The sequence below is a fragment of the Cohnella cholangitidis genome (assembly GCF_014107495.1).
Lineage (GTDB): Bacteria > Bacillota > Bacilli > Paenibacillales > Paenibacillaceae > Cohnella > Cohnella cholangitidis.
The window spans coordinates 4,528,696-4,990,068 of record NZ_CP041969.1; the positions used below are offsets into that span (position 1 = coordinate 4,528,696).

Genomic DNA, 461,373 nt, shown 5'->3' on the forward strand with positions numbered 1-461,373 from the left:
TTAATATCCTGTAATGATATAGGAAAGCGCTTCCACCATAATGAGGGAGAAGTAAGTTAAATACGAGGGGGCAGAACCATGAAGAAAATCGTTAGCCTGAGTCTTATCGCCGCTATGCTATTATTGGTCGTCGCCGGGTGCGGAAACGCCAATAGCAACTCCGATCCGGTTGCTGGCAGCCAGTCTTCGGCAAGCTCGGAGACGAGTACTTCCGAGGCAAAACCGGCAAAGCCAACAAAGGTAGAGTTAAATGTATTTATGAGTTATCCGCAGTATAAGGATCAATTCGAACAATACTTCGAGCAGTTCAAAGCGAAGGAGTTGGCGGAGAAAAATATCGACGTAACCATCAAAACGGAAATGCCGAATGCCGACCAAGCCAAACAAATCCTGCAAACCCGTCTCGCTTCGAACGACGCGCCGGATTTGTTCACGATTCATGCGAATGATATCCCGACTTACTATAATGCCGGGTACTTAAGCGATCTAACCGATCAACCTGCCATACAGAGTTTATTCGAACCGATTAAGAAAACGGTGACTTACGACGGTAAAGTCGTCGTGCTGCCATTGGAAAGTTCGACTTGGGGCTACTTGTACAACAAGAAAATGTTTAAGGATCATGGTTTGACGCCGCCTAATACGTTAGACGAAATGAAGGCGGTTATCGAGAAATTGAAATCGGCGGATATCGCTCCCTTTCAGCTTGCTTTCCAAGAGTCATGGGTACCGCAATTAATGACCGCGCAGTCGCTCGGAGGCATCGTATCCTCGAAACATCCGGATTGGATCGAGAAGATGAACGCCGGCCAAGCTTCCTATAAGGATGTCGAAGCCATCTTCGACATCATCGATCTGATCAACGCGAATGGAACCAAGAAACCTTTTGAAGTCGGCAACGAAGCCGGGGCAGCGGATTTCGCTAACGGTAAATCGGCTATGTGGGTTCAAGGGCCTTGGAATGCGGACGCGATTCTGAAGGTAAATCCCGAATTTGAAATCGGCGTTGCCGCGCTTCCGGTAAGCAACGACGCTAAAGACACCATGATCAACCTGTCGACCTCAACATCTTTGGCCTTATCGCCTTCAAGCAAGAACAAGGAAGTTGCGCTTGATTTGCTTAACTATATTCTGGACGAGAAAGATTCCTCCGCGCTGTTCGAGCAATTGAAATTCAATCCGATTTCAACGGTTCACCAGTTCAAGGTGAGTCCATGGGTAGAGGAATCTTCGGCTTATGTTGCCAATGGGCAGGCCTATCAGGATTTGTCGCTTCCGAACGGGGTGACGGATGAGCAAGCCAAGCTTCTGCAAAGCTATTATGCCAAGTCGCTAACGAAAGAGGAATTTATCAAAACGATGGATAAAACGTGGGCAGCGGCAGTGATGGCCGCAGCTAAGTAAATCGGAGCGATGGATAAACGGCATTGGAGTGATAGGGTATGAGTTTAATAAGAAATAGGAAGAAAACTCTCATCCTGATAGCCTTCGTTTTTCCAGCCCTCCTGTTCTATTCCGTATTCGTACTCGCCCCCTCGATCGGGGGGGCGTGGTACAGCTTAACGGATTGGAACGGTTTGAATCCTACCTATGAGAGGGTAGGATTCGGCAATTACATCGAAGCGCTCACGGAGGATCGTTTCTTTCTTGATTCCATCTGGTTTACCCTTAAATACGTTGTTTTCATGGTTATTCTGTCTAATTTTTTGGCAATCTTGTTGGCTGTATTGATCGAATCGCGCAAACGCAGCAAGGTTTGGTTCCGGACGATCTTCTTTATGCCTAATATGATTAGCTTGATTATAGGCGGATTCATGTGGATGTTCATCTTTACTAAGGTTTTGCCTTACATTGCAGAACATACGATCTTTGGTTTTCTGGACCAATCTTGGATCGGAGATCCGAGGCTATCTTTCTATACCATCCTGATTCTCTCCCTTTGGAGCGGGGTCGGGTACTTGATGGTTATCTATATTGCCGCTCTGCAAGGCGTACCTCAACAGTTAAAAGAAGCGGCGGCGATCGATGGAGCTAATGCTTATCAGACGTTTCGAAATGTTACCCTTCCTATGATCTATCCGGCGGTCACCATCGGCCTGTTCGTGACGTTGAATAGTTCTTTCAAAGTTTTCGAAGCCGTATTCGCTCTTACGGGAGGCGGACCTGGACGGGCTACGCAGGTCATTGCGCTTAATATTTTCGAAGAAGCCTTTAGTCAAAGCAATCGTTATGGTTATGCCAGCGCGAAAGCCATGATCTTATTTCTAATCGTTTTAATCATTACGGTTATCCAATTGTGGATCATGAAGAGAAGAGAGGTGGAGGCGTGAATACTAAAAGCGGATATGCCAATCGAGCGAGGATAGGCGGTATAGCCGTCTCTGCTCTCATCTTTCTCTTCCTGCTTCTAGGAGCAATAGTCATGCTGTTTCCCATCTATATGGGAATTCTGAATTCGGTGAAGACGCAAAGCGAGATGTTGACGAACATTCTATCTTTTCCCGCCAAGTTTCAGTTCGCGAATTATTCGAGCGCCTTCGAGAAAATTCATTTTATGCGGAGTTTAGGGAACACGATTCAAATTGCCGCCGTAGGGTTGATTGGCATTATTGCGTGCGCTTCGATGGCCGGATATAAGCTTTCACGGACGAAAGGCAGATTAAGCTCGATTTTATTCGGACTTTTCATCTTATCCATGTTAATTCCGTTTCACTCCATTATGATCACCCTTGTCAAAATATCTAAAGAATTGACTATCCAAGGGTCTATCTATGGTTTGGGAATGATCTATATCGGACTTGGCGTTTCCATGGCTATCTTCTTATATCATGGCTTCGTGAAATCCATTCCCCGGGACTTGGACGAAGCCGCAATCATCGATGGATGCGGAGAATTCAGGCTTTTCTATTCGGTCATTTTTCCGTTATTGCTTCCCGTAACGGCTACCATCGCGATCTTGAACTTGTTGTGGATATGGAATGATTTTCTGCTGCCGTTGTTAATGTTGACCGACTCTGACCGCTACACGCTGCTGTTATCGACGAACATGCTATTCGGAGAGTATAGCAATGATTGGTCGAATATTTTGGCGTCTTTGATTTTGGCCATGCTTCCGGTCGTCGTTTTCTATTTAATCCTGCAAAAATACATTCTCAACGGGATCGCGGAAGGCGCGATCAAAGGGTGAGCGGAACGAAGGAGTGAGCTAAGTTGGCACAGTCGCGACAAAATGAGGTTACAGGGTTTCTTAAGGCCGCAGGCCCAAAATTGACCAATGGAGAAGGACGAGAGATCCTTCTTCGCGGCGTCGGGTTTGGCAGCTGGATGCTCCCGGAGGGGTATATGTGGCTTTTGCCGGACCAAGGGGATCGCCCGCGCCGAATCGAACGAATGATCAAGGAATTGGTCGGGGAAGAGAAGGCTAAGCAATTCTGGGAAATCTACTATGATCGCTACATTAATGAAGAGGATATTAAACAGATCGCTAAGGATGGATTCAATTCGGTTCGAGTCCCAATTAACTCTAGATTCTTAATCGAAGAAGGAGATGCGGGAGCCGTTCAATATAACGAGACGCATCTGGGATTGATAGATAGAGTCATTGGTTGGTGCCGAGAGCATCGGCTTTACGTTATTCTCGATCTTCATGGCGCTCCCGGCGGACAGACGGGCACGAACATCGACGATTCGGAGAACGATCAACCGGAATTGTTTCTCGACGAGCGTAATCAGAGGATAACCGTAGAGTTATGGAGAATGTTGGCCGAGCGTTATAAGGACGAGTGGATCGTGGCGGGCTACGATCTGTTGAATGAGCCGTTGCCTAATTGGTTTTCCGCATATAACGATCGAATAATGCCGCTGTATCGGGAGATTACGAGAGCCATCCGCGAAGTAGACGACCGTCATATCATTATTCTTGAAGGTGCCCATTGGGCCACGGACTGGTCCATATTCGATGATCGGTTCGACGACAATCTGATGCTGCAATTCCATAAGTACTGGAACAATCCGGATACGGAGAGCATACAGCCCTATTTGGATAAACGGGAAGAATGGAAAGTACCGATTTACATGGGAGAAGGCGGCGAGAACAATAAAGAGTGGTATGCGGGAGCCTTCCGGTTATTCGAGGATCACGACATCTCGTGGAACTTCTGGACATGGAAGAAAATGGGCAAAGATAATTCCCCATGCTCAGTCATTATCCCTTCCGGGTGGCAACAACTGATCGATTACTTAAATGGCGGGAGTAAACCGGATAAAGCGACCTCCGAACGCATCCTATGGGACTATTTGCATAATCTTTCTTTCGAGGAATGCGTTTATCAACAGGAGGTCGCTTTGTCTCTCTTCCGCAGACCTAAAGCGCGAATCCCGGCCATCTTCTATGGCTATCAAGGAGAGGGCGTAAGCTACGGGATCAAGAACCGGAACAACGACCCGATCGGATATCGGAGTCAGGATGGCACGGATATCCGATTCGTCGACGGAACAAGGAAATCTCCTAACTTCCAGCATGGCAAAGGAGAGCCTTGGAAAGCAGAAGAGCTTATGTATGTTCAACTAGCCGCCGATGATTGGCTTGCTTATGAATTTACAGTCGGAGATTTCTCGGATATTTCAAGCTGCGTGGTCTCTATACATGCATTCGCCCCTGAAGGAAGAGCGGGGATTTCGGTCTCGATTGACGGTGAACCGATCGAAACGATAGAACTAATCGAGGGCTCATGGGAAACGAAACGAACGAAAATTCCATTTTATCCGGCTTCGGGCTTGCATCGCATCGAGCTCAAAGCCACCGAAAAGGCGATAGGGGTACAGTGGCTTGAGGTTATCCCATACGATCATGAAATGAACGGTCATGCCTAACTACGACAGACGGGTTGCAACCGGGCTAGAGCGATGGATGGCTCGTCTGCCGATCCCGGTAAGAGCGGGGGGATTCGCCGGTCCACCGTTTGAATTGACGGCTGAAGTGGGCGATATCGGTATAGCCGAGCAAATTGGAAATATGGTCGATGCTTAACGTCGTATCCCGCAGCAATCGCATGGCCTCTTCTTGAATCATGCGGGATAAGTACTGCCGGGGCGAGATGCCGTACACTTTTTTGAACAATCGATTGCAATGCGATTCGCTTATGCCGAGCTTCCGGGCAATCTGCCCGACGAGCAGCCGGTCCTGGTCGGGATGTCCGTGATAGACCGGCTGTTTGGCCGCTGCCTGAATATAGGATTCGATACGATAGGCTGTCTCCGAATGGGGCAGCCTTTTGTCGTCCGGATTGTCCGTCGAGGCTGACAGCGTCAGGCACAGCTGCGCGAGAATTTGAAAAAAGGAGGCTTGCACGAGAGCTCGTACAGATAAGTCGAAGCGTTGTTCGGCAGTAACCGACCGGGCCAGCCCTTCGAGTATCGGCTTAAGAGATTTGCCATCCGGGGAGGTGCCGGGAATCAGCGAAAGCTGGGTTGATCCGAACAGGTGCAAGAGCGGACGGTCGTCCAGTTCGAAATGCAAGCACAAATAGGTCAAACCTTCCGCGGACCCTACGCTGCTGGAATGAATGTCGCCCGGACGGATCAACACGAAGTCGCCGGCTTGCTGCCGATAGGACTTTCCGTTGATAGAGATAATCTGGCAGCCCTTCATCACGTAATTGATCTCGTATTGCTTGTGCTCGTGGGAAGGGTAAATCCAATCCGAATTCACTTCCCTGACGTGCAGGAAGGAGATATGGTGAGCGGAGCGAAGATCGGGAATAAATTGCTCCGTTATGCTGTTTTTCTGCCCCGTGCGAATGCTGCTATCCATGGCGGATTCCTTCTTTCCTATATGTAACCGCTTTATTATTATACCTGATCTCGGCTTGATTTGGGTAAATAATAGGCGCGAAATGAGCATGGATCAACGAGGTTCGTGATGTTAATTTGGGGAGAAAGCACGTATTTTTCGCATATGGGGAGTGCATACAGGATGAACAAATATTATAACGCCCACCATTCGCCGATCGGGGCGTTCGCCAGCTTTACTCTCGGTTTTCGGGGAGCCAAGGGCGGACTCGGCTTGGAGCTCGGTAAACCCGCGGACCAGAACATCTATATCGGAGTAGAGTCGGAAGCGGGTACGCAACGCTATAAAACTCTTCCGTTTTTCGCGAAGGCTATCGACGAGAGCAAGAGGTACGATGTAGAGAAGGAGACGGTCGACAACAAGGACGACGTACGGATTATCCCGTTCTCCGACGAGGAAATCCAACGCGAGTTCCTGCTCGGCACGGATACTTGGCAGGCCGGCGATCTGACTTTTCGCGTGTACTCTCCGGTTCGCCCGGTACCCGATCCTGTCGCGGCAACCGATGAGGAACTCAAGGATGCCTTGCTTCCTGCGGTCTTCGCCGAGCTGACGATCGATAACCGATCCGGCACGAAAAGCCGTAAAGCTTTTTTCGGCTACCAGGGCAACGATCCCTACTCGAACATGCGGAGATTGGATGACACGACCGACGGCAAGCTGACCGGGTTCGGACAAGGCTTGCTTACCGCGATCGCGACGGACGATCCGGCGGCGACTTCCGCTTTAGGTTTCAGCATGGAAAGAATACTGGGAGCCGCACTCAAAGAAAACTGGACGTTCGGTCTCGGAATGACCGGAACCGTCGTCGTGGACGTACCGGCGGGGGAGGTCAAGACGACGCGTTTTGCTATTTGTTTCTATCGCGGCGGCGTTGCGACGGCAGGTTTGGAGACGAGTTATTATTATACGCGGTTGTTCTCCGATATCGAGGATGTCGCGCAATACGCCTTGTCTCGATTCGATAAGCTAACGGAAGCTTGCGTGCGTTCGGATGATCAAATCGCGGAGGCTAATCTCAGCGAAGACCAAAAATTCATGATGCGCCACGCTTTCCGCAGCTACTACGGAAACTCCCAATTGCTGGCCGATAAGAACGGCAAGCCGGTATGGGTCGTCAACGAAGGCGAATACCGGATGATGAATACGTTTGACCTGACGGTCGATCAATTGTTCTTCGAGATGAAGATGAACCCTTGGACGGTCAAGAACGTGCTGGATCAATTCGTGTACAGGTACAGTTATACCGACGAGGTTCGGTTCCCGGGAGACGAGAAACTGCATCCCGGAGGGCTCAGCTTTACTCACGACATGGGCGTCGGAAACGTATTTTCCAGACCTTCTTATTCTTCCTACGAAATGTTCGGAATCGACGACTGTTTCTCGCATATGACGCATGAGCAATTGGTGAACTGGATTCTATGCGCGGCAGTGTACGTCGAACAAACCCGCGACGAGCAGTGGCTCGGCGATCGCTGGGAGCTGCTCGAAGCCTGCTTCCAAAGCATGCTGAACCGAGATCACCCCGAACCGGATAAACGCAACGGGTTAATGAGCTTGGACAGCTCCCGCACGATGGGCGCGCCGAGATTACGACGTACGACAGCCTTGACGTCTCCTTGGGCCAATCCAGGAACAACATCTATATGGCCGGAAAATGCTGGGCAGCATACGTAGCTTTGGAAAAGCTGTTCATCGAACGCGACTTCAAGGAGCTTGCCGAGGAAGCCGGCCGCCAAGCGGAGCGTTGCGCGGCAACTCTTGCTTCTCAATTGACGGACAACGGCTATATTCCCGCGGTGATCGGGGAAGGGAACGATTCCCGCATTATTCCCGCGATCGAAGGGCTTATTTTCCCTTATACGACGGGGTGCCTGGAAGCTCTCGACCCGGCCGGCCGTTTCGGAGATTACCTGCATGCTTTGAGAACCCATTTGGATACGGTTCTCGTCCCCGGCGTTTGCTTATTCGAAGACGGAGGATGGAAGCTTTCTTCGACCAGCAACAATTCATGGCTTAGCAAAATCTATTTGTGCCAGTTTATCGCCCGCCAGATCATGGGCGTCACCTTAGGCGATTCCGGCGCTAAAGCCGATGCGGCGCATGTCGGATGGCTGACGCATCCAGAGTTGTCATACTGGAGCTGGAGCGATCAAATTCTCTCGGGAGAGATTATCGGAAGCAAGTATTATCCGCGGGGCGTGACCAGCGTGCTATGGCTGGAGGAGTAAAGCAAGAAGAGAGAAAGTGAAGAAGGGGCTGCCTCAATTGGTCTTGGAAAAGATCTTATGGGGCAGCCCCTTTGTAAATCGGATTGTACCCACCGAACGGGAGGGAAGATTGATGCACTTTCATAGTGCCATCCTAGTTGACGACGAAGTATTTACCCGCAAAGGCTTGAAGAAGCTGATCGATTGGGAGGCTTGCGGATTTCGAATAGTGGATGAAGCCGATAACGGCGAGGATGCCCTAGAGCTCATCGGGCGCGTTCGGCCGGATCTGGTTATAACCGATATTAGAATGCCCGTACTCGATGGTTTAGAGCTTATTCGGCGCATCGTCGAGGAAAAAGACGCTAGACCGGCGTTCATCATCATAAGCGGCTACAACGATTTCAAATACGCTCAGCAAGCGGTCCGATACGGCGTTCACGATTTCATTCTTAAGCCGATCGACGAGCTCGAATTTACCCATACTCTTCTCAAACTAAACGAAAGGCTTAAGCGGGAACGTGAGAAGCATTTACGAAACGAACGGCTGTTGACCGGCGCTATGATCGAATCCCTCATTCTCGGCGAGGCGGACGACGCTTTCGTTGCCGAATGGGAGCGGCGCTTGATGCTTCGGCCACACGATCGTTTATTCTATATGTTCGCGGAACTGAACGACAACCATCAGTGGCGGCCGACCAGCGAACAAGTGTCGCAAGCTCGGTTCAAGGAGCTCGTTCAGCTGGCACTGGGCCGCGTGACCCTGGCGATCGGCCGATCTGCCTGCACGAGCACCGCAATCGGATAGGCATCCTCGTGCCCGAATGCGCTTTGGAGCCGTTCGAAGGGGATATCGAACTGTTCGCCGCGAGGTTCCGTCGAGAGCTTTCCGTCGAGGCCGGCGATGGCGTTTTTCTCTATACCGGTTCCCCGGTCCATTGTCTGTCAGACATTCGACAATCGTACGCGACCGCCAAGGAAGCGCTGTTGTACAAATATGTCTATGACGACAGCCGCATCATCATCTATGACAAGGTGCGCACGGAGGGGCTGAATTACGTCGGCATCGATCGTGACGAGTTCAATCGGTTTATCGAGCAAATCGAAGAATTGCAGTCTGAAGCGGTGCAAGCGACCGTGGGCGCATTGTTCCGCGATTTCCGCGAGAAACGGTATGCTCCCGAATCCGTTAAAATGAGCATTCATCAGTGCGTACTCGGCGTTACCAAAACTATTCGCGGCATGGACGGGGACGAACGGTCGCTCGTATCCTTGGCGCCGATCATCGGTTGGCACGACCTGAACCTGTCGATCGGCGAGCTGAAAAGACTGTTCTCCGAGTTCATCGAAGAGAGTCAGCGATGTATCGCGGAGCTGAGAAAGGAACAAGGGAAGGGCGGCATACAGAAAATCCGCAGCTACATCGAGACGAATTATTCGAGCAACATCAGCCTGAAGAGTATTGCCGCGCGTTTTTTCATCAATCCGGTCTATCTCGGGCAGTTGTTCAAAAAGACTTATGGCGTTTATTTCAATGATTTTTTACTGCAAATACGAGTAAACGAAGCCAAGAAGCTGCTGCGGCAGTCGTCGGATATTCGCATTTACGAAGTAGCCGAGAAGGTCGGCTTTAGCAGCGCGGATTATTTTGTCACCCAATTCGAGAAGATCGAGCATATGACGCCCAGCGAGTACCGCAATAAGCTGCTGTAACGTTACTTCTGACAAAGGGGACTTTCCTTGTGAAGCTGAGTCTGAATCTCAACAACGTCCGCTTGCGGAACAAGATGCTGATCGTTTATATCGTTTGCGTTCTCGTACCTATCGTATTGACGAATCTCATTCTATATCATATGACGACCGTGAATGTCAAAAATCAGCGGATGAAGGACATTTCGCGTACCGTTGAACAGATCAAAAACGAATTCAGCACCAAAATCAACGACGCCGCAAGCGTCTCTTCGGTGTTCTACACGGACTATAACTTGAATCAGTTGCTGGAAAACGAATATGGAACGTCGGCCGATTACGTAGAAGCCTACGATTCGTATTTTAGAAGAATCTTAAACAGCTATACTCCCGTGTTTACCTCGGTTCAAAATATCAAGATCTATGTCGACAATCCCACCATGCTGCACTCGGGCGGCATCGGCTACCTGACGGATGAAGTCAAGCAATCGGTTTGGTACCGGTCGCTCGAAACCAATAAATCGTCCCATACTATCTTCGTTCGGACGGCGAAGGAAGACTCGTACCCCCAGGTTGACGTCCGGGATACGTTCAGCATCGTTCAAAAATTAGACTACTTCAGTACGCAAAACAAATGGAACAAAATAATGAAAATCGAAATGAAAACATCGTCGATCAATCAGGTATTTCGAAATCTTAACCTGCAAGGAAATATTTATTTAATTAACGAGAAAGGACAAATCGAATATACGACCGATCCTCAAGTCGATTGGAGAAGAGAACCGACTTCCTATCAGTCCCTTGAATTCCCGTCGAACGTGATCGAAGTCGAGACGAAATACCAGTACGTGAATTATTTGGAAGGTTGGCGCATCATCGGCACGATCTCGGATGAGGAGGTGCTGAAGGCAGTGCGGGAATCTCGGGATTTCGTCATCTATTTGGCCTGCATCGACATCATCCTTCCGACCTTGATCATCCTATGGATTACCGGATCGATGAATGTCCGGTTAGTGCGCATTCTCAGGCATATGAAAAAAGTCAAAAACCAAAATTTCGACACGATCAAGGAAGCCGAATATCACGATGAAATCGGACAATTAACGAGCGAGTTCAACCGGATGACGCTGCAGGTGAAAGCGTTGATCGACGACGTGTACGTCGCCGATATCCAGAAAAAATCGCTCGAGCTCGAACGCCGGAAAGCGCAATTGAATGCGCTTCAAAGCCAGATCAACCCGCATTTTCTGTTCAATGCGCTCGAGACGATCCGGATGCGCAGCGTGATCAAGGACGAAACCGAAACGGCGAGAATCATCGCCAATATGGCCAAAATCTTTCGAACGTCGTTGACCTGGAGCAAGGATCGGGTGACGGTCGACGATGAAATGGAATTCATTCTTTGTTTCCTGGAAATCCAGAAGTATAGGTTCGAGGATCGGCTTGACTATCGGATCCATATCGATCCTTCCGCCAAAAAATGCATCGTACCGAAGATGATGTTCCTCCCGTTCGTGGAAAATGCCTGCATCCACGGAATCGAGCGGCTCAAGCACGGAGGCAGAATCGATATTCATGTCGAACGGGAAGAAGATTCCATGGTATTCGCAATCCTGGACAACGGGGTCGGCATGGACGAAGAGAAAGTGAAACGGTTTTACGGTTACCTGGAGAGCGAGGAAGCGATCGGGGAACGAATCGGAGTACAAAATGTTATTTATCGTCTGAAACTGATATACGGCGATCGTTTCCGTCTTATTATCGACAGCGCTATTGGCCAAGGGACATATATTAGGCTGCTGATTCCGATCGAATGATGGGTTCCAATTCGGACATATATGATTTTCGAAGTATGAACTATAGTTTATCGGGTAAACAAAGCCCCTGAATGCTTCTATACTGAAAGTGCTTACAAAAAAACATAGTATATTTGAAAGGGGCTCGAATTTCGTGGCAAAGAAACTATTATTTGCCTGCTTGGCCGCCGTTATGGTGTTCACCGCAGCTGCCTGTTCCAATGGCAATAACGGCAACAACGGTAACGACAAAGCGTCGCCAAGCGCGGCAGCCGGCAGCAGTCCTGCAGCATCGGAAAGCGCTGCAGCATCGGAGGAACCGCTTGAGAAAGTCACGTTCTCTCTCTTCAAAGGCGTTGCCGAAGCGAAGGACATCAACACGAACGAGACGAATATCGGTAAAATCCTCGAGGATCAGACCGGCGTCAACTTCAAAATCGAACATTTGGTCGGCGATCTGGAAGCGAAAATCGGTACGATGATCGCATCCGATCAGTATCCGGACGTCTTGCTTCCGGACAAAGCGATCGAGGCAGTGATCAAAGCTAACGCGTTTATCCCGCTGGATGACCTAATCGAACAATACGGCCCGAATATTAAACGCGTATACGGCCCCTATTTCGAGCGTATGAGAGCGGATTACGGCGGCAAAATCCTTTTCCTCCCGTTCTCCGCACAGGTCGGGGAATACTTCCCGGATCCGGAGATCAACCAAGGCGCTTACTGGGTGCAACGCCGCGTGTTGAAGGAAGCGGGCTATCCGAAAATCAAAACATTGGACGAATACAACAAGTTGATCGAAGACTTCGTCGCCAAGCACAAAGACGAAGATCTGACGGGCTTCCTTTCTCTGACGCATGACTGGAGATTCTTCGCGCTTGCCAACCAGCCGATGCACTTGGCAGGTTATCCGAACGACGGCAACGTCACTATTGACGTGAATACGCTTGAAGCTAAGGATTATTCGGGTTCCGACTATACGAAACGTTGGCTGAAAACGCTAAACGATCTGAACGCCAAAGGCTTGTTCGACAAATCCTCCTTCGTAGACAACTACGATCAGTATATCGCGAAGCTGTCTTCCAAAAAAGTCGTAGGCTTCTTCGATTACGGCTGGCAATCGCAAACCGCGCGCTTAGTTTTGGAAGACGCGGCGAGAAAAGATCCGGCGCAAGACGATTACGTTTACTTCCCTCTGGCGGTCACGTTCGACGGAACGAAAGACCAATACTTGGATCCTCCGGGATGGACAAGTAACCGCGGTATAGGCATCACGAAAAGCGCGAAAGATCCGGTTCGTATCATTAAGTACTTCGACAACATGTTAAAAGAAGAAAACCAAATTCTGGTCAACTGGGGCGTCAAAGGCGAAACGTACGAAGTCAACGACCAAGGCCGCTTCTACCGTACGCCGGAGATGATCGCCAAAATCGACGAACAATTCAACGAGAAATTCGGCTTCAAATATTACGATTTCGACTGGCCGCAATACAATCAGACGTCCACGTTCTCCGACGGCAATCCGCGGTCGGTTCGCTTCCAGCCTGAAGTATTCGAATTGAGATTGACGGATGCGGACAAAGAGATTCTAGGAAAATACGGCATTAAAACGTATGCCGAGATTTTCGACAAACCGGAAGACCGTCCTTGGTTCCCGGCTTGGAGTATTCCGAAAGATCAAAGCTCGCCTGAGAAAATGTGGGAGATCAAGAAAGAGGAACTCACTAAGAAGTACTTCCCGAAAATCGTTCTCGGAGATTCGGCCGATTTCGACAAAAATTGGGACGGATACATCAAGGAGTTCAGCAAGCTGGATACGGCCGGCTATGAGAAGTGGACCACGGAACAAGTTAAGAAAATCGTGGATATCTCAAAGTAAGCGGCTTTAACTTATAGGAAATAGGCGAAAGGCCGGCTGAACGTGCTGAACCGCGCTCAAGTCCGGCCTTTCCTTCCTGTTTCTTTAGCCCGACAGAAGGAGAGAGAAATATGGAGAATAAAGCCGCGCTCACAACATCGCCTCCGGCGTTGGAGCAAAAACCGACGGGGCTGAAGTCGTTATTCAAGAAACTTGTTCAACAACGGGTTTTGGTATTGATGTCCGTTCCTTTTCTCATCTGGCTGTTTGTCTTTAAATACGTGCCGTTGTGGGGCTGGACGATCGCTTTCCAAGATTATCAGCCGGGCGTAAAATTCAGCGAGCAAAAATGGGTCGGATGGGAGCATTTCCGGTTTTTATTTGAAGATGATAAATTTATGCTTGTCTTGAGAAATACAATTGCGATGAGCACAATTAATCTGGTGCTTAGCTTCGTTACCGCCATTACGCTGGCGCTGCTTCTCAACGAGGTTCGCAAACTCGCGTTTAAACGCATCGTGCAAACAGTCAGTTATATGCCGCATTTTATTTCGTGGGTTGTCGCCGCGGGCATTATTCAAACGACGCTGGCTCCGGACGGGGTCATAAACGACTTGATGAAATGGTTCGGCTTCATTGATAAAGGCGAGGAAATTTTATTCCTCGGCAAAGCAGAATGGTTCTGGGGAATATTCGGCGCAGGTACGGTGTGGAAAGATGTAGGATGGAATACGATCGTCTATTTGGCAGCGATCACGTCCATCGATCCGGCGCAGTATGAAGCGGCGGAAATGGATGGAGCGGGCCGGTTGAAACGGATATGGCATATTACGCTGCCAGGCATTAGACCGGTTATTATCGTACTGTTAATCTTGAATATCGGAAACTTGATGGAATCGGGATTCGAACCTCAATATTTGCTCGGCAACGGCATGAACGTCGACTATTCCGAAAACATTGACATATTCGTCCTGAAATACGGACTCGAGCAATTCAACTTCCCGCTTGCGACTGCGGCAGGCATGTTTAAGACGGTAGTCAGCTTCGTTCTTCTTTTCTCGGCGAATCATATCGCGAAACGCATGGGACAAGACAGATTGTTCTAACCGATGAGCGGTCTTGAGCTTCGCTCAACAGATCAGATGTAAGGAGGGTTTCAACATGGCAAACTTGACGAGCGCATCAAAGCCAAGAAGGTTATCGACCCGAGACTCTTCTCTAGGCGATAAAATATTCGATATATGCAATTATACGTTTCTTACCTTGCTCATGATCGTTACCTTGTACCCGTTTATTAATACGCTCGCCGTTTCGTTAAACTCCGCAGCCGATTCGATAAAGGGGGGGATCTACCTTTTGCCTCGCGAGTTCACGTGGGAGAACTATAGGCAATTGTTCAAGGATTCCGAGATTTTCAATGCGACGCTGATTTCGATCCTTCGTACCGTTATCGGCACGATCGTTACGGTTTTCTGTTCGGCAATGGTCGCTTACACGCTCAGCCGGCAAGAATACGTCCTGCGTAAATTCGTCACGCTCGCCTTTATTATTACGCTTTACGTTAACGGCGGACTGATTCCGATTTACTTGCTTATTCGGGATTTGGGATTGATCAATAGCTTCTGGGTTTATATTTGGCCCGGAATTATCGGCGTATTTAACTTGATCGTCATTCGTTCCTTTATCGAACAATTGCCGGAAAGCTTGATCGAGTCCGCAAGAATAGACGGAGCGGGCGACTTTAGATCGTTTATCAGCATCGTGATGCCGCTCTGCCTTCCCGTACTTGCGACCGTTGCTTTGTTCACAGCCGTTTATCAATGGAACTCATGGTTTGACGTATATTTGTACAACTCGTCCAATATCGATCTCAGCACGCTGCAATATGAGCTTCAGAAAAAACTGCAAAATTCGAGCGTGGCCTTAAGCGCGGAAAGCGCGTTTGCGATCTCATCGAGCTCATCGTCGATCACGGTGACGCCTTTGTCGATCCGCGCAACGATGACGATCGTAGCCTCCGTGCCGATGATCATCGTCTATCCGTTCTTGCAGAAGTACTTCGTCAAAGGCTTGACGGTCGGGGGCGTGAAAGGTTAATGAGGGACAACGGGCAAAAGGGAGCTTATCGTACCGGCACTTATCGCAACCTTCTGCAGGAATACGGGTATAACGAAAACGATATCGCCGCAAGAGTGGAGCAGACCTGGCAGCTCTTGTTCGGAGAGCACGAGGCCACGAGAATCTATTATCCTGCCGGCGAAGACATGGGCTACATGCTGGACACCGGGAACAACGACGTCCGGACGGAAGGCATGTCCTACGGGATGATGATGGCCGTACAGCTTGACCGTAAGGAAGTTTTCGACCGGCTCTGGAGATGGACGTATAAGCATATGTTTATGTCCACCGGAGAGAACGCGGGGTACTTCGCTTGGTCTTGCAATACGGACGGCTCGAAACGCGCGCATGGCCCCGCGCCCGACGGAGAAGAGTATTTCGCGCTAGCGCTATTGTTTGCTTCGCATAGATGGGGAGACGGTGCGCCGCCACTTGATTACGGCGCGAAGGCACGGGAGCTGTTGCGCGTCTGTATCCATAAGGGCGAGAACGGGATCGGTCACGCGATGTGGAACCGGCATAACAAACTGATTAAATTCATCCCGAATTGCGAATATACCGATCCCTCCTATCACCTTCCGGCTTTCTACGAGCTATTCGCCCTCTGGTCGAATGAGGAGGATCATTCGTTCTGGCAGGAAGCCGCGACGGCGAGCAGAGAGTACTTGAAACTGGCATGCCATCCGGAGACCGGACTGGCTCCGGAGTACGCGTATTACGATGGAACGCCTAACGATGAACGAGGATTCGGACATTTTTTCAGCGATTCTTATCGGGTTGCCGCCAACATGGGGTTGGATGCCGAATGGTTCGGCACAAACGAGTGGATGCGGCGGGAAGCCGGGAATATTCAAGCTTTCTTCGCGGATAAGCACCCTGACGATTATCGGCGGTATTCGGTCTCGGGCATGCCGTTCGAGGAGAAGTCGCTCCATCCGGTCGGACTCGTCGCTGCGAACGCGATGGCATCGCTAGCCTATCCCGAAGGTCCATTCGCAAAGCCGAGCGTCGAGCTATTCTGGAATACTCCCGTACGCACGGGCGATAGACGCTATTACGACAATTGTCTTTACATGTTTAGCTTATTGGCGCTGAGCGGACGTTACCGGATTTGGTTCGCGGATCAATGAGCGCACATCGGTAGAGTGTTGGAGTTCCCGGTAATCCAGGGGCTCTTTGCGATTTGAAAGGCCACAAATGCAAGCCAACCCCGAAGTGGTCAAAGCCGTCGCCGAACAGGGGCACGAGATCGGCAACCATACGCACAGCCATCCGTATCTTACGCGCATAAGCCCCGATGAATGCAGAATGGAGCTCAAGAGAACAGACGCTTTGATTCATAAGTTGACGGGGAAAAGACCGCTTACGTTCCGGCCTCCTTATCTGGATTATAACGGGGGATCGAACGCAGACGCTCCAAGCTTTCGGGCGGCTTCTTCGAATAGTCGAGGAGAGAGGTTATCGGCTCGTGACGGTAAGCGAATTGCTTGCTTCCGATCAGAGAGTATTGTGCGACAGAAACCGCGATTGTTATCTTATAGGAATGGCTGGTGGTTCACATAGCGATCACGATACAGGATGTCATCGACGCGCTAACCGCGCCCGTCGGCGCAATCAAGAACAGCGTTGACCGATTAATCGCCGGCAATCCGACGACGGTAGTCACGGGAATCGCCGTCGCGTTCATGGCGACGCGGCAAGTTTTGGAGAAGGCTCACCGCAGCGGCATCAATTTGATTATTACTCACGAAGGCACGTTTTATAGCCATTTCGACTCCACGGAAACGTTGCTGGCCAATGAACCGGTATACGTCGCCAAAAAACAATTTATCGATCGAAGCGGGCTCGCCATCTATCGATTTCACGATGGCCTGCATCGTTATCAACCGGATGGGATTATAGAGGGATTAATCCTGGAACTGGGGTGGCATGCATTCGTAACGGAGCATCTTCCTCACGCTACCATCGTCACCCTTCCTCCTTATACCGTCGGGGAGATCGCCGAGCATGTCAAAAACAAGCTCGGTATCGGCGTGCTTCGCTCCTCAGGAAACTCATCGATGAATTGCGAGAGAATCGGGATACTCGCAGGATATCGAGGGGGAGGCGAGCTTGCGATCCCCTTGTTCGAACGGCATAATTTAGACTTGGTTTTATACGGAGAAGGGCCGGAATGGGAGACCCCGGAATATGTGCGAGACGCCATCCATATGTCGCGGCGCAAAGCTCTGCTCGTGCTCGGCCATTTGGAAAGCGAACAGCCGGGGATGAAGCTGCTGGCTGAACGGCTCGGAGTCTTATTCCCCGGCTTCCTTGTCGAATTCTATCCCGTGGAGCCGGTATTCCACTATATTTAGTCAGCGAAAGAGAGTTGCGCCAATGTCGCAACTCTCTTTATAGACCGTTCCCCCATGAGCTATTTCGAATAGTGAATCCTTTGTCAGAATCTTACGTATATCCTAGCGTGCTTACCATTTTTTGTGAGGGGTCGGGATGTAGAGGATGTCATTTTTCGGAAGAATGTTAGCCAGTGTCGGGATCGGATCGACGAAAGTGGATACCGTGCTCGAGAAATCATCTTATTGTCCAGGAGAAGTCATTCGCGGGATCATCCGCATCCAAGGCGGATCCGTCGAACAGCAAATCGATGGCATCAACCTTACTGTAATGACGACGTACATCCAAGAGATAGACGACTCGAAATTTAATAAGAACGGAGAAGTCGCTCGCTTTCAAGTATTCCAGCCGCAATCGATCGGCGTTCAAGAGTTCAAGGAAATTCCTTTCTCCATCACGTTGCCCGGCAATACGCCGCTTACGATCGGACGAAGTCCCGTCTGGATCAAAACGGATGCGGACATTCAATCCGCGGTGGATCCAACCGATGCGGACCACATTCAGGTAACGCCCTCCGTATTCCAGAAGACCGTAATGGATGCCGTAGACAGCTTAGGATTCCGGCTCAAAAATATCGAATCTCTGTATGCGCCGAGGATGCGGGCGGCTCTGCCATTCATCCAAGAGCAAGAATGGGTGCCGACGGGAGGCCGTTACCGCGGCAAGCTTGACGAACTGGAAGTCGTATTCCTGAACGTTCGCCCGGACGGCGTAGACCTTCTTCTGCAGATCGACCGCAAGGCGTCGGGTTGGCTGGGAAGGCTTGCCGAATCGATGGACGTAGATGAAAGCTTCGTTCGGGTATCGTTGAACTCGAACGATTTGAACGCAGGGTATTCCAGGGTGGCGGACATTCTGGACTCTATTATCTCCAAGCATTCCCATTCGCCATATTAAAGGCCGACTCCGGCCGCTCTGCCGAGCGCCGGGGTTTTTCTATTTTAAATGTTACTTCGCTTTCCTATGTATCCGATAAAAGGTAGGTGCGTTTACAACTAGATAACAAGGAGTTTTGCGTTTATGAAAAAAATCTTCTCCCTCATACTTGTCTCCTGCTTATGCTTTGTCTCGACGAGCGCGGCTTCTTCCGTACCTAAGCTGTTCGGTTATCAGGTTCCGAAGACGGGATCGCTCTTCGTACCGACCTCCGCGTTAAACGATATCGGAGTCAATGTGAAGTGGAACCCTTCGGAACAACGAATAGATTTGGAGCTCGGACAAACCAAGCTAATCTTAACCATCGGGAAAAAAGAAGCCTACGTTAATGGCGAACTTGTCGAACTGACGGAACTTCCTTACTCGATTCGAGGCGTCAAATACGTGCCGCTTCGTTTCGTGACGGAGAAGCTGAATTTGAAACGCGAGTGGAACGGCGATACGGCATCGGTAAGCGTAATCGCAGGCGAACAAATCGCGGAGTTGCCCGTTATTAAACAGACAGTCGATCCAAGCAAAGGCAAACCTATTCTAAGCGAGAAGAGGACCTTCAAAGTCGGTCGCCAGTCCTTTAGCGCCAACATGGTGACGATTTCGCTTCTGCATCCGAAAATCAGACTAGGCGTAGCCCTTGCCCATAATGAAATAGGCAAAGTCGATGATTTGAACCAAATGGCTAAGAAGAACGGCGCGGCAGTCGCCATTAATGGAAGCTTCTTCAACGCCTATACCGAATCGGATATCAAAAACCCCTACGGAAACGTCATCAGCGGGGGCGAGCAGAAGCTCAAGGACTTAAGCGACCGTCGTACGATTTTTACGTTCGACAAGAACAACCTCGTGAAACTCGTCGCAGGCACGGATTACAGGGAGCGTTATAAAGAGTTCGTCTTGGAAGGAGCAGTGCAGGCCGGACCGAGATTGGTGAAGGACGGGAAAGTCAGTCTTAACGTCGTCGAGGAAGGGTTCAAGGATCCGAAAATACTGACGGGCGGAGGAGCTCGCAGCGCGGTCGGGATTACCCGGGATCATAAACTCATTCTTATCACGTTAGGAGGCGCGACGATTCCCCAGTTGGCGGAAATCATGAAACAAGCGGGCGCATATCAGGCAATGAACCTGGACGGGGGCGCATCTAGCGGATTATATGTTGAAGGCAAATATTTAACGGTTCCCGGACGGCAGATCAGCAATGCTATTATTGTGAAATACGAGTAATAAATGGTATTTTTATACTAATAACTTACTCTAAGCCGTGGGTGATGACCGTGAGTTCGAATCTAATGTCGGAAGTACACAATAAGCTGCTTATCCTTAACTCCTTTCTCAACCTCACCTCGGATGCGGTATATGTTATCGATACGAATGGGATCATAATGGAGATAAACAAGAAGTTCGAAGAACTGCACGGCTGGACGAGGGATGAAATTATAGGCAATCGGATGCCGCTAACGCCGGAAGAACTAATAGAGGCAACCAAAGTATTCGAACGGATCGTCGGCGGCGAAGAAGTTACGGTCATGGAAGCGAAGAAACGCAAAAAGGACGGTAGTTATTTCATCTCCGACGTCTCGCTGTCTCCCGTTCATGACGGGGACGGACAACTGATTGCGGTCGTCGTCATCGAAAGGGATATTTCGGATAAGAAAATGGCGGAGGAGAAGCTCAGAGAGAGCGAGGAGCGATACCGGGTTCTCGTGGAGTGTTCGCCCGAGCCGATCGTCGTTTATCAGGATTGCGTGATCGTCTTCGCCAATCCGGCCGCGGTTAGGCTAATCGGGGCTGAGCGCCCGGAGCAATTGATCGGCCAAAATATATCGCGCTTTTTGCATCCTGACGACTTGGGCAAGCTGCCCGAAGACATCTATGGCCAATTGAAGGAAGGTGCGTTACCCGAGCGGGCGGAGGAACGGTTGATTCGATTGGACGGCGAAATCATTTACGTGGAAAGCATCGCCGTTCCTATCGATTTCCAAGGCGTGCGTTCGGTGCAATTATTGTGCAGGGATATGACGGACAGCAAAAAAGCGGAGTCGGAGTTGGCGGACAGGGAGAGAGAATTCAGCCGGGTATTGATGTTATCTCCGGAACCGATCATGCTGCATCAAGACGGAATTATCATTTTCGTGAACGACATGGGAATCAAACTGCTTAGGGGAACGACTATGGAGGACTTCGTCGGCGAACCGATCCTGAATTATTTTAGTCCGAACGATTATCCGCTTATTTTGGAACGCATGGCACAAGTCGTTCAGATCGACGATTATATGGATTTCGCCGAGATGAAGCTGAAATGCGCGGACGGCGAGCTTGTCGACGTTGAAGTATCGTCCGTATGCATGCATCGGGATTCGAGACGCCCCATCGTACAGATCGTCATAAGAGATTTGACGGAGCGCAAGAAAACGGAAGAAATGATTCGCAGATCGGACAAGCTGTCGATAGCCGGCGAGCTTGCGGCGGGCGTCGCGCACGAGATTCGTAACCCGCTTACTGCACTTAGGGGATTCATGCAGCTGCTGCGGGACAAAAATACGGATTACGTAGATATTATGCTCGTAGAGATCGATCGGATCAGTTACATAGTGAACGAGTTTATCGGTATGGCTAAGCCACAAGCGTTGAATTTCATAGCTTGCGATCTACGCGAGCTCATTGAACAAGTCCTCGTGTTCATGCAACCTCAAGCGATTTTGTTTAACGTCCAAATGAATCTGAGCATTCACTTTCCTATCTCCCCAATCGATTGCGAACCGAACCAGATCAAGCAAGTGTTCATGAACGTGCTCAAAAATGCCATCGAGTCGATGCCTCAAGGAGGGCAAATCGAAATCGCGTTATATATGAAGGATAACGGTACGATCATGACCAGAATCGTGGATCAAGGGGTAGGAATACCCGAAGACCGGCTGGAGAAGATCGGAGAGCCGTTCTTTTCTTTGAAGGAAAGCGGAACGGGACTCGGCTTGATGGTTTGTAACCGAATCATAGAGGCGCACAAGGGGAAAATCACGATTCGCAGCGTCGTGAACGAAGGGACGACGTTAGAGATCGAACTTCCCTCGATAATGAATTAGAAGCGGGCTGGAATATATTGTGGGATTGCTAAGTGTCGGAATTCATGATAAATTGTATTTCCGCCGCTTTTACTCGCCGGCTAGCAATACTCAAGAGAATGAAAAAACTAGCTTCCAAAACGAACTGGTAAAAATTGAGGGTTGCAGCATTGAGAGAGATGCGGTAAGATAAGGTTCTTGCTTCGGAAAACGAGGCGGACAAGCAATAACAACGAAACATCAATTGTTCTTTGAAAACTGAACATCGAGCGTAAGAACAAACAAACGTCGGAAGACGGCTTCGGTCGTCGGAAGGCAAACCAGCAATACAGATTGAGCCTTTTGGCTCTCTTGGATACCGCCTTCGGTGGATCCTTTTATGGAGAGTTTGATCCTGGCTCAGGACGAACGCTGGCGGCGTGCCTAATACATGCAAGTCGAACGAATCTCTGAGGGAGCTTGCTCCCGAAGAGGTTAGTGGCGGACGGGTGAGTAACACGTAGGCAACCTGCCCACAAGATCGGGATAACATTCGGAAACGGATGCTAAGACCGGATACGCAAGCTAGCCGCATGGCGAGCTTGGGAAACACGGAGCAATCTGTGGCTTGCGGATGGGCCTGCGGCGCATTAGCTAGTTGGTGGGGTAACGGCTCACCAAGGCGACGATGCGTAGCCGACCTGAGAGGGTGAACGGCCACACTGGGACTGAGACACGGCCCAGACTCCTACGGGAGGCAGCAGTAGGGAATCTTCCACAATGGGCGAAAGCCTGATGGAGCAACGCCGCGTGAGTGAGGAAGGCTTTCGGGTCGTAAAGCTCTGTTGCCAGGGAAGAATAAGGGCTAGTTAACTGCTAGCCCGATGACGGTACCTGAGAAGAAAGCCCCGGCTAACTACGTGCCAGCAGCCGCGGTAATACGTAGGGGGCAAGCGTTGTCCGGAATTATTGGGCGTAAAGCGCGCGCAGGCGGTTCTTTAAGTCTGGTGTCTAAGTGCGGGGCTCAACCCCGTGATGCACTGGAAACTGGGGAACTTGAGTGCAGAAGAGGAGAGCGGAATTCCACGTGTAGCGGTGAAATGCGTAGAGATGTGGAGGAACACCAGTGGCGAAGGCGGCTCTCTGGACTGTAACTGACGCTGAGGCGCGAAAGCGTGGGGAGCAAACAGGATTAGATACCCTGGTAGTCCACGCTGTAAACGATGAGTGCTAGGTGTTGGGGGTATCATGCCCTCGGTGCCGAAGTTAACACATTAAGCACTCCGCCTGGGGAGTACGGTCGCAAGACTGAAACTCAAAGGAATTGACGGGGACCCGCACAAGCAGTGGAGTATGTGGTTTAATTCGAAGCAACGCGAAGAACCTTACCAGGTCTTGACATCCCTCTGAATCCTCTAGAGATAGAGGCGGCCTTCGGGACAGAGGAGACAGGTGGTGCATGGTTGTCGTCAGCTCGTGTCGTGAGATGTTGGGTTAAGTCCCGCAACGAGCGCAACCCCTAAACTTAGTTGCCAGCACGTCAAGGTGGGCACTCTAGGTTGACTGCCGGTGACAAACCGGAGGAAGGCGGGGATGACGTCAAATCATCATGCCCCTTATGACCTGGGCTACACACGTACTACAATGGCCGGTACAACGGGCTGCGAAACCGCGAGGTGGAGCCAATCCCAACAAAGCCGGTCTCAGTTCGGATTGCAGGCTGCAACTCGCCTGCATGAAGTCGGAATTGCTAGTAATCGCGGATCAGCATGCCGCGGTGAATACGTTCCCGGGTCTTGTACACACCGCCCGTCACACCACGAGAGTTTACAACACCCGAAGTCGGTGGGGTAACCCGCAAGGGAGCCAGCCGCCGAAGGTGGGGTAGATGATTGGGGTGAAGTCGTAACAAGGTAGCCGTATCGGAAGGTGCGGCTGGATCACCTCCTTTCTAAGGAGCTCTTCGGAGCTATAAAAGACCACGGTCGCGCAAGCGAAGTGGCAAACCGTTTCTTACGCTCGGGTTCAGTTTTGAAAGAGCAATTACCGCTTTGCGGTTAAGCCTTTCATATGTAATATCTTGTACCTTGAAAACTGGATAGCGAAACAAAGCGCGAAAGAAGAAGAGTATCATCTCTGCCTTACTAGTGTCATCAATTGTATGCTGCGGAGATGTGTTGCTTATGTTCGACTCATGCACGAGCGTTGCTGTCGCCCATCTCTGATGGGAGCCTGGTAACGAACGCGCATCGGAGAATCAGAAGTAACACATCGTAGCATTGGTTAAGCTAATAAGTGCGCACGGAGGATGCCTAGGCGCCAGGAGCCGATGAAGGACGCGACGAACAGCGATATGCTTCGGGGAGCTGTAAGTGAGCTTTGATCCGGAGATTTCCGAATGGGGAAACCCAGCTATCGTAATGGATAGTTACCCTCGAGTGAATACATAGCTCGTTGGAGGCACACCAGGGGAACTGAAACATCTAAGTACCCTGAGGAACAGAAAACAATAGTGATTCCGTCAGTAGCGGCGAGCGAAAGCGGAGAAGCCCAAACCAAGGAGCTTGCTCCTTGGGGTTGTGGGACGTCTCACATGGAGTAAAAAAAGAGAAGGTTAGGCGAAGAGGTCTGGAAAGGCCCGTCACAGAAGGTAACAACCCTGTAGCCGAAAGTCTTCTCTCTCCGAGACGGATCCCGAGTACCGCGGGACACGAGAAACCCCGTGGGAATCCGGCAGGACCATCTGCCAAGGCTAAATACTACCTGGCGACCGATAGTGAAGCAGTACCGTGAGGGAAAGGTGAAAAGCACCGCGGGAGCGGAGTGAAAAAGAACCTGAAACCGTGCGCTTACAAGAAGTCAGAGCCCGATCTAGGGGTGATGGCGTGCCTTTTGTAGAATGAACCGGCGAGTTACGTTCACGTGCAAGGTTAAGCTGATGAGGCGGAGCCGAAGGGAAACCGAGTCTGAATAGGGCGAATAAGTACGTGGTCGTAGACCCGAAACCGTGTGATCTACCCCTGTGCAGGGTGAAGGTGAGGTAACACTCACTGGAGGCCCGAACTCGTGAGCGTTGAAAAGCTCTGGGATGACGTGGGGGTAGGGGAGAAATTCCAATCGAACTCGGAGATAGCTGGTTCTCCCCGAAATAGCTTTAGGGCTAGCCTCGAGGTGAAGCATCATGGAGGTAGAGCACTGATTGGGTGCGGGGCCCGCCAAGGGTTACCAAGTCCAGTCAAACTCCGAATGCCATGCATGTATACTCGGGAGTCAGACGGCGAGTGCTAAGATCCGTCGTCAAGAGGGAAAGAGCCCAGATCATCAGCTAAGGTCCCCAAGTGTGTGTTAAGTGGGAAAGGATGTGGAGTTGCGAAGACAACCAGGATGTTGGCTTAGAAGCAGCCACCATTTAAAGAGTGCGTAATAGCTCACTGGTCGAGTGACTCTGCGCCGAAAATGTAACGGGGCTAAACACACCACCGAAGCTATGGCATGTACCTTAGGGTACTTGGGTAGGGGAGCGTTGAATGCGGGTTGAAGTCAGACCGGAAGGACTGGTGGACTGCATTCAAGTGAGAATGCCGGTATGAGTAACGAAAAGACAGGTGAGAATCCTGTCCGCCGAAAGCCTAAGGGTTCCTGGGGTAGGTTCGTCCGCCCAGGGTAAGTCGGGACCTAAGGCGAGGCCGAAAGGCGTAGTCGATGGACAACAGGTTGAAATTCCTGTACCACCGTAATCCGTTATGAGCGATGGGGGGACGCAGGAGGGGAACGACGCGAGCTGATGGATATGCTCGTCCAAGCAGTGAGAGGTGTGTGTAGGCAAATCCGCACACTGTAACCTCAAGCTGTGATGGGGAGGGAAAATCATAGTACCGAAGGTCATGTACCCACGCTGCCAAGAAAAGCCTCTAGCCAGGAGAAGGTGCCCGTACCGTAAACCGACACAGGTGGGCGAGATGAGAATTCTAAGGCGCGCGGAAGAACTCTCGTTAAGGAACTCGGCAAAATGACCCCGTAACTTCGGGAGAAGGGGTGCCCCGGTAGTGTGAATAGCACGAGGGGGCCGCAGTGAAGAGGCCCAAGCGACTGTTTAGCAAAAACACAGGTCTGTGCGAAGCCGCAAGGCGAAGTATACGGGCTGACGCCTGCCCGGTGCTGGAAGGTTAAGAGGAGTGGTTAGGGGCAACCCGAAGCTATGAATTGAAGCCCCAGTAAACGGCGGCCGTAACTATAACGGTCCTAAGGTAGCGAAATTCCTTGTCAGGTAAATTCTGACCCGCACGAATGGCGTAACGACTTGGGCGCTGTCTCAACGAGAGATCCGGTGAAATTTTAGTACCTGTGAAGATGCAGGTTACCCGCGACGTGACGGAAAGACCCCATGGAGCTTTACTGTAGCTTGATATTGAACTTTGGTACGGTCTGTACAGGATAGGTGGGAGCCTATGAAGCAGGAGCGCAAGCTTCTGTGGAGGCGCCGTTGGGATACCACCCTGATCGTATCGGAGTTCTAACTCACTACCCTTACCGGGTAGGAGGACCGTGTCAGGCGGACAGTTTGACTGGGGCGGTCGCCTCCTAAAAAGTAACGGAGGCGCTCTAAGGTTCCCTCAGCGCGGTTGGAAATCGCGCGCAGAGTGCAAAGGCATAAGGGAGCTTGACTGCGAGACCTACAAGTCGACAGGGACGAAAGTCGGACTTAGTGATCCGGTGGTACCGAATGGAAGGGCCATCGCTCAACGGATAAAAGCTACCCTGGGGATAACAGGCTTATCTCCCCCAAGAGTCCACATCGACGGGGAGGTTTGGCACCTCGATGTCGGCTCATCGCATCCTGGGGCTGAAGTAGGTCCCAAGGGTTGGGCTGTTCGCCCATTAAAGCGGTACGCGAGCTGGGTTCAGAACGTCGTGAGACAGTTCGGTCCCTATCTGTCGCGGGCGTAGGAAATTTGAGAGGGGCTGTCCTTAGTACGAGAGGACCGGGATGGACGCACCGCTGGTGTACCAGTTGTTCCGCCAGGAGCACCGCTGGGTAGCCAAGTGCGGAAGGGATAAGCGCTGAAAGCATCTAAGCGCGAAGCCTGCCTCAAGATGAGATTTCCCAATTCGTAAGACCCCTGGAAGAACACCAGGTTGATAGGCTCGGGGTGGAAGCGCGGCAACGTGTGGAGCTGACGAGTACTAATCGGTCGAGGGCTTATCCTAAACGAATTGCACGGTAAGGCAATGATACATTCACCTTCTTCCTACATGCTTTGTTTCGTATACCTGCACCGCAATGCACAGCATTGCTGCCTGCAAGTATACGGGGCCGTGACGACTTCGTCGCACGGGTTCGCATCCAGTTTTCAAGGTGTAAGCCTTGAGTTTAAGATCCGGTCTGGTAATAATGGCGGAGGGGTTCCACGCGTACCCATCCCGAACACGACCGTTAAGCCCTCCAGCGCCAATGGTACTTGGACCGCAGGGTCCTGGGAGAGTAGGACGTTGCCAGGCCGGAGAATGAGGAAAGCACCCTGCGGGGTGTTTTTTTTATTTTCGCGGGCATCTATCTTTGACATCATGTTTAATGCCCCGCGAGTTCGCACAACCTATTTCGATTCGAAAATTTGCCATGACCAAGAGGAAAAAGGAGTTCAAGCATGCCCAAAAACAAAGCGCATAAGAAAATGACCTTTACAGACTATCTTAGAAAGTTCATCTTCATTACGGTCGGCGCCATTTTGATGGCGGTGGCCCTGGAAGTTTTCCTGGTTCCCAATGAAATCATCGACGGAGGAATTACGGGTATTTCCATCGTACTGTCGGAAGTAACTACCGTTCCTCTCGGAGTCTTTATTTTCCTCATCAACTTGCCCTTCTTATTTATCGGTTATAAGCAAATCGGCAAAACGTTCGCAGTATCGACCTTATACGGGGTAGCCGTCATGTCGATGACGACGGCGTTCCTGCACCATGTCGAGCCTTTTACGAACGAGAAAATATTGGCGGTACTGTACGGCGGACTGATTCTTGGTCTAGGCGTGGGGCTCGTCATTCGGTTTGGCGGCGCGCTCGACGGATCGGAAATCGTAGCGATTCTTCTGTCAAAAAAGCTTCGTTTCCCGGTCGGTCAGATCATTATGTTCATTAACGTGTTTATTTTCATCGTTGCCGGTTTCGTGTTCGGCGCAGACTCCGCGATGTATTCGATATTTGCTTTTTATCTAGCCGCCAAAGTCATGGATATCGTAGTGGAAGGTCTCGACGAATCGAAATCGGTAACGATCATCTCCAGCGAGCACGAGGAAATTTCCGAAGCGATCATGGATAGATTGGGAAGGAATACGACCTTGATCTATGCGAAAGGCGGTTATACCAAAGAAGATACTTTGATGATCTATTGCGTGGTTACGAGGCTCGAAGTTGCCAAGCTGAAGGCCGTCGTCCATGAGATTGATTCCAAAGCGTTTATCTCCATTCAGAACGTTGCGGATGTGCTTGGAGGCAATATCGAAAAGAAAAGCATTCATTGATTATAAGCGAAGACAAAGAGAAGCTTATCCTTAGGGATGGGCTTTTTTTATATTTACGAATTATATTTTACAGTTTGCGATTACTTTTAGAAAATTTATGAAAATTTTAAGGAATGGGGCTCTGATATAGTATATATTGGGAGAGAGTTGCACTAAATAGAGGGGGGAAATTTGGTTTGAAGAAACTATTTTCAATGTTAGTGGTCTTCGCTATGGTCATTTCGCTTCTGAGCGCTTGCGGCGGAGGCAGCAAAAACGAAGGCGAATTGGAGCCGTTAGGCAAAGACGAACAAGTCAAAATCAAAGTCATGTTCTGGGATAGCAATTATTTCTTCCAAGAATACGGCAATATGTTCGCTACCCAGTTCCCGAATGTCGAGATTGAAGTCGTAAACATGCAATCGATATATAGCGAAGATTCGACGGAAACGATGGAAGAAAGATTCGATAAGTTCATTGAAGCGAACAAACCGGACGTATTGTTGCTTCAAGGAGACCAGTATGAAAAGTATGCCCAGAACGGCAAGCTGTTCGCGCTGGACTCGGTAATCGAACAAGACGAATTCGATACGGAAGGAATCCACCCGGCGATTCTCAAGATGCTGAGAGAACAAGGGGGAGGCAAGCTGTACGGCCTAGCTCCGGAATTCTCGAGCGCGGCTATCTTCTATAATATCGATTTGTTCAAAAAGCATGGCGTAGATCTGCCGCGCGATTCGATGAGCTGGGAAGAAATATTCGAGCTTGCCAAACGGTTCCCGACGGATGGCGACAAGGACAAGAGAATTTATGGCTTGTCGGCGGATACCTACATGACGCTCGATAATTTGATCCAGACGATCGGCTCGGCACAGGATCTTAGAATTCTGAACGGGGACGCGACCGATCTTAACATCAACACGGATTCTTGGAAGAAAGTATTCCAGTCGACGGTTGACGCTGCGAAGTCGGGGGCACTATACGTACCGACGGATGCGGACCGCAACTTCAATTTCACGACGATGGAAGATATGTACAAGCAAAATCTGTTCATCATGGGCAGATCCGCGATGTCATTCAAGTATAGTTATGAAGTTCAACAAATTACTCAAGCCAAAGAGCAATTGAAAAACGTAACTCCGGTTAACTGGGGAATCGTTACGGCCCCCGTCGATCCGAATAATCGGAACCAGAGCAGCTATTTCAGCCTAGGCAATACTTTTGCCGTCAGCGCAAGCTCGGGCAGCCCGCGCGCGGCATGGGAATTCGTGAAGTACGTCAACAGCGACGCATTCGCCAAGCTGAAGTCCAAATCCAGCTACGGCAACCTATTGAGCCGGACGGCGCACAACGCGGACAAGGACGGACGGAGCATGGAGCCGTTCTATAAACTCGAACCGAAAGCGAATTTGAACAGCGAGTATACGAAAGCTCCTACAAGCTTCTTCGGAGCGTTCTCCACCCTTGTCAAGACGGAAGTCGACGCCGTAATGGCGGACAAGAAGTCGGTGGAAGAGGCGATAAAGACGATCCAGGAAAAAGGCCAACAAGAGTTGGTTAATGCAAGAGAAGCTGCCAAGAAAGAGGCCGCCAAGAAGGAGAGTCCATCGCCGGCGGCTTCGGCTTCCGCTTCTCCATCCGAATCGGCCGCCAATCCGTAATACCGGAACATAAGCGTCAAAAAGCTCTCCAACGATGTCTCGTACATCGGCGGAGAGCTTTTTTGTCGTGTGGTTTGATAGTAATGATTGATTTGTTTCAGTAGCTTCCCTTCGCGTACTTGTTGTCATTATCGAAGAGATGGGATCGTAAATATGTAAGAAGGGGCAGGCGGGGGGCGAAGAAATGGAATGGTGGGCGATTTGGATCATTGTTGCGGGCGTATTGCTCATAGCGGAAATGCTGACGCTGACGTTTTATTTGCTCTGGATCGGCATGGGGGCCGTCGTTGCGGCCGCGGTAGCGTTGATCGTTCCGGAAGGGATTGTCATACAAGCGTTGTCCGGGGCTACCGCCGCGTTATTGTTGACCGTATTCACGAAACGTTTGACCCGCCGATTCCGGGAATCCCGCGGTTATCGCGACGCCATTCAAGAGTTAGTGGGCAAACAAGGCATCGTCGTGGAACCGATATCGCCGGGCAGTCCGGGGATCGTGAAGGTAGGGAACGAATCATGGAGCGCGACCTCATTGGATTTTCTGCGCAAGGATGACCAGGTAAGAGTAATCAGCCGGGGAACAACCGTATTGGAAGTTCAAAAATGGGGAGGTACAATGGAATGATTTACGCGGTCGTGTTAGTTCTTATCGTGATTTTATTTATCGTGATTCTGTCGGTTAAAATTGTTCCGCAGCAAAGAGTAGGCGTCGTGGAGAGGCTCGGCAAATACAATCGGCTGCTAACGCCGGGGGTGAACATTCTCGTTCCGTTCATCGATAACGTGCGCGTATATCATGATCTGAGGATTCAACAAGCCAATGTTCCCCCTCAGACCGTCATAACGAAAGATAACGTACAAGTGCAGATCGATACGATCATTTTCTATCAGATCGTAGCGCCGGAGCAGGCTACATACGGCATTTCCGATTACGTCTACGGCGTGCGAAACATTACGACGGCAACGTTGCGCCAAATTATCGGCAACATGGAGCTCGACGAGACGTTGTCCGGCAGAGAAAGGATATCCTCCAACATTCGGCTTGCGTTGGACGAAGCCACGGAAAAATGGGGCGTTCGAATCGAACGCGTCGAAGTACTGGATATTAAACCGCCTACCGACATCCAAGAAGCTATGGATAAGCAAATGAAGGCGGAGAGAAGCAAGCGGGCTATCGTACTGGAGGCCGAAGCCGCTAAGCAAGATTTGATTCTTCGATCGGAGGGCGACAAGCAAAGTAAAATCCTGAAGGCGGAGGGGGAGAAAGAAGCGCGCATCCGTCAAGCGGAGGGCTTGCGCCAAGCGCAGGAGCTTGAAGCAATCGGTCAGGCCAAGGCGATTCAGGCGGTCGCGGAGGCCGAGAAGATTCGCATCGAACTGCTGCGCGCGGCCGGACTGGACGAGAAGGTGCTTGCTTATTATTCGTTCGAGTCTTTGAACGAGATCGCCAAGGGGGCATCCAACAAAGTATTCCTGCCCGTAAGCGCAGTAGATACGTTGGGCAGCATCGGGGCGATCGGAGAGGTGTTCAAGACCAAAAAAACGGAATAGATCGCATAAATCCCCCGACAGGCATGCTGGCGGGGGATTCTCTTAAGCTAATTTACTCTGCGGGCCGTAATATAACGTTTGGAATAAGAACTCAACTTGCTAATAATAACTCCGTTGACGGAGCTTCCGATCGTATTGTGAATAAATTGCCCGTTGCCGATATAGATACCGACGTGGTTGATTTTGCCCGGCGTTCCGACGCTGAAGAAGATCAGATCTCCTTTTTTCAAATTACTCTTGGATACGTATACGCCTTGTTTGCTCTGAGCGCTGGTTCCCCACTTCAGATTGATTCCTTGCTTAGCGAATACGTATTTCGTAAAGGAAGAGCAATCGAACCACAGTCTGCTTGCATTGTTAGTGCCATACTTGTATCGTACTTTGCCCTGCAAGGACTTGGCGAACGCTATAATCGCGTTTTTCTTCTGCGCGGAAGTCGAACTGATCGCTGCTGTAGTTGAAGATTGCGTTGCCGCATATGTTGAATGATGACCGGCTCCCAGGCCTGTTGCCATAACCATAAAACAAGCTGCGCTGATAATTAATTTCTTGAATCGGTTTTTGTTAGTCATTGTAATCCTCCTCCAAGTGTTCTAGGCGACAAGTGGAAGTATATCACGACGCTTGTCCGCAAATTCGGAAATTGAGGGCATCTTAATGTTGGGAATAAGTGGCTAGGAGCAGTTATGAAAGAGATAATCGTAGAATTTGCGAGAGAATGACCGATAATCGATCGGATTTGCGCTCTCAATTGACGTTTTGACCGGATATCCGCTATAATTAATAATTATCGGAAAATTCTGCATTTGGGCATAATTCATCTTTTTCATGTAGAGGAGATGGTGCTGATGGTTGGACGGGAAGATCGCAATAAGATAATCGTATTTACCGGTCCGGACGGATCGGGAAGGAAGTCGGTCGCGGAAGCGGTAGGTCAAACTTTCGGGATGGATAAAATCGTCTCTTTCGTTACTCGTTTACCGAGGCCGGGCGAAGTGAACGGACAGGATTACCATTTCATCACCCATGCAACGTATAGGGAAATGGAGAGGCAAGGGGAATTTCTCGAAAGCGTGGAGATCGACGGTCATCTGTATGGCATTCGAAGTTTGGACATCGAGACCAAACTTAGCGACCATGAATCGTTGTACCTCATACTGAATCATGAGGGCGCCGGTATTCTAAAGAAAATATACGGGGATAAGGTCATTCGCCTTTTCCTATACGCGGACCGGAGAACGGTTGAAGAGCGCGAGCGCAAGCTCGGATTGGCGGAAGACGTGATTGCCAAGCATCTGAGCCATTATGATGGAGAGATGGAGTATCGCGGTTCCTGCGAGCATGCTTTCGAGAATTACGATTTAGGACAGACGACGTATGAAATCACGAATACGCTTGAAGCTTATTTACAGCGTGATTTGGTGGATAAGGATTAACTTAGCGCATAAAGCTAAACCGCACTTCCTAACGTATGTACGTTGGAATTGCGGTTTTTTCATTCTTTCATTGTATTGTTATTAAATCAGATATATTATTAGCATAACAAAATTATTAACTGCACTAACGGAGGATGGGCATGTCTGAATATAAACAGAAATTAAAGGATTGGAAATTCAAATCAACGGACGATCATGCGTGGCTGCAGGCTTGCGTTCCGGGTTGCGTGCATTTGGATCTGCTGAATAACGGAATCATTACGAATCCTTTCGAAGGCACGAACGAGAAACAATTGCAGTGGATAGACCGCAAGGATTGGGAATACGTCACGGATTTTGATGCGCCGAGGGAGCTTCTAGACCACTCCCATTCTGAACTCGTATTTGAATGCTTGGATACTTACGCGGAAATATATTTGAACGACAAACACGTACTTACCGCTGATAATATGTTTCGTACTTGGACGGTGGATATCAAATCGTTGCTTCTCGAGCGGGGGAATCGGCTGCGGGTCGTTTTCCGCTCCCCGATTGAAGCAGGCTTGGCGAAACTGGAAGCTAACGGCTTCGGTTATCCGGCTCCGAACGACGATTCGGTCACAGGCGGGTTAGATGATCGGAAGGTAAGCGTATTCTCCCGGAAAGCGCCATTTCATTACGGCTGGGATTGGGGACCTAGGTTCGTCACTAGCGGCATAAGCAAGGATATTTCCTTAGTGGGTTGGACAGGATACCGGATTAAAGACGTATTCATTCAACAAACGGAAGTATCGGCCCGGTCCGCTCGCGCGAAAGCCCTAGTGGAGATCCAATCGGAGCTGGAAGGAACGGTAGAGCTATCGGTTGCTACGGATGAAGGGCATCGTTGGGTGCAACCTGCGAGGTTGGTTGCGGGGATCCAGACCGTAGAGATGTCCATCGAGATTGAAAGTCCGAAGCTGTGGTGGAGCAGAGGATTAGGCGAGGCGAAGCTTTACGCATTCGAGGCAAAGATAAGATTAGGCAAAGACGAGGGAGTCAGCCGATCGGTTCGTACGGGTCTGCGTTCTTTGAAGCTAATTCGTAAACCGGATGAGCGCGGAACGTCTTTTTATTTCGAATTAAACGGAATTCCCGTATTTGCCAAAGGCGCTAACCATATCCCTAACGATAGCTTTTTTACGGAGGTAACATCGGAACGTTACCGGCACGAGATCGCGAGCGCGGCCGAATCTAATTTCAATATGCTTCGGATTTGGGGCGGAGGGATTTACGAGCAGGACGTATTCTACGATTTGTGCGACGAGTACGGCATTCTCGTATGGCAGGACTTTATGTTCGCTTGCAGCATGTACCCTGGAGACGAAGCTTTCCTGGATAGCGTTCGCGGGGAAGCCGTAGATAATGTCAGAAGATTGCGGAATCATCCTTGCATCGCTCTATGGTGCGGCAATAACGAAATCGACACGGCGTGGTCGCATTACAAGGAAGACGCCGGTTGGGGTTGGAAACAACAGTATACTGCAGAGCTTAGGGAGAAAATTTGGGCGGATTACGAGGCGATTTTCCATCGGTTGCTCCCCGAGGTAGTAGCAGAGCATGCTCCGCAAACCGACTATTGGCCGTCCTCGCCGATGCAAGCCGTTACGAATGACGGCGGTCAGCATGCGACGAATAATTCCTCCAGCGGCGATATCCATTTTTGGGCGGTCTGGCATTCCTCCGAGCCGTTCGAGAATTATAAGCTTAACGTGGGACGATTCATGAGCGAGTACGGGTTTCAGTCGTTCCCCGAGTACGATACCGTTCGTACTTACGCTAGCGAGGATCAGATGGCACTGGATTCCGAGGTCATGCTGCATCATCAGAAGAACGGCCGCGGCAACTTCCTGATCAAGGAGTATTCGGACAAGTACCTCCAAGAGCCTAAGGATTTCGTCTCGTTCCTGTATATGAGCCAAGTGCTGCAAGCCGAAGGAATGAAGATGGCAATCGAAGCCCATCGGAGACAAAAGGACTACTGCATGGGTACGCTTTATTGGCAGATGAACGACTGCTGGCCGGTCGCATCTTGGTCCAGCATGGATTACCTCGGTAGATGGAAAGCCGTCCAGTATTACGCGCGAAGAAGCTTCCGCGACGTCTCGATATCGATCGACCAGAACGAGGATAGGCTTGAATTCCATGCCGTATCGGACATTCTTGCACCGGTATCCGGCGCGTTGGAATGGAGCCTATACGACTTTCAAGGGAACGTGCTTAAGCAGTCGAATCATCCTGTAGTCGTCCCGGCCAATAAAGCCGTTAAATTGTTCGACTTGTCGATTAGCGATTTGTTGGGAGATTTCGACCCTGCTCGGACGGTATTGCAAGCGCGGCTTGTTCAGGGCGGGAAATTACTGGATAGCAAGGAGCATTACTTCGCTTATATGAAGCACTTAGAGTTAGGAACGGGAACGGAGATCGAAGCAACGGAAGTCGAAGGCAGCTTCGGTTCGGAATTCGTGTTAACCTCGAGCTCCTTGGCTAAGCAGGTATGGCTGAAATCCGAAGAAGAAGGCGTATTTACCGATAATTTCTTCGATCTTATACCGGGAATCCCGAAAACGGTGCGTTTCTTGAAGAGAAATTCCGGCGATACGGCATTTGCCACGGCTTCGCCCGGCAAGCTGGAAGTTTCGTCGATGGCGGATTACGTAAGCCGATAAAGAATGATCGGCAATAAATAATAAAGGTGTCCCAAAAGTCATTTCAAAATGACATTGGGGCACCTTCGTTTAATCTCCGCCTCCATCTGAGCCGCCGCCCCCGCCACCGTCCGAACCGCCGGAGCTGCTGTCCCCGCCGTGATTTGAATCGTGCCCATGGTGATGCGAATGGTGATTGTGGTGATGATGGTGATGGTGATGGTTAGAGCTTGAATCGTAGCTGCTGCTGTTATCATAATTAGTATTCGAGTATTTACGGTTGCTTTTGCGTAGATCATTGCGGATAAAGATTGCAACAAGAATAACGACGCCAATAACAATCACAAAGGTCACGCTATTACCCTCCATTAGCTTCAACTTGATACGATCTATTTTACTTGATTCCACTTGATATTTATATTTATTATGTTCGACTACTCGATAGAATGGAATAAAAAATACCGAATAATCGGTTGTTGACGAAAGTGGTAACTCGTGGTAAATTATCGATACATCAAAAAAAGTTTAGCGGAAGCACCGCAAATTCCGACGATTTCTCGTCGGGGTTTGCGGTTTTTTGTTTTATCCGGACAGGAGGTCAAGGGACGATGAAGAGAGTTGTAGTAGCCGTATCTCAGCGCGAATACGCCGCCAAGCTTGCGGAATACCTGCGCGAGGAGGAACCTGGCTGGAACATCGCAGCATACACGCACGATAGCGCATTGCGGAGAGAATTCCAAGAAAATCGTACAGTCGATCTACTGATCGGGCAACCGGAATTTTTGCGCATGGCGAGCAGCGAGAACGGCAAGGTTACGACATTCTTGGCGCTTGTAGAGGAGAAGGGGAACGGTGGAGGATTATGGCCGGAAGCTATCCAATACCAACCGCTGCCCGCGATATTATCCAGCATTCGGAATGGCCTTGGATTGACTATGTCAGCCTCCGTTCCCGACTGTCAGGTTCTAACGGTATTCTCCCCAACGGGCGGAACGGGAAAAACAACCGCGGTACTTAACTTAATTCGACAAGCCGGGGAGCGGGGATTAAGAACATTCTACTTGAATTTGGAAGCTTTGAACGCGACTTCATTGTTGTTCGGCAAAGGCGAACCGGATAGCCTGTCTAGGCTGTTATATGCTTTGCAGACTCATCCCGAGGACTGGAGTTCCTTGCTAAAGCAGCTTTGCCGCCATCAGCCTCAGCTGCGAACGGACTATCTGGATGCTCCCGATCATCCCGGGGAACGGCTTGCCCTTACATCCGAACTGGTGAAGTTGCTATTGGATAAAATTCGCGAGACCGGGCGTTACGATCTGATCGTCATCGATCCCGACTCGGGGGCGGGAGAATGGCACCGCGATTTGCTTCAGATAAGCGATAAGATTATTTGGCTTGTGCTCGACGATGCGCAGATGCTTCTGAAGAGCGAGAAATTGCTGCGATATTGGCAAATGCATTTTACAAAGATCATGCACAAGATCTTATTCGTGCTGAACAAAGCAAATCCGGGAGGGCTGCTTAACCAATGGAATTTGCCAGACGCGGCTCCGGCATTGTCGCTTCCGTACATTCCCCAATGGAAAACGATAGACCAGCCGGGAAGATTGCTGGCATCGCCTTCTTACGCCGGAGCGATCGATCAATTGCTTAACGCTCTGGATATGGGAGGCAGCACTCCGAACGAAAAGAGGAGAAGGGAGGGAAGCCATGGCATTCACCGGACTGGCGCAAGAGGAGCTGTCTGAGTTAAGGGATGCCGTACGTTCTCGACTGTCATGGGATAGCTCGGTATCGGACGATGAATTACGGCAGTTAATCGAAAGCGAGCTTTTTCGCAGGGAACGGACGAAGCAAATGACCGCGGCGGAACGCAAATCGGCAGTCATGAGATTATTTCATTCCTTTCGTGGATTGGATGCGCTGCAGCCCTTGTTGGAGGATCAAGAAATAACGGAAATCATGATTAATTCCCACGACGAGATTTATATCGAGCGAAGAGGAGAATTAAGCGCGGTCCAATTGGGCTTCGAGAGCTCCGAGCGGTTGGAAGATCTGATCCAAAGCATGGTTGGACGCGTGAATCGGATCGTGAACGAAGCTTCTCCGATAGTCGATGCCCGTTTGCCGGACGGCTCTAGGGTACATGTCGTGTTGCCGCCGATTGCCTTGAAGGGGCAAACCGTTACGATTAGAAGGTTTCCCCGCAATCCGCTCAGCATGCAGGATCTGATTGCGAGAGAGGCACTGTCGGCTGAAGCCGCGGAGTTGCTTCGGCTGATGGTCGCGGCCAAATACAACTTGTTCATCAGCGGCGGTACCGGATCGGGCAAGACGACGTTCCTGAACGCGTTATCCCAATGGATACCATCGGATGAGCGGGTCATTACGATCGAGGATGCGGCGGAGCTGCAGATTCGCGGAATATCCAATTTAGTCTCGTTGGAGACGCGGAACGCCAACAGCGAAGGCAAAGGGCAAATCGGCATCCGCGAATTGATCCGCGCTTCCTTGCGCATGCGTCCAAACCGGATCATCGTTGGCGAGGTGAGAGGGGCGGAAGCGCTCGATATGCTTCAGGCGATGAACACCGGGCACGAAGGCAGCTTATCAACCGGACACTCCAATGGCGCGAAAGACATGCTCTCCCGACTCGAGACGATGGTGCTTAGCGGAGCGGATTTGCCCGTTTCCGTCGTTCGCCAGCAGATCGCATCGGCCTTGGACATCATTATTCATTTAGGGCGATATCGCGATTCCTCGCGGCGGGTCACGGAAATATGCGAGGTTACGGGGTTGAGGGACGGAGATATCGAGTTAAACACCTTATACCGTTTCGAGGAAGCGGGTGAACGGAACGGAAGGCTCCAAGGACGATTGCAATCCGTCGAACCGTTGAAGAATAGGCGAAAACTGCGCGATGCGGGGCTCGTTAAGGAGGAGGGGGGATGACCGAATACCGAGCGTATCCATTAAGTTTGCTTGAACGGTTATGGGCAATCGGATTAGGCTGTTCGTTCAGTTTTATCGCTTTATGGGTAATGTACCGGAATTTTTACATTGCCGCTGCGGCAGCTCCTTTAGGTTTATTGTATCCTCGCTTCTACTCAAGATCGTTATGCAGGAAACGGAGAGATAAGCTGCGGCAGCAATTCAAAGATGCACTGCAGGCTCTGTCCTCCTTGTTATCCGCGGGGAGATCGGTCGAGAACGCGTTTATGTCCTTGGAAGACGATCTTATTCTTCTGATTGGAGATGTTCAATCGGATCTCATGAAAGAACTAAGAGTCATTAAGAATCGTTTACGCAACGGTGAGCAGCTCGAAATCGGCTTGCAGGATTTTGCTAGACGTTCGGATTTGGAGGAGGTGAGGAATTTCGCGGACGTGATCACGATATGCAAGAGAGCAGGCGGCGATCTGGTAGAGGTAGTCCGAAGAACTTCGCAACTGATCGGAGAGAAGCTTGAAGTCGAACTCGAGGTTTCCGTGCTTATCTCCCAGAAGAAATTCGAAGCCAAAATCATGATGGGAATGCCGTTTGCTTTCGTAGGAATTCTAGGGTTCATGGCAGCGGATTACATGCGGCCGCTGCATCAAGGAATGGGGATTCTTCTGCTAACGGTCTGTTTGCTCTTATTGGGCGCGTGCAGTTGGTGGATGCTTCGGATTATGGACATTAAGCTATGAACGGTTTGCTCATGACGTGTTGGATGGTTGGACTTGTCGCTCTATACGCTTGGCTGCTCGTGCAAGCTTTAAGGACGCGAGGACTACGTCGGTTCAGTCTGCGAGACGATCCGTTTATTGTTCTCCTGACATGCCGGGCCGTATGGCCGAGGGTTCAGCCCTTGCTCCATAAACAGAGAATATCGCTGTCCATATTGAACGGCGGCACATGTTCGCAAGAGAAGTTGGTAAGCTGGGTAGCCGAAGCCATCGGTTTAAGCTATCTCGTCCTGTTGGGAACGGGATTGCTTGCAGCAGGTTCGGGGAACCTCGCGTTGCTCTTTATGGGGGGCATCGTTGCCGGTTGTATTCCGATGCTGCGAGCGAAGGAACTATCAGGCAAAGTGAAGAAGCGGCAACAAGCGATTGTTATGGAATTGCCCGAGCTGCTCAGCAAGCTGTTGCTTATGGTCAATGCGGGAGAGAACGTCATGAAAGCATTGGCAAGAACCGTGGAACAAAAGCGGGATTCGCATAATCCTTTGTATGCCGAGATGAACGCGGCTATCGAAGGAATGAAGCGTGGGGAAAGCCTGTCTACCGCTTTGGAAGAGTTGGGACGAAGATGCGCCGTGCCCGAGGTGAAGCTGTTCGCCACCACGTTGCTGATTAATGCCAGAAGAGGAGGGGATGCTTTCGTGCCCGCTTTGCGAGAGTTGACTAGGCAGATGTGGGACAAGAGAAAAGCAATCGCTCGAACGTTGGGAGAACAAGCATCGTCTCGATTGGCATTTCCGCTTACGATCGTATTTTTGTTAATCATGGTACTGGTGGGCGCACCAACGATCTTCATGATGTAAAAATAATAACTAGCGAAGGGATGAGTTGTATGATCGAAAACTATTTTCAGCTTGGAGCGAAGGACGCCGATTCGTTATGGAACGATGAAGAGGGGCTCGGCACGTTGGAGCTTGTGTTGATCGCCGCGGTATTAATTATTGTAGCTATCTTTTTCAAAGATTGGATTCTGGAGTTTCTAGGCAACTTGATGGATTCGGTCGAAGGGAAAGCCGACGACGTGTTCAAGGATTAATCGATGAGCAAGCTTGGGGTTCGGAAAGGTTGGGGAGATATGTCGGGATCGATTTCCTTAGAAGCGTCCCTCGTATTTCCCTGGGTATTGATGATAACCTTCCTAGTGCTATTTTTTTCGCTATATATCTCCCAAGGAGCTTTATTGTACTATAGCTCGTCCATTCTGGCGGAGAGAACGGCATTCAGTTGGTCGAACTCAGCGAAGAATTCGCTTACGGGCGCATATCCGGACGGTCAATATGACGGATTATATTGGCGGTTAACTGACGATAGCCTCGTTCAAGGATTGTTCGGCCTTGTGTCGGACAACGAAAGCGCCGTCATAGAGGTTTATTCTGGAATGCCCGGAGGCGAAGGCTCCAAGTCGACGGACAAGCTCAGGAGAGCGGGCTTCGATACTGCCGCCTCTCATAACGTTGGAACAGGGCGAATGAACTATCGCAATATCGGAATCAAACGAGAAATCGAGGTGAGCCTAACTAGCGTTTGGACGGCTCGGCCTTTAATTTGGCTGCGCGGAGGAGGCGCGGCCGAAGCGGACGTGTCCGCTCTTGTCGTAGAGCCGGCAGAGTTTCTGCGAACCTTCGATCTTATGCGGTATTACGCTTCTAAGATGAAAGAGTCACGAGAAGGGGAGACCGCTTATCGGGACAAAGCGGGCGGCGTTCTGAACAAGCGCAAGCTATGAATTTCCAGGAAGGAGGCAGCGGGAATGAAGGCACGGAAGGAGCGGAGGGAGCGCCCCTCCGGTGACCGACGGAAGCAAGGCGCGGAGGGTTCCGTAACGATCTACTTCATCGCGGCCACCGCTGCTTTTATGTTGCTGACGGCTTTGCTCATCGACTTTGCCCGTGTCGCGGCATTTCGCAAACAAGCGGAGTTGGCGGTGAAATCGGGCGCCCGATCGACTTTATCTTCTTTCGATCCGACGATCTATGCTCGTTATGGATTGTTTATTAGAGGAGGGGAACCGGCTAACGAATTGTTCCGCGAAACCTTGGAGGGGAATACGGCCACGGGGGGGAATGGGGCTTTTACGTTGCTGGATACGCGATGGGAGACGACGGAAGTTACCGAGAGCCGTCCGCTTGCCACGCATGATGTGTTTCGGAGGCAAATACTCGAAGAAATGAAGTACAAGGCGCCGATCGACCTCGCGCTTGAGGTGGCTAGTCGTTTTCGCGGCGTTTCGGGAGCTATGAAAGAAGCGGCCACAACGGTGGATTTGCTGGAGAAAATGCGGAAAGCCTACGATCGGCGCGAGCGGGCATTCGATGAAGCATTGAACGGACAGAAAAAGCAGGGAACGACCGTTCAGCAAATGGTCGCGTCGGAGATAGGTTCTATGGGCGGCGTAATAGGTTCATATGATGATTACGTGATTAAGCGGTTAGATGATGAAGCCCGTCGTAAATCCGTGCAAAGCTGGGAAGAAGAGCAAAGAATCCGGGAAGAGAACGGCGAGGAGCCCGAGGACGAGGCGAATAAACCGGAGGGCCCCCGTTACGAAGCCGAAGTCGCGGCATACGAAGCGAATGCCCGAAATTTGTCCGTGTCGCTGAGCGAGAGTGCGGCATCTATCAAAGCGGAGACGGATAAATTCGTTAGGGAAGCGATTGAAGCCGTTACGAGAGCAAAGAGCGCTAACGATGAGATGCGCGCGATTATCGAACAAGCCAACTCCATGCCGGATACGACTAGCGGGCAATCGGGCGAAGAGGGGGCTGAAGTTGCCAAGGAGCATATCGAAACGATGAAGCAGCTTCGCAAATCGGCGGAAGATTTGGTGTTAAAGCCGGAATTTTTTGATCGTTATTTTGATGAAATCAGGCTTCAGCATACGAAAGCTTTAATGCTGGCAAGCGAGGCGGCGGCTTGTTCCTCGTTAGTCGCTTCGGTGCCCGGGTCTACGGGAATGCGTCCGTCTTTGCAATCCGGACAATCCCGTCTGCAAAGCGCGTTCGATGATTTTTCCGGAGCGTACGGCTCGGGCGGAGCTATCATTTCAAGCCGAATATCTACTCTGGAAGCGCATCGTTCGCGCGATAACGAACGCAAACAGGAGGAAGAAAAAGCAAAGACGGCTTGGTCCGGCGCAACGAATTTTCTAGATTCCTTGTCCGGTCGTTCCGGGTCGGCGGAGGAGAAAGAGGCCTTCGAGCGAACGTCCGCCCTCTATGCTAGCAATAGGGAATGGAACCAGACGGAAGAGGAGCACGCCGAATCCGCTCAGGCTAGCGACCCGTCCGAGGGAAGGGATGCGGCGATGTCGTCTTCCAGCGGTTTAATTGATGTTTTGGAAGATTCTTTGCTAGGGGCCAGAGACCAATTATTTTTCTCCGAGTATTCCATGTCGAGACTAGCTCACTTTGATCCTGGATTCGTGAAGACGATGCTGGGAGGGGGAGACGTTTCATTGGATATACACATGCAAGAAGCGGAGTATATTCTGTATGGCTTAAACAACCCGGCAGGAAATATTGCGGCTGCCTACGGTGAAATTTTCGCATTTCGCTTGGCCGTTCGAACGATGGAAGGATTGATCGAATGCAGAGCGATGGGACATCCGCTCCTCGTATTGGCTGCCGCGCTGGTCTACGGAATCACGAAAGCGTTGCTAGACCTGAATCTATTAATCAATACCGGTAAAGTGCAGCTCTCTAAATATATGAAAGTGGATACCTATTATACGGACTATCTAAGGCTTTTCATGCTCTTGCATGGAGGCTCGGCTAATCAAATGGCTAGGATGATAGCGTTAATGGAGCATGCTTCCGATTTGGATTTCAGCAAAACCTATACCTACGCCAGCGGAGAGGGCAGCGCATCCATTAGATTGTGGTTTTTCCCCGGATTGCTCAAAGTTATGGGACGATTTGGGGATCTGGGAGGAACGGTAAAGGGGAACCGGTATGAAGCGACTTATAACGCGGATAGTTCCTACCAGTAAACATTCCGCTAATGCCAACGGCGGAGTAACTATAGAGACGGCGCTTGTTATGCCCGTTTTCCTGATGTTCGTGCTGTTCTTGATCTTCATTGTACAGACTGCCGTTATATCCATGGCGTTGCATGGGGCATTATCGAATACGGCACGACAAGCCGCTTCCGCATGGTATCCCATCTCTCTCGGGATCGATCAGGTCAGAGCCTCCCAAGCGAATCAACAAATCGAGAAATGGAACGACAAATGGCTTGGCGTAAGAGAGACGATAGACCGGTACGGCCAATACTTTCCTTCACCGATCAAAGAATGGGCGGAACAAGCTTCGAGCGGCACATTCTCGTTGGAGCAACATGCGGCAAGGCTCGCGTTTAGCCAGCTTATCAAGCAGTTTACCGACGAGCGAGTGCTGGAGCAGTCGAGGATTACCGTGACCTCTATCGGTTTGCCGGATGTAAACGATAGAAATAAAGCTTATTTAACCGTGGAAGCCGAGTACGCTTTACCGATTCAAGTTCCGTTTTTTGGGCGGCGTTTAATTATTCGCGAATCCGCGAGGGAGCGGGTATGGATTGGCGGCAGCCCTTCTACGTCCCGGATCGCTGAAGAAGGAAATCTTGGCTCGTTTAACGTGACATTCGTTTCATTGGAGCCCAATCCCGTGAAACCGGGTCGGAAAGCGACGTTAGTCATTCGGACGAAACCGGGAACCGTTGTCGATTTGTCGATTCTGTACAAGAGCGGTTTAAGCCAGGCCAAGCATTTGGGAACCGCTACGGCGGACTCTACCGGCTTGATCTCATGGACATGGCATGTTTCGGGACGAACGACTCCGGGGCAGTGGAGTTGGCGAGTATCGAACGGCGAAGGACAAGCATGGGAGCAAACCTTTGAAGTCGCAGGCAAACAAGCAACGGAATCCGAGGAGGGTGGCTAATGAGTACGTGGGTACTGGTCTCCGTTATCGTATTGCTCTTATCCGCCTGTTGGACGGATTTGCGGCGGATGAAAATTCCTAACGAATTGACAATTACGTTTGCTGGAGGCGGCATGCTGTTTCATTTGCTTGCGAATGGCGTCAACGGGTTAGGTTGGGCAGTCGCGGGAGCGTTGTCCGGCTTTCTTCCTCTCTACGTGATGAACCGATTCGGAGGAATCGGCGGAGGCGACGTGAAATGGTTCGGAGCGTTCGGGGCATGGACGGGACCGTATTTAACGCTTCAGCTTCTCGTTTTCTCGATACTTATCGCCGGAGGAATCGCATTTACGTTATTGTTGCTTCGGCTCCCGGGATTGCGATGGCTAGGAACAAGAATGAAGTGGCCTTGGGGGAACCATCCGTTAACGGCCGGCAAAGCCGTTCGTTTTCCTTTTATGCTGGCGGTTGCTCCGGGATTTATAACCTTATTGGGGAAAGGGTAGAGTGGGTATGGAGCCTTTGTCGGTTAGATTCGAGCAAAAGAGAGGTCACATTATGGTCTTGGAACGAACTCCTCCGCTCGTCCGCGAGGAGTTAAACGAGACCCAGCTCAGCATGTTGAAGCAATGCGATATCCCGGGGCTTTTGCCAATAGAGACCGAGGAGTGCGACGGGCAACTATCGTTGCGATACGTTTTGTCGGGGAAGCGGATGTTGACGGAAGCGTTTCGTATATCGGCTTGGACGATGGCCGATATGCTGGGAGCGTTATGCCGGCTTGCGGAAGTGTTGGAGGAGTGCAGATTATATTTGCTTGACGCGGATCGGGTACGGCTGCTCGATGAATTTATTTTCGTGGGCGACGATTGGCAAGATTTGAAGTTTACGTACCTGCCGATCGATATGCCAACGCTATATCGGGCGGATGATCTGGAAAGGCTCGTTATCCGATGGATGATGAGGGTCAAAGAGCCGGACGGGCAAGTTCTGCAATCCATCTTGCGGCTCGTAAGCACTTCCGGGTTTGCTCCTATCGTTCTGATTCGTTATATCAGGCAAATCTTAACGGGACCACAGGGAGCGAGAGAAGAAAAATCGCTCATTTCTACTGCTTCTGCCGTTTCTTCGCCAATTGCTGCCTTTGAGGATAAACCGGCCTCCGCGAAACCATCGCGCTCTTGGGACTTCTTGCATCCGGTTTCCGGAGACCTCCATCCGGTATCCGAAATATGGGGGGATCCGCCGGAAGCAAGGCATGGAAGTTTCCTGTCCGGAGACAGGAAGGAGGAGGAGCCCGATCAAGAGTCAAGCTTCATGGATATCGGCCGATGGCGTATCGTGGTCGTATGCGTTTCGTTATTTTTAGTGGCCGTTTCATGGAGATTTATATACTTGAACCAACCAAGCCAACAGAAGCTGTTAGCTTGTATTTGCCTTACCTTGATGCTGCTCGCGGGAATCTTTTATTTGTGGAACGGAGTGCCCGGATTATTGAAGAGAAAGGGCCCATCAACACTGCAACCGAGTAATCGGGATATAGAAGATTCGTTCAAAATGGCTAGGGAAAATAACGATCGGGATGACGAACAACGGCGAGTCTTTCCGAGATTTCCGAATCTGCATACGCCTCCGATAGAGCAAGAGAAGATGAGTTTCCCCGCGCAGTCGATAGGAGGTTCGGAGATCTCTAAGGATCGATCAGCAATGGAGATGCTTAACCGCGAGGTTCCGTTCGTTGCGGAAACGTCATGGATTTCAACGCCGAACGATCAAACGGAATATCTTAACCACAACCCATCGCTACCATCAGAAGACTATTGTTTGGTCTGGAAGACGAAGGAAGCCGGATATCGCATTCCCCTTCATGGAAAGTCTCTGGTTATAGGGAGATCTGCCGAAGCCGCTCAGCACGTTGACGAATCGATAGGCGTTTCCAGAGCCCACGTTGAGCTAGTACGGGTAGCCGAACAATGGAAGGTGAAAGACTTAGGGTCGCGGAATGGCAGCAGGCTTAATGATAAACCGATGGCCCCGTATGAGTTATACGCGTTGCAGACCGGGGATTGCCTAACGTTGGCTAATTCGCAATATTGCTTTCAAAATACGGGGAGATGAGCGAGGGGGCTGCCTAATTCATCCGAACGAAAAAAGAAGCCCTAGCGGGTAATGTCCCGCAGAGCTTCTTCCAACTTCGGAAACGTAAACTGAAATCCATGTCCCAATAGCTTATTGGGCATCGCCTTCTGTCCGGTCAGCACTAAAGTACTCATCTCTCCGAGTACCGTTCTCAGTATGAAGCCGGGAATCGGAAACCAATGAGGGCGTTTCGTGACTCGTCCCAGCATGCGGCCGAATTCGTCGTTCGATACCGGATCCGGCGCCACGGCGTTAACTGGACCCGAAATATCGTCGTTATCTAAACAGAATAGAATAAGGGCAACCATGTCCTGAAGATGTATCCAAGGTAGCCCTTGTTTGCCGCTGCCAATGCGACCGCCTCCGAATAAGCGATAGGGCAGGCGAATGAGCGGAAATGCGCCGCCTTCGCGAGCGCAGACGAGTCCGATTCGCAGCTTGACCAGTCGCTTCACGGGAATCCGATCCGCGGCTGCTTCCCAGTCGACGACTGTCGTGCCTAGAAAGTCGGCAGGACGGACAGGGGAGCGCTCATCGAAAACCTGATCGCCCGAATGCCCGTACAGGGAAATTCCGGATGCGTTCACGACAACGCTTGGCGGCGAGTTCATTACGCTTAGGTTGCGCGCGAGCCGATCCGCGGCATCCGTACGGGAAGATAAGATTCGTTCCTTTGCCTTCTTGGTCCATCTTTGGTTAATAGACTCTCCGGCTAAATTCACGATCCCGTCGAAATCGCCCAGGCTATCGGGATTGTCGCCCCATTCCGCCCATGTTACAAAGTGAGGGTGGGGCAAAGCATTGTCGTATAAGGGCTTCAAAGGTTTGTTCCTCGTAATAATCCACACTTCGTCCCCTCGGGACAATAGCGCATGCGTCAGAGCTTTGCCAATGAAACCTGTTCCACCGCACAACAATAGGCGCATTGCGCCCCTCCTCACATCGCTTACTGCTTATCGATCGAGATAATGGTACGTTGCTCGATCTTCTCGCCGTTCGCTTCTATCGTTTCCGTTCTGTATTGAAATTTGACGGAAGTATTCTCTTCCCATAGATCTACCTTCTCGGCTATCTCCGGGGTGATTTGGAAAGCCATAGACCCCTTGTCCGTCGTGACTTCAATAGAATGGCTGTCTTGCAGGCCTACGTATTTACCGGTTTCGGTAGTCGTTTCTGGCTCCGCAGAAGGGCTGGCGCTTGCTGTCTCAGGCGCTTCGCTGGAGACTGAGCTTGGACTTGGGCTTGCCGAAGTGGAAGGGCTGGCGGACGGCGATGAGTTGGAATTGTTGTTGCTGCACGCGGTTCCCATAAGAACCAGAGTGAGTACGGCAACGCTCATGGCCATGGCCGTCTTGCTGTGTTTTTTCGTCATGTGACTAACACCTCCATAAGAGGTTAGACGTGAAATAACAACAAAGGTTTCGTTTTTTCGTGCCGGGCCGATCGCCGTTCCTATTTAAGCAGATGATTATAAGCCGAATAATCGATCTGGTTTTTCTCCAAAAAAGCTTTCAGGCTGCGGTGATCGCGAGCGGGCGTGGCACGGATATAACCTTCGATGCAATGATCTTTCGTCACCTCGGACGAACCGCTTTCCACGGCAAGCTGGCCGATCTTGGCGGCAATGGAATGGCTGGCAATGTCCCTGAACGGAGTAGGCACGGGAGAAACCAACGTATGCAACATCTCTTTGGATTCTTCCGTCCAGAGCTCCCGGCTGCGTTCTACCCAATAGTTTTGCCAATCCAGCTTTGATTTTCCGTCTCTTTGGGGCAGAACTTTCAAAAATTTGCGGAACATGAAAAATCCGCCCACGGACATGGCTAACACGAGCACGATGGTCCAAAATCCAATGAAATAGATAAACCAATCGGGCGCTGATTTCATAACTATCACCTCGTCTTGAAATTATAGCTCATTTCTAGATTTATTTCGACGTTCGCGATACAATAAAGGAATGATTTCAAGAGCAGGCCCCGACAACGATTGCGGGGTACGGATCGCTGGCGAGAGGAGCCTTAATAATGTTGAAGATTGGATCGCACGTATCATTTTCGGACAAGGGACTGTTAACGGCAACCAAAGAAGCCGTCTCTTACGGTTCCAGTACTTTCATGATTTACACCGGGGCGCCGCAGAATACCCGCAGGAAGCCGATCGAAGATCTATATATTCCCGAGGGGAAAGAATTGATGGCGGGAAGCGGGATCAACGAGATCGTCGTGCATGCTCCTTATATCGTGAATCTCGGTTCATATAAGGAAGATACCTTCCGGCTAGCCGTCGAATTCTTGCAAGAGGAAATACGCCGCACGCACAAGATCGGCGTCAAAAATATCGTATTGCATCCCGGCGCGTATACCGACAAGGACGCGGAATACGGAATCGCCCGTATCGCCGAAGGATTGAACGAAGTGCTCGAAGCGACGAAAGAAACCGACGTGAACATCGCCCTTGAGACGATGGCCGGCAAAGGCACGGAGATCGGCCGCACCTTCGAGGAACTGGCGCAAATTATCGAGAAGGTTCATTTGAACGACCGTCTGACAGTGTGCATGGACACTTGCCACATTCACGATGCGGGTTACGACATCGTAGGAGATATCGACGGCGTTCTTCGCAAGTTCGACGACATCGTCGGCCTTGACCGGATCGCGGTCGTGCACGTCAACGACAGCAAAAATCCGTTGGGCGCGGCCAAAGACCGCCATGCTCCTATCGGCTCCGGTTGGATCGGATACGAGGGGATCGCGGGAGTGGTCGGGCACGAGCTGCTGAAGGACAAGCCGTTCATTCTCGAGACGCCTTGGATCGGCAAACAGGAGAAAGACGAGCGTCCGATGTACGAGGCCGAGATCGCCATGCTGCGCGGGGACACTGAAGAGCGCTTCGGCGGGGAGTTCCTAGAAGACGTGGAGCGTCTGCATCACTTCTACGACAAAGTGGGCATCGACTCCCGTCTGTACGTATTGAATACGTGGGAACTGCTGAAATCCGACGCCAAAGCTAGAAAGGCGGACCCTCGCGAGCCGATGGAACGGCTGTACGATATGCTGATGGAGAACCGCGTTCTGCCCGGCGAGTACAGCGAAGAAGCGATCAATCAGCGTTTGCTCGGATTCCTGGCGGGCCAAGACTGGTTGTCCAGCCAATAAAACGACACGGAATATCGAAAGTCAAGCAGAGAGGAAGAGTAGGAACGATGAGTCACGGTTACAAGCCGCAAGAGTCCAAAAGGTTAGACGATAAAAGCGTTCGCGCGCGCATGCTGATTTCTTGTCCCGACAAGGCGGGAATCGTTGCGGCGGTATCGCAATTTCTATACGAGCAAGGCGCGAACATCGTGCAGTCGGATCAATATACGATGGATCCGGAAGGCGGCATGTTCTTCATGCGGATCGAATTCGATCTGCAAGAATTGGAGCAGCGTCTGCCTTCTCTTCAAGAGGATTTCACTCGCATCGCGGATCGCTTCACGATGAGGTGGAGTATTTTCCGCGCGGCGCGGCGCAAGAGAATCGCGATCTTCGTATCGAAAGAAGATCATTGTTTAACGGAACTTCTCTGGCAATGGCAAGCGGGAGATCTGGATGCGGAGATCAGCATGGTCATCAGCAACCACGACGACATGAGAGGTTTAGTCGAATCGTTCGGTATCCCGTATCACCATGTTCCGGTTACGCCGGACACGAAAGCGGAAGCCGAACAGAAGCAGCGGGAACTGACTTCGGGCAAGGTCGATTTGATCGTGTTGGCTCGGTATATGCAGATCGTATCGCCGAAATTCATCGAACAATACCATAATCGAATCATTAATATCCATCACTCTTTCTTGCCTGCGTTCGTCGGCGGCAAGCCTTATCAGCAAGCGTACAACCGCGGAGTCAAGCTGATCGGGGCGACAGCGCATTACGTAACGGAAGAATTGGACGGCGGACCGATCATCGAGCAAGATATCCAGCGCGTTACTCATCGGGACGACGTGACCGAACTGAAACGCATCGGCCGCCACATCGAGAGAATCGTTCTGGCCCGCGCGGTCAAATGGCATGTGGAAGACAGATTGCTCGTTTATCAGAACAAAACCGTTGCGTTCGTATAAGGTATCGAATGGGCGAAAGCAAGCAAACCACTATAATTGTCGGCCGGGTTGCTTACGATGTGGAGAACGACGAGTGGGTCATGTATTTGAATGATCGTTTCGTGCCGATGGGGGACCTTTACGCTGCCGTGAACCGGCAGCTCGCGGAGGAAGGGTTGCCTCCGTTGAAATCCGGAGACGAGCTTGAGGTAAATCTACGGAGATCGTCCCCGGGCCAAGGTCAGCCTGCGATTAGGTAATCCGGCCACTTGGAATTCAAGTAAATGGTTAGACTAACGGCGTGGAGTATTCTGTCCATTCCTTGATACTTGTACGGACATGTTATAGCATTCGTAAAAAGTCCATGATACAATGAATTGGATTATTTATTGGATTTAATTTGGAGTTATAACTGTACGATTCTGTGCCTAGTTGCCTTAAACGTACGTGAATAGAAAAGAGGAGGTACTACTTAATGACAGTTAGTACTAAAGCAATCGACCAATTATCCGTAACCACGATCCGTACGCTTTCGATCGATGCGATCGAGAAAGCGAAATCCGGACATCCCGGCATGCCGATGGGGGCAGCTCCAATGGGCTACCAGCTGTTCGCGAAGACGATGAAGCACAATCCGTCCAACCCTCAATGGATCGACCGCGACCGTTTCGTTCTGTCCGCGGGACACGGTTCCATGTTGCTATACTCTTTGTTGCACCTGAACGGCTATGACTTGCCGATCGAGGAACTGCAAAACTTCCGTCAATGGGGATCTTTGACTCCGGGGCATCCGGAATTCGGACATACGGCCGGCGTAGACGCAACGACCGGACCGCTTGGTCAAGGGGTTGCCATGGCCGTCGGTATGGCAATGGCCGAAGCTCAATTGGCCGCTACTTATAACCGCGAAGGTTACGATGTCATCAATCACTTTACTTACTCCATCTGCGGAGACGGCGACTTGTCCGAAGGGATTTCCTCCGAAGCCGCTTCGATGGCGGGTCACTTGAAGCTCGGCAAGCTCGTCGTTCTGTACGATTCCAACGATATTTCCCTCGACGGAGAATTGAGCCTGTCGTTCTCCGAGAACGTAGGCAAGCGGTTCGAAGCTTACGGCTGGCAATATCTTCGCGTAGAAGACGGCAACGATCTCGACGCGTTGGCTAAAGCAATCGAGGCGGCGCAAGCGGATCTGTCCAAACCAACTCTTATCGAGGTCAAAACGGTTATCGGTTACGGTTCTCCGAACAAAGGCGGAAAAGGCGGCCACGCCGGCCCGCACGGTTCTCCGCTCGGTGCTGACGAGGCAAAACTGACTAAAGGCTTCTATGAATGGCCGCATGAAGAGTTCCATGTGCCTGCGGAAGTTCGCGCTCATTTCGCTGAAGTCAAAAAAGCGGGAGAACAAGCGAATGCCGCTTGGGATGCTCAATTCGCGAAATATAAAGCCGCTTATCCTGAGCTGGCTGCTCAATTCGAAGACGCGCTTGCCGGCAAATTGCCTAGCGGCTGGGATGCGGATCTTCCGGCGTACACGACGGAAGACAAACCGTTATCCACTCGCGTGGCTTCCGGTAACGCACTTAACGGCTTAGCGAAAAACGTACCTCAACTCGTGGGCGGATCCGCCGACTTGGAAAGCTCCACGATGACGCACTTGAAAGGCCTTCCGATCTACAAGGCCGGCAACTATGACGGCCGCAATATCTACTTCGGCATTCGCGAGTTCGGAATGGCTGCGGCCATGAACGGGATCATGCTGCATGGCGGCTTGAAAGTATTCGGCGGTACGTTCTTCGTATTTACCGACTACCTTCGTCCGGCGGTACGTCTGGCTGCCCTAATGGGTCTGCCTGTCGTTTACGTCTTGACGCACGACAGCATCGCGGTCGGCGAAGACGGTCCTACGCATGAGCCGATCGAGCAATTGGCTTCCATTCGCATCATTCCTAACCTGACGGTTATTCGTCCGGCCGACGGCAACGAAACGTCCGCTGCATGGGCATACGCGTTGCAAAACCAAGACAATCCGGTCGCGCTGGTGCTGACGCGCCAAAACTTGCCGATTCTCGAAGGTACTTCGTCCGCGCGCGACAACATTGCCAAAGGCGGTTACGTCGTATCCGAAGCGGCTAACGGACAACCTCAAGGTATCCTGATCGCTACGGGCTCCGAAGTACAGCTTGCCGTCGCTTCGCAGAAAGCATTGGCTGAACAAGGCGTACACGTACGCGTCGTTAGTTTGCCGAGCTTCGACCTGTTCGAGAAACAAGAAGCAAGCTACAAAGAAAGCGTCCTTCCTAAAGCGATCAAAGCCCGCCTTGCCATCGAGATGGCGAGCCCGTTCGGTTGGGAGCGTTACGTCGGAGACAGCGGAGCGATTATCGGCATCTCCACGTTCGGCGCTTCCGCGCCGGGAGACCGCGTCATCAAGGAATACGGCTTCACGGTCGATAACGTCGTAGCCCAATTCAAAAAATTAGTGTAATCCGAACAAGGGAGCTGGAGAGAAACGATGTCGCAATTCAACAACGTATCCGTAGTGAAAAAAGCTAATGTATACTTCGAAGGCAAAGTAACTAGCCGCGCGGTTATTTTCGAAGACGGCACCAAAATCACCCTCGGCATCATGCTGCCGGGCGAATACGAGTTCGGTACGGCGCAAAAGGAAATCATGGACATCCAAGCGGGCGAGCTTTCTGTTCTGCTTCCTGGCAACGACCAATGGTTGGAGATCAAAGAGCCGACGAAATTCGAAGTTCCTGCTAACTCCAGCTTTAAGCTGCAAGTTAAAACCGTTACGGATTACATTTGCTCGTATATCGACTAGTCGCTTCTAGATCCGACGAGAACAAAACGTTGTGCCGCCGTAAAAGGCGGCGCAACGTTTTTTTTGTTTCCTCAAGGGCGACGTTAGCCGGTTTTGTCTTTAAAAGATGGCAATTCTCTGTAAAAAGTGATATCATATTCATATCAAAAAAATATAATGATGAAGAGGTGGCCATCCCTTATGACAACGACCAGAGCCTGGCACGTGAACGGATTTCTTGCGCTCTTGCTGGTGCTAGTCTCCCTGGCCGGAAGCATCGCGCTATTCATCTACGGAGGGGATCGTCCGGAACCGAACGGTCTACTCATCACGGCGGGAATCGCGTTAGATCTGCTGGTTATCGTCTTGCTTACTTCGCTCACGATCGTTCAGCCGAACCAAGCGAAGGTGATTACCTTTTTCGGGCGTTACAAAGGAACGGTATCCAACAGCGGTTTGTGGCTGGTCATTCCGTTTACCGGAAAAACGAAGATTTCGCTCAAGGTTCGCAACTTCAATAGCCACACGCTTAAGGTGAACGACGCGGAAGGCAATCCGATCGAGATCGGCTGCGTCGTCGTGTTCAAAGTCGTCGATTCCGCGAAGGCTGTATTCGACGTAGATAACTATGCCAAGTTCGTCGAGGTTCAAAGCGAGACGGCTCTGCGGCATATCGCGGCCCACTATTCTTATGACACGTTTACGGAGGAGACGGAGCAGAAGCCGTCTCTCCGCGGCAACTCGGACGAGGTATCGGAGGAGCTGACGCGCGAGCTGCAGTCCCGTCTCTCGATCGCCGGCGTCGAAGTGCTGGAAACTCGGCTGACCCACTTGGCATACGCTTCGGAGATCGCCAGCGCCATGCTGCAGAGGCAGCAAGCGATCGCGATCATCGCGGCTAGGCAGAAGATTGTCGAGGGCGCGGTTACGATGGTGGAATCCGCTCTGGCCCAACTGAAGGAAAACGGCATCGAGCTCGACGGGGAACGGCGCGCGGCTATGATCAACAATCTCATGGTGACGATCGTATCCGATAGGGCAGCGACTCCGGTAATCAATACGGGCACGATGTACGGGTAACAGAGGATGGCCAAGGAAAAGAAGGCATTTCCGCTTCGATTGGATGCCGAGATTCATCGAGCGTTGGAGAAATGGGCGGAGGACGAATTTCGGAGCGTCAACGGACATATCGAGTATTTGCTTAGAGAGGCACTGCGCAGGTCGGGGAGGCTTCCTTCGGGAACGCTCGCCGACCGGCCCGTTCAGCCGCCGCAGTAGGCTCGCGACAATTGCTCGTACATCAAATAAGAAATTCCACCTATCCGCATTCCTAAAAGGCAGACCAACGATCGTTGGTTTGCCTTTTGGCGTTAACCGAAAAAGCCCTCTTGCTAGAAAAATCTATATGACTTATAATGTGTTTATGCAACCGGTTGCATAGAAGGGAGAAGGGAGCGATGAGTCGTCTCACAATCAAGGAAATAGCTGAACTGGCGGGAGTCAATAAAGCTACGGTATCCAGGGTTTTGAATGGAAACGCTAACATTTCTGAGAAGACGCGGCAGAAAATTATGGACATCGTTCGAGAGCATAATTATGTCCCTAACGCGACCGCCCGCGCGCTAGCATCGAACCGAACGTACACGGTTGGATTTTGCTTCGATTACACGAACCGCCAAGCGTATGCGAATCCATTTTTCAGCGAAGTGCTGCAAGGGATCGAAGAAGTCATCTACGCGAACGATTATTTGTTTCTCATGATGAGCGTCCATGATATCGACCAAAGCGAAACGACGACTTTCCAGAAAATCGTGAGAGAACATCGGGTAGACGGCGTGCTTATTCCCGAAAGCTTGCTGACGGACGAGCACTACCGTTTTCTGCAAGAGTATCAGATGCCTTTCGTCGTCTTGGGCGAGCCTTCCGTTCCGAGGGAAGGAGTAAGGTGGGTGGACGTCGATAACGCTCAGGCGGCCGAAATGCTGACCGAAAGGCTAATTCGTCGAGGGTGCAAGGATATTAGAATGATGGGATCAGCGGACCAGGCTAACCGCGACATTTACGTGGAAAATCGAATGAGGGGTTTTCGCGACGCGATGGAACGCAACGGTTTAACTCCGCGCACGGTGGAACCCGCGCAGTGGGAAGACGAGCACGGTTCTTTTTCCTCGGAGCAGGGGGTGCCGGATGCTTTGATCGTCGCAAGCCAAGGGAAACTGTACGAATGGCTTGAAATTCCTAAGAAGGACGAAGCGATAAAAATCCCGGTAGCTTCTTTCGACGATCACCCGTTATACCGTCATTTGCCGACTCCGGTGGAATCGATTCAGCTTCAGCTCGACGTCATGGGCACGGAAGCCGCGCGTCTGCTTCTGCAGGTGATCGACGGGTCTCCCGACGCTCCTCCGCACGTGAATGTACGGGTGCAACACTAACTAGATAAAGGAACGATTCGAATGATTGCAAGCGCATATGCGGGTTGCCATGATCCCGTATTGGATTTGACTTTGCTGGAATTGGACAGGGTTGAAGCGCGCCTGAGGCTGCCGGATGCGGCGACCGACGTCCAGATCGTCTATTGGAACAAATACCGTCATTCGACGCTCGGGATGAGCAACAAGCCGATGTCGAAGTGGTCGGAGAACCGACACGGCCATTATTACCGCGCGACGCTGCAGGCGGATGAATCTCGGATTCGTTACTTGCAGTATGTATTCAGGTTTGAGATGGAAGGACAGATCTATTGGGTCCACTCGCATGGAATCGAAACCGAACTCAAGCAGGCGCATGCGTTTCAATTCTCGTATGCGGGAGATCGCGACGCCGTTCATTCGCCGGAATGGATCAAAGATCGGATCTGGTACCAAATCTTTCCGGAACGGTTCTGTAACGGCGATAGCCGGAACGATCCGCCGGGGGTCGAGCCTTGGGGTTCGGAACCGACGAGGGATAACTTCATGGGGGGCGATCTGCGAGGAATCATTAGCAAGCTGGATTATCTCGAAGCGTTGGGAGTCAACGCCTTGTACCTGAATCCGCTATTCGTATCGAGAAGCAACCACAAATACGATACGGAAGATTATATGGCCATCGATCCCGCGTTCGGAACGAAGGACGATTTGAAGGAGTTAGTACAACGATGTCACGAGAGAGACATTAAAGTCGTGCTGGATCTGGTTATTAACCATTGCGGTTACTATCATCCGTTCTTTCAGGACGTCATTCGCAGGGGCAGGAAATCCCCCTATCATGAATGGTTCTACATCCACGAATACCCGATCGAGCTTAGCGAAGACCGATACGATTCGGTCGGCTACTATCGTTACATGCCTAAGCTGCGGACATCAACCCCCCAAGTTCGTCAATACGTCTATGACATCGTTACCTTCTGGCAGGAAGAAACGGGCATTGACGGGTGGCGGATCGATGTCGCAGACGAAGTGGAATTCAGCTTTTTGCGTGAGCTGAATGCCAATGTCAAGCGGTTGAGACCTGACTCCTTCATTATTGCAGAGATTTGGTACGATGCCAAGCCGTTGATGGTTGCCTGCGGAGCCGACAGCTTCATGAATTATGAGCTGAGGTCCATCCTATTGGAACTCGTTGCCGACAAGAGCATCGGCATCCGGTCATTCCATGAACGATTGACGCGCCATTATCACCGTTATTCCTTGAAGGAATCGCTGCAGCAATATAACCTGCTAGGCTCGCATGATACGGAGCGTATTCTTACCCGATGCGGGAACGATGAGTATGCCCTTACGATGCTGACCGCCATGCAGTTCATGTTACCGGGCACTCCGGTTATTTATTACGGGGACGAGATCGGGCTCGTTGGCGACAACGATCCGGGCTGTCGAGGCGCGATGGACTGGAAATCGGATTGGAAAGATAACGCCTTGTGGCACAACGCAAGGTTCTGGACCGCGCTGCGCAAAAGCTCCTCCGCATTGCAACAAGGCGAACTCGTCGTTAAATGCAAGGAGGACATTCCGGCGTATTTGATTCAGAGAGAGAGCGAACACGAATCCATCTACTTAGTCATGAATCTATCTGAGCAAATGAGAACGGACACGGACATTCTCGCCGGCTTCGGGTTAGAGCCCGGCAAGCTCCAGGCTACCCGGGTTAATGGGGAGAGCGTCGATCGGTTAGGCTACATGCAGTACGCGCTATATCGAGCTGTTCATTAAAAGGAGGATTTCTAGATGAGATTAGGCAATCGTTTTTATACGCTCATGGTATGTCTCTTGCTTGTAAGTGTATTTCTAGCCGCTTGCGGTAATTCGAATAATAACGCGACGCCGAATTCATCCCAATCGAACGAAACGTCTCCGGCTTCATCCCAAACCGGCCAAAAGGATCCGAAGAAGTCGGTCGAATTGATTTTCTGGCACCACTATAGCACGGCTTCCCCGGAAGAGAAGACGCTGAAGGAAGTTCTGATTCCGAAGTTCGAAGCCTCCCATCCGGGCGTGAAGGTCAACGCCGTTTCGTTCCCGTGGGATCAACTGCACCAGAAGCTGCAAATCGGAGCGACCGCGGGAGAGTTGCCGGATATCGCCCGTCTCGACATCATTTGGGTACCCGAGCTTCAAGCGAACGGCATGCTCGTAGCCTTGGACGAGAAGTTCCCGGATTTCGGTGACGTCAGCCAAGGGTTGTTGTCCGGTCCGCTCTCGACGGCGGTTGTAGGCGAGCATACTTATGCGCTTCCTCTAAACACGAATACGAAAGTGATGTTCTGGAACGAAACCATGTTCCAAGCGGCAGGATTGAGCGCCGCCCCCGCGACGACCGAAGAGTTCTTCGCGGCGTTGCCTAAGCTGAAAGAAAGCAATCCGAAAGGATGGGGCTTCGGAGAACCCGCCTTGCGCGGTTGGAATATTCTTCCTTGGCTTTGGAGCAACGGGGGAGACGTATTGTCCCCGGACAATACGACCGCCGAAGGTTATTTGAACGGAGAAGCTTCCGTAACGATCGTTAAACAATTGCAGGACGCCTTCGCCAAAGGTTTGCTGACGGGATTCAAACCGGGCGAAACCCCGGTTACCGAAGGACATGCCAAAGGCACGTATGCCATGATGGCCGAAGGTCCATGGGCATTCGCGCAGTTCAAGGAACAATTCGCCGATTTCCGGCCGAAGGCCGCTTCGTTCCCGGCGGGTAAAGGCGGTTCCGTGCAAGTGCTAGGAGGAGAAGATATCGGAGTCCTGAGCAAGGAGCACCCTCAGGAGTCATGGGAATTCGTCAAATTCATGGTGTCGGAAGAAGCGCAAGTGGAGATGGGGAAAGTAGGCCAAATTCCGGTTAACCTGAAAGCGATGGACCATCCGGACATTCAAGCCGTAGGCTATTTCGGCCCTTTCCTAGAGCAATTGAAAACTTCGAAGGCGCGTCCTCCGGTCGCCGCTTGGCCTCAGATCGATGACGTGCTGAACGATACGTTCATGAGAATATTCCTGCAGAATGCGGACGTGCAAGGAACGTTGGACGATGCGGCGAAACAGGTTAACGCGCTTCTGCAAAAATAAGTCGGTACGAAGACGAGGACACTTCCCCCTGGTGTCCTCGTTTCTTAAAGGAGCTGTTCCCATGCATACGAGAAAATGGCAACGAGAAGCATATTACTTTTTCCTGCCGGGATTTCTGTTTATTTGTTTGTTTCTGATTTACCCGCTCGTTCAAAATTTCGTGTACAGCTTCTTCGACTTCCGTCTCACCCGGTTGGAGGAGAAATCGTTCATCGGGTTCGACCATTACGTCTCCATCGTGAACGATTCCTTGTTCTGGATTACTTTGCGCAACTTGCTCTATTACGGGCTGTTGACGGTGCCTGGCCAGATGGTGCTCGGATTTCTCGTCGCCTATGCCTTGTTTCGCTCGTTTCCCGGAGTCAAAGTTTTTAGAGCCGTTTACTTTTTGCCGGTTATTACGTCCTGGGTCGTCGCTTCTCTCGTATTTAAATTTATTTTTACGGACCAAGGCTTCCTGAATTACGTGCTGACCGACAAGCTGCATTGGACGTCTAGCCCCGTAACTTGGCTAAGCAGCCCTTTCCTCGCCTTGACCGTGCTTGGCATACTTGGCATCTGGAAAGGGGTAGGCTGGGTCATGGTACTCTATCTCGCCGCGCTGCAGAACGTTCCACGGGACCTGTTCGACGCGGCGAAAGTGGATGGAGCGGGAGCATGGCAAAGGATGATTCATATTACTCTTCCTTCCGTAAGATCAACGACGCAATTCATTCAAGTGATGTTGATCATAGGCGCCTTCAACGTCTTTACTTCGGTCGTCCTTATAACGAACGGAGGCCCGCTCCACGAAACCGAAGTATTGCTCAGTTGGATGTATAACAAAGCGTTTCATCATTACGATCTTGGATTTGCAGCCGCATTGGCTTATTTATTCGCTCTTCCGATCGCTCTGCTGAATTGGCTGCAGATGCGTTGGCGAGCAGGGGAGTGAACGTCCGATGAGCCGATTGACTATACGCGCAACCGTTGTCTTGTTACTTGTTATCGGAGCTGGATGCTCTTTATATCCCATATTCTATATGTTATCTACGGCGTTTCAGCCGGCAACGGTTATCCTCGAATATCCGCCTCGCTGGTGGCCCTCGGAGCCGACATGGATCCATTTCGAGGAGGCCTGGAGCAGCCAGAATTTCGGTCGGAGCCTGTTGAATAGCTTCTTTGTCACCGTTGTTTCTTTCTTAATTCTGTTTTTGTTGTCCTCCATGCTGGCGTTCTCTTATTCGCGTTTTCATTTTACGGGTCGCAAGCTTAGTTGGTCCGTCTTGATGGCATGTTTGACGATTCCCGCCATGACGCTGATCATTCCGCAGTTCGTGATGATACGGGATATGAATTTATACGATTCCTATTGGGCGTTGCTGCTTATCTATACGGCCGGGGGAATCCCCTTTACGACGTTCCTGCTCAAAGGTTTTTTCGATTCCGTTTCCCGCGAGATCGACGAGTCCGTGCTGATGGATGGCGGAAGCTCCGGATTGCTGTTCGCTCGTATCCTATTGCCGTTATCCAAACCGGCTTTCGTTCCGGCGATCATTTTTAACGTGCTCTTCATTTGGGAGGAGTTCCCTTGGGCGTTAACGGTCATTAACGATCCCGCGAAACGCACGCTTCCGGTTGCCTTGGCTAATTTCCAAGGGCAATATACGACGCAATGGGGAGTCGTGTTCGCCGGATCCTTGCTTGCCTTGCTCCCGGTGCTCGTGCTTTTCCTATTGCTGCAACGTTACTTCATTCAAGGCATGACGGAGGGCTCCGTTAAAGGCTGATTGATCCGATAAAAATAAAGAGCCGCTTATTGTCCGGAAGGGGACAAAAGGCGGCTCTTGCTCTTAAGATTGGCTCGCGATATATTCCTGAAGCTGTATGCGCTGATACAGTGGGAGCGCAGATAACATGCACCCGTATTTGAACGAGCCGTTATTGCGCTCGATTCGGACGATCTTCGCCGTCATCGGCGGAAGCGAGGACTCCTGAAGGAAATGAATGACGACGAACATGTCTTGTTCGAGCGGGAACTCCGATTCGATCTGGATGCCGTCCTCGGACAGATCGCGCAGATGGCCGATAACGGACTGTCCGCTAAAGCCTCCGTCGCCTTCCCATTGGTAGATCGACATCATAAGCGGGATATCCAGCGGCAAGCGGGCTTTCTTTCTCCGTTCCGGATTTGTCTTCTGCGCGGATATCGGCGCTGCAGGCTGGCCGATCGGCTGGCCGATCCATTTCTCGTATACCTGGGCCAATGCCGCGAGGTCCGATTCTCCATAGCCGGCTGCCTGTCCAAGCTGGAACAAGCCGTGCGCGGCTTCCAGCATCGGAGACGAAATCCCGAGCGCGTCCGTCAGTACGGTAGAAAGACGCAGATCCTTCAGCATAAGAGCGAGAGAGAACTGTACGCTGTAGTCATTCTCGATAATTTTTTTTCCTTTTAGATCGGCTTGTTTGCTCGCGGCTCCTCCGGATTGAACGATACGCAGGAAAGAGGATGCATCGATTCCGCTCTTGGCCGCGATCGCCATTCCTTCTATTAAGCCTGCGGCGTTAATCCCTACGATCGTGTTGTGGGCGAGCTTGGCGGTAGCACCGTTCCCGCTCTCTCCGACGTAGATGATTTCGCGGCCCATCGCGAGCAAAATATCTTGATGTTCCAAGATCGTCTGTTTGTCGCCGCCCGCCATGAACAGAAGCGTTCCGTCAATGGCCGCAGGCTTGCTGCCCGTAACGGGAGCGTCAATAAAATCGCAGAATCGATCCGCGATCTCCGAAGCGAGCCGTCTGGCCAGAGTCGGGGAAATCGTACTGCTATCAATAATGGTCGTTCCGGGTTTGAGTTCCTTGAGGATGCCGTTATCCCCGAAATATACCTCTTCGATCGCTTCGTCGTTGCTGATCATCGTGATGACGACGTCAACCCGCTTGGCTGCTTCCAACGGAGAAGATGCTTCGTCCGCGCCTTGTTGCACCAATTGCTCGGCTTTCCCTGGAGTGCGATTATACACGGTTACGGGGTAGCCTTTGCGCAGCAAATTGGCGACCATCGGTTCGCCCATCGTGCCTAGTCCGATAAATCCGATTGATTTCATCTGATCGTCTCCTTTTCGTCGCTATGCGCTATCCTTCTATTATCCGTTTCTTTCGCGGATTTCGGAAGGGCAACAGATGAAATGTTCAAGAAAAGTTTTGAACGGAGGCATCCCTCGGCCCCAAGAACGACAAAAAGAGCAAGAGGAGTATCCTCTGCTCTTATGCAAAACGCGACGCAGGATTAAACGAGCGGTTGTTGAATGAGGGTTGCGAAATTGAACTGGTGAACGTGACCGTCGTTTAACGTGGTGGTTCCGGTTACGAAATGAACGTGTTTACCGTTTCCTACGGGGATTGCGCGTCCTGTTCTGATTTTTCTGAGATTATGAAAATGGTTTAAGAAATCGGTATGAGTGAGAGTGATCTCGTGCACGTGACTGTTGCCCACCCGGATCGCTTGACCGGTAACGCCGGCGAAACGATGATTATGCCTGTCCGCTCCCTGTTCCGCTAATTTGGTGCTGCCTTCGAATTCATGCACATGCCTTTGAGCGGCCTGAATTTTTCTTGCTCTGAACGGCTTTATCTTTTTCAATGAACCATTCCTCCTCCTGGTTGTAACTAAGGTATAGTATTTTCGCGAAAAGAAAGTGTGCTAGGTATAATGGAAGTCTTGCAGGAGACGCATATTGTATTTTTATTCAATCTTCATCAAACCTTCATCGAACGTTGCTTGTGCCGGCCGTATTTATTCAGTATTCTATATCTAATGTGCAAAGACCGTTCGAGGTCGCGAAAGGGAGATGGATATGAGCAAAAGCATTCAGTTCGACTATTCCAAAGCGCTGCAATTCGTCGGACAACACGAGATTGACAACTTGGCACCCGCAGTTAAGCTGGCGCATGAGCAACTACATAACGGAACGGGCGCGGGATCCGATTATCTGGGCTGGATCAACCTGCCGTTCGATTACGACAAGCAAGAGTTCGCTCGCATTCAGAGCGCAGCCAAGCAAATTCAGTCCGACTCCGACGCGTTGATCGTCATCGGTATCGGCGGCTCCTACCTTGGAGCTCGCGCCGCGATCGAAATGCTGCAACACTCCTTCTACAATACTTTGTCCAAGGAACAACGCAAAACGCCGCAAATTTTCTACGCGGGCAATAACATCAGTTCTACATACGTCACTCATTTGCTGCAAGCGCTGGAAGGCAAAGACTGGTCGATCAACGTCATCTCCAAATCGGGTACGACGACGGAGCCTGCGATCGCTTTCCGCATTTTCCGCGAAGCGCTTGAAAACAAATACGGCAAAGAAGCGGCGCGCAAACGTATCTACGCGACGACCGACAAAGCGCGCGGCGCGTTGAAAGTGCTGGCGACGGAAGAGGGCTACGAAAGCTTCGTCATTCCGGACGACGTAGGCGGACGCTATTCCGTTCTGACGGCAGTCGGCTTGTTGCCGATCGCAGCGGCCGGCATCGACATCGAGTCGATGATGAAAGGCGCGCAAGACGCGGCGACTACGTACAATAATCCTAACTTGAGCGAGAACCAAGCCTATCAATATGCTGCTGTCCGCAATGCTTTGTACCGCAAAGGCAAAGCCGTGGAAATTCTCGTCAACTACGAGCCGGGCTTGCACTTCGTATCGGAATGGTGGAAACAGCTGTACGGCGAGAGCGAAGGCAAAGACTATAAAGGGATTTATCCTTCTTCCGTCGACTTCTCGACCGACCTGCACTCCATGGGACAATTCATCCAAGAGGGCAACCGGATCATCTTCGAAACGGTGCTGCAAGTGGGGAACGTGTCCGAACAAATTACAATCCAGAAAAACGAGGACGACTTGGACGGTCTGAACTTCCTTGCCGGACAAACGCTTGATTTCGTTAATAAAAAAGCATTCCTAGGAACTCTTCTCGCGCATACGGACGGTAACGTTCCTAACTTAATCGTCAACTTGCCGGATATGAGCCCTTACACGTTCGGCTACATGGTTTACTTCTTCGAGATCGCTTGCGGCGTAAGCGGCTATCTGCTCGGAGTGAATCCGTTCGACCAACCCGGCGTCGAAGCGTACAAGAAGAATATGTTCGCGCTGCTCGGCAAACCGGGCTTCGAGGAAGAGAAGAAAGCTCTGGAAGCTCGTTTGTAAGAGGTTGATCTAAACAACGGAATACCGGAAAAAGAGTGCTTCCCAGCACTCTTTTTTTGTGGTTAAATTTAGGTTATGAATTCGACCCCCGTTCGAAAAGGCGGAGTCGTCTGCGGCATGGAAATACTAGCTTAACCGGAGGGACATCATGCTTGCACGTTATGCAACGGTAAGACAGTTCGGCTCTGACGAAATCGTCATCAAGAAATCGCGCTTCATCGGACACGCTAAGCCCGTGGAGACCGAAGAAGAAGCGGTTGCTTTCATAGAAGAATTAAAAAAGAAATATTGGGACGCCACGCATAACTGTTCCGCCTATTTGATCGGGGAACGGGACCAGTACCAGAAGGCGCTGGACGACGGGGAGCCGAGCGGAACGGCGGGCAAACCGATTCTGGAAGTGATTAAAAACCGAGGGTTGAAAAACGTGGTCGTCGTCGTAACCCGTTACTTCGGCGGAATTATGCTCGGCGCGGGCGGGTTGGTGCGAGCGTATACGGACGGCGCGGTCGTCGGGATCGACGCGGCCGACCCGATCGTCAAAGTTCTGCATCGCGAAGTAAAGGTGGATGTGGATTATACCTGGTACGGCAAGCTGGAGAATGAGTTAAGGGGAAGAGGCTTCAGGGTCGGAGACGTATCTTTTACGGATCGGGTGCTCGTCACGTGCCTGCCTGAAGCCGGGGAAGCGGATCGTTTCCAAGCGTGGATCACCGATATCACGCAAGGCCAAGCGATCATCGGGCTCGGCGAAGAGCTTTACTTCATTGAGGGCGAGTAGGGTGTCGGCGATTCCGCTCAACCCTCGACCAGCTTAATGTAATACTCCCGTTGCCGCGGTCCGTCGAATTCGCAGAAGTAAATGCCCTGCCAGCGTCCGAGCAGCATTTTGCCTCCCGACACGATGATCGTCTGCGATGTTCCGGTCGTAATCGCTTTGAGGTGGGAGGCCGTGTTGCCTTCCGCATGCCTGTACTTAGGATGAGTCCACGGATACACCTCGTCCAGGCGCATCAGCACGTCTTTCTTCACGTCCGGATCGGCATTCTCGTTGATGGCGATTCCCGCGGTCGTGTGCGGGCAGTATACGACAACGAGTCCATCCCGAATCTCTTGCTTGGCTATGTGAGAGGCCACCTGCCTCGTGATGTCGATCATTTCATCGCGGTTTGCCGTTCGCAAATTTTCTTTTATCAACATAGAAAACCCCTCCTCGTCATTTCCTGATTATACCATTCGAGCTTACTCGAGTAAAAACGACAACTCACCTTCCATAAGCATTAAGAATAGGCTGTATTAGTTTTTTTGATAAAAAGGCTCTTGCCCACCCGATTTAGCATTGACGAAATAAACGGATTTCTGGTAAAGTAACAATACCGACTAATTTAATAGGAATTATATTATATTCAGCTCTCAAAGCTTCAGGAGGTACACGTCAACGTGAGTTCCATGCTACAGAGTCGCTGGTGGAGCTGGGGATTTCGCAGCGCCGTCATGCTTTATTTTATGGTATTGATCATCTTTCCTATTCTTGGTATTTATGGTCAATCATTGTCCGCCGGCTGGTCGGCGTTCGCGGAGAACATTACGGAGCCGTTAGCTTGGAAAGCCGTTTTTCTCACGGTTAAGCTGGCGCTCGTCGCCACGGCGATCAACGTCTTCGTCGGAACGATGTCCGCATGGGTTCTGATCCGTTACCGCTTTCCGGGACGGCGTCTATTGAACAGCCTTGTGGATTTGCCTTTCGCGCTGCCGACCGCGGTCGCGGGCCTTATGATTCTGTTGCTGCTCGGACCGCACAGCTTCGTAGGAGAATGGGCGGAAAAGCTTGGTTTTACGATCCTGTTCCATCAGCCGGCAATCGTTATCGCGATGGTATTCGTGACGTTTCCTTTCGTTATCCGCGCCGTACAGCCTCTCCTGGAGGAGATGGACGCGTCGGAAGAGGAAGCCGCCTACACGCTGGGCGCCACGAAAGCCGCTACCTTCTGGCAAGTTATTCTGCCGAATATGCTGCCGGGTATTTTAAGCGGCGCTATGCTCGCTTTCTCGAGAGCGTTGGCGGAATTCGGGGCGGTCGTACTCGTAGCCGGCAATATCCCGGGCAAAACGTTAATCGCTTCGGTCTATATTTTCGGAGAAATCGAAAGCGACAACACCATCGGAGCAACCGCGGTCAGCGTCTTGCTGCTCACTTTTTCATTCCTTATTCTATGGACGGTTAACTACGTGCAGATGAGGAGGAAGAACGGATGAGACGCTTATGGATCGGTTTGACCGTTGCGATATTCGGATTGTTGCTTATCGTACCGGTAGTGCGAATTGCTATGGGTGCGTTCAATGAGGGCTGGAGCGGATTCGCGAATGGGATGTCCAGACCGGAAACGCTGCATGCTTTATATATGACGCTTCTGATCGTCGTTATCGTTACCCTCGTGAACACGATTTTCGGCGTGATGATGTCCCTCTACCTCGTAAGAGCGTCTTGGTTAGGACAACGTATTAAACAACTGCTTAATAGTATCGTCGATTTACCTTTCGCGGTGTCTCCCGTTATCGGGGGATTGATGATCGTCTTGCTGCTCGGGCCGGAGACGGCTCTGGGAGCCCTCTTTAACAAAGCAGGGGTAGACATCGTATATGCGCTGCCGGGGATGATAATCGCGACTTTATTCGTTACCTTCCCATTGATCGTTCGCGAAGTAATGCCCGTGCTTCAGGAAATCGGAAGCGCGCAGGAAGAAGCGGCATCCACGCTCGGAGCGAACGCATGGACTACGTTCTGGAGAGTGACTTGGCCTTCCATTCAATGGAGCGTCGTATATGGCGTCGTGCTTACGGTAGCCAGGGCGCTCGGAGAATTCGGCGCGGTGCTCGTCGTATCCGGCAATATTCTGTTCAAGACTCAAACGGCAACGACTCTTGTCTATCAAGACGTCGAGAACTTTAATCTTACCGCGGCGAATTCTATCGCGTTAGTGTTGGCAGCAGGTTCGGTAACGCTATTGTTGCTCATGGAATGGGCCAAATCGAGAAGGGGAGTGCATTAAGATGCATATCGAAGTCAGCGGATTAAACAAGAAATTCGGCGATTTTCAAGCAGTCTCGAATGTGAACTTCGAGATTGAGAAAGGTCAGTTGATCGGCTTGTTAGGTCCGAGCGGCGGCGGCAAAACCTCGATCCTTCGCATGCTTGCCGGCTTGGAATCCGTTGACGAGGGAGATATTTTGTTTCACGGCAAACGGGTGAACGATCTTCCTCCCCAAGAGAGAGGCATCGGGTTCGTCTTTCAGAACTATGCGCTGTTCAAGCATATGTCCGTCGCGGAGAATATCGCATTCGGACTAGAAGTGAAGAAGTGGTCGAAGCCGAAGATCAAAGCCCGCGTGGCCGAGCTCGTCGAATTAACGGGGTTGTCCGGTTTCGAGAAACGTTATCCTCATCAGTTGTCCGGAGGACAGCGCCAACGCGTCGCTTTCGCGAGAGCTCTGGCTCCCGAGCCGCAGCTGTTGTTGCTTGACGAGCCTTTTGCGGCTATCGACGCGAAGATCCGTCACGAATTGCGTTCTTGGCTGCGCGATATGATCGACCGATTGGGCATTACCTCTATCTTCGTTACGCATGACCAAGACGAAGCGATCGAAGTAGCCGACCAAATCATGATCATTAACAAAGGGCGCCTAGAGCAAAAAGGAACCCCTTGGGAAATTTATAAAAATCCGGAATCTCCGTTCGTCGCCAGCTTCATCGGAGAATCGACGATCGTGGATGACGTGTCGTCCCTGCGCGGATTCGGAGACGCATCCGACTGGCCTGGAACGAAAGCCCTGATTCGGCCGGAATACGTGGAAGTGGGCAAACCGTCGGATTTCGAGCTGCTGTCCGCCACGGCCAAGGGCAGCGTCCGCCACGTTCATTTCCGCGGAAGCGAGTGGCTGGTAGAGGTGGAAGTGGGTTCCACCCGCCTAGTCACTTACCGTTCGCTGGAGAAGGAAATTCTTCATCCGGGCGACGAGGTTCAAGTGCTGATTCATCGCGCTTACTTATTCAACGATAACGATAGCTGGGTTATGGAGAACAAATTGAAGGAAGATCCATTGCCGGTGCATATTTAAGTTTGGGTGGGAGCCTACGAAGGCACCTCGGGAGGACAGCAATGAAGACGGGTAACCGTAATGCAAAGCTAAGCCGTAAAATGGGATTATCATCTTTGCTCATTCTCTTATTCTTATCGTTCGCCATCTCCGGTTGCGGCGGGTCGGATCAACCGTCCGCGGTTACAGGCGAGAATCCGGTCGCTGCTTCGGGCGACGTTACGCTAGTGGTTGGCGCTTATTCCGTTGCCAAAGACGCTCTTCAGGATATTATGCCGGCATTCAAAGCGGAATGGAAAGCGAAAACCGGCCAGAACGTCGTATTCCAAGAATCGTATGAAGCTTCAGGGACGCAAGCGCGCTCCATCATCGGAGGCTTCGAAGCCGACGTGACGTTGCTCGCTCTCGAAGGAGATATGGAAAAGCTGGTGAAGGCCGAGCTTGTGTCTCCCGAATGGAAGCAAACATCGTCTAAGGGCATGGTGACGCGTTCGATCGTCGTTCTGGGGACGAGGGCAGGCAACCCCCTTGGTATCAAGGATTTCGAGGATTTGACGAAAACTGGCGTGAAGGTGCTCTATCCGAATCCGAAAACGTCGGGCGGAGCGCAATGGGACATTAACGCGATCTATGGGGCGGGCTTGAAGAAGTCCGAGGCGGTAACGGGGGCTAAGGATGCCGCGGCAGCCAAAAAGTTTCTTGAGGACGTTCACCGGAACATCGAATCCATGGACAAAAGCGGTCGTGCCTCGATGGCGGCATTCGAATACGGAGTCGGCGACGTTATCGTAACTTACGAGAACGAACTGCTCGCGAGAATCGCGCAAGGAGTCGAATACGATATCGTCGTCCCTTCGAGCACGATCTTGATCGAGAACCCGGCGGCGGTCGTCGATCGCAACGCGGATCGCCACGGCGTGCGCGAAGCGGCGGATGCCTTCGTTAAGTATTTATATTCCAATGAAGCGCAGAAGCTATTCGCCGAACATGGTTTCCGTCCCGTTAACGACGAGATCGCCGCCGGAATGCAAGAGCGTTTCCCCCGACCGCCCGAGTTATTCACGATTGACTATCTTGGCGGATGGGACGAAGTAAGGGAGACCTTGTATTCCAAGAAGGGAATCTGGTATCAAGTATTAGCCGGACAATAACAGGCGAGGAAATAAATCGGTAAAAAACAGCCGATGCGGGAATGCTATGCTCCGCACGACTGTTTTTTTTGTTATAATTATTGATTAGGACAAGTATTAGGGAGGACTCACCTTGATCAAACCAACTAGCGTTCGAATTATGCTCTTTATTCTCTATTTTAAAATCATAATGCTTGGCATGGGAGTCGTGTCCCTTTTTAATTCGGACTTAGGCGAAATTTCCGCTAACAACTTATTGATTTTGATTGCTTTATTGGTCTTGGGTGTGGTATCGATGGTCATCATGGTTTTAATGATTAACAGAAGGAAGCTCATGCCTACGATCCTGATTTCATTTGCCGTTCTTTTATTATCCATGTTTTTCAATCTAATTCAGGTTATGTTGTCGTTCATTCTTATTTTAATGTTGGTCTTAAGAACGACTCGCGGTTATTTCCGAGGAGAGAACGTTCAACCTGCCCGCGTTAGCGGACAGGCGTCGGAAGTCATTGACGTGGAAGCAGACGAGGCCGCGCAAGCGGCTCTTGAGGAACCCGAGGACGCCCCGGCAAAGCCGTCGCCACTGCTTAGAAAAGACCCGGAAGTGACGATTCGCGAAGCGACTCCGGAAGACGCGGACACCGTGTACACCCTAATGATGCTCGCTTTCGAAGAGTATCGTACGGCAATTCCGCCGTCTAGCGCATTGGAAGAGACCGAAGAATCGATCTTGAAGGCACTTCAGGAGCAAAGCGAGTCCGCTGCCATCCTGTACGAAGACGATACGGCTTCGGCGATGGTCCGATATAAGATTATCGACGATGCCATTTACTTCTTCCGCTTATCCGTCGTGCCGAATCGCCGCAGAAGAGGTTACGCTAGACAACTGGTGAAGTGGATCGAAAAACAAGGGATTTCCCAAGGGCTTAACATCAGCCGGTGCAGAGTAAGGCAATCCGTTCAGAATAACCTGGTGCTCTATCAGAACATGGGCTACGAGATCGTGGACCAGGAGCTGATCGTGCGTACCGAAGGAACGGTTAAAGCGTTAACGCTGGAGAAGAAGCTTGGGGTGTAACGTACGATAAAATAGTTAAAGAGCGGTGAGCAGAAGAAGCCTTTCTGCCACCATTTTTTTTTGCCGGGATTATTGGAGCAACGAATCGGATTTTTGTATGGTGAATAGCCGGAACATTCGTTTAGAATGAAGTCGAATAGCAGGGATGGGATATCCCTCCTGAGAGGATGACGATAACATGGGTCAAACTGCGTTTCGCAAACTTTGGTATTCCCGCCCGGCGGCGGACTGGGAGAAGGAATCTCTTCCGGTCGGAAACGGCAGGCTGGGAGCTATGATATTCGGCGGTCTTGGCGAAGATCGGATCCTATTGAACGAGGACACGCTGTGGTCTGGAGAGCCGGTCGATAAGACGAATCCAGCGGCGTCGACCGCGATTGACGAGGTTCGCCGTCTCGTATTCGCAGGCGAGTATCGCTTGGCGCAAAATTTGCTTGAGCAAGAGATGTTCGGTCCTTGGAATCAATCTTATCTTCCGATGGCCGATTTGGTGATGACTTGGAGGGACGACGGATCTGTCTATTCTTATACGAGAGAGTTGGATTTGAATACGGCTGTCGCCAAAGTAAGTTATATACGCGATGGAATAAAATTCGTGCGCGAAGTTTTCTGCTCTGCGCCCGATCAAGCGTTGGTCATTAAGCTCGGATCGGATCGTCCGGGCTCCATTTCTCTTAAGATCGGCTTGGATAGCCAACTTCAACATGAATCCGTCATGACCGAATTTACGGATTCGGGTCCGTGTTTAACGCTTAGAGGACGGGCACCGGTACATGTCGCGCCGAATTACGTTTCCGAACCGGAACCAATTATTTATAAAGATGGCAAAGGGATGACCTTCCAGGTTCAAGCGGTCATCGAAGCCGTCGGGGGGACAGTGACCGCCAAAGATCAACAATTCCTAATCGAGTCCGCAGACGAGGTTCTACTGAAACTGGCGGCTGCGACGAGTTTTAACGGATTCGATCAAGATCCCGCGGGCAATGGACAAGACCCGTCGGCACTATGCGCATCGGCGTTATCCGCGCTATCCGATCTAACTTATGAGCAGCTTCTTGCTTCTCATCTGGCGGATTACCGGAGCTTGTTCCATCGTGTTGACTTGAAGCTGGGCAATGGGGATGAAGAAGCGTCAAAGACACCTACGGACGAGCGATTGCTGAAAGTTAGAGAAGGCGCCGAGGATCCGGCATTGACGGCACTGTATTTCGATTATGGCCGCTACCTGCTGATCGCTAGCTCCAGAGCCGGAAGCCAGCCCGCTAATCTGCAGGGGATATGGAATCCACGGGTGAGGGCGTCATGGAGCAGCAACTGGACGACGAACATCAATGTCCAAATGAATTACTGGCTGGCGGAAAGCTGCAATCTTAGCGAATGCCATGAACCGCTGTTCGACCTGATCGATGGTTTGCGAGTAACGGGAGAACGCGCCGCCGAAGTCAACTACGGTTGTCGAGGATGGACGGTTAATCATAACGTGGATCTTTGGAGATCCGCGACGGCCGTAGGCTTGAATGCCAAATGGGCTTATTGGCCGATGGGAGCGGCGTGGCTATGCTGGCACTTGTGGAATCGTTACGAATATTCGTTGGACAAGGTATTCTTGTCGGAGCGTGCGTATCCCGCTCTGAAGGGAGCGGCCGAGTTTTGTTTGGATTGGCTGGCAGAGGGGCCGGACGGATACTTGGTTACCTGTCCTTCGACTTCCCCGGAAAATGATTTCATTACCGTGCAGGGAGAGAAGTGCAGCGTTTCCTACGGTTCAACGATGGATATGTCCCTCATTCGAGAGCTGTTCCGCCATTGTATAGAAGCGGGCGAAATCTTGCAGACGGATTCGAAATTCCGAGACGAGCTAACCGCAAGCTTAGATAGATTTCCTCCGTACCGGACAGGCCAATTCGGTCAATTGCTGGAATGGTGCGAGGATTTTCAAGAGGAAGACCCGGGCCATCGGCATCTCTCCCATCTCTATGGTTTACATCCGGGCGACCAGTTCGTAGCGGGTCGCGACGATACATGGGTCGAGGCGTGCAGTGTATCGTTAAATCGCCGGTTGTCTTCGGGAGGAGGACATACGGGCTGGAGCTGCGCATGGATCATAAATTTGTTGGCCCGATTGGAGGATGGCGAGAGAGCCCACGATTATGTCATGACTCTATTGCGGCGTTCCACGTACGACAATCTATGGGATGCGCATCCGCCGTTCCAGATAGACGGCAATTTCGGAGGAGCGGCCGGAATCGCGGAGATGTTGCTGCAGAGCCATGCGGGAGAGCTCCGGTTGCTGCCCGCGTTGCCGAGGGCATGGCCGGAAGGCAGCGTAAAGGGATTGAAGGGACGCGGAGGCTGGACTGTTGATATCCGATGGGTTGATGGTAAGCTAGAGAAAGCCTTATTCCATACTCCGATTTCGCAACAATGCCGCTTGCGCATAACGTATCCGGTATCGATAACTTGCCAAGGCATGTCTATTCAAACTATTCATTCTAATGACGGTACATTTACGTGGGCCGCCGAAGCGGGACAAACTTACATCATACGTATAGACTAACCAAGGGGTGAACCGTCATGACGGAACAACGGATGAGCCTGCGTAACGTCGGCATATTCGCCCATGTCGATGCAGGCAAAACGACGACAACGGAGCAGATTTTGTACCGTAGCGGACGAATTCGCTCTCTCGGAAACGTGGACGACGGAACCGCCCAGACGGATTGGCTCGAGGTCGAGCGTACCCGCGGTATTTCCGTGAGGTCTGCGGTGACGAGATTCCAATGGAAGGATGTCCAAGTCAATCTGGTAGACACGCCGGGACACGTCGATTTTCTGTCCGAGGTGGAGCGTTCGCTGAGGGTGATGGACGGCGCGGTCCTCATCGTATCCGCAGTTGAAGGCGTTCAGGCCCAGACGGAAGTGATTTGGCAGGCCTTGCGGGACTTGGGCATACCGACGATTATTTACCTTAACAAAATGGACCGCATCGGAGCAGAACCGGATAGAGTCGTTGGCGAGATTCATAGGCTCTTATCCGCCGGAGCGGTTCCGATTCAAGCCTTCGACGGAGTCGAAGGCGAGTTCTCCGGTTCTACCGATCTATTAACGGGGGATGACAAGTCGTCCCTACGAACGACAGAAGATCGAAGGCGCTTGGCGGAGAAAATCGCGGAAATGGATGACGCGCTTCTCGAGCTTTACTTCGAACGAGGTGAGCTTGCCGATACGGATCTGATCCCCGTATTACGGAATAGCATACGGGAGGCTAACCTGTTCCCGGTATTATTCGGAGCATCCAATCGCGGCATCGGAGTCGAACGATTGATGGATGCCATCGTCGATCTGCTGCCGCCTCCGGCGGGCGACGAGAGTTCTCCTTTGTCGGGCGTCGTATTTAAGCTGGACAAAGATCCCGTGATGGGGAGATTGGCTTATGTCCGACTATACGGCGGGGCATTGCGCAATCGGGATACGGTGCGTAACCATGCGCTCGAGATTGACGAGAAAGTCACGCAAATCCGCAAGATGGACGGGCAACGGAGCGAAGATATCGGCATTCTGAAGGCCGGGGACATCGCAGTAGTCTGCGGATGGAGCAGGGTGAGGATCGGGGATATCATCGGCGACCGGGCAGGCGTTCCCGGGGAGAGGCGAATCGCGGAGCCTCTGTTAACCGTTCAAGCGAATTGGCGCAACGAAGCGGAATATCCCGCTGTCGTGGCGGCGTTCCAGGAGCTCGCGGACGAAGATCCTCACCTGGACGTGCAATGGCTGCAAGAGGACAGGGAGCTTCATCTGAGAGTCATGGGGCCGATCCAGGTCGAAGTGCTAGGTCATATGCTAATGAACCGATACGGGCTTGAGGTTACGTTCGGAGCGCCGTCCGTCATTTATAAGGAAACGCCCGTGAGCAAGGCGGAAGGTTTCGTCGCGTATACGATGCCTAAGCCGTGCTGGGCCATTCTGCGGTTCGTCATCGAGCCGGATACGAGAGGCAACGGCTTGTCGTATCGCTCCATCGTAAGAACCGAAAACTTGTTGGAACGGTATCAGAACGAGGTAGCGAGAAGGGTGCCGGAAGCGCTCGAACAAGGGCTGCGCGGCTGGCCGGTGACCGATCTGAAGGTGACGCTGGCGGAAGGCGAGCACCACGTATGGCACACGCATCCTTTGGATTTCGTCGTGGCGACGCCGATGGGAATCATGGACGGGCTCGCGAACGCCAAGACGAAGCTGCTGGAACCGATGCTTCGATTCCGGTTGTCGACTCCGGAAGAGTACGGCGGCAAAATCATGAGCGAGCTTGTCGTCATGCGCGGGGAGTTCGACACGCCGAAGGTCCGCCAAGGCCGTATGGAAATCGAAGGCCGTTTGCCTGTCGCGACCTCGCTGGATTTTCCGGCTCGGCTAGGGTCGATGACCAAAGGCAGAGGCATGCTGACGACGTTCTTCGACGGTTATCAAGACGCTCCTTCCGACGTCAACGCGGAGAGGACAAGACGCGGCGTTAACCCGCTGGATACGTCCAAGTATATCCTTGCGACGCGCAGCGCGCTTACCTGAACGATAACAAAGAGCTTCGCGCCTATACGGGCGCGAAGCTCTTTGTTCAATAAGTTATGCGTTCAGAACGAACTTCTCCAGCACGTGTTTGACGCCGTCGTCGTTGTTGCTGAGCGTGATGAAGTCCGCGATTTCCTTCAGCGCGGGAACGGCATTCGCCATCGCAACGCCAAGGCCGGCGGCTTGAACCATCTCGTGGTCGTTCATCGCGTCCCCTATGGCGATCGTCTCTTCTATCGGAATGCCGTAGTGAGCGGCGAGAAACCGCAACGCATGGCCTTTCGTGCCTTCGGGATGCATGAACTCCAGATAGTTCGGCTTCGATTTCGTCAAATGAACTTTGGAGCCGAACTTTGCCTTTAATTCCGGAAGCAGGGCGTCCAGCTTCGCCGGCTCGTCGATGATAAGCAGCTTCGTTTGTTTCTCGTTCGAGATAATACGGACGAAATCCGGTTCGATCGTATAAGGAATGTTGGATTGCTTGGCGTAGCCTTTGATTTTATCGTTATCTTCGGGTACGTACAGTTTGTCGGCGATGTAGCTTTGGAGATGCAAGCCATGGGCTTGGCAATATTCGTACAGTTCTCCGGCTACATCGACGGGGACGGAACGCTCGTACAAAATTTCCTCGTCAAGCAAGTTTTTAATCAACGAACCCTGATAGGTGATGATAGGGACGTTCAGCCCGACTTGGCGGGCGATTTTCTGAGCGGAATCGAACATTCTTCCCGTCGCGATCGTCAGGTGCGCACCTTGGGCAATCGCTTCGGTCATCGCTTGGCGAGTCGCGTCGGACACCGTCAGCTCGTCCGTTAAAAGCGTATCGTCGAGATCCATGGCAATGAGGCGGTATGGCATCGGTTTCTCCCTTTCTGTCTCTCTTTATTATCGTACCATTGTAACTCATATCGGCTTTATCGAAAAGACGGGCAAACATGCTATAATGATGGGGAAAATCGGATGAAAGAAGGATGAACTGACGATGAAACGCATACGATGGGGAATTCTCGGCTGCGCGGCGATTGCGGATCGGGCCGTCATTCCGGCGATTCAGGCCTCGCTAACCGGCGAGCTGATCGGCATTGCCAGCCGGGACGAGAACAAAGCGAAGGCGAAGGCGGAGCAATTCAACATTCCGAAATCTTATGGAAGCTATGAAGCCATGTTGGCCGATCCGGAAATCGACGCCATCTATATCCCGCTTCCGAACCACATGCACAAAGAGTGGACGATTGCCGCGGCGAACACCGGTAAACATATTTTGTGCGAAAAACCGCTAGCGTTGAACGCGGCGGAAGCCCAAGAGATGGTAGATTACTGCAAGGAAGCGGGAGTTCATCTTGCCGAAGCGTTCATGTACCGGCATCATCCTCGTATCGCGAGAGTGAAGGAAATCATCGCAAGCGGCGAAATCGGAGAGCTAAGGGCCATTCGCGGCGTGTTTACATACAACGGAGCGGAGAGCAAGGGAGACATTCGCCATGTGAAGGCTTGGGGCGGCGGAGGGCTGTACGACGTAGGCGTCTATCCGTTAAGCGCGGCACGTTTGATCATGGGAATCGAACCGGAAGCGGTGACGGTGCGCGCCTTGTTTTCCCCGGAACACGGGGACGTTGACATGATGGCCTCCGGTTTGGTCGAATTTCCGGGTAACGTAGCGTTGACCTTCGATTGCGGAATGTGGGCGGCTTTCCGTAACGAGCTCGAGATCGTAGGAACGGCGGGGACGATCACTCTCAAACCGTCTTTCCTGCCCTCTAAGGAAAATGACGATATTACGATCCAAGTAGGGGACGCAATCCGCAAGGAAGGTCCATACGGCGTGGATGCCTACGTCGCGCAATCCGATCAATTCGCTCGCGTTGTGTGGGGAGAGGAAGCGCCTGCTTATCCCGCGCAGGACGCGGTAGCTAGCATGAAGCTGGTCGACGCTTGCATAGAGTCGGCTCGGTCACGACGGAGGATTGTTCTGTAACCTATTATTAACAACGGCCGTTTCCCGGAAAACTACCGGGGGCGGTCGTTTGGTTTTTTTCGCTTCGTCCGTGCAACATCGCAAGCCGCTCTTTCGTTGTATGAGATAGACTACACAGCATACAGGGGGAGTTACCATGAAGAAATCCCAAGACCGCATCAAATTAGGCCTATCGGCGCTAATCATAAGCCTGGCGCTCACCGCTTGCGGAGACAAAAGCACCGGCTCGGAGAGTCCTTCCGTTTCGCCGTCCCCTACGTCCGCTTCGACGCCCGCGCCGACGGAGACTTCCTCCTCTACGCCAAGCAAGGAGTCCGACGAGTTGATCCTGAAGCAATTCCGGGATTTGGCGCTGGCTAGCCCGCCGACCGATGAGTTGCTGGCATCGTTCAAACAATCGATCGCAGAGATTCAGCCTGCGCAAGCGGATGAACTCATTCGCGAGATGGAAGCTTATTATAAGAAAAATTTGCCGGAAGCCGAGAAAAAATTCGAAGCGGCTAACGTTCAGGAAGAGCTTATGAAGTTGGAATGGCCGATTACGGACGAACAAATTCAAGCGATCAAGGGCGATTCCGTTCGGGAGCTTGCGCAGCAAACGATAGCGGGCGGGTATAAGCTCGAGACCGCGGAAGGCTTTGTTTTTCCGGTAATCGATTATGGCCAATTGGTAGCCTATGGAGATAAACTGACGATTTCGATGAAAGCCTACTTGGATATTATGGCCGCCGAATCCGATAAGGCAACGGCAAAGGATGCCGGGTTGGCGATTACGTGGGATGAGTTGGCATCGCGGACGCTGGCGGCGGAAAGCTACGTAGTGACGTTCCCGGATACGCCGGAAAGAGCTTCCGTCGAGCAAACCTATTTGAACTATTTGAATATGTATTTGATCGGTCTCAACAACACGCCGATCTTCGACTACGATACGTTCGTTATTTTGCCTGAAGTGAAGAATCAGTATGAGCAGATGGCTGCTTCGCACGCGGGCACGGTTACAGGCCAACTGACCAAAGAAATGCTGGCCCGTCTGAACGATTCGAACGGCGCGGTATTCGCCAAAAACAAAAACGGGGAGCAAACGGACATCCCCGCGTTGAAGCAATTCCGCGATAAAATCGAGTCCGCGGCGCGTTCCAAGCTGCCGCCGAGTAAAAATTAAATAAAGACACGCCAAAATCACATAAACGGTTATGCAGGATTTAAGACGTCCCTAGCGAAATTTATAGTATGGAAATCGTTTTCTGTATTTAACATCGTGGAGGGATTACATTGGCAAGAATAGATTTTCCGAAGGATTTCGTGTGGGGTACGGCAACGGCTTCGTACCAGATTGAAGGCGCTTGGCAAGAGGATGGACGCGGTCCGTCTATCTGGGATACGTTCTCCAAGACCCCTGGCAAAGTGTTCAATAACGATAACGGGGACGTCGCTTGCGACAGCTACCACCGTTACGAAGAGGACGTAGCCTTGCTGAAGAAGCTGGGCGTGAAAGCTTACCGCTTCTCTATCGCATGGCCCCGTATTTTCCCGCAAGGAACGGGAGAAGTCAATGCGAAGGGGTTGGAATATTACCACAAAGTCGTAGATGCCTTGATCGCAGCGGGCATCGAGCCTTGCGTGACGCTATATCACTGGGATTTGCCGCAAGCGCTGCAGGATAAAGGCGGCTGGGACAATCGCGATACGATCGATGCTTTCGTGAAATATTCGGAAGTCGTGTTCAAAGCGTTCAACGGTAAAATCAAGCAATGGATCACGTTCAACGAAACGTGGTGCGTCTCGTTCTTGTCCAACTATATCGGTGCGCATGCGCCGGGCAATACGGATCTTCAATTGGCGGTTAACGTAGCTCACCACTGCATGGTTGCCCATGGAGAAGCGGTCAAGAAATTCCGCGAGCTCGGCATTCAAGGAGAAATCGGCACGACGCATAATCTGTACTGGTTCGAGCCGTACTCCACTTCCCCGGAAGACGTCGCGGCCGCTCACCGCAATCGCGCGTACAACAACGAGTGGTTTATGGAGCCGACTTTCAAAGGCACGTACCCGCAATTCATGGTGGATTGGTTCAAGACCAAAGGAGCGACGGTTCCTATTCTGCCTGGCGACATGGAGACGATCTCGCAAAAAATCGACTTCATCGGCGTTAACTTCTACAGCGGCGGTTTCGGACGCTACAAGAAAGGCGAAGGCCTGTTCGATTGCGAAGAAGTGCAAATCGGCTTCGATAGAACGTATATGGATTGGAACGTATACGCGGACGGATTGTACAAAGTTCTCTCTTGGGCGCACGAAGAATACGGCGATACGCCGATCTACATTACGGAGAACGGCGCATGTTACGAAGATGCGCTTACGGCGGACAATCGGGTTCACGACGTTCTGCGCACGGAATACTACCGCAAACATTTTATCCAATGCCATCGTTTGATCGAGTCCGGCGTGCCGCTTAAAGGCTACTTCGCTTGGTCGCTGCTCGACAACTTCGAATGGGCGGAAGGATACCGCAAACGTTTCGGAATCGTGTACACGAACTACCAAACGCTTGAACGCCATCCGAAAGACAGCTACTACTTCATCCAAGACGTTATCAAGAACTACGGTTTCGAAGTCTAAAAAAATGCATGCATGATGAGCCGGGGTGCGCGAGCATTCCGGCTTTTTTATGTGAAGGCGGCGGAGATGGAGAGTACATGTAAACACGCACGCGTTCACGGATAGGTTAGGTTTCTTCCTAGGACGTTTTCCGTTACAATAAAGTAGATGCCTTACTAGGAAAGAGGAATACGCCATGAACGTCGTCTTAGCGACGCTGAACGCCAAATACATTCATACCTCGCTCGCCCTGCGCTATTTGAAATCCTTTGCCCAGGACGAATTCGAGGTAGACATTGCCGAATATACGATTAAAGATCCCGCAATGGGAATCGCCGCGGATTTGTTCTCCAAGAAGCCGGACGTCATCGGCTTCTCTTGTTACATCTGGAACATCGAAGAGACGATCGTCGTCGTGGACATGCTGCGCAAAGTGCTGCCGGACGTGAAGATCATGCTCGGCGGACCGGAAGTGTCCTACGATACGGAATATTGGATGAATCGCTTGTCTTCGGTCGATTTCATCGTCATGGGCGAAGGCGAGGAAACGTTCAGGGACTTGCTTCGCCAAATCGCCGGGGAACGGAAATACCATTTCGTGTTCGGAATGGCTTACCGCAAAGACGGGCAAGCGGTCATTACCCCTCCGCGTCCGAAGCTCGATCTGAACGTCATTCCTTCGCCGCACCGTTTCGATACGGATCTAACCTCGATGCGCAACCGCGTCGTCTATTTCGAGACGAGCAGGGGCTGTCCGTTCAGCTGCCAATTTTGTCTGTCCAGCATTGAGGTCGGGGTCCGTTATTTCGATATGGAGCGGGTTAAGGCCGATCTGACTTATTTAATCGATAATGGGGCCAAGCTGATCAAGTTCGTGGATCGGACCTTTAACATTAAACGGGATTACGCGATGGAAATCTTTCAATTTTTGATCGACAACCACCGCGGATGCGTATTTCAGTTCGAGATCACAGCGGATATCATGAGACCGGAAGTGCTTGATTTTCTCGCCGAGAACGCGCCTCCCGGAGTATTCCGCTTCGAGATCGGCGTGCAGTCGACGAACGATCCGACCAACTTAGCCGTTCAACGCCGCCAGAATTTCGCCAAGCTGACGCGTACGGTCGTGAAGGTGAAGGAGAGCGGCAAGATCGATCAGCATCTGGATTTGATCGCCGGGTTGCCGCATGAAGATTACGATACGTTCCGCAAAACTTTTAACGACGTGTTCGCTTTAAGGCCGGAAGAGCTGCAACTCGGTTTCTTGAAAATGCTGCGGGGAACGGGACTGCGAATCGACGCGGCGAAGTTCGGTTACGTCTACTCGGAACGGGCGCCGTACGAGATGCTGGGCAACGACCTGATGCCTTTCGCCGATATCGTGCGAATTAAACGGGTCGAGGACGTGCTGGAGAAGTTCTGGAACGCCCATCGGATGGACCGGACGATGGAGTACTTGATCGAGCAAGCCTATCCCTCCCCGTTCGACTTTTTCCAAGCGTTCGGAGACTTCTGGGAAGCGAAGGGCTGGAGCCGGATCGGTCATCAGTTAGAAGATCTGTTTTCCCGGCTGTGGGCGTTCTTGGAGCATGACGCCAGACCGGAGCTGGATCGCGACGTGGCGTTCGGATTGTTGAAGATCGACTATTATTTGCAACACAAATACAAGCCTCGCAAGCTCTGGTGGGAAGATCGGCTGGAGAAAAAAGAATGGACCGCGGGTTTGAAATACGCGGCGGAGAAGCTCGGGATGGATGACCGCGAGCTGCAGAAGAAAGGAACGCTAGACCGCCTTCCGTTCGATTACGGCGTATGGACGGAAGAAGGGCGAGTGGACCGTTCCAATCCTGCCTTGCTCGTGTTCCTATATTCAGGCGAAGAGGCAGGGCCGCAGTTGGTGGCGCTGCCGCAGCAAGAGGCGAAAGTAGGCTCCGAATTCTAAAGTCATAACCTAGGAGCGGTGGAAAAAGATGAGTAACGCGATTTCCAGAAGAATAGACGAACTAGAGAAACTTTGCCCGCCTTTGACGGCGCAGTCGGATTTGGAACAGTATTGGGACGAGACCCTCCGGCATTTCTCAGGCAAGCCTCTTAACGCCAAGAGAGAACTCATAGAGACGCCTTTGTCCTACATGGAGGCGTATAGAGTAGAGTATGAAGGATTCGATGCCACGCCGATACACGGGTGGTATTTGCTCCCCCGCTTCCGCACCGCCGGGAAGCTTCCTTGCGTCGTCCTCTATCATGGGTACACGGGAAGCAAAGGCTATCCGGAAGATTACGCCGCTTATCTGCTGATGGGAATAGCCGTGTTCGCGATCGACGTACGCGGACAATCGGGAGATACGGGGAATTTGCTCCCGCAAACCTTCGGCATGACGAAGGGCTGGATCACTCAGGGGATCCTGCACCGGGATACGTGTTATTATAAAGCGATCACGATAGACGCCTTGAAAGCCTTGGACTGGGCGAGCGAACAGCCGGAAGTCGATCCGGCTCGGATATGCGCCTCGGGAGGCAGCCAAGGCGGCGGGCTCGCGATGATCGTCGCGGCGTTGTCCGACAAACCCGCGATCGCGGTTCCGCACATTCCGAACATGTGCTACATGGATTTCGGGATGTTGAATTCGAGCAGTTCGCTGTCGGAAGCGGCAGCATTCGTCGAGCGATTCCCGCATCGCTTGGACGAGGTGATCACGACGCTCAGTTACTACGACAATATGAATTTGGCCCACCGCATTCGCATCCCCATCTTCGTAACCGTCGGACTGAAGGATCCGGTGACGATGCCGGAGACGATCTATGCCGCGTACAACCGCGTCCGGTCGGAGAAGACGATCGTCCCTTATCCGTTCACGGGCCATGCGGTAACGGGCGACCAGAATCGGCAAGCTCTGCGGTTCATTGCCGAGAAGCTACTGTAGTAATTCATCTATAATTTGCATTCTGCCGCTAGGCGACCAACTCATGCCGACCCAATTGGGGGTCAGATGAACGCAATCCTTATTCACGGCCCTGATGGAATTCCATTCGGGGCTTTTGGTTATGCGCTCGTACGTCGCTTCATCCTCCGGGGAGAAAAATTGGCTTTGAACAAACAGATGGTCCGTATCCATATTCGGATATTTCTCCGGGGAGAACTCGACGTTCATCGCGTTCGAGGGTACGCAATATCCGGGCTTTAAGCCGAGCTCGGAATAAATCAAGTCGTTCAAAGGATGATGGGTCGTCCCTTGAATGCGGATGAGCTGATGGATCACCCTCATGACCGTGACCGTCTCGTTGGCATATCGTTCCCGCAATCGATGCCGCGCTTGATTGACTTTGCGCTCTAGCAGTTTGAGGTTTTTCTCCCCTTGCGATTCTTTCCCGACAACCGCGGCTAATCTCCTGTGGTTCACTCTCCAATCCATACTAAGGCTAACCGCGACGGTGGGCGCGATCTGCTTAAGCCGTTCGAGGAAGGGGAGATGATAATGGTCGCATATGATCAAATCCGGGGCCGATTCCCGCAGCTCGCCCAAGCGGATGGCGATCCGGGCTTCATGGGTCGCCTTGTCCATCGTTTTATCCTTATGGCAATTGGTAGAGAAGATCGGAATAGTGCCTAAGGAATGCAAGGTTTCGTGAAAACGAAGCGTAGACGCGACGGCAACTTTTAGCTTAGTCCGCTTCATATAATGCGACGGGGCAATGCCGACATGTCTCTTGAACATCCTGCTAAAATAGAACTCGCTTCCGAAACCGGTAACCGTCGAAATTTCTTTGATCGTTCGTTCTTTCCCGACGAGTAAATGCTTTGCCTGCTCGATCCGATAGGCATTCAGATAGTCGATGGGCGAAGCTCCCTTGACCTTCTTGAATTCGCGGGAGTAAGAGGTAGGGGTGAAGCCGGATATTTCGCTTAGCGTCTCCAGCTTGATTTTCTCGTAATAACGATCGTGAATGTACTCTACGCTCTGCTCGATTCCTCGTCCGATCGTTTCCATCCCGTCTCGCTTGGGTTGATCCGGAATGCACGATTGAATAAGCTCCTGAAAACGGGATTGAATAAGAAAGGGGTTCGTACCCTCCATTTTGCGAGCTTCGTACAGTTCCTTGATCCTCTCGATACAGGCGGTAGAGTCTTTGATGCGGATTTCGCCGCAGGGTAGAGGGAACATAGATCCCGTATCGTCGTTCTCTATCGTCTCCCATTTCCCGTTGCGTTTGAGCAGGTTGGTCGTTTCCATAAACAGCAAATACAACTCCAGCTGTTCCGAATGCTGCAGCAGTTCGACCGCCGCTCCCGGAAGCAGGCAGATCAGCATATGCGGCTTAATGGGCATTCTCGCCGAATCGATTTGGACGCTACCTTCTCCATTGGTCACGTAGAGGAGCATGTAGGCGGGGGATCGGAACCTGCGATCGCTCAGCGGTCTATTGATCCTTCGATGGAAAACGGAAGAAAGCAGGAGCAGCGGAATGGACGATTTACGATCTAAGCTTTTGGTCATTTTATCGCCTCGCAAAACAGTGTTGGATAAAAAGAGACATCTATTCTGGACAGAATCGGTCATGTACAAAGGAATTCTCTCTCATTATAATTGATAAAGATTCTCATTATCATCATTTTTTTATCGAGAGGGGTTTCATTCATGGTTCGGCTTACAGTTAACAAACACGGAATCTTTGCTTGTATAGGGTTGCTGGCTTTGTTGCTTCTTGTTTCCGCTTGCGGAAACGGAAACTCATCGAACGATTCGTCGCCATCCGCGACTTCGCAGCCTTCGCCATCCGCATCCTCGGAACAATCGCAACCCGCTTCCGCATCGGCGCCTAGCTCGGGCGCGAAGACCCGTATCGTCAAGGATGCGTTCGGAGACGTGGAAGTCCCGGCGAATCCCGAGCGTACCGTCGTACTTGCGTCCGCCGCGCTCGACAATCTGCTTGCGCTTGGCGTTAAGCCGATCGGCGCTCCTTACAGTATATCGGTTAACGCGAACTTCTTCGCCCATCTCGCCGGCCAGACGGACGGAATCGAGAATACGGGAACGACGGACCAGCCGAATCTAGAGACGATCGCCAAGCTGGCGCCGGATCTGATTATCGCCCAGAAGGACACCCACGAAGCGGTTTACGAAGATTTGAAGAGAATCGCTCCCGTGTATATGAGCGACAGAATTCCGGGAGAGTGGAAGGAATTGTTGAGAGATCAGGCGGATGCCGTCAACAAGCAGGCGGCAGCGGACGAACTGATCGCGAAATTCGAAGATCGCATAGCCAAATTCAAGACCGACATGGGCGACAAGCTCGCGTCTCGGACGATTAGCCTGATCCGCCCGAGAGAAGATCATATCCGGATCTACTCGGAGAAAACTTATTCCGGAGCGATCTTGGTCGAAGCGGGACTCGTTCGTCCGACCAACCAACAAGGAATCGAAGAGCAGCATATCAAGATTACCGAAGAACAAATCGCCGACATGGACGCGGACGTCATTATCTCCTTCGGCAGGGAAAGCGAAGCCGACTTCTTTAACGAGAAAATCTTAAAAAACCCGCTATGGAATACGCTCGTTGCCGTTAAGAACAATCAGGTTCACATGGTGAATTGGGAAACGTGGCTTAGCGGACAAGGAATTCAAGCGGCGAATCTTATCCTCGACGATCTTACTAAATTTTTCATTCCATCATAGGGAGGATTCCCTTGGGCATACGCATAACGGGCTTGCTTGCCGGAGTGATGCTTGTCGCGTTGTCTTTATGCGCTAGCATCGCATTCGGCAAGCAATCGATCCCCCTCACGACAGTGTTTCATTCGTTGTTCTCCTTCGACGGATTGCGCGAGCATCTGATCGTTCAAACGGTACGCTTGCCGCGAGCCTTGATCGCGATGTCCGTCGGCGCATGCTTAGCCATGGCCGGAAGCATCATGCAAGCCGTCACTCGCAACGCCCTGGCCGGTCCCGAATTGTTCGGGATCAACCAGGGTGCGGCGTTTCTTATCGTTATTCACCTTTACTTAATGGGAACCGTCAATCCCTCCGATTCGATTCTTTATGCCTACATAGGCGCAGGGGTTGCCGGCATTCTGATCTATGGACTGGGGACAATGGGCGCAAGCGGATTGACCCCGCTCAAATTAATACTGGCAGGGTCGACGATGAACCTGCTGCTAGGCGCGCTGACGCAAGGCATATTGGTGTTCGACGAGCAGTCGCTCGATACGATGAGGTTCTGGCTGGCCGGCTCGTTGACGGGGAGGAGCTCTGCATTGTTCTATCAGGTGGTCCCTTTCATGATTGCCGGTCTTATCGGAGCGCTGGCTTTGAGCAGGCCCATTAACTTGCTCAGCTTAGGCGAGGAGACGGCGCAGGGGTTAGGGCTTAGAACCAATTGGGTCAAGGCCGCGGCGCTTGTCGCGGTGATCCTGCTCGCGGGATCTTCGGTGGCGATCGCCGGACCGATCGGCTTCGTAGGCTTGGCCGTTCCGCATATCGCCCGTTATCTCGTAGGAGTGGATTATCGCTGGGTACTGCCTTACTCGGCCGTTCTCGGGGCATTGCTGCTCTTGCTGGCGGATATCGCCGCCAGATTCATCATCCCCGCCCAAGAAGTATCCGCCGGCATTATAACCGCATTAATGGGCGCGCCCTTCCTGATCTACTTGGCGCAAAGGAGGGCTTGACCGATGCCGACGGCGGGTATTATCGCGAGAGGCAAAGGTTCCTTTCTCGGAATTTTGCTTTCCTTATGCGTTCTGAATCTAATCGTTCTGATCTTGCAGATGATTTTGGGGGATTTTCCCATTCCGGCGGCAGATGCGCTCAAATCGGTACTCGGAATGGGGAGCGAGAGATACGATCTGGTCGTCAATCGCTTCCGTTTTCCCCGGGCTTTGGTCGCTTTCTTGGCGGGAACGGGCCTTGCGCTCTCTGGCGTTATTTTGCAGGGGATTACGAGGAATCCGCTCGCCTCCCCGGGCGTGCTTGGACTGAACTCGGGAGCGGCGCTGGCCGCGGTGTCGTGCATGGTGCTGTTCCCGGATTTTCCGATTACGCTGTTGCCCTTCGCGGCATTCGCCGGCGCGTTCATGGCCGCCTTGGTGTCTTATTTCCTGGCTTGGAAAAAAGGGTTGTCGGCGGTCCGCCTCGTCTTGATCGGGGTAGGGATCGCGGCGTCGGCCGGCGCTTTCGTCAGCTTCCTGCTCACCTTCAGCGACTTGGCTCAAGCGAAGCGGGCGGTCATCTGGATGTCCGGCAGCGTTTACGGAAGAAGCTGGGAGCACTTCTGGCCGTTGCTGCCATGGTTGATCGTATTGTTCCCGTCCGCGATGCTGTTTGCCAGACGGCTCGATGTCTTGCAGCTCGGAGATTCCCTTGCCATCGGCTTAGGCACCCGACTGGAGCGTTCGCGCGGCATCTTGCTGCTAATCGCGGTCGCATCGGCCGGAGCTTCCGTCGCAATGGCGGGAACGATCGGCTTCGTCGGCTTGATGGCGCCGCATCTATCCCGCTATTTGGTCGGATCGAAGTCCCGCCGGCTAATTCCTGCGGCGATGCTGACGGGCGGTTTGCTCGTGATGCTGGCGGATTTGCTGGGACGTACCTTGGTTACTCCGTTGGAGATCCCATGCGGGATTCTAATCGCGCTGATCGGCGCGCCCTACATGATTTATTTGTTAGTAAAGAAACGCAATGACTAGATAGAGGAGCGTGCAGTCTTTGAGCGATGAAAATTACACTTATCCGGTGGCGGAGTTGCTGCGGAATAGAAGGACGATCCGGCAATTCAAAAGCGATTTCGTACCGTTAGAGCTATTGTTGGAGCTGTTGAATATCGCGAATTGGGCTCCGAATCATGGCCTTCGGGAGCCTTGGAGGTTCATCCTCTACCGGAAGGAAGCCCGAGCTACGTTCGCGGATGCGGTTATTCGCTCCATGTCGGCCGAGGATAGAGCTAGACTCGAGGCGCAGAAGAGGGACGACTATGCCAAAATTCCTTACCACCTCATAGTGGTCATGAAAGAAGATCCTAGGCAAAAGCAATGGGACGAGGATTACGGCGCGGCGTGCAGTTGGATCCAGAGCTTCCAACTGGCGGCATGGGAGCGAGGGCTTGGAGTGGTGTGGAAGACGAATAATTTCGTGTACTCTCCGCACTTTCGCGAAGCCGTCGGGGTACAGGCCGGAGAAAAAGTAGTCGGGGTTCTTCATATCGGATATCCGGAGGTCATTCCCGAGCCGCGTCCAAGAACTCCGGCGGAGGAACGGCTAACCCTACATGGCTAATCTTTAGACAAGGCTCCATCCGCATACGTCGAATGAATTTACGACGCTGCGGATGGAGCCTTGAAATATTGGAAGCTACTTGTCCTTATATAACTCTCGCATCACATGTCCTAGCTCGGGAACGATCAAGCGAGTCATCGCGAGACGCACCGCGCCGGTCGAGCCGGGCATCGAGAAGACGGCCGTCGTACCGATCGTTCCCGCGATCGCGCGGGACAGAATCGCGGCCGAGCCGATATCCTCGGTGAAGCTCAAAAAGCGAAAAATTTCGCCGAAACCGGGCATTTCCTTGACCAATCGATCGCGGACCGCCTCGTACGTCGTATCCCTGCCCGCGATTCCCGTTCCGCCGTTAAGAAGCACGGCTTCCACGTTCGGGTTATCGGCGGCGTTCCGCAATAACCGGGAAATCCCTTCATACTCGTCCTTCACGATGGCGTACTCCGCAACCGTATGTCCGTTTTCCTCTAGCAGCTGGCGAATCAACTGCCCGCTCTTGTCCGTCTCCGGCGTTCGCGTATCGGATACGGTAATTATCGCGCATGCTACGCTAGCGGGTGCTTCCCGCCGATGTTGCTCTGTTGAAGTCGTCATGGGTAAGAGAGCTCCTTTTCGATATCTATAAGGTAATTTAATCCAATGAGTGAGTCGTTTTGTCCATTATACCGTGTATGGAACTGCTTATGGAATCCTGCAGCCTCCGCTCTTGACCGTCCGGCCGACGGAAGAGTAGCATGAGTAGAGGTCGCAACTCTTTAACGGTTTAGTCGGAATGAAATTAACCAACGAAGGGAAAGGGATTCGATGAAATACAAGACAGTGGGCAAAACGGGGATCCAAGTATCGGAGCTATGCTTCGGGACGATGTCGTTCGGAGGGAATGCCGATAAGGAAACGTCCAAGAAGCTATTCCATCGTTGTTTGGACAAAGGGATCAACTTTTTCGATAGCGCGAACGTATATAGCGATGGCGTAGCCGAAGAAATATTGGGCGAACTTATCGAAGGCAAACGGGACGAACTCGTCATTACGACCAAAGCCGGATTCCCGACCGGTGCCGACCTTAACGCTCGGGGGGCTTCGCGCCGACATCTTCTCCTATCCGTGGAACAAAGCTTGAAGAGGCTTAAGACGGATCGGGTCGAGTTTTATTTTATCCACCGCTTCGATTCCTTGACCGCCATCGAGGAAACGGTTCGTACGTTGGACGACTTGCAGAAGCAGGGGAAAATTTTATATCCGGCCGTCAGCAACTGGGCCGCATGGCAGATCGCCAAAGCATTAGGCATCTCGGCCAAGGAAGGGTTAGCGGGATTCGAGCTCGTGCAGCCGATGTACAATCTCGTTAAGCGCCAAGCGGAAGTCGAAATTCTTCCGCTCGCGGAATCGGAGCAACTCGGAGTTATTAGCTATAGCCCGCTTGGCGGCGGTTTGCTGACCGGCAAATACGGGGTCGGCAAGAAACCGGCTTCCGGCAGGCTGGTGGATCAGAGCAATTACACGAAGCGGTACGAAGAGAGCATCTATTACGACATCGCGGATAGATTCTCGGCCTATGCCCGGGAACGAGATGTTCACCCTGCTACGTTGGCGGTCGCGTGGGTGCTCGGCAACCCGGCGATCACGTCGCCGATTATCGGAGCGCGCAATCTCGAACAGCTTGAGCCGTCGCTTGCCGCGGTAGACCTCGACTTCACGTCGCAATGGAGAGAAGAAATTACGGCTCTGTCGATAGATCCGCCTCTGGCAACCGATCGCAGCGAGGAAGCGGGCCAATAATCGGGCAAGCCGATTTTTGGCAACGGGTTCAAATAGAAGGGGCTGAACGACAAGGTCTAGTTAAAGACTTTGTCGTTCAGCCCCTATTTCAGTTGCAAACAACATTCACTTACAAAAAAAGTGCCTTCGTTGAGCTGCAACATCCTCGTTTGAAGAACGAAGGTCAAAAAAGTGCCTTGAATTCCCTTGCGATAGGGAAATCAAGGCACTAACGATATTACTGTATAAATCCGCTTATCCTTTTGCCGGCGAGGAATTGCTGCTCTTACACTTGCTCTGGATTCGAAGGTTGCTCGTTGCTCTCGATCGCTTCTTCCGCGGACGGAACAGTCGATTGCTCATGAGCCTCGGCTTTCACCGGTTCTTTCACCAATCGGTCCACGACGGCGGGAACGACTAAGGTCAGGGCATAAGCCAATGTCATCCACACCGAATAGGCATGATGTTGGCCTTCGTTAAAGGAGGTAAAGACCGAGTCCCGGTGCCATACGGTAAACGTGCCAAGCAACAATCCGATTGCGGCCGCAACGAATCCGAAGCGCGTCGCGGAGCCTCGTTCCTTAATTAGCCTGAGCCTTACGATCAAAGCCAACCCGATCAACAGAAGGAAGGATAACATCTCCAGCAGGAACAGGGACGATCCGAAATAAGGATCCCCTACCTCGAGCACGACCCAATCGCCGAACAATAGGAAGAAGAGAGTAGGCACCGCCCATACCCCGATTCCTAATCCCGCCAATAGAAGTCCATTCCGCATGCCAATCCGTCCTTTCGAGATCCACTTAGTATGTCTGTCTGCTCATTTATTCGACAAATGGTGTCGATTTCCTCTTAAGGTACCAAGCTGCGCAGAACGGTCATCGAACCGTCGAGCGTATATTGGCCGAGGTTAGCCGGTAGCAGGAAGCAATCCCCGGCTTTGGCATCGACGAGGCCGCTGGACCAGCTAATGCTGCCGGATCCTTCGCAGACGATGACGATGACGAAGCTGTCGGCGGAAGTAGACAACGTCCATTGTCCCTGCACGACGCCTTTGTCCGTCTTGAAATACGGAGAGGTCGCCAGCGTGAGCCATTCTCCCGGTTTCGCGCCGTCCGTGTCCATACGCGCAGCGCCGGAATCTTCATACGCGGTTACGTTTAAGGAATCCTCGATATGCAACTCGCGGGGTTTGCCGTCTAACCCGGGACGATTGTAATCGTACAAGCGATAAGTCGTATCCGAATTTTGCTGGATTTCGGCAACGACAACTCCCGCGCACAGCGCATGGACGGTGCCGGCCGGAATGTAGAACGTATCGCCGGCTTTGACGGACACTTCCTGCAGGCTGTCCATGATGCGGCTTTCTTCGATCGCCTTGGCCATCGCTGTCCGGTCGACGCCCGGCTTCAGCCCGTAAATGATTTTGGCATCCGGCTTGGCATCAAGCACGTACCACATTTCCGTCTTTCCGAGCTCGCCTTTCGGAAGCCCTTCGTACTGGTCGTTAGGATGAACTTGGATCGACAGGTCATCATTGCAATCAAGCAGCTTGATCAGCAAAGGAAAACGGCCGTTGCTCGATCCGCCGCCTTTCGTACCGAACCAGGTTGCACCGACGAGCTCGCGAATTTCGTCAAGCCCTTTGCCGGCCAATGCGCCGTTCGTGACATGCGACACGCCGTTCGGGTGATCCGCGATCATCCAGCCTTCGCCGATCGCGCCCGCGGGTACGTCGAATCCGAATTTTTCGAGGGCGCGTCCGCCCCACACTCTTTCTTTGAATTCCGGTTTAAAATGCAGTGGATAAGGTTGAATGCTCATATTATTTTGTTCCTCCTCGGGTAGTTTGGAAAAATTCGATAGCTTCGCCGTCAGGTCCATCGAAGAAAAAATACCGGCTGCCGTTAGGCAACGTCGTTATCGCTTCGTCGAGGCCGGCTAGGTTATAGGGGCGAACGCGTTCATATTCCGCCTCGATGTCATCGACGGCAAAGGCAACGTGATGCACGCGTCCCGCTTTGGCCAGCTCGCCCGTATAACCCTCGATTAACTCGACTTCCGTTTCCGAAGAGGATTCGAAAGACAGGAAAGCCAGCCGAATAACGCCGTTCGTATGTAATAGCGTCTCGGTATGCTTAAGACCGACGATATTCTCGTAAAAAGGAATGGACTGTTCCAATGAGCTTACCATAATGCCGACGTGCTCGATTTTACGTACTGCCATCGCTATTAACCTCCCTATTTTTTCGCAATCCAGCAAGTATTAGTATCCGATATACCTGTCTGAATTGTCTACGACATAACGTTCCCCCTCCATCCCTTAGGCTGGAGGCAGCCGTTAACGCTTGTTCAACGCGATCAAGTAAGGTGATGCCGCCTTCTGAGGGAATCGATAAATAACGGCTTGGGCGATGGCGGGCGATAATTCCGCCGCCCAAGCTTCCACCGCATCCGCTTCCTCTCGTCCGCCTTCGTGGCCGGGATACACGACAACCGTAAGCGCTCCGCCGCTGCGCAGCAACCGCAGAGACGCCGCCAAAGCGGCCAAAGTTGTCGCCGGCTTCGTAATGACGTCGGACGATGCGCCCGGCAAGTAGCCGAGATTAAACATAATCGCCGCGATCCGGCCATGGAACGGCGAATCGATAACCTTTTCCATCGTCTCGTGTCCGGCATGAACCCATTTTACGGCGGAGAGAGAGCCGGGGGCGTCTTCCGCTTCCCATCTTGCCTTCGAATTGTCGAGCGCTTCGGCTTGGATGTCGAACGAGTATACCGTGCCGCGAGCGCCCACGGTTCGCGAGAGGAAGAGCGTATCCGATCCGTTGCCGGCCGTTGCGTCCACGACGGTTTCTCCCGGCTGGACGCGCTCCTTTACCCAGCGCTGGCTTGGCTCAAGACAGAGAGAAAACCCATCTTATCGTCCCTTCCATGCTTTCCCTTGCCAGCTGTTGCGCCGAACGAGCTCGGCGTCGATGGCGTTCAGCACTTCCCATTTCTTCAAGCTCCACATCGGACCGATCAACAAGTCTCTCGGCGCGTCCCCCGTTAATCGGTGGACGATCATTTCGGGCGGCAGCATCTCGAGCGAATCGACGACAAGCGACACGTATTCGTCCCGATCGAGAAAACGAAGCAACCCCTCGCGCCACTGGCGGACCATCGGGGTTTTGCGCATGAGATGAAGAAGATGGATTTTTATCCCTTGTACGTCCATACCGGCAACGGCTCGCACGGTATCAAGCATCATCTCGCGCGACTCGCCGGGCAGGCCATGAATAATGTGGGCGCATACGCGAATGCCCCGGGCTCTCAACCGATTCACCGCATCGGTGAAGCATTCGGTGTCATGGGCTCGGTTAATCAGCTCCGAGGTCGATTCATGAATCGTCTGCAAACCCATCTCGACCCACAAGTAAGTACGTTCGTTCAGTTCGGCTAAATAGTCGACGACGTCATCCGGCAAGCAATCCGGCCGGGTTGCGATAGACAACCCCACGACGCCGGGCTGCTGAAGGATGACCTCGTAATATTCTCGCAGCGTCTCAACGGGCGCGTAAGTGTTCGTATAGGCTTGGAAATAGCCGATGTACTTGGCTTCCGGCCATTTCAAGTGCTGTCGGTCCCGAATATGGTTGAATTGGGAGACGAGGTCGTCTCGCCTGCTCCCGGCGAAATCGCCTGACCCTCTCGTACTGCAGAAGGTGCAACCGCCCGCGGCGATGCTTCCGTCCCGATTCGGACATGTGAATCCCGCGTCCAGCATGACTTTGAATATTTTATTGCCGAACGTTTCCCGCATTTCGTAGTTCCAAGTATGAAATCTTTTGTCCGCCCATAACAGCGGAGTGTGATTGTCCGTGTCCATCGTTGCCATGATTGCATCCGCCCTTTACAGAAGTCGGTATTATTGTAGCGAAAATCCGGCCAAATTGCGAGGATAGCCGTATCCATTCCGAATTCCGATCGATTCGTCGTTATTCGATTCGTATTTAACATCGAAAATCGGGCTAAAATATAGCGTTTTCAACTTGCAATACCTAACATAAGGTGTTATATTAAAAGTGCGCCAAATCAATAAACAAATCTGACATGGACCCACTTATCCACAACCTAATTCATACCATTTCCATATCTCGGGCAGTATAAGGTGCACAATCAAATTGAACCGATTGGAGAGGTGACTGTAATGAATACAAGCGTACGCATTCCGCAAGGGGACGATACGGTAAAAATCGAGTTGACGGTTAAAGAGGCAATGGCACTCGCGGGGGCTAAGTTCCCGAACAACCATAGCATCGAAATCTCGGCACGCAAGAAAATCAACAGCGTTATCGAAGATCACTACATCGAAGAGCACAGACCGGTTAACTAAGCAACGTCCATACGATAAGCAAGGCCGGATGCCCATTTTGGGGATTCGGCCTTTTTTGTGTTTGACATTATTTTGATAAGGTTATATAGTTAGTTACATGAGTAACTAACCAACTAACGTGGTGGTGGAAAAGATGACCTTATCGATGGATGATAGCCGCCCCATCTTCGTACAGATCGCGGAACGAATAGAGAACGACATTATCGAGGGGAGGCTGCCCGAGGAATCGCAGGTTCCTTCGACGAATCAATTCGCTGCTTTCTACCAGATCAATCCCGCAACGGTCATGAAGGGCGTAAATCTGCTCGTCGACCAAGAAATTTTGTATAAGAAAAGAGGGATCGGCATGTTCGTGGCAACGGGAGTCCGAGCGAAAATCATGGAGAAACGCAAAGAACAATTTTACGAGCAATACGTCGTGGCGATGGTAAGGGAAGCGGAGAAGCTCGGCATTACGGCAGAACAGTTAACCGAAATGATACGGAGAGGGGAGAAAGCGTAATGAACAGCATCGTCGAGATCAAGGAACTTACGAAAACATACGGAAACTTCAAAGCCGTCGATAACGTGAGCTTTACTCTGGAAGACGGCAAAATTTACGGGCTGTTGGGAAGAAACGGAGCAGGGAAAACGACGATCATGCATATGATTACGGCGCAGTTGTTCAAATCCGGCGGCGAGATCAAAGTGTTCGGAGAAGAGCCGTTCGAGAACGACAAAGTACTCAGGAAAATTTGCTTCATTAAAGAGAGCCAGAAGTATCCGGATAATTTTAGAGTGTTGGACGTACTGAACGTTTCCCCGTTATTTTTCCCGAATTGGGATAAGGAGCTCGCGTATTCGTTAATCGAGGATTTCCGGCTTCCTTTAAAGCGCAGAGTCAAGAAGCTCTCCAGAGGGATGCTCTCTGCCGTAGGAATAATCGTTGGTCTCGCAAGCCGGGCCCCGTTAACGATTTTCGATGAACCGTATCTAGGTTTGGATGCCGTAGCCCGAAGCTTGTTCTACAACAGGCTGTTGGAGGATTATGCCGAGCACCCGCGAACGATCGTCCTGTCTACCCATCTGATAGACGAAGTGAGCCAATTGCTCGAACACGTTCTCGTAATCGACCGCGGCAAGTTGCTTCTTAACGAGGAATCCGAAGTTCTGCGCGGCAGGGCGTCGACGGTAGCGGGAACGGCAGCGAAGGTGGAGGAGTTCCTTGAAGGGAAGCAAGTCATTCATCGCGAGCCTTTTGCGGGACTTACGTCCGCAACGGTCATAGGCCATCTCACCGCAGAAGATCGCGGTCGAGCGGCCGAGCTTGGTTTGGAAATCTCGCCCGTATCGCTGCAGCAGATGGTCGTCCATCTGACGAATAGCCAAAATAGGAGAGAGGCAGGAGAAGTTCGATGAATAGAGTGGTCGGCATCATAAAGACGCATCTAGCCGATAAGTTGACATGGCTCATTCTTCCATGGCTCATTCTTGGCATTAGCTTCGCGTGCAATTTGATCATTGGCAGTCTGGCCGACGAAAAGATTTACACGGGCGGATTGGCTTCGATTTATATCTATATGCTTGTGGTCGGAATCGGTAGCGTGGGGCAGACATTTCCATTTCTAATCGGATTTTGTACCAGGAGAAAAGATTATTTCCTAGGAACGGCGGCAACGATCGCGATCATTAGCTTTTTATCGGCCATCGTGCTGCTCCTGATCGGCTATGTCGAACGGGAAACCGGCCAATGGGGCATGGAACTTTATTTCTTCAACGTGAAATACTTGAGCGACGGTCCGTTGCTTGAACGGTTCTGGATCCTTTTCACGCTCATGATCAACCTCTTCTTCTGCGGTTTCGCGATCTCATCCATTCATCGCAAATTCGGACGCAACGGTTTGTATTTCTTCTTCATCGCGCTCGGCGTCGTTATGACCATCGCGAGCTACTTGATTACCCTGAACGAGAAATGGGAACCGATCTTCGGGTGGATGGCGGACATATCCGTCATGGAGTTAGCAAACGGGTTGTTCCTAGGTACGTTGATCTATGTGTTATTCTCCTATCTGCTGCTGCGCAGGGCGACCGTATAACGAAGAGGGCGAAACCGGATTCTTCAATATCCGGATCGCCCCTTTCATTCGTTTATCGATGGACTGCGTGAAAGGCGATCGAGCATTCGGGATCGAGCGCTCGGATCTCTCTGATGACCCTGGCTTGCTCAATGCGATTAACCGTACAAAGCATCATCCTTGTCCCGCCCGGACAAGGTTCCCGATCGTCCAACAGGATCAACTCTTTGCCGAATCGGCTGCGCATCGCATCGCTAATCGCTTCGCTCCGTTCGCTCGTTATCCAGACCATTCTCGTTAAAGCAAAACCGCTCATGGAGAAGTCGGCCATACGGAAGGCTAACAGGAATGCGACGATGGAATACAACGCTTCGTCCCAACCGAATACGAATCCTCCGGCAAGCAACACTGCGCCGTTGAATAGCCAAAGCGCTTTTCTCGTTTTGTCCGACGTTCCCGGCGTAGCGCTCGCCCCCGCGCCGTCCGCCGCATCGATAAAACCTCCGTAACGAAGAACCATGCCGATGCCGACTCCAAAAGCGATTCCTCCAGCCGTCGCCGCGGCGAACGAGTACTCCATCAATGGAGGCGCGGGATGCAAATAGAACGCGGTTAACGAAAGGGTAGACAACCCTACTAAAGTAATAAGCCTTGTATGGGGATCGAATCGGCGATACCGGAAGAGCAGAAAAGGCAAATTCAGCAAAAACAGAAATAAACCAAGCCGCATCTCCGTTAAATACGAAAGTAGAACGGATGCCCCCGTAACCCCTCCGATGAGCATATTGTGCGGAACAAGAAACAATTCTAAGCCGATAGCGGATAAAATCGAACCGAACATCACGCAGGCAAGCCGGTATGAAACGCGCATGTTAGCCATGACGGCATTCACCCTCTCTTGTTTTATGAGGACTCGACTTTCTTTGCTGATTTGCCGAACCGGAATACTTTATCGAGCACGGTGTAGATCAGTTTCGTTTCTTTGGTCAGCAAAGGACCGAGAATGGCCAAGATAAGCACGTATAACGCGGCGAAAGGCTGAATAATGGTCAGCAGTCCGCCCGCCTTGGCGATATTGGCCATGATGATCGAGAATTCTCCTCGCGCCACGATCGTGAACCCGATGTTCACGGAAGCTTTGGGCGAGAGCCCGGCGCTTCGTCCGGCGAGCATGCCCGCCGTGAAGTTGCCGATCAACGTAACGACGACTGCCGCAAGCGAAAGCCATATCGCGCCGCCTAGCGTCGTAGGGTCGATCGTTAAGCCGAAGCTGAAGAAGAAGATCGCGCCGAAGAAATCCCTGAACGGAAGAATCAGCTTCTCGATCCGTTTCATGTGTTCGGTTTCGGCTAGCACCAAGCCGATCAGCAGAGCGCCGATCGCTTCCGCGACATGGATCGTCTCGGAGAAGCCGGCCACAAGGAACAACCCTGCGAAAATGACGAGCCCGAAGAGTTCGTTGGAACGAATATCCAGCACTTTGTTGAGCAGAGGAACGGCTTTGCGACCGATGACCAGCAAGGCGAGCATGAAGACGAGCGCGATTAAGGCGGACAGGGCAACTCCCCATACCGATGCGGATCCGCTTAGCACGAGACCCGAGAGGATCGAGATATATACCGCAAGGAATACGTCCTCGAACATGATGATGCCGAGAATCATTTCGGTTTCCGGATTGGCGGTACGCTTGAGATCCACGAGCACTTTAGCCACGATGGCGCTGGAAGATATCGTCGTGATCCCCGCCACGACAAGCGTTTCCTGGAACGGAAAACCCGCCGCCCAACCGAAGGCAAGGCCGAGCGTAAAGTTAATGGCGATATAGATCGTGCCGCCAACGGCGATCGAGCGGCCGGATTTAATCAGCCTGCCGACGGAAAATTCCAGCCCGAGGTAGAAGAGCAGGAACAAGACGCCGATTCTGCCCATGAACTCGATCAAGGGCGCGCTTTCGATAAAGCGAAAATCGAAATGCCACAGCTCTACGGAGTGGGGCCCGACGGCCATTCCGATGAGAATATAGAAGGGAATGACGGAAAATCTGAATTTGGCGGACAACAAACCAGCCAAGGCGATGAGAGCGATCGCGAGGCCGACTTCAAGAACGATATGATCCATTTCGATCAATCGCTTCCGTGCACGAGAATCTTTTTAAGCTCTTTATGTTGCGCGCGCTCTCCCGCGACAACCAATGTCATGTCCGGAGCGAGTTTGAAATCCGGTCCGGGATTAATGTGCTTGACGTGATCCGCGCCAAGCAGGGCGATGATCGTGGCTCCGGTATTTTTGCGGATATGAAGCTCGCCTATCGTTTGCCCGATGCAGGCGTAATGGGCTTCGAGTTTGTACCACTCGATGATGAGATCGTCCAAAGCGACTTCGATCGTTTCGAGCATTTTGGGCTTATAAGTCATGCCGCCGATCATGGCGGCGACCATCCGGGCCTCGTCATCGTCCAAAGTGACCATGGAAATGCTGCTATCGGGATCTTTGTGATCGAAGTGATAACATTCGCGGCGTCCGTCGTCGTGCACGATAATGACGAGTTTATCGCCGCCGCGGGTATTCATTTGAAATTTCTTGCCGATTCCTGGGAGATCGATTTCACGGATATTCATATAGTTATCCCTCCTGAAGTTATCATTCACGACTGCGTTAGAACGGCATACGGACAAGTCAAATAAACCTCATCAAATGGCGGTTGAGGTCATTGGGACTTGTCTTTAGACGCGTTCGTACGAAGTCGTGAATTTCAGGGGCATGAGCAATATTTTGCGCACATGCACTAGGACTAAGGGGAGAAAGGCGTATTTGTATTGGGGCATGCGGTAAGGAAGGTAGGCGTTGAAACGGAAGTGAAACGCAAGCAGCAGCAGAACGCTGAGGAGCAGCATTTTGCTGGGCAGGGAAACCGTCCGTTTGGTAGCCTTGACGCTGTTCGGAACGTCGTGGGCAAGCGAGGTGCTGCTGGAGGTGGTGACATTGTCTCCAATCATCATGGTAGGCATGCTAAGCATAATGAAGGCGCCAAGCAACACGAGGATGAAGGCGAGACTGCGAAACGGCTGCAAAGTTGTCTTCATTCGGTGTCCCCCTTCAATGCTTTTTTATTAGAATACCATATTAGGCATGTCTTTCTCAATTTTCACCCCGTTGGGAAAATGTGATACACTTCACTCATATTGCCGTAAACCGTCATAGGAGATGAAAACGTGACCGAAAGAAGTCATCTGAGAAAAGCATATGTTTGGGCAGGGATAGCCGCTGTTTTATTCGCGATCGTTAGCTTGCTTATCCGCTTCGAGGGGATATCGGGATTCGATTCCGGCATCATCTCGACCGTTCAAGGTTGGGAGAACGCCGGCTTGACGCGGGTAATGGAAGCGTTAAGCTGGTTCGGATCGACGATGGTCGTTATCGTGATCGCCATCGTTATTTTATTGTTTCTCGCCTTTGTTCTCGGGCACCGCATGGAGCTGCTCTTCTTTATATCGGCTCTGGCGGGATCTTCGTTGCTTAATCATTTATTAAAGGATTTCTTTCAACGGGAAAGGCCGAATATTCATAGGCTGGTCGAGGAAACCGGCTACAGCTTCCCGAGCGGACACTCGATGGCGGCATTCGCTTTATACGGGGCATTCGTTTACTTGCTTTGGAAACGCGTGAAAAGCGGAAGAGGCAGGGCGCTACTCGTGGCGTTGGGGGCGATTCTCGTCGTCGGGATCGGAATAAGCCGTATTTATTTGGGAGTGCATTATCCGAGCGACGTCGCGGGCGGGTATCTCGCCAGCTGGGTGTGGCTTGGCTTAATGATCGAGGTTTTCCGGAAGCTGGCTCCGGCCGCGTTTCGCAAGTAACAAAGCAAAGGGATTGCGGCTTGTCCTGTCGGACGTAACCGCAACCCCTTTTTTGCGTTATTCGACAACGATCGTGCCTGTCATATCGTTGTGCCCTTGGCCGCATTGGACGGAGCAGTGGAACTCGTAGGCTCCCGCTTTGGTCAATTTAACCTCTTGGGTTTCGCCGTTCTTTAGCTTGATTCCTAGTTCGTCGTCGCTTTCTATTCCGTGCACGCCTTGAGAGTTTTTCAAAGAAATCTTAAGCGTGTCGCCTACTTTCGCTTTGATGTCCTCCGGCTGGAATTTCCAGTTGGACGCATCGATCGTGACTTCTTGTACTCCGCCTCCGCCCGCTGCGGGCGCAGTTGCCGTAGTCGTTGCCGTAGGAGACGGCGAAGGCGAAGGTGAAACGTTGTTGTTTGCATTGTTTTTATTCGCGCAAGCGCTTAACGTTAGCGCGGTTGCCAAAGCAAATATGGCAAACAAAGAACCGGACTTTTTCATTGTCGAAATAACCCCCTCGATAGTCTTTGTAAATAGTTGCAATACTGTCTGTTAACCATAATATGTCCGAACAAATCAGAAATTATCGCTTCCGCTCGGATTGATTTTCAGGTTGTGGACGAGAGCTCTTTACAACGGGCGGCACATTGGGCAAAATAAGATTCATTGACGTTGGGCAACGATGTGTTGCGGGAGCGGGAGGATATTGGGATGAGCATGAGACTTCGTGGCAGAAAAAATATTCGAGAGAGTTTGGAGCGGCAGCCGGATCTTGTCGTGTTGGAGCCGCAGCGGCTAAGAGGGCGTTGGCACGAGTTTTTCGGTAACGATAATCCGATTCATATCGAGTGCGGGATGGGCAAAGGACAATTTATTAGCCGCATGAGCGCCAATAATCCGCACATCAATTACATCGGAATGGATATTTACGACGAATTGTTGCGGCGGGGAAGCGAGAAAGCCCGGGCATTGTGGAAAGAAGAAAAGGGCGTCGACAAAGTGCCGAATTTGGCGCTTGCCCGCGGGAACGTTGAGTTTCTGGACAAAATGTTCGAACCGGGGGAACTGCAACGCATTTATTTGAACTTCAGCGATCCATGGCCGAAGTCTAAACATGGCAAACGGAGATTGACGCATCCTCGTTTTCTAATGAAATATAAGGAAGCCCTGAGCGATGTTGGAGAAATCCATTTCAAGACGGACTCCCTAAGCTTGTTCGAGTTCTCCTTAAACAGTTTTTCCGCTGTAGAGTACCAAATGCGCAATATTTCCTTGGATCTGCATCGCCACGGTATTCGCGAGGATCTCGTGCTGACCGAATACGAGACGAAATTCGTAGGGCAAGGCATGCCGATATACAGGCTCGAAGCGGTACTTGGGGAGAAGGTTCAACAGGAGCATCGCCGCGCCGTTGCGGCAGAGCTCGAGAAGCAATCCAGTAGAGGAACGACGCGAAATTACGAATCGGGCGACGACTTGGAATCCGATTCCGACGACGAATAAATAAGCCGTACCCGGGTGAGAGCCGGGTACGGCCGTTATGATCATCGTGCTTGCCTAAGAGGCGGGCACGTTGATTTTTTTTAAATCCAAATAGAGAGCAACAGGGCGGTTGAGCCGCCTAGCAGGGCGCCCGCGACGGTGTCGCTAGGGAAATGCAGTCCGAAGTAAATGCGCGATAAAGCCACTCCGATCCCGATAGGCATAAGAACGGGGATGAGAAGAGGTTCGGCCAGCATCCAAGGCGTCAGCATGGCGAACGCCGCCGTCGTATGACCGGAAGGGAAAGAAGGGTCTTTAAGCGGGCGACGGTTCGTATTGATCTGCGAGAATACTTGGTAGGGACGGAGTCTCGGCGCGCTTCTCTTCGCGATAGCGACGGGAATGTGGCTTAAGATTACGGCGGCGAAGGCGAGCCAACCCGCGCTGCTCCACGGATCAGGCATGAACAACCCGGCGGCGAGGGACAGACAGAGACTGCATGTCGCTCCTGCGAGAAGAGATAAGATATGGAAGAGCCAGTTCAAGGCGGAACGGTTCCAACGAATGTTGACATGCAGGAAAAGCGGGCGTTCGACCTCCTGAAGCATGCGGTATATTCGGCTCATACTCCATCTCCTTTGCTTAAATGGGGTGATCAGCGGCGTTCGGCGGCTGATTGCTCTTGCTCTTCTAACTCTACAACTTGAATGTAACCTCAGTATTAACTTGCCTTTGATACTCCGTTAATGTGCGGTTAGTAAAATGAAGGAAACGAACGGAGAGGGGACTTGATTACCGATGTCGGAATTCCGCTTGGCTTTATTTACCGATACGTATTCGCCGGAAGTTAACGGCGTAGCGAAAACGTTGGAACGTTGGATCGGATATTTGCGTAAGCAAGGAATCGAATGCATGGTGTTCGCGCCCTCAAGGCCCAGGAAGGAAAGAACGGTTTCCGAAGCTGCGGAAAGGCTCGTAAGCCTGCCTTTTTTTCTTTATCCGGAGTGCAGGCTGGCCTTACCCCAGACCGGAAGCGCGGAGCGCAAGCTGCTGAGCTTCAAGCCGACCGTTATCCACGTAGCGACACCGTTCGGCACAGGGGTGACGGGTCGCCATTTGGCGATGAAACACGGAATTCCGCTGATGGCCTCGCATCATACTCATTTCGTGCGTTATTTGCCGTTTTACAATCTTCAATGGATGGGTAAACTTTTATGGAGATATTTGCATTGGTTTCATCTGCCTTGCAGAAAAATCTATGTGCCCTCCAGATCCGTGCTGGAGGAATGCCTTGCAGACGGATGGGAAGGGCTTGAATTGTGGAGCCGCGGGGTCGATACGGAGCGCTTCCATCCTCGCGTCGATCGGGAACGGTTTCTAAGGGAGGCAGGAATGGCAAGCTCCCGGTTCGTTGTTCTCTACGCGGGAAGAATGGCGCCGGAGAAACAAACGGATGTGGCCGTGGAAGCGGTAGCCCGGTTCGCCGACAGGACGGAAGCGGACGTGGAATTGGTCGTTGCCGGAGATGGTCCGGCGGCAAACGACATTAAAGCTTTGGCTTTGCGGCGAGGAATTCAAGCCAAGTTTCTCGGCTCCGTTTCGCAGCCGACGTTGCAGAGGTGGATGGCCGCATCGGACGTGCTCCTGTTTCCTTCCGCCACCGAGACGTTCGGCAACGTCGTATTGGAAGCCATGGCCTGCGGACTGCCCGTCGTGGGGGCGGCCGGAGGAGCAGTTCCCGATACGATTCGCAGCGGAGAGAACGGGTTGCTCTGTTTGCCCGGCGACGTCGGGCAATTCGCGGATAAGCTCGAGCTGCTGTATAAGGATGCTTCCTTGCGCGCGCGGCTTTCCGCCGCAGGCGCCCAAGAAGCCAAATACCGGTCTTGGGACGGAGTATTCGACGGTTTGAAATCAAGCATGGAAGAAGCAATCGGAGCTTGGGTTGCAACTTAGTCCTTTGTTCGCACGTTAACTTATTTGTCATGAGGTCATAGGTCTCCGGATAGAAAAAGAATGGAAATCGATGAAAATCTACGCTGTGACGTAGCAATTGCCGCTGTATGCGATGCTTAGTTGCCGAGAACCCCTCATCTAGGCTGATAGCCGCGAATATGAAGGCAATGCCCTTTTGACAAATGGTTGGAAACCGAAGAAAATCAAGAATGTCACTTTGAAGGGGATTCAAGGGTCGCTTAGTCAAATTAGAGAGATAACGCAGAAGCAAAAACACAGAGAGAAAAAAGAAAAAGGGATCTAGGGGGTACAACTGAATATGTTTAACAATCTTCTTTTGGTTGTTCAGGGACTTGCTGCCGCTATCGGAGTGTACCAAATCATTCTTTCGTTTTTCGGTTGGTACCGCAGGAAAGAACGGATTACGCACAAACCGACCAAGTCGTTCGCGTTGCTTGTCGCGGCGCATAACGAAGAGACGGTCGTCGGGGCGCTGATCGAAAATTTATTGAAAATGGACTATCCTCGCGAGCTGTTCGATATTTTCGTTATTTGCGATAACTGTACGGACGGAACGGCTAAGATCACTCGCAGTTACGAGGGCGTATACGCGTTCGAAAGAACGAATCCGAATCAACGAGGCAAAGGCTTCGCGATCGAGTGGATGCTTAAGGAGCTATGGAAGCACCCGAGACAGTACGATTCCATCGTGATGTTCGATGCCGATAACCTAGTCGCTACGAATTTTTTGCAATACATGAACGAAGACCTTTGCAACGGGCACCGCGTTATTCAAGGTTACTTGGATACGAAAAACCCGCATGATTCTTGGATCAGTGCCGCGAACGGCATTACCTACTGGTTCTGTAACCGACTTTGGCAGTTGCCGCGTTACAACCTGAAGCTGTCCAACTTTCTTGGCGGTACGGGAATGTGTTTTGAAACGAAGCTGCTGAAGGATATGGGCTGGGGAGCGACCAGCTTGGTCGAGGACTTGGAGTTTACGGTTCGCTGTATCCAAAGAGGCATTTACCCTAAATTCAATTACGACGCTCGCGTATACGACGAGAAGCCGATTACGTTCAAGGCATCCGCCCGTCAACGCTTGCGCTGGATGCAAGGACATTTCGACGTTTCGCGCCGTTATATGCTGCCATTGTTCTGGCAAGGGATCAAAGAGGGCAGCATCGTTAAGATCGACGCCGCTCTGTACATTTTTAACGCGTTCATTTACTTGATCGGATTTTTGATCACGATGGCGCTCTGGTTCGACGTGATGCTTCCGGGCGATCCTCATCTGACGTCTATCTATTCGCAGATGCCGCTTGGCTTGTCGCTAACGATCGTGCTCTACGGTTATCTGCAATGTCCGATCGCGATGCTGATGGAGAAAGTCAACTGGAAAATGTACTTGAAGCTGCTGCTGTTCCCGATCTTCTTCTTGTCCTGGTGGCCGATCGCGTTCTACGCCTTCTTCACCCAGAACAACAAAACTTGGAGCCATACGGAGCACACGCGCGTTATCCGTTTGGAAGAAGTGCAAGGCAAACAAATGTAATCGCGTAAACGGGGCTGCCCTAAGGTCTTTTTAGACCTTCGAGGCAGCCCCTTGCGATTCGAGGAGAAATTAAGCTTTCTCTAATTCCGAGATGAGCAACCCGAACAGTTCGTTTTCCGTGGCAAGGATTTCTCTATGGACCTCTAATGCTTTATGTTTCCATTCGGGATTCCGCGACATTAAATATTTCATGTAATGATGACGGGAAGTAAATGCCGCTTTTTCGTTATCCGAGAAGGCTTGCGACAGGCTCTTGTCCTTGATTCGGCCGCTTTGCGCCAAGTAATTCACTCCGAAGCTCATCGTCTTCTTATGATCGTAAAGAATGTGCAGCGCCTTTAGGCAATTCAATTCGAGCGATTCGGCGGCGTTGTTCCCGATGTTGCCGATTTGCGTCTCGTAAGCGGTAATTCCGAACGCGGCGTCATAAGTTTCCTCAATAAACCGGAACCGGTCGTTTGTTTTGCGGGATTCCGCGTAATCCCGCAACCGCTCGATGCAGTAAAGGGAGTCGAATCGGTAAGTTTCGTCGTCGCTCACGCGCAGCAGTTGCACCCCGGTAAATCCATCGTACTGATCGCCGATGGGGGAGCTGCTGTAGAACGCTTCTCTCAATTCCTCGAACGTAACCGTCTCTTTGCCGTAGTTCACATTGAAGAAGTCTGCCGCGTTAAAGGTTTTGTTTCTGAGGTCATATCCGTATACGAACATGTCGTGGAAGATGTGATGGGTCTGATAATTATGCTTGTATGCTCGTATATGATAAGTATCCAGCATAAGACAAATATAGCTTGAATGATCGATAGCGTTGATGATGAAATCGACGATATCCAACCGATTGGCCAACGCCGTCCGCCTGCTTAAGTATTCCGTCGTCGCCAGTCTGTAATGATGCCTGGAATGAGGTTTGTGGAAATCAAGCCAGCCGACTATGTTGTCATCCGAGACGTAGGCAAGTTGAATGTGATTCAAGAAGGCCCATTCCGGGAAGTAACGGTGCTCGCCCAATATGGACATGGCGTTGGCGTGCTTTGGCATCGAGGTAATGAGGGGGTCGCTCATCTTCAATTTTTTCCACACATCATACATCTCCTTTATCTATTGGATTCGAGTAGCGGAACGGATCACTCCTTTCATAGAAATTTACAAAATATAGAATATTTTGCTAATTCGATCTTAATCTCGCTCTCGGGACGAGTCAAGCAAGATCAATCGTTGACATTCATGGCGCATCGTGATAAAGTGTTCGTTGTGACTGATTTGTTGTAAATTTTCAGCACGCGCAAGCAGAAGCGCCCGCTTCTCACCTGATCGGCTTCGGCTGATGGGTTAGCGTAGCCGACGATACGGAGAATGCGGAAGCTTAAGTTTCCTAGCATAGCCGATAACGTTTGGACTAGGATGCGGGTCGATGCGACTCGTATTTTTTGTTTTTTCCGACAATCTCACTCGACAGTTTATTTCGGAGGTGGAACATTATTAGCAAGGATCATCAAATCAACGAGGAAATCCGGGCGAAGGAAGTCCGACTAGTCGGCCCTGAAGGCGAACAGATCGGAATTAAACCTTTTCGCGAAGCTATGCAGATGGCCATTGACGCGAATCTTGACCTAGTCAACGTAGCGCCGCAGGCGAAACCGCCGGTGTGTCGCATCATGGATTACGGCAAATTCCGTTATGAGCAGCAGAAGAAAGAAAAGGAAGCTCGGAAGAATCAGAAAATCGTCGACCTCAAAGAAGTTTGGTTTCGTGCGAACATTGAAGAACATGACTACCAAACGAAGTTTCGCAACGTTGTGAAATTTTTGAACGATGGCGACAAGGTGAAATGCTCCGTGCGGTTCCGCGGTCGCGAAATTACGCATGCCAAGCTCGGTCAGAAGATCTTGGAACGAGTGGCGAACGAAGTAGCAGAGATTTGTGTAGTAGAGCGCATGCCTAAGCTGGAAGGCCGCAGCATGATTATGATTTTGGCTCCGAAAGCCCACTGACAGGAGGATACAATTCATGCCTAAGATGAAAACTCATAGCAGCTTGAAAGATCGTTTCAAAATTACCGGAACCGGTAAAGTCAAACGCTTCAAAGCTTACAAAAACCACTTGCTGTCCCACAAATCGGGACGTCAAAAACGCGTGCTGGCCGGCCAACCATTGATGGCTCAAGGCGACGTTCGCCGCTTGCAGCAACAACTTGGAAACCTGAAATAAATCGTCATATGAACACTTCCGGGAGGTAATGAATCATGGCAAGAGTCAAGGGCGGATTCGTAACGCGCCGTCGTCGCAATAGAATGTTAAAGTTGGCAAAAGGTTACTGGGGCGCGAAACATCGCCTGTTTAAGAAAGCTAAAGAACAAGTAATGAAATCCCTTATGTACGCATACCGTGACCGTCGTCAGACGAAACGGAACTTCCGCAAATTGTGGATCGTGCGTATTAACGCTGCAGCTCGCCAAAACGGCTTGTCCTACAGCAAAATGATGCATGGCCTGAAATTGGCCGGCATCGAAGTGAACCGTAAAATGCTTGCCGACCTGGCCGTGAACGATATCAACGCGTTCAACTCCCTTGCCGGCGCCGCAAAAGAAAAAATCAAAGCGTAATTTCGCTTTTAGAAGAAGCTCCGGGCAACCGGGGCTTTTTCGTGTTCGGGCATGTCCAGGCGATTATTCTTATTTTGTCCGCAATCGGACAGAGGTACAAGCACGGCAAGCTTTCTCTTCATACAGTACAAGACATGGTGCAGCTTCAGAGAACGCACCTTGGAAGGAGTGTTAAGAGATGGCTCAAGTTACGCGCACGCAAGCTCAGAAGCTGGTAGGCAAACAGATTTACGCCGTTCGCAAGGACGGATCCGTCGTTTCGGGCAAGCTTGTTCGCATTTCCGGTAACCGGCTCATTTTGGAGGGTCCTAAAGGCAAGAACGTGCAAACGAAAGCGATATTTCCGCTTGTACTCTTCGATTTGTTGGCAATCGGCACGGTACCGTTCGGCGGATTCGGACCGTTCGGCGGATTCGGAGGCGGCTTTGGCGGGTGGTGGTAAACTTGAAACAGCGGACCGGGATATTCGGGTCCGCTGTTTTGCCTAGTTCACTGCAAGGATTTGATAAGTTCTACGACTTTCAAGCTTGGGATCGCTCGCAGCGTGTGATAACCCAAGCGTCGATAGAAACTCAGAGCGCGGTAATTTTCCTCATCTACATACACGTGGGACATCTCGGAGCCTTTATTCCGCGCATATTGCTCAGCGTGACGCATGAGCGCCGTTCCCAACTGCTTGCTCTGATGGCGGGAATCGACGGCTAGCAAATCGATAAGTAACGTTGGGCCGCGAAACTCCATATGGAGGAAAGCGATCGGCGGGCTTCGGCGAGTCCGGGACGCGACCAACGTCGCCCCCCTGCGGACGCGCCGGGAAATTTCGTAATGAAGGCGGCTGCCCGTCGGGTGTTGCCAAGGGGAAATCGGGACTAATTGCGTACGGACAAGCTCTACGATGCCCTTATCGTCCCGCGGTTGTCTCCATCGAATCAAGTGGGGTGCCTCCCCGTTTTAAGTCGCTCGGCCATTACTGAACAGTCGGAATGCCGGTTGTACAACGTATGATCAACAATTTTGATTGGTAACGGCGAAGATGTGTATTGACGAATGCCTTGGTGAAGAATATAATAAATGCTAAATCGACTGAACAACAAATAGCCGTGATGAGGAAAAAGCGATAGGGCTCTTATGCTCAGAGAGTGTCGGACTAGCTGAAACCGATACCTTAATCCCTGTAAGCGAAGTCTCCTCGGAGCTGTTCCCCTGAACCGCCTGATTGGCACATTAGGGAGAATCGGAGTGGCGCACGTTATTGCGCTTAAAGTATGGGATGTTCCTTTGGTCCATTCGATCGGACGACATACTTTATAAGGCCGTCACCGCGAGGTGCGCGGCAAACTCGGGTGGTACCGCGGAAGCAACAGCCTTTCGTCCCAAGACAGCCATATAGGCGTTGGGATGAAAGGCTTTTTGATTTGTTGAAAGGAGGAAAAAAAGATGAGTGCACAAGGTGTTACGTTGAAATCCAAACAAGAGTTGATCGAAAAATGGAGCAAGCCGGAAGTCATCACCGGATCGGAAATTCTGCTTCGCAGTTTGTTACTGGAGGGAGCGGAATGCGTCTTCGGTTATCCGGGCGGAGCCGTTTTGTACATCTACGATGCGATGCATGGATTTACCGATTTCCAGCATCTGCTGACGCGCCATGAGCAAGGAGCCATCCACGCCGCGGACGGTTATGCCCGTTCTACGGGCAAGGTAGGCGTATGTATCGCGACTTCGGGACCGGGGGCAACGAACCTCGTCACGGGAATCGCGACGGCCTATATGGATTCGGTACCGCTCGTCGTGATTACGGGCAACGTTGCGACAAGCCTAATCGGAACGGATGCGTTCCAAGAAGCCGATATCGTCGGCATCACGATGCCAATCACGAAGCACAGTTATCTGGTACGTAAGGCGGAGGACTTGCCTCGCGTGATCCATGAAGCTTTCCATATTGCCAACAGCGGACGCAAGGGTCCGGTGCTCATCGACATTCCGAAGGATGTTTCCGCGGAGAAGACGTTATTCCAACCGGTTACCGAGGTTAGCCTGCGCGGGTATAATCCGACCGTCCAACCGAACAAGAATCAAGTCGAGAAAATGATCCGGGCCATCGAGAACGCCGAGAAGCCGGTTATCCTAGCCGGCGGCGGCGTTGTCTACTCGGGAGCTCACGACGAGCTGTACGAGTTCATTACGAAGACGGGCATTCCGACGACGACGACTTTGCTCGGCCTGGGAGGTTTCCCTAGCGGGCACGAGCTGCATATGGGGATGCCCGGCATGCACGGAACGTGGACCGCGAATACGACGATTCAGTCCGCCGATCTTCTTATCAGCATCGGGGCCAGGTTCGACGATCGCGTTACCGGCAAATTGTCCGGCTTCGCGCCGCACGCTAAGATCGTTCATATCGATATCGATCCTGCCGAGATCGGCAAGAACGTTCCGACGGACATTCCTATCGTCGGAGACGTGAAAGCCGTGCTTCAACACGCTAACGCGATCGCGAAGTATGCGGGCAAAGCGGATGCTTGGCGCAAGCAAATTCAAGAATGGAAGGCTGCTAAGCCATTCAAATACGTCGATTCCGACACCGAGTTGAAGCCGCAATGGGTTGTTTCGATGATCCACGAAACGACGAACGGCGACGCGATCGTTACGACAGACGTTGGGCAGCACCAAATGTGGGCAGCCCAGTATTATCCGTTCAACAAACCGCGTTCATGGGTAACGTCCGGCGGCTTAGGAACGATGGGCTTCGGATTCCCGTCGGCTATCGGAGCGCAGATGGGCAACCCGGACAGAACGGTCGTCTCCATCAACGGCGACGGCGGCATGCAGATGTGCGCTCAGGAGCTGGCGATCTGCGCGATCAATAACATTCCGGTCAAAGTGGTTATCATCAACAACCAAGTGCTCGGCATGGTTCGCCAATGGCAAGAGCTTATCTACGATAACCGTTACTCCCATATCGATCTATCGGGCAGCCCGGATTTCGTGAAGCTGGCGGAGGCATACGGCGTAAAAGGCTATCGCGCGGCCAACAAGGATGACGCCCTGAAAGCATGGAAGGAAGCGCTCGCGCATCCCGGTCCTGCGGTCGTTGAATTCGTCGTTCGCAAACACGAGAACGTGTATCCGATGGTTCCTCAAGGAAGCACGATCGATCAGATGATTATGGGGGATTCCGAATGAACCGTAAACATACGATAGCGATACTTGTGAACGATCAGCCGGGCGTCATGCAACGGGTGTCCGGCCTGTTCGGACGCGCGGCTTCAATATCGAGAGCATTACCGTCGCTCTTCCGAAGAGCCGGGCCTTTCCCGGATGGTTATCGTCACTACCGGCGACGATCATACGCTGGAGCAGGTCCAGAAGCAATTGTACAAGCTTATCGACGTCATTAAAGTCATTGACGTTAGCGGCAACCCGATGGTCGGACGCGAGCTGGGCCTCATCAAAATCGGAGCCGACCCGTCCATGCGGCCGGAAATCCTCGGCATCGTAGAGACGTTCCGCGCGGCGGTCGTCGATATCGGGCCTACGACGCTGATCGTTCAAGTCGTAGGGGATACCGAGAAAATCGACGCCATGATCGAACTGCTTAAACCGTACGGCATTCGCGAGCTGTCGCGCACCGGCGTGACGGCAATGAACAGAGGCGCCAGATAGTCTATCGCACAACGTTTGAGAACTACCCGCTCGAAGCGGGGGTTCGAGAGGAGAAACCGGCTTGCGCCGATCTCCTTTGGAACGCCCGCTTCGAGGGTTACGTAAGACCATTTTTACTATTTTAAGGAGGAACACAATCCAATGGCAGTAAATTTATTTCACGAAAAAGACGCCGATCTTGGCGTTCTTAAAGGCAAAACAATCGCGGTAATCGGTTACGGCAGCCAAGGTCACGCTCAAGCGCAAAACCTTCGCGACAGCGGCGTAAACGTTATCATCGGTCTTCGCGAAGGTAAATCCGCGGAAGCGCTCGCAACGACGGCTTCGAAGTGCTTTCCGTTGCCGACGCTACTCGCAAAGCGGACGTAGTTCAAATCCTTATGCCGGACGAGACGCAAGCTAGCGTCTACAAGAACGATATCGAGCCTAACCTGAAAAAAGGCGCAGCCCTGATGTTCTCCCACGGCTTTAACGTACATTTCGGCCAAATCGTAGCTCCTGCGGATGCTGACGTTTTGCTGGTTGCTCCTAAATCCCCTGGCCACATGGTTCGCCGTACTTACGTTGAAGGCTTCGGCGTACCGGGACTGATCGCTATTCATCAGAACGGAACGGGCAAAGCATTCGAAATCGGTATGGCTTATGCCAAAGGTATCGGTTGTACGCGCGCGGGAGTTATCGAAACTTCCTTCCGCGAAGAAACCGAGACGGACTTGTTCGGCGAGCAAGCCGTTCTTTGCGGCGGTGCGACCGCACTCGTTAAAGCCGGTTTCGAAACGCTTGTTGAAGCTGGATACGCTCCTGAAATGGCTTACTTCGAGTGCTTGCACGAGTTGAAGCTGATCGTTGACATGATGTACGAAGGCGGCATGGCTTCCATGCGCAATTCGATCTCCAACACTGCGGAATACGGCGACTACGTTACCGGACCTCGCGTAGTGACGGAAGAAACGAAAAAAGAAATGAAACGCGTGCTGCAAGATATCCAACAAGGTAAATTCGCTCGCGACTTCATCCTTGAGAACCAATCCGGACGCGCGTTCCTCACGGCCACTCGCCGTAACGAAGCCGAGCACCCGATCGAAGTCGTCGGCGCTCAACTGCGCGGTATGATGCACTGGATCAAGAAGTAATTCCCATTATTCTTTAACGAAGCCCCGTCAGCCGACGGGGCTTTTTGGCGTCTTCTCATCGGATAGAAATAAAACGCAAAATTGTCGTTTTTTATGATATAATCTCTCAGGCTGAACGCGCATTAGTTGCCGTAATCGCAGCATAGAGTGAGAATACGGACCTGCAAGGGGGCGATGTTCCTGTACATCATACGCAAGCTTTCATTGAAGCTGCTCCGGCTGAAAAACGTTTTTTTGTTGTTCGGAACGGTCGGGTTCGTGTTGCTTAGCGCTTCTATTATTTATTTAATAGAGCCGGCAACGTTCAAAGAACGCTGGTTCAACGCTTTGTACTGGGTAATGACCACGATCGCGACGGTCGGTTACGGCGACTTCTATCCGACTACCGTTGCCGGCAAAATATTCGCTATCTTCCTGTTCGTGTTCGGAATCGGCTTGCTCAGCTTGGTCATCGGCAAGATTATCGATTATTTCGTGGAGATTCACCGCAAGAGGGAGGCCGGTCTGTTGAAATATCAAGGAAACCAGCACATCATTCTCATTAACTGGAGCAAAAAAACGAAGCTGGCCGTAGAGGAAATCCTATCGACCGACGAGGATATGGAGATCGTGATCATCGACGAGTCCGACAAGCATCCGTTCGACCACCCCAAAGTGCATTTCGTCAGCGGCGATCCGACATCGGTGGAAACGTTGGAGAATGCCTCCATCCATCAAGCGCGGGCGGCCATCATTTTCTCGGACTCCCGGATCGACGATTCGTCTCTCGTAGACGGGAAGTCGCTTCTGATCGCATCGAGCATCGAGAAACATGCCCCCGAAGTACATACGACGGTTGAGATCGTATTGGAAAAACACATCCAAAACTTCCGCCACGTGCGAGTGAACGAGTTCGTGTTATCGTATGACGCGGTGTCCCGATTAGCGGTAAGGGCCGCCTTGCATGAAGGCAATATCGATATCTACACCCAACTGCTTAGCCGCCAGGACGGCCAGGATATGTTCGCGATCACCGCGGACCAAGCTTGGAAAACTTACGGAAACGCTTTTCAGGCGCTCTTGCTTAAGGGCGCAACGTTAATCGCCGACGGCAGCGACATGGGCATTAACCGCCGGCTGAATGATCTGATTCCGCCTGACGCGAAGCTATACGTCATTGCCGATAAACAGACGATAAGCTCGCTACGCAAAGAGGGGAGATGACGTTGAGGGATGCTTCATCTTGATTATCGGGAATGGTCCGAGGCGTTAGGCCGCGTGGAACAGGGGCTCCTGGACATTCATGTTTCGCCGGAGGAGTTGTTTATGCGCAAGCTCGTTAACGCAACCGTGATCCGCAACCGGATGTTCGAGCATACGTCTAACGAGTCGGAAAACAACCGCGAGCACACGATCTACGCGAAGCCCTTCCGTGACCATGAGGTGGACACCTTCGGACCGGCGATTTGGAAGAGCGCATTCGAATTCGTAGACGTGTCCCGCACTTTCGAACCCGTATTTTGCGTTTGGCATAACGGCGATTTCGTCGTGAAGCAGATGATGTACGGGATCGCGCAGCCGATGGATATCGCCCGGCTCTTGTTGGACCATTATCTGATCGAATACGGAAGAACGTATGAAGTGCTCTATACTTTGCTAGACCACGAGAGAAAAAAGGTGCTGTTTTTCTTGAAAGAGGTGATGGAATAAATGACGCAAGAAGAGAAGAAACGGCTCAAATACAAACCTGGCAAGCTGGCCGCGTTGACGTTGCTATTGACGGTGCCGGTCATGATGACCGGATGCGGCCAATTGTCTTCGAACGACGAATGCGACCCGGATTACGAGGAATGCGTATACGACGATGACGACGGAGTGTACGTATACAGCAGCGGCTCCAAGAAAAAATACAAGACGAGCTCGAGCGGCTCTTCGTCCAAGTCCTACAGCGGTTTCGGCAGCGGCGGGAAAAGCAGCTCCGGGGGTTGATCGGATATGCGTAAAATGCACCACCTAGAGCTTACGCACGACGAAGTGTTCCGGGAAGAGATAGCGGACGCGATTCCTTATCATCGCATGTACGGCAAGGAATATTGTTTGCCATCCTTCATGCTCTATACGCGGGAAGAGGCAGCAAGAATCGCGACAGCGGCGCAAAGGGTAAACGAGATCTATGAGAAGGCGCTTCGGTTCGCGCAACGGTATTTGCCGGACGATTTTTTCGAGCGGTTTCTAGGGATCCCGGCTCCACTTATCTCGCCCGCGCGCGTAGAAGTTCCTTATCACGGGGTGTCGCGACAGGACTGGATATTGAACGGCGATCAAATGAAATGCATCGAGAACAATAGCGATACGCCATCCGGAATACCGGAAGCGGCATGGCTGGCCGGGGCTTTGATCGGCCGATACTCAAGCTTCGGCAATCCGTCCGAGGGGATGCGCGCCGCGATTCAAGACGCATTCCGGCTATTGCTCGACGATTGCCGCCAGAGGGGCTTAACGGGTACGATAGCCTTCAGTTGTTACGACTGGCATGTGGAAGATAGGACGAACACGTTGTATGTGATGGAAGCCGTCCGCGAGCTGGGCTACGATGTCGCGTATGTCCCGTTGGAGAAGCTGGAAGTCGTGCCGGATGATGGGTTATATTGCGACGGGACGCGGATCGAAGTGCTGTATCGTCTGTACCCGCTGGAGTATCTCGTGCACGATAGGGAAGAAGCATCGGACTATCCGATCGGCGAAGAGTTGCTCCGTCTGGTCGGACAAGGAAAGTTAGGCTTGATTAATCCCGTGCAAAGCATCATTACGCAAAGCAAAGGATTCATGGCGCTGATCTGGTCGTTATACGAGAGAAACCATCTGACGGAAGAAGCGGTCGGATTTAAGCTGTTCAGCACGGAACAATGCGAATGGATCGAAAGCTATTTGCTTCCTACCTATTATGAGAAATCCGTATTCGAAGCAACCGGCTCGCCGTATGTTTCCAAAGGATATTGGGGGCGCGAGGGCAAAGGGGTTACTCTATTCGACTCCGGAGGGGACATATCGAGCGCTCCGGGTTGGAAAGAGGATGAAGACTCCGAGGTTCGCGAGTATTACGAAAACCAGCCGAAGATCTATCAGCTAAGATGCGAAATGGAAGACGCGGAGGTGCCGACCGAGAACGGCAATTATTCCGGCTTCGTGTTAACGGGCGCCTACGTTATAGGCGGACGATTCGCCGGTATACTGCCTCGGATCGGGGAGGCCGTTACAGGGGACATGGCTTATTATTGCCCTGCTGCTATTGAGACGAAGGAGGAATCGTAAATGGATAATTTGGTTGAGGATTTGTTGAATGTAGCGATCGGATTAGGTATTTTGCTTGTGGTGCTGGTCGTGGGCGCATTCGTTTTCAGCAAGCTGACTAAGTTCAACGACTCGGAGGAAATCAACAAAGGCAATCAAGCGGCGGGGATGTACTTCGGAAGCAAGCTGCTCGGCTTGTGCATTATCGTAGCCATGGTATCCTATAGCTCGGATTCCTGGGCGGAGATGCTGGTATGGTCCGGAATCGGCATCGTCGTGCTTTGCTTGGTCTATGTCATATTCGATTTGCTCACTCCGAAATTCAAAGTGTGCGAACAGATCGCAAACGGAAATATGGCCATTGCGCAGTTGCTGCGCTCGATCATCATAGGCGTATCTATCGTGATAGGTACGTTCTTGATGTAAGCTTAGCAGAGGCAACCCGATCCAAGAGTATTCTGGGATCGGGTTTTTTGCGCCAAGGTGACGAATCGTGGCTTTTCTCCCCTTGGAATATGATATAATCTGTAGATAGTCATGATTAGCTTCAGGAGGTGCGGGCAAGACCCTGCCATGAGAAAAATTTATATTTTCGACACGACGCTTCGGGATGGAGAACAGTCTCCCGGCGTAAACTTGAACACGCAAGAAAAAGTAGAAATCGCCCTGCAGTTGGAGAAATTGGGCGTTGATCGGATCGAGGCAGGTTTCCCTGCGGCGTCTCCGGGAGATCTGGCTGCCGTTAACGCGGTAGCTAGAGCGGTTAAGAACGCGACCGTCATCGGACTTGCCCGTTCGCGGGAACAAGATGTAGACGCAGTCGTAGAGGCGCTTAAAGGCGCGAAAAATCCCGGTATCCACCTGTTTCTCGCGACGTCGCCGATCCACCGCAAGCATAAGCTGCGGATGGAGAAGGAACAAGTATTGGAGACGGCAGACCGAGTTATTCGCTATGCGAAACAGTTTTTCGATAAAATCGAGTTTTCTCCGGAAGATGCAGGACGCACGGAATTGGATTTCCTTTGCGAAGTAACGGAGATGGCGATCAAAGCCGGAGCTACCGTCGTGAATATCCCGGATACGGTCGGCTATTTGACGCCTTACGAATTCGGAAATATATTCAAAACCTTAAAAGAAAAAGTGCCTAGCATCGATACGATCCAGTTGTCCGCTCATTGCCACGACGATCTGGGAATGGCTACCGCCAACGCTCTGGCGGCCATTCTTAACGGAGCGGATCAAATCGAAGGAACGATTAACGGAATCGGCGAACGCGCAGGCAATACTTCTTTGGAAGAAGTGGCGTTGACGCTCGAGACGAGAGCGGAATATTTTCAAGCGAAAACCTCTCTTAATCTTAAGGAAATCGCGAGAACGAGCCGTCTTGTCAGCAAGCTGACGGGAATGGTCGTTCCGGGAAATAAAGCGATCGTAGGCGCGAACGCGTTCGCTCATGAATCGGGCATCCATCAGGACGGCATGTTGAAGGAGAAATCGACTTACGAGATCATTTCTCCCGAAACGATCGGACTTAAAGACAGCAAACTCGTGCTCGGCAAGCATTCCGGTCGTCACGCCTTCCGCGAGAAGCTCGTTGATCTTGGATACGAGCAACTAACGGAAGATCAAGTCAACGCGGCATTTGGCAAATTCAAGGATTTGGCCGATCGCAAGAAGAACGTAAGCGACGAAGACATTCGGGCGCTGCTCGAAGAGAAGATCATCGAGACGCCGGAAGTATTCGCGCTCGAACAGCTTGTCGTTTCCTTTGACAGCCACGCAACTCCGACTGCAACCGTAACGCTTAAGACGCAGAAGGGTATCGTGAAGCACGAGTCCGAAGGCAATGGCTCCGTAGACGCGATCTATCATGCGATCGATGCGCTTACCGGCGAAGCCGTAGAGCTGGACGATTATACGATCAAATCCGTAACGGACGGAACGGATGCGCTAGGCGAAGTTCATGTCGTGCTTAAACAAGACGATTCAACCGCCCACGGACGCGGAGTAAGCACGGATATTCTGGAAGCGAGCGCCCGCGCGTACGTAGACGCCTTGAACAGGCTCATCGACAAGCGCAACGCTCCTGCCCGCAATCGTCGCGATAACGTCACGTTGATCTAAGAAATGGGGATCGTTGGATGAACTATCAATTTTCGAAGAGACTGGGTACGTTCTCATCGTCGGCCGTTCGCGAAATTCTGAAGCTGACGCAAAAAAAATCGATCATCTCGTTCGCGGGCGGATTGCCCGCGGAAGAGCATTTCCCGGTCGCCGCGATCGGAGAAGCTTTCGAGAGGGTGCTCGCAGCAGGAAATAAGGCGTTGCAATACGGATTAACCGAAGGTTATTTACCGCTTCGCGAGAGCATCTGCAAGTGGATGGTACGCAAAGGGGTAACGGTTACTCCGGACGATATGCTGATTACGACGGGGTCGCAGCAAGCGATCGATTTGCTGACCCGGATTTATATCGACGAGGGCGACGTGATTCTGGTCGAGAAGCCGACCTATCTGTCCGCCTTGCAGGTGTTCCGCTCCTATGGCGCGAAGCTTGTTTCCGTGGATGCGGACGAAGACGGCATGGTGCTTGCGGACTTGGAAGCTAAGCTAAAGCAATACAAGCCCAAGATGGTCTACGTCATTCCTACGTTCTCGAATCCGACCGGCAAAGCATGGAGCTTGGAGCGTCGTCAAGGCGTATTGAAGCTATGCCGGGCAAGCGATGCGCTCATTCTTGAGGACGATCCGTACGGCGAACTGAAATTCGGGGATGCGTCGGTAACTTATCCGTCGCTGTTTTCGTTAGACCAGCATCCGAAAGGCTCGTGCGTCGTGTACACGAGCACTTTCTCCAAAACCGTAGCGCCCGCGTTGCGTACGGGCTGGGTAATGGCCGATCCCGATCTCATCCGTCATATGGCCCGCGCCAAACAAGCGGCTGATTTGCATTCCAGTTCACTCGATCAACAAACGTTGCACCAGCTAATGGAGCATTTCGATCTCGAAGGCCATATCGAGTTCGTTCGCAAGGAGTACGAGAGTCGGATGCGCCAGATGGCCGATCTGCTGCGCGAACAGCAATGGCCGGGAGTCGTCTGGAACGAACCGAAGGGCGGAATGTTCTTCTGGCTCGAGCTGCCGGAGTCTATCGATACGACCGAGCTGCTCAAGACGGCCGTCGACCTGGATGTCGCATTCGTACCGGGTGTCTCCTTCTTCGCGGACAATTCGGGTAAAAACACGATGCGCCTTAACTTTACGCACAATGATTACGAGAGAACGATCATTGGGATGAAACGTCTGAATCAGGCGATGGAGAGCGTATTGGTTAAATAGTCGAAGAAGCGGCGAGCAGGAGGTTGGATCCCTGTTCCGCCGCTTTTTTGGGTTCGGTTAATCGGTGTCCTAACCCCCTATCGCATCAGAACAAGCTACATAGCCTCAGCCTATTAAAGTAATAGCTTTTATCTATTTTGCCTCTCGCGGTCAAATGTACTACAATTGAGAGAGAGTCTCATTGGACAACCTATACCCTAAATTGGAGTGAATCATAATTATGTCAGAAGTTAAAAAAATCGCCGTCATTGCCGGCGACGGAATCGGTCCTGAAGTTGTCGCGGAAGCGGAAAAAGTATTGAAACGCACGGAAGAATTGTTCGGCTACAAATTCGAGCTCGAGCATGGCTTGTTCGGCGGAATCGCCATCGACGAGAGAGGCACTCCGTTGCCGCAAGATACGCTGGAAATGTGCCGTAACGCTGATGCCGTTCTGCTCGGCGCCGTCGGCGGTCCGAAATGGGATAACAATTCCAAAGAGCTTCGTCCGGAAACGGGATTGCTCGGAATCCGTAAAGCGCTCGGATTGTTCTCTAACATCCGTCCTGCCGTCGTGTTCGACTGCTTGAAAGACGCTTCCACTTTGAAACCCGAAGTTCTTGAAGGTACGGATCTGATCGTCGTTCGCGAGCTCACCGGCGGTATTTATTTCGGAGAGAAGTTCCGTCGCGAAGGCGCGCAAGGCGAAGAAGCGGTAGATACTTGCGTATATAACGTTACGGAAATCGAACGTATCGTTCGCCAAGCGTTCGAGGTTGCCCAGAAGCGCAGCAAACGTCTGGCTTCCGTCGACAAAGCGAACGTTCTTGAAACTTCCCGATTGTGGAGAGAAACGGTTAACCGTATCGCTCCCGAGTATGCTGACGTCGAAGTCGAGCACGTGCTCGTAGACAACTGCGCGATGCAATTGCTTCGCCGTCCATCAAGCTTCGACGTTATCGTAACGGAGAACATGTTCGGAGATATCCTAAGCGACGAGGCGGCAATGCTGACAGGTTCGATCGGAATGCTGTCCTCCGCATCGCTCGGCGAAGGCAGCTTCGGGTTGTACGAGCCGGTTCACGGTTCCGCGCCTGACATCGCCGGCCAAGGCATCGCTAACCCGATCGCAACGATCTTGTCCGTTGCGCTTATGTTCCGCCTTACTCTCGGTTACGAAGAAGCGGCTACCGTTATCGAAACGGCCGTTAAGAACGTACTCGATGCCGGACACCGTACTGGCGATATCGCGGTCGATAAGAGCAAAGCGATCGGAACGACGGCAATGGGCGACCTGATCGTTGCCGCAATGAAACGCTAATTATAATAATTCTAAAAAAAGAATCGTTATCATCTTGACTAGCTTGTCCCGGGATGGTACGATTTTTAACGTGAGCAATGAACAGAAAAGCACTGGCGACAAGGTCGGGCTTATAGGAGGTAAATGGCAATGGCAGAGCGTTTGGTAGGTCGTCCGGCACCGGATTTCACTTTGGAAACGGCTAACGGAGACGGTAAAGATTTCGGTAAAGTATCTTTGTCCGATTACCGCGGCAAATGGTTGGTATTGTACTTCTATCCGTTGGATTTCACTTTCGTATGTCCTACGGAAATTACGGCTCTCTCCGAGGCGAACGAAGTATTCAAAGGCTTGAATACGGAAGTTCTCGGCGTCAGCGTAGACAGCAAACACAGCCACCGCGCATGGATCAACACGCCTAAGAACGACAACGGTCTTGGCCAATTGAACCATCCGCTTGGCGCGGACATTACGAAACAAGTCGCGCGCGACTACGGCGTACTGATCGAAGAAGAAGGAATCGCGCTTCGCGGTTTGTTCATCATCGATCCGGACGGCGAATTGAAATACCAAGTCGTTAACCATAACGATGTAGGCCGCAGCGTTGAAGAAACCCTTCGCGTACTGCAAGCTCTGCAATCCGGCGGTTTGTGCCCGATGAACTGGAAAGCGGGCGACAAGCACCTCGTCGCGAAATAATAAACGTCATGAGCGCCTAGCTCCTCGGAACCTCGTTCCGGGGAGTTTTTTGCCCTGTTGGAAAAGAATGGCGGCAGGAATTGTGATCATGGATATAGAATATAGTGAGAAGAATAACAATGCTGATTTGAAGGAGGGAAGGCGATGAGCTTTTGCTGTGGAGCCAGCATGATCGGAACGAAGGGAACGTTAAAACATTACCGCACGCGCATCCATAACGTGCCGATCTTGTTTTGCCCGGTATGCCACCGAATCGAAGTCCATTATCTAGTGGAGAATGAGTACGAAATTCTGGCCGAATATGCACATGGCGACGGAGCATCAGAAGTCGACTTCCATGATTACGTCGATGAATCGGATAAAGCCCTTCACGAGAACTGCGTAAACAACGAAGAGGAAGACCCGATGCAAATCGTGCAGAATCAAATCGATATGTCTCTCGATCTGCTGACGTTCGCCAAGGAAATCGGAGATCAGGATTGGGAGCAGCAATTAAAGAAACGCCTTATCGTCCTAAGCCAAAGACGGCATAAGCTTAAGCTGAAACGAACCCCGGGGGGCACGCTGTAAGCGTTGCGCCGGATAAGCATAGAAACGTGCGAAGACTGCACTTAAGTGGATTTCTTCCGCTTAAGCCAGTCTTTTTGTTTTTTATGGCGGAGGATACCCCCTCAAAAAACGACGAGCATCCGAATGTTATGAATGTGGGGTGAGCGAGTGCTGCTCGTACTTTTCAAAAAATGGTTGAACCTGACTGGCAGAGAGACGCGGGCTTCGAACGAAGAGGTTGCGCCGGAACGCTTAGTCGAGCTAATCCAGAATGGAAACGATGAGCTTCGTAATGAGCTGATTCGTCAGTATCATCCATACTTATTAAAGACAACCAGCCGATTTTTTCGCCGATATATCGATCCGAAGCGGGATGACGCCTATAGCGTGGCGCTAGCCGCTTTCGACGAGGCGATAACCGGATTTTCAGCGGAGGGAGGCAGGTTGTTTTTGGGTTTCGCGGAAACGGTCATTAAACGCAGGCTGATCGATTACGTGAGGCAAGAAAACAGACATGCCTCCACGATCCCATATAGCGCATTCGATACGGATACGGAGGAAACGGCGGGCACGATCAATCGGATTGAAGTCGCCCAGTCTATGGACGCATACCGATTAGAGCGATCCGCGGACGAGCGTAAGCTGGAAATCGCGGCTCTGTCGGAAGAACTGGCGTTGTACGGGGTTACGTTCGATGATTTGGTTACTTCTTCGCCTCGCCATCAGGATTCAAGAGCCGTATTGCTGAGAATGGGAAGAAGGCTTGCTAGCGAGGAATCGATGTTCAGGTTTCTATGCGACAAGAAGCAATTGCCCATCAAGGAATTATGCCAGGCGGAGGCCGTTTCGAGAAAGACCGCCGAGCGCCATCGGAAATATTTAATCGCGGTAAGTTTAATTGCATACGGGACTTATCCGTTTTTACAAGAATACATCGGCATGGATCGCGAAGGAAAGGGGGAACGATCATGAATCGCGGAACGGTAATGGCGTTACATAAAAGATCGGCTGTCGTGCTAACGCCGGATGGTCAGTTCGTCCGGGTAAAAAGACAAGCTCAGTTTGCGGTCGGAGACGAAATTTCCGATTTCCCGATGGAACGGGCCGTTCCCCGGATCCGGCGGCGGTTGCTGCAATCAGGCGCGCTAGTCTCCATGGTTATGGTTGTCTTAATTGGGTTCCTCGTGTTTCGCACGCCGCCTGTCGTAGCCTACGTAACGATGGACATCAATCCGAGCATCGAGCTTGGTTTGGATGCCAAGACAAAGGTTAGGGAGCTAAGAGCGGTTAACGAAGATGCGGAAGCTTTAATCGCAGGGTTGAAATACCGAGGCCGAGACTTAGAGACCGTTATGAACGAGCTTGCCGGCAGGTTGATCGCAAAGCATGTACTGACGATGGACGATCCGGAAATTATGATCGCAAGCGTCCCGGTAAAAGCCATTGAGAAACAATGGGAAAACAACGTGACGGTGAAAATGACGGAGATTCTGAACGAAGCAACGAAGCGGGAACAGCCCGAGCAAATAGGAGAGCTGGAAGTGATGACGGTTTCCGTACCGGCGGAAGTTCGGGAAGAGGCGAACAAGAACGGAGTCTCTTCGGGTAAGATGGCGTTCTGGATGGAATCGGAAAGCCAAGGCCACAAAGTCTCGTTAGAGACGTTAAAGACGAAGTCGTTAAAGGAGATTGCCGCTTCCTGGGGAGGCGTAAATAAAGTAATGGGCAAATACGGGCAAAAGCAATCCGCCAAAGAAAATAAAAACCCTGGCAAAGATCGGGACGAAGTAGGTAAAAAGAACGATAACGGCAAAAAGAATAACAATGGAAAAAAAGAAACGGATGATAAAAGTAAAAAAGAACTAAATCAAAAGGATGATAAACGGCACGGCACGGATAATCGCTGGAAAAAAAACGACGAAGATGACGATAATGACGATGAAGACAGCGACGGGGAAGACAAAAGAGACAACGATAAGAAAGATAAGGATAAGGAAATAGGCAAAGAACATAGAAAAGGCCAAAGAAACGAACAGGATAAAGAGGACAGTAGAAAACGCCAAGAGGATAATAAACAGAACGATCGACATAAGAATGACGAACGTAAAGACTCGAAAGTCGAAGGGGACCGCGGACGCCGTTGACCGAAAATCGTTCGTCATCGATCGACAACTTCTACCGTTGACAGTTATGCTAATTAATGGCTATGATTTGATTAATTTGATCTTTGCCATTGTAACGGCTCTAGCGATGGGGGAATTCTCGAAATGGACGGATGGCGAACACGTTATTTTCCGATTCTGGCCGAGTTTGTTCGAAGCGGTGGACATATCGTTCGTCCGGAGACGAAGGAATTATGGCGTGAACTCAGCGATTTGCCAACGGATGATATTCTGGAGCATCACGAAGAGAGCGTTAAATTTCTGCTTTCCTATGTCGAACCCGAAGATCGGATGACTTTAGTTCACCGGTCTCTTTTGTTTATTACCGAATTGCTAATGTCGTTACGCATGCCGGAAGGGGCGGCGGCTAGGGAAGAAGCCGAAACGGAACGGCTGCTGCTGAGCGCCAGCGCCATACATTCGGCACCGATGGAGGAAGAACACCCGAATAAATTCGAAACGGTGCTCCAACATATGGACAGCGGCGTCGCCCTATTCGACAGCGCCGGGAACTTACGGTTTCTGAACGTTCAAATGTCCAGAATGCTGCAAGCTCCGCGAAGAGCGTTGATCGGCTGCACGCTCTATCAACTCTTTTTTCATGGGAATCTCCAATTATCCATACGTAAAAATTTCTTGAGAATTTACAGAGAAATGGTTCTATATCGCAGATTCCACGGGGAATTCCAAGACGTGAACGGACGGTTCTTGCTCGTGAGCATATCGCAAATCGATGAACTGGGCGGCGATTACCTAATCAGCGTAAAAGACGTATCCGAATACAAACAGATCGAGCAAGCGGCATTTCAGAACGATAAGCTTGCAATGCTAGGCAAAATCGCCGCGGCCATCGCCCACGAAATTCGGAATCCGCTAACTTCTATTAGGGGCTTCATCCAATTATTGAATCCGTATCTTAAAGAAGTCGGCAAACAAGAATACGGTAGAATTATTTTGTCGGAGATCGATCGGGCTAACGACATTATTTTCGAATTTCTGAATTCCTCCAAGCCGTCCGCTCCGATGAAGCAGAAGGTTCTCGTAGGGTTGCTGCTGAAAGAAACGATCATGCTGACGGAAAGCGAAGCCCTGATGAAGGGCTGCGAGATACATAACGAAATTTTCGATCCTTATTTGACGATCGCCGTAGACGTTAAGCAAGTCAAGCAAGTTTTGCTGAATATTATTAAGAATGCGCTGGATGCCATCGGAGAAACCCAAGACGAACGCAGAGGCCGCATCGACATCACCTCTAGGCAGGAGGGCAGTTATGCTTTGATATCGATCAAGGATAATGGTAAAGGCATGCAACGGTCGACCTTGAATCGGCTGTTCGATCCCTTTTTTACGACGAAAGAAGAGGGGACCGGCCTTGGTTTATCTGTAAGTTACCGGATCATCAACAACCATGGCGGGACGATCCACGTAGACAGCCAATTGGACGAAGGAACGGAATTTTTAATTTATTTGCCTTATGTCGAGTAATCGGAGTAGAATCTGGTTAAATCCAGATTTTACTCTTAGGGTGGGACATCAGGTATGTTATGGACGGATTGGTCTCTGAAATGGACGACTAAGGGGCCGAGCTCTAGAGGTTCCCAAGGGTCGGCCGAAATCGTTATCGCGTTGGCGGGTCATCGTGCGGTTAACGAGGACGGCTTGATCCTGCACCCAACGCTGGACCAAGCGTTGAGGGAGCGGGCTCAGCGAGGAATTTACCATGGGAAAACGGGAGAATCCTTACTCTTATCGACGTTCGGCCTTCTCTCGGAGTCTTATGCCCTATATGTGGGGTGCGATCAGGTTCCCTACACTTCCAAAGCGCTTCGGGAAGCGGCGGGAAGCGTTGGAAAGACGTTATTGGAATATCGCATACGGAAGGCCGTCTTTGTCTTGCCTGCGGAGTTCGTTGAATCTCTCGCGGAGCCGGACGTAAGAGCGGCCTCTCAGGCGTTGATGGAAGGATTGCTGTTAGGGCTGTACCGAAGAAACAGCAGGTCCAAACAAGGGAGGGAGCTAGCCGATCTTTCCGAGATTGAATTCGTGCTCGAATCCGAACAACGGACGGACGAGTGGAACGCAGGATTGCAACTAGGGTACGAGACTGCAAACGCGGCGTGCTACGCCCGGGAACTGACGAACGAACCCGCCAATCTGCTTACTCCTGAACGGCTAGCGGACGAAGCGCGATCTCTGGCAAGGAAATATGGGCTTGAGTGTCTCATTTACGACGAGAACGATGCGGCCCAAGAAGGGATGGGCGGACTATTGGCCGTCGGACAAGGAAGCGTTAATCCGCCTCGCATGATCGTCATTCGGCATCGCGGAAATCCGGAATCCTCCGAGACGTTGGGACTTATCGGCAAAGGCGTAACCTTCGACACCGGCGGTATTTCCATTAAGAAAGCGGCCGGCATGGAGGAAATGATCTCCGATATGGGCGGCGCCGCGGCGATCATGGGAGCGATGAGAGCGATCGGAGAGCGCAAGCCTGCGCTGAATGTGGTGGCGGTTATTCCCGCCGCAGAGAATATGCCCTCCGGAAACGCTTATAAACCGGGAGACGTCCTAACAACGTACAGCGGCAAAACCGTCGAGGTTCTGAATACCGATGCCGAAGGAAGGATCGTCTTGGCGGACGGTCTGGCAACGGCGCTTCGGCAAGGCGCGACGAAGCTTATAGACGTAGCGACTCTAACCGGTGCGGTTATGCATGCTTTGGGGGATTTGACGACGGGCGCGTTTACGAACGATGAAGCGATGCTGGAAAGTTTCCTGAAGAGTGCACGTCGAGCAGGGGAGTACGTCTGGCCGCTTCCTACTTATCCGGAATATCAACGGTTGCTCAAAAGCGACGTGGCCGACGTGAAAAACCATGGCGGGTCATGGGCCGGCGCGATCGCCGGAGCATTGTTCGTGAATGCCTTCTCGGAAGCTCGTCCTTGGATCCACTTGGATATAGGAGGAACGGCGTGGATGTGGAGCGACAGGGGTTTCGAGAGCAAAGGCGGAACCGGCGTTATGGTTCGCTCTCTGCTCGAATATATTTGGAGCGAAACGAACAGCCAGAACTGAAGGTAACCGGTACAACATGGGGGAACTGCTTATGAGTAGGTTCATGAGGGGATTTAGGCAAACATTATCGATCGGCAGGCAGTCGGAATCGGAAAATCGCAAAAGCTTGAGGATTTCCCTCATCGAGGGAATACCGGCGAACATTTTGGCTAACCTTCTTGGCGGGCCTCTACAGACCGTCTATTTAACTTATTTGGGATTTACCGCTTTTCATATCGGCTTGGTATTGGCTATACCGCCCTTTGCTCTGCTCATTCAAATCTTTATCGCTTTTGCCATGCAGAAATGGCAGAATCGCAGGTTTTTCGTCGTTCTGTTCGGGGTTGTCCATCGCACTCTCTGGGTGGGTACCGGGCTAATTCCGCTCACCTTTTCGGACGACGCGTGGATTCCGATCTATGTCGCCCTATGGCTCGTCTCTATGATTTCCGGTCAAGCCGGAGGAGTCGTCTGGACGTCCTTGATGGCCGACGTCGTTCCTCCCTCCTTAAGAGGCAAATACTTCGGCATAAGGAATACGGTTCACTGGGCGGTTGTTTGCATTACGCTGCTGGCTGGCGGGCAGATTATGGAATGGTTGCCGGGTCCAAGAGGGTTTACCGTATTGTTCGTTGTAAGCGCTCTATGCGTGATTTGGAACGGTTGGGCGTTATCCCGTTATCCTAATCCGCCCTTCCAACCGTCGGAAAGCGGAGGCTCGCTTAAGTTATTGTTAAGGCCGTTCGCGGATCGGCGGTTCGTGTCGGCGACGCTGTTCATCTCCTTATTTATTTTATTGCAAAATATCGTCATCCCGCTATTCTCCTACGTCATGCTTGAAGTTATGGATTTGAGCACGAGTAAGGTCACTCTTATTATTATGCTTCAGAATCTCGTCATGATGGCAAGCTACTATTACTGGGGCGTGTTGAATAGCAAATATTCTACGAACACGCTGCTCCTATGGACTTTTCCGCTCATTGCGGCGTCATCAGCCGTGTGGGCCGGCATGGCGATCTTACCCGCTATTCTCATCCTGATTATCGTGCACGTTCTGCTTGGGGTCGGCTTTGCCGGGTATAACCTGCTCGTGTTCAATTTCCTGATCGGCGACTCGCCTAAGTCGGAAAGGCCTATGTACGTAGCCGTATTCTCCGCGTTGACGGGAATCGCCGGTTTCATCGGTCCGATCGCGGGCGGCTGGCTGTACGACCAAGCGGCCGACGGCCCGCTGTGGCTGCAGACTTACGGAATCGCGACTTTCGCCGGAGGTGCGCTTCTGGTACTTGCGTTAGTGCTGGCTCCGTTCGTATTTAAGAAGCGCCATCGGTAATAATAGACGTCATTAGGTATGGATAGGAGGAGATTCGGAAATGGAAACTCAAGCTTCGATTAGAGATCGCGTGCCTCCGGGACAACGCCTGACGGATGGATTTCCGGTACTGCATCATGGGGACGTTCCCGTATATCGCGATTTAAGCCAATGGGATTTGAAAATATTCGGTCAAGTCGAGGAGCAAGTAATCATCTCTTTCGAAGAATTCATGAAGCTGCCGCGCCGCGAGTTCGGGAACGACATTCATTGCGTGACGACTTGGTCTAAGCTCGATAACGTGTGGGAAGGCGTTGCCGTTTCCACGGTTATGAAGCGGGTGAAGCTGAAGCCGGAAGCGAAGTACGTGATGCTTCATGCCGAGCAGGGATGGACGACGAACCTTCCGTTGGAAGATTTTCTGCGGGAGACGACGTTCTTCGGGTTGAAGCATAACGGGGCCGACCTAACGCCCGAGCACGGTTATCCGCTCCGAATGGTCGTTCCGCATCTTTATTTCTGGAAGAGCGCCAAATGGCTGCGAGGCATCGAGTTCATGGCTAAAGACAAGCCGGGATTTTGGGAACGCAACGGGTATCATATGTATGGAAATCCGTTCGAGGAACAACGTTACGATTTTGATTAATGGGTTAATATTAGGATGGGAAGAGCGCTGAACGCGCTCTTTTTTTCTCGTATGGATTGACATGAAAATCGGTAGTAACTATAATAGTTACAACGGTGGTGATGCACTTGAAGCAAATTAGCACGCGCTTTTCTATCGCTGTTCATACCCTTTCCCTGATCGCCGTCAGTTCGAATGAATGTACCGGTGACTTCATTGCCGGCAGCGTAAATACGAATCCCGTAGTGATCAGAAGAATTATGGGCATGTTAAAAAAGGCAGGGCTGGTGTCAGTACGCCCCGGGGTGGGAGGCGCTTCTCTACTCAAAGCCCCTGAAGAGATTACACTACTTGATATTTATCAGGCTGTAAACGTGATTGAGGAAAAGCAATTATTCCGTTTTCACGAAGATCCGAACGAGCGATGCCCGGTCGGGCGGAACATCGAGTTGGCTCTCCTATCCGAGTTGAGCGAGGCTCAAGCCGCAATGGAGCACAGGTTGGCGCAAACGACGCTGAGCCAACTCACGGCAAAATTCAAATAAATGAGAGCTCCTTAATAGAGCTTTTATTTTATAAATTAGTTGTAACCAAAATGGTTATAACAAGTTGAATGATAACAACGCTAATTAGGAGGAATAGAAAATGAAAATGTTAGTCACAGGCGCGACGGGGAAATTGGGAACGAAAGTAGTAGAGACGCTATTGAAATCCGTACCGGCTAGCCAGTTGGCCGTCAGTGTCCGCAATCCGGAAAAAGCGCAAGGATTACAAGCTCGCGGAGTTGAAGTCCGCCAAGGAGATTTCGATCATCCGGAAACATTGAACTCTGCTTTTGCGGGTATCGATCGCCTTTTATTGATTTCTGCGGATGGAGATAACGATACAAGAATTCGGCAGCATACGAATGCCGTAGCTGCCGCGCAACGCGCCGGAGTTAAATTTATTGCCTATACGAGCTTGGCCAATGCAAGCGAAAGCGCGATCTTCCTTGCCGAGGTACACCGTTTCACGGAAGAGACAATCGTCAAAACGGGCATACCTTATTCCTTTTTACGCAACAACTGGTACTTGGAGAATGAAATCGCAAGCATTCAAGGCGTGCTGGCAGGCGCTCCTTGGGTAACCTCCGCAGGATCCGGCAAGGTCGGTTGGGCGCTGCAACAAGATTACGCGGAAGCGGCGGCAGCCGTATTGGCGGGCAACGGACACGACAATACGATTTATGAACTTTCGGGTAAACCGTTGACTCAAGATCAACTGGCGTCCGAACTTGGCGCCGTATTAGGCAAGGAAGTATCCGTGCAACACGTTGATGATGCCGCGTATGCCGATATCATGACGGGCGCTGGCGTACCCGATTTCGTCATCCCTATTCTCGTAGGTATCCAGCAAGGCATTCGGGAAGGCACGCTGCAGATCGATAGCAACGATTTCGAAAAGCTGCTCGGCCGTTCGGTAACGCCGATCAGAGAGGCGCTGACTCAAATCGTTAGCGGAATCTCTGGGACAAAATAATTGAAACCGATCGGAAACCGACCTCGCAACATAGATGCGAGGTCGGTTTCAAGCGTAAAAAGGACGGGGTAGAGAGATGACCGGTGTTATATCCAAAGCGATTCATATCGGGCGCAAATGTTGGCGGAGCTGCTAGGAGGCCGAGTCTATCGGCACGCTTGCAAAGAAATCGGATGGCATTCGGTCCGGCTAACGGAAGAACGTCATCCTTGGCTATGCGATTTCCCGGATCAATTTCATTCCTTCCAGTGGCACGGCGACACTTTCGATCTACCTCCGGGAGCGAGATGGCTCGCCCATTCAAAGGCCTGCGCGAATCAAGCGTTCTCCTGTGGAGAGGCCGAACGTGTTATAGGCCTTCAATTCCATCTGGAGACAACGCCCGCCTGCATGGATACGATGCTGGATCTATGGTCGAACGAGCTTCGAAATGAGCGCTACATTCACACGGCGGAACAAATTCGCATAGAATCCTATCGTAGCCAAGAGTCGTATAGGTTGCTTCATCGTCTGTTGGATCGATCGGCAGTTTCTTAGCATTTGACCTCGAGGTTGACAAAATTAACTGTAATGCATATTATTACAGTAAGGGGTTAAACATAGACGACGGCAGTGATAAGTTGCTAATCGTCATTTTTTTAACCTATATGTAATGAAATTGTTTACAGTTTGTGCAGCGTGCTTCATGAGAGGCATTAAATTTGGCGATTGGTGGTGTTAACGATGAAAGTCGAAATCAGCGATTGGGTACAGGCAAAAACGAGAAACGGGGAATTGATTCACGGATTCGTTGAAGCTTTGGATAGTCAACAAGAAATGGCGACCGTCTATACGGTTAAGTCCGATAATGCCGAATCCGTCGGGAAATCCGTCGTCGTGCGCGAGCGTTGGTTGAGAAAACTGCCCGAGTATTCGCCTCAAGATTCCGAGGCGATCCGCAGCTTGATCGATATTGCTTTAATGACAAGAGACGAGCAATGGTTTAGCGAGCTATCCCCAGCACTGTCGACCCTCGCGAACGCCGAGGATGAGCAAACGATCAAGAACGCTATCTCATATTCCCCGATGAGCCGAATGGGCTTCCCGGTATAAAGTCATGATTCAACCGCTGATCTACACGGATCCGGCGGTTTTTTTTGTGCCAGCGCTCGCGGAATGATATCATCTGTACATCGCTTGGCATGGACGCGTCATACCCTGATGCCTTAGAATGTAAGGGTACCCAAATTGGAAAGATGAGGTGTTGGATGTGGAATTAATCGTTACGCCTTCCGCGCTGTCATGCTTCAAAGGGGAATGGGGAATCGGCATCGATGAAACGATACGCGTATTCGTCCGTTACGTAAGCGGAGGAGAGGTGCCGTTCGCTTTCGGCATTACAAGGGACACCCCTCTTGACGCTGCGGTCACGACGGTAGCGGATCGGATTACTTTCTACATGGAGAGCAAGGACGTATGGTTCCTAGAAGGAAAGAGCTTAAAAATCGATTGCTTGGATGAAGAAATCGTTTTTCATTTCGCTTGATCGGCAGCGGAGAAGCGTTCGGATAACCTTCGGTCAATCGAACAGTTGCAATAGTGGTAGCAAAGAGCTAAGGTTTGATGTAAACTAATAATCATTATGTTTCGACACTGAACACGCAAGACGTGAAAAAGGAGATTTAACCGACATGACGGTACATAACCAGACGAATCATTGCAAGATCGTTGACTGCACCATTCGCGACGGAGGCCTTGTTAATAACTGGGATTTCAGCGTTGAGTTCGTGCAGGATTTGTACGAATCGTTAAACGCTTCAGGCGTAGAGTACATGGAAATCGGCTACAAAAACTCCCCTAAGCTTCTGAAAAGCGAAGGTACGGAGGGACCGTGGAGATTCCTGGACGACGATTTCCTTCGCAAAGTCATTAAGGAAAAGAAAAGAACGAAGCTATCCGCGTTAGTCGACGTTGGACGCGTTGACGAAGCCGACGTATTGCTGCGCAGCGATTCCATGCTGGACTTGATCCGCGTCGCTTGTTACGCGCGCGATACCGCCAAAGCGATCGAGCTCGCTACGTTGTTCCATGAGCGCGGTTACGAGACGACGATCAACATCATGGCTCTTTCCGGCGTAATGGATAACGAGTTGAATGAAGCTTTGGCGATGATCAACGAGAGCCCGATCGATGTCGTATACATCGTCGATTCTTTCGGAAGTTTGGATCCCGACGATATGCGTTACCTGGTGGAGAAATTCCGCCGCGCCTTGAAGAACAAACGCTTGGGCGTCCATACTCACAATAACCTGCAGCTGGCGTTCGCTAACACGCTGACCGCCGCTCAATTAGGCGTCGAGTTTTTGGATGCTTCCGTCTACGGAATGGGCCGCGCCGCAGGGAATACGCCAACCGAATTGCTGCTCGCCAAGCTTACTCGTCCGGAATACCATCTTCGTCCGGTGCTCGGCATGATCGAGAAGCATATGATCAAGCTTCGCGAAAAGGAAGAATGGGGATACCTCATTCCGGACATGATCACGGGAACGTTGGATGAGCATCCGCGCTCGGCCATGGGCTGGAGAGCTTCGGATAAACGCGACCAATTCACCGAGTTCTACGATAAGATGACAACACCGGAAGTGTTTCACAAATAAACTTCACATTGCTCAAGGAGCCGGCAACGAGTCTATAGGACTCGGCCGGCTCCTTTGCGTCATGCCCACGAGAAAATTCTTCTCGACAAAATTCGCTCTTTGGGATATCGTCTTGTAAAAAGATGGTATTTCGAGGAGGGGGACGCGATGGAGGATAGTCTGTTCATGGCAACGGAACAAGACGAGCTGTCCAGGGAAACCGAACGCCGCATTCAATTGGTCGCGCGGCTTAAGAGCCGCAAGCGCTTTCCGCATTTAATGCCCGATCAAGCATGGCATCCCGGTTTGGACGTCAGAATCGCCGCGCTATCGGAAGATCTGCTCGCAGATGGACGACCTGACGGCGAATCGTCGGCGCGGGCTTGGAAGGCAACGCTTCACTTATTGAACGATAGCCTAAATGCGGCGCACGAGATAGTCGAGCACATGGATACTCCGACAGGCGCCGTCTTGCATGGTATCGTGCACAGGCGGGAGGGCGACTTCGATAACGCGAAATATTGGTTTCATGTCGCCGGCGACCATCCCGCGTATCACGGTTTGCAGACCAGGGCCGCTAGCTTCCTTAGGGAGCAATCGATTCCTCGCGGACCGCTTAAGGAAGCCTTATCCCAAATCGCATCGCAAGGCAGTTGGAATCCCTACTTATTCGTGAACGCGGTTGCCATACAATTGAACCATATTGACGAAGAGGAAACTCTCCGTCTGCTTGAGGCCATCCAACAGCTGGAGTTGGAGGCGTTCATGCGTTTCCTAGAAGGCAGAATCGCCGCGAACGTCCGGGAAGCGGAAGATTTCGACGAACGATAGAGTTATTTCCGATCCGATCGGTTACGGAAAGGCCACCAATTCGCTTCGCCGAGCAGGAAAGCGAAGGCCGGGACGATCAAAGCCATGAATATCGTCGCATATAACAACAACCCGATTAAGGTTCCTATTCCAATCTGCACGAGCGTATTTACGCCGGAGAAACTGAGCGCGCCGAACGTTCCCGCCATGATAACGGCTGCGGAGGCGATGATTCCTCCCGTTGTTCTCATCGCTTTGGCCATCGCTGGCGCAACATCGCCCGGGCGATGCTCTTCCTTGAATCGAGCCATGAGGAAGATGCTGTAATCGACTCCGAGCGCCACGATGATCAGGAAGATAAAGAAGCTAACCGTCCACGAAAGACCGGAATACCCCAATACTTCCACGAACACAAACTCCAAAATCCCCATCGTAACGAGATAATTGAAACCCAACGAGAGCAGGACGTACAAAGGCGCTAGTAAGGAACGAAGAAGAAGGATCAAGACGATCGCGATCCCAACTAGCACGAACAGACTCGTCCGGACAAAATCCCGGTAGGAAATGTCGCTAAGTTCATTGTATTTGGCCGAAACCCCGGTTAAATAAAAGTTCGGATTCGAGAGAGACGTCGCATGGACGCTGTCGCGGATATGATCCGCGATGAGCGGCATGGACTGCATGGCTTCGTTCGAATAAGGGTTCGTGTCCAGTATGAGTTCGATTTTCGTCGTAAGCCCGTCCGGAGAAATATAGAAGTCCAATGCTTGCCGGTTAGCTTCCGACTGCTCGCTCGTTGGCGATTCCCCGTTGGGATTCGAGATGCGCTGAAGACCGTTGAACTGGGACAGGATAAGCTTGGTTATGCCGTTCCCGAGATCGCGGATAGACGGGACGATCCCGATAAGTCCTTGACTTAAGGGGGCGGCTCCCATTGCTATGGATTTCAGCCCTTCGACCAACGCTTGCTGATCCTTCATAATGGAAACGATAATTTCGTCGACATTCGGCTTCCGCAACTGTCCGGGCACGGTTAATTGCTCCGGCTTGCGTCCGAGCGGGCGTACCGCGCTGCGAACCTCTTTTACGTTAGGTGCGCGGGTAAGATCGGAGCTTATCTGCTCAAGAGCAGCCAATCCGGATTTCGTACGCATGGATTGACCCGCCGTTACCGCCACCGTTACCGGGAATACTTCTCCAGCGCTAAAGGTTCGCTCGACTTGCCGAAATCCGATTATGGAATCGGATCGAGGATTGATCTCCGAAATATCGTCGAACGAACGTTTGTCATGGAAAAGCAAGGTTAAGGGCGCGACAAGAACGATGGTGGCCAGTAGTACGAGCCCTGACCGCTTGGACGTCAGCGAGGCGAGTTTGCCCCACAGCCAGGAATCCCGATGTTTCCGTATTTCCTCCAGAGGATAGGGCCAGAAAACATTTTTGCCGAACGTAATGAGCAGTGCGGGCGTCAGCGTTAGGGCCGCTGCGATCGCTACCAGCATTCCGATGGCTACGCCGACCGCGGAACGATACAAGCCGAACTCCGCGAAGCCGATAAGGAGAAAAGCCGCTAGGACGGTGCAAGCGGAGTAAACGATCGTTTTCCCCACGCCGTTCATCGTTCGCGCGATGGCGCTAAGCACGTTTCCGTCGTTACCCGTTCGAAGCTCCTCGCGATATCTTTGGATCATGAGCATGCAATAGTCCGTACCAGCGCCGAACAAAACGGCGATAAGGAACGACTCGGTGAAATGGGACACCGGTATGCCGAACTGCGAGAACCAGCTAATCAGCCCCCGTGAAATGACGTAGCTGACTCCGATCGTCAGTAAAGGAATGATTGGAGTCGCGGGGGAGCGGAACACGAGAAGCAGGATGAGCAGCACGATACCGATCGTGATGATTTCGGTCCGTCGCAAGCCGCTTTCCGACGTTTGTTGGAAATCCTGGGAGAGAGGAGCGTTTCCCGTCAACACGGCGGAGGTTCCCTCCGGGGCTCCCGCTAGCAGTTGTTTAAGTTTGTTTAATGTTATTCTCGTAGCATCCTGAAAATCCGCATACGGGAGATTTATGACGGCGAGCAGAGTCGAGCCGTCTTTGCTGAGCAATCTCTCGGCCAGTTCCGGTTCCGATTGCGCTGACAATACGCTTGCGATCATAAGCTCTTGTTTGCGAGATTCTATCCGAGCAAGCAAATCGTTCATCCATTGTATATCTTCTTCCGATAGTTTTTCCGGCCTGGAGAAAACAATGACCGCGTTGGACAGCGAGCGCGAAGAAGGATTGATCTCTTGCAAGAGACGGGTTGCCCGTACGGAGTCCGCGTCGGTTGGCAGAAACTTCTGTTCCGTCTGCCGAACGACGGCTTGCAAGTCCGGTAATACGAATAAGGAGAGGGAAGCCAGAACTAGCCAAGACGCGATGACGACCCATCGCAGTTTGGCGATCCGGCTTATCCATTTATCCATGTTTCACCTCTACCTCCTACACGATATGTCTGGATTCCGCCTAAACCGCAATGCTGATGAGTAGGAGGGGGTAGATCTCTTTGGCGGCACAAGGCTGATTCCGCATGCTTCGAACGGTCATGAGGAACCAGCCTTGCGCGTCGTTACAGTAAACTAAGGAGCGATTCCGCCCGGTTGACCGTAACCTTCCAATTGTCCATCCCCGCGGATTGCGGCTGCCCTATGCTGCGGATTCGGGTGGAAGAATCCGCGGCCTTCCAATCTGCGCCCTCCGATCGTCGTCGTATGCATGTCGACTCCGATATTTTCCGATTCCGCGAACCTCTTAAGCAAACTCTCATCGGTCATTCCATCGATATCGATGTACCACAGGCGAGTGCCGTAATCGGAAACGATCATCAATTTGGCGCGCGAGAACACGAGGTTCCAAGTCTGAGAATCTTGAGCGATGACGAGTTCCGCCAAGTCGTACGTTTCCACTTCTGAACCAATCCTCCCTTGCCGATAGTATAATTGTACCGTGTTATTCGAAAAGGTTGCAAATGGAAGTTGCGAAAGGAGACCGTTCCGTGGACGAATCGGTTATTTCCGTGCGGCCGTTAGGCGATCGGGCTTTTACGATACAATGGAATATTCCCTTGGAGGAGGGGAGGTTGGCCGCGACGGCGCAGGCGATCGGTTTATTGGACGTCGCCTGGCTTCAAGAGACGGTAGCTTCCTATTCTTCGATTACCTTCTATATGCGAGGATCCGAATTATCTATACGCGATGCTGCCCGAGATATGGCCGGAGTACTCGATAGGCTGGAACAACGGACGTTGCCGCCGCAGCGGTTGGTGGAAATTCCGGTCGTATACGGCGGTGAGCACGGACCCGATCTAGCGGAGTGCGCAAGCAGAAGCGGGTTATCGGAGCAGCAATTCGCGGAGCTGCACGCGGAAGGGACTTACGTCGTGGCGATGATGGGCTTCGCTCCGGGATTTCCCTACCTAACCGGCCTCCACGAGAGATTGGCGCAACCCCGTCACGACGTTCCCCGATTGAAAGTATCGGCCGGGTCGGTTGGAATCGCGGGCAATCAGACCGGAATCTATCCCGTGGACTCGCCGGGGGGCTGGCAGTTGATCGGTAGAACGTCAATCGAACTGTTCCGTCGGCAGGAGGGGGGAGAACCCTTCCTCTTACGGCAGGGGGATACGGTAAAATTCGTTCCGGTTAAAGCAACAAGCTCCATGACGAGCGAGCGAGTACCAGCCCCTGCGTGGAGCGGAACCGGTTCATCGGTTCCGGTATTGAGGGTGTTGAAGCCGGGGATGATGTCAACGGTTCAAGATCTCGGACGCAAAGGCTGGCAATCTTGCGGGGTATCGGTCGGAGGAGCCATGGATGAGGTTTCGATGAGGATGGCCAACGCGCTCATCGGCAATGACGAGGGTGCGGCCGTTCTGGAATTGACCCTGATCGGGGGGGATTATGGGATCGAGAGAGACGCCCTCGTCTCGATTTGCGGAGCCGATCTCGATGCAGCCGCGGACGGAACGCGAATCCCGATGAATAGACCGGTCTATCTACGGCGCGGGACGACCCTGTCTTTCGGATCCGCGTTATCGGGATGTCGGGCGTACCTAGCAATCGCAGGTGGAATCGACGTGCCGATGTGGCTTGGAAGCCGAAGCGCGGATACGAGGGCAAGGATGGGCGGCGGATTCGGCAGAGCTTTGCTGGCGGACGATTGCATAAGCGTGTTGCCGCCATCCAAACACGCCGCGGCGATTCAAGAGCGCTTGCGAAGGAAAGCGGAAGAAGGAACGGCCCGTTGGAGTTCCGTTGCATGGAGCGCGGCAAGCAGGTCCGATCGCGTCGTTCGGGCTTCATCCGCGCAACGTGCCCGTCAACCTCGCGCCATCGCCTTGCGCCTGCTGGCTGGCGCGGAGTGGAACGACTTTACCTCGGAAGCGCATGAGGCGCTTCTCTCCGCACCCTATCGAGTAGAAGCTTCTTCCGATCGAATGGGGATACGACTGACCGGGGAAGCTCTGACCAAGGAATTTCGGAACGAGCTTCAATCCCATGGCGTCGTTGCCGGAACGATTCAAGTGCCGCCGAACGGGCAACCGATCATTCTGGCCGCCGGCTACCAGCCGACCGGCGGATATCCGAAAATAGCGCACGTGATCTCGGCGGATATGCCGAAGCTAGCGCAAGCCGTTCCCGGGGATCGGCTAACGTTCGAGTTGGTCGACGCGGGGATTGCCGAACGGGCTTTGAGCGAGCGGGAGCGAGATCTTGCGATATTAAGAGCGGGAATGTTGAGCAAATACGTTTACTAGATACAGGGGGCAACCGATATGGTGACGATCGATCTAAATGCGGATATGGGAGAAGGATACGGGGCGTATGATTGGGGGGCGGACGATATTTTGCTGCAATACGTTTCATCGGCTAATATCGCTTGCGGCTTTCATGCCGGAGATCCGCATACGATGCGCAAAGTCGTCGATAGCTGCCTCAAGCTTGGCGTGGCGATCGGCGCTCATCCGGGACTGCCGGATCGTCTCGGCTTCGGGCGTCGCGAAATGGCGATCACCCCCGAGGAAGCAGCCGATTTCGTGCTCTATCAGACGGGGGCGCTTCAGGCTTACGTTAAAGCCGCGGGGGGCGAGCTGCATCACGTCAAGCTGCATGGCGCGCTGTATCATATGGCTGCGAACAACGCGCAATTGGCGGCAGCGATCGTTACGACAATAAGACGGTTGGAGCCCGAATTGATGCTATACGGTCTTCCGGGAAGCGAAGCGGAGTCGGCCGCGCGGGCATCGGGAATTCGGTTTGTGGCGGAAGGCTTCGCGGATAGGGCATATTCGCCGGATGGGAATTTGGTACCTAGGAATGTTTCTGGAGCTGTGCTTGAAGGTTCTAAAGAAGTAGTGCAACAGGCTTATTCCCTTGCCGTGATGGGCAGAATTGAAACTCTATGCTTGCACGGGGATACGTTTAAGGCTACGGAGCATGCTCGCGAGATTGTCGAATATTTTCAAGGAAATGGAATTACTGTGCGGCGACCGGACGGAATGTAGGCGAATAATGTCGAAAAACTGTCGAAAAAATCAGCGTAAAGCAGGAAACTGATTATTTGCGTGGAAAATATAGAGAGGAGATAAAGAAAAGTTTCTTTTGAGTAGGTATTTGGTCGGGGGCACATACATGTCGATTAATCGCGCGGAAATAAAAACAATGTGGATGGTAATTGCCGCCGTAACGGTATTCAGCGGCATTCAGATCGGCCATGACTGGTTTGAAGAGGCGTTCGTTCACCTTAACCGAACCGCTTTACATTCGATACTGGAGTCTGTGGCTTTTGCGATTTGTTTTGCGCTGCTCATCCTCGGATGGATGTTTTTTCTGCCGACGCTATGCAGGCAACGGCTTATGACGGCGGCCTTGTTCGGAGCGATCGGCATATTGGATATGCTGCATGGGATCAGCGCTCCGGGAATGCCGCTATATGATGCGGCGATTGGAGATACGCCAAGCATTTTGTTGAACTGGACTTCCCAGTGGGTAGGCGCTCTCGGACTGTTGATCGTCTTCTCGTTAGGAAATCCGATCGTCAAGCCGCGAATGCGAATTTATGCGATTATCCCCGTGATCGGCATCGTCGGGGTCATATCTTGGTTTGTGTTTAAGGCCGATAACTGGAACCAAGCTTTCATCGATACGCTAGCCCCGATCCAACAAACGTCGACTCTGCTGCTCTATGCGGCCGCTATAGGCGTTATTTTATATCGGAATCGGGTCGAACGGCCGGAATCGATGCTCACGATCGTGCAAGCGTTGATCTGGTTGTTTTTCGCGAAAATAGAAGAGTCGTTAGGGGCAAGCTCGGGTTCGCTGGAAAACTTGTTCGGAGATTTGTTTAAGCTTGCGGGTTACTATTGTTTGCTTAAGGGCATTTATTTCGTGCTCATCGAAGAGCCCTACAGAAGACAGAAGAAAGCGGAAGCGCGCATCAATTACTTGGCTTATCACGATGAACTGACGGCTCTTCCTAACCGCAGATTATTCGCGGAACGTGTGAGGGCGGAAATGGTTCGCGCGGACCACAACGGTAGTCGCTTTGCTCTGTTATGGCTCGACGTTGACCGTTTCAAGACGATTAACGATTCCATGGGACATGCGTTCGGGGACCGGCTGTTGATCGCGGTAGCCGAGAGATTAACGAAATTCGCGGAAAAGCCCGAAAACGTCTTCCGGCTCGGAGGAGACGAATTCACGGTGCTTCTTAGCGACGTTGGCGGGGTGAAGTCCGCGGAGGAAGCCGCGCAACGCCTGGTCGATATGTTCGAGCAGCCTATCAAAGTAGGACATTCCGCTTTCCATATTACGAGCAGCGTCGGGATGGCTCTATTCCCGGATGACGGCAACACGCTCGATCTCCTGCTGCAGAACGCGGACACGGCGATGTATAGCGCCAAGGAGTCGCGCAACGGCTGGAAGCGATACGAGACGAAAATGAATTTGAAGGCGAAAGAAAAGCTTTTGTTGGAGAACGACCTGCGCATCGCCCTCGAACTGGGGCAGTTCCATCTCGCCTATCAGCCGCTGGTCGATCTGGAGAACGAGACATTGGTCGGTGCGGAAGCGCTGCTAAGATGGAGCCACCCGCAGCGCGGAGAAATCCCTCCGTCGGAATTTATTCCGCTCTGCGAGGAGAACGGTTTTATTTTGCCGCTCGGGGAATGGGTGCTTCGGAATGCTTGCCGGCAAATGAAAACCTGGCAGGACAAAGGTTATCCTTCGATCATTCTGTCCGTTAATCTATCGATTCGCCAATTCCGCCAGCATGACTTGGACGCGCGCATAGCCAAGGTGTTGGAGGAAACCGGATTGGAGCCGCATTGGCTCGAGTTGGAAATTACCGAAAGCATCATGGCGGACGTCACGTTCGCGACGGAGATGCTGGAGCGTCTCAAGAAGCTCGGCATCCGGATCAGTATCGATGATTTCGGCACCGGATACAGTTCCCTCTATTACTTGAAGCGGTTCCCGATCGACAAGCTGAAGATCGACCGCTCATTCGTGAACGACGTGCTGACCGATCGCAACGATGCGGCTATCGTGTCGGGAATATCGGCGATGGCCCGCAACCTGAACTTGACGGTTACCGCGGAAGGGGTCGAGAGCGAAGGGCAGGTTGCTTTCCTGAAGGAGCTTAAATGCCAAGAAGCGCAAGGATACTTCTTCTCCCGTCCGGTTCCTCCCGAGAAGTTCCTGTCGTTATTCGATTCGGATAAGGACAAGAGGGAAGCGAAAGGAATCGTCTCCTAATGGCGAAACCGGCTTCCCCGGCTACGGCGATTCGAATTTTCGTATACGGCACGTTGTTGCCGGGCCAAAGCAACCACTCCCTTATCGAGCCGATCTTGTTGGCTTCTTCGCCAGGTAGAGTGAGAGGGCGGCTCGTCGATGCGGGCGAGTATCCGGCACTGCTGTTGGATAAGAAGCGGTTCGTTCGGGGAATGTGGATGGAAGTAGCTTGGGATGGCTTGCCCGCGCTTGACGCGTTGGAAGAGTTCTACGGCATAGAAGAGCCGAATGATTACGAACGGGTATGGATATCCGACGCGGATGATGCCTCTTTGTCAGGATGGATATACGTATGGACGGAGTCCAGAGGATATCCGTTAATAGACGAAGAATGGTGGCCGGATGTGACCGGAGGAAAGTAATGGAATAGAACAAAGCAGAGGCAGTCCCGTAAGTCATTTTTATGACCCGGGGCTGCCTCTTGCATATTCTGCCGGTTATCAGGCTTTCGCAAGCTCTGAACGAGCCTGAAGGGCGGCTTGGGCCATCCGTTTCAGCGCTTCGATCGTTTCGGGTTCGCCGCGCGTTTTGAGGCCGCAGTCGGGGTTAATCCACATCCGGTCCGCCGGGACGACGGCAAGGGAATCGCGGATAACCGCGAGCATCGTCTCCGTCTCGGGAACGACAGGGCTGTGTATGTCGTACACGCCTAACCCGATACCGTTGGCGTAAGGTTGTTGCTTGAGCGCATGAATCAAGGAACCGTGGCTTCTCGAAGTCTCGAGCGAAATGACGTCCGCGTCCATCGCTTCCACCGCGTCGATGATCTCGTGATAATCGCAATAGCACATATGGGTGTGGATTTGCGTATCGTCGCCAACGCCCGCGACGCTGCGGCGGAAGGCGTTAACCGACCATTCCAAATATTCAGGCCATTCCCGGCGTTTCAACGGGGCTATCTCGCGCAGCGCCGGCTCGTCGACCTGAATCATGCCGATGCCGGCGGCTTCCAGGCGCAATACTTCCGCATTCAGCGCCCGGGCGATCTGATCGGCGATTTCTTTGGGGGAAAGATCGTCGCGATAGAACGACCATGCCAGCATCGTGATCGGTCCCGTTAACATGCCTTTGACGGGACGATCCGTTAAGGATTGAGCGAAGACCGTATCTTCCAACGTCATCGCTCCGCGGTCCATGACGTCGCCGTAGATAACGGGCGGCTTGACGCATCTGGAGCCGTAAGATTGTACCCAGCCGTTGTTGGTGAAATGGTATCCGTCCAACAAGTGGGCGAAGTGTTCGACCATGTCGGTGCGTTCGAATTCTCCGTGAACGAGCACGTCGATGCCCCATTGTTCCTGTCTGCGAATCCATAGCTCCGTCCGTTCCTCCAATAGCTTGCGGTAATCGGCATGGTCAAGTCGGCCGCGCCGCCATTCCAGCCGCGCCTTGCGGATATCGCCCGTTTGCGGGAGGCTCCCGATCGTTGTCGTCGGCAGAAGCGGGAGTTTAAATCGGGTTTGCTGTAAAGCATGCCGGCTCGCGAACGGAGCGCGTTCCGCGATGCTCTCCTCGCTCGAGCCTTGCGATGCCGCTCGCTGACGGGCGGGGTGCTTGTCTAGCGCCGCCAGTGTCTCGCGGTTAGCGTTAAGGCGAGGAGGTAGCTCGTCGTCTGAAACGCCGCCGTTCAACCGGGCTTCCAAGGCTTCGCCGAGCGCTACGATCTCTTCCAGCTTCTCGTCGCGAAAGCTAACGCGCCTCGTACGAGATCGTCGCCGCCGGTTTCGGCTTTCGCCGTGACGGGAGAATGCAGCAAGGAGCAAGAGGGTTGGACGACCAGCCGGTCCGCGGAAACCGAAGAAGCCAATTCCTCGAGCAAGCTCAAAGCTTGATCCGGGTCGGTCCGCCAGATTCCGCGACCGTCCACGATTCCGACGCCGAGCCGTTTTCCCGTAGGCCATCCGTACGTCTTAATAGCGTTCAGATTCCGCTCTTTGCCCCGAACGAAGTCCAAACCGATCGCGTCGACCGGAAGCGAGAAGACCGCTTCCGGATGTTCGACCGATCCGAAGTAAGTTTGAAGGTGGAGCCGCAGTTTCGGGTTAGAGGACTTCAATTCACCGTAAATTTCCGCCAGCAGAGCGAGGTGCTCCCGGGGAACATCGGTGACGAGCGACGGCTCGTCTATCTGTATCCATTCGGCCCCGGCTTGGGCCAATTGTCCAAGCGCTTCGTTGTAAACGGGAATGAAGGAGCGCACGACGTCCGCAAATTTCGCGGCGGCGACCCTTTCGCGAGGCGTACCAACGTATAAGGGCCGATAATAACGGGACGCGTCAGCAAGCCGATCTCATGCTTGGCTTCGTTAAAAGCATCCAACCAAGGGTTAAATACCAGCTTTGGTTTCGGGTTTCCCGCTAGTTCGGGAACGAGGTAATGGTAGTTCGTATCGAACCATTTGGTCATCTCGCACGCCGGAGCGCCTTCGGCGCCGCGGGCCATCGCGAAATAGACGGCCAACGATCCCGGCGTGCCCAAGCGGCGGAAACGCTCGGGTACGAGACCGAACGCCGCGACGTGATCGAGCACGGAATCGTATAGGGTAAAGTCGCCGGAAGGCACCCAAGCGATTCCCGATTTTTGCTGCCTAAGCAGCCTTTGTATGCGCAACTCCCGAATATCCTTGAGGAAGCTTTCTTCCTCGCGTCTGCCGCTCCAGAATTCCTCCAGCAGCTTTTTCCACTCGCGGTTTTCCCCGATACGGGGGTAACCGACTCCGGCCGTCGATACGATTGCCATTGCGAACTCCACATCCTTCGTTCATTTTTTCAACCTTTTAGCCGAACGCGAAAAAAGCATGTTTGCCTTTTTATGGATAGATAAAAAAGGCAAACATGCTTGTGCAGTATGCATCACATGCGCCGGATCATCCCTATCTTCCGTAGGTTCCTTGGCTTCTCCGAAACAATGGCAGGTATCTCTGGCTGCGGACGATCGTTCAAACCGTCCGATACAGTGGCGGGACCACGTCGGATTTGCACCGAACTTCCCTATTAAGCCGCGCACCGTTCGTGAAGAGAGCTTCCTCGAACTGCGGCGCCGTTGTTTCTGCGTATGAGGTTGTTAGCAATGACTATACATATAAATGAATAAATATGCAATACAAATACCTTAAAATATTCGAATGTCCGAATGTCCGACGTGTTGAAGAGGTAGTCCCGTTCGGGTACGATAGAAGTGCCCGACCTTGCGAACGCGACGGATACGCAGTCGCGGCGCAAGAGGGGATTGGTTGAATGAAAGAGGAGCAGGAGGCTGTCTTATGACTTTTTACGGTATGGTTCGCGCGAATGCGCGCTTTCTTTTTCATGAGAAATTATTACGCATTACGCTTCTGGTCGCGCTAGGCCTATTTCCGACTCTGATCATGAGCGGACAAGCGGAAGCTCACGCCGTCTTAGAGCGAACTTCGCCCGAAGCGAATGCTCGGATGGATGTCGGTCCGCAGGAGGTCGAGATATCGTTTAACGAGAGATTGGACAGCGGAGGCTCTAAGCTGCTCGTGCTTAACGAATCTTCGCGCGACGTGGCGAAGGGAAAGGTCGAGTCGATTAACGAAGGCAAAGGAATCCGAATCGCGTTGCCGAAGCTAAGCGAAGGCCATTATACCGTTTCTTATTCGGTTATCTCGGCCGACGGCCACCCGATATCCGGGGCGTACGTCTTCACGATAGGCAACCCGGATCCTCTTCCCGACGCGAGCCAGCTTGATCCGCATCAGCAGATCGGACATTCCCATAACCATGGCTCGGCGGGATTGGACCAGCAATCTTTTCTTCTCTATTCCGCCCGGATTCTGTATTACGCCGGATTGCTCTCCGTAGCGGGGCTTGCCTTATGGGGCTTGTTGCGGAAACCTTCACCCGTCGTTCGCGAGGTTTACGCCCGATCGCTCGGACTGGCGGGGAAATTCGCGTTGCTTGCGACGATCGCTTACGTTTTTTTCAGCCTCCGGGATTTGGGACAAGGCGAGCCGCTCTCGGAATGGGGACGAATCTTAACGGACACGACGATCGGCAAGCTGTATATCGCGGAGCTGCTGCTAGCGCTTGCGGCCCCGTTGCTGCCGTCCCTCGGCGCAGGGGCGCGCCTGATCTGGGCGGCTATCGCTTTATTCGTTGAAGCTTGGTCCGGACATGCCGCGGCTTTCAATCCCATCGCCTATACGGTCGGCCTTGACTTGGTGCATCTCCTGGCGGCTTCGTTATGGAGCGGAGGGCTCGTTCTGTTGCTCGCGATCTGGTATAAGGAACGGCCGGAAGCCGGCAGGTTTGCTCTCGTGTTCTCGAAATGGGCCCTCATCTCGTTCCTCGTGCTCGGGGTAACGGGGATCCTGTCGACGCTGGACTTTTTGCCGTCGCTGGAGTACTTGAAATATACGACATGGGGAAAATGGCTCATCGCCAAAGCGATCGTCTCTCTTCTCGTGGCGATTACGGCTTTTTTCATTCGTAGGAGGTTGAAAAAAGGAGATCTTCCCCATGGGAATCTGCTCAAAGCGGATGTGGGCCTGTTGTCGGCCATCGTCATCACCGTCGGTGTTCTTACTTACCAAACGCCATTGCCGGTCAACGAGCAGTTGAATTTCCACCAAATGGGCACCGAAATGCACGTCACTCTGAGGGTGTCGCCGAATACGCCCGGAGATAACCAGTTTAATCTGAAAATTTGGCTGCCGGAGCGGACGGGCAAAGGCGTGCCTAAGTCGGTACAACTGCGAATGCTGCCTCTGGACAAAGAAGGGATGGGCTTTATCGACGTTCCTTTGGAAGCCTATAAGGACGAAGAGATGGACGCCTTCCCCGATTATACGAAGTCGACCTACAAGGCCCAAGGACCATATTTGCCGTTCGCGGGACAATGGAAGGCGCAAATTAGGGTAACGGATGCGGACGATACGGAGAGGGTCGTGGAAACGACTTATCGAATTTATTAAGTCCGAGGTGAATATCGCTGTGGATAACGAGAGGAAAGACCGAAAGATCAAGTGGCTTATTCTTCTCATCCCGACGCTGACGATCGGACTATGGGAATACATTCGGCATGCGTTCCTGCTGCCTTATATGTCGATGGAGCTAGGCAATCTGCTAGCTCCGTTTATCGTGCTCGCCGTAACCTTGACGTTAGTGAGAAGCCTATTCGCGAGGTTGGAGCAATCCCAGCAGGCTTTACAGCGGGAGAAGGGAGCGAACGCCGCGCTGGAGGAAAGGGAAAGCTTGGCGCGGGAGCTTCATGACGGAATCTCCCAATCGCTATTCCTGCTCGCGGTTAAGCTCGATCAACTGGACGAGATGCAAAACGAAGGCCCGGTGAAACAATTGGCGGAGGGGCTAAGAGAAACGGTTCGCGTCATGCATGAGGACGTTCGCCAGGCGATCGCGAACCTTCGCCAGCCTCCTTCGCCGGCGGCCGCCGCATGGGTCGTTCCGCTCCGGGAGCTTCTGGGGGAGACGGCGATGATGACGGAAGCCAAGGCCGAGTTTACTTGGAGCATCCCGGACGGCAGTTTAACGGACAAGGAGAAAGTGGAGCTTCACGCTTGCGTTAGAGAAGCGCTTATGAACGTGCGTAAGCATGCGAAGGCATCCCGGGTATTCGTAATCGGCGAGCCCGACGGAACGGGCGGTTTCCGCTGCTCGGTAGAGGATGACGGAGTCGGGTTTGGCGGCGAACCGCTGCAAGCGCACGGACGATTCGGCTTGCGTATGGTTCGCGACCGGGCGCAAGCGATGGGATGGGGTTTCGTCGCCGAACGCAGAGGCGATCGTACGGTAGTGCAGTTGCTGAAAAGAGGAGGGAAGCTACATGAGCAAGCCGATTCGATTGTTGCTGGCGGACGACCATAGACATGCGCGGGAAGGCATGCGGACGATCGTCTCCGCGGTTCCCGAATTTGTCGTCGCAGGCGAAGCCTCCAGCGGAGAAGAAGCGCTCGCGATGACGGATAAGCTTGAGCCCGATCTCATTCTGATGGATATTAACATGCCGGGAATGGGAGGCTTAGAAGCCGTTAAGGCGATCAAAAGCGCCCATCCAACGGTGAAAATCATTATGGTGACCGTCTCCGACGATGTCTCCCATTTGTTCGAAGCGCTTAAGAAAGGCGCGCAAGGTTATTTGCTCAAGAACCTTAACCCATCCGCATGGCGGGATTATTTGCGCGCGGTCGCGCTGGACGAGGCGCCCCTGAACCCGGAGCTGGCGATGTCCATCTTGCGCGAATTCGCGGACCGCGGCAACAAGAGCGTCAATGCGGCGAAAGAGAAAAATTCCGACGCCGGGGGACTTACTCCGCGGGAGAAAGAAATTTTGCAGGAAGTGGCCAGAGGCAATACGAATCGCGAGGTCGCGGTATCGCTGGGGTTATCGGAGCATACGGTTAAAAACCATCTTAAAAATATTTTGCAGAAGCTTCATCTGGACAATCGGGTTCAACTAACCCGTTACGCCTATGAACGCGGAATGGTGGAAACGGAATAGCAACGGAAGACCGATATCGTCGCCATTTCGTCACAAAGCGTAACCTCGATATGACTCTTTCGAGTCATGCGCAAAGAGATCGAGCGAGCTATACTTGGAGATATCTTAACTATTGGACTATGAAAGGTCGGATATCTCCTATGAAAAAAAGTTTGATGCTTGGATTAGTATTGTTATTGTCTCTCGGATTCGCCGGATTGGCCAGCGCGCACGTGACGGTGCAGCCGAAAGAAGTGCCTGCCGGTTCATACCAAGTGTTCACCGTTCGCGTTCCTTCGGAGAAGGACAGCGCGACGACGCAAGTGAAGGTAGCCATTCCTGACAACGTGAACGTGAGCCGCTTCGAACCGAAAGCGGATTGGACTTACGAAATCGAGAAAGGCGCGGAAGACAAAATCGTAAGCGTCACTTGGAAAGCTACGGGCAGCGGGCTCGGCGCAACGGAGTTCGGAGAATTCCGCATGCAGGGCAAAGTAGCCGACGATGCCAAAGAATTAGTATGGAAAGCCTACCAGACTTATGCGGACGGGGAAGTCGTGGAATGGACGGGCGCGGCTGACGCCGACAAGCCTGCATCCGTGACGGCGGTTACCGCGGCAACCGGAGACGGGCACGGCGATGGACACGGCGCATCCGGAGGCGCGGCGGCAAGCGACGAAACGGATTCGGGCCGCGACGCTTTGACGCTGTCGCTCGCCATCGCGGGCTTGGCCGCAGGCGTGCTGGCGCTGCTCATCGCGCTATTCCGCAAACGGGCATAACGATAAGGAGCCGCTTCGAAGCGAATCGCTTAGAAGCGGCTTTACTTTATGTAAAGGGAGTCTTGGCAACGATCTATGGAAGTAGCAGAAATAGGGGCAATCCGGCTTGCTTGAACATATCACTTGTTCTATAATGGTCTGTAAATGCAAAAATGCGATGATGGAGACAAGTAAGCAGTGCCTTCTTTCAGGGAGGGAGCGCCTGAGACTGAGAGCGTTCCTAAGAATACAGGCTGCCGAAATTCACTCCGGAGCAGTCCTTTGAACGGTCGGCGTCGTCGATCATATAGAAGGAACCGGTTGACGGCACGTTACGCCGTATGAAGCGGGAATGTCCAGAACGCGTTAGCGTTCCGGCTGCTCTAACGAGCGGCGGCGGCATTTCAACAAAGGGTGGTACCACGGTCTTTTCGTCCCTTACGGGAGAGAAGGCCTTTTTCTATTTCAATGCGATAAGGAGAATCGGGATGAAAGAACGATTAGAGGCTCTAAGGAAAGAGGCGCTCGAGCAGCTTCAGGGCGTGGCGGACGCGGCTCATCTTAACGACCTGCGTGTTCACTACTTAGGCAAGAAGGGGCAGTTAACGGAGATCTTGCGAGGCATGGGCGCGCTTAGCGCGGAAGAACGTCCGGTAATCGGGCAAGTGGGCAACGAGGTTCGCGCGGCGATCGAAGCCGTGATCGCGGAGAAGCAAGAAGGATTCGACGCGGCGGCTACGGCGCATCGGCTTCAAGCGGAGACGATCGACGTTACTCTGCCGGGCAAAGCGGTTGGCGTAGGATCCGTTCATCCTCTGAACAAAGTAACCATGGAGATCGAGGACATCTTCATCGGAATGGGCTACACGGTTGCGGAAGGACCGGAAGTCGAGACCGACTTTTTCAACTTCGAAGCGTTGAATTTGCCGAAAAACCATCCCGCGCGCGATATGCAGGATTCCTTCTACATTACGGACGAAATCTTGCTTCGCACGCAAACGTCGCCCGTACAAATCCGTACGATGAAAGCGATGAACGGCAAAACGCCGGTAAAAGTCATTTGTCCGGGACGGGTGTATCGCCGCGATGACGATGACGCGACCCATTCGTTCATGTTCCACCAGATCGAAGGTTTGGTTATCGGGCCGAACATCCGGATGAGCGACCTGAAGGGGACGTTGCTGCAGTTCGTGCAGGAAATGTACGGACCGCAAATGCAAATCCGGCTTCGCCCGAGCTTCTTCCCGTTCACCGAACCGAGCGCGGAAGTAGACGTGACGTGCGCGCAATGCGGCGGCAGCGGCTGCCGGATGTGCAAGCATACCGGCTGGATCGAAATTCTCGGCTGCGGAATGGTTCATCCCAAAGTATTGGAGCACGGCGGATACGACCCGACGGAAGTAACGGGTTTCGCGTTCGGCATGGGCGTGGAACGGATCGCTCTGTTGAAATACGGAATCGACGATATCCGTCATTTCTACGCGAACGATACGAAATTTCTAAGCCAGTTCGCGAAGATGTGACTTGACGGTTAGGGACGGAATTTAAACTGCGGAGTGGCTGCCAAGCCATTACTTTGATCAAACGAGGGGAGTTTCCCATGAACGTATCTTATCGGTGGTTATCCGATTATATCGACTTAAGCGGCATTGCCGCAAAGGAATTAGCGGAAATGATGACGAGAGGCGGGATCGAGATCGATTCCGTTCCGTCGCGAAATGCCGGAGTCAGCGGCGTTGTCGTCGGTTATGTGAAAACGAGGGAAAAGCATCCGGACGCGGACAAACTCAGCGTCTGCACCATCGACGCGGGAACCGGCGAGGATCTGCAAATCGTATGCGGCGCGGCGAATATCGGCGCCGATATGAAAGTGCCGGTCGCGATGATCGGCGCGAAGCTGCCTGGCGGTTTGGATATCAAACGCGCTAAGCTTCGCGGCGTCGAATCGCAAGGCATGATTTGCTCCGCCCGCGAGCTCGGCATCAACGACAAGCTGTTGCCGAAGGAGCAGCAAGAAGGCATTCTGATCTTGCCGGACGATACGGAAATCGGACGCGACATTCTGGACGTGCTCGCGTTGAACGATTCCATCCTCGAGCTGGATCTTACGCCTAACCGTTCGGATTGCCTTAGTATGCTCGGAGTCGCCTACGAGGTTGCGGCTCTTACTGGGCGCCCGTTGAACCTTCCCGAACCGAAGAAGGATATTTTCCCGACTGCCGACGTGGCGTCCGATCATGTACGCGTGTCGATCAGCGCGAAGGAACAATGCTCTCTGTATACCGCGCGTTATATTAAAGGCGTGAAGATCGCTCCCGCTCCGCAATGGATGCAGAATCGCCTTATCGCTGCTGGGGTGCGCCCGATTAATAATATCGTCGATATTACGAATTATGTCATGCTGGAATACGGCCAGCCGCTTCACGCTTTCGATGCGGCCAAAGTCGCGGGAGGACGCATCGACGTTCGTCTGGCGCAGCCTGCCGAAACGCTCGTCACTCTCGACGATCAAGAGCGCAAGCTTGAGCCGCAAATGCTCGTTATCGCCGACGCGGAAAAGGCAATCGCATTAGCCGGAGTCATGGGCGGAGCGAATTCGGAAGTGACGGCGGAGACGACGGATATTATCCTCGAATCCGCTAAATTCGATGGCGGTACGGTTCGTCGTACGTCGCGGCAATTAGGACTGCGTTCGGAAGCGTCCGCGCGGTTCGAGAAAGAAGTCGATCCGTCCCGGGTTCGGGATGCCCTTGATCGTGCTGCGGGATTAATCGCGCGTTATGCGGAAGGTCTTGTGACGGAAGGCATCGCGGAGGCGGAAGTATCCGTTCAACAACCGGCGAACGTCGAAATCACGCTTGGCAGAATTAACGGAATGCTCGGTACGGAGCTTTCGAAGCTGGAAATAAAGACGATCTTCTCCCGATTGAATTTCGCCGCGGAAGTAAGCGGAGACGGGATATGGACCGTATCGATCCCTTCGCGCCGCGGAGATATTACCCGTGATGTCGACTTGATCGAAGAAGTGGCGAGACTGCACGGATACGACGAAATTCCGACGACGTTGATCGACGGAGCGACTACCGCCGGTTCCTTAACGAAACCGCAAGCGATCCGCAGGGAGTTGCGCTCGATCTTGACGGGAGCGGGCCTGCACGAGACGATCTGCTATTCGGTTACTTCCGTGCAACGAACGACTTTGTTCAAGGAGCTGTCCGGAGACGCGAAGCCGATTCCGCTCGCCATGCCGATGAGCGAAGAACGCAGCGTGCTGCGGACGAACTTGATCCCAAGCTTGCTCGATGCGGCGGCTTATAACTTATCGCGTAAAAATAACGAACTGGCGTTATTCGAGATCGGAAACGTCTATCTGACGGACGAAGAAACGTTGACGCGTTTGCCGCAGGAGAAGCCTCGTCTCTCCTTGCTGTTGAGCGGCAACCGTCGCTCCGCTGCTTGGAACCGTTCTGCGGAGCCGGTTGATTTCTACGATGCCAAAGGCATTCTGGAAAAGCTGTTCGAGCGTTTGGGACTTTCCGGAAAGATCGCATACTTGGCCGCGCAGCCTGCCGGATTCCATCCGGGAAGAACGGCGGCGATCACGATCCATACGGAACGCGGAGATGAAACGATCGGTTACGTAGGGCAATTGCATCCCGAGCTGCAACGGGATTTCGATCTGCCGGATACTTACGTCGCCGAGTTGGAGCTTGCTTCGATCTACGAATACGCGGATCGCCATATCGAATACCGCACATTGCCTCGTTATCCGGCAATGGAGCGGGATATCGCGGTCGTGGTCGACCGCGGCGTAGCGGGCGGGGCATTGACGGACGCCATCGCCGCTTCGGCGGGAGAATTATTGGAATCCGTTAAGGTATTCGACGTCTATACGGGAGAACGAATCGGCAGCGACAAGAAAAGCGTCGCATTGGCGTTAGTCTACCGTCACGGGGACCGTACTTTGACCGACGAGGAAGTCACGGAAACGCATGCCCGGGTATTGACACAATTGGAACAATCTTTCGGCGCGGAACTTCGCAAATAGGCAGGAAACAGTAAGGGAGGCAGCGAATACATCTAGACGCCGACTGGCGCGGATGGTTCGCTGCTTTTGTATGATTTGGAAGGTTGATACATAACTATGGACGCAATGGGAGGATCACGCTGTGCAGGCTAACGACAAGACGCGTGTGACCGTTGACATATATGGAACGCAATATACGCTAACGGGTCACACCAGTACCGATCACATGAGACGGGTCGCCGCTCTGGTTAACGAACAGATGAGCAAGATCAACAGCGGGTCTCCCCGTTTGGATTTGCCGAAGTTAGCCGTTCTCGCCGCCGTGAACGTAGGCGACGAGTTGATGCGCTTGCGCAGGGAGAACGAGCAGCTGCTTAAGAACGAGTTCGAGAATAAAGGCAAAATAGAAGAACTCGAAAACTTAAAGGTAGAAACGGCCCAGGAGCTCGCTTTCGTAAAGGAGCAGGTGGCGGAAGAGCTTGAGTTCGTTAAAGCTCGGAAGGCGGAAGAACTGGAGCTCGTAAGAGCGCAGACGGCGGAAGAGATCGAGAGCCTGAAGGCGAAGTCGGCTAGAGAACTTGAAGAATTGAACAAGAAGACGCTCGAGGAGTTGGATAACGAGAGAGCTCGGCTAGCGGAACAATTGGAGAGCTTGAAAGCGGCGGCAGCCGAAGAGCTGGCAATCGAGAAAAACCGCATGGCTGCGGAGATTGATTTAACGAGGAAGCAATCCGCTGATGCAATCGAGCAAGAAAAAATTCGGACGGCCGAGCTTGAAAACGCGCAAGCGCAACTGACGGAAGAGTTGGATTTCGTTAAGTCGTTGCTTGAGAAGAAGACGGCGGAGCTGGAAACCGTCAAAACTCAGAAAGCGGCGGAGCTGGAAAGCCTGAAGGCAAAAGCGGCCGCGGATATGGATAACGCGAAAGCCCGATCGGCGAAGGAACTGGATAATCTTCGGGCTCAACTATCGGCGGAATTCGAAAGCGGAAAAGCCCAATTGGCCGAAGAGCTGGATTTCGTTAAAGCGCAGAAAACCGAGGAGCTGGATCGGCTCGCGAACAAGGCATCCTCCGACCTGGAGAAGGCGCAAGCGCAATTTGCCGATGAATTGGAATTCGCGAAAGCCGTTGCGGCGGAAGAGTTGGAAAGCTTAAGGCAAACATCGGCCGCGCAATTGGAGCTCGCGAAGGCGCAAGCCAAGGAAGAGCTGGAAGACTTGAAAAAACGAATGGCTGCCGAATTCGACAAGGAAAGACAAGCGGATAGACACGAATTCGAACAAGTATCCGGCGAGCTTGAGCTATTGAAGTCGGAATCGTCCGAGCTGCTCGAGTCGGTAATAGCGCAAGCCGCGGCAGATCTCGATAACGCCAAAGCAAAGGCGGCATCGGAACTCGAACAAGCTAAGTCTGCGGCACAACGGGAGCTGGACAGCGCCAAAGCGCTGGCGGCTAAGGAGTCCGAGCGCGTGCTGGCGGAAATGTCGCAGCGGTTGGATGAAGCGAAGGCCGAAGCCGAGCTAGAGCTGCAACGAGCGATAGACGAAGCGGATCAAGCTCGGCAGGCGGCTTTGGCTCAAGCCATGCAAGCCGAGCGGGAGCTGGAGAGCGCTAAAGCGCAATTCGCCGAAGAGCTGGGGCAGTCTAAGGCGCAGGCGGCATCCGAGCTGCAGGACGTTAAGGCGGAAGTGGATAAGCTCGTTAATCAATTGGAGTCGGAAAAGGTCGCTTGGCTGAAGAAACAATCGGAGCTTGAAGAGGTTCTAAATACGGAGCTTGAAAAGTTGAAGCGACAGCATTCGCACGAAATCGAACGGCTGGAAAACGCTAAAATCGCGGAGATCGAGCAATTAGTCGGCAGGAATAAAGCCGAAATCGAAGCGATGCAACAACAGCTCGTCTCGCAAAGAACTGAGATCGAAAGCAAGCAAGAGGCGGAAATTCGACTCGTGAAAGACAAAGCCGCAGCGGAGACGAAAGAAATCGAAACGATGTACTCCGAAGAGCTTGAACTTGCGGAATCCAAGCTGGAAGCTTTGAATCGCGAACGGGACTCCTGGCAGGTCAAGGAGCGGGAGTGGCAGCAGTTGCGCGGTCAGCTGGAAAGCGATGTAGAGCATTGGGCGCGGCAAGCGGAAGACCAGCGGCGCACGGTTATCGAGCAACAGGAAATGCTGCAAATGGTCGAAGCCCAAACGTCGGAGCGGTTGAGCATGCATGCTTCCGCGCTGGCTAAGGCGGACAAAGAACGCCAAGAGCTTGTTAGCCAGCTAGGCGAGCGGGACGAATGGGAGAAAGCGTGGAGCGATTCGATGCAGGAGCTCCAAGCGCGTCTCGCGTCGGCGCAGCAAGAGAAGCAAGCCGCCGTAGATCGGGCGGCGGCTTTGGAAGCCCGCATCGCCGAGCTTGGCGATGCGGAGGAGCAATTGCGCGAAGCCGCGCATCGCGCGGAGCGCGAGCTTGAAGCGGCGCGGGCCGAAGCCGCGGCCGCGCCTGCCCGCGAGGCGGAGGACGCCGCCTCGTTGGATGAACTGCGCGAGCAGGCCGCGCGCGGAGATCGCCTGCAAGCGGAGCTTGAGGAGCTCAAGCGGGAGCATTCCGCTCTGAGCAACGAATACGCGAAGCTGCAGAACGAGTATAACGAGTGGATCGATCTGCTGGAACATGAATAGTCGAAACCAAGCGGGGCTTGTAGCCGCAAAAACCGACTAATTCTAGGAGCGCGCCGCGGAGCGAGTTAGTCGCCAAAACGATCAACGGCGTCGCAAAAAAAAGGCTATCCCTCGGGGATAGCCTCAGATCGTCGAGAAACCCACATCTTTTTAGACATTGGGTTTCTTTTTTTATTTAGGTGCCTGGAAGAAGGGGGATCTGGGGAGATTATTACCCCATTTCCCTCCTGTCCAGATGGAGGGCAATCTTCTTCATATTCTGTACAGCAGCAGTCATAAGCGCTTGCTCGGTCACATTTCGCAGTCCTCGCAAACGGCAATAGCGAAACCCGTGGAGCTCTTTGGCGTCCGCAAAGCTTCGCTCAATCGTTTCTTTTCGTTTGCGGTATAGCTTCTTGCCCGACTTGCTCAGCCGGTTAAGTCGCACGCGCTCTTTGCTCTCTTCCCACACGTGCCGAGTCACGACTTTTCGGCGGTTCTGTGACCGGGTACACTTGTTTAACATCGGACATGACGCGCATTGCTGCGGATCAGAAGCATAGTGTCGGTAACCATGTCGGTCTGTCGTTTTGTACGGTAACTCCTGCTTTTGCGGACAAATATAAAGATCTCGCTCGGCATCATACTTAAATTCATGTTTGTGGTACAGGCCTTGTGTAGGATGGAATCTGCGGTGAGCAATAACGCCAAAGATTTTCCGCGTGTCCAACCCCTTACAGATCGGTGCTGTGAGGTAACCTGAATCCAATGCTACTGCTTCTACCTGAAAACCGAATCTTTCGCGTTGACGGTCCAATCGTTCGAGATAGGGCATCGAATCATGTACGTTACCTGGCGTGACAAAGACATCGGTAATGAGATTGTACTTCATATCAACCGTGCGGTGGTCCAGATAAAAGAAGCCTTCCGGCTTGCCGTCCCGAACCATATACCCGCTATCGGGATCGGTGGTACTAACCTTCACTTCCTTGTCTTCGTTCACCTCCTCTCTAGGTTTCAGGGCTTTTTTCCATGCGCCTTCCGATCAGCTTCAACAGCGGCGTTCAGCTCGTCCACATACGCCTTCGTATTTTGCTGTACTTGTTCTTTGGTGTACTTATGTTTATTGGCGCTGGACTTGATGTGAGTCGAGTCGGAAATAAGGACTCTTCCGCCGACCATCCGGTGTGAGATCGCTTGTAAGACGATTTCATCAAAGATATCTTGAAATACAGTTGTATCCTTAAACCGTGTTCTTCTATTCCAGCTAATCGTCGTATGATCCGGCACGCGGTCAGTCAATCCGAGGCCGAGGAACCAGCGATAAGCAAGATTAGTCTGGATTTCTCGCTCCAACTGCCGTTCGGACCGAATGCCATAGAAGTAGCCCAGAAAAATCATCTTAAAGAGTACGACCGGATCAACAGCGGGACGACCATTGTCTTCGCAATAAAGTGGGCGTACCTTATCATCGATGAAAGAGAAGTCGATATATTTATCGATCTTTCGAAGCATGTGATCGGCGGGAACAAGATCTTCGATGGAAACAAATTCATAGTTCTGTTGTTTATCGCGATTAGAACGAAGCATGGAAACACCATCCGTTCGGTATAGTTAAATCTATTATACCAAATTAACGCGGTGTCGTATTAAACTATTTAGACATAATAAAAGCTGTCGAGACTTTCTCGACAGCCTGAGGCTATCCCTCGGGGATAGCCTTTTCAGCATAAGTACGTTAGCTTACGACAAGTTTCGCGACCATTTGGCCGTGTCCGTTGCCGCACATGATGTTGCATTTGAATTCGTACGTGCCTGCGGGCAATGTAACGACTTCCGATTTGTTGCCGCGGATTTTGATATCTTGCCCGATAATCTCGATGCCGTGGGCGCCGCTCAAGTTTTCGACCGTCAGCTTAACGGGAGTATCCTTAGGAAGGGCATATTCCTTTTGGTCGAATTCCCAGCTGCTCGCCTTGATGACGACTTCCGTCGAAGCGGATTCAGCGGGGGATGGAGCACTTTCTTCGTTTGTATTCTTGTTGTTGCCGCCGCACGCCGACAGCGCCAGCACCAATGCCGTTAGAGTTAGAAAATACGCGATTTTTCTTTGCATGCAAGTCCCTCCGACTTTCATATTAGGCAGATGGCTTCCTAATGGTAAAGTCCGCCCCTGACGAGCAATATTGTACCATATGTTGGCTGAGCAACCCATGTCGGAAAAATGACAATATCAAAATGAACGCAACAAACAGCCTCCCCGCCCATCGGCAAAGAGACTGTTTGCGCCGCGTTCGACTAACGGATTTAGCTCCGGCTGCGCCGGCCTGCTTCGTATGGCGTCGCCACCGGGATGAACAGATCGATGATCCCGATCACTAGCGCGGCCAGCAAAGCGCCGATGACGGATACATGAACGTGGCCCACGACAAACTGCGCTAACCAGATCACGAGCGCGCTGGACAGAAACCCGACGATTCCTCGGCCGAACGGAGTGACTTTTTTGCCGAAGATGCCTTCGATGATCCAGCCCAATACGGCGATGACGATCGCGAGCATGAGAGCGCTCCAGAAACCGCCAACCGAAAATTGAGGGACCAACCATCCCACCACCATGAGAACGATGGCCGAGACGATAAAGCGAACAACGGTGCCTAGAAAATTCATTTTATCGACCTCCTTGAGTGTTAGTGTATCCTTAGTTTTAAACCGTATGAGTGGAAGGTTTCGCAAGATTGATCGATTCGGCTATAATATAAGGCGAAGGAGATGAATTTCGCCGTGAACGACAAGGCCTTACATACATTGGAATACGATAAAATCATCCATCGGCTCACGGGGTTGACCTCAACGAGCCTCGGACGGGAAGAGGCGGAGAAGCTGTCTCCGTCCCGCGAGCTTCCTATCGTGGAACGCCGTTTAGCCGCAACGGACGAAGCGGTTCGCGCCGTCATGCTGAAGGGAACGCCTCCCTTCGGAGGAATAACGGATATTCGAGCATCCTTGTACAGAGCCAAGCTGCAAGGGATTTTGCAGCCCCCCGAGCTGATGGAGGTTGCCCAGTTCATCATGGGTTCCCGTCGCCTAAGCCGGTTTATCTCATCCGCGGGCGAAGAAACCGAGCTCCCGTTGTTGAGCGATCTATGCGAGCCGCTCACCGATTTCAAAGCGCTGGAGGACGAAATCCGCCGTTGCGTAGACGAACAAGGAGAAGTGCTGGATTCGGCTAGCCCCGAGCTGGCTTCCGTTCGACGGGACATTCGGATCAACGCCGGCCGCGCCCGCGAGAAGCTTGAAAGTCTCGTTCGCTCCAGCTCGGTTCAGAAGATGCTTCAGGATGCGCTGATTACGATGCGCAACGACAGGTATGTTATCCCGGTGAAACAGGAATACCGTTCCCACTTCGGAGGCATCGTCCACGATCAGTCGGGAAGCGGCGCCACGCTGTTCATCGAACCGGAAGCCGTCGTGCAGATGAACAATAAGCTGCGGGAATTGAAAATCAAAGAGCAGAACGAAGTGGAGCGCATTCTGCGCAAATTGAGCGAGCAGACCGGAGAACGAGCAGAACTGTTGTCCGGCGATGCGGAGATTCTCGGCTTGATCGATTTTATTTTTGCCAAGGCGGCATTGGCTAATGCGCTATCCGCGACGCTTCCGTTAATGAACGGAGAGGGTAAGCTGCAGCTGCGGAAAGCGCGCCATCCGTTGATCGACATCAAGCAAGCCGTTCCGATCGATATCGCGCTGGGAGAAGAATACTCTTCCATTATCGTAACGGGACCCAATACGGGCGGGAAAACCGTATCCTTGAAAACAATCGGCTTATTAAGCCTGATGGCGATGTCCGGTTTGTTTATTCCCGCCGAGGATGAAAGCCGGTTGTGCGTCTTCGACGGGATCTACGCGGATATCGGCGACGAGCAAAGCATCGAGCAAAGCTTAAGTACCTTTTCCAGCCATATGACCAATTTGATCTCGATGCTGGGGCAAGTGACGAGCCGAAGCCTGGTGCTGCTCGACGAGCTGGGAGCGGGGACCGATCCCGCGGAAGGCTCCGCGCTGGCGATAGCCATTTTGGAACATCTGCAGAAGCAAGGCTGCCGGTTAATCGCCACGACGCATTACAGCGAGCTCAAAGCTTACGCGTACAACCGGCCGGGGATTATTAACGCCAGCATGGAATTCGACGTGGCCACGTTACGCCCGACTTACCGCCTCCTTGTAGGCGTTCCTGGACGAAGCAACGCGTTTGCCATCGCGGAGAGGCTGGGCCTTCCGAAGAGCATTATCGATCACGCGCGCGGCGAGGTAAGCGACGATGAGCTTAAGGTCGACTCGATGATCGCTTCCTTGGAGGAAGATCGCCTTCGCGCGCAATCGGAGCGCCAAACGGCGGAAAGGCTGCGCCGCGAAGTCGAGAAACTTCAGAAAGACATCGAGGACGAGCGGTTTAAGTTTCAAGAGCAAAAAGCGAAGCTGCTGGAAGGCGCGCGCGAAGAAGCGCGCCTTGCGATCGCGAAAGCGAAACGCGAAGCCGAAGAGATCATATCCGATCTGCGGCGCCTTGCCATGGAAGAAGGGGCTTCGGTTAAGGAGCATAAGCTAATCGAAGCGAGGCGCCGCCTGGAGGATGCGGTGCCTTCGCCGGTCGCCAAACCGAATAAAGGTACCGGGGCGAAAGCGGCTAAAATTTCGGCGGGCGATGAAGTCAAAGTTCATAGCTTGGGCGGACAGAAGGGGCATGTCGTCGAACTGACGGGCAACTCCGAAGCGGTCGTGCAGCTCGGAATCATGAAGATGAAGGTGGCTCTGGCGGATCTGGAGCCTATCCGCAAAGCCGCGGCGAACAAAGCGCCTGCAGCCCAGGCGACGATCGTCAAGCGTTCCCGCGACGAGACTATTCGAACGGAGCTCGATCTGCGCGGAATGATGCTGGACGAAGCGCTAATGGAAGTCGATCAGTTTCTCGATGAGGCATTTCTATCTAACCTAGGACAGGTTTACATTATACATGGCAAAGGTACGGGCGCTTTGCGAACGGGAATTCAGGATTTCCTGCGTCGGCATAAACATGTTAAAAGCTACCGGTTAGGCCAATTCGGGGAAGGCGGCGCGGGCGTGTCCGTGGCCGAGCTTCATTAACGGGAGGTCGTAAGTTTTGAAGGGTATGGTCGATTCCTTGATGTCCCATCCTTTTTTCGCGGTTCTGGCGTATTTCTCCGTAGGAATTCTGGCGCTCATCGTGTTCCTGTCGTGCTTCGAATGGGTGACGAAATACGATAGTTGGAGTGAGATCCGCAAAGGAAATTTATCGGTTGCCATGGCGACGGGCGGGAAAATATTCGGGATATGCAATATTTTCAGGTTCTCGATCGAAGCCAACGATACGATCTATCACAGCCTTATGTGGGCGGCGATCGGTTTCGTTCTGCTTCTCGTCGCCTACTTCTTGTTCGAATTTTTGACCCCGGTGTTCCGGATCGACGACGAGATCGAGAAAGATAACCGTGCGGTCGGGTTTCTCGCTTTGGTGTTATCCGTATCCCTTTCTTATATCATAGGAGCGGCCGTTATTTAATCGGAGGAATGAAACGTGAAATATTTATGGGGAACGCTGCTGGTTCTGGCTATCTTATTCGTAGTAATCGGTATTTTATATATGAGGGGGGTATAACGCGTAATGGCTGTCGTGATTTGTCCGTGGTGTCAAAGCGAGATTATTCAAGAAGAGGGTCAGGAGCCCGAGAAATATTGTCCGGTATGCGATAATGAACTGGACGGTTACCGCACTTTAAAACTTAGCATCGGCGGCAACGAGGACGATTACGATGACGAAGACGAAGATGAAGAGGGAGAGGTTTCCGCGTTATCGTCCGAAGACGAAATCTTGAGCTGGGTGGAAGAAGATTCGTTGTTGGAAACGGACGACGAGCTACAACTATTCGAAGAGACGGTTGAATCGCTGTTAAACGAACAGGAACTGGTACCCGAATGCCCGCTTTGCCGCGAATATATGATTGAAGCCGGGGAACAACGGGTTTCGCCCGAGCAATATCGCCCTAAGGTGACGGAAGCATTGGGCAACGCCGTGCTCGAAGCTCCCTTCTCGATGACGCTGTACGTGTGCCCGTCTTGCTTTACGACGCAATCCTTCTTGGGCGATGCCCATAGGCATCAGATCGTACGAAGTTTGAGCCAACATTCAACAAGACGCAAAGAGGAGTACTAAGCATGACTAGAATGGTTCAGTCCGTCATCGAGTTGATCGGGAACACGCCGGCCGTGCAATTGCAAAGGCTGACGGGACCCGAGGACGCGCAAGTTTTCGTTAAGCTGGAAAAAATGAACCCGAGCGGCAGCGTAAAAGATCGCGCGGCTTCCGGATTGTTGATCGATGCGGAAGCGCGCGGTTTGATCGTTCCCGGAAGCTTGATCGTGGAACCGACGAGCGGCAATACGGGAATCGGACTAGCTATGTATGCCGCGGCCAAAGGTTATAGGCTAATTCTTGTAATGCCGGACAATATGACGGCCGAGCGAATTTCGTTGCTCCGCGCTTACGGAGCGGAAGTCGTACTGACGCCCGCTGCGGAGCGCATGCCGGGCGCCATTGCCAAGGCGCGGCGGATTATCGCGGATAATCCCGGCAGTTATATGCCGAATCAGTTCGAGAACAGGCCAATCCGGATATTCATCGAACGACAACGGCTCTAGAAATCTTAGAGCAAACGGGCGGGCTCTTGGATGCCTTCGTCGCGACGTCCGGAACCGGCGGCACGATCACGGGAACCGGCGAAGCGCTGAAGGCGAAACTTCCTAACCTGCACGTGGCGGTAGTCGAACCGGCAGGCTCTCCGGTGTTGTCCGGCGGTCAGCCGGGCGCGCATAAGCTGGTGGGAACGAGTCCGGGATTCGTGCCCCAAATCCTGAATACATCCGTGTACGACGAAATCATCCAAGTATCGGACGACGATGCGCTGGAAACGACGAGAAGGCTCGCGAGAACGGAAGGATTATTGGTCGGCCCTTCTTCGGGAGCCTCAGTCTGGGCGGCGATTCGGATCGCCAAGCGCCTAGGAGCGGGCAAACGGGTGCTTTGCATTGCTCCGGATACGGGAGAACGCTATTTAAGCATGGATATTTTTTGATCGACCGAGTTAAGAAACATCCGCGGCTACGCGGATGTTTCTTTGTCGTTTTGTTGTCGCGTGCATAACCGGAAGCGCATCATGACAGACTACAACCTGATGTCCAAACGATCGTTCAGGAGGGAATTCGGGATATGGTGCAAGCTATGACTGCTAAGGAATTGGAATACGTCGCCGACTCCATGTCTAATGAAGATCTGCTTATCAAGCAATGCGCGGTAGCGGCCGCGACGATGTCGAACGTACAGCTTCAGCAAGTGTTTTCCCATATGGTCGAAGTGCACACGCAGCACTACGGGACTTTGCTCAATACGATTCAACAGCATCAATCGATGGCTCCTGCCCAACCTCAATCTTAAAGGAGGATGAACATGTTCAATAAACCGGCTCTAACTGACGAGGACGTGGCTTCGGGCATTCTCTCGGATCTTAAGAGGGTGACGAGGGAATTCGCGACGGCGGCTACGGAAAGCGTGTGTCCGGAAATCCGGCAAATGTTCACGCAAATGCTGAACAACACGCTAACGATGCAAGGCGAGTTGTACACGGCGATGTCGCAAAACAATATGTATAATGCCTCTTCTCCCGCGCTGAAGCAAGAGCTCGATAAGCAATTAAAGCAATACCAGCAAACGCAGCAAAAAACGTCTCAGTTCGTGCAGCAAGCGCAAACGGCGCAAAGCCATATTCCCCCGAATCAGGCAAGCAATCCATCGATGCCGGCTTATCAATAACGACCGTCAAGGCCGGCGAGCGATCGCGGCTGCAATCCCCGGTTGGCAAACATTGCCGACGCGGGGATTTTTTAGGGGCTTAACCGATTTAACTTTTCACACTGCCTGTTTTTGATGTATGATGAAGAGTAATTCAGGAGGGATCACGATGAACGAATTCAAATTAAGCATCTTGGATCTGCTCAAGGAAGATGCCCGTTTGTCTGCCGCAACGATCGCTACGATGTTGGGCGCAGAGGAAGCGAGCGTTTCCGCGCGATCGCGGAGATGGAGCAGGACCATGTCATCGTTAAATACGCTACGGTTATTAACTGGAGCAAGGTTGACGACGAGAAGGTAACGGCGCTTATCGAGGTCGAATGCACGCCGGAGAGAGGCCGCGGCTTCGAGAACATCGCGGAACGCATTTACTTGTACCCGGAAGTGAAATCTGTCTATCTGATGTCCGGCGCCTACGATCTGCTTGTCGAGATCGAAGGGAAGAACCTGAAAGAGGTTGCCTCCTTCGTGAGCAATAAGCTATCTACGATCGAATCGGTTATCGCGACGAAGAGCTTTTTCATTCTTAAGAAATACAAACAAGACGGCATTATTTTCGAAGAATTCGAAGACGATCATCGTCTGCTCGTATCTCCATAAATTCGCAGTCCATCGTAAAGGAAGAATGCCCCATGATAAAAGATGAGGAAAAGCCGCAAATCCAGCAGATCGAGCGTCCACGGAGCGGCGGAATGCAACAATATCTTGCCGCGCACGCGCGCGCGATCCCGCCTTCGGGAATTCGGCGGTTCTTTGATCTGGTTAGCGCCAGCAAAGATAAAGACATCATCACGCTCGGGGTTGGCGAACCGGACTTCGTAACCCCATGGCGGGTGAGGGACGCCGCGGTATATTCTCTTGAAAAAGGGAAGACGCAATATTCGCCGAACGCGGGACTGTTTGAGTTGCGCGAAGCGATCGGACAATACTTATACAATCAATTCCATTTGACCTATGATCCCGCTAAGGAAATGATCGTAACGGTAGGAGGCAGCGAAGGGATCGATTTGGCGCTTCGCGCGCTTATCGAGCCGGGCGATGAAATTCTCGTGCCCGAGCCTTGCTACATTTCTTACTCGCCGATCACATCGTTAAGCGGCGGGGTAGCGGTAGGAATCGAGACTTTCGCCGAGAACCAGTTCAAGCTCACTCCGGAGAGCTTGCGAGCGGCCATCACGCCAAAGTCGAAAATTCTCGTATTGTGTTATCCGAGCAACCCGACCGGCGCGATCATGACTTACGAAGAGATGCTGCCGATCGCCAAGATCGTAGAAGAGAACGATCTGATCGTCATTTCCGACGAGATCTACGCGGAACTGACGTTTAACGGCACCCATGCCAGCTTCGCGTCGTTGCCCGGCATGAAGGATCGCACGATTCTCGTCAGCGGTTTTTCCAAAGCGTTCGCGATGACCGGCTGGCGCATGGGCTATGCGTGCGGTCATCCCGATTTGATTAGCGCGATGCTCAAAATTCACCAGTATACGATCATGTGCGCGCCGACGATGGGGCAAGTCGCTGCATTGGAAGCTTTAACCAAAGGCGGTCTGGAAGAGAAGGATCGCATGATGGAGTCGTATAACCAAAGACGTCGTCTCGTCGTTCAAGGGTTCCGCGAGATGGGGCTGGAATGCCACGAGCCGCAAGGCGCGTTCTATGCGTTTCCTTCCGTCCGTTCAACGGGATTAACCTCCGAGCAGTTCGCGGAAAGATTGCTGCTCGATGCTAAGGTCGCCGCCGTTCCGGGACACGTCTTCGGCAAAGGCGGCGAAGGATTCCTCCGTTGCTGCTATGCAACGTCGGTTTCCCAGCTAACGGAAGCGCTGGAACGAATCCATTCGTTTTTGAGAACCTTGGAATAATAATTCCAATTTTTCAAAAATGGTGTTCATTTTAATTGTGTTTTGCTATAATAACCATGGTTTTCAACCCGCCGAGAATCGATTTTTCGTCATGAGAAGGGGGAATGTACATGGCTGCGGCAGAACATAATTCCATATCTATGTCGTCTTTACACGCCGATGCATCCATCATTTCTCATTACCCGAACGGGGTGGCGGATTTAGTGGAAGAGATCGATAGATTGCGCAAGGCAATGACGGAAACATTCCTGCAAGAGCACTCCTTAATCGCCGATTCAGTCATGGAGCTTAGCCGCCAACTGGATCTTAAAATTAACGAATATATGAAACAAGTACTCTTGAGTCGGGAGGGGGTTCGGTGATTCGTTCGCCGGCCTCTTTTTTTCGCTTTAGGGGGCAATTGCGTTTGTGCTATAGTTAGCATACGTAAGGAAAGGGAGGGGGGCACGTCCATGCGATGGTTAATCACCGGAGGAATCGGCGCCGGCAAATCGGCGTTCGCGGAAGAATTGGCTATGACCGTGGGCCATGAAGGCATATGGCTGTCGTGCCCCCCTTTTCCGGATCGGGCTTCGGGGTATGGACCTGGACCTATGGAGGAAAGAAAAGGAATTCGTTCGGTGTTTCCATGGACGTATTCGGACGCTGACGAGACTTTGGCGAATAAACTGAACGCGATCAACCTGGAATCGAACTTTTTCCGGGCGGACCGTCGCGTAATCGTAGTGGACGGTTTATCCGGCTGGCTGCGCGGATTGTACCGCAGGGTCGAGCCGGAGTCGCCGAACGCGGATGATCGAATCGATGAGGAATGGCAAGCCGTATTAGCGGCCATTCTTTCCTTCGAAGGGAAAGTCATCGTCGTCACGGAAGAAGCGGCGTCGGGTTTATCGATGAGCCCGCGGGATACGGAATATGCCTATCGATTAGCTGCCGCGAACCGCGCGTTGTTGGACGGGAGCGCGATCTTATATCGCATGACGGCAGGAATGGCTACGGAAGTAAAAGGTTATCGATTGAAACGGGGGCTTACAGGAGATGAAAATCTATACTCGAACCGGTGACGAGGGCAAAACATCGGTCATCGGCGGACGCGTAAAGAAGGACGACACGCGAGTGGAAGCCTACGGGACGATCGACGAATTAAACAGCTTCGTCGGGCAGGCGGCATCCGTATTGGCGAGAGAAACGACAGCGAATTGGGAAGATCTACTGGAACGTCTTACACTCATTCAGCATGAATTGTTCGATTGCGGTTCGGATCTCTGCTATGCGAACCCGGAGCCGGAAAAGATGAAAGTTACGCCGTCCATGACGGAACGCCTGGAGGGCTGGATCGATCACTACGAAGCTCAGACGCCTCCGATTACGAAGTTCATCTTACCGGGAGGCGGCGAAGCCGCTTCCTTGCTGCATGTGTGCCGGACCGTATGCCGACGAGCGGAGAGAAGGGTCGTTACCTTGGCTGAAGAGCAGCCTTGCCCGGATGAGGTTCGCAAATATTTGAACCGGCTATCGGATTTTTTCTTTACCGTCGCGCGGGCAGCGAATGCCCGCCTTGGGCTTCTTGACGTCGAGTATGAACGCGGCGCGCCCGTGTTTCGCCGGAGGTCTTGATTCATGACGACAGAGAACGAATATTACGCTCCGATCGAATACGTCGCCACCGCGTCCGACCAAGGACGAAGGCTGCGGGACGTCCTGCGCAAGCGGATCGGGATTTCGCGTCGTCTCATGGTTAAATTAAAAACTTCCGACGAAGGCTTATCCGTGAACGGACAGAAGGTGTGGCCGAACCATACCATCTCCGAGGGAGACGTGATCAGCCTTCGCATGGAAGCGGAACAATCGGAGACAATTCTCCCGCAACCGATGGAGTTGAATATCGTATTCGAGGATGACCATCTCCTCGTGTTGAACAAACCCGCCGGCATTATCGTACATCCGACGACGGGGCACTATCTCCATACGCTGGCCAACGGAGTCATGCACTATTGGCACGAGCGCGGGGAACGAATCCGATTTCGCCCCGTCCACCGCTTGGACGAGCATACTTCCGGCTTGGTCGTCATCGCCAAACATCCGCTCGCGCAGCAGCAACTGTCCGCCCAGATGATGGAAGGTACGGTAACGAAGGAGTATCGGACATTCGTCTACGGCCTGCCGCCCGCATCCGAAGGAGAGATTAACGCGCCGATCGGCAGGCAGACGGAGGATCCGCATCGTCGCGTCGTTCGGGAGGACGGGCAGCCTTCTCTCACGTTCTATCACGTAACGCGAACTTACGGCGATCAGGCATGCGCGGTCGACATTCGCTTGGGAACGGGGAGAACGCATCAGATCAGGGTGCATATGACCTCGATCGGCTGTCCGATTATCGGAGACAGCTATTATTCGGTCGAGAAGTGGCAGGAGACGGAGCTTGCGGCGAGGTTGTCGGAGGTTATTACCCGGCAAGCGCTTCATGCCGCCCGTCTAGGTTTCAAGCATCCGGTAACCGGCGAACCTATGGAGCTGGAGGCGGAACTGCCCGAAGACATGAAGAGGCTGGAGCAAGAGTTAAATAAGCTAGTGGATCAATAACCAAAGGAGTTTGTTGGACGTGGCCGAACGCTTAAAGATCTATCATTTGCCGACCTGCAGCACCTGCAAGAGCGCTATTAAAGCTTTGAAACAGCAGGGTTACGAACTGGAACAGCAAGATATCAAGACGACTCCTCCTACCGCGGAAGAACTGAAACAACTCATTGCCAAGAGCGGCTTGCCGATCGGAAAATGGTTTAACGTCTCCGGCGAGGTATATCGCGAAATGGGATTAAAAGATATATTGCCGGGCATGTCCGAAGAAGAGAAAATCGATCTTCTTGCTTCCAACGGCATGCTGATCAAAAGACCGATCGTCACGAACGGAACCAAAGTATCCATTGGTTTCCGGGAGCAAGATTTCGGTCCGATGTGGTACGTTTTATGAAGAAGTTTCAATTTCGGTCCGATCGCCTTGATCGGTTGGGCTCCGCGATATTCGCGGAAGTGGCGGAGTGGAAACGGGTAGCGCGCGACAAAGGCCTATCCGTCATTAATTTGGATATCGGCAGTCCCGATCGGCCTCCGGAGGAGCAATTGCGGTCGGTGCTGGCGGCTGCAAGCCTCCGATCGGATACGTATCGGTATCCGGGCACGGAAGGAACGTTGGCGTTCCGGGAAACGGTCGCGAAGTGGTTCGAGCATCGTTTCCGGGTGAGCTTGGATCCCCATGCGGAAGTGCTGTCTTTAATGGGAACGCAAGACGGGCTTGCCCATTTACCGCTGGCCGTAAGCAACCCGGGCGATGCGGCGTTGCTTCCTGATCCCGGTTATCCGGTTTACGGAGCGGGACTCGCGGTCGCCGGCGTCGAGGCGATTCCATTGCCTCTTCTCGAAGAGAACGGATATTTGCCCGATTTCGAGGCTATACCGCAGGCGACGTGGGATAAGATCAAATTCATGATTTTGAATTACCCGAGCAATCCCTTGTCGGCGACGGCAGACTTGGCGTTCTTCGAACGCGCCGTACATACGGCGAAGAAGCATGGCGTTCTGCTCGTCCACGATAATGCATACAGCGAAATGGCATTCGACGGCTTGCGTCCGCCAAGCGTTCTCGAAATTCCCGGCGCAATCGATATCGCGATCGAGTTTCATTCCGTCTCGAAATCGTACCATTTGGCAGGAACGCGGCTTGGTTTCGCGGTAGGCAACCGCGACGCGTTAGCCTCCTTGCGGGCGTTGAAAAACAATATCGATTTCGGCGTATTCTTGGGGAGTCAGGAAGCGGGCATTGCCGCGTTGGAAATGGATATTCGCGATCCTAAGCCGATTGCGGGCTTGTATGAAGGACGCAGAGACGTATTCGTTCAAGCGCTGCGTGAGCAAGGCTGGAACGTCCCTTCGCCTAGAGCGACGATGTTTCTGTGGGCGCGCGTCCCGGAAGGTTGGTCGTCGCGGACGTTCTCCCAGGCGTTGCTCACTTCGACGGGAGTGGCTTCCATTCCGGGCAACGCGTTCGGCGAACGCGGGGAAGGTTACGTGAGATTGGCTCTAGTCGAGCCCGAAAAGATGTTGTTGGAAGCGGCGGTACGTATTGGCGCGTTCATCCGAACCGCGCGACCGGAGAGATGAGGGGGAGTACGAAGCGATGGCAGATGAGAAAGTATTGTTAGTCGACGGGATGGCTTTGCTGTTCCGGGGATATTACGCCAATTCCTATGGAGGGTATATCCGAAAGACGAAAGCGGGCTTGCCGACGAACGCCGTATACGGCTTCGTCAAGTATTTGCTGGACGCTTGCAAGACGTTTAATCCAACGCACATCGTCTGTTGTTGGGATATGGGGAGCAAAACGTTCCGGACGGAGAAATTCGCGGATTACAAAGGCAATCGCCCGGAAGCTCCCGCGGATTTGATCCCGCAATTCGATCTCGTGAAAGAAGTCGTTAGCGGCTTGAATATTCCGAATATCGGCATCGTCGGTTACGAGGCGGACGATTGCATCGGCACATTATCCAAGCAGCTAAGCACGCATTTGGATGTGCTCGTGCTGACCGGAGATCACGACATGCTCCAACTGGTCGACGAACGGGTGCAGGTCGTGATCATGAAAAAAGGACCTTCCAACTACGCGGTTTACGATTCCGTGAAGCTGCTGGAAGAAAAGCGATTGACCGCCAAGCAGTTTATCGACCTGAAGGGCCTTATCGGCGACACTTCGGACAATTATCCGGGCGTCAAAGGGATCGGGGAGAAGACGGCGACGAAGCTGCTGGTCGAATACCTATCGATCGACGGCATTCTCGACAATCTCCATCAGTTGCCCAAAGGCATTAAAGCGAAGATCGAAGCCGACCTGGACATGCTGCACCTTTGCCGCGAGCTGGCCACGATTACGTGCGACGCGCCGGTTGCTTGTTTGCCGGACGAGTGTCTCTGGCGGCCCGATCAAGCCCAAATCGCTTCGTTATTCGAGCAGCTTGAATTCAGCAGTTTAGTGAAAGAAGTAAACCGATTAATCGCGGTATCCTAATCTTATATACTTGAATACGCAATGAAACCGGAGGACGATGTCTGCCTCCGGTTTTTTTGACGTTTTGGACAAACTCAAAAAAAATTTTTTTCGCGAATGAGCGCTCGCTCATGCGTTGGGTACGCCTTTCGTCAGCAACATGCATTGGACACGAAAGAGCGAAAAATAAGTTTTAATGATACCCTCCGAACACGTCCATCCAACCGTTTTGAATTTTTAGTTTGGATACTTCGGATTCGCGGGACGGCTTGCGTTGATCCGCGCTTAACCCGGCGAAGAGGTAAAGCGGCAGCTGCCTCATCTCGCTTAGAGGGTCTATGAATTTGGATTTGCGGGAAGACGAATGGTTCATTTGATAATAGAGGGTGGAGCGGCTGAGTCCGAGGAGGGCGGTTTGCGTTCGAATAGGTAGGTTCGTCTCGTCTTTGTTGACGAACTCGTTGCGGTCTTCCTTGGATAATCTCGAGATCGTCGCTTGCTTCAACCAGTCGAGCTGCAGGTTCAGCTTGTCGATTTCGGCTTGCATTTCTTCGATCTTTTGCTCGTACGAGGACTTAAGCTTCTCCGTTTTTTTATGGTCGTTCTCGAACAGCTTAGCTAGATTTTGTACGGCGTGATTTCTCCACCGGGTCAGGACAAGAGGATGTATGCGATGCTCTTCCGCCAGTTCGGCGATGCTGATTGGTTCCTCTAGAAGCTTGGATATAATGAGCGCTTTCTGACTGGGCGTGAACCTTCTGCGGGTAGTAGTCGCCATATTTATATCTTCCTTTCCGTGGTCCGAATTTCATCTTTTTCGTTGACTCGCGGGCTCATTTTTAACCTCATTTTAGTGCATGTCCGAGCAAAGTTCAAGCATTAATCCTACTTGACACATAGGAATTAAGTGGATTAAGATTCCTAATATCCTGCGGCGATACATCGTCGTTTAGGGACGCAATGCTGACCAGACAAACTGGAAGACTGTTGACTATAACTAACGCAGTTGTCGGCAAGGAGTGGTGCGCAAGTGGAAGTTCTAGGGCTGAACAATGTTTCGAAGACGTACCGGAACGGAACGATAGCCGTTCAAGAAGCGAATCTAAGCATTCATGAAGGAGAATTCGTCTCTTTCGTCGGTCCGTCGGGTTGCGGGAAATCTACGATATTCCGCATGTCGGCCGGGTTATCGAGCCCGACCTCGGGACAAATCGGGATTCTCGGAGGAACGCCCGAGCAAGCAAGGAGAAGCAATTCGATATCTTGCGTGTTCCAAGAGGCGACGCTCCTGCCTTGGGTTTCCGTTAGAGATAATATCGCGCTGCCTTTGCAGCTTAGGAAGCAACCTCGTAAACGGCAGTTGGAAGAAGCGGAGCGGGTATTGCAGTTAGTAGGCTTGCAAGATTACGCGAAGGCGTTGCCGCGCGAGCTTTCCGGCGGGATGAAGATGCGCGTGTCGATCGCCAGGGCGTTGGTAGCCAAACCCCGGATTTTGTTCATGGACGAACCGTTCGGCGCTCTGGATGAAATCACGAGACAGACGCTTCAAGAGGAACTGCTGACGATCTGGCAGAAAACCGAGCGAATGACGATCCTGTTCGTCACGCACAATGCGTTCGAGGCGGTTTACTTGTCCAATCGCATCATGGTCATGACTCCTCGGCCGGGCCGCATTTCCAATGAGATTTCGATTGACGTTCCGTATCCGCGCGGGGAAAGGTTTCGCGAGCTTCCAGATTTCAGCCGATACGTCAGTCTTGTCAGCGAATCGTTAAGACATTGACTACCGATCCGATCGTCACTCATGAACATTCCACGCGAAAGGAGGCTGTTCCTTATGAACTCTCTTAGATCCGGTACGCTGAACCGTTATCTGCCGCCGATAGCCGCATTCGTGCTTTTCGTCGGTTTATGGCAGCTCGTCGTCGGGCAGGCCGGAATCCCGGCATACTTATTGCCTAAGCCTTCCGACATCGCCGAAGCCGTCGCCGCCAACTGGAGAAGCTTGCTCGGCTCGGTATATACGACGACTCTCGAAACGATCTTAGGCTTTCTGTTCTCGGTAGTCGGCGGCGTGCTCGGGGCAATCCTATTGGCGAGCTCCAAAATGATAGAGAGAAGCATTTATCCGTACGCAATCGTCTTGCAGACGATTCCGATCGTAGCGGTCGCTCCCATCATCGTCATTTGGTTCGACGCGGGGTTAAGGTCGATCGTGATCATCGCTTTCCTGATCGGATTTTGTCCGATGCTATCGAACACGCTGATCGGACTGAACTCGACGGATCAGAACCTGAAGAACTTATTCCATCTCTATAACGCGTCGAAGTGGCAGACGATGTGGAAACTGCGCATCCCGGCTGCGCTTCCCTACATCGTAGGGGGACTGAAAATCTCGTGTTCCCTATGCGTCATCGGCGCGATCGTCGGAGAGTACGTCGCCGGCGTAGGCGGCGGCCAGGGAGGCTTAGGCTATGCGATCACTTACGCGGCGATGCGTATCCAGACGCCCTATTTGTTCGCTTGCGGGCTCATGGCCTCGCTTCTCGGCATCGCTTTCTACCAACTCGTAAGTTATCTTTCCCGGAAGCTTCTCGGCTCTTGGCATGAATCAGAGCTGAGGACGGATATCGATTAATCTTAAATTCCCCCATTCGAAGGATAGATGAGAAATGAAAAAAACTCCGATTCAATTCGTCGCAATCATGATATTGGCAATCGTTGTCGTTGCCGGATGCGGCAAAAACTCGAACTCGAACTCGAAAGATACGGCCGCCGCCCCGGCATCCGCGTCTTCGTCTTCGCAGGCCTCGGAAGCAGCGGCCCCCGCGGAAACTCCTTCGCCGGAAGCGTCCAAAGAGCTTCGCAAAATCACGGTTCAATTAGGCTGGTTCGCCGAGCCCGAATACGGCGGCGACTATGCGGCTTTGGTAAAAGGCTACTTCGCGGAAGAAGGCCTGGACGTTACGATCAAATCCGGCGGACCGAAAGTGAACGGCAGACAAATCGTCGCTACGGGAAATGCGGATTTCGGATTCGCGAAAGCCGATACGGTATTGCAAAACCGCGAAGAAGGCCTTCCGATCGTAGCCGTGGCTGGGGTGCTTCAGAGCTCGCCGCAAGCGCTCATTTTCCATAAAGACCAGAACATCAAAACATTCGAAGACTTGAACGGACGCACGGCGTTCTTCGTTCCGGGAGTTCCGGCATACGAGTATGTTAAGGAAAAATATAACCTGCAGCTGAAAGAGCAAGTGACGGACGGCACGCTCGTACGGTTCTTGGAAGATAAGACATCGTTGCTGCACGGATTCGCGACTTCCGAACCGATTACTCTGAAAGAACAAGGAATTGAAGCAGAACCGTTCTTGCTGTCCCAGTCGGGTTACGACCCTTACGAGATTACGATCATTACTTCGGAAAGCTTCCTGAAGGATAATCCGGAGGTCGTCAAAGCCTACTTAAGAGCGGTTAAGAAAGGCTGGGCGTACTACTTCGACCATGCCGAGGAGATCAACGTTCGAATCCACGAGGATAACAAGGATCTGCCGATCGCGGCGATGAACGAGCAGGCGATTGCTTACAAACCGTACGTGACGGGCGGAGACGCGGCAACGGAAGGCTTCGGCGTCATGAAAGAAGCCCGTTGGGAAGAAAACAAAAAACAATTGCTAGAAGTCGGCTTGCTCAAAAAAGACGTCGACGTGAACGAAGCGTTTACAACGGAGTATTTGCCCGAATAACGAGAAAGCATGACGGAGGGATAAGCCTATGAGTACCCTGTCTTCGAGAACGAAGGAACAATATTGGATAGATCTGGCGGTCGAGCTGTCGGCGCGGTTCGCCTTAACGGCGGCGGAGACGGATAGAAAGGCAGAGCTGCCCAAGGATAACCTTCGTTTATTGTTCGAGCGGGGCTTGGATACGGCGATATTGCCGGAAGAGAAAGGCGGAGCGGGCATCTCGTACGCGACGTTCGGGCGTATCGTATTCGAAATCGCGCGAGGATGCCCGTCAACGGCTTGCGTATGGCTGATGAACACTTCCGCTGCGGAATCTCTTATCACGTTATCCAATCCCGAGAGATCGGATTATTATTTGCAACAATGGAAGCTAGGCAAACGGTTCGCCAATGCCTTGAGCGAGCCATCTTCCGGGAATCTGTTCCTGAATCCGGTTCAGGAAGCGACGCCGCTCGGAGACGGGGATTGGAGCTTGGACGGCGCCAAACGGTTCGTATCCGGCTCCGAGTGGGCCGACTTTTTCCTCATAAACGCAAGCATCGACGGCGCTCCGGCGTTCTTCGGCGTAGAGCGCGACGAGACGGTCGAGATTCACGAAATATGGGATGCGTTAGGCATGCGAGGCACGCGAAGCCAATTGATCGGGTTTAATCGCACCCGCCTGAAAGCCGACAACCGTTTCGGGCAAGTCGTCTCCAACCGCCAGAATCTCATTGCCCTCGGTCTTCCTTGGCTATCGCTCGGAATCGCGCAATCGGCATACGACGCGTTGAAGGCGCAAGCCGAAGGGAAGAAGCTGTCGGACGGCAAGCCTTTGTCCCACGTGCAATGGATCCAATACGAGACGGCGGAAATCCATGTCAGGCTGAAGGCGGCGAAGCTGTTGGCGGAGCATCTGCTGGAGTTGGCGGATGCCGGGTCGGAGCAGACGATCGTCGTCTCGATGGAAGCGAAAATATTGGCCAACCAAATCGGCAAAGACGTCGCGGATCTCGGATTGCGCGTAGGCGGAGGCCTTGCGTTCACGCGGGCGCTGCCGTTCGAACGTCATTTGCGCGACGCGCAGGCAGGCGGGCTGATGGCTTATTCCAGCGAGCTGTGCAAGCTGTTCGTCGGCAAGAACGAGCTGAACGTGCGGGAGCAAGATTAATCCCATGGCCAAACAAATCAGGCTTAACGCCTTCGATATCAACGCGGCCATGCACAATTCGCATGGCTTATGGAAACATCCGGAAAACGAACGTTATCGGTATAAGGATTTGAAATACTGGGTCGAGCTGGCGCAATTGCTGGAACGCGGACTGTTCGACGCATTGTTCCTCGCGGACGTATACGGTTTTTACGATGTTTTCCGGGGAAATAGGGATGCCGCTCTTCGGGACGCCATCCAGGCGCCGATTAACGATCCTTCGCTCATTATCCCGACAATGGCTTACGCGACGAAGCATTTGAGCTTTGCCGTCACGGTCCCAACGACTTACGAGCAACCCTACGCCCATGCCAGAAGAATGACGACGTTGGACCATCTGACGAACGGCCGGATCGGCTGGAACGTGGTGACGTCCTTTCTTCCGAGCGCGGCGCGGAATTTCGGGCTGCGGGAGATGATCGGTCACGACGAGCGATACGATATCGCCGACGAGTATTTGGAAGTCGTCTACAAGCTGTGGGAAGGAAGCTGGGAGGACGACGCGGTTATTCGGGATGCCGTTAACGGAATTTACACGGACCCGTCGAAGGTTCATGAGATCCATCACGAAGGCAAGCATTACCGCATACCCGGTCCGCACTTGAGCGAGCCTTCCCCGCAGCGCACGCCGGTGTTATATCAAGCGGGAGCATCCCCTAGAGGCCGCGCTTTCGCGGCCAAGCATGCGGAGTGCGTGTTCATCGACGGCCATTCCTACGAGAGCATGAAGTTTTACGTCGACGATATCCGGGCGCAAGCCGCTGCTTACGGAAGGCGTCCAGACGATATCAAGGTGTTCATGGCGCTTAGCACGATCGTAGGCGAAACGGCCAAGGAAGCGGAAGAGAAATTCCGCGAATTGACCGCGCTAAGCAGCGAGGAAGGGCCGCAAGCGATCTATGGCGGGTATACGGGGATTGATTTGTCCAAGGGAGATCCGAATCAGATCTTAACCTATCGATCTACCGATCATGGACAAACCGTGCTGGCCAGGTATACGAAGATGTCTCCCAAAGAGATGACGTACGGAGAAGTTATCGAATCGGTTAAGAAAATCGGGGGCAGAGCGGTCGTCTTGATCGGTTCGGCCGAGCAGGTAGCCGATCAGATGCAGGCTTGGATGGAGAAAACCGGCATAGACGGGTTTAATCTCGGTCATCTCGTCACGCCGGGCAGCTTAAAGGAAGTCATTGACGGCGTCGTTCCGATCTTGCAAGAGCGCGGGATATATAAAACGGAGTATGAAACAGGTACGATGCGCGAGAAGCTGTTCGGAGCCGGACAAAGCCGGCTGCCCGAACGGCATCCCGGCGCAGGCTACCGATACAAGTGAGGGAATGCGACGATGGGGAAAAAAATACTGCTGAACGCTTTCGACATGAACACCGCCATGCATAGCGCTCACGGATTGTGGAAGCATCCGGCGAACCAACGCCATCGCTATAAAGATTTGAACTATTGGGTGGAATTGGCGCGGCTGCTGGAGCGGGGGAAATTCGACTCCTTGTTTTTGGCGGACGTGCTCGGATTCTATGACATTTTCGGCGGAAGTCGCGATGCCGCGCTGAGAGACGCGGTTCAAGCGCCGGTCAACGATCCGTCTTTGATCATTCCTACGATGGCTTACGCGACGGAGCATCTTAGCTTCGCCGTGACGATTCCGACGACGTACGAGCCGCCTTACGCGCATGCCAGGCGGATGTCGACGCTCGACCATCTGACGGGCGGGCGCGTGGGCTGGAACATCGTGACTTCATTTTTGCCGAGCGCGGCGTTGAACTTCGGGTTGGACCGGATGGTCACCCACGACGAGAGATACGAGGTTGCGGACGAATATCTAGAAGTCGTCTATAAGTTGTGGGAAGCGAGCTGGGAAGACGATGCCGTTATTCGCGATGCTGCGAGGGGCATCTATACCGACCCTGCCAAAGTTCACGAGATTAACCACCAAGGCAAATATTATAACATTCCGGGGCCGCATCTGAGCGAGCCTTCTCCTCAGCGCACGCCCGTGCTCTATCAAGCGGGCACGTCGGCCAGAGGAAGGGAATTCGCGGCGAAACACGCCGAATGCGTGTTCATCGATGCCCATAACTTCGAGAGCTTGAAATTTTACGTGGACGATATTCGGGCCAAAGCGGTCTCTTACGGTCGCAAGCCGGAAGACGTGAAGGTATTCATGGCGATCAATTCGATCGTCGGGCGCACCCGCGCGGAAGCGGAAGAGAAGTTCCGAGAGTATACGGCGATTCGCAGCGACGAAGCTCCGCAAGTGCTGTACGGCGGGTTTAGCGGAATCGACCTGTCCAAATACGATCGTTCCGATTATTTATCCTACTATGCATCGGATCACGGTCAAGCGGCGGTTGCCAGGTTCACGACGATGTCGGAGAAAAGGATGAACGTCGGGGAAGTCGTGGACGAGATTACGAAGATCGGCGGAAGAAGCGCGCTTCTGTTCGGTTCGGGCGAAGAAGTCGCCGATCAGATGCAGCAATGGGTGGAGCGTACGGGAATCGACGGGTTTAACATGGCCCATCTGATTACGCCGGGCAGCCTGGAAGATATTATCGACCTCGTCGTTCCGATCTTGCAGGAACGGGGATTATACAAGACGGAGTACGAGAAGGGGACGATGCGCGAGAAGCTGTTCGGCCCTGGGATTAGCCGGCTTCCGGACAGGCATCCCGGGGCGGCGTTCCGTCGCCCTATACGATAAAGGAGTGAGTGGGTATGTCCTTCAGAGGAAAACGATTCCTGGACAGCTTGAACGACGGCCGCAACGTCTGGGCCGATAACGATAGAGTGAGCGATCTGCCTTCCCATCCGGCATTCGCGGGTACGCTGAATACGATTAGCCGGCTATTCGATTTGTTGGACGACGTTAAGGTTAGGGATCATGTCGGGTATCCGGCGGAAGGGAGCGACAAGTACGCGCATAGTTCTTTTCTCGTTCCGTATAGCGCGGAGGATCTTGCCAGAAGAAGCCATGCTTTCTCCTATTGGGCCAAAGAAACGAACGGCGTCATGAGCCGGCTGTCCGATTACGCCCGTTCTCTCGTCACGGGCTGGTACGGTTCGCGGAAACAGCTCGGAAAGCTGGATTCGAAGCTGGAAGCGAAAATATCGGCTTACTATGAGGAAGCGAGAGACAAGGATCTGTTCTTGACGACGTCCTTGCTCGATCCGCAGATCGACCGATCCAAAGGGCTGGACGATCAACGCATCGCGGATAGATATTTGCACGTCGTCAAAGAGACGAAGGAAGGCATCGTCTTAAGCGGAGCTAAAATGATCGCCACGGGCGCCCCCTATACGAACGATTTTCTGATCTTCTCTTTCAACAAGCTGGATGCCCGCCATAGCAAGCATGCTCATGCGATCATCGTACCCGCGGGCTCGAAAGGATTGCACATCGTCTGCAGGGAGTCGTTCGCGGAGGCGGGCGTGCGGGATTATCCGTTAAGCTCGCGCTATGACGAGATGGATGCCGTCCTCCTGTTCGACGAGGTGCTCGTGCCTTGGGAACGGGTGCTCATTAACGGGGACGCGGATGCGGTGTGGAAATTAAGATCCCACGTTCCCTCCAATACGCTCGCGTTCCACCAGACGATCGTCCGATTCGTCGCGAAGCTGGAATTCGTCACGGGAGTAACTTTCGCGGTCGCGGATGCGATCGGCGTTAACGGCTTCCTGCACGTTCAGGAGAAATTAGGCGAGCTCATCACCCAGATCGATACGATCAAGGCGCTCGTCATCGCGTCCGAAGCGCAGGCGAAGGCGGATCCGTCGACGGGCATGTGGTTGCCCGAAGCTTCGTACATCGATACGGCGAGAAGCATCGGAACGAAGCTGTACCCTAGGGCGATCGAAATCCTGCAGCAGGTCGGCGCGGGCGGATTCGTTCAGACGCCGGCGAAAATGAGCCAGTTCGACGGCCCGCTTAGCGATCTGCTGAATCGTTATTTCGAAGGGGTATCCATTAACGCGGAAAACAAGGTGCAGCTGTTCAAGCTGGCTTGGGATCTACTCGGCAGCCAGCTCGGCTCCAGGCACGAACTATATGAGCGATTCTACGCCGGAGATCCGGTAAGAAGCTTCGCCAATCAATATTTAAGCAGCGATAAGTCCGCATTAGTCGATCCGATATGGAAGCTTTTGCGTCAATCGCGCTAGTCAAGGAAGGTGTGAGCGACATGGAAGTATTTTGGTTTATTCCGACGCACGGGGACGGCAAATATTTGGGGACGGGCCACGGAGCGCGAGCGGTAGATTTCGATTACATGACTCAGATCGCCAAAGCCGCGGACAGCCTAGGTTACGGCGGCGTGCTTCTGCCGACCGGCAAATCCTGCGAGGACCCTTGGATCGCGGCCTCCGCTTTGATTCCGATGACCCAGAGGCTGAAGTTCCTTGTCGCGGTGCGTCCGGGGCTTATGTCGCCTACGATCGCGGCGAGAATGGCGTCGACGTTCGACCGGATATCGGGCGGAAGATTGCTGATCAACGTCGTGACCGGCGGAGATCCGGTGGAGCTTGCGGGCGAGGGCCTTCATCTCGACCACGATGCCAGATACGCGATGACGGACGAATTTCTGACCGTCTGGCGCAAAGCGCTTCAAGGCGAAGAGATCGATTTGGACGGCGAGCATATTCAGATCAAAGGCGGCAAAGTTCTGTATCCGCCGGTTCAACAACCGTACCCGCCTCTATACTTCGGCGGCTCCTCGGACGCCGGACACAAAGTAGCGGCTAATCACGTCGACGTTTACCTGTCATGGGGAGAGCCGCCGGAGCAAGTAGCCGAGAAGATCGAAGTCGTTCGCAAGCTCGCGGCCGAACAAGGAAGAACGGTGCGGTTCGGAATCCGGCTGCATGTCATCGTCAGGGAAAAAGAAGAGGACGCTTGGAAAGCGGCCGATGAGCTCATTAGCCATTTGGACGAGAACACGATCGCCAGCGCCCAGAAAATATTGGATCGGTTCGACTCGGTAGGTCAGCGTAGAATGATGAATTTGCACGGGGGACGTCGCGAGAACTTGGAGATCAGCCCCAATCTATGGGCCGGCGTCGGACTCGTTCGCGGCGGAGCGGGAACGGCGTTAGTCGGAGATCCCAAGACGGTCGCGGACCGGATGAAAGCTTACGCGGACATCGGGATCGAGACGTTCATTCTATCGGGATACCCGCACTTGGAGGAAGCGTACCGGACCGCGGAACTTTTATTTCCTTTGTTGCCGCTTAAAGACAGGCAAGAGAAAAGTAAAGGAAATTCTTATATTAGCCCGTTCGGCGAAATGATCGCGAACAACGAAATTCCGAAAGCTAACGCTCGTTAACGCCGCGATGGCAGGAGGAAATAAGCCATGACGGACAAGATAGACGCCGATTGGCTGGCGGGTATGCCTAAAGCGGAGCTGCACATTCATCTGGAAGGATCGATTCCGACGGCGACGTTGCTTAACCTTGCGGGCAAATACGACGTCGATCTGCCTAGACCGGCAGAGAGGTTATACGAATTCGATGGGCTGAAGTCTTTCCTGGCGTTCTTGGATTGGATCTGCGGCTTAATTCGATCAGATGACGATCTGGAGGGCATCGCCTACGAGTTCGCCCGTACGATGTCCGAGCAACGCGTTGCCTATGCCGAAGTAATCGTGAACCCGTCGCATTGGCGCAAACATTGGACGGTGGATCGTTTGGCCGCATCGATTGTTTCGGGTTTTGAACGAGCGGCGGGCGAAGGATTGGCCGACTGTAGGCTGTTGTTGTCCATTTTGCGAACGCAGAGCGGCGAAGACGCCGAGACGCTCGTCGATTGGATGATCGCGAACCGGAACCCGCGCATCGTAGGCTTATCGATCGACGGGAACGAGCAGGCGGCGGGGAGAACCGGGACTCGGTTCGCGCAAGCTTTCGCCAAGGCGAAGGCCGCGGGAATCGCAACGACGGCTCATGCGGGCGAATCCTCGGGGCCGGAAGGGGTTCGGGATGCTTTGGATCTGCTGCGCGTTAATCGGATCGATCATGGCGTGAGGGCGGCGGAGGATCCGGAATTGCTTGCCCGGCTAGCTCGGGAGGGCATCGCCTTGAATGTGTGCTTGACCTCGAATCTGGTGCTGCTGTATCCGTCGATCGATCTGCATCCTCTTCGCAAGCTGCTGGAAGCGGGAGTCCGCGTGACGGTCAATACCGACGATCCGGCTCTGCTCGATGTCACTCAGGGCAGCGAATGGGCTAAGGTTGCTTCATTATGCGAGTGGACCCGTCGGGATGCGGCGGCCGCCGCGCGCCGCGCGATCGATGCGGCTTTCTGCGACGAGGGCAGGAAAAGGGAGTTGCATCTGGAGCTGGATTCTTATTTATACTGAAATCGGCGATATAACGGTGCACAGCCCGCTAATCGTGCGACTGTCGGGAAAATCGGCGAACTAACGGTGCTCAGATCGGGTATTCGTGAGACTGGCTAGAAAATCAGCGAAATAACGGTGCACAAATCCGGTATTCGTACGATTGGCGAGAAAACCGGCGATATAACGGTCCTCAGACCCAGTATTCGTGCGACTAGCGGGAAAATCGGCGATATAACGGTGCACAGATCCGCTATTCGTACGATTGGCTGAATAAACAGTGTCAGCTTCTCAGGGTTGAGCAGGAGTTTATTCCTGCTCAACCCTATTATTTTAGAATCCTAATTCTATTGAATGTATTGAGGTTTCCCCGCATAAGTATACTGGCTGACGAGCGTTCCCGCGGAATCGATTTAAAGTTGCGGTATCCCCGGTATTGTTCCATACGGTTTGGGATCGTCCCCAATACAGGTTAACGGAATCGTTTGTTCCGATGCCGGTCGGGCGTAAATAGCGTTTGTTCGTTCGCCATGTTTTCACCTCCTTTTCGGGTTCGCCTGTAATCATTTGGATGTGTCGCAGGGGGATAGTATCATAAGCGACGGGGAATGGATACGGGGTGTTTTTGTCTGAAAATGACAAAGAAAAAAGATTAGGAGACAGTTCGGCTGCGTCCTAATCTTCGTTTGCATAGTTACGGTTAAATGCGGGCGGATAATCAAATATGCCAGTAAAGCAGACGGAAATTCAATCGTTCATACTGGAGGGCGAGCCGATATTTTTGCGATAGTCGCGGGCGGACGATCTTGTTATTTTCTTGAACGTTTTGCCGAAATGGGAGAAGTTCTCAAAGCCCGTTTGCGCGGCTACGGCGGTGACGGACAGGCTGGTTTCCCTAAGCAAGCGCTGCGCTTCTTTGATACGGGTGAGGTTTAAGTAATCGATCAACGTAAACCCGGTCACTTCTTTGAACGCCCGGCTCATGTAGTAAGGGCTTATGAAAAATCGCGCCGCGAGGTCTTGGATACGAATTTGATCTCCGTAATGGGCGTTCAAATAACGAACGACCTCCGAGATTTTACGATGCAAGGGCGAAACGTATACAGGCTCGGGGGGGCGATTGGCGGCGACATGGCGCGAGGAAACAAGGAGCAGGTCTACGACGGCTTGCTGCAAGGGAATTTCGTACCCCATCTGCTTATCGCGAAGCTCGGCTAACAGTCGGGTGAAGGATTGTTTCAATTGCGCTCGGCTTTCTTCGGGCAGGGTGACGACTGGGCTTCGTTGCTGGAAAGGGGCTAGCAGCAAGGTGCCGTTATGCTTGAGCACGTCCCTGACGAACCGATCGTCGATATGAATCACGATTCGTTCGTGCGCCGGTTCGACGTCGAGCAGCGTTTTATGAACTTCGTTCTTATCGATGAACACAAGATCGCCGGCGGCGACCCTGTAGGTCGTATCCTTGACGAAATAGATTCGCGAACCGGACAGGAGGTAGTAGATTTCATAGTAAGGATGAAAATGATTGCTGAGCATGCTGTACGGGGTTGTTCTTCTCATGTACTCGATATATAAGGGGTCGGAATAGTTCCCGTGAATCATCGTCATCGGCATATTCATCGCGGATCAACTCCTCTCATCTATTATGATTATAGCAAGATATGCGGGGTTTTTGTGATTTTGAGCAGAAAATACGGAGAATGACGTGCTCATTTGCGATAAATTATCCTTATAGGATTCTCAATAACCGCAAAAGGGTGAGCGAAATGAGCAATAAGAAAAAGTACGTGCTTGTCGGTTCCGGTGGAAGAGCCGAGTTTTTCTATTCGGCGATCGCAACTTCGTTCCGCGATACGTCAGAGCTGTTGGCGTTCTGCGACACGAACCAAACCCGCATGAATTACGCCAACCGGCAATTAACGAATAAATACGGATATCATCAAGTGAATACGTACAAAGCCGAGCAATTCGAGGAAATGATCGCGAAGGAACGCCCGGATGCCGTTATCGTAACGAGCGTGGATCGTACCCATCACAGCTACATCATACGGGCAATGGAACTGGGCTGCGATGTCGTGACCGAGAAACCGATGACGGTGGACGAGAACAAATGCCAGGAAATTCTCGACGCGGTCGAACGGACGGGACGCAACGTACGCGTGACGTTCAATTACCGTTATGCGCCGCATCATACGAAAGCCCGTGAACTGATCGAAGACGGCACGATCGGCAAAGTCACGTCCGTTCACTTCGAATGGCTGCTCAATACGCAGCATGGCGCCGATTACTTCCGGAGATGGCATCGCGACAAAAGAAACAGCGGCGGCTTGCTCGTGCACAAATCGACGCATCACTTCGATCTCGTCAACTTCTGGATCGGTTCGGAGCCAGATACGGTATTCGCGTTCGGAGATTTGCTCTTCTACGGCAAAGAAAACGCGGAGCAGCGGGGGGTAACGAAGTTCTACGACCGGGCGACGGGCAGCCCTAATGCCAAAGACGATCCGTTCGCGCTTCATATGGACGAGAACGAGAATTTGAAGGGCTTGTACTTGGATGCGGAGCACGAGGATGGATATCGCCGCGACCAAAGCGTATTCGGGGATGGAATCAACATCGAGGACACGATGGGCGTCATGGTCAGATACAAGAATAACGCCATTATGACGTACTCCTTGAACGCGTATCTTCCGTGGGAGGGCTACCGGATCGCGTTCAACGGAACGAAGGGCCGGATCGAGATGACGGTCGTCGAGCAATCTTACGTCAATTCCGGCGGAGAGAAATCTCAAGAGGGAGCTTTAAAAGACAAGAGCATCACGGTATTCCCGATGTTCGCGGCTCCGTACGAGGTTGAAGTAGAAGAAGGCGTAGGCGGGCACGGCGGCGGAGATCCCGTGCTGCTGAACGATATTTTCGGTACGCCGGTAGAGGATCGCTTCAAACGTGCGGCGAATCATATAGACGGAGCAAGATCTATTCTGACGGGAATCGCGGCTAACCGGTCGATTCGGACAGGCCAAGCGGTACGCGTAGACGAGCTCGTCAAATTTCACTAAAGGAGCGGGAAAATATAGTGAAAGCTTTCATGGACGATAACTTTTTGCTTCAGAACGAAGTATCCGAACGGTTATATCACGATTTCGCGGCGCGTCAGCCGATCATAGACTATCATTGCCATTTGAATCCCCAGGAAATATACGAGGATAAGCGGTTCGGCAATCTGGCGGAAATCTGGCTGTACGGCGACCACTATAAATGGCGGGCGATGAGAGCGAACGGAATACCCGAGCCTCTCGTTACGGGAGGCCCCGGCGTTAGCGATTATGACCGGTTTATGGCGTGGGTGAAGACGGTTCCGACGACGCTGGGCAATCCCTTGTATCATTGGTCCCATCTGGAACTGCGCCGGTACTTCGGCATCGAAGAGACGATTAACGAGAAAAACGGCCCTGTGATTTGGGAAAAAGCCAACGCGATACTGCAGTCGGAAGGATTTTCGGTCAGGCAGCTTATTCGGGAACAGCAAGTTCGCGTAATCTGCACGACGGACGATCCGACGGACACGCTTGAGTACCACGAAGGCATTAAAGGGTTGCCCGATTTCGATTGCTTGGTGCTTCCGTCCTTCCGGCCGGACAAAGGGCTGGAAATTCGCCGCGGCACGTTTATTCCATGGGTTCGCAAACTAGAGCAGGCCGCCGGCTTGCCTATCGCCGGCTATGAACAATTTCTGGCGGCGATTGATAGCCGGATAGAACATTTCGCCAAAGTCGGATGCAAAGTGTCCGATCACGCGCTCGATCAGGTGTATTACGCGGAAGCATCGTTGGAAGAGGTGTCCGCTATTTTCGCCAAGGCGTTGGACGGGCAGACGCTTACGTTGGAGGAAGAGCAGAAGCACAAGACGTATACGCTGATCCACCTCGGAGAGCAGTACTCGAAACGCGGTTGGACGATGCAACTGCACATTCACGCTTCCCGGAACAATAACGGTCGAATGTTCGATCGGTTAGGCCCGGATACAGGGTATGATTCCATTCACGACGGTCAGCTGGCTTACCCGTTAATGAAGCTATTGGATGCAATCGAAGGCAAAATCTCCTTGCCCCAAACGATTCTGTACTCGCTCAATCCGAAGGATTATTACGTGCTCGGTACCTTAATGGGCAGCTTCCAGGACGGCAAATCGCCGGGGAAAATTCAACTGGGCTCCGCGTGGTGGTTCAACGATACGAAAGACGGCATGCTCGAGCAGATGAACGCGCTCGCTAATCTGGGACTGCTTAGCCGCTTTGTAGGCATGCTAACGGATTCCCGCAGCTTCCTTTCCTATCCGCGCCATGAATACTTCCGCAGAATCCTGTGCAACATGATCGGGGAGTGGGTCGTCCAGGGCGAAGCGCCGTACGACCTTGAGTTACTCGGGGGCATGGTGGAAGATATTTGTTACCGCAACGCCAAACAATATTTCGATTTTTAAATGGTTAGTCCAGAAGAGAAAGGGACAGCACTTAGAGTCGGTTGACTCTAAGTGTTGTCTTCTTTGCGCTATTAACTTAAGCTGGGCTCATCGTTTTCGCTATGGATGTCGTGGTCTCCGGGATAATCCCGGTCCAGGCCTGTATGCAGCTCGCGGTTCTCATAGGCAAATGCGCTTAGAGACCGTTGATCATCGCGCCATGAAGTGCCGTGTTCCAGACTGTCCATCATGACCGTCGAGCCGTAAGGCCCTTCCGGGAACTCTTCGGGGATACGCTCGTTGCGTTGGGATTCTACCGTTGCAAGGTCTGTCGTAAGCCGTTTTTTCTCCGAGCGAAAACGAAACGGAAACATCGGGAAACCTCCTGTCGCATGAAAGTTGATTTCCCGTTATCTTGTCCGCCTCCGCCCGCGTTTAGTCGGTAAAGTTGACCGCTCCTAGCACAAGCGTTAGAAATTGGGCGAGCTCGGCGGCTTCTTCCTGGTTAATGCGGAATACCGACTCCAGCACGCCTTCTTCTTCAAGATCGTCCGGTCCGAGAATGGCGCTGCGTCCGAACATCAGGTCCGTTACGAGCTTTTTGCCGTAAAATCGGTTGGTCGACAGAATGGCAAGATCAAATCGTTTAAGACTAGGCGTAACGAAAGTGACGAACCGGGTCGTCGTTTGTTCCGTCGAATCCGATAAAAAATCGTAGTCTTTCATATTCATCCGAATAAGTCCCCCTTGGCGTCGCTGCTGCCCTTATTATAAATGATCGAAGAGGTATTGCCTAACGCCGATAATTTTGATAATCTGGAGCTGTTCATGTTAGCAGGAGTGAGGAAGCACCTCACCGCCGATCGGCGGGAGGTGCTTTTTTTGCGTTCCCTAGGCCGACAATGCTGCTTGAACGCTCATAATCATGCCGCGCGTGCGGCCTAGGAGGAATCGGAATGCAGGTCGTGTTTTTGAATCAATTCGAGAAGGTAACGGGGCAGACGGAGGAGAGAGCGCAAGTGTTCATCGGGGAGCTCCAAGGAATTTGGAGCGCAGGCTGGCGGGCGATCGGGAGCGGCACTTCGGAGGTTGAGGACTTGTGGTACGAAGGCATGAGCTGGGAGGAGCTTCTGGCCGCGTTTCGTCACGGGGTCGCGAGCAAATTGAAAGTCGGCTTCCGGCCGCTCTTGGACGGGATGCTGGAGGAGACGCCTTTCTGGGAAAAGCGCCCCGCTCTGCCTCAGCTTCTTCAGTGTTACGCTGATGCCCAGGACGCCGAGGAAACGGCGGCGGGATTGCGTAAATGGAGAAGGGCCAAATCGTTGGAAGAAAAGAAATCCGCTTATCTCATAGCGACGAATCGGGAATTGCAGATGCTGGCGGTATATTTGCCGCAATCGATCGAGGAGCTGGAACAAATTCCGGGCTTCGGTAAAATCAAGACCGAAAAATATGGCGGCGATATCATCGAACTGCTGAAGGGGATAGAGAGAAACCATGCTTACCCGTTGCAAGAATGGGTATCCTTGGCCGTTAGCGAGGCGCAATTATCCTCTTGGATGTTCCAGATGAAGGAAGAGAAATACGGCAAAGCCTTGTCCGCGGTGAAGGAGAAGCGGTCGCTGTTGAACGGAATTCGGGAAGGCTTGACGCTGGTGCAATTGGAAGACGAGTTGAATTGCACGCGACGCAAACTGCTGGAACGAATCGAGCGGTTGGATGAAGAGGGCTACGACGTCCTCCCGGTCGTAGACAAGGAGCTATTGGAGCTGTCGCCCGAGGAGTCGCTTCAAATCAAAACGGCAATCGAGCAATTAGGAGACCGTTATTTGAAGCCGTTGCTGCAACAAGTGTACGGAGAGAATAACCACGAGGAGGAAGTCGAAAGACAGTACGAGAAGCTCCGAATGATGCGAATTCGGCACAGAAGGGTGAATCAAAACGCGGTATAGCGGCTAGAAGTCGAGGAAATTGCGGGTGAATGAAGGCACAATTTTGGCCTTCGCGAGTCAATCGAGGCAATTGCGGCTCAACGAAGGCACTTTTTTGGCCTTCGCGCAAAAAAGGAGGGAACGTATTTCCGTGCGGGGAGCGTCAGCAGCCCGAGGAAACATTCCCTCCTTTAAATATGCTCACAGCCAATCTTTCTTGCGGAAATAGTAAAACATTCCGATGCCGATAACCGCCATGCATACGATCAATACGACGGAGCCGAAGCCGAAATGCATGCCCGGAATATAATCGAAATTCATTCCGTATATTCCGGTAATGAACGTCAATGGCATGAATATGGTCGTAAGAGCGGTGAACACTCGCATGATTTCGTTCGCGCGATTGGCGAGGCTGGATTGATAAGCTTCGCGCAAGTTGCCCATGAGGTCCCGGTAAGTCTCGAACGTTTCGTAAATTTTAACCGCGTTCTCGTGGATGTCTCCGAAATACTTCTGAAGCTCGTTGTCGATGAGCCGCAAATCTTTTTTATTCAAAGTGGCAATAAGCTCGCGTTGCGGGCCTAGCACCTTTTTGAGCCACAGAATTTCGCTTCGGAGACCGATAATCTCCGTCAGATGGGATTTCTTCGTATGCATGAGGATATCTTCCTCAAGGCTTTCGATCCGCGCTTCGATACGGTCTCCGACGGAAATATAATTGTCGACGACGAGATCGACGAGGTGATAGAGGAAACGATCGGAAGTGTTAACCTCTTGTTCCCATAAGATCGGCTTGACGCTGCGCAGTTCGTTGATTTTCTGGCGGGTCACCGTAATTAAATAGTGGCGGCCGAGAAAGATGTTCAAAGCGCGAAGAAAAATTTCCTCGTCGTCGAAACGTATGCTGTTGATGACGAGAAAGTACTGATTCTCGTAAATTTCCAACTTGGGACGTTGTTCCTCTTCCATTAAACAGTCTTCCACGGCGAGGTCGTGAAGACCGAACAGAGGTTGAAGGACCATCAGGTCGTCAACGTCCGCGTCGATCCAGTAAAAGCCGTTATTCGGCGGGATCAGCGTATCGCTGATGTTATCGATCGGCGTAAACACGCCATTATTAACCAGTCTGATTTTCATGGGATTCGCTCCTTTGCATGTCCGTTCAGGTTCATGCAGGACGCTCTCCACTGAAAGAGAAATCTTAGCCGAGGAAGCCGGACAAAGAAATAGCTCCCGCTGCGGAATACGATCCTGCATTCATTACGCGATTGGCTTTGGGCCTGGGCGTATCGCCTTCCATGTCCGACTCCCCCCTTTTATCTTCGAAAGATGCTGTCGATTCGTCGTTATTGACGTGTTAAGTATAATCCTCACCCCCCGAACCTTTCAAGGAGAAATTAAGACAATAAAATAGAGGGAACCCCCACCTTGACTGACCCCCGATTTTCAGGTACATTTAGGTTAGTTTTAACGACAACCGAATAGAGTTTGCCATCTTATCAAGAGCAGGCGGAGGGACTAGCCCTATGAAGCCCGGCAACCGACGTAGTCATTAGACGCACGGTGCTAAATCTTGCGGAAACGTTAACGTTTCTGACAGATGAGAGGGGCGCGCGTACGAACTGCTACACGACCCTATCTCATTTGGGGTCGTTTTTTTTATTGCACAAATCCGTTTGCATACAGGAGGAATGAACATGCCGATCAAAGTACCCGACAATTTGCCGGCTAAGGAAGTGTTGGCAGGAGAAAATATTTTCGTGATGGACGAAAGCGTCGCATACCATCAAGATATTCGTCCTTTGCGAATTGCGATCTTAAATTTAATGCCGACGAAAGAAACGACGGAAACCCAATTGCTTCGCTTGATCGGCAATACTCCGCTTCAATTGGAAGCAGTGCTGCTGCATCCGAAGACGCACCATTCCAAGAACACTTCGGCCGAGCATTTGGCCAGCTTCTATAAAACGTTCGACGATATCAAAGACGAGCAATACGACGGATTTATCATTACCGGCGCTCCGGTCGAGCATCTTCCGTTCGAAGAAGTAAACTACTGGGATGAACTGAAGGAAATTATGGATTGGACGGTTAACAACGTAACCTCTACGTTGCACATATGTTGGGGGGCGCAAGCCGGGCTATACCACCACTTCGGAGTTCCGAAATACGCACTGCCCGAGAAGATGTTCGGCGTATACCCTCACGGGATATCCAAGCCTAACGTTCAACTGCTCAGAGGATTCGACGAAATGTTCTACGTGCCGCAATCCCGTCATACGGAGGTGCTGAGGTCGGATATCGAGAAGGTTGAAGGCTTGGAAATCTGGTCGGAGTCCGAAGAATCCGGCGTTTATATCGCGGCTTCGTCCGATGGCAAACAAATTTTCGTGACGGGCCATTCCGAATACGATCCCCAGTCGTTGAAATGGGAGTACGACCGGGATAAAGCGAAGGGACTTCGCATAGACGTTCCCAAAAACTATTTTCCGAACGACGATCCCGGGAAATTCCCGGTTTCGACTTGGCGGGCGCATGCCAACCTGCTGTTCTCCAACTGGTTAAATTATTACGTATACCAAGCCACGCCTTTCGAGCTTGGGAAAGCGACTCCGATTACCATTCGCTAGGGAGGAAATTGTACACAATGAACATTGAGAGCCGTTTAGCCCAAATCGGATCGATCAACGATCCGCAAACCGGAGCGGTCAGCTTCCCGATCTATCAGTCGACCGCGTTCCGCCATCCGCGTCTAGGACAAAGCACCGGATTCGACTATTCGCGGTCCAAGAGCCCGACAAGAGCGGTCCTTGAAGCCGCCGCAGCCGACCTGGAGAGCGGAGACGCGGGTTTCGCGACGAGCTCGGGGATGGCCGCGCTGCAAATCATTTTCTCGCTGTTCGGCCAAGGGGATCACTTGTTGGTCTCGTTGGACTTGTACGGCGGTACTTATCGTCTTTTGGAGCAAGTGATGTCCCGTTTCGGAGTGACTGCGTCTTATATCGATACGAACGACCTTGACGCGCTTGAATCGCACAGAAAACCGAATACGAAAGCGGTTCTCATCGAGACGCCGACGAACCCGCTCATGATGGTAACGGACCTTGCAAAAGTAGCCGCATGGGCGAAACAGAAAGGATTGTTAACGATCGTCGACAACACGTTGTTGACGCCGTTCTTCCAACGACCGATCGAGCTGGGCGCGGACATCGTCGTTCATAGCGCGACCAAATACTTAGGCGGCCATAACGACGTGCTTGCCGGGCTGATCGTGACCAAAGGCGAGAAGCTGTCCGCGGACGTCGCTTTCCTGCATAATTCGATCGGAGCCGTGCTCGGACCGCAGGATTCCTGGCTGCTCATGAGAGGGATGAAAACGTTGGCGCTTCGTATGGAACGCCATCAATACAACGCTACGCGGCTTGCCGCCTGGCTGAAAGTCCATCCTTCCGTGGAAGAGGTTTATTACCCGGCATTGCCTCATCATCCGGGACACGAGATACAAAATTCGCAATCGTCCGGGAATACGGGAATTTTCTCGTTCAAGATGAAAGACGCCAGAACGATCGAGCCGATCCTTCGCCATATTAAGTTGATCGCGTTCGCGGAAAGCTTGGGTGGCGCCGAGTCGCTGATGACCTATCCGGCCGTTCAGACTCATGCCGACATTCCCGAAGAAATCCGCCGCGCCGTCGGGGTCGACGATCGGTTATTGCGTTTCTCGGTCGGGCTGGAGCATGTCGACGATATTATGAATGACCTCAAACAAGCGATCGAAGCCGCGGAGAAAGAAATCAACGGGTAAATCAGACCGGAGGGAAGCAACGATGAAATACGATTTCGACAAGAGAATCGATCGGACCGGAACGGCTTCTTACAAATGGGACCAGTCCGAAAAGCTGTTCGGACGGGCGGATATATTGCCGCTATGGGTAGCGGATATGGATTTCGAAGCGCCTAAGGAAGTCGTAGAAGCGATTACCCGCAGAGCGGAACAAGGCATTTACGGCTATACCGTTCGCACTCAAGCGTTCTATGACGCAATCGTCGGCTGGTTGTCGAGACGGCACGGATGGACGATCGAGCAGGATTGGATTAGCTCCAGCCCCGGCGTAGTACCCGCATTAAGCGTAATGGTACTTGCCTTCACGGAGCCTGGAGACGGCATCATCCTGCAATCGCCGGTCTACTATCCTTTCTACGACGTCATTAAGATGAACGGGCGCAACGTGGTGGACAACCCTCTGATCTTGAAGGACGGCCAGTATACGATCGATTTCGATCTGCTGGAAAGGCAAGCGAGCGGCGGAGCGAAAATGCTGTTATTGTGTTCTCCCCATAACCCGGGCGGAAGGGTATGGAAGCGGGAAGAGCTCGAACGGATCGGCGATATTTGCTCGAAACATAACGTTCTGGTCGTCGCGGACGAAATTCATCACGATCTCGTGTTCGCCGGACATAAGCATATTCCGTACGCTTCGATATCGGAGACGTTAGCGAACCACTCGGTTACTTGCATCGCGACCAGTAAAACCTTCAACCTCGCGGGCTTGCAGGCGGCGTCCGTCATTATTCCTAACGAAGAAATAAGGCGCAAATACAACGCACTGCTCAAAACGTTATCGATTCACATGGAGAGCTATTTCGGATTAACCGCGATAGAGAGCAGTTATACCCATGGAGAAGAGTGGCTTGATCAACTGCTCGTATACTTGGAAGGCAATCTTAACGCATTGATAGAGTTCGCGGAGAAACGGTTGCCGCAAGTAAAAGTAATCAAGCCGGAAGGAACTTACTTGGTGTGGATGGACTGCACGGCCATCTCCGAGAAGCCGCAAGAACTGAAGCAATTAATGTTCGAGAAGGCGGGAGTCGCTTTCTCCGAAGGGTCCGTATTCGGCAAACAAGGCGCCGGTTATTTGCGCGTTAACATCGCTTGTCCGCGATCTTTGTTGTTGGAAGCGTTGGAGAAATTCGAAGCCGCGCTTAGTTCCGCGACAATCGCTAATCCATAGACAACAACCCGCGAGAATATTCAGAATTCTTGCGGGTTTTTGGTAATTTTGTCTATTATGGTAACCGGAAACATGCTACAATTAGTCCAACTCTACCCTAGACAAGGATGATAGGCCGTGAATTTCCAAACGTTGTTCGACCGGGTTATGCTATTCGGCCAGATGATGCTTCCGGATCGTTCCCTGAAATATTTTCCCCCGAACTTCACGGTGCGCCGTCCGGTCGTTTCCTTGCTGGACAAACGCGTGAAGCAGGGCGCGGAATGTTATCTAACCTTATTTCGTTTGGAATTCTCCGAGCTTCAGCAAGAAGTCCCCGAAGAAGTCTGGAACGGGCTGCAGGAGTGCAGCCGCAGGCATTTGCGCTTATCCGTTACGAATACGCTCGGAGAGCATCGGGTCATCGCCATCGATCAGTTCGACAAGATGGATTTCGTGTTGCTGTTAGAAGGGCATTATCGTCAGGGTGACGAGAACGGATTGATTCCCGTTGAACATAAGATGAATATAGACAGGATTCGCAGCGAATTGGAGATCGGATTGGCAGGCAATCGGCCGGATTGGCGGAATAGCTTGAGAGTCGTAACGGCTTCGGTTCCTATATCTTCCAAGAACCCTTTATTGCGAACGGAAAGATTGTTATTCGAGAGTTATCAGACCGCCGTTGCGCTTGCTACGGGAGTCATTACTCCTCAAATGAAAGATCTGCGCAGCCAAATGGAGCAGTTGCTCGATCAAGGATCGATCTCCGTTTTGGCGCAGCCGATCATGAATTTGACGAGCGGCGACGTTTACGGCTGGGAGATCTTAACGAGAGGTCCCGTGGGCAGCGTCCTGCATTTGCCCGACGAGCTGTTCCAATTCGCTTCGCAAACGCGGTTATTAAGCCGATTGGAATTTCTTGTCGTCAAACGCGCGCTGGAAGAAATCGCCTCCAGGAAAATCAAAGAGCCGGTATTCCTGAACGTGACGGCCGTTACGTTATCGCATCCGTTGTTCTTATCCCATGTGCTGCAATGCTTGGAACGACATTCGATGCTCAGCCCGCAGCAGGTATATTTCGAGATCACGGAGCGCCATCAGATCACGAATATGGAAGCGATGATCGAGATCTTAAGAACATACCGAACGCATGGCTTCCGGTTCGCCGTAGACGATGCGGGCTCAGGCTATTCGAGTCTTCAATGGATCGGCGAGCTCGTTCCCGAGCTTATCAAGATCGACCGATCCGTAATCCGGCACGTGAATCGCATCGCGATCAAGGAATCGCTGCTTCGCGCGATTGTTACGGCTGCCCGGGAGATGAAATGCGAAATCGTCGCGGAAGGCGTCGAAAGCGAAGAAGAAGCGGACGTCTTGTTCAAGCTTGACGTCGACATGGGGCAAGGGTTTTATTTTGCCAGGCCGAACGTGCTCCTTCACGAGAATGAAAGAGACATGTTTCAGGAAACGAAAGTACGCATCCAGCATCGCCGCGGTTTGGTCGCCTCTTAGGTGACTACCGCGGTGCTTTTGTGTTACGATGGGATAAGCGAACAGAGAGCACCATAGTCCCGTAAGAAGGAGGGTCCCGAGAATGAATCCTGTGGACCGGATTTTGGATGGAGCATTGCAAGGAAAAAGATTGCAGTTAGAAGATATCATAACGTTATACGAGAGCGATGAGATAGAGAAGATGGGCCATACGGCCAATCAGATCATGCTGAAGAAGCATCCCGAGCCGATGACGACGTTCGTGGTCGGAAGAAACGTGAATTATACGAACATCTGCGACGTGTACTGTAGATTTTGCGCTTTTTATCGGGCCCCGGGTTCCAAGGAAGGCTACGTTTTGCCGGATGAATTGATTCTGAAGAAAATTCAAGAGACTGTCGACGTTGGCGGAACCGAAATTCTTATGCAAGGCGGAACGAATCCGGATCTGCCTTTTAGCTATTATCTGGATTTGCTTCGGAAAATTAAGCAGAACTTCCCCGACATTACGATGCATTCCTTCTCCCCGGCGGAAATTCGCAAAATGCAGGTTGTTGCCGGCAACATACCGATCGAGGACGTCGTGCGTCAACTGCACGAAGCGGGATTGGATTCCCTGCCGGGCGGCGGGGCTGAAATTCTCGACGACCGGACCCGCAAGAAAATCAGCCGGTTGAAGGGATCTTGGCAAGATTGGATGGAAGTGATGACGACCGCGCACAAGATCGGCATGAACACGACGGCCACGATGGTTATCGGCTTCGGCGAGTCGATGGAAGAGCGAGCGCTGCACCTACTGCGCGTACGCGATGCGCAGGACGAATGCTTGAACAATCAATACCCGTCCGAGGGCTTCTTGGCGTTCATCCCGTGGACGTTCCAACCGGAGAACACGAATATGAAACGGGTGAAAGCAACTCCCGAAGAATATTTGAAGACGCTGGCAATTAGCCGGATTACGCTCGACAACATCGCTAACTTCCAATCTTCATGGGTTACGATGGGTCCGGAAATCGGCAAATTATCGCTCTCCTACGGCTGCAACGACTTCGGGAGCACGATGATCGAGGAGAATGTCGTTTCGGCGGCGGGAACGACGCACAAAGTCAATATCGAACTTATTCTTAAGCTTATTCGCGAATGCGGCAAAATTCCCGTACAGCGCGATACGAAATACAACACGATCAAGGTTTACCACGAGAACGATACGGTTGCCAAAGATTACGTAATGCAAAATTAACCCCGAATAAACGAAAGCTCCGTCTCTATTCCGAGACGGAGCTTTTTTGAGGCCGTTTTATGCTTCCGCGTTAATCGGAGCGGCGACAACGGTGCGATTCTTGCCGGAATGTTTGGCTTCGTACAACGCCGCATCCGCTCTTAGAAACAACTCCTCCTTACCCATCCCCGGGGAATAGGGGTTGAGGCCGATACTGACGGTCACGTTCAATCCGTTCAACGCGGTATGATGGGTAGCGGCAATAGAACCGCGGATATCCTCAACAAGATCGTAAACCTCTTGAAAGCTTTTCTCCGTAAACAGGATAACGAATTCCTCTCCGCCGTACCGGGCTACGAAGTCGTTGCTTCCGGTCTTGGAACGGGCGATCGCCGCGACCTTCTGCAGAACTTCGTCTCCCGCTTTGTGGCCGTACGTGTCGTTGACTTTCTTGAAGTTGTCGATGTCCAAAATGGCCAAGTGAAGCGACAATCTCCCGTTATCGGCTTGCTCCACAAGATGGTCTTTGTACTCATGATAAGCCATGTGGTTATAAGTTTCGGTCAGCGCATCGGTCTTGGCGAGCTTGTCCATGAGAATGGTGCGAACGAGAAGCTCTTGGTTGGATTCGTAGGAAGTGCGCAAATGCATAAGAATTTCTCGGCCCCGCGCCAGAACTCCGAATGCGATAACGCTGTATACGAGCAAAATCCCTACCATGGCAAGGGCTCCCGCGAAAGGGATGTTCTGATGAATTTCCTGGTTGAAGAAGAAAAGGACGAAAAAAGCGATGATCGTGTTTAATATCGCGTACAGCAATTTCTTATATTGGAAGTAAAAAGTACTGATCATGATGGGGAAAAAGAGAAAGAAAAGGAGATACTCCAATGAGGAATGAATGCTGGTAAGCGTTACGGTGAGCAAGGTTGCGGACGTAATCAGGATGTAGTCATGGTGCCTGGACAAGAAGCGTACGCCGAATTCGGCAACGATAACGATCAAAGTCATTATCGCGGTTGGACGAACGATATACAATCGGACGAATTCTCCGGTCGGGACTTCCGTAACTCGCAGGAACAAGCACTCCACTACAACGGATAACGCCAATACGATCCAAAAGCTTCTAATGAGAAGACGGTTCCAACGTTCTTGATTAATTTCCAAAGAAGGTAAAGACGGCATAAAGACTTCCTTTCACGATCAAACTCCATAAAATATACCATAACTAACAACCCATCGTATATCCCTTTTTGGGCGACCATATAGTAAGTATCAAGCTTGGATGATGGAGGTGTGGAATTGAAAAGGGTAGAATTCGTCGTCGGATACGGAAACGATCATCCTTCATTGGAGCGGCTTGCGGGTATGTTGAATCGAACGTTAGTGGGAACGGACAATCCGGTGGATAGCGTGGAATGGGAGTTGTCACGGGAAGACGGAGTTATTCGCTGCCAATTTCCGATAGGTCCCGGACCGGAAAATAAAAAAAGCTACTGCGACAGAGTCGGGCGAGTACTCGCGGAATATACTTTGTCGGATCAGGAGCCCGCGCTGCTTCGTCATCTGTTTCACTTTCGCTTCGGATTCAAGGACGAGGTGGAGATCGACGCTTTGATCGCGGAAGCGGTTTCCTTATTGGACGGCGAGCCTGACATTGAGGAAGCGTGGATGGGGCGCGGCAGGGAACGCCGTTTGCATAAGCTGGCATTGCGATTTTCTCATTACTTGGAGGAGCACGAGAGGCTGCACCTGGATGGGTTCCTTCGGTTCCGGTTAAGCGATTATCGGGCGGAAGTACAGGAAGCGGCGGAAACGGCGATCGAAGAGAGAATGATGGAAAAGCAATATCAAGAATTCATGACGCTGCTCAAGTCGATGGTCGAATGGCAAGAGACAAGAACGTCAACCGTGCACGTATTGCATTCCGGAGGACATGCATTTCGATTGCTGGACGAAGAGATGCGGCCGCTCGAGCAAGATATATCGGAGCTTAACGCCTTCTCCAAGAAGGAATTTCTGGAGGCGCAAGAAGAGCAGGAGGAGGAAAGCCGTGTCGTAAGCCGATTGCTGGCGGCTTCTCCGCGACATTTGTACATCCATACTCCCGAACCGGAGTCGCAGGTCATTCGCACCATTATCGGGATATTCGGAGATCGGGCGGCGGTATACCCCGATTTGCCCGCTCATTAACCGATTTGGGTCATTACACAGGCTAGATATCTCAAATGATGCTCTTGACTGGAGTCGTTTCAAATCGTTATAATATTCGATATCAGTCCACATTCAGAAGCGATGAGAAAGACAGCGACGCCCGATCCGGACGGCTCAGAGAGAGGAACCTAGGCTGCAAGTTCCTTCCGAATCCAACTGGCGTTGACCCCTTTCGAGCTGCGGGGATGAATTCGCGGTCACCTGTGATTGCGTTAGTATTCTTCGCCGGTCATGACCGTTATATCATGCCAGAGTATCGGTAATCATTCTTTGCCGGTTAATGGAGGGTGGAACCACGGGCCGCATACAGAGCACCCGTCCCTTTTCGGGACGAGGTGTTTTTTTGTTTCCCATATATTTAAGAGGAGGAATTCGGAATGTCTGTTCAAGTAAAATTGCCGGATGGCGCGATCCGGTCTTATGATGCGGGCGTAACGGTTGAAGACGTAGCGTTCTCGATCAGTCCCGGACTTAAGAAAGTAGCGGTAGTAGGTAAAATCGACGGTAAGGTAGTGGATTTAAATACGCCGATCACGAATGACGTTTCGTTGGAAATCGTGACGCTCGAAAATGCAGACGGTTTGGAGGTCATGCGTCACAGTACGGCTCACTTGTTGGCTCAAGCGATCAAACGCGTTTATGGAGCGGACAAGGTGAAGCTGGGGATCGGACCGGTTATCGAGGACGGTTTCTATTACGATATCGATATGGAACAATCCGTCACGCCCGAGGATCTAGCGGTAATCGAGAAGGAAATGGACAAGATCGTCAAGGAAAACCTCCGATCGTCAGAAGGGAAGTTAGCCGGGAAGAAGCTCTGCGCATATTCGAAGAGATTGCCGATCCGCTTAAGCTTGAGCTGATTCGGGATTTGCCGGAAGGCGTCGCCATTACGATTTATGACCAGGGAGAGTTTTTCGATCTTTGCCGCGGGCCTCACTTGCCTTCGACCGGCCGGATCAAAGCGTTCAAGCTGCTTAGCGTTGCCGGCGCTTACTGGCGCGGAGATAGCAAGAACAAAATGCTGCAAAGGATTTACGGGACTGCTTTCGCGAAAAATCGGAGTTGGACGAACACCTTCATTTTCTGGAAGAAGCCAAGAAACGCGATCATCGTAAGCTTGGCCGCGAGTTGAAGATGTTTACGTTTTCTCGCGAGGTTGGCCAAGGGCTGCCGTTATGGCTTCCGTACGGTGCCAAATTACGGCAAACTTTGGAGCGGTATATCGTCGATCTGGAAGAAAGACTTGGATATACCCATGTTTATACGCCCGTTCTTGCTAACGTGGAGCTGTACAAAACTTCGGGGCACTGGGAGCACTATCAAGAGGACATGTTCCCTAAAATGACGTTGGATAACGAAGAGCTCGTTCTTCGTCCGATGAACTGCCCTCACCATATGATGGTATACAAAAGCGACATGCGCAGCTACCGCGATCTTCCGGTGCGCATCGCCGAGCTAGGCACGATGCACCGTTATGAAATGTCCGGAGCGCTTACCGGATTGCACCGCGTTCGAGCGATGACATTGAACGATGCCCATATTTTCTGCCGCCTAGATCAGATTAAGGAAGAGTTTACTCGCGTCGTTAACTTGATTCGCCAAGTATACGAGGATTTCGGCATTAAAGAATACCGTTTCCGCCTCTCCTACCGGGATCCTAAGGATACCGAAAAGTACTGGCCGGACGACGAAATGTGGGAAACTTCGCAAAGGATGCTGCGCGAGGTCGTGGAAGAGCTCGATTTGCCGTTCTTCGAAGCGGAAGGCGAAGCGGCGTTCTACGGTCCGAAGTTGGACGTGCAGATCAAGACTGCGCTTGGAAAAGAGGAAACGTTGTCGACCGCGCAGCTCGACGTATTGCTGCCGGAACGTTTCCAATTGGAGTATGTCGGCGACGACGGCAAGAAACATCGTCCGGTCGTAATCCACCGCGGCATTATCAGCACGATGGAACGCATGACCGCGTTCTTGTTGGAAAATTTCGCCGGCGCGTTGCCTCTCTGGCTGACTCCGGTTCAAGCCAAGCTAATCCCTGTTAATCCGATCTACGAGCCATACGTTAAAGAAGTGGCCGAGAAGCTCCAGCGCGCAGGCGTTCGAGTGGAATCGGATTTGCGCAACGAGAAGCTGGGATACAAGATTCGCGAAGCGCAATTGGAGAAAATTCCTTATATGCTCGTCATCGGCGAGAACGAGTCTTTGAACGGGACCGTATCCGTTCGTCGTCGCGGCGAAGGAGATCTAGGCGCTCAAGCGGTAGATGAGTTCATTGCGAGGATCACGGGCGAGATTGCATCTAAGCGCGTCGATTAAGGGAATAAAAGCTTGCAAATAGCAAGGAAGACGACCCGTAGGCAGATCTAACAAGATTAGTCTACGGGCTTTTCTTTGGATGGAGATAAAGCATTTGTCGCTTATTTCCTATTAAATGGTAATTATTCTCTTTTTATCGAGTTTATGATAGAATGATAATACTTCAAATATGCATCCTTTTAGGAGTGGCTGGATACATGAACTACCTCCGTGATTCTAATTTTCCGGATGCGTTCTGGTCAGAAGATGAAGTATTGTGCGAGCTTTATTCCCAGATGTTAAAGGTCGTTCGGCACAAGCTGTGGCACAAGAACGATGCCGGGGACGTGGTCCAAGAAGCTTGGGTACGTATTTTAGAGAAAAAATCGACGTTGCGGAACAAGGAGAAGCTTATCCCTTGGGCCAAAGCGATTGCCTCTAATCTAGCATCGAATGCGAACCGGGCAAGGCGGCACGAAAGGATTTACGATCATCAGGAGCACGAGTTCGCGGATACGAAGTCCGTCTTTGATCCGGAGTCGTTGATGGAACTGTCCGATCTATTAGGGCAGTTGGATCCCGTCACGAGAACGTTGCTTCTGTATAAGTTTTATTACGGGCTCAAGGACGCCGAGATCGCGACGGCATTGCACTTGCCGGTAGGTACGGTCAAGGCCCGCATTCATCGCGGAAAAGCAAGATTAAAAACGCAAGTGGAAGACGAGGAACGTCATACATAATCCATAACCTCGCAGTTCATGCTATACGGTGGAGGTGAGGAAGGCAATGGCTAAGAACAAGAAACAGAAACCCGGAAACTCGAATGCTTATCAAGCCGAGTTTGCCTCTGAATCGGATGTTAGCAGTACTCAGAATAAGGCTACGCAGAAAAACCCAAGTCAATCCAACCGCTAATGGATTGAGGAATGTGCCATGTCCACGTTATGTTTTAATGTAACGAAAGCAACAATATGATCAGTTTTTGTGAAAAGGGACCTTACGGGTCCCTTTCTTTTTGTCGATTTTCGGTATATAATGTTAGGAAACCTAACGTAAATAGACAAATGACGCGTGGAGTGATGAGAGATGGCTCAATGGCAACGGTGGTTAAAGAGCAACGGCAAGGGAGCGAACAAGCTGCATATTTCTCGGCCAGACCAGACAAGCGTTGCCTTGCGGGATTCGGATACGTCCGTTCATGCGAAGCCTGAAGCGCTCCGTAAAATGATAGAGGAAGCAGTCGTCATATCGGATCGTCTGCAAGCGGCCGTATCCGAAGTGGATTCGAGCATGAATCAATTGGATGCCATTGCCGATCGGGCAACGGAGCAAGAGGAGAAGCTTCGCGAGATCAGCAAAACCGCCATGGTTCGGCTGGAAGAGGCGTTCTCGTCTTTGCAGGAAGTGTCCGCGGCATCTCAAGAAATTCGCGGCGTTACGGAGGAATTGAGCGCGCAAAGCCAGAAGACGAAAGACGTTGTCGTAGAAGTGTGCCGTTCGCTTAACCATACGGATGAAGTCATGAACGATCTGTCTAAAAACCATGGCACGATGGAAGAACGAGTCAATGCCTTGATCGCCCAAGCTTCGAAAATCGGAGAGATTAACGAACTGATCCAAGAAATCGTTACGCAAACGTCGTTGCTGGCGCTGAACGCGGCGATTGAGGCTGCGCATGCCGGAGAGCATGGCAGAGGATTCTCCATCGTTGCTCAAGAGATCAGGAAGTTAGCGGAACAAAGCGGACAAGCGGTTAAACGGTCTACAAGCGTCGTTCAAAATATCGAATCGGGAATTCGTCAGGTCGTTAGCTCCGTGGAGCGCGAGAAACAATCCGTTACTCTGGGGTTGGCGGAAATGAACAAAACGCGCGAGAAAATGGACGTTATCTTCAATTCCTTCTTGAACGTGGACGAGCATGTCGGCAAAACGTTGCAGTTCGCCGTAGAGCAAGCGGACCGGACGTCCGCTACGAATGCTTTGCTGGAAGATGTCGTTGAGTCGGTAGGTTTGACCATGAACAGCGTAGACGATACGTTGGCGCAGAGCAAACGGCAAAGATCGGAAATTAATAATCTGGGCCGGGTGTCGGAGGATTTGAAGGAGTCGGCGGACGAGTTGATCGCTGCCGTCCAACATGCCGGGGGTCGCGTTTGGGAAGGGGCGGTAGCCGCGGACACCGCTCGTTGGACGGACGTACTGCGCACGCTTGCCTCCGATCCGGAGCTTGCCGATATGGCTGAGGATAGCCACCGCGAGGTGCTGGGCGGTTGGTTGAGGCGTACGACGGGCATGGAAGCGATCTGGTCTAACCGTAGCGACGGTTCCTTCGTATACTCGGAGCCGGAGGCGGGATTGTTGAACGCGAGAGGCCGGGATTGGTGGAAGCGGGCGATGAACGGGGAAATTTTCGTGTCCGAGGTCTATCTCTCCGCGATTACGAAGAAGCCTTGCTTGACGGTTTCGATGCCGCTTAAGAGAATCGACGGAACTCCGTATGGAGTAGTTGGCATAGACATTGTGGTTTCCTGACCAATAAATTGCCATATCCGGTTCTCAAATGACTAAAAATCCGTTATGATATAAACAATGTTATGAAAGTTAACGAGAACTAGGTAGGTGAGCTATCATGGTGAAGGCGTCCGTATCCATTCCTGCTTCTTCCGCGCCGCGCCGCAAAGCTGCGGAGGTTCATTCCTTGCTGGAAGCTTTGATCTCAAAGCGGGAACAAGAAATAACGGAAATCGAGCAAATGGTGGAGCGGTACGAGCGGAGAATCAGGCTGGAGGAACAGGCTTATCGATCGATGTCCACGCTTCGCCGTATGTTGTCGGGCAAGAAGCCCGACCATCATTTAGCGCTCGAATACATTCATTACGTCAAGAAACCGATGGAGAAAGTCCGGTCGCTCCGTTTGGAAATATCTAATTATCAAGAGATGCTCTCGGGTGCTGTTCCGGCCGATCTTCCGGACGTCTTGGACTAACGGCTGATATAGAAGTGGGTTAACGTCAAAAAAAAGATGGTTGGGCGGCAAGTCGCTCAACCATCTTTTTGATTCCTGTGAACGGATTACGGTTATTTGTTCGAGGATTGCCTTAGTTGATCCACATCCAGGAAGTCGTGGTCTTGGCTATAGGCGGGTACTCCGTGGATACCTACGTCGAGGCCGATTAGTTCCTCGTCGCGCGATACGCGCACGGGCTTAAAGAGTTGAATGAGCTTCAATACGATCCATGTTAAACCGAACCCCCAGATTGCGACCGTAAGCAATCCTAACGCTTGAACGCCGAGTAAATACCAACCGCCGCCATAGAACAGGCCTTCATGAGCGGCGGTGCCGGGCATGGCGAATAGTCCGACGGCAAGCGTCCCGATGCTCCCGCTTATGCCGTGCACGGCGAATGCGCCGACAGGGTCGTCTACTTTGCGCTTTTCAAGCCATTCGCTCGCCAATACCATGACGACACCGGATACCGCTCCGATAAGAATGGCTGCGGCATCGGATACGAAAGCGCAACCGGCCGTTATTCCGACTAGTCCGGCAAGCGCGCCGTTAATAACCATCGGGGGATCCGCTTTCCGGTATCTAAGCATCGTGAAGAGTATGCAAGCCGCGCAGCCGGCCGCGGAAGCGAGCATCGTCGTAACGGCGATATGTCCGATCCCTTCGTTCGTCGCGCTTAACGTGCTTCCGGAATTGAATCCGAACCAACCGAACCAGAGGATAAAAGCGCCGACGGATGCTAACGGCAGGTTGGAAGGAGGAACGACGTTGATTTTGCCGTCCGCGCCGAATCGGCCGATTCGCGGACCGATGAAGATCGCGGCAGCTAACGCGGCGAATCCCCCGAGCGCATGGATGGCCGCGGAGCCGGCAAAGTCGATCATTCCCATCCGGGCTAGCCATCCGTTGGCGGACCAGATCCAATGGCCGGAGATGGGGTAGATGAGGCCTGTCATGAAAATCGTATAAATAATGTAAGCGCGGAAGTGGATTCTTTCGGCGACCGCGCCGGATACGATGGAAATAACGGCGATGACGAACGCGCATTGGAACAGCCAGTACGTGTCGTAGGAAATGTTCAAGCTGAGGTGCGTCAGGTCGCCTCCCATGAAGAAGCCGGTTAGGCCGATCCACCCTCCCGCATCTTTCCCGTACATGAAAGCGAACCCGATCGCATAGAAAACGAGCGCTCCGAAGGAGATGTCCACGAATACTTTCATTATGATGCTTACCGCGTTTTTCTGTCGTACGAAGCCGGCTTCCAACAAGGCGAACCCGCCTTCCATCAACAAGATCATCGCGGCTGTTAAGACGACCCAGATCGTATCCAGACCGCTCGATAGTTGCTCAATATCCATTGCTTCAACTCCTAATAGCTTTATGAATATCTGACATGACATGAGGAAATCCGAACTCATTATATAGTGGGGAGTTACCTAAGTCAACGAATAATGTGATAATAAGTAACATAAATTCAATGAAAATGGAATTCTTTGATTGTTGATGGTAGCTAATCGTCGGAAAGGGTTTGTGCTCATCCTCTTGATCTCGGTCTGCAGACCGAGATCAACTTACAACCCGCGCCGCTGTTGTTCCTTGTGCTTGTTTCGCTATACTGATTACAGAAGAGTCGATCAGCAACTATTGGAGGACAGGGTTATGAAATCATCTACAGCTCACCGTTTATTATGGGGTCTCGTTATAGTGGCGATCGGAGTTGTATATTTGCTCAATCAAATCGGGTTTATCTCGATCGATATCGGAGAGATCGCATCGACGTATTGGCCGGTATTAATGATCTTGTTCGGTTTGCAAGCTTTATTGTTTCAGCAGGGCGGGGGATTCTGGTGGAATTCGATCATCATTCTGATCGGTTGCTATTTTCTCGGCCGGAACTTGGAATTGTTGGAATGGGATTTCTCGGATTTTATCCGTATCCTAGCGCCGGTCGCGATTATTTTATTCGGCATTAACTTGATTTTCAAAGGAGACCGTTCGGATAAATCCAAACATACGGACAAAGGAGAAGGATGGAATACGTTTGATCCGGCGGTTCCTCCGATGCCCCCCGTTCCTCCCGGACCTCCTCCCGCGCCATCGGAAGTAGACGAGTTCGAACGCAGAGGCAAAATCGACCTTGAGAAGAAGCCGTTTAACGCGGAGGATCCCTTCCGGAATTCGTACCAGGAAGCGAACCAACGGGAACCGTTCCATAACCAGCATTATGGAGGCAAGCATAAGGGCGAATTCAAAGATTGGTGGAAAAATAACGATTGGTCCCATTCATGTAAAAATAATCATAGCCGGTTCATCGGGGATGCGCATTTCGGCGCCGATTATTGGGAATTGAGTCCAATGAACATTTCTCATTTCATCGGGGATACGATGCTGGATTTGACGAAAGCGCAAATCTCGATGGGCGAAACCAGAGTATACGTTTCTTCCTTTATAGGGGATGTAAAGGTGTTCGTTCCTAACGATATCGCGGTGGGGATAAAAGTGGTCTCTAGCTGTTTGATCGGCGATGTTAAGGTGCTGGATCAGAAACGCGGAGGATTATTCAATCAAATGTCCGTGGAAACTCCGAATTTCGCCGACTCCGACAAGCGCGTCGTACTTGTCGTCAGCAGCTTCATCGGCGACGTTCGGATCACGAAGGTAGGCTAATGGAGATGGTGAAAAGGGTAAGAACAAGCAAGTGGGCGTCATCGCTTTACTCGGGCTTGTTAACGATGATTTTGATGGCTCTGGTCTATCTCGTGTTAGTAATGTCTATGGATGAGGCGCCGAATCTGGAAACTTGGCTTACGTGGGTCGGCGTCCTCGTCACCGTGCAGATCGTCGTCGCTTATCGTACCGGACAAAAAACGCAGCATAAGATCGATCAATTGCAGCTTGCGATGAAACAAGTGTCCGCAGGCGGCTGGAATACTCGGCTTCCCGTTGTCGAAGGGGATGCGTTTTCGGGCGTATTTCGCGAGATGAACGCCATGATGCAACATTTGGAAGGACGTCTCAAGCTTCTTCAGCAGCTAGGGGAAAGAGAAGTAATGGAAGGGATTCCCGCGCAGGAAGAAGCCGTGTTGGAAGAACGGAAGCGGCTCGCGCGCGACTTGCACGATACCGTCAGCCAGCAATTGTTCGCGCTGCACATGTCGGCTTCCTCTCTGCCTAAGCTGTTGGAGAAAGATATGGAGCACGCGCAGAAAGTCATGGAGCAATTGATTGCGATGTCGTCTTCGGCGCAGCGCCAAATGCGAGGGCTTATCGCGCAATTAAGGCCGATGGAGTTGCAAGGAAGAACGTTAGAAGAAGCGGTTGGGCGTTGGTTCCCGGACTACTGCAGGCAGAACGGCGTCCAAGGAACGCTGGAGATCCAAGTGCATACCCGGATCTCCGACGCGAAGGAACACCAGTTGTTCCTGATCATTCAAGAGGCGATGGCCAATGTGGTCAAACATGCGGAAGCGCAAAGCGTGAGACTGTTTCTAGGGGAAACGGACCATCAGATTTCTTTATCTATAGAAGATGACGGTTCGGGTTTTAGGAACGACCAAGTAAGAACCGGTGCATATGGCTTGTCTACTATGCGCGAACGCGCCCAGAAGCTGGGCGGGGAAGCGGAAATCGTGACAAAGCCGGGATCGGGTACGCGGGTGAAAGTTTGGTTCCCGAAATTTGAATAGGAGCGATGAGGATGACGGAGCCGGCAGGTTCTCCATGGAAAGTACTTATTGTCGACGACCACGAAATGGTTCGAATGGGTTTGCGTACTTATTTGATGCTTGATTCCAGGTTTGAAGTTATCGGGGAAGCTAGCGGAGGGAAAGACGCGTTAGAGAAGCTCGGCCGCGGAGGATACGACGGGCAATTGCCGCAAATCGTGCTGATGGATTTAATGATGCCCGATATGGACGGAGTCCAAACGACGCGCGAATTGCTTAGCCGATATCCGGAGTTAAGGATCATTATTCTTACAAGTTTCTTGGAAGACGAGAAAGTCGTTGAGGCTATCGAAGCGGGAGCGGTCAGCTATGTGTTGAAAACCGTATCGGCGGATGAATTGATCTACGCGATGCAAGGAGCCATCAAAAACATGCCCGTCATGAGTTCCGACGTATCCCAAGCTTTGACCCGCGGACTTCGCAAACGCTCGGCGAGCCACGAGGTTGAGGGATTGACGGAGAGGGAGCGCGAAGTTCTGCTCTTGATTGCCGAGGGCCTTAATAATAAGGACATTAGCGACGAGCTGCATATCAGCATCAAAACCGTGAAGACGCATGTCAGCAACCTTCTGATGAAATGCGAATTGGAAGATCGGACGCAGCTTGCTATATACGCGCACCGCAAAGGATGGGTTAAAGAAGGATAAAGGGCAACGAATGGGATACCCTATAGAAGGTTGTTCGAAAAGTCCATCTTATCGGACGCTTACTATATAAAAAAAGGGGATCCCCCAAGTGCATACCCTTTCTTCTTCCTTAACGTCGCAGGTTCAGGACTACGAAGTCTCGAGAAACGCGCTGCTGGATCATGGATTCACCCTCGGCGGCAATTGGGATTACGACCACGGCTCCTTTGACTGCGCTTTGGATGAAGCGAACAAAGTCTGGCTAAGGCTCCCCTTCGAGGTGACGGCCGGCAATTTGGACAGCGAAGCCGGAGAGGTGAGTACGGAAATTCAGTTCGGACAACCGTACGTCCTTAAACACGTTTATAATGAAGGGTCAGACCGGGAAGCCCAGCCAAGGGCGCTCGGAGCGCTAATCGATCAATTCTCCGATCCGCTGGATGCCGATGCCGAAGTCGATTCCAAATGGATCGAGCAAGCCAAACGGAAACTGCAAGAAGTAGAGGCCATATACCCGGCATGAGGACATTCGAACGGCACGCCAAGTGCCGTTTCTTTATTTTTATCAAGGCGCGATTTTTTTTGCGGGCTTTTACTTCGTCTTCATTAACGTTTAAGATAGTTTTAAGGAAACTCGTTTAATATACGGATATGAAGTTCAGAACGGCGCCGAAGAACGCGGTGCGAGGAGGCATATCAAAATGGATGATCAATACAAAAAACCGGAAGAGCAAGGCCTAACATATGATCCGGAGAAACGGGACGACCCTTATGCGGATGTACGCAGGGAGTCCGAGCCGTATACATTCGGCCCTTTCGGCCAGAGCCAAGCTCATAGCGATAACGAGCTGCAACAGCATTCCGAGCAATCGAAGACGCTGGACGTCACTCCGACAACGACGAAGGAGTATCGCCCATTCACCGTATCCGGCGGTCCGGCTCGCAATGACTGGGGGGCTAAACCTCCGAAACGAACGTCGTTTCGCGCGATATTCGCTTCGTTCTTGGTCGGGGTTGTCGCTGTCGGGGCTTTAATGTTCACGGCTGACCGGCAGAATTGGTTCTCGTCAGAATTGCTCGGCGGATCCTCGCAGTCCCAGAATGCCGCGGTCGATGCCAAACCCGTGAGCAACTCGGTAGGCAACTCCGAGGATGTCGTTCGCCCGAACAACATCGCCAAAATTTTCGAACAATCCTCTCCGGCCGTCGTGAAGATCGAGACGTACGCGGCCGCGCAACAAAACAACGGAGGCAGCATGTTCGACGACGATTTTTTCCGCCAATTTTTCGGGGATGATTTCGGAGGCGGCAACAACGGCGGGGAAAGCGGCAACCAAGGCGAGCTGCAACCGAGCGGGATGGGATCGGGATTCATTTTCGACTCGACGGGATATATCTTGACCAATCAACACGTTATCGCCGGAGCGAGCGAGATTAAGGTGACCATCGAAGGCCATGAGAAAGCCTACACGGCTAAACTTCTCGGATCCAGCTACGAGTTGGATCTGGCGGTATTGAAAATCGAAGGCAATAATTTCCCTACTCTGAAGCTAGGCGATTCCAGCAGCTTGAACATGGGAGATTGGGTTGTGGCGATCGGAAATCCTTACGGTTTCGAGCATACGATCACGGTAGGCGTGCTTAGCTCCAACGAGCGCGAGATCAGTATTCCGGACGCGAACGGCACGCGGAACTACGAACATCTCTTGCAAACGGACGCTTCGATTAATCCGGGCAACTCCGGCGGTCCGCTCCTTAATCTGAAGGGAGAGGTCATCGGGATCAATACGGCGGTCAGCTCCCAAGCTCAAGGTATCGGATTTGCGATTCCGACCAGCACGATTACGGAAGTGCTGGATAACCTGAAGAACAATACGAAAATTCCGCAAAAGCCGGCACCGTTCATCGGGGCGACGCTCATGGACGTGAACGAGGACATCGCTCAGCGTTTGGGGCTCGATAAGAGCGTAACGGGCGCGTTCGTACGGGAAGTGCTGTTCAATAGCCCTGCTTACAAAGCGGACTTGCGGCAATATGACGTCATTACGGGCATGGACGGCAAGTCGTATAAAAACAAAGAAGAACTGATCGCGGCCATCCAAAAGAAAGCGGTCGGCGATAAAGTGAAGCTCGACGTATTGCGCGGAGATAAGAAAATCGAGATCAACGTCGAGATCGGCAATAAGAACGAATATAACACTCAAGAATAAACGAATACGGTTTGAGGATAAGACCATGAGGAGCGGGAAACCGGAAAGAGGTTGTCCCGCTTTTTTGGGCTAGAGGAGGCCATGTCGGATGAGACCCCATATTGCTGTGATCGACGATGATGAGAAAATTACCGCTCTGTTGCGCCGCAGCTTAGCTTTCGAAGGATATGAAATTACGACCGCGCCCGACGGCGCGGAAGGATTGAAGCTGCTTAACCAACGGCAAGTCGACCTTGTTATTCTCGATGTCATGATGCCGAAGATGGACGGTTGGGAAGTGTGCAGAAGAGTGCGGGAAGCGGGAATCGAATCCCCGATACTTCTGCTCACGGCCAAGGACGAGGTGACGGATCGCGTGAAAGGGCTCGACTTGGGAGCGGACGACTATTTGGTGAAACCGTTCGCCCTGGAAGAGTTGATGGCCCGCGTTCGCGCGCTGTTGAGAAGGCGTCCGGAGAAGTCGGAGGAAAGCGGGCATTTTCGTTACGAGGATCTGCTGCTCGACGTCGATGGCAGGGAGACGCTTAGAGGAGACCGGAGAATCGATCTGACCGCGAAGGAGTTCGATTTGCTGCATCTATTCATGCAGAATCCGAAAAGAGTGTTATCGAGAGATCTCATTATGGAACGCATCTGGGGATACGATTACAGCGGGGAATCCAACGTGCTAGAGGTATATGTGGCCATGCTGAGGCAGAAGTTGGAGGAGAACGGGGAGAAAAGACTGATCCAGACCGTTAGAGGCGCCGGATACGTTCTGAAGGGAGAAGGCTAGCATGTCCATCCGGCTGCGGCTAACATTATGGTATTCCGGTTTGCTTGCGGTAGCTTTGGTTGCTTTCGGGGTTATTATCTATGGCGTGGTTCAGAATAACACGATGTCCGAGCTCAAGGACAATATGAAGAGGATCGCCGCGAATACGGATGTATCTCTAACGGCTAATATCAATCTTCGAGGAATTGTTCCGCGGGGGATTGATTACAACAGCATCTATATTCAATTGGTCAACTATACTCAAACCGTTACGGGAACGGTCGATCAGAAGACGGATAATATGTTTCCGAGCCAGAGGAGAGACGAGCTGACTTTCCCTTTTCCAAGGCAAGACGAGGCTGATCCGAACTACCGGTTCGTGTCCAAGGAAGTGAACGGAGCTCCGTTCCTTATTCTGGAGAAATCGTTGCTGTACGATAAAAACGTTGTCGGACTGCTTCAAGTCGGGGCATTTACGGGGCGTGAAGAACAGTTTCTAACCCAACTAAGAAACATTTTGTGGTTTTCCGGCGTTGCCGGAGTAATAGCCGCGTTTTTCCTTGGCATGTTCTTGTCCCGCAAAGCGTTAATGCCGATCAATCGGGTAACGGAGGCGGCGGAACGAATCCAGAGCGGGTCTCAGCTTAGCTTGAGAATTCCGCGGGAGACGCCGAATGACGAGATCGGGCGTCTGACGGATACGCTTAACGGGATGTTATCCGGCCTTGAGCGGGCGTACAAAAATTTGGAGGACTCCAACGCCGCGCAAAGAAGGTTCGTATCCGATGCATCGCATGAGCTGCGAACCCCGCTGACGACTATACGCGGGAACGTGGATCTGTTGGAGAAAATATGGGAGAACGACTTGCGCGGACCGACGGGTCAAGTCGAGCATTCCGCGTTGTCCGCGATGGATAAGCAGACGATGTCTCTGGAGTCCATTCGGGATATAGCCGACGAAGCCCGGCGGATGAGCGGCTTGGTTAACGATCTTTTGTCCTTGGCTAGAGCCGATGCGGGGTACGTGATGGAGATGGAGAACGTGCCTTTGCAACCGTTGGCGGAGGAAGCTTCTCGCCGAGCCGGATTCCTTCCGCGCAAAGCGGAGTGGGTGGCAGGACCGTTTGAGGCGCTGAACGGAGTGGAAGTACGGGGGAATCGCGATTACTTGCTTCAATTATTGTTCATCCTAATCGAGAATGGATTCAAGTACACGCCTCATGGAACCGTTCGATTGTACGCGTCCCAAGCTGACGGATTCGTAGGCTTATCGGTAGCGGACACCGGGATCGGCATCCATGCCGAGGAAGTGCCTCACATTTTCGAACGGTTCTACCGCGTAGACGTGTCTCGAGGCGAAACATCGGGAACCGGTCTGGGATTATCTATCGCAAAATGGATAGCGGATATGCATCACGCCAGGTTCGAAGTCAGAACGCAGCTTGGAGAAGGCACGGTATTTACGATATGGCTGCCGATTTTGGCAATCAAAGATAAACGATTATCGGATTAATTCAGTAGAAGGCGTCAACACCGGTGCTAGAATCCGTGTTGCCGCCTTCCGCTATTCGCGTCGCCTTTTCCCGGTAACGTTAATAAGTTATAATAGGAAGAGAGTCGTTACGTCCATCGAACTCGGAGAAGGAAAACGCATCATGGGCGAGAAAGCGGGCGTTGATTATGGAAGTCGTGAAAATTTCCCCGAGAGGCTATTGTTACGGCGTTGTGGATGCAATGGTGCTTGCCCTGCAGACCGCGCGTAACTTAGACCTTCCAAGGCCTATTTATATATTGGGAATGATTGTTCATAATAGTCATGTAACGGAAGCTTTCAAAGACGAAGGGATCATTACGCTTGACGGGAATGATCGGCTGGAAATATTGGAGCAGATCGAGCAGGGTACCGTTATCTTCACCGCGCACGGCGTATCGCCCGAAGTTCGCAGGAGAGCGAAGGAAAAGGGATTAACGTTAGTGGACGCCACGTGCCCGGACGTAACCAAGACCCATGACTTGATCAGGGAGAAGGTTGGCGAAGGCTACGAGGTTATCTATATCGGCAAGAAAAATCACCCGGAACCCGAGGGCGCGATCGGAATCGCTCCCGGCAACGTACATCTTATCGAGCGAGAAGAAGATATCGAGAAATTGAACCTCGCCACGGAACGGATCATTATCACGAACCAAACTACGATGTCCCAATGGGACATTAAGCATCTCATGGCCTTATTGCTTGCCGCCTTCCCGACTGCCGAGATTCATAACGAAATTTGCCTAGCGACACAGGTTCGTCAAGAAGCGGTAGCGGATCAAGCGGGAGAAGCCCAGTTATGCATCGTCGTAGGCGATCCTCGAAGCAATAACTCCAACCGTCTAGCCCAAGTTTCGCAAGAGATCGCCGGGGTCCCCGCTTACCGCGTAGCGGACGTATCCGAGATTAAGCAAGAATGGCTGCAAGGGCTTGAACGGGTTGCCGTGACATCGGGAGCGTCGACTCCGACCGCACTGACCAAGGAAGTGATCGCTTATTTGGAGCAATTCGATTCCGACAACCCGGATACTTGGCCGATTAAACGTACCGTTAATCCGAATAAATTGTTGCCTAACGTAAAAATGAAGGCAGCGGAAGTCCAAGCCTAGAGTTCTTCTTGATCGCAAGATGATTTTTTTGAACGGCTTCTAAGCGGACTTGCTTCCGTCATCCTTGGAAGGAGCTTCCCATGCATCGACTTCAACAAATACCGCGTTGGCTGAAATTCAAATATATGATGTTGATCCGGGCAAAGGGCGGTGCCTCCATTGTCGCGATGGGCTTCGCAATCGGGCTTGCAATCGAAATGTTTACTCTGCCTACGTTGGGGTTCGCATTCGTGCTTATTTTTCCGCTGTGCTATTTACTCAAGGGAAACTTGCCTGCAGCTTTGATCGGATTCGTCGTGGGTAAAATCATCTACATTCCGATGATGTACCCGAATTCCAAAGTAGGCGGTTGGATTCTTCCGAAGCATCTCAGCTTCCATATTCCGGTCGTTCCCGAATGGTTCAATCATTTGTTGTTGACGAACCTAAAGCTGATCGTCGGCGGAATGGTGGATGGGGCGATTCTGGGAATGCTTTGTTATTTCCCGATCAAATACAGTTTGGATACGTACAAGGCGAAGCGTAAAGACAAGAAGAAACTAAACAGAGCGAAGCTTGAAGCTAGAATTTAGTCGTTTGTAGGTAAAAATGTCCAAGGCCAACCGATTCGCAAAACGATTTTGCGGGGTTGACAGTGGACTTTTTTTCATCTATATTTACTTTAGTGCTTAAAAGCGTATAAGCGTCACAGCGTATACGCGTTAAATCATTCAGGAGAGTGAATGTCATGATCGTTATTACTTCCCCTCAAATTACAGACGACCGCATCGCGGAAATCGTCCGTTATATCGAACAATCCGGCGTCCAAGCGCACGTGTCGCGCGGAACGGATCGTACCGTCATCGGAATCATCGGCAAAGCGGAGCCAACGCTCGCCGAACATGTCCGTTCGATGAAAGGCGTAGAGAACGTAATCAAGATTTCCAAATCGTATAAACTCGCTAGCCGGGATTTCCACCCGGACGACACGATCATCGAAGTGAAGGGCGTAAAGATCGGCGGAGATAACCTGGTCGTAATGGGCGGACCTTGCGCGGTGGAAACGCCCGAGCAGATCGACGAGATCGCAAGGTTGGTGAAATCGGCGGGCGGACAGGTGCTTCGAGGAGGCGCGTTCAAGCCCCGCACGGGTCCGTACAGCTTCCAAGGGATCGGAGTGGAAGGCCTGAAATGGATGAAGGAAGCGGGCGAGAAATACGGCTTGCTTACGATTACCGAAGTCATGGCTCCGGAGTTCGTCGACGTATGCGCCGAGTACGCGGATATCATGCAAGTCGGCACGCGTAACATGCAGAACTTCGACCTGCTTCGCAAGCTAGGCACGATCAAGAATCCGGTATTGCTCAAACGCGGTTTCAGCGCGACGTACGATGAGTGGTTGAATGCGGCGGAATACATTCTGGCGGGCGGCAATCCTAATGTTATGCTATGCGAGCGGGGAATTCGCACGTTCGAAACGTATACCCGAAACACGTTCGACTTAACCGCCATTCCGGTTATCCAGCAATTGTCGCATCTTCCGGTCATCGCGGATCCTAGCCATGCGACGGGTCGCAGGGAATTGGTCGAGACGATGACGAAAGCATCGCTAGCCGCGGGGGCGAACGGCTTGATCATCGAGATGCATACCGATCCGGACAATTCGGCTACCGGCGACGGCGTGCAATCCCTGTTCCCGGATCAGTTCGCGAACTTGCTCAAGGAACTGGAGCAGCTTGCGCCGCTTCTCGGCAAGAAGTTCGATACGGAGAAAGCGCCGGCAGAAGCGTTTGCCACATGGATTAAATAGACGAAATAAATCACATCGCATGCTTGGACGGAAAACCGTCGGCGGCGATGTGATTTTTTTTGATTTGTTCGGATTCTGGGCGAATTTCCTTAACTAACTAAGATCTGAAGAACAAATGTAAGCCTAGGACATTTATGAATAGCTAATGGATTAGCAAGGACAGCCATGTCAGGTTTTAAGGGTGGATTGGACGTAAGCGCATTCAATGCTAGAGGGACACGGTGTGTACAAGAGGAACGCATGGAAGATATTGCGAGTGAAATGGAGGAATGTAATTATGTACATTTGTTGAAGTTGTGAGCAATGCTCACACAACCGCAAAAAATACCTTACATAAGTATTGACGCTCATATAGGAGAGTTTTATAATAACTTCATAAGTTCGGTGAAAACTTGAACAATAGATCGGTTTCACACACTTAATGTTCGGAAATGGGGAGGAAATTCAAAATGTCAGTACAACAAGTTTTGGATTTGATCAAGGAAAAAAACATCGAGTTCGTTGATTTCCGTTTTATCGACCTTGCTGGTCGCGCTCATCACATTACTTTGCCGGCTACCGAAGTCGATGCGGAAACGTTCGTTAACGGGGTAGCATTCGACGGTTCCTCCATCACGGGTTTCCGTGGTATCGAAGAATCCGATATGGTTATGATGCCGGATACGAATACGGCATATGTAGATCCTTTCACGGCTCATTCGACATTAATCATTGTTTCTAACATCCATACGCCTGATGGCGCGCGTTACGAGCGTGATCCTCGCTCGATCGCGCATAAGGCTGAAGAATATTTGCAAACTACCGGAGTAGGCACGACTGCGTTCTTCGCTCCTGAATCCGAATTTTTCATCTTTGACGACGTTCGTTACGAATCCACGATGAATTCTTCTTCCTTCTATGTAGATTCCGAAGAAGCGGCTTGGAACACGAACCGTAAAGAAGAAGGCGGAAACCTTGGTTTCAAAGTAGGCGTAAAAGGCGGATACGTTCCGGTTGCTCCCGTCGATTCCCAACAAGATATCCGTAGCGAAATGGTTCGCCTGATGCAAGAAGCCGGTCTTCGCATTGAGCGTCATCACCACGAGGTAGCTACTGCGGGCCAAGCGGAAATCAACTTCCGGTTTGATACGTTGACGACTACGGCTGATAACTTGATGAAATACAAATATATCGTGCATAACGTTGCTCGCCAATACGGCAAAGTCGCAACATTCATGCCAAAACCTTTGTTCGGCGATAATGGCAGCGGGATGCACGTTCACTCGTCCATTTTCAACGGCAGCGAGCCTTTGTTCTACGAAAAAGGCGCATACGCTAACTTGAGCCAAATGGCGTTGCACTACATCGGCGGTATTCTTCACCATGCTCCCGCTTTGATCGCGATCACGAACCCGTCCACGAACTCGTTCAAACGTCTGGTTCCTGGTTACGAAGCGCCGGTTAACTTGGTTTATTCCAAAGGCAACCGTTCCGCAGCGGTTCGTATCCCTGTTGCGGCGGTTACTCCTAAAGGCTGCCGTATCGAGTTCCGTACGCCGGATTCCACGGCTAACCCTTACCTTGCTTTCGCAGCGATGCTGATGGCCGGTTTGGACGGAATCAAACGCAAAATCGATCCATCCGCGCTTGGCTATGGACCTTTCGACACGAACATCTACGAGCTTTCCGATGAGCAGAAGAAAGAAATCCGCAGCGTTCCAGGTACATTGGACGAAGCGCTTGACGCTCTGGAAGCCGACAACGAGTTCTTGACTGAAGGCGGCGTATTCACGAAAGAATTTATCGAGAACTACGTGAGCGTGAAACGCGCTGAAGCGAAATCGGTAGCTATCCGCATTCATCCGCACGAGTATGGCCTCTACTTCGATTGCTAATTGATCGACATACTATCGAATATCAAAAAGCCTTTCATCCATCCCGGGTGAAAGGCTTTTTTTCGCGTCTTTTTATAAAAGACATTTGAAAAGTATCATTTTTAGTTGATGATGCAAATTTTAATAGCGCTTACATCCTCTTAGAATATAGACATGAAGCTTTGGCAGCAGGAGGGGTGGGAATGGCGCAGCTTACGCTTAACAAAGATGTCGCACCGAAGAAGAAGTCGAGTCGAACATTCGTGCGGTTCCTGAGGCAATGGGATATCCAACTAATGGTCATTCCGGCGCTGATGGTTATTTTCGTCTTCAGCTACATTCCGATGTACGGGGTTTTGACGGCATTCAAGGACTACAACATCATCAAGGGGTTCTCGGCTAGCCCGTGGGTCGGATTCAAGTATTTCGAGCAGTTCTTCAATAGTCCCGATTTCGCCAGAGTTATGCGCAATACGGTGATCGTGAGTCTCTTGAAATTTCTGATCGGATTTCCGGCACCTATCTTATTGGCGCTGATGTTAAACGAAGTAAAAAATATGTTCTTCAAAAGATTAGTGCAAACGGTCAGTTACTTGCCTTATTTCTTGTCTTGGGTCATCGTGGCGGGTTTCTTCACTTCGATGCTGGCTACGGACAACGGCAGCGTCAATATCGCTCTGGAGAAGGCAAACCTGATCGATGAACCGATTAACTTCCTGTCCATTCCGGAGTATTTCTGGACAATCCTCATTACGGCGAACGTATGGAAAGACATCGGATTTGCCTCCATCGTTTATCTGGCGGCGATTGCGGGAGTCGATCCGCACATGTACGAAGCGGCCGAGATGGATGGGGCAAGCAAGCTCAAGCAAATGTTTCTGATTACTTTGCCGTCGATTATGCCTGTCGTTATTATTTTCATGATCTTGGCAATGGGGAACCTGTTAAACGCCGGCTTCGAAGATATCTTGCTGCTCGGGGTCAATCCGTTGCTAAGAGAAGTGACGGACGTGTTGGATACGTACGTATACCGCACCGGGATCCAGAACGGAAGATACGCATACGCGACCGCAATCGGATTATTCAAAGCGCTTATAAGCGTAGGGATGTTGATTATGGCGAACTATTTGGCCCGTCGATCCGGCAACAGCTTATGGTAATGCGCCAATTTTACGGAAGGATGCGTGGACGGCCATGAGAAGACTTGGTTACGGCGACCGCACGATGGTCATCGTCATTTATATCCTGTTGGCATTACTGGCTTTTACGACCTTTTATCCCTTTTGGAACGCATTGGTGATCTCTTTCAACGAGGGCAAAGATACCGCGCTGGGGGGAGTAACGTTCTGGCCGAGGGCATGGACATGGGAAAACTACAAGACCGTGTTCGAAGACGACAGATTGGTTGGGGCGTTCACGATTACTATCCTGCGTACGATAATCGGAACGATTACCTCTATACTGGCAACTTCGATACTCGCATACGGCATGACCAAAAAAGAGCTGATCGGCCGCAATTTTTACATGGTCGTCTGTATCATTACGATGTATTTCGGCGGCGGTTTGATTCCGACTTATTTGCTCATTCGCGGGATCGGGCTGGACAATTCGTTCTGGGTATACATTATTCCTTCATTAATTAGCGTTTGGAACATGATCATCTTCAGGACATTTTTCAACGGCTTGCCGGACGGCTTGCAGGAGTCGGCCAAGATCGACGGCTGCGGCAACTGGGGAACGTATTTCCGAATCGTCCTTCCGCTATCCGGTCCCGTTATCGCGACTTTGGCGCTTTTCACGGCGGTATACCATTGGAATGAATGGTTCTTGCCTAGTATCTATATTACCAACGAGAAATTGATCCCGATTCAGACGCTTCTCCAGCAGGTTCTTAACACGAACGTAATCACGGCGAACACGTCGGCGCTAGATACGGCTTCGCAGGCCATACTAGGCAAAATGCAAACCATTACGAGCAAATCGTTGTCGATGGCGATTATGATGGTGGCCACGCTTCCGATCGTCTGCGTCTATCCGTTCCTGCAAAGATATTTCGTCAAAGGCGTATTGGTAGGATCGCTGAAGGAGTAAGAGGATTGTCTCCCGAGTTTAGAGCAATTTGCTTTAAACATAGATTATACTCAAAAAGGAAGGGGCATTCAGAAAATGAGAAACACGAAAAAAGCTTTGCTCGTTTCAGTTGCAATCCTAGTGGTCTTAACCGTTGTCTTAGCCGGTTGCGCCGGTAAAAACAACAATGGGGGGAAGGAGGCTTCGCCTAGCAATAGCAGCACGCCATCGGCTAGCAGCAGCGAATCGGCTTCGGCCGAAACCGAGAACGCTTCGGCAGACATTTACGAAGTCGGCAAAGAACCTCTTGAATTCAGCTTCTATGGACACTACGATTGGTATTCGATGCCGAAATGGGGCGAGGATGCAGCCTCCAAGTGGATCAAAGAAAACAAAAAGGTGAATATCACGGCAGTTCAATCCGCAAACAATGCTAAGCAAAAGTTGAATACGATGATGGCATCCAACGATCTTCCGGACGTTATTTGGGCGGATCGCCATTCCGCGGATATCAAATTGCTTATCGAATCGGATATGCTCGTACCGTTCGACGATTATATAGATAAGTACCCGAACTTGAAAAAATGGCTGAGCACGGAAGCGATCAACATGCTCCGCAGCGATGACGGCAAGCTGTATCAATTCCCGAACTGGTACACGAACCAACCGAACGGCAACGCAGGTTACGTCGTGAACAAGAAAATTTACAAAGAGCTTGGTTCCCCTAAATTGGAAACGACCGACGACTTGTACGAATACCTTAAAGCGGTTAAAGCCAAGTACAATGACGTAACTCCATTCGAGCCTGAGCTAGTTATCGACGGTCAAGGGTTGGATGTTCTATACACCGCCTTCAAAGAAGGCGCATTGAACCGTTGGGTCGGTAACCGCTCCGTTCCTAAAGACGGCAAGATGAGCTCGATCTTCGAAGATCCGACATTCCGCGAATCCATGCAGTATGCCGCTAAACTGTTCCGCGAGAAGTTGATGACGCAAGACGCTTTGACGCAAACGCGCGACCAAGTCAAAGAGAAAGTATTGAACGGCAAAGTCGCCGTGTACGCCAGCTCAAGCCCGACCGACTTTGCGGCCGAAGGAGACGGCATTCTCGCCAAAAACGATCCGGACGCCGGTTACTTCGTCACATGGCCGATCGCTAAGCCCGGTTTAGATAAGAACAAAATTTTCCCTGGAACGTATAGCAAACTCGGATGGAACGTAAGCGTCATTACGAAAGCTGCCGAAAATCCCGAAGCGATCTTCGCGTTCCTTGACTGGTACACGGGACCCGAAGGCCAACGCGTTCTGATGTGGGGACCTGAAGGCGGATATTGGAGCGGGCTTGAGGAAGATGGAATTACACCGAAATTCACCGAGAAATATACGTCGGACAAAGAAGGGCTTGCTAAACTTCAAGCCGATTCCAACAATATTTTCTGGAATGGCAACACGGTATTCCTCGACACGACGAAAGCGAAATACGAATCGACGTTGCCGATGGAGCAACGCAACTGGAATACGCATTACCAATACGAAGTCACTTGGAAAACGCAAGCCGATGCTACGGAATATTCCGTAAACATGCTTCCTTCCAAAGATTCCGAAGCCGGTATTGCTACTCAAGCCGTAGAAGATATTTTCGACGAATACAGAGCAAAAGCATTGTACGCGAAAAACGATCAAGAAGTTCTGAAAATTCTCGACGAAGCGAATGAAAAAGCGTTCGCCGTAGGCTACCAGAAGCAATTGGATTATCAAACGGAAGCTTGGCAGGCTAACATGAAGAAAATGCAAGGAAACTAAGTCATCATAAAACATATAGGCAAGGAGGGTATACTTCACGGTATACCTTCCTTGCCAATGTTCATTTATGCAGGGAGTGAGAACGTTGTATAAAGTGCTGCTCGCGGATGATGAAGTATTAGACCTTGAAGGGATGCGTAAATTCATTCCATGGCAAGAGATGGGCTTGGAGGTCGTCGAAGCGGTGAACAACGGTTTCGCGGCTTGCGAAGTGATCGAAAGAGAGCATATCGATATCCTCGTGACGGACATCCGCATGCCGAATATGTCAGGGTTGGAGCTTGCGAAGAAAGCGTTGGAGAAGCAAGAGAACCTTAGAATTATTTTCGTAAGCGGGCACCAGGATTTTAACTATGTCAAACAAGCGATCTCGCTGAACGCGCACGGATACGTGCTTAAGCCAATGGATGATAAGGAACTGATAGAATCCTTAAATAAGCTGTGTCTGGACCTGAATCGGAAGAAGAAAGTACGGGATACGGAAGAGGCTTACAAGCAAATGGTTCCCATCGTTAAGAACGAGTATCTGATGCAGCTGCTGGATGGCCCTAGCGACAGCAATGCTTCGGAATGGCTGGAGAAGGAATATCAATTGGACAGTCTCGATTGGCCGGCGAGGGTTGCTCTGGTGGAGATCGACGATTATTTTTGGAAGTTGAATCCGTACGAAGACGACAAACGGAAGAAGATGCTGAGCTGGTACTACGAGGAGCTAGCGGAGTCTTTCAAGCGAAACGGCATTGCTCACGTATGTAGAATCACGAAGCAGAGGACCGCGTTGCTGCTGGACGGGAACGTAGCGCTTCATGCGCTGAATGAAGTGGTCGCGGACATCAAGACGATGTTCCCCTTTACGATTACGATCGGGTTAGGCGGAGCGGTGGACGGATTATCGGAGATATATGTCTCTTATGGCCAAGCCGTTGAGGCGATCGATTCCAAAATGTTCAGGGGCAAAGGGAAACTGATCCGCTACGACAAAGTGGGAAGCCATGAGATACAGGATATCAAAAGCCTGGACGAGCGCTTGGAAGCGATGCTGATCGCCATGTCGAATTATGATCTGGTGCGCATTCACGACGAATTGTCCGGACTATTCCAGATTACTTCGAGAATGGGCTCCAGAATTACGATCCACAATTTTGCCATGTACTTGGTCATGAAGCTGAACGATTATTTACGGGCCAATAACGAAGACCTCTTCAAGCTGTTAGGAATGGAACTCAAGAACCTGGACATCTTGCTGCAATTCGAAACGATCGACGATATTCATAAATGGTTGCGATATCGCGTATTCGAAATATCCGAAATGTTGAATTCGAAAAAACATACGAAGAACGGGAAGCTTATCCAAGCCATTATCGCTAGCGTCAGCGATCGGTTGCAGGACAATATTACGTTGCGCGAGGTTGCGGACCAATTCTCGTTCTCGCCCAACTACTTAGGCGTGCTATTCAAAGAGGAAACGGGCCAAAATTTCAGCGACTATATTATCGCGCTTCGGATGGAGAAGGCGCAACGGCTGCTGAAGAGCTCGAAGCTCAAAATTTATGAAGTGGCGGATAGGGTCGGTTACCGATATTTGCCATACTTCAGTCGACAATTCAGGGAAACAATCGGAATGACGCCGCTGGAATACCGGAGAAAATCATAAAAGGCGAGTGGAAGGTGCGGGTCGAGGATGAGAGACAAGACAGCAAGGAAGTATATGCCTTTCGGATACAAGCTCATGCTTTCCTATTCCGTGTTTATTATCATTCCGGTCCTTCTGGTTGGCTATATCGCGAATTCGGTTTTCGTCGAATCGATGCGCAAACAAACCCGATCTAATATACAAGGAACGCTTCAACAAATGAAAGACAACATCCGTTACAAGATGGAAAATATCGAACGCATTTCCGATTTGCTCTATTTCGACGACCGGCTGGCGTCTCACCTCCATCATTACGAAATGGGGTGGGTCAATTACGAGGCGACCAAAAAATATATGCTGCCTAAGTTTCGAACGGCGATCGAAACGACGGAAAGCAAAGTTTGGCTGTCTTTTTACTTTCATAACGAGACCTTTAACGAAATATACAACCTGTGGGGATCATCGGATCCGCTGGTTACCCATCCGCAAGTATTAGAGTGGTATCACATCACGCGAATTGCCGAGAAGGAATGGTATAAGCGGTTTCCCCCGGAAAACTACGGGAATACGATGCAATGGAACAGAATCGAGGACGACGGAAAATACGGCCGGATATCCTTGCTTAGAAGAGTTGTAGACATTAGCCAATCGGATATGAAAGAAATCGGATTTCTTCGGATCAGCGTGTATTTGACGGATTTATTCGAAAGCATAGATTTTCAGAAAATCGGGGAAGGCACGACGATTTTCGTTGCGGATCAAGACAAACGAATATTAAGCTCGTCCGGATCGCCGGGATGGCGGACGGGGGAAGCGTGGACGGATGCCAGCTCGAAGGATCATCTGGTCATTCAGCAAAATTTGCCCGATTTGAACTGGAGTCTGATCGCCCTCGTACCGACCGAACTGACGGACGGAGATACGGACAAGGTAAAAACGCTGACCCTTCTGATATGTTTAGCCTGTTTCGCCATTTTTTCGGTTGCCGGTTTTTTGATCTCCAGATTTTTCTCCAAACGGGTATCGAAAATCGTATCCGTTCTGGATTCATTTCAAGAAGGCGAATTCCACAAACGTATTCTGTTCAAAGGAAACGACGAGTTTACTAGGATCTCCTCGGCATTAAACGATATGGGACACAATATCGGCGGTTTGATCAGGGAAGTCTACATGACGAATCTTCGCAAGACGGAAGCGGAGCTGGAGACGCTGCAAGCTCAGATCAATCCGCATTTCCTGTTCAACACGTTATCTTCGATCAGCAGGTTGGCCAAGTTCGGCGAAGTGGACACTCAGCATCAAATGGTCATGAATTTGGCGAAGTTTTATCGGTTATCCTTGAATGACGGGCGCGCGAATATTTCGATTCTGAAAGAGTTGGAATTGATTCAAGCTTATCTGGATATCCAACAGGTGAAGTTCGGCGAACGGATGCAGGTGCAGTGCGATATTTCCGTCGATATCGTTCGGTTCGATACGTTAAAGCTGATTCTTCAGCCTTTCGTCGAGAATTGCTTGAAGCATGCTTGGTGCGGGGATCGGATCCACATTCGCATTACGGGGACACTCGAACGAGATCTGGTCGTGTTCCAAATTATCGACGACGGGGTCGGCATGTCCTCTCAAGCCATCGCTAGGCTTTTCGAGGACACGGAAGACGCCAAGGTCGGGTATGGCGTTCATAACGTTAACGAACGGATTAAGCTTTATTATGGACAACATTACGGAGTCAAAATCTACAGCAGAAAAGGCATCGGCACGACGGTACAAATCAAAATTCCGGCGATCAAACACGAGGAAAAGAAAAAGACGAAAATTTCTTAGGCATGATACCGCTTTCGTTCGGAAATAAGTCACAATCGTGAGAAATATGGTGTGATAATGGTTGCTCTTCGGCGCAAAGCTTTGATATGATAAGCCTATTATGAATTTAATTAAGGTGGGGACAAGATGGCTAACCGCGCTTATAATTTCAATGCCGGTCCAGCGGCGTTGCCGTTAGACGTACTGCAGAAAGCCCAAGAGCAATTCGTCGAATTCGAGAATAGCGGAATGTCTCTCATGGAGATGTCCCATCGGGGCGCCGTTTACGAGAAAGTCCATTTCGAAGCCGTAAATCTGCTTCGGGAATTGCTTGCGATTCCGGATAATTACAAAGTATTGTTCGTCCAAGGCGGAGCGAGCACGCAATTCGCCATGATTCCTTTGAACCTCCGCGGTCCGGGAACTTCGGCTGCTTACGTCTCGACGGGCAGCTGGGCGACGAAAGCGATTCAAGAAGCCAAACTGTTCGGCGAAACGACGATCGCCGCTTCTTCGGAGGCCGATTCTTATAAGCGGATTCCCGCGATCAGCGAATTGAACTATTCGTCCGACGTTGCGTATTTGCATTTAACTTCCAACGAAACGATCGAAGGGACGCAGTGGACGGAATTTCCCGACACGGGCAGCGTGACTCTGATCGGCGACATGTCGAGCGACATTTTAAGCCGTCCGATCGACGTTTCCAAATTCGGCGTTATCTACGCCGGAGCCCAGAAAAACCTGGGGCCTTCCGGTGTAACGATCGTCATCATTCGCGAGGATCTCATCGTCAAGCCATCCGTTCCAGTACCGACCATGCTTCGTTACGACACGCATGCGAAGGCGGATTCGTTGTACAATACGCCTCCTACGTTCGCGATCTACATGATGAACGAAGTGCTGAAGTGGATTAAAGCGAACGGCGGAGCTGCGGGAATGGAAGCTCGTAACCGCGAGAAAGCTAAGCTGATCTACGATGCGATCGACGGCAGCAACGGGTTCTACCGCGGATTCGCGGAAGCGGGCAGCCGTTCTTTGATGAACGTTACTTTCACGCTTGCGAACGAAGAGCTGGAGAAGAAATTCGTTAAAGAATCGGAAGCTAACGGCTTCGTCGGCTTGAAAGGGCATCGCAGCGTAGGCGGCTTAAGAGCTTCGATCTACAATGCCGTTCCTCTGGAAAGCGTACAAGCGTTAGCGGAGTTCATGCGCGGATTTCAAAGCCGGAATGGCTAAGCAAGTCTGATTTCTATAACGAAAAGTTGAGAAATAGCGGTCTATGCCGCTATTTTTCAATTTGTCTCAGGAAATAAAAGGTTAGGGGGCAATCGCATTGGCGTTCCACATCGTGCTGGTCAATCCGGAGATTCCGGCGAATACCGGCAATATCGCAAGAACCTGCGCTGCAACGGGCACTCACCTTCATCTGGTTCGTCCGCTCGGCTTCTCTACGGATGACCGCGTCTTGAAGCGGGCCGGTCTGGACTATTGGTATGCGGTAAATATCACCTATTACGATTCGTTCGAAGAAGTCGAAGCGGCCAATCCCGGGGCCCGGTTTTTTTTCGCGAGTACAAGGGTTAATAAGCGGTACACGGATTTTCAATTTCAAGACGGAGATTTCTTCGTCTTCGGCAAAGAGACGGCGGGATTGCCGCAAGCGCTGCTCGATTCCAATTTGGAAACATGCATGACCATTCCTATGACGGATAAAGTACGTTCGTTAAATCTGGCCAACTCGGCCGCTATTGTCGTATTCGAAGCCTTAAGACAAAATGGATTTCCGCTGTCTTAACGATGAAATTGATTCTTCATATAAATACATTATTCGACAAATTCCACTTTTTATGAGATTATATTGTCGAAATGTTGCACTATTTTAAGCAAATCGAATGTTTGGAAGGTTATTAAAGCTCTTTATAGAACGGTATAGAGTGGCTAAAAGGTTTCGAGATAACTAGCTAGAATAGCGTATGAATGGAGGTACTGCATTGAAACCTGCAGGCGTAGTTCGCAAAGTCGACCAATTAGGACGTATTGTACTGCCGAAATCGTTGCGTAAACGGTATCAAATGAATGAAGGGGATCCGGTAGAAATACTGGTCCAAGGAGATCACATCATTCTGGAACGTTATCGTCCTCGTTGCGTATTTTGTTCTTCGATGGAAGGCGTCGGAGAATTCAAGGAGCGCTATGTATGCGCATCTTGCGTGAAGGATATGCACGGACTGTAAACATAACCGACACAAAAGAAAACCGTCCCGGGGGGACGGTTTTCTTTGTTCGCTTCGCGCAATAAAAAAGCCGGAACCTTCTCCGCGAAGAGGAAGGTTCCGGCTCTTGGGTGGCTTTACAGCCCTTTGGTTTTATCTTCGTTATAAGAAGACGTCAAGATAGCCGTGACGAACAAAGCCAGAACCAAAATTACGATCCAGAACTTATTGGACATTCCAAACAACTCGAACTGCTCTGCCGCTTTCGCAGCTGTCTCAGCAAGAAACATGTTCCACACCTCCGCTTAACTATCCATATTATAACCAACCCCTCAAAAAAAGAAAACGCAAAATGTTGTGAACAAAACGAATAAGATACGATTGTTCGGAAATCCGCTTGCGATCCTTCATCGAATATTGGTTTGTCGGCTTAAACGCGGGCATATAAATGAACCAAGGCCAACATCGTCATGGGAGGGGAACGCCTTGAGTTCGATTATTAACTGGATGGGCGGATGGCCTAAGGAAGGATTGGTTTCCTCGGCGGACTGGGAGGAGCGGGTAGAAGCGGCCGCGGCCTTCGCCGCGACGGAGCAATTGGGCATACTGGAAAGAAAGTCCGATCTCTATGGAGAGGAGAAGCTAAGGGAACAGCTGGCAAAAGGTTTATTGAAGGGGAAAACGGGCGGCAACGGCAATCAAATCAGGATGACGCGGGGGGCGGACGGCGCGCTTGCGTGGATACTGGAAAATAAGCTTATTCCCGGAGACACGATACTAACCGAGAAGCTCACTTCCCGATCCGCGCTCATCGCCTTTCGCAAAGCGGGGTTAAAGGTCGAGGCGGTTGAAGGCGACCGAAGAGGGATGGATCCCGAGGCGCTCACGACGGCCTTGTTCCGTTATCGTCCGAAAATGGTGTACGTATCGCCGACGTTAACCGACCCTGAAGGCGCATGCTGGAGTCCGGAGAACAAGACGGCCGTTCAGAGCAGATGCAAGGAAGCCGGAGTCTTGCTCGTGACGGACGATCGGCATGAGATGCTGATCTATGATCAGGCCGAGTTACGTCCTCCTCGAAGATTGGAGCCGGGCGCTCTGTCCATCGGCCAGATCCCGCCAGGGTTAATAGCGGGGCTGCGTATCGGCTGGATCGCAGGCGCGACGGAATCGGCATATTCGCATTCGAACGGGACTCCGGTGCGAGAAGAATATTCAGCCAATACGATAGAACAACTAGCGCTTGCGCAACTGATAGAGGAACAACCGCTGGAGCCTTTGTACGATATGCTTCGCGTCCAATGCGCGGAACGAATGAGAAGAATGACGGAACAATTGGCGCGCAAAGGCATAGAGGATTTAAGCTGGGTCCAGCCGAAAGGCGGGCTCCATCTTTGGGTCGTCTTGCCTTCCGGACTGGATGGAGAATCGCTGCTTCGCGGGGCATGGCTTAAGGGACTCATTTTTCAGCCCGGGGCGCCTTTCTACGCGAAGGATCCTCGTATCAATACCCTTAGGATCACCCACGCTTTCGCGGACGAACGGCAAATGAAGCAAGGACTGTCCAGGCTTGCCGAGAGCATGGAGGAATTTACGGGGCGATGGTCGAGGAGCTAGCCGTGTTCCCCGACCGCGAATAACCGGCCGTCCCTTACGATAACCCGGCGCCGCAGGAGTCGCTCGGACGGATCGTTCAAGCAAACCCCGCTCTCCGCGTGGAATGTCCAGAAATGCAATGGACAGAACAAGACGTCGTTAAGGGGGCGGATTTCTCCTCCCGCATGCGGACAGATTGCCAGCAGCAGACGAAACCCGCCTTCGGCTTCGGACGTACGGACAAGCCAATAAGGGGTATGATCTATCATGACTTCCGCGGGCAACTCCGCGTAAGCGTCCAATGGACCGAGTTCGATCTCCGATGGGTTCATGGGGTTGGTACTCCTTCCGTTTGCTCTTCGAGCGTAAGCGCATAGCGCGTAGCCCAAGGATATTGATTAGCCCATACTTTTGTCACTTCGGAGTATTGCCGCAAAGCGGCTTGGCCTGCGGGCGTCAGTTCGTATATCCCTTTCGCGACCCTTCTGAACCAGCCGTAATAATTGTGCTGAAGTTGGGCTGCAGCCGTCGGGCAGTGGGTCCAATCTCTTACTTGGCGGGGAGCGGAAGGGCCATGGCACTCTAACGCCAAAGCGCACTGGATCGCTCTTTCCCGATAGGCGGTTACGAGCTTGCGCTTCGTACTGCCGCCGACGTTGTAGTCTCCGCTACGGGCATTGAATTCCTTCAACAGCTTAGCGGCTTTAGACTTGCGCCGCCCGGCAGGGGCGCTCTGATAAGATGGCGACGACTCGGCCGCCAACTGTCCGAGCGCGGACGAGGCGAGCGGCGTCGGTTCGTTGCCGGCAGGTTCGCACCACACCTCGAGCACCGGAGATTTCGTCCGGAAGAAGGTAACCGTAAGGAAACCAAGATTCAACCGCCGACATAGTGCGGTGATTTCCGTGAATCTCTGATTGTGGGCTCCGCGTTTCGTCCGGTTGCGTTCTACCGCCAACCATACCGCCGCGCCGGTCTTTTGACGATCGATGCCTTGAAGCAGCAGGGGCAGCGTAAACGTTTTTTTCATTTCCACGATGATCGGATTCGCAAGATCGGCCCGATAGGCAACCAAGTCGCATCCTCGTATTTCCGCCTTGACCTCATAACCTCTTTCGGTAAAAAAGCCTTTGACCGGCGGGTATAGCTCGGTTTCTAATTTGACTGCCACCGGATTTCCCTCCCGCGCATTGAACGGATAACCTAAGAATACCGCAATTATATCACACCCTTTTCGAATGAAATGAGTAATGTAAAAGGAATGTAAGGTCAAATTCGTCCGTCCCCCCGCATAAGTATGTATTACGTCAGGTCAAGAGTAGAGAAAGTTGCGAGGAGGAAGCGGCATGGACATCTTCAGTCGGATCTCAGAGTATCGGGCCGAAAGTGAGAAACTAAGCTGGTCGGGCACTTTTCGGGATTACATCGATCTACTTCGCCGCGACAATACTCCGGCGATGACCGCTCACGCGCGGGTATACGATATGATCGTTTCCCACGGGGTAGAGGAGCGGGGCGGTAGTAAAAAATATAAGTTTTTCAACTCCGAGATTTTCGGATTGGACCAGACGATGGAGAAATTGGTGGAGGAATATTTCCATTCCGCCGCTAGAAGGCTTGACGTCCGCAAGAGAATTTTGTTGCTTATGGGTCCGGTGAGCGGCGGGAAATCAACGATCGTAACGTTACTTAAGAAGGGGCTTGAGCAATATTCACGCTCCGCGCGGGGCGCCGTGTACGCGATTAAAGGCTGCCCGATGCAGGAAGATCCCCTTCATCTCATTCCGAACGAGCTTCGCCCGGAAGTAGAGCAAGAGCTTGGCGTTCGCATCGAAGGGGACCTTTGTCCTTCGTGTCAAATGCGGCTGAAGCTGGAATTCGATAACGACATCGAGCGGGTTCCGATCGAGCGAGTGCTCATCTCGGAAAAAAATCGGGTAGGGATCGGCACGTTCAGCCCGTCGGATCCGAAATCGCAGGATATCGCGGATTTAACCGGAAGCATCGATTTCTCGACGATAACGGAGTTCGGTTCGGAATCCGACCCGCGGGCCTATCGTTTCGATGGAGAGTTGAATAAGGCTAACCGGGGATTGATGGAGTTTCAGGAGATGTTGAAGTGCGACGAGAAATTCCTTTGGAACCTGCTCTCCCTCACGCAAGAAGGCAACTTCAAAGCGGGCCGCTTCGCTCTCATTAGCGCGGACGAATTGATCGTGGCGCATACGAACGAATCGGAGTACAAAGCGTTCATCTCGAACAAGAAGAACGAAGCGCTTCAGTCGCGGATGATCGTCATGCCGATCCCGTATAACCTGAAGGTATCGTCCGAAGAGAAAATCTATACGAAGCTGATCGGCCAATCGGATATGAGCCATGTCCATATCGCTCCTCATGCTTTGCGCGCCGCGGCTATTTTCTCCATCCTGACCCGTTTGAAGGAATCCAAGAAGCAAGGGATGGATCTCGTCAAAAAAATGCGTATGTACGACGGCGAGGAAGTGGAAGGCTACAAAGAAGCCGATCTGAAGGAAATGCAGAACGAATTCGTCGAGGAAGGAATGTCCGGAATCGACCCGCGTTACGTCATCAATCGAATATCCAGCGCGCTTATTAAGCAGGATTTGCCGTGCATTAACGCCTTGGACGTTCTGAGGGCGCTCAAGGACGGCCTCGATCAGCACCCTTCGATTACGAGGGAGGAGCGGGAGAAGTATTTGAACTTCATCTCGGTCGCGCGCAAGGAATACGACAATCTGGCGAAGAAGGAAATTCAGAAGGCGTTCGTATATTCGTTCGAGGAGTCCGCGCGCACGTTGTTCGAGAATTATCTCGACAACATAGAAGCGTATTGCAATTGGTCGAAAATCAAGGATCCGTTAACGGGTGAAGAAATGGATCCGGATGAGCGGCTTATGCGGTCTATCGAAGAACAGATCGGCGTCTCGGAGAACGCCAAGAAAGCATTCCGCGAAGAAATTCTTATCCGGATCTCGGCTTATTCGCGCAAAGGCAAGAAATTCGACTACAGCATGCATGATCGGTTGCGCGAAGCGATCGAAAAGAAGCTGTTCACCGATCTGAAGGACATCGTCAAAATTACGACCTCGACGAAGACGCCGGACGAAAGCCAGTTAAAACGCATTAACGAGGTAACCAAACGGTTAATCGACGAACACCATTATTGTCCGGTGTGCGCGAATGAGCTGTTGCGATATGTGGGCAGCTTGCTGAATCGTTAAGGGGAGCGGGAGGAAAATCCAAGAAGCACCTTCGCGGGTGCTTTTTGGGTTGGAAAACGGAATGTTGAAATGACTAGATATTCCCATGACGTAATAGTAATATTACTTCTATAAGATCTAGCAAGGGAGCTACTCGCATGAACAAAGCATTTTGGAAAGAAGCGGTCGTGTATCAAATTTACCCAAGGAGCTTTAAGGACAGCAATGGCGACGGGATCGGCGATCTTCGCGGCATTATTTCGCAGCTCGATTATTTGAAAGATCTCGGCGTGAACGTCGTCTGGCTAAGTCCCGTGTATCAATCGCCAAATGACGACAACGGTTATGATATCAGCCATTATCAAGCGATCATGGACGAGTTCGGCACGATAGCCGATTGGGAAGAAATGCTTGAGGAGATGCACAAACGGGGTATAAAGCTTATTATGGATCTCGTGGTCAATCATTCCTCCGACGAGCATGACTGGTTCGTTAAATCACGGCAGTCCAAAGATAATCCGTACCGAGACTATTATATTTGGAGACCGGGCAAGGACGAACGGGAACCGAACAACTGGGTGTCCGTCTTCAGCGGCTCCGCTTGGGAGTGGGACGAGAAGACGGGCGAATATTTCTTGCATATTTTCTCCAAAAAACAGCCGGACTTGAACTGGGAAAATCCTAAGCTGCGGCAAGAAATTTACGACATGATGAAGTGGTGGCTGGACAAAGGAATCGACGGCTTCCGCATGGACGTCATCAATTTCATCTCCAAAGTACCCGAGCTTCCCGATGCCGGAACCGAACGCTATGCGTGGGGCGGCGACTATTTCATGAACGGTCCGCGCATTCACGAGTTTCTGCAAGAGATGAACCGGGAAGTGCTGTCCAAGTACGACGATGTCATGACCGTCGGCGAAATGCCGGGCGTAACGGCGGAAGAGGCCAAGCTGTATACGGGAGAAAACCGCAACGAACTGCAAATGGTGTTCCAATTCGAACATATGGATATCGGTTCCGGTCCGGGGGGCAAATGGGATCTCGCTCCGTGGACGTTGCACCAGCTAAGAGGAATACTGCACAAGTGGCAAGAGGGGCTCGCCAACGACGGTTGGAACAGCCTCTATCTCAACAATCACGATCAACCGCGGATGGTGTCGCGCTTCGGCGATGACGGCGAACATAGGGTCGAATCCGCGAAAATGCTCGCAACCCTGCTGCACACGTTGAAGGGGACTCCGTATATTTATCAAGGCGAAGAAATCGGGATGACGAACGTGAAGTTCGATTCGATCGATCGTTATAAAGATATCGAAACGCTTAATATGTACCGGGACGCCGTCGGTCAACAGGGCAAAAGCGTAGAGCAAGTCATGGAATCGATCTACGTGAAAGGTCGCGACAACGCGCGGACGCCGATGCAGTGGGATGCTTCGGACAATGGCGGATTCACGACGGGGACCCCATGGATCGAGACGAATTCCAACTACACGACGATCAACGCCGAATTGGCAGTCCAAGATCCTCAATCGATTTTTAACTATTATAAGAAGCTAATCGCATTGCGCAAACGGCATGACATCATGGTTTACGGAGATTATGAATTGTTGCTCGAGAATCATGATTCCATATACGCGTATACGCGCAAGCTCGGCGAAGAAGTTTGGCTGGTGATTTTGAATTTCTTCAAGGAACCGGTAAAGTTCGAGCTTCCCGCGCAACTTCATCATGAGTCGCGAGAACTGATCATTAGCAATTATGAGGTCGACTCCAAGGAGTCTATTGCATCGGTAAGCTTGCGCCCATATGAAGCTAGAGTGTACAGGCTGCAAGGCGTTCAATAATCGCTGTGACGTTAAAAAAGCACCCGGATGGGTGCTTTTTTCGATAGTGTACATAGCACGACATTCAAATGGTTATTCCTTTACAACGACCTTCACTGCTGAAGTTTGTCCAGGATTAGAAGTTAAATAAATCCCAACCGTCCATGCTTTCGCTTCCTTGCCAACCAATGTTTGGTCTAAGGGGATTGTAGATTCTTTGCCGCTTTTTATATTATTCTACTTCAACGAGCTGACCAGCTTGTTCAGCAAAGTTCGGTTATCGTCTTGGCTGATCTCCCACAGCATCGCTCCGCCTAACCCCTTGGAACGGATATACTCCGCTTTGTAAGCTATCGATTCCGGGTCCTCGTATACGATTAGCGTGCCGGTCGTTTTTTTGTACAGCCAAGGAACTTTGGCGTTATCATTCCAGTATCGGACGAACCCGTTTCCGTTAATCCAGCCCATCTTCTCCAGCTCGTCGTATTCGTGGACTCCATTAGCCGTGGTTCCCTGTGAGACGTCTTTACACGTCTGATATAAGCCTTGATTGGTCTGAGCGCAGCCCGTCCATCCCCGCCCGTACATCGGGATGCCCAAGACCAGCTTGTTCGCCGGAACTCCCTCATTCAAGAACGTGTTGACGGTATGGTGAATGTTGGATTTCGCGCTAGTCGAATCCGCAGGATCCGCGTATAAGGGGGCATTATGATTGCTTTTCTTCTCCCAATTGCCATGGTAGTCATAGGTCATCAGATTGATCCAGTCTACGATGGACGCAACTTTTGCTATCTCCGTATTGCTTGCGTATGAGGGGAAGGCTCCCGCGGCAATCGTCAGCGAATACGTATTGCCGTCCTTGAGCTGCACGGCATCCAGCTTGTCGCGGATCGTCCGGAGGAGCAAAGTAAAATTGATCTTGTCTTCCGCTCTGGCCGAATTCGAAGCCAATCCTCCGGCAACCGGGTATTCCCAATCCAGATCAATCCCGTCAAACCCGTTGTCGCGCATGAATTTCACGGCACTGTCGGCGAATTTCGTACGGGAGTATTGGGATAACGCGATATCGGAGAAAAATTCGGACCACGTCCATCCGCCAATGCTGATTAGCGTACGAAGCTTCGGGTTGGCTTGCTTAAGCTTGCGAAGCTCGGGAAAGTTAACTTGGTCCGCCCAGTAATCTCCGTTGACGACTTGGCCGTCTTTGACGTTGGCGAAAGCATAGTTGATGTGGGTAAGATTAGAAGCATCTGTTTGCTTGACGTCGAATTTCTGATAAGTTCCCCAGTAAGGGTAATAAGCAACGATTTTATACGATGATTTGTCGGGCACCGGCATCGATTGGGCGGAATTCTCGGTTATCTCGATCGTATGGGTGGCCGCATACCAATGGATTCCTAGATCCAAAAGCGAAACAACGGAACGCAAGGGTAGAAATAGGGTAGATCCTTTCAATAGAGGCGCTGCCGTTAGGTTAACGATATCGTTGTTTAAGTAGGCAAGTTTTTTGTTCACTTCCATGACAATCGCTAGATCGGACTTGGAAAGCTTGAACTTGGTTTTGTCGATCCAATCGACCTGCAAGCCAAGCTTTTGCGCCAACGGCCTCGTTTCCACGAAGGTGCTTCCGTTCTGAACGAAAGGCTGCGTTTGGAAAGCGATTCTTTGTTGGTTGTATGTAACTTTGATTTCATTGCCGGCGTGGCTCGAAGGCGTAGGAATAGTGGAAACGCCTACAAGAATAGTCAGCACAAGGATACGGAGAAGGGTTGCGTAGTTTTTCATTCGTCACTCTCCCAGTCATGAATCTAGTTCATCTTATTTTCCGGGAGAGGTAGATTGTTAGTAAAGGCAAACAATATGGTAATAGAGGCGATATTATGCAGTGTGTTTAGGGAGAGTTATGCGGATTTCGGTGGTGCTGCTATTCTCGTCGGAATGTACATCGAGTTCGCCGCGATAGTGTTTGACCCGTTCCTGTACGATGGCCAGTCCAAGGCCGGAATGACCTTCTCCTTTAGTCGTATAGCCGGGAAGAAAGATACGTTCTTTATCTTGAGCGTTTAGCATGCGGCCGCTATTGGAGACTTGAAGCTTGATCGTATTATCTTTCATGATAAGGATAGAGGCATGTACTTGACGCTCGTTCTGCGGGAGCAGGCTGGTTTCGTCAAACGCGTTGTCGACGAGATTACCCATGATTTTAATGATATCTATCACCCTAATGGTCGTTTCGTCCGTATTCCAATCGTCCGGCATCTCGTAGGTAAAAGTGATTCCTTTGCCGATCGCAACGGTCACTTTCGCTTGGATAAACGCAGCCAATGCCGGCGAAGAGTGATGGACGATATCGCTGACGTCGCGGGTTTCTTTGACCAAGTCAGCCACGTATGCCCTTAATTGATCGGTTTTGCCCATTTGGACCATCGTGTGGATAACCTGGACATGGTTAAGAAAGTCGTGACGCTGCCCGCGAATCGAAGTAAACATGTCGTTGATCTCTTCCACGTACACTTCCTGCGTCATGCGAGCGGCATGTTCTCTAGTGCGGACAAGCAGACGGATGATAGAGACTAGGGCTAGGAAACTGAAAAAAATGGTCAAATAAATCAACGACAAGTTGAATAGTTGGTTATACTTATCTGGCGTAATTTGAATGAGTATGAGTACTCCAAGTAAAAAAAACTGGATTACAATAAGCGCAATGACTGTAGTTAAGGTGCGTCGGTCGCCTTCTAGGACAATAGAGAAAAAACGTTTACCGGAGAAGAAATTCCTTTTGCGAATAAACCAAGAAACAAATAAAACAATTAGTAATTGGGGGTACATAACTTTAATCATTAGCATCAGATCATCTCTAATCAAATCCTCATGAGATGAAACGCCGATAATATAGATAAGAGTTATTCCAGATGTGGTATCCATGCAAATGCCAAACAAAAACCAGAAAAGTAACAGGTATAATCTTTTTTTCAATCGTAGATCCCTGAACAATATTAACATAAGTATAGTTCCTGCCAAGATTGAGTTAACTAGATGTAATGGCAGCGGTAATACTAGGATTAGCGCATCGGTGTAAATAGAATGTATCAGAGTAAAAAGGACTAGGCGTCTCAACAATTTAGGCGGCTGAGGATCCAAAAATGAAAAACAAAATAACAAGTATGTAAATGTCTGAGGTTGAGCGACTAAGACATCCAGTTTTAAGAAAGTGATGAATTCTTGCATGTCTAGAGTACCTCTCCCAATTATTTCTGCATGATATACTTCTTTTATACCATTAATTGAAGAAAATAATTTAATTACTTTATTTGAATGATATATGATGTTACAAAATTTACCAATTTAATGCGAGGAATCATAAATTTTGATACGAATTCTATGGAATATGATAGAATAGTAGTAGAATAGTTATTAGGTCTTTTGGGATAGAGGAGTACATCTACGATGGATTTGTTTAAGTTTATTTTCTTTTCCTCACTTGAATACTTTTCTTCTTTTGTTTTTATTTTAGTTCAATTTAGATTCTCTCTTAAAGAGAATGCGACTAAGATTGTTTTAATTTCCTTATTGCTCTCGTTTGTTTCTTATTCCTTTATTAATGCTGACTTAAGTACTATATCTCCAATCATACAAATTGTCATTTTTTTGATTTATATTCAAATGGTTATGAAAGTTAGCGTTATAAATTCCATCATCATGGTATTCACGGGCTACATAGTATATGGATTGGTACAAACGTGTATCATCGCGGTTTTTTCTCATGTCGGAGTGATTGAGAGAGAGTTGGAAGCCGCTACTAATACGGCATACTTATTGCAAGTTTCATCTTGTATCTTGATGCTTCTTTTGAGCTTTTTGAATTATTATTTTAAAGGCGGCTTTAGCTTTATCGAAGCGCGAAGTAGGTTTTCAAAGAAATCGTTTACCGGGAAAAACAAAGGTTTTATCGCATTCATTTTTATTGGGCTGTTTATTTCGGTATTCTCAAACATTGTAATATTGGAAAGCGAGACGCCCCCTTACTTATTAATAGCATCCGTATTATTGGTAGCATTAGTCATTCTGTTCTACTTTTCTTTAAGGAGAGATGAAGTCGTTGATTGACGCAATCGCAACTAAGCTGGCTGTTAAAATCAAGGAAGCAAACCCAGAGGAGACTGCAAGCGTCGAGGTAATGAAGTTTGCTCTTTTTGGAATCATCCATAATACGTTGACTTTCGCGACCGCTCTGATTGTCGGATTGTGTTTGGGACAATTATTGGAAACCTTGCTTGCCGCGTTTAGCTTTATGATTTTGCGATTCGTGTCGGGTGGATACCATTTCAAAACACCGCTATCCTGCCTTCTTTTTTCATCTTTTGTATTTGTATTAATCCCTTTCATTCCTATGCAAGGAACATCTGTAATCATTATTAATTCGATTAGCTTAATCCTAGTATTACTATTTGCTCCTTCGAACATTAGAGAGCATATAAGAGTTTCGGAGAAATTTTTTCCGATTTTCAAAGTCATTTCCGCGCTTTTGGTCGGCGCTGGTTTCCTATTAGACAATCCTATTATTATATTGGCTTTTTTCGTACAATCGATTACTTTGATTACTTTTAAGAAGGAGGTGAACAATCCATGAAAAGAAAAGGAGTCGTAATCATTTCTAAGCTGTTGGCAATGGCAGCGGTCATTTTTGTAAGTACGGCTTGTTGGTGGGCGGTATATCGTCCAGAGGTACCTAGTGAATTAAAAAAACCTGCTTAAGGAAAGTAGAAGGAATCAATTTGTATAAGGGGATGAAACCATGTCTGATCAGATCCGCTTGTTGGACCGTGATGGGAATCCGTGCACCGTGAATATTGAAGATTTGATTGCGATTAAACCGACGGCGGATGGTCCGGAGTTCTATACGAAGGACAGCATGTATTTCTATCCCACTACGCTTGATGAACTTTTAATTCTGTTTAAGGATTTAGGTTTCGAACGTTTGGACCGGACGAATCTGGTTAATCTTAATCACGTTAAGGCTTTTGATCCGAAAGCTCGTAAGGTTTACTTTGAGCATCCCTGGAGTAAAGACAGCAAATTTGCTACCGTCTCGGAAGCGAATGTAAGTAAAGTGCAGCATCTGGCGAAAGAAGAGCAAGCCAAGTACAAGGTTTTTCCGAAGCCGTCGTTGTTCTGGAAGAAGTGAACTCGCAGCCATAAGGAAGCAGGAGCCAAACCGCCTAGGTTTGGTTTTTTTATTTTATTGTTCCCATGCGACGAAGCAAGAACAATCTCCCTCAATTATAGGTATTTCATATAATAAAAATAGTTTTTATATATTTTAACTATTAAAAGCCGTGTGCTATAACATAATTATCAAGTTAACCGACAAGGGGATGTGTAGGTATGAGTAAGAACGCGAACGAACAAAAAGTGCATTGGGAAGCGGATGTGTACGATCAGTCAATGAGTTACGTGTCCCAATACGGAGAAGACATTTTGCAATGGTTAAATCCTAGTCATGGCGAGAGGATAGTCGACTTCGGCTGCGGAACAGGGGATCTGGCGGCGAAGATCGCAGCGCGGGGCGCGGAAGTTACCGGAGTGGATATTTCCCCGGAAATGGTCGAAAGGGCACGGATTAAATACCCCGAACTTACCTTTCAATGCGCGAACGGGATGAGCTGGAGATCGGAACAGTCGTACGATGCGGTATTCAGCAATGCGGCTTTGCATTGGATGAAGGATCCGGAAGCCGCTATTGGCAGCATGATATCAGGGCTTGTTCCCGGGGGGAGATTGGTTGCGGAGTTCGGCGGGTTTGGCAATGTGGCGACGATTGTCGAAGCCGTGAGAGAAACGCTGCAACGGCATGGGCGGGAAGAAGAATTCGTGAATCCCTGGTATTTTCCTACGGTGGGACAGTATGCTGCCTTGCTTGAGAAACACGGAATGGAAGTAAGAAGCGCGAATCTCTTCGACCGCCCTACACGGTTAGACGATGGAGAAGAAGGAATGAAAGGTTGGCTGCAGATGTTCGGAACGGCGATGTTCCCTCAGGCTGGCGAATCGGAAGCCGGGCAATGGATAAGGGAAGCGGCGGACAGTATGAAACAAACCGAGCTGTACGATCGAGGCGTCTGGACGGCCGATTATCGGCGCCTACGAGTGATCGCTATCAAAAAATAAATCGTAATATAGCACAATGGGATAAAAATAACACCGTTTCGTTCATTGACTAATAGAGGCAACTCGGGGAGAATGGGGAAATCACTATTAGCGGGGACGGTATTGCATCATGAAACTTCTCAAAGGCTGGTATGGCATTCTCATGCTGGCGCTCCCATCTTTATTCGCGTTCGCGACCCAAACGTTAACCGGAACGATCAACTTGATCGTCGTCGGCGATCTCGGCTTCGTGGTCATTGCGGTCGTTGGCGTGTCCAACATTATCATGTATAACGTATTTGCCATCTTTTCGGGGATCGGCCATTCGATTAACTATCTCGTAGCGCAAAATTTCGGAGCCAACGAAATGCGCAAAGGAATGCAGAGAACCTACTTAGCGCTGATCGTAAGCGTTGCGGTTGGGCTTGTAATTGCATTGGCGGGCTGGCTCGCGAGCGGCGCGGTCCTGAAGCTGACGGGCGGTTCGGCCGATCTGATCGCGACGGGCGGAGACTACTTGGAGTTACGCTTCTACGCGATGTCATTCGGCATCATTAGTTTCGTGTTTCATGGATTCTTCCGAGGCGTGGGCGATACCCGTACTTCGATGATCGTATCGATCGTGGCGAACGTTCTTATGGTAGGACTTACCTACGCTTTAACCTATGGGCATTGGGGATTGCCGGATCTGGGAGTCATCGGCGCCGGATACGCTTTGCTGATCGGGGAAGCGGTGCAGCTGCTGGTCTGCCTGATCGTCTTCTGGGGACCGATGCATAAGCGTTATCAGACTCGGAAACTTCAGAAACCGGATTGGAAGGAACTCAAGCTTATCTCTCTTGAAAGCGGGAAACTAGGTTTGCAAGAGTTCTCGATGAGTATCTCGATGTACATTTTCACGATATTCGTGCTGACTTTAGGGGACTTGGCCGCGGCAGCGAACGAGGTAGCGCTTAGCATTATGTCGTTCGGGTTCATGCCCGCGTTCGCGTTCGGTTCGACGGCGACGATCTTGGTCGGGCAGGAGATCGGGCAGAGAAGGCCGGATTTGGCGAAAAAGGCGGGTACGAGCACGGCGATACTCGGTTCTATCTTTCTGATCCTGCTAGGGACGGTCGAAATAATCTGGGCGGTTCCGATAGCTCGATTGTACAGCGACGATCCCGGCGTATATGAATTGGCGGCTTATCTGATCCAAGTATCCGCGTATTTGCAAATATTCGACGGATTCTATAACTTCTACGCCGGCGGTTTGCGTGGGATCGGCGATACGACTTTCTTGATGCGGGCTTCGTTCGTGCTCAGTATATTCATGTTTATCCCGCTCACTTATTTGTTCGTTATAGTTTTCGATTGGGGAAGCATCGGGGCATGGCTTGCGTTGTACTCGTTCTTAGTCGCTTTAGGATTGGCTGTAATGATTCGTTACTACCGAACGGATTTTAGTTCCGTTAAATTGAAGGAAGCGCATGCGTAACTCATAAGAACAAAAACACAACAGGCCTTCTCCTAACCGGAGGAGGCCTGTTCCGTTCATTCATCCTACCCGTTCACGACTTCTCCGCCGTTCACGTGAAGCACTTGTCCAGCCATATAGGACGAATCCTCGCTCGCCAAGTACACGTAAGCGGGTGCCAGTTCATCGGGCTGACCGGCGCGTTTCATCGGGGTATCGGCTCCGAATTTGGCGACCTGCTGCGCGTCGAAGGTGGACGGGATGAGCGGCGTCCAGATCGGTCCGGGCGCAACGGCGTTCACGCGGATGCCTTGTCCGATGACGTTCAGAGCCAGCGAACGGGTGAAGGCGACCTGGGCTCCCTTCGTGGCCGAGTAATCGAGCAATGTCGGGCTTCCCCGATATGCGGTTACCGATGTCGTATTAATAATAACGGAGCCGGAAGGAAGATGGGGAATCGCGGCCTGCGATAAGAAGAACATGCCGAACACGTTCGTGCGGAACGTTCTTTCCAACTGCTGCGGCGTAATCTGCTCCAGCTTGTCTTGCGGATGCTGCTCGGCGGCATTGTTGACGACGATGTCCAGACGTCCTAAGTTAGCGACCGTTTGCTCGACCGCTTGTTTGCAGAAGGCTTGATCGCCGATATCCCCTTTGATGAGGAGACAACGGCGTCCTTCGGCTTCGATCTGGTTTTGGGTTTCCGCGGCATCCACGTCCTCGTTCAAGTAAATGACGGCTACGTCGGCTCCTTCCTTGGCGTAGACGATGGATACCGAACGGCCGATCCCGCTGTCTCCTCCGCTGACGATGGCGACTTTGCCCATCAATTTGCCCGCCGGGCGATAGACGGGAGACTCCGCTTCGGGAAGCGGGTTCATGTATTGCTGGATGCCGGGTTGATGGTTCTGGTGCTGCGGCGGGAACGAGCTTGGCCTTTGGGGGGAGCTGCTTGACGGCGTATTTTGCGAGTTAGACATCATCATGAATCTCTCCTTTGCTTAAGGGTCGCTAACGGAAACCGATCGACGGCAGCGATAGAAGTAGGTTAAACCAAATCGATTTATTTTAAGCAAAAATTTCAATATAACTCGTTATTTGTCGATATAAATCTCATCCAGTCGAATGGGGGTTGTATTTCTGAACAGAAAAATCAAACTAAATCTAACGTTCAAATTCATTGCCGTGCTCGTCGTGTTTTTGGGCGGCGTATTCGCCGTCATGGTGCAGCTCAATCTCAATAACCTCAAAAGCGAGAGCGTGGGTAAAGGGGAATTCGAAGCGAAAAGCGCAGGACAGGATTATGGTTTGTCGTTCAGGAAAACGCTCGTCGGATTTCAGCATGAGCTCGAAATGCTTTCCCTGGTCTTACGGAATGCCAAGGAATCGGGATCCTTCTCCCGCGAGGAAGTCGTTGCGCTGTTGCAACAAATGCTGGAGGCTAATCCCCAAATTGTCGGAACTTATACTTTGTGGGAGCCGAACGCGTTCGACGGGAAAGATGCGGATTACGTTAATAAGACCCCTTATGACGACAAAACAGGCAGGTTAATTCCATACGTGGTAAGAAGCGGAGAGAAGATCGTCGTAGAACCGCTTAAAAATTACGAAACTCCCGGGGATGGAGATTTCTATCTGTTGCCAAAGAAAAACAAGAAAGTGACGTTAATGGAGCCTTATTCGTACGAGATAGAAGGTAAAGCGGTTCAATTAACGTCATTAATCGTTCCTATTATTGACAATGAAGAGCATTTCTTGGGCATGGTGGGGGTCGATTTCGCACTAGACTCCTTGCAGGAAGACGCGACTAAATATACTCCGCTTGGCGGGTATGTCACTATTGTGTCCGGCCATGGCAATTACGTAGCGAATGCCGCTCATCCAGACTTAATCTCGAAACCTTACGGAGAGCAAGAGGATAAAGCGAAGTTATTCGCGAGCGTCATCGCCGGAGAAACGACGCAGGGCTATACGAATGACGAAAACGGAGATACGGTGCTCAGAATGTTTATGCCTATACGCCTAGACGGAAGCGACGACGTCATGTACGCCGAAACCGTTATTCCCAAGGACAAAATCATGGAATCGTATAATAAAGGCAGAACGGTTACGCAAATCATAAGCCTCGGAGCGCTGATCGTACTGGGGCTCGTGCTTGCGTTTGCCATCAGGCGATTGATCATTCGCCATTTGCTTGTGCTTGTTCGCAGCATGAAAAGCATGGCGGAAGGAGATTTGACTCAAAAAGTCGAAGTCCGAAGCAAGGACGAATTCGGCGAGCTCGCCAAAGATTATAATCACATGACCGGAGAACTGCGCGGCATGTTCCATCTCGTTCATGATCTCTCTATGTCGGTAGGAGCAACTTCCGAGCAATTGACGGCTAGCGCCGAACAAACAAGCCAAGCGTCGGAGACGATTGCGCGCTCCATCGAGCAGGTAGCTTCGGGCTCGACCACGCAAAATCGTTACGTGAATGAAACGGCGACCGCCATGTCCGAGATGTCGGCCGGCATACAGAGAATCGCCGATTCGACTTCCGCGGTGTCCGCTTCCGCGCAAGAAGTACAGTCGCAAACCGAGCTTGGCAACTCGCGATTACGCGAAGCAGGGGAACAGATGGAACGGGTTAGGAATACGGTGACCGAAGCCGAACGGGTGATGGATCAATTGGGCGAACGTTCCAAAGAAATCGGAGGCATCGTCGATCTGATTTCCCGCATTAGCTATCAGACCAACTTGTTGGCGTTGAACGCGGCTATCGAAGCGGCCAGGGCCGGAGAGCACGGACGCGGATTCGTCGTCGTGGCCGCGGAAATTCGCAAACTCGCGGATCAGACCTTCAAAGCGACCGAACAAATTACCGGACTTATTCAAGTCGTTCAGGATGAAACGGCCAACGCCACGAAAATGATGAAGCTAGGTACGGCTGAAGTCAGATCGGGAGAACAGCATGTTGTGGAATGTTCGGCGTTGTTCCGGGCCGTCGCCGATGAGATGCTGAGGGTCGGGGAGCAGATTCAAGAGGTGTCCGCAACGTCGGAGCAAATGAATGCGAGCTCGGAGCAGGTTAGCGCTTCTATCGGGGAGTTGGCGCGACTGGCAGAGGAAGCTTCCGATAATTCGCAAAACGTGGCCGCGGCTTCCGAAGAACAGCTTGCTTCGATGGAGGAGATCTCTTCTTCCTCGGCGGCACTCAGCCATATGGTTCAAGAATTAATGGAGAAGCTGTCGCGTTTCAAAATTTAATTGCCGAAGGGCAGCCTAAGTTGATCAGGGCTGCCCTTCGCGTTACTCACGTGCTTTTGCGAGTCGTCTTTTTCCCGTCGCAAGTAAAAACGATTTTTTTGTCGTCCGTCACGCTCTCCAGGTGTACCGGTTTGCCCCATAGTTGAACCAAGTAAGGGAGAGTGCGTTCGACGTATTTCAGGTCAAGTTCGGTTCCTTCGTAGCTATGGGTCACGTACAGTTCCCCGTTCCGTTGATAGTCCGCGTCCGTTACTTCCAAATAAGGGAATCCGCCGTTTACCCGCGAATAGACGAGCTGGTCGCGAATCGTTTCCCACGTTTTGTCGGTGATTTTCCACTCTTGGCCTTTTTTCTCGAAAATGTACAAATCCAACTCTTCCGTTAATTCTTTCGTTAAGTAATTGCGAAGGAATGACGGATCGGAATCGAGCTCGCGAACTTCGAATATTTTCTCCTGTCCGAATCTCTTCTCGATGTCCTCGAATATCTTGAGTCCTAAATAGTAAGGGTTCAAGGAGTGGCGCGACGGTTGAACGACGGCGGAGTTCAATTTGGCATATTCGATCGTTTCCTCGCTCGTGAGCGGAAGCTCGCGCATGATTTTCTGGTGCCAATAGGACGCCCAGCCTTCGTTCATGATTTTCGTCTCGATCTGCGGCCAGAAATAGAGCATCTCTTCCCGCAGAATGCTCATGATGTCGCGTTGCCAATCCTCCAATTGCGGGGAAAACTCCTGAATGAACCAGACGATGTCCTTCTCCGGGTTAACCGGGAACTTGCGCGAATCGGACGATTCTTCGGGTCGGTCCTTATCCGCTCCGGTCTTCTCGAAACTCTCCAAGTCCCACAAATCCTCGTAAGGGGAAGAAGCGCGGGATAATCCGCGGTCCTTGCTCTTGTCTCGTTTCTGTTGCGATTCCATATAATGCTTCCGATCCAACCCGTAGGGCTTGTGAATAACGGGGTCTACATGCTCCTGAATGGCCATGACCGCATCGAGGAAACGCTCGACTTGAATCGTCCCATGTTCGATCTCGTATTGACTGATCCTTTCGGCAGCGGCGGACATGCTCTCGACCATATTGCGGTTAGACCTGGAGAAGCGAGCGTTGTTCTTGAAAAAATCGCAGTGGGCGAGCACGTGGGCGACGATCAGCTTGTTCTGGACCAACGAGTTGCCGTCGAGCAGGAACGCGTAGCAGGGATTCGAGTTAATGACGAGCTCGTAAATTTTACTTAAGCCGAGGTCGTACTGCATCTTCATTCGGTTAAACGTCTTGCCGAAGCTCCAGTGGCTGAAGCGGGTCGGCATCCCGTACGCGCCGAAAGTGTAGATGATATCCGACGGGCAAATTTCGTACCGCATCGGATAGAAATCAAGTCCGAACCGCTCCGCGATCGCCGTAATTTCCGTTATAGCGCTTTCCAACTCCTGTTGTTCCTCTTCGCGCATCATGCGAGCCAAGCCCCCAGTCCTAAACAAAGATTTCACCACCTTATGTATATGTGGGAACCGGCGGGAGTGTGTATGGGACTTATTGAACTTGGCCTTTTTCCGTTACTCCGATATCCATTTGCAAATAAGCGTACCATTCGCTAAAGCGCTTTATATTTCCTCTTGGATCGCGGTGCAGCAAAAAAGCTTCCCTCCCAGGAAACGAACCGTTGGAAGCCACAACGCGGTGGGAGGACCAACGGAGCTGTTTTAAGTTAAATATCCATATGGGTGCCTCCAATACAACGAATAAAACGCGGGAGGAAGGTTCGGAAAGAAGTCGATCGGCTTCTTTGAATCCGTTTAATCGATAAGATACATAAAGGATCGGATGTTCTAACGCTTCGGTCGGTAATGGTTGCTTTGACGGGTCCGAAGACCTTCGCAGCCTATTCATCGCGAAGCCGGCTGCCGCAGCTACGACGAACAGCGAGCCCTGCAGCGTTGATTGCAGCGGGGACAGCGATACGCCTAATGTAATCGGGTTGAGGAGTAACATGATCAGCATTAGATTACGTATGACGGGAAATCGGTTCAGATTGGAATGGTCTCCGAAGCAGGCACATCCTCCCGTTTGAAACGCCGTTCGGTTGCGGAGCAGGAAAACGGTAAAGGAAATGAGTACAATGCCGGCCAACGGCTGACGATACCCGTTTCCCAGGTTGAACGAAAAGGCGGCAGCCAATAGCGTCTCCGTCAACATAACCCCGTAAGCAAGTTGTCGGGCGCCGAGGAACGGCAATGGCCATTTAAAACGGGAGAGCAACAGGATAAAGTTCAGAGGATTACGCCATTTAGTCGAAGCGGACTTCATGAACAAGTAACCGGTTAGGAGGTTAACCGCACAAGCGAAAGCTGTCGTCCAGTTCGTCGGATTAAGCACTATTGACCTCGCGTTGCCTCCAGTGTGTTGCCACATCTTCGGCCGAATCCGCCGCAAAGCCTTTGACGATGAGCCCCCTCCCATCGACCAAATAGAAATAGGGGGTTTGGTTAACTTTGTATACCTCAAGAATATCTTCTTCCTCGATGCTTACAAACGGAAATTCGGCCTTAAAATAGGCAGCGATGTTCTCGTTTTCTTGTGTTGTCCCATTGCTGACGAGAATAAAAGGGATCCGGTCCCGATGGACGATAGACGTCAATTCCGGAAGAAGCTCGATGCAATGGGAACAATAGAGCGAGATAACGGCGACGATCACCGCTTCTTCGCGAGGCAAGAGAGATCGCCAGTTTAAGGGGAAGGGCTGATCTGGCTGCAGAGTTTCCACAGTTTCTGGCGGCTTCGGGGCTTTTTTAAATAACGTTTTGAAATCCATGGCCGTTCGGCACCTCCGATGGAATTTGTTTGTCTTGCATTCGCTTGAACAGGGAGGAATATTCCGCTAGGCGCGTTGGCGGCCCTTGTTCGGCTATTCGTCCGTCCTCCATGACAATAACGGTATCCGTTAGCATAGCCAAGCGAAGATTATGGGTGACGATAACCGTCATTTTATCTTTGCGGTCCGTCAAAATTTTGGCGATCAGTTCCATTTCAGCGACGGGGTCAAGTTCGGACGTCGCTTCATCAAGAAGAAGCATGTCGCAATCTTTGTATAGGCCCCTAGCGATGGCAATGCGTTGCCATTGCCCTCCCGATAGTTGTATCGAGTTCAAATATTCATTGCCTAATACCGTGTCCGGATATTGGATCAAATTCGACGGAATCAATTCGGTATAACGGGTTTTTATGTTTTCGTATTTGGGATCTACTCCGTTATTTTTGTTCAACGAAATATTCTCGTATACGGACAAGGGGTATTTGACGAAGTCCTGGGAGACGATCGAGATGCGACGCAACAAGGTTTCCCGATCTATTCGCTCAATGGGCACGTCGTTATAAAACAAACGATTCTCCTCGACCCGATGGAGACCCGATAGTATTTTGGCTAGCGTCGATTTGCCGGAACCGTTTGCGCCGACAATGGCCAAGCTGCCGGAGCCGTTCAACCGTAAGGAAACATGATGCAACGCCGGTGAGTCCCGCTCGGGATACCGAAAAGTCAACTGTTCGGCCCTGATATTCCGAATAGTGTCTATGCGGTGAGAATGATCCGCCTTTGAATGAGACAAATACCGATTGTGAAAATGGCTCCATTTCTCCCGGAACAGCCTCAAGTTTATAAAGGTGTCCGTCGATACGATCAAGGATCGGATGGCATTGTCCAGAGGCGTAAGCGATGCAGTCACTGCCAAGTAATCGCCTAAACCCATTTCTCCTCGGTAGAGAAGGGAAATAAGAATCAGTTGGGTTACCGCGTATTTGATCGGTAGGAACAAATCGACGAGCAGGCCCCAAAAATATTCGCTTTTCATAAATAGGCGCCGCTGTCCGATGACCTTGTCGGAGGCGGTCTCCCATTTTGCCAGAAAAAACGGCTTAGCGGCAAAGACCAGCATTTCTTTAATGGCCATCGGCATGATGAGAAAGCTGGTTACCCGGCTTGATTCCATTTGCGCTTGGGAAATGCGTTCGAAGAATAAATCAAGGCGGCTCGCATGCCTCCACACGTATAGCAAATTCGGAAAAGAAAACGCGACGACGGCGGCCAAGACCAACCAGCTCTGGGCGATAATCAAGTAAGCGTATACGACGATGATGCCGATCTCTTTGACGACGGTAAGGCAAGAGTGAAGAAGTTGTCCCAGTTTCGTTAAGTTGTTATTCAGTAAATTTAAGTCCTGTTGGTAGGAGGGCGTTTCCATCCGGGTAATGTCCGAGGGCTGAATCAGTTCGAATTGATAGGCTTCGATCCTGCGGTTAAGGTTTAGCAAGAGAGACTCTTGAACGTAACCGTTGAACCGGGTTAAAGCGCTTTCCAACGCTTTAATAGCAAATAAACCGATCAGCAGTCCGACGAGGAGAGCAAGCTGATCTCGAAGATCGGCTGTAATTTGATTGAAAAAACGTTGAGACCATTTGAACTGGAACCAGCTTAAAAGCGGTATGGCTACCATCATTAGAATAGCTGCGGACAGCAGGCCATGCGATCCTCTGGACAAATAAACAAACCATTGCAAGACGGTCTTCATCCGACTTCACCGATCAGGCCTCGAAACGGTTGCACCAATCGGAGAAATTCGGCCCGGTTGCCGCAAACCGAACTGGTAATGATCTGGCCGACGGAGTTTATACCGTATCCCCAAGGGGTCGCCCCCGTTCGGAAATGCGCCCTCATTTCCTTCAGGCTGTATCGATGCACGTCGGCCATGCCATCGAACGCATCCTTCAATACTTCGAATTTGTCCGCATCCGGCGTCGAGACGAGAATCGTTACGGGCAGATCATACTCGGAGAGCATTTTGTACAACGTGTTCAAGCTATCGCCGCATGGCTCGCATTCGGTATCGATAAAAAACAGAAAAAGACAAGAGCGGGGCCTCGGATCGAGCTTGATCCCGTTATGAACATGAAAGCCGGCGAAGTCGGGTAAATAGTCTCCGGGGTCAAGCCAGTCCTTCGCGCGTTTAATAAATTTGAAATGCCCATGCAATTCATTCATTGGATATCCCCCTTACGAACAGATCGTATTGGGCCAAAGTATCGTTAGCGCGCTTGACTTCGACCGAGAGCAAGTTTTCTCTTTCGATGAGGAACGGAATGCGCAGCGAAAGATCGCATCCGGAAGGAAGCCCGGATTGCCTGACATTCCGTACCTCTTTGAGAACGGAGAACAATACGCGATGATCGTCGTCCTTAACTTGAATCTCGATTTGCGTTTCCGACTCGCGGTTATCGAAGGTCAATTTGACCAAAAGATCGCATGAAGCGATAAAAGGAAAAGTCGGCACGGTCAGATGATTAAGGACGTGATTCAGATGATGCGTTCGCAACTCGGGATCGTAGCGAATTTCACGAGCTGCGATGACTGAAGCCTTCAACGATGAAGCGGAAGAAGCCATGGCCTAATCATCTCCCTTATCGACTGCGGCCAATCCTTCGTTCAACTTGGCCTGTCCCTGTTCCTGAATGGCTTGGAGAGCTTCGTCCAGCGTTTGTTTGTTTTGAATGACGTCGTCCAGTTCTTGGTTGACTATGGGCGTGACGTGTTCAAAATAGTAGAGCGGAGTCAATTTGATATTTTGCCATAACGGCGTAGGCGGGAGGATATCCGTTGGTTGGAAGGGCTCGAGGCTAACCCCGTTTCTCTCTTTGCTGTAGACCGTTCTGGACATTAAATCGGATACGGAAAGCGAACGAGCTCTGGCGGTTTCGTCGCTGTTCATGAACCGGATATATTTCCAGGCCGTGTTTTCGTTCTCCGCATGTCTATACATGGCATATATGGGTTGAACCGCGATCGATGCCGTCGTTGAATGATCCGAATTCAGCGGTAGCTTCAGGATTCCCCATTCAAAAGGGGCTTGACTTAATTTTTGAATCAAACCGGGACCGGCAACGAACATGGCGGCTTTTCCTTCAATAAACATAGTTTCCCCGTCAAACTTGGGGTTTTGGGAGTCCGACCCGGGAGGCATGTAGGGAAGATGTCCGGACTGTATGGCGGAAATCAACGGTTGAAGCGTGTTATTCCAACTCTCCGTGTTTATTGTCATCCGGTTTGTGCGCGTGTCCCATTGTTTCAAGTTGCCTGAGATCGCATTCATATAAGCTAATAGATCGGAGTACCCGTTGTGGTATCCGAACAATTCGATGCCGTTGTTATCTTGCAAAGGAATGCGCCGGGCGAGGGCAAATACTTCGGACCAGGTCATTCCTTCCGAGGGAATCGAGATTCCGTTTTCGAGAAACAAGGAACGGTTATAGTAGAGAGCCGAGCTGGAAAATTGCGGTGCCAATCCGTACAATTCGTTATCGGAGGAAGTTGATTTTAAATATCGAATGACGATCGGATGAAGCGCATCCAAATCGAAATTGTCTTTTCTGATATATGGAGATAGATCTTTCAGAACGCCTGCTTCGATTAAATTGGCATACAAGAACGAGATGATGATGTCGGGCTTTTCTTTTTCGATCAGCTTTAATAGATTCGCTTCATAGTTTTGGTCTTGGCTGATATAATCTCCGTCTCTGATATAGGTAACCTCTATGTCGGGATATTTGCTTTCGAACATATCTCCGCCATAGAGCATTCTGTAATACTGATCGTCCATGTTCATAAGGATCTTCAGGTTTTCGGGTTCGTCCCGATCGACTTGGCACGAGGAGAGAAGTAAAGCGAACATAACTGCAAGCCCTATTTTGTTAAGGTTGCGCAACAGCGACCCCCCTTATTAATGTTAAGCCGTCGGATTGCATTCGATAGAAGGAGGAAAGGCAATCCAACGTCTCGGATTGCCTTCCTCGACTTTAGCAACAGCCGATATCATTGTAACCTGATCGATTGTAAGTCGCTCCATTGCTCGGATTTACGCAAGTTAAACTGACGTAAACTTGGCGCTGCGAACCGCCGCCTTGCGTGCAACTTTGTCCTGCGCAAAAAGGCGTGCCGCTGCTGCTGCTGGCGATATAATGCCCGCTATCACAAGAAACCGCCATCATTTCACCCCCTTAACGTTCAATTTGCTTTCGTTATTAAAGTATCACATCTCATAAAATGGAAAAATAGAACAATTGTTGTATTTTTGGTTGTTGTAACCTAAAGAATACTTAAATGATTTCCTGAACGATTTTAATAATCAATGAAGCTTTCGATCTCACTCCCATTTTGTTGTGAATATTGTGGATGATGGTTCTTGTCGTAAATTCGCTGATGGTCAATAATTCTGAAATTTCTTTGTAAGTGTGGTCCAACATCCAATAGACTGCTACCTCTCGTTCTCTTCTAGTAAGCCCGTAGCCGCTAATCTTCTTTTCGAAAAAAGAATGAATATCCACTAAGTCCCCCCTCTTGAACGATAAATAGGTCTGATTTTGAAAACGTTTTCCTCAAAATATTATCATTAAAAGATCGAATTAGTAAACGATAAAACTGAATATTTTGGAAATTTTCAGCAATGTATGTCAGCATCGTCGGGAGCGTGTTGACAATTTAGGCGAGACCGATTATGATGATCTACATACCCTACAGGGTATATATTTTTACAATAAAACATACCCCATAGGGTATAAAATCAAGCAAGGAGGAATCACCTCGTTATGACTCAAACATTCACGGCTAATCAAGTATTGGATTGCAAAGGGCTTGCTTGCCCGATGCCGATCGTTCGGACCAAGAAAGCGATGGACGGCTTGCTGCCGGGCGAAGTCATAGAGATGCAAGCGACGGACGTAGGTTCTCTCGCGGATATTCAAGGCTGGGCCAAAAACACCGGGCATCAGTATTTAGGAACGTTGCGCGAAGGGGGAGTGCTGAAGCATTTTATTCGGAAAGCTTCGCCCGAAGAAATGAAGGATGAAGTTCCTTTCTCCCCGGAAATCGCGAATGAAACGGTCAAAAGCTTGCTGGAGCAAGGAGGAAAAGCGGCCATTCTCGATGTTAGAGAGCCCGCGGAATTCGCCTTTAGCCATATTCCGGGAGCGATCTCCATTCCGATTGGCGAACTGGACAGCCGGATGAACGAGCTTGACCGGAGCGAAGAGCTCTATGTCATCTGCCGGACGGGCAGAAGAAGCGGATTGGCATGCCAACGGCTCAAGGAGAATGGCTATAAGGTAAGCAACGTGATGCCCGGCATGACGGCATGGAGCGGACCGACGGAACAATCGGAACAATAATCGCCAATCAATCACATCTGGGAGGTTAACGAAAATGATCAACGATAACGTGAAATTAAAGAACGCCGACAATGCCGATACGAACCCTCAAGCCGTCCCGATGAGCGCGCAGGAAGTCGCCCGGGCGGTCATAGACCATAAGCCGCTTTTTATCCTAGATGTACGTAACACGGATGCTTATGCGGATTGGAAAATCGAAGGCACTCAAGTAAAGAGCGTTAACGTTCCCTATTTCGAACTGCTCGAGGGTGTCGATTCCGTTCTTCCATTGCTTCCCGATCATAGCCCGGTACTCGTCGTATGCGCGAAGGAAGGCTCGTCGAAGTTCGTTGCCGAGCAGCTCGCGGAAGCGGGAAGAAGCGACGTCCGTTACTTGGAGGGCGGGATGAAGGCATGGAGCGAACATCTGGAGCCGGTGAAGATCGGCGATCTGAAGGACGGAGGCGAGCTGTACCAATTCGTACGATTGGGCAAAGGCTGCCTATCGTATATGGTTCTGTCGGACGGAGAAGCGGCGGTCGTGGATACTTTGAGGATGACCGACGTATTCGAAAAATTCGCCAAAGAGAAGGGCGCTCGCATTAAGCACACGCTGGACACGCACCTGCATGCGGATCACATCTCAGGCGGGCGTAAGCTTGCCGAGGAATCGGGCGCGGAATATTGGTTGCCGACGAAGGACGCCGACGAAGTTACTTTTTCCTACAATCCGCTTGAAGACGGTCAGACTCTCACGGTCGGCAATACGGAAATCGCGATTCAGCCGGTATACTCCCCGGGGCATACGATCGGAAGCACTTCGCTGGTCGTGGATGATCAATATTTGCTGAGCGGGGACATTTTATTCGTCGCTTCGATCGGGCGGCCCGATCTGGCGGGGAAAGCCGGGGATTGGGCGGGCGACCTGAGATCGACGCTATACGAAAGATACAGGAGCTTGTCCGAAGAGCTGACGGTGCTTCCTGCCCACTTCGGTCAACTAAGCGAGCTGGGCGAGGATGGAAGAGTGTCGGCGAAGCTGGGAGAGCTGTATGCCAACAATCCCGGCTTGAACATGAAAGATGAAGCAACGTTCAGGCAAGCGGTAACGACGAATCTGCCGTCCCAGCCTAACGCCTATCAAGAAATTCGCGGAACGAATATGGGCCGGATACAGCCTAACGAAGAAGAACAACGCGAGATGGAGATCGGGCCGAACCGGTGCGCGATCCACGACAAATAAGGAGGATAAACAAAATGAATATCGACGTACGCGTAGACACGAAAGGAATGGCATGTCCGATGCCGATCGTGAAAGGGAAAAAAGCTTTGGACGGCATGATGCAAGGACAAATATTGGAACTTCTCTCGACGGACAGAGGGGCATTGAACGATTTTCAGGCTTGGGTGAAGCAATCCCCGAACGAATGGATTTCTCATGAAGAAACGAACGGAGTTCACCGCTTCCTCATTCGCAAAGGTTGACGCAAACGGTAATTTCAACATGGGAAGGGGGGCAAGTAACGATGGATTTCAACTTAGATTTGGGACTGATCGCGGGTCTCTTCGCGATCGGTTTCGTCGGATCGATGATCTCGGGCATGGTGGGCATCGGGGGTTCGATCATCAAGTATCCGATGTTGCTCTACATCCCGCCGGCGCTGGGCTTCGCTGCCTTCACCGCGCAAGAAGTATCGGCGATCAGCGCGGTACAGGTGTTCTTCGCGACGATAGCCGGCGTCTTCGCCTTCCGTAAAGGCGGTTACATCAACAAAGCCCTTGTTCTGGCGATGGGCAGCGCAATCGTCGTCGGAAGCTTCGCGGGCGGTTACGGATCGAAATTCCTTGCCGACTCCGCGATCAACGTCACCTATGCTATCTTGGCGCTTATCGCGGCCGTCATGATGTTTTTTCCTAAGCGGGCGGAGGAGAACGGGGATTTCACTCAGTTAACGTTCAACAAGACGCTTGCGTTCTTACTTGCCGGGGTGATCGGCATCGTATCCGGTATCGTCGGCGCGGCGGGCGCATTCATAACCGTTCCGGTCATGCTGGTCATTCTTCGCATCCCGACAAGGGTAGCGATCGCTTCCTCCTTGGCGATCACGTTTATTTCGTCGATCGGCTCGACGGCGGGCAAGCTGCTCGGCGGTCATATGCTGCTCGTCCCTTCGGTCGTCATGGTTGTCGCGAGCCTGCTTGCGGCTCCGCTTGGGGCGCTGATCAGCAAGAAAATCAATACGAAAGCACTGCAATGGATTCTGATCGCGCTCATTACGGCGACGGTCGTGAAAATTTGGACGGACTTGTTACTATAATTTATAGGAGGAATCGATGAGATGGAAAAAGAACAAACGACGATTGTCCTCTTCAGCGGGGACTTGGACAAGGCGATAGCCGCATTCATCATTGCCAACGGCGCGGCGGCCTACGATCATGACGTTACGATTTTCTTTACCTTCTGGGGATTGAATACGATGCGCAAGGAGGAGGTCGTTAAGACTGAAAAAGGCTTGCTGGAGAAAATGTTCGGTTGGATGATGCCGCGAGGCGCGAACAAGCTCGGTCTTTCCAATATGAACATGATGGGCATGGGTCCCAAAATGATTAAACACGTCATGAAGAAACATAACGCGCTATCGCTTCCTCAATTGATCGAATTGGCGAAGGAGCAAGGAGTTAAGCTCGTGGCGTGCACGATGACGATGGATTTGCTCGGCTTGAAGAAGGAAGAACTCGTCGACGGCATGGAGCTGGCGGGAGTAGCGGCTTATCTGGGAGACGCGACGAAAGCGAAGGTGAACCTGTTCATCTAATCGGGACATGGCGCGGCCATTTTTTTTGGATTATAATATACCCAATAGGGTATGGTGCGCCTAACAAACGAGGAGGTATGAACGAAATGGCATACGAGTACAACGATGATCTGAAGAAGAGACTCAAGCGACTGGAAGGACAAGTGCGCGGAGTTCTCCGGCTAATGGAGGAACGGAAAGATTGCAAGGACGTCATTACTCAACTGTCCGCGGTCAGAAGCGCCGCGGACAAGGCGATCGCGACGATCGTAGCCGAGAATCTGGAACAATGCATCATCGCCGAGCAAGAGATGGGCGGAGATACGAGGAACGTGGTCAAACAAGCGATTGAACTGCTGGTGAAAAGCCGGTAGCGGACGTCGTTGCTGATCGGAAAGGATGAATTCTTAATGGAACTCTCGACGATACTAGGTCTATTGCTCATCGTCGTTATCGTATGGCTTGTTCTAAGGGGATTTTCGTCATCGAAAGGCTTGTCCAATTACGACGCCGAGCAATTCGGCGAACGGTTGAAAGCGACTGCAGACGTGATGCTGATCGACGTCAGGGAGGTTGAGGAATACCGAAGCGGACATCTTCCCGGGGCGATCAACATTCCGTTGTCGCAGCTGCGAAGCCGTATCGGCGAGGTTGCCAAGGCTAACGGTCGCGAAGTGCTTCTTTATTGCCGAAGCGGGATGAGAAGCAAACAAGCGGCGGCGGTCATGCGCGGTCAAGGCGTGGAACGCTTAGGCCATCTTCAAGGCGGGATCACGTCCTGGAGGGGCAAAATTACGAAATAACGGAGGGCAGCATGGACTTCCATTATACGGTCGAGACGACAAAAGCGTCGAGGAAGCGATATCGTCATTAGAAGAAAGCTTAAAAGAGCAACAATTCGGCATCTTGTGGCAGTTGGATCTTCCGGCGAAGCTTAAGGAAAAGGGAATCGATTCGTATACGGAACCCTATCGCATACTCGAAGTATGCAATCCGCGCGAAGCTGCCCGGGTTCTTGGGGAGAACGAGCTGTCAGGCTATTTCCTTCCCTGCAAGATCGTCGTCTATAGCCGGAACGGAACAACGAAGATCGGGCTGCCTAGACCCGAAGCGCTAATGCGGCTTTTGGAGGACGAACGTTTGCAGGAAACCGCGCGGAGCGTCGAACAAGTGCTTGTCGATGTATTGAATAGAAGCAAATAAGCTAAGGATACGGCCCCGTACAATGAATTGTACGGGGGTTTTTGTGCCGCTTGGGAGAGGAGAAGAGAATTCGATCGCAAAGGTTGCACTCGGTTCATTCGCGTGATACAACATAGAATACGAAGGTTTAACTTGGGAGTTGAGAAATGTGGTGAACGAGCCGATTTCGCCTCGCGACGAGGAAGAGAAGCGGTTGCTCGTCGTACTGGAGCAAGTAAGCAGACGGATGCGGAAGGAACTGGCGTTGCTGGGAGACCGGCGCGAAGACGTGGTCGGCATTCGCCAAGAATTCTGGGACGACGTGCGGATGAACTTCTCCGATTCGACGGAAGTCGGCGAAACTTGGAGCAGCATCGTGCAGCAGGCGGAACTGCTGGCGGAACGGGAGCGCAGCCATCGGGTAGCGTCGGAAGCGGTGGAAAGGCTGACCAAGCAATTCGACTCGCCGTATTTCGCGCGAATCGACTTCGCGGAGCGGGGAGCGAATGCCGAAGTCATCTACATCGGACGCGCTTCCCTCGTCGGCGAAGACGGGGAGACTTTCTACGTATACGATTGGCGCGCGCCGGTATCGAGCCTGTTCTACGATCATGAACCGGGTCCTGCAACATATCGCGTTCCGGACGGGGAAATCGCGGGAGAGCTTAAGCTTAAGAGGCAGTTCGTCATTCGCGGCGGACAAATGAAGCATATGTTCGATACGTCCGAGACGGTCGGGGACGAAATTTTGCAAGCCGTTCTATCGGAAGGCTCGGATACGTCGATGAAGAGCATCGTAGCCACGATTCAGAAGGAGCAGAACTGGATTATCCGCGACGAGAAGCACAAGCTGTTAGTCGTTCAAGGCGCCGCGGGCAGCGGGAAAACATCGGCTGCATTGCAACGGATCGCCTATTTGCTCTACCGCTTTCGGGAGACGCTCGGTCCGGATCAGATCATTCTCTTTTCCCCGAATCCGGTTTTTAAAGGATACATCTCGCGCGTATTGCCCGACCTAGGCGAAGCGAACATGCGACAAATGACGTTCCGCGAGTTGATCGAGGCGAGGTTGGGCCGCAGATACGAGGTGGAGGATCTTTTCTCCCAGACGGAAAATATCGCGGCGATAGAAGGAACCTCGCAAGGAGAAGCAAGAGAGCGATCGATCCGGTACAAGGGCTCGGAGCATTTTTTCGTTACGGTCGAAAATTATTTGAAGCGGCTTGAGCAAGAGGGAGTCCGGTTTCGCTCTTTGCGATTCCGCAACATGACGATCGTATCGGCGGAAGAGATCGCCGAGCAGTTCTACGGCATTCGGTCTTCGGAAGGCTTCGGCACAAGAGCGGCCGGAGTTCGGCGATGGCTCCTGGAACGCTTGAACGCTTGGATCGAATCCCAGATGGATGAGCCTTGGCTCGAAGAAGCCGCGGAACTCGCGGATAGCGAGAATATTCAGCGCGCGTACGTCGACGTCCGTCGGAGCGGCGGATTTCGTGACGAAGCGTTCGATGATGAGGAGCAGATGAGCGCCAGAATTAGGCGGCACGTAGCGGAAGGGGCAATCGCCCCGCTCGTGAAGGCGGCGCGCGGCTATCGGTTCTTGGATGCGATCGGAACTTATCGGCAGCTGTTCGAGAGCCGAACGCTGTTTACGGCATGTTCTCCCGACGGCAAGCTCCCGCTCGGTTGGGAATGGATGCAGCAACGCGCGGAAGAGACGATGGGCCGCAAGCTCATCGACCACGAAGACGCGACTCCGCTTATGTACGTGTTGGAGGCGTTGGAAGGATTCCGCCGCGTGGAGGGAGACATCCTTCATGTGTTCGTGGACGAGGCGCAGGATTATTCTCCGTTCCAAGCGGCGTTCATACGTCGGAGATATCCGCGAGCGCGATTGACCGTTCTTGGCGATTTCAATCAGGCGATCTACCTGCAATCGCAGGAAAGCGGCGGATTCGGCGGGTGGACGCGGCTAATGGCCCCGGATGTGACGTCCGTTCTTCGCCTGACGACCAGCTATCGCTCGACCGAGCAAATCGTCGACTACACGAAAGCCATCTTGGCACCGGAAGATGCCGCGGGCATTACTCCTTTTCAGCGCAAAGGGGAGGAGCCTACGGTAATTGCTTGCAGCGACGGCGGACACCTCGGGGACAAAATGGCGGCGGACATCGTTGAACTGTTTGCCCGAGGTTACGGGACGATCGGCGTCATTACGAAGACCGCGCACGAAACCGGCAATGCTTCCGCGTTGCTGAAGGAGCGTCTGCCTGACGACGTATCGGTCACCCTCGTGACGGGCGGGGCCGCCGAGCTTCCGAAAGGCGTGTCCGTGCTTCCTTCTTACTTAGCCAAGGGCATTGAGTTCGACGCCGTCCTTGTATGGGATGCTTCATCGGCGAGTTATGGCCAAGAGAAAGATCGCAAGCTGCTCTATACGGTTTGTACTCGGGCGCTGCATGTTCTGCACGTCTATCACACAGGCGAAGCTTCTCCTTGGCTTCCTGGGCAAGGAGGTTGAAATGAATCCGGCAGCTATTGAAGCGTTAAAGACCTATTACGGTTACGATCGGTTTCGGGAAGGGCAATCTACGTTAATCGAGGCGATCTTAAGCGGCAGAGACGTGCTCGGCATCATGCCGACGGGAGCCGGGAAATCGATCTGTTATCAGATTCCGGCGATCCTGCTCCCCGGGGTGACTTTGGTTATTTCGCCGTTAATCTCGCTTATGAAGGATCAGGTGGATTCGCTCAATTCCGCGGGCATCGAGGCTACTTACATTAACAGTTCTCTATCCGTTAAGGAGACGAACGAGAGAATGCGCCACGTGGCCGCCGGCCATTACAAGCTGCTGTACGTAGCTCCGGAACGGCTGGAGTCCGAATATTTTCGCGAGCTCGTTCGTCAGTTGGAAGTGCCGTTGATCGCCGTGGACGAAGCGCATTGCGTATCCCAATGGGGGCATGATTTCCGGCCGAGCTATATGACGATCGTTCGGCTGTTGCGCGATATCGAGCCTCGACCGGTCATGGCGGCGTTTACGGCGACCGCGACCGATGTCGTCAAAGACGATATCGTGGAGCGTCTTAAACTGAAGGCTCCCGCCAGGGTAACGACGGGGTATGCCCGAAGCAACTTGGCGATGTCCGTCGTTCGAAATGCGGACAAGCGCGATTATGTCGCTAGATACATCAAGGAACATTCGGATCATGCGGGCATTATTTATGCGTCGACCCGGCGCGAGGTGGAGAGCGTTTATTCTTTCGTGCACGGGCTCGGAGTCGACGTCGGCAAATATCATGCCGGGTTGAGCGAGGAAGAACGCGCGAGCACCCAAGAGGCTTTCCAGCGGGACGACTTGCAGATCATCGTGGCGACGAATGCGTTCGGGATGGGAATCGACAAGTCTAACGTTCGGTACGTCATTCACAACAACATGCCTAAAAACCTCGAAGCTTATTACCAAGAGGCCGGTCGCGCGGGGCGGGACGGCGATCCCGGAGAATGCGTGCTGCTCTTCTCGCCGCAGGACGTCGTAACGCAGAAGTTCTTCATCGAGCAGAGCGAAGCGACCGACGAGCGGAAGCGGAACGACTATAAGCTGCTGAACGACATGGTTCAGTACGCGCATACCGGGGATTGCCTGCAGCTCGCGATCGTGCGTTACTTCGGCGAGGAGAACGGCAAACCTTGCGGAACGTGCGCCAATTGCACGGATACGCGGGAGCGGAAGGACGTCACCGAGGAAGCGAAAATGATCTTCGCCTGCATCTCCGAGATGAAGCAGAGATTCGGCGTGACGCTAACGGCGAAAGTGCTGCGGGGAGCGAACGACGCGAAGATCCGGCAGTTCAACTTCGACCGGCTGAGATCGTACGGCAGGTTAAAACAGATGGCGGAGAAACCGCTCGTGCAGCTCATCCACGCGCTCGTGGCGGATGGGTACTTGAGGATGTCGGATACGGCGTACCCGGTCGTTCAATTAGAGGAACCGGTACTCGAAGTCATGAGGGGACAATCTCGCGTCTATCACAAGGCGGAACCGGAAGCGCCTTCGGTATCACGCGCCGGCAGCAGATACGGTTCCACGCGCGGCGGCTCTTCGGTTCAGGTCGCGAACGCGGAGCTGTTCAACGCTTTGCGTCAGCTCCGCAAGCGAATCGCCGACTCGGAAGGATTGCCGCCGTTCGTTATTTTCCACGACGCGACCCTTCGGGAAATGTGCGAGGCGATGCCGGCCGGCGAAAGAGAGATGCGCGCGGTCAAAGGAGTAGGCGCGGCTAAGTACGAGAAGTACGGACATGCGTTCCTGGAACTTATTAGGGAATTTTGTTAGCTTACCGGAATGGACTCGTTACGGGAGGGGACTCCAGTCCGGGATCTTTTTTCAAGAAGAGATCGGGAGATTCAAGTGAAAACCGTCGAAAAAAGGAGAGTTATGATAAGATAGAGCTTATTTGAGAAAATGGAAAACGAAGGGTGACGAACGGCAATGACGATACCGAGTCGGCGGATCCGAATCGCGGTGCTTCTGGCCTTGATCTTCGCGTTTGCCGTCGCATTGGCGTTGCCGTTCGCGGGTGTCACCTCCGGCGATGGCGGACCCAAGGCGAAGGACGGCACGCTGGACTTGCGAGAGTGGAACTTGGCCGAGATCGGGGCTGTTCGGCTGAACGGAGAATGGTGCTTCAACTGGGGGGAGTTGCTCCGGGAGGGCGATGACGGCTGTCCGGGAGGTCTTGCCGAAGTTCCCGGGGAGTGGGAGCCATACGGGAAACCTGGACGCGGATATGCCACTTATCGGCTGAAAGTCGTGATCGGGGAAACCGGCGGAACGCTCGCCTTGCATATTCCGGCGATCGCTCCGGCTTACCGGCTCTACGTGGACGGCCGGGTCATCGCGGAAACGGGCCAAATCGGAACCGGCAGCTCAGGGACGGTATCCGCCTATCGGCCGCAAATGGCGGCGTTTACGCCTGAGGGAGAGACGTTCGAGTTGATTCTGCAAGTCTCGAACGTCCTCTATCCGTCCGGCGGTATCTGGTATAGCCTGACGCTCGGCACGGAAAGCGGAATGGCGGCGATGAAGACGCGCAATACTGTCGTCGACATGGCGGTGTTCGGGGGCTGCGCGTTGCTCGGCTTCTATCAGATCGCGGTATTCCTGTTGCGCCGGACGGATCGGTCGACCTTGTATTTCGGCATCTGCTGTTTGTTCGGCGCGACGCGTCTGTGGGTTTTCGGCGGGATGTACGCGGTCGACGCATTCCCGGGGACGGACATTACGACGATCATCCGGTTGGAGTATTTAACCTATTACGGCGGAGTGACGATGGCGGCTCTCTTCGTGAAGGAGCTTTTCCCGCAGGAATTCAGCGCTCGAATCGTTCGCTTCATTGCCTACATTGGGTGCCTGTTCATCGGCTCGGTGTTCTTCCTTCCGGTCGAAACGTTTACGGGTTTCATCGATTACTTCAAGATCGTGTCTCTGTCGGGGCTGGCGTATTTCCTTTACGGATTCTCGCTCGCCTCATGGAGAGGGCGCAGCGGAGCATTACTCCAGCTGTTCGGTTGGTTGGCGTTCGTGGCCGCCGCCTTCCACGATATACTCTATAGCAACGGTCGGATCATCTGGATCGATCTGCAACTCGTTCCGTACGGATTTCTATTGCTCGTCTTCATTGAAGCGTTGGAACTGGCCCGCCGGTTTACGAACGCTTACCGCATCATCGGGACTTTGTCGGAGGAACTGATCGATCTGAACCGGATGAAGGACGAGTTTCTGGCGAATACGTCCCATGAGCTGAAGACGCCGTTGCACGGTATTCTGAATCTGTCCTCGGCACTTAAGGAAGGCACGTCGGGACCTCTCAACGGCCAGCAACGAGCGCAGCTCGAGGTCGTCATTTCGGTCGCCCGCCGCATGTCCAATTTAATTAACGATATCCTTGATTTATCCCGCTTGAAACATAGAGGAATTCAGTTGCAATTAAAGCCGGTCGACGTTCGGGCCGTCATCGGTTCCCAACAGGAAATTTTCCGCAACTATATTGGCGATAAGCCCGTGACGCTCCGCATGGAATGGCCGGACAAGCTTCCGGACGCGACCGCGGACGAAAGCCGGCTGCTCCAGATCGCCTACAATCTGATCGACAACGCTATCAAGTTTACGCCCGAAGGAGAAGTCAAAGTCACGGCTTGGTCTTCCGGAGCTACGGTGAGCATCTCCGTCTCGGATACAGGAATCGGCATCGAGGCGGATAAGCGGGAGGCGATCTTCCAGACGTTCGAACAGATGGGCACGTCGGTCGCCCGGGAGTACGGGGGGACGGGACTAGGTCTCGGTATCGCTCGCCGCTTGGTCGAGCTGCACGGCGGAAGGATCACGGTCGATTCCGAAATGGGCGAGGGCTCCGTCTTTACTTTCACGCTTCCCGTCAGCGCGGTTAAATCCGCGGATCGTTCCAACCCCGTATCGAAGTCCGAATCCGTCGATACGGACAGATACGAGGTGCGGAGAGGATGGATGGAATCCGCGGCCTCGTTCGCTCCCGAGAGCGTCTCGAAGCGGGATCTTGCAATTCTGGCCGTGGACGACGATCCGGTCAATCTCGTCGTGCTGAGAGCCGTGTTCGCGGACGAGCCTTACGAGATCGTTACGGCGTCTGGCGGCGCCGAAGCATTGAAGGTGCTAGCTAAGGACCGAAGCAAGATCGGGCTGGTTATTCTGGACGTCATGATGCCGGGTTTATCGGGGTACGAGACTTGCAGGCGGATTCGCGAGCAACATGCCTTATCGGACTTGCCCGTCCTGCTGACGACGGTAAGAAGCGAGCCGGATGACGTCATTCATGGCTTCGAGGCGGGGGCGAACGATTACGTGACCAAACCGTTTCAGGCCTACGATCTGCGTGCCCGGGCTCGCACGCTGCTGGAGATGAAACGATCCGCGGAAGCGGCGGTGAGATCGGAGATGGCGTTTCTTCAGGCGCAGATCAAGCCTCATTTTCTGTTTAACGCCCTCAATACGATCATCTCCCTTTCGCTCGACGAACCGGAAACCGCTCACGATCTGCTGTTATACTTGAGCCGGTATTTGCGCGGAAGCTTCGATTTCAAGAACAAGGAAAGGCTCGTTCCGCTTCGCAAGGAGTTGGATCTAGCGGAGGCCTATTTGAAGATCGAACGAGCCAGATTCGGCGATCGGCTTCGCGTCCGCTACGAGATCGACGGGAACGCGGCGTGTCTGCTGCCGCCCTTGACGCTCCAGCCCTTGGTAGAGAACGCCGTGAGGCACGGGGTCACGAAGAAGGAAGATGGAGGTACAGTTACGGTATCCATTCTCGTAGACGGAGAGAACGCGGTCATCTGCGTCGAAGACGACGGGGCGGGGATGTCCGAGCCGGCGGTAGAAATTATGGCGAAAGAACGGGAAGTCGGATCCGGGGGAATCGGGCTGAAAAACATTCATCAGAGAATGCTTCGCCAATTCGGCAGAGGACTCGAAGTGGAAAGCGAGCTCGGCAAAGGAACCAAGGTAGCGTTGCACGTTCCCTTGGTAGACAAATTCGAAGATTAGATATGCGAGAGAGCAGCGCAAATAGAAAGCGGTTTTCCGGAGACGGAAAGCCGCTTTTTTCTCTTTATTCGACAATTTTATGCGTAAACCTGACATGAAGCGCTTTCTTTTCAGTCTGTATCAAGGCGGCCAAGCTAATCTGTAAGAAGAAAAATTATCGAATCGAGGTTAAAGCATGACACGTAATAAGGCGCTTTGGATTTTGATTGCCACGCAAATATTGTTTCTCTTGTTTGTTCCGGTATGGCTGTTTATGACCGGGATTGCCGTCATGGCGATCGCCGATCCGAACGCGGGCGAAGCGGCGATCTGGCTGGTCATGATCTACGTTCTGCTCTATCCGGTCGGACTGCTGCTCGCGCTAATCCTCGGATGGATTAAGTTCGCCGCCAGCAAATTCAAGGCCGCGCTGATCTGGAACGCCGTCCCATGGCTCTGGATCGCGCCTTTGGGCGGATTTCTAATTTTCGCTAATAGTTAAGTTGATCAAATCGGGAGGGGTATGGGAATGAAAGCAATTCGGAAAAAAAGCATGATGATCATGTTAGCTATGCTCGTAGCGCTTGGAGGCATACCGGGTTGGACTATGCCGGGAATCCGGCAAGCCGCTGCAGCCGCAACCGGCATATGGGAGCCGGTTGGAAACGCGGGACTAACAACTGGCGAATCCGTCAATACCGATCTATTTATCGCGGCTGACGGCACTCCTTACGTGGCTTATAAGGATGGAACAAACTCCTATAAAGCTGCGGTCAAGAAGTATAACGGGAGCAGTTGGGTAACGGTAGGAAACAGCGGTTTTTCCTCGGGAGCAGCTAACAATATCCAGATTTACGTGGACAATGGAACCCCATACGTCCTCTACTCGGACGAAGGGCAATCGGGCAGAATCTTCGTCATGAAATTCGATGGAACGAACTGGGGGCCAGTGGGGGGCGGGCCGTTGACGTCCGTTAATTCGGCATATTTTCATGAGTTATCGATATATGTATACAATGGCGTTCCGTATGTCGCTTTTCCGGATCCGGCGAATCAGCTCAAAGGCACGATGAAGAGGTTCAATGGAAGCGGTTGGGAAACCCTCGGCGGTTTTTTTACGACGACTACCGTGAGTTCCTTGTCGCTCTATGTGTATGAAGGAACTCCTTATCTCGGTTATCAGAGAGGGTTTGGCGGCAATAAGGCGAACGTCATCAAGTTTAACGGAAGCGGCTGGGAAACGGTGGGCAACGCGGACCTGTCCGGCGGCGCCTCCGATTATTTGTCTCTGTACGTGGATGCCGGCACTCCGTATCTCGCCTATCAGGATTCGGACAACGGGAAAAGAATAACGGTAAGAAAACTGGACGGAGGCACCTGGCAGCCGATAGGCATCGCAGGTTTTTCGGCCGGAACTTCCACTCATACCTCGTTGTTCGTCTACGGCGGGACTCCTTACGTTGCTTATAAGAATTACAATGACAACGGCATCATGGTCATGAAATATGCGGGAAGCGCCTGGGAGTTGCTCGGCGGAGGACTTCTAGGTTCTGGAACCTATCCATCCCTATACGTTTACGACGGAGTTCCTTACGTGGCTTATCAAGATTATGGCGTATCCAGTAAAGTCACGGTAAAAAAATTGAAAAAAACCGTCACGTATGACGGCAACGGCAGCACAACAGGCACGGTGCCGGCAGGTACGATCGGCTACGATAAGAATGCCGTCGTCACGGTGCTCGGCAACGCGGGCAACCTGGAGAAGACGGGACATTCGTTTACGGGATGGAATACGGCGGCAGACGGAAGCGGAACGCCGTACGGCGCGGGGGCTACGTTCGCGATGGGCGAGGATGCCTTGACGTTGTATGCGCAGTGGACGATCAACAATTACCAGGTCGCATACGATGGCAACGGCAGCACGGGGGGCGGCGTTCCGGCCGGAGGCAGCTACGCTTACGGCACCGCCGTAACGGTTCAAGGCAACGCCGGCAATCTGATCAAGACCGGCCATACGTTCGCAGGATGGAACACGGCCGCCGACGGAAACGGAACGAATTACGACGCCGGAAGCTCCTTGACGGTAGGGCCGGCGAACGTGACGCTCTATGCGAGGTGGACGGCGAACAGCTATGCGCTCGACTACGATGGCAACGGCAGCACGGGAGGCGGCGTTCCGGCCGGGGGCAGCTATGTTTACGGTTCAGGCATTACGATATCAGGCAATTCAGGTAATCTGACCAAAACCGGCCACACGTTCGCCGGGGTGGAATACGGCGGCGAACGGAAGCGGAACGGCTTAGGCTCCTGCGGCTACGTTGAATATGGGCCCGTCTGGCGATACGACGCTGTATGCGCAGTGGACTGTGAATGATTACCCGGTTTCCTACGATGGGAATGGCGCTACTTCTGGAAGCGCGCCGAGTGGCGGCAGCTACGCTTACGGTTCCGACATCGCCGTACAAGGCAACACCGGAAACCTGGTCAAAACCGGCCATACGTTCACGGGGTGGAATACGGCGGCGAACGGAAGCGGAACGGCTTACGCTCCTGCGGCTACGTTGAATATCGGCCCGTCCGGCGTAATCTTGTATGCTCAGTGGACGATCAACAGCTATGAGGTTGCCTATAACGGTAACGGCAACACAGGGGGCAACGCGCCTGTCCGAAGCAGTCATCCTTACGGCAGCGGCGTCACGGTATCGGGCAACTCGGGCAACCTGGTCAAGACCGGTCATACGTTCGCGGGGTGGAATACGGCAGTGAACGGAAGCGGGTTGAATTATGCTCCGGGATCGACATTCAATATGGGAGCGGCCGGAATGACGCTGTACGCGCAATGGACGGTGAATAGTTATGCGGTGAATTTCCAAACCAACGGCGGCTCATCGGTGGGCTACCAGATGGTTGAATTCGGTCAGAAAGTTACAATGCCGAGCGAGCCGACGAAGACGGGCTATACGTTTGCGGGATGGTACACCGACGGGGGCTTGCTGACGCCGTTCTCGTTCGAAACGCCGATGGGCGCCGCGACTATGACGCTGTACGCGAAATGGACGACCAACAGCTACCCGGTCTCTTACAACGGCAACGGACAGACGGGAGGTACCGTGCCGCCTGCGGGCAGTCACGCCTATAATACGAGTGTGACGGTGCAGGGGAATGCCGGGGGGTTGTTCAAGACTGGCTACACGTTCGCGGGCTGGAATACAGCGGCGGACGGATCCGGTACGCCTTACGTTGAAGCGCAAACGTTTACGATCGGAGCCGGTGGAGTCGTGTTATACGCCATTTGGACCGTGAACAGTTATACGGTTTCCTATGATAGCAATGCCAGCGATGGGGGAAGCGCGCCATCCGGCATGAGCGGGAATTATAATACGAGCATTACGCTTCCGGGTAATGTCGGCAATTTAGAGAAAATAGGTCATACGTTCGCGGGTTGGAACACGGCCGCGGACGGAACCGGGACAAATTACGCCGCCGGCGCCTCATATTCGATCGGCGCGTCGGACGAGATCTTGTATGCGGCATGGTCGGTAAACAGCTATACGGTTTCTTATGACGGGAACGGCAGCTCGGGGGGCAGTTCTCCGGCAGATGCCAGCCATAACTATAATACTGGCGTCACCGTGGCGGGAAGCGGAAGCTTGTTCAAGACGGGATATACGTTCGCAGGCTGGAATACGGCGGCGGACGGAACCGGAACGGGTTATGTCGAGCACGACGCATTTACGATCGGAGCCGCGAACGTTAGCCTATACGCGGTGTGGACGATTAACAGTTACACGGTTAGCTTCGACGCAGATGGCGGCACGCCGGTAAGCGATCAGACGGTGATCTACGGCAATACGGTTTCAAAACCTGTCGATCCGGAGAAGACGGGGCACACGTTCGACGGATGGTATACGGACGAAGATTTGCTGACGCCATACGATTTCGCGGCGGCAATCGGCGATTCGGACTTTACGTTGTATGCGAAATGGAACATCAACAGCTACACGGTCGCTTACGACGGCAACGGAAGCACCGAGGGCACTGCGCCGACAAGCGTTAGCTACGATTACAATGTCAACGTCGCCGTTTCGGATATCGGCAACTTGGTTAAGGCCGGTCATACGTTCGCGGGATGGAACACGGCGGCTGACGGAAGCGGTACCGGCTACGACGCGGGAGATACGTTAACGATCGGAACGGCCGGCGTAACGTTATTCGCGCAGTGGACGGTTAACAGTTATTCAGTAGCTTACGACGGCAGTGGCGCTACATCCGGCAACGTGCCAGCCGGCAGCAGCTATGACTATAACGCCAACGTTACCGTGCCTAACAATTCGGGAAATCTCGAGAAAACAGGCTATACGTTCGCGGGATGGAATACAGCGGTTGACGGAAGCGGTACGGTATACCGCCCCGGAGAAACGTTTGCTATGGGCGCAGGCCCGGTGACGTTATTCGCGCAATGGTTAAGCAATAACGCCTTATTATCCTTCTTGACCGTAGATGCGTCCGTTCTATCGCCAACTTTCTCGCCGACGGTTTTGAATTACGAAGTCGAATTGGATTACTTGGAGACCGAATTGAATCTCTCTTTCTCCCAAGCCGATCCGACCCAGTTCGTCTCGGTGACGGGAGCCGTCTACCAATCGGTGACGGGGGCGGTCTACCACTATCAAGCGACCGGCCTTCCGATAGGACCGACTCCGATCCGTTTCGGGGTTACCGCGCAGGACGGCACGGTTAACGCGTACACTATAATCGTGAAACGAGACTCCGGGAATAACGCGGACTTGAGCGGATTGTCGCTTTCGGGCGGATCCCTTTCTCCCGTGTTCGCGCCTGGAACGACGACTTATTCCGCCAACGTATCTAACGGAGTTTCCAGTCTAGCCGTTACGGCGATCGCTTCCGAGTCGCTGGCTTCGATCACCGTCAACGGACAGCCGGTTATTAGCGGTCAGCCTAGCGCCGCTATTCAACTTGCCGTCGGCTCTAGCCCGATATCCGTTGAAGTAACGGCACGAGACGGGACGAAGAAGACGTATGCGGTAGATGTATACCGGGCTTCCGCCAGCGGAGGCGGGACCGGTCCGATCGCGCCGGCTCCGGGCAGTACGACATCCGAGAACGGTCAAATCGTGCTTCCGCCCGGTGAGAAGGGCGAGGTCAGCCTAGGAAATGCGATTACGGTCTCCATCCCGGCCGGCGCTTCGGGACAAGAACTGAAAGTGTCGATAGCCGAGAGGCTGGACGCGCCAGTTCCAACCGGCTCCTCGCCGATCAGTCCGATTCTATGGATAACGAGTAACTCGACCGCGCTTTTTCTTAAGCCTGTCACGGTTGCGTTGACTTTTGATTCGGCGAAGCTGAAGGGCAACCAAGAGGCTGTCGTATTCGCTTACGATGAAGAGAGCGCTAAATGGACGAAAGTCGAAGGTGGACGGGTAAACGGCAACCGGATCGAGGTCGATGTGAAGCGATTGCTACCGATGGTCGTCATGGCGGTAGATAAGGTAACAGAGCCATCCCCCGGCACGAAACCGGACCGAACGTTCGGCGACGTCTCCGGACATTGGGCAGCGGCAACAATCGAGCAAGCGATCGCCGCCGGAATCGTCTCCGGATATCCTAACGGAACATTTAAACCGAACCAGACGGTGACGCGTGCCGAGTTCGCCGTCCTGCTGGTCAAAGCGCTTCATCCGCAAGGAGAAGCAGCGACGCTTGAGTTCGAGGACAAGAGGAAGATCGGAACATGGGCTCGGAACGCGGTCGCACAAGCGGTGCAAGCCGGGTGGATCAAAGGTTACAAGGATGGCAGCTTCCGTCCCGACGCGGAAATCACGCGCGCCGAGATGGCGGCTATGGTCGCTAACGCCATGGGCAAGTCGTTCGATGCCGACGCGACGACCCTTTTCGCGGACGACAAAGATATTCCGAAGTGGGCGAAAAGCGCGGCGAACGCCGTTCAGCAATCGGGTCTCATTCAAGGCAAAGGATCGGGCGAGTTCGACCCGTTCGGCAAGACGACCCGAGCGGAGGCAGTGACGGTTCTTCTGAAGCTATTGGATTCGCAGCGGTAGAATGATAGAATCGAACCAACGATAGAACGATGCCGAAAAGGAGGAATCGAACGATGATTCGGGTGATCGCCGTCGACGACGAGTTGCCCGCGCTGAGAAGAGCGGGAAAATTGCTGGAAACATTCGAAGGCGTGCGGGTAGACGGCTTGTTCGATAAGTCCCAAGCTTTCCTGGAGCACGCGCTAACGACGCCGGAACCGATCGATTTCGTGTTGCTGGACATGGAGATGCCCGGGATTCACGGCTTGGAGCTGGCCCGGCGGCTCCGAGATATCCGTCCGGAAATTCAGATCGTCTTCCTTACGGCTTATGAGGAATACGCCCGGGAAGCTTTCCAAGTGGAGGCTCTCGACTATTTGCTGAAACCGATCATGAAGGAAGACATGGAACGGACGCTTGGCCGGGTTGCGAAACGGAACGAGCGAGGAAATCCGTACGAGCGTACTTCCGAAAGGGGAGTATCCATTCGCAGCTTCGGCCCGTTCAACGTCGAAGACGAGAACGGTCGGCCGATCCGGTTCCGGAATTCGAAAGGCAGGGAACTGCTCGCTTTCTTGCACGCGTACCGAGGAAGACCCGTAAGCAAAGCGCAGATCATGGACGGCTTATGGTTCGGCCGCGATATTGATCGCACGCAGGCCAACCTGCATACAACGGTCTATCAATTACGCAAGGATCTCGAATCGTGTGGGCTGGAGAACGTGATCGAGCAGACCAAGACAGCGGGAGGCAGCTATTCCTTGCGTTGGACCGTCGCTTTCGACGACGTGGCTGCCTACGAGGAAGAGCTTCGGAAATTCAAGTCTACCGCATCGCTAACGCCGCTCATTCGCGCCGTTCGGCTCTACGGGGAAGGATACCTGGCCGGAAGCGGATACGTGTGGGCTGCCCCGCGCCAAGCCGAACTGGAACTCGGCTTCGTCGAGCTGCTGGAAGTAATGGTGGATGCTTATGTCGGGCAACAGCGCTACGAGATCGCCTTGAACCCGATGCATAAATGGTCGCAACTGCTGCCGCTAAGCGGCCGGCTTCATGCGAAGATGATCGCGCTCCTGCTTCTCATGAATCGGGAAAAGGATGCCTTCGCCTACCATGAACTCGCGTTGGAGCTCATGGATCAAACGAACGAAGCATCCGAATTGAATTACGGAAGGATCTCGGCGAATCCCGCCGCGATGTTCTAATGCAATCCCGCCGACGCGGGGTTGTTTTTTCGCGGGCTTAAGCGTATTTGATCTCGATAGGCACTATGCTCGCTTGTTGCGGATACCATTTGGGAATTCCGAACTTTTTCATGTAGCCGAGCACGTTTAAGTCGTTTTCCACGCTTTGCTCCTCGTTCATCTTCTCGAGCAGTTTCCAGCATGCATAAACATCGTTAAGCGAACGATGCGCTCCTTCAAGCGCGATGCCGTAGCGGTTGCACATTTCTTGCAGGTTATGGGGATATGTATGTCTTGCTCGCGCGATCGTCAGCGTATCCAAGAAAGAGTTGTTAAAGGAACGGTTAGCTAGCCTAAGCAGCGTATGGTGCAGGAAACTCAGGTCGAACATGGCGTTATGGGCGACGATGACGCTGTCTCCGATTATCCGGTTCAGGATGCGGAAAGCCGTTTCCTCGTCCATGCCGTTTACGAGATCGGATGACGTTATTCCGGTGATCTCCGTTATTTTGGGCGGAAGCTTTCCGTCGAAACGGACGAGCGTCTGAAACTGGCTGACGATCTCTCCTCCATAGCAGCGAATAGCCGCCATCTCGATGACGCGGTCGCGGGATGGTTCGAGTCCGCTAGTCTCGAAGTCTAGCACGGTGATATTGTCTAGTTTCACAGCAGGGCCTCCTCTAACGATTGCTTAAACCAATGAATATACCTTACCATATTGGCTCTATGAAAATCCTATTTTTAGCGGAAGAAAGGGAGATTTTAGTCGAAAAAAAGGGGCGCTGAATCTGAATACGACCAGATAACAGCGCCTCTTGGCTAATTACGAATACTCGTTATTACGAGCAGTTTAGTGTTTGGCATCGGACTCTTCGTTGTCGTTAGACAGCTTCGTGATCTCGAACAGCTTGAACAACAGGCTGAATACGATCGCGACAACCGTCGCCAGCGCCATTCCCGACAAAGAGAAGTCGCCGGCAGTTACTTTAACGCCGCTTAAACCCGTTACGAGTACGATCGTGGTCAGGAACAGGTTAGTCGGCTTGCCGTAGTCTACTTTCGATTCGACCAGCATTCGGAAGCCGGAAGCCGCGATGACGCCGAACAGCAGCAACGATACGCCGCCCATTACCGCAACCGGGATGTTGGCGATCAGCGCCGAGAATTTACCGAGGAACGACAGCACGATCGCGAAGACGGCCGCGCCGCCGATGACGAAGGTGGAATACACGCGCGTGATGGCAAGAACTCCGATATTTTCCCCGTATGTCGTATTCGGCGTAGAACCGACGAAACCGGAGATCATCGTCGAAATTCCGTTCCCCAGCATCGAACGGTGAAGTCCCGGATCTTTGGACAAATCCTTATTGACGATATTTCCCGTGACGATAAGGTGTCCGATATGCTCGGCGACGACGACGAGCGAGGCGGGAATGATCATGATGATCGCGGTCCATTCGAATACGGGAGTCGTGAAGGTGGGCGTATCGATCCAATCGGATTTGTCCAAGAAACCGAATTTTACCATTCCCATTAAGTAAGCGACTACGTATCCGGTAATGATTCCGACGAGAATCGGGATAATTCGCATGAAACCTCTAAAGATGACATTGCCTAGAATCGTAACGAGCATGGTTATAATCGACAGAATGATGGTATTCCGGTCAGGCGTCCAATCCGCAGCGCCGGAAGGAGCGATCCAGCCCGCCATCCCGGCAGCTACCGGGATCAGTTCCAATCCGATAACCGCTACGATCGCGCCCATGGCTGCAGGAGGAAATACGACGTTAATCCAGTTGGTGCCCGCGTATTGGATAATGATCGCCAGAATGGTAAATATCAAGCCTGTAATAATAAATCCGCCTAGCGCCGCGGCATAGCCGTCGCTCTCCGAGGCATAATTGCCGATGACCGTTCCCGCGGGAGCGATGAAGGCGAAGCTTGAGCCAAGATAAGCCGGAATTTTGCCTTTGCAGATCAACAGATAGAGCAGAGTGCCGATCCCGTTCATCAACAGGCAAACCGCCGGATCCACGCCAAGCAAATTCGGAACGAGCACCGTCGAGCCGAACATGGCGAACAAATGCTGAAGGCTCAATGTAATGCTTTGTCCGATGGGGGGTCTTTCGTGAACCCCGATTTCACGTTTCATGTGATGTTTTCCTCCAACTAGTCGACTTATTTTCGTCAATTTCCTTGTTGATTCTACATAGTCCCCTAACATTTGACAAGCGCTTTCTTCGAATTAGCGAAAGGGTTATCTCCGTTTGCCCGAACAGAGGAAAGTATTAGAAGTATGCTATAATGAAAAAATCATATTCACCGGCCGCTAAGCAACGCCGCAGCTACTGCTCTTTCGCTTATTATGGGATATAATAAGGAACAGCGAGCTTTATAGTCATGAGGAGGATTACCTTGAACCAAACGATTACGATCAATAAAAAAGAAGTAGCCGTCACCTTCACCAACTACTTCGACTCCGAACTCGGCGAGTTCTTGTTTAAACAGGTGATGTGCGACGTTTATATGCCAGGCAACGAAGTGGTGCCGATCGATATCGAGAAAGAGCAAATCAGACGCGTTATCGAAGGGTTCAAGAAACGGAAAGAACTTCACGACGAGATTCCGAAAGAGAATATCCGCGGAAAGTCTTATTACGTTATTAATTCAAGAATGCGCTACGACTTGGATTGGATGAAAGGCAACAAACCTCCGAAACCGATGTCGCTGGCGGAGCACGAGAAGCTTAAGGCGGACGAAGCGCGGGGAATCAAGCGTCCGGCGGTCGTCGAACAACCGGAAGAAACGCCGGAACCGGAGGCGACGGTTCAAGAGCAGCCCAAAGCTCCCGAATATACCGACAACCGGAGAAAATATTTGCTTTCCAAGGGATTCAAGCATAATCTGCTGACGAATAACTGGGAAGCCAAAGATATTCGCTTTCCCGACTCGAAGATCGACAAGGTTTCCTCCGACGAAGAGTTCGAAGAAGGAATGAACCGGTTATTGGATGCATCGTACCAGAATCACTTGAAGCGCAGAGCTCAATCCAAACCCAAAGCGTAAATTAAACCGTTCTCTTAGCCGGCTAAGAGAACGGTTTTTGTTTTCCTGAGCCTCGTATCGACGATCACGTATTCTTGTAGACGCGGCGGATGATTCAAGGTATTATCTATCAGGTGCGCTACAGCAGCTAGAGAAGGAGTGCGGATATGTTAACCCGATTACGAACGACATGGTTTTCTAACATACGAGCGGACGTGTTGGCCGGAATCACCACGGTTCTGGCCTTGATCCCCGATTCCCTTGCGTTCGCGTTCATCGCGGGCGTGAACCCGATGGTCAGCATTTACTCGACGATAAGCATTCTTGTGCTGATCTCGATCTTCGGCGGCAGGCCGGCGATGGTGTCTTCCACGGCAGGTTCAATGGCTGTACTCATGACCGCTCTTGTCGCCCAACACGGAATAGAGTACTTGTTCGCGGCGACCATCCTGACAGGTATCCTCCAATTAGCTATGGGGCTGTTAAAGTTGGGCAGATGGATGAGCTTCGTTCCGCATTCGGTCATTACGGGATTTATTAACTCGCTGGCGATTCTTATATTTATTTCTCAGTTGCGCTATTTCGAAGGCCAATCGTGGCTTATGTACGCAATGGTCGTGGCGACTCTGGCCATCATTTATATTTTGCCGAAGTTTACTAAGGCAGTCCCGTCTCCGCTTATCGCGGTCGGGTTTATGACGCTGATCGTCTTTTTCGTGAATATGAACTTAAATACGGTTGGCGACCTGGCCACGATCGAGCCTGCGATTCCTTTCTTGCACATCCCGAACATCCCATTCACATGGGATACGCTGTGGATTTTGTTGCCGACGGCTTTCTCGCTTGCCGTCGTCGGCTACTCGGAGACGCTTCTTACTCAAACGATCATCGACGAGATGACGGAAGAGAAGACTAGCAAGGATAAGGAAATGAAGGGACAAGGAATCGCGAACGCGGTGACGGGTTTCTTCGGGGGAATGGCCGGCTGCGCGCTTATCGCGGAATCCGCCATCAACGTCAAAGTCGGGGGAAGAGGCAGGCTGTCCACTTTAGTTGCGGGATTGGTTTTGTTCCTTCTCGTATTCGTGCTGGACGACGTTCTGAATAGCATTCCGATCGCCGCGCTCGTAGGGGTGATGATGATGGTATGCATCGAGATATTCGATTGGAACTATTTCCGCAACCTTCGCAGCAAACCGTTGGCCCATACCCTGATCATGCTCGTTACGGTAGCGATCGTACTTATCACCCACGATCTGGCTGTCGGCGTTATAGCTGGCGTCCTCCTTAGCGTACTAGTCTATGCCTATCGTTCGGCTACCCAATTGAACATTCAGGAAGAACGGAACGGCGACGAGAAGGTGTACCGCGTACGCGGCCAATTGTTCTTCGTCTCGAGCGACGCGTTGCTCGATCGGATCGATTTTAACGACGATTCCGATAAAGTGTGCATCGACCTAACGGCTTCCCACGTTTGGGATCATACAGCTTCGAAGACGTTGGATAAGATCGTCCTGCGGCTTCGTGACAAAGGAAAGATAGTCCGCGTTTTGCGCCAACTCCCCGACGGCCAATCGCGAACCGCATGAAACCGGGATTCGACGGTTGTCTTCCCGCGCCGAGAGAGTAAACTTGCATAAGCTAGGCACCTCTTGCGTTTCTTCCTAATAGTGTATGGGTGAGAGACGATGAGAGGGAGCGCGTGCCGATGAGCGGATATAATAACCGTACGGCCATTTTTTTGGCGGCCGTATGCAGCCAAACTTATGCGCATTTCAATAATCCGAGCGGGAAGTTCGTTATTCCGAAGTCTTACGAGCTCGTTACGGACATACGGGCGAGATCGTTGACCGGAGCGGCGGAGAAATTCGGATTCATTCTTCAATCCGACAGTCACGTGATCGTGGCTTTTCGGGGAACGAGCACGACGACCGATTGGATCTCGGACGCGATGGCGAGCCAAGCGAAGTTCAAATGCGTGAACCATTCGGGCTATAGCCATCGGGGATTCTCGAAAATCTATTATTCTGCGAGGGAAACGGTATTGTCGGCCATAAGCGGTCTTTCCGCGGATAAATCCTTATTCGTTACGGGACATAGTTTGGGAGGGGCTTTGGCGACTTTATGCGCATTGGACGTAGCCGCGAATTCCTTTTACGATCATCCGGTCGTCTATACGTTCGCCTCTCCAAGGGTTGGCGATCCAACGTTCGCGAAGGAGTACGGCAAAAGAGTAAACGATAGCTTCCGGATTCAGAACCGGTTCGATGTCGTAACGCATTTGCCCCCTCCGTCTTACAAACCTCCAAGGCGGGAGAAGACGTTTATCTACGAACACGTTAGCAAAGCAGAGACGCTAAGCTTCCATAACGGATCGGTTCCCGGCAACCATGTCATCGGCAGCTATTACGAGGAACTGGCCAAGAGAGATCCGCGGTTTGCGGAACAGCTCGGCAAGCGGAATCCCGGACTTTGTCCTGAGCCTTCGAGGTACGGCTTTGACAAGCGTTAACCTTCGAATAGACATCGACACGACAGTCGGATAGAACCGCGTTTCCGGAATACCGGGAACGCGGTTTTTTTGCGTTGGCAGGGGTTCGTTCATTCATTGAGCGCGAGCAAAGGTATTCATGGCTCGCCATCGCTAGTGGCGATAATCCGCAGACTTCCAATATGAAATAAGAAATAATGAACATAGACTGCCCTTATTAATGAAAATTTTTCTCTTTACATTGATTTAATTCCGAGTTATTCTATTGGATAAATAATTAGATAAAAAGATGTGGGAACCGGGGGTGCTTCTTGTTAATATAGAAAACATCGAGGCATTCGTATATGTGATCCACTGCGGAAGTTTTAATAAAGCGGCGGAAGCGTTATACTTATCCCAACCGTCGGTAACGGCCCGCATTCAATCTCTCGAGAGGGAGCTCGATTGCAAGCTGTTCGACCGTCAAGGCAAACAAGTCCAGATTACCGAAGAAGGCAAGCGATTCCTGCCTTACGCCCAGCAGCTTCTGTTGACGTACCAGAAAGGGAAGCTGCACGTAAACCAGAAGAAAGCGATGCCGGAGGAGTTCAGGATCGGCTGCACGGTTTCGGTATCCAACTATATCATTCCGGAATTGCTGCCCCGGTTGAAACGAAAGTTTCCGAATACGCATTACAAATTCTTAACCGGCATTACGGACGAAATCGTAGGCAAAGTGCTCGGAAAGGAAGTCGATATCGGCTTCGTCCGCAGGGTGAACCATCCGAATCTTCAATCTTTGAAGTTCTACGAGGATCCGATATCTCTGTATGCTTATGAGGGCCACCCCTTCGTCGGGTCCGAACGCTTATCGGTAGAGGAAATCGCGGAGCAGCCGCTTGTATTTTTCGAATGCGGCGCATTGGATTGGCTGCGGATACATCGGGTGTTCGAGAATATCGAGCGTCCGCCCAATATCCAGATCCAGACGGACAATTCCGAGATGGCCAAGAAGCTGGTCATCCGCAAGGCAGGCATCTCGTTCTTGCCGGGCTTGAGCGTGCGGCAAGAATTGGCCGAGGGGAAATTGATCCCTCTCCGAGTTCCGGAGACGGACGGCATTTCCTTGCAGACGAACGTAATCGCCAACCTAGGCGAGCATACGCAATTTCTCGACGAAATTATCGAAATCGGCAAGCAATTAAACCACCATTAGGAGGAGTTACCAATGAGTCATATCGTCATTATTTCAGGCAGTCCGACACCGGGATCCCGGTTGAACGGGTTAATCGAGCGAGTGGAAAGCAAATGGACCGAATCCGGGGTGAAAGTCAGCCATATCCGGGTTGCCGAGCTTCCGGCGGAAGCTCTTCTGCACGCGAATTTCAAAGACGAGCAAATATTGGCGGCCCTGGCTTTGGTCGAATCCGCGTCGGGAGTCGTCATCGCGAGCCCGGTGTACAAAGCCTCTTTCACCGGAATATTGAAGGCTTTCCTGGACCTGCTCCCGCAGACGGGGCTCAAAGGAAAGGTAACTCTCCCTCTGTTCATCGGGGGAACGATCGCTCACCTGTTGAGCCTGGATTACGCGTTGAAACCGGTGCTGTCCGTGCTTGGAAGCAGAAACATCATCGGCGGGGTTTACGCGATCGATCAGTGGGTGCAAAGGTTGGATAACGGAGGATTCGAGCTTTCCGAGGAATTGCAGGAACGGTTGGATCGAGCAGCGGAGGAACTGGCCGAGGAGATCACTTGGCTGGGCATTCGCGCCAAAGAGAAAATCGTCATTTCATAATAGGCGTATGAATGAGCAAGGGCTGTCCAATTGTCGTGTAGACTTAGGGCAGCCTTTTGCGTATCGTGCGCTTTATATTGGCTTTCGTGCTTGAAGCGTGGGCGAAGCGGCTAGACGAAGGCACATTTTTGGCCTTCGTGCTCCATGCGCATCCGCATTGGCTCAATGTTGCTTGCATTCGGTAGAGTCCCGAGTAATAGCATCGTTCCGAGGTGATTGATAAGATCCATAGTGCAACACTTATCGTTATTTTGTATCGTCGTATAGAAAAACTCTATTACCTAGCGCATTGACGCTGATGCGAGCGAGGTGGTAAGTTTATTCCAAGCATAAATCTTACTTTTCCAGTAGGAATTATAAGTTTAAAAAAGAGGAGAAAAACGGAGGAAACGAAGATGAAAAAATGGGCCATTTTATCGCTCGCGCTATTATTCGTATTTACCCTTGCAGGCTGCGGCAACAAAAACAACGAGGCGTCCGGAGCATCGTCCGGAACGCCGGCGGCATCTGCGGCGAGTGCATCGGCGAGCGCATCGGAAAGCGCGCCGGCTGGCGAATCGGCGTCCGCCAGCCCGGAAGCCCCGGTCGAAGCGAAGAAAATCATCGTCGGAACGTCAAGCCTGTTCCCGCAAGTGTGTTTCCTGGACGAGAACGGGAAATTGACCGGTTACGACATCGAGCTCGTTAGAGAGATCGATAAAAGGCTGCCGGAATACGAATTCGAATTTCAGTTGCTAGATTCGATGCCGAGCTTGCTATTAAGCCTAGAGACGAAAAAGGTCGACTTCGTCGCCCACGAAATCGAGAAAAATCCGGAGAGAACGGAAAAGTACTTGTTCAACAAAGTGCCTTACGCGCATTGGAAAAACAAAATCGTCGTCTCCGTAAACAATAACGATCCGATCGAAACGCTGGCGGATTTGAAAGGCAAAAAGGTGATCACCCACGCTTCCAGCGCCGCGGATCAAATTCTGAAAAACTACGATAAGGAAAATCCGGGTACGTACAAGATCGTGTACTCGAGCGGCGCCGCCAACGATACCGTGCAGCAAATCGATTCCGGCCGCGTGACGGCAACGGTCGCGGCGGATTTCGCGCTAAGCCTGATCGATCCGGAGAAAAAATTGAAAACCGTAGGCAAGGCGCTGAGCACGGCGGACATCCTTTTCCTGTTCCGCAAGAACGATTCCGATGCGCAAGCGCTGGCCGACGCGATCGACGAAGTGCTGCTCGAGATCAAAGCAGACGGCACGCTTAGCGCCCTGAGCAAACAATGGCTTGGCCAAGATTTCACTACCGCCGAATAGGCGCATTAATCAAGGAAGGGTGACATCGTAATATGGGTGCGCAATTCGATATCACCACCGTGTTCGAATATTTCGTCAAGCTGCTTCCGTTCATCAAGATTTCCTTGCTTATCGTTGCCGGTTCAATCGTCGTAGGACTGGGCGTCGGATTTCTCGTCGCCCTTCCGCGGCTTTATCGCATTCCGGTGTTGCAGCGGATTTCCCAGGTGTACGCTTCCTTCTTCAGGGGGACGCCGATCCTTATTCAATTGTTCTTGTTCTATTATGGGCTGCCGGAATTGCTGAAAGTCGCCCATATCGACGTGTCGCGCGTCCCGGTGCTCTACTTCGTCATCTTGACTTACGGATTGCATAGCGCGGCATTCATATCGGAAGGCATCCGCGCGGCGGTAACGGCCGTGGACCGAGGGCAAATCGAAGCCGGCTATGCCGTCGGAATGACCGGCGTTCAAGCTTTTACGAGAATCATTTTCCCGCAAGCGTTAGCGGTTGCGATTCCCATTCTCGGCAACGTGTTCATCGGAACTCTGAAGGATACGTCCCTCGCCTTTACGTTGGGGGTAATGGAACTAACGGCGAAGTCCCAATCTTTGGGGCAGTTGTCCAGACATTTCATAGAATCGTATATTGCGCTCGCAGCCATTTATTTTATTTTGAGTTTCGTATTGGAGAAGGCGTTCATAGCTATCGAACGTAGACTTCTGCGGCATGAGGCTCGGACCGGGGCAACGGAGAGGGTTCCGTTAGGGAAAAAATGGCTTAAGCGCCGGTTCGCGGCCAATATCGAATGGAACAAGGGAGGCACGGGAATATGACGTTGGATCCGTCGTTCATCTGGACCGCGTTCGTCCAAATTTTGCCGGCCATCCCGACGACGCTGTACATTACGATCGTGTCCATGTTTTTCGGATTGTGCATAGGGACGGTCGTGGCGTTGCTTCGGATTTATAAAGTGCCGGTACTTTATCGGATCGCCGCGTCATACGTTACGGTCATTCGCGGAACGCCGATGTTAACGCATCTCTTATTGATCTATTTCGGACTACAGATGGTCATCGACAGTCTTGCGGAAACATACGGTTGGTCCTTCAATTCCGTATCGATTCCGATGATCGGATTCGCGTACATTTCCTTCTCGGTAACTGCAGGCGCCTATCTATCCGAAGTCGTTCGTTCGGGCATGATCGCGGTAGACCGCGGGCAGATCGAAGCTGCCCATTCGGTCGGGATGACGACGATCCAAGCGCTTCGGCGCATCGTATTGCCCCAAGCGCTCGCGGCTAGCCTGCCGAATTTGTCTAACAGCGTGATAGGGATGCTGCACGGCTCTACGCTTGTATTTACCGTATCCGTCGTAGACATTAACGCGCAAGCGCAGATCGTGGCTTCGACCAATTGGAAGTTCTTCGAAGCTTATCTGGCGGCAGCCGTCATTTTCTGGGGGCTCACCGTGCTCGTCGAGAGGCTGACGGCGCTTATCGAGAAACGCATCAATGTGTACAATCGCGGGGGTGTAGCATGATTAAGCTGAGACGGGTATCCAAATCGTTCGGACGCAACGAAGTGTTGAAAGGAATCGATCTGACCGTCGAGAAGGGCGAGGTAGTGGCGATTCTCGGACCAAGCGGCTCCGGCAAAACGACTCTGCTCAGATGCATCAACTATCTGGAGAAGCCGGGCGACGGGGAAATCTCGATCGACGAGTTCACCGTCAATTGCCGCAAACCGCACAAGAAGGACATTCATACGCTCCGCCGGAAGACGGCGATGGTATTCCAGCAATATAATCTGTTCCGTCACAAAACCGCGCTCGAGAACGTGATGGAAGGTCTTGTCACCGTCAAAAAGCTGCCGAAAAACAAAGCCCGGGAGCAAAGCGTCGAGCTGTTGGAGAAAGTAGGGCTCGGCTCCAAGCTCGACGCGTATCCGAGCCAACTATCGGGAGGGCAGCAGCAACGCGTCGGAATCGCCCGCGCCTTGGCCTTGAATCCCGAAGTCATTTTGTTCGACGAGCCGACCTCGGCGCTCGATCCCGAGTTGGTCGGGGAAGTGCTGGCCGTCATACGCAAGATCGCCAAAGAAGGGATCACGATGATTATCGTGACGCACGAGATGGGCTTTGCCCAAGAGGTGGCGAACCATGTCGTGTTCATGGACGGAGGCGTGATCGTCGAGGAAGGGCCGCCGAAGGTCATTTTCCAATCTCCGAAAGAGGAGAGAACGAAGCAGTTCTTGGCGAGAATTACCCCGGAAAGCGCCTATTCGATTTAATTCATAGAGTGGAGTGAGCGAGAGATGACGCTTAAATTCGGCATATTGGATCAAAGCATCGTATTTCCGGGGCAGACGCCGACGGAGGCTCTGGGAAATACGGTCAAGCTTGCGCAACTGGCGGAAAAACTAGGGTTCGAACGCTTCTGGGTATCGGAGCATCATGATTCCCCGCAGATGGCGGGAGCTTCTCCCGAAGTACTCATTTCGCATTTGCTCGCCCGTACGGACAAAATCCGCATCGGTTCGGGCGGCGTCATGCTCCAGCACTATAGTCCGTATAAAGTGGCCGAGAACTTCAATGTCCTCGCGTCGTTGGCGCCGGGGCGGGTGGATCTGGGTATCGGCCGTGCGCCGGGCGGGTTGCCCCGGTCGACTAAGGCTTTGCAGAAAGGCGTTACGGAGCCCGAAACTCTGGACGACAAGCTCGTCGAGCTCGAACGATTACTTACCGGCTCGCTCGGAGAAGAGCATCCTCTCGCCGGGTTGCAGGCCAATCCGCTGCCCGTTGAACCTGCGCAAATTTATTTGCTCGGCACGAGCGTGTCCAGCGCAAGGCTGGCGGCGGAGAGAGGTTATCCGTACGCGTTCGCCTTATTCATCAACAACGACCCGGAAGCGGCTCGCGTAGCGTTCGATACGTACCGGGAACGTTTCAACGGGGCGAACGGCGCCGAACCGAGAACGATACTCGGATTATCGGTCATCGCGGCGGATACGGAAGAAGAAGCCGCCGAACTCGCCGGTCATTTCAAGAGCGTTCGCGTAACGCTGGCCAGCGGGAAAACCGTAAACGTAGGGACGCTGGAGCAAGCGGAGGAATTCGCTAGACAGGCCGGCGAGACGTATACGGCCGAAGTCCGGGACGCGGATATTACGAGAGGGACCAAGGAAACGGTACGCAAGCGGCTATTGGAATTAAGAGATACCTATGGCGTTGATGAATTGATCTTTACGACGATAGTTCCCGATTTCGCCAAGCGCGTTCGCTCGTTCCAATTGCTGAAGGAAGCGTTCGAGGAGCAACCGGTATAACGACATAACTAGCGAATATTTAGGAGGGAAAACGATGGGCATTTTGACGGCTGAACCATTGGCTGAACGGCTAGTGGCGATCCGCAGACAACTGCACGCCAATCCGGAGCTGTCGCACGAGGAATTCGAGACGACGGAGGCGATTCGCGGCTGGCTTCTCGAAGCGGGAATCCGCATTGCGGCGTATCCGCTGAAGACCGGCTTGGTAGCGGAAGTCGGAGGCCTGCGGGATGGTCCGATTATTGCGATCCGAGCGGATATCGACGCTCTTCCGATCCAGGAGGAGACGGGACTGCCTTTCGCTTCCCGCGTTCCCGGCAAGATGCACGCTTGCGGGCACGATTTCCATACGGCAACCGTATTGGGGGCGGCCCTGCTGCTTAAGAAGCAAGAGCAGAGCTGGAAGGAACGGTCAGGTTTCTGTTCCAACCGGCGGAAGAGAAGGCGAAGGGCGCCAGCAAGTGATCGCCAGCGGCGCGCTGGAAGACGTGCGGGCGGTATTCGGCTTGCACAACAAGCCGAACTTGCCGGTCGGCACGATCGGCATTAAAGCCGGTCCGATCATGGCCGCGGCGGACGGTTTCGTCGTCGAGGTGGAAGGGCGCGGCACGCATGCCGCGGTGCCGGAGGCGGGACTGGATCCTATCGTGGCATCCGCGCATATCATCACCGCCCTGCAATCGATCGTCAGCCGCAACGTTAGCGCGCTGGACAGCGCGGTCGTCAGCGTAACGCGCTTGAACAGCGGAACGGCGTGGAACGTCATCGCCGAGAAAGCCGTATTCGACGGGACTTTGCGGACTTTCGACGAGAAAGTGAGGGCGAAGGTGCGAGCGCGTTTCGAGCAAGTCGTTACCGGAGTCGCGACCGCGCTTGGAACGTCGGCGAACGTAAAGTGGCTGGAAGGACCGCCTCCGGTCGTGAACGATGCGAAATGGGCCGAGCAGGCGACGAGAACCGCCGAATCTCTAGGCTTGACGGTCGTGGACCCCGTTCCTTCGCCTGCCGGAGAGGACTTCTCGTTTTATTTGCGGCAAACGCCGGGCATTTTCTTTTTCTTAGGGACTTCGGGCCCTCAGGAATGGCATCATCCGGCTTTCGATATCGATGAACGCGCGCTGCCGATCGGCGCCTCGTTCTTCGCGGCGTTGGCTGTTGACGCGTTGGCGAAATTATCCGGTCCGTCTCTTAAGTAGGAGGGTTCAGCCATTCGAAAATTATACGACGTTATCGTAGTCGGCGCGGGATCGATGGGGATGAGCGCAGGTTACGAGCTGACTCGCAGAGGGTTCAAAACGTTGCTCATTGACGCCTTCGATCCTCCTCACCCCCACGGCAGCCATCACGGCGATACGCGCTTGATCAGGCATGCCTATAGCGGCGGCCCATCTTACGTTAAGCTAGCCCTACGAGCGGATGAGCTGTGGCGGGGGCTGGAAGAGGAGACGGGAGAGAAGCTGTTGGAGCGAGCCGGCGTGCTGAATATCGCGGACCCCGATTACTATTCTTACGAAGGCAGGTTTCAGGATGCGGCCGATCATGGGGTCGTCATCGAAGATCTCGACGCGGAACAAATCCGCGATCGTTGGCCGACGTCCGGGTTCCCGATCATTATCGCGCGATGTATGAGCCGAATGCCGGGTATCTATACAGCGAAAGATGCATATCCGCTCATAAGAAGCTGGCTCTGCAAGCAGGCGCCACGCTGCTAGCTAACACGTTCGTGACGCGGATTCAGCCGGAACACTCATTCGTGACCGTCTACACGAAGACGGACGAATTCATCGCCAATAAAGTCATTCTAAGCGCGGGAGCTTGGTTCAAGACGTTGGAGCCGTTCGTCCGCCTGCCGATCCGCGCCGTTCGCAAAGTCGTCGGCTGGTTCGAGCCGAACGGCGTATCGTTCGATGCCGGCAATTTCCCCGGGTTTACGTTCGGAAGCAACTTGGGCGGGTACTACGGTTTTCCTAGCATCTCGGGCGGAGGGGTGAAGATCGGCAGGCACGAAACGGGAGCTGAATGGCAGCCGGGTCAAGAACCCGCGCCATTCGGCGCCTACCCCGAGGACGAAGGGGATTTGCGAACCGCTTTGGATACGTTCTTGCCAGGAGCGGCAGGCAAACTACTAAGGAGCGCGGTTTGCAAATACGAGCACACGCCGGACGATCATTTCATTATCGATACCCATCCCGACAATCCGAATATTTTACTGGCCGGCGGTTTTTCCGGGCATGGATTCAAGTTTTCAAGCGTGGTCGGAGAACTGCTGGCGGATCAAGTCGAAGTCGGCAGCTGGAGACGGGATGTCGGCTTATTTTCCATATCCCGATTCGCTCAGCCTATTTCATAACCCATTTCTAAGGAGGCAGTACCCATGAGCCATTCCCCTGTTAATATCGAGTCCTATCTGCATACTTACGAACAACTGCAAGAAGCGGTCGAAGGGTTATCCGACGAACAGCTGAAGTGGAAAGCGGCGGAAACCCAATGGAGCGTTACGGAGGTGCTCACGCATCTGGCGGATCACAATATCGTCGTTTCGTTCCGTATTCGCGAAGTGTTGGCCGGTTCCGAGGTTCGTTTGCCCGCGTTCAGCCAAGATCCTTGGGTCGCGGGCCAGAAGGCGAACCAAGGCAATGCGGCGGACGTTCTCGAATTTTTCAGAAACCTGCTTATTTATAACAGCTTGCTGTTCCGTCGATTCACGCCGGAGGATTGGAACAAAACCGGGGTTAACTTCAAGGGAGAGACGGTCACGATTGCCGCGATCGTTCAGGCTTTTATCGACCATGTTCAGGTCCATCTGAAGCAAATCGAGAGAATAAAGCAAGGAGAGATCAGCTCTCAGAATTCAAGCTGCACGATCTAATAGTCAAGCTTGGATGGTTCAAATTCCGAAAAACGAGGTGGAGAAGATGTCGGACAACAAAGTCGTGATTCGCGCCGCGCGGGAGGGCGATCGCGTTGCGGTCAAGGAAGTTCTCAAGTCCGCGTACCAGCAATATGAAAGTACGCTTTCTAAGGAAAGGTGGGCGCACTATAAAGAAAACATCGATCAATCGGTAGACTCGGATACGACGAAAGCCAGGCTTGTCGCCGAATTAAACGGGGAAGTCGTCGGGAGCGTGTTCCTGTACGAGGGTTCCGATAGGGCATACGGCGCGCCGCAGTTGGAAATCCACACTCCGATTATTCGCTTGCTCGGCGTCTCGCCGAACGTTCGCGGGCTAGGGGTGGCTACGGAATTGCTTCGAGCAAGCGCGAAGCTTGCGCTGGAATGGGGAGCGGAAACGATCCACCTTCATACCTCGGACATTATGGACTCGGCGGTCAGGCTGTATGAGCGCTTGGGCTTCGAACGGGCTTACGACAAGGAGTTCAACAACGGAGAGGTGCTGGTGAAGAGCTACCGGCTTCAATTGAAAGAAGCGGAATTGCTCAGGGTTTAAGGGTAGACGAAGAGGACGTGAAGATCGGAACCGAATGCCATGAATAGGGAGGAAATCACAATGGGAAAACGTAAGCAACTGAAGCTGGGCGCGATTATTCACGGGGTCGGCGGCAACATCTCCGCTTGGAGACACCCCGAAGTTCCTGTCGACGCCAGCGTGAACTTCGAGTTTTACAAGAAACAGGCTCAAACCGCGGAAGCGGGTAAATTCGACCTCGTCTTCATCGCCGACGGGTTGTACATTAACGAGAAGTCGATTCCGCACTTCCTTAATCGCTTCGAGCCGATCACGATTTTGTCGGCGTTGGCCGCGGTCACGCAGAAAATCGGACTCGTAGGCACGTTATCCAGCTCCTACAGCGAGCCGTTTACCGTTTCCAGGCAATTCGGTTCCCTCGACCATATTAGCGGGGGACGCGCGGGTTGGAACGTCGTTACTTCTCCGCTCGAGGCTCCGCCAAAAACTACGGAAAACCGGAGCATCCTTCGCACGATGAACGTTACAAGATCGCGGAGGAATTCTTGGAGGTCGCCCGCGGCTTATGGGATTCTTGGGAGGACGATGCCTTCATTCGCAACAAGGAATCAGGAGTGTTCTTCGATGCTGCCAAGATGCACCGTTTGAACCATAAAGGGGCTTATTTCTCCGTTCAAGGACCGCTGAATATCGCCCGTTCCAAGCAAGGGCATCCGGTTATATTCCAAGCCGGTTCCTCCGAGAGCGGCAAGACGCTGGCGGCCAAAGGAGCGGATGCCGTCTTTACGGGGCATGAGAATATCGAAGAGGCGAAAAGCTTCTATAAAGACGTTAAGGACCGCGCCGTCGCATTCGGCCGATCCCGCGAAGACATCGCGATTTTCCCCGGCATCGGACCGATTATCGGGAAGACGGAGGAGGAGGCCGAGCGCAAGTATTTGGAGTTCGCCAACCTTGTCACGATCGATAAAGCATTGGAATATTTAGGCCGATTCTTCGATCACCACGATTTCTCCCAATATCCGCTCGACGAGCCGTTCCCCGAGCTTGGGGATCTAGGTTCGAACAGCTTCCGCAGCGGAACCGACAAGCTCAAGCAAGTCGCGAAAGAGCAACGGTTGACCCTTCGCGAAGTTGCGATCCGCACGGCTACTCCGCGAAGCGAATTCATCGGCACGCCGGAGAAAATCGCGAATCTGATCCAGAGATGGCACGAGGAAGAGGCCGCCGACGGGTTTATCGTTCATTCGGCGACTCCGGACACGTTGAAGGATTTCGTGGAACAGGTCGTTCCGATCCTGCAAGAGCGAGGAATCTACAGAACGGAATACGAGGCGGACACGTTGCGCGGCAACTTGGAGCTGCCGATTCCGGTTAATCGTTATGCTGCTGCCAAGGTTGGAAGCTGAAGTTTCGCGAGGATAGCCGAAAGCCAAACCATTCCGAAAATCGGATGGTTTGGCTTTTTTTCGCGGCTTATGGGTGATAGAGCGAAGCTGGGAAATTAGCCGTTGGGAGCGGTTTAAATGGCGGAAAAGCGGGTGGATCGAGGAAATAAGTCGCTGGGAGCGGTTTAAATGGCGGAAAAGCGGGTGGATCGAGGAAATAAGCGCGCTGGGAGCGGTTTAAATGGCGGAAAAGCAGAGAGAACGAGGAAATAAGCCGCCGGGAGCGGCTTGAATGTTGGAAAAGCGAGCGAAGAGAGGAGGTAAGCCGACTGGGTCGTGTTAAATGGCGGGAAACCGGGCGAGTCGAGGAAATAAGCCGACTGAGTCGTGTTAAATGGCGGGAAACCGGGTAGTCGAGGAAATAAGCCGCTGAGAGCGGGCAAGCTGAATAGCAGGAAACCGGGCGAGTCGAGGAAATAAGCCGACTGAGTCGTGTTAAATGGCGGGAAACCGGGCGAGTCGAGGAAATAAGCCGACTGAGTCGTGTTAAATGGCGGGAAACCGGGTAGTCGAGGAAATAAGCCGCTGAGAGCGGGCAAGCTGAATAAGCACTTTTTTTACATAGTAGGTTGCTTTTTTTAACAAAGTACAATAATATAACTTTAATACCAATTAAACTGATAGGATATATTAGTTTAATTCTCATGAGCTGACAAGACCACTTGAAGCGACTTGTATTCAGGAGGAGCTGTTGCATAATTGACTCGTTTACCGGCAGTTCAGGCCGACAAGCTGTCGAAATTCTTCACTCACGAAGGGAAGTCCGAGCAAGTGCTGGAGGACATTACTTTCGCTATCGGGGAAGGGGAAATCGTCTCGGTGCTGGGGCAGAGCGGATGCGGTAAAAGCACGCTGTTAAATGTGTTGGGCGGTTTCGAGAGTGCCGGAACAGGTACCGTAACCGTCGGAGGTAACCCCGTCAAACGTCCGAGCCGCAAGTGCGTCATGCTTTTCCAAGATTACGGACTGCTCCCTTGGCGTTCCGTATCGGGGAACGTGGAGCTTGGCTTGGAGCCGCTGCGTCTTCCTCCCAAAGAACAGAGGGAGAGGGCTTTGACTTATATCCGGCTAGTCGGGCTGGAAGACAAATCGTCGTCTTTTCCGCATCAGCTGTCCGGAGGAATGAGACAGCGGGTCGCCCTGGCAAGGGCGCTTGCGATGCAGCCGGAGCTGCTGCTGATGGACGAACCGTTCGCCGCGTTGGATACGTTCACCCGTTACGCCCTGCAGGACGAACTGCTGCGGATCCAAGCCCAAGAACGAGTGACGATCGTACTCGTTACCCACGACATAGACGAAGCCGTTTATTTGTCGGATCGGGTATTCATCATGAACTCGTCCCCCGGACGGCTGAATAAGGAAATCAGAATCGATGCCGCTAAACCGCGGGACAGGGGGTATGGGGATTTTCAGCATTATCGGAAAATGATTCTCGAGGAATTCCGGTATACCGGATCGGGGTCGGAAGAAGAATTTACGATTTAATAGGAGGTTCGTTGAAATGATCCATCAGCTAAACCGCAGAAAAACATTCATGGCGCTCGTCATTATTCTCTCTCTCATCCTGCTGGCGGCATGCGGCGCCAACGAGAAAACAAAAAAGCGGATGCAGGGCCGAAAAGGACGATTCAAATCGGATACCTGCCCATCACGCACGCCGCCCCGCTCTACATAGAGGAAGAACTGGGGAAAGCGGGATACGATCGCTTCGAGCTAAAGCTAGTTAAATTCGGTTCATGGCCGGATTTGATGGATGCGCTCAACACGGGGAAAATCGACGGAGCTTCCGTTCTGATCGAATTGGCGATGAAAGCCAAGGAGCAAGGCGTCGACTTGAAGGCGGTCGCCCTCGGACATAAGGACGGCAACGTCATCGTGACGGCGCCGGATATTCAAAAAGCGGAAGACTTGAGAGGGAAGCCGTTCGCGATTCCCCACAAATTTTCCACGCATAACATCCTCCTCTACCAAATGCTTAAGAAAGCCGGGCTTCAATACACGGACGTAGAAGCGATTCAATTGCCTCCGGCCGAGATGCCGGCAGCCCTGTCCGAAGGCCGGATCGCGGGTTACGTCGTTGCCGAGCCGTTCGGGGCGAAGTCGGTCGTTATTAACAAAGGCAAAGTGTTGTACCAATCCGAGGAGCTGTGGCCCGAATCGGTGGATTGCGCTCTCGTGCTGCGCGGCGAGCTGATTAACACGGACAAGGAAGCGACGCAGGAACTGGTCGATAAATACGTCGAGGCCGGGAAAAAAGCCGAGCTGAAGGATGGAGACGCGAAACAAATTTTAGGCAAATACATGAATGTCGACGAGAAGGTGCTCGACTTGTCGCTGCAATGGATTAAGTACGACGAACTCAAGCTGGACGAGGAGTCCTACGAGGTTCTAAGACAATATTTGATCGAGATGAAGCTGTCGGATAACCCGCCGACGTTCAGCGATTTCGTCGATAATTCGTTTATCGACAAGGCTTTGTGATTCGATGCGGGGGCTTAACAAAACCGTTAACGTGATCATCGGATTGGCGATTCTGCTCGCGATCTGGCAAGCGGTCGTAGCGACGGGGAAATACGAAGAGTCATTGCTTCCTTCCCCGTTAAACGTCGCTCGGGGTATCGTGGAAATGATCGAAACGGGCATCATTTTTACCCACTTGAAAGTCAGTCTGATCCGGTTCGCCGCCGGGTATCTGTCCGCATCTATATTGGCGGTAGCACTGGGATTGGCATTGGGCCGGATAAGACGCTTATGGAACATCATCGACCCGATCGTGCAGGTCATACGTCCGGTGTCCCCTATCGCGTGGTCTCCGTTTATCGTGCTGTGGTTCGGTATCGGCAATGCGCCGGCGATCGTCATTATTTTCTTGGCCGCGTTCTTTCCGGTGTTGCTGTCCACGGTGTCCGCCGTGAGGAAAGTAAGCCCGATCTACTTGAAGCTGGCGCAAAATATCGAGTTGAACCGGTACTCGCTGCTTACCAAGATTATTTTCCCGGCGGCGTTCCCGACGATCGCTAACGGGCTTCATATCGCCGTCGGAACCGCATGGATATTCCTCGTATCCGGCGAGATGGTCGGAGCGCAATCCGGCTTAGGTTTCTTGATCATCGATAGCCGGAACATGATCCGCCTCGATCTCGTGTTGGCGGGAATTCTGTTCATCGGGATATGCGGATTGCTGCTCGACCAATGCGTTCGCCTGTTCGAACGATGGATGGAGAAGCAGTGGGGAATCGCGCCGAGAGATTGAACTAACGGCCCATTTTACCGGGCGATTGAAGGATCGAACGCGATTGGGGAGACGTCCTCTACGATTTCTTGGCAGTGATCGCAATAGCAGACGAGCCGAACTTCATGTCCGCACGAAGGGTGCACGAGTTTTTTGTAGCATTTTTTCAGATTGCGTCTGCCCCAGAGCAACAGCGCATGGAACACCGTCTCAAGCTCCTTCCCGCTGTCGGTTAACTTGTATTCGTAGCGGGGAGGGTGGGCGGAATAGAGGGCGGATTCGACAAGTCCCTGATCCTCCAACGCTTTTAATCTGTCCGAAAGCAGTTTGGAAGACAGGCCCTTAAGAGCTTTCTTGATTTCGCTGAACGTCGTTTGTCCGACCAATATTTCGTGGATAATCAAGAGCGTCCAACGGTCCCCGATGATATTTAACGTTTGAGCGATGTTGCAGGGTAAGTCGTATCTATCTTTCATGGTCGTCCTCCGCGTGCTTGAGTATGGGTTTCCTAATGAGTATAAATTTTACACCAAGTATATTAAAATCACAATTTTGATTCGCTTCATCCCTATTTCGATTTTCCAAAGGAGAGAGTATAGATGTCCCTTTACTTAGTAGAAACCTTATTTCGCGGAGCGGTTCAAGACGCCGCAAGCTTCCGCGAGCAAACGAATCGTATCCAGCAGGTCATCGCGAAGCGGGACGCGAGGTTACTGGAGGTTCAAGTATCCCAAGGCTTCGAACGGGCGTTCTTCATTCTGGAAGGCGAGGAAAGCGCCATTCGCGAGAGCTTGGATACAATCGGTCTAGCCGTATCGCTGCTCAAGGAAGTCCGTCTCATCGGCAAACAGCCCGAAGAGATTGCCCCGTCGGCGGAAGGGCTTAACTATCTAGTGGAATGGAATTTACCGGAGCATCTGACGATGGAGCAGTACCTAGAGCGGAAAAAGACAAACTCCGTGCATTATGCCGAAGTTCCCGAGGTTTCTTTTTCCCGCACCTACGTATGCGAGGATATGACGAAATGCCTCTGTTTCTATAAAGCTCCGGATGAAGCGGCCGTGAAGCGGGCACGGGAAGCCGTTCGCGCTCCGATCGATTCCATTACCGCAATCGCGCCGCAGGATTGATGCGCATGCCGGCCATGAATAACGAAGCTGTCCGCCGATTAGAGGAGATCATCCATAGGGATCTGAAACCGAAGGTCAGAGCCGTCGATTCCGATGCCCATTATCCGCTTGACTATATGGTGGCGTTAGGCAGGGAAGGCTTCTTCCGATCAGAAGGCGAAAATATCGAGGATGTTCGGGTTAACGGCGTCAGGTTGGCGGAGGAAACGGCCAAATCCTGCATGACGACGGCGTTTAACATTTGGTGCCATTTGGCCGCGTTAACGTATCTGCGTCTGACCGATAACGCCGAGCTGAAGCAGAAGCTTCTTCCCAAGCTTGAGAACGGGGAGCTTCGAGGCGGAACGGGCTTGTCCAATCCTATGAAGTTCTACGCGGGCATGGATAAATTGTATTTGAAGGCAGAGCCAGCGGACGGAGGGTATTCGTTAACCGGTCAATTGCCGATGGTATCCAACTTGGGCAACGACCACTGGTTCGGCGCGGTTGCGGCTTCAGGGGAACGGGAGCGTATAATGGCATTCTTGCCATGCCGGGCGGACGGCTTGACTCTGGATGAACGGCTCGGCTTCTTGGGCTTGAACGGGAGCGCGACTTACGCTTGTCAATTCGATCAAGTATTCATTCCAAGAGAATGGGTGGTGTCGGAACGGGCGGATTCCTTCATCGAATCCGTTCGGCCCACGTTCGTGCTCTATCAAATTCCGCTGGGGCTGGGGATTATCGAAAGCTCAATTCGCTCCATGCGGCAAGCGCAAGAGAAGCAGGGAGGCTGCAATCGGCTGCTGCCCGTTCAACCGGAACATCTCGAGTCCGAATGGCTGCGGTTGCGAGAGAGGACGTATCTATTAGCCGGAAGCCCCAATATGCAAGAGGCATGGAAGCCATTGCTGCAGGTTCGGCTAGAAACCGCCTATCTTGCCTTGCAAGCGGTTCAAGCATGCATGCTTCACCAAGGCAGTGCCGGGTACTTGCACCACAGCGCGCCATCCCGCAGGCTGAGGGAAGCGTACTTTTTTGCGAACTTGACGCCGACCGTACGACATTTGGAGAAGCTGAATCGAGCATTTACGAACTAATGCTTGGCGAGAAGCTCGAATCCCCACGAATGCTATCATTTCCTGGGGAATGAATCTCCTTGAATTAGGGGCTGGCTTGATTTAAACTAATAGCAACGGTTCGGATAAAAAAAGCATAGCTTTTAGGCAAGGGTGCCTAGGGTTTAAGAACGTTGATCGTTCTTCTAACCTGGGCACTTTTTTGTTTTTTTCGTCTTGAAAGTACGATTCCGCATGCGAAGAGGTGAAGGGAGTGAATCGTCGACCGATCCGGGGAGTTCCGCTCGCCGTGAGGCTGATTCCGAACGTGGACGCGGAGCTCGCGAAGGGATTGAAGCTGAAAGAAGGAATTCGCAGCTTGGGTATGTTTACTTCGACCGTGGATGATATCGGCTATACCGCTATTGACGAGGCGACCAAGAAGGCGGCCGTAGAAGTCGTCTACGCCCGTTCGTTCTACGCGGGCTCGGGTCACGCCTCGGGACCGTTGTCGGGGGAATTCATCGGCATCATCGGCGGAGAGACGCCCGCGGAAGTCAGAAGCGGCTTGGATGCCGCGTTAGAGATGATGGAAAACGGAGCGTGCTTCTACGCCTTGAACGAGGAAGGGACCCATGCGTATTACGCGCACGTGATCTCCCGAACGGGCTCGTATTTGTCCAAACTGGCGGATATTCCGGAAGGCGAGCCTTTGGCGTATTTGATTGCCCCTCCGTTAGAAGCGATGTACGGGTTGGATGCCGCGTTAAAAGCCGCGGATGTCCGACTCTGCCAGTTGTACGGACCACCGACGGAGACGAACTTCGCCGGCGGGCTGCTGACGGGGAGCCAATCCGCCTGCAGCGCGGCGGCCGAAGCTTTCGCGAGCGCGGTGTACGAAGTGGCGCGCGATCCGAGGAAATGAGGCGGGTGAGAACGGTTGACGACGAAAAAGGAAGCGCTTGGGATCATTGAGACATGGGGCGTACCGGCGCTGATCGCGGCAGCGGACGCGGCGGCCAAGACAGCGGATGTAGAGGTAACCGCTTACGAGAAGGTCGATGCAGGGATCGTGACGATCTACGTGCTCGGAGACGTTGCGGCGGTGAAAACGGCGGTAGATGCCGGAGGGGAGGCGGCCAAGAGGGTCGGCAAACTTCTCGGCACCCATGTTATCCCCCGGCCGGACAGCTCTGTATTCGATATGGTACAGGGCTTGTTCCCGAAGGAAAGGGATAACCGCGATCCCCAGGCCGAAGGTAATGGCGAAGGCAAAGGTGAATCGTCATGAAGCTGGACGAGGATTTACTAGGCATTCAGGAAGTAAGGAGCGCGCTGCGGGAAGCGAAGAGGGCGCAGAAGTTGCTGGAGCAAATGAGCCAAACGCAGATTGACGGCATCGTGGCGCGGATGGCTCAAGCTGCGGAAGCGGAGGCGGAGAGACTGGCGGCGCTTGCGGTAGAGGAGACGGGATTCGGTCTAACGGCGGACAAGAAAGCGAAAAACCTATTCGTAGCCAGAGACGTGTACAACGCGATCAAGGATATGAAGACGGTAGGCATCATCCGCAAATCCGAATCCGGGCAAGTGTGGGAGATCGCCCAGCCGATGGGCGTGGTGGCAGCCATTATACCCTCGACGAATCCGACCTCGACGGTTATTTTCAAATGCCTGATCGCTTTGAAAGCAAGGAACGCGATCGTCATCAGTCCGCATCCGTCCGCTCTCAAGTGTTCCGCGGAATCGTCGGCCCTCATGCGCGCGGCGGCCGAAGAAGCCGGTGCTCCTCCGGGCATTATCCATTGCCTCTCTCATTCTTCGATCGAAGCGAGCAACGAGCTTATGAAGCACAAGCTGACCGATATCATTCTTGCGACGGGCGGCACGGGGATGGTCAAGGCGGCTTACGGCTCGGGCAAACCGGCATACGGCGTCGGTCCGGGCAACGTTCCGGTATACATTCACCGCAGCGCGAACGTGAAGCAAGCCGTCTCGCGGATCATTCAGAGCAAGACGTTCGACCATGGGACGATATGCGCTTCCGAGCAAGCCTTGGTCGTGGACGAGACGATTAAGCCGCAAGTGATCGAGGAATTGCGAATACAAGGAGCTTATTTCCTGAACGAGGGGGAGAAGCAACAGGTCGCTTCGGTGCTCGCGATCGGCAAAGGAATGAACCCCAAGGTTGTTGGCAGATCTCCGCAGGCTATTGCAGCGCTATCGGGGATTGCGATTCCGGGCACGACTCGCGTCATCATTGCCGAGGAAATATCGGTAGGGCACGAGTATCCTTTTTCCGTCGAAAAGTTATGTCCGGTACTCGCGTTCTATACGGTGAAGGATTGGCAGGAAGGTTGCCGCCGATGCATAGAACTGCTGGAACAAGGAGGGTTAGGCCATACGCTTGGCATCCATTGCGAAGACTCATTGGTCATCGAGGCATTCGGTTTGGAGAAACCGGCTTCGCGCATCGTCGTCAATGCCGGAACGACTTTCGGAGGGATCGGCGCGACGACCGCGCTTTTCCCGTCCATGACGCTTGGCTGCGGCTCGTTCGGAGGCAACATCACTTCGGACAATATCGGTCCGCAGCATTTGCTTAATACGAAACGAGTCGCTTTCGGAGTTCGCGAGATGCCGGCGGCTCCCGGTCCCGAGCTTCAACCGGCCGAGGAACGAGTCGCCGAAGCCATAGCCGGTAACGGCGGATTCAACCGCCAAGGCATCTCCAGGGAAGAAGTGACCCGCATCGTTCGGAAGGTGTTAGCCGAGATGGAAAATAGAGAAGGAGGAATGTTGTGATGGCTGGAGAATTGACGGCCCTTGGAATGATCGAGACGAAAGGGTTGGTCGGATCGATAGAGGCGGCGGATGCGATGGTGAAGGCAGCCAACGTTAAGCTGATCGGCAAAGTCCACGTAGGGGGCGGTCTGGTTACCGTGATGGTGCGCGGCGACGTAGGAGCGGTCAAAGCGGCAACCGACGCGGGAGCTGCCGCTGCGGAGAAAATCGGGGAGCTCGTATCCGTGCATGTCATTCCTCGTCCGCATTCCGACATCGAATTCATTCTTCCGAAGCTGGAAGGCTAAGATGAACGATGGCGCACATTACGGAAGCTAGCCTGCGCGCCATGCTGGGCCGAGGCCGGGGGCTGCCCGATCCGTTTCCGGTAAGAGCCGGGGATAAGCTGACTCCCGCCGCGGCGGATTTCCTGAAGCAACGGAATATCGTCCTAACGCGTTCGGATCGAGGCAATCTTGCAGACCGTGCGCTCATTCCCGTCGGCGTATCCAATCGGCACGTTCATCTCGCGCCCCGTCACGTAGAGGCTTTGTTCGGGGAGGGATACGAGTTGAAACCGCTGCGCGAACTGTCTCAGCGCGGACAATACGCGGCTCAAGAAACGGTTGCGATCGTCGGACCGAAGGGGAACATTCCCGGGGTGCGGATTCTCGGACCGGCCAGAGGCGAGACGCAGGTAGAAATCTCGCGAACAGATAGCTACAGATTAGGGGTGCAAACGCCGGTTCGGCTATCAGGCGACATCAGGGGAACGCCGGGAATCACGTTAATAGGATCGGCTGGTACGGTCGTTCTGTCGGAAGGCTTGATCGTGGCGCGGAATCACCTGCATCTCTCTCCCGAAGACGCAAAGCGGCTTCAAGTCGGTCAAGGAGATCGGCTTATGCTGCGGACGAACGGCGATCGGCCGGTTATATTCGCGGGGGTCGTCGCCAGAATCGACCCTCGGTTTACATTGGACTTTCATATCGATACGGACGAGGCGAATTCCTCGTTCCTGAGTAACGGGGATAGCGTAACGTTAATCGGAGCGAACGGCAAACTATCGGATTCCGTCAAGGAGGAGCTGTCGTGAACATGGAGATCAAACCGATGGTCGAATCTATCGTTCGCGAGCTGATCAGCGAATGGCATACGGAACCCGCCGTTCAACCGCCTCAGCCGAAGCTCCTGTATATATTTTGCGATAGCGCGGCCCATGAGGCGTATTCGGACCATTTTATCCATTTGCGCAATCACGGGATATGCCATGACTTGTTGTTCCTTGACGGCGAGACGTCGGCGTGGCTCGGCATGCATAAGCTCGAATGCGGCGGGGCGGGCCGAATTCTGACGGCGGACGAGTTCGCCCCGGCGCCGTTGGAGGTTCCGCTCGATTACGCGGGCATCGTTATCCCGGAGATCGATTTGGACAATGCGGCGAGAATCGCGCTTGGGATGAAGGGCACGATCAAATCGGAAATCGTCTTCTCCGCGCTCGTTCAAGGGAAATTCGTGCTTGTCGGGGAAGACAGCCCGGGCCTGAAGCGGGCGGATCGGCGCACGCTCAAGACGATCGCGCTTCCTCAGCCTTATGTCCATCTTTTTAGCTACTACAAGCAAGAGCTGCGGATGTACGGAGTCGAATTCGGCGAGCAGAAGCGATTAGCCGAGCTGGCGGTGAGGAAATGCGGCAAGGAGAAGGCCACTTCCGCGCAATCGGCAATAGCGACGACTACCCAACAGCCTTCCGCGCCGGAGGAACAGGGACTGCTAGCGTTCGAGAATAAGCTCGTTAGCTCGGAATGGGTGATCGCGCAGCTTATGCTACGTCGCTTCCATACGTTGATCATACGCCGAAGAACGCTTATTTCTCCGCTGGCGCTGGATTTGCTGAAGGACAACGGGATCGCCGTCCAATACGCCGACGAAGGGTGAGATCACGATGTTTATGGGAAAAGTCATCGGCAGCGTATGGGCGACGCAGAAGGAAGAGGGCATGGATAATTTGAAGCTGCTCGTCATCCAGCCCATCGATTTCCGCGACCGCGATGCCGGACAACACGTCATTGCCGCGGATCGGATCGGAGCCGGAGTAGGCGAGAAAGTGATCGTATCGCGCGGAAGTCCGGCTAGAATATTGTTCAATCAGAGGATGGTGCCGATCGACGCCATGATCGTGGGCATCGTGGATAGCTTCGAGGTTAAGGTCGGCATCGCGGAGGAACAGGAGGAGGGGACATGGAGCAGCCCAAACAACGGGTAATTCAGGAATACGTGCCCGGCAAGCAACTCACCTTGTGCCATGTCATCGCCAATCCCGACCCGATGCTGTATTCGAAGCTGGGATTGGAGAGGGGCAACGCGATCGGCATTCTCACCCTCACGCCGACGGAGACGGCCATTATCGCGGCGGATGTCGCCACGAAAGCGGCGAACGTGGGCATCGGTTATTTGGATCGTTTTACGGGATCCCTCGTCATCACCGGAGAGGTTTCCGCCGTAGAGATGGCGCTGGGCGCCGTTAATGCGTTCTTGCAAGAGAAGCTGCAATTTTCCATTGCTTCGCTGACGAGGTCGTAGGGATGAGTAGAATCATGCTCATCGGCGCGGTCGGCGCGGGCAAATCATCGTTGATCCGAGCATTAACGGATGCGGAGCGGCAAACGGTGAAAACGCAAAGTCTAGTTTACTACGACGCCTTGATCGATACGCCGGGCGAATATACGGAGAACCCGCTCTTTTACCGCTCGCTCATGGCGACCTCTCATCAAGCGGCGGCCGTGCTGCTCGTTCAGGACGCGACCAGAGACCGTACCGGGTTTCCGCCGGGCTTCGCCGGAGGGTTTCCGGTTCCCGCGATCGGCGCGGTGACCAAGCTCGACCATCCGGAAGCGAATACGGAACGGGCGATCGGACTGCTCAGGCAAGCGTTGCCGGTCGGGGACATCGTTCTGACTTCGGCGTTGAGCCGACTCGGCATCGAAGAAATGCGGGAACTGTTGGCGCGATACGGCGGTCAGGCAAAATAAGCAAAGAACCGACGGTTTCGTTCGACAACGAAACGCCATCCCCTATGTCAGAATAGAAGCGATCAGGGAAAATCCAATACGAAGAGGGATTCTCTATGGGTTCTATTAAGGAGCTCTGTCTAGAGCATACCGTGCTAAACGCGCAAGACGCGGATACGATCGAGGAACTGGCCAGGCATTTGCAGCTGATCGCGGATATCTCCCAAGCGGACGTGTTCATCGATTGCCTGTGCCGGACGCAAGCACGGCGCTTGTCGTCGCCCAAGCGCATCCTTCCACCGCCCCTTCGCTATACCGAACTTCCGTCGTCGGCCAGCATGCGTACGCGCGGAACGAACCGCTGTTATGTACAGCTTGCTCTCCGGGCAACCGGTCATCGGCTCCCGCGGAATCTCCCAAGAACAAATCGCGATGCAGCAGAACGTGTCTCCGATCATGGGCCGAAGCGGGAAGATTATCGGAGCGCTGATCATGGAGCAGGATATTTCCGACAAAGTGGAACAGGAACGCAACGTGGAAAGATTGCTGGAGACGACCGAGCAACTGAGCGAGACGCTGCTTACGATCGCGATGTCGGAGGGCAGGGTGCAGTCCCTCATGCATGAAGGAATCATTCTGTTCGACGAAGATGAGCGCATTACCTACATGAACGCGCGGGCTAGAACTCAACTTCGCGAAATCGGCCATCCTCCGGTCGCGGAAGGAGACGGGATCGAAGGGCCGATCTTCAACCGTTTGTCATGGGGGAATAACCTTGAATCAGCCGGGATGTTGTGTCAGGAGCTGCAATTCGGGAAAATATCGCTCGAGCTCAAGGCCGTATCCATCTATCGCGGCAACCGAACGGTCGGAGGGCTGTTGCTCATTCGCGACATCACGGACCTGAAGGAGAAAGACAAACAACTGATGATCAAGTCGGCGGTCATTAAGGAAATCCATCATAGGGTCAAGAACAATTTGCAAACCGTTACGAGCCTGCTCCGTCTGCAGATGCGCCGAACGAAGCATGAGGAAGTCGCGGCGATCTATCGTGACAGCATGGACCGGATCAACAGCATCGCGGTGATACACGAAATGCTGGCTTTCGATGGAAGCGACATGATTCATTTTAACGAAGTGATCGACAGGATCGCGAAAAATACATTAACTTCGTCGGTCAAACCCGACCAACATATCCATGTAAAGCTGGAAGGCGACGAGCTGACGCTGCCGTCCGAAGCGGCGACGACGTTGGCGCTTGTCGTGAACGAATTGATTCATAATAGCGCGCAGCATGCTTTCCCGGATCGCTCTTCGGGAGAGATCGGAATTACGATCCGCGTTCGCGCTCAGGTCGCGGAAATTCAAGTAGCGGACAACGGCACGGGGATTATGGCCGAAAGGATTAGAGAAGGCACGACCCATCTGGGATTGAAGATCGCGGAAATGCTCGTAGAGGAAAACTTGGACGGCAACATCAGCATAGCGTCGGACGAGCGAGGAACGCGGGTCCGGATCACATTCCCGGCAATCATCCCTATGGCTGAAGGAGGCTGAGCGGGTATGAGACCTTCCATCGTGTTAGTAGACGACGATCCAATCATTCGGATGGATATTCGCGAAATGCTGGAGGATCAGGGGTACTCCGTCGTCGGCGAGGCCAAGAACGGCGAAGAAGCGATCGAGTTGACGATAAGGCTGAAGCCGGATTTAGTCATTATGGATGTCAAAATGCCGGTTATGAACGGAGTGAAAGCCGCGCGTATCATACGTAAGCTGGATGATGCGGCAGCGGTGCTTCTGCTGACGGCATATAGCCAAAAGGATTACGTTCGGGACGCATGCAAAGCCGGAGTAACGGCCTATCTCGTGAAACCGGTCGCGGAAGAAAATCTGATTCCAGCGGTCGAGATCGCGCTAAGCCAGAAGGAACGGTTGGATAGTCTGCGCGATGAGCTCAACCAGATGAAGCAATCGGTCGAACACCGGAAAGCGGTTGAGAAGGCGAAAGGGATCGTCATGCAGGCCTATGCTCTGAATGAAGAAGAAGCGTATCGGAAAATGCGGGGAGCCAGCATGGAGAGCCGCATATCGCTGAACAAGCTCGCGGAGCATATCTTGGAAGGCCGCGCGGATCGGCTATCCGGCATGGCCGGGAACGGGTGAACGGGCGATGGACGGTTCGTGGATTACGAGCGCGGGAATCGATATCGGCACGAGCACGACGAAACTGATCGTCAGTCGGCTGAAGCTCGTCCGGGTTTCCAGCGCGCTTAGCTTACCCCGGTATGAAATCGCCGAGCGCGAGCTGCTGTATGCCAGTCCGATCCACGGTACCCCGCTGGTCGGCGAAAATGCGATCGACGCGGATCGCGTATGGGCCATCGTATCGGGAGAGCTCGATCAGGCGGGTATCGGCAAAGGCGATCTGAAATCGGGTGCCGTTATCATCACGGGAGAAACGGCAACGAAGACGAACGCGAAGGCGATCGTCCATCGCCTTGCCGAGAGGGCGGGAGATTTCGTCGTCGCTGCCGCGGGAGCCGATCTGGAAGCGTATTTGGCCGGCAAGGGGGCCGGGGCGGACCGGCGTTCCAATCGGATTCGGGGCGCGGCCGTCAATATCGATATCGGCGGCGGAACCGCGAACGCCGCGATTTTCAAGCGCGGGAAAACGATCGGAACGGTAACGTTCCATGTAGGCGGGAAGTTGATCCGGCTCGACGGGACGGGGAAGATCCTGTACATTGCCCCCTCGATTAGACCATGGTTACGGATGAACGGATTTCTTATCGAAACGGGAACCGTCGCGACATTCACCCAACTGAAGGACATTTGTTACGCGCTAAGCCGATCTATGCTGAGTTATTTCCTCGGCGGGAATGACGCTTTAGCCGATTGGAACTTAAGCAATCACGGATTGATCGTTGGCAAACCGCTGGATCGAGTGCCCGAGATCGAAGAGTGGATGGTATCGGGCGGGATCGGCAGGCTCATTCGGGATCGGGCGGCTCCCGATAATCTGGCGGAGACGGCGATCCATCAAGACATCGGGCCTCTTCTGGCCTATGCGCTTATGGAATGCATGGCCGCAAGCTCGCTGCGGATCGCCGAAGCGGACGAAACGGTAAGAGCTACGGTCATTGGCGCGGGCATGCAAAGCACGGAAATCGGCGGGGCTACCGTTCACCTGGATCCGAAGCTGCTCCCGATTCGCAACCTTCCGGTTTTAAAGCTGGAGATGTTTTCCGAGGGTGACGAACGGTGGCTAACGGGGTCTGGGTTCGATGCCGAGTTAGAAGCAACGATGAGCTTGGCTTTGCGATTGCACGATTCGGAAGCCGACCCGCCTTTTGCTCTAGCTATAACTGGTTTCAGGGCAATGGACTATAGTTCTCTTCAAAATCTGGCGGATCGGTTGCAATCGCGATTCGCGCGCGATTTTCCGAACAGCGGGGTTATGGTCGTTCTGTGCGAGAGAGACATTGCCCAAGCTCTGGGGCAGGCGTTGCAACGGCGTTGCGGACAGAGGCCGAAAGTGATCTGCATCGATCAGGTGCGCGTGGAGCATGGAGATTATATCGATCTGGGAGAGCCGGTCTCGGGGATGACGATTCCCGTTGTCGTGAAGACGCTCGCTTTCCCTAGCGAAACGGGGTGACGACGGTTGAATCTAACGACGACGGTGCTCGGCAGAACGTACCGGTTGAAGAGCTTAAAGGAAGTGCTCGCCAAAGCGAACGAGGAGAAGTCGGGGGATCAACTGGCGGGAATCGCCGCCGAAGATGCGAAGGAACGGATGGCCGCGAAGCTGATTCTCTCGGATCTGACGCTCTCCGATATCCGCAATAACCCTTTGCTTCCACCCGAGAAAGATGAAGTGTCCAGGGTGATCGAGAATGCGGTTAACGAGAAAATATACGGAGAAATCCGCAATTGGTCCGTCGCCGAGCTGCGCGAGTATATTCTGAGGCAAGATACGGGGAACGATCAGATTCGCCGGATTTCGCGAGGGATGACGAGCGAGATGGTGGCGGCTTGCGCGAAGCTCATGAGCAATCTCGATCTGGTGCAGGCCGCCGCGAAAATCGAGGTCGTTACGCATTGCAACATCTCGATCGGACAGAGAGGAATTCTGTCCGGTCGCGCGCAGCCGAATCATCCGACGGATAACATTCAGGGGATCAAAGCTTCGCTGTTCGAGGCGCTAAGTTATGGAATCGGGGACGCGGTCATCGGAATCAATCCCGTGATCGATTCGGCGGACAGCGTGAAGAGCATTCTGCACGCAACGAAGGAAGAGATGGAGAAGTGGAGCATTCCGACGCAGAATTGCGTCCTGGCGCATATCAAGACGCAGATGAAAGCCATTCGCCAAGGCGCCCCGGCGGATATGGTATTCCAGAGCTTGGCGGGGACGGAGGACGGCAATCGTGCCTTTGGGATAGACGAGGCGCTGCTAGATGAGGCGGATGAGCTGATTGGCCGCGAAGGGACCGGAACAGGTCCCAACCTATGGTATTTCGAAACCGGTCAGGGCTCGGAGCTGTCCGCGGAAGCGCACCACGGAATCGACCAAGTCACGCTGGAAGCGCGATGCTACGGATTGGCGAGGAAATACAAGCCTTTTATCGTGAATACGGTAGTCGGGTTTATCGGCCCGGAATACTTATACGACAGCAAACAAGTGATCCGAGCGGGCTTGGAAGATCACTTCATGGGGAAAATGCAGCAAATTCCGATGGGCGTGGACGTCTGTTATACGAATCATATGAAGGCCGATCAGAACGATATGGATAACCTCGCCGTACTGCTCGCAGCTGCGGGAGTGAACTACATTATCGGAGCGCCGATGGCGGACGATTGCATGCTGAATTACCAATCCACGAGCTACCATGACATCGCGACGCTCCGCGAGACGTTGCGCCTAAGGCCGGCTCCGGAATTCGAAAAGTGGCTTAACAAGATGGGGATCATGGACAACGGACGGTTAACCCCGCTAGCCGGAGATCCAACTTTATTCATGTGATCGATGATGTGAGCGGTCGGGAGGAGATGAACGATGAATCCATCCATCGAATTGGAACAATTCGTCGATCGCGTGATGGCGGAGCTGGAAAAGAAGTTTGCTTCCGAGGCTACTACCGGGGAAACAAGAACAATAGAGGACGATGCTGCGGATTCGACAGAAGCAACTGATTACTCGACCGCGGCCAATTCTCATATAGCGACGATTAAAGTACCCGAGCCGAAATGGGAGGAAGGGCTCGCCGAGCTGATCGAAAGCACGCCCGCGCGCATCGGGGTTTGGCGAACCGGAACAAGGCCATTGACGAAGGAAATGTTGAAATTTCGCTGCGATCACGCGGCCGCTATAGATTCGATCTACGGGGAAGTGAACGGGAAGCTGTTGTCGCGATTCGAATTGTTCACCGTGGAGACGCGATACGGCAATACGGAAAACTATTTGAAAAGACCGGACATGGGACGGATCGTGACCGAGGAGGGAGAGGCGCATATCCTCGAGAAATGCGTGCTGCATCCGCAAGTACAGATCGTCGTATCGGACGGGTTAAGCGCAACGCGATCGAGGCCAATTTGCCGGACGTGTACCCCTCGTTGTTAGACTCGTTGGAAGCTTACGGTTTACGGACGGGAACTCCTTTTTTCGTCAGAGGGGGAAGGGTTGCCGTCATGGATCATATCGGGGAGCTGCTGCAGCCGGACGTTCTCGTGCTCTTGATCGGGGAGAGGCCGGGACTCGTATCCTCCAAATCGATGAGCGCCTATCTCTGTTATCGACCGCGCAAAGGAACGGTGGAAAGCGACCGCACGGTCATCTCGAACATCCATCCCGGAGGCACGCCTCCGGTGGAAGCGGGAGCGTACATCGGAACTCTTGTACATAACATGCTGGAGCAGAAGACTAGCGGTATCCATTTGGAGTTGTAGGAGCCGTAGAGGCATCGGGAAGCAGGAGTTTGTTTGGGAGGTTTGGGATGGCGGATTAACCAACGGCAGAGGAGGTGGGGGAGGATGGAACTGGGAATCGGTATCGCATTGATCGCGGTCACGTGTTTGTTTGCGCTTTGGATCGTTCGTCTTGCGGGCAACAACGTAAGAAATTTCGATGAAAGCAAGCATGAAAGCTTTATCGGGAAATAAATCTAACGCCTGATAAGGACTAGAACCGCGTGACGTTGGCAGTAGAAAATGCCGAGGAGGGTAACGGTATGAGTACTCAAACCCATCACCATGACAAAGACAAACAGGACTTGAACAAGTTCGGTTATGCGCAGGAGCTCCTTCGCAGCATGGGCGGTTTTTCTAACTTTGCGATTTCGTTTTCCATTATTTCCATCCTTACCGGAGCGTGTCCTTGTACGGACACGGGCTGACTTACGGAGGTCCCGGAATGATGGGCTTCGGTTGGCCGCTTGTCGCGCTATTCGTCATGATCGTCGCGGCATCGATGGCCGAGCTCGCTTCGGCGATTCCGACGGCCGGGGCTCTGTACCATTGGGCGTCCATCTTAAGAAACAAGCGCTGGGGTTGGTATACCGCATGGATTAATCTGATCGGCCAGATCGGCATCGTCGCCGGAATCGATTATTCCGTCGCTTTGTTCGCCGATCCGCTCTTGTCGGACGTGTTCGGTTACGCTTCTACCGAAACGACGATCTTGATCTGCTTTGCGGTCATTCTGTTAAGCCACGGCATCCTTAACCACATCGGGATCCGCAGCGTCTCCAGGTTGAACGACTTCTCCGCCTGGTATCATATCGTCATCGTACTCGTGCTCGTAGTATCGTTGGCTTTTTTCTCCAAAGGCAGCTTGAACAGCGTCGATTATTTGTTCAAGGTTGGGGAGACGTTCTCCGACAAGCCATATATGTTCGCGTTTCTCATCGGTTTGCTGCAAGCGCAATGGACGTTCACGGGCTTCGATGCATCGGCGCATACGATCGAGGAGACCGTTAATCCTCGCGTCCGCGCGCCTTGGGGGATTTTCACGTCGGTGGCCTATTCGTTCTTCTTCGGATTCATTATGCTCGCCTTCGTGACGCTGTCCATCAAGGATGCCGGAGCGGCGACGGGCGCGGACAATGCGTTCATCTATGTCATCAGCGAAGCGCTAGGTGGCACGTTCGGAAACGTCATTCTGTGGCTGGTAACCGCGGCGATGTGGTTCTGCGGTTTGTCTTCGATCACTTCCTTCTCTCGGATGATGTACGCCTTCTCCCGCGACAAAGGAATGCCTCTTAGCAAGCAATGGGCGCAAATCTCCAAGAAATTCCGTACTCCCGCTAAAGCGATCTGGCTTGCTGTCATTCTGTCGTTCCTGCTCGCGTTAGTCGACTACATCATTAAGCAGGCGAATCCCGGCACAACCCATACGACCATTGCCTTTATGACCGCGGTTAGCGTCGTCGGCTTGTATGTCGCATACGGAATTCCGATCGTGCTGAAGATGATCGCCAAGGCGCAAGGGAAATTCCAAGCGAAGCATCTAGGACCGTGGCATCTTGGAAAATACAGCGATTTTATCGGCGCTCTGGCGATTCTATGGATTGTCTTTATCTCGGTTATCATGGTCATCCCGCCGAACGAGATGGCCGGGTACGCGCTAGGCGGAATGGTCGTGTTGCTGATCATTATGGATTTCGCCTATTACCGGAAAAACTTCCCAGGACCGCAAGCCGCATTGAACACGTCGATGGCGGAGATCCTTCGGCGGGAAAAAGAGCTGGAAAGCAACCCTTCCGGCGGCGGTTCGGGTATTTCGCATAAGGGGTAGCGAGGCTGCCGGAATGAAACCCGCCGATGTTGATCGTCGGGTTTTGTTTGCGTGGCGGCGCTCTTGAATTTGTTACGTTAACGGCATGGGATGCCGTTATTTTCGCGAAATGCAATTTGATTGACGAATAGCGGTACGGCGTACCGTTATTTCTTGCGATCAGCATCATTTTCCCGCAATCATGCCAAATAGCGGTATGGGATGCCGTTATTGTATAGAAACACGAGCTAAGATCGCGAATAGCGGTATCGCATGCCGTTATCACTTTGAAAAAGACGCTCTGGCGAACCCTATCATGCGTGATGGGCGCTACCTATTCTGCCATTACTGCACTCAAGCCGTTCACTCTCGCCATTGTCAGCGTGCGCAAATGGACGACACCCCCGCCATAGTCGCAAAAACCGACTATAAGCGTGCGCAGATGGGCGATAGGCTCGCTATAGTCGCAGAAACCGACTATGAGCACGCACAAATGAGCTGCACCCTCGCCATAGTCGCAAAAACGGTTCAACCCCCTAAGTTTGGACACTCTCGTCCAATTTCAGGTTCTATCGTATTAAAGCGCGATTTCCCGCGGTTTAATGAGTCCATTTAGATGCTTGCTAAGGTACTCCGCTGGGGACAGATCTTGGAGACTTCCATGGATCCGCCTTTCGTTGTAAAAACGAATATATCGGTCCACAACGGCAAAAGCTTGCTCGTATGTTTCAAAGACATTTCTCTGGTAACATTCTCGTTCTAAGACACTGTGAAACGATTCGATATATGCATTTTTGTTGGGTGTGCGATTAGGCGTGCGTTCGTGCTCAAAGCCCATTTCGTTCGAAAATGCATGGAAAGCATGGCTACAAAACTGCGGACCATTGTCCGTGCGTATTACGAGCCGATGCTCGTCTACATGCACGTTTCGTTTCAGAAGTGCTTTCTGGACCAACTGCAGGATCGCCTTGGTATCGCATGATTTGCCTCTGAAATGTGTGACGATGCCGCGGTCATACACGTCTATAATGCTGGCTAAGTAGAAATGTCGACGAAGGCCGGTGACATACCCATACTTAATGTCCATTTGCCATAGCTGATTGGGTCCAGTCACCACGCGGTTGTTCGCTACCTTGCGAGGCACACTGTTCTTCACCTCTCTTTGAGGCTGCAGGACGCCTAGCAACTTGCAAAGACGGTAAACCTTCTTCTTGTTGATACGCAGCTTGTACTGCCTTCTAAGACACAACGTAAGCTTGCGGTAGCCATAACAAGACTCTTCTTCTTGGGAGAGCAGATGGCGAATGTAGCTTTTGATTCGCGCATCCGAAATCTTCTCTCCACGGTGGTTCCAAGAGTATCCCGGAACGGGCCGGCCGCCACGAGTTGCTGGCGTAATTGTAGGATGTTGTAGGCGATAGTAATACGTAGAGCGCGGTACCTTGCAAATACGGAGCACCGTTTTCACGGGGTAACCGGCAGCAATCCAGGGTAGCGCTACTTCGAGTCGGGTGTCGACTGTGGATTCGTTTTTTTTACCAGGTCTCGGAGAATGGCGATCTCCAAATCCTTCTCTCCAAGCAACTTCATGGCTTGGTCATATCTCTTTTGCAAGTCTTGAGAATCTTTAGTGATCTGATCTACTTGCTGTTTCTTTTTGACCATCTCAGCCTGCACCTCATCCCAATATTGGCGTACCCATCTCTGAAGAGTTGATGGAGACATCCCGTGTTCCCTAGCTACATGCTCCGTTCGATATCCGGAGACCACCAACGCCACATACTCCTTCTTCAACTCTTCCGTACAATGAAAACGTCTCTTCACGAACATTTCCCCCACTCATTTAAGTTTACTTTGAGTTGGAGAAAGTGTCCAAAGGGATTAGGGGGCTAAATAGAAAACCGACAATAAGGGCGCGCAGATGGGCGACAGGCTCGCCATAGTCGCAAAATCCGACTATAAGCACGCACAAATGAGCTGCCTCCCTCCCCCACGACTAAATGAACTAGCCAGTTCCGCGTATAAATTCTATAATGATTTTCATGCATCGCCATACAGGAGACAACAACAAATGAAACTCGCAACGGAGAAAATATTCACACACCCGCTAGGCATCATAGGAGCTGCAGTAGGAGCGACGGCGTTATGGGGAAGCGCGTATCCGTTCATTAAGCTTAGCTACGCGGAGCTTGGAATCGGGAGCGACGATATTTACCGTCAAATCCTGTTCGCGGGGTACAGGTTTTTCCTGGCGTCCCTTCTCATATTGCTGTTCATGAAGCTGATCGGCAAAAAAATCTCCTATCAGAAAGGAACTTTGGGCAGAGTCGGGCAAATCGGCTTGTTCCAAACGCTCCTCCAATATATTTTCTTCTATTACGGGATGAGCGGATCGTCCGGCGTGACCGGGGCGATTATCGCGGGAACGACCTCCTTCTTCCAAATTTTGTTGGCGCATTACATGTATGCAGGCGACAAAATCAACGCTCGCAAGTCTGTAGGCCTGATTATCGGATTCTCGGGTGTCGTTCTAGTCGGGATATCCAAAGGTTCGTTAAGCCTGGAATTCGGCATAGCGGAGATTTGCTTGCTGCTGGCGGCGTTTTTCGGGGCTCTCGGCAACATATTGTCGAAGAAGGCGTCGGAACAGTTGGATGTTCTCTACATGACCGCATGCCAAATGTTGCTGGGAGGCGTTGCCTTGCTGGCGATCGGAGCGATCGGAGCGGGGGCGATGCCGTTCGAATTCACGGCATCCGCGGCGTGGATGCTGCTGTATCTCGCGATATTGTCCGCGCTAGGGTTCGTGCTGTGGAATACGGTGATGAAATACAACAAAGTCGGAAGCATCTCGATGTATTTGTTCCTGATCCCCGTCTTCGGCGTATTCTTGTCGGCCGGCATCCTCGGCGAAGAGCTTCATCTGTTCGTATGGGCGGCTCTGGCGTTAGTCGTAGGGGGTATCGTGATCGTCAACGGTACAAGGAAACCTTCCGGAATGGAGCTTCCTCGTTCCGCGAAAACTACAATTTAGTTATCTTGCAAAAAACTACCGACGCCGGGTCGGTAGTTTTTTTCCGCTCTTCCGCCGGTAATCCCCTATACTAGAATCAGCAAGCAACTTTCAATCAATTTGTAATAATTCATATCCCGATCCGAAAAAAGTTAAAAGGATTAGGCGCCGCGGAGACGAAATGGTTGACGTTAGGCGCAGTTCGAAGCAAAAGGAGCATGCCCGGTGATCCCTAAGATCCTGCACAGCCTGTTAAACCGAGTGCTTAACAAGAAGAGCATACAATTTCAGATGTTCTTCACTTTCATGATCATTACGCTCATCCCGATCGTCATCGTCGGCTACATCACCTTCCGGGTCTCCTCGGCTACGATCACCAAGGAGGTCAAGAACAGCAACGAGCAGTTGATGGAGGAGATCGTCAGCAACTACGAGCTGTATTTCCACAACATCGAGATCGACGCCAACAAGTTCGCCTCGCAGATGGTGAACAACAATATCCGCTTGAACGAAAAAGTATATTTCTTCGATACGTTCATCGTGGAAAACATCATGGAAATCAACGATTACTTGCACAGTACGTTCGAAGCGACGGGGAACTTCCTCAGCATTCGGGTATTTTCGGACAACGGTCATTTTATTAGCAGCGCCTTTAACAAGGAAACCTATCAGGTGTATTCCTACAATTCGGAAGCCGATCTCTTATGGCGCAACGCGATGTTGGACAATCGGGAAGACAAGCTGATCTTCGACGTTCACCCGATCAACCGGGAAGGGCTGATGAGCCTGGTTGCATCCAAACCGGTCATTAACCCTTTCAGCGGCAAGAGAATGGGTTATATCAGCTTCGATAAGGAGCTGGATTCCTTCGCGGCTTTGTTCCAACCGTTCGAGAAGAGGGATGGAAGCACCATTCAGCTCATCTCCAAGGAAGGCAAAATCCTGTACCATACGGACCGGATGCAAATCGGAAAAAACGCCGATCCGTCTTGGTTGGCGAAGATGACCGCGTCGATTGCTTCCGAGGGAGAGGAAGACGTCGAGACGGTCGATCGGGACAACATGGTATTGACGAGCATCATGCCGAACAAGGACGCTTACATGGTTAGCTCCGTTCCTCTATCGATCATTAATAGCCAAGTCGATTCCATTCGCAATATTACGATCTGGATTATGCTGCTCTCGATCCTTCTCGTATTCGGTTTGTCTTTCGTGCTGTCGCTCTACATTTCGCGGCCGATCAAACAATTAAGCAAAGCGATGCAGCAGGTGGAACGCGGCCGGTTGACGACGAACATCCCGATCAGCGAATCGAACCTCGAGACTTGGCTGCTTAGCAAGAGCTTCGAGTCCATGCTAGGTAGAATCAAACAACTGGTAAAGACGCAGTACGAGATGGAGCTGCATAAAAAAAGACGCCGAGCTGAAGGCGCTCATGATGCAAATCAATCCTCACTTCCTTTACAACACGTTAGAGGTCATCAGCGGAATCGCGGATTACGAGCAGGTGACGCAAATCTCGGATATTACCCAATCGCTTAGCAAAATGCTGCGCTACAACATCGATTTGAAGTCGGAGGAAGTCCGGATCGCGGAGGAAATCGACAATTGCAACAACTTTTTCCTGATTTTGAAGAGCCGCTTCGAGGACAAGCTTCAAGTCGAGCAGGAGATCGATCGGGAGGCGCTCCCGTTCAAAATATTGAAAATCACGCTCCAACCGCTTATAGAGAACGCGGTCAAACACGGGGTCGAGAAAAAACTGGGACAAGCGACCGTGCTCCTGGAAGTGAAGAAAGATAAGGATTGGATCGTCATTCGGATCGTCGACAACGGCACCGGGTTCGATCCGGAAGCATTGGAGGAATTCGAACGGTTCAAGCATAAATCGGATACGACCTTCTACGAACCCGCGGGCGGGCGGAAGGTCGGATTGAAGAACGTGTATTTAAGATTAAGGATTTTATTCGGAGACCAGTTGGATTTCGCCATTCGCAGCGTTGAGGGAGAGGGGACGGCCATTACGATTCGTTTTCCCGCCATACCGGCAAAATAATGGAGGGTTCAAGCATGCAGCAGCATTTCGCGGTTCGGATATTGGTGGTAGAGGACGAAATCGGAGTCAGGCGAAGCCTGATCGGGAAGCTGCGCGGTATCGAGCTCCCGATCGAAATCGCGGGAGAAGCGGAGAACGCGGAGCAAGCCCTCGAGATGATGAAGAAGGACTTGCCCGACATCGTGCTGCTGGACATGCGGATGCCGGGCATGGGAGGATACCGTTTTCTCCCGATTCTGAAGGAGCAATTCCCGAAAGTCAGAGTCATTATTCTAAGCGGATATTCCGATTTCGAATACGTTCTGCAATCGCTGAGGAACGGAGCGGAAGATTACTTGCTCAAGCCCGTCATCAAGGAAGATTTAGAGAAGACGCTTCGCAAGACGATCCAATCGATCCGTTACGAGTTGGAACAGAGCAGGCAGAACATTTCTAACGGCATGCTGCTGAACCAAGCGGTTCCGTTGCTTAAGCACCAATTCCTAAACCGAATTCTGAAGCCGCAATCGGCGTTGCAAGCCGCGGATAAATTGGCTCATCTAGGAATACTCCTCGATTATCCCGGCTATTTGATGATCTTGGTTCGTATCCTGGATTACGCGAAGGTTAAGTCCCGTTATTTGGAGGAGTCGAATTTAGTCTTCTTCGTGTTCGAGAATATCGTGAACGACACGTTGTCGGAACCGGTCCAATGCTTCCCGCACGAGCACAAGGAAGGTGAGTACGTCATCTTGATCGGCTTGCCGCGCGACATGGATTCGCAAAACGAGATCGCCGACTGGAATCCTCGATTGGAGCGCATTCTGGACAATATGAGGCAATTCGGAAAAATCCAAGCCCAATTGCTCGTTACCCAACCTTTCCAATCTCTTCGATCCGCCGGACTGATTTACCGCCAAGCAATGGAGCATGCCGACTTCCCGGGCGCGAAGCCGAAGCCAGGGACGGAGGAGCAGGCGCAGGTAACATACATGGCCGATAACGAAGACGATCGTTGGGTGGAGGACATGGCTTCGGAGTTGGATTCGGAAGCGCTCGTCGCAGCGATCGAGGAGAGGAACGTCAGGGAGTTGACGGAGCTCATTCAAGCTCTGTTCGAGAAGAAGATGTCGCCTAGACAAGCGGCGGCCGTAGCTTATTACGCGTTGGAGCAAAGCTTGGACAGGCTGTTCGTGGATCCCGAGGCGATGAGGCAAAGGATGCCCGGGCTTTCCGGGCTGCTCGAGCGCGTATCGGATTCCGCGGGCCTTCAGAAGGAGATGCTCGTTCTGGCGGTGCAGATCGGAGAAGCGGCGTCCAAACGCAACCAGGGCGAATCGAGGCAGATGATCTCCCAAGCGCAAAAATATATCGAGCAGTATTATTTCGAGGATATTACGCTGGAATCCATTTCGAAGAAGTTTTACCTGAACCGTACTTATTTCAGCGAATTGTTCAAGAACGAGACCGGATGGACGTTCAAGAAATACGTGAATCACATCCGCATGGAGAAGGCGAAACGGCTGCTCGTCGATCACGAATTGCGCCCTTCCGTCGTAGCCGAGCTGGTCGGCATCAAGGATCCCGTTTATTTCACGGTTCTGTTCAAGAAGATGACCGGGTTGCCGCCGGGAGAATACCAGCGAGCGAACGGCGGCTGACGGTCTCTTGGAACGAATCGGGTTAGCGGATCGCGGTAAAGTAATCGACGTTCTCCTGGGTTACGAGCCTGTAGGGGATAAAATAACTCTTCGCCACTTGGCCGTTCTGCGCGATGTTGATCGCGAGGTTAACGGCCATTTTGGCTTGCCCGATCGCATCCTGGAACACGGTAGCCGTCAATTGTCCGTCTTTGACCGACAGCAGCGCGTCCGGTATGGCATCCACGCCGATAACCGGGATGCGGATTCCGGCTTCCTTCAAGTAATCCAGCGCCCCGAGCGCCATCCCGTCGTTATGGGAGACGACGGCGTCGATTTTGTCGCCGTATTTTTCATGCCAGTCTTTCATAAGCTCATAAGCTTCGTTCCTCGACCATTTGGCCGACACGTCTTCGAGCACGTGGATATTCGGATATTTATCGAGGACGTTCAGTATTCCCCTTGCCCGCTGGATTTGGGACGATTGCTCCGCCAAACCCCTAAGAATAACGATGTTTCCTTCCCCGCCCAAGCTTTCCGCGATGAATTGCATTTGAATTTCGCCGGCTTGAATATCGTTGGAACCGACATAGGTCGTCAGTAGGTCGGTATCCGGAATCGTGTTGATTCCAACGACGGGAATCCCCGCGTCAACGGCCATCTTGACCGCGACGTCCGATTTGGCGGCGTTAACCGGATTCAAGATGATGACGTCGACGTCCTTGGCGATCATGTCTTTGACGTCCGCAAGCTGCTGCTCGGCGTTCGCATGGCCCTCATAAGAGTACAATTCGATATTTTTCCGCGAAGCGACTTCCGCCTCTAATTTGTCCTTAATCATATCCGTAAACTCGAAGCTGCCGAGAACCGTAAAACCTAGCCTGATCGGACGCGCCTCGTCCGGATTCGCGGCAACGCTCGCAACCGGAGTCCCGCCGGTAGGCAAAGGGTTGTTCGCCGTTCCGCCGAAGCAAGCGGGAAGCAGCAACAAGCTCATGATGGTCCATACAATGGATGTCTTCCGCAATTCCTCGCACCTCCGCGATAGTCCTCATCTTGAATAGGGTAACACATTTTCGCCTTCTCGCCAGTACCTCTTGGGGAATCCCGACAAAAACGAAAGCAACGTCCAAAAATACATATAGAGCCGGCCGATCGGATCGCGCAACAGACAAATTTAGAACGACAATCGGAAAAAATCGAAATGTCATGACGGCCGACCGGATTTAGAATTCGATTAGGCAAGCGGCAGCCGCCGTGCCGAATCCGTTCCAGACAGGGTGATGCGAACATGAGTGCAGACTTGAACGTGTTGGAGATGAGGAATATCTCGAAAACTTTTCCGGGCGTTCATGCATTGAAAAACGTAAACCTCGCGGTTAAAAAAGGAACCGTTCACGCTCTTATGGGGGAGAACGGCGCCGGGAAGTCCACGTTGATGAAAATACTGATCGGAATGTATACGCAATACGAAGGGGAAATCGTGTTCAAAGGCGAACGCTTGGCGCATACGAGCATCAAAAGCGCGATCGATGCGGGCATCTCGATGATCCATCAAGAGTTATCGTACGTGCCCAATATGACCGTATCCGAAAACTTGTTCCTCGGCAACGAGCCTAAGAACAAGTGGGGCGTCATCGATCGGAAGAAGCTGCGCGAGGATACGCAAAGTTATTTGAGCCTGATCGGGGTCAAAATCGATCCCGGCACGCTCATGAAGGATCTGAGCGTATCCGAGAGGCAGATGGTCGAAATCGCCAAAGCGATCTCCTATAAGTCGGACGTCATCATAATGGATGAGCCTACCTCGGCGATCTCGGACCGGGAGGTCGAACGCCTCTTCAAAATCATCGAAGGGCTGAAGAAGCGGGACGTCGCTATTATCTATATCTCCCATAAGATGGACGAGATTTTCCGCATCGCCGACGAATTCACGGTGCTGCGGGACGGGACTTACGTCGGCACGCAGCCGATCGCAAGCGCGAATATCGATCAGATGATCGCGATGATGGTCGGACGGCAACTGACCGACTTGTTTCCTCGGCGAACGCCGTCATACGGCGCGCCGGTTCTGTCGGTTCGAAATCTTACGAAAAAGGGCGTATTCGAGAATGTGTCGTTCGAGGTCCGCAAGGGGGAAATCCTCGGAATCGCCGGTTTGATGGGCTCCGGCCGAACGGAGGTCGTCAACTGTATTTACGGCTTGGACCGGAGCGATAGCGGCGAAATCCGTATACGCGACAACGCCGCCGCGATCCGATCGCCGAAGGACGGCATGCGCCATGGAATCGGACTCGTCAGCGAAGATCGCAAGACGCTCGGTTTGGTATTGCAGTTGTCCGTGAAAGAGAACATCATGCTGTCGAACTTCCGGCTGTGCGCGCGTTATCAGGTCGTGTCGGACGCGAAAGAGAAAGCGATCGCCGACGGCATCATTAAAGATCTCGCGATCAAGACGCCGACGCGCGAGCAGAAAGCGGGCAATCTGAGCGGCGGCAATCAGCAGAAGATCGTCATCGGCAAAGTGCTGCTGGGCAATCCCGATCTGTTGATTCTGGACGAACCGACGAGAGGAATCGATATCGGCGCGAAATCGGAAATCTACAAGCTGATCTCGCAGCTGGCGGATCAAGGGAAAGCGATTATCGTCGTTTCCTCCGAGCTCCCGGAGATTATGGGCTTGAGCGACCGGATCGTCGTCCTGCACGAAGGGAAAGTCACGGGCGAGTTGACGCGGGAAGAGGCAAGCGAAGAAAAAATCATGGCGCACGCTTTCGGAAAGTAAGGGCGTTTGAGAAGCAAAAGTAAGGGAGTCGTTCATATGGGCCAAACGATTAAAGCAACGTTCACAGGCGACCTGTTAAGAAAATACGGGCTATTGTTGGCATTGGTGCTCCTATGCGCCGTATTCGCCTCCATGTCCCCGGTGTTCATGACCGAGCGCAACTTGCTCAACGTACTTAACCAAGTTTCTATCAATGCGATTCTGGCAATCGGAGTTACCTTCGTCATTCTTATCGGCGGAATCGATCTCGGACTCGGCTCCTATGTCGCGTTAACCGGCTGTTTAGCCGCTTTGTTCGCAAGTTCCGGGGATGCCTTGTTCATCCCGATCCTGCTCGGCATTCTCGGAGGGCTGCTCATCGGTTTCGTCAACGGAATAACGATTACGAAAGGGAAGCTGGCGCCGTTCATCGTGACCTTGGGGATGATGACGATCGCCAGGGGAGGCGCGCTCGTCGTCAGCGACGGGCGGCCGATTTCCAACCTTTCTCCGTCTTTCAACGCGATCGGAGGAACGTTCCTGGGCATTCAAATTCCGGTCCTTATCGTGCTGGTCATTTTCCTGATTTCCTTGTTCGTCCTGAACAAGACGGTGTTCGGCCGTTATGTCTATGCGGTCGGCGGCAACGAAGAAGCGGCCAGGGCATCCGGGATCAACGTACATCGGATCAAGCTGTACGTGTACGTTCTGTGCGGAGGATTAGCGGGCGTTGCCGGCATCATCCAGACGGCTCGCATCGAGACCGGCCAGCCGAACATCGGCGTCGGATACGAGCTTGACGCGATCGCCGCGGTCGTTATCGGAGGAACGAGCTTGTCTGGCGGTTCGGGCCGGATCACGGGAACGATCATCGGAGCGCTCATTATCGGGGTTATTAACAACGGATTGGATTTGCTCAACGTTCCATCGTATTACCAGCAAATCATCAAAGGCTTGATCATCGTCGGAGCGCTGTTGATCGACCGGAAATCCTGATGCTAGGCGGTTGACTACGCGTAGGAGGTGTTGAGAGGCATCCAGCGGCCGGACAGGCCGGAGCAAGGTACCCTGAGTATTCGCTTCAGACTCGCAGGTTCATTGTTTTAACCTAAACCATACCATCCATCGGAGGTCATGAAAAATGAAGAAGAGCACAAGTTTGATCCTCGTTCTATTGCTGGCTTTCATGCTGGCGGCTTGCGGCAACGACAAAGACAATTCGGGCGGAGATGCGTCAGGCTCTCCGGCGGGCGAAGCCGGCAGCGGCAAGAAAATCGTCATCGGCGTCAGCATCCTGAACATGGCGAACGAGTTTACCGCGACGCTCGCTAAAGGTATCGAAGAGAAGGGCAAAGAGCTCGGAGTCAAAATCATAATCAATGACGGTCAGAAGGATCCGAATAAACAAATCCAGCAAGTCGAAACGTTCATCGCTCAGAAGGTAGACGCCATCATCTTTAACCCTATCGAAGCCGAAGCGTCGTCTCCGGCGGTGGACAAAGCGAAAGAGGCGGGCATCCCGATCATCAACGTCAACTCGGTAACGAAATCGGCTCCGGACGCGTTCGTCGGCTCCAGAGACCAAGAGTCCGCGAAGATCGCGATCGATTATCTCGCCGAGAGACTCGGCTCCAAAGGCAATCTCGTCATGATGCACGGTCATCTGGGACAATCGGCGGAAATCGATCGGACGGAAGGCGCGGTCGAAGCGCTGAAAGCTTATCCCGACATGAAGCTAATCGCGGAACAGACCGCGGAGTGGAACCGCGACAAAGCGCTGACCTTGATGCAGAACTGGCTTCAAGCGCACGACGGCCAAATTCAAGGCGTCTTCGCGCAGAACGACGAAATGGGCATGGGAGCGTTGAAAGCGCTGGAAGATTCCGGAGTCAAGAAAGACATCGTGCTCGTCAGCGTGGACGCGATCGCGGACGCCCTGCAAGCGGTCAAGGACGGACGTCTGGACGCGACGGTATTCCAGAACGCGGCGGCGCAAGGCGGCGGAGCGCTGGAGACGGCTCTTAAGATCATCAACAAGGAATCGTTCGAGAAAGAAGTGTTCGTGCCGTTCGAGCTCGTGACCAAAGACAACGTAGACCAATACTTGAAGTAAGGAAAGGACAACGCGCATGAAAGTCAACGACAAATTCCGTCTCGACGGCCGGGTATCCCTCGTAACGGGCGGTGCTGCCGGACTAGGCAAAGCGATGGCGCAGGGCTTGGCGCAAGCGGGTTCCCGTCTCGTCATCGCGGATATCGATGTGGATGCGGCCCGCCGAACGGCGGAGGAATTCGCGATGGAAGGCGTCGAGGCGATTGCCGTTCAAGCGGATGTGACCGATCAAGGTCACATCCGTCGGATGGTCGCGGCGGCAATGGACCGGTTCGGCCGGATCGACGCCCTATTCAATAACGCCGGCATCAGCATTCACGTTCCCATCGAGGAGATGCGGCTAGAGGATTGGCAGAAGATCATGAACGTGAATCTGACGGGCGTGTTCCTTGTCTCCCAAGAGGTCGGCAAGGTCATGATCGCCCAGAAGAGCGGCGTTATCGTCAATATTTCGTCCATGTCCGGACTCGTCTCCAACGTTCCGCAGTACCAAGCCGCATACAACACGTCCAAAGCCGCCGTGATCATGCTGACGAAGAGCATGGCGTCGGAATGGGCGAAGCACAACATCAGGGTGAATACGATCGCGCCCGGTTACATGAGGACGGAGATGACCGCTCCTTATTTCGAGGAGAACGGCCCGATGGTTCAGGAATGGATGAAGCTTACTCCGATGAGTCGCCCGGGTATGCCCGACGAGCTTCAGGGCATTGCCGTGTATCTCGCGTCGGATGCCTCGACTTACGCAACCGGAGGCGTGTTCGTCATCGACGGCGGTTATACCATTTTGTAAATTCAGGAGGAGACGACAACATGAGCGACGCTTTAAGGAATAAAACGGCGATCGTCACCGGCGCGAGCCGGGGACTCGGACGGGTAGTCTGCACGCATTTCGCGAGCTTGGGCATGAAGGTGGCGGCAATCGCCCGCAACGAGGCCGAGCTCAAGAACCTGCGGGAGGAAATCACCCAAATGGGCGCGGAATGCATGACGTTCGCTTTGAACGTCACCGATTACGACGGCATCGGAAAAGCGGTAGACGAGGTTCAACGGGCTTGGGGGACGATCGACGTTCTTGTCAACAATGCGGGAGCGGGAGTGGATACTTCGTTCGAGGAGATCACCAAAGAAGATATCGACATGACCATCGACGTGAACCTGAAGGGCGTTATCTACGCATCCAAGCACGTTGCTCCTTATATGATGAAGCAGCAGTACGGCCATATTTTCAACATTTCGTCCATTGCCGGAACGCGGGGCCTCAATACGAAGAACAACAATAACGGCATCTACACCGCGACCAAATTCGGCGTGAACGGCTTCGGAGACGCGATCTCCAAATATTTGATGAAGGACAACATCCATGTCGTGACGTTGTGCCCGGGCGGAATAGACACGAGCTGGTGGGATCGCTGGACATGGCTGCACGAGAAGGACGCCTTAATCAAGCCGCATGACATCGCCTCGCTGATCGAGTTCATCCTGAAGGCGCCGAACAACATTTTGTACAAGCAAGTATTGTTCCACCCGACCGTCGAGGTCGATTCTTGGTAAGCGAGGGGATAGACGAATGAACAAACAAATCGGCGCGCTCGCGTGGATTATCCCGGACGGTTTCACCCCGGTGCGAAGCTCGGGTTTGCTGGAAAGCCACGAAGCCATCTGTATTGTCAATTGCACGACCGATAGAGCAACGGTGAACGTGACGGTTTATTTCGAAGACGACAATCCGATCGAAAATATACAGTTCGCAGTAGAAGGCCAACGGACGAAACATGTTCGCACGGACGCGCTGGAGAAGCAGGGTATGAAGATTCCGAAAGGCGTTCCTTATGCGATGAAAGTAGAGAGCGACACTCCTATCGTCGTTCAATATAGCCGCATGGACGCGACGCAAGCGGAGAATACGCTAATGACGACGATGGCTTATCCCGTCTAAGAGAGGTGCGACAACGATGAGTTCGAGTTCATTGATAGAGAAGCTGCTGGAGGAAGGCCAAGGCGTGCTGAGACTCGCGCCCGCATGGGTTCCGAGATCGTTCTGCCGCCCGGGCAGACGGATCAAGCTGCATCCGCAGGATTATTTCGTGCTCGGATTGGCGCGCGGAGGGATAGACGAACGCTGGTTCTCGTCGACGACCCATGCGGAGAACGGGCCGGGAACGCCGGAGGACGAAGGAATGAGTTACGTCGTCTCGGCGGACGGCCGAGAGCGGGTGCTGCTGAAGGACGTCGTCGACGAATTGAAAGGCACGGCGATCGGAGACGAAATATGGGACAAATATAAGGGCTGGCCGATCTACTCGAAGCTGTTCGACAACCTGAATCCGTTGCCGCATCACGTTCATCACGACGACGAAGCGGCTGCGCGCGTGGGCCAGAAGGGCAAGCACGAGATGTACTTCTACCCGTCCCAATTGAACAACCACGGGGGAGAGTTTCCGTATACGTTTTTCGGGTTCAATCCGGGAGTGACCAAGGAACAAGTGAAAGAGACGCTGATGAACTTCGCCAAGGGCGACAATCAGATCACGAATCTATCGCGCGCTTATAAGCTGACTTTGGACACCGGTTTCGACGTGCCTCCGGGCATCCTTCACGCGCCGGGCAGCTTGTGCACGTACGAGCCGCAATTCGCTTCGGACGTATACGCGATGTATCAATCGGTGTTGCATGGCGAGCACGCGGTGCCGGAATCGCTGCTGTGGAAAGACACGCCGCCGGAAGAAGTCGGCAACTACGACTACCTAATGGACATTCTGGATTGGGAAGCCAATACCGATCCGGACTTCTACCAGCGGTTCTTCATGTCTCCGAAGCCCGTCCGTCCGATCGAGGAGATGGAAAAGGAAGGTTATGTCGAGGAGTGGATCTGCTACAAGAGCAAGCTCGTATCGGCTAAGCGCCTGACGGTACTGCCGGGAGCGACAGTCACGATAACGGACGGCGCCGCTTACGGCTTGTACATGTTGCAGGGCCACGGCAAGCTTGGCGTATGGGACATCGAGACGCCCGCGTTGATTCGCTACGGGGAGCTCACTCACGACGAGTATTTCGTAACCGCGCCGGCGGCGAAAGCCGGTATCACGATCACGAACGCGTCCAAGACCGATCCGATCGTGCTCCTTAAGCACTTTTCCGAAAATCCGGATTTGAAATAATCGCATGAAAAGAGGCTTGCCCTTAAGATAGATTTTGGGCGGCTTCTTCCTTTGTAGCGATTGTGTTTTTTTGCGGAGATGTATCTCCTTCCGGTTGCTGCCCCACCCCGCAAAGTGAAGAAGACGCTATCGAAGCCGATTCCGATTACTTAGCGGGGACCCCGGGTTAAAATCGTGAAATCTGATTCATCTAAGCCCTTAGCAAGGTAATTTCACGATTTCGAAGGCAAACGCTCCGCTCCTACAGGAGATACATCCCCACTTTTTTCATCGATTGTGTCAAGAACAGTCCATAAACACATTCAATATCAGTCAAGCCATTGAAATGCTCGATTCAAGAGAGACCCTAGGATGAGTTGCGTAAGAAAGCAGCAGTTGACCAAAAACGAAAAAGTGTTGGTAAAGGATTAACCCCCTATACCAACACTTTTTCATTTTAAGCATGATTTCTGATTAAGTGAGCTGTTTCGTAAGTGAACTTAACAAGACAGTTCCTTATTTACTAGGTTAATGCATCGTCATGCCGCCCGTTACGTTGATGGCTTGACCGGTCATATAGGACGATAAAGGACTAGCCAAGAAGAGGACGACGTTAGCGACGTCTTCGGGCTGTGCCGTCCGGCCTAACGGGACTTGCGAGCGATCCTCGGCAAGAATATCTTCCGGAGACATGCCCCTTAATGTCGCGCCTTCCACGCGTTCGCGCCTCTTCATGTCCGTTTCCACGATGCCGGGACACACGGCGTTCACTAGGATTTGCTCTTTGGCCAGCTCGATCGCCATAACCTTCGTAAAGCCGAGCACCGCGTGTTTGGAGGCGCAATAATTGCCCATGCAGCGGTAGCCGTTCTTCCCCGCTTGCGAAGCGATGTTGATGATACGACCTCCGCGACCTTGCCTCAGCATTTGTTTCGCGCCGGATTGGGATACGAGGTATACCCCCTTGGCATTGACGTCCATCACCTTATCCCAGTCGGATTCCTTGATGTCCGTTACGTAATCCATAGTAGAAGTCCCGCTGTTGTTCACGAGAATGTCGACCCCGCCGAAGATTTCGACCGCGGTACGGATGAGCGCGTCCGCGTCTTGCTGCGAGGTCACGTCCGTCCTGGTATGAACTAGCCGGTCATGAACCTTGTCCACACCCGGCTTGCACGCGATATCCCCGATGACGACGTTGGCTCCGGCCGTCAAGAATAGGTCGGCGATTCCTTTGCCGATACCCGTCAAGCCGCCGGTAACGACCAACGTTTTATCCGATAAATCGATCGTAAGCATGGGCTTGCTCTCCTTTACCGGCGAAAAGGATCATCGCTAATGCCGGCCTCCAGCACGATCTTGGCGTATTCCTGAGCGCTGAACAGGGAGTGATCCTTGTAGTTTCCGCATTCCAGCGCGGATACGGCCGGAACGACTTCGGTCGTCAACACCTTCTTCAGGACGTTCGTAAGAGCGGCGGCAACGTCCTTGGGATCGTGCTCGTCCCAAATAATCAAATAAAAACCCGTTCTGCACCCCATCGGCGATACGTCGATTACGCCTTTCAATTCGTCTCGCAAATTGATCGCCAGTAGATGCTCAAGAGTATGGACCGCTGCGGTAGGCAGCGCGTCTTGATTAGGCTGCAGAAAACGCAAGTCGTATTTTTGTATCGTGCTTCCCTTTTCGTTTTTCTCGGTTCCCGCGACGCGTACGTACGGAGCTTTAACGATCGTATGATCCAATTCGAAACTTTCTACTTTAGCCATGGTGTGATCAACCTCTTCCTGCGAATTTATAATTCAAAGTAACACAATCGGAATTATATGTAAACAACGAAAATTTTGTCGAAAATAGGGTTGACATTGCGTCAAGGTACGGTGTAAAGTTCGTTTAAACTACAATTTGCATCAGATTACTCGGAATTAATCGAGTACACAAAGGGAGAGAAACATTCATGAAGAAAAAATGGATTTATCCGGTTCTGTTAATCGTGGCGGTCGCACTAATCGTATCGGGGTGCGGCAATTCCAATAGCGGCAAAAAGGCCGACGACGATAAAACGATCCGCATCAGCTTTAACCCGGGACCCTACAGCGACCAGTTCAAGAAAGGCGTGGCGCCTTACTTGGAGAATAAAGGCTACAAGATCGAATATACCGAGTTCACCGACGGCATCCAGCCTAACGTAGCGGTATCCAAAGGCGAAATCGACGCCAACGTCTTTCAGCATTCGCTCTATCTGGAATCGATCAATAAAAGAGAAAAAATCGATTTGATCGGCGCGGTTCAAGTGCCTACGCCTCCTATGGGGCTATACTCCAAGAAACACGCGAGCCTGGACGAGATCAGCGAAGGCGCGACGATCAACCTGCCGAACGAACCGGTGAACATGCTGCGCGCGCTTAATATTTTGAAAGAAGTCGGTTGGATTACGCTAAAAGACAATATCGATCCGCTGCAAACTTCGCTAAACGACATCACGTCCAATCCGCACAAGCTGGATTTCTTGGCAACGGAACCGGCTCAAGGGCCGCGCGCGCTTCCGGATGTCGACTTCGCGGCTATCCAAGGGAACTTCGCGGTGGCCAACGACATTAAGCTGACTACGGCTCTTCAATTGGAGAACATGACCGATCCGTTCACGAACATCGTGGCGATCGACAGCGCGAACAAAGACGCCCAATTCGTGAAGGACATCGTCGAGGGTTACCACTCTCAGGAGTTCCAGGATTATATTAAGTCGAATCCGATCTACGAGGGTTACAAGCTTCCAAGCTACTTTAAGTAATCCATTCTCGGTCCGTCATTCGGATTCGCCGAATGACGGACCTTTTGTTTGCATTCAATCTTGCGCAAGGGAGAACGGACCATGGCGGAATTTAATCCATCCGATATCGTAAGCAGGCTTCCCGACAATTATTTCAGCGCGATCGACGAGAAGGTGGCTGCCTACCAGAACAAGGGGATCGACGTTATTAATTTGGCCAACGGAAACCCCGACCAGCCGACTCCCGCGCATATCGTCGAAGCGTTAAAGGAAGCCGTGGAGCTGAAAAATAACCAAGGTTACCCGCCCTTCTTCGGGAAGCAAAGCGCGAGGGAGGCGGTATCGGTATTTTACGAGCGGGAATACGGCGTGGAGCTGGACCCGGATACCGAGGTGGCGGTCTTCAACGGCTCGGCGATCGGGGTAATGGGCATTCCGCAGACGATTCTTAATCCGGGAGATTATTTGTTGACGACGGATCCCGCCTATCCGCCGTATTATACGGCGGCGAAGCTTGCCAGGGCGGAGATCTATACGATTCCGGCAGAGGAGCGGGACGGGTTCCTGCCCGACTATCGAACCGTTCCGGACGAGATTACCCGCAAAACGAAGCTGTTAATGCTCAACTATCCGAACAATCCTACGGGAGCGGTGGCGACGAGAGACTTTTTCGACAAAACGATCGCTTGCGCGGCGGAGCATCATTTTCCCGTCATGAACGATTTTGCTTACGGGGCTTTCGGGTTCGACGGGCATAAACCGTTAAGCTTGCTGCAGATCTCCGGGGGCAAGGACTACGGGGTGGAGACGTACACCGCGTCCAAAACCTATAACATGGCGGGCTGGCGCTTCGGCTTTGCCGTCGGCAACGCTTCGGTGATCGGGGCGTTGAAGCTGTACCATACTCACGCGTACAGTACGGTGTTCGGCGCCGTGCAGGATGCGGCGGCTGCGGCGTTGCTCGGTCCGCAGCAACCGGTGCAGGAGTTAGGCCGATTGTACGAGCAACGCCGGGACACGCTCGTTCGGCGATTGCGCGAAATCGGGTGGGACGTTGCTTCCCCTAAGGGGACCTTTTTCGCTTGGTTCAAAGTACCGTCCGGATTTACGTCGGAGACGTTCGCGGACTTCCTGCTCGACCATGCGCATGTCGCGGTCGCGCCCGGCAGGGGTTTTGGAACGCAAGGCTCGGCTTACGTGAGGGTGAATCTGTTGAACAGCGAGGAAAGGCTCATAGAAGCAACCGAGCGAATCGCGGCAACGAAACTGTTCAAGCAGGCTTCGCCGCTCTGACAGGAGGTCAAACGGGATGATCGAACTAAAGGACATTCATAAAACGTACGAGCGGAACGGGGCAACCAACGCGGCTCTCAAAGGCGTGAGCCTACGGGCGGAGAAGGGGGACATCTTCGGCGTCATCGGCTATAGCGGCGCCGGAAAAAGCACTTTGATCCGCCTGATCAACTATCTCGAGAAGCCGACCAAGGGTCAGGTCATCGTCGATGGCGTGCCGCTGGACTCTTATAACGACAAGGAACTTCGTAGCGTCAAGAAGAAGATCGGGATGATTTTTCAGCATTTTAACCTGCTCGAGTCCAAGACGGTGTTCGACAATATCGCGATTCCGCTGGTGTTGTTGAAGAAGAGCAAAAAAGAAATCAAGGAGCGCGTAACCGAGCTTCTGCAATTCATCGGGTTGAGCGACAAAGCGAAGAGCTATCCGAAAGAGCTGTCCGGGGGACAGAAACAACGCGTCGGCATTGCCCGGGCGCTCGCCAGCAACCCGTCGATCCTGCTGTGCGACGAAGCGACGTCCGCCCTGGATCCGCAGACGACGCAGTCGATCCTCGCCCTGCTCAAGAAAATCAACGAGGAATACGACATTACGATCGTGATCATCACGCACGAAATGGCCGTGATCCAACAGATTTGCAATAAAGTCGCCGTCATGGAGGACGGCCGAATCATCGAGCAGGGCGACGTCTTGTCGGTATTCGGAAATCCGGAGCATCCGACGACGCAGAATTTCGTCAGAACGGTCATTCACAACACGGTTCCGGGGAGCGTGCTTCATTCCCTTCAAACGGAAACGAAAGGCCGGGTGTTCAAGCTGGAATTCATCGGCGACTCGGCCTCGAAGCCGATCATTAGCGGGTTGATTCGCAATTACGACGTTCAGGTCAATATTTTGTTCGCCAATATGACGGAAATTCAGGCAACGACGCTCGGGAACATGATCATCCAACTGAACGGCTCGGACGAGACGATCGACCGTGCGGTCGCGTTCCTCGCGGGCGAAGTGCAATTCATAGAGGAGGTTGACCGCGTATGATAGATACCGTGATTACGTCGGAGCAGCTGGTCCGGGCGATTAACGAGACGCTGCGAATGGTCGGATTTTCCCTCTTGTTCGGGGCGCTGCTCGGAATTCCGATCGGTATTCTGCTCGTCATCGCCCGGCCGGGCGGGCTGCTCGAGAACGCTGCGCTATATCGGATCCTGAATCCCGTCATCAATATCGTCCGCTCGTTGCCGTTTATTATTTTGCTCGTGGCGATCCTGCCGTTCACGAGACTGATCGTCCATACGTCGATCGGTACGAGCGCGGCAATCGTGCCGTTGGTTCTTTACGTCGCGCCTTATATCGGCAGGCTCGTGGAGAACTCGCTGCTCGAAGTAAGTCCCGGCATTCTGGAGGCGGCGCAAGCGATGGGGGCTACGCCTCTGCAGGTGATCTGGTATTTCATGCTGCCGGAAGCGTTCGCTTCTCTCATTCTAACGATGACGACGGCGACGATCGGCCTGATCGGGGCGACGGCGATGGCGGGAACGGTAGGCGGAGGAGGATTGGGGGATCTGGCGATCTCTTACGGCTATCAACGTTTCGATACGTTTACGATTATCGTCACCGTCGTTCTGCTCGTTATTTTCGTGCAAGGCATTCAATCGTTAGGCAACGTGCTGGCCCGCAAAGCGCGCCGCGAATAGACAGGTTGAAATAGACAAGCTGATAGACAAGCTGACATAGACGATCTGGAACAGACTTTCGAGAATGCGGGGAAACCGAAACATGCACTTGGATAAAACACTGATCGTACGCGGGGCGCCGCAGGAATTCATTTGCCGGACGGGCTGCTGGGATGAACTGGAACAACATTTGGAAAGGCGGGGAATCGGAAGCGCGCTAGTCGTTCATGGCGAGGCGTCATGGCAGGCCGCGTCGTCTTACTTTCCCGAAATGACAAGAACGAGAGTTCATTTCGAGAAGTATAACGGCGAATGTACCTACGATGAACGGGACCGGTTGATTCGGGCGATCGAAGACCGGGGGCTGCAAGCGATCGTTGCCGTCGGCGGGGGAAAGCTGACGGACGTAGCCAAAGCCGCGGCCAATTCGCTGAACGTTCCCGTGATCATCCTGCCGACGCTCGCCTCGACTTGTGCCGCTTGGACACCTCTAAGCATCGTATACGATGACTCGGGAGCGATGGTCGGTTTCGATGTATATCCCCGGGGCAACTCTCTTGTCCTGTTAGATCCGCAAGTGATTCTGGACTCGCCTTCGGAGTTGCTGATTGCCGGCATCGGCGATACACTTGCCAAATGGTACGAGGCCGACGTCATCATCTCGCAGTTGGATACGGTTCCGGTCGAAATCGAGATCGCCCGTTTCGCCGCGAGAAAATGCCGGGACGACTTGCTGCAATATAGCGTAACGGCGCTGAAGGCTTTGGCGGACAAGCGTCTTAACGAGGCGTTCGTTCGCATTGTCGAGACGAACGTTATGGTAGCCGGAATGGTGGGCGGATTCGGTGATCGTTACGGCCGTACGGCGGGTGCTCATTCGATCCATGACGCGCTTACCTACGTCCCGCAATCCCATCGTTTGAAGCATGGCATGAAAGTCGCTTACGGGGTGCTCGTGCAACTGACGATAGAGGGGAAGCGTGGAGAGATCGATGCCTTGCTGCCGTTCTATGCGCGATTAGGCTTGCCTGCTAGCCTGAGAGACATGGAATTGGATTTCTTGTCGCGGGCTGAACGGCTAAGATTAGCGGAACGCGCCGTGGAGAGGGAGGCATCGATTCATATGATGCCGGGAGACATAACGGCGGACGCCGTATTCGACGCGATAGAAAGGTTGGAGCGGTATACGACATCTCAGCCTGAACGACTAGGAACACAAGGAGGAGCATAATGAGTATTGCTATCATAGCCGCCATGGAAGAGGAAGCGGCAGAGCTGAAGTCGCGGATCGAGGGGATTCGGACGACGACCGCGGCCGGAGGCGTATTCCACGCGGGGCAATTGAGAGGACAAGATGTCGTATTGCTGGAAAGCGGCATCGGCAAAGTAAACGCGGCATTAACGACGGCGCTGTTGATCGAGAGATATCGCCCCGAGCTGATTATCCATTACGGAGCCGCGGGAGGGCTGGATCCGGAATTGCAAGTCGGAGACGTCGTCATCGCCACCGAAACGGCTTACAGCGACGTCGATGTGACGGCATTTAACTATGCCTACGGACAGGTGCCGCAGAGACCTGCGCGATTTGCCGCGGATAGCGGATTGATCGAGCTAGCGCGGAAGTCGCTGGCGGGCAAAACGTTCGACTATCGTATCGTCTATGGCCTGATTACGACGGAAGATGCCTTCATCCACGATCCGGCGCGCGTCGCGCGCATTCGCGGTCATTTTCCCGATACGAGAGCTACGGATATGGAAGGCGCGGCTATCGCGCAGACGGCCCATCAGTTCGGAGTGCCCGTCCTCGTTATCCGCTCCTTGTCGGATTTGGCGGGCCAAGGGGCGGCCGGTTCTTTCAAATCATATGTGGATCTAGCCGCGAGGAATTCCGGGAAGATCGCCGAAGAGCTTGTTGCATCTTTCAAGGGAGCTCATTGAGCAGCAGGGACAGACGCAGTCGCCTAGCTAGTGAATGCTCGATAAGCGATTGTCCTGCATACGTCGTCGAAGCGAATAACGTTATAGGATAACTCTATCTCACTGCCTCCAACTGGATATGCTAGCAATAGGGTGATGCCATCCCCTTATTGCTGTCCAGCCGGCGAATTCGCTCGCTGTCGATGCAAATAACGTTATGCGATAACGCTATCTACCTGCCACCAAATGGATATGCTAGCATTAGGATGATGCCATCACCTTATTGCTTGTCAAGCCGGCAAATTCGCTCGCTTGAAGAACGAAGGCCAAAAAAGCGCCTTCGTTGAGTCGCACCAGCCTCGCTTGAAGAACGAAGGCCAAAAAAGCGCCTTCGTTGCACTTTATTGCTCATCAACCGCACTCCCCCATATTGCCAGACCGAATCCGCCGTCCGTGTGCGGAATATAGCCCCGCCCATTGGTTTTACTTGCCAAGCGATTCCTTGAAACGGCATATTTACAGATTTCTAGCCAGGGGTTAATATAATCAGGGTAAAGTTGTATACAAGTATACAAATATTCAAGAGCAACCTCACGAATTTAGTCACGCATTTCATCACACATCAGGCAGGGGGGAGTCAATTGGAATTAGGTTTGATCGGACTTGGCAAAATGGGGTTCAATTTGGCTCGAAATCTGCTGCTTAATCAACATCGGGTTACCGTCTATGACGTAGATCCCGAACCGGGGGCGGAACTCGCGAAACTCGGAGCGGTGCCGGCGGCTTCCATCGGGCAACTGGCGGCGAATTTGCCATCGCCTCGAACGATATGGATTATGGTACCCGCGGGAAAAATCGTGGACGAGGTCATTGATAGCTTGCTTCCCGATCTCGAACAAGGGGACATCGTTATCGACGGAGGCAACTCCCACTACAAAGACTCCGTCGTAAGAGCGGATAGGTTACGGGAGCGGGGCATTCGGTTCTTCGATGTCGGCACTTCGGGCGGCATGGAAGGGGCGGCTAACGGAGGCTGTTTTATGATCGGGGGCGATCGGGAGGCGTTCAAGTTTATCGAGCCGCTTTTCCAAGCCATCGCCGTCGATCGAGGGTATTTGTATGCGGGCGCCAACGGCAGCGGCCATTATTTGAAAATGGTCCACAACGGTATCGAATACGGGATGATGCAATCGATCGCGGAAGGCTTCGAATTGTTGTCCAAGAGCCAGTACGAGTTCAATTACGAAGACGTCGCGCGGGTGTGGTCCAACGGATCCGTCATACGCGGTTGGTTGATGGAGCTTGCCGAACAAGCTTTCTCCAAAGATCCGAAGCTAAGCGGCATCAAAGGGAAAATGATGAGCTCCGGGGAAGGCAAATGGACGGTTCAAACGGCGCTGGATCTAGAAGTCGGCACGCCGGTCATCGCGCTGTCCCTGCTGATGCGATACCGTTCGCTCGAAGAAGATACGTTCCACGGCAAAGTAGTCGCCGCCTTGCGCAATGAATTCGGAGGACATTCGGTCGTTCGGAATTCATAGCCGGCCGCGCATGAAGGCTTCGTCTCCTATGGATACGATCGGGATGAATATGCTAAAATCAATCGATAAACGGTCGATTTTGCGAGTCCGATTACGTAGTTATAGGAGAGTTAACCGATGCTTCATTTTCCTTCCGCATGGCTTCAAGGCGTTTCACGGGGAGAATCGATTGCGAGCGAGCTAAGGCTGCAGATCATTAAGGGCACCCTGCAAGCCGGCGAAGTCATTTCCGAGAACAGAATAGCGGCGGATTTCGGCACGAGCCGATCGCCTGTCAGGGAAGCGTTGAAAACGTTGTCCAACGAAGGGCTTATCCGTCTAGAGAGAATGGGAGCGGTCGTCCTAGGACTAAGCGGGGAGGACGTCGAGGAACTGTACGACGTTCGTTACTTGATCGAGAGCTTCGCGCAGCAACGGCAGGCGGAAGCGGGCAGCGACAAGCTGATCGGTCAATTGAACCAGCTAATCGACAAGATGCAATTAGCCGTCAAATACGGCGATATCGTGGATTTCTCCTACTCGGATTTCAGCTTCCACGAGGCGATAATATTGGAAGCCAAGCATACAAGAATATTGCACATGTGGAAAAGCATTCGGCAAATCGTGCTCACGGTTATGCTGATCACGACCGAAGAGATATTTTCCCAAGGAGAAGAGAAGCTTAAGCTGGTGATCGACAAGCACCGCGCGATCGTCCAAGGGTTGGAGTCACGTAACTCGGAAGTCATTCAGAAAGTCGTCCAACAATATTTCGCGGATTCCAAATTAACGCTTCATAACAGCCTGCCGTGACGCTTCATTAAGCGGGCGATTGGTTATTCGAAGTTGTCGACAAGTATACATGACTCCATGCCGCTAAAGCTTTAAATCGCTCGACAATGGATATATTACCAACATCTAAGAACTCACATACGGAAGGATTTTACCCATGAACAATCTCCTTGGTCTGAGCCATAACGTGACGTTGATCGTATGGGCTTTGGTTTGCATCGTGTTCCTTGTCGTTCTGATCGCGAAATACAAGTGGAACCCCTTCGTCTCGTTATTGATCTCGGCTCTGCTGCTCGGCTTCCTCGCGGGCATGCCGCGCCGGAAATTATTAAAGCGGTTACGGGCGGGCTTGGCGGCACGTTAGGCACGATTGCCATCGTCATCGGTCTCGGAACGATGCTCGGAAAAATGATGGCGGAATCCGGCGGGGCGGAACGGATCGCGACGACGCTGGTCGACCGGTTCGGAGAGAAGCGGGTTCATTGGGCGATGATGATCGTCGGATTTATCGTCGGAATTCCGGTTTTCTTCGAGGTCGGCGTGATTTTGCTCATTCCGATCGTGTTTATCGTCGCCAGGAAAACAAAGATGTCGTTATTGCAAATAGGGATTCCTGTATTGGCGGGTTTGTCGACGGTTCACGGTTTAGTTCCGCCGCACCCGGCGCCGATGATCGCGATCGATGCTTACCAGGCCGATCTTGGGAAAACGATTCTCTATTCGATCCTGATCGGATTGCCGACGGCCATCATCGCCGGGCCTCTGTTCGGTAAATTCATCGGCAAGCGGATCGCGATCGAACCGCCCGCGGATCTGGCCGAACAGTTCGCTTCCAAAGGCAGCCGAGAGCTTCCGGGATTCGGAATTACGTTGTTTACGATTTTGTTACCCGTTATGCTAATGTTGATCGGCTCGATCGCGATTATCGTCGATCCGGATTCGACGAGCCGCCTAACGCCATTTTTCGAATTCATCGGGCATGAGATCATCGCGCTGCTGATCGCGGTCGTGTTCTCCTTCTTCTCGCTCGGATTCGCAAGAGGCTTCAACAAAGAAGATATTTCCCGGTTCGCGAGCGAGTGTTTGGCGCCGACGGCGACGATCATCTTGATCATCGGCGGGGGCGGGGCATTCAAACAAGTCTTGATTACGAGCGGCGTTGGCGGAGCGATCGCGGAAATCGCGACGCAAGCCAACATCAACATTATATTGTTCGCATGGTTCGTGGCGGCGCTCATTCGCGTCGCGACCGGATCCGCGACGGTGGCCATGACGACGGCGGCGGGAATCGTAGCCCCGGTGCTTGCCCTGAGCCCCGGAGCGAACGTAGAGCTTGTCGTGCTGGCGACGGGAGCGGGCTCGCTTGTACTGTCGCACGTGAACGATGCGGGATTCTGGATGGTCAAGGAGTTCTTCAATATGACCGTCCCGCAAACCTTAAAGACCTGGACCGCAATGGAAACGATATTATCGGTCGTCGGACTGGTATTTATCCTGTTGCTGAGCATGGTTCTTTAGAGGAGTTATCTTAAAGGGGATTGAACGACCGATGAATAATACCCGATACATGATTGGCGTCGATATCGGAACGACAAGCACGAAAGCCGTTCTGTTCGATGAGAAAGGCAAACCCGTGGCCAAGGCCGACGCGGGATATCCGCTTCATACGCCTACGGCGTCCGTTGCGGAACAGGATCCCGAGCAAATCTTCCGCGCGGTGATCCATACCCTTAAACAAGTCGTGTCCGACGGCCGTATCGGCGCCGATCAAGTCATGTTCGTCTCCTTCAGCTCGGCGATGCACAGCGTCATAGCCATCGATGCCGACGGCAAACCGCTTACGCCTTGCATCACTTGGGGGGACAACCGCAGCGCCGAATGGGCGGAGCGATTGAAGAACGAGATGGGCGGATTGCAAATTTATTCGCGCACGGGAACTCCGATTCATCCGATGTCTCCGCTGCCCAAGTTGATGTGGCTTCGGGATGAGCAGGGGGACGTATTCCGCAAGGCGGATAAATTCATCTCGATCAAAGAATACGTGCTAGCCGAACTTTTCGGCGAGTATGTCGTGGACTATTCGATCGCATCCGCAACCGGATTGATGAATCTGAACAATCTAGACTGGGACGAAGAGGCTCTATCCGTTGCCGGAATTACCCGCGACCGGTTGTCCAGGCTTGTTCCGACGACTTACGTGCTCGAAGGCATGAAGTCCTTCTATTCGGCGGAGATGGGATTGGCCGGCTCGACTCCGTTCGTAATCGGAGCAAGTGACGGCGTTCTCTCCAATCTCGGAGTGAATGCGATTCAGCCGGGAGTCGTCGCGGCGACGATCGGTACGAGCGGCGCCATCCGGACGGTCGTGAACCGGCCGATGACGGATCCTAAGGGCCGGATTTTCTGTTACGCGTTAACGGAGAAACATTGGGTAATCGGAGGCGCGGTGAACAACGGAGGGATGCTCTTCCGCTGGGCGAGGGATGAATTCGCCGCAGCCGAAGCGGAGACGGCCAGAAGGCTGGGGATGGATCCTTACGATTTGTTGATGCAGATCGTCGAGAAGGTAACGCCGGGAGCGGACGGGCTTCTCTTCCACCCTTATTTGACGGGAGAGCGGGCTCCGTTATGGAACGCGAACGCGCGGGGATCGTTTTTCGGGTTGAACCTTCACCACCGGAAGGAACATATGATTCGCGCAGTGCTGGAAGGGGTTATTTTTAACCTGTACACGGTGCTGCTGGCCATGGAAGAACAGATGGGGAGGCCGACCAGAATCCACGCGACCGGAGGATTCGCCCGTTCTCCCCTATGGCGCCAAATGATGGCCGATATTTTCGATCAGGAAGTGGTCATCCCGGAAAGTTACGAAAGCTCGTGCCTAGGCGCGGCCGTCCTCGGGTTATACGCCACGGGCAGGATCGATTCGCTCGATGCGGTGGCCGATATGGTAGGCGCTACTCACGAGCACAAGCCGATCAAGCGGCATGCCGAAATCTATCACGAACTGTTGCCGATCTTCATCGGAATTTCCCGCAAGCTGGAAGAGGAGTACGAAGCGATAGCGAAATTCCAACGGAAAATCCGATAACGCATAATGCTTTCATACTAAAGCGGAGCCTTCGCTAGGAATAACCTAGGAGGCTCCGTTTTTATGGATTCGCAACGTTGTCTTGCCTGCCGCGGGATGAAACCGAGATCGCGACGAACAGGCTTCTGGAAATCAGGCTCGCCATGCTCATCACGAGATGAAGCCGCGTGTTCTGCAGGACGTGGTAAGCGAATAACCCGCCTACGTTAACGACTCCGGAAATGTGAATGTCCCCGACGGGAGATAACGTTTTGTTCACTCCGGCGCCCGGCCGCAGCGGACCGTCTCCGACGAGAACCGCCCCGATGCTGGCGACCGTTCCGAGACAGGCATCGATTCCGATGACGAACGGATCGTCGATCGTACGGTTCAACCGTTCGAGCGTATCGTCCAGATTCATCGCGTGAACGGGATTTTCCAGCGTACCGAACAGATCGAACGACGGCGAACGGTATTTGCTGAGCAACGATCCGGTTAGGGGACCAAGGGCATCGCCCGTGCAGCGGTCCGTCCCGATGCACACGACGGCGATTCGCCGGCCGGGAGGCAAAGCTTTGAAGTAGCCGCTCAGGCGATTAGTCACGCGTACCGTAGCGGCGGGATCGGTATGGGCAATGGGAACGGGAGGAACGGATAACGGCGACATAGTTCACCTCTCTAAAGTAGAAAATATGCATCATAACTAAATGATACATTATGTATCACAAAAGTGTTGTCGATATTTAGCGGGGATTTATAAGCACGGAGTAAGTTTTTTTCGACAGTGTGCAAGCGCGGTCCTTAGCCGAAACTGGATTAAAGAAGTCGAATATTCGTAACAAGGGTTGTGAGAGATATCACACTTCTATAAACTGGAACTGAGTATACTATCGATAAGTTCCATCCCGAAGGAGGAAGATTCCATGGTCAAAACGAAAACGTTCATCATGATCAAACCAGACGGCGTGCGAAGAGGATTGGTCGGGGAAATCGTAAGAAGGTTCGAACTGAGGGGATTCCGACTCGTCGACGCCAAGCTGGTCGACGTGGATCAAGCCCATGCGGAGAGGCATTATAGCGCGCATAAGGACAAGCCCTTCTTTCAAGAGCTCGTTGATTATATTACTTCCGGTCCGGTGTTCGCCATGATCTGGGAAGCGGAGAATGCCGTGGAGATCGGAAGAAGCATGATCGGCGCGACGAATCCCGTGAAAGCCGTATCCGGGACGATCCGCGGCGATTACGGAACTTCGGTGGAATTCAACGTCATTCATGGCTCGGACTCTCCGGAAAGCGTCGAAAGAGAGATTGCCGCCTTCTTCGGCAAGAACGCTAGGGCGTAAAGGTTCAAGGGTTAAGCGGAGAAATCAAGCCGTTTAACCCTTTGTCTATCCCGTGACATTATTTATGTCCGTTTTGCGACTTTTGCCGAAGAGTGAAAAAAGTCATATTTACACAATGGCTGTCTTGCTAGACTAAAGTCGTAACCTAGTAAGTGAATTTTTTCACAATAAAAGCAGAAGCTTCGTTGAAGGGGAGATTGCAAATGGCAACCGTACGTCAGAAGCTAGTGTTAGTCGGGAACGGCATGGCGGGTATAAATACGATAGAGCATATTCTGAAGCTGGCCCCCGAGCGGTACGAGATCACCGTATTCGGAAGCGAGCCGCATCCGAATTACAATCGGATTATGCTGTCGTACGTGCTCGAAGGCAGCAAAACGAAAAACGAAATCATCCTGAATGACTGGGATTGGTATAATGCCAACGGCATTACGTTATATACGAACACGACCGTGACGCATATCGACACTGCCGAACGCACGGTTCATGCGGACAACGGATTAGCGGTTGCGTACGATCGTCTGATTATCGCTACGGGATCGAACCCGATCATCCTGCCTGTTCCGGGGCACGAATTGCCGGGGGTAGCCGGGTTCAGGGACCTTGCGGATTGCGACACGATGCTGGAAACGGCTCAACGGTATCGTAAAGCGGCTGTTATCGGGGGAGGACTGCTGGGACTGGAGGCGGCAAAAGGACTGTTAAACCTTGGCATGGAGGTCACGGTCATCCATCTGATGGCGGACTTAATGGAGCGCCAACTGGATCCGATCGCGGCCGCGATGTTGAAGGCCGAGCTGGAACGGCAAGGGCTGGCGTTCCTGATGGAAAAACAAACGGCCGAGATTTACGGATCGGAGCGCGTGCAAGGGGTGCGCTTCAAGGACGGATCGGAGCTGGACACCGATTTTATCGTGATGGCGGCGGGCATCCGTCCCAATATCGGTTTGGCGGAGCGAAGCGGAATTGCCGTTAAGCGCGGAATTATTGTCGATGACCTGATGCGGACATCCGCGGCGGACGTGTATGCGGTTGGGGAATGCGTGGAGCACCGTAACGTCTGTTACGGCCTTGTGGCGCCTTTGTTCGAACAGGCAGCGATTCTTGCGAAGCAGCTATGCGGCGTTGAGACGAAATCCTATGAAGGCACGTCGTTGTCGACGAAGCTGAAAATATCGGGAGTCGACGTGTTCTCGACGGGAGAATTTCTGGATAGCCCCGAGCTAACCGTTATTCGTAAGCAAGACGACTGGAAAAAGATTTATAAGAAATTATTGCTGCGCGGAAACAAGATCGTCGGCGGAGTTCTGTACGGGGACGTCGCGGATTCCAGCAGAATGCAGCAATGGGTTCGCGAAGGCGCGGAGATGACGGAAGGTCTTTACACCGAATTCATGGGCCAGTCGGGCGAAACGATGTCCGCCGCGGATCGCGTCGCGCAAATGGCCGATGAAGAGATCGTATGCGGCTGCATGGGCATCTCCAAAGGATCGATCGTAGACGCCATTAAGCAGCATGGACTCACCTCGGTAGACGAGGTCAAAACCTGCACGGGCGCGGGCCGTTCGTGCGGAGGCTGCAAACCTACCGTCGCGAATATTCTGCAACACGTTCTCGGAGATCAATATACCGGTGCCGGAGCTTCCAAAGCGGGGATTTGCGATTGTACGGCTTTGGGCCGGGACGAAGTCGTTAACGAAATCAAAAGGCTGCATCTGACGACGATCAAAGAAGTCATGAACGTTCTAGGGTGGAATAATCCGGAAGGATGCTCCAAGTGCCGCCCGGCTTTAAACTACTACCTCGGCATGTTATGGCCCGAAGAGCACGAGGACGAGAAGGAATCGCGTTTCGTTAACGAGCGGATGAACGCCAACATTCAGAAGGACGGTACGTATACGGTCGTTCCACGGATGTACGGAGGAGTTACGACTCCGCAAGAACTGAAGAGAATCGCGGAAGTCGCCGTGAAGTACGACGTCAAGATGGTTAAAGTGACGGGAGGACAGCGGCTCGATCTGATCGGGGTGGGCAAAGAGGATCTGCCCGCCGTATGGCAAGATCTCGATATGCCTTCCGGTTATGCTTACGCCAAGTCATTGCGCACGGTCAAAACTTGCGTCGGGTCGCAATTTTGCCGTTTCGGCACGCAAGATTCCATCGCGATGGGAATCCGGCTCGAGAAGACGTTCGAACGGCTGGACATGCCGGCTAAGCTGAAGATGGCCGTTAACGGTTGCCCGCGCAATTGCGCGGAATCGTGCACGAAAGACATCGGCATCGTAGGCAATGACGGGGGCTGGGAGCTTTACGTGGGCGGCAACGGCGGAATTAAACCCCGCATCGCCGACCTGCTGTGCAGGGTGAAAACGGACGATGAACTGGTTGAGATTGCCGGCGCTTTCCTCCAACATTATAGGGAAACGGCCAAATACTTGGAGAGGACGTCGGATTGGCTGGAGCGAGTGGGCTTGGATTCGATTAAGCAGCAAGTCGTGGACGACCTCGACAATCGGAGCGCGTTGAACGGACGGATCCAGGCGGCGCTCGCGGACGTGGAGGAGCCTTGGAGCAGCGCTATCGCGGAGACCGTTACCCGGAAGCAACTTTACGAGGATATCAAAATATAATTCACGCAAATATTCGAATTGGACAAGGAGGCACGAATATGGGAGCGAATCTTATTCATAAGATGACTTATGTTTCCGTCGGAGCGCTGGAGGATTTTCACGTGCGAATCGGACGGGTCGTTCATACCCAGCAGGGAGAAATCGCCGTTTTCCGGACAACGGACAATCAACTGTTCGCGCTGGAGAACAAGAGCCCTCACCGCAAAGGGGGCCCGCTTGCGGAGGGGATGGTTTCGGGACGCATGCTGTACGACCCTCTATATGATCTTAAGATTTCGTTGGAATCGGGGCTTGTTCAAGCCCCGGACAACGGGCAAGTCAAAACTTATCCCGTACATGTAATCGGGAATAAGGTACTTCTAGGATTAACGGACGAATAATAGGAGAGTGAACGAAGATGCAATTCGAATTGCTTCATCCCGCCGATCAAATCACCTTAATGATGGAGCGTATTTACGGCTACGGCATGACGACGACTTCCGGCGGCAATCTGTCCATCCTCGACGACAACGGCGACATTTGGATAACGCCTGCCGGGGTAGACAAGGGTTCGCTAACCCGCAAAGATATCGTCTGCGTGAAAGCGGACGGAAGCGTGGAAGGGATACACAAGCCGTCCAGCGAATTGCCTTTTCATAGATTGGTTTACCGAACGAGGCCCGATCTGAAGGCGGTCGTTCACGCCCATCCTCCGGCTCTTGTTTCCTTCAGCATCGTCCGGCGCATTCCGGACACGAGGATGCTTCCGAACGAAAGGAAAATATGCGGACAGATCGGAATGGCCGATTACGCGCTGCCCGGAAGCGAAGAGCTTGGCCGCAATATCGCCGACGTCTTCGCGCAGGGGATCGATACCGTGATGCTGGAAAACCACGGCATCGTCATCGGAGGTCCGGATCTATTCCAAGCGTTCAAAATATTCGAAACGCTGGATTTCTGCGCGAGATTGGAAATTAAGGCGAACACGATCGGCAAGCCCGTGTTGCTGTCGGAAGAGCACTACGAGACGGTTGCCGCGAACGAGGAAATCCGTCTAGAGACTTTCCGTCCGCAAGGCTATAGCGCGAAGGAAAGAGAACTCCGCAGGGAAATGATCAAATTCATTCAGCGATCGTACGACCAACAGTTATTTACGAGCACGCAAGGGACGTTCTCGCAACGGCTTGACGACGGCGGTTTCATCATTACGCCTTACGGCATGGATCGCAAATACATGGACGTCGAGCATCTCGTTCGCGTCGATCAAGGGAAAGCGGAGGAAGGCAAGCAACCAAGCCGCTCCTGGAAGCTGCACGAAAGCATCTACGAGCAGCATCCGCACGTGGATTCCGTCATGATCGCCCATCCTCCCAATATTATGGCTTTCGCCGTAACGGACAATGTTTTCGATTCCAGAACGATTCCGGAAAGCTATATTTTGCTCCGGGGTACGCCAAAGCTGTCATTCAGCTCCATCTATAAGAACCCCGAGAACGCGGCGGCGAGTTTTACGAAAGATACCCCGATCGCTCTGGTGGAGAACAATTGCGTGATCGTGACCGGCCAAAGCTTGCTGAACGCATTCGATCGGCTGGAGGTCGCGGAATATAGCGCGAAGGCGATTATATCGTCCCGATGCATCGGCGATATCGTGCCGATAGACGATAAGAAAATTCGCGATATCGAAGAAGCGTTCGGGCTAGCCTGACGTATAAGACGGGCGAAATGGCGGCGGAAGGATGGACATCCTGATGCCGCCATCATTCCTGTTTATGACTCATACAGAGCTGGAATTTTGTTTACGAGTGTTCTTCGACAATAAAGTTGTTTAATTTTCAATCAAATAACTCAACAAAATCAAAGGCCCTTTTATTAATAATTTTCAATAAAGTTGTTTAATAATCTAACGATTTCATTTGAAAAGTATAATAAAGTTGTTTAACGTTCTGAGTGGTCCTATTCAAACAATTGCTACCGAAAACTTATTTTGCATAGTTCGCATTCAATCAGCAGGCATACTCAAATTAGCACCATTAATCAAGTAGATAGGGGCGGAAAGCCCATGACCTCTCACACTACCATACATGCGGGACCGCATACGGCGGTTCCTAAAGGTTAACGAATTTCAAAATGCCGTTTATTTATATTTCGGGACATCTCCCAGCATCTATACGTACCCGCTTGGAGTTCCCACTTTACGGTTTCCCAGCGTTCCCACAAGTTCGCTTGTAGCTCAGCTACCGTCACTTGGTCTATGCCGGGTGCTCTTCCGTTTTGTTTCACACGCTTATAGGCGTCTCGAAGATTGCTCTCTTCGAGCATCCGCTCCAGCAAGTCGTATTGTCCTTCGCGAGAAGAATGGTCGATTTTGCCGACGAAGAACTCGGCGCTCCGGCATACCCTGGCGGTTTCACCGTTTCTCTTTGCCGCGAGCTCTCTTGCGGGATATTCTGCTGTCGTTGCTCTTCGCGCGAACGCATCGGTTTCTTCTCTCCTTTAAGTTCAGCTCTTCCTTGTGTTGTTGCAACAACACACGTACTATGGCTTCTGCTGACTCCTGCGGGTTCAGCGCGGCTTTTCAGCCGCGGTTACGAAGTTACTTCGCGTATCCCGCAGGCCTCCCCGGATAAGAACGCCATCTTTCCGCCCGTGCCCGCCCAAGTCTACAGTCTTTGGCAGCTTAGGTTATGTTATGGTGACTCATCCGTCTGCAACCGCATCAAATTGGATTCGTGTACCTCGAGCCGTGCTTTTGCCTCCGGCTTCCTTCAGATTCCGCCTCGCGGCGGTCACCCTTGCCCTTGGCTAATGGTAGTCGCTTGCCAGCCCCCCATTCGGGACTTTCACCCTAGAGATGACGCCCATGCTGGGTGTACATAGACAAAACCCTGCGAAATCGCAGGGTTTTACTGTCTCAAATTATTTGGCTGAAAGCAAAGTAGAAATCAAGAGACCGTCTGCAGCGGTTAGCAGCCTTGGGAGTTTCCCACCGTCTGGGAAACCGGTTATTGAAGGAGCTAAAGGGTTTTGGTTTAGGACAAATCGAGAGTTCAAATGAGACGTATGTCACACCTAGAGAGCTTTTCAAAATGAAATCTGCCATAACGCTGCTTCGATTAATTACAGAATAGAACACGATTATTTTTTTAATATCAATTTTTCAGTCTCACCATCGAGTGTTAAAGTAATAATAAATTCGTTGTTTTCATTGGGAGTGAGATTATTATTGCTGTTACTTTTCTCATATCTGTAACCAGATGTCCATTCCCCCTGTTCGGAACCTGAAAAGTAATTTGAAGCTCCTGCAAGTTTGTATTCGAAATTATTAATGGTATCTGTTCTTTTTCCTATATATTCACATGAAATTGTACTTATATCTTTATTGTTAATTGTGAGTGAAACCCTCCAATTTTCAGAGACACCTTTGTAAATGTTTGAATTATTTGATTTGTAAACAAACACTGATGATACAAGAACAATAAATAGTATGGCTACTGATAGGACATACGCTCTGTTAATCCTCAATTGAATACCTCCTAATTTTTTCCTTTACACATCTTACTACTAATGTTACCATATTTTTGTAACTAAAAAAATAATGTCATCTAAGGAGGGGTGAATCAGTTACTATTATTACCTCGGCAGTACCAATACTAAAACATCTTGAAGGGAGAATTTACTTATGAAAAAATTCTTGTCTACATGTCTAGTTAGTGTTTTGTCTATTGGTCTAATAGGTAGTTCATTTTCGGCTTCCGCTGCAGCCTATCAAAAAAAGATGATTCAAATAGTATCCCTGCCGGATATGAAATTGTAAAGGTCTATGATGAATCAAATACTGCTACCAATCAGCGAATGAATAGATTGGCTGAGTTGGGAATGGTGGTGGCTCCGGTAATAACTAATAATGTTACGGGTGAGACAACCACGCTTGATGTCATAGAGCATGAAACAAGACCGCTTTACGATTTAAGAAATTTAGAGACTGGAGCAATTGCTACTCAGTATGCAACAGATGTAAGCGCTAGGGCTTCGGGGACATATTCTGATAACATCAGTGACTCGACTTTAAGCGTTACTGCTTATGCTACTTTATTCTATATTACTGAAACCGTTAGTGGCGAAATATTTGCAGGATTAGATAAGGTTTCTTGGCGTTATGAAATAAGTGATAATGCGGTTGCGTTAAAGAATTTAACTCATAAGTACCAACAGTCTGGCGCAGGACAAGGTACGTCAACGGCCATTGATCAAAGAAATACTTTGTATCCCACGGCTCTATCTGGAACAGATCTTGTAAGAAATTGGGGCTGGACGAAGGTTAGTATTCTTGGTACTTTTTATAAATATGGAGTAGAAATGACCTCAACTTTATACCGGACAAATAATCCTACCTATACTTGGACAATGAACCTCCAAGTCTACCAGGTAGGAATACTTTAACAGTTTAATATGTTGTCTTCCAACAGCTGTTCACCTAACCGCTGATGTGTAACCGATAGGTAGTGAAGATATTAAATGTTCGAAAGAAGCAAAAGAACCAATACTTAAAATTGGTTCTCAGGCTGTCGAGAAAGTCTCGACAGCTTTTATTATGTCTAAATAGTTTAATACGACACCGCGTTAATTTGGTATAATAGATTTAACTATACCGAACGGATGGTGTTTCCATGCTTCGTTCTAATCGCGATAAACAACAGAACTATGAATTTGTTTCCATCGAAGATCTTGTTCCCGCCGATCACATGCTTCGAAAGATCGATAAATATATCGACTTCTCTTTCATCGATGATAAGGTACGCCCACTTTATTGCGAAGACAATGGTCGTCCCGCTGTTGATCCGGTCGTACTCTTTAAGATGATTTTTCTGGGCTACTTCTATGGCATTCGGTCCGAACGGCAGTTGGAGCGAGAAATCCAGACTAATCTTGCTTATCGCTGGTTCCTCGGCCTCGGATTGACTGACCGCGTGCCGGATCATACGACGATTAGCTGGAATAGAAGAACACGGTTTAAGGATACAACTGTATTTCAAGATATCTTTGATGAAATCGTCTTACAAGCGATCTCACACCGGATGGTCGGCGGAAGAGTCCTTATTTCCGACTCGACTCACATCAAGTCCAGCGCCAATAAACATAAGTACACCAAAGAACAAGTACAGCAAAATACGAAGGCGTATGTGGACGAGCTGAACGCCGCTGTTGAAGCTGATCGGAAGGCGCATGGAAAAAAGCCCTGAAACCTAGAGAGGAGGTGAACGAAGACAAGGAAGTGAAGGTTAGTACCACCGATCCCGATAGCGGGTATATGGTTCGCGACGGCAAGCCGGAAGGCTTCTTTTATCTGGACCACCGCACGGTTGATATGAAGTACAATCTCATTACCGATGTCTTTGTCACGCCAGGTAACGTACATGATTCGATGCCCTATCTCGAACGATTGGACCGTCAACGCGAAAGATTCGGTTTTCAGGTAGAAGCAGTAGCATTGGATTCAGGTTACCTCACAGCACCGATCTGTAAGGGGTTGGACACGCGGAAAATCTTTGGCGTTATTGCTCACCGCAGATTCCATCCTACACAAGGCCTGTACCACAAACATGAATTTAAGTATGATGACGAGCGAGATCTTTATATTTGTCCGCAAAAGCAGGAGTTACCGTATAAAACGACAGACCGACATGGTTACCGACACTATGCTTCTGATCCGCAGCAATGCGCGTCATGTCCGATGTTAAACAAGTGTACCCGGTCACAGAACCGCCGAAAAGTCGTGACTCGGCACGTGTGGGAAGAGAGCAAAGAGCGCGTGCGACTTAACCGGCTGAGCAAGTCGGGCAAGAAGCTATACCGCAAACGAAAAGAAACGATTGAGCGAAGCTTTGCGGACGCCAAAGAGCTCCACGGGTTTCGCTATTGCCGTTTGCGAGGACTGCGAAATGTGACCGAGCAAGCGCTTATGACTGCTGCTGTACAGAATATGAAGAAGATTGCCCTCCATCTGGACAGGAGGGAAATGGGGTAATAATCTCCCCAGATCCCCCTTCTTCCAGGCACCTAAATAAAAAAAGAAACCCAATGTCTAAAAAGACGTGGGTTTCTCGACGATCTGAGAACCAATACTTAAAATTGGTTCTTTTGCTTCTTTTCTAAATAGATTATTAATTTGAGGCACGAGTTTCTACATTCCTAGTAATATATTATACCAATTAACCGGCGTTGAATCATTTCCATTTATATACATTCTAAATCTAATGTTCTAAGCACCGGTTCTAGTGTCACTTGACAATGAACGTGTAGTATTTTCTGCAAGAAATCCCCTCCAATTTAACAAAAAGAGTCACGTTCTTATTTGTCTACTTTAAGGGGATATTTTATACTCACTTTTACATAGAACATTTTCAAATAACTATATTGTAAATCAAACGACTTTATTGTCAAAGAACAACGAGACAGCCTTCTTATCTATTTAAGAATAAAATGTGTCATTTCGAAATGTTTGGACTGTTCGCATGCTCAGTTGTGATTTTTTCACATTAATAATTCATCTTGCGAAGTATACTCAAATCAAGAAACAGCCACTTCAAACTTCGGTAACGGAGGGATACGCCATGAAACAGCATGTGTTGGAGAATACGTTCACGACTCTGGGCTACTCGAAGCTGGAGATGAGCGAGGCGGTCGAACGCTTGCACGAAGAGCACGAGGAACTGCGGGAAGAACTTCATGATCTGCATGTCTGGGTGAAGGCGGTCAGCGAAACATCAGGGGCGATCAATCGCACGGGAATCCTTAGCAATCTTAGAGAGACGGCCGATCAATTCAAGAGACAACTAGACGCTCACGCCAAGTGGGAAGAAGAACGATTGTTCCCGATGGTCGCCTGGTACTACGGCGAGGAGCTCGGTCAATTCACCTTGATGGAGCAAGAGCACGTACTGGCGGAGCAGTTCATCCAAGCTTTCGTCGATGCGTTGGAACGCGCGCCAGTGCGTCGCCACGAGGAGAAGGAGATGGTTTCTTATTTGACGCAGGCGATACTCATCTTGAACCAACATTTTCAAATGGAAGAGGAATTGATCGCAACGCTTATCGATCGTTCGGATAGTTACGGATATTGAGTCGAACCATACTGCCGACCGAACTCTACCGGTAAGGTTATTTTTCACCGGGTGTTATGTGAATTAATTCACAAAAATGCGGGATCAGTACAGAGACAGAGATACAGACAAAGAGATAAAGACAAAGAGAAGCTAGACAACAATAGGAGGTAGAGAGGAATATGGCGATCAAGGAAAAACAAGGCGAAGAGAAAGCGGTGCCGACTGCCCAGGTCGAGGTGAATCGCCTCGTTAACGCCGCTTTGAAGGCTAGAGACGAGTTCATGAAGCTGGATCAAGATCAGGTAGACCGCATAACGCAGCAAATGGCGCTGGCCGGCTTGGATCAGCATATGATCTTGGCGAAGATGGCGGTCGAGGAAACCGGAAGAGGCGTATACGAAGACAAAATCACGAAAAACATCTTCGCGACGGAGTACATCTACCACAGCATTAAGTCAGACAAAACCGTAGGCGTGATCGAAGAAAACCTGTACGAGAACTACCGCAAAGTAGCGGAACCTATCGGCGTAATCGCCGGGGTAACGCCCGTAACGAACCCGACCTCGACGACGATGTTCAAGGCGATCATCGCGATGAAGACGCGCAATCCGATTATTTTCGCTTTCCATCCTTCCGCCCAGAAGTGCAGCGAAGCAGCCGCCCGGACGGTGATGGAAGCCGCCGTCAACGCCGGAGCGCCGGAAGGATGCATTCAATGGGTGGCGACTCCGTCCTTGGAGGCGACAAGCCTGCTGATGAACCATCCCGACGTCGCTCTGGTGCTGGCGACCGGAGGTTCGGCCATGGTGAAGGCGGCCTATAGCACAGGGAAGCCGGCGCTCGGCGTCGGACCGGGCAACGTGCCGTGCTTCATCGAGAAATCCGCGGATCTTCATCAGGCGGTTACGGATTTGATCCTGTCCAAAACGTTCGACAACGGCATGATCTGCGCATCCGAACAAGCGGTTATCATCGAGGAGCCTATTTACGCCGAGACGAAACGGCTGATGAGCGAGCTGGGCTGCTACTTCCTGAACAAAGAAGAGACGGCAGCCGTATCCAAACTGGTCATCAACGAGGACAAATGCGCGGTTAACGCCGTCATTGTCGGTCAATCCGCGGCGAGCATCGCCAAGATAGCCAACATCAACGTCCCGGATAATACGAAAATCCTCGTCGCCGAGTTGAACGGCGTCGGCCCGGACTATCCGCTGTCGGCGGAGAAGCTAAGCCCGGTGCTTGCGAGCTACAAAGTGAAAAACGCCGCGCAAGGCATTCAGAGGGCGGCGGAAGTGACGGCTTTCGGGGGAATGGGCCACTCCTCGGTCATTCATTCCAAAGACGACGCGGTTATCGCCGAATTCGCCGCCACGTTAAAAACCGGACGCGTCATCGTCAATTCGCCGTCCACGCACGGGGCGATCGGCGATCTGTACAACACGAACCTGCCGTCCTTAACGCTCGGCTGCGGATCGTACGGCCACAACTCGACGACTTCGAACGTAACCGCGGTAAATCTGCTCAATATTAAGCGGGTTGCATACCGCACCGTAAACATGCAGTGGTTCAAGGTTCCGCCGAAAATCTATTTCGAGAAAGGGTCAACGCAATATTTGGAGAAAATGCCGGACATTCACCGGATCCTCATCGTCACCGACCCGGTGATGGTGAAACTCGGCTACGTCGAGAGGGTCGAGTATTACTTGCGCAAACGGAAAACGCCCGTCGCCATCGAAGTGTTCTCCGAAGTCGAGCCCGATCCTTCCGTGGAAACGGTGGAACGCGGCACGCGAATGATGGCGAGCTTCAAGCCGGATTGCGTCATCGCCCTCGGCGGCGGATCGCCGATGGACGCGGCTAAAGCGATGTGGCTGTTCTACGAATATCCGGAGACGTCGTTCCACTCGCTGAAGATGAAATTCCTGGACATCCGCAAACGGGTGTACAAGTATCCTCGCCTCGGCAACAAAGCGAAGTTCGTCGCGATTCCGACGACATCGGGAACGGGTTCCGAGGTCACTTCCTTCGCGGTCATCACGGATAAGAAGTCGGGCAATACGAAATATCCGTTGGCCGACTACGAATTGACGCCGGACGTCGCCATCATCGACCCGGAATACGTATATTCCTTGCCCGGAACGGCGGTTGCGGATACCGGAATGGACGTGCTGACGCATGCGATCGAGGCATACGTGTCGGTAATGGCCAACGATTACACGGACGGATTGGCGATCAAAGCGATCCAGCTCGTCTTCGAGAATCTCGAGAAATCGTATAAGACGGCCGACCCGCTGGCCCGCGAGAAAATGCACAATGCTTCGTCGATCGCCGGCATGGCTTTCGCGAATGCCTTCCTCGGCATCAACCACAGCTTGGCGCATAAGTGGGGCGGCGAATTCCATACGGCGCACGGCAGAACGAACGCGATTCTGATGCCTTACGTCATCCGATATAACGCGCAGCAACCGACGAAATTCGCTTCGTTCCCGAAATACGACCATTTCGTAGCGGATAAGCGGTATGCCGAAATCGCCAGAATCTTGGGGCTTCCCGCCCGGACGACCGAGGAGGGCGTGAACAGCTTGGTCGAGGCGATCCGGAAGTTGAATCGGACGCTCGACATCCCGGCATCGTTCGGAGAGCTCGGCATCGATCCTCAGAGATTCGAGAGCAGAGTGGAAGAGCTGGCGGATCGCGCGTTCGAGGACCAATGCACGACGGCCAACCCGCGCATGCCGCTCGTATCCGAGCTGGCCGACATATACCGGAAAGCCTTTTACGGTCGCGGCGAGTAACGACATCACGAATCAATCCTATTAGTGGAGGTGCCTGAATCATGGCAGTAAAAGAAGCGGAGCTTAGGCAGAACGGCAGAGGCAATGAAGCGTGGAGAGGATTCGCTTCCGGAAGTTGGCAAGAGCGCATCGACGTCAAAAATTTCCTGGATCGCAATATTACCCCGTATGCGGGAGACGAACGGTTTCTGTCCGGACCGACTGCGGCGACAACGGCGCTGTGGCAGCAAATCCAGCTGCTGACGAAGATGGAGCGGGAAAACGGGGGCGTTCTGGATATCGATCTTCGGACGATATCGACGATCACTTCCCATGCTCCGGGATATATCGATCAGAACAAGGAGCAGATCGTCGGCTTGCAAACCGACGCTCCGTTGAAACGGTCGGTTCAGCCGTTCGGCGGAATCAAGATGGTCGTGGATGCTTGCGAAGCGTACGGCTTCCAATTGCCGAGCGAGATCGTGAAGCTGTTCACCGAAGTTCGCAAAACCCACAACCAAGGCGTCTTCGATGCCTATACGACCGAGATGCGCACGGCGCGGAGGGCCGGCATTATTACCGGCTTGCCGACGCGTACGGACGCGGACGGATTATCGGGGATTACCGCAGAGTGGCGCTGTATGGAGTCGATCGCCTGATCGCCGGCAAGAAACAAGATCTGCTGCAGTCGGAAGTAGACACGATGACGGAGGACGTTATCCAGCTTCGCGAGGAGTTGTCGGAACAGATTCGCGCGCTGCAGGAATTGAAGCAGATGGCATCGGCCTACGGATATGATCTGTCCGGTCCTGCGACGAACGCCAAAGAGGCTTTCCAATGGCTCTACTTCGCCTATCTGGGAGCGATCAAAGAGCAGAACGGCGCGGCGATGAGCATCGGCCGGGTGTCCAGTTTCCTGGACGTATATATTGACCGCGACCTGCGCGAAGGCAAACTGTCGGAAGAGCAAGCGCAAGAGCTCATGGACCACTTCGTCATGAAACTGCGCATCGTGAAGTTTCTGCGGACGCCCGATTATAACGAGCTGTTCAGCGGCGACCCGACTTGGGTTACCGAGTCGATCGGCGGAATGGCGCTGAACGGGGAAACCCGCGTGACGCGCAGCTCGTTTCGGATTCTCCACACGTTATACAACTTAGGTCCGGCACCGGAACCGAACTTAACGGTATTATGGTCGGTGCAGCTGCCGGAAGCGTTCAAGCAATATTGCGCCAAGGTGTCTATCGAGACGAGCTCCATCCAATACGAGAACGATGACCTCATGCGCCCGCAATTCGGCGACGATTACGGAATCGCCTGTTGCGTATCCGCGATGCGGATCGGGAAGCAGATGCAGTTCTTCGGGGCTCGCGCCAATCTGGGCAAAGCATTGCTCTACGCGATCAATGGAGGCGTGGATGAGAAATTAGGCGTCCAGGTCGGTCCGGCTTACGCTCCGATTACCGGAGAGAAGCTCGATTACGATGAAGTGATGAAGAAGTACGACGACATGCTGGAGTGGCTGGCGAAGCTGTACATGAACACTTTGAACGTCATCCACTACATGCACGACAAATACTCCTACGAACGATTGGAGATGGCGCTCCACGATCGCGAAATTCTCCGCACGATGGCTTGCGGAATCGCCGGTTTATCGGTGGTGGCGGACAGCTTAAGCGCGATTAAATACGCGACGGTGAAGCCGATTCGGAACGACAAAGGAATCGCGGTCGATTTCGAAATCGAAGGCGACTATCCGCAATACGGCAATAACGACGAGAGAGTAGACCGAATCGCGGTGCAAATCACCGAAGCGTTCATGAACAAATTGCGCAAACACGACACTTACCGCAACGCGCTGCCGACGATGTCCGTGCTGACGATTACTTCCAACGTCGTATACGGAAAGAAAACGGGCAGCACTCCGGACGGAAGAAAAGCGGGAGAGCCGTTCGCTCCGGGAGCTAACCCGATGCATGGACGGGATCGGAAGGGAGCTCTCGCATCGCTCGCGTCCGTCGCGAAAATTCCGTACGACAGTTGTCTTGACGGCATCTCGAACACGTTCTCCATCATCCCCAAAGCTCTCGGCAAAGAGCAAGGGGTACGGATCAACAACATGGTGTCCATGCTGGACGGCTATGCGGAAAGCTCCGGTCATCATCTTAACGTCAACGTGTTCGACAGGGAACAGCTTATGGACGCGATGGAGCATCCGGAAAACTATCCTCAGCTTACGATTCGGGTGTCCGGCTATGCGGTTAATTTCATCAAGCTGACGAGAGAGCAGCAATTGGACGTTATCAACCGGACGTTCCATGGCGCGGTGTAATTCGGTTCGGCTGTAAGGGAGGTAGTTGGCATGAAAGGCAGAATCCACTCCATTGATACCTTCGGTACCGTTGACGGGCCGGGAATACGCTTCGTGCTTTTCATGCAGGGATGCGCGCTTCAGTGCCGCTTCTGCCACAACCCGGACACTTGGGATACGGGAGCCGGCAAAGCCGTATCGGTAGAAGAGGTTTTGCAGGAGATCGAGAAATATTTGCCTTACTATCGCCGATCGGGAGGCGGGATTACCGTAACGGGAGGAGAGCCGACGCTTCAAGCCGGTTTCGTGGCGGAGCTCTTCTCCGAATGCAAGAGGCGCTGGGGACTTCATACGGCGCTTGATTCGTCGGGCTTCTGCGATCCCGGCCACGCGAAGGCGCTGCTGGACGTAACGGACTTGGTGCTGCTCGATCTGAAGCAAATGAACCCTGAGAAGCACGAGTGGTTGACGAGCCGCGGGAACGACCGCATTCTGCAGTTCGCCGCCGCGCTGTCGGAGCGGAACAAGCCGATGTGGATCCGCCATGTGCTCATTCCCGGGATTACGGACGACGGCAACGATCTGCGCGTTTTAGGTTCATTCGTCGAAGGGCTGCGTGGAGTCGAGAAGCTTGAACTGCTCCCGTACCACCGAATGGGAATCTATAAGTGGCAGCAGCTCGGCAAGGCTTACCCGTTAGAAGGCGTGCAAACCCCAACGGATCGAGAAGTTCAGCGGGCTTACCGGCTCATCGAAGAAGGAAGAGCTCTCTATCGGCGAGAGCAAGGGTTGACAGGAGTTGCAGAGCAGACGTGTTAGATAAAGAAGAAGCTGTCCCATATCTATTCTGGGGCAGCTTCTTTTGACAGACTAGAACATTCTCCGCGCGGTAACGAACCGTTTTTTCCACTTGTCGCTAAACTCTTCGAAATGCACGCCTTGCTCTTTCGAGTAAGTATGCAGGATTCGATTGTCGCCGACGTAGATGCCTACGTGTCCGATGTCGAGCCCGCGGCGCTGAAGAACAGCAAATCGCCTTTCCGAAGCTGGTCTAGCTGCACTTCTTTGCCTTCCTTGGCTTGATCGTATGACACCCGCGGAAGATCAATGGACAGCACTTCGCTGAAGACGTGCCTGACGAAAGAGGAGCAGTCGAACGTTAACGTTTGATTAGCGTCCGCCCCGAATTCGTAAGGCGTGCCCAAATATCGCTGGCCAAAGGAAATAAGCTCGTCCCCTTGAAGCGAGGCGAGAGACGGGCTGGAATAATCGGTATAGAGAGGCTTGGCCGAAATAAATCCGATCCGATCGTCTTCGGTTCTGACTTCCAGCCAATTCGCGTCGATCTCCCGGAGGATTTGAATTTTCTCGCCTTTCCTTACCATTCGGGCTATCGGGCTATCGGGCAGCGCGGCGGGAGTAACGCGCAAGTTAACGCCATACGTTACGGTATTGCTGGCTACCTTAGAGGAGGAAATCGATATTTCGTTGGAGTAGGCATGCCACTTGACGAGATCGCCCATCGTTTCGCTTATGAAGCGCAAGGGAACCATCGAGAAGCCGCCTATGATCGTCCCGGGTTGGGTTAGGGGAACGCGTTCCTTATTTAGATAGGCGGACGTGTCTCCGATGCGGTATGTAAGGGTGGTGCCGTTCTTCGTTGCGGTAACCGTCCGAGTATCGTTTTCCCACGAAATTTCGGCTCCTTGCGCTTCGAATATGGAGCGCATAGGCACGAGCGTGGTGCCGTTTTTAACTACCGGCCGGGCGGCAAACTCGAGTTTCTTGCCATCGATGTAAACGTCGGGAGCCGCTATCGCAGCTGCGCTGATACGGGCATCTTGACATAGCAATAAGCCCAGCAAAGCGATCGAGCCGATTTTAACAAACATGGTGAATTCATCATCCTTTCGTCGTTGTCCCTACTTCTTATGACGAAAGGATGATGAAGTTAGTTGTGTGGAAATTACCGGTAATCGAAGCCGGGAGGCGGTTTATCCGGCGTTCGTAAACGGAAAAGAATCCGGAGATTTCGCGCAAACTTCCAAACTCTGACTGATAACCTGGGTGAATGCCGGCTCGTTCGTGGTCGGAATTACCCATACAGTTCGGTCGTTGAGAGAGGATCTCGGAAGCCGATACGCGTGATTGCCCAGAGGCTCCGAGTAGGATTCCGTGCGAAGCGTCATGCGAATGTGTCCGATAGCCTTGAATAGATTGCTATAATCCGTTAATTGCGCGGTATCCCAATGAATTCCGTCGATACGTTCCATGAGGAAGAGTCTGTCCGATCCCACTTCGTTCACAAGACGGATCCGATCCATGATCACATTGTTTTCGTTCAGCAGGAAATCGGCCATTTCCAAGGCGTGGCTTTTCCTTCTTGCTTTCACCATTAATGACAAAGTTACGTTTAACGTTGCTCGTTCCAAACTAAGGCTTCTGATCATCGTGAGGTTATCGATCTCCTTCGATTTATGAATTTTGATACTCTATCCATCTTACCTATATGCAACCGAAAAGAATGTTAGACTGTCGGGTCTAATCTTAACTATTATTGTCGATGATCCTTTTAGATCGCTTAACGGAGCGAAATCGGAACATTTCGAGACATTATCGCCGAACCGAACAGGAATAGAGCCCGAAGCGTCGAAATGGTGTACGGACATATTTTTAATAGAGGAGCTGTCGGCATTGTTTTTACATTTTCTACAGGCAAAAGAACATAAAGAAGCGTTTCTGGAACTCGCGCAAGTCGTGGCGAACGCCGACGGATACGTAAGCGGAAACGAAGCGAGGAATCTGCAGTCGTTCAGAATAGAAATGGGCATGGAGATTAACGGGATATCGCCGGTTGCGCCAAGAAGACAAATCTCGGAAATCATCGGCGGCATTCGGGACGAGCAAGTCAAAAACGTTTTTTTCACGGAAATTCTGCTTCTCGTCTTCGCGGACGGGGATTATAGCGATGACGAACAAGAGCTCGTGCACGAGATGAAGCGGCTGTTCGGTTATTCCGACGAAGTGTACGAGAAGATCAAGGATTGGGTCATTCGTCTGGATCAATTGAAGATCGAAGGCGTTAAGCTCATACTAGACCCGTCTCTGTAAACGGACATTGACAAAAGAAACCCTGCTCGCGCCGCGGCGCGAGCAGGGTTTTCGTTATTCGCGTCGCATGGAGGTACTAAGGAAAAATGGTACTATCGCGATTTGATTTTCTTCCTCATAATGGAAATATAAAGGTTCCCGACAGAGGAACCTAAAGGGGGAATTCAAATGAGAAGAAGGTCGTTTCTGCCTTTTATCGTCGCGATGGCCATTGTCGTTTCCGGGTGCAGCGCTTCTAGCAATGAGGATGACTCAGCGCCCGTCGCCGCGCAAAGCGAGGCGCAAGCGCGCGCTCCGATCGAAGCCCCGCCGAACGATATGTACTTCAAGGATTACGGGTCGAATGCATTCGTCTCCGCCGAAGACGACCGTCAATCTACCTTTGCCGTCGACGTCGATACGGGGGCTTACGCGATTGCAAGAAGCTATGTGGAGGACGGCTCTTTTCCTCCCCGCGAAGCAGTCCGGACGGAGGAATTCATTAACTATTTCGATCCGGGTTACGAGCCTCCGCGCGAAGATACTTTCGCCATACACGTAGACGCGGGCGCATCGCCCATAGAAGATGACGATTATTCGATCGTTCGCATCGGGATCAAAGGGAAGGAAGTCGATTCCGAGCAGCGGAAACCGGTGAACCTTACGTTCGTGATCGACGTATCCGGATCGATGGACAAGGATAATCGAATAGATCTGGTTAAAGACAGTTTGGAGCTGCTCATCGGGCAGTTAAGAGACGACGATACGATCGGCATAGTAGTTTACGGAACGACAGCTCATAAAGTATTGGATCCGACTTCGGTGGAACAAAGGGACGCCATTCTCGATGCGATAGAAAGTATCGAGATCGAAAATACGACGAACGTGGAAGAGGGCTTGCTGCTCGGTTACAAAATGGCGAACGAAACGTTCGAGCCGGAGAAGATCAACAGGGTCATTCTTTGCTCCGACGGGGTGGCCAACGTAGGCAGAACCGGACCGGAGGACATTCTGGAACAGATCGAGCGTTACTCCGAACAGGATATTTATTTAAGCACTTTCGGATACGGAATGGGAAATTACAATGACGTGCTGATGGAGCAATTGGCGGACAAAGGGAACGGGGTGTACGCTTATATCGACGATATGGGCGAAGCAAAGAAAGTATTTAAAGAGAAGCTGACGGGCAATTTGCAGACGATCGCGAAGGACGCCAAAATCCAAGTGGAGTTCGATCCGGGCAAAGTCGAGAGCTATCGTCTGCTAGGTTACGAGAACCGCGCGGTTTCCGACGAGGATTTCCGCAACAACCGGGTAGACGGAGGAGAAGTGGGGGCAGGCCATTCCGTAACGGCGCTCTATCAAGTCCGCTTGAAAAACAAAGCGGCGGGGCAGCTTGGCAAGGTCACGATCCGTTACAAAAACGTAGACGATCGTGCGGAAATTCGGGAAATGAGCGAAGAGATCCGTCTGTCCGGCGAATTGTCCGACAATACGAAATTTCTGGTTGCCGTAGCGAAGTTCGCCGAGTTGATCCGCGAAGGCGAAGGAGCGAGCGCTCCCGCGCTTGAGGAAATACGCATGCTGGCCAAAGGCAATGCCGAGGGCAAGGAACAAAAAGAGTTCGTAAAGTTGATAGACCGTGCGATTGATCTGGGCAAAGAGACGGAATAACACTAAAGGCTAGCTCGAGAAGGCGGCGATCGCTCTCATCTACGGATGGGAGCGGATCGCCTGTTTGGCATTTCCGGATTTACGCCATGCAGCGACAAAATGTATAATATTGGATATCACCCACGAGTCAACCATACAACGATCATAGTTACGGGGGAGTCATGCTATGAGAGTAGGGTTAGGGAGATGTTCATTATTTACTTGTCTAATCATTGCGAATGCGATCAGCCTGACCGGATGTATAGATCCGGCAATCACTAAGCGGCATTCCGACGCCCAGCCTCAAGCTGCGTCGACTCCATCAACCGCTAACGCGAAGCTTGTCCCGGTTACGATTACGACCGTGGAGGAAATCGTGCCATCCATGGTATTTAAGAACGGGGAAACCCCCGAGAACAATTGGCATACGAGATGGGCGAAGGAAAAACGCGGAATCGACTTTAAGGTGCTTTGGTCTGCCAGCAGCCAGAACAATGCTTATATCACGAAGCTTCGGCTTTCTCTAAACGCGAACGAGCCGCTGCCCGATACTTTCCACGTGTACGATAAGTTTCTGGCAAGCGAGCTTATAGAAGCGGGGAAGCTCAAGGATATCACGAACGAGTTCAATAAGTATGCTTCCCCGCGCATGAAGGAGCTTTATGCCCGATATCCGGAAGTATGGTACCCGGTAACGAAGGACGGGAAAAAGTACGGATTGCCGGTACTGACGGCTGGAGACGAACAGGACGCGCTCATGTTCATTCGTCAGGACTGGCTGGACAAGCTGCGGTTGTCGCCTCCGAAGACGATCGAAGAGTTAGAGAAAGTGATGGACGCATTCGTTAACGACGATCCCGACGGCAATGGGCTGAATGATACGATCGGCATGTCGACCGGTCTTAAAGACGGCTTGTTCTCCGTAGTCGGAGACGCCAGTTGGTTGTTCGGATCTTATGGAGACGCGTTGCCGGACCAATGGTTAAAAACGGAGGACGGCTCTTTGCAATACGGTTCCTTACAGCCGAATGCGAAGCAGGCGTTAGCTAAATACGCGGAATGGCTGAAAAAGGGATACTTGGACAAGGAAATCGCCTTAATGGACGGAGGCATGGCCGCGGAAGCGTTCAACGAAGGGAAGTCCGGCATTTATTTCGGCGCGTTCTGGAATGTGGCCTGGCCTCTAGGCGACGTGAAGAAAAGAGCGCCCGAAGCCATAGTCAAAGCTTACCCGTTGCCGGCCGGCCCGAATGGGCAAATCGCCCGGAAAGCTTCGTTGCTGTCCGTTGGATTTATTCTATTCAACAAAGATTTCGCGCATATGGAAGAAATCTTGAAATACTACGATGTTTTATACGGTTTCTTATTCTCTGAAGAGAAGGACGAGCTGAGGTACGGATTCGCCGAAGGGTACGATTACGCAATGGCGAACGGAGAGCCTGTCTATGACGAAAGCAAAATACCCGGCGGGAAAATCGAGGCCAAGAAGGTTATCCTATCCAACGACGAGCCGAACATTCCGTTCAAGCAGACGAGAATCTATTATGATCTGCATCATGGGAAAAAGCCCGAATCGGCTTACGAGAAATATTTGTTCGGCGCGGGACCGGAAATTCACCAGGCGGGCGCGGTTAATTACGAGATGATGAAATACTCCGTCCGCGATCGATTTAACGGGGCACCGACGACAACGATGAAGGAGAAGGACGAATACCTTAGGAAATTGGAAAATGAAACGTTTATTCAGATCATTTACGGGAACGCCCCTATCGATCATTTCGACGAATTCGTGCGAAAGTGGAAGAACTCTGGCGGAGATGAAATCACCAAAGAAGTGAACGATTGGTACTTGTCGGTTAACCGGGGCGAACCATGACAATCCGATATTCGTTGTTCGCCAAAATACTGGTTCTGATCCTGTTGCTCCTCGTTCCCGTAATTCTGTTGATCGGTTATTCCCACCAGGTGAGCGTCAAAGTCATCGAATCGGAGCTGCAGCATACGAACCAACGGCAGCTTTCTTTTTTGCTGCATCAAATGGATACTTCGATCAAGCAGCTTGAACAGCTGGCGGTCATTCTGAACCGCGATCCAAGCGTGCGGGATCTTCCTAATCTCCCCTATAAAGACAACTTACTGGACAGGGTCAAAACGAAAGCCGCGGTATTGGAAAAGCTTACGTTACAGAGCCTTTCTAGTAACTGGAGCAACGAATTTGTCGTATATTCCCCCACTGCCAAGCAACGCATCGGCATCCAATCATCGATTCCTTATGAAGAAAGCTATTTTCCCGATAATCTGTCCTCCTATTGGCGGATAGAGGCTCAAGCTTCCGCGGCAGGGAAGGAAACTCGGGTGTTCAAAAGATTCATTGTGGACAACCTACTGCCGGTCGCGGATATTTCCAAATCCAAATTGATACTGGAAGTGCTCTTCGACGCGGACAATATCGCCGACCTTCTGTCGAACTATCAAGAAGGAGGAAGGGGAAGTCCGTTCCTCTATCATCCCAATGAGCGGCCTATCTATGGGAAACAGCCGGACTCGAAAGCGACGGAAGGGTTGATCGCTTGGCTCGATAAGCAAAACTTGGAGCAAGAAGCCGCGTTTCGCATAAAGCTGAACGGAAGAGGATACCAGGTATATTATTCGGAATCGAAAACGATGGACTGGTATTTGGTCGATTTCCTGCCCGTGGAAGATGTCGTTACCCCGATCTACAAAAGCCGCAATCTATTCTTTATCGCGATAGGCGTGCTTCTCGCCACTAGCTTCGCCGCTTTGGCGCTGTTGTACCGGAACATTCAGATTCCTGTCCGGCAGTTGGTGAGAGGGTTCAAGGAAATTCGCGACGGCCGGTTCTCGGCAAGGGTTCCTCTCGGCTCCAGTCCTGAATTCGTCTATATGCAACGGGGCTTTAACGAGATGGCCAAGGAAATTCAACTGCTCGTCGAGTCGGTGTACGAGGAAAAGATTCGCTCTAAGGACGCCCGGTTGAAACAACTGCAAGCGCAGGTGAACCCGCATTTTCTATACAATTGCCTAGCTTATATTACTAGCATGAACGAGTTAGAGAATCGAGAAGCGGTGGCATCCATGGCGCATAATCTTGGCGACTATTATCGTTTCACGACCCGATCGGACAAAGAGATAACGACGCTGAGGGAAGAGCTGTCGATCGTCACGAACTATTTGAACATTCAACATATGAGGATGCCCCGGTTAACCTTTACGATCGATATTCCGGACGCCATGAACAATCTGGTCGTTCCTCGTCTTTCTCTCCAGCCAATCATCGAGAACGCCGTCGTCCATGGGATCGAATTGAAGCCGGGAGAAGCGATGATCCGCATCATGTGTTGCACGGAGGAGGAGCGGTGCAGCATTATCGTCGACGACAATGGCATCGGCCTAACGGAAGAGCAGATGCTGGATATGGACAAGCGAGTGGGGAGTCCGTCGGAGAGCGAGCTCGGTTATGGGCTGTGGAATACCTGTCATCGGTTTCAACTTATGTTCGGACAGTCCTCCGAAATTCGTTTCGAGCCGTCTCCATTAGGCGGGTTGCGCGTCCAATTGCTGTGGAACGTCGAACCTTTCAAAAGAGAAGAGGGATGTTAATGACCACGCTGCTCATCGTTGACGACGAGACTCATTTGGTGGATAGTCTCGCGGAGAGTCTGGATTGGAGCTCTCTTGGCATAGAGTCCGTATGGAAGGCCTATTCCGCGTACGAAGCGATCGAACGTATGAAGGCTCAATCCGTAGACATTCTAGTGACGGACGTACGAATGCCCGGGATGTCCGGGCTGGAATTGATTGCTTACGTTAATCGGCATCATCGAAAAGTCAAATCCGTATTGTTGACCGGGCATGCGGAGTTTGCCTACGCCAAGGAGGCCGTTCAGGCGCAAGCGATGGATTATTTGCTCAAGCCGGTCAGGGCGGAAGTGCTGGAACAATGTCTTAAACGAATTCTGGAGATGATCAAGCAAGAATGGGAGGAAGTCAGCTCTTATCGGAGAGCGGTCGCCACCGTTCGCGGCAATCTTCCGCTGCTGCGGGCTTCGCTTCTGGAAAATTTGCTTTACGGCAAACGGTATGCTCCCCATGAACTTATCGACCGTCTCAAGCTTTTCGAGATCCCATTTCAGCCGGAAGACGAGTTCGCGATGATGTTGATTCGGCTGGAGGAGGAGTTCGCGCGCTATGACGTTCAGGGAATGTCCTTGATCGAGAATGCCGTAACGAATATTGCCGAGGAAATTTTCGGGGAATGGTTCGAGCTCTGGTATTGTCGGGACAAGCGCGATTATCTTGTTTTTCTAATAAAAGAGAAACAAGGGCTGAAGCAATCGAAAGGAAATCGAATGGATGAAGAAGATCGGCCAGAGAGCAGCCGTTCCCATCTGGAAGATGCCGCGACCCGATTGCAATACAACGTAAACCGGTATCTGAAAGGAACCGTATCCGTCATCATAAGCGACAGGCAAGCGTTTCCTTCCGACGTGTCCGAGACGTACCGACGGATGGTCGCTACGTTCCTTCAGAAAGTCGGCAATATCAGAGACATGTTCGTTACGTTGTCCGGCCAACGCAGGGAGACCGAAGAAGTTCATTCATTGCGAATTCCCCATGAATCGCCGATATTAATCCATCTGCTAGAGTCCGGAAGATGGGAGGAGGCGGAACATAAAATCAACGGCATTTTGGACGAATTGACCGAACGATGGAACGATTCGCAAGCCCATCTATACGAGGTGTTCTTCCACATCGCCGGCGCTTTCATTCCTATCGTTCATCGCAGCGAGCTAACTTTGTCATCCGTGTTGGGGGAAGATTTCGACAAGCTTGCGGTAGGACCGTGGTGCCGTTCGCCGAAGCTGCTGCGAGAATGGGCCTTGCGGCATCTGCATCGGATCCGCGACGAGCTGGCGCGGCGAACGGCTAGCAGCCAAAGCTTCATCGTACGGCAGATCCATGCTTTAATCGAGCGAACCGCGATAAAGGAGCTCACCGTACAAACGATTGCGGACGAGGTCCGGCTGCATCCCGTCTACCTATCCAAAATATACAAGCTGGAAACGGGGATGAACATAAGCGATTATTTGCTTCGCCACCGAATGAATCGGGCGCAATATTTGCTGGCGAAAACAAAGAACAAAATATACGAGATTACGTCGGAGCTAGGATTCCAAAATCCGAATTATTTCGCCAAGGTATTCCGGCGACAGTTCGGCATGACTCCGCAGGAATACCGAGAACGGGCGAATCTTGAATGATTATCCGAAATCTTGCAAATCTGCCCTCCAATCCTTCACACCTCCGCTGATACACTGAATATGCGGTCATCTTAATCAGTGGAGGAGTGTGGATTATGAAACGGTTAATCTCTCTAGTATTCGCGGTGTTGCTCCTGCTGCCCGCGTTCGGACAAGCATCGGCGGAGGAGACCCTGCAGAGCGCGTGCGCAGCGGGAGGAGACGGCTCGGCCGGTAATCCCTATGTGTTATGTTCGCAACCTGATTTGGAACTGCTTCGCTCTCACCCGGCTGCGCATTTCGAATTGGGGGCGGACATCCAAATGACGGGGAATTGGGAAGCGGTAACTTCTTTCTCCGGAGTTCTGGATGGAAAAAATCATACGATTAACGGCTTAAATTCAACCCTTGCTATGTTTGGAACTTTAGAGAGTTCGGGCGTAATCAGAAATTTGAATTTATCGAATATAAAAATTAAAAACTGGTCTGTTCCAGGTACCGGTCAACCTGATACCATAATATCTCCCAATCCTGCAGGACTGGCATCGATCAATTACGGGCTAATCGATAACTGTTCCGTATCCGGCACCGTTAGCGGATTAGGTTCAGCATCTCATATCGCAAATAGAAACTATGGGACGATTCAGAACAGCCGTGCTTCCGGGGATAACAACAAAATCAGCGATCTAGCCGGCGGAATAGTCTCCATTAATGATATTGGAGGTCTGATCTCCAATTCAGTCTCGGAAGTTAACGTGTCTGGACGAAGCGATGTTGGAGGTATCGCGGCTAAAAATAGAGGCACCGTTCAAGATACCTGGTCTCGGGGAGAAGTTGCCGGCAAGAACCAAAATATAGGCGGGTTGGTTGGCCATAACGAATCCACGGGGGTAATCCTTCGATCGAATGAAATTAAGGGAGTCGTCGTAGAAACCTATTCCAGGAATTTCGGGGCGATATATGGGCTTAATCATGGCCAAGTTACGGAGAGCGCCGGCTTTGGGAATATTCGCGTTTTGAACTATTCTGATATCCCTAAGGTCGAAAACGTTCAGGCAGCCGCCAAGACGTATAATAGCGTTACTCTAAATTGGGATCCGGGCGAGGGGATTTTGAGTTATGATGTCCTGATGGACGGAGCGGTGATCGGAGTGTCTCCGTCAAGAAGTTATACTGCCACGGGATTGGACGTTAACACCCCGTATTCCTTTACGATTGTTGCAAAAAGCAATTATGGGAAGGTGTCAGTACCTAGCGCGCCGTTAACCGTAACAACGGATTCGTCTACCCCTCCGCTTGCAGAGTCCACGGCCCCTTCTGCTCCGGAAAATATCGGGTTTGGAGCGATTTCTTCGAACAGCGTCGCCTTAAACTGGAGCGAATCAACCGATAATGTTGAAGTTACGGGGTACGAGGTACTGCAGGACGGAGTTATAGTCGGATCAACGGTATCCTCGAGAAAAATTTCAATTACGGGATTAATGCCGAACACGACGTATCACTTTCAAGTCAGAGCTAGGGACGCAGCGGGTAATCTATCCGATGCGAGCCCATCGCTGTCCATAACAACCTACACGGAGTCTGGCGTACCGGGCGGAAGCTCGGTCGTAGATGCGACTGCTCCAACGGTCCCGGGTAATTTTGCGCTTGCCGCGAAGACGGAGAACAGCGTCTGGGTGACATGGAGCAATTCAACCGATGAAATAGGCGTAGTCGGTTACGACATCTTGCAGGATGAGGTAATCGTAGGAACGACGGAATCGATGAACTTTACGATTACCGGTCTATCGCCCGGCACGGCTTATACGTTTCAAGTCAAAGCGAAGGATGGAGCAGGGAATACATCGGCAGCGAGCGTTCCTCTATCGGTAACAACGTATTCAACGCCAGGGGAAGGAACGCCGGTTTTCGTCAAAGGGATCAATTTCGTAGGCGACAACGTTACGATTGAAGGGAATCATTGGTTGGACGGCAAATCGTCAGGCGTCATGACTAGTAGAATCGGCGAATATGGACATTTCGTTCATTTGCAGCCTACGGCGGATTTTGAGACAACCACAATGCTTAGCAGCGGTTACAGCGTGCTCGATTGGAATAACTGGGCTAGCGTCAATCAACATTTACCGAACGGGAATTATGAGATTTACCTATGGGCCATAGAGACAGGGCAAGCGAATTCAACGTCATTTCACGTCAAGTTAGAAGGCGAGCAGGTGACGATCAGTCCGATCGGAGAGATGCCGTTAAACGAATGGCGAAAATACGGCCCATACGCTGCAACGGTTAAAGACGGGCTTCTGAATATGGAAATCGTAAAATTGTCCGGTCGCCCAATCATTGCCGGAATGGCCATCCATTCGGAGAATACGACAGCAATTTCTCCTACTGATCATATTGCTCCTTCAATCCCGGAAAATTTGCATGCGGCAGGCATAGCCTATTCCAGCGCTGGTCTGAGTTGGGATCTTGCAACCGACAATGTGCGCGTAACCAGTTATGATGTGTTTCAAGACGGGGTTCCTATCGGAAGAACGAATGGGAGTTTTTTGTTAGTCAATGGATTAACGCCGAGAACGACTTACAATTTTACCGTTAGAGCAAGGGATGCAGCAGGTAATGTATCAGGAGAGAGTGATCCGTTATCGATTGCAACGGGGCGCGCGCCCGGGAAAGAACAAGAGGTCTTCTACAAGGGAATCAATTTCAACGGCAACGCGGTAACGGTTGAAGGGAACGCATGGTTAGCGGAGAGCTCGGCCGGTGTTACGACCTCTACAGTCCAAAGGTATGCCGGGAACATAAACTTGCTGCCAGAGGCCGACAGCGAGACGCAAACGATGTTGAATAGCGCGATTTACCTCAATAAGACGTTTAGCGTCAATCAACCGATAGCCAACGGTAATTACGCGGTTTACCTGTGGACTACTGAGAACTATGGAGCTAGTTTTCGGTGGTTCGATGTCTACTTGGAAGGCAAACCGCAAAATAAATACGGTTCGATTGGAACGTTGCAGTTAAACTCTTGGCGCAAGTACGGGCCTTTCGACGTAACGGTACAAGATGGAATTCTGAATATGGAGCTAGTCAAGGGGGCGGGGGATCCTACGATATCCGGAATGGCGATTTACTCGCTGATACCTGACACTCCTGCGGATACCGTAGACCCTTCCGTTCCCGAGAACCTGACGGTCTCATCGAAAACCTACAATAGCGTCTCGCTTTCTTGGTCCGCTTCTACGGATAACGCGGGCGTATCGGGATATGATGTTCTGAAGGACGGAGTTATAGTCGGAACGGCTTCGACAACGAACTATACCGTTACGGGACTAAACGCGAACACGACTTATAACTTCACGATAGTCGCCAAGGACAATAGCGGGAACTCGTCGGATCCGAGCGAACCGTTGGCGGCGACTACGCATCCGGGATTTTATTTCGGCATCAACTTTAACGGCGAGGCGGTTACGGTCGATGGGCAAGCTTGGCACGGGGACAACACGGCCGACATAGCATCCAATGTTAAAAGGTATTCGGGCAATATTGCCCTGCAACCCGAGACGAACGGCGATAAGCTGGCTATGTTGAACAGCGCGATCTACTCGAACGATTCGTTTAGCGTAAGCCAAACGGTGACTCCGGGAACTTACGATGTATACTTGTGGACTACAGAGAACTACAAAGCGAACTTTCGGTCGTTCAACGTTAATATGGAAGGCTCTCAAGTGACAAGCAGTCCAATCGGGTCAATGCCGTTAAACGAATGGCGAATGTATGGACCTTATACCGTAACGGTTAACGATTACAAGTTGGACGTGGAGCTTGTTAAAGTAACCGGAGATCCTACCTTGTCCGGAATTGCCATTTACGCTCCGCAAAATGCGGCGGATGTTGAAGCCCCTACGATTCCGCAGAACGTATCGGTGACTTCGGCAACCTATAACAGCGTCACGCTAACGTGGAACGGCTCTTTAGATAACTTTGCGATAGTAGGTTACGACGTGTTTCGGGACGGAAATTTGATCGGATCCATAGGCTCCAATCTATACACGGTCAATGGATTAACGCCTAACACAACGTATAGCTTTACGGTAAAAGCAAAGGACGCTTCCGGTAATATCTCCCTAGCAAGTACTCCGTTGTCCGTGACAACGCCTTCTGTGCCGGGGGGAGGATCGCCGATGTTCATTAAAGGGATTAACTTTAATGGAGGCGCAGCTGTAGTTGAGGGGAATGCATGGTTGGCGGAAAGTGCAGCAGGTACCACGAATCCAACGGTTCATAGGTATTCTGGACACGATCCCTTGCTCCCCGCAGCAGACAACGATACGAATACGATGCTGAACAATGGAATCTATTTAGCGAATTCGTTTAGCGTCGCGCAACCTATAGGTAACGGAACTTACCAAATTTATTTGTGGAGCATCGAGAACTACCAGGCTAACTCGCGTTCGTTTCATGTGAAGCTGGAAGGCTTGCAGAAGACGAGCAGCCCGATCGGGTCAATGCCCTTAAACGAATGGCGAAAGTATGGCCCGTATACCGTGACTGTTCAGGATGGCGTTCTGAATATGGAGCTGGTTAAGGTGACCGGCGACGCTAATCTTGCCGGCATGGCCATTTACACGGGGGAAGCGGCGCCTCTCCCTCCTATGGATCTCCTTGCTCCATCGGCTCCGGGTGAGGTTTCGGTGACTTCCGCAACGTATAACAGCGTATCGCTGACATGGGGAATTTCTACCGATAACGTCGGCGTGACGGGTTACGAGGTTCTGCAAGACGGCGTGGTCATCGGAACGACGGAATCGACAACGCTCGCCGTAACCGGATTAACGCCGAATACGACTTATATTTTCACCGTCAAAGCGAAGGACGCCGCAGGTCATGTGTCCAATGCTAGCAATCCTTTGCTCGTAACGACCGATTCTGCGCCAATGGAGGGTTTTTCGAACCTGGCAAGTTCAATCCCGAAACGGTTAGCCCGTTTTATACCCGTGCCTCCCACGCCTTACAATAGAATGTGAGATGCCGCTAAGGATTAAGAGAGTGCAATTTTGGTAACATTGAATCCCGCCTACGTACGTTCCCGTACGGGCGGGATTCGTTTTTCGGCCATCTCCCCAACATTTCGTACCATTTCCAAGGATCAAGGGATATCTTTTATTCTTCTCATCGTTATAATAGAATACTCCAGATGTTATTTTATGAAAGCGCATACAATTTTCGAATCCGAAAAACACAAACAAGTCAGTCATCCAAAAGGGGACATTAATATGCTTCAGTGGAAAAAGAGGTTTCCAAGGGAATTGAACCTGCGAACGAAATTGTTGTTCCTTTTCGTCTTCCTGATTCTGTTTCCGCTATGCTTGCAAGGGATCGCGACCTATCGGCATTTCTCGTCCACGGTCGATCAGAAGACCGAACAATTCACCATAGATATCGTGCGGCAAATCAACGCGAATCTGGATCGGCTTATGAAAGATTACGAAAGACTGTCGCTCATGCCTCTATACGATGAAGTGGTTCTGAAAATTTTAGGCAAATACGACGGCGAGATGGGGTCGGCTACTTGGGCTTCCTCCGACGATTATATGAAGATGAAGCTGTACACATCAGCGCAAGCTTACGATAGAGTGGAAATTCGCGGAATCCACTTCTTGAGCAATAGCGGCATTCTGTTCTCCAACATGGACTCGATGGCCGTGGAATCGGTTTGGGACGGCAGACAGGACGAGTGGTTCGGAGAAGTGAGCCGTTCGGACGGGGCGTGGCTGCTAATTCCTCCCCATATGCCGTCGTACTATAACGGCGGAAATGCAACCGAACCCTACGTCACGGTAGCGAGAATGATTCGCGAACCGAATACGCTAAAGCGGCTTGGTTATATTCTCATCGACATTAAACTGGACGCTTTTCGGAACATCCTGTCCAATCTGAACTTCGAACAAGACGCAAGCTTAATCATTATGGACGCCCAGAAGAGATTGCTCTTCGAACGGAAGTCGGGAAGCGGAATTTCCGCCTACGAGGATTTGCTTCAACACGATCAACTCCGGAAATACGGCAGCAATCAGAAAATCGAGCTGGACCGTCAGCAATATTTGTACGTTCAACATCATTCCGATTATTCCGGCTTGTCCGTCATCAGCCTGACGCCGATCAACGTCATTCAGAAGGAATCGCGCGAGCTATGGAAGTACACGTTAGGGTTCGCCGTCCTTTGCTTGGCTATCGTTACGATATTGGCCGTTGCGATCTCTTATCGCATCACGCGCCCTCTTATCGATCTAAAGAAGAAAATGGTCGGCGTAGAGCAAGGGGATTTCAATAAAAGGGTGTCGACGTTCGGCAATGACGAATTCGGTCAACTGGGGCGCGGATTCAACAAAATGATGGAAGAGATCAATCGGCTCTTCAACGAAGTGTTCATCCTCGGCATCCGAGAGAAGGAAGCGGAACTGTCCGCGCTGCAAAGCCAGATCAACCCGCATTTTATTTATAACACTTTGGAATCCATCAGCATGATGGCGATTCGGAAAAATAACGTCGAAGTATCGGACATGGTTTCCGCTTTAGGCAAGCTGTTACGGTATACGATCGACAAAGTCGATCGGCAGATTCCTTTGAAGGAAGAAATTCGCTTCGTTCAATCCTATGTCCAAATCCAGCAACTGCGTTATGGCGGTAGACTGAGAGTAGAGTACGAGATCGACGAGGACATCGTCGATATTCCGATACCGAAGCTGATTTTGCAACCGCTCGTGGAAAACGCCCTGTATCACGGAATCGACGGCGAAGAACACGGAGGTACGATCTGGATATCCGCTTTGCGGTTCGAGGACGAGCTGCTCATTACGGTCAGAGACGACGGAAAGGGGCTGACGGAGACGGAAATCGAAGAGCTGAACACGAAAATCCGCACGCAGCCGTCGTACCAGAGCTGGCGGAGAGAAGGCGAGCATGGGCTCGGCCTTTCCAATATCGCTCAGAGAATTAGGTTTATTTACGGGGAACAAGGAGATTTGACGATAGACGGAAGCCTTGGACAGGGGCTTGCCGTTACGATCACGATACGACTTCAAGAGACGGGCGGTGCCAGACATGTATAAGGTGTTACTCGTGGAAGACGAAACCGTTATCCGCCAAGGGTTGCGAGAACTGATCGGCCAATCGACCAGCCAATTCGGGGTGACCGGCGAAGCGGCTAACGGAATGGAAGCGTTGGAGTACTTGAAATGCGAAATCCCGGATCTCATGATCACCGACATCCGCATGAGAGAGATGGACGGATTGACGTTGGCATCGAAAGTTAAGGAAATGTACCCTGACTTGCCCGTCGTGATCATCAGCGGATACGGCGAGTTCGAATACGCTCGCAAGGCGATCGAATTCGGGGTGTCCAATTATTTGCTGAAGCCGATCGAACGTCTTGAGCTGGTCTCGACCTTGGACAAGATTAAGCTGTCGCTGGATCAACGGCACGGGATAGCGGCTTCGCCGCCATCAGGCGCCAAGCTTAACGAACCGAACGCAAGCGGAGATGCGAGAAAGATCATTCGCGACGTGAAGGAATTCGTCAAGCTGCATACCGACGGGGATTTGCGCCTGCAAACCGTAGCGGCAAGGGTTCATTTGAACGCGACCTATTTAAGTCAATTGTTCAAGGCGGAAACCGGAACGAATTATTCGGAATACGTGTCGGAAGCCCGCATGGAGCGGGCCAAATGGCTGCTGGCCAACACCCGGCTGAAAATCTACGACGTGGCTCGTTTGTCCGGGCATCAAAGCCCTAAGCACTTCATGCTGGTGTTCAAGCAGCAGGTCGGTTTGACGGCCGGGGATTATCGGGATCAATACGGTCAATCCGTCCCGGAAGAAGCGGGTCAGGGATGAAAATATGTATAAAGAAGACGTACCATTTCTAAAGATGGCGTGATTTAGGCTAGGATCGCCCCCCCGCTATAATCAAGAGGCAACAACATAATGATACCTACTAAGGGGGATTTACGTGAAAAAGACAGGGTTATTGCTCTCATTGTCAATGTTGGTTGCGTTTACATTCGGGTGCAGCAACAACTCCGAACCGGGGAGCAGCTCGACGGGCAGTCCGGCGAAATCGGGAGACGTGGAGCTGAAGTTCATGATGTGGGGCAATCAGGCCCATATGGACGTGTACAACAAGTTGATCGAAGGGTTCGAAAAAGAAAATCCGGGCATCCAAGTCACGATGGAATCGGTTCCGTTCACGGATTATCAACAGAAAATTTCCGTGCTTGCGGCCGGGAAATCGTTACCGGATATCGCATGGGTGTCCGAGCGCATGGTTCCTCAATTCAAAAGCAACGGAATTCTAGCCGACGTATCCGAGTTCAAGAACGACGCGGCTTTCAAGCTGGACGACTATATTCCGAGCACGCTCGATCTGTTCCGCGACGGCGATCAACTGCTGGGCTTGCCGTTCTCCACTCCGCCTATGGTTATGTTCTACAACAAAACGTTGTTCGACAAAGCCAATCTGACGGATCCGAACACATTGGCCAAAGAAGGCAAATGGACTTGGGCTGAATTCGAGAAATCAGCAAAAGCCCTTACGAACAAAGACGCGCAAAGTCGCGTGTACGGCGTTAATTTCTTCCGCGATTGGAAAACGTGGGTTGCGCTTTCCTCCTATTCCTGGTCGAATGGCAGCGGGCCTTTCAACAAGGATATCACGGAATTCACTTGGAACGACCAATACGGCGTGGAAACGTTCGAGATGCTTGAACGAATGATGTTCACGGATGAATCGCATCCGAAAGCCGGCGAACAAGTCAGCTTCGACGCAGGCAACGTAGGCATGTTCTTCGACGTCTACAGCTACGTATCCAAAGCAAGGGAAATCAAGGATTTCGAATGGAGCATCGCTCCGACGCCTTCCGGTTCGCAAGGAAGCGTGCCGATGTTGGGTCAAGCGGGATACACCCTGTTCAAAGACAGCAAACATCCGGAAGAAGCGAAGAAACTATTGAAGTATTTCGCAAGCGAAGCAGGCATTCAAGCGACATCGACGTTCTTCGTGCCTCCTCGCACGTCGGTATTGAACTCCGATGAGTTCATCAATCAGCCTAACAATCCGAGCAAAGAGCATATCGTTCAGGCCGTCATCGACGAAATGCCTAAAGCCCGCATCATTCCGGGACACGTCAACTGGCAGAACATCGACAACTCTATCCTGCAAGGATTCGATAGATTGTTCGGCAAGGTAGCTCCGGCGAACGAGAATCTGAAGAAGATCTCCGAAGAAGTCAACGCGCTCATGAAGCAGTAAATTCAATAGAAGTCAAGGACAACGGTTCGGGTTCGAGCCGTTTCCTTGTTACAGGAGGCTTAAAAACATGCCTAAGCTGCAACAGAGCTTGGAGAAACGAAATCTTACTCTAATCGTCAGCCTTCCAGCCAACGATGCGGAATTGGCCAGAGCGGCGTTGGAAGAAGGCGCCGACGGCCTTAAAGTGCACTATAACGTCGGTCATCGCGCAAGCGGAAACCATTTCGGCCAGTTGGACGAATACGAAGACGTATTTCGCAGCATTCGCGGCCAATTCGACGGCCCGTTCGGGGTCGTTCCCGCCGGAAGCATCGAAGGCGCCAAACGAGAAGATATCGAACGTCTCGCTCCGATGGGATTCGATTTCTACTCGATTTACGGTCATCATTTGCCGTCCTTCATGCTTCAGGGATTGGGCTTGGAGCGCACCTTCGCGATCAACGAGACTTCGGATCTTTCCTTGTTGCCGTCGGCGAGCCGCTTCGGCTTCACGGCGCTTGAAGCTTCGGTCATTCCGGGTACGGAATACGGAACGCCGTTAAGCTTCGCGGACGTGCTGAAATACCGTTATTTGGTCGAGCATGCCCGGATGCCCGTCCTCGTTCCTTCGCAGCGCAAGCTCGTCCCTGACGATATCCTCGCGCTGAGCGAGACGGGAATCAAGGCGGTTATGCTGGGGGCTATCGTCGTGGGCAAAACGGAAGAGACCTTACGCAAAGCAGTGGCCGAAATTCGCAATGCGATCGATAGATTGACCTAAAAGGCGGTGAACCGGTTGAAAGACAAAGGAAAACAACGAAGAAAAGGGCCGTTAACCCGGGAAGCGCAAATTACGGGATGGCTTTTCATCTCCCCGATGGTGATCGGTTTTACGTTGCTGTTATTGTTTCCAATGGGTTTGGCTCTGTATATGAGCCTTACGGACTGGCCGTTGCTGGGTGACCATAAATTCATCGGATTAGACAACTACGAACATATTATGTCGGATTCCCTGTTCTGGAAAGTGCTTACCAACACCGTCTACTTTACGGTAGGACTCGTACCGTTGAATATTGTTTTGGCTTTGCTGTTAGCGCTTCTCTTATCCAAAAGCTTGCGCGGAATCGGCTTTTTCCGCACCGCGATATTCGTTCCGGTCATGACTTCCCTGATCGTATGGTCGATCGTCTGGAAATACATGTTCGCGACCGATTCGGGCTTGATCAACCAGCTTCTTATGCTGTTCGACATTAAAGGCCCGGCTTGGTTATACGATACGGATTTGGCGATGCCGGCCGTCATCGTGACGAGCGTGCTGAAGAACGTCGGTTTGAACATGGTATTGTTCATCGCGGCGCTTCAGCAAGTGCCAAGATCGTTGTATGAAGCCGCGACGCTGGACGGCGCCGGCAAAACGAAATCTTTCTTTAACGTGACGCTGCCTATGATCACGCCTACGGTATTCCTGACCGTCGTGATGACCGTTATCGGATCGCTGAAAGTATTCGGCCAAATCTTCGTCATGACGCAAGGGGGACCGAGCAACAGCACGAAAGTGCTAGTCTACTATATTTGGGAGAAAGCTTTCAAATTGTTTCAGCTCGGATACGCCTCCTCGCTCGCGTTCGTATTGTTCTTCGTCGTGCTAGTCTTGACGTTGGTGCAGTGGCAGCTTAGGAAAAGGTGGGTGTTCAATGAAAGCGACGCATAATGGGGCCATCCGCAGATCGCTAGGCACCGTCGGCACCTATACGATACTAAGCGTGATTTCGCTAATCATGATTATTCCGTTCCTGTGGATGCTCTCGACATCCTTCAAGGAACCGCAGAAAATATTTACGTATCCGCCGCAACTGATTCCTACGACTTTCAGATTCGAAAACTATGCCGACGTATTCAAGCTCATTCCGTTCGAGTCGTTTTACTTCAACAGCGTATACATCGCCTTCTTGGTCGTGGGAGGAACCGTATTTTTCGCGTCGCTTGCGGGATACGCTTTTGCCAGAATACCGTTCGCGGGCCGGAATATCGTATTCCTGGTCTTGCTTAGCGCAATGATGATTCCGCACGAAGTAACGGCGATTCCGATGTTCTTGTTCATGCGGGAGCTCGGTTGGATCGATACGCACTTACCGCTTATTTTACTGCCTATCTTCGGGGCGGGCGGCGTGTTCGGCATCTTCGTCATGCGGCAGTTTTTCATTACGATTCCGAAGGAGCTGGAAGAGGCCGCGATGATCGACGGCTGCAACCGGTTCCGCATTTACGGCCAAATCATGCTTCCGATCGCGAAACCCGGTCTGGCCACGTTGACGATATTTACTTTCGTTACGAATTGGAACGAATTTTTCGATCCGCTGATTTTCATCAATACCCGCGATTTGATGACGTTGCCTCTCGGGCTTTCCTTGTTTACCGACGAAGTAGGCACGGCGTGGCATCACCTGATGAGCGCGACGGTTATGGCGACGGTACCGCTATTGATCATATTTTTCTTGGCGCAGCGCCAGTTTATCGAAGGCGTCGCGATGACGGGGTTAAAAGAATAGGAATACGGGGAGTGGCTTGAAAATGATGAAAACCTTGGAAGCGGACGTTGTCGTCGTCGGGGGAGGCCCAGCGGGAATTACCGCGGCGATCGCAGCCGGACGGCAAGGAGTAAAGACGATTCTCGTGGAACGATACGGTTTCGTCGGCGGGATGTCCACCGCGGCGATGGTTTACCCGTGGATGACCTTTCACGCCGACAGCGGAGAGCAAGTCATCAAGGGCATCGCGCAGGAAATCGTCGATCGGCTGCAGGAGCGCGGGGGTTCCCCGGGCCATCTGAGGGACACGGTCGGATTCGTGCATACGGTGACGCCATACCATCCCGAAATCTACCAAGTGGTTGCAATGGACATGCTGAGAGAAGCCGGAGTCAAGCTGTTGCTGCATAGTTTCGTGGACGAAGTGGAAGCTTCGGATGGAACGATTCGGGCGGTAAGGATTACGACCAAGTCCGGCAAGATGGAATTGAAGGGCAAAATATTCGTCGATACGAGCGGGGACGCGGACGTCGCCTACTTATCGGGAACGGATACGCTTCAAGGACGCGACGGAGATCTTCAATCGCAGCCGATGACGATGAAATTCAGAATGCGCGGCGTCGATCTGGCCAAAGTCAAAGCTTATATGATCGAGCATCCGGAAGATTTCTATAAGAAGACTCCGGTGAAGGAACTGCCCGATCTTCCTCTGACGGGCGTATGCGGCTTCTATTCGCAGTGGAAAGCGGCGGAAGTGCCGATCAATCGCGACCAAGTGCTGTTCTTTACCGGTCCGGCCGAGGACGAGGTGTTGATCAACTGCACGAGGGTGCAAGGTCTGGACGGCACGAACGTCGAGGACTTAACGCGCGCGGAAGAAGAAGGGCGCAAGCAGGTGCTGATGATGTCGGAGTTCCTGACGCGGGATGTGCCGGGCTTCGAGAAAGCTTCCGTATCGGCCGTCGGGACGCAGATCGGCATTCGCGAGACGAGACGGATCGTCGGCCAATATTCGCTGACCAAAGAAGACGTAGTCGCGGGACGCAAGTTCGACGACGCGATCGCCAGAAGCGGATATCCGATCGATATTCACGACCCGTCGGGAAAAGGCGTGACCGCTTCTTGGATCGCGGGCGACGGAACGTACGATATTCCGTATCGTTGCTTGGTGCCGAACAAGACCCGCAATTTACTGGCGGCGGGAAGATGCATTTCCACGACTCATGAAGCTTTGGCGACTACAAGGCTTACTCCGAGCTGCATGGCGACGGGGCAAGCCGCCGGTACGGCCGCCGCTCTCTCCGTCCTTGCCAACGTTGCGCCTGTCGACGTGAACATTGAGCAGTTGCGAGAGGCTTTGAGGAAAGAAAAGGCTTGTCTTTAGTCTAATGAAATCCCGCGAAGAGCGCATTTATGCGATCTTCGCGGGATTTGTCGTTCGTAATCGATTACCTCGCGATCCAACCCGTAAAAACGGCACCGCCCGAAGGCGTTCGATTGGTTGCCGACAAATCTCCCCCGTGCGCTCGCATGATTCGCCTTGCGATCGCTAGCCCAAGCCCGGTGCCGCCGGTGCCCGGATTCCTTGAATCGTCTCCCCGATACAAAGGCTCGAAGATATGAGGCAAATCTTGCTCGGCAATTCCGGGCCCGCTATCTTCGATCGTAAATGTAATCTTGCCAGAGTCTAACTTCCAACTCACTTCTATCCTTCCTGTCGAAGGGGTATATCTAAGCGCATTATCGATCAGATTCCCCATCGCGCGTCTAAGCAAATGAGAATCTGCTAGAACAAGTACATGATCGGTGTCCGAATCATATCGGAGTTCGATCTCTTTCTCCTTTGCATAAGGGCGATAGTCATTCAGGGTTTCCGAGAGAAAGGAGTTGAACTCGATTTGCTCCGGCCTGAGGGTTTGTTCGAGATACTCCAGCCGGGTGTAAGAAAAGAGGTCGGTTACCAGCCGGTCTAATTGTTCGGCTTTCTGCCCGCAAATCGCAACGTATCTCGAAGCTTTCTCCGGATCGTCCGCATATCCTCGTTTTAATCTCGATAGAAAACCTCTCAGCGTAAATAACGGCGTCCTTAGATCGTGCGCGATCGCATGAATGAAGAAACGACGTTCTTCCTCCATCTTGGACTGCCGAACCAACGATTCCCGAAGCCCGTCGCCCATTGCTTGAAAGGCGGCGCGAACTTGGACGATTTCCGCGACGGTAGAGTGGGGCAACTCGAAGTTCAGATCGCCGTCAGCTACTTTTATGGCCGCCGCGCCCATGGCTTCGAGAGGTTTGACGACTACGCGCCCCATCTTCCAACCGATAAATACAATCGCGCCGATCGCCGCGGCGACATAAGAAGCCGAAGCGAACGCGTGGCTTGGATGCGGAACGATTATTTGCGCCAACTCGAATACTAGTCGCGGAATGATTAGCACGATAGCCATTCCGACGAACATCCACTGGCGTATCCGAAGCGGCTTCATAATCGTATCCCGTCGAATCGGTACCCGACTCCCCAAACATTCGCGATTAGCCGGGGGTTCTTGGAATCCAATTCGATTTTATCGCGGATTCTTCCGATATGCACCGTCACCGTGTGCTTGTCTCCGATGCCGTCCCAGAAACGTTGCAGCAACTGATCATAGGTAAATACCTGTCGCGGATACTCGGCGAACAATCGGAGAATATCGAACTCTTTAGGGGTAAAAGAAACCGATCGGCCGTCGACGATCGTCTCGTGCGCTTTTAAGTCAAGAACGAGACGATCGAATCGCAATTCGAGCTTCTCATCCCTTCCGTTCTTGCCGTAACGGCGAAGCACGGCTTTAATTCGGGCGACGACTTCTTCGGGAGTCGCGGATTTGACGATGTAATCGTCCCCGCCCAAGCTTAATCCCCGTATCTTATCGACATCCTCCCCGCGCGCGCTCAGGAATAGGATGGGCGTATCCAGCGAGCGCCGGATTTGCCGGCATAGATCGAAGCCGTTCTGTCCCGGCATCATGACATCCAGCAGAATGCAGTCTACGGCATTGTCTTTGATCGCCTCTAGCGCTTCGTCGGCATTATTCGCTTCAACGACCGCGAATAACTCGTCTTCAAGGAAGTCCTTCATTAATTCGACGATTTCCTTATCGTCGTCAACGACGAGTATCGTAGGTTTTCGCACAAACTCACCTCTATTTCAGCTGTTTGCAAGCCTTTTTCTATTTTAGCATATGGGAAATCGAGGTTAGCCGGTTTTAGCGATATGTACTCGTTTGTTGATCGTTTTGTGACTGTTTCCGGTATTCGTCCGTGAGTTTTAAAAGCTATTTTAGAGTTGCAGTCAGATTCAATCAGCCAGCTAATAACCGCAAAGGAGTGCAAAGCATGGACGGAAAATCTATATTCAACCGAGCCGGAAGGATCATCTACGTTACGCTGGCGTGGGGATTTCTCCTCTGTATTCTGGTTCAGGTCGTTATTGCCGGGATGGCGACCTTCACGGATCCGAGCGATTGGGAACTTCACTCTGCTTTCGTAAAGGGGTTTGCGATGGTTCCTCTCGCGATGTTCCTGCTCACGTTCGTTGGGAAAATTAACGGACGGAATAGGTGGATAAGCCTCGCCTTATTCGGGTTGATCGTCTTTCAGTTTCTAACGGTTCAGGTATTTTCCTCGATTCCGGCCATTACCGCTCTTCATCCCTTGATCGCGTTACTGCTATTTTGGGGCTCTGTAACTACCGTTAAACGAGAAAAAACCGCAAGACAATAACCATGACATAGGAGTGATTATGGTGGAATCTCAATTCAATCCCCATTGGGTTAAGCTTGTTCGGTTCCAGCATCCGGCGAAGACGCTGGGTTTCGCGAAAAATATCGGCGACAACGTCATCGCGGAACTGTATGGAATGACAGCGGAGAGCTTTCGATCGATCCGAGACCGGTTGGAACAACAAAGAAGAGACGCGGCGCTTCAACTGCTGGCGGATGCCGCCTTCGCCGACCGCGTCGACCGCTTGCCGTTTAAGCAAGGGGAAACCGTGATAGGAATCGGTGAAAGCACGACGGACGATTTGCATTCTTGGTTGGAAATCCTCCGGCACCTGCTTCAGCTCCGAAGGCCTCAAGACGGAATTCGTCTGCTTAACGAAGGCGTTTCAGGCCATACTTCCACCCAGGTTCTCGGACGTATGATCGGAATCGTCAACCAAAAGCCCGATTGGATTATTTGCATGATCGGGAGCAACGATGCATTGCGTATCGGACCGGAGCCGGCCAAATGCCAAGTCGGCCTGGAAGAGACGATAATCAATTTGAAGAGGATTCGGACGATCGCGTCTACAAGAACTCGGGCTCGATGGGTATGGATGACGCCGCCAATGATCGACGAGCTGAAGGCCGGGAATAATCCTTACTTTCGTCAGGGGGAGCTCGCATGGCGCAATGAGGATATCTTAGCCATTGGAGACTTCATGAGAAAGCAACAGGAAACGATAGTCGATCCGCAATACGATTTTGGAGCATCGGCTTCATCCGAATGGATAGAGCAAGATGGAGTTCATCCTTCATTGGAAGGACAGAAAGCTATCGTGAAACGACTAGTAGAGGAGCTTACTGGAGGGATAGCGCGGTGAAAGTAATCGTGTTCGGGGCGACCGGAGGCACGGGACGCCAGGTTGTCGCTCAAGTGCTTGAAGCCGGTCATGAAGTAACCGCCGTCGTTCGCAAGCCCGAAGCGCTCGAAGTCTGTCACGAACGGTTGGAGATCATTCGGGGAGACGTACTTGTTCCGCATTCGTTCGAGAAATCGATGCTAGGGCATAACGCGGTGATCTCGGCGCTCGGGGTTACGCACCGAAGGCCGACAACTCTCTATTCGGAGGGAACGGCCAATCTTATGAAAGCGATGAACGACTCAGGCGTTCGCCGGTTGGTATGCTTGTCTTCCGCCGGTCTTGAAATTCCGGAAAATACCCCGTTCATGCAGCGAATCGTCATTCGGCTGCTCGTGCAGCGCATCTATAGAAACGCATATGAAGACATGGCGCGCATGGAAGCTAAAGTACGATCTTCCGGACTCGATTGGACGGTCATTCGCCCTCCTAGGCTGACCAACGGACCGAGAACGGGGACGTACCGGACGACGGTCAACCAATCGCTACCAGGAGCCCGGGGGATTGCCCGTGCCGATCTGGCCGACTGTATGATCCGTCGTCTATTCGACAACGAGACCTATCGCGCAACAATGGAGATTTCGTATTAATGAGCAGGTGGTACGATAATCGTAGAAGTTGGCTCGTAGTCGTAGTATTAACGCTAGGAGCGGCTATATTCGCGGCGGCGCCTTATTTTCTGTTGGACCCCTCCTACAGCAGAGTGAAAATCGTTGCCGATCATCCGTTTCATTTTCCGTTGCTGCTCATTCATATTTTCTTTTCCTTCGTTGCGTTGTTGATGGGATGGACTCAATTTCTTCCAAGTCTCCGGATTAGAAATCCGAAAGCTCACCGCGTTATCGGGCGAATCTATCTAGGATGCGTGGCGATAGGCGCCGTTACCGGGATTATCGTGGGCTTCTATACGACAAGCTATATCCGGCAAATCGCTTTTTTGACGTTGTCGGTATTGTGGCTGATCACCGGATGGAGAGGATTTCAATCGGCTCGTCAACGCCGCTTCGAAGAGCATCGGGTATGGATGGCGCGCAATTACGCGATTACGCTGGTCGCTTCGACCGCGCGGCTCGTAACGCCCATTTGCATCTTGATCTTCCGTGCGGGAGGTAGGAATACGGGAGGCGGGGGAGTCGACTTCGTTCTCGAGCATGTACTGGAAGTGAATATTTGGCTGGGCCTCGTGATCAATATGGTCGTTGCCGAGTGGTTGATCGTGCGTCCATCCAAAGAAAAATAAACTTAGCCCGGCCCGCGATTCGAACATCTTCAAGTATTGTTCAAGCGAGTGCGGGCGAAGGCTTGGCGATAAGAGGTCGGCGTTACGCCTGCCATTCGCTTGAACCATTTGGCGAACTGCTTGTCGTCTTCGATCCCGACCTTCTCGGCGATTTCTTTGACGTGAAGCTTCGTGCTCGCAAGCAGTTCCTTAGCCGCTTCCAACTTGATCTGATGGATATATTGCAACAGTCCCGAGCCGAATCGTTTCTTGAACATTCGCGATAAATAATCTTTATTATAGCCCATATGGTTGGCAATTCGGGCCACGGAGATGTTTCGTTCCAATGCGTGCAGGCGCGTCCACTCCAGCAGCTCCGGAAGATGCGGGGCTAACGCGTCCAAGGTGTCGGAATCCTGCAGCTGATCTGCCAATTCAATGAGCAGGCAGGTCAGAAAGTAGTCGCCGGCATGAGGAAAGCGATAGCCTCCGTTCGCCGCGTGAAGGAGCTGACGGGCCAGAATGTGAACCCGGCTAGGTTGGGGGCAAGCCGCGTATCGAGGGATGTTGCCGTCCGGTTCCCCTAGCTGTTCGTCCGATATCAGAAAATGGAACCAGTAAAAGGAAACGCCGGGCGAGGACAGCTTGTATCCGCGATGCCGCTCCCCGGGCATTAGAACTAGTATATCCCCTTCTTTCACCTCGTACATTCGGCTATCCACTTCAAGGAAAACAACGCCGGACACGCCGATAATAAGCTCATGGTCCGAGATCGTGCGATCCATATGAGTCCAGCTTTCATAGGAGAGAAACTGGCCGCCCATGATCAGCCGATAGGGCTTTTGCAAATATAGGGGCAGCATCGCGGCGCTCTTCCTTTCTTTGGTTTAGGGTGAAAATGAGATCAGTTTTTGACACCTATTATACTCCAAACCCTACCGACAAGCGACGGTCATTCCTTTTATGATAGTTTACAGGCGGACCCCGGAGTCACTGCGATGGGAAGTTCCGCGCGAATCTATCAGGAGCGGAGCGTGTCGATGATGTTGGAAGCCAAGAAGCATCAATACTCTCGTCAACTTAATTTGGAAGCGGTCAATATACAGGATCGGTATTGGTCTTCCTATGTGGACTTGATCCGCAATACGGTTATTCCTTATCAATGGGAAGCTATTAACGACAGAATTCCCGATGCCGAGCCTAGCCATGCGATCCGTAATTTCCGTATCGCGGCAGGATTGGAAGAAGGGGAATTCGCGGGATTCGTATTTCAGGATACCGATTTGTACAAGTGGCTGGAAGCGGTCGGCTACTCGCTAGCGGTAAAGCCCGATGCCGATCTGGAAAAGATCGCGGACGAGGCGATTCGATTGATCGCCTCCGCGCAACAAGACGACGGCTACTTGAACACCTATTTCGCGGTGGCCAAGCCGGGTAAGCGTTGGACCAATTTGACGGATTGCCATGAGATGTATACGGCCGGCCATCTGATCGAAGCTGCCGTTGCTTATTATCAAGGAACGGGCAAGAGCGAATTATTGGACGTGGCTACGCGCTTCGCGGATCATATCGACGATAAATTCGGTCCGGAACCGGGCAAGATGCGCGGTTATGACGGTCATCAGGAACTGGAGCTCGCCCTGGTGAAACTCTACGAAGCAACGGGCAATTCCCGTTATCTAAACCTTGCGGGTTATCTGATCGATGAGCGCGGCAGCGAACCGAATTTCCTGCGCGCGGAGTGGGAAGAACGAGGCCGTATTTCCCATTGGGCTCCCGGCGTCGTCCAGCAAACTCCAGGCCTTGAATATCTCCAAGCGCATCAGCCCGTGCGGGAGCAAACAACGGCTATCGGCCACGCGGTAAGGGCAGTCTACATGTATACGGCTATGGCGGATCTGGCTTTGCATAGAGGAGACGCGAGTTTGCTTGCCGCATGCGAACGGTTGTGGAACAACCTCGTCCATCGGCAAATGTACGTCACCGGAAGCATAGGCTCGACGCATCATGGGGAAGCTTTCACTTTCGATTACGATCTGCCGAACGATACGAACTATTCCGAGACTTGCGCTTCGATCGGCCTCATCTTCTTCGCGCACCGCATGCTGCAACTGAAGGCCAAGGGCGAATACGGCGACGTGATGGAAAGGGCGCTGTACAACACGGTCACGGCCGGAATCGCGGGTGACGGCAAGCATTACTTCTATGTCAATCCGATGGAAGTATGGCCGGAGGCTAGCGAGCGCAATCCCGGCAAGCACCATGTGAAGGCGGTCAGGCAGAAATGGTACGGATGCGCTTGTTGCCCGCCTAACGTGGCCCGGATACTCTCCTCGCTCGCGTACTATATTTTCACTTCCGACGAGAATACCCTTTATACGCACTTGTATATTGCCAACGAGACGGAGCTGGAACTGTCCGGACGCAAGGTTCGCCTTAGGCTGGATAGCGGTCTTCCTTGGAAAGGCGAAGCGAAGCTAACCGTTGCCGAGGCGGCGGGAGAAGGCGCGTTCACGCTCGCGATGCGCGTTCCTGGTTGGTCGAAGACGAGCGCCTTCTCTATCAACGGGGAAAAGATTACTCCGGATATCGTCGATGGTTATGCGTACGTTAGCCGGGATTGGCGCGCAGGCGATGTATTGGCTATCGAACTGGACATGGAGCCGCAACGGATCTACGCGCACCCTCATCTTCGCGCGAACGCGGGGCGTGTCGCCCTCCAGCGCGGTCCGCTCGTCTATTGCTTCGAGGAGACGGACAACGGCGCACCGCTTGCTTCGTTAACGCTGCCCGCGACTTCTTCCATTCGACCTGTTCATGCCGAATGGCGCGACGGGGTCGTATTCCTGGAGATGGAAGGGTATCGGACGGAGGAGACCGAGCTACAGGAAAGCAAGCTCTATCGAACCGATCCGTACAAGCGCGAAACTCGCCGCCTGCTCGCCGTTCCCTATACGCTGTGGGGCAACCGTAATCCGGGCGAGATGTTGGTGTGGATTAGAGAATCGGAGTAATCGAATCGATTGTGGGAGCTTTACGAATGTCAGAAGACCGGCAAAATGCAAACAACCCTGCGCTTCCAATAGGAAGGCGGGGTTGTTTGCGTCTTGACATAGGCTGACGAGCAGCCGGTTCTATCTGGTCTTCGCGCCGAGAAAATCCCGGTAGATCCCGGGAGTGGAATCCGGAATTCGGATCGCTCCGACGGCTTTCTCGTAAAATTCAGCAGGTCCGACGCCTCCTATGATCGCGTAGACGTAGCCGGCTTCCCTCATGCCGTAGAGGCTCTTGAGCAGCAGCGCTTTGCCGATGCCTTTGCCTTGCTCCGATTCCAGCACCCGAGTGGGACCGAAGAAATTCGGCGCCGTAGCATCGTAGCAGGCATAGCCTAGGATGTCCGCGCCCCGGGTGGCCAAGTAACAGGTAACCGGCGTTCGGGAAAAGCAGACGTCGGCTTCTCCCGCGGCGTTGCGGCTGGAATGCTGCGCGACCCAGTCGACGACTCGGAGCTTATCCGGAGCGAGCGCGCGGTGAATGCGGATGCCTTCTTGCTCCAGTCTGGAGAGAAGCTCCTCCTGAGGGGGAAGCTTTAATAAATTGACGAGCATATCTGCCATTTTTTCGTTCACTCCTCGTTAGGGTTACTCAGTCAGTAGGGTAACGGTCGGTTTGCCGACGGCTTCCGACTTGCCTTGAAGCACGTTCGCGACGGCGTCGAAGATTTGGGCGGTATATTCGTAAGCGGCCAGCGACCAGACCGCCGGGTTCAGATGCTTCAGGTCGTAAGGATTCCGCAAGGCGACCGCGACGACGGGAACGCCTAGCGACGCCAGACGGTTCGCCAGTTCCAACTGTCCCCGATAGAGGTGGCCGTTGTAAGTTCCGACCACGATACAGCTGGCTCCGGTCGTTCGCGCGACGATCGCGGCGATTTCGTCCTCCGTCGGATTAGAAGGCGTGATCTCCGCGCGACCCCCTAGCTTCTCAGCCATATAATCGGGGAAGGTCAACGGATCGTCGACGAGATTGGATACCTTCGTGGCCCGGAAAATCGCGCAACCCAGAAAAAATGGATTATCGCCCAAGGGCGGGAACCTCCCGCCCGGCACGCGGATCGGCGTTAACGTCCGCTCCAGCAGCTTGCGGTTCTCTTCCGCATGGGCGGAGCAGCCGACGATCGACGGATTGTCGGCGGCCGGTTCAAATATCTCATCTTGAGAGCGGAGATGCGCTCAAGCGACCGTTCCCATTCCGCTTGGTCGATTTCTCCCGCTTCCAAGGCTTCCCGGATCGCTTGCGCGGAGGCGGCCGCTAAGGAAGCGGTATGCGATACGAGCAGCAGATCGGCTCCGGCTTTGGCGGCTTCGACCGTTCCCTTGACGGTGCCGAATGAATGCTGGATCGCTTTCATCTCCATGCAGTCCGTCATGACCAATCCCTGGAAGCCCATCTCTTCCCGCAGCAGTCCGGTCAATATTTTCCGGGACATCGTCGCGGGCAGCTCCGGATCCAACCGAGGAAATACGATATGGGAAGACATGAGGGCCGGAATTCCGGCTTCGACGGCAGCCTGGAAGGGCGCCAGCTCGATTCTCCGAAGCTCGTCTATCGTTTTATCCACGACGGGAAGCGCAAGGTGGGAATCTACGCTAGTATCCCCGTGTCCCGGGAAATGTTTCCCGCAGCTGAGCGTGCCGCCGTCGTCCAACCCGCGCATCATGGGGAGAGCGAATCGAACGACCGTCTCGGGCTTCTCTCCGTAGCTGCGAACGCCGATGACCGGGTTCGCGTCATTGGAATTGACGTCCAGCACGGGCGACAGGTTGAAGTTGACGCCGAGCGCCCTCAGTTCCAGCGCGGTCATCCTTCCTGCCGCGTAGGCGTTTTGCGGGTCGCCCGTCGCGGCAATGGCCATGGCGCCCGGAATGCGGGTCGCGTCTCCGGGCAGACGGGAGACGGCTCCGCCTTCTTGGTCGATGGCGATAAACGCCGGCTGTCCGGTTTCCTCCAGCACCAACCGCTGAATCTCCCGGCATAGCTCCCGAAGCTGCTCCTTGTCCGTAATATTCCAAGCGAACAGGATAACGTTGCCGATTTTCCACGTTTTCACTAGGTCGATAAACGCTTCATCCAGATGGGGGCCGTCGAATCCCGCCATCATCCGTTGTCCGATTTGACGGGTAAGAGATAAGTCCTTAATCATTTTCGTTTCCTCCAGGTTCAGGCCCTTTTCGGCTGCGGATCGCCGCCTTGAGTCTGCCTTCGTTCAGCTCGAGCAGCGTCGTCGCTTCTCCGAAATCCGTACCGGTCTCCAGCATCAGAATAGCGGTCTTCACGTGCAACCCGGCCTGCTTCAACGTCTCCGCCGCCTGTTGCTCGGAGACGCCGGTCACTTCGCGCACGATGCGGATGGAGCGGTCGTAGAGCTTGCTGTTGCTGGCTTTCAGGTCTACCATCAGGTTGTTGTAGACTTTGCCCAGTTTGATCATGGCGCCGGTTGTCAGCATATTCAGCACCAGCTTCTGGGCGGAACCGCTTTTCAGCCGGGTGGACCCGGAAATGACCTCCGGACCGACCACCGGATCGATGCAGATATCGCACAGTTCGCTCAGCCGGGAATTTTTGTTGGTGACGATGCCTATCGTTGCCGCTCCGATCTCCCGGGCTTGGCGAATGGCGCCCAGCACGTAAGGGTCGAGCCGCTAGCGGTGATTCCGACGACCACGTCGCCGGCGATCACGCCCTTCTCCCGGATCAGCAGCGCCCCGCTCTCCGCGTCGTCCTCGCTGCCTTCCACGGCGGTGCGGATGGCGGTATCTCCTCCGGCGATGTAAGCCTGCACGAGCTCGGGATCGGTTCCGTAGGTCGGCGGACATTCGCTGGCGTCCAGCACGCCCAGCCGTCCGGAGGTACCGGCTCCCACGTAGAACATCCGTCCCCCGTCCTTCAGCGATTTCACCACCATATCCACCGCTTCGGCGATCGTGTCGATCTCCTGGCGAACCGATCCGGGAACGCGCTGATCTTCTTGATTCATCAAGAGGAGCATTTCTCGCGTGTCGCGCTCGTCGATAGCCGAGGTCGCGGGGTTGTTCATTTCTGTCGTCAATTGCGCGAAGTAAGAAGTCATAAGTCATCCATCCTTTTCTGGACGCGATAGTGGTTTGATTCTATCGAACGCTCTGCGTATAATGAGAATAATTTTCCTTTTCTATAAATATTGGGGCGGGTGATAGATTTGACGAATATAGAAATCCGCATACGTAATGTCTATAGCGCCTTAAGCAACTCCGAGAAGAAAGCGGCGGATTACTTTCTTGCCGATGTCGAGAGTCTGTTTCATCTACCGATCGCCCAACTGGCGGAGAACGCCGGCGTTAGCCAGGTCGCTTGGGTCAGGCTGGCCAAAGCCCTCGGCTTCGACGGCCTGAAGGACATGAAGCGAAGCTTGTTCAGCGAGCTTAACAGCGGTGCGGCGGAGGACGAAGACAAGAACCGTTTCATTTTTACCGATATCAAAGATTACGCCGGACTCCCGGATGTTTTCAAAGCGATCAAAAGCAGCAGCATGCAATCTATCGAAGATACCATTAGCCTGCTTAACGCCGAAGTGGTAGACGCGGTCGTGCGGAAGCTCATCGATGCGCGCTCCGTCAAGCTTTTCGGCGTAGGTGCATCCGCGCTAGTGGCCGAGGATTTCTACAACAAGCTGCTGCGCATCGGCAGCAACGTCTGCTTCAGCCATGACGGACATATTCAGTTGACCTACGCGGCCAATACCCGGGAAGGGGACGTCTGCTTTTTCATCAGCCATTCCGGCATGACCAAGGAAGTGAACGAAGCTTTCGACATCGCCTCCCAAACCGCCAACGCGACGATGGTTTCCTTGACCCGGCTGGGCAAAAATCCGTTGGCCGCCAAATCCGACTACGAACTCTACACGTCGTCGCCGGAAACCAATCATCGCAGCGGCGCCATGAGCAGCCGGATTTCCCAACTGATCGTCATCGACGTGCTGTTCACGGCCATGGCCAACAGAAACTACGACAATGTCATCCAAAACCTGGTTCGGAGCTCCGAGTCGTGCCGGAATTACAGGAAGTTCTAGAAACAAGGCGATCGTCGGGACCTTCCTTAAGGGGGATCTTCATGGCCGGTTAGCCCTTGACCGATCCGACCGTTAACCCGGCGACGAAGAAGCGCTGCAACAGCGGGTAGAGAATGATGATCGGCAGCGTCGACGTAATGATGACCGCCGATTTGATCGACATGGCGATCGTGCTCTTGTCGGCCGCTCCGGCTCCGTCTCCGACCATGGCCGTTCCGTTGACGATATTGCGCAGGAAAAGCATGACCGGATATTGATTCGTATTGAGATAGATCAGGCCGTTAAACCAGTCGTTCCAGAAGAAGACGGCGGTGTACAAACCGATCGTGGCCAGCGCGGGCGTGGACAGAGGCAGGATCACCCGCTGCAATATTCCGAAATAATTCAAGCCGTCGATTATGGCGGCTTCTTCTATTTCCGCCGGAATGGCCCGGAAGAAGTTGATCAGAATGATCAGGTTGAACTGGTTGATGGCGAAAGGGATCAGCATCGCCCATACCGTGCCGGTCAGGTGAAGATCGGAGATCAGCAGGTAGGTCGGGATGAGTCCGCCGGAGAAAAACATCGAGAAAACGATGAGCATCATGACCAGCTTATGCCCCTTGAGAAATTGCTTGGACATCGCATAGGCGAACAGGGCGCTCATGAACAGGGAGATCAACGTTCCCCCGATGGTATAGAATATCGTATTGCCGTAAGCCTTGAAGAAGTTCGGATAAGTGAAAATCTGGTTGTACGCTTCGAAGTTCAAACCGACGGGAAAGAGCGAGACTTTGTTGTTGATGATCGCGTCGGGGCTCGAAAGCGACAGTGCCAGCATATAAAGAAACGGGACGAAGCAGATCAGGACGACGACAACCATAAAACCGTTGATAAGCACGTCGCCGATCGTCAGGGGCCGATATTTTCGTTGTTTGTTCATGCGGTGCCGCTCCTTTCCGGGTTAGTAGATGCTTTCGCCGGACATTTTTTTGCTAAGCCAGTTGGTGCTGGATACGAGAATGACGCCGATGACTCCGCTGAACAGTCCGATGGCCGTCGCGTAGGAATAGTTCTGGTTCATGAGGCCGGTACGGTAGACAAGAGTGTCGATAATGTCGCTTACCGCGGCGTTGGACGGCGTATAGAGCAGCAGCACTTTCTCGAATCCGAGGCTCAGGAGCGAACCGACGTTCAGGATCAGCATGACCATGATCGTGGACATGATCGAAGGAATGGTCACGTAGATCACCTTCTGGAACCGGCTGGCGCCGTCGATGTCCGCCGCTTCGAACAGCTCGCGGTTGACGCCGGTAATGGCGGCCAAATAAATAATGGCGGTCCAACCCGTATATTGCCACGTTTCGGTAAGGATGTAGATCGGACGGAAGTACTGCGGTTCGTTGACGAAATAAATCGGATCCATGCCGAACAAACTGCCGAGCACCCGGTTCAGCAGCCCGGAGCTGGGGGAGAGAAGCTCGCCCAGAATCGCGATGACGACAACCGTGGAAATAAATCGCGGCATATACGAGATGGTCTGCACGAATTTGCGGAATCTCTTCGAGCGCACTTCGTACAGCAACAAAGCGAAGATGATCGGAATCGGGAAATTGATCAGGATGTTCCCGAACGACAGGATAAGCGTATTGTTGAAAGCGCGCCAGAAGGCCGGGTCCTGAAGAAAACGTTCGAAGTACGCCCATCCGACCACTCGGTGCCGTAAGGGCCCATGCCGGGACGGTAGCGCCGGAAAGCCAAGACGTTGCCGATGAGCGGAGCGTATTTAAACAGTAAAAAGTGGCACAAGGGCAGCAACATCATCACGTAAAGCTGCCAATAACGGCGAAAATGGCGGCTCGACGAAGAACGCGGGGTAACGTTATCGCGCGGAGACTTGGAAACCATCGTCGTATCGGTCATAATCTTTCACCTTCTTTGCTGGGTTGAGGGAGACGGCGAAGCCGCGCGTACCCGGATGAACAAAGACCTGCCGCAAAAAAATGTCGGTCAACCCGTGACTCCATTTTTCCTGGCAGGCCTTTATTCAAGTCATTGGAATTTCCGGAATCCGTTTATTTTTTCAAGTTGTCGTTGTACATTTGAGTGAATTTCTCGATCTGCAGCGTCTTCATTTCTTTCACGTATTGATCCCAGTCCTTATCCAGGCTCTTCTTGCCGGTCAGGAACCCGTCGGCCCACACTTCGAACGTGTCGTAGAGAGGCGTCTGCAAGGATGCGGCTTCCTCGGCCGTCATGTCGTCGAACATCGGCGTCGGAGGAATCGCCTGAATCGGATCTTGCATCGCGGCTACCGTAGCGTTGATCTGGCTGTAATTTTCGTCGTACTTCGTCATTTCGCGCGCGTTGACCCACACCAGCTGGGTAACGTCGGAACCGGCGCCGTAGTTCAACTGCATCGTTTTGTAGATGCCGTTAGGAGAGTTGACGATTTCGTCGGAATACTTGATTTTGTCGCCGTCCATCGTGTAAGTTACGCCTTCGGCGCCAAGACCCCAAATTTTCGAGCCCTCTTCGGAGAAGAAGATTTCGTCGACTTTTTTGACCAGTTGTTCGAAATCCTTGCGGTCCGCCGTTTTCTTAGGGAACATGATACCGGAACCGGTTCTGCTCTTTTGTTGGTGGTGAGCTCCCGCCGGGCCTGCGAGCGGCGGATACATTTGCAGGTCGAATCCGGCTTCCGTCGCCGCGCCTTCCACGCCGCCGATTTGGTCGTAATAGGCATAGGAAGCGAAGGACTTGCCGGTCGCGAGCTTCGTGGACCACTTGTCTCCGTCGATCGGGTCGGCCATTTCCGGATCCAGCAAACCTTCCGCGTACAGCTTGGAGAAGAACTTCATGTATTCTTTGTATTGGTCGCTGATGGCGCCCGGGAAGTAGGTTTGGTTCGCATAATCCCAGCTGAGCGTTCTGGAGCCGTCGGCGCCGTTCTTGCCTACGCTGATGCCGAAGGAAGGCATCGTCATGCGGTACAGAACCCGCGGGCCGGCGAGAATCGTCAGCGGATAGGAATCCGGGTTTTCCGCCTTGAATTTCTTCAATACGTTGTACAGGTCGTCGAACGTTTTCGGCTCTTGGAGACTGTATTTCTCCAGCAGATCCTTTCTCAGGATCAGGCCGCCGTCGTAAAACGGCTTATCGTAAAGCGATGGCAGATAGTAGCGTTTGCCGTCCTTCAGGTTGAGATCCGCGAGATCCTTTTCCAGACCGAATTCCTTGGCTTTTGCATTGAAGTTAGGAGTCCAATCGGAGTAATCGCTGATCGGCACGATAGCGCCGTTCAAAGCCAAGGAGGCGTTCTCCCCTTTGGTGGATTGGTACAGAATAACGTCCGGCGCGTTGTTGCCGGTATTGAGCGCGAGAGAAACTTTCGTCTGGTAGTCGGCGATCGGAATGACTTCGAAATCGATATCCACGTTGAAACGTTTCTCGACTTCCTGGACGACCAGCCAATCTTCCTTGAAAGGCAGCGTCGCGTTGTCGGAGTAGAAGACGGAAAATTTCAATTTGTCTTCCGTCTTGCCGGAGTCGGTCGACGCGGGCGAGCTTGAGCTCGCGCTTGGCGACGGCGAAGCGGATTCGCCGTTGTTGTTCTTCGAACTGCATGCGGCGAGCGATGACATGACCATGATTGATGCAAGCGCGAGAGAAACGATTTTTTTCTTGGACATACGTGTGATGACCCCCCTGATTTTGATTGAAAGAAGGTTAGGCGGAACTACTTTCGAGAGCTATTCGCTGAAGGATTGGAAGCGGTTCCATTTTCCCATGAGCGAATAATAACATATTTTATTTCAGTGGTCAACGATGTTTTCTGAAACTTTATTTCAAGATTGATAAGAGATATTTTCCTTGCAATGCGGGTTATCGAGTCGGGGATGATCAAGAATTAAAAAACTAAAATTAACAATAATATATGAAATATTGTTTCAAATATGATTGACGAGTTTGCGGGCGGCGGAATAAGATTAACCTCAGAAATATACAGAGAAGAGCGTCTGAGGGGTTAGAACGGAACTCCGAAACAGGAGGAGGAGAATGGGAATGATGAGCTCGAATAAGCATTTTAATAGTCGCCGTTACGCCGTGGGCTTGATGTCGGGAACTTCCGTGGACGGCATTGACGCCGCGGCGATAGAGATCGTCGATGGAGTTGCCGGAGAACGGCCGCAAACCAAATTGCTTGCCTTCGAGAATATGAGTTATCCGGTAGCCGTACGGGAAGAGATTTTCGCGTTATTCGATCCGAAGACGGCCACGGTAGACCGAGTAGGACGCATGAACGTATTGCTAGGCGAGCTGTATGCGAAGGCGGCGCTATCCGTGATCGCCAAAGCCGGACTCGTAACGGAAGATATCGCGGTGATCGGTTCGCACGGACAGACGATCTATCATTCTCCGGAAGCTCAACCCTGGGAGGATCTCGACTTGCGATATACGGTACAGATCGGCGAAGGAGCCGTTATCGCGGCGAGAACGGGCATCCCTTGCGTCTCCGACTTTCGCCCGGCCGATATGGCCGTAGGCGGACAAGGAGCGCCGCTCGTTCCATTTACGGAATACTTGCTCTATCGTGAGTTAGATCGGACCCTATTGTTGCAAAATATCGGCGGTATCGGCAATATAACGGTTCTCCCCGCTAACGGATCTCCCGAACAGGTATACGCTTTCGATACCGGTCCGGGAAATATGCTGATCGACGGAGCGGTAGCGCGCCTGTATCCCGGACGAACGATGGATACGGGCGGGGAGATCGCCCGAGAAGGCAGCGTGCATTCCGGCCTGCTGGAACGATTGCAGCAAGAGGAATATTACAGGCTTCCGTTGCCGAAATCGACGGGAAGAGAGCTATTCGGCTCATCCTACGTCGATGGATTGCTTCGTTACGGACAGGAGTATCGGTTGTCTTCGAACGATCTGATCGCTACGGTGACGAAGCTTACGGCTTGGTCGATCGGCGAAGGGTATCGCCGATTTATTCGGGATTGCAATCCGGCGGAAGCGATGATCGTCGGCGGAGGAGGAAGCTATAATCCCGTGCTGATGGCATATATCGAGCAGGAATTTGAGCCGATGGGCGTTAAGGTGCTGACCCAAGAAGACGTCGGACTGAACAGCGACGCCAAAGAGGCGATCGCCTTCGCTTTGCTTGCCGATTACGCATTGGCCGGACGGCCGAACAACCTTCCGAACGTGACGGGGGCGAGGCGGCCAACGGTTCTAGGTAAAATATCATACTAAATTGTAGAGGAGCCAAGTCGCCATGAAGATCCGAAACGGCATCGACTGCATTTCCGAATACGGCCATCTATTCGAAGGGAAGCGCGTGGGACTCATTACGTCGCCGACAGGCTTAAACTCCGACTTCGTATCCACGATTCGAATCTTGCATGAGAAGCATCAATTAGCCGCGATGTTCTCTCCCGAGCACGGCGTACGCGGAGATCAACAGGCTGGCGCTCTAGTGGACACTTATGAGGATCCGATCACGGGCGTCCCCGTATACAGCTTGTACCGTCAAGATTCCAAGCGGCTTACGCCGGAGATGCTGGATGCGGTGGACGTTGTCGTATACGACATTCAGGACGTCGGGGTCAGGTATTATACGTTTATCTACACGATGCTCTACGCCTTGGAAGATTGCGCGAAAGCGGGCAAGGAATTCGTCGTGCTCGATCGGATCAATCCGTTGGACGGCATGACTGTCGAAGGAAATATTCTTAAGCCCGGCTACCGGTCGTTCGTCGGCAACTATCCTCTAACCGTACGATATGGGCTGACAGCCGGCGAAGTAGCGACGATGGCTAACGAGCAAATGGATTGGAACGGAAAGCTGAGCGTCGTAAGGTGCGAAGGCTGGGAACGGAACATGCTGTTTCCCGATACCGGCCGCATTTGGGTGCAGCCGTCCATGGGGCTTCCGCGGTTTGAAGCGGCGCTGCTATATTCGGGTACCTGCTTGTTCGAAGGCACGAATCTATCGGAAGGAAGAGGAACGACCTCGCCATTCGAAATGATAGGAGCGCCTTTCATAAACGCCGAGCGGCTGGCGGACGAGATGAACCGCAAGAAGCTGCCGGGAGTTATCTTTCGTCCCGTCTTTTTCAAGCCGACCTTCTCCAAGTATCAAGACGAGCTGTGCCGCGGCGTCCAAGTTCACGTAACGAATGCGCGAGCCGTTCGCGCCTTGGAGACGGGAGTCCATTTGATGTTTACGATCAAGCAGAGTTACGAGGAGTTTGCTTTCCTGCCGCCGATCAAGGAGAATAGCAGGCCTTTCATCGATTTGTTGGGAGGCGACCGGTTATATCGGGACTCCGAACCAGCGGACGTACCGGTCATGCTGGCGCAATTCCGGGCGGAAAGCGAAGCGTTCGCGAAGCTTAAGGAGCGCTATCATCTTTATTAGCGGAGAGGTCGAGGAGAAGCGACTCGGGAATCCGTGTCCCAATATGAGCCTTGCGCGGCTCGGATAAGGAAGTGACCAGCGATGAGATACGTAGCCGGCATGGATGGCGGCGGAACTAAAACCGCGGTGATTATCGCCGATGAGCGGGGTACCGAGGTACATGCCTTTAATTCCGGGCCGATTAATTATAACGGGCAGGACGAAGAAAGCATCCGCCGCAGTTTCGCGGAGATGTTCGAGACGATCTGCCGGGTTTGCGGCGGGTTGGAGCATTGCGCGCAATTGTGCATCGGAGCGGCCGGCGTCAGCAATCCGGCGGTCGTTTCCCGATTGACATCCCTTGCGCGGGAGTGCGGTTACCGGGGAGGAATCCTCGTTACGGGCGATCATGAAACGGCGCTGCGCGGCGCGTTGGATAGCCCGTACGGCATCATTCTGATCGCCGGTACCGGATCCATTTGTTACGGGATGAACGAATCCGGCTTGACTCATCGCGCCGGCGGCTGCGGATATCTCATCGATGACGAGGGCAGCGGTTACAGCATCGGCCGGGAACTCGCCGCGGCCGTCGCGAGAGCGAACGACGGCCGGATACCGCCTACCGCGATAACCGGACTCGTATACGGACGGTTGGGGATTGATTCGGTCCGTGAACTCGTCGGTTTCGTGCACGATAAGCGGACCAACAAGAAGGACATCGCCGCTCTGGCCCCCTTGTTGTCGGAAGCTTGCGCGCTCGGCGACGAGGCTGCGCTCGCCATCGCTCGCCGGAGCGCGGAGGCATTGTGCGAATTGGTCCATCCCGTCGTTGAAAGGCTGGGTCAACGGAGCGGAAATCTCGCCTGGCCGGGAGCGTCTTGCTCCATAACGGGTTCGTGAGGTCCGAATTGATCGGGTTGTTAAAGCAGGATTATCCGGATTTGGACGTATTTCCCGCTAAGAGAGAGGCGGCTTTGGGCGCCGTTCAAATCGCGTTGGAACAATTGCGCTAGCATTCACGGGATATATCGTATAGATCTTAATTGGCCATGATAAGCTGTTCTCAGCTCTCATGGCCTTTGTTCATGCTGCACATATCGTGCAATCTTGTCGGGATTTGTTGTTTGATAATGTGATACTATAGATAAACCAGATCTTACCAATGTACGGAGATGAAGCAATGAGAGCCGCGGACGGGAAATTAGAGGAAAAATATGCGAGATCGCTTGAAAGGCAAAAGGAATACAATGAAAAGCGATTTTTGCTGGACGAAGAGTTTAAGGCATGGGAGAACGCCAAGCAACGGAAATTAAAAGAGGAAAAAGAATACAAGTCGTTTTTCTTAGAGCAGCGGGCCAATAATCTGGACGGGGAAGAAAACGGACCTGTTAAAATGGCAATCGATCAACTAAGGAAAGACGGCAATGCCGATCGAAAGCCTTTTTTCTTTTACATAAAAGAGATATTATTCGTGCTTGTTTTTATTGTGTTGCTAACGTCCGGGTTGCTGGCGCTTAGGTTTTACACTAGTCCGGCAACCGATTGGCTGACTGCATATAAAGCATTTACCTATGTGGCATGGGTAGGTTATTTGTTATTGGCAGCTACCGTTATTTTGTTCTACTGTGCACTAGGAGTAAGAAAAAAGGGGAATAATCCGCCTTTATTTGAGCTGTCCAGCGATCGTCTGGTTCTTATCGTATCGATCTCGATTATCGGAAGCCATGGATTGGATCGACGGTTGGTAGACGTATGGACGATTTCAGAAAACCCGCATATCGGTTCATGGATGTCGCTATTTTCATTTTACGCTTCCGTATTGGCGCTTGCTTATTTACTTGCCGGAATCGCGCTTGCTTTCGTTAGAGGCAATGAAGGGGAAAATCATGTACCTGCGGCGATCAATTCCGATCGGCCGATCGGCGATTGGACGGAAGATTTATTATCGAGAAGAGAGTTTGCCGAGCATATCACCCGTTTTATTTGCAGACGAGGAGAAGACAGTCTTACGGTAGGGTTATTCGGGGAGTGGGGGTCAGGGAAAAGCTCCATTTTTAATATGACGAAGGGGTTAATTCCAAAGAAAAATACGATCGCTTTCGAATTTAAGCCATGGTATTTCGGCGTAAATACGCACGATATCATTCACAAATTTTTGCTTCAATTTCTGGAAGAGGTTCAAGCCGACAAGCAACGTAACGTTCAGTTGAACAAGCTGTTGCGCAAATATATCCAAGCTTTGGCGTCTGTTAGCTTAAGGCCGCCCGGAGCCGTAATTTCCGTTAAAGATTTTTTGGATAAAAGTTTCGCGGACGTCGATTCGTTAAGCGTCAATTCGTTAAAAAAAGAAATCGATGCATGCTTAAAAAAGCTGGATAAGAAAATCGTAGTGTTTATAGACGATATCGATAGATTGGATTCTCAGGAAATCCAAATGGTGTTTAAAGTAGTGCGCCTCGTTGCGGACTTTCCGAATACCATCTATATATTAGCCATGGACGAGCAAGTTATCGTTGATGCGCTCGGTGCTTCTTTCTATAAAGAATTGAGCATTGGAAAAGAAGAGTCGAGAAAATTGGGACAGAAATATTTGGAGAAGTTTATTCAAGTTCCATTGTATTTGCCCAAAGCGGACTACCAAGCTGTCGCAAAGTTATGCTGGAACGGATTGGAACGGACATTGGAGGAGATAAATTCAAAAATTTTAGACGATACGGAAGCTCCAAAGGCCGAGGAGTTTGTTTACCAAGCCACATTCCTGCATTTGACTCCGCGGAACGTCAAACGTTACTTGAATTTGGTCGAAGTATTCGTCCCGATGATGGAAGACAAAGTGAATGCCCGTGATTTGCTGTATTTATTGTTAATTAAAGTTACCTCACCTTCCTTATACGAACATATTTATTATCACAGCATCCTGTTCTTAAATGAGTTTAAGGAACCGAATAGCGCCCAAAACGCGTACAACAGCTTGATTAACGCGATTCCCGATATTGCAGCTTACTCTAACATTCTCGTCGAATTATTTCCGCAAACTACTTCTATGTTTAATAGTCGCAAGCGTACGGATCAAGATAAGGAGCAATGGGAAAAGCAGCGAAGAATTTGCTCCGGTAAACATTTCGCGGAGTATTACACCTATGCGATCAACGATTTCGTCACCAAACAGGATATCGAGAAATACGTATCGAGCCTTTCCGGCTCCGCCGATAAGAAAGAGCATATCTCAGCCTATTCACGTCTTCTGGAAAGGGCATCGGCATTTGAATTAAATCAAATGATCTTCGAGCGAGTTGCCTCTGACGATAGCGTGAGAATAAAGATCAACTATATGGATGTATTGATTTCCCGATATAGCGCGCTGTTCGACAAACGGAATGAAAAAGAAACGAGTCTCGAAAAACATTTTACGCTTAAGGCGATTATGGATATTGCGCTATATGTTAAAAAGAGTATCCCGGAAACATCGCTCTTTTATGATACACATGCAAACGGGACGCTAGGAGTCATTGCGAATCTTTATGGCCGCTATCACGAAGTAGAGGGTATGCCGGATTTAGCAAAGATGTTTTTAGATCGTATCGAGAGTTACAATTCCTTAGATCATTTCATCGATAGTATGTTTATCAACGATTCGCTTCTGATCTTTGAATTGTGGACACAAATAGACTCTGTCCATAAAGAACGTATCTTGAACAAATGGCTTGGAAATATAGATCAACTTGAGCAGTTGATCCGTCTTACGTATGAATTTAATTATGACTTAACAACCCCGATAGAGAAGCAGGACGAAAAATCCATCCTTTATCCGCTATATCAGACCTTGAAACATCTGCCCTTGGACACAGTGGTACGCATTATCGGAAGTCATGACAAATCTCTGTCGTCAAATGAGATAAATGGATTCATCGAGGTTTATTCCAATCTCGATACTCTTTTGTACCGTTATTTCCGAAAATTATACGAGGAAGCAAAAGTAAATAACACCAACGTATTCAAAACGGACGCAACAATCAATTACGCCGGTCTCGTGAAGAGCAAAGGTTACAAAGCAGGTTGGATTAAATCGTTTGAATTAATTAGTGAAATCGAGCTATATCATTCGGAATTACGCCAATAATCCCGCTAGCTGACCCTCAAAAGTCAGCTTAGCGGGATTTGTTTCACACCGCCGCCTCCCGTTTCCGGAAGAAAGTCTTCAAAGCGTTATAAATCTCGCCCTTCTCTTTAATGACGTAATAGAGAAACTGCTGATGCTCCAGGTGCTTGTAAGCCGACATAAGAGTACTGCTGCGGTTGTATTGGTTGACTTCCCCGTAGCCGAAAATATTCGATCTCTCCAACAGTTCCTTGATCAATCGAACGCAACGCTCGTTATCGCTCGTCAGGTTGTCACCGTCCGAGAAGTGGAACGGATAAATGTTGTACAGCGACGGAGGATACCGGGAGTCGATGATTTCCAACGCTTTGACGTATGCCGACGAGCAGATCGTGCCGCCGCTCTCGCCGCGGGTGAAGAATTCCTCCTCGGTCACTTCTTTCGCTTCCGTATGGTGCGCGATGAACACGATGTCGACTTTCTCGTATTGGCGGCGGAGGAAGCGGGACATCCAGAAGAAGAAGGAGCGAGCGCAGTACTTCTCGAAGGAGCCCATCGAGCCGGACGTATCCATCATGGCCAAAATAACCGCGTTGTTCTGCGGCTTTACGATTTCCTCCCATGTTTTGAAACGAAGGTCGTCCGGCGATATTCCGCCGATCTCGGAGCGGCCTTCGCGGGAATTTCTGCGCAGATTTTCGAGAATCGTCCGCTTCTTGTCGATGTTGGACATGATGCCTTTGCGCCGAACGTCGGTAAACCGCACGTCTTTGACCTCGATCTGCTGTTTGTCTTTTTTCTTCAGGTACGGCAGCTCCAGCTCTTCGAATAGCATCGTCTCGAGCTCAGCGATCGAGATTTCGGCTTCGACGACGTCGTCGCCGGGCTCCGATCCCGCGCCTTCCCCTTTGCCGCCCGCCGGCGTCGGATCGACTCCGAGCACGTCCCCGACCTGACTGTCGCCGTTGCCTTGCCCGACGTGTTTTTTCTTGTTCGTGTTGTACACGAAGTGGTATTCGTCGAGGCTGCGGATCGGAATTTTTATAATTTGGCGCCCATCGGACATGACGATATTTTCTTCGGAGATGAGGTCGGGCAAGTTCTGTTTGATCGCATCGCGGACTTTCTGTTGATGGCGCGCTTGGTCCTGGTAGCCTTTGCGATGAAGCGACCAATCTTCTCGGGACAAAATAAACGAGGGATGATTCATGGGCAACCCCCTATCGCTTTATTTTTGAAAGGATGTGTATTAATCAATATATTCAACATCGGCCAAAGGATGTGTGCGTATATTGGGGACAAGAAGCTGTGAGATAGCGTTATGGGATCGCTTTATTCGCTGCGAACTACCGTGAGGATCGACCAATAGGGTTATGGCGTAACGCTTATGGCTTCCAATCATCGATTTTGAGCAGGATTTTGTGAAATAACTTTACGGTATCACTCTATTCGCTGCTGAACTACCTCGACATGAACCTATAGCGTTATGGGATAACGCTAAGCTCGATAGGTGCCCAAACGTCGGAAACGAAACAGCCCTCTACGCAATCGAGTTGCGATAGAGGGCTGTTATTGTTAGAGGAGTTTATTATTTTGCCAGAACGACATCGTCCACGTAAGCATCGGCCGTTCCCGAGCCCGTGAACGACTCGAATTTAAGCCCGATCGCGCGGACGTCGTTACGGTTTGCTGCTTGCGCCAGCGCAATCGAGAGCGTCGTGAACTTGCTCGAGTCGATATCGACCATGCCGCCGTCCGTCCACGACCAGTCCGACCCCGATTTAATATACAAGCGTGCTTTGGCGGTGCCGGCGGACAGTTTGACCTTGGCGCTGATCGTAGCAACTGCCGATAGGTCAAGATTTCCGACTTTGACGATTTCGAAATCCGTTCCGGCAAACGAGAAATTCGTCGCGAGCGCATGAGTGCCCTCGGCGGCCGCGGCAGTCGTGATGGATGGCGCGGTTGCGCTGGCATTGTTCGCTTCTACTTTCCAGTCCGGCGTATCCGATTCGAAACCATACAACAGACCCGGTTGCGCAGCGGTGCTTCCCGATCCTTCGCCGCCGTTCGGTACGCCGCCCGTGCCGTCGTCGTAAACATGGATATCGTCCAAATACAGAGTGCCGGCCGTTCCCGTGCTGCCATCCGCCTTATTCACATAAGTAGCGAAAGACCGGATTTCCTTCAGGTTTTCTTTCGTCATCACCTTGCCGGCATTGGCGGTATCCCACGATGCCGGTTTGAATTCGCTGAACGGGATCTCCACGTAACCGGCCGTCGTACCGGCTAAGGAAGGGTAAGCCTCGAAAGAAATGCCGCTGGCATTGACTTGGATAACGAATTTGTTGCCGCTGCCGTCCGGCTTCAGCCATAGCTTGATCGTGTTGGCGTCCGACCAGTCCACGCCCTCCATGTTTTTCACTTGGCCCGTATAGCCTTGACCGTCTACCTTGTACTCGAATTTCAAGCCGAACTTGCCTTCGCCTTTGTTCGTGTCCTCCAGCGTGATCGTATTCAAATCTCCCGCGGGACTGTAAGCCGCATCGAGCAACTCGTTGCTGCCTTTGTACGTTTCAAATTTATCGACTACGTGGGGATCGGTATTCGCAGGCGTGTCGCTGACGAATACTTGGATCGTTTGCGTAAGCGCGGCGCCGTTCTTCGCATAGGATTTCACGGTCAGCGTCGTGCCGGATTCGTCAAGAGCTTGGCCTGGCGTCCACGCTGCCGTATAGTAGAAACCTTGAGCATCCGCCTTCATCGGATACTCCGTCTTTCCTTCGCCGATCCGATAAGTTACTTTCGCAACGTTCTGGTTCAGGACGCGGGCGCGAATCGTCGTTGTGGTTGAAGCCGGTACGGTTTGCATGGCGGTAGGGGAAGCGACGTGCATGAACGGAGCTTCTTTCGCCGCCGTGATCTTCTTATCGAAGGCGCCGGTCACTTCGTTGCTGAACGCCGTATAAGGGTCTTTATAATATTCGATAAAATCGGGAAGCAGCTCATGGTCTCCGAGGCCGCCCGGCGCATTCTTATACGGAACGTAGATGTTGTCCGTGTTGAAGTTCGCCCAAGTCAGCATATAAGCCATGCGTTTGGCGTCTTTATCGGATTTCAACGCATTAATCAGCTTCGTATAAAATTTAAGGTCTTGAGTTCCCGTCGGCTTAACGCCGGAGTATCCGAATTCGGTGAAGGCGGCCACTTTGCCGCGGGCGTCCGCTATGCGGGAGACGAGTTTGGCGTCTTGGACGACCGCTTCGAACCAACCTGCGGTTTTGCCGTCGTAGTAAGTGTCGAAGCCGAGAATATCGACATATTCGTCCCCCGGATAAGTTTCAAGGAACGTGGCTTCCGTCTGGTTGAACGGGCTGCCCGGCGAGAACGCGTACAGGAAGTTATGGACGCCTTTCTTGTCCCGTAAATATTCGACAGTATAACGATAGATTTCGATATATTGAGCTTTCGTACGGTAAGGGGCTCCCCACCAGAACCACCCGCCGTTCTGCTCATGGAACGGGCGGAAGATCACGGGAATGAGCTTGCCTTTATCGTCTTTCAGATGGTTCGCGAAGTCCGCGATCATATCGAGATAGTCGTTGTAGGCCGCATTCTTGTCTCCGCCCGGCAGAATGTGCGTCAGGACGTTGCCTTTTGTATCGTAGAAATCGTTGCCCGTGACGAAGTTCGGCATATGCGCGCTCAGCGCCAACACTCCTCCTTCCTTGTGCGCGGATTTCATAACCTTAATCAGATTGTCCCTGTTTTGTTTTCTCGAATCCGTCAACGAACCGGGTTTCTCATATCCCGCAAGGCTTAGCGTATCCCATCCGAACATGCCCGGAAGGTCGCCGACGGCGTTCTTCGCCTCGGATTGCGTTCCGTCCTTGGCGGTAATGGAGATTCCTTCCGTCGTCGCGTGCTGGTGGCCGAATAAGATCTCCTTGCCGCGAATGCCGCTCAAATAAGCGAACAGGGATTTGGTCTCTGCCGTCGCTTTCGAATCCGTGAAGTTAATGCTCTTGCTTTTGCCGGCAGGAGCGGCGGCAGCCGCGGAAGAGAGCGACGAAGCGAGCAAAGTTGCGGAAACCAACGCGACAAGCCATTTTCTGGTGATCATCATGAATATCCTCCTTTAATGATAGAGTTATTCGTATTGTGTTGTTAGTTAATGTTGTTTAATAGTTAGACTAAAAACAAATAACAACACAAAACGAATACTCGATTGTAAGCGCTTCGAAATGGATTATACTACATAAATCTGAAAATATAACAGAAAAATTTGTTATTTATCTCATTTTGTTATCACTAACTAAAGTTTAATATTATTTTGTTATGCAATTATCGTAAAATCTTTCTTTATTCCATACACAGGAAGCATCATGCCATTTACCGATAAATCGCCCGAAGCTATGCTGAAGTGAAAATAGGTTTTTCCAACAAATAAAAGGAGTTGTTCCCGTGAGCATCTACATAGACGAAAAGTCGCTGTTGTTCCACATGCAAGCCAAAGACACGAGTTATATCGTTCAGATCCTTAATGGATATCCGTTGCATGTATATTGGGGTCAAAGACTTCGTCACAACGGCAATCTAGTTAATCTTCGGCACTTATCCAACGAGAAAAACTTGGACCGCTTGCCGCAGGAATATCCGCAGTACGGATCCGGGGATTACCGGCAGCCCGCTTATCAAATTCAGCTCGAGGACGGCAGCCGAATTACGGAGCTCGTCTATAAGGGCTATCGAGTGCTGAAGGGAAAACCTTCGTTGGAGGGGCTTCCCGCGGTATACGTCGAGTCCGAAGCGGAAGCGGAGACGCTGGAATTGGAGATGGAAGATTCCTATTCGGGCATTAAGGTTGTAGTTAGCTACAGCGTGTTCGAACATTTTAATGCGATCGCGCGGTCAGTAAGGTTTCTTAACGACGGCGAGAAACCCGTTCGTCTTCTGCGCGCGTTAAGCGCAAGCGTCGACATGGACAAGTCGGGCTATGAGATGATTTATCTTGCGGGAGCTTGGACGAGGGAAACGCATCTGAAACGGAGACCGATCGGTGAGGGAGTAACGCGGCTTGAGAGCAGAAGGGGAGCGAGCGGTCACCAGTTGAATCCTTTCTTAGCTCTCGTTAGCCCGAGCGCGAATGAGGAACAGGGCGAGGTTTACGGCTTCAGCTTGGTATACAGCGGCAACTACGTTGCCGACGTGGAAGTGGATCCGTATCATTCCGTAAGGGTGTCGCTAGGCATTAATCCGTTCGACTTTGCTTGGAGGCTTGAGCCGGGGGAGAGTTTTCAAACGCCGGAGGCCATCATGGTTTATTCCGCGGAAGGCGGATTAGGGGAGATGTCCCGTACGTATCATCGTCTATACCGGACAAGGTTATGCAGAGGAATTCACCGGGATCGGGAAAGACCTATTCTCGTCAATAACTGGGAAGCGACCTACTTCGATTTCAACGCGGAGAAAATCGAATCGATAGCCCGAGCGGGAGCGGAACTCGGAATCGAATTGTTCGTATTGGACGATGGATGGTTTGGCAAACGCAACGATGACCGGACTTCGCTCGGAGATTGGGCCGAAGACCGGAACAAGTTGCCGAACGGGCTTAGAGACCTAGCGAAACGGATAAACGAGCAAGGATTGCAGTTCGGATTATGGGTGGAACCGGAAATGGTATCCCCGGACAGCGATCTGTACCGCGCCCGCCCGGATTGGTGCTTGCATGTGCCCGGCCGCCGAAGAACCGAAGCCCGAACGCAGCTCGTGCTCGATTTTTCACGGCAAGAGGTGCGGGATTATATTTTCGACTCGTTAAGCGAAATTTTCCTAACCGTGCCGGTATCCTACGTGAAATGGGATATGAACCGCAACTTAACCGAAGTCGGATCCGCCGCGGCGCCGCCGGAACGCCAAATGGAAATCGCCCATCGCAACGTGCTGGGGTTATACGAATTGCTGGAACGATTAACGTCCGAGTTCCCTCATATTCTGTTCGAAAGTTGTTCCAGCGGGGGCGGGCGCTTCGATCCCGGGATGCTCTATTACATGCCGCAGACGTGGACGAGCGATAACACGGATGCCATGGAACGGCTGAAAATCCAATACGGAACCAGTCTCGTTTATCCGATCAGCTCGATCGGCGCGCATGTGTCGGCCAGCCCGAACCATCAAATCGGCAGGGTTACGCCGCTAACGACTCGCGGCGACGTCGCGATGTCCGGGAATTTCGGATACGAGCTTGATCTGACCCGATTTACCGAAGAGGATAAGGATGTCGTCAAACGGCAAGTCGCGTTATACAAAGATATTCGGCCGCTCGTGCAGCAAGGGGAATACTATCGGTTGAAAAGCCCTTTCGAAGGTAACGAGACGGCATGGATGTTCGTGTCCGAGGATCGGACGGAGGCGCTCGTCTTTACCTTCAAGGTGTTGGCCGAGCCGAATACGCCGCAGAAGAAGCTTCGGCTCAAAGGGTTGAATCCGGATTATGATTATTTCGTCGACGAGGGAAAGGCTCCTTGCGGCGGAGACCATCTGATGCAAGTCGGTCTAACGATACCGTCTTCGCATGGCGACTTTACAAGCAACCTTTTCCGGTTGAAAGCAAGCACAGCGATTTAATATCGCAAGCCATTCTCCGCGATTGGACGCGGGGAGTGGCTTGCTTAGTCTAGGCGGGCATATCTACGCGTTCTGCTGCCGATATTGCATGGGAGACAAGCCTTTGAGCTTCTTGAATATTTTAGAGAACAGCAAGGGTCTTCATAGCCGACGGACCTGGATATATCGCTAATAGACAATTCGCGGTTGACCATCAACTCGCAAGCTTTTTGAATGCGATAGTGGATTAAATATTGTTGAAGGCTTGAATTCATACGAGCCTTAAACAGGGAACACAAATAATTGCGGTTCAAGCCGATAAAATTCGCGATTTCGCCGATCGCGATCTTTTCGGAATAGTGCATCTCGATAAAATCGACCGCTTGGTTCACATATCTTTCTATCCGATCGTCTCTTCTCTCCGGTAGAGTCGTATTCGGGCTGTGCTCTACGATCAAAGCCATCATGGAATAGAGCAATCCGCTTAGCCGGATGTCCCTTGCCTTGTCAGATGGTTTGGTCTCGATCATCGCCAACAGAATCTGATGGATTGCATCGTCTTTATCGTAGCCGAAAACGGGCGAGCTTGCGGATAGGCCTCCCTGTTTGAGATAGGCTTCGGCTTGTCGGCCGTTGAACCCGATCCAGCAATAATGCCATGGCGTCGAACGGTCGGCTTGATAATAAGTAACGACGTCCGGACAAATCAAAAAACCTTGGCCTTTGCCGAGCCGATAAGTAACCCCGCCAACCTCGAATAAACCCGATCCTTCAAGGATGTAATGCATGAGATAATGATCTCTTAAGGCAGGCCCGTGGTCATGTCCGGGAATGCATTGTTCGATTCCGTATTGGGTTAAGTACAAATCCGTTTGTCGTACATTGCGAGGCAAATATTCGATCACGGGCGGGACTCTCCTTTTTCTTACCATTATAAATGACTCCCGCTCTTCGTGCAGATAGATTAAAATAAGGAGAATGGAAGTTCGCGATCAAAAGATGACTAGGGAGAAAAAGCTTAATGAAATTTATACATACCGCCGATTGGCATTTGGGCAAGCTCGTACAGGGCGTATATATGACGGAGGATCAGCGTTACGTGCTGAAGCAATTGGTAGAGACGGTGGAAAGGGAACGTCCTGACGCCGTCGTCGTCGCCGGAGATCTTTACGATCGGGCTATTCCGCCGACGGAAGCGGTCGACTTGCTGGACGAGCTGTTTCAGACGATCGTAATTGAATTGAATACGCCGTTGCTGGCCATATCCGGCAACCATGACAGCCCGGATCGGCTCAATTTCGGAACGGCTATTATGGAAGCGAGAGGGCTGCATTTGGTCGGCCAGCTTAAGCAAGTTCATAAACCGGTCGTGCTGCGAGACGAGTTCGGTGAAGTCCATTTTCACCTCGTGCCGTATGCGGACCCGGCGCAGGTGCGTTTTACGTTGGAGATGGAAGAAATCCGCTCCCACGACGACGCGATGAAGGCGATCGTCGGAAGGATCGAAGCTTCGATGCATCCTTCGGCGCGTCATGTGTTCGTCGGACATGCTTTCGTGACGCCGGGCGCAACGCCGGAGGAAAACACGAGCCAGTCGGAACGTCCTCTGTCCATCGGTGGAGCGGAATACGTGCATTCGGAATATTTCAAAGCTTTTCAATATACGGCGCTCGGCCACTTGCATCAGGCGCATTACGTATCGGACGAGAAGATCCGGTATTCCGGTTCGCCGTTGAAATATTCGATTTCCGAGGAAAACCACAACAAAGGCTTTCTAATCGTGGAGATGGACGGAGCGGGTAACGTCGCCGTCGACAAGAGAGAGCTGAAGCCGCGCCGCGACATGCGCCGGGTTAGCGCGCCGATAGAAGAAATCGAGAACCATCCGATCAATGAGGATTACGTGTTCGTTACGCTGCTGAACGACAATCCGGTGCTCTTCCCGATGGAGAAGGTGCGCGCCGTGTATCCGAACGCGCTGCACGTTGAACGCAAAGCGACCATCGGGGCCCATGCGAATGACGAAGCAAAGGAGAGCGTTCCGGCAAGAAGGGAAGCCGATCCGGTAACGTTGTTCAGCGCGTTCTATCAGGAAGTGAAAGGCGTGCCGCTTACGGAGGACAAACAGCGCCTATTCGCGGATACATACGAGGAAGTGCTTCGCGAAGAGGGGGGCGCCGTATGAAGCCGATTCGAATCAGCATGACGGCATTCGGGCCTTATCGCGATACGGAGACGATCGATTTCGGCGTGCTGGAGAACCGTCGCCTGTTCGTGATCTCCGGGAACACGGGGCAGGCAAGACGACGATCTTCGATGCGATCTGCTTCGCTTTATACGGCAATGCCAGCGGGGAAGATCGGGCGGAGACGCGGATGCTGCGCAGCCATTTCGCCGCGGACGAGGAGCATACTTCCGTCGACTACCATTTTTCGGTGGGCAAACGAACGTACCGCGTCTTTCGCCAGATGGCGCATCGAAGAGGGACGAACAAGAACGAAACCGGAGGCAAGGCGGAACTGTACGAGACGACTTCCGGCACGGAAGTGCCGTGCATCGATCGCTTTACGGTTTCGGACGTGAACGCGAAGGTGGAATCGGTCATCGGCTTGACGAGGGAACAGTTCAGCCAGATCGTCATGCTGCCGCAGGGAGAATTCCGCAAGCTGCTTACGTCCGACACGGAAAATAAAGAGGAAATATTGCGCCGTATTTTCCGGACGGGACTGTACCAGAAAATAGAAGACCGGTTTCAACGGCAGCATCGCGAGCTTCAGGAGTCGCTAAAGCAGGCGAAGGCGATGCAAGACCTCTATGCGAAGCAAGCGCAGGAGACGTTGCCTCAGCGAGAGGAAAGTTTGCTGACGGCCACGCTGCGTCAGGAATATAGCAGCATGGCGCAAGTGTCTCAAGGGCTCGTGCAAGAGATGGCCTATTACGACGGACGGGTTGCGGAGCTTGAGCAAGGAAGAGCGGCGCTTAGCGGTAAGCTGCAAGCGCAGGAAGCGGCGCTGTTGGAGGCGCTTGCGCTTGACAGCCGTTTCGCGCAATTGGCGGAGAAGCGTTCGCAAGCGGAGCAACTGGAAGCTCGCAAAGCGGAAGTAGGCGAGAGCGAGCGAATCGTACGGCTGGCGGAGCAGGCCGCCAGGATCGAGCCTTACGAGGAGCAAGCGCTAGCGGCGTCTCGGCAGTTGGAGCTGAAGCGAGCTTTTTACGAGCGGAAGCTTCTGGATGCGGCGGAGGCGGAGCGCGGGCACGCCGTCGCCGAGGAGCGGTTCCGAAGCGAGGAATCGCGCGACGCGGAGCGGAAGGAAGCCGATCGGGAGCTTGCTCGGCTGGCCGAGCTTAAGCCGATCGTGCAGACGCTCGAAGAGCGCAAGGTCGCGGTCGAGCGGCTGGCCGCGGATGAGCGCGGGGCGTTGGCCAAGCGCGAGTCGGTAGAGCAGCGGCTTGGCGCCCTTCGCGAGGAGAAGCGCAGCAAGGCCGAGCGGTTGAAGCTGGCGGAGACGGAAGCGGCGAAGCTTGCGGATAAGCTGCAGCAATACGAGCAGATGAAGAATAAATATAAGCTGCTCAAGGAAATGGCGGAACTGGACAGGCGACTCGCGGAGCTGTCCAAGCATGAAGCGGAACGGGAAAAAACCGTTCGTCTGTTGAGCGCCGAGCATGACCGGTTGGAGTCTCTTTGGTTGGAAGGGCAAGCGGGATTGCTGGCCGCGCATCTTCATGACGGCAAGCCATGTCCGGTATGCGGGAGCGAGGAGCATCCGGATAAGGCGATCGTCGTGGCGAGCGTTCCCTCAAGAGAGGGACTTCAAGCCGCCAAGGACAAGCTTCGGCAAGCCGAGCAGGAACTTAACGAAGCTAAAGCGCAAGCGGCCGCCGCGAGCGGGGGCAAGAACGAGAGAGAAAGCTCGTTCGCCGAATACGGAATTACAAGCGAGCCTTTCACGGAGCAGTTGATTCGAGCGGAAACGGAAGGCAAGCTTCTTCGCGCGGAGACCGATAGGTTGAAACAGCAGGCAGATGTCGCAGCTTCGCTAAGACAGGAAGGCGAGAGATTCGATCTTGAGTTGGATAAGCTTCAAGCCGAGCGGGAGCAATTGCTGGCCGAACAACATCGGCTGTCCGTCGACCGGAACGCCAAACAATCCGTCCTCGACAATGAGTTGAGCCGAATTCCGGAAGATTTAAGATCGCCCGCTCAGTTGAATGCCAGAGTCGGTGAGCAAACGGCATACGTGAACAAGCTGAACCTCGCTTGGCAGGAAGCGCAGCGCAACTGCAAACCGCTAAGGCGCGTCTCGTCGAAGAGAGAGCGATCGTCGTACAAGCCGCGGGGCAGTTGGAAGAGAGCGACCGCCAACACGGCCAATCGCGGCAACGATTCGAGGAGGAATTGGCGAAATCCGGCTTGGCAACGGAAGAAGCCTATCAATCCGCTAAGCTTCCTGAAGCCGATAGGCTTAACCTTGCCCGGCTGATCGAGGAGTTCCAGTCCGCAAGCGCGGCGTTGCTTCTTCAGGTCGCGGAGCTCGAGCGGGAATTGGCCGGACGATCGCGCCCGATCCTTGGCGTTCTGCAAGAGGCGATCGCAGGCTTGAAAGATCAGCTAGAGCGGATCGCTTCCGAGCTTCATACCGTGTCGGCCTACAGGCAAGAAGCGCATCGGCTGCTTGCCGCGATCGAGAAGGCGGTCGAACAGTTCCGCGAGTTAGAATTGAAGCAGCAGCGGGTTTCCGATATTTATCAGATGCTGAAAGGCGATAACCCGCTCAAAATCTCGTTCGAGCGTTACATCCTGATCGAGTTTCTGGAGCAAATTCTTCACGCGGCGAACGTTAGGCTGAACGATCTTTCGAACGGACAGTTCAAGCTCGAACGCAGCGACCGCTTGGAGACGCGAGGCAAGCAGAGCGGTCTAGGATTGGACGTCTACGACGCATATACGGGACAGAACCGCGACGTTAAATCCATGTCCGGGGGGGAGAAGTTTAACGCCTCTCTCTGCTTGGCGCTCGGAATGACGGATGTCATCCAATCCTATCAAGGCGGAGTTTCCATTGAGATGATGTTCATCGACGAAGGCTTCGGATCGCTTGACGAGGATTCCTTGAACAAAGCGATCGCCACGCTCGTCGACCTTCAGAGATCGGGCAGGATGATCGGCGTCATCTCGCACGTACAGGAACTGAAACAGGCATTTCCCGCCGTGCTTGAAGTCAGCAAGACGAAGGAAGGCCACAGCAAGACGGCGTTTATCGTCAAATAAAGAACGCCCTCTCACGTGCCGTAATGGCAGAAGAGAGGGCGTCCTTTCGTTTAAATATCGGTTATGGATTTAATGGCCGATTCTTGCGAAAGGAACCGTTAATAAGTCGATATCTCCCCATTCCTTCGGAGAGTTGGAATCCGTGACTCCCGGAGTATCGGACGTAGCGGGATCGTTAGGCAACGTATCCACCGGCGAGAACTCGCCTTGATGGATCATGATCCCGATGCCGGTGCTTTCGATGTTCGGATTACCGAGCGCGCTGAGCGGAAATTTCGCTTCATAGAACGTATCTCTATTGACGTCATGGCCTAGCGTCATGAAGTTAACCAGTTTGGCCGGATTGGTTACTTCATCCGTATCCTTCACGCCCCATAGAGTGCTATAGCCGTTTCCTTTTGCGAATTTGACTTGAATTCCCGCGGCTGCCCCCGTTTTGTAGTTGATGCCGTTATCGTCAACGGGGAACACTCCGTCTACCGCTCTTGAAATATAACCGGAGTGGAACATATTAGAAGCGATATTGAATTGATAATCGGGCAGATTAGAACCGCCCCAAATCGGCGATTTGCCGTTCTTCTTCCACATGTCGAGAGAGGCTCCGGATCCCGCAATCGTATCGAACGCCAGCGTCTGCGGCATATCCATGGAACGAATCGGAGTACCGCCGGCGCTGCCTGCATTAGAAGGGTCCACGTTGTCGGTGACATCGACGTATTGCCACGCCAGGTACAAAAACTCATTGTCCCATGCCGCCCACAGATGGGTTAAGTCCATCGGGGTTTCGTGCATCGTCCAGTTGGAGCCGAGGGATCGAGGATCATCATTCGCCATATCGATCGCGATCAGCATGTCGTTCGTCCATTCGCCGTTATTGGCTCCGTCGATGATCATTGGCGAATTTACCCTCTTGCCGAATGTCGGATTCGTCGAATACGGCTTGTCGCCGCCTGGTTGGGTAATAGGTCCCGTCAGAGTAACCGTCGCGATCTCGTTGCTTGCTTCAGAGAAGTTGCCGGCCAAATCGAACGCCTTAACCTTGTACTTGTAGGGGGTCTCCGGCGTAAGGCCCGCATCGGTGAAGGATACGGTTGATGAGGTACCGATCTTGGCGTCGTTGCGATAAATCTCGTATCCGGTTACGCCAACGTTATCCGTTGAAGCTGTCCATTGCAGAGCAACAGTAGAGTGAGTAGGGACAGCTGCTACGTTGGCCGGAATCGACGGGGCAATCGTATCGGTGCCTCCTACAGGAGGCGGCTTAACTCCTGCTTGCACTTGACCCGGGGCTCCGTTGGTGCCCGGGAGGAACGTATTATCGCCAATCGGGAAAAAATAGTTTTTATTCGCATTATTATCCCAGACATTGTTGCCATTATTGAATACGGCTTCGAGTCTTGAAGCGGTTCCGATATCGACCGTTATGAGGCTATAACCGGGATAGCCGGAGTCGGCGTTCATTCTAACGCCGGGAACAGCGGTCCATGTACCGCCTTCCGGCCGATAGTGGATGTTTACGGGATTCCAACCCTGCTTATAGTAAATACTCACCTTGTTGCCTACAGGCGCAGTCGCAGGTTTACCCGGTTTCACGTTTCCGGCGGCACCGTTCGTTCCCGGAACGAAAGTGTTATCGCCGATCGGGAAGAAATAATTACTATTATTGTTGTTGTCCCACACATTGTTGCCATTGTTAAATACGGCTTCAAGTCGTGTGGCCGTGCCAATATCGACGGTCATTTTGCTATAGCCAGGGAATTCCGGGTCACTGTTCATCTTTACGCCGGGAACGGCTGTCCATGTGCCGCCTTCCGGGCGATAATGAATGTTGACCGGATTCCAACCTTGCTTGTAATAAACCGTTACTTTGTTGCCCTGAGGCACTGCAGGCGGTTTGCCTGGCTTAACAGTTCCTGCGGCGCCATTGGTGCCAGGCGTATATGTGTTATCGCCAAGATTAAAGAAATAGTTCTTCGTTTGGTTGCTATCCCATGTCCCGCTGCCGTTGTTGAATGCGGCTTCCACTCTCGTAGCGGTCATAGGGTCGATCGTGATTTGGGCGTAGCCGGGGAATTCGGTTGAATCCTCCATCCGTACGCCTGGTGGTTGTGTCCATGTGCCGCCTTCCGAACGATAATGGATAAAAGGCGAAGGGTATCCTTTTTTGTAATAGATAGTGACTAGGGCTTCGATCGTACCCGATTGATCGGTTGTCACGCTTAATTGTTGGCTAGGATCGGATATTCCGCCCGATTGATTTTTCGCGGTAACCGTATAGATGTACGCGGTTTCTGCCGTTAAACCGGTGTCTTTGTACGTGGTTGTTGACGAAGAGCCCACTTTTACGTTATCGCGATAAATATCGTACCCCGTTATTGGCGAGGTGCTTGTTGACGCTTGCCAGCTTAGCGAGACTGTAGTGGCGGATTTGCCCGTCGATATTAAATTTGCAGGCGGCGTTGGTTTTGTGATTATCCGCGGATCAATGACATGCCAGACGCTGCCGTCGTACCAACTCGTCTCCGATCTTGCGAAACCGGCTTGGCCCTGGCCAGGCGTTTGTTTGCCGGTGTTATCCTTGAACATGATCGTGGCGCTTTCCGCCGTATCGAAGGTGTAGGAGTACCAGTCATCTCCGACGCTGGTCATAGCGGGAGAGGCAGCCCAAGCAGGTTCTGATTGTTTGTGTGCCGTATCATAATAATAAATAGAAGGCGTTCCCCAGTTTGCTGGTTTCTTGTAGTAAATCGTAAGCTTGGCATTAGGATCTCCTTTGATGAACGAATAGGAATTCGTTCCAACGCCATTCTCGTTTAATGCGTACATTTTCAAAGTTTTCGTATCGTTGATAGCCATATCCGAGCCGATCTCGATGGATGTTCCGTTCGTGAAGTCGATTCCGTTGCTAGGATCGCTGCCGTCCAATGTATATTTGCCGGCCGTCGCGTTTTTCACGGAAAGCGTAACGGCAGTCGTTGCGGTTTTGAATTTGCCGCCCGCCGGGGAAGCGGTTAATACAGGGAACTTCAAGTTAGGGCCTACATTCTCGATCAGAATAACGCCTTTGGCGCCGGCGGTAAATCTTGCTTTTCCGTTTGACACAACCGCTTCGCTGTTAGTGTACGCATCGCGAACGGTAGTGCCGTCCGGGAACATGCTTCCCACGTTAATATCGACCGTACCGGAAGCTCCCGTGGCTACGACGACCTTATCCAGAATGTCGTCTTTCTCATAGGCGCGCGAGAAGGTATAAGGAGCATCGGCAATTTTGCTGTGACTTCCGGCTCCGATGGCCATATGCTTGTTCCTGAATTGTCCGAGCTTCTGCCAGTGGGTTAGAACATCCTGATTGATGCTGCTCCAGTTCATGGACGACCGGGTCCCCTGTTTATCGTCAGAACCTCCGTCGCCTAGCGGCCTTGCCGTTTCGTCTCCGTAGAATGTTTGTACAGCGCCCGGGAGCAACAGCAGTGCCGTTCCGGCCTGAACGAGATTGGAGCGATTGTATAGCGCCGTATCGTGCGACGAAATGTAACTCAGTACATTGTAATTAGGGAGATTTCCGTTCAGATCGTTGGCATAACGCGAGAAGATACTTTCTAACGAACCCATATTTTCCCCTTGGAAGGAAAAGTTGATGACCGAATCGAATCCGTGGTCGAAATAGCTGTCTCTGCCAAGTCCATGTCCGAAATCTTCGGCCGTCATCCAGAAATCATCGGTCCAATCGGCGCCCGGTTTCGTCGGATTGTTCTGCCTCCACTGGATTAAGGCGCTCTTCGCTTGCGCCTTCAATTCCCCCCAACGTTCCTTCTCGATATGTTTAGCCGTGTCTGCACGGAATCCGTCTATCCCGAACTCCGCTACCCATGAAGTGATCCATTTGATCATGTAGTCTTTAGGCGGAATGTTCAGATCTTTGCGAAAGGGCTTGGCGGCCGGTACGATCCAGTTGTCAAAGCCGGTGCTTTCGCGATTCCACTTGGTTTTTAAGACAGGGGGCAATCCGACGTTGTTGGTGGATTCCGTCTTGAGATCGGGCAAAGATCCTACGCATTGCGTCGTATTAGAGTTGCCGCAATTGTCGTACCCGGATGTATTTTCGGTTCGAATCCAATCCTTGCCCCACCAAGCTGCCCATGCGCTCGTATTGTTGCCGTTAAGGATTCCGTTATGCGTGTGCCAGTTCTGGTTCTGGCTTTGGTTAGGAGTCCATGTGCTTGACAATCCGCCTGTATCGCCATAGTTTAACTCCACCATGTCTTGCAGAGTTCGATAGGCGACATGGTTCAAGACAATGTCGAGAACGACGCGGATTCCTTTCGAATGGGCGAGATCGACGAATTCGCGCATTTCTTCAATCGTTCCCATGTTTTTATCCATCGAAGTAAAATCGAGTCCGTAGTAACCATGATACCCGTAATGAGCGAAATCTCCGCCAGTGCCTCCGCCGACCCATCCATGCATCTGCTCCCATGGGGCAGTGATCCAGATCGCATTCGTACCGAGTTCGGTGAAATATCCTTCATTAAGCTTTTTCGTCAAACCTTTAATGTCCCCGCCATGGAAAGTCCCAATATTTTTGCCCCAGGCATCTGATCTCGGTCTTCCATAGGAATTGTCATTGCTTGTATTGCCGTTGTAGAAACGATCCGTCATAACGAAATAGACGTTGGCGTTGTCCCAACTGAACGTTGGAGGCTCGACGGTTGGGCCGCTTACGCTCTGAGCATCGGCAAAAGCGATATTGCCAGCGGGTAAAATCATTGCGCTCCATAACAGGGAACAGATGATGCACAAACTGAAAACAAGTAATCGACTTCTTTTCAACATAACCATTGATCCTCCTAAATGTGTGCGTTACCAGGCAGCCTTAAGTAAGCTGCGCTCGCAATTTCTCCCATACTGGGATGATGCCAGTTGCCAGTCGGTTTTCTCAATCCTCCTTGTTGCGCAAACGTTTTCACAACTAGCAATAGTTTAGCGATTGATTTTAAAGTTCAGTTAAAGTTTCGCGTTGAATTTGTATCCGACGCCTCTAACGGTATGTATATAGCGTGGTTGGCGGGGGTTCTCTTCGATTTTTTGCCGCAAAGTATAAATGTGAACCATGACGGTTCTTATGTCGCTTAGCTTAGTGTCATTCCATATCAGTTCATACAAAGTTTCGGAAGGATATACGCGATTCGGGCTTTTGGCGAGTATTTCCAGGAGTTTAAACTCTTTCGGCGATAGCGTAACTTGCAGGCCATAGGAACGGATGCTCTGGGTTAGCAAATCGATCTCCAGATCAGGGAACAGTAACAGATGACGCTGGTTAATCGGGAATGCGCGTCTGTCTCTGCGAATGAGCGCTTTGATTCGGGCGAGAAGAATATCCATGTTGAACGGCTTGGATATGAAATCGTCGCCCCCTGAGCTAAGAGCGGAAATGTTGATGCTATCGTCGTTATGGCGGCTCATGAAGAGGATGGGGATATCGCTGAATTTACGAATGTCGATGCACAGGGCAAAGTTAGATTCGCAGGGAGTCGGTATATCTAGAGCAATCAGCGCCGGGTGATGGAAGCGCAATAGATCCATTGCTTGTTGATCTTGATAGGACGAGTTGATGACTTCATATCCTTGTCGGGTTAGGAATTGAGCTAGATGCATGCGGAGTTTAACGTCATCATCGATAATGATGATCTTATCTCGCACGGAGTATTTCCTCCTTTGACGTAGTTTTGAAACCGGTTTCCTGAATTACATCTATCATTAATAGGTTTGCCTAGCTTGTCAATGAGTCCCAATTCGTAAATTTAATCGTTCAAGCATTGTCGATTGATTGGATGAAAGGGCGGCTTCTTTTTTGGGCGTCACGAAAGTGTTATATAGGTCACCGTAGTATGTAGATGGGCATTCGCGGGCGGAACTATAATAAATAGGGATCATTATGGAGAGAAGGAATGCGCATGACCAGCAGTGGATCTATTAATGGAAAATGGGCGCTTGTAACGGGCGCTAGCCGAGGAATAGGGAGGCAAATCGCGTTAGGACTGGCCGGACAGGGCTGCAATGTCATCGTTCATGCTCGTAAATTAGAACACGCCGCCGACACGGTGGCGATGGTGCAACGATATGGGGTACATACCCACTCGGTCGAAGGAGATCTCTCGTCGCCGGAAGAGACCAATCGCTTGATTCAGTCCGTACTTATTCGGTTTGACGGAGTGGATATTTTGTATAATAACGCGGCCATCAGCACCCCGCCGAAACCGATCGGCGAGTTCGCGCAAGAGGAATGGAAGAAGTTGTTCCAGGTAAACTTCTATAGCCTGATTATGTTATGCAACGCTTTTGCTCCTGGGATGGTCAAGCAAGGCTACGGTCGCATCGTCAATCTCACTTCCGGAATCAGAGACCAGCCCGAGCTCGCGCCATACGGCGCTTCGAAGGCAGCGGTAGACAAATACACGCAGGATTTGGCTTACTCGTTGCTGGACACGGGAGTTCTCGTCAATCGTTTGGATCCGGGCTGGCTTCGAACCGAACTAGGGGGGAGCGGCGCCGATAACCACGTAAACACGGTGTTGCCCGGCGCTATTATGCCGATACTCCAAAACAACGACGGAATGACTGGACGTTTGTTCCGCGCGCAGGATTATCGCGATACCATTTAACGAAAAGGGGAAATCCACAATGATACGACAGTACGAGAATTTCAAGCTTGCTCTCTATTGCCCTGCCCCCGATCTCGCCAACATCCCGGAAGATAGCCTGAGCGAAGACATGAGCTTCTTGGAGAAGCATCTTAAGCTGTCCAAAGTTTACATCGAGAATCATCGCGGCGACATTAGCCTTTCCAAGGAACGTCTGACGGAGCTGAAGCGCTTCTTCGAGAAGCGCGGCATTCAGACCGCCGGCGGAATTACGCCGACGTTGCCCGCGTCCTATCGTCCGGGATATTCCCGTCTGTTCGGTTCGATATGCTATACCGATCCGGAATCGCGAAGCAAGTTTCAAGAGCAGGTCGAGACGGCCGCTTCCGTATTCGACGAAATCATATTCGATGATTTCTTCTTCACGAATTGCGCTTGCGACGATTGCTTGGAGCGTAAAGGCGATAGTACTTGGGAACGATTTCGCTTGGAACTTATGGTAGACGTTTCCGTTAACTTAATTAGAATACCGGCTAAGGCGATCAATCCTGAAGTCAAGCTAGTCATTAAATATCCGAACTGGATCGAATCCTATCAAGCAACCGGCTACAACACCGAAGAGCAGCCCGCCATTTTCGACGGCATCTATACCGGTACCGAGACTCGTAATCCCGCGAACAGCCAGCAGAGGATTCCCCGTTATGCTTCTTACTCGTTGCTACGTTGGATGGAGCGCTTGAAGCCCGGAGCTAACGGAGGAGGTTGGTTCGACAGCTTGGACTGCACTTACGTCGATTACTATCTGGAGCAAGCGAATTTAACGGTATTCGGCAAAGCCAAGGAGCTTACGCTGTTCTGTTACGGACTATTGAAGGACTCCGTGTATGTCCCCGCTCTTGGTTTCCAATTAGATAAATTGGACATGGTGGCCGGGGAGATCGGTAATCCGATCGGGCTTAAAGTTTACGATCCCCACCATGCCAGAGGAGAGGACCATCTCGTCAACTACTTGGGCATGCTCGGCCTGCCTTTAGAGCCGTCTCCTCGTTTTCCCGAGCCGGGAGAAGATGATAAGGTGCTTGTAACGGCGGCGTCCGCTCAAGACGACGAAATAATCGGCAAAATAAAAAGCTACGTTCAAGCAGGCGGTCAAGTGGTCATGACATCGGGGTTTGTCGAAGCGATGCAAGGACGGGGAATCGAGCATTTAACGACTCTCCGTCCGAATGGCAAGAAAATATCGATCGGTCGTTACGGCGCGCTAACCGATTCTTGCACGTTCCGGGACTTTGCGGACGGGGAAGCGATAAGTTATCCGGTGTTCGATTACTCCACGAACGGGACTTGGCAGCGTATAGTCGGTTTTAACGGAGACAACAACATACCGATTCTCATGTACGATCATTATGGGAAAGGCACGCTATACACGCTCGTTATTCCGGATAACTTCGCGGATTTGGCTAAGCTTCCGGTTCCGATTCTTAACGAGCTTCGCGAAACGTTAGCGGATCACCTGCCAATGCAGCTGGAGGGTAAGGCTGGGGCAAGTCTTTTCCTTTATGAGAATAGTACGTTTATCTTAGAGTCGTTCCGTACGGATCCTGAATCATGGTGGATCGGCATTCCGGCAAGATGTCGGTTGATCCCGCTTGCGGGCGCGCGTCCTCCGCGCTTATATCGCCACAACGCAGAGACCGGGAACACGGAATGGGAAATCCGCTTAAGCCCCGGATCGTATTCGGCTTTTCGAATCGTCGAATAGACAGGTTTATAATCAGCGTAAAAGAGAGACCGCTTACCGAGCGGTTTCTTTTTTTTCTTTGTAAGCTAGCGAGTTATGAGGCATAATTGATAATGTTATAGCGCTTATACTTTTGAGTGCGGCAGGAGGAACTCCAATGTACAAAGCCATCATCGTCGACGACGAGGCGGTAGTCCGGAACGGATTAAAAAACACGATCGACTGGAAGGAGCACGGCTTTGAATTAATAGGAGATTACGCGAATGGCCGGGAGGCTTGGGAAGCGATCGAGCAGCATCGGCCGGAGCTGGTCATCTCGGACATCAGCATGCCCTTCATGGATGGATTGGAGTTAGCCGGGTTAATATCCGCTCAGTATCCCTATATCAAGATTATCATTTTAACTGGTTTCGACGAGTTTGAATACGCGCAACAAGCGATCCGGTTAAAAGTGTCGGATTTTATTTTGAAGCCGATCACCGCCCAAGAAATTCGCGCATTGCTCAACCGCGTCAAAGCGGAAATGGACGAAGAAACGAAACGTCGCGAGGATTTAAGCCGGCTTACGAGCCAGCTCAACCAGAGCCTTCCGCTGCTCAAAGAGCGGTTTCTAGAACGGCTTGTAGCCGTAGGGCTTGGCAGAGCGGAGATCGCGGAGCGGTTCGCGTATTTCGGCATTCCTCCTATTTCGCCGCTCTATCTCGTCATGGTAGTCGATATCGACGATTTCGGGGATCGGGAGCTTCTCTCGTACGAACACGATGCCGAGTTTTTGCGCTTTGCGGCTTTTGATATTTTCAAAGAAACGCTCGAAGGCGATACCGCCCTCTTCTTTCGCACAAGGGAAGAGCGGCTTGTCGCGATCGTTTCCGGGCAGGACAACGAAAGCTTGCTGTATGAGCAGGTGTTCTCGCTTGCGGAGCAAGTTCGGTACCATATCGAGAAATATTTGAAATTCACGGTCACGATCGGCATCGGGCGAGCGTGCGCCAATGTCGAACAACTGCCGCTGTCTTATAAGAGTGCTTTGTCCGTGCTGGATTATCGGTTTTTACAAGGCAAGAACAGAGTGCTTAGCATTTTGGATATGGAAGGCAAATCTTCAAACCCAATGCCGCCCAATCTGGATTGGGATCGCAAGCTCGCTTCCGCGGTGAAGACGGGGTCTATCCAGGACGCCTATCAATTGATCGAGAACGGGGTAGCCGAGCTCAAGCATTCGTTAGCCCCGATCGAAGCGTGTTTTCTCCAAATGCAGAAGGTCGTGCTTTCTCTGATGAATTCGATCCAGGAACTGGTCGTACATGACCAAGAAGCTTCGTTCGATCGGCAGATGAAGCTAATGGACGTGTACAAATTCAAAACGTTGGATGAAGTCGAAGCATGGTTAAAAGAAGTGGTGCATTCGGTTATTTCGATGATTGCGGACAATCGCAGCCATCTAACGAATATGCAAATCCACCGCGCGGTAGAGTACATCGAAACGAATTACGCGAACGAGAAAATGTCGCTGCAGGACTTGTGCCGTTACGTGCTCATGAGCACGAGTTATTTCAGCCTCGTGTTCAAGCAGCACACCGGGGAGACGTTCATCGAATATTTGACCGGGGTGCGAATCGGCAAGGCGAAGGAGCTGCTGCACAACACGACGCTTAAATTCTACGAGATCGCCGAACAAGTCGGGTATAAGGATCCGAACTATTTCAGCATTTTATTCAAGAAGCATACGGGCATGACGCCAAAGGATTACCGGGAAAAACAAATAAAGGAGAGCGGAGCCTAAAATGCCAAGAGACCGCGCTATCCGCATTCCGTTGTTTCCTTTGAAAAGCATACAGTCGAATATATCATTGGCGTTTTCTCTATTAATATTGGCGGCGATCGTTCTGACGAGCTTGGTTAGCTACCAGGTGTCCGTGGATGCCGTCGAGAGAAACTCCAAAGGGTATATCGAGGAAATCATTAAGCAAGTGAATATGAACATCCAATCCTACGTCGATAACATGGAAAATATATCTTTGCTCGCTATGACCAACAAAGACGTTAAGTATTATATTTCCGATAACAGCTTCATTAGCCCGGAAAATCGCCGTACGTACGAGAAACGGATTTCCGACTTGTTTCAGGCGATCCTGTATACCCGCAACGACATTGCGTCCATTATGGTGTTCGGATATAACGGACGTTTCGTCTCGGACAGGCGTATAACGAACTTGAATCCGAACGCGAATCTGCAGGAGCAGGCCTGGTATAAGATGGCCAAGAGCGAAGGCGGCAAATCCGTAATATCCGCTCCTCACGTACAGAATATTATTCAGAACGAATACCGCTGGGTCGTATCGTTGAGCCGGGAGCTTAAGAGCACGGACGGCATTACCGCGGAAGGCGTGTTTCTCGTCGACCTGAACCTGAGCGTCATCAACGACATCTGCAGCAATATTAATTTGGGCAAGAAGGGCTACCTTTTTATCGTCGACAATAACGGCAACATCGTCTACCATCCGCAGCAGCAACTGATCGACAGCAAGCTTCGCAAAGAACGGATTTCGGATGTGGTTCAAGCATCAAGCGGCAGCTCGTTCATCGCGAAAGACGGGGAAGGCAAACGAATCTATTCCGTTCAGGATACGAATTTCGGTTGGAAAATCGCCGGGGTGGCTTTTACGGACGATTTGATCGCAAGCAAAGACGAACTAAGAAATTCCATCCTGCTCTATTCCTTATGCGGGTTGACGATCTCTTTGCTGATATCGGTTTGGCTGTCGCACCGTCTATCGAAACCTATCAAAGATTTGCAGTCGGACATGAAACAAGTGGAAAAAGGGAACTTCGATATTCAGACCGAGATCGGGGAGATGAACGAAATCGGGCAATTGGGCCGATCCTTTAATCTCATGGTCAGCCGGACGAAGTTTCTTATGGAGGAAATGATTCATAATCAGGAGAATAAACGCAAGAGCGAACTTCTGCTGCTTCAATCGCAGATCAATCCGCATTTTTTATACAATACGCTGGATTCCATCGTGTGGATGGCGGAGCAGAAGCAACACGAGGAAGTCGTGCTTATGACGTCCGCGTTGGCGAAGCTGTTCCGTGCCAGCATCACGAAGGATCAAGAACTCGTACCGATCCGGGTAGAGATCGAACACATAACCAACTATTTGCTCATACAGAAGATGCGCTACGAAGAAGAGTTGGATTATGTCATCGATATCGACGAGTCCATCCTCTCCTATAAAACTCTTAAAATCTTGCTGCAGCCGTTCGTTGAAAATGCAATCTATCACGGCATTCGCAACATGTACGGAATAGAAGACGGACGGATTACGATCCGCGGCAGAGAAGCGAATGAACAGATCGTATTCGAAGTCGAGGATAACGGGCTTGGGATGACGCCGGAACAGTTGGGGAAAATCCGCGTCAACGGTGAACAAGATACTCGCAACCAAGGGATCGGCATTCGTAACGTCAATGAACGGATCAAGCTTTATTTCGGCCATGATTACGGCATTCAAATTCGCAGCGAGATCGAGGTAGGCACCTGCGTGACGATCACGATACCAAAATTGGAGTAGAGGGAGCAGGCTCATGCGCATGAGGAGGTTTAGAATCTGGTTGATCCTGTCCGTCTGTGTGGCAGCGATATATTCCATGTTTTATTACAAAATCTTTTCCGGCGTGTCGGATCGGGAGAAAAGCGTGACGGTTATTCTTAAGTCGCTTAACGTCCGCTTGGATTTCTGGCAAGCCGTGAATAAGGGCGCGGAAGCGGCGGCGAAGGAAATGGGAGTGGAGCTTAACGTAGTAGGTCCGCTTCAGGAGAATGACGCCAACGATCAGATTCGTATTCTGGAAGCTGCCGTCGAGGGCAAGCCCGATGCGATTGTGTTAGCTCCCATCATGAACGATCGGATGCCCGAGATCCTTTCCAGAGCAAGAAACGCCGGAATCGAGCTCGTTATCATCGATACGCCGCTGGAGTTGGTGCCGGTTCCCGTCCTGGTCTCTAACGACCATATAGAGGCGGGCACTCTCGCGGGACGAACGACTGCTACCGCAACGAAAGGTCATCCGACCGTAGCGATCATAAGCGATGACGAGGACTCGAAAATTTCGTCGGAGAGATTATCGGGGATTAAGCAAGCTTTGGATGCTTACCCGAACAGCGTTCTCGGAGTGTACTATGCGGACAATTCCGAAGACAAAGCCTACGAGATTGCCAAGCAGTTACTGGCCGAAGACAAGCCGTTTAATGCTTTTATCACGTTGAACGAATCGGCGACGGTTGGCGTAGCCAGATTATTGCATGAGCAGAGAAGGGCAGGGGCCATGTCCCTGATCGGATTTGACAGCTCGGTCGACGAGATTCAGTTGCTTGAAGCCGGCACGTTGAAGGCGGCAATCGTTCAGAAGCCTTTTAATATGGGGTATTTAGGAGTAAAAACGGCGCTTAAACTCATAGATGGCGACAACGTCGACCCCATTACTTATATCGAATCGAACGTGATTACCAGAGAAAATATGTATACCCCGGAAAACCAAAAGCTCTTGTTCCCGTTCATCAACAATAAGTAATTACCATTTGGAAGGAAGCGAATAGACCCATGCAATCTAAGTTCCGCCACTCGATCATACGATTCGGAGCCGTAACCGGTCTTCTCATTCCGTTAACGCTATCCGCTTGCATGAAATCAAGCACGGAGCCAACGGTCGCCCCGAAAGAAGAAAGGGCGTTAATTCGGTTTGTCGCATCCGAATACAGCACGGAGACGAAACCGCTCCTGGAGAAACTAGTGAAGGAATTCGAGTTGAAGAACCCTCTGATCGACGTCGAGCTTCAAGTGGCGAATTGGGACATCCTTGACGGAATCTATACGACGATGATCAGCAAGAACCAACCGCCCGATTTGCTCAACACGAACGTATACGCCCATTTTGCGCAAGACGGCCATCTTAACAATTTCCGGGAAATCGTTTCTCCCGAATTAGCGAACAAGCTGTATCCTAATTTACTAGAAATGGATCGGATAAACGAGACGCAATACGCCCTTCCTTACGTGGCTACGGTTCGGCAATTGTACTATAACAAGGAGCTGTTCCGGAAGGCAGGGATTACGGCTCCGCCTCAAACTTGGTCCGAGTTAAAGGAAGCGGCGCGTAAAATCAAAGCTACCGGAGAAGCGGACGGGTTTGGCGTAGATTTGACGGACAACGAAACGCATGCTTATTTATCATACGTTTTCTACGGATCAGGCGGAACGTGGACGAAGGACGGCAAATGGACCATTAACTCGCCTGCGAACGTGGAGGGCTTGACCTTCCTTAAGGAATTGTTCGATCAAGGATTAACGGATCCGGAACCGACTATTACGACAAGGGACGAGAAGCAGCGGATTCTGGGCAACGGCGAGCTGGGAATGATGATATCCGGCAACTATTTCTCGACGGTCGTACCGAAGGAGTTTCCGAAGCTGAATTGGGGTGTAGGACCGATTCCGGTTAAGGACGGGACGCCTCCGATCACCTTCGGGGTACATGACGTGCTTGTCTCTTTCAAAACGGACCATACGAACAAAGAAGCGTTATCCAAATTTCTGGACTTCCTGTACGATGATTCGAATTACGAGGAAATGGTGAAACGGGAAGGTTTCCTTCCCGTGACAACGACGGTTGGCGCCCGCTTATCTACGGATGACGAAAATATGAAGAGCAGCCTCGAAGCGCTTAGCAAAGCAAAGTTTTACCCCGTTCAAGAACCGTCTTGGCAGGCCGTCTTGGATTACGCTCGCAAAATGGGCGACGCAGTCCTCTACGAGCACACCACCCCGCAAGCCGCGTTAGATAAACTTCAGCATTTCGCCGAATCGAAGAGCGGCCGCTAACCATAGTTACCTTAAGGGGTTAAGGCGAATGCCTTAACCCCGTTCCTATTCGCCACTTCCCCCACGAGCTCAGTCGTACGGACCTTTGTAATTCATAGTTCTATATTCATTGATCGTATATACGGTAGTAGCGCCGCTCGCGATCAGCCTCTCTATCGATTGGATTGGGTTCCGATGGATGCTTCGGAAGCGGTATTCGCTGAAATAGCTATGTCTGCTTCGCTCGGCGATACGTCGGTAATGCTTGCGGATGAAATTTTCCGCCTTCTTTAGCATTCTAAGCTTCGCTCTCTTCACGATAGGCGGGAACCCAGGCTTGTTCGGCAGCCAGAAGGCGTACAGCCCGTCGAACTCCGCTCTATACATTGCGTGTCGCACTTTGTGAAGCAAGAGCAATGCCGTTCTGTAGTTAAGCTTCAGCGTCTTGGCGATTTTCCGCGCTGAACACCGAACTCCCGAGCCTACCCAGTAGAATGTAAACAGCCAATATCGAAGCGGCAACTTCGTCCTGTGCATGACGGTTCCCGATGTGGTTGAGGTTTGGGTTCTGCAATAGGCGCATTCGAACAAATTCCGCGTGTAAATCACGCTGTATTTACTCTCTCCGCACTTCGTGCAGATGAACCCTCGCGGCCAACGTACGTGGAAGAGATATTCTCGGCAAGCTTTCTCGTCGGGAAATCGTTCTATGAATTTCCGAATGGACAACATCAAGTTCACCCTCCCATTTCACGAACATTTGTTTCTATTTTCATTTTACAGAACATGTGTTCTATTATCAATGGAATTTCCATAAAATGAGAGAATTATAACCTGCACTTCTTCATTTTTAGTTCCCTGAGTCATCTGCACACATCTATTAATTTGGCGATGTATGCAGATGGCTCAGGAAGCTTCGAGGGGGAGATAGTCGATTGTGGGGAAGAAGTAGGGGCGAGGGGGGAGGAAAGAGGAAGGTAGAGGAGGTAGAGAGGAAGCCGACCAGTGAGGAAAGTAGGGGCGGGGAGAAGGAGTGGAGCAGAAACAGTAACGAGAGCGTGAGCATGATGAGTATGTAAATACGATAAAGAAGAAAACAAAGAATTCGTGGAAGATATTCGATAGAGACTTCCGCCCTCCCATTCTATGATGGATTCAAGCGCTAGAGCTTGCTTGCGGGCTCCAAGATAAAGTGCGTATAAAAACATTATTCGTGGGAGGGTTTGCTTTAATGAGCATGAAGAAAAAGTTTGCAGCGCTCGGCATCGCGACGATTTTGGCGGCCGTGTCGCTAACGGGATGCGGATCGAACAAGGAAGAGGCGTCCAATTCGCCTGCCGCATCCAAGCCGGCAGCTACCGAATCGGCAAGCGCGCCTGCATCCGAGTCGACGGACAACGCGGTTAAGTTGACCGGGGATTTCGAAATTCAATATTTCGTTGGCGGATACGGAGACAAGTGGTGGAAACAGGTCATTGCCGATTTCAAAGCCGCGAATCCGGATTTGAATATTAAAGAAAGCGCCGGACCGAAAATCAACGAGCAAATGAAACCGCGCTGGATCGGCGGAACTCCGCCGGATTTCGTATACATCGACGGACCTGAATTGTTTAACCGCCAAATGGTCGAAGACGGCCAATTGTTGGATCTGACGGACTGGATCAGCACGGCTACGAATGCCGACGGCGAGAAAATTATCGACTTGATGGCTCAAGCTCCGCAACAATACGACGGCGGCAAAATCTACGATATTCCGCTTGTTCTGAATGCATGGGGTATTTTCTGGGACAAGAAATTGTTCGCGGACAAAGGCTGGGAAGAGCCGAAAGACTGGGCATCCTTCCTTGCGACGAGCGAGAAAGTCAAAGCGGACGGAATTACGCCGTTCATTCACACGGGCAAATATCCGTACTACATTCTCCGCTCGCTCTTGTATCCGGCTATCGTCTCGGCTAACAACAACGACATCAATATTATCAAAGACTTGAGCGAATCCAAGGCTGACGCTTTCGGCAACCCGGCGGTACTCGCGGGCTTGAACCAAATCGTCGAGCTTCGCGACAAAGGATTCATCGACAAAGCATCCGTACAAATCAACCACACGGATTCGCAAATGCTGTTCCTGCAACACAAAGACGCCTTCATCCCGAACGGACTGTGGCTGCCTAACGAAATGTCCAAAGACGTGCCGGAAGGCTTCGACTTCGGCTTCATTCCTTCCGTTACGCAAGCTGCCGGCGGAAAAGTCATCGCTAACACAAGTACGGCTACAGTAGGGATCGCGGCCAAAGCGAAAAACCCGGAAGCTGCGAAAGCGTTCCTGGCGTTCATGTTCTCTAAAGCCCAAGCTTCCCAATTCGCCGAATTGAGCGGCGCTCCATCGAACATCAAAGGCGATATCAGCAGCTCCAAAGCGCCTAACTTCGTTAAGGACGCAGCTAAATTCCTTACGGATTCCAACACGGTCGTCATTCCGTTCTTCGCATTCAACCAAGACGTCGAGAACGCTATGTACGATGCGACCGTAGCTCTCACGATCAGCAAAATTACGCCTGAAGAGTGGATCGAGCGCGTCTCCGAAGTCGCTAAAAAAGTCAGCAAATAATAGAGGCTTCAATAAGCTAAAAGCGGAGGGTGACCTGGGCGGAAGCCGCGGTCATCCTTCGCGAATTTCCTTGGAGGGACGGTAGGGCAACTATGAACTCAGGAACGGCCAAGTGGCAACGAAACATTTTTATCGCGTCATTCATCCTTCCTACTCTTGTATTTTTCGGCGTATTTACGATCTATCCGGTCGTACAAGGGTTGTATTATTCCTTTTTCGAATGGTCGGGGATGTCGGAACACAAAACGTTTATCGGCTTCGATAATTTCAAGGAAATGTTTCATGATCCGATCATCTGGAGAGCGATCGGCAACGATTATTTTCTCGTGGCGGGCAAAGTAGTCGGCATTATGGTTCTAGCTACCTTCTTCGCGGTTGCGCTCACCCGTTTCGGCTTCAGGATGGCCGGCTTTTTCCGGTCGATCTTCTTCATTCCGAACGTAATTTCCGTCGTCGTCATCGGCGTATTGTGGAATTTCATATATAATCCGCAAATCGGATTTCTGAACGCGTTTCTCTCGCTGTTTACGAAAGAGCAAGTCACGATCGCTTGGCTCGGTTTTACATCGCACACGATATGGATGCTGTTGCCTCCGGCGATTTGGGCGGGTATCGGATTTTACATGATTCTATTGATCGCGGCAATTCAAAGCATTCCCGCATCCTACTACGAGGCAGCCGGCCTCGAAGGCGCCGGCCAATGGAAGCAATTCTGGAACATCACGGTTCCTCTTGTCTGGGAGCAGATCAAAGTATCGGTTCTTAACATCATGATGACGACTTTGAACGGATCGTTCGTCATCGTCTGGATCATGACCCAAGGCGGACCGGATAATAGCACGCAGGTTATGGGCTCCTACTTGTATCAAATGGCATTCAGGCAATACCATTTCGGCTACGGTGCTTCGATAGGGTTTGTCATCTTGGTCCTGTCGCTAATTACGACGATCGTTCTTCAACGGTTAATGCGTCATGAAACCGTCGAGATGAGCTAGGAGGGATATCGAGATGAAAATAGGAATTAGAAATCCGGTCGTTAAGTTATTCTTTTATGCTATTCTGATCGTGTGGGGAATTTCGGTATTGTATCCGCTCCTTTGGACATTGCTGGACGCCTTGAAGGACAACGAGCAATTTTTCTTCAACGCCCCTTGGTCTTTGCCCGAATTCCCGCTACTATGGGAGAACTTCTCTTACGTGTGGGAGAAATACAATTTCAACACTTACTTCTTTAACTCGATAGTCGTTACCGCGGGTTCTACCTTATTGGGATTGCTGTTGTCGGCTACGACGGCGTACGTGCTCGCTAGATACAAGTTCAGAGGAAGCAATTCTTTATATCTTCTATATATATCATCTATGATGATCCCGTTCGTGCTCGCGTTGATTCCGCTATTTTTCTTGATGAACTCCATGCATCTTATCAATACGAAGCTGGGCTTGATCGTCGTATACGCATCGAGCGTGCTTGCGTTCGGGATATTCGTTCTCGTGGGATTCTTCAAATCTCTGCCCAAGGAGTTGGAGGAAGCGGCAATCGTAGACGGCGCTTCCTATTATGGAACGTTCTTTAAGGTTATGCTTCCGTTATCGCAGCCGGGGTTGATCACGATCGCCATCATCAATGTGCTTAACATTTGGAATGAGTACATCGTCGGAACGATTTTGGTCAACGATCCCGCCCAATATACGCTTCCGGTCGAAATCGGCATTATGCAAGCCGAAATGCAATATCGCACGGAATGGGGACCTCTATTCGCGGCACTGTTCTTTACGATTGTACCGGTATTGGTCTTGTACATTTTCTTTCAGCGTCAGATCGCGAGCGGGATTACCGCGGGCGCGGTCAAATAAGGGCGGTCATCATGCGGGGGTAGCGGCATTTGTCTAAGGAAATGCGCAAATTGCTGGTCATGAATGCGATCAGTTCGATTATCGCGATCTACATCGGGATTTTCGTTAATCTGTATATTTGGGAGCACAGCCATTCCATTGCCGAAGTATCCCTCTATAATATGTCGATGTTTATTAGCTGGGGGATTTCGTTCGCCATTACGGCCAAGTTGCTCGCCCGGTTCTCCATACGTTTGCCACTGGCGGTTTCCGCGCTTTGCGGAGCCGCTGCTTTCATGTATCTGGTGTCCGCGGAGCTGGATAACCGGATCTTGTGGATCCTGATTCTAGGCATACCCGTCGGAGCCATGTTCGGGTTCTCGCAAGCTTCGCAGAACTTAAGCATCGCACTGAGAGGCAAGGGAAGCGAGTACGCGCCGTACTTCGCTACGATGATGGTCATCTCGCAAGTACTGTCGATGGCCGTTCCGTTCGTGTCCGCCAAGGTCATCGATTGGCAAGGGTACGCGGGATCGTTCGGCCTTATGCTCATCTTCGTCGCGGTGATGCTCGCCTTCTCGGCGTTCATGCCCAAGATTTCGTTGGCTGACAGGATGAGCAACTCTCCCGAGCCGGCGGTCAAGTTTCGCTTCCGCACGGCATTCGGCCGTCCCGGCTCCAAGTGGATTTTGTTGTCCTTGTTGACGGCGGGAATATTCATGCAGTTTCAGAATTTGTTTACGTTGTTGTTTACGTTCAGCGTAACGCAAGACAAACTGCTGATCGCCTTGCTGAACATGGTGTATACTTGCTGTTCTTTGCTGGGATTATGGATGTACCGGAAAATCAAGCTGGACGAAATGCGCTGGTTATGGATCGGAATGTCGCTGCTGGCCGTCGGCTTTATCATCGTGCTGTTCCGGCACCCGGCCGCGTTAATCCTGTCTAATTTACTTACTTCCATCGGCATGTTCTATTTTACGACTGTGTGGAACGCACAGCAGTTCAGGTTTATTCACCATGCAAGCCCCGTCAGCCTGACGTCGTTCCTCGTATGGAGGGAAGGGCTGCTTGTCGCGACTAGATGCGTATTGCTTGGATTGACTTTGCCTTTGAAGGATATGGGGGGGACGGGGTTCGCGCTAATTATCGGAGTCACGGTGATTTGTTTGCTATCCATCCCCGTATTCCAGCAAAAGGCGATCCAAGCAGCGGCTTTAAATGAAGAAAAAGGGGGCTAGGCCCCCTTTTCGTTACATCGAGACTAATCCGATCAGTATAAACAGGGCTACCAGCAACAGAGGAATGCCATTAAAAACGGTGCCCAAAATGGCGAATACTTTCTTGTAGCCCGGTTTGGCCAAGGCGACGATACCGATAATCAGTCCGATTACCACAAGGACAAGCAATAACGGATATAGAATCATGTAGCCGACGTAAGGCTGGATTTTGTCTACGAGTTCTTCATCGGACATTAATCGGTTTCCGTTCTCGTCCACGATCGCCGTAAAATCGATCGCATTGGCGATTAAGGTAAAGATAACGATCGATAGGATGATGAAGGAAGCAATGCTGACGAGCGAGAGCACGAAGGACGCGATACCGAGCCCGCTATGCTTTAAGGGAACATGGGATTGGTCGTGGCTAGGGGAGAAGATATTCCGGTTAACAAATTGTTCATGATTATCGTGTTGCTCGTTCATGACTTTCCACCTCATTAAAGTTATGATAGGTACAGTTGCGAAAATCAATTGCCAGGAGGAACACCCATATGAACAAGTATGTAAAAATAGGAGCCCTCACCGCGATGTTATCGGTCGCATTCGGCGCGTTCGGCGCGCATATGCTGGAGGACAAGCTGTCCGCGGATGCCATTGACGTGTACGATACCGCCGTTCAATATCATATGTTTCATGCCGTCGGCTTATTGCTGATTGCTCTGTTGATCGAGCGCCTGCCCAACCCTAAGCTTGCGATATGGGCGGCAAGACTACTCCTTATCGGCATTGTGCTGTTCTCCGGAAGTCTCTATGCTCTCGCCCTTAGCGACGTGAAAGTGCTTGGAGCGATTACGCCGATCGGCGGAGTCTCTTTTATCGCAGGATGGATCTGCGTGGCTTTAGCCGCCCGTTCGGCTAAGAAGCCGTAATGCTTCTCTCGACATATTAGACAAAGGGTCGATAAATTCCTTTATCGTTTCGCGTTTTTGCGAGAAAAAAAAGGAAAACGCTATACAACGTCCGAGATTGTTCTATAATAAAGAAATGATTCCTTAGAATGATTTCCCAATGCGGAGGAAGGACGTAGCCTAGTGAACGGATGGTCTAATAATGGACTTTGGCTGGCGACGTTTGCCGCCGGCGCAGCTTTGACCGCGGGTGCCGTTTCATTGGGCAGGTTGCTCGACCGCAGACGTAACTCGAGATCGTCTTCCGGTCCCTCTTATCAATTGGAATTATTGGATTCTCTTTACGATAACAGCCCGATAGCTTTTGCGGTTATTGACCGTCAAGGAAGGTTTATCGATATCAATCGCGACCCTTCGGATATCGTAGGATACAGCAAAGTCGAGATGACGGGTCAGCCGTTCGCGACGATGGTCGACCGGGAGTCCCAAGAAATCACGCGTCAAATTTTCCATAGAACCCTTAAAGGGGAGAAATGCTCGCAAGAGATCAAGATCGTCCATAAGCTAGGACATTCCATGGATTTGAATATACACACTTCGCCGTTGGTTAGAAGGAACAAGACGATCGGCATTCTCGTGTTCATCCAAGACATCAGCGACCGCAAACGTTCATTGGAACGCATTCGCTATATGGCTTATTACGACGATATGACGGGTTTGCCTAATCGCCGTTTTTTCACGAATCGGCTGGAGGAGAAATTAAAGGCGGCGCAGGGAAACGGCAGCCGTATAGCCGTATGTTACTTGGACGTCGATCATTTCAAATTGGTGAACGCCTCGTTCGGCAGGGATTTCGGGGATATGCTGTTGCTGCAGATCGCGGAGCGGCTAAGCCGCGGCATGACCGAACCGGGAGATCTGGCCCGCATGGAAGGGGACGAGTTCGCCGCTTGTTTCGATCTTCATCAGAAGGATGAAGACGTGAACGCGCGTCTGGACGAGATGATGTCCGTGCTGGAAGAGCCTTTCGAATTAAACGGCGTGCCGGTATACATAACGGTAAGCATCGGCGTCGCCGTATGCGACAGTTGCGCGGACGACGCGGCTACACTGCTCAAAAGAGCGGATACGGCCCTTCATCGGGTCAAGGAAACCGGCAAGAACGGGTATATGCTCCATGTGAGCGATATGGATCCAATTGCCCTGAATAAGCTCACCATCCAGCATGAGATGCGCAAAGCGCTGCAGAACCAAGAATTTCTGTTATACTATCAGCCTCAATACGACTTGGCCTCGGGCCAGATTGTCGGGATGGAGGCTTTAATCCGTTGGAATCATCCGGAACGCGGCCTCGTCCCTCCCGGGGAATTCATTCCTGCGGCCGAAGAGAGCGGCATCATCGTGCCGCTGGGAGATTGGGTCATCGAGGAAGCCTGCCGCCAGAATAAGGAATGGCAGGATGCGGGCATGCCGAAAATTCCGGTTTCCGTAAATCTGTCCATGAGACAGTTCTCCCAACGCAATCTGAATGACAAGGTATCGGAGATCTTGCGGCAGACGGGGCTTGACGCCAAGTACTTGGAGCTGGAAATTACGGAAAGCATGACGATGGACGTCGAACGCGCAACCCAATGCCTGAAAGAACTAACTGATTTGGGCGTGACGATCAGCATCGATGATTTCGGCACCGGATATAGTTCGTTCCACTATTTGAAAAGCTTGCCGATCGCGCGCCTCAAAATCGATCGCTCGTTCGTCAGGGATATCCAACAAGACCCGAACGACGCGGCGATCGTGGCGGCTATTATCGCGATGGCACACAATTTGCAGCTGCAGGTAATCGCGGAAGGGGTAGAGACCGTGAACCAGGTTCACTTTCTTCGTTCCCACAGATGCGACGAGATGCAGGGGTATTTCGGAAGTCCGCCGCTACCGAGCATTGGGGTATTGGAGTTGCTTCAGGAGAAGCTTAATCGTCCGGCTTTATCCGCTTTTCATTGAGTCAACATCTAGTGTATTTAGAACGGAAATGAGAGGGTTGCCTACTCCGGCAGTCTTCTTTTTTTTCGTCGTCAAGGCTTGCGGAGCGGCATTTGTTGCATGGAATTAAGCAATAAAAAAGAGATTTGCAATAGGTCCTGCGTCACCTTGACACATACAATATATTGAGCTAAATTATAACAAGTGGCTATACATATTGTGTTTAATGCGCGGAAGGAGAATGGGTTCAATGTTGATCGTATACGATTCGAAGACTGGCAATGTTCGGAGGTTCATAGATAAATTAAAGCTTCCCGCAATCCAGATCGAGGACTCGATGCATGTCGATCAGAACTTCATTCTCGTTACATATACAACCGGCTTCGGCCAGGTTCCGGAGAAGGTCATGTCTTTCCTGAAAAGAAACCATGACAGATTGAAGGGCGTTTCCGCAAGCGGTAATCGGAATTGGGGAGACGGATTCGCGCTCAGCGCCGATCGCATCTCGGAGATGTACGGTGTCCCCGTTATTAGCAAATTCGAACTGTCCGGCACGACGCGGGACGTAGAACGATTCGTACAGGAGGTGCGCGCAGTTGCGTCATATTGAACTGAACAATCTATTAATGCAAAGAGATCCGCAAGGTTTCTTCCAATTGGATAAGGACCGCGAAGCCGTAGAAGAATTTATGGCCGACGTCAACCGCAAGAGCATCCACTTCGCTTCGACCAACGAGAAAGTCACATATATGGTGGACAACAACTTCTACGAGAATGTATATGAAAACTACAGCAAACAAGAGGTAGAAGATATTTACGAGCTGGCCCACAGTTACCGCTTTCAATTCAAGTCTTACATGGCCGCTTCCAAGTTCTATACGGACTATGCCGTGAAGACCGACGATAAAACGAAGTTTTTGGAGCATTTCCCGGATCGCGTGTCTATCGTGGCCTTGCATCTCGCTAGAGGAGATTACGGCGTAGCCCGTTCCTTGACGGCTTCCATGATGGAGCAGCGCGTGCAGCCCGCGACCCCGACTTTCCTGAACGCAGGCAAAAGCCGGCGCGGAGAGATGGTTTCCTGTTTCCTATTGGAGATGGACGACTCGCTTAATTCGATTAACTACGGAATCGGAACCTGTATGCAGCTATCGAAGATCGGCGGCGGCGTGGCGGTGAACCTGTCCAAGATTCGCGGTCGCGGAGAGTCAATCAAAGGCGTGGAAGGCGCGGCGAAAGGCATTATGCCCGTGCTTAAGTTGATGGAAGACGCGTTCTCTTACGCGGACCAAATGGGCCAACGCAAAGGCTCCGGAGCCGGATATTACAATATCTTCGGTTGGGACGTCATGGAATTCCTCGACAGCAAGAAAATAAACGCGGATGAGAAAACTCGCCTTAAGACGCTTTCGATCGGTTTGATCGTGCCTAATAAGTTCTATGAATTGGCGGAGAAAAACGAGCCATTGCACGTGTTCGCGCCATATACGGTGTTCAAAGCTTACGGCGTGCATCTGGACGATCTGGATATTGACTCCATGTACGAAACGCTTCTGGCCGACGATCGCGTCAAGAAGAAAGTCGTCTTGAGCGCGCGCGACATGCTCTCGAAGATCGCCACGACCCAATTGGAGTCGGGTTACCCTTATATCATGAACAAGTCCAACGCTAACGGCGCCCACGCGCTTAAAGATTTGGGCAACATCAAGATGTCGAACTTGTGCACGGAAATTTTCCAGCTGCAAGAGACGTCGGAGATCGGCGATTACTACGAACCGGATACGATCCGCAGAGACATCAGCTGTAATCTCGCTTCTTTGAACATCGCGAACGTCATGGACCTTCGCAAAATCAAAGAATCGGTACACGAAGGAATCATCGCATTGACCGCGGTTAGCGACATGACGACGGTAGCGAACGCTCCCGGCGTGGCGAAAGCGAATGCGGAGCTGCATTCCGTAGGGCTGGGCGCGATGAACCTTCATGGTTACTTGGCCAAAAACAAGATCGCATACGAGAGCGCGGAAGCCCGCGATTTCGTCCGCACGTTCTTCATGATGATGAACTTCCATTCGTTGGAGAAAAGCATGGAAATCGCAAGGGATACAGGAGTGACGTTCCAAGGATTCGAGCGTTCCGAATACGCCAAGGGAACTTATTTCGATCGTTACCTGGAGACCGATTACCGCCCTTCCACGGAGAAGGTCAAGCAATTGTTCGAAGGCATTGCGATTCCGTCTCCCGAAGATTGGAACAAGCTGAAAGGCGACGTGGCGAACAACGGCCTATACCATGCTTACCGTTTGGCTATCGCGCCGACTCAGAGCATCTCGTATATCCAGAACGCGACATCAAGCGTAATGCCGATCGTCGAGCCGATCGAGACCCGCACTTACGCGAACTCGACGACTTATTACCCGATGCCGTTCCTTAGCCGCGACAATTTCTTTTTCTATAAATCGGCATACCAGATGGATCAATTCAAAGTGATCGACTTGATCGCGGAAATCCAGCCTCACGTCGATCAAGGCATCTCGACCGTTCTTCACGTCAATAGCGACGTCACGACGAGACAGCTTTCCCGGTATTACGTTTACGCGGCGAAGAAGGGCCTTAAATCGCTCTACTATACTCGCACTAACCGGTTGTCCGTAGAAGAATGCATCACTTGCTCGGTATAAGGCAGTTTGTTCTATAAGCAACAGAGAGGACTGGAAATCTAATGTGCGCCCTTAAAGCCGTTAACTGGAATCGTCCCGACGACGATTTCACTATCACGTTCTGGAATCAGAACATCATGCAATTCTGGACGGACGAGGAAATTCCGTTATCCGACGACAAAATGTCTTGGATGTTGTTGAGCGAGCAGGAACGCGAGCTCTATATGAAGGTTCTAGGAGGCTTAACGCTCCTCGATACCGTACAAGGCGGCGTCGGGATGCCGAGAATTCTGGAGCACGTAGAAGGCTTGCAGCGTAAAGCCGTGCTCGGGTTCATGGGGATGATGGAGCAAATCCATGCCAAGTCGTACAGCAGCATTTTTACGACGCTGGCGACGACGGAAGAAATCGACGGCGTATTCCGCTGGGTAGAGGCTAATCCTTACCTGCAGACGAAAGCGGACACGATCGTCGAATATTACAATAACATCGACACTCCGAAAAGCCTGTTTCTGGCGATGGCTGCCTCGGTGTTGCTGGAGAGCTACTTGTTCTATAGCGGTTTCTTCTATCCGCTCTACTTGGCCGGACAAGGCAAGATGACCAGCAGCGGCGAAGTGATCGATCTGATCTTGCGCGACGAGAGCATTCACGGCTTGTACGTAGGGGTTCTGGCGCAAGAAGTATACGGCAAGCTGGACGAGGACGAGCAGAAGGAAGCTTACGAGGTGTTGCACGGCCTTCTTATGTACCTGCATCAGAACGAGGAGAAGTATACGGATGAACTGTATACCTCGATCGGACTGGCCGATGAAGTGAAGAAGTTCATTCGCTACAATGCCAATAAAGCGTTCATGAATATGGGCTTCGATCCGATCTTCGAGGAAGAAGAAGTAAATCCGATCGTATTTAACGGCATCAGCACGCGTACGAAGCAGCACGACTTTTTCTCCAAAAAAGGAAACGGATACGTTCGTACGATCCACGTGGAGCCGATGACGGACGATGACTTTACTTTTAATTTCTAATTTTTGAACGGATAACGAAAAGGACTTGCACGGGAGATCTCCCGTGCAAGTCCTTTTCGTTAATTGGTTATTTGTCAGTCTACGAAATCGTCGATTTCGTTTAATACGACGCTGTATACCTGTTTCTCGTCGACATGGTATACCGTAAGCAACTGGTTGCTAGGGTCGAAGTTGATCACGCGGCAAGGAATGCTCATTTTCACTCCGAGACCTTTATTAACGTTAAGTCTGATGAGCTTGTTGCTCTCGATATATTGGCGGATACGCGTCTCCAGCGGATCAGGCTGCGATGGGTTTTTGGCGGCCTTCTTCGGAGCGGATGGCGCGCTTGCCGGAACGTTGTCGGATTCCGCTGGCAACGTGCTTATAATTTTGTAATTCTCAAAGTCCGCGTTGCTTAGTACCTGGCGTAATTGAACTAAAGCGGCACCTTTGCTGGAGGCAGAAACGTTGATTTCCACATGGAAAGAATAGGAGCCACCGGGTGTTTGATTGGAACGGTTCATGCAAAATGCCTCCATTGTATTGCGTAGTCCATAGAAACTATGCCTTATTTCCTAATATATCATGATTATAATGCCCAAAAAAGCATCATAGGTCTAAATGCCCTGAAAAATGAATCTCTAGACGCATATTCTATATCGCATGAACCTATGCCTTAAGCATGGCAGGGAGGTGATATGCATGGTAAAGGTGGTTCCGTTGCAGATTGAAGATTGGACGGCGGTTGGCGTGGAAGTGCTGTTGCCGAGAACAACGCTATTAGCCATTACGGCCGGCGATGGTTATATCATGTGCGGAGCGTTGGATGTGCAGCTTCTCAATGAAAGGCTCAAAGCGCGCGAGATCGTTGCGGGTCGAGCCGTCGGCGTGCGGACATTGGAGCAGCTGCTGGAAGCTCCGCTCGAATCCATAACGGATTCGGCGAGAAATTTGGGCATTACCGTCGGGATGAGCGGTCAAGAAGCCCTTCGCCTTATGGCGAAGGCAGCTCCATAACGTCATCGTCGCCGGTCGGGCTTTAACGGTCGAATAGTTGTCGCAGATTGTCGGAATAAGGCGCTTTAATGATTCCTTTTTCCGTAATGATCGCGGTCACGAGTTCGTTTGGCGTAATGTCGAAAGCCGGATTGTACACCGCAACGCCTTGAGGAGCGGTGCGCTTACCGAATCCCATAGACACTTCGTCCGAATGACGTTCTTCGATCGGGATGTCGGCGCCGGTTGGCGTCGACAAATCGATGGTCGACAGCGGACAGGCTACATAGAATGGGATGTTATGCGCCTTTGCGAGAACGGCAACGCTATAAGTTCCGATCTTATTGGCGACATCGCCGTTCGCGGCTACCCGGTCGGTTCCGACGATAACGGCTTGAATCCAGCCTTTGGACATGACATGGCCAGCCATGTTATCGCAGATCAACGTGACGTCGACGCCCGCTTGTTGAAGCTCGAACGCGGTTAATCTAGCGCCTTGAAGCACCGGACGCGTTTCGTCGGCGAACACTTTAAGCTTGATGCCTTGCTCCAGCGCCAAGTAGAAGGGAGCGAGGGCCGTGCCGTATTTCGCGGTCGCAAGACCCCCGGCATTGCAGTGGGTCAATACGCCCATTCCATCTTGGAACAAAGTGAGGGCATGTTCCCCGATTAGGCGATTAGTCGCCTCGTCTTCTGCTTGGATAAGCTGCGCTTCAGCCAGCAGAGCTTGATTAGCATCTACAATCGTTTTACCGGATTGCGCTAAATCTTGGGCAAAAGCTTTCATCCGGTCAAGCGCCCAGAACAAATTGACGGCGGTCGGTCTTGAGGTCGCCAAATATTCGGCATGGCGATTAACCTCGGCAAGCCATTCCTCACCTGAACCGGCGAATTCGGCAACGCCGAGCACGACGCCGTAAGCGGCGGCGATTCCGATAGCAGGCGCTCCTCTAACCTTTAGTTCCCGTATGGCTTCCCATACCTCTTGCGGCGTTGTTAGGCGCAAATAAACGGTTTCCTCGGGCAATAATCTTTGATCCAGTAGGGATAAAGCGCCTTTCTCCCATCGCAAAGATTGCAAAACCTCATCTGACTGTTTTCCCTGTCGTTGTTCCTTGCTCATTATTCGTACTCCTCTCGGCTCGTAAAGGGCGAGCCTTATGTCCTTAAGCTTGGGAGGCTGAATCGACGATACTTATCAGTTCCTCGATAGATGCGATTTGACGGTTGCGTTTGATCAGGTTCTTGCCGATCGCTAACGCCAATCTCTGCGCATTCGCGCGTACGGTTGGATCCGGAATGCGATCGATATCGGCTACATGCGCTAGTCCAACGATGCGCCGTACCATTTTGGCACCCGCAAACCCGGCGGTATCTTGAAACAGATTGCGCAAATACAAATCCTGATACCCTGCCGTTTTCGCGATTCGATCCTGTCCGCGCTCATCCCACAGCTTGCGGAATTTGCGCTCGAATTTCGTCCAGATGTCGCGAACCGTTCCGATCAAATACTGCCTGCGCTCTTGACGCGTTGCTTCATTAGCCGACCAATGCTCTTGGGAAGCATAGTGGAGCAACAGGTTGGCAAGAACGGCGCCGACGTCGAAGCCGATCGGCCCGAAGTAAGCGAACTCGGGATCGATGACTTTGGTCGACTCCGGCGTAATGAAGATGCTGCCGGTATGAAGATCTCCATGAAGCAGCGCTTGGGCATGGGTCAGGAACTTCTCCCTTAAGATCGCGACCTCCAGATGCAGTTCCGTATCCGACCATAGCTTCTTGGCATCGTCCTGCAAATGCGGGTCGAAGCTGTTCGTATCCGCATCGGCGTACGGATGATCGAAAATTAAGTCCTCCGTTATTTTGCACAAATCCGGGTTAGCGAACGAACGGGCGAGTAGTTTTTTCTCCTGCTGGTTCATGCCAAGATCCGAAGTGAAGAACAGCGTATTCGCCAAGAATTCGGAAATATGCTCCGCGAACAACGGATATACGCCGCCGTCGATCAAGCCTTGCCGCATAATGACATGGCTGCTCAAGTCTTCCATGATCGTGAGGGCCAGATCGTTGTCCGCGTGATAGACTTTCGGAACGAGTCCCGGCGCCAACCGATCTTCGATGATCAACGCTTCGCTCTCGATCCGAGCGCGATCGAGAGACAATGGCCAGGATTCTCCGACGACTTTGGCGTATGGGAGCGCTTGTTTAACGATCAAACTGCGACCCGAAGTAGGTTGGCTAACATGAAAGACGAGATTCAAGTTGCCGTCGCCGATTTCACGGCATACAAGCTCGCCTTCATCATTAAAAATACCGTTAATCTTACGAGCGATCCGGATCGCTTCGTCCTCGGTTAATGGATGATAGTTGCTCATAAAATTTCGCCTCCACAGGGTTATCCGATAGGTGCAGTCGTATTATTAATAAAATGATCTAGATGTAAGTATAAATCATGTTCCCCTTGGTTTAAAGTACGGGTAAAAAGTCAGTTTTATCTACCTATTGTTGGGTTTTAGCGGACTGACCATGCAAGCTCGCCCATGTTAATTTGTAAGTATTAGGAAGGATACTTACAAATGGGAGAGGATTGCGCAATGAGAAAAATGAATCCGGTTTCAATTCCGCAAGTGAGCATTCAAGACGAGTTCTGGGCACCGCGCCAAAGGCTCGTTCGCGACGTGGTCGTTCCCTATCAATGGGAAGCGCTCAACGACCTGGTGCCCGGCGCGGAGCCGAGCGGAACGATCGCCAACTTCAAAGCGGCCGCGGGCGAATTGGAGGCGGCCCATCACGGCTTCGTCTTCCAAGACAGCGACCTCGCCAAGTGGCTGGAGACGGTAGGTTTCGTGCTGCAGCAGCAACGGAACGAGGCGCTGGAAGCGTTGGCTGACTCGGCGATCGAGCTGATCGGCCGCGCTCAAATGCCAAATGGATACTTAGGCACGTTTTACCAGCTCCAGAAACCCGGCTTGCAATGGACGAACGTCCGCGACGATCACGAGATGTACAATGCCGGCCATTTCATGGAAGCGGCCGTTGCTTATTACGAAGCGACGGGAAAGCCGAAAGCGTTAGAAATTTTGTGCAAGTTCGCGGACCACATCGCCGAGGCGTTCGGTCCCGAGGAAACCCAAAAACCCGGTTATTGCGGCCATCCCGAGATCGAGCTGGCGTTGGTCAAGCTCTATCGTCTGACCGGCAATACGAAATACTTGGCTATGTCTAAGTTTTTCATCGACGAGCGCGGGCGAGAGCCTCTGTATTTCGACGTAGAACTGGCCGAGCGGCAAGCGGCCGGCATGAAGGAAAGAGTCGATCGGAGGCAGATGGCGTATTTCCAATCCCATGCCCCGATCCGCAAGCAGCAATCGGCGGAAGGGCATGCCGTCCGAGCCGTGTACCTGTTCGCGGGAGCGACGGACATCGCCGACGAGTACGAGGATTCTTCGTTGCTGGAATCGGTGCGGGCGTTATGGAACAACACGGTCCAGCGCAGGATGTACGTCACGGGAGGCATCGGATCCTCCGACGCCTTTGAAGCGTTCTCCTTCGACTACGATCTGCCGAACGAACGGGCTTATGCCGAAACGTGCGCCGCGATCGGTCTCATGAACTGGGGACATCGCTTGCTGCAGATAGAAGCGGATTCCAAATACGCGGACATTATGGAACGAACGTTATATAACGGACTGCTAAGCGGGATATCGCTGGACGGACGCAGTTATTTTTATGTCAATCCGCTTGAGGTATGGCCCGTTATCTCCGGCAAGCGGGACGACATTCCGGGAGCGACGCTCCGGCGCCAGCCATGGTTCGGATGCGCGTGCTGTCCTCCGAATATCGCCCGGTTGATCGCTTCTCTCGGAAGGTATATCTACTCCGTGAACGAAGAGGAGCTGTACGTCCACCTCTACATCGGCAGTCGGGTTGCGCGCGAATTCGGGGGACGGCAAGTGACCGTAACCCAGAGAACCGAATATCCGTGGAACGGCGTCGCGGACTTTCAGCTTCAGACGGATGGTCCCGTCGACTTTACGCTGGCGCTTCGTCTGCCGGGCTGGTGCAACGACATCAAAGTCAAGGTAAACGGACAGCCGGTCGATCCGGCACTAATCGAAGTGAAGGGCTACGCGAAGCTTAGACGCGCATGGAATTCGGGCGACCGGATACAAGTCGAGATGGCGATGCCCGTCGAGCTGGTTCGTTCCCACCCGGAGCTGCGGGAAGCGGCGGGGAAAGTCGCGGTGCAAAGAGGACCGATCGTATATTGCATGGAAGAGGCGGATAACGGCGGAAACCTAAGAGACGTTCGGCTTTCTTCCGAGGCAACGTTCGGCGGCCGCTTCGAGCCGGAATTGTTAAACGGGGTCTATGTTCTGGAATCCGATCACGGGTGGAGAACGGATGCTTCCACGGTAACGGACGATTTATACGTCGCTAAGCGTTATCCGTTAACTCAGGCATCGCTCCGATTCATTCCTTATTACGCATGGGCTAACCGATCGGAAGGCGAGATGGCCGTCTGGGTACGCGAAAAATAACCCGATTTTCGAGATGAGGCGGAAAGGAGCGGTTCCGGCATGGGGGAGCGACGGCGCATCGGCAACGGATGGACGATCAGAACGATCCGCGGCAAATTTCTGTTGTTGACGCTGCTGCTTACCGTTGTTCCGATGGTTGCGTTAAGCTTTACGTTCTATCGCATAGCCGTCCAATCGCTCGGCAACAAGGCGGAGGAGCATGCTTACCAGTCGAGGCTTATGAGCGCGAATTTCTTGAACGGAACGATCTCCGACTTGAACGACTTGACGAACGCGATTCTCGGCAATCCGGAAGTCCAATCCATCCTGCAGCAAACCTCTTCGGACGATTACGAATTTCTGCGCAACGTGGAGAGGATGAACAAAATTATCCGCGCTCAGACGCAGACGAAATCCTATATTATTTCAACACTCGTCTATGCCGCCAACGGCGGATCGAATCGCTCCTTTTACCAAGGGAACGATTCGATCCGCTTTGGCGGTCTTCCCACTTTAGAGGAGGCAAGAGACTACTATGAATGGCTTAGCCAAAATAATAGGCTCACTTGGCATAGCGGGTCGCCTTTCGTCCGCACGGATTTTTCGATCCCGGATGAACACCTCTACGTGGGCAAGCTGCTCAGGCGAACGGAAGGAAACTACGAGGAACTCGGTTTTCTCATGCTCGAGATCGAGAAATCGAGTTTCTTCCACGGCATCTCCTTCTTAGAACCCGATTCCAAGTCGCAATATTGGATTCTGGATCAAGTCGGCAATCCGATCTATCGGCTGCCCGAGAACGATAATGCGGATTTCAAGGCGCTTCGGCAGATCGCGAACGAAGCGAAGACGAAACCGGAGCAAGACAAAGAATGGTTGGACTGGCACGGGAAACGTTCGATGGTGAGCTATGTCCCGCTTAATCTGAACGGCTGGACTCTGCTTCATCGAGTGGATAGCGAGGCTCTGTTCGAGGACGCTAACCGAATCGGCAGATTAACGATCCAAATTTTCCTCGTCGTCTTATTGGCAGGATGGATACTGGCTTATCGAATGAGCGATACGATCCGGCGCCCCCTTCGCAAGCTAAGAGGATTAATGACCTTGACCGGAGGAGGAGCGGCGTCAACGTCCGTCGCGTTCGACACAAGAGACGAGGTGGGACAGATCGGCGAGCGGCTTCATAGGACGATGAGAGAAAACCAGCGGCTGAACGACCAAATTTACGAAGCGATGCTCTCGTGGAAAGAAGCCGAGTTTCGGGCTTTGCAGGCGCAGATCAATCCCCATTTTCTCTATAACACGCTTGAATCGTTGAACGGTTTAGCTCTAGCTAACGGTCAACGGGAAATGTCCGAAATGATCGGCGCGCTGGGCAAGTTTTTCCGCATTGCGCTCAGTCAAGGCAGCGAGGTCATTCGCATCGGCGAAGAGGTGGAGCACGTGAATGCTTACGTTCGCGTCCAGCAGTTTCGATTCCGCGATAAATTCGAATGGATATCGGAAGTCGACGATGACATATTGACCGGTTACGTACCGAAACTGATATTGCAGCCGCTAGTGGAAAACGCGATCTACCACGGCTTGAAGAAACGCAAAGGAGTCGCTTACTTGATGCTAGCCGGGGAGAAGGACGATGGCGTAGTTAAATTCTCGGTCAGCGACGACGGCAACGGCATCGAGCCCGAGCGACTGGAGCAAATCCGACAAGCGCTCGAGGGCGAGGAAACCGAGGATAAAATCGGATTCGGACTCCGGAACGTGCATGCCAGATTACGATATTACGGCCCGCAGTACGGCGTGCAAATTTCCAGTGAGCCCGGCTTATATACAACGGTAACCTTAATCGTTCCGTGGTGGACGAATCGACCGGAAGGAGGAAGGAAACATGTTCCGACTGTTGATCGTGGATGACGAATTCCATATTCGCGAAGGCTTGAAGCACCTCGTGCCGCAGACAGGGCTTCCGATCGAGATCGCTGCATTGGCCGAAGACGGAGAAACGGCGCTCCGTCTATTCGAGGAGCAGAAGCCGGATATGGCGATCATGGATATTAATTTGCCGGACATGAGCGGGCTGGAGGTGGCTAGGCAGCTTCGCGATAAAGGCGACGAGGTTCCGTTGTTATTCCTGACCGGCTATGAATCTCTCGCCTATATTCGGGAAGCGATCGGATTACAGGCCGTAGACTACCTGCTTAAGCCGATCACGAGCGATGAGCTGGCAAAGGGACTGCTTCGTGCCCAAGAATCCGTCAAACGGCAAAGAAAAGTCGCCGAAGGGATGGAGCATAAACAAATCAAACAACGCTCTATCGCTCAGGAATACGCGTTGCTTGATTTGTTGCTGCAGAGGCGTTCCGTCGAGGACACGATCGGCGAAATTCGCAGTTGGCAGATGCCCGCGCCGAACGGCGACGCTCCGTACGTCGTTCTGTGCTGCGATTTGGACGTTATTCCTCCCCGGGTCAACGGCAGCGACGAGCAGCGGTTATACGGATATGCGTTCAGCAAGCTGGCGATCGAAGCCGCATCGTCCGTGTCGGGAACGCTCGGCGCGGCGATGGCGCCCGATCGCGTCATTATCGTGCTGCCGAACGCGTACGGCCGGACGGTAGAAGAAGTCGTCGGACAGGTGCGGTCCGTGCTTAGGAAATATATGGACGTCACGATGACGGTTGGGATCAGCAGCGCGGTACGCCAATTGAACCGGTTGCCGGATGCTTACCGGGAAGCAGTTCATGCGGCGGAGCACAAAGGGTGGGTCGGCAACGGGCAAGTCATCCCGTACGAGAGCGTGCAGATAGTGCAGACGCAGCATGATCATCTCGATAAGGAGTTCATTTTGATCTCGGAGATTAGAGCCGGCAATGACGGAGCCGTGCTCGCGATCTTGAGGGAATGGTCGGCGCGACTTGAACAATTGCCGTCCCGGCAGGCGAGAATGTTGGCCACCCAGCTCGTGTTGTTCGTGATGAGGGTAGTGAAGAGCCATATTCCGCACGCGGAGGACGGGACGCCGCTTGATCCCTTGCTAACGTTATCCCAATTGAGCAACGGGCACGATATCATCCGGTTCGTGACGGAATATTTCGTTCAGGTCGGCCGACTGATCCGCGAGAATAGGGAAGCGACCGTTCCGAGAATGTTCGAGCAAGCGAAAAATTGGATTCGGGAGCATTTGAAAGAGGACGTCAGCTTGAACGGATTGGCTATGCATTTGCATCTCAGTCCGAAATATTTAAGCTCCAGGTTCAAGCAAGTGACGGGAGAGTGCTTCGCGGATTATTTGACGCGAGTGCGTTTCGAGAGAGCGCGCGAGCTGCTGCTGGACTCCGAGCGCAAGGTCGGGGAGGTCGCCGAATCGGTCGGCTTCGGGGACGCGAATTATTTCAGCATCGCATTCAAGAAGAACACGGGATTTACGCCGACCGAATTCCGCAAGCGATACTTGTAGCTCGCCCAAATCATCGAACCAAAACAAAGGCGGCATGGAATCGTTATATGGTTCGTCTATCCGGAGCGTTCCATAATCAAGTTGAGTGACCCAATAAATCGAATCGAGAGGGGACCAAAGTATGCTCAACTTGCGCAAGCACAGATGGCTCGCCATAGTTCTGGTACTCGTATTAGTCGGAGTTACGGCCTGCAGCTCGGGAAACAAAGGCGGCAACGATTCGAGCTCAAGCAGTCCGAGCGAAGCGAGCAAACCCGCGGAAGAGTCAACCGAGGCGGCTTCGCCCGCGGAGCACGTCGATTTAACCTTCATGTATTGGGGAAGCAACGACGAGAAAAAAGCGATGGAAAACATGATCGAAGCTTTCAATAAAAGCCATCCGAACATCACGGTGAAAGGCGAACACGTTCCGGGAGACTACAATACGAAAATGAACACGCTCATGGCGGCCAATCAGCTTCCGGACGTGGCGTATTTGGGAGACGGTCTGACGAACAAGTGGGGAAGCGAAGGCAAACTGCTGGACTTCAGCCAATATTACGACCAGTATCCCGCTTTGCAGAACAAGCTGCAAGCCTCATATCTGTACACGGAACCGGGTAAAGCAGTGGCTAACTTCACCGCGCTGGAGGTGATGGTGCTGTATTATAACAAAGAAATTTTCGAGGAGGCCGGAATTCCGCTTCCGCCTTCCGAGCCGGGGAAAGCTTGGACGTGGGAAGAGTTCGTGACGGTAGCCAAACAACTGACCAAAGACAAGAACGGCAAACATCCGGGAGAAGAAGGTTTCGACGCGAAAAATATCGATCAGTACGGCTTCTCGTTCGGCAGCGACAGAGGAACGTACGGGCCGTTGCTGGAAAGCAACGGGGCCGGCATCTTGGATGAATCCGGCACCAAATACGCGCTTAACTCGCCGGAAAGCGTCGAGGTTTTCCAGAAGCTTCAGGATTTGATCTATACGCATCGCGTTTCCCCGGATCTCATCCAGCAGCAGAACATGCCCGACAATCACGTCAGGCTGCAAACCCGCAAGGTCGCGATGGTGCTAGACGGAACTTGGGCGTTACTCGATTTGACGAACAACAAGAAGCTTAAGTGGGGTATCGGCGTTCTGCCTAAGCTTAAGGAGCCGAAGACCGTTATTCTGGCCGGTACGACGGTCGTGTTCAACAGCACGAAACATCCGAAGGAAGCGCTGGAATTTTATCTGTACCATAACAATCCCGAACAGGTCGATCTCTATAGAACCGGCCTATGGATGCCGACCGAGGAGAAATATTATACCGAGGACGAAGCGATCAAAGCTTGGACGGACAACGAAGCGCATCCGCCGGAATTCCGTCAAGCCGGAATCGAATATACGAAAGGCTACGCGGTCAAATCGCCGTCGACCCAGATCAAAAACTGGCCGGAAATCAATTCGAAGCTGGCGCCGGGACTCGATCTGATCTGGACGAACAAGAAAACCGCGCAAGAAGCGCTGGATGAGCTTGAAGCGCAAATCCAACCGCTCGTTCAAGGGAAATACCCCAACGAATAACGATTAACCGGATGGACTCGGGCGGGATAGGGTCAGCTTGGCTCTTCGTTCCGCCCGTTAGTCTCCGTAAGTTAAATCTTCCGTGAGGAGATGAACGCGGATGAGACGAAACAAATCGGGGATTCTGCGTATGGAACGCAATTGGGGAATCCTTCTGGCTCTTCCGGCGATGCTGGGTTTATTGATATTTACGATCGGTCCGGTTATCGCTCCTTTTTTTTCAGCATTACCGATTGGAGAATCGGCGACGAAATGAAGGTTATCGGATTCGACAACTATAAGACGATTCTGACCGAGGATCCGACGTTTACCAAGTCGCTATACGTAACGACCTATTACTCGTTGTTCAGCGTGCCCGTATGTCTTGCTATCGCCTTTATGGTTGCCTTTCTGCTTAATCAGAAAGTAAGGGGCTTATCGGTATTTCGCACGATTTTCTATTTGCCTACCATCGTACCCAGCATCGCCAGCACGATGTTGTGGATATGGCTGTTCAACCCGGATTTCGGCTTGTTGAACTCGATGCTCGAGAGCATGGGATTGTCCGGCAACCGCTGGATCTACGACGAAGCCACGGCGATTCCTTCGATCGTACTGATGAGCACTTGGTCCGTCGGCAATACGGTCATCATTTTCCTAGCCGGATTGCAAGCGGTGCCTGCGCATTTGTACGAAGCGGTCGAAGTCGACGGCGGAAGCGCCTGGCGCAAATTTTATCACATTACGATTCCTTCGATGACGCCGACGATTTTTTTCAACCTCGTCATGATGCTGATCGGCACGTTCCAAGCCTTTAACCAAGCTTATGTCATGACGCAAGGCGGACCGAACAATTCCACCTTGTTCTATGTGTACTATTTATTCCGTACGGCCTTCACCGAGACGAAGATCGGGTACGCTTCCGCCTTGGCGTGGATATTGTTCCTCATCGTCATGACGCTCACCTTCATTATTTTCCAGACGTCGAAAAAATGGGTGCATTACGAAGGGGGCAACAAATAATGCCGGAAGCCGCTGCGGTCGTTCGTTCGAAAAAAAACTTTGCCGTTCGGAGGGCTGCCTGGAGACCGTCTTTGATCTTCACTTACGCGATCCTGATCCTGGGCAGCCTCTTAATGATCATGCCGCTCGTGTGGCTCGTGCGCAGTTCGTTGATGGACAACTCGCAAATTTTCGTTTTTCCGCCGGAATGGATTCCCAAGCCTTTTCAATGGAGCAATTATCCGGAGGCGCTGACGAGCGTTCCGTTCGGCAAATATTTCATGAATACGTTAACGATCGAAGTGTTCGTGTTGGCAGGCGTCCTGTTGACGAGCGTCATTACCGCTTATAGTTTGGCCAGATTGCGCTGGACGGGAAGGAACGTCGTATTCGCGGTTATTCTCGGTTCGATGATGCTGCCGAGCGCGGTTACGATCATTCCGTTGTTCGTGCTCTGGCGGGAGCTTGGCGCGCTTGATTCGTTAGTTCCGCTGATCGTGCCGGCTTGGTTCGGAAGCGGGGCGTACATCGGCCAAGGGCATTCCAGATCTTCCTGCTGCGCCAATTTTTCATGACGATTCCGAAGGAACTGGACGAGGCGGCCTACATGGACGGGGGGACCCCTTTCGCGGTGCTGTGGCGCGTCGTTATTCCGTTGTCGACGCCGGCGTTGCTCGTTGTCGGAATATTCACCTTCATCGACGTATGGAACAATTTTCTGGAGCCGGTGCTTTATCTGAATAGCGAGAAAAACTTTACGTTGGCTTTGGGGCTAGCGACGTTCAAGGGACTTTATAACGCGCAATGGGGATATTTAATGGCCGCTTCGATGGCGATGATCGCGCCGATTATTTTGCTGTTCTTCATCGGTCAACGCTATTTTATCGAGGGAATTACGTTAACCGGCATCAAAGGATGAGCAGAGCGAAGGGGGATGTGCATGAACGGATCCAGGTTAACCCGGCTGAGAGCGGAGATGGCGCGGAAGCAAGTCGACGGTTTTCTGATCTCGCATGGGCCCAATCGAAGATACATGAGCGGATTCAAGGGATCCGCGGGTTACGTGCTGGTCACGGCTCGGGAGCAGCTATTGATTACCGATTTCCGGTACGTGTCCCAAGCGAAGGAACAGGCCGAAGGGTTCGAAATCGTCCGCCATTCGGCGAAGACGATCATGGACACGATCGCCGAACACGTGCACAGATTAGCGATCCGCACGCTCGGAGTCGAGAACCAGCATTTGACCGTCGTGCACTCCGAGACGATGAGGGAAGCGATAGGCGAACTGGATTACGTGGCGATGACGGACGTCATCGAGAAGCTGCGCAACGTGAAGGACGAGTATGAGATCGGATGCCTGGAGCGCGGGGCTCGGATCGCCGAGGAAGCTTTCGCCGAGGTGCTGGGATTGATTCGTCCCGGAGTGACGGAGCGGCGCGTCGCGGCTGAGCTGGAGTATCGAATGCGGCTGCTCGGCGCGGATTGCGGAGCCTATCCCTTCATCGTGGCATCGGGCGAGCGTTCGGCTTTACCCCATGGTAGCGCGAGCGACAAGGAGATCGGCATGGACGAATTCGTCACGCTCGATTTCGGGGCGAACGTGGACGGTTATTTGTCGGATATTACGAGAACGGTGTTCGTCGGCACGCCTTCCGAAAGGCATCGCGAGCTTTACGGCATCGTACTGGAAGCGAATTTGGCGGCGTTGGCCGGCCTACGTCCCGGGATGAACGGCCGCGAGGGCGATACCTTAGCCAGAGACGTCATTACCGCGAGAGGTTACGGGGAATATTTCGGACATGGGCTCGGCCACGGCATCGGACTGGAAATTCACGAGCAACTCCGGCTGTCGGCGAACAGCGAGTCGATCGTGCTGGAGCCGGGCAACGTGTTGACGGTTGAGCCGGGCATCTACGTTCCCGGGTTCGGAGGCGTACGCATCGAGGATGACGTTTTGATCACGGACGGCGGAATACGCGTGCTGAATTCGTCTCCTAAAGAGCTCATGACGGTATAAAAATACGAATAATCGGAAGGAAGGATACGAATGAGTCGTTTTCCCGGCGTATATGTCGCTATCATTACCCCTTTTCATGATAATCAGGAGCTTAACGTGCAAGGGTTGAAGGAACACGTGGATTGGTTGATCCAAGAAGGGGTGGACGGCATCGTTCCGACGGGATCGGTCGGGGAATACGCTTCGTTGTCCGCGGCCGAACGCGCCTTGGTCGTGGAGTCGGTCATCGACGTCGCGAACGGGCGCGTTCCCGTCGTCGTCGGCTCGGCTGCCCCATCCACTCAGCTTGCCGCGGAATGGGTGGCCCATGCCAAAGAAGCGGGAGCATCGGGCGTTATGGCTTTGCCGCCTATCAACTATAAGCCTACCGAATCGGAAGTCATCGCCCATTACGAGAGATTGTCCGAGGTCGGATTGCCGATAATCGCCTACAACAACCCTCACGACTATCCGACCGATTTGAAGCCCGCGCTGCTGCGCAAGCTGTCGGCCATCGAGAACGTAGTCGCCGTTAAAGAATTTTCTGGAGATATCCGGCGAGTCCATGATATCCGGCGCGAAACCGATCTGGAGATTCTAATAGGGGTAGACGATTTGTCGATGGAAGGCGGGTTATTCGGGGCGACGGGGTGGATCGCGGGGCTGACCAACGTCATTCCCGGAGACAGCGTGCGAATGTTTAAGCTGGCCCAGCAAGGTAAGCTAAGCGAGGCGAACGCGCTCTATCAGAGAATGCTGCCGTTGTTTCATTGGGACGCCAGTCCGCGGCTCGTTCAGGCGATCAAGTACAGCTTGGAGCTTGCGGGCAGGCCGGTCGGCGCGGCAAAGCCGCCTAGGTTGGAGTTGACGCCGGAGGAGAAGAGAGCGATCCGCGATGCCTACGAATACGCGACTCTAGCGAAGTAAAGATGCGAGATTACCGGATAGAGGGAGTTGAGCCGGGATTGGAAACGAGAAATTGGATCGGCGGCGAGTGGTCGACGCCTAGCGCAGGGGAAGTTGTCGTGCGGAATCCGTCGGCGATAACGGAAACCGTAGGCAAGCTTCGGCTGTCTTCCGGCGCGGAATTGCTGCAGGCGGTAGAAGCGGCTCGCCGCGTCTGGAGAATCTGGGGGAAGATGACCGGAGCGGCGCGGGGCGAATGCTTGCATCGAATGGCTCAGCTCTTGGAACGCAATTCCGAAGAAGTAGCGCAACTAGCGAGCCGCGAGATGGGCAAGCCGATCGCGGAGATGCGCGGAGAAGTGGCAAGAGGCGTACAGTTGCTTCGCTATTATGCGGCGGAGGGGGTCAGGGCTAACGGAGACGTTATCCCGTCGACTCAGCCTAACGTCATGCAATACTCCAAACGGGTGCCGCTGGGCGTCGTCGCGATCGTCACGCCTTGGAATTTTCCGGTGGCGATCCCGATCTGGAAGCTGGCTCCCGCGCTCGTCTGCGGCAACACGGTCGTGTGGAAACCGGCGGAATTCGGTTCCCTTACGGCCGCCAAGCTGGCAGAGTTGTTCTCCGAAGCGGGTTTGCCTCCGGGTACGCTGAATCTGATCATCGGCAAAGGAAGCGTGCTCGGGCGAACTTTGACGGAGGAGGCGGCCATCGACGCGCTCAGTTTTACCGGTTCGACGGCGACGGGCTTAATGATCGGAGCGGCTTGCGCGGCTAGGAACATTAAATATCAGACCGAAATGGGCGGGAAGAACGCGGCGGTCGTGCTGAAGGACGCGAATGTTCCGATCGCGGTGAATGCCGTGCTTAGCGGCGCGTTTCGGTCCGCCGGGCAGAAATGCACCGCTACCAGCAGGATTATCGTGGAGGATGCCATCTACGATGAATTCGTTCAAGAGCTGGCGACCGGAGCATTGCAACTGCAAGTAAGGAACGCGCTGGACGAACGGGCGTACTTGGGGCCGGTTGCTTCCGAAGAGCAGTTCCGTATCGTTACGGGTTACGTCGAGATGGCCAAAACGGATGGCCGTACCGTCGTTGCCGTGGAAGCGCCGGAAGCGGAGCAGGGCTATTACATCGGTCCGCGGATTATCGACGGAGTCGACCCCGGCCACGCGCTCGTCCAAGAGGAAGTATTCGGTCCGTTAGCCGTCATTCTTCGCGCGGCCAACGTCGACGAAGCGATCGAACTGGCGAACCGAACGGTATTCGGCCTTAGCGCCTCGATCTTCACGACGAACTTGGCGAATTCCTTCCGTTTTCTCGAAGAGATGGATGCGGGAATGGTACGGGTCAACCAAGAGACGGCCGGCGTCGAATACCAAGCGCCGTTCGGCGGAATGAAGGGCTCGAGCTCGCACACGAGAGAGCAAGGCCAATCCGCTCTGGATTTCTACTCCGCCGTCAAAACTTGTTCCATTCAATATCGCTAACGCCAACTACGGGGGGACTGACATGTTTCAGGGAATGGCGCTCTTACAGAAGCCCCAATTGCGGTTCGTGCTTGCGCATGAACTAAGGCAGTCGCTTCATTTGCTGCAGATGTCCACCCTCGATTTGTTAGCCCACATTCGCGAGCAGGAGCAAGACAATCCGCTGCTTGACGTCAGTTGGCCGGATGATCGCTTCTCGCGCAAAGCCGCGAGAAGACGTTCTTCTGCCGGGGGCTTAAGCGACGGGGCGCAAGATCCTTTTTATCGTTTCCAATCGCCGGTCACGTTAGAACAGCGGTTGTCTTCCCAAATCCGATTGCTAGACTCATCGCCGGAAGGTAAGAGGAACGCGGCGTTCCTGGCCGGTAATCTGGATGACAGCGGATACTTGGCCATTGGGTTGGAGGAAGCGGCGGCATGCATGGCCGTACCCGTGCCGCAAATGGAGCTTGGATTGCGTTTGCTGCAAGCTTGCGAGCCTGCCGGAGTCGCGGCGCGTTCCCTTGCGGAATGCCTGCTGCTTCAATCGCGGCGCGACCCGCAAGCGCCAACCGTCATGGAGAGGCTGATTCGGGAACATTTGACCGACATAGCCAAAGGACGATGGCAACGGATTTGCCGCAGTTTAGAGATTACGGAGAAGGAGGCGAGCGCGGCCGTCCGGTATTTGCGCAGGTTAAATCCTCGCCCCGGGCTGAGTCACTGCGTATCCTCTATTCCATATGTCATTCCCGAAGCACGCCTTCTATGGGAAGATGAGCGTTCTGTCGTACGTTTCCAGCATGCTTTCTTGCCGAAGGTTAACTTGCTCTCGTCGGCTTGGACGAATGTCCATGAGTCCTCATCGGAATGGCGGAGCTACGCGGCAGCTAAGCGAAAGGAGGGGAGATTGCTCATGGACGGACTCTCTATGCGCCAACGTACGTTGCAAAAGGTAATTCGTTCCGTGGCGGAAGAGCAGGTTTCTTTTCTCCGGTATGGCGCCGAGGCGATCAGACCGCTCGGGCTGGAGCAAATCGCGGCCCGATCCGGCGTTCATCCGTCCACGGTAAGCCGCGCCATCCGGGATAAATTCGTCGAGACTGGGTTCGGCGTCCTTCCGTTAAGCCGGTTTTTCGCCGTCGGGATAGGGACGGACACCGGCGAGAGCGTCTCCTCGAGAACCGTGAAATGCAAAATACAGGCTATGATCGCATCCGAGAACAAAAGCCGTCCGCTCTCGGACAGCGAGCTTGCGGCGGCGCTGCAAAAGGAAGGAATTCGGATATCCCGCCGCACGGTCGCCAAATATCGCGAAGAAGAACGCTTGCTTCCTTCGACACTCCGTAGTCCGCTCGAGCTCAAAGGATAATGGAAAGGAGGTGACGCTTATGTATTAACAATTGCGTGGGAAGGGTGTGAATGACGAAAGGATCGGTTTCGTAACGGCAACGAACGTAAAAATCGAATGGAGGGTAATGACGATGAAAAAGGCCATATCGGTTGTTCTAAGCTTGGCGATGGTCGTCGGCTTGTTTTGCTACGGGCCGGCACGGTCGGCGAATGCCGCGGCGAACTACGCGGAAGTCGTGGATAATTTCGGCAGAACGATTAACGACTACGGCATCGACCTCTTGGATTGGCAAGGCTATCTAGCGAATCCGCACGTGAAGCTTACGGTAAAACCCCCATCCAATGCCGTTTTTCCGGTGACCATCACTCTCAAAGCGCAAGGAACTTCGAGGTTGATGATGGATAGCCCGAGCACGTTGTCTTCTACGGGGGCGACCAAAGTACTGACCTTCGCGAACGCGAACGAGCAGAAGTCCTTTTACTTGGAAATCCATCCCGATCGCATCGGCGGACCGAACGAAATCGAAAATTATACGTTGTCGCTAACCGTGGCTCAGAACAACGGGACCCAGAACGTACAGAGTATCCCGATCCGGGTGCTCGACCAGGACGATAACGCCGATCCGTCGATGCCGCTATTGTTCGATTACCGATTCGATACGATAAAGAACTATTTTAGCGATCCGGCTATTAGAGCCGCCGCCGAACAAGCGGTTAAAGACTGGTTTTACTTTTTCGACATGGCCTCCTTCGACACCGTTCCGGTCAATGCGGAAAGCATCTCGATCCCGGGGGACAATTGGCAGAACTCGATTACGGCGACGAATAACGTCGCGTACAACGGGATGTGGATCGTGTTCAGGGGACTTAACGATCCTTACTCCACGGGATGGCCGGCAAACAACGGCAATTACCACAAACGCGGAGGCGTTCAAGTTCCCGGACCGATTCACCGGTCTCTCGGAACGATTCTCGATTTCTACACGAACTTCACGCCGTTTACCTCCCTGAACGACGAAGAGTGGTATTTGACGCAAATGCCGGGGTCGAGCTGTACGTCCAATTGCCAGACGGACGTGCTCGGCTTGATCATGCACGAATTCGGACATGCGGTCGCATTCCATAGCGATTGGGCTGGCATGGCGGCTTACGTGAATTCCGGAGGGAACAACGATGCCGAAGTCATTTCTTATATGGGACATGCCGTTCCTTTGGACTCCAGCTATCATATTCCGGACACCGATCCCGCCAACTTCGACCGTCTAAGCGGGATGGGCAGCGGAAGGAACAATTTGTTCCATCCGAAGAGGTGGATGCATACGAAGCTTTCCCTGCTCATCGCGGAGAATGCGGGCTGGAAGCTGAACAAGAACCTGACGCCGTTCCTGGCGCCGTCGATCACTACGGCTTCTCTTCCCGCGGGTACCCCCGGGCAGGCCTATAATCAGAAGCTGGCAGTGAAAGGCGGCGTTCCGTACTACGATTGGACGATCACCGGCGGAAGCTTGCCTGTCGGCTTGAGCTTGGACAGGTTCACCGGGACGATCAGCGGTACGGTAGCGAACAGCCAGCCGCAAGCTATAAGCACTTTCACGGTGCAATTGAAGGATTATGACGCGTTAAGCTCTCCGGTGACGAAAACGTTCACGATCGGCACGGGCGGCTCGACGGGAACGGGAAATTACGAGGCGGAGTCGGCAACGATCAACGGGGCTAACGTGAACACGAGCACGGGAGCGTCCGGGGGATCCTACGTCGGGGGCATTGACAATGCGACGAGTTACGTTCAGTTCGCCGTGCAGGCGCCGAGCGCGGGAGCCTATGACATGACGATCCGATACGCGAACGGAACCGGAGCGAATTCCACGCACAACTTGAGCGTTAACGGAGGCGCGGCGCAAACGGTCACTTATCCCGCTACGTCAGGGTGGGGGCAGTTCGGCAACAAGGTCGTTACGGTTAATTTGAATTCCGGAGCGAATACGATCCGTCTCACCAAAGGGGCGACCGGCTATGCCGAGCTTGATTACATCAAGCTTGATCCGGCGACGTCGACGCCTACGCCGACGAACATCGCTTCGCAAGGGACGGCATCGACGTCTTTCGTTTCTTCGTGGGAAAGCTTGGCGGGCTTGAACGACGGGTATAACGTCACGAGCTCGAACGATAGGGGGCACCCGGTGTACGGGAATTGGGACAACCCGGGTACGACTCAATGGGTGCAGTATGATTTCAGCTCCAGCAAAACGTTATCCAAAGTAGAAGTATATTGGTTCGACGACGACCAAGGCATCGATCTGCCGGCTTCCAGTTCGATTCAGTATTGGAACGGCAGCGCGTGGGTGAATGTAGCTAATCCATCAGGACTAGGCGTTCTGGGCAACCAATATAACGCCACGACCTTTACGCCGGTATCAACAACCAAGATCCGCCTGAACATTACCGCGAAGGCCTCGTATTCTACCGGCATCGAGCAATGGAGAGTATTCGGCTATTAATAAGTTGAACCGATAAGAATACCCCGCGGCCTTCCGGCAGTGGGGTATTCTTATCGGTTGGGGCGGTCGGCCGAAGCCTCGCTAACTGATAGTCGCATTATGCGACGATGGCGGAGGAGAGCCAGCCAAATCCGCCTTTATAGTCGCATAATGCGACGATGGTGGAGGAGAACCAGCCAAATCCGCATTTATTGTCGCATTATGCGACGATGGCAGCGAAAAGCTCAACCTAGCACCTTCAAGCTTGAGAGAGATAGAACTCTACGCGACATTGCTCGATGTCCGGATGGAATTGGATAAGCGCCTCGCGCCGCACCTGCTTAACCCGGGCGATCGCGAGCTCCAGCTCCGCGGCAAGCGAAGCGGGTTTATCGCCATTTTCATCGAATGCCATAGCCAATCCCGCGACGAAGCCTTGTGCCATCGCGACTTTAGCGCTTTCGACGCCGGTGATGTTTCCGGCTACGTACAGCCGGGAAAGAGGCGTTCTCATGCTCTCGTCATGCAGCGGAATATGCCCGCCTAACTGCGGGACGTAACGAAACGGACAGCCGGCTACCGCCGCAAGCTCGGCAAGCGGGTAGAGCCCTCCGGCTATGCAGACGAAGTCGGCCTCGATGAACTGTTCGGTGCCTGCGATTACGCTGCCGTCGGTTCGGATCGCAGCGGTACGCACTCCTTCTACGCAGTCGTTCCCGACGATTTCGAGCGCGGCTCTGCGCAATTGGAGCGGGGTCCCCCATATTCGCATCCCGCCCTTGGGATAAGCGGCGAGCGCCATGCGCTGAAGCAGAGGATGCCGTATGAGGGAGGCTCCCCGGCGAAATAGCGGATGGGCCAGATGGGCAACCTTAAGAAGCGCGCCGAATACGCGGCCGGGATCGGACGAGTGTCCCGATACGGGGGATCCGGGAGGAAGCACGATCGCCTCCAGATCGATACCCGCTAACCGAAGCTCAGACACGATCGCCATGGCCAGAACGTTCATTCCGATGACCACTCCGCGCGAGCCGACTTTGACTCTCTGCACGTTCGTCATGACTTGCGCCGCCCCGATGGACATGACTCCGGGCAATGTCCAACCGGGCACGGGCACGGCGGATTCCGCCGCTCCGGTTGCGAGAAGAAGCCGTTTCGCCTGGAACAAGCCCGCATTCGTCCATAACGTCCAGCCTTCGTCTCCCGTTCGCTCCAGCCCTGTAACGGATACGCCCGTACGTACGCTCACGCCGGCCTCGCGGGCAGTATCTTCCAAGCGCCGCGCTTCCTCAATGCCGTTCCACCACTTGCCGTTCGGCTCTTGATGGAGTTGGCCAAGCAATCTTCCTCCTGCCCGGGGATATTCGTCCAGCACCGCGATCCGCAATCCGTTCTTTGCCGCCGATATCGCGGAGGACAGACCCGCGGGTCCCGACCCCACGACAATCACGTCGGCGTTAGCTCCGCCGTTGCTCACGAAATTGCCTCCCCCACCGGAGTTGCGGCCTTACGGAAGGGCGTCGGCAAGCGCTCGCCCGAAGAGATGGACATGCCTTCGCGGATCGGCGTCATGCAAGCTCTTATCCCGCCCATTCCGTCAACGGTTAGACGGCATTCCATGCAATGGCCGATATTGCAGTAGATTCCGCGAGGAGCGCCGTTTTCTTCATGCGAGCGCAGCTTACGGATACCGTTTGCGAGCAGAGCGGCCGCGATGCTCTCGCCTTCTCTGCCGATCAGTTCAAGCCCGTCGAATTGAAACCGGATCGGAGGCGATTCCGGCAATCGTCCGAGGATAGGGTGGTGATCGATCCTTCCTATGGTCCGTCGAGCATTCACCGGCTCTTCCCCCAATCACCGAAGCTCAAGGGTCTAACGGGCTGCTGGATTTTGAGCGGAATGGACGCCTCCGCCTCAGCCCCGCGAACCTGCATCGCCATGCTCTCGATTAACGGCCTGCACGTTCTGCCTCCGCATATGCCCATGCCCGCGCGGGTACGAAGCTTCGTCTCCCTGGACGAACAACCGTACCGGTTCAAAGTATCCGTAATCTGCGATAGAGTGACTTCCTCGCAACGGCAGACGACCAGGTCGTTATGATTCAACGCGATCCCTCCTTCAATTATGACAACTTTGATCCAGCAAAAATCATGCCAACGCATAGTGGAAATGGTATCCGTTCCAAAGTTGGCATCTATTTTGCTATGTCGAACAGAGGAGTCTGGCGTAATCTAAAGCTGACCATACTTAACGGTGCCAACATAACAAGATCGAAGGAGAGATTCGCAACATGTCCAGTTTAAGAAAACAACGCTTCGAGCAGTTTCGCGAACGGCTGCGGCAACGCGGGATGACCGCCGCGCTGCTTACTTCGCCGACGGCTTTACTCTATTTGACCGGTTTTCAGTCCGATCCGATGGAACGTTTCCTAGCTCTATGGATACCCGCGGAAGGAGAAACCATCCTTTTCGTTCCCGAATTGGATGAGGCTAAAGCCGCAACGGCGGAAAATATCGGAACGATCGTCCCCGTGACCGACAGCGACTCTCCCTACGAGATTGTGCGCCGTGAATGCGGAGAAGCCCCGGCCCGCTGCGGAATAGAGAAAAAAACAATGTCCATCCACGTCGGAGAACAGTTGAGCCTGCTCTGGGAGCAAACGGAATTTCTTGAAGTCGGCGGAGAGCTGTCCGCCATTTGGGGAAGAAAAACGAGAGAAGAAGCGGATTTCATCGGCAAAGCGGCGCATATCGCCAACGAAGCGGTAGAAGCGGCATTGAAAAATTTTAGCCCGGGCATGACGGAAAGGGAAGTCGCGGAACGCATTCTACTCGAAATCCGATTGCTGGGAGGCGACGGTCCGGCATTCTCGCCGACCGTATTGGCGGGGGTTCGCGCAGGCCTGCCGCATGGGGAAACCGGAGATACGCCGATTCGGGACGGAGACTTCCTGCTGATCGATATGGGCGTGTCCTATCGGAATTATTTATCGGATATGACCCGAACTTTCCTAGTGGGAAGCGGGACCGCCGAGCAGGAAACCATTTACGATACGGTGCGGGAAGCGAACAGAAGAGCGATAGCCGCGATCCGTCCCGGCGTTCCGCTGAGCGAAATCGATGATGCGGCTCGTTCGTGGATATCTGCGCAAGGCTATGGCGAATATTTCATTCACCGCGTCGGACACGGATTAGGAATGGTCATACATGAGGAACCGTCCATACATGGCCGCAACGGGGACGTTATCGTGCCCGGCATGCTGTTCACGATCGAACCGGGCATTTACGTTCCGGGCGTTGGGGGCGTCAGGATCGAAGACGATATTTACGTGAACGAGAAGGGGGAGACGGAACGCTTGACCTGTTTCCCCCGGGAGCTGCGCCGATTGTAGCCGAACGTCGGCTAAGAACGGAGAGGTGTTCCTAGCTTCTTGTACAACGACATGCGGGAGATGCCGAGCCGTTTCGCCGCGGCCTGCTTGTTGCCCCCAGCCTGTTCGAGTGCGGCATCGACATATTCCCGTTCGCGCAACGACAACCAATCCGCCAATGTGCCGTCGGAAGGGAGCGAAGGTACCGCATTCTCTTGTCCGGTTGGCGGATGAGATAAGCTTAGTCGAATGGCCTCCGGCAGATCATTTAACCGAACAACGCCATCCTGCGAGAAAACGACAAGCCGTTCTATCGCGTTCCTCAGCTCGCGAACGTTGCCGGGCCAAGGGTACGCCGACATCGCCTCGATGACCGGAGCGGATAGTTGCGCGACGGGCCGTTCGTATCGGTTGCCGAATTCGCGCAGGAAAGCGTCAGCGAGCAGCGGGAGATCGTCCTTACGTTGGCGAAGCGAAGGGATCTCGATAGCGATCGCGCTAAGCCGGTAGTAGAGATCTTCCCGGAATAAGCTTTGCTTCATCCTCGATTCCAAGTCGCGATTCGTCGCGGCGACGAATCGGCAGCCAACCTCCGCGGCGCGAGTGCCTCCTACCGGAAAATAGGTACGCTCCTCTAGAACGCGTAGAAGTTTTACTTGCATGTCGGCCGGAAGCTCTCCGATCTCATCCAGAAACAATGTCCCGCCGCGGGCTAACTCGATTTTACCGGGTTTGCCTCGCGGATCCGCGCCGGAAAAAGCCCCTTTCTCGTAACCGAACAGTTCGCTCTCGACGAGTGAAGCCATCAGCGCTCCGCAATTGATGGCGATGAACGGCGCTTGTTCGCGCTCGCGCAGCGAATGAATCGCTTGGGCAAACCGCTCTTTGCCTACGCCGGTTTCACCGGTAAGCAATACGGTAGACAGAACTCCGCCCAGCCTGCGCGCTCTGTCGACGGTCTCGAGATAAGCGGTACTTCTGCCGAGCATGGAAGCGAAAGGGTCCGTTCGCTGCATGGAGTCGTAAGCGGACATTCGAGATGCACCTCCCTCATGATTCTACAGAATATGTAAATAAATTATTACACTGTACGGCATTGGATGTAAATCAAAATATACACATGCTCGATGATCATCTAATCGTTAACGACAAAGGGAGGTAGTCGAATGGCAACAAGCCGCAGGACGGTAAGCCAATCGGCGGACGTACTGATTGCCGGCGGCGGCATCATCGGGATGTCCGTCGCATATTATGCCGCCCGGGCGGGGTTATCCGTCGCGGTATTGGAGAAGGGAGAGATCGCGCAAGGCACGTCCTCCCGCTGCGACGGCAATATCCTCGTCATCGATAAGGAACCTGGATTCGATAGTTTGATGTCGCTGAAGAGCCAGCAGCTTATCGACGAACTGACAAGATGGCTTCCGCATTCCTTCGAGTACCGCGCTCCTGGCAGTATTTTCGTATGCGAGACGGACGAAGAGCTCGCGGCGGCGCAGATGTGGGTGAATCGCCAAGCGGCTCTAGGATTGCCGTTTAGGATGCTGGATCGATCGGATCTTCGCCAAGAATCCGACTATTTCGCCGACGATTTGGCCGGCGGTCTGGAGTGCGCCTCGGATTCGACCGTTAATCCCTACATGCTAACGTACGCGCTCGCCGAAGGGGCCGGCGGTTTTGGGGCCGTGATCCGATTGCACACGGAAGTTCGCAGCATTACGCGTCTGAAAGGAGGCGGATTCGCCGTAGACACGGACAGGGGCGAATGGTTAGCCGGCAAGATCGTGAATGCCGCGGGCTGTTGGGCGCCCAAGATTGGGGGGATGGTCGGTTTGGATATCCCTATCGTTCCGCGCAAAGGTCACCTAATCGTTGCTGCCCGCCAGAAGCCGGTAGGGATGCGCAAAGTGATGGAGTTCGGCTATTTGATGTCCAAGTTCGGAGGAACCCGCCAAGTCGACGAGGAAACGGAGCGCTTCGGCGTCGCGCTCGTGTTCGAGCCGACGGAAAGCCAGAACTTCCTTATCGGATCGAGCAGGGAATTCGCCGGATTCGATACGGTCGTACGGCCGGAGGTAATCAGGACGATGGCGCGGCGAGCGCTTCGGTTCTATCCCGGCATCGCCGATTTCCAGATCATCCGCGCTTACGCCGGGCTTAGGCCGTGGACGCCGGATCATTTGCCGATCGTGTCGGAAGTCGATGAAGTTCCCGGCTACTATATTGCCGCGGGCCACGAAGGGGACGGCATCAGTTTGGCGGCGGTGACGGGCAAGCTCATGAGCGAGTTGCTAACCGGAGCCGATAATACGTGCATTCCGGCCGCTCCCCTTCGTTACGATCGTTTTCAAGCCGAGGAATGGAGGAGACAGCATGCGCGCTAACCGAGTATTCCGGACGATCGATACGCATACCGGAGGGAACCCGACCCGAACGTTAATAAGCGGCTTACCGATGCTTAAGGGAAATACGATGGCCGAAAAAATGTTGGATATGAAACGAAACTATGACGATATACGCCGATTACTTATGAATGAGCCGCGCGGACATGATGTCATGTCGGGCGCCTGTCTCGTTCAACCGTGCGATCCTGCGGCGGACGTGGGCGTCATTTTTATCGAGACGGGCGGTTATTTGCCGATGTGCGGGCACGATACGATCGGGTTCTGCACGGCATTGGTGGAATGCGGACTCGTACCGGTAAGGGAGCCGACTACTCTAATCGCGCTCGATACGCCCGCAGGGCTCGTCCGCGCGGAAGTGACGGTGAGTAATGGCTCGGCGGTACGAGTAGCGTTTCGCAATATTCCGGCGTTCTTGCATAGCCGATTCACCGTCAAAGTAGACGGCATCGGGGACGTCTCCGGCGAGATTGCTTACGGCGGCAATTTCTACGCGATCGTGGACGCGAGGACGATCGGAGTGGCGTTGGAGCCTTGGAATGCGGGAACTATCGTCGACCAGGCTTTGTTAATACGACAAGCCGTGAACGAGCAGATGCAAGTCGTACACCCGGAATCGGAATTTATCCGAGGAGTAACGCATGTCGAATTGTTCGGCGACCCTCGGCATCCCGAAGCGGATACGCGCAATACGGTCGTCGTGCCGCCCGGAGGCATTGACCGTTCTCCTTGCGGTACGGGAACATCCGCTAAGCTTGCGGCATTGTATGCGCAAGGCAAGATCGGAATCGATGAAACGTTCGTGCACGAGAGCATCGTTGGCTCCCTTTTTCACGCGCGGGTGCTCGAAGAGACGGAGGTCGGCGGGATGCCTGCCGTCGATACGGAAATAGCAGGCTCGGCTTGGATGATGGGCATGCACACCTTTTATTCCCACGAGGAAGATCCGCTTAACGAAGGTTTTTTGTTCATTCCCGCGGTTGATCATGATTAGGAGGTCGGTCCATGCGATTATCCCATATGATTCATACGATAGACGTACATGTTGCAGGCTGGCCGCTAAGAGTGTTGCAATGCCCTATTCCGGAGGGCAAGAACGAGCAATCGCTGCGCCAGGCGGCTCGGAAACTATGGGACGACGACCATTCCATTCTTCACTGGCTGCAGAGAGAACCCAGGGGGCATGCGGCTATGCGGGTTGCGGTCGTAGATACGTCCGATGCTGCCGATGTCCGGATGCTCGTTTTCGATTCGGAGGGCTACTGTCGGACGGACTCGCTTGATGCCCTATGCGTTGCTACGGGATTGGCTGAAATAGGAGCCGGAACGTTCGACGCGTTTAGATCGCCTGGTCAAATTCATCGGACAACGTTTACGCCGCATGATTCAACGGTCGACGAAGCAAGGATCGAAGGCGACGCGGCGGAATGCGTCGCGATTGACGAGGAAATCGAATTAGGCGATCTTAACTTCACGGTAGACAGAGCTGACTGCGGCCACCGCTATGTCATCGTTGACGCGAAACGGGCGGGTTTGGATTTGTCGGTCGCCAACAAATCGAAGTTGGAGAAGCTGGCTGCGCGAATAGGCCAAGCAACTAAGGGGAACTGGGAAGAGAGAGGAGATGGGCAATCGAACGTTCCACGGTTGGCTGAGAATAACTGCCGCATCGCGTTCATGGAAGCCAGCTCCGGTCAAGAGAGCGCATGGCGAGCGGTTACGTGCTATGAGGATGGCAGGCTTTTCCGTGCGCCGGAAGCCGGATCCATTGGAGCAATGCTTGCCGTCATGAACAAACGTAACCGCGTTACTGTCGGGGGAAATTTCCTTTTTCAAGGGTTATCCGGAAGCTCGCTTCATTCGAACGTAACCGGATTATTAGACCAAGAGGGGCGGCCGGCATTGTTCTGGGAACTGCGCGGGCGCGCATTCGTTACCGGATCGCATCAATTTCTCGTTCATCCCGACGATCCGCTGTCGAGAGGATTCTTATTGCGATAGCGGCATCGCAACGCCGTCATCGGATGTTCAAGTGTTTCCGATAATAAGCGTTGCGATATCCGGTCGGAGTCAAATGCTCGTACTTGCGGAACAGTCTGATAAAGTATTTTTCGTCGGCCATGCCGATATCGAAGGCGATTTGTTTCACC

Annotated in this window: 397 protein-coding genes, 3 rRNA genes, 18 pseudogenes and 2 riboswitches (1 of these 420 only partly in view); of the genes and pseudogenes, 325 read left to right on the forward strand and 93 right to left on the reverse strand. The window is 52.3% G+C overall.

The window, feature by feature from the left end; translation table 11 throughout:
• Window positions 1-78: 78 nt before the first annotated feature.
• From FPL14_RS20875 to FPL14_RS20890, 4 genes are all read left to right on the forward strand, one after another.
• Entirely contained in the window at window positions 79-1,404 is a 1,326-nt protein-coding gene (locus FPL14_RS20875) for an ABC transporter substrate-binding protein (protein ID WP_182299570.1), read from the forward strand.
• Window positions 1,405-1,442: 38 nt separating this feature from the next.
• On the forward strand, window positions 1,443-2,330 hold the full coding sequence (locus FPL14_RS20880; protein ID WP_182299571.1) for a carbohydrate ABC transporter permease: 888 nt from the start codon (window positions 1,443-1,445) through the stop codon (window positions 2,328-2,330).
• Window positions 2,331-2,422: 92 nt separating this feature from the next.
• Complete coding sequence (locus FPL14_RS20885) at window positions 2,423-3,187, forward strand: carbohydrate ABC transporter permease (protein WP_182299572.1); 765 nt, start codon at window positions 2,423-2,425, stop codon at window positions 3,185-3,187.
• A 155-nt stretch (window positions 3,188-3,342) separates the two neighbouring features.
• Window positions 3,343-4,872: a cellulase family glycosylhydrolase gene (locus FPL14_RS20890; protein WP_229263605.1), complete on the forward strand. Its 1,530-nt coding sequence runs from the start codon at window positions 3,343-3,345 to the stop codon at window positions 4,870-4,872.
• 25 nt (window positions 4,873-4,897) lie between these two features.
• Here FPL14_RS20890 and FPL14_RS20895 read toward each other — a convergent pair whose 3' ends face one another.
• Window positions 4,898-5,812, reverse strand: coding sequence for an AraC family transcriptional regulator (locus tag FPL14_RS20895; protein ID WP_182299574.1), 915 nt, complete (start codon window positions 5,810-5,812; stop codon window positions 4,898-4,900).
• Window positions 5,813-5,974: 162 nt separating this feature from the next.
• Between FPL14_RS20895 and FPL14_RS20900 the strand changes: the two are divergent.
• From FPL14_RS20900 to FPL14_RS20990, 20 genes and pseudogenes are all read left to right on the forward strand, one after another.
• Window positions 5,975-8,082: pseudogene (locus FPL14_RS20900) on the forward strand (glycoside hydrolase family 52 protein).
• Between the two features lie 112 nt (window positions 8,083-8,194).
• Window positions 8,195-8,869: a response regulator gene (locus tag FPL14_RS30600; RefSeq protein WP_324617828.1), complete on the forward strand. Its 675-nt coding sequence runs from the start codon at window positions 8,195-8,197 to the stop codon at window positions 8,867-8,869.
• 8 nt (window positions 8,870-8,877) lie between these two features.
• Entirely contained in the window at window positions 8,878-9,774 is an 897-nt protein-coding gene (locus tag FPL14_RS30605) for a helix-turn-helix domain-containing protein (RefSeq protein WP_324617829.1), read from the forward strand.
• Window positions 9,775-9,848: 74 nt separating this feature from the next.
• Window positions 9,849-11,567: a sensor histidine kinase gene (locus tag FPL14_RS20910; protein ID WP_182304091.1), complete on the forward strand. Its 1,719-nt coding sequence runs from the start codon at window positions 9,849-9,851 to the stop codon at window positions 11,565-11,567.
• Window positions 11,568-11,700: 133 nt separating this feature from the next.
• The gene (locus FPL14_RS20915; protein ID WP_229263606.1) at window positions 11,701-13,425 is read left to right on the forward strand and encodes a type 2 periplasmic-binding domain-containing protein; all 1,725 of its coding nucleotides are present in this window, start codon (window positions 11,701-11,703) and stop codon (window positions 13,423-13,425) included.
• A gap of 110 nt (window positions 13,426-13,535) precedes the next feature.
• The gene (locus tag FPL14_RS20920; protein ID WP_182299575.1) at window positions 13,536-14,510 is read left to right on the forward strand and encodes an ABC transporter permease; all 975 of its coding nucleotides are present in this window, start codon (window positions 13,536-13,538) and stop codon (window positions 14,508-14,510) included.
• 55 nt (window positions 14,511-14,565) lie between these two features.
• The gene (locus FPL14_RS20925; protein ID WP_182299576.1) at window positions 14,566-15,501 is read left to right on the forward strand and encodes a carbohydrate ABC transporter permease; all 936 of its coding nucleotides are present in this window, start codon (window positions 14,566-14,568) and stop codon (window positions 15,499-15,501) included.
• Complete coding sequence (locus tag FPL14_RS20930; protein WP_182299577.1) at window positions 15,501-16,652, forward strand: family 8 glycosyl hydrolase; 1,152 nt, start codon at window positions 15,501-15,503, stop codon at window positions 16,650-16,652. The genes FPL14_RS20925 and FPL14_RS20930 overlap by 1 nt, the downstream gene beginning before the upstream one ends.
• A 67-nt stretch (window positions 16,653-16,719) precedes the next feature.
• The gene (locus tag FPL14_RS30830) at window positions 16,720-17,085 is read left to right on the forward strand and encodes a polysaccharide deacetylase family protein (RefSeq protein ID WP_182299578.1); all 366 of its coding nucleotides are present in this window, start codon (window positions 16,720-16,722) and stop codon (window positions 17,083-17,085) included.
• Window positions 17,082-17,879: a Nif3-like dinuclear metal center hexameric protein gene (locus FPL14_RS20940; RefSeq protein ID WP_182304093.1), complete on the forward strand. Its 798-nt coding sequence runs from the start codon at window positions 17,082-17,084 to the stop codon at window positions 17,877-17,879. Before FPL14_RS30830 ends, FPL14_RS20940 begins: the two co-directional genes overlap by 4 nt.
• Window positions 17,880-18,024: 145 nt before the next feature.
• On the forward strand, window positions 18,025-18,816 hold the full coding sequence (locus FPL14_RS20945; RefSeq protein ID WP_182299579.1) for a sporulation protein: 792 nt from the start codon (window positions 18,025-18,027) through the stop codon (window positions 18,814-18,816).
• 123 nt (window positions 18,817-18,939) lie between these two features.
• Window positions 18,940-20,073 (forward strand): phosphodiester glycosidase family protein, encoded by a 1,134-nt coding sequence (locus tag FPL14_RS20950; RefSeq protein ID WP_182299580.1) that lies wholly within the window; start codon window positions 18,940-18,942, stop codon window positions 20,071-20,073.
• A gap of 50 nt (window positions 20,074-20,123) precedes the next feature.
• A complete protein-coding gene (locus FPL14_RS20955) occupies window positions 20,124-21,932 on the forward strand; it encodes a PAS domain-containing sensor histidine kinase (RefSeq protein WP_182299581.1) in 1,809 nt (602 codons plus the stop codon).
• Between the two features lie 355 nt (window positions 21,933-22,287).
• Window positions 22,288-23,841 (forward strand): 16S ribosomal RNA (locus FPL14_RS20960).
• A 330-nt stretch (window positions 23,842-24,171) separates the two neighbouring features.
• Window positions 24,172-27,098, forward strand: a 23S ribosomal RNA gene (locus FPL14_RS20965).
• A gap of 174 nt (window positions 27,099-27,272) precedes the next feature.
• Window positions 27,273-27,389, forward strand: a 5S ribosomal RNA gene (gene rrf, locus FPL14_RS20970).
• Together the 16S, 23S and 5S rRNA genes form the textbook arrangement of a ribosomal RNA operon.
• 146 nt (window positions 27,390-27,535) lie before the next feature.
• Entirely contained in the window at window positions 27,536-28,408 is an 873-nt protein-coding gene (locus FPL14_RS20975) for a YitT family protein (protein WP_182299582.1), read from the forward strand.
• 176 nt (window positions 28,409-28,584) lie between these two features.
• Window positions 28,585-30,048 carry an ABC transporter substrate-binding protein gene (locus tag FPL14_RS20980; RefSeq protein ID WP_182299583.1) on the forward strand — a complete coding sequence of 488 codons (1,464 nt, stop codon included), beginning with the start codon at window positions 28,585-28,587 and terminating at the stop codon, window positions 30,046-30,048.
• A 184-nt stretch (window positions 30,049-30,232) separates the two neighbouring features.
• The gene (locus tag FPL14_RS20985) at window positions 30,233-30,670 is read left to right on the forward strand and encodes an NfeD family protein (RefSeq protein ID WP_182299584.1); all 438 of its coding nucleotides are present in this window, start codon (window positions 30,233-30,235) and stop codon (window positions 30,668-30,670) included.
• Window positions 30,667-31,596 carry an SPFH domain-containing protein gene (locus FPL14_RS20990; RefSeq protein WP_182299585.1) on the forward strand — a complete coding sequence of 310 codons (930 nt, stop codon included), beginning with the start codon at window positions 30,667-30,669 and terminating at the stop codon, window positions 31,594-31,596. The genes FPL14_RS20985 and FPL14_RS20990 overlap by 4 nt, the downstream gene beginning before the upstream one ends.
• Before the next feature lie 47 nt (window positions 31,597-31,643).
• Here FPL14_RS20990 and FPL14_RS20995 read toward each other — a convergent pair whose 3' ends face one another.
• A complete protein-coding gene (locus tag FPL14_RS20995; RefSeq protein ID WP_182299586.1) occupies window positions 31,644-32,168 on the reverse strand; it encodes a C40 family peptidase in 525 nt (174 codons plus the stop codon).
• Between the two features lie 276 nt (window positions 32,169-32,444).
• Between FPL14_RS20995 and FPL14_RS21000 the strand changes: the two genes are divergently transcribed.
• Window positions 32,445-33,032 carry a guanylate kinase gene (locus FPL14_RS21000; protein WP_182299587.1) on the forward strand — a complete coding sequence of 196 codons (588 nt, stop codon included), beginning with the start codon at window positions 32,445-32,447 and terminating at the stop codon, window positions 33,030-33,032.
• Between the two features lie 140 nt (window positions 33,033-33,172).
• Entirely contained in the window at window positions 33,173-35,719 is a 2,547-nt protein-coding gene (locus tag FPL14_RS21005) for a beta-mannosidase (protein ID WP_182299588.1), read from the forward strand.
• Between the two features lie 38 nt (window positions 35,720-35,757).
• Here FPL14_RS21005 and FPL14_RS21010 read toward each other — a convergent pair whose 3' ends face one another.
• A complete protein-coding gene (locus FPL14_RS21010; protein WP_182299589.1) occupies window positions 35,758-36,018 on the reverse strand; it encodes a hypothetical protein in 261 nt (86 codons plus the stop codon).
• 288 nt (window positions 36,019-36,306) lie between these two features.
• Here FPL14_RS21010 and FPL14_RS21015 point away from each other — a divergent pair, with 288 nt between their 5' ends.
• The 10 genes from FPL14_RS21015 to FPL14_RS21060 all read left to right on the forward strand — a co-directional run bounded on the left by FPL14_RS21015 (window position 36,307) and on the right by FPL14_RS21060 (window position 46,439).
• Window positions 36,307-37,446 carry a nucleotide-binding protein gene (locus FPL14_RS21015; protein WP_182299590.1) on the forward strand — a complete coding sequence of 380 codons (1,140 nt, stop codon included), beginning with the start codon at window positions 36,307-36,309 and terminating at the stop codon, window positions 37,444-37,446.
• Window positions 37,409-38,650 (forward strand): TadA family conjugal transfer-associated ATPase, encoded by a 1,242-nt coding sequence (locus tag FPL14_RS21020; protein WP_182299591.1) that lies wholly within the window; start codon window positions 37,409-37,411, stop codon window positions 38,648-38,650. Before FPL14_RS21015 ends, FPL14_RS21020 begins: the two co-directional genes overlap by 38 nt.
• Window positions 38,647-39,387, forward strand: coding sequence for a type II secretion system F family protein (locus FPL14_RS21025; protein ID WP_182299592.1), 741 nt, complete (start codon window positions 38,647-38,649; stop codon window positions 39,385-39,387). Before FPL14_RS21020 ends, FPL14_RS21025 begins: the two co-directional genes overlap by 4 nt.
• Window positions 39,384-40,226, forward strand: a complete 843-nt coding sequence (locus FPL14_RS21030; protein ID WP_182299593.1) for a type II secretion system F family protein — start codon at window positions 39,384-39,386, stop codon at window positions 40,224-40,226. Before FPL14_RS21025 ends, FPL14_RS21030 begins: the two co-directional genes overlap by 4 nt.
• 29 nt (window positions 40,227-40,255) lie before the next feature.
• Window positions 40,256-40,459, forward strand: coding sequence for a Flp1 family type IVb pilin (locus tag FPL14_RS21035; RefSeq protein ID WP_182299594.1), 204 nt, complete (start codon window positions 40,256-40,258; stop codon window positions 40,457-40,459).
• A 144-nt stretch (window positions 40,460-40,603) separates the two neighbouring features.
• Window positions 40,604-41,149 (forward strand): hypothetical protein, encoded by a 546-nt coding sequence (locus FPL14_RS21040; protein WP_182299595.1) that lies wholly within the window; start codon window positions 40,604-40,606, stop codon window positions 41,147-41,149.
• Window positions 41,150-41,173: 24 nt separating this feature from the next.
• On the forward strand, window positions 41,174-43,411 hold the full coding sequence (locus FPL14_RS21045; protein ID WP_182299596.1) for a hypothetical protein: 2,238 nt from the start codon (window positions 41,174-41,176) through the stop codon (window positions 43,409-43,411).
• Complete coding sequence (locus FPL14_RS21050) at window positions 43,374-44,342, forward strand: TadE family protein (protein ID WP_182299597.1); 969 nt, start codon at window positions 43,374-43,376, stop codon at window positions 44,340-44,342. Before FPL14_RS21045 ends, FPL14_RS21050 begins: the two co-directional genes overlap by 38 nt.
• Complete coding sequence (locus FPL14_RS21055; RefSeq protein ID WP_182299598.1) at window positions 44,342-44,827, forward strand: A24 family peptidase; 486 nt, start codon at window positions 44,342-44,344, stop codon at window positions 44,825-44,827. The genes FPL14_RS21050 and FPL14_RS21055 overlap by 1 nt, the downstream gene beginning before the upstream one ends.
• A 52-nt stretch (window positions 44,828-44,879) precedes the next feature.
• On the forward strand, window positions 44,880-46,439 hold the full coding sequence (locus tag FPL14_RS21060; protein WP_182299599.1) for a DUF6382 and FHA domain-containing protein: 1,560 nt from the start codon (window positions 44,880-44,882) through the stop codon (window positions 46,437-46,439).
• Between the two features lie 41 nt (window positions 46,440-46,480).
• On the opposite strand, the gene FPL14_RS21065 is transcribed toward FPL14_RS21060, so the two are convergent.
• From FPL14_RS21065 to FPL14_RS21075, 3 genes are all read right to left on the reverse strand, one after another.
• Window positions 46,481-47,386, reverse strand: coding sequence for a TIGR01777 family oxidoreductase (locus FPL14_RS21065; protein WP_182299600.1), 906 nt, complete (start codon window positions 47,384-47,386; stop codon window positions 46,481-46,483).
• Window positions 47,387-47,406: 20 nt separating this feature from the next.
• A complete protein-coding gene (locus tag FPL14_RS21070) occupies window positions 47,407-47,832 on the reverse strand; it encodes a hypothetical protein (protein ID WP_182299601.1) in 426 nt (141 codons plus the stop codon).
• Between the two features lie 80 nt (window positions 47,833-47,912).
• A complete protein-coding gene (locus tag FPL14_RS21075; protein ID WP_182299602.1) occupies window positions 47,913-48,347 on the reverse strand; it encodes a DUF2621 family protein in 435 nt (144 codons plus the stop codon).
• A 137-nt stretch (window positions 48,348-48,484) separates the two neighbouring features.
• On the opposite strand from FPL14_RS21075, the gene FPL14_RS21080 reads away from it, so the two are divergent.
• The 12 genes from FPL14_RS21080 (at window position 48,485) to FPL14_RS21135 (ending at window position 60,653) form a co-directional block, all read left to right on the forward strand.
• Window positions 48,485-49,615 carry a deoxyribonuclease IV gene (locus tag FPL14_RS21080; RefSeq protein WP_182299603.1) on the forward strand — a complete coding sequence of 377 codons (1,131 nt, stop codon included), beginning with the start codon at window positions 48,485-48,487 and terminating at the stop codon, window positions 49,613-49,615.
• 47 nt (window positions 49,616-49,662) lie between these two features.
• On the forward strand, window positions 49,663-50,562 hold the full coding sequence (gene purU / locus FPL14_RS21085) for a formyltetrahydrofolate deformylase (protein ID WP_182299604.1): 900 nt from the start codon (window positions 49,663-49,665) through the stop codon (window positions 50,560-50,562).
• An 8-nt stretch (window positions 50,563-50,570) separates the two neighbouring features.
• Window positions 50,571-50,801 carry a hypothetical protein gene (locus tag FPL14_RS21090; protein WP_182299605.1) on the forward strand — a complete coding sequence of 77 codons (231 nt, stop codon included), beginning with the start codon at window positions 50,571-50,573 and terminating at the stop codon, window positions 50,799-50,801.
• Between the two features lie 215 nt (window positions 50,802-51,016).
• Window positions 51,017-53,029 (forward strand): transketolase, encoded by a 2,013-nt coding sequence (tkt, locus tag FPL14_RS21095; RefSeq protein WP_182299606.1) that lies wholly within the window; start codon window positions 51,017-51,019, stop codon window positions 53,027-53,029.
• 27 nt (window positions 53,030-53,056) lie between these two features.
• A complete protein-coding gene (gene ppnP, locus FPL14_RS21100; RefSeq protein WP_182299607.1) occupies window positions 53,057-53,371 on the forward strand; it encodes a pyrimidine/purine nucleoside phosphorylase in 315 nt (104 codons plus the stop codon).
• A 180-nt stretch (window positions 53,372-53,551) separates the two neighbouring features.
• On the forward strand, window positions 53,552-54,430 hold the full coding sequence (locus FPL14_RS21105) for an SPFH domain-containing protein (protein WP_182299608.1): 879 nt from the start codon (window positions 53,552-53,554) through the stop codon (window positions 54,428-54,430).
• Window positions 54,431-54,436: 6 nt separating this feature from the next.
• Entirely contained in the window at window positions 54,437-54,628 is a 192-nt protein-coding gene (locus tag FPL14_RS21110; protein ID WP_182299609.1) for a type II toxin-antitoxin system antitoxin, read from the forward strand.
• 179 nt (window positions 54,629-54,807) lie between these two features.
• A complete protein-coding gene (locus FPL14_RS21115) occupies window positions 54,808-55,785 on the forward strand; it encodes a LacI family DNA-binding transcriptional regulator (RefSeq protein WP_182299610.1) in 978 nt (325 codons plus the stop codon).
• 21 nt (window positions 55,786-55,806) lie between these two features.
• Window positions 55,807-57,543, forward strand: coding sequence for a glycoside hydrolase family 13 protein (locus FPL14_RS21120; RefSeq protein ID WP_182299611.1), 1,737 nt, complete (start codon window positions 55,807-55,809; stop codon window positions 57,541-57,543).
• Window positions 57,544-57,558: 15 nt separating this feature from the next.
• Entirely contained in the window at window positions 57,559-58,884 is a 1,326-nt protein-coding gene (locus tag FPL14_RS21125) for an extracellular solute-binding protein (RefSeq protein ID WP_182299612.1), read from the forward strand.
• 61 nt (window positions 58,885-58,945) lie between these two features.
• The gene (locus FPL14_RS21130; protein WP_182299613.1) at window positions 58,946-59,818 is read left to right on the forward strand and encodes a carbohydrate ABC transporter permease; all 873 of its coding nucleotides are present in this window, start codon (window positions 58,946-58,948) and stop codon (window positions 59,816-59,818) included.
• Between the two features lie 7 nt (window positions 59,819-59,825).
• The gene (locus FPL14_RS21135) at window positions 59,826-60,653 is read left to right on the forward strand and encodes a carbohydrate ABC transporter permease (RefSeq protein WP_182299614.1); all 828 of its coding nucleotides are present in this window, start codon (window positions 59,826-59,828) and stop codon (window positions 60,651-60,653) included.
• A gap of 63 nt (window positions 60,654-60,716) precedes the next feature.
• On the opposite strand, the gene FPL14_RS30060 is transcribed toward FPL14_RS21135, so the two are convergent.
• The 3 genes and pseudogenes from FPL14_RS30060 to FPL14_RS21145 form a co-directional block, all read right to left on the reverse strand.
• Window positions 60,717-61,106: a PilZ domain-containing protein gene (locus tag FPL14_RS30060; RefSeq protein WP_267875443.1), complete on the reverse strand. Its 390-nt coding sequence runs from the start codon at window positions 61,104-61,106 to the stop codon at window positions 60,717-60,719.
• A pseudogene (locus tag FPL14_RS21140) lies at window positions 61,086-61,970 on the reverse strand (NAD(P)-dependent oxidoreductase); the annotation flags it as partial. The pseudogene FPL14_RS21140 and the gene FPL14_RS30060, both read right to left, overlap by 21 nt.
• A gap of 182 nt (window positions 61,971-62,152) precedes the next feature.
• The gene (locus tag FPL14_RS21145) at window positions 62,153-62,506 is read right to left on the reverse strand and encodes a YmaF family protein (protein ID WP_182299616.1); all 354 of its coding nucleotides are present in this window, start codon (window positions 62,504-62,506) and stop codon (window positions 62,153-62,155) included.
• 214 nt (window positions 62,507-62,720) lie between these two features.
• Here FPL14_RS21145 and FPL14_RS21150 point away from each other — a divergent pair, with 214 nt between their 5' ends.
• Window positions 62,721-64,070 (forward strand): glucose-6-phosphate isomerase, encoded by a 1,350-nt coding sequence (locus tag FPL14_RS21150; protein ID WP_182299617.1) that lies wholly within the window; start codon window positions 62,721-62,723, stop codon window positions 64,068-64,070.
• Window positions 64,071-64,218: 148 nt separating this feature from the next.
• Complete coding sequence (locus tag FPL14_RS21155; RefSeq protein WP_182299618.1) at window positions 64,219-64,851, forward strand: YigZ family protein; 633 nt, start codon at window positions 64,219-64,221, stop codon at window positions 64,849-64,851.
• Window positions 64,852-64,868: 17 nt separating this feature from the next.
• Here FPL14_RS21155 and FPL14_RS21160 read toward each other — a convergent pair whose 3' ends face one another.
• Window positions 64,869-65,270: a secondary thiamine-phosphate synthase enzyme YjbQ gene (locus FPL14_RS21160; RefSeq protein ID WP_182299619.1), complete on the reverse strand. Its 402-nt coding sequence runs from the start codon at window positions 65,268-65,270 to the stop codon at window positions 64,869-64,871.
• Between the two features lie 249 nt (window positions 65,271-65,519).
• On the opposite strand from FPL14_RS21160, the gene cysT reads away from it, so the two are divergent.
• The 7 genes from cysT (at window position 65,520) to FPL14_RS21195 (ending at window position 74,936) form a co-directional block, all read left to right on the forward strand.
• Window positions 65,520-66,326, forward strand: a complete 807-nt coding sequence (gene cysT / locus FPL14_RS21165) for a sulfate ABC transporter permease subunit CysT (RefSeq protein WP_407644678.1) — start codon at window positions 65,520-65,522, stop codon at window positions 66,324-66,326.
• Window positions 66,323-67,120 carry a sulfate ABC transporter permease subunit gene (locus FPL14_RS21170; protein ID WP_182299621.1) on the forward strand — a complete coding sequence of 266 codons (798 nt, stop codon included), beginning with the start codon at window positions 66,323-66,325 and terminating at the stop codon, window positions 67,118-67,120. Before cysT ends, FPL14_RS21170 begins: the two co-directional genes overlap by 4 nt.
• 1 nt (window position 67,121) lies before the next feature.
• On the forward strand, window positions 67,122-68,186 hold the full coding sequence (locus FPL14_RS21175) for a sulfate/molybdate ABC transporter ATP-binding protein (protein WP_182299622.1): 1,065 nt from the start codon (window positions 67,122-67,124) through the stop codon (window positions 68,184-68,186).
• A 41-nt stretch (window positions 68,187-68,227) separates the two neighbouring features.
• Window positions 68,228-69,316: a sulfate ABC transporter substrate-binding protein gene (locus FPL14_RS21180; RefSeq protein WP_182299623.1), complete on the forward strand. Its 1,089-nt coding sequence runs from the start codon at window positions 68,228-68,230 to the stop codon at window positions 69,314-69,316.
• A gap of 112 nt (window positions 69,317-69,428) precedes the next feature.
• Complete coding sequence (locus FPL14_RS21185) at window positions 69,429-70,373, forward strand: GNAT family N-acetyltransferase (RefSeq protein ID WP_182299624.1); 945 nt, start codon at window positions 69,429-69,431, stop codon at window positions 70,371-70,373.
• A 178-nt stretch (window positions 70,374-70,551) separates the two neighbouring features.
• Window positions 70,552-72,930 (forward strand): glycoside hydrolase family 95 protein, encoded by a 2,379-nt coding sequence (locus FPL14_RS21190; RefSeq protein WP_182299625.1) that lies wholly within the window; start codon window positions 70,552-70,554, stop codon window positions 72,928-72,930.
• A 17-nt stretch (window positions 72,931-72,947) separates the two neighbouring features.
• Window positions 72,948-74,936 (forward strand): GTP-binding protein, encoded by a 1,989-nt coding sequence (locus FPL14_RS21195; protein ID WP_182299626.1) that lies wholly within the window; start codon window positions 72,948-72,950, stop codon window positions 74,934-74,936.
• A gap of 54 nt (window positions 74,937-74,990) precedes the next feature.
• Here FPL14_RS21195 and FPL14_RS21200 read toward each other — a convergent pair whose 3' ends face one another.
• Window positions 74,991-75,794, reverse strand: a complete 804-nt coding sequence (locus FPL14_RS21200) for a Cof-type HAD-IIB family hydrolase (RefSeq protein ID WP_182299627.1) — start codon at window positions 75,792-75,794, stop codon at window positions 74,991-74,993.
• A 124-nt stretch (window positions 75,795-75,918) separates the two neighbouring features.
• Here FPL14_RS21200 and FPL14_RS21205 point away from each other — a divergent pair, with 124 nt between their 5' ends.
• The 5 genes from FPL14_RS21205 (at window position 75,919) to FPL14_RS21225 (ending at window position 82,433) form a co-directional block, all read left to right on the forward strand.
• Window positions 75,919-76,911 carry a Gfo/Idh/MocA family protein gene (locus FPL14_RS21205; RefSeq protein WP_182299628.1) on the forward strand — a complete coding sequence of 331 codons (993 nt, stop codon included), beginning with the start codon at window positions 75,919-75,921 and terminating at the stop codon, window positions 76,909-76,911.
• A 136-nt stretch (window positions 76,912-77,047) separates the two neighbouring features.
• Window positions 77,048-78,073, forward strand: a complete 1,026-nt coding sequence (locus FPL14_RS21210; protein ID WP_182299629.1) for an adenine nucleotide alpha hydrolase family protein — start codon at window positions 77,048-77,050, stop codon at window positions 78,071-78,073.
• 110 nt (window positions 78,074-78,183) lie between these two features.
• Complete coding sequence (locus FPL14_RS21215) at window positions 78,184-79,530, forward strand: GH1 family beta-glucosidase (protein ID WP_182299630.1); 1,347 nt, start codon at window positions 78,184-78,186, stop codon at window positions 79,528-79,530.
• Window positions 79,531-79,705: 175 nt separating this feature from the next.
• The gene (locus FPL14_RS21220; RefSeq protein WP_182299631.1) at window positions 79,706-81,451 is read left to right on the forward strand and encodes a B12-binding domain-containing radical SAM protein; all 1,746 of its coding nucleotides are present in this window, start codon (window positions 79,706-79,708) and stop codon (window positions 81,449-81,451) included.
• A gap of 28 nt (window positions 81,452-81,479) precedes the next feature.
• Window positions 81,480-82,433: an acetylxylan esterase gene (locus FPL14_RS21225; protein ID WP_182299632.1), complete on the forward strand. Its 954-nt coding sequence runs from the start codon at window positions 81,480-81,482 to the stop codon at window positions 82,431-82,433.
• Here the strand turns inward: FPL14_RS21225 and FPL14_RS21230 are convergent.
• Window positions 82,425-84,005, reverse strand: a complete 1,581-nt coding sequence (locus tag FPL14_RS21230) for a helix-turn-helix domain-containing protein (RefSeq protein ID WP_182299633.1) — start codon at window positions 84,003-84,005, stop codon at window positions 82,425-82,427. The genes FPL14_RS21225 and FPL14_RS21230 overlap by 9 nt on opposite strands.
• Before the next feature lie 141 nt (window positions 84,006-84,146).
• On the opposite strand from FPL14_RS21230, the gene FPL14_RS21235 reads away from it, so the two are divergent.
• The 4 genes from FPL14_RS21235 to FPL14_RS21250 are packed head-to-tail and all read left to right on the forward strand — an operon-like array spanning window position 84,147 to window position 87,779.
• Window positions 84,147-85,184, forward strand: a complete 1,038-nt coding sequence (locus tag FPL14_RS21235) for an ABC transporter substrate-binding protein (protein WP_182299634.1) — start codon at window positions 84,147-84,149, stop codon at window positions 85,182-85,184.
• Between the two features lie 11 nt (window positions 85,185-85,195).
• Window positions 85,196-86,176, forward strand: coding sequence for a FecCD family ABC transporter permease (locus tag FPL14_RS21240; RefSeq protein WP_229263607.1), 981 nt, complete (start codon window positions 85,196-85,198; stop codon window positions 86,174-86,176).
• 3 nt (window positions 86,177-86,179) lie between these two features.
• Window positions 86,180-87,193: a FecCD family ABC transporter permease gene (locus tag FPL14_RS21245; protein ID WP_182299635.1), complete on the forward strand. Its 1,014-nt coding sequence runs from the start codon at window positions 86,180-86,182 to the stop codon at window positions 87,191-87,193.
• 19 nt (window positions 87,194-87,212) lie between these two features.
• Entirely contained in the window at window positions 87,213-87,779 is a 567-nt protein-coding gene (locus FPL14_RS21250; RefSeq protein WP_182299636.1) for a nitroreductase family protein, read from the forward strand.
• 75 nt (window positions 87,780-87,854) lie between these two features.
• Here the strand turns inward: FPL14_RS21250 and FPL14_RS21255 are convergent, their stop codons facing one another.
• Window positions 87,855-88,373 (reverse strand): MogA/MoaB family molybdenum cofactor biosynthesis protein, encoded by a 519-nt coding sequence (locus FPL14_RS21255; RefSeq protein WP_182299637.1) that lies wholly within the window; start codon window positions 88,371-88,373, stop codon window positions 87,855-87,857.
• A 210-nt stretch (window positions 88,374-88,583) separates the two neighbouring features.
• Between FPL14_RS21255 and FPL14_RS21260 the strand changes: the two genes are divergently transcribed.
• Window positions 88,584-89,558 (forward strand): aldo/keto reductase, encoded by a 975-nt coding sequence (locus tag FPL14_RS21260; RefSeq protein ID WP_182299638.1) that lies wholly within the window; start codon window positions 88,584-88,586, stop codon window positions 89,556-89,558.
• A 265-nt stretch (window positions 89,559-89,823) separates the two neighbouring features.
• On the opposite strand, the gene FPL14_RS21265 is transcribed toward FPL14_RS21260, so the two are convergent.
• The 5 genes and pseudogenes from FPL14_RS21265 to FPL14_RS21285 all read right to left on the reverse strand — a co-directional run bounded on the left by FPL14_RS21265 (window position 89,824) and on the right by FPL14_RS21285 (window position 93,417).
• A complete protein-coding gene (locus FPL14_RS21265) occupies window positions 89,824-90,315 on the reverse strand; it encodes a hypothetical protein (protein ID WP_182299639.1) in 492 nt (163 codons plus the stop codon).
• Window positions 90,316-90,389: 74 nt separating this feature from the next.
• Window positions 90,390-91,361: a type I phosphomannose isomerase catalytic subunit gene (locus tag FPL14_RS21270; RefSeq protein ID WP_182299640.1), complete on the reverse strand. Its 972-nt coding sequence runs from the start codon at window positions 91,359-91,361 to the stop codon at window positions 90,390-90,392.
• 1 nt (window position 91,362) lies between these two features.
• Window positions 91,363-91,764 (reverse strand): VOC family protein, encoded by a 402-nt coding sequence (locus tag FPL14_RS21275; RefSeq protein WP_182299641.1) that lies wholly within the window; start codon window positions 91,762-91,764, stop codon window positions 91,363-91,365.
• A 114-nt stretch (window positions 91,765-91,878) separates the two neighbouring features.
• Window positions 91,879-92,456: pseudogene (locus FPL14_RS21280) on the reverse strand (class I SAM-dependent methyltransferase).
• Between the two features lies 1 nt (window position 92,457).
• A complete protein-coding gene (locus tag FPL14_RS21285; protein ID WP_182299643.1) occupies window positions 92,458-93,417 on the reverse strand; it encodes a tRNA modification radical SAM protein MnmL/YtqA in 960 nt (319 codons plus the stop codon).
• Window positions 93,418-93,729: 312 nt separating this feature from the next.
• Between FPL14_RS21285 and FPL14_RS21290 the strand changes: the two genes are divergently transcribed.
• The 4 genes from FPL14_RS21290 to FPL14_RS21305 all read left to right on the forward strand — a co-directional run bounded on the left by FPL14_RS21290 (window position 93,730) and on the right by FPL14_RS21305 (window position 95,990).
• Entirely contained in the window at window positions 93,730-93,915 is a 186-nt protein-coding gene (locus FPL14_RS21290) for a hypothetical protein (RefSeq protein ID WP_182299644.1), read from the forward strand.
• A gap of 133 nt (window positions 93,916-94,048) precedes the next feature.
• Window positions 94,049-94,417 (forward strand): GntR family transcriptional regulator, encoded by a 369-nt coding sequence (locus FPL14_RS21295; RefSeq protein ID WP_182299645.1) that lies wholly within the window; start codon window positions 94,049-94,051, stop codon window positions 94,415-94,417.
• Window positions 94,417-95,313 (forward strand): ABC transporter ATP-binding protein, encoded by an 897-nt coding sequence (locus tag FPL14_RS21300; RefSeq protein ID WP_182299646.1) that lies wholly within the window; start codon window positions 94,417-94,419, stop codon window positions 95,311-95,313. The genes FPL14_RS21295 and FPL14_RS21300 overlap by 1 nt, the downstream gene beginning before the upstream one ends.
• On the forward strand, window positions 95,310-95,990 hold the full coding sequence (locus FPL14_RS21305) for a hypothetical protein (RefSeq protein WP_182299647.1): 681 nt from the start codon (window positions 95,310-95,312) through the stop codon (window positions 95,988-95,990). Before FPL14_RS21300 ends, FPL14_RS21305 begins: the two co-directional genes overlap by 4 nt.
• Window positions 95,991-96,042: 52 nt before the next feature.
• Here the strand turns inward: FPL14_RS21305 and FPL14_RS21310 are convergent, their stop codons facing one another.
• The 4 genes from FPL14_RS21310 to FPL14_RS21325 all read right to left on the reverse strand — a co-directional run bounded on the left by FPL14_RS21310 (window position 96,043) and on the right by FPL14_RS21325 (window position 99,052).
• Window positions 96,043-96,849, reverse strand: a complete 807-nt coding sequence (locus FPL14_RS21310) for a YitT family protein (RefSeq protein ID WP_182299648.1) — start codon at window positions 96,847-96,849, stop codon at window positions 96,043-96,045.
• A gap of 23 nt (window positions 96,850-96,872) precedes the next feature.
• Window positions 96,873-98,087 (reverse strand): cation:proton antiporter, encoded by a 1,215-nt coding sequence (locus FPL14_RS21315; protein WP_182299649.1) that lies wholly within the window; start codon window positions 98,085-98,087, stop codon window positions 96,873-96,875.
• Window positions 98,088-98,092: 5 nt separating this feature from the next.
• Window positions 98,093-98,587 (reverse strand): cation:proton antiporter regulatory subunit, encoded by a 495-nt coding sequence (locus tag FPL14_RS21320; protein WP_182299650.1) that lies wholly within the window; start codon window positions 98,585-98,587, stop codon window positions 98,093-98,095.
• 105 nt (window positions 98,588-98,692) lie between these two features.
• Window positions 98,693-99,052 (reverse strand): hypothetical protein, encoded by a 360-nt coding sequence (locus FPL14_RS21325; protein WP_182299651.1) that lies wholly within the window; start codon window positions 99,050-99,052, stop codon window positions 98,693-98,695.
• A gap of 129 nt (window positions 99,053-99,181) precedes the next feature.
• On the opposite strand from FPL14_RS21325, the gene FPL14_RS21330 reads away from it, so the two are divergent.
• The gene (locus FPL14_RS21330; protein WP_229263608.1) at window positions 99,182-99,826 is read left to right on the forward strand and encodes a phosphatase PAP2 family protein; all 645 of its coding nucleotides are present in this window, start codon (window positions 99,182-99,184) and stop codon (window positions 99,824-99,826) included.
• A gap of 57 nt (window positions 99,827-99,883) precedes the next feature.
• Here the strand turns inward: FPL14_RS21330 and FPL14_RS21335 are convergent, their stop codons facing one another.
• The gene (locus tag FPL14_RS21335) at window positions 99,884-100,312 is read right to left on the reverse strand and encodes a cupredoxin domain-containing protein (protein WP_182299652.1); all 429 of its coding nucleotides are present in this window, start codon (window positions 100,310-100,312) and stop codon (window positions 99,884-99,886) included.
• Window positions 100,313-100,528: 216 nt separating this feature from the next.
• Between FPL14_RS21335 and trmB the strand changes: the two genes are divergently transcribed.
• On the forward strand, window positions 100,529-101,314 hold the full coding sequence (trmB, locus tag FPL14_RS21340; protein WP_182304096.1) for a tRNA (guanosine(46)-N7)-methyltransferase TrmB: 786 nt from the start codon (window positions 100,529-100,531) through the stop codon (window positions 101,312-101,314).
• Window positions 101,315-101,394: 80 nt separating this feature from the next.
• Here trmB and FPL14_RS21345 read toward each other — a convergent pair whose 3' ends face one another.
• Window positions 101,395-101,919, reverse strand: a complete 525-nt coding sequence (locus FPL14_RS21345) for a phosphatase PAP2 family protein (protein ID WP_182299653.1) — start codon at window positions 101,917-101,919, stop codon at window positions 101,395-101,397.
• 172 nt (window positions 101,920-102,091) lie between these two features.
• On the opposite strand from FPL14_RS21345, the gene FPL14_RS21350 reads away from it, so the two are divergent.
• Both FPL14_RS21350 and FPL14_RS21355 read left to right on the forward strand, forming a co-directional pair.
• Window positions 102,092-103,249: a glycosyltransferase family 4 protein gene (locus FPL14_RS21350; protein ID WP_182299654.1), complete on the forward strand. Its 1,158-nt coding sequence runs from the start codon at window positions 102,092-102,094 to the stop codon at window positions 103,247-103,249.
• 319 nt (window positions 103,250-103,568) lie between these two features.
• Window positions 103,569-104,807: a glycosyltransferase family 2 protein gene (locus tag FPL14_RS21355; protein WP_182299655.1), complete on the forward strand. Its 1,239-nt coding sequence runs from the start codon at window positions 103,569-103,571 to the stop codon at window positions 104,805-104,807.
• A gap of 69 nt (window positions 104,808-104,876) precedes the next feature.
• On the opposite strand, the gene FPL14_RS21360 is transcribed toward FPL14_RS21355, so the two are convergent.
• Window positions 104,877-105,887, reverse strand: coding sequence for a hypothetical protein (locus FPL14_RS21360; RefSeq protein WP_182299656.1), 1,011 nt, complete (start codon window positions 105,885-105,887; stop codon window positions 104,877-104,879).
• A gap of 416 nt (window positions 105,888-106,303) precedes the next feature.
• On the opposite strand from FPL14_RS21360, the gene infC reads away from it, so the two are divergent.
• The 4 genes from infC (at window position 106,304) to FPL14_RS21380 (ending at window position 107,852) form a co-directional block, all read left to right on the forward strand.
• Complete coding sequence (infC, locus tag FPL14_RS21365; protein ID WP_220471261.1) at window positions 106,304-106,798, forward strand: translation initiation factor IF-3; 495 nt, start codon at window positions 106,304-106,306, stop codon at window positions 106,796-106,798.
• Window positions 106,799-106,814: 16 nt separating this feature from the next.
• Complete coding sequence (rpmI, locus tag FPL14_RS21370) at window positions 106,815-107,015, forward strand: 50S ribosomal protein L35 (RefSeq protein WP_182299657.1); 201 nt, start codon at window positions 106,815-106,817, stop codon at window positions 107,013-107,015.
• A gap of 35 nt (window positions 107,016-107,050) precedes the next feature.
• Window positions 107,051-107,410: a 50S ribosomal protein L20 gene (gene rplT, locus FPL14_RS21375; protein ID WP_182299658.1), complete on the forward strand. Its 360-nt coding sequence runs from the start codon at window positions 107,051-107,053 to the stop codon at window positions 107,408-107,410.
• A gap of 178 nt (window positions 107,411-107,588) precedes the next feature.
• Window positions 107,589-107,852, forward strand: coding sequence for a 50S ribosomal protein L33 (locus FPL14_RS21380; protein ID WP_182299659.1), 264 nt, complete (start codon window positions 107,589-107,591; stop codon window positions 107,850-107,852).
• Between the two features lie 47 nt (window positions 107,853-107,899).
• On the opposite strand, the gene FPL14_RS21385 is transcribed toward FPL14_RS21380, so the two are convergent.
• Window positions 107,900-108,343 (reverse strand): GNAT family N-acetyltransferase, encoded by a 444-nt coding sequence (locus FPL14_RS21385; RefSeq protein WP_182299660.1) that lies wholly within the window; start codon window positions 108,341-108,343, stop codon window positions 107,900-107,902.
• Window positions 108,344-108,847: 504 nt separating this feature from the next.
• Between FPL14_RS21385 and ilvB the strand changes: the two genes are divergently transcribed.
• The 26 genes and pseudogenes from ilvB (at window position 108,848) to FPL14_RS21515 (ending at window position 133,458) form a co-directional block, all read left to right on the forward strand.
• Complete coding sequence (gene ilvB, locus FPL14_RS21390; protein ID WP_182299661.1) at window positions 108,848-110,593, forward strand: biosynthetic-type acetolactate synthase large subunit; 1,746 nt, start codon at window positions 108,848-108,850, stop codon at window positions 110,591-110,593.
• A pseudogene (ilvN, locus tag FPL14_RS21395) lies at window positions 110,590-111,073 on the forward strand (acetolactate synthase small subunit). Before ilvB ends, ilvN begins: the two are co-directional and overlap by 4 nt.
• A 141-nt stretch (window positions 111,074-111,214) precedes the next feature.
• Window positions 111,215-112,206: pseudogene (gene ilvC, locus FPL14_RS21400) on the forward strand (ketol-acid reductoisomerase).
• 174 nt (window positions 112,207-112,380) lie between these two features.
• Complete coding sequence (locus tag FPL14_RS21405) at window positions 112,381-113,409, forward strand: potassium channel family protein (protein WP_324617832.1); 1,029 nt, start codon at window positions 112,381-112,383, stop codon at window positions 113,407-113,409.
• Window positions 113,410-113,418: 9 nt separating this feature from the next.
• Window positions 113,419-113,895, forward strand: a complete 477-nt coding sequence (locus FPL14_RS21410) for a hypothetical protein (RefSeq protein ID WP_182299662.1) — start codon at window positions 113,419-113,421, stop codon at window positions 113,893-113,895.
• Window positions 113,896-114,174 (forward strand): hypothetical protein, encoded by a 279-nt coding sequence (locus tag FPL14_RS21415; RefSeq protein ID WP_182299663.1) that lies wholly within the window; start codon window positions 113,896-113,898, stop codon window positions 114,172-114,174.
• A 6-nt stretch (window positions 114,175-114,180) separates the two neighbouring features.
• Window positions 114,181-115,497 carry a glutathionylspermidine synthase family protein gene (locus tag FPL14_RS21420; protein WP_182299664.1) on the forward strand — a complete coding sequence of 439 codons (1,317 nt, stop codon included), beginning with the start codon at window positions 114,181-114,183 and terminating at the stop codon, window positions 115,495-115,497.
• Window positions 115,498-115,902, forward strand: coding sequence for a DUF350 domain-containing protein (locus tag FPL14_RS21425; protein WP_182299665.1), 405 nt, complete (start codon window positions 115,498-115,500; stop codon window positions 115,900-115,902).
• A gap of 147 nt (window positions 115,903-116,049) precedes the next feature.
• Window positions 116,050-117,600 (forward strand): 2-isopropylmalate synthase, encoded by a 1,551-nt coding sequence (locus FPL14_RS21430; protein WP_182299666.1) that lies wholly within the window; start codon window positions 116,050-116,052, stop codon window positions 117,598-117,600.
• Between the two features lie 17 nt (window positions 117,601-117,617).
• Window positions 117,618-118,814, forward strand: coding sequence for an aminotransferase-like domain-containing protein (locus FPL14_RS21435; RefSeq protein WP_182299667.1), 1,197 nt, complete (start codon window positions 117,618-117,620; stop codon window positions 118,812-118,814).
• A 220-nt stretch (window positions 118,815-119,034) separates the two neighbouring features.
• Window positions 119,035-120,114, forward strand: coding sequence for a 3-isopropylmalate dehydrogenase (leuB, locus tag FPL14_RS21440; protein ID WP_182299668.1), 1,080 nt, complete (start codon window positions 119,035-119,037; stop codon window positions 120,112-120,114).
• Window positions 120,115-120,243: 129 nt separating this feature from the next.
• Window positions 120,244-120,792, forward strand: a complete 549-nt coding sequence (locus FPL14_RS21445; protein ID WP_182299669.1) for a peroxiredoxin — start codon at window positions 120,244-120,246, stop codon at window positions 120,790-120,792.
• A 144-nt stretch (window positions 120,793-120,936) separates the two neighbouring features.
• Window positions 120,937-121,362: a hypothetical protein gene (locus tag FPL14_RS21450; protein WP_182299670.1), complete on the forward strand. Its 426-nt coding sequence runs from the start codon at window positions 120,937-120,939 to the stop codon at window positions 121,360-121,362.
• A 147-nt stretch (window positions 121,363-121,509) separates the two neighbouring features.
• Complete coding sequence (sigI, locus tag FPL14_RS21455) at window positions 121,510-122,313, forward strand: RNA polymerase sigma-I factor (protein WP_182299671.1); 804 nt, start codon at window positions 121,510-121,512, stop codon at window positions 122,311-122,313.
• Window positions 122,310-123,485, forward strand: coding sequence for an anti-sigma factor domain-containing protein (locus tag FPL14_RS21460; RefSeq protein ID WP_182299672.1), 1,176 nt, complete (start codon window positions 122,310-122,312; stop codon window positions 123,483-123,485). Before sigI ends, FPL14_RS21460 begins: the two co-directional genes overlap by 4 nt.
• Before the next feature lie 123 nt (window positions 123,486-123,608).
• The gene (locus tag FPL14_RS21465; protein ID WP_182299673.1) at window positions 123,609-124,988 is read left to right on the forward strand and encodes an ATP-binding protein; all 1,380 of its coding nucleotides are present in this window, start codon (window positions 123,609-123,611) and stop codon (window positions 124,986-124,988) included.
• Between the two features lie 54 nt (window positions 124,989-125,042).
• Entirely contained in the window at window positions 125,043-126,578 is a 1,536-nt protein-coding gene (locus FPL14_RS21470) for a leucyl aminopeptidase (protein WP_182299674.1), read from the forward strand.
• Window positions 126,579-126,609: 31 nt separating this feature from the next.
• Window positions 126,610-127,890 (forward strand): MFS transporter, encoded by a 1,281-nt coding sequence (locus FPL14_RS21475; protein WP_229263609.1) that lies wholly within the window; start codon window positions 126,610-126,612, stop codon window positions 127,888-127,890.
• 40 nt (window positions 127,891-127,930) lie between these two features.
• Window positions 127,931-128,515 (forward strand): sulfite oxidase-like oxidoreductase, encoded by a 585-nt coding sequence (locus tag FPL14_RS21480; RefSeq protein WP_182299675.1) that lies wholly within the window; start codon window positions 127,931-127,933, stop codon window positions 128,513-128,515.
• Between the two features lie 107 nt (window positions 128,516-128,622).
• Window positions 128,623-129,039, forward strand: a complete 417-nt coding sequence (locus FPL14_RS21485; RefSeq protein ID WP_182299676.1) for an Rrf2 family transcriptional regulator — start codon at window positions 128,623-128,625, stop codon at window positions 129,037-129,039.
• A 100-nt stretch (window positions 129,040-129,139) separates the two neighbouring features.
• A complete protein-coding gene (locus FPL14_RS21490; protein WP_182299677.1) occupies window positions 129,140-130,012 on the forward strand; it encodes an SDR family oxidoreductase in 873 nt (290 codons plus the stop codon).
• Between the two features lie 117 nt (window positions 130,013-130,129).
• Window positions 130,130-130,549, forward strand: coding sequence for a type 1 glutamine amidotransferase (locus FPL14_RS21495; protein ID WP_182299678.1), 420 nt, complete (start codon window positions 130,130-130,132; stop codon window positions 130,547-130,549).
• A gap of 186 nt (window positions 130,550-130,735) precedes the next feature.
• Window positions 130,736-131,104 (forward strand): hypothetical protein, encoded by a 369-nt coding sequence (locus tag FPL14_RS21500; RefSeq protein WP_182299679.1) that lies wholly within the window; start codon window positions 130,736-130,738, stop codon window positions 131,102-131,104.
• Between the two features lie 157 nt (window positions 131,105-131,261).
• Complete coding sequence (locus FPL14_RS21505) at window positions 131,262-131,537, forward strand: HesB/YadR/YfhF family protein (RefSeq protein WP_182299680.1); 276 nt, start codon at window positions 131,262-131,264, stop codon at window positions 131,535-131,537.
• Between the two features lie 145 nt (window positions 131,538-131,682).
• Entirely contained in the window at window positions 131,683-132,648 is a 966-nt protein-coding gene (locus FPL14_RS21510; RefSeq protein WP_182299681.1) for an aldolase catalytic domain-containing protein, read from the forward strand.
• A gap of 147 nt (window positions 132,649-132,795) precedes the next feature.
• The gene (locus FPL14_RS21515; RefSeq protein ID WP_182299682.1) at window positions 132,796-133,458 is read left to right on the forward strand and encodes a hypothetical protein; all 663 of its coding nucleotides are present in this window, start codon (window positions 132,796-132,798) and stop codon (window positions 133,456-133,458) included.
• A 2-nt stretch (window positions 133,459-133,460) separates the two neighbouring features.
• Here FPL14_RS21515 and FPL14_RS21520 read toward each other — a convergent pair whose 3' ends face one another.
• Complete coding sequence (locus FPL14_RS21520) at window positions 133,461-135,905, reverse strand: MMPL family transporter (RefSeq protein ID WP_182299683.1); 2,445 nt, start codon at window positions 135,903-135,905, stop codon at window positions 133,461-133,463.
• A gap of 153 nt (window positions 135,906-136,058) precedes the next feature.
• Window positions 136,059-136,385, reverse strand: coding sequence for a hypothetical protein (locus FPL14_RS21525; protein ID WP_182299684.1), 327 nt, complete (start codon window positions 136,383-136,385; stop codon window positions 136,059-136,061).
• A gap of 62 nt (window positions 136,386-136,447) precedes the next feature.
• Here FPL14_RS21525 and pxpB point away from each other — a divergent pair, with 62 nt between their 5' ends.
• The 4 genes from pxpB (at window position 136,448) to FPL14_RS21545 (ending at window position 141,634) form a co-directional block, all read left to right on the forward strand.
• Entirely contained in the window at window positions 136,448-138,235 is a 1,788-nt protein-coding gene (gene pxpB, locus FPL14_RS21530) for a 5-oxoprolinase subunit PxpB (protein WP_182299685.1), read from the forward strand.
• An 18-nt stretch (window positions 138,236-138,253) separates the two neighbouring features.
• Window positions 138,254-138,982 (forward strand): LamB/YcsF family protein, encoded by a 729-nt coding sequence (locus FPL14_RS21535; protein ID WP_182299686.1) that lies wholly within the window; start codon window positions 138,254-138,256, stop codon window positions 138,980-138,982.
• Window positions 138,983-139,109: 127 nt separating this feature from the next.
• On the forward strand, window positions 139,110-141,233 hold the full coding sequence (locus FPL14_RS21540) for a putative bifunctional diguanylate cyclase/phosphodiesterase (protein WP_182299687.1): 2,124 nt from the start codon (window positions 139,110-139,112) through the stop codon (window positions 141,231-141,233).
• Window positions 141,233-141,634 carry a gamma-glutamylcyclotransferase family protein gene (locus tag FPL14_RS21545; protein ID WP_182299688.1) on the forward strand — a complete coding sequence of 134 codons (402 nt, stop codon included), beginning with the start codon at window positions 141,233-141,235 and terminating at the stop codon, window positions 141,632-141,634. The genes FPL14_RS21540 and FPL14_RS21545 overlap by 1 nt, the downstream gene beginning before the upstream one ends.
• A gap of 78 nt (window positions 141,635-141,712) precedes the next feature.
• On the opposite strand, the pseudogene metE reads toward FPL14_RS21545, so the two are convergent.
• Window positions 141,713-144,011 (reverse strand): annotated as a pseudogene (gene metE / locus FPL14_RS21550) (5-methyltetrahydropteroyltriglutamate--homocysteine S-methyltransferase).
• A 153-nt stretch (window positions 144,012-144,164) separates the two neighbouring features.
• Window positions 144,165-144,327: riboswitch (cobalamin riboswitch) on the reverse strand.
• 207 nt (window positions 144,328-144,534) lie between these two features.
• Between metE and FPL14_RS21555 the strand changes: the two are divergent.
• From FPL14_RS21555 to zapA, 7 genes are all read left to right on the forward strand, one after another.
• A complete protein-coding gene (locus FPL14_RS21555; protein WP_182299689.1) occupies window positions 144,535-146,208 on the forward strand; it encodes a copper resistance CopC/CopD family protein in 1,674 nt (557 codons plus the stop codon).
• Window positions 146,209-146,227: 19 nt separating this feature from the next.
• Entirely contained in the window at window positions 146,228-147,118 is an 891-nt protein-coding gene (locus FPL14_RS21560; protein WP_229263610.1) for a sensor histidine kinase, read from the forward strand.
• Window positions 147,078-147,752, forward strand: a complete 675-nt coding sequence (locus FPL14_RS21565; protein WP_182299691.1) for a response regulator — start codon at window positions 147,078-147,080, stop codon at window positions 147,750-147,752. Before FPL14_RS21560 ends, FPL14_RS21565 begins: the two co-directional genes overlap by 41 nt.
• A gap of 140 nt (window positions 147,753-147,892) precedes the next feature.
• A complete protein-coding gene (locus FPL14_RS21570) occupies window positions 147,893-148,513 on the forward strand; it encodes a YcnI family copper-binding membrane protein (RefSeq protein WP_182299692.1) in 621 nt (206 codons plus the stop codon).
• 467 nt (window positions 148,514-148,980) lie between these two features.
• A complete protein-coding gene (gene pheS / locus FPL14_RS21575) occupies window positions 148,981-150,015 on the forward strand; it encodes a phenylalanine--tRNA ligase subunit alpha (RefSeq protein WP_182299693.1) in 1,035 nt (344 codons plus the stop codon).
• A gap of 77 nt (window positions 150,016-150,092) precedes the next feature.
• Complete coding sequence (gene pheT, locus FPL14_RS21580) at window positions 150,093-152,540, forward strand: phenylalanine--tRNA ligase subunit beta (protein WP_182299694.1); 2,448 nt, start codon at window positions 150,093-150,095, stop codon at window positions 152,538-152,540.
• A gap of 121 nt (window positions 152,541-152,661) precedes the next feature.
• Window positions 152,662-155,193 carry a cell division protein ZapA gene (zapA, locus tag FPL14_RS21585; RefSeq protein WP_182299695.1) on the forward strand — a complete coding sequence of 844 codons (2,532 nt, stop codon included), beginning with the start codon at window positions 152,662-152,664 and terminating at the stop codon, window positions 155,191-155,193.
• A gap of 211 nt (window positions 155,194-155,404) precedes the next feature.
• On the opposite strand, the gene FPL14_RS21590 is transcribed toward zapA, so the two are convergent.
• The 3 genes from FPL14_RS21590 to FPL14_RS21600 all read right to left on the reverse strand — a co-directional run bounded on the left by FPL14_RS21590 (window position 155,405) and on the right by FPL14_RS21600 (window position 157,839).
• A protein-coding gene (locus FPL14_RS21590; RefSeq protein ID WP_182299310.1) for an IS1182 family transposase occupies window positions 155,405-156,762 on the reverse strand; the annotation gives its coding sequence in 2 pieces (ribosomal slippage) (window positions 155,405-156,192 and window positions 156,192-156,762; 1,359 coding nt in all).
• Window positions 156,763-156,910: 148 nt separating this feature from the next.
• Window positions 156,911-157,288, reverse strand: a complete 378-nt coding sequence (locus FPL14_RS21595) for a cupredoxin domain-containing protein (protein WP_182299696.1) — start codon at window positions 157,286-157,288, stop codon at window positions 156,911-156,913.
• A gap of 191 nt (window positions 157,289-157,479) precedes the next feature.
• The gene (locus FPL14_RS21600; protein ID WP_182299697.1) at window positions 157,480-157,839 is read right to left on the reverse strand and encodes a phage holin family protein; all 360 of its coding nucleotides are present in this window, start codon (window positions 157,837-157,839) and stop codon (window positions 157,480-157,482) included.
• A 114-nt stretch (window positions 157,840-157,953) separates the two neighbouring features.
• Here FPL14_RS21600 and FPL14_RS21605 point away from each other — a divergent pair, with 114 nt between their 5' ends.
• From FPL14_RS21605 to FPL14_RS21675, 15 genes and pseudogenes are all read left to right on the forward strand, one after another.
• Window positions 157,954-160,317: an endonuclease MutS2 gene (locus tag FPL14_RS21605; protein ID WP_182299698.1), complete on the forward strand. Its 2,364-nt coding sequence runs from the start codon at window positions 157,954-157,956 to the stop codon at window positions 160,315-160,317.
• 25 nt (window positions 160,318-160,342) lie between these two features.
• Entirely contained in the window at window positions 160,343-160,753 is a 411-nt protein-coding gene (locus FPL14_RS21610; RefSeq protein WP_407644679.1) for a DUF350 domain-containing protein, read from the forward strand.
• A 102-nt stretch (window positions 160,754-160,855) separates the two neighbouring features.
• Complete coding sequence (locus FPL14_RS21615; RefSeq protein ID WP_182299700.1) at window positions 160,856-161,404, forward strand: hypothetical protein; 549 nt, start codon at window positions 160,856-160,858, stop codon at window positions 161,402-161,404.
• A gap of 11 nt (window positions 161,405-161,415) precedes the next feature.
• Window positions 161,416-162,323 (forward strand): annotated as a pseudogene (gene cysK / locus FPL14_RS21620) (cysteine synthase A).
• A 134-nt stretch (window positions 162,324-162,457) separates the two neighbouring features.
• The gene (locus FPL14_RS21625; protein ID WP_182299701.1) at window positions 162,458-162,682 is read left to right on the forward strand and encodes a hypothetical protein; all 225 of its coding nucleotides are present in this window, start codon (window positions 162,458-162,460) and stop codon (window positions 162,680-162,682) included.
• Window positions 162,683-162,694: 12 nt separating this feature from the next.
• Window positions 162,695-163,057: a spore coat protein gene (locus tag FPL14_RS21630; protein ID WP_229263611.1), complete on the forward strand. Its 363-nt coding sequence runs from the start codon at window positions 162,695-162,697 to the stop codon at window positions 163,055-163,057.
• 148 nt (window positions 163,058-163,205) lie between these two features.
• Window positions 163,206-163,696 (forward strand): annotated as a pseudogene (locus FPL14_RS21635) (Lrp/AsnC family transcriptional regulator).
• 32 nt (window positions 163,697-163,728) lie between these two features.
• The gene (locus FPL14_RS21640) at window positions 163,729-164,958 is read left to right on the forward strand and encodes an aminotransferase class I/II-fold pyridoxal phosphate-dependent enzyme (protein WP_182299703.1); all 1,230 of its coding nucleotides are present in this window, start codon (window positions 163,729-163,731) and stop codon (window positions 164,956-164,958) included.
• A gap of 110 nt (window positions 164,959-165,068) precedes the next feature.
• Entirely contained in the window at window positions 165,069-165,320 is a 252-nt protein-coding gene (locus tag FPL14_RS21645; protein WP_229263612.1) for an aspartyl-phosphate phosphatase Spo0E family protein, read from the forward strand.
• Window positions 165,321-165,410: 90 nt separating this feature from the next.
• The gene (locus FPL14_RS21650; RefSeq protein ID WP_182299704.1) at window positions 165,411-166,022 is read left to right on the forward strand and encodes a bifunctional adenosylcobinamide kinase/adenosylcobinamide-phosphate guanylyltransferase; all 612 of its coding nucleotides are present in this window, start codon (window positions 165,411-165,413) and stop codon (window positions 166,020-166,022) included.
• Complete coding sequence (locus FPL14_RS21655) at window positions 165,997-166,575, forward strand: cob(I)yrinic acid a,c-diamide adenosyltransferase (protein WP_182299705.1); 579 nt, start codon at window positions 165,997-165,999, stop codon at window positions 166,573-166,575. Before FPL14_RS21650 ends, FPL14_RS21655 begins: the two co-directional genes overlap by 26 nt.
• 3 nt (window positions 166,576-166,578) lie before the next feature.
• The gene (locus FPL14_RS21660; protein ID WP_182299706.1) at window positions 166,579-167,541 is read left to right on the forward strand and encodes an RluA family pseudouridine synthase; all 963 of its coding nucleotides are present in this window, start codon (window positions 166,579-166,581) and stop codon (window positions 167,539-167,541) included.
• Between the two features lie 19 nt (window positions 167,542-167,560).
• Window positions 167,561-167,929, forward strand: a complete 369-nt coding sequence (locus FPL14_RS21665; RefSeq protein WP_182299707.1) for an arsenate reductase family protein — start codon at window positions 167,561-167,563, stop codon at window positions 167,927-167,929.
• Complete coding sequence (locus FPL14_RS21670; protein ID WP_182299708.1) at window positions 167,926-169,116, forward strand: aminotransferase class I/II-fold pyridoxal phosphate-dependent enzyme; 1,191 nt, start codon at window positions 167,926-167,928, stop codon at window positions 169,114-169,116. Before FPL14_RS21665 ends, FPL14_RS21670 begins: the two co-directional genes overlap by 4 nt.
• A gap of 16 nt (window positions 169,117-169,132) precedes the next feature.
• The gene (locus FPL14_RS21675; protein ID WP_182299709.1) at window positions 169,133-170,017 is read left to right on the forward strand and encodes a 5'-3' exonuclease; all 885 of its coding nucleotides are present in this window, start codon (window positions 169,133-169,135) and stop codon (window positions 170,015-170,017) included.
• A 172-nt stretch (window positions 170,018-170,189) separates the two neighbouring features.
• Here the strand turns inward: FPL14_RS21675 and FPL14_RS21680 are convergent, their stop codons facing one another.
• The gene (locus FPL14_RS21680; protein ID WP_182299710.1) at window positions 170,190-170,774 is read right to left on the reverse strand and encodes a transposase; all 585 of its coding nucleotides are present in this window, start codon (window positions 170,772-170,774) and stop codon (window positions 170,190-170,192) included.
• Between the two features lie 252 nt (window positions 170,775-171,026).
• On the opposite strand from FPL14_RS21680, the gene FPL14_RS21685 reads away from it, so the two are divergent.
• The 9 genes from FPL14_RS21685 to add are packed head-to-tail and all read left to right on the forward strand — an operon-like array spanning window position 171,027 to window position 181,299.
• The gene (locus FPL14_RS21685; RefSeq protein WP_229263613.1) at window positions 171,027-171,779 is read left to right on the forward strand and encodes an ABC transporter ATP-binding protein; all 753 of its coding nucleotides are present in this window, start codon (window positions 171,027-171,029) and stop codon (window positions 171,777-171,779) included.
• Between the two features lie 54 nt (window positions 171,780-171,833).
• Window positions 171,834-172,634 carry an ABC transporter permease gene (locus tag FPL14_RS21690; RefSeq protein WP_229263614.1) on the forward strand — a complete coding sequence of 267 codons (801 nt, stop codon included), beginning with the start codon at window positions 171,834-171,836 and terminating at the stop codon, window positions 172,632-172,634.
• Window positions 172,635-172,668: 34 nt separating this feature from the next.
• Complete coding sequence (locus FPL14_RS21695) at window positions 172,669-173,739, forward strand: ABC transporter substrate-binding protein (RefSeq protein ID WP_182299713.1); 1,071 nt, start codon at window positions 172,669-172,671, stop codon at window positions 173,737-173,739.
• Between the two features lie 28 nt (window positions 173,740-173,767).
• Window positions 173,768-174,889, forward strand: a complete 1,122-nt coding sequence (locus FPL14_RS21700) for an acyl-CoA dehydrogenase family protein (protein ID WP_182299714.1) — start codon at window positions 173,768-173,770, stop codon at window positions 174,887-174,889.
• A 4-nt stretch (window positions 174,890-174,893) separates the two neighbouring features.
• Window positions 174,894-176,261, forward strand: coding sequence for an LLM class flavin-dependent oxidoreductase (locus FPL14_RS21705; protein ID WP_182299715.1), 1,368 nt, complete (start codon window positions 174,894-174,896; stop codon window positions 176,259-176,261).
• Window positions 176,262-176,273: 12 nt separating this feature from the next.
• On the forward strand, window positions 176,274-177,647 hold the full coding sequence (locus FPL14_RS21710) for an LLM class flavin-dependent oxidoreductase (protein WP_182299716.1): 1,374 nt from the start codon (window positions 176,274-176,276) through the stop codon (window positions 177,645-177,647).
• Window positions 177,648-177,661: 14 nt separating this feature from the next.
• The gene (locus tag FPL14_RS21715; protein WP_182299717.1) at window positions 177,662-179,104 is read left to right on the forward strand and encodes a 4-hydroxyphenylacetate 3-hydroxylase family protein; all 1,443 of its coding nucleotides are present in this window, start codon (window positions 177,662-177,664) and stop codon (window positions 179,102-179,104) included.
• A 20-nt stretch (window positions 179,105-179,124) separates the two neighbouring features.
• Entirely contained in the window at window positions 179,125-180,267 is a 1,143-nt protein-coding gene (gene ssuD, locus FPL14_RS21720) for an FMNH2-dependent alkanesulfonate monooxygenase (protein ID WP_182299718.1), read from the forward strand.
• A 27-nt stretch (window positions 180,268-180,294) separates the two neighbouring features.
• Entirely contained in the window at window positions 180,295-181,299 is a 1,005-nt protein-coding gene (add, locus tag FPL14_RS21725) for an adenosine deaminase (RefSeq protein ID WP_229263615.1), read from the forward strand.
• A gap of 726 nt (window positions 181,300-182,025) precedes the next feature.
• On the opposite strand, the gene FPL14_RS21730 is transcribed toward add, so the two are convergent.
• Window positions 182,026-182,898 carry an AraC family transcriptional regulator gene (locus FPL14_RS21730; protein ID WP_182299719.1) on the reverse strand — a complete coding sequence of 291 codons (873 nt, stop codon included), beginning with the start codon at window positions 182,896-182,898 and terminating at the stop codon, window positions 182,026-182,028.
• 146 nt (window positions 182,899-183,044) lie between these two features.
• On the opposite strand from FPL14_RS21730, the gene FPL14_RS21735 reads away from it, so the two are divergent.
• Together FPL14_RS21735 and uxaC are read left to right on the forward strand one after the other, a co-directional pair.
• The gene (locus FPL14_RS21735; protein WP_182299720.1) at window positions 183,045-184,337 is read left to right on the forward strand and encodes a Gfo/Idh/MocA family protein; all 1,293 of its coding nucleotides are present in this window, start codon (window positions 183,045-183,047) and stop codon (window positions 184,335-184,337) included.
• A gap of 17 nt (window positions 184,338-184,354) precedes the next feature.
• Window positions 184,355-185,761 carry a glucuronate isomerase gene (uxaC, locus tag FPL14_RS21740; RefSeq protein ID WP_182299721.1) on the forward strand — a complete coding sequence of 469 codons (1,407 nt, stop codon included), beginning with the start codon at window positions 184,355-184,357 and terminating at the stop codon, window positions 185,759-185,761.
• Window positions 185,762-185,832: 71 nt separating this feature from the next.
• On the opposite strand, the gene FPL14_RS21745 is transcribed toward uxaC, so the two are convergent.
• Together FPL14_RS21745 and FPL14_RS21750 are read right to left on the reverse strand one after the other, a co-directional pair.
• Window positions 185,833-186,114, reverse strand: coding sequence for a hypothetical protein (locus FPL14_RS21745; RefSeq protein WP_182299722.1), 282 nt, complete (start codon window positions 186,112-186,114; stop codon window positions 185,833-185,835).
• Between the two features lie 61 nt (window positions 186,115-186,175).
• Window positions 186,176-186,472, reverse strand: coding sequence for a DUF3055 domain-containing protein (locus FPL14_RS21750; protein WP_182299723.1), 297 nt, complete (start codon window positions 186,470-186,472; stop codon window positions 186,176-186,178).
• A 224-nt stretch (window positions 186,473-186,696) separates the two neighbouring features.
• Between FPL14_RS21750 and FPL14_RS21755 the strand changes: the two genes are divergently transcribed.
• Window positions 186,697-187,692 carry an HRDC domain-containing protein gene (locus tag FPL14_RS21755; protein WP_182299724.1) on the forward strand — a complete coding sequence of 332 codons (996 nt, stop codon included), beginning with the start codon at window positions 186,697-186,699 and terminating at the stop codon, window positions 187,690-187,692.
• 180 nt (window positions 187,693-187,872) lie between these two features.
• On the opposite strand, the gene corA is transcribed toward FPL14_RS21755, so the two are convergent.
• Entirely contained in the window at window positions 187,873-188,808 is a 936-nt protein-coding gene (corA, locus tag FPL14_RS21760) for a magnesium/cobalt transporter CorA (RefSeq protein WP_182299725.1), read from the reverse strand.
• A gap of 356 nt (window positions 188,809-189,164) precedes the next feature.
• Window positions 189,165-189,278, forward strand: a riboswitch (SAM riboswitch).
• 90 nt (window positions 189,279-189,368) lie between these two features.
• Here corA and metA point away from each other — a divergent pair.
• The 5 genes from metA (at window position 189,369) to mqnC (ending at window position 195,399) form a co-directional block, all read left to right on the forward strand.
• On the forward strand, window positions 189,369-190,301 hold the full coding sequence (gene metA, locus FPL14_RS21765; RefSeq protein WP_182299726.1) for a homoserine O-acetyltransferase MetA: 933 nt from the start codon (window positions 189,369-189,371) through the stop codon (window positions 190,299-190,301).
• A 17-nt stretch (window positions 190,302-190,318) separates the two neighbouring features.
• Window positions 190,319-191,476: a PLP-dependent transferase gene (locus tag FPL14_RS21770; RefSeq protein WP_182299727.1), complete on the forward strand. Its 1,158-nt coding sequence runs from the start codon at window positions 190,319-190,321 to the stop codon at window positions 191,474-191,476.
• A 22-nt stretch (window positions 191,477-191,498) separates the two neighbouring features.
• Window positions 191,499-192,686 (forward strand): MalY/PatB family protein, encoded by a 1,188-nt coding sequence (locus FPL14_RS21775; protein WP_182299728.1) that lies wholly within the window; start codon window positions 191,499-191,501, stop codon window positions 192,684-192,686.
• A gap of 117 nt (window positions 192,687-192,803) precedes the next feature.
• Window positions 192,804-194,180 carry an EAL domain-containing protein gene (locus tag FPL14_RS21780; RefSeq protein WP_182299729.1) on the forward strand — a complete coding sequence of 459 codons (1,377 nt, stop codon included), beginning with the start codon at window positions 192,804-192,806 and terminating at the stop codon, window positions 194,178-194,180.
• Window positions 194,181-194,262: 82 nt separating this feature from the next.
• Window positions 194,263-195,399 carry a cyclic dehypoxanthinyl futalosine synthase gene (gene mqnC / locus FPL14_RS21785; protein ID WP_182299730.1) on the forward strand — a complete coding sequence of 379 codons (1,137 nt, stop codon included), beginning with the start codon at window positions 194,263-194,265 and terminating at the stop codon, window positions 195,397-195,399.
• A 57-nt stretch (window positions 195,400-195,456) separates the two neighbouring features.
• Here the strand turns inward: mqnC and FPL14_RS21790 are convergent, their stop codons facing one another.
• The gene (locus FPL14_RS21790) at window positions 195,457-196,560 is read right to left on the reverse strand and encodes a GGDEF domain-containing protein (protein WP_182299731.1); all 1,104 of its coding nucleotides are present in this window, start codon (window positions 196,558-196,560) and stop codon (window positions 195,457-195,459) included.
• Between the two features lie 117 nt (window positions 196,561-196,677).
• On the opposite strand from FPL14_RS21790, the gene FPL14_RS21795 reads away from it, so the two are divergent.
• The 5 genes and pseudogenes from FPL14_RS21795 to FPL14_RS21815 all read left to right on the forward strand — a co-directional run bounded on the left by FPL14_RS21795 (window position 196,678) and on the right by FPL14_RS21815 (window position 202,870).
• Complete coding sequence (locus FPL14_RS21795) at window positions 196,678-197,568, forward strand: putative sporulation protein YtxC (protein WP_182299732.1); 891 nt, start codon at window positions 196,678-196,680, stop codon at window positions 197,566-197,568.
• A 398-nt stretch (window positions 197,569-197,966) separates the two neighbouring features.
• Window positions 197,967-199,905 (forward strand): annotated as a pseudogene (thrS, locus tag FPL14_RS21800) (threonine--tRNA ligase).
• 197 nt (window positions 199,906-200,102) lie between these two features.
• On the forward strand, window positions 200,103-200,624 hold the full coding sequence (locus FPL14_RS21805) for an RNA polymerase sigma factor (protein ID WP_182299733.1): 522 nt from the start codon (window positions 200,103-200,105) through the stop codon (window positions 200,622-200,624).
• A gap of 346 nt (window positions 200,625-200,970) precedes the next feature.
• Window positions 200,971-202,416 (forward strand): methyl-accepting chemotaxis protein, encoded by a 1,446-nt coding sequence (locus FPL14_RS21810; RefSeq protein ID WP_182299734.1) that lies wholly within the window; start codon window positions 200,971-200,973, stop codon window positions 202,414-202,416.
• Between the two features lie 97 nt (window positions 202,417-202,513).
• Window positions 202,514-202,870, forward strand: a complete 357-nt coding sequence (locus FPL14_RS21815) for a hypothetical protein (RefSeq protein ID WP_182299735.1) — start codon at window positions 202,514-202,516, stop codon at window positions 202,868-202,870.
• A 92-nt stretch (window positions 202,871-202,962) separates the two neighbouring features.
• On the opposite strand, the gene FPL14_RS21820 is transcribed toward FPL14_RS21815, so the two are convergent.
• Window positions 202,963-204,249 carry an ammonium transporter gene (locus FPL14_RS21820; protein ID WP_182299736.1) on the reverse strand — a complete coding sequence of 429 codons (1,287 nt, stop codon included), beginning with the start codon at window positions 204,247-204,249 and terminating at the stop codon, window positions 202,963-202,965.
• A 301-nt stretch (window positions 204,250-204,550) separates the two neighbouring features.
• Between FPL14_RS21820 and liaF the strand changes: the two genes are divergently transcribed.
• The 19 genes from liaF to FPL14_RS21915 all read left to right on the forward strand — a co-directional run bounded on the left by liaF (window position 204,551) and on the right by FPL14_RS21915 (window position 226,031).
• Window positions 204,551-205,558 carry a cell wall-active antibiotics response protein LiaF gene (liaF, locus tag FPL14_RS21825; protein WP_182299737.1) on the forward strand — a complete coding sequence of 336 codons (1,008 nt, stop codon included), beginning with the start codon at window positions 204,551-204,553 and terminating at the stop codon, window positions 205,556-205,558.
• The gene (locus FPL14_RS21830) at window positions 205,558-206,577 is read left to right on the forward strand and encodes a HAMP domain-containing sensor histidine kinase (protein ID WP_324617833.1); all 1,020 of its coding nucleotides are present in this window, start codon (window positions 205,558-205,560) and stop codon (window positions 206,575-206,577) included. Before liaF ends, FPL14_RS21830 begins: the two co-directional genes overlap by 1 nt.
• A gap of 11 nt (window positions 206,578-206,588) precedes the next feature.
• Entirely contained in the window at window positions 206,589-207,263 is a 675-nt protein-coding gene (locus FPL14_RS21835; RefSeq protein ID WP_182299738.1) for a response regulator, read from the forward strand.
• 88 nt (window positions 207,264-207,351) lie between these two features.
• On the forward strand, window positions 207,352-207,765 hold the full coding sequence (locus FPL14_RS21840) for a YugN family protein (protein WP_182299739.1): 414 nt from the start codon (window positions 207,352-207,354) through the stop codon (window positions 207,763-207,765).
• 178 nt (window positions 207,766-207,943) lie between these two features.
• The gene (locus tag FPL14_RS21845) at window positions 207,944-209,452 is read left to right on the forward strand and encodes a S1C family serine protease (protein WP_182299740.1); all 1,509 of its coding nucleotides are present in this window, start codon (window positions 207,944-207,946) and stop codon (window positions 209,450-209,452) included.
• Between the two features lie 88 nt (window positions 209,453-209,540).
• Complete coding sequence (locus FPL14_RS21850; RefSeq protein WP_182299741.1) at window positions 209,541-210,227, forward strand: response regulator transcription factor; 687 nt, start codon at window positions 209,541-209,543, stop codon at window positions 210,225-210,227.
• A gap of 1 nt (window position 210,228) precedes the next feature.
• On the forward strand, window positions 210,229-211,719 hold the full coding sequence (locus tag FPL14_RS21855) for a sensor histidine kinase (protein ID WP_182299742.1): 1,491 nt from the start codon (window positions 210,229-210,231) through the stop codon (window positions 211,717-211,719).
• A 167-nt stretch (window positions 211,720-211,886) separates the two neighbouring features.
• Window positions 211,887-212,846 (forward strand): 4-hydroxy-3-methylbut-2-enyl diphosphate reductase, encoded by a 960-nt coding sequence (locus FPL14_RS21860; RefSeq protein WP_182299743.1) that lies wholly within the window; start codon window positions 211,887-211,889, stop codon window positions 212,844-212,846.
• An 80-nt stretch (window positions 212,847-212,926) separates the two neighbouring features.
• Window positions 212,927-213,418: a DUF2062 domain-containing protein gene (locus FPL14_RS21865; RefSeq protein WP_182299744.1), complete on the forward strand. Its 492-nt coding sequence runs from the start codon at window positions 212,927-212,929 to the stop codon at window positions 213,416-213,418.
• A 155-nt stretch (window positions 213,419-213,573) separates the two neighbouring features.
• Window positions 213,574-214,635, forward strand: a complete 1,062-nt coding sequence (aroF, locus tag FPL14_RS21870; protein WP_182299745.1) for a 3-deoxy-7-phosphoheptulonate synthase — start codon at window positions 213,574-213,576, stop codon at window positions 214,633-214,635.
• 449 nt (window positions 214,636-215,084) lie between these two features.
• Window positions 215,085-216,509 (forward strand): type I glutamate--ammonia ligase, encoded by a 1,425-nt coding sequence (glnA, locus tag FPL14_RS21875; protein WP_182299746.1) that lies wholly within the window; start codon window positions 215,085-215,087, stop codon window positions 216,507-216,509.
• Window positions 216,510-216,691: 182 nt separating this feature from the next.
• Window positions 216,692-217,648, forward strand: coding sequence for an ABC transporter permease (locus tag FPL14_RS21880; protein ID WP_182299747.1), 957 nt, complete (start codon window positions 216,692-216,694; stop codon window positions 217,646-217,648).
• 34 nt (window positions 217,649-217,682) lie between these two features.
• The gene (locus tag FPL14_RS21885) at window positions 217,683-218,579 is read left to right on the forward strand and encodes a carbohydrate ABC transporter permease (RefSeq protein WP_182299748.1); all 897 of its coding nucleotides are present in this window, start codon (window positions 217,683-217,685) and stop codon (window positions 218,577-218,579) included.
• A 75-nt stretch (window positions 218,580-218,654) separates the two neighbouring features.
• Complete coding sequence (locus tag FPL14_RS21890) at window positions 218,655-220,361, forward strand: type 2 periplasmic-binding domain-containing protein (protein ID WP_182299749.1); 1,707 nt, start codon at window positions 218,655-218,657, stop codon at window positions 220,359-220,361.
• Between the two features lie 85 nt (window positions 220,362-220,446).
• Window positions 220,447-222,015 (forward strand): response regulator, encoded by a 1,569-nt coding sequence (locus FPL14_RS21895; RefSeq protein ID WP_182299750.1) that lies wholly within the window; start codon window positions 220,447-220,449, stop codon window positions 222,013-222,015.
• Window positions 222,016-222,042: 27 nt separating this feature from the next.
• Complete coding sequence (locus FPL14_RS21900) at window positions 222,043-223,818, forward strand: cache domain-containing sensor histidine kinase (protein WP_182299751.1); 1,776 nt, start codon at window positions 222,043-222,045, stop codon at window positions 223,816-223,818.
• Between the two features lie 126 nt (window positions 223,819-223,944).
• Complete coding sequence (serC, locus tag FPL14_RS21905) at window positions 223,945-225,033, forward strand: 3-phosphoserine/phosphohydroxythreonine transaminase (protein WP_182299752.1); 1,089 nt, start codon at window positions 223,945-223,947, stop codon at window positions 225,031-225,033.
• A gap of 97 nt (window positions 225,034-225,130) precedes the next feature.
• The gene (gene trmL, locus FPL14_RS21910) at window positions 225,131-225,592 is read left to right on the forward strand and encodes a tRNA (uridine(34)/cytosine(34)/5-carboxymethylaminomethyluridine(34)-2'-O)-methyltransferase TrmL (RefSeq protein WP_182299753.1); all 462 of its coding nucleotides are present in this window, start codon (window positions 225,131-225,133) and stop codon (window positions 225,590-225,592) included.
• Between the two features lie 196 nt (window positions 225,593-225,788).
• Window positions 225,789-226,031, forward strand: a complete 243-nt coding sequence (locus tag FPL14_RS21915; RefSeq protein ID WP_115992011.1) for an AbrB/MazE/SpoVT family DNA-binding domain-containing protein — start codon at window positions 225,789-225,791, stop codon at window positions 226,029-226,031.
• 116 nt (window positions 226,032-226,147) lie between these two features.
• Here the strand turns inward: FPL14_RS21915 and FPL14_RS21920 are convergent, their stop codons facing one another.
• On the reverse strand, window positions 226,148-226,300 hold the full coding sequence (locus FPL14_RS21920; RefSeq protein ID WP_182304227.1) for a hypothetical protein: 153 nt from the start codon (window positions 226,298-226,300) through the stop codon (window positions 226,148-226,150).
• 196 nt (window positions 226,301-226,496) lie between these two features.
• Between FPL14_RS21920 and FPL14_RS21925 the strand changes: the two genes are divergently transcribed.
• Window positions 226,497-227,627 carry an aminotransferase class I/II-fold pyridoxal phosphate-dependent enzyme gene (locus FPL14_RS21925; RefSeq protein ID WP_182299754.1) on the forward strand — a complete coding sequence of 377 codons (1,131 nt, stop codon included), beginning with the start codon at window positions 226,497-226,499 and terminating at the stop codon, window positions 227,625-227,627.
• Here the strand turns inward: FPL14_RS21925 and FPL14_RS21930 are convergent.
• Window positions 227,624-227,938, reverse strand: a complete 315-nt coding sequence (locus FPL14_RS21930; RefSeq protein ID WP_182299755.1) for a Rieske (2Fe-2S) protein — start codon at window positions 227,936-227,938, stop codon at window positions 227,624-227,626. The genes FPL14_RS21925 and FPL14_RS21930 overlap by 4 nt on opposite strands.
• A complete protein-coding gene (locus FPL14_RS21935; protein ID WP_182299756.1) occupies window positions 227,935-228,777 on the reverse strand; it encodes a DUF2161 domain-containing phosphodiesterase in 843 nt (280 codons plus the stop codon). Before FPL14_RS21935 ends, FPL14_RS21930 begins: the two co-directional genes overlap by 4 nt.
• A gap of 175 nt (window positions 228,778-228,952) precedes the next feature.
• Here FPL14_RS21935 and FPL14_RS21940 point away from each other — a divergent pair, with 175 nt between their 5' ends.
• Window positions 228,953-230,848, forward strand: coding sequence for a PrkA family serine protein kinase (locus FPL14_RS21940; protein WP_182299757.1), 1,896 nt, complete (start codon window positions 228,953-228,955; stop codon window positions 230,846-230,848).
• A 137-nt stretch (window positions 230,849-230,985) separates the two neighbouring features.
• Window positions 230,986-232,671 carry a glycoside hydrolase family 13 protein gene (locus FPL14_RS21945; RefSeq protein WP_182299758.1) on the forward strand — a complete coding sequence of 562 codons (1,686 nt, stop codon included), beginning with the start codon at window positions 230,986-230,988 and terminating at the stop codon, window positions 232,669-232,671.
• A 216-nt stretch (window positions 232,672-232,887) separates the two neighbouring features.
• Here FPL14_RS21945 and FPL14_RS21950 read toward each other — a convergent pair whose 3' ends face one another.
• Window positions 232,888-234,435: a glycosyl hydrolase family 18 protein gene (locus FPL14_RS21950; RefSeq protein ID WP_182299759.1), complete on the reverse strand. Its 1,548-nt coding sequence runs from the start codon at window positions 234,433-234,435 to the stop codon at window positions 232,888-232,890.
• A 93-nt stretch (window positions 234,436-234,528) separates the two neighbouring features.
• Window positions 234,529-235,176, reverse strand: coding sequence for a sensor histidine kinase (locus FPL14_RS21955; protein ID WP_182299760.1), 648 nt, complete (start codon window positions 235,174-235,176; stop codon window positions 234,529-234,531).
• Between the two features lie 921 nt (window positions 235,177-236,097).
• Between FPL14_RS21955 and FPL14_RS21960 the strand changes: the two genes are divergently transcribed.
• The 6 genes from FPL14_RS21960 to FPL14_RS21985 all read left to right on the forward strand — a co-directional run bounded on the left by FPL14_RS21960 (window position 236,098) and on the right by FPL14_RS21985 (window position 240,274).
• On the forward strand, window positions 236,098-236,757 hold the full coding sequence (locus FPL14_RS21960) for a hypothetical protein (protein WP_182299761.1): 660 nt from the start codon (window positions 236,098-236,100) through the stop codon (window positions 236,755-236,757).
• Window positions 236,750-237,280 carry an accessory gene regulator ArgB-like protein gene (locus FPL14_RS21965; RefSeq protein ID WP_182299762.1) on the forward strand — a complete coding sequence of 177 codons (531 nt, stop codon included), beginning with the start codon at window positions 236,750-236,752 and terminating at the stop codon, window positions 237,278-237,280. The genes FPL14_RS21960 and FPL14_RS21965 overlap by 8 nt, the downstream gene beginning before the upstream one ends.
• Window positions 237,277-237,405 carry a cyclic lactone autoinducer peptide gene (locus FPL14_RS21970; RefSeq protein WP_182299763.1) on the forward strand — a complete coding sequence of 43 codons (129 nt, stop codon included), beginning with the start codon at window positions 237,277-237,279 and terminating at the stop codon, window positions 237,403-237,405. Before FPL14_RS21965 ends, FPL14_RS21970 begins: the two co-directional genes overlap by 4 nt.
• Window positions 237,406-237,445: 40 nt before the next feature.
• Entirely contained in the window at window positions 237,446-237,835 is a 390-nt protein-coding gene (locus FPL14_RS21975) for a LytTR family transcriptional regulator DNA-binding domain-containing protein (RefSeq protein ID WP_182299764.1), read from the forward strand.
• A 200-nt stretch (window positions 237,836-238,035) separates the two neighbouring features.
• Entirely contained in the window at window positions 238,036-238,818 is a 783-nt protein-coding gene (locus tag FPL14_RS21980; RefSeq protein ID WP_182299765.1) for a class I SAM-dependent methyltransferase, read from the forward strand.
• A 109-nt stretch (window positions 238,819-238,927) separates the two neighbouring features.
• Window positions 238,928-240,274 carry an MATE family efflux transporter gene (locus FPL14_RS21985; RefSeq protein WP_182299766.1) on the forward strand — a complete coding sequence of 449 codons (1,347 nt, stop codon included), beginning with the start codon at window positions 238,928-238,930 and terminating at the stop codon, window positions 240,272-240,274.
• A 65-nt stretch (window positions 240,275-240,339) separates the two neighbouring features.
• On the opposite strand, the gene FPL14_RS21990 is transcribed toward FPL14_RS21985, so the two are convergent.
• Window positions 240,340-241,236, reverse strand: a complete 897-nt coding sequence (locus tag FPL14_RS21990) for an SDR family oxidoreductase (RefSeq protein ID WP_407644680.1) — start codon at window positions 241,234-241,236, stop codon at window positions 240,340-240,342.
• 142 nt (window positions 241,237-241,378) lie between these two features.
• Here FPL14_RS21990 and FPL14_RS21995 point away from each other — a divergent pair, with 142 nt between their 5' ends.
• Entirely contained in the window at window positions 241,379-243,502 is a 2,124-nt protein-coding gene (locus tag FPL14_RS21995) for a methyl-accepting chemotaxis protein (RefSeq protein WP_182299767.1), read from the forward strand.
• Window positions 243,503-243,548: 46 nt separating this feature from the next.
• Here the strand turns inward: FPL14_RS21995 and FPL14_RS22000 are convergent, their stop codons facing one another.
• From FPL14_RS22000 to FPL14_RS22035, 8 genes are all read right to left on the reverse strand, one after another.
• Window positions 243,549-244,955 carry a SpoVR family protein gene (locus tag FPL14_RS22000; RefSeq protein ID WP_182304104.1) on the reverse strand — a complete coding sequence of 469 codons (1,407 nt, stop codon included), beginning with the start codon at window positions 244,953-244,955 and terminating at the stop codon, window positions 243,549-243,551.
• Between the two features lie 82 nt (window positions 244,956-245,037).
• Window positions 245,038-245,880, reverse strand: a complete 843-nt coding sequence (locus tag FPL14_RS22005; protein WP_182299768.1) for a MauE/DoxX family redox-associated membrane protein — start codon at window positions 245,878-245,880, stop codon at window positions 245,038-245,040.
• On the reverse strand, window positions 245,873-246,316 hold the full coding sequence (locus FPL14_RS22010) for a thioredoxin domain-containing protein (RefSeq protein WP_182299769.1): 444 nt from the start codon (window positions 246,314-246,316) through the stop codon (window positions 245,873-245,875). The genes FPL14_RS22005 and FPL14_RS22010 overlap by 8 nt, the downstream gene beginning before the upstream one ends.
• Window positions 246,294-248,069 (reverse strand): ATP-binding cassette domain-containing protein, encoded by a 1,776-nt coding sequence (locus FPL14_RS22015; RefSeq protein ID WP_182299770.1) that lies wholly within the window; start codon window positions 248,067-248,069, stop codon window positions 246,294-246,296. Before FPL14_RS22015 ends, FPL14_RS22010 begins: the two co-directional genes overlap by 23 nt.
• Window positions 248,066-248,539 carry a hypothetical protein gene (locus tag FPL14_RS22020; protein ID WP_182299771.1) on the reverse strand — a complete coding sequence of 158 codons (474 nt, stop codon included), beginning with the start codon at window positions 248,537-248,539 and terminating at the stop codon, window positions 248,066-248,068. The genes FPL14_RS22015 and FPL14_RS22020 overlap by 4 nt, the downstream gene beginning before the upstream one ends.
• Window positions 248,532-248,939, reverse strand: coding sequence for a hypothetical protein (locus FPL14_RS22025; protein WP_182299772.1), 408 nt, complete (start codon window positions 248,937-248,939; stop codon window positions 248,532-248,534). Before FPL14_RS22025 ends, FPL14_RS22020 begins: the two co-directional genes overlap by 8 nt.
• Before the next feature lie 3 nt (window positions 248,940-248,942).
• Window positions 248,943-250,256, reverse strand: a complete 1,314-nt coding sequence (locus FPL14_RS22030; protein WP_182299773.1) for an ABC transporter substrate-binding protein — start codon at window positions 250,254-250,256, stop codon at window positions 248,943-248,945.
• 391 nt (window positions 250,257-250,647) lie between these two features.
• The gene (locus tag FPL14_RS22035) at window positions 250,648-250,875 is read right to left on the reverse strand and encodes a helix-turn-helix transcriptional regulator (RefSeq protein ID WP_182299774.1); all 228 of its coding nucleotides are present in this window, start codon (window positions 250,873-250,875) and stop codon (window positions 250,648-250,650) included.
• Between the two features lie 261 nt (window positions 250,876-251,136).
• Here FPL14_RS22035 and FPL14_RS22040 point away from each other — a divergent pair, with 261 nt between their 5' ends.
• The 15 genes from FPL14_RS22040 (at window position 251,137) to FPL14_RS22110 (ending at window position 270,494) form a co-directional block, all read left to right on the forward strand.
• Window positions 251,137-251,715 carry a sulfurtransferase TusA family protein gene (locus FPL14_RS22040; RefSeq protein WP_182299775.1) on the forward strand — a complete coding sequence of 193 codons (579 nt, stop codon included), beginning with the start codon at window positions 251,137-251,139 and terminating at the stop codon, window positions 251,713-251,715.
• Between the two features lie 100 nt (window positions 251,716-251,815).
• On the forward strand, window positions 251,816-252,937 hold the full coding sequence (locus FPL14_RS22045) for an MBL fold metallo-hydrolase (RefSeq protein WP_182304105.1): 1,122 nt from the start codon (window positions 251,816-251,818) through the stop codon (window positions 252,935-252,937).
• Window positions 252,938-252,951: 14 nt separating this feature from the next.
• The gene (locus FPL14_RS22050) at window positions 252,952-253,179 is read left to right on the forward strand and encodes a sulfurtransferase TusA family protein (protein ID WP_182299776.1); all 228 of its coding nucleotides are present in this window, start codon (window positions 252,952-252,954) and stop codon (window positions 253,177-253,179) included.
• A 41-nt stretch (window positions 253,180-253,220) separates the two neighbouring features.
• Window positions 253,221-254,012, forward strand: a complete 792-nt coding sequence (locus tag FPL14_RS22055) for a sulfite exporter TauE/SafE family protein (protein WP_182299777.1) — start codon at window positions 253,221-253,223, stop codon at window positions 254,010-254,012.
• 21 nt (window positions 254,013-254,033) lie between these two features.
• On the forward strand, window positions 254,034-254,510 hold the full coding sequence (locus FPL14_RS22060) for a DsrE/DsrF/DrsH-like family protein (protein ID WP_182299778.1): 477 nt from the start codon (window positions 254,034-254,036) through the stop codon (window positions 254,508-254,510).
• An 86-nt stretch (window positions 254,511-254,596) separates the two neighbouring features.
• A complete protein-coding gene (locus tag FPL14_RS22065) occupies window positions 254,597-254,863 on the forward strand; it encodes a metal-sensitive transcriptional regulator (RefSeq protein ID WP_182299779.1) in 267 nt (88 codons plus the stop codon).
• 36 nt (window positions 254,864-254,899) lie between these two features.
• On the forward strand, window positions 254,900-255,292 hold the full coding sequence (locus tag FPL14_RS22070; RefSeq protein WP_182299780.1) for a rhodanese-like domain-containing protein: 393 nt from the start codon (window positions 254,900-254,902) through the stop codon (window positions 255,290-255,292).
• 103 nt (window positions 255,293-255,395) lie between these two features.
• Complete coding sequence (locus tag FPL14_RS22075) at window positions 255,396-255,692, forward strand: DUF302 domain-containing protein (RefSeq protein ID WP_324617834.1); 297 nt, start codon at window positions 255,396-255,398, stop codon at window positions 255,690-255,692.
• Window positions 255,693-255,843: 151 nt separating this feature from the next.
• Window positions 255,844-258,192 (forward strand): RNA polymerase recycling motor HelD, encoded by a 2,349-nt coding sequence (gene helD / locus FPL14_RS22080; protein WP_182299781.1) that lies wholly within the window; start codon window positions 255,844-255,846, stop codon window positions 258,190-258,192.
• Between the two features lies 1 nt (window position 258,193).
• Window positions 258,194-260,008: a DNA helicase RecQ gene (gene recQ, locus FPL14_RS22085; protein ID WP_182299782.1), complete on the forward strand. Its 1,815-nt coding sequence runs from the start codon at window positions 258,194-258,196 to the stop codon at window positions 260,006-260,008.
• 156 nt (window positions 260,009-260,164) lie between these two features.
• Window positions 260,165-263,251 (forward strand): hybrid sensor histidine kinase/response regulator, encoded by a 3,087-nt coding sequence (locus tag FPL14_RS22090; protein WP_182299783.1) that lies wholly within the window; start codon window positions 260,165-260,167, stop codon window positions 263,249-263,251.
• A 175-nt stretch (window positions 263,252-263,426) separates the two neighbouring features.
• Window positions 263,427-263,732 carry a hypothetical protein gene (locus FPL14_RS22095; RefSeq protein ID WP_182299784.1) on the forward strand — a complete coding sequence of 102 codons (306 nt, stop codon included), beginning with the start codon at window positions 263,427-263,429 and terminating at the stop codon, window positions 263,730-263,732.
• A gap of 27 nt (window positions 263,733-263,759) precedes the next feature.
• Window positions 263,760-265,604 (forward strand): InlB B-repeat-containing protein, encoded by a 1,845-nt coding sequence (locus FPL14_RS22100; RefSeq protein ID WP_182299785.1) that lies wholly within the window; start codon window positions 263,760-263,762, stop codon window positions 265,602-265,604.
• On the forward strand, window positions 265,555-269,310 hold the full coding sequence (locus FPL14_RS22105; RefSeq protein WP_182299786.1) for an InlB B-repeat-containing protein: 3,756 nt from the start codon (window positions 265,555-265,557) through the stop codon (window positions 269,308-269,310). The genes FPL14_RS22100 and FPL14_RS22105 overlap by 50 nt, the downstream gene beginning before the upstream one ends.
• 53 nt (window positions 269,311-269,363) lie before the next feature.
• On the forward strand, window positions 269,364-270,494 hold the full coding sequence (locus FPL14_RS22110; protein ID WP_182299787.1) for a response regulator: 1,131 nt from the start codon (window positions 269,364-269,366) through the stop codon (window positions 270,492-270,494).
• Between the two features lie 37 nt (window positions 270,495-270,531).
• On the opposite strand, the gene FPL14_RS22115 is transcribed toward FPL14_RS22110, so the two are convergent.
• On the reverse strand, window positions 270,532-271,140 hold the full coding sequence (locus tag FPL14_RS22115; protein WP_182299788.1) for a 3'-5' exonuclease: 609 nt from the start codon (window positions 271,138-271,140) through the stop codon (window positions 270,532-270,534).
• A 183-nt stretch (window positions 271,141-271,323) separates the two neighbouring features.
• Window positions 271,324-272,625 (reverse strand): uracil permease, encoded by a 1,302-nt coding sequence (uraA, locus tag FPL14_RS22120; RefSeq protein WP_182299789.1) that lies wholly within the window; start codon window positions 272,623-272,625, stop codon window positions 271,324-271,326.
• Window positions 272,626-272,888: 263 nt separating this feature from the next.
• Here uraA and FPL14_RS22125 point away from each other — a divergent pair, with 263 nt between their 5' ends.
• From FPL14_RS22125 to FPL14_RS22210, 19 genes and pseudogenes are all read left to right on the forward strand, one after another.
• Complete coding sequence (locus FPL14_RS22125) at window positions 272,889-273,539, forward strand: hypothetical protein (RefSeq protein WP_182299790.1); 651 nt, start codon at window positions 272,889-272,891, stop codon at window positions 273,537-273,539.
• A gap of 146 nt (window positions 273,540-273,685) precedes the next feature.
• The gene (locus FPL14_RS22130) at window positions 273,686-275,107 is read left to right on the forward strand and encodes a SulP family inorganic anion transporter (RefSeq protein WP_182299791.1); all 1,422 of its coding nucleotides are present in this window, start codon (window positions 273,686-273,688) and stop codon (window positions 275,105-275,107) included.
• 119 nt (window positions 275,108-275,226) lie between these two features.
• A complete protein-coding gene (locus FPL14_RS22135) occupies window positions 275,227-276,030 on the forward strand; it encodes a lipase family protein (RefSeq protein WP_182299792.1) in 804 nt (267 codons plus the stop codon).
• A 268-nt stretch (window positions 276,031-276,298) separates the two neighbouring features.
• A complete protein-coding gene (locus tag FPL14_RS22140; protein ID WP_182299793.1) occupies window positions 276,299-277,204 on the forward strand; it encodes a LysR family transcriptional regulator in 906 nt (301 codons plus the stop codon).
• Window positions 277,205-277,216: 12 nt separating this feature from the next.
• Window positions 277,217-277,783 carry an NADPH-dependent FMN reductase gene (ssuE, locus tag FPL14_RS22145; protein ID WP_182299794.1) on the forward strand — a complete coding sequence of 189 codons (567 nt, stop codon included), beginning with the start codon at window positions 277,217-277,219 and terminating at the stop codon, window positions 277,781-277,783.
• Window positions 277,784-278,178: 395 nt separating this feature from the next.
• Window positions 278,179-279,090, forward strand: coding sequence for a transporter substrate-binding domain-containing protein (locus FPL14_RS22150; protein ID WP_182299795.1), 912 nt, complete (start codon window positions 278,179-278,181; stop codon window positions 279,088-279,090).
• Window positions 279,091-279,122: 32 nt separating this feature from the next.
• A complete protein-coding gene (locus tag FPL14_RS22155; RefSeq protein ID WP_182299796.1) occupies window positions 279,123-279,905 on the forward strand; it encodes an amino acid ABC transporter permease in 783 nt (260 codons plus the stop codon).
• Entirely contained in the window at window positions 279,902-280,612 is a 711-nt protein-coding gene (locus tag FPL14_RS22160) for an amino acid ABC transporter permease (RefSeq protein WP_182299797.1), read from the forward strand. Before FPL14_RS22155 ends, FPL14_RS22160 begins: the two co-directional genes overlap by 4 nt.
• Window positions 280,609-281,361, forward strand: a complete 753-nt coding sequence (locus FPL14_RS22165; protein WP_182299798.1) for an amino acid ABC transporter ATP-binding protein — start codon at window positions 280,609-280,611, stop codon at window positions 281,359-281,361. The genes FPL14_RS22160 and FPL14_RS22165 overlap by 4 nt, the downstream gene beginning before the upstream one ends.
• A 24-nt stretch (window positions 281,362-281,385) precedes the next feature.
• Window positions 281,386-282,396: an LLM class flavin-dependent oxidoreductase gene (locus FPL14_RS22170; protein ID WP_182299799.1), complete on the forward strand. Its 1,011-nt coding sequence runs from the start codon at window positions 281,386-281,388 to the stop codon at window positions 282,394-282,396.
• A 34-nt stretch (window positions 282,397-282,430) separates the two neighbouring features.
• Window positions 282,431-283,592, forward strand: a pseudogene (locus FPL14_RS22175) (amidohydrolase).
• Window positions 283,593-283,652: 60 nt separating this feature from the next.
• Entirely contained in the window at window positions 283,653-284,108 is a 456-nt protein-coding gene (locus FPL14_RS30610; protein ID WP_324617835.1) for an FAD-dependent oxidoreductase, read from the forward strand.
• Complete coding sequence (locus tag FPL14_RS22180) at window positions 284,018-284,746, forward strand: FAD-dependent oxidoreductase (protein WP_324617836.1); 729 nt, start codon at window positions 284,018-284,020, stop codon at window positions 284,744-284,746. The genes FPL14_RS30610 and FPL14_RS22180 overlap by 91 nt, the downstream gene beginning before the upstream one ends.
• Before the next feature lie 24 nt (window positions 284,747-284,770).
• Window positions 284,771-285,265, forward strand: a complete 495-nt coding sequence (locus tag FPL14_RS22185) for a DinB family protein (RefSeq protein ID WP_182299800.1) — start codon at window positions 284,771-284,773, stop codon at window positions 285,263-285,265.
• A 46-nt stretch (window positions 285,266-285,311) separates the two neighbouring features.
• Window positions 285,312-285,845, forward strand: coding sequence for a GNAT family N-acetyltransferase (locus FPL14_RS22190; protein WP_182299801.1), 534 nt, complete (start codon window positions 285,312-285,314; stop codon window positions 285,843-285,845).
• A gap of 60 nt (window positions 285,846-285,905) precedes the next feature.
• Window positions 285,906-287,233: pseudogene (locus tag FPL14_RS22195) on the forward strand (LLM class flavin-dependent oxidoreductase).
• Between the two features lie 738 nt (window positions 287,234-287,971).
• Window positions 287,972-288,757, forward strand: a complete 786-nt coding sequence (locus FPL14_RS22200; protein ID WP_182299802.1) for an ABC transporter ATP-binding protein — start codon at window positions 287,972-287,974, stop codon at window positions 288,755-288,757.
• Between the two features lie 90 nt (window positions 288,758-288,847).
• Window positions 288,848-289,753, forward strand: a complete 906-nt coding sequence (locus FPL14_RS22205) for an ABC transporter substrate-binding protein (RefSeq protein ID WP_407644626.1) — start codon at window positions 288,848-288,850, stop codon at window positions 289,751-289,753.
• 4 nt (window positions 289,754-289,757) lie between these two features.
• A complete protein-coding gene (locus tag FPL14_RS22210) occupies window positions 289,758-290,525 on the forward strand; it encodes an ABC transporter permease (RefSeq protein ID WP_182299803.1) in 768 nt (255 codons plus the stop codon).
• 14 nt (window positions 290,526-290,539) lie between these two features.
• Here the strand turns inward: FPL14_RS22210 and FPL14_RS22215 are convergent, their stop codons facing one another.
• A complete protein-coding gene (locus FPL14_RS22215; RefSeq protein ID WP_182299804.1) occupies window positions 290,540-290,980 on the reverse strand; it encodes a winged helix-turn-helix transcriptional regulator in 441 nt (146 codons plus the stop codon).
• Window positions 290,981-291,103: 123 nt separating this feature from the next.
• On the opposite strand from FPL14_RS22215, the gene FPL14_RS22220 reads away from it, so the two are divergent.
• The 20 genes and pseudogenes from FPL14_RS22220 to FPL14_RS22300 all read left to right on the forward strand — a co-directional run bounded on the left by FPL14_RS22220 (window position 291,104) and on the right by FPL14_RS22300 (window position 306,261).
• Entirely contained in the window at window positions 291,104-291,634 is a 531-nt protein-coding gene (locus FPL14_RS22220; RefSeq protein ID WP_182299805.1) for a DUF4242 domain-containing protein, read from the forward strand.
• Between the two features lie 5 nt (window positions 291,635-291,639).
• Window positions 291,640-292,713 carry an acyl-CoA dehydrogenase family protein gene (locus tag FPL14_RS22225; protein WP_182299806.1) on the forward strand — a complete coding sequence of 358 codons (1,074 nt, stop codon included), beginning with the start codon at window positions 291,640-291,642 and terminating at the stop codon, window positions 292,711-292,713.
• A gap of 232 nt (window positions 292,714-292,945) precedes the next feature.
• Window positions 292,946-293,596 carry an ethanolamine utilization microcompartment protein EutL gene (gene eutL / locus FPL14_RS22230; RefSeq protein ID WP_182299807.1) on the forward strand — a complete coding sequence of 217 codons (651 nt, stop codon included), beginning with the start codon at window positions 292,946-292,948 and terminating at the stop codon, window positions 293,594-293,596.
• Window positions 293,597-293,611: 15 nt separating this feature from the next.
• Window positions 293,612-293,962, forward strand: coding sequence for a BMC domain-containing protein (locus FPL14_RS22235; protein WP_182299808.1), 351 nt, complete (start codon window positions 293,612-293,614; stop codon window positions 293,960-293,962).
• Entirely contained in the window at window positions 293,959-295,473 is a 1,515-nt protein-coding gene (locus tag FPL14_RS22240; protein ID WP_182299809.1) for an acetaldehyde dehydrogenase (acetylating), read from the forward strand. Before FPL14_RS22235 ends, FPL14_RS22240 begins: the two co-directional genes overlap by 4 nt.
• On the forward strand, window positions 295,473-295,760 hold the full coding sequence (gene eutM, locus FPL14_RS22245) for an ethanolamine utilization microcompartment protein EutM (protein ID WP_182299810.1): 288 nt from the start codon (window positions 295,473-295,475) through the stop codon (window positions 295,758-295,760). The genes FPL14_RS22240 and eutM overlap by 1 nt, the downstream gene beginning before the upstream one ends.
• A gap of 8 nt (window positions 295,761-295,768) precedes the next feature.
• On the forward strand, window positions 295,769-296,548 hold the full coding sequence (gene pduL / locus FPL14_RS22250) for a phosphate propanoyltransferase (protein WP_182299811.1): 780 nt from the start codon (window positions 295,769-295,771) through the stop codon (window positions 296,546-296,548).
• Window positions 296,549-296,550: 2 nt separating this feature from the next.
• Window positions 296,551-297,390, forward strand: a complete 840-nt coding sequence (locus FPL14_RS22255; RefSeq protein ID WP_182304107.1) for a hypothetical protein — start codon at window positions 296,551-296,553, stop codon at window positions 297,388-297,390.
• A gap of 7 nt (window positions 297,391-297,397) precedes the next feature.
• The gene (locus FPL14_RS22260) at window positions 297,398-297,718 is read left to right on the forward strand and encodes a EutN/CcmL family microcompartment protein (protein ID WP_182299812.1); all 321 of its coding nucleotides are present in this window, start codon (window positions 297,398-297,400) and stop codon (window positions 297,716-297,718) included.
• On the forward strand, window positions 297,694-298,035 hold the full coding sequence (locus FPL14_RS22265; protein WP_182299813.1) for a BMC domain-containing protein: 342 nt from the start codon (window positions 297,694-297,696) through the stop codon (window positions 298,033-298,035). The genes FPL14_RS22260 and FPL14_RS22265 overlap by 25 nt, the downstream gene beginning before the upstream one ends.
• 2 nt (window positions 298,036-298,037) lie before the next feature.
• Window positions 298,038-298,484, forward strand: coding sequence for a EutP/PduV family microcompartment system protein (locus FPL14_RS22270; RefSeq protein WP_182299814.1), 447 nt, complete (start codon window positions 298,038-298,040; stop codon window positions 298,482-298,484).
• A gap of 95 nt (window positions 298,485-298,579) precedes the next feature.
• A pseudogene (locus FPL14_RS30065) lies at window positions 298,580-298,953 on the forward strand (histidine kinase N-terminal domain-containing protein).
• A complete protein-coding gene (locus FPL14_RS22275) occupies window positions 298,839-300,020 on the forward strand; it encodes a sensor histidine kinase (protein WP_229264003.1) in 1,182 nt (393 codons plus the stop codon). Before FPL14_RS30065 ends, FPL14_RS22275 begins: the two are co-directional and overlap by 115 nt.
• A 6-nt stretch (window positions 300,021-300,026) precedes the next feature.
• Entirely contained in the window at window positions 300,027-300,629 is a 603-nt protein-coding gene (locus FPL14_RS22280; protein ID WP_182299815.1) for an ANTAR domain-containing response regulator, read from the forward strand.
• Between the two features lie 7 nt (window positions 300,630-300,636).
• Window positions 300,637-302,124, forward strand: a complete 1,488-nt coding sequence (locus FPL14_RS22285) for an ethanolamine ammonia-lyase reactivating factor EutA (RefSeq protein WP_182299816.1) — start codon at window positions 300,637-300,639, stop codon at window positions 302,122-302,124.
• Between the two features lie 6 nt (window positions 302,125-302,130).
• Window positions 302,131-303,492: an ethanolamine ammonia-lyase subunit EutB gene (locus FPL14_RS22290; protein WP_182299817.1), complete on the forward strand. Its 1,362-nt coding sequence runs from the start codon at window positions 302,131-302,133 to the stop codon at window positions 303,490-303,492.
• A 33-nt stretch (window positions 303,493-303,525) separates the two neighbouring features.
• A pseudogene (gene eutC / locus FPL14_RS22295) lies at window positions 303,526-304,415 on the forward strand (ethanolamine ammonia-lyase subunit EutC).
• Window positions 304,416-304,499: 84 nt separating this feature from the next.
• On the forward strand, window positions 304,500-304,628 hold the full coding sequence (locus tag FPL14_RS30380; protein ID WP_267875384.1) for a hypothetical protein: 129 nt from the start codon (window positions 304,500-304,502) through the stop codon (window positions 304,626-304,628).
• 68 nt (window positions 304,629-304,696) lie between these two features.
• Window positions 304,697-304,861, forward strand: a complete 165-nt coding sequence (locus tag FPL14_RS30070; RefSeq protein WP_229263618.1) for a hypothetical protein — start codon at window positions 304,697-304,699, stop codon at window positions 304,859-304,861.
• A 17-nt stretch (window positions 304,862-304,878) separates the two neighbouring features.
• Window positions 304,879-306,261, forward strand: a complete 1,383-nt coding sequence (locus tag FPL14_RS22300; protein ID WP_229263619.1) for an amino acid permease — start codon at window positions 304,879-304,881, stop codon at window positions 306,259-306,261.
• A gap of 313 nt (window positions 306,262-306,574) precedes the next feature.
• On the opposite strand, the gene FPL14_RS22305 is transcribed toward FPL14_RS22300, so the two are convergent.
• The 3 genes from FPL14_RS22305 to FPL14_RS22315 form a co-directional block, all read right to left on the reverse strand.
• Complete coding sequence (locus FPL14_RS22305; protein ID WP_182299818.1) at window positions 306,575-306,733, reverse strand: hypothetical protein; 159 nt, start codon at window positions 306,731-306,733, stop codon at window positions 306,575-306,577.
• 84 nt (window positions 306,734-306,817) lie between these two features.
• Window positions 306,818-307,708 (reverse strand): IS3 family transposase, encoded by an 891-nt coding sequence (locus tag FPL14_RS30835; RefSeq protein WP_182299819.1) that lies wholly within the window; start codon window positions 307,706-307,708, stop codon window positions 306,818-306,820.
• A 29-nt stretch (window positions 307,709-307,737) separates the two neighbouring features.
• Window positions 307,738-308,064, reverse strand: coding sequence for a transposase (locus tag FPL14_RS22315; RefSeq protein WP_182299820.1), 327 nt, complete (start codon window positions 308,062-308,064; stop codon window positions 307,738-307,740).
• Between the two features lie 247 nt (window positions 308,065-308,311).
• Between FPL14_RS22315 and FPL14_RS22320 the strand changes: the two genes are divergently transcribed.
• From FPL14_RS22320 to FPL14_RS22335, 4 genes are all read left to right on the forward strand, one after another.
• Entirely contained in the window at window positions 308,312-309,274 is a 963-nt protein-coding gene (locus FPL14_RS22320) for a DMT family transporter (protein ID WP_182299821.1), read from the forward strand.
• A gap of 204 nt (window positions 309,275-309,478) precedes the next feature.
• Window positions 309,479-310,795: a sensor histidine kinase gene (locus tag FPL14_RS22325; RefSeq protein ID WP_182299822.1), complete on the forward strand. Its 1,317-nt coding sequence runs from the start codon at window positions 309,479-309,481 to the stop codon at window positions 310,793-310,795.
• Window positions 310,689-311,309, forward strand: coding sequence for a sensor histidine kinase (locus FPL14_RS22330; RefSeq protein WP_182299823.1), 621 nt, complete (start codon window positions 310,689-310,691; stop codon window positions 311,307-311,309). Before FPL14_RS22325 ends, FPL14_RS22330 begins: the two co-directional genes overlap by 107 nt.
• Window positions 311,310-311,323: 14 nt before the next feature.
• Window positions 311,324-312,949: a response regulator gene (locus FPL14_RS22335; protein WP_182299824.1), complete on the forward strand. Its 1,626-nt coding sequence runs from the start codon at window positions 311,324-311,326 to the stop codon at window positions 312,947-312,949.
• 22 nt (window positions 312,950-312,971) lie between these two features.
• On the opposite strand, the gene FPL14_RS22340 is transcribed toward FPL14_RS22335, so the two are convergent.
• A complete protein-coding gene (locus FPL14_RS22340; protein WP_182299825.1) occupies window positions 312,972-313,955 on the reverse strand; it encodes a substrate-binding domain-containing protein in 984 nt (327 codons plus the stop codon).
• Between the two features lie 264 nt (window positions 313,956-314,219).
• On the opposite strand from FPL14_RS22340, the gene FPL14_RS22345 reads away from it, so the two are divergent.
• From FPL14_RS22345 to FPL14_RS22375, 7 genes are all read left to right on the forward strand, one after another.
• A complete protein-coding gene (locus tag FPL14_RS22345) occupies window positions 314,220-315,713 on the forward strand; it encodes a sugar ABC transporter ATP-binding protein (protein WP_182299826.1) in 1,494 nt (497 codons plus the stop codon).
• 36 nt (window positions 315,714-315,749) lie between these two features.
• Complete coding sequence (locus FPL14_RS22350; protein WP_182299827.1) at window positions 315,750-316,688, forward strand: ABC transporter permease; 939 nt, start codon at window positions 315,750-315,752, stop codon at window positions 316,686-316,688.
• Between the two features lie 145 nt (window positions 316,689-316,833).
• Entirely contained in the window at window positions 316,834-317,805 is a 972-nt protein-coding gene (locus FPL14_RS22355) for a substrate-binding domain-containing protein (RefSeq protein WP_182299828.1), read from the forward strand.
• A gap of 16 nt (window positions 317,806-317,821) precedes the next feature.
• A complete protein-coding gene (locus FPL14_RS22360) occupies window positions 317,822-318,598 on the forward strand; it encodes an SDR family NAD(P)-dependent oxidoreductase (RefSeq protein WP_182299829.1) in 777 nt (258 codons plus the stop codon).
• 20 nt (window positions 318,599-318,618) lie between these two features.
• On the forward strand, window positions 318,619-319,359 hold the full coding sequence (locus FPL14_RS22365; protein WP_182299830.1) for an SDR family oxidoreductase: 741 nt from the start codon (window positions 318,619-318,621) through the stop codon (window positions 319,357-319,359).
• 16 nt (window positions 319,360-319,375) lie between these two features.
• Entirely contained in the window at window positions 319,376-319,744 is a 369-nt protein-coding gene (locus FPL14_RS22370; RefSeq protein ID WP_182299831.1) for a sensory rhodopsin transducer, read from the forward strand.
• Between the two features lie 16 nt (window positions 319,745-319,760).
• A complete protein-coding gene (locus tag FPL14_RS22375) occupies window positions 319,761-320,966 on the forward strand; it encodes a cupin domain-containing protein (protein WP_182299832.1) in 1,206 nt (401 codons plus the stop codon).
• Between the two features lie 507 nt (window positions 320,967-321,473).
• On the opposite strand, the gene FPL14_RS22380 is transcribed toward FPL14_RS22375, so the two are convergent.
• Together FPL14_RS22380 and FPL14_RS22385 are read right to left on the reverse strand one after the other, a co-directional pair.
• Window positions 321,474-322,244, reverse strand: a complete 771-nt coding sequence (locus FPL14_RS22380; RefSeq protein WP_182299833.1) for an SDR family NAD(P)-dependent oxidoreductase — start codon at window positions 322,242-322,244, stop codon at window positions 321,474-321,476.
• Window positions 322,245-322,258: 14 nt separating this feature from the next.
• The gene (locus tag FPL14_RS22385) at window positions 322,259-322,714 is read right to left on the reverse strand and encodes an S-ribosylhomocysteine lyase (RefSeq protein ID WP_182299834.1); all 456 of its coding nucleotides are present in this window, start codon (window positions 322,712-322,714) and stop codon (window positions 322,259-322,261) included.
• Window positions 322,715-322,902: 188 nt separating this feature from the next.
• On the opposite strand from FPL14_RS22385, the gene FPL14_RS22390 reads away from it, so the two are divergent.
• The 10 genes and pseudogenes from FPL14_RS22390 (at window position 322,903) to gntK (ending at window position 334,002) form a co-directional block, all read left to right on the forward strand.
• Entirely contained in the window at window positions 322,903-323,736 is an 834-nt protein-coding gene (locus FPL14_RS22390) for a MetQ/NlpA family ABC transporter substrate-binding protein (protein WP_182299835.1), read from the forward strand.
• Between the two features lie 81 nt (window positions 323,737-323,817).
• Entirely contained in the window at window positions 323,818-325,008 is a 1,191-nt protein-coding gene (locus tag FPL14_RS22395) for an aminotransferase class I/II-fold pyridoxal phosphate-dependent enzyme (protein ID WP_182299836.1), read from the forward strand.
• Window positions 325,009-325,024: 16 nt separating this feature from the next.
• Window positions 325,025-326,047 carry a methionine ABC transporter ATP-binding protein gene (locus FPL14_RS22400; RefSeq protein WP_182299837.1) on the forward strand — a complete coding sequence of 341 codons (1,023 nt, stop codon included), beginning with the start codon at window positions 325,025-325,027 and terminating at the stop codon, window positions 326,045-326,047.
• The gene (locus tag FPL14_RS22405; RefSeq protein WP_182299838.1) at window positions 326,044-326,703 is read left to right on the forward strand and encodes a methionine ABC transporter permease; all 660 of its coding nucleotides are present in this window, start codon (window positions 326,044-326,046) and stop codon (window positions 326,701-326,703) included. The genes FPL14_RS22400 and FPL14_RS22405 overlap by 4 nt, the downstream gene beginning before the upstream one ends.
• A gap of 82 nt (window positions 326,704-326,785) precedes the next feature.
• On the forward strand, window positions 326,786-327,913 hold the full coding sequence (locus FPL14_RS22410) for an iron-containing alcohol dehydrogenase family protein (RefSeq protein WP_182299839.1): 1,128 nt from the start codon (window positions 326,786-326,788) through the stop codon (window positions 327,911-327,913).
• Window positions 327,913-328,620, forward strand: coding sequence for a 5'-methylthioadenosine/adenosylhomocysteine nucleosidase (locus tag FPL14_RS22415; protein WP_182299840.1), 708 nt, complete (start codon window positions 327,913-327,915; stop codon window positions 328,618-328,620). Before FPL14_RS22410 ends, FPL14_RS22415 begins: the two co-directional genes overlap by 1 nt.
• A 620-nt stretch (window positions 328,621-329,240) precedes the next feature.
• Window positions 329,241-330,140: a phosphogluconate dehydrogenase (NAD(+)-dependent, decarboxylating) gene (gene gnd / locus FPL14_RS22420; RefSeq protein ID WP_182299841.1), complete on the forward strand. Its 900-nt coding sequence runs from the start codon at window positions 329,241-329,243 to the stop codon at window positions 330,138-330,140.
• Window positions 330,141-330,257: 117 nt separating this feature from the next.
• On the forward strand, window positions 330,258-330,932 hold the full coding sequence (locus tag FPL14_RS22425; RefSeq protein WP_182299842.1) for a GntR family transcriptional regulator: 675 nt from the start codon (window positions 330,258-330,260) through the stop codon (window positions 330,930-330,932).
• Between the two features lie 136 nt (window positions 330,933-331,068).
• Window positions 331,069-332,429, forward strand: a pseudogene (locus tag FPL14_RS22430) (GntT/GntP/DsdX family permease).
• A gap of 31 nt (window positions 332,430-332,460) precedes the next feature.
• A complete protein-coding gene (gene gntK / locus FPL14_RS22435) occupies window positions 332,461-334,002 on the forward strand; it encodes a gluconokinase (RefSeq protein WP_182299843.1) in 1,542 nt (513 codons plus the stop codon).
• A 61-nt stretch (window positions 334,003-334,063) separates the two neighbouring features.
• On the opposite strand, the gene yyaC is transcribed toward gntK, so the two are convergent.
• Complete coding sequence (yyaC, locus tag FPL14_RS22440) at window positions 334,064-334,648, reverse strand: spore protease YyaC (protein WP_182299844.1); 585 nt, start codon at window positions 334,646-334,648, stop codon at window positions 334,064-334,066.
• A gap of 256 nt (window positions 334,649-334,904) precedes the next feature.
• Between yyaC and ndk the strand changes: the two genes are divergently transcribed.
• The 4 genes from ndk (at window position 334,905) to FPL14_RS22460 (ending at window position 339,641) form a co-directional block, all read left to right on the forward strand.
• Window positions 334,905-335,324: a nucleoside-diphosphate kinase gene (ndk, locus tag FPL14_RS22445; RefSeq protein ID WP_182299845.1), complete on the forward strand. Its 420-nt coding sequence runs from the start codon at window positions 334,905-334,907 to the stop codon at window positions 335,322-335,324.
• A gap of 203 nt (window positions 335,325-335,527) precedes the next feature.
• On the forward strand, window positions 335,528-337,954 hold the full coding sequence (nirB, locus tag FPL14_RS22450; protein WP_182299846.1) for a nitrite reductase large subunit NirB: 2,427 nt from the start codon (window positions 335,528-335,530) through the stop codon (window positions 337,952-337,954).
• A 38-nt stretch (window positions 337,955-337,992) separates the two neighbouring features.
• Entirely contained in the window at window positions 337,993-338,334 is a 342-nt protein-coding gene (locus FPL14_RS22455; RefSeq protein ID WP_182299847.1) for a nitrite reductase (NAD(P)H) small subunit, read from the forward strand.
• Window positions 338,335-338,351: 17 nt separating this feature from the next.
• Window positions 338,352-339,641 (forward strand): class II aldolase/adducin family protein, encoded by a 1,290-nt coding sequence (locus FPL14_RS22460; protein WP_182299848.1) that lies wholly within the window; start codon window positions 338,352-338,354, stop codon window positions 339,639-339,641.
• A 571-nt stretch (window positions 339,642-340,212) separates the two neighbouring features.
• On the opposite strand, the gene FPL14_RS30075 is transcribed toward FPL14_RS22460, so the two are convergent.
• Window positions 340,213-340,413, reverse strand: a complete 201-nt coding sequence (locus FPL14_RS30075; protein ID WP_229263620.1) for a hypothetical protein — start codon at window positions 340,411-340,413, stop codon at window positions 340,213-340,215.
• Window positions 340,414-341,071: 658 nt separating this feature from the next.
• A complete protein-coding gene (locus FPL14_RS22470; protein WP_182299849.1) occupies window positions 341,072-341,458 on the reverse strand; it encodes a hypothetical protein in 387 nt (128 codons plus the stop codon).
• A 339-nt stretch (window positions 341,459-341,797) separates the two neighbouring features.
• Between FPL14_RS22470 and FPL14_RS22475 the strand changes: the two genes are divergently transcribed.
• The 6 genes and pseudogenes from FPL14_RS22475 to pflA all read left to right on the forward strand — a co-directional run bounded on the left by FPL14_RS22475 (window position 341,798) and on the right by pflA (window position 350,943).
• Window positions 341,798-342,376: a hypothetical protein gene (locus tag FPL14_RS22475; protein ID WP_182299850.1), complete on the forward strand. Its 579-nt coding sequence runs from the start codon at window positions 341,798-341,800 to the stop codon at window positions 342,374-342,376.
• A gap of 227 nt (window positions 342,377-342,603) precedes the next feature.
• Window positions 342,604-343,961 (forward strand): IS1182 family transposase gene (locus tag FPL14_RS22480; protein WP_182299851.1). Its coding sequence is split into 2 segments (ribosomal slippage): window positions 342,604-343,174 and window positions 343,174-343,961, totalling 1,359 coding nucleotides; the frame shifts between segments, so codons are not numbered across the junction.
• Window positions 343,962-344,547: 586 nt separating this feature from the next.
• Window positions 344,548-345,057: a hemerythrin domain-containing protein gene (locus tag FPL14_RS22485; RefSeq protein ID WP_182299852.1), complete on the forward strand. Its 510-nt coding sequence runs from the start codon at window positions 344,548-344,550 to the stop codon at window positions 345,055-345,057.
• A gap of 161 nt (window positions 345,058-345,218) precedes the next feature.
• Window positions 345,219-347,834 carry a bifunctional acetaldehyde-CoA/alcohol dehydrogenase gene (adhE, locus tag FPL14_RS22490; protein WP_182299853.1) on the forward strand — a complete coding sequence of 872 codons (2,616 nt, stop codon included), beginning with the start codon at window positions 345,219-345,221 and terminating at the stop codon, window positions 347,832-347,834.
• Window positions 347,835-347,875: 41 nt separating this feature from the next.
• Window positions 347,876-350,145, forward strand: a pseudogene (gene pflB / locus FPL14_RS22495) (formate C-acetyltransferase).
• 30 nt (window positions 350,146-350,175) lie between these two features.
• A complete protein-coding gene (pflA, locus tag FPL14_RS22500) occupies window positions 350,176-350,943 on the forward strand; it encodes a pyruvate formate-lyase-activating protein (protein WP_182299854.1) in 768 nt (255 codons plus the stop codon).
• Between the two features lie 51 nt (window positions 350,944-350,994).
• On the opposite strand, the gene FPL14_RS30615 is transcribed toward pflA, so the two are convergent.
• From FPL14_RS30615 to FPL14_RS22510, 3 genes are all read right to left on the reverse strand, one after another.
• Complete coding sequence (locus FPL14_RS30615; protein WP_324617936.1) at window positions 350,995-351,213, reverse strand: NlpC/P60 family protein; 219 nt, start codon at window positions 351,211-351,213, stop codon at window positions 350,995-350,997.
• Window positions 351,114-352,016 carry a C40 family peptidase gene (locus tag FPL14_RS22505; protein ID WP_229263621.1) on the reverse strand — a complete coding sequence of 301 codons (903 nt, stop codon included), beginning with the start codon at window positions 352,014-352,016 and terminating at the stop codon, window positions 351,114-351,116. The genes FPL14_RS30615 and FPL14_RS22505 overlap by 100 nt, the downstream gene beginning before the upstream one ends.
• Before the next feature lie 102 nt (window positions 352,017-352,118).
• Window positions 352,119-352,574: a hypothetical protein gene (locus FPL14_RS22510; protein WP_182299855.1), complete on the reverse strand. Its 456-nt coding sequence runs from the start codon at window positions 352,572-352,574 to the stop codon at window positions 352,119-352,121.
• A 244-nt stretch (window positions 352,575-352,818) separates the two neighbouring features.
• Between FPL14_RS22510 and FPL14_RS22515 the strand changes: the two genes are divergently transcribed.
• The 13 genes from FPL14_RS22515 (at window position 352,819) to FPL14_RS22575 (ending at window position 373,323) form a co-directional block, all read left to right on the forward strand.
• Window positions 352,819-353,235, forward strand: a complete 417-nt coding sequence (locus FPL14_RS22515; protein ID WP_182299856.1) for a TerB family tellurite resistance protein — start codon at window positions 352,819-352,821, stop codon at window positions 353,233-353,235.
• Window positions 353,236-353,403: 168 nt separating this feature from the next.
• Window positions 353,404-354,888 (forward strand): YfbK domain-containing protein, encoded by a 1,485-nt coding sequence (locus FPL14_RS22520; protein WP_182299857.1) that lies wholly within the window; start codon window positions 353,404-353,406, stop codon window positions 354,886-354,888.
• A gap of 166 nt (window positions 354,889-355,054) precedes the next feature.
• Window positions 355,055-356,743 (forward strand): extracellular solute-binding protein, encoded by a 1,689-nt coding sequence (locus tag FPL14_RS22525; protein ID WP_182299858.1) that lies wholly within the window; start codon window positions 355,055-355,057, stop codon window positions 356,741-356,743.
• Complete coding sequence (locus FPL14_RS22530; RefSeq protein WP_182299859.1) at window positions 356,740-358,488, forward strand: cache domain-containing sensor histidine kinase; 1,749 nt, start codon at window positions 356,740-356,742, stop codon at window positions 358,486-358,488. The genes FPL14_RS22525 and FPL14_RS22530 overlap by 4 nt, the downstream gene beginning before the upstream one ends.
• Window positions 358,488-360,149 (forward strand): response regulator transcription factor, encoded by a 1,662-nt coding sequence (locus FPL14_RS22535; protein ID WP_182299860.1) that lies wholly within the window; start codon window positions 358,488-358,490, stop codon window positions 360,147-360,149. The genes FPL14_RS22530 and FPL14_RS22535 overlap by 1 nt, the downstream gene beginning before the upstream one ends.
• 95 nt (window positions 360,150-360,244) lie before the next feature.
• On the forward strand, window positions 360,245-365,149 hold the full coding sequence (locus tag FPL14_RS22540) for a fibronectin type III domain-containing protein (protein ID WP_182299861.1): 4,905 nt from the start codon (window positions 360,245-360,247) through the stop codon (window positions 365,147-365,149).
• Window positions 365,150-365,398: 249 nt separating this feature from the next.
• The gene (locus FPL14_RS22545) at window positions 365,399-367,234 is read left to right on the forward strand and encodes a cache domain-containing sensor histidine kinase (protein WP_182299862.1); all 1,836 of its coding nucleotides are present in this window, start codon (window positions 365,399-365,401) and stop codon (window positions 367,232-367,234) included.
• Window positions 367,227-368,018 (forward strand): response regulator transcription factor, encoded by a 792-nt coding sequence (locus tag FPL14_RS22550; protein ID WP_182299863.1) that lies wholly within the window; start codon window positions 367,227-367,229, stop codon window positions 368,016-368,018. Before FPL14_RS22545 ends, FPL14_RS22550 begins: the two co-directional genes overlap by 8 nt.
• A gap of 115 nt (window positions 368,019-368,133) precedes the next feature.
• Window positions 368,134-369,432 (forward strand): ABC transporter substrate-binding protein, encoded by a 1,299-nt coding sequence (locus FPL14_RS22555; protein WP_182299864.1) that lies wholly within the window; start codon window positions 368,134-368,136, stop codon window positions 369,430-369,432.
• A 67-nt stretch (window positions 369,433-369,499) separates the two neighbouring features.
• Complete coding sequence (locus tag FPL14_RS22560; RefSeq protein WP_182299865.1) at window positions 369,500-370,192, forward strand: beta/alpha barrel domain-containing protein; 693 nt, start codon at window positions 369,500-369,502, stop codon at window positions 370,190-370,192.
• Window positions 370,193-370,288: 96 nt separating this feature from the next.
• The gene (locus tag FPL14_RS22565; protein ID WP_182304108.1) at window positions 370,289-371,122 is read left to right on the forward strand and encodes a carbohydrate ABC transporter permease; all 834 of its coding nucleotides are present in this window, start codon (window positions 370,289-370,291) and stop codon (window positions 371,120-371,122) included.
• Window positions 371,106-371,960, forward strand: coding sequence for a carbohydrate ABC transporter permease (locus FPL14_RS22570; protein ID WP_182299866.1), 855 nt, complete (start codon window positions 371,106-371,108; stop codon window positions 371,958-371,960). The genes FPL14_RS22565 and FPL14_RS22570 overlap by 17 nt, the downstream gene beginning before the upstream one ends.
• 22 nt (window positions 371,961-371,982) lie before the next feature.
• Window positions 371,983-373,323, forward strand: a complete 1,341-nt coding sequence (locus FPL14_RS22575) for an FAD-dependent oxidoreductase (protein ID WP_182299867.1) — start codon at window positions 371,983-371,985, stop codon at window positions 373,321-373,323.
• Between the two features lie 64 nt (window positions 373,324-373,387).
• On the opposite strand, the gene FPL14_RS22580 is transcribed toward FPL14_RS22575, so the two are convergent.
• Both FPL14_RS22580 and FPL14_RS22585 read right to left on the reverse strand, forming a co-directional pair.
• Window positions 373,388-374,425, reverse strand: coding sequence for a sensor histidine kinase (locus FPL14_RS22580; RefSeq protein ID WP_182299868.1), 1,038 nt, complete (start codon window positions 374,423-374,425; stop codon window positions 373,388-373,390).
• Window positions 374,422-375,111 carry a response regulator transcription factor gene (locus FPL14_RS22585; RefSeq protein WP_182299869.1) on the reverse strand — a complete coding sequence of 230 codons (690 nt, stop codon included), beginning with the start codon at window positions 375,109-375,111 and terminating at the stop codon, window positions 374,422-374,424. The genes FPL14_RS22580 and FPL14_RS22585 overlap by 4 nt, the downstream gene beginning before the upstream one ends.
• Before the next feature lie 203 nt (window positions 375,112-375,314).
• On the opposite strand from FPL14_RS22585, the gene FPL14_RS22590 reads away from it, so the two are divergent.
• The 4 genes from FPL14_RS22590 to FPL14_RS22605 are packed head-to-tail and all read left to right on the forward strand — an operon-like array spanning window position 375,315 to window position 377,842.
• Window positions 375,315-375,701, forward strand: coding sequence for a DUF6220 domain-containing protein (locus FPL14_RS22590; RefSeq protein WP_182299870.1), 387 nt, complete (start codon window positions 375,315-375,317; stop codon window positions 375,699-375,701).
• Between the two features lie 19 nt (window positions 375,702-375,720).
• Entirely contained in the window at window positions 375,721-376,563 is an 843-nt protein-coding gene (locus FPL14_RS22595) for a GDSL-type esterase/lipase family protein (protein ID WP_182299871.1), read from the forward strand.
• Complete coding sequence (locus FPL14_RS22600; protein WP_182299872.1) at window positions 376,560-377,192, forward strand: NAD(P)-dependent oxidoreductase; 633 nt, start codon at window positions 376,560-376,562, stop codon at window positions 377,190-377,192. The genes FPL14_RS22595 and FPL14_RS22600 overlap by 4 nt, the downstream gene beginning before the upstream one ends.
• Window positions 377,192-377,842, forward strand: a complete 651-nt coding sequence (locus tag FPL14_RS22605) for a DUF2306 domain-containing protein (protein WP_182299873.1) — start codon at window positions 377,192-377,194, stop codon at window positions 377,840-377,842. Before FPL14_RS22600 ends, FPL14_RS22605 begins: the two co-directional genes overlap by 1 nt.
• 29 nt (window positions 377,843-377,871) lie before the next feature.
• Here FPL14_RS22605 and FPL14_RS22610 read toward each other — a convergent pair whose 3' ends face one another.
• Window positions 377,872-378,684 (reverse strand): helix-turn-helix domain-containing protein, encoded by an 813-nt coding sequence (locus tag FPL14_RS22610; RefSeq protein ID WP_182299874.1) that lies wholly within the window; start codon window positions 378,682-378,684, stop codon window positions 377,872-377,874.
• A gap of 180 nt (window positions 378,685-378,864) precedes the next feature.
• Between FPL14_RS22610 and FPL14_RS22615 the strand changes: the two genes are divergently transcribed.
• Complete coding sequence (locus FPL14_RS22615) at window positions 378,865-380,835, forward strand: glycoside hydrolase family 127 protein (RefSeq protein WP_182304109.1); 1,971 nt, start codon at window positions 378,865-378,867, stop codon at window positions 380,833-380,835.
• A 120-nt stretch (window positions 380,836-380,955) separates the two neighbouring features.
• On the opposite strand, the gene FPL14_RS22620 is transcribed toward FPL14_RS22615, so the two are convergent.
• From FPL14_RS22620 to murQ, 4 genes and pseudogenes are all read right to left on the reverse strand, one after another.
• Window positions 380,956-381,438 carry a GNAT family N-acetyltransferase gene (locus FPL14_RS22620; RefSeq protein ID WP_182299875.1) on the reverse strand — a complete coding sequence of 161 codons (483 nt, stop codon included), beginning with the start codon at window positions 381,436-381,438 and terminating at the stop codon, window positions 380,956-380,958.
• Between the two features lie 24 nt (window positions 381,439-381,462).
• Complete coding sequence (locus tag FPL14_RS29630; protein WP_220471177.1) at window positions 381,463-381,906, reverse strand: hypothetical protein; 444 nt, start codon at window positions 381,904-381,906, stop codon at window positions 381,463-381,465.
• Between the two features lie 35 nt (window positions 381,907-381,941).
• Entirely contained in the window at window positions 381,942-383,024 is a 1,083-nt protein-coding gene (nagZ, locus tag FPL14_RS22625; RefSeq protein WP_220471178.1) for a beta-N-acetylhexosaminidase, read from the reverse strand.
• Window positions 383,017-383,951 (reverse strand): annotated as a pseudogene (gene murQ / locus FPL14_RS22630) (N-acetylmuramic acid 6-phosphate etherase). The gene nagZ and the pseudogene murQ overlap by 8 nt, the downstream one beginning before the upstream one ends.
• A gap of 108 nt (window positions 383,952-384,059) precedes the next feature.
• Between murQ and FPL14_RS22635 the strand changes: the two are divergent.
• The gene (locus FPL14_RS22635) at window positions 384,060-384,929 is read left to right on the forward strand and encodes a MurR/RpiR family transcriptional regulator (protein WP_182299876.1); all 870 of its coding nucleotides are present in this window, start codon (window positions 384,060-384,062) and stop codon (window positions 384,927-384,929) included.
• Window positions 384,930-384,978: 49 nt separating this feature from the next.
• Here FPL14_RS22635 and FPL14_RS22640 read toward each other — a convergent pair whose 3' ends face one another.
• From FPL14_RS22640 to FPL14_RS22650, 3 genes are all read right to left on the reverse strand, one after another.
• Entirely contained in the window at window positions 384,979-385,851 is an 873-nt protein-coding gene (locus tag FPL14_RS22640; RefSeq protein ID WP_182299877.1) for a carbohydrate ABC transporter permease, read from the reverse strand.
• Window positions 385,852-385,872: 21 nt separating this feature from the next.
• Window positions 385,873-386,622 (reverse strand): ABC transporter permease, encoded by a 750-nt coding sequence (locus FPL14_RS22645; protein ID WP_229263622.1) that lies wholly within the window; start codon window positions 386,620-386,622, stop codon window positions 385,873-385,875.
• A gap of 361 nt (window positions 386,623-386,983) precedes the next feature.
• The gene (locus tag FPL14_RS22650; RefSeq protein ID WP_182299878.1) at window positions 386,984-388,600 is read right to left on the reverse strand and encodes an extracellular solute-binding protein; all 1,617 of its coding nucleotides are present in this window, start codon (window positions 388,598-388,600) and stop codon (window positions 386,984-386,986) included.
• Between the two features lie 373 nt (window positions 388,601-388,973).
• Between FPL14_RS22650 and FPL14_RS22655 the strand changes: the two genes are divergently transcribed.
• From FPL14_RS22655 to FPL14_RS22670, 4 genes are all read left to right on the forward strand, one after another.
• Window positions 388,974-390,170: an anhydro-N-acetylmuramic acid kinase gene (locus tag FPL14_RS22655; RefSeq protein ID WP_229263623.1), complete on the forward strand. Its 1,197-nt coding sequence runs from the start codon at window positions 388,974-388,976 to the stop codon at window positions 390,168-390,170.
• Window positions 390,171-390,192: 22 nt separating this feature from the next.
• On the forward strand, window positions 390,193-391,338 hold the full coding sequence (locus FPL14_RS22660) for an exo-beta-N-acetylmuramidase NamZ family protein (RefSeq protein ID WP_182299879.1): 1,146 nt from the start codon (window positions 390,193-390,195) through the stop codon (window positions 391,336-391,338).
• Between the two features lie 81 nt (window positions 391,339-391,419).
• A complete protein-coding gene (locus tag FPL14_RS22665; RefSeq protein WP_229263624.1) occupies window positions 391,420-392,217 on the forward strand; it encodes an N-acetylglucosamine kinase in 798 nt (265 codons plus the stop codon).
• Window positions 392,218-392,497: 280 nt separating this feature from the next.
• On the forward strand, window positions 392,498-395,437 hold the full coding sequence (locus FPL14_RS22670; protein ID WP_182299880.1) for a KAP family P-loop NTPase fold protein: 2,940 nt from the start codon (window positions 392,498-392,500) through the stop codon (window positions 395,435-395,437).
• Between the two features lie 43 nt (window positions 395,438-395,480).
• Here the strand turns inward: FPL14_RS22670 and yhbH are convergent, their stop codons facing one another.
• Complete coding sequence (gene yhbH / locus FPL14_RS22675; RefSeq protein WP_182299881.1) at window positions 395,481-396,626, reverse strand: sporulation protein YhbH; 1,146 nt, start codon at window positions 396,624-396,626, stop codon at window positions 395,481-395,483.
• Window positions 396,627-397,004: 378 nt separating this feature from the next.
• Complete coding sequence (locus tag FPL14_RS22680; protein ID WP_182299882.1) at window positions 397,005-399,542, reverse strand: glycosyl hydrolase; 2,538 nt, start codon at window positions 399,540-399,542, stop codon at window positions 397,005-397,007.
• 338 nt (window positions 399,543-399,880) lie between these two features.
• Between FPL14_RS22680 and FPL14_RS22685 the strand changes: the two genes are divergently transcribed.
• Window positions 399,881-402,043 (forward strand): alpha-galactosidase, encoded by a 2,163-nt coding sequence (locus tag FPL14_RS22685; RefSeq protein ID WP_182299883.1) that lies wholly within the window; start codon window positions 399,881-399,883, stop codon window positions 402,041-402,043.
• 44 nt (window positions 402,044-402,087) lie between these two features.
• Here the strand turns inward: FPL14_RS22685 and FPL14_RS22690 are convergent, their stop codons facing one another.
• On the reverse strand, window positions 402,088-402,927 hold the full coding sequence (locus tag FPL14_RS22690) for an AraC family transcriptional regulator (protein ID WP_229263625.1): 840 nt from the start codon (window positions 402,925-402,927) through the stop codon (window positions 402,088-402,090).
• 116 nt (window positions 402,928-403,043) lie between these two features.
• On the opposite strand from FPL14_RS22690, the gene FPL14_RS22695 reads away from it, so the two are divergent.
• From FPL14_RS22695 to FPL14_RS30085, 3 genes are all read left to right on the forward strand, one after another.
• Window positions 403,044-404,207, forward strand: a complete 1,164-nt coding sequence (locus FPL14_RS22695; RefSeq protein WP_182299884.1) for an exonuclease SbcCD subunit D — start codon at window positions 403,044-403,046, stop codon at window positions 404,205-404,207.
• Between the two features lie 136 nt (window positions 404,208-404,343).
• On the forward strand, window positions 404,344-406,506 hold the full coding sequence (locus FPL14_RS22700; protein ID WP_229264006.1) for an AAA family ATPase: 2,163 nt from the start codon (window positions 404,344-404,346) through the stop codon (window positions 406,504-406,506).
• Window positions 406,422-407,294, forward strand: coding sequence for an SbcC/MukB-like Walker B domain-containing protein (locus tag FPL14_RS30085; protein ID WP_229263626.1), 873 nt, complete (start codon window positions 406,422-406,424; stop codon window positions 407,292-407,294). Before FPL14_RS22700 ends, FPL14_RS30085 begins: the two co-directional genes overlap by 85 nt.
• Before the next feature lie 69 nt (window positions 407,295-407,363).
• Here FPL14_RS30085 and FPL14_RS30090 read toward each other — a convergent pair whose 3' ends face one another.
• Window positions 407,364-412,127, reverse strand: a complete 4,764-nt coding sequence (locus tag FPL14_RS30090) for a carbohydrate binding domain-containing protein (protein WP_182299885.1) — start codon at window positions 412,125-412,127, stop codon at window positions 407,364-407,366.
• A 171-nt stretch (window positions 412,128-412,298) separates the two neighbouring features.
• The gene (locus FPL14_RS22710) at window positions 412,299-412,994 is read right to left on the reverse strand and encodes a response regulator transcription factor (protein ID WP_182299886.1); all 696 of its coding nucleotides are present in this window, start codon (window positions 412,992-412,994) and stop codon (window positions 412,299-412,301) included.
• Window positions 412,995-413,248: 254 nt separating this feature from the next.
• On the opposite strand from FPL14_RS22710, the gene FPL14_RS22715 reads away from it, so the two are divergent.
• The 6 genes from FPL14_RS22715 to FPL14_RS22740 all read left to right on the forward strand — a co-directional run bounded on the left by FPL14_RS22715 (window position 413,249) and on the right by FPL14_RS22740 (window position 421,558).
• A complete protein-coding gene (locus FPL14_RS22715) occupies window positions 413,249-413,956 on the forward strand; it encodes an SDR family NAD(P)-dependent oxidoreductase (RefSeq protein WP_182299887.1) in 708 nt (235 codons plus the stop codon).
• Window positions 413,957-413,975: 19 nt separating this feature from the next.
• Window positions 413,976-415,697, forward strand: a complete 1,722-nt coding sequence (locus FPL14_RS22720) for a permease (protein WP_182299888.1) — start codon at window positions 413,976-413,978, stop codon at window positions 415,695-415,697.
• A gap of 136 nt (window positions 415,698-415,833) precedes the next feature.
• The gene (locus tag FPL14_RS22725; RefSeq protein ID WP_182299889.1) at window positions 415,834-417,459 is read left to right on the forward strand and encodes a response regulator transcription factor; all 1,626 of its coding nucleotides are present in this window, start codon (window positions 415,834-415,836) and stop codon (window positions 417,457-417,459) included.
• Window position 417,460: 1 nt separating this feature from the next.
• On the forward strand, window positions 417,461-419,251 hold the full coding sequence (locus FPL14_RS22730; RefSeq protein WP_182299890.1) for a cache domain-containing sensor histidine kinase: 1,791 nt from the start codon (window positions 417,461-417,463) through the stop codon (window positions 419,249-419,251).
• A gap of 19 nt (window positions 419,252-419,270) precedes the next feature.
• The gene (locus FPL14_RS22735) at window positions 419,271-420,251 is read left to right on the forward strand and encodes a substrate-binding domain-containing protein (RefSeq protein WP_182299891.1); all 981 of its coding nucleotides are present in this window, start codon (window positions 419,271-419,273) and stop codon (window positions 420,249-420,251) included.
• Between the two features lie 29 nt (window positions 420,252-420,280).
• The gene (locus FPL14_RS22740; protein WP_182299892.1) at window positions 420,281-421,558 is read left to right on the forward strand and encodes an extracellular solute-binding protein; all 1,278 of its coding nucleotides are present in this window, start codon (window positions 420,281-420,283) and stop codon (window positions 421,556-421,558) included.
• Window positions 421,559-421,627: 69 nt separating this feature from the next.
• Here the strand turns inward: FPL14_RS22740 and FPL14_RS22745 are convergent, their stop codons facing one another.
• The gene (locus FPL14_RS22745; protein ID WP_182299893.1) at window positions 421,628-422,269 is read right to left on the reverse strand and encodes a transposase; all 642 of its coding nucleotides are present in this window, start codon (window positions 422,267-422,269) and stop codon (window positions 421,628-421,630) included.
• Between the two features lie 499 nt (window positions 422,270-422,768).
• On the opposite strand from FPL14_RS22745, the gene FPL14_RS22750 reads away from it, so the two are divergent.
• The 4 genes from FPL14_RS22750 (at window position 422,769) to FPL14_RS22765 (ending at window position 427,216) form a co-directional block, all read left to right on the forward strand.
• The gene (locus tag FPL14_RS22750; protein WP_182299894.1) at window positions 422,769-424,142 is read left to right on the forward strand and encodes an ABC transporter substrate-binding protein; all 1,374 of its coding nucleotides are present in this window, start codon (window positions 422,769-422,771) and stop codon (window positions 424,140-424,142) included.
• 92 nt (window positions 424,143-424,234) lie between these two features.
• Window positions 424,235-425,137: a carbohydrate ABC transporter permease gene (locus tag FPL14_RS22755; RefSeq protein WP_182299895.1), complete on the forward strand. Its 903-nt coding sequence runs from the start codon at window positions 424,235-424,237 to the stop codon at window positions 425,135-425,137.
• Window positions 425,138-425,150: 13 nt separating this feature from the next.
• Window positions 425,151-425,996 (forward strand): carbohydrate ABC transporter permease, encoded by an 846-nt coding sequence (locus tag FPL14_RS22760; protein ID WP_182299896.1) that lies wholly within the window; start codon window positions 425,151-425,153, stop codon window positions 425,994-425,996.
• 29 nt (window positions 425,997-426,025) lie between these two features.
• Window positions 426,026-427,216: an MFS transporter gene (locus FPL14_RS22765; RefSeq protein ID WP_182299897.1), complete on the forward strand. Its 1,191-nt coding sequence runs from the start codon at window positions 426,026-426,028 to the stop codon at window positions 427,214-427,216.
• A 12-nt stretch (window positions 427,217-427,228) separates the two neighbouring features.
• On the opposite strand, the gene FPL14_RS22770 is transcribed toward FPL14_RS22765, so the two are convergent.
• Window positions 427,229-427,678: a hypothetical protein gene (locus FPL14_RS22770; RefSeq protein WP_182299898.1), complete on the reverse strand. Its 450-nt coding sequence runs from the start codon at window positions 427,676-427,678 to the stop codon at window positions 427,229-427,231.
• 68 nt (window positions 427,679-427,746) lie between these two features.
• Between FPL14_RS22770 and FPL14_RS22775 the strand changes: the two genes are divergently transcribed.
• The 5 genes from FPL14_RS22775 (at window position 427,747) to nrdF (ending at window position 433,771) form a co-directional block, all read left to right on the forward strand.
• Window positions 427,747-428,124, forward strand: coding sequence for a DUF423 domain-containing protein (locus FPL14_RS22775; RefSeq protein WP_182299899.1), 378 nt, complete (start codon window positions 427,747-427,749; stop codon window positions 428,122-428,124).
• A gap of 162 nt (window positions 428,125-428,286) precedes the next feature.
• A complete protein-coding gene (locus FPL14_RS22780) occupies window positions 428,287-430,104 on the forward strand; it encodes a putative bifunctional diguanylate cyclase/phosphodiesterase (protein ID WP_229263627.1) in 1,818 nt (605 codons plus the stop codon).
• Between the two features lie 229 nt (window positions 430,105-430,333).
• On the forward strand, window positions 430,334-430,693 hold the full coding sequence (gene nrdI, locus FPL14_RS22785; RefSeq protein WP_182299900.1) for a class Ib ribonucleoside-diphosphate reductase assembly flavoprotein NrdI: 360 nt from the start codon (window positions 430,334-430,336) through the stop codon (window positions 430,691-430,693).
• Window positions 430,680-432,764, forward strand: coding sequence for a class 1b ribonucleoside-diphosphate reductase subunit alpha (gene nrdE / locus FPL14_RS22790; RefSeq protein ID WP_182299901.1), 2,085 nt, complete (start codon window positions 430,680-430,682; stop codon window positions 432,762-432,764). The genes nrdI and nrdE overlap by 14 nt, the downstream gene beginning before the upstream one ends.
• 41 nt (window positions 432,765-432,805) lie before the next feature.
• A complete protein-coding gene (gene nrdF, locus FPL14_RS22795) occupies window positions 432,806-433,771 on the forward strand; it encodes a class 1b ribonucleoside-diphosphate reductase subunit beta (RefSeq protein ID WP_182299902.1) in 966 nt (321 codons plus the stop codon).
• A 74-nt stretch (window positions 433,772-433,845) separates the two neighbouring features.
• On the opposite strand, the gene FPL14_RS22800 is transcribed toward nrdF, so the two are convergent.
• On the reverse strand, window positions 433,846-434,277 hold the full coding sequence (locus FPL14_RS22800; protein ID WP_182299903.1) for a hypothetical protein: 432 nt from the start codon (window positions 434,275-434,277) through the stop codon (window positions 433,846-433,848).
• A 178-nt stretch (window positions 434,278-434,455) separates the two neighbouring features.
• On the opposite strand from FPL14_RS22800, the gene FPL14_RS22805 reads away from it, so the two are divergent.
• Window positions 434,456-434,770 carry a YunC family protein gene (locus FPL14_RS22805; protein WP_182299904.1) on the forward strand — a complete coding sequence of 105 codons (315 nt, stop codon included), beginning with the start codon at window positions 434,456-434,458 and terminating at the stop codon, window positions 434,768-434,770.
• A 22-nt stretch (window positions 434,771-434,792) separates the two neighbouring features.
• Here FPL14_RS22805 and mtnA read toward each other — a convergent pair whose 3' ends face one another.
• Together mtnA and mtnK are read right to left on the reverse strand one after the other, a co-directional pair.
• On the reverse strand, window positions 434,793-435,872 hold the full coding sequence (gene mtnA, locus FPL14_RS22810) for an S-methyl-5-thioribose-1-phosphate isomerase (protein WP_182299905.1): 1,080 nt from the start codon (window positions 435,870-435,872) through the stop codon (window positions 434,793-434,795).
• A 43-nt stretch (window positions 435,873-435,915) separates the two neighbouring features.
• The gene (gene mtnK / locus FPL14_RS22815) at window positions 435,916-437,124 is read right to left on the reverse strand and encodes an S-methyl-5-thioribose kinase (RefSeq protein WP_182299906.1); all 1,209 of its coding nucleotides are present in this window, start codon (window positions 437,122-437,124) and stop codon (window positions 435,916-435,918) included.
• 219 nt (window positions 437,125-437,343) lie between these two features.
• Between mtnK and FPL14_RS22820 the strand changes: the two genes are divergently transcribed.
• From FPL14_RS22820 to FPL14_RS22870, 11 genes and pseudogenes are all read left to right on the forward strand, one after another.
• A complete protein-coding gene (locus FPL14_RS22820; RefSeq protein WP_229263628.1) occupies window positions 437,344-439,290 on the forward strand; it encodes a glycoside hydrolase family 127 protein in 1,947 nt (648 codons plus the stop codon).
• Between the two features lie 39 nt (window positions 439,291-439,329).
• The gene (locus FPL14_RS22825) at window positions 439,330-441,183 is read left to right on the forward strand and encodes a cache domain-containing sensor histidine kinase (protein WP_182299907.1); all 1,854 of its coding nucleotides are present in this window, start codon (window positions 439,330-439,332) and stop codon (window positions 441,181-441,183) included.
• Entirely contained in the window at window positions 441,158-442,726 is a 1,569-nt protein-coding gene (locus tag FPL14_RS22830) for a response regulator (protein WP_182299908.1), read from the forward strand. Before FPL14_RS22825 ends, FPL14_RS22830 begins: the two co-directional genes overlap by 26 nt.
• A gap of 121 nt (window positions 442,727-442,847) precedes the next feature.
• Window positions 442,848-444,269, forward strand: a complete 1,422-nt coding sequence (locus tag FPL14_RS22835) for an ABC transporter substrate-binding protein (protein WP_182299909.1) — start codon at window positions 442,848-442,850, stop codon at window positions 444,267-444,269.
• A gap of 100 nt (window positions 444,270-444,369) precedes the next feature.
• A pseudogene (locus FPL14_RS22840) lies at window positions 444,370-445,271 on the forward strand (carbohydrate ABC transporter permease).
• Window positions 445,271-446,169: pseudogene (locus FPL14_RS22845) on the forward strand (carbohydrate ABC transporter permease). The pseudogenes FPL14_RS22840 and FPL14_RS22845 overlap by 1 nt, the downstream one beginning before the upstream one ends.
• A gap of 21 nt (window positions 446,170-446,190) precedes the next feature.
• Window positions 446,191-447,267 (forward strand): M24 family metallopeptidase, encoded by a 1,077-nt coding sequence (locus FPL14_RS22850; protein WP_182299910.1) that lies wholly within the window; start codon window positions 446,191-446,193, stop codon window positions 447,265-447,267.
• 30 nt (window positions 447,268-447,297) lie between these two features.
• A complete protein-coding gene (locus tag FPL14_RS22855; protein WP_182299911.1) occupies window positions 447,298-448,173 on the forward strand; it encodes a dihydrodipicolinate synthase family protein in 876 nt (291 codons plus the stop codon).
• A gap of 38 nt (window positions 448,174-448,211) precedes the next feature.
• A complete protein-coding gene (locus FPL14_RS22860; RefSeq protein ID WP_182299912.1) occupies window positions 448,212-449,645 on the forward strand; it encodes an aldehyde dehydrogenase family protein in 1,434 nt (477 codons plus the stop codon).
• A 22-nt stretch (window positions 449,646-449,667) separates the two neighbouring features.
• The gene (rpoN, locus tag FPL14_RS22865; RefSeq protein WP_182299913.1) at window positions 449,668-450,996 is read left to right on the forward strand and encodes an RNA polymerase factor sigma-54; all 1,329 of its coding nucleotides are present in this window, start codon (window positions 449,668-449,670) and stop codon (window positions 450,994-450,996) included.
• 112 nt (window positions 450,997-451,108) lie between these two features.
• Entirely contained in the window at window positions 451,109-453,475 is a 2,367-nt protein-coding gene (locus FPL14_RS22870) for a CBM35 domain-containing protein (RefSeq protein WP_182299914.1), read from the forward strand.
• A 238-nt stretch (window positions 453,476-453,713) separates the two neighbouring features.
• On the opposite strand, the gene FPL14_RS22875 is transcribed toward FPL14_RS22870, so the two are convergent.
• The 3 genes from FPL14_RS22875 to FPL14_RS22885 are packed head-to-tail and all read right to left on the reverse strand — an operon-like array spanning window position 453,714 to window position 455,616.
• Window positions 453,714-454,931: an NAD(P)/FAD-dependent oxidoreductase gene (locus tag FPL14_RS22875; RefSeq protein ID WP_182299915.1), complete on the reverse strand. Its 1,218-nt coding sequence runs from the start codon at window positions 454,929-454,931 to the stop codon at window positions 453,714-453,716.
• Complete coding sequence (locus FPL14_RS22880) at window positions 454,928-455,293, reverse strand: (2Fe-2S)-binding protein (protein ID WP_229263631.1); 366 nt, start codon at window positions 455,291-455,293, stop codon at window positions 454,928-454,930. The genes FPL14_RS22875 and FPL14_RS22880 overlap by 4 nt, the downstream gene beginning before the upstream one ends.
• A complete protein-coding gene (locus FPL14_RS22885) occupies window positions 455,290-455,616 on the reverse strand; it encodes a (2Fe-2S)-binding protein (RefSeq protein ID WP_182299916.1) in 327 nt (108 codons plus the stop codon). Before FPL14_RS22885 ends, FPL14_RS22880 begins: the two co-directional genes overlap by 4 nt.
• A 128-nt stretch (window positions 455,617-455,744) precedes the next feature.
• On the opposite strand from FPL14_RS22885, the gene FPL14_RS22890 reads away from it, so the two are divergent.
• Complete coding sequence (locus FPL14_RS22890; protein ID WP_182299917.1) at window positions 455,745-456,845, forward strand: M24 family metallopeptidase; 1,101 nt, start codon at window positions 455,745-455,747, stop codon at window positions 456,843-456,845.
• A gap of 11 nt (window positions 456,846-456,856) precedes the next feature.
• Here the strand turns inward: FPL14_RS22890 and FPL14_RS22895 are convergent, their stop codons facing one another.
• Complete coding sequence (locus tag FPL14_RS22895; RefSeq protein WP_182299918.1) at window positions 456,857-457,858, reverse strand: sigma-54 interaction domain-containing protein; 1,002 nt, start codon at window positions 457,856-457,858, stop codon at window positions 456,857-456,859.
• A gap of 132 nt (window positions 457,859-457,990) precedes the next feature.
• On the opposite strand from FPL14_RS22895, the gene FPL14_RS22900 reads away from it, so the two are divergent.
• From FPL14_RS22900 to FPL14_RS22910, 3 genes are read left to right on the forward strand one after another with little or no spacing between them, the layout of a single operon-like run.
• On the forward strand, window positions 457,991-459,205 hold the full coding sequence (locus tag FPL14_RS22900; RefSeq protein ID WP_182299919.1) for an NAD(P)/FAD-dependent oxidoreductase: 1,215 nt from the start codon (window positions 457,991-457,993) through the stop codon (window positions 459,203-459,205).
• Window positions 459,195-460,217 (forward strand): proline racemase family protein, encoded by a 1,023-nt coding sequence (locus FPL14_RS22905; protein WP_182299920.1) that lies wholly within the window; start codon window positions 459,195-459,197, stop codon window positions 460,215-460,217. Before FPL14_RS22900 ends, FPL14_RS22905 begins: the two co-directional genes overlap by 11 nt.
• Before the next feature lie 11 nt (window positions 460,218-460,228).
• Entirely contained in the window at window positions 460,229-461,224 is a 996-nt protein-coding gene (locus tag FPL14_RS22910; RefSeq protein WP_182299921.1) for a proline racemase family protein, read from the forward strand.
• A gap of 16 nt (window positions 461,225-461,240) precedes the next feature.
• On the opposite strand, the gene FPL14_RS22915 is transcribed toward FPL14_RS22910, so the two are convergent.
• Window positions 461,241-461,373: the final stretch of a helix-turn-helix transcriptional regulator gene (locus tag FPL14_RS22915; protein WP_182299922.1), read on the reverse strand. It continues 758 nt past the right edge of the window; the window shows 133 of its 891 coding nt (coding positions 759-891); its start codon lies beyond the right edge, outside the window — the gene reads right to left on this strand; it ends in the stop codon at window positions 461,241-461,243.

Bases quoted from the DNA above. Each gene is read 5' to 3' on its own strand.
- FPL14_RS22715 (WP_182299887.1), top strand. From the start codon at position 413,249: ATGACCAGCAGTGGATCTATTAATGGAAAATGGGCGCTTGTAACGGGC.
- nagZ (WP_220471178.1), bottom strand. From the start codon at position 383,024: ATGATTAAGGACTTATCTCTTACCCGTCAAATCGGACAACGGATGATG.
- FPL14_RS21425 (WP_182299665.1), top strand. From the start codon at position 115,498: ATGGATAATTTGGTTGAGGATTTGTTGAATGTAGCGATCGGATTAGGT.
- uraA (WP_182299789.1), bottom strand. From the start codon at position 272,625: ATGAAACGTGAAATCGGGGTTCACGAAAGACCCCCCATCGGACAAAGC.
- FPL14_RS22010 (WP_182299769.1), bottom strand. From the start codon at position 246,316: ATGGATTTCAAAACGTTATTTAAAAAAGCCCCGAAGCCGCCAGAAACT.
- FPL14_RS22105 (WP_182299786.1), top strand. From the start codon at position 265,555: ATGGGCCCGTCTGGCGATACGACGCTGTATGCGCAGTGGACTGTGAAT.
- FPL14_RS20875 (WP_182299570.1), top strand. From the start codon at position 79: ATGAAGAAAATCGTTAGCCTGAGTCTTATCGCCGCTATGCTATTATTG.
- FPL14_RS21815 (WP_182299735.1), top strand. From the start codon at position 202,514: ATGGTGAAGGCGTCCGTATCCATTCCTGCTTCTTCCGCGCCGCGCCGC.
- pflA (WP_182299854.1), top strand. From the start codon at position 350,176: ATGAAAGGCAGAATCCACTCCATTGATACCTTCGGTACCGTTGACGGG.
- FPL14_RS21995 (WP_182299767.1), top strand. From the start codon at position 241,379: ATGGGGGTTGTATTTCTGAACAGAAAAATCAAACTAAATCTAACGTTC.
- FPL14_RS22000 (WP_182304104.1), bottom strand. From the start codon at position 244,955: ATGCGCGAAGAGGAACAACAGGAGTTGGAAAGCGCTATAACGGAAATT.
- FPL14_RS21005 (WP_182299588.1), top strand. From the start codon at position 33,173: ATGTCTGAATATAAACAGAAATTAAAGGATTGGAAATTCAAATCAACG.
- FPL14_RS21860 (WP_182299743.1), top strand. From the start codon at position 211,887: ATGGAAGTCGTGAAAATTTCCCCGAGAGGCTATTGTTACGGCGTTGTG.
- FPL14_RS21470 (WP_182299674.1), top strand. From the start codon at position 125,043: ATGTTATGGACGGATTGGTCTCTGAAATGGACGACTAAGGGGCCGAGC.
- FPL14_RS22740 (WP_182299892.1), top strand. From the start codon at position 420,281: ATGCAATCTAAGTTCCGCCACTCGATCATACGATTCGGAGCCGTAACC.
- FPL14_RS21660 (WP_182299706.1), top strand. From the start codon at position 166,579: ATGACGACAGAGAACGAATATTACGCTCCGATCGAATACGTCGCCACC.
- FPL14_RS22730 (WP_182299890.1), top strand. From the start codon at position 417,461: ATGCCAAGAGACCGCGCTATCCGCATTCCGTTGTTTCCTTTGAAAAGC.
- FPL14_RS20995 (WP_182299586.1), bottom strand. From the start codon at position 32,168: ATGACTAACAAAAACCGATTCAAGAAATTAATTATCAGCGCAGCTTGT.
- FPL14_RS21435 (WP_182299667.1), top strand. From the start codon at position 117,618: ATGAACTATCAATTTTCGAAGAGACTGGGTACGTTCTCATCGTCGGCC.
- FPL14_RS22285 (WP_182299816.1), top strand. From the start codon at position 300,637: ATGGACGGTTCGTGGATTACGAGCGCGGGAATCGATATCGGCACGAGC.
- glnA (WP_182299746.1), top strand. From the start codon at position 215,085: ATGTCAGTACAACAAGTTTTGGATTTGATCAAGGAAAAAAACATCGAG.
- FPL14_RS22695 (WP_182299884.1), top strand. From the start codon at position 403,044: ATGAAATTTATACATACCGCCGATTGGCATTTGGGCAAGCTCGTACAG.
- FPL14_RS21480 (WP_182299675.1), top strand. From the start codon at position 127,931: ATGGAAACTCAAGCTTCGATTAGAGATCGCGTGCCTCCGGGACAACGC.
- FPL14_RS21090 (WP_182299605.1), top strand. From the start codon at position 50,571: ATGGGCGAAAGCAAGCAAACCACTATAATTGTCGGCCGGGTTGCTTAC.
- FPL14_RS22415 (WP_182299840.1), top strand. From the start codon at position 327,913: ATGAGTATTGCTATCATAGCCGCCATGGAAGAGGAAGCGGCAGAGCTG.
- FPL14_RS21985 (WP_182299766.1), top strand. From the start codon at position 238,928: ATGAAACTTCTCAAAGGCTGGTATGGCATTCTCATGCTGGCGCTCCCA.
- FPL14_RS22350 (WP_182299827.1), top strand. From the start codon at position 315,750: ATGGGCCAAACGATTAAAGCAACGTTCACAGGCGACCTGTTAAGAAAA.
- pduL (WP_182299811.1), top strand. From the start codon at position 295,769: ATGGCGCACATTACGGAAGCTAGCCTGCGCGCCATGCTGGGCCGAGGC.
- FPL14_RS20950 (WP_182299580.1), top strand. From the start codon at position 18,940: ATGAAAAAAATCTTCTCCCTCATACTTGTCTCCTGCTTATGCTTTGTC.
- FPL14_RS22370 (WP_182299831.1), top strand. From the start codon at position 319,376: ATGAACAAACAAATCGGCGCGCTCGCGTGGATTATCCCGGACGGTTTC.
- mqnC (WP_182299730.1), top strand. From the start codon at position 194,263: ATGAATCCTGTGGACCGGATTTTGGATGGAGCATTGCAAGGAAAAAGA.
- FPL14_RS22725 (WP_182299889.1), top strand. From the start codon at position 415,834: ATGTACAAAGCCATCATCGTCGACGACGAGGCGGTAGTCCGGAACGGA.
- pheS (WP_182299693.1), top strand. From the start codon at position 148,981: ATGAAAGAACGATTAGAGGCTCTAAGGAAAGAGGCGCTCGAGCAGCTT.
- FPL14_RS22070 (WP_182299780.1), top strand. From the start codon at position 254,900: ATGGAACTCTCGACGATACTAGGTCTATTGCTCATCGTCGTTATCGTA.
- FPL14_RS21260 (WP_182299638.1), top strand. From the start codon at position 88,584: ATGAAATACAAGACAGTGGGCAAAACGGGGATCCAAGTATCGGAGCTA.
- FPL14_RS22390 (WP_182299835.1), top strand. From the start codon at position 322,903: ATGAAGAAAAAATGGATTTATCCGGTTCTGTTAATCGTGGCGGTCGCA.
- FPL14_RS21105 (WP_182299608.1), top strand. From the start codon at position 53,552: ATGACAACGACCAGAGCCTGGCACGTGAACGGATTTCTTGCGCTCTTG.
- FPL14_RS22060 (WP_182299778.1), top strand. From the start codon at position 254,034: ATGGAAAAAGAACAAACGACGATTGTCCTCTTCAGCGGGGACTTGGAC.
- corA (WP_182299725.1), bottom strand. From the start codon at position 188,808: ATGAAAATCAGACTGGTTAATAATGGCGTGTTTACGCCGATCGATAAC.
- FPL14_RS22610 (WP_182299874.1), bottom strand. From the start codon at position 378,684: ATGCTGCCCCTATATTTGCAAAAGCCCTATCGGCTGATCATGGGCGGC.
- FPL14_RS22055 (WP_182299777.1), top strand. From the start codon at position 253,221: ATGGATTTCAACTTAGATTTGGGACTGATCGCGGGTCTCTTCGCGATC.
- FPL14_RS30600 (WP_324617828.1), top strand. From the start codon at position 8,195: ATGCACTTTCATAGTGCCATCCTAGTTGACGACGAAGTATTTACCCGC.
- FPL14_RS21695 (WP_182299713.1), top strand. From the start codon at position 172,669: ATGAAAAAAACTCCGATTCAATTCGTCGCAATCATGATATTGGCAATC.
- FPL14_RS21545 (WP_182299688.1), top strand. From the start codon at position 141,233: ATGGCGAAACCGGCTTCCCCGGCTACGGCGATTCGAATTTTCGTATAC.
- FPL14_RS22090 (WP_182299783.1), top strand. From the start codon at position 260,165: ATGACGATACCGAGTCGGCGGATCCGAATCGCGGTGCTTCTGGCCTTG.
- FPL14_RS21335 (WP_182299652.1), bottom strand. From the start codon at position 100,312: ATGAAAAAGTCCGGTTCTTTGTTTGCCATATTTGCTTTGGCAACCGCG.
- FPL14_RS21770 (WP_182299727.1), top strand. From the start codon at position 190,319: ATGAACATTGAGAGCCGTTTAGCCCAAATCGGATCGATCAACGATCCG.
- purU (WP_182299604.1), top strand. From the start codon at position 49,663: ATGAGTCACGGTTACAAGCCGCAAGAGTCCAAAAGGTTAGACGATAAA.
- FPL14_RS22100 (WP_182299785.1), top strand. From the start codon at position 263,760: ATGAAAGCAATTCGGAAAAAAAGCATGATGATCATGTTAGCTATGCTC.
- FPL14_RS22425 (WP_182299842.1), top strand. From the start codon at position 330,258: ATGCTTCATTTTCCTTCCGCATGGCTTCAAGGCGTTTCACGGGGAGAA.
- FPL14_RS21710 (WP_182299716.1), top strand. From the start codon at position 176,274: ATGGGGAAAAAAATACTGCTGAACGCTTTCGACATGAACACCGCCATG.
- FPL14_RS22300 (WP_229263619.1), top strand. From the start codon at position 304,879: ATGATGGGCTTCGGTTGGCCGCTTGTCGCGCTATTCGTCATGATCGTC.
- FPL14_RS22770 (WP_182299898.1), bottom strand. From the start codon at position 427,678: ATGAACGAGCAACACGATAATCATGAACAATTTGTTAACCGGAATATC.
- FPL14_RS21755 (WP_182299724.1), top strand. From the start codon at position 186,697: ATGCAGGTCGTGTTTTTGAATCAATTCGAGAAGGTAACGGGGCAGACG.
- FPL14_RS21535 (WP_182299686.1), top strand. From the start codon at position 138,254: ATGGTGACGATCGATCTAAATGCGGATATGGGAGAAGGATACGGGGCG.
- FPL14_RS21540 (WP_182299687.1), top strand. From the start codon at position 139,110: ATGTCGATTAATCGCGCGGAAATAAAAACAATGTGGATGGTAATTGCC.
- FPL14_RS22615 (WP_182304109.1), top strand. From the start codon at position 378,865: ATGTTGGAAGCCAAGAAGCATCAATACTCTCGTCAACTTAATTTGGAA.
- FPL14_RS22270 (WP_182299814.1), top strand. From the start codon at position 298,038: ATGAGTAGAATCATGCTCATCGGCGCGGTCGGCGCGGGCAAATCATCG.
- FPL14_RS21220 (WP_182299631.1), top strand. From the start codon at position 79,706: ATGAACGTCGTCTTAGCGACGCTGAACGCCAAATACATTCATACCTCG.
- FPL14_RS22210 (WP_182299803.1), top strand. From the start codon at position 289,758: ATGCGGGGGCTTAACAAAACCGTTAACGTGATCATCGGATTGGCGATT.
- FPL14_RS22620 (WP_182299875.1), bottom strand. From the start codon at position 381,438: ATGGCAGATATGCTCGTCAATTTATTAAAGCTTCCCCCTCAGGAGGAG.
- FPL14_RS21520 (WP_182299683.1), bottom strand. From the start codon at position 135,905: ATGGATAAATGGATAAGCCGGATCGCCAAACTGCGATGGGTCGTCATC.
- FPL14_RS22680 (WP_182299882.1), bottom strand. From the start codon at position 399,542: ATGATGATCACCAGAAAATGGCTTGTCGCGTTGGTTTCCGCAACTTTG.
- FPL14_RS22280 (WP_182299815.1), top strand. From the start codon at position 300,027: ATGAGACCTTCCATCGTGTTAGTAGACGACGATCCAATCATTCGGATG.
- FPL14_RS21315 (WP_182299649.1), bottom strand. From the start codon at position 98,087: ATGGATCATATCGTTCTTGAAGTCGGCCTCGCGATCGCTCTCATCGCC.
- FPL14_RS21320 (WP_182299650.1), bottom strand. From the start codon at position 98,587: ATGAATATCCGTGAAATCGATCTCCCAGGAATCGGCAAGAAATTTCAA.
- FPL14_RS22110 (WP_182299787.1), top strand. From the start codon at position 269,364: ATGATTCGGGTGATCGCCGTCGACGACGAGTTGCCCGCGCTGAGAAGA.
- FPL14_RS30070 (WP_229263618.1), top strand. From the start codon at position 304,697: ATGAGTACTCAAACCCATCACCATGACAAAGACAAACAGGACTTGAAC.
- FPL14_RS22220 (WP_182299805.1), top strand. From the start codon at position 291,104: ATGTCCCTTTACTTAGTAGAAACCTTATTTCGCGGAGCGGTTCAAGAC.
- FPL14_RS30075 (WP_229263620.1), bottom strand. From the start codon at position 340,413: ATGCGTTCGCGCGAAGAGCAACGACAGCAGAATATCCCGCAAGAGAGC.
- FPL14_RS22595 (WP_182299871.1), top strand. From the start codon at position 375,721: ATGGTGGAATCTCAATTCAATCCCCATTGGGTTAAGCTTGTTCGGTTC.
- FPL14_RS21690 (WP_229263614.1), top strand. From the start codon at position 171,834: ATGAACTCTCTTAGATCCGGTACGCTGAACCGTTATCTGCCGCCGATA.
- FPL14_RS22260 (WP_182299812.1), top strand. From the start codon at position 297,398: ATGTTTATGGGAAAAGTCATCGGCAGCGTATGGGCGACGCAGAAGGAA.
- FPL14_RS21045 (WP_182299596.1), top strand. From the start codon at position 41,174: ATGAAGGCACGGAAGGAGCGGAGGGAGCGCCCCTCCGGTGACCGACGG.
- FPL14_RS22510 (WP_182299855.1), bottom strand. From the start codon at position 352,574: ATGATCAGAAGCCTTAGTTTGGAACGAGCAACGTTAAACGTAACTTTG.
- FPL14_RS21035 (WP_182299594.1), top strand. From the start codon at position 40,256: ATGATCGAAAACTATTTTCAGCTTGGAGCGAAGGACGCCGATTCGTTA.
- FPL14_RS21015 (WP_182299590.1), top strand. From the start codon at position 36,307: ATGAAGAGAGTTGTAGTAGCCGTATCTCAGCGCGAATACGCCGCCAAG.
- FPL14_RS21275 (WP_182299641.1), bottom strand. From the start codon at position 91,764: ATGGCAGTACGTAAAATCGAGCACGTCGGCATTATGGTAAGCTCATTG.
- FPL14_RS22640 (WP_182299877.1), bottom strand. From the start codon at position 385,851: ATGAACAAACAACGAAAATATCGGCCCCTGACGATCGGCGACGTGCTT.
- FPL14_RS21500 (WP_182299679.1), top strand. From the start codon at position 130,736: ATGAAAGTCGAAATCAGCGATTGGGTACAGGCAAAAACGAGAAACGGG.
- FPL14_RS22265 (WP_182299813.1), top strand. From the start codon at position 297,694: ATGGAGCAGCCCAAACAACGGGTAATTCAGGAATACGTGCCCGGCAAG.
- FPL14_RS22655 (WP_229263623.1), top strand. From the start codon at position 388,974: ATGATGAGCTCGAATAAGCATTTTAATAGTCGCCGTTACGCCGTGGGC.
- FPL14_RS21655 (WP_182299705.1), top strand. From the start codon at position 165,997: ATGAAAATCTATACTCGAACCGGTGACGAGGGCAAAACATCGGTCATC.
- FPL14_RS21270 (WP_182299640.1), bottom strand. From the start codon at position 91,361: ATGAGCATTCAACCTTATCCACTGCATTTTAAACCGGAATTCAAAGAA.
- FPL14_RS22410 (WP_182299839.1), top strand. From the start codon at position 326,786: ATGCACTTGGATAAAACACTGATCGTACGCGGGGCGCCGCAGGAATTC.
- FPL14_RS21355 (WP_182299655.1), top strand. From the start codon at position 103,569: ATGTTTAACAATCTTCTTTTGGTTGTTCAGGGACTTGCTGCCGCTATC.
- FPL14_RS21960 (WP_182299761.1), top strand. From the start codon at position 236,098: ATGGATTTGTTTAAGTTTATTTTCTTTTCCTCACTTGAATACTTTTCT.
- FPL14_RS22135 (WP_182299792.1), top strand. From the start codon at position 275,227: ATGAGCGGATATAATAACCGTACGGCCATTTTTTTGGCGGCCGTATGC.
- FPL14_RS21075 (WP_182299602.1), bottom strand. From the start codon at position 48,347: ATGAAATCAGCGCCCGATTGGTTTATCTATTTCATTGGATTTTGGACC.
- FPL14_RS21265 (WP_182299639.1), bottom strand. From the start codon at position 90,315: ATGCGGAATGGACTTCTATTGGCGGGATTAGGAATCGGGGTATGGGCG.
- FPL14_RS22805 (WP_182299904.1), top strand. From the start codon at position 434,456: ATGGTAAAGGTGGTTCCGTTGCAGATTGAAGATTGGACGGCGGTTGGC.
- FPL14_RS22905 (WP_182299920.1), top strand. From the start codon at position 459,195: ATGCGCGCTAACCGAGTATTCCGGACGATCGATACGCATACCGGAGGG.
- FPL14_RS21065 (WP_182299600.1), bottom strand. From the start codon at position 47,386: ATGCGCCTATTGTTGTGCGGTGGAACAGGTTTCATTGGCAAAGCTCTG.
- FPL14_RS22830 (WP_182299908.1), top strand. From the start codon at position 441,158: ATGTTCCGACTGTTGATCGTGGATGACGAATTCCATATTCGCGAAGGC.
- FPL14_RS21630 (WP_229263611.1), top strand. From the start codon at position 162,695: ATGTTCAATAAACCGGCTCTAACTGACGAGGACGTGGCTTCGGGCATT.
- FPL14_RS21305 (WP_182299647.1), top strand. From the start codon at position 95,310: ATGAATAGAGTGGTCGGCATCATAAAGACGCATCTAGCCGATAAGTTG.
- FPL14_RS21495 (WP_182299678.1), top strand. From the start codon at position 130,130: ATGTTGGCGGAGCTGCTAGGAGGCCGAGTCTATCGGCACGCTTGCAAA.
- FPL14_RS21830 (WP_324617833.1), top strand. From the start codon at position 205,558: ATGGAGATGGTGAAAAGGGTAAGAACAAGCAAGTGGGCGTCATCGCTT.
- FPL14_RS22255 (WP_182304107.1), top strand. From the start codon at position 296,551: ATGGAGATCAAACCGATGGTCGAATCTATCGTTCGCGAGCTGATCAGC.
- FPL14_RS21510 (WP_182299681.1), top strand. From the start codon at position 131,683: ATGACGGTACATAACCAGACGAATCATTGCAAGATCGTTGACTGCACC.
- FPL14_RS22755 (WP_182299895.1), top strand. From the start codon at position 424,235: ATGAACTCAGGAACGGCCAAGTGGCAACGAAACATTTTTATCGCGTCA.
- FPL14_RS21235 (WP_182299634.1), top strand. From the start codon at position 84,147: ATGGTTCGGCTTACAGTTAACAAACACGGAATCTTTGCTTGTATAGGG.
- FPL14_RS21820 (WP_182299736.1), bottom strand. From the start codon at position 204,249: ATGGATATTGAGCAACTATCGAGCGGTCTGGATACGATCTGGGTCGTC.
- FPL14_RS22015 (WP_182299770.1), bottom strand. From the start codon at position 248,069: ATGAAGACCGTCTTGCAATGGTTTGTTTATTTGTCCAGAGGATCGCAT.
- FPL14_RS21200 (WP_182299627.1), bottom strand. From the start codon at position 75,794: ATGCCATACCGCCTCATTGCCATGGATCTCGACGATACGCTTTTAACG.
- FPL14_RS22505 (WP_229263621.1), bottom strand. From the start codon at position 352,016: ATGTTTGTTAAAATCGGCTCGATCGCTTTGCTGGGCTTATTGCTATGT.
- FPL14_RS21680 (WP_182299710.1), bottom strand. From the start codon at position 170,774: ATGGCGACTACTACCCGCAGAAGGTTCACGCCCAGTCAGAAAGCGCTC.
- FPL14_RS22565 (WP_182304108.1), top strand. From the start codon at position 370,289: ATGGTGATCGGTTTTACGTTGCTGTTATTGTTTCCAATGGGTTTGGCT.
- FPL14_RS21195 (WP_182299626.1), top strand. From the start codon at position 72,948: ATGACGGAACAACGGATGAGCCTGCGTAACGTCGGCATATTCGCCCAT.
- FPL14_RS22485 (WP_182299852.1), top strand. From the start codon at position 344,548: ATGAAACAGCATGTGTTGGAGAATACGTTCACGACTCTGGGCTACTCG.
- FPL14_RS21150 (WP_182299617.1), top strand. From the start codon at position 62,721: ATGAGCAAAAGCATTCAGTTCGACTATTCCAAAGCGCTGCAATTCGTC.
- FPL14_RS21975 (WP_182299764.1), top strand. From the start codon at position 237,446: ATGTCTGATCAGATCCGCTTGTTGGACCGTGATGGGAATCCGTGCACC.
- FPL14_RS22835 (WP_182299909.1), top strand. From the start codon at position 442,848: ATGCTCAACTTGCGCAAGCACAGATGGCTCGCCATAGTTCTGGTACTC.
- FPL14_RS22215 (WP_182299804.1), bottom strand. From the start codon at position 290,980: ATGAAAGATAGATACGACTTACCCTGCAACATCGCTCAAACGTTAAAT.
- FPL14_RS22900 (WP_182299919.1), top strand. From the start codon at position 457,991: ATGGCAACAAGCCGCAGGACGGTAAGCCAATCGGCGGACGTACTGATT.
- FPL14_RS21670 (WP_182299708.1), top strand. From the start codon at position 167,926: ATGAAGAAGTTTCAATTTCGGTCCGATCGCCTTGATCGGTTGGGCTCC.
- FPL14_RS22560 (WP_182299865.1), top strand. From the start codon at position 369,500: ATGCCTAAGCTGCAACAGAGCTTGGAGAAACGAAATCTTACTCTAATC.
- FPL14_RS22545 (WP_182299862.1), top strand. From the start codon at position 365,399: ATGCTTCAGTGGAAAAAGAGGTTTCCAAGGGAATTGAACCTGCGAACG.
- FPL14_RS22385 (WP_182299834.1), bottom strand. From the start codon at position 322,714: ATGGCTAAAGTAGAAAGTTTCGAATTGGATCATACGATCGTTAAAGCT.
- FPL14_RS21290 (WP_182299644.1), top strand. From the start codon at position 93,730: ATGAATACAAGCGTACGCATTCCGCAAGGGGACGATACGGTAAAAATC.
- FPL14_RS22820 (WP_229263628.1), top strand. From the start codon at position 437,344: ATGAGAAAAATGAATCCGGTTTCAATTCCGCAAGTGAGCATTCAAGAC.
- ssuE (WP_182299794.1), top strand. From the start codon at position 277,217: ATGAGTCATATCGTCATTATTTCAGGCAGTCCGACACCGGGATCCCGG.
- FPL14_RS21835 (WP_182299738.1), top strand. From the start codon at position 206,589: ATGACGGAGCCGGCAGGTTCTCCATGGAAAGTACTTATTGTCGACGAC.
- ssuD (WP_182299718.1), top strand. From the start codon at position 179,125: ATGGAAGTATTTTGGTTTATTCCGACGCACGGGGACGGCAAATATTTG.
- FPL14_RS30090 (WP_182299885.1), bottom strand. From the start codon at position 412,127: ATGTTGAAAAGAAGTCGATTACTTGTTTTCAGTTTGTGCATCATCTGT.
- yhbH (WP_182299881.1), bottom strand. From the start codon at position 396,626: ATGAATCATCCCTCGTTTATTTTGTCCCGAGAAGATTGGTCGCTTCAT.
- FPL14_RS21750 (WP_182299723.1), bottom strand. From the start codon at position 186,472: ATGAATATGAAAGACTACGATTTTTTATCGGATTCGACGGAACAAACG.
- FPL14_RS22825 (WP_182299907.1), top strand. From the start codon at position 439,330: ATGGGGGAGCGACGGCGCATCGGCAACGGATGGACGATCAGAACGATC.
- FPL14_RS21790 (WP_182299731.1), bottom strand. From the start codon at position 196,560: ATGCCGTCTTTACCTTCTTTGGAAATTAATCAAGAACGTTGGAACCGT.
- FPL14_RS20895 (WP_182299574.1), bottom strand. From the start codon at position 5,812: ATGGATAGCAGCATTCGCACGGGGCAGAAAAACAGCATAACGGAGCAA.
- FPL14_RS22890 (WP_182299917.1), top strand. From the start codon at position 455,745: ATGTCCAGTTTAAGAAAACAACGCTTCGAGCAGTTTCGCGAACGGCTG.
- FPL14_RS30380 (WP_267875384.1), top strand. From the start codon at position 304,500: ATGGAACTGGGAATCGGTATCGCATTGATCGCGGTCACGTGTTTGTTT.
- leuB (WP_182299668.1), top strand. From the start codon at position 119,035: ATGTCAGAAGTTAAAAAAATCGCCGTCATTGCCGGCGACGGAATCGGT.
- FPL14_RS21990 (WP_407644680.1), bottom strand. From the start codon at position 241,236: ATGATGTCTAACTCGCAAAATACGCCGTCAAGCAGCTCCCCCCAAAGG.
- FPL14_RS21350 (WP_182299654.1), top strand. From the start codon at position 102,092: ATGTCGGAATTCCGCTTGGCTTTATTTACCGATACGTATTCGCCGGAA.
- FPL14_RS21110 (WP_182299609.1), top strand. From the start codon at position 54,437: ATGGCCAAGGAAAAGAAGGCATTTCCGCTTCGATTGGATGCCGAGATT.
- FPL14_RS21980 (WP_182299765.1), top strand. From the start codon at position 238,036: ATGAGTAAGAACGCGAACGAACAAAAAGTGCATTGGGAAGCGGATGTG.
- FPL14_RS21555 (WP_182299689.1), top strand. From the start codon at position 144,535: ATGACTTTTTACGGTATGGTTCGCGCGAATGCGCGCTTTCTTTTTCAT.
- FPL14_RS21865 (WP_182299744.1), top strand. From the start codon at position 212,927: ATGCATCGACTTCAACAAATACCGCGTTGGCTGAAATTCAAATATATG.
- nirB (WP_182299846.1), top strand. From the start codon at position 335,528: ATGGCAACCGTACGTCAGAAGCTAGTGTTAGTCGGGAACGGCATGGCG.
- FPL14_RS22375 (WP_182299832.1), top strand. From the start codon at position 319,761: ATGAGTTCGAGTTCATTGATAGAGAAGCTGCTGGAGGAAGGCCAAGGC.
- FPL14_RS22910 (WP_182299921.1), top strand. From the start codon at position 460,229: ATGCGATTATCCCATATGATTCATACGATAGACGTACATGTTGCAGGC.
- eutM (WP_182299810.1), top strand. From the start codon at position 295,473: ATGGCTGGAGAATTGACGGCCCTTGGAATGATCGAGACGAAAGGGTTG.
- FPL14_RS21025 (WP_182299592.1), top strand. From the start codon at position 38,647: ATGACCGAATACCGAGCGTATCCATTAAGTTTGCTTGAACGGTTATGG.
- FPL14_RS21000 (WP_182299587.1), top strand. From the start codon at position 32,445: ATGGTTGGACGGGAAGATCGCAATAAGATAATCGTATTTACCGGTCCG.
- FPL14_RS20885 (WP_182299572.1), top strand. From the start codon at position 2,423: ATGCTGTTTCCCATCTATATGGGAATTCTGAATTCGGTGAAGACGCAA.
- metA (WP_182299726.1), top strand. From the start codon at position 189,369: ATGCCGATCAAAGTACCCGACAATTTGCCGGCTAAGGAAGTGTTGGCA.
- FPL14_RS22885 (WP_182299916.1), bottom strand. From the start codon at position 455,616: ATGCGTTGGCATGATTTTTGCTGGATCAAAGTTGTCATAATTGAAGGA.
- trmB (WP_182304096.1), top strand. From the start codon at position 100,529: ATGAGACTTCGTGGCAGAAAAAATATTCGAGAGAGTTTGGAGCGGCAG.
- FPL14_RS21285 (WP_182299643.1), bottom strand. From the start codon at position 93,417: ATGGCAACGATGGACACGGACAATCACACTCCGCTGTTATGGGCGGAC.
- FPL14_RS21625 (WP_182299701.1), top strand. From the start codon at position 162,458: ATGGTGCAAGCTATGACTGCTAAGGAATTGGAATACGTCGCCGACTCC.
- FPL14_RS22335 (WP_182299824.1), top strand. From the start codon at position 311,324: ATGCAGCAGCATTTCGCGGTTCGGATATTGGTGGTAGAGGACGAAATC.
- FPL14_RS22525 (WP_182299858.1), top strand. From the start codon at position 355,055: ATGAGAGTAGGGTTAGGGAGATGTTCATTATTTACTTGTCTAATCATT.
- FPL14_RS21940 (WP_182299757.1), top strand. From the start codon at position 228,953: ATGGACATCTTCAGTCGGATCTCAGAGTATCGGGCCGAAAGTGAGAAA.
- FPL14_RS22850 (WP_182299910.1), top strand. From the start codon at position 446,191: ATGAACGGATCCAGGTTAACCCGGCTGAGAGCGGAGATGGCGCGGAAG.
- FPL14_RS21745 (WP_182299722.1), bottom strand. From the start codon at position 186,114: ATGTTTCCGTTTCGTTTTCGCTCGGAGAAAAAACGGCTTACGACAGAC.
- FPL14_RS21490 (WP_182299677.1), top strand. From the start codon at position 129,140: ATGAAAATGTTAGTCACAGGCGCGACGGGGAAATTGGGAACGAAAGTA.
- FPL14_RS22650 (WP_182299878.1), bottom strand. From the start codon at position 388,600: ATGTCCAAGAAAAAAATCGTTTCTCTCGCGCTTGCATCAATCATGGTC.
- FPL14_RS22760 (WP_182299896.1), top strand. From the start codon at position 425,151: ATGAAAATAGGAATTAGAAATCCGGTCGTTAAGTTATTCTTTTATGCT.
- FPL14_RS21310 (WP_182299648.1), bottom strand. From the start codon at position 96,849: ATGGCTAACATGCGCGTTTCATACCGGCTTGCCTGCGTGATGTTCGGT.
- gntK (WP_182299843.1), top strand. From the start codon at position 332,461: ATGAATAATACCCGATACATGATTGGCGTCGATATCGGAACGACAAGC.
- FPL14_RS21565 (WP_182299691.1), top strand. From the start codon at position 147,078: ATGAGCAAGCCGATTCGATTGTTGCTGGCGGACGACCATAGACATGCG.
- FPL14_RS21475 (WP_229263609.1), top strand. From the start codon at position 126,610: ATGAGTAGGTTCATGAGGGGATTTAGGCAAACATTATCGATCGGCAGG.
- cysT (WP_407644678.1), top strand. From the start codon at position 65,520: ATGCTACAGAGTCGCTGGTGGAGCTGGGGATTTCGCAGCGCCGTCATG.
- FPL14_RS22745 (WP_182299893.1), bottom strand. From the start codon at position 422,269: ATGTTGTCCATTCGGAAATTCATAGAACGATTTCCCGACGAGAAAGCT.
- FPL14_RS21950 (WP_182299759.1), bottom strand. From the start codon at position 234,435: ATGAAAAACTACGCAACCCTTCTCCGTATCCTTGTGCTGACTATTCTT.
- FPL14_RS21900 (WP_182299751.1), top strand. From the start codon at position 222,043: ATGAGAGACAAGACAGCAAGGAAGTATATGCCTTTCGGATACAAGCTC.
- liaF (WP_182299737.1), top strand. From the start codon at position 204,551: ATGAAATCATCTACAGCTCACCGTTTATTATGGGGTCTCGTTATAGTG.
- FPL14_RS21160 (WP_182299619.1), bottom strand. From the start codon at position 65,270: ATGTTGATAAAAGAAAATTTGCGAACGGCAAACCGCGATGAAATGATC.
- FPL14_RS22045 (WP_182304105.1), top strand. From the start codon at position 251,816: ATGAGCGCGCAGGAAGTCGCCCGGGCGGTCATAGACCATAAGCCGCTT.
- FPL14_RS21880 (WP_182299747.1), top strand. From the start codon at position 216,692: ATGGCGCAGCTTACGCTTAACAAAGATGTCGCACCGAAGAAGAAGTCG.
- FPL14_RS22400 (WP_182299837.1), top strand. From the start codon at position 325,025: ATGATCGAACTAAAGGACATTCATAAAACGTACGAGCGGAACGGGGCA.
- FPL14_RS30830 (WP_182299578.1), top strand. From the start codon at position 16,720: ATGCAAGCCAACCCCGAAGTGGTCAAAGCCGTCGCCGAACAGGGGCAC.
- FPL14_RS21255 (WP_182299637.1), bottom strand. From the start codon at position 88,373: ATGACGACTTCAACAGAGCAACATCGGCGGGAAGCACCCGCTAGCGTA.
- recQ (WP_182299782.1), top strand. From the start codon at position 258,194: ATGAATCCGGCAGCTATTGAAGCGTTAAAGACCTATTACGGTTACGAT.
- FPL14_RS21430 (WP_182299666.1), top strand. From the start codon at position 116,050: ATGAGAAAAATTTATATTTTCGACACGACGCTTCGGGATGGAGAACAG.
- FPL14_RS21735 (WP_182299720.1), top strand. From the start codon at position 183,045: ATGAGCAATAAGAAAAAGTACGTGCTTGTCGGTTCCGGTGGAAGAGCC.
- ppnP (WP_182299607.1), top strand. From the start codon at position 53,057: ATGTCGCAATTCAACAACGTATCCGTAGTGAAAAAAGCTAATGTATAC.
- FPL14_RS21675 (WP_182299709.1), top strand. From the start codon at position 169,133: ATGGCAGATGAGAAAGTATTGTTAGTCGACGGGATGGCTTTGCTGTTC.
- adhE (WP_182299853.1), top strand. From the start codon at position 345,219: ATGGCGATCAAGGAAAAACAAGGCGAAGAGAAAGCGGTGCCGACTGCC.
- FPL14_RS20985 (WP_182299584.1), top strand. From the start codon at position 30,233: ATGGAATGGTGGGCGATTTGGATCATTGTTGCGGGCGTATTGCTCATA.
- FPL14_RS22870 (WP_182299914.1), top strand. From the start codon at position 451,109: ATGAAAAAGGCCATATCGGTTGTTCTAAGCTTGGCGATGGTCGTCGGC.
- FPL14_RS21885 (WP_182299748.1), top strand. From the start codon at position 217,683: ATGAGAAGACTTGGTTACGGCGACCGCACGATGGTCATCGTCATTTAT.
- FPL14_RS21700 (WP_182299714.1), top strand. From the start codon at position 173,768: ATGAGTACCCTGTCTTCGAGAACGAAGGAACAATATTGGATAGATCTG.
- FPL14_RS21465 (WP_182299673.1), top strand. From the start codon at position 123,609: ATGGACGGATGGCGAACACGTTATTTTCCGATTCTGGCCGAGTTTGTT.
- FPL14_RS21415 (WP_182299663.1), top strand. From the start codon at position 113,896: ATGACGCAAGAAGAGAAGAAACGGCTCAAATACAAACCTGGCAAGCTG.
- FPL14_RS21805 (WP_182299733.1), top strand. From the start codon at position 200,103: ATGAACTACCTCCGTGATTCTAATTTTCCGGATGCGTTCTGGTCAGAA.
- add (WP_229263615.1), top strand. From the start codon at position 180,295: ATGACGGACAAGATAGACGCCGATTGGCTGGCGGGTATGCCTAAAGCG.
- FPL14_RS21570 (WP_182299692.1), top strand. From the start codon at position 147,893: ATGAAAAAAAGTTTGATGCTTGGATTAGTATTGTTATTGTCTCTCGGA.
- FPL14_RS21225 (WP_182299632.1), top strand. From the start codon at position 81,480: ATGAGTAACGCGATTTCCAGAAGAATAGACGAACTAGAGAAACTTTGC.
- FPL14_RS21135 (WP_182299614.1), top strand. From the start codon at position 59,826: ATGAGCCGATTGACTATACGCGCAACCGTTGTCTTGTTACTTGTTATC.
- FPL14_RS22575 (WP_182299867.1), top strand. From the start codon at position 371,983: ATGATGAAAACCTTGGAAGCGGACGTTGTCGTCGTCGGGGGAGGCCCA.
- FPL14_RS22320 (WP_182299821.1), top strand. From the start codon at position 308,312: ATGAAACTCGCAACGGAGAAAATATTCACACACCCGCTAGGCATCATA.
- FPL14_RS21050 (WP_182299597.1), top strand. From the start codon at position 43,374: ATGAAGCGACTTATAACGCGGATAGTTCCTACCAGTAAACATTCCGCT.
- FPL14_RS21845 (WP_182299740.1), top strand. From the start codon at position 207,944: ATGGATGATCAATACAAAAAACCGGAAGAGCAAGGCCTAACATATGAT.
- FPL14_RS22170 (WP_182299799.1), top strand. From the start codon at position 281,386: ATGACGCTTAAATTCGGCATATTGGATCAAAGCATCGTATTTCCGGGG.
- aroF (WP_182299745.1), top strand. From the start codon at position 213,574: ATGATCGTTATTACTTCCCCTCAAATTACAGACGACCGCATCGCGGAA.
- FPL14_RS22520 (WP_182299857.1), top strand. From the start codon at position 353,404: ATGAGAAGAAGGTCGTTTCTGCCTTTTATCGTCGCGATGGCCATTGTC.
- FPL14_RS22855 (WP_182299911.1), top strand. From the start codon at position 447,298: ATGAGTCGTTTTCCCGGCGTATATGTCGCTATCATTACCCCTTTTCAT.
- rpoN (WP_182299913.1), top strand. From the start codon at position 449,668: ATGTTTCAGGGAATGGCGCTCTTACAGAAGCCCCAATTGCGGTTCGTG.
- FPL14_RS20990 (WP_182299585.1), top strand. From the start codon at position 30,667: ATGATTTACGCGGTCGTGTTAGTTCTTATCGTGATTTTATTTATCGTG.
- FPL14_RS21460 (WP_182299672.1), top strand. From the start codon at position 122,310: ATGAATCGCGGAACGGTAATGGCGTTACATAAAAGATCGGCTGTCGTG.
- FPL14_RS22360 (WP_182299829.1), top strand. From the start codon at position 317,822: ATGAAAGTCAACGACAAATTCCGTCTCGACGGCCGGGTATCCCTCGTA.
- FPL14_RS22345 (WP_182299826.1), top strand. From the start codon at position 314,220: ATGAGTGCAGACTTGAACGTGTTGGAGATGAGGAATATCTCGAAAACT.
- FPL14_RS21850 (WP_182299741.1), top strand. From the start codon at position 209,541: ATGAGACCCCATATTGCTGTGATCGACGATGATGAGAAAATTACCGCT.
- FPL14_RS21650 (WP_182299704.1), top strand. From the start codon at position 165,411: ATGCGATGGTTAATCACCGGAGGAATCGGCGCCGGCAAATCGGCGTTC.
- mtnA (WP_182299905.1), bottom strand. From the start codon at position 435,872: ATGAGCAAGGAACAACGACAGGGAAAACAGTCAGATGAGGTTTTGCAA.
- FPL14_RS22365 (WP_182299830.1), top strand. From the start codon at position 318,619: ATGAGCGACGCTTTAAGGAATAAAACGGCGATCGTCACCGGCGCGAGC.
- FPL14_RS20890 (WP_229263605.1), top strand. From the start codon at position 3,343: ATGTGGCTTTTGCCGGACCAAGGGGATCGCCCGCGCCGAATCGAACGA.
- FPL14_RS22775 (WP_182299899.1), top strand. From the start codon at position 427,747: ATGAACAAGTATGTAAAAATAGGAGCCCTCACCGCGATGTTATCGGTC.
- tkt (WP_182299606.1), top strand. From the start codon at position 51,017: ATGACAGTTAGTACTAAAGCAATCGACCAATTATCCGTAACCACGATC.
- FPL14_RS22660 (WP_182299879.1), top strand. From the start codon at position 390,193: ATGAAGATCCGAAACGGCATCGACTGCATTTCCGAATACGGCCATCTA.
- FPL14_RS22460 (WP_182299848.1), top strand. From the start codon at position 338,352: ATGCAATTCGAATTGCTTCATCCCGCCGATCAAATCACCTTAATGATG.
- FPL14_RS22165 (WP_182299798.1), top strand. From the start codon at position 280,609: ATGATTAAGCTGAGACGGGTATCCAAATCGTTCGGACGCAACGAAGTG.
- FPL14_RS21730 (WP_182299719.1), bottom strand. From the start codon at position 182,898: ATGAATATGCCGATGACGATGATTCACGGGAACTATTCCGACCCCTTA.
- FPL14_RS21245 (WP_182299635.1), top strand. From the start codon at position 86,180: ATGCCGACGGCGGGTATTATCGCGAGAGGCAAAGGTTCCTTTCTCGGA.
- FPL14_RS21970 (WP_182299763.1), top strand. From the start codon at position 237,277: ATGAAAAGAAAAGGAGTCGTAATCATTTCTAAGCTGTTGGCAATGGCA.
- FPL14_RS21070 (WP_182299601.1), bottom strand. From the start codon at position 47,832: ATGACGAAAAAACACAGCAAGACGGCCATGGCCATGAGCGTTGCCGTA.
- FPL14_RS22590 (WP_182299870.1), top strand. From the start codon at position 375,315: ATGGACGGAAAATCTATATTCAACCGAGCCGGAAGGATCATCTACGTT.
- FPL14_RS22225 (WP_182299806.1), top strand. From the start codon at position 291,640: ATGCCGGCCATGAATAACGAAGCTGTCCGCCGATTAGAGGAGATCATC.
- FPL14_RS21640 (WP_182299703.1), top strand. From the start codon at position 163,729: ATGATAAAAGATGAGGAAAAGCCGCAAATCCAGCAGATCGAGCGTCCA.
- FPL14_RS22150 (WP_182299795.1), top strand. From the start codon at position 278,179: ATGAAAAAATGGGCCATTTTATCGCTCGCGCTATTATTCGTATTTACC.
- FPL14_RS22190 (WP_182299801.1), top strand. From the start codon at position 285,312: ATGTCGGACAACAAAGTCGTGATTCGCGCCGCGCGGGAGGGCGATCGC.
- FPL14_RS22155 (WP_182299796.1), top strand. From the start codon at position 279,123: ATGGGTGCGCAATTCGATATCACCACCGTGTTCGAATATTTCGTCAAG.
- FPL14_RS21705 (WP_182299715.1), top strand. From the start codon at position 174,894: ATGGCCAAACAAATCAGGCTTAACGCCTTCGATATCAACGCGGCCATG.
- FPL14_RS22130 (WP_182299791.1), top strand. From the start codon at position 273,686: ATGTTAACCCGATTACGAACGACATGGTTTTCTAACATACGAGCGGAC.
- FPL14_RS21380 (WP_182299659.1), top strand. From the start codon at position 107,589: ATGGCTCAAGTTACGCGCACGCAAGCTCAGAAGCTGGTAGGCAAACAG.
- ilvB (WP_182299661.1), top strand. From the start codon at position 108,848: ATGAGTGCACAAGGTGTTACGTTGAAATCCAAACAAGAGTTGATCGAA.
- FPL14_RS21410 (WP_182299662.1), top strand. From the start codon at position 113,419: ATGCTTCATCTTGATTATCGGGAATGGTCCGAGGCGTTAGGCCGCGTG.
- FPL14_RS21345 (WP_182299653.1), bottom strand. From the start codon at position 101,919: ATGAGCCGAATATACCGCATGCTTCAGGAGGTCGAACGCCCGCTTTTC.
- FPL14_RS22160 (WP_182299797.1), top strand. From the start codon at position 279,902: ATGACGTTGGATCCGTCGTTCATCTGGACCGCGTTCGTCCAAATTTTG.
- FPL14_RS22140 (WP_182299793.1), top strand. From the start codon at position 276,299: ATGTGGGAACCGGGGGTGCTTCTTGTTAATATAGAAAACATCGAGGCA.
- FPL14_RS22800 (WP_182299903.1), bottom strand. From the start codon at position 434,277: ATGAACCGTTCCAATCAAACACCCGGTGGCTCCTATTCTTTCCATGTG.
- FPL14_RS22670 (WP_182299880.1), top strand. From the start codon at position 392,498: ATGAGAGCCGCGGACGGGAAATTAGAGGAAAAATATGCGAGATCGCTT.
- FPL14_RS22355 (WP_182299828.1), top strand. From the start codon at position 316,834: ATGAAGAAGAGCACAAGTTTGATCCTCGTTCTATTGCTGGCTTTCATG.
- FPL14_RS22665 (WP_229263624.1), top strand. From the start codon at position 391,420: ATGAGATACGTAGCCGGCATGGATGGCGGCGGAACTAAAACCGCGGTG.
- FPL14_RS21080 (WP_182299603.1), top strand. From the start codon at position 48,485: ATGTTGAAGATTGGATCGCACGTATCATTTTCGGACAAGGGACTGTTA.
- FPL14_RS21775 (WP_182299728.1), top strand. From the start codon at position 191,499: ATGAAATACGATTTCGACAAGAGAATCGATCGGACCGGAACGGCTTCT.
- FPL14_RS22025 (WP_182299772.1), bottom strand. From the start codon at position 248,939: ATGGCTTCTTCCGCTTCATCGTTGAAGGCTTCAGTCATCGCAGCTCGT.
- FPL14_RS21405 (WP_324617832.1), top strand. From the start codon at position 112,381: ATGTTCCTGTACATCATACGCAAGCTTTCATTGAAGCTGCTCCGGCTG.
- pheT (WP_182299694.1), top strand. From the start codon at position 150,093: ATGAACGTATCTTATCGGTGGTTATCCGATTATATCGACTTAAGCGGC.
- FPL14_RS21030 (WP_182299593.1), top strand. From the start codon at position 39,384: ATGAACGGTTTGCTCATGACGTGTTGGATGGTTGGACTTGTCGCTCTA.
- FPL14_RS22530 (WP_182299859.1), top strand. From the start codon at position 356,740: ATGACAATCCGATATTCGTTGTTCGCCAAAATACTGGTTCTGATCCTG.
- FPL14_RS21645 (WP_229263612.1), top strand. From the start codon at position 165,069: ATGGCTGCGGCAGAACATAATTCCATATCTATGTCGTCTTTACACGCC.
- pxpB (WP_182299685.1), top strand. From the start codon at position 136,448: ATGGAAGTTGCGAAAGGAGACCGTTCCGTGGACGAATCGGTTATTTCC.
- FPL14_RS22895 (WP_182299918.1), bottom strand. From the start codon at position 457,858: ATGTCCGCTTACGACTCCATGCAGCGAACGGACCCTTTCGCTTCCATG.
- FPL14_RS21615 (WP_182299700.1), top strand. From the start codon at position 160,856: ATGGCTGTCGTGATTTGTCCGTGGTGTCAAAGCGAGATTATTCAAGAA.
- FPL14_RS21020 (WP_182299591.1), top strand. From the start codon at position 37,409: ATGGCATTCACCGGACTGGCGCAAGAGGAGCTGTCTGAGTTAAGGGAT.
- FPL14_RS21855 (WP_182299742.1), top strand. From the start codon at position 210,229: ATGTCCATCCGGCTGCGGCTAACATTATGGTATTCCGGTTTGCTTGCG.
- FPL14_RS22380 (WP_182299833.1), bottom strand. From the start codon at position 322,244: ATGCTTACGATCGATTTATCGGATAAAACGTTGGTCGTTACCGGCGGC.
- FPL14_RS22240 (WP_182299809.1), top strand. From the start codon at position 293,959: ATGAAGCTGGACGAGGATTTACTAGGCATTCAGGAAGTAAGGAGCGCG.
- FPL14_RS21955 (WP_182299760.1), bottom strand. From the start codon at position 235,176: ATGACGCAGGAAGTGTACGTGGAAGAGATCAACGACATGTTTACTTCG.
- FPL14_RS21060 (WP_182299599.1), top strand. From the start codon at position 44,880: ATGGTCTTGGAACGAACTCCTCCGCTCGTCCGCGAGGAGTTAAACGAG.
- nrdF (WP_182299902.1), top strand. From the start codon at position 432,806: ATGTGCGCCCTTAAAGCCGTTAACTGGAATCGTCCCGACGACGATTTC.
- FPL14_RS22020 (WP_182299771.1), bottom strand. From the start codon at position 248,539: ATGAATGAATTGCATGGGCATTTCAAATTTATTAAACGCGCGAAGGAC.
- FPL14_RS21055 (WP_182299598.1), top strand. From the start codon at position 44,342: ATGAGTACGTGGGTACTGGTCTCCGTTATCGTATTGCTCTTATCCGCC.
- FPL14_RS21120 (WP_182299611.1), top strand. From the start codon at position 55,807: ATGATTGCAAGCGCATATGCGGGTTGCCATGATCCCGTATTGGATTTG.
- FPL14_RS21180 (WP_182299623.1), top strand. From the start codon at position 68,228: ATGAAGACGGGTAACCGTAATGCAAAGCTAAGCCGTAAAATGGGATTA.
- FPL14_RS22205 (WP_407644626.1), top strand. From the start codon at position 288,848: ATGCGGCGCCAACGAGAAAACAAAAAAGCGGATGCAGGGCCGAAAAGG.
- FPL14_RS21125 (WP_182299612.1), top strand. From the start codon at position 57,559: ATGAGATTAGGCAATCGTTTTTATACGCTCATGGTATGTCTCTTGCTT.
- FPL14_RS22185 (WP_182299800.1), top strand. From the start codon at position 284,771: ATGAGCCATTCCCCTGTTAATATCGAGTCCTATCTGCATACTTACGAA.
- FPL14_RS21300 (WP_182299646.1), top strand. From the start codon at position 94,417: ATGAACAGCATCGTCGAGATCAAGGAACTTACGAAAACATACGGAAAC.
- FPL14_RS22735 (WP_182299891.1), top strand. From the start codon at position 419,271: ATGAGGAGGTTTAGAATCTGGTTGATCCTGTCCGTCTGTGTGGCAGCG.
- FPL14_RS22455 (WP_182299847.1), top strand. From the start codon at position 337,993: ATGGGAGCGAATCTTATTCATAAGATGACTTATGTTTCCGTCGGAGCG.
- FPL14_RS20920 (WP_182299575.1), top strand. From the start codon at position 13,536: ATGGAGAATAAAGCCGCGCTCACAACATCGCCTCCGGCGTTGGAGCAA.
- FPL14_RS22580 (WP_182299868.1), bottom strand. From the start codon at position 374,425: ATGAAGCCGCTTCGGATACGCCAGTGGATGTTCGTCGGAATGGCTATC.
- FPL14_RS20910 (WP_182304091.1), top strand. From the start codon at position 9,849: ATGCTGATCGTTTATATCGTTTGCGTTCTCGTACCTATCGTATTGACG.
- FPL14_RS22570 (WP_182299866.1), top strand. From the start codon at position 371,106: ATGAAAGCGACGCATAATGGGGCCATCCGCAGATCGCTAGGCACCGTC.
- serC (WP_182299752.1), top strand. From the start codon at position 223,945: ATGGCTAACCGCGCTTATAATTTCAATGCCGGTCCAGCGGCGTTGCCG.
- FPL14_RS21205 (WP_182299628.1), top strand. From the start codon at position 75,919: ATGAAACGCATACGATGGGGAATTCTCGGCTGCGCGGCGATTGCGGAT.
- FPL14_RS21155 (WP_182299618.1), top strand. From the start codon at position 64,219: ATGCTTGCACGTTATGCAACGGTAAGACAGTTCGGCTCTGACGAAATC.
- FPL14_RS21715 (WP_182299717.1), top strand. From the start codon at position 177,662: ATGTCCTTCAGAGGAAAACGATTCCTGGACAGCTTGAACGACGGCCGC.
- FPL14_RS21210 (WP_182299629.1), top strand. From the start codon at position 77,048: ATGAAGAAATCCCAAGACCGCATCAAATTAGGCCTATCGGCGCTAATC.
- FPL14_RS21175 (WP_182299622.1), top strand. From the start codon at position 67,122: ATGCATATCGAAGTCAGCGGATTAAACAAGAAATTCGGCGATTTTCAA.
- FPL14_RS21170 (WP_182299621.1), top strand. From the start codon at position 66,323: ATGAGACGCTTATGGATCGGTTTGACCGTTGCGATATTCGGATTGTTG.
- FPL14_RS21115 (WP_182299610.1), top strand. From the start codon at position 54,808: ATGAGTCGTCTCACAATCAAGGAAATAGCTGAACTGGCGGGAGTCAAT.
- FPL14_RS20975 (WP_182299582.1), top strand. From the start codon at position 27,536: ATGCCCAAAAACAAAGCGCATAAGAAAATGACCTTTACAGACTATCTT.
- FPL14_RS20930 (WP_182299577.1), top strand. From the start codon at position 15,501: ATGAGGGACAACGGGCAAAAGGGAGCTTATCGTACCGGCACTTATCGC.
- FPL14_RS30610 (WP_324617835.1), top strand. From the start codon at position 283,653: ATGAGCGCAGGTTACGAGCTGACTCGCAGAGGGTTCAAAACGTTGCTC.
- FPL14_RS21890 (WP_182299749.1), top strand. From the start codon at position 218,655: ATGAGAAACACGAAAAAAGCTTTGCTCGTTTCAGTTGCAATCCTAGTG.
- FPL14_RS22050 (WP_182299776.1), top strand. From the start codon at position 252,952: ATGAATATCGACGTACGCGTAGACACGAAAGGAATGGCATGTCCGATG.
- FPL14_RS21295 (WP_182299645.1), top strand. From the start codon at position 94,049: ATGACCTTATCGATGGATGATAGCCGCCCCATCTTCGTACAGATCGCG.
- mtnK (WP_182299906.1), bottom strand. From the start codon at position 437,124: ATGAGCAACTATCATCCATTAACCGAGGACGAAGCGATCCGGATCGCT.
- FPL14_RS22605 (WP_182299873.1), top strand. From the start codon at position 377,192: ATGAGCAGGTGGTACGATAATCGTAGAAGTTGGCTCGTAGTCGTAGTA.
- FPL14_RS21325 (WP_182299651.1), bottom strand. From the start codon at position 99,052: ATGAAGACAACTTTGCAGCCGTTTCGCAGTCTCGCCTTCATCCTCGTG.
- FPL14_RS21450 (WP_182299670.1), top strand. From the start codon at position 120,937: ATGAGCTTTTGCTGTGGAGCCAGCATGATCGGAACGAAGGGAACGTTA.
- FPL14_RS22330 (WP_182299823.1), top strand. From the start codon at position 310,689: ATGATGCAAATCAATCCTCACTTCCTTTACAACACGTTAGAGGTCATC.
- FPL14_RS21420 (WP_182299664.1), top strand. From the start codon at position 114,181: ATGCGTAAAATGCACCACCTAGAGCTTACGCACGACGAAGTGTTCCGG.
- FPL14_RS22040 (WP_182299775.1), top strand. From the start codon at position 251,137: ATGACTCAAACATTCACGGCTAATCAAGTATTGGATTGCAAAGGGCTT.
- FPL14_RS22405 (WP_182299838.1), top strand. From the start codon at position 326,044: ATGATAGATACCGTGATTACGTCGGAGCAGCTGGTCCGGGCGATTAAC.
- ndk (WP_182299845.1), top strand. From the start codon at position 334,905: ATGGTCAAAACGAAAACGTTCATCATGATCAAACCAGACGGCGTGCGA.
- FPL14_RS22180 (WP_324617836.1), top strand. From the start codon at position 284,018: ATGTATGAGCCGAATGCCGGGTATCTATACAGCGAAAGATGCATATCC.
- FPL14_RS20945 (WP_182299579.1), top strand. From the start codon at position 18,025: ATGTCATTTTTCGGAAGAATGTTAGCCAGTGTCGGGATCGGATCGACG.
- FPL14_RS22550 (WP_182299863.1), top strand. From the start codon at position 367,227: ATGTATAAGGTGTTACTCGTGGAAGACGAAACCGTTATCCGCCAAGGG.
- FPL14_RS21515 (WP_182299682.1), top strand. From the start codon at position 132,796: ATGGAGGATAGTCTGTTCATGGCAACGGAACAAGACGAGCTGTCCAGG.
- FPL14_RS22065 (WP_182299779.1), top strand. From the start codon at position 254,597: ATGGCATACGAGTACAACGATGATCTGAAGAAGAGACTCAAGCGACTG.
- FPL14_RS21945 (WP_182299758.1), top strand. From the start codon at position 230,986: ATGAACAAAGCATTTTGGAAAGAAGCGGTCGTGTATCAAATTTACCCA.
- FPL14_RS21810 (WP_182299734.1), top strand. From the start codon at position 200,971: ATGGCTCAATGGCAACGGTGGTTAAAGAGCAACGGCAAGGGAGCGAAC.
- FPL14_RS21190 (WP_182299625.1), top strand. From the start codon at position 70,552: ATGGGTCAAACTGCGTTTCGCAAACTTTGGTATTCCCGCCCGGCGGCG.
- FPL14_RS22095 (WP_182299784.1), top strand. From the start codon at position 263,427: ATGACACGTAATAAGGCGCTTTGGATTTTGATTGCCACGCAAATATTG.
- yyaC (WP_182299844.1), bottom strand. From the start codon at position 334,648: ATGTCGCCGTTATCCGTTCCTCCCGTTCCCATTGCCCATACCGATCCC.
- FPL14_RS21930 (WP_182299755.1), bottom strand. From the start codon at position 227,938: ATGAACCCATCGGAGATCGAACTCGGTCCATTGGACGCTTACGCGGAG.
- FPL14_RS21920 (WP_182304227.1), bottom strand. From the start codon at position 226,300: ATGTTTCTTGCTGAGACAGCTGCGAAAGCGGCAGAGCAGTTCGAGTTG.
- FPL14_RS22535 (WP_182299860.1), top strand. From the start codon at position 358,488: ATGACCACGCTGCTCATCGTTGACGACGAGACTCATTTGGTGGATAGT.
- FPL14_RS21130 (WP_182299613.1), top strand. From the start codon at position 58,946: ATGCATACGAGAAAATGGCAACGAGAAGCATATTACTTTTTCCTGCCG.
- FPL14_RS21230 (WP_182299633.1), bottom strand. From the start codon at position 84,005: ATGACCAAAAGCTTAGATCGTAAATCGTCCATTCCGCTGCTCCTGCTT.
- FPL14_RS21445 (WP_182299669.1), top strand. From the start codon at position 120,244: ATGGCAGAGCGTTTGGTAGGTCGTCCGGCACCGGATTTCACTTTGGAA.
- FPL14_RS20925 (WP_182299576.1), top strand. From the start codon at position 14,566: ATGGCAAACTTGACGAGCGCATCAAAGCCAAGAAGGTTATCGACCCGA.
- FPL14_RS22540 (WP_182299861.1), top strand. From the start codon at position 360,245: ATGAAACGGTTAATCTCTCTAGTATTCGCGGTGTTGCTCCTGCTGCCC.
- nrdI (WP_182299900.1), top strand. From the start codon at position 430,334: ATGTTGATCGTATACGATTCGAAGACTGGCAATGTTCGGAGGTTCATA.
- rplT (WP_182299658.1), top strand. From the start codon at position 107,051: ATGGCAAGAGTCAAGGGCGGATTCGTAACGCGCCGTCGTCGCAATAGA.
- FPL14_RS21595 (WP_182299696.1), bottom strand. From the start codon at position 157,288: ATGCAAAGAAAAATCGCGTATTTTCTAACTCTAACGGCATTGGTGCTG.
- rpmI (WP_182299657.1), top strand. From the start codon at position 106,815: ATGCCTAAGATGAAAACTCATAGCAGCTTGAAAGATCGTTTCAAAATT.
- FPL14_RS22750 (WP_182299894.1), top strand. From the start codon at position 422,769: ATGAGCATGAAGAAAAAGTTTGCAGCGCTCGGCATCGCGACGATTTTG.
- FPL14_RS22395 (WP_182299836.1), top strand. From the start codon at position 323,818: ATGGCGGAATTTAATCCATCCGATATCGTAAGCAGGCTTCCCGACAAT.
- FPL14_RS21610 (WP_407644679.1), top strand. From the start codon at position 160,343: ATGGTCGATTCCTTGATGTCCCATCCTTTTTTCGCGGTTCTGGCGTAT.
- FPL14_RS21600 (WP_182299697.1), bottom strand. From the start codon at position 157,839: ATGAATTTTCTAGGCACCGTTGTTCGCTTTATCGTCTCGGCCATCGTT.
- FPL14_RS20880 (WP_182299571.1), top strand. From the start codon at position 1,443: ATGAGTTTAATAAGAAATAGGAAGAAAACTCTCATCCTGATAGCCTTC.
- FPL14_RS22720 (WP_182299888.1), top strand. From the start codon at position 413,976: ATGATACGACAGTACGAGAATTTCAAGCTTGCTCTCTATTGCCCTGCC.